This is a genomic window from Pseudomonas medicaginis, assembly GCF_965119365.1.
In the GTDB taxonomy this organism is placed as follows: Bacteria; Pseudomonadota; Gammaproteobacteria; order Pseudomonadales; family Pseudomonadaceae; genus Aquipseudomonas.
This window is the reverse complement of sequence record NZ_OZ221631.1, coordinates 6,055,467-6,507,018: the sequence shown is the minus strand read 5'-3', so window position 1 is coordinate 6,507,018 and position 451,552 is coordinate 6,055,467. Positions and strand designations below refer to the sequence as shown.

Genomic DNA, 451,552 nt, shown 5'->3' with positions numbered 1-451,552 from the left:
GGCCGCCTCACCGGGACGCGCCGCAGGTGTCGGCGCAGGATCGCCTGGCGATGGTCGAGTGCGCGGTGGCCGGTGTGGCACCGTTGGTGGTGGACGCCCGCGAATTGCAGCGGGACAAACCGTCCTACACCATTGATACCCTGGAGCTGATACGCGCCGAACTGGCCGCTGATGCCCAGGTTTTCCTGCTTCTGGGCTGGGACGCATTTTGCGGCCTGCCCACTTGGCATCGCTGGGAAGAGTTGCTCCAGCATTGCCACATCCTGGTGTTGCAACGCCCGGATGCCGACAGCGAGCCGCCGGATGCCTTGCGCAACCTGCTGGCGGCCCGCTCGGTGAGCGACCCGCTGGCCCTGAAAGGGCCGAGCGGACAGATTGCATTCGTCTGGCAGACGCCGCTCGCGGTATCCGCCACCCAGATCCGTCAACTGCTGGCCAGCGGTAAGTCGGTACGTTTCCTGGTGCCCGACGCGGTCCTGGCCTACATCGATGCGCACGGGCTTTACCGTGCGTCGAACTGAAAAAGGTGTGCTTCAAGGCACGTGAATGCGTGTAGCGAAGCGCCCGAACATACGAGCAAAACGAGTTTTATATGACTGACAAAGACGTAAACAAAGTAAAGCGCAAAGGCACGTTCAAGAGCGCCCCGCTGCCCGTAGAGGCCCACACCGGTGTGGCGTTGGTCGGCGAAGAGCTGGTCAAGGTGGCCGTGGCGGCCCTGGAAGACGTCAAGGCCCAGGACATCCAGGTCATCGACGTCCGTGATAAGCAGAGCATCACGGACTACATGATCATCGCCACCGGTACCTCCAACCGCCAGATCGGCGCGATGCTGGACAAGGTCCGCGAAGCGGTCAAGGCCCAGGGCGTCAAGCCGCTGGGCGAAGAAGGCAAGGGCGACAGCGACTGGGTGCTGTTGGACATGGACGATGTCATCGTGCACATGATGACCGCCTCGGCGCGCCAGTTCTACGACCTGGAGCGCCTGTGGGCCGGTGCCGAGCAGAGCCGTTCGGCCAGTGCCGCGCACCACAGCCCGGAAAACCCCCATGAGCACTTCACCAAGCTCAACAAAGACCAGCAATAAGGGACCGCTGTGCGACTGCGCCTGATCGCCGTCGGTTCTCGCATGCCCAAGTGGGTGGAAGAAGGCTGGCATGAATATGCCAAGCGTCTTCCGTCCGAGCTGGCCCTGGAACTGGTGGAAATTCCGCTCAACACCCGTGGCAAGAACGCCGACGTGGCGCGCTTCATCCGCCAGGAAGGCGAAGCCATGCTGGCCAAGGTCGGGCCGAACGAGCGCATCGTCACCCTCGAAGTCCACGGCAAGCCCTGGAGCACCGAGCAGTTGGCGGTGGAGCTCGACCGCTGGCGGCTGGACGCGCGCACGGTCAACTTCATGGTCGGTGGCCCCGAAGGGCTGGCGCCGGAAGTCTGTGCCCGGGCCGATCAGCGCTGGTCGTTGTCGCCGTTGACGTTGCCGCACCCGCTGGTGCGGATCCTGATCGGCGAACAGCTGTATCGTGCCTGGACAGTCCTGTCCGGGCACCCTTACCACAAGTAATCCTGCCCTCATGCCCCAGCCGATCCGCATCAAGGACCACGAAAAAGACGCCCGCCTGGTGCGGGGTCGCGTCGTGTTCGGCGCTATTGCGGTGGTGACGCTGATCGGCGTGCTGATTGCGCGGTTGTATTTCCTCCAGGTGATCCAGTACGAGTATCACTCGACCTTGTCGGAGAGTAACCGGGTACACGTACAGCCGATTCCGCCAACCCGCGGGCTGATCTTCGACCGCAATGGCGTGGTGGTGGCGGATAACCGGCCCAGCTTCAGCCTGAGCATGACCCGCGAGCGCTCCGGCGACTGGCAGAAAGTCCTCGACGTGATCGTCGACGTGCTGCAGTTGACGCCCGAGGACCGGGCGATCTTCGAGAAGCGCATGCGCCAGGGCCGGCGTCCCTTCGAGCCGGTACCGATCATGTTCGAGCTGACCGAAGAGCAGATCGCCCTGATCGCGGTCAACCAGTTCCGCCTGCCGGGCGTCGAGGTGGTGGCGCAACTGGTGCGGCATTACCCCCAGGGGCCGCACTTTGCCCACTCGGTCGGCTACATGGGGCGGATCAACGAGAAAGAGCTCAAGACCCTCGACCCGGTCAACTACAGCGGCACCCACCATATCGGCAAGACCGGCATCGAGCGCTTCTACGAAGCCGAGTTGCACGGCCAGGTGGGTTACGAGGAAGTCGAGACCAATGCCCGCGGCCGCGTATTGCGGGTGCTCAAGCGCACCGACCCGATCCCCGGCAAGGACATCGTCCTGAGCCTGGACATCAAGTTGCAGGAAGCCGCCGAGGCCGCGCTGGGCGGCCGGCGTGGCGCGGTGGTGGCACTGGACCCGAATACGGGTGAAGTGCTGGCGATGGTCAGCCAGCCAAGCTTCGATCCGAACCTGTTCGTCACCGGTATCAGCTTCAAGGCTTACGCCGAGCTGAGGGATTCCATCGACCGGCCGTTGTTCAACCGCGTGTTGCGCGGTCTCTATCCGCCGGGGTCGACCATCAAGCCGGCCGTGGCGATTGCCGGGTTGGATGCCGGGGTGGTCACCGCGTCGAGCCGGGTCTACGACCCTGGGTATTACCAGTTGCCGAACTACGACCACAAGTACCGCAACTGGAACCGCACCGGTGACGGCTACGTGGACCTGGAAACGGCGATCATGCGTTCCAACGACACCTACTTCTACGACCTGGCCCACAAGCTCGGGATCGATCGGTTGTCGTCCTACATGAACAAGTTCGGCCTCGGTCAGAAAGTCTCCCTGGACATGTTCGAAGAATCGCCCGGGCTGATGCCTTCCCGGGAATGGAAGCGGGCGACCCGGCGCCAGGCCTGGTTCCCTGGCGAAACCCTGATTCTGGGGATCGGCCAGGGCTACATGCAGGCCACGCCGCTGCAACTGGCCCAGGCCACCGCGCTGGTGGCGAGCAAGGGCAAGTGGTATCGCCCGCACCTGGCCAAGACCATCGAAGGCCAGAAACCGGTGGACCCGGACCCGATGCCGGACATCATCCTGCGCAACCCGTCGGACTGGCAGAAGGTCAACATCGGCATGCAGCAGGTCATGCACGGCGCCCGGGGCACCGCCCGCAAGGCGGCCATCGGCGCGCAGTACCGCATTGCCGGCAAGAGTGGTACGGCCCAGGTCGTCGCCATCAAGCAGGGCGAGAAGTACGACCGCTCGAAGGTCCAGGAGCGCCATCGCGACCACGCCTTGTTCGTAGGCTTCGCGCCGGCCGAGAACCCCAGGATTGTCGTGGCGGTGATGGTGGAGAACGGCGAGTCCGGCTCCGGCGTCGCCGCGCCAGTGGTGCGCCAGATCATGGACGCCTGGCTGCTGGATGAACACGGCCAGCTCAAGCCTGAATACGCAAGCCCCATCACCGCGGAGGCTACGGCCCGTGAAGAATAATTTCGACCGGATCCTCTCCAGCGAAGACGTGATGCGCCGCCGTGCCACCTTGTTGCAGCGCATGCATATCGACGGCCCGTTGCTGATCCTGCTGCTGACCCTGGCCGCCGGTAGCCTCTTCGTGCTGTATTCGGCCAGTGGCAAGAGCTGGGACTTGCTGGCCAAGCAGGCCAGCTCGTTCGGCATCGGCCTGGTGTCGATGATCGTCATCGCCCAGCTCGAGCCGCGGTTCATGGCGCGCTGGGTGCCGGTGGCTTATATCGTCGGCGTCGGTTTGCTGGTGGTGGTGGACATCATGGGCCACAACGCCATGGGCGCCACCCGCTGGATCAACATTCCCGGGGTGATCCGCTTCCAGCCTTCGGAATTCCTCAAGATCATCATGCCGGCGACCATCGCCTGGTACTTGTCCAAGCGCTCCTTGCCGCCACAGCTCAAGCATGTGTGTATCAGCCTGTTGCTGATCGGCATTCCGTTCATCTTGATCGTCCGCCAACCGGACCTTGGCACCTCGCTGCTGATCCTGGCCGGCGGTGCGTTCGTGCTGTTCATGGGCGGGTTGCGCTGGCGCTGGATCCTCAGCGTGATCGCCGCCGCCGTGCCGGTGTCGGTGGCCATGTGGTATTTCGTGATGCACGACTACCAGAAGCAGCGCGTCCTGACATTCCTCGACCCGGAGAGCGATCCGCTGGGCACCGGCTGGAACATCATCCAGTCCAAGGCCGCCATCGGCTCTGGCGGGGTGTTCGGCAAGGGCTGGCTGATGGGCACCCAGTCGCACCTGGACTTTTTGCCGGAAAGCCACACCGACTTCATCATCGCCGTGATGGGCGAGGAGTTCGGCCTGGTGGGCATCTGCGTGCTGCTGTTGATCTATTTATTGCTGATCGGCCGGGGGCTGGTGATCACCGCCCAGGCCCAGACGTTGTTCGGCAAGTTGCTCGCGGGCAGCCTGACCATGACGTTTTTTGTTTATGTTTTCGTCAACATCGGTATGGTCAGTGGCCTGTTGCCGGTTGTAGGGGTGCCGTTGCCTTTCATTAGCTACGGAGGAACTTCGCTGGTGACACTACTGTCAGCGTTTGGGGTTTTGATGTCGATTCATACGCATCGCAAGTGGATCGCGCAGGTTTGAATAAGGTGAGGAATTCAATGCAAGCAATGCGTGGCTGGTCGACGCGATACGCGCCGTGGATCGGCCTGGTCGGCTTCCTGGGCAGTGCCTCCCATGCTGTGGCCGGTGAATACGAAGGTTCGCCGCAGGTGGCCGAATTCGTCGGTGAGATGACCCGCGACTACGGTTTCGCCGGCGAGCAATTGATGGGGGTGTTTCGCGAGGCCGAGCGCAAGCAGTCGATCCTCGACGCGATCTCCCGGCCCGCCGAGCGGGTCAAGCAGTGGAGCGAGTACCGGCCGATGTTCATCTCCGAGGCGCGTATCGCCCGGGGCGTGGACTTCTGGCGCCAGCATGAGGCGGCCCTGGCCCGTGCCGAGCAGGAATACGGTGTGCCGGCCCAGTTCATTGTGTCGATCATTGGCGTCGAGACCTTCTTTGGCCGCAACACCGGGAATTTCCGGGTAATCGACGCGCTGTCGACCCTGGGCTTCGATTACCCGCCGCGTGCCGAGTTCTTCCGCAAGGAGCTGCGCGAGTTCCTGCTGCTGGCCCGGGAAGAGCAGGTCGATCCGCTGACCCTCAAGGGTTCCTACGCCGGGGCCATGGGCCTGCCGCAATTCATGCCCAGCAGTTTCCGCGCCTATGCGGTGGACTTCGACGGCGACGGCCACATCAATATCTGGACCAACCCCACCGATGCCATCGGCAGTGTCGCCAGCTATTTCAAGCGCCACGGCTGGGAAGCCGGGCAGCCGGTGGTCAGCCGCGCCGACGTGCGTGGCGAGCAAGTGGACGAGGGCCTGACCGAGGGCATCGAGCCGACGAAAACCGTCGGGGAGTTGCGGGCGTTGGGCTGGTCGAGTCATGATGCGTTGCGTGACGACATGCCGGTCACCGCGATGCGCCTGGAAGGCGAACAAGGCCCCGAGTACTGGATGGGCCTGAAGAATTTCTACGCGATTACGCGTTATAACCGCAGCGTGATGTACGCCATGGCCGTATATCAACTGTCTGAAGAGCTGGTCAAAGCACGGGGCGTCAAATAATGCGGGCATTGCCTACCAACCCACCCCTGAAAACCAAGCCTTTCAAGCTGGTGGCGTTGGCCGCGCTGTCGCTGCTGGTCGTCAGTTGTTCGACCAGCCGCGCGCCGGTCCAGAAAAACACCAGCGCCGTGCGCGCGACGCCGGGCCTGGACATCAACCGCGCCCACAAGGATGGCGCGCCGTGGTGGGACGTGGATGTCTCGCGCATTCCCGACGCCACGCCGACCCTGCACACCGGCCCCTACAAGGCCAACCCGTACACGGTGCTGGGCAAGACCTATTTCCCGATGGCCGATTCCAAGCGCTACGTGGCCTCGGGCACGGCGTCCTGGTACGGCACCAAGTTCCACGGCCAGAACACCGCCAACGGCGAAGTGTACGACCTGTACGGCATGAGCGCGGCCCACAAGACCCTGCCGCTGCCCAGCTATGTGCGGGTGACCAACCTGGACAACAACAAGAGCGTGATCCTGCGGGTCAATGACCGTGGGCCGTTCTATTCCGACCGTATCATCGACCTGTCGTATGCAGCGGCGAAAAAACTCGGTTACGCTGAAACCGGCACTGCCCGGGTCAAGGTCGAAGGCATTGATCCCCAGGAATGGTGGGCCCAACGCGGCCGTCCGGCGCCTTTGATGCTCAACGAGCCGAAAGTGGCGCAAAATGCCGCGCCAACCGTGACGGCGTCCACCGGCACGGTCGAGCAGTGGACACCACCGCCGCAGCAACACGCCGCGGCCGTAGTGCCGGTACAGATCGATGCAAAAAAAAACGCTTCTGCAACAGCGTCTGGCCAGTTTCTGCAAGTGGGCGCGTTCGCCAACCCGGACGCTGCCGAGTTGCTGAGGGCGAAGCTCAGCTCGATGGTGAGCGCTCCGGTGTTCATCAGCTCGATCGTGCGCAACCAGCAGACACTGCATCGGGTGCGCCTGGGGCCGATCGGTTCTCCGGGTGAGGTCCAGCAGGTGCAGAACAGTGTGCGCCTGGCCAATCTCGGTTCGCCGAGCCTGGTCACCGCCGAGTAATTGAATGAGGCCCGCTCGCGGTTGGAGCGGGTCAGGTTGTTGGCTCCATGAATAATAAAAGCCCGGCAAGGGTGTGAGTGAGCAACTTAAATACGCGGCAGCCCGTTAGAAGGTTGCCTGTTTTAGTTTTGCCTTCGGGCAAGTCCCATTAGCGATTTCGAGAGACGGATGAACATCACCACCTTTGCCAAACGCCTTTGCCTGCTAGTCCCGCTGCTTCTCTCACCGGCCGCGTTCGCGGTCGAGATGATGCCGGCGCCTCCTCAATTGGCCGCCAAATCCTTTGTGCTCATGGATGCCAGCAGCGGCGAGGTGCTGGTAGAGAACAACGGTGACCAGCGCCTGCCACCGGCCAGCCTGACCAAGCTGATGACCGCCTACATCGCCACGCTGGAGATCCGTCGCGGCCAGATCGGTGAAAACGATCCGGTGACCGTCAGCGAAAACGCCTGGCGCACCGGCGGTTCGCGCATGTTCATCAAGGTCGGTTCGCAAGTGACCGTCAGCGACCTGCTGCACGGCATCATCATCCAGTCCGGCAACGACGCCAGCGTCGCCCTGGCCGAGCACATCGCCGGCAGCGAAGATGCGTTCGCCGACATGATGAACAAAACCGTGGCCGACCTGGGCATGACCAACAGCCACTTCATGAACCCCACCGGCCTGCCGAACCCTGAGCACTATTCGTCGGCTCACGACATGGCGATCCTGGCCCGGGCGATCATCCACGAAGACCCGGCGCACTACGCCATCTACTCCCAGAAGGAGTTCTTCTGGAACGGCATCAAGCAGCCCAACCGCAACCTGCTGCTGTGGCGCGACAAGACCGTCGATGGCTTGAAGACCGGTCACACCGAAGAGGCTGGCTATTGCATGGTGTCTTCGGCCGTGCGTGACGGCATGCGCCTGATCGCCGTCGTCTTCGGCACCAACAGCGAAGTGGCCCGTGCCGCCGAGACCCAGAAGCTGTTGACCTACGGCTTCCGTTTCTTCGAAACCCAGACCTTCTACCAGAAGGGCACCGAGCTGGCCCAGGCCCAGGTCTGGAAAGGCTCGAACAACCAGGTCAAGGCCGGCCTGGCCCAAGACCTGACCATGACCTTGCCCAAAGGCCAGCTCAAGAAGCTCGCTGCCAGCATGACCATGAACCCGCAACTGACCGCGCCCATCGCCAAGGGCGACGTGATCGGTAAAGTCGAAGTCAAGCTGGACGACAAAGTGGTGCACAGCGCTGACCTGATCGCTCTGGACGCGGTTGAGGAAGGTGGTATCTTCCGCCGCATCTGGGATAGCATCCGTCTATTCTTCTACGGCTTGTTCAACTGATTGAAGTGTTGACCTGCATGGCCCCGTTCCCATCCGGAGCGGGGCCATGTGCGTTACCACGGCTTACGAGGCCGTTACGCCATGACAGACTCCGAAGTAAAGGCGCCAAAGATCGAATTTCCCTGCGCGGATTACCCCATCAAGGTCATCGGCGACACCGGTGTGGGTTTCAAGGACAAGATCATCGCGATCCTTGAAAAACATGCCACCGTTGATCACAAGACCCTGGCCGAACGCCAGAGTACCAACGGCAAGTACACGACGATCCAGTTGCACATCATTGCCACTGGTCAGGAGCAGCTCTACGACATCAACAGCGAGCTGCGAGCGACCGGTTTCGTGCACATGGTGTTGTGATGCCGGGCACGCTGGGCTTTCGCGAGCTGGGCACGATGGCTTACGAGCCCGTCTGGCATGCCATGCAACGCTTCACGAACGAACGTGGCACCACCGCCGACGATGAAGTCTGGCTGGTGGAACACCCGCCGGTGTTCACCCAGGGCCAGGCCGGCAAGGCCGAGCACCTGTTGCTGCCGGGGGATATCCCGGTGGTGAAGGTCGACCGGGGCGGGCAGGTGACCTACCATGGCCCTGGCCAGTTGGTCGCCTACCTGTTGCTGGATGTGCGCAAGCTGGGGTTTGGCGTACGCGAGCTGGTCACCCGCATGGAAACGTGCCTGATCGAGCTGCTGGCCAGCTATGGGGTAACAGCGGCGGCCAAGCCCGACGCGCCGGGTGTGTACGTCGATGGGGCGAAAATCGCGTCCCTGGGTTTGCGGATCCGCCACGGCTGTTCGTTTCACGGCCTGGCGTTGAACGTGGACATGGACCTTGCGCCATTCCGACGGATTAATCCCTGTGGCTACGCAGGACTGGCGATGACCCAGTTGAGCGAGCACGCAGGATCGATTGAATTTGCCGAGGTAAGTGCCCGGCTGCGCGCGCAGCTCGTCAAACACCTCGACTATGCTGAGCAGACGACCCTCACGGGCGGAATCGACTGATATGACTACTGATGCAGTGCAAACCATGATCCCGACGCTGGACGTCACCGAGCGTCCGGCCCCGCGTGCCAAGGTAGAGGCCGGCGTCAAGCTGCGCGGCGCCGAGAAGGTTGCACGCATCCCGGTCAAGATCATCCCCACCACCGAACTGCCGAAGAAACCCGACTGGATCCGCGTGCGCATCCCGGTTTCCCCGGAAGTCGATCGTATCAAGGCCCTGCTGCGCAAGCACAAGCTGCACAGCGTCTGCGAAGAAGCGTCCTGCCCGAACCTGGGCGAGTGCTTCTCTGGCGGCACCGCCACGTTCATGATCATGGGCGACATCTGCACCCGTCGCTGCCCATTCTGCGACGTCGGCCACGGCCGTCCAAAGCCCTTGGACACCAACGAGCCGGAAAGCCTGGCCATCGCCATCGCCGACCTGAAGCTCAAGTACGTGGTCATCACCTCGGTGGACCGCGACGACCTGCGTGACGGCGGTGCCCAGCACTTCGCCGACTGCATCCGCGAGATCCGCAAGCTGTCGCCGAACGTGCAGTTGGAGACCCTGGTGCCCGATTACCGGGGCCGCATGGACATCGCCCTGGAAATCACCGCCGCCGAGCCGCCGGATGTGTTCAACCACAACCTGGAAACCGTGCCGCGCCTGTACAAGGCCGCGCGTCCGGGGTCGGATTACCAGTGGTCGTTGACCTTGCTGCAGCGCTTCAAGCAGATGATGCCGCACATTCCGACCAAGTCCGGCTTGATGCTGGGCCTGGGTGAGACTGATGAGGAAGTCATCGAGGTCATGAAGCGCATGCGTGAGCATGACATCGACATGCTGACCTTGGGGCAGTACTTGCAGCCTTCGCGTAGTCACCTGCCGGTGCAGCGTTTTGTGCATCCGGATACCTTTGCCTGGTTTGCTGAGGAAGGGTACAAGATGGGCTTCAAGAACGTGGCTTCGGGGCCGTTGGTGCGGTCTTCGTATCATGCGGATGAGCAGGCCAAGTTGGTCAAGGCTGAGCTGCTCGGATCCTGATTTTTTAGCGTTGGTTTTTGGGGTGGTGTGCATATCCGTTTTTGCGTAACGGCGGCTTATGGTTCCGCCCTTACGGCGGGTCACTTTTGAAGAGCGCAAAAGTAACCAAAACGCTTTTGCCCCACCACTCGGCACCTCGCTTAGGCTCGGTGTGCCCTCACTCCGGCATTGCTCCGTGGGCCGCCGCGAAGGGCCATCCATGGCCCAGCGCGGCTACCTCGGCATCCATGCCGAGGTGCCCACTGCGCAATACCTGCGTTCGGCCATCGTGGTTAACGGGGCGCCCCAGATCAAAAGCTGCGCGAGGCGGCCTTATAGCCGGCCTGGCTTAGAGTGAACGCGTTTCTCCTGTGGGAGCGGGCTTGCTCGCGAAAGCGGTGTGTCAGTTTGCGGTGATGTTGGATGTGCCGACGCCTTCGCGAGCAAGCTCGCTCCCACAGGGTTTGTGTGTCGTATGCAGATGCTGTGAACACCACCCCCTTTTGTGGGAGCGAACTTGCTCGCGAAAGCGGCGTATCAGTTTTTGATGATGTTGGATGTGCCGACGCCTTCGCGAGCAAGCTCGCTCCCACAGGGTTTGTGTGTCGTATGCAGATGCTGTACACCACCCCCTTTTGTGGGAGCGAGCTTGCTCGCGATAGCGGTGTTTCAGTTACATAGATGCTGGATATGTCGCGCTTTGCTTTGCTTTGGATCTTGATCTTGGCGCCCCGTTAACCACGATGGCCGAACGCAGGTATTGCGCAGTGGGCATCCCGGCATGGATGCCGGGATAGCCGCGCTGGGCCATGGATGGCCCTTCGCGGCGGCCCACGGAGCAATGCCTGCGTTCGGGCATGCCGAGCCTAGGCGAGGCACCGAGTGGTGGGGCAAAGCGTTTTTGGTTACTTTTGGCGCTCTTCCAAAAGTGACCCGCTGTAAGAGCGGAACCGCCAGCCGCCGTTATAAAAAAAACGGATATACACGCATAACACGCCGAAAAAACCGGGAAATCCATGGAATCCACCCAAGTCCTGAATCCACATCAACCCGTCCCGGCACTCCCATCCGAAGGCTTGATCGCCGTAATCGCCCCCGCCGGTCCCGCCCCCCTGGACACGGAAAAAGCCATCCAATGGATGCGCGCCCGGGGTCATGAGCTCCGGATCTTCCCTGGCGTCTATGAAAAGAACGGCTACCTGGCCGGCAGCGACGAAGTACGGCTCAACGACCTGCACGCCGCCTTCGCCGACCCAGAGGTCAAAGCCATCATCTGCCTGCGCGGCGGCTACGGCACGCCACGCCTGCTGGACCGCATCGACTTCGACCTCCTGCGACGCCACCCCAAACCATTCGTAGGCTACAGCGACATCACTGCCCTGCACCTGGCCATCAGTCGCTACGCAGGCTTCGTGACCTTCCACGGCCCGTTGCTCAACGCCGATCTGCTGGGCGACAAAGAACCCCCAACCGTCACCTCATTTTTCAGCCTGCTGCGTGGCCAGTTGAAGGCCGGCAGCGTGCTAAGCCATCCCGCAGCGTATCCATTGACCACTGTTGAACCGGGCATCGCCCACGGACGTCTGCTGGGGGGTAACCTGTCGATGATTGCCGCGACCATGGGCACGCCTTACCAGATCGACGCCGACGGGGTGATCCTGTTCATCGAAGACGTCAACGAGCCGCTGTATCGTATCGACCGACTGCTGACCCAATTGCGCCTGGCGGGCACGCTGGCGAAGTTGCGTGGGGTCTTGGTCGGGGATATAGCCGGGGTGGATCTTGAGGCGTTGAACCGCTTGCTCAAGCAGACCTTCGAGCCGTTGCGTATCCCGGTGCTGTCCGGTTGGCGCAGCGGGCATTGCGATCCGAACCTGACCTTGCCCATGGGGGCGTTGGTGAGATTGGATGCGGGGGAGAAGAGGTTGGTGCTGGAACAGGATGTGGTGGTCAGTCGTTAGTCGTGTAGCGTCTGTCACTCAGTCATCGCGAGCAAGCTCGCTCCCACAGGTTGATCGTGAATACCTGTGGGAGCGAGCTTGCTCGCGATAGCGGTAGCCGCCATACGGCCATTCAGCGGTTACGCAACGCCTCCAGCAACTGGTGCGTCGGATACCCATCCGCCGGCCAGCCGAACGACTGTTGGGCGCTGCGGATGGCCTTGCGGGTGTTGGCGCCGATGATGCCGTCCGGATTGCCGGCGTCGTAGTTGTGCTTGCTGAGCAGTGTCTGCAACTCGATCCGTTCGCTGCGGCTCAGTGGGAGGTCGTCCTTGGGCCATTGGCCGTCGATCAACCCGGCGCCGACGAAGCGCTCGGACAGCAGGCTGACTGCCAATGCATAGGATGAAGAGTTGTTGTACTTGAGGATGGCGCGGAAGTTGTCGAGCACCAGGAACGCCGGGCCACGATAGCCGGCCGGCAGCAGCAGGGACGCCGACAAGTGTTCGGAACCGGCCGGAACCTGACCGTCGTTGGGCAGGCTGACGCCCAATTGCAGCCATTCGGAGACAGGCTTGCGGGTCGTGCCATCGGCGAGAGGGTAATTGAACCCCGATTTGAGCCGCACTTCGAACCCCCACGGCTGGCCGCGCTGCCAGCCGGAGCTTTGCAGGTAGTGCGCGGTCGAGGCCAGGGCGTCGCTGGCGCTGCCCCAGATGTCGCGGCGACCGTCGCCGTCGAAATCCACCGCATGGGTGTTGTACGTGGTGGGAATGAACTGGGTCTGGCCCATGGCGCCGGCCCAGGAGCCAAGCATTTTTTCCGGTGTGATATCGCCCTGTTGCAGGATTTGCAGCGCGGCGATCAATTGCGCATGGGCAAAGCCCGGGCGCCGTCCTTCGTAGGCCAGGGTCGCCAGGGAGTTGATCACCGACTTGCTGCCCTGGAACTGGCCGAAGTTGCTCTCCATGCCCCACACGGCCACCAGCGCTTCGCGATCGACGCCATAGCGCTGCTCGATGCTTTGCAGGACCTGGGCATTCTGTTGGATCAGGCTCTTGCCTTTGTTGACCCGCAGCGGCGACAGCGCGCCGTCGAGGTATTCCCACACGGGGCGGGTGAATTCCGGCTGGCTGCGGTCGGCCTTGATCACGCTCATGTCCGGGCTGACACCGACAAACGCACGGTCGAACAAATCGGCACGGATCCCGGCGGCCAGCGCTTCCTTGCGGAACCCGGCCTGCCATTCGGCGAAGGTCTGGGTGGGCGCAATGGCCAGGTCATCACCGGTGGGCACCACAGGCGGCACGATGGCCGGAGCGGTCATGGCGGGAGCGGTCTGGAGCGGTTGGGCGTCGGCGGCAGTAGGTTTTTCGGCGCAGGCGACAAGCAGGACAACGCTTGCGGCAACAATCATTTGGCGCAGTGGCCAACGATGGGAAAGACAGGAGGGCATGCACGGGTCCAGAAATACAAATCAGGTGCTGACCTTAACATGCGAAAGGGGCGTAGGGCTTGTCCGAGTGTTTCAAGCGGCCAGAAAGCAAGAAGCCTCCCAGTTGTCAGACTGGAAGGCTTCGCGGCGGTAGCTGCCCTTGCCCTTGGCGGGTCGTTCCTGGCGGCTGCGGAACAGGGGTTGGGCGACGATGGATTTGGCCTTGTTGGGGCCATGCTTGGATGGCTTTTTGCTCATGCTGGCGTCTCTCGTGGGGTGGGTTTTGCGATGCAGATCATGGGGCAGAGTTGGGGGGCTGTCCAGTCCCGGCGGCGTGCTTCAATTGTCAGCAAATCGGACAAAGTTGTGGCGAGGGGATTTATCCCCGCTGGGCTGCGCAGCAGACCTGAAACCTGTCACTGCGGTGCGTCAGGCCGTTCGGATGGGGACGCTTCGCGTCCCGGCGGGGATAAATCCCCTCGCCACAAAAAAACTCTGGCAGAGCGGTGGGTTATTCAGCCGGCAGCGCCAGTCGCTGGCCGGCCATCAACAGCGACAGCCGGCTCAGGCTCATCCACGGCGAGCCGGCGGCCTGGCCCTTGATCTGCGCGTCGATGCGCTGGGCTTCGAGCAGCAATTGTGCCCAGCGTGGCGCGGAATAGCGTTGCAGGGCCTTGCTCATCAGGGGCTTGCGCTTGTCCCAGACGGGCGGGCGGGCCTGGCTGAAGGCTTTGTCCAGCGGCACGCCCTGGCTGTATTGCAGGGACAGGTTGGCCAGCAGGCGCAATTCCCGGGCCAGGGCCCAGAGGATCACCGGCGGTTCGACGCCTTCGCCCCGCAGCCCTTCGAGCATGCGCAGGGCGTGGGCGGCTTCGCCGTTGAGGATGGCATCGGTCAGCCCGAAGACATCGAAGCGGGCACTGTCGGCCACGGCGGCCTGCACCGTTTCCACGGTGATCTGCCCACCCTCGGCCATCAGCTTGAGCTTTTCGATTTCCTGGGCGGCGGCCAGCAGGTTGCCTTCGACCCGCGCGGCAATCAGCTCCACCGCGTCCTGGCTGGCCGAGAGGCCGGCCTGGGACAGGCGTTGGCGGATCCAACTGGGCAACTGGCTGACATCCACCGGCCAGATCTGCACGAATTGGGTCTGTTGGCCTTCCACCAGGGCCTTGCCCCATTTGGTCTTCTGCGCGCTGCCGTCGAGTTTCGGCAAGCTGATCAGCAGTACCGTGTCCTCGGCCGGGCGTGAACAATATTCGATCAGCGCCGCGGCGCCCTTGTCACCGGGTTTGCCGGAGGGCAGGCGCAGTTCCAGCAGGCGTTTTTCGGCGAACAACGACATGCTCGCCCCGGCCTGCAGCAGCGTACCCCAGTCGAAACTGGCGTCGGCGGCGAAAACCTGGCGTTCGTCGAAGCCTTGCTGGCGTGCCGCGGCGCGGATGGCGTCGGCGGCTTCCTGGCACAGCAGCGGGTCATCGCCACTGATGATGTAGACCGGCGCGAGGGCGCCTTGCAGGTGTTTGCCGAGTTGGGCGGGAGCGAGCTTCATAAGAAAGGGCGAGCGGGGCGCCGGAGCGCCCCGCAAGGCTTATTCAGCCGGGATCTGCATCGGCGACTGTTGCGGGGTTTCCGCTTCAGCCTTGCGCGCCGCTTCCAGGGCTTCGGCTTCGGCCTTGGCCTTGGCGTCGGCGGTCTGTTGCAACTCGTCCAGTTGGGCCGGGCTCAGTTGTTGCAGGCGCAGCATCATGCGTTGCACGAGGTCACGACGCATTTCGTCGCGCACTTCGCTGGACTCCTGGTCGGAACCGGTGATGTTGTTGCCATCGTGCAGGTAGACCTTCTGCACTTGCAGCTTGTCGTCCACCAGCACCAGGTCGTTCTGGCCGCGGATCTCGTAGCTCAATACGTTGTTCAGTTCGTACTCGGCCGAACGACCTGCACCGGCATAGCTCAGGCTGCGCTGGCTTTGCTGTTCACGGGTCAATACCAGCTTGTACGGCGCCCCGCCGTAGATTTTCACGCCGCTGTTTTCCAGGGTCTCGCGCAGCATCTTGACGGTGTCGCCATAGGCGTCCCGTGCGCTGAGGTCCAGTTCCTTGATCGCCAGCTCGGTGGTGCCGGTGCCGCGCAGTTGGAAGCCGCAGGCGCTTAACAGGACCGCCAGGCCCACTACCAGCAGATTACGTTTGATCATCTTGTTGCTCCCCTTGAACCCTATGGGGGTCGACCAGGCGACCCCGCAGGTTGTATTCGGCGCCAGGCTCAAGCCTCGCGCCCGATCCAATTAGCTTGCGACGATGTTGACCAGCTTGCCGGGCACGACGATCACTTTGCGGATGGTCAGGCCATCGACAAAGCGCAACACGTTTTCGTTCGCCCGTGCGGCCGCTTCGACTTCTTCGCGCGTGGCGGCGGCCGGCATTTCGATCTGGCCGCGCAGCTTGCCGTTGACCTGGATGACCAGGGTCAGGCTGTCCTGCACCAGCGCGGTTTCGTCCACCAGCGGCCAGCGTGCGTCGATCACCGGGTCGGCGTGACCCAGTTGATTCCACAGCTCGTGGCTGATGTGCGGTGTGATCGGTGCCAGCAGCAGCGTCACGGCTTCCAGGCCTTCGTGAACCAGTGCGCGATCCTGCTCGGTGCCTTGCGCGGCTTTCTCCAGCACGTTCATCAGCGTCATCACCTGGGCGATGGCGGTGTTGAACTTGTGGTTCTGGCCGACGTCATGGCTGGCCTGCTTGATGGCCAGGTGAATCGAGCGCCGAACGGCCTTCTGCTCGTCGTTCAGGCTGGCGACGTCCAGTTTGCCCGGCAGGCCTTGGGTGACGTGGGCCTGCGCCAGGCGCCAGACGCGCTTGAGGAAACGGTGCGAACCCTCGACGCCCGAGTCGGACCATTCCGCGCTCATGTCAGGTGGCGAGGCGAACATCATGAACAGGCGGCAGGTGTCCGCGCCGAACTGGTCGATCATCGACTGTGGGTCGACGCCGTTGTTCTTCGACTTGGCCATCTTCTCGGTGCCGCCGATTTCCACCGGCAGGCCGTCGGCGATCAGCTTGGCGCTGATGACCTTGGCCTTGCTGTCGCGTTCGAGTTCGACGTCGCTGGGGTTGAACCAGGTGTAGGCACCGTTGGCCTCGCGACGATAGTAAGTCTCGGCGATCACCATGCCTTGGGTCAGCAGGTTCTTGAACGGCTCGTTGGAGCTCACCAGGCCTTCGTCACGCATCAGCTTGTGGAAGAAGCGCGCGTAGAGCAGGTGGAGGATGGCGTGTTCGATGCCGCCAATGTACTGGTCCACCGGCAGCCAGTGGTCAGCCGCGGATTTTTCCACCAGGCCGCCTTCATAGTGCGGCGAGGCGTAGCGCGCGTAGTACCAGGACGACTCGACGAAGGTGTCCATGGTGTCGGTTTCACGTTTGGCCGGTGCGCCGCATTTCGGGCAGCTGCACTCGTAGAACTCGGGCATGCGTGCCAGGGGCGAACCGGCGCCGTCGGGTACGACGTCTTCGGGCAGGACCACCGGCAACTGATCTTCCGGCACCGGTACGTCACCGCAGGTGTCGCAATGCACGATCGGGATCGGGCAGCCCCAGTAGCGCTGGCGGCTGATGCCCCAGTCCCGCAGGCGGAACTGGGTGCGCGAGGCCCCCAGGTTCTTCTTGATCAGGGCAACTTCGATGGCATCGAACGCACCGACGAAATCCAGGCCATTGAATTCGCCGGAGTTGATCAGTTCGCCGTGTTCGCCATAGGCGTCCTGCCAAGGTTCCGGGGTCTGGTCGCCGGCGCTGGTGCGCACCACGGCTTTGACCGGCAGGTTGTACTTGTGGGCGAATTCGAAATCACGCTCGTCGTGGGCCGGTACGGCCATGACCGCGCCGTCGCCGTAGTGCATCAGCACGTAGTTGGCGACCCACACCGGCAGTTTTTCACCGGTGAGCGGGTGCTCGACGAACAACGACGTCGGCAGGCCTTTCTTCTCCTGGGTGGCGACGTCGGCTTCGGCGACGCTGCCGCCCTTGCATTCGGCGATGAACGCCTGCAGCTCAGGGTTGTTCTGTGCCGCCAGGGTGGCCAGCGGGTGTTCGGCGGCCACGGCCACGTAGGTGGCACCCATCAGGGTGTCCGGGCGGGTGGTGAAGACTTTCAGGGTGCCGGCTTCGCCAATGGAGGCGACGTCGTAGGGGAACTGCACTTCCATGCCCCGGGACTTGCCGATCCAGTTGCGCTGCATGGTCTTGACCTGCTCGGGCCAGCCGGTCAACTCGTCGAGACTCTCCAGGAGCTCATCCGCGTAGGCGGTGATCTTGAAGTAGTACATCGGGATTTCGCGCTTTTCGATCAGCGCGCCGGATCGCCAGCCGCGACCGTCGATCACCTGTTCGTTGGCCAGTACGGTCTGGTCCACCGGGTCCCAGTTCACGGTGCCGTTCTTGCGGTAGATCACGCCTTTTTCGAACAGGCGGGTGAACAGCCACTGTTCCCAGCGGTAGTAGTCGGGCTTGCAGGTGGTCACTTCGCGAGACCAGTCCACCGCCAGGCCCAGGCTGCGCAGCTGGGTCTTCATGTAGGCGATGTTTTCGTAGGTCCACTTGGCGGGGGCCACGTTGTTCTTCATCGCGGCGTTTTCCGCCGGCATGCCGAAGGCGTCCCAACCCATGGGTTGCAGGACGTTCTTGCCTTGCATGCGCTGGTAGCGGGAGATCACGTCGCCAATGGTGTAGTTGCGCACGTGCCCCATGTGCAGCTTGCCGCTGGGGTAAGGGAACATCGACAGGCAGTAGTAAGTCTCCTTGCCTGGCTGTTCACTGACTTCAAAGGACTTTTGCTCGTCCCAGAACGACTGGGCGGCGGCTTCGATTTCACGGGGCTGGTAGTGTTCGTGCATGGCTACTTTTGTACTGAATGGGGTGGCCCAATCCTCTTCGTGGCCATGCTGGACGCAGACGACGCCGGATGCGGCGTTTTCGATGCCCAGGCAAGCTGGAAGTGGAGTTACAGGAAGCGCCGTAGCATACATGACCGCGCTCTACCGAGGGAAACCTTGATTGCGTGCCGGCCATCGACGACCGCTGGCGAGGACCCGTGTCCAGGGCCGTTGGTCGCGGCGCCCTGCCGGTTTGCCCAGCGAAGCTAAGCTTCTCAATGGGGAGTGAGTCTTATCTTCAATGAGGTGAGGGATGGTTGAATCACAACGTAAAGTCGCTACACCTGAGTTGTATGAAAAACTGATCGATCGTCTCGGGGTGGCCCTGGACGCTGCAAGAACCGCCGGTCGCTTGCGTGATGAACGTCCGGCAGAGCTGGAACTGCGAGGCTTGAGCCCCGCGGAGTTCGAACTGGTCAAGGCGTATCTCGAACAGGTCGGACATCAACCCCCCACCAGTGGGGCCCAGGTACTCAAGCGTCTCGATGCGCCCCGTTCGGCCAAGGTTGTATGGCTCAAGGACCGGACGCCTGACAAGGATGCTGTAAAGGTCCGGTCAATGCAGTTCAAGTAGTGCCGGATTCACGCGTGTCGCTTTTTTGATTCAAGGTTTCTTCGAATCTGTTGTCGCTTTGCGTCAACCCACCTAGGCTTCGGGCATCTATGGAGATGCCCGATGCCGTTTCGTTATTTCATCAAACAACTGTTATTGCCACCCGGCATTCTTTTGCTGTTGTTGGCGCTTGCCTGGTGGTGGCGCCATTCGCGGCCGCGCCTGGCCCGACTGTGTTTCGCCGTGGGCCTGGGCGGCTTCTGGCTGATGAGCCTGCCGGTGGTGGTGCAATGGAGCGCCAAGGCATTGGAGCGTGAGCCGCCGCTGCTGCGCAGTGAATGGGCGACCCTGGCCCAGCGTGCCGACGCCATCGTCGTGCTCGGTTCCGGCCGTGAGCGCGGCGACCTGGCGTGGGGCGCCGACCAGCCCACCGGTGTGGGCCTGGAGCGCCAGCGTTATGCGGCGCGACTGGCCAAGGCGTCGGGCTTGCCCGTGCTGACCACCGGCGGCTTGCACTACGGCACCCCACCCAGCGAGGCGAAGTTGATGGCCGATTCGATGCTGGATGATTTCGGGGTCACGGTACGCTGGCAGGAAGGTCGCAGCCGCACCACCTGGGAAAACGCCCGGATGAGCGCCGAGATCCTGTTGCCGGAAGGCATCAAGCGGGTCGTGGTGGTCACGCAGGCCTGGCACATGCCGCGGTCGGTCTGGAGTTTCGAGCGCGCGGGGTTTGAAGTGGTGCCGGCGCCGGTGGGTTTCCTGGGGCAGGACAATGCCCGACCGTTGGGCGGCTGGATGCCGGAGTTCAAGTCGATCTGGCAATCCGGGCAGTTGATGAATGAGGCGGTGGGGTTGGTGGGGTATTGGTTGTTCTATCGCTGAACGGCTTTGCGGTGAATTGTTTATCTGTGGCGAGGGGATTTATCCCCGCTGGGGCGCGAAGCGCCCCCCATTCAAACTGTCTGGCACACCACAGTGTCAGTTCTTTCTTGGGGCTGCCGCAGCCCAGCGGGGATAAATCCCCTCGCCACAGGGGCGGGAAAAGGCTTTAAACCGTCTTGGCCATCCGGCTCGCCACCAGTGCCCAGCCCAACAGCAGCGCGCACAAAATGATCAGCGGCCACGATCGCCATTGCAGGTACGGCGTCAGGTCGTGCATCGGCACCACTTCGCCGTAGAGAATGCCGCGCTCGAATTGCGGGATTTGGGCGGTGATCTGGCCGAAGGGGTTGATCAGGCCGGTCACGCCGTTGTTGGTGGCGCGGATCATCCAGCGACCGGCTTCCAGGGCGCGCATCTGGGCCATTTGCAGGTGTTGCAGCGGGCCAATCGAAGTGCCGAACCAGGTGTCGTTACTGATGGTCAGCAGCAGGTCGCTGCGCGCCGAGAGGCTGGCGGCGAATTCCGGGTAGACCACTTCATAGCAGATGAACGGCGCGATCTGGTAACCCTTGGCCTGCAACAGCGGCTGGTCGGCCGGGCCCCGGGCGAAGTCCGACATGGGCAGGTCGAAGAAGGCGATCAGGCCGCGCAGGATGTCCTGGAGCGGTACGTATTCGCCAAACGGCACGAGTTTTTGCTTCAGGTACGTACCGTCACCTTCGCCGGTCACGGTGATGCCGTTGTAGTAACGCTTTTCGTGATGCACCTGTTGCCGAATCGGCACCCCGGTAATCAACGCCGACTGCCGTTCGGCGGCGAAGTTGCCCATCATGTCCAGGTAGCCTTGGGCGGACTCCTTGAGCACCGGCACCGCGGTTTCCGGCCAGACCAGCAGGTCGACGCGCTTGGAAGCGAAACTCATGTCGCGGTACAGCGCCAACTGTGCGTTGAGCTGCTCGGGGTCCCACTTCATGCTTTGTTCGATGTTGCCCTGGATGGCCGCGACGCTCAGCGGCTCGCCCGAAGGGCTGGTCCAGGCATGGCCCTTGAGGGCCAGGCCCGCCACCCATGGGCCGATCAGCAGCATCACGCCCGCGGCGATAAAGCCCTTGCGTCCGGTGCGGATCAACCGGGGCGCGTTGTACAGCAGCGCGGCGGTCAGGGCCAGGGTGAAGGAAATCAACCACATCCCGCCCAGTGGCGCGAGGCCGGCCAGGGGGCCGTCGAGCTGGCTGTAGCCGGAATAGAGCCACGGGAACCCGGTGAGGAACCAGCCGCGGAAAGCTTCCTGGCCCAGCCACAGCGCGGCGAACGCCAGGGCATCGGCCAGCGGTGCCTCGTTGCGGCGCAACCAGCGTGCCCACAGCCAGGCGGGTAGGGCGAAGAACCAGGCGATGGCGGCGATGAACAGCAACATCAACAACCCGGCGAGCAGCACCGAGGCGCCGCCGAAGTTGTGGATACTGACGTAGATCCAACTGGTGCCGGCACCAAACAGGCCAAAACCGAAACACCAGCCACGGCCCAAGGCTTGGCGCGGCGAAAGCTCGCGCAACCCGGCATAGAACAAGCCGACCGCCAGCAATGCCAGCGGCCAGAGGTCGAACGGCGCCAGGGCCAGGGTGGTGATCGCACCGGCTGCCACGGCCAGCAGGTTACCGGGCCAGCCGGGGCGGGTTATCCAGCGCATGTGTGTCCTTAGCGGGTCTTGAGAGGATTATCGGCCAATGGGTGACAGGCGCAGCAGATGGATCCGGCGGCTGTCGGCATTGAGGATGCGGAAGCGCCAGGAGCCGATTTCCGTGGTTTCGTTGCGCTTGGGCAGGTGCCCGAAAGCGCTCATCACCAGGCCGCCGACGGTGTCGAACTCATCGTCGGAGAACTGGCTGTCGAAGAATTCGTTGAAGTTCTCGATCGGCGTCAGGGCCTTGATCAGGAAGTCGCCGCTGGGCAGCGGCTTGATGTAGCTGTCTTCCTCGACGTCGTGCTCGTCCTCGATGTCGCCGACGATCTGCTCAAGCACGTCTTCGATGGTGACCAGGCCGGCCACGCCGCCGTATTCGTCGATGACGATGGCCATGTGGTTATGGTTGGCGCGGAATTCACGCAGCAGCACGTTCAGGCGCTTGGACTCAGGCACGAAGGTGGCCGGGCGCAGCAGGTCCTTGATGTTGAAGCTGTCGCCGTTCTCCTGGAGGATCAGCGGCAGCAGGTCCTTGGCCAACAGCACGCCCATGACGTCGTCATGGCTCTCGCCGACGACCGGATAGCGCGAGTGAGCGGAGTCGACCACGGCGGGCAAAAATTCGCGAGGGGTCTGGGTCGCCTTGATGCTGACCATCTGCGAGCGCGGCACCATGATGTCCCGGACTTGCAGGTCAGCGACCTGGATGGCGCCTTCGACGATGGCCAGCGCTTCGCTGTCCAGCAGTTTGTTCTGGTGTGCATCGCGCAGCAGCTCCAGCAGCTCCTGGCGGTTTTTCGGCTCATGGGCAAAAGCCTGGGTGAGCTTGCCCAGCCATGACTTCTGCCCGTTGCTCGATCGATCTTCGCTCATAGCGATTACTCTGAATCCTTTGTCGTTACAGGTTGATGTATCAGTGTTCGTCGCCGGCGTACGGGTCGGGATGACCCAGCTCTGCAAGCAACGTTCGTTCCAGCGCTTCCATTTCTTCGGCTTCGTCATCTTCTATATGGTCGTAACCCAGTAGATGCAAGCAGCCGTGAATCACCAGATGGGCCCAGTGGGCCTCGGGGGTCTTGTCTTGTTCCGCGGCTTCACGCTCCACCACCGGGACGCAGATCACCAGATCGCCCAGCAGTGGGATGTCGAGCAGGTCGTCGGGTACGTCGGCGGGGAACGACAGCACGTTGGTGGCGTAGTCTTTCTGCCGCCAGGTGTGGTTCAGTTCACGGCCTTCGGGTTCGTCCACCAGGCGGATCGTCAGTTCCGAGTCGGCGCTGCGCTGGCGCAGGGCCAGTTCGCACCATTGGCGGAACTGGGCTTCGCTGGGGGCGGCGTGTTCGCAGGCCACTTGCAGGTCGAGTTCAAGCATTGTGGCGATTGCCTTTGCTTTCGGCCGAGTCTTCGTCGGCGCGATTCTCGAAACGCTCGTAGGCTTCGACGATGCGCTGCACCAACGGATGGCGCACGACGTCCTTGGGCATGAAGTGCGTGAAGCTGATGCCTGGCACGTCCTTGAGCACCTGGATCACATGGTTCAACCCGGACTTGGTGCCGCGTGGCAGGTCGACCTGGGTGATGTCCCCGGTGATGACGGCCGTGGAGCCGAAGCCGATGCGGGTCAGGAACATTTTCATCTGCTCGACCGTGGTGTTCTGGCTTTCGTCGAGGATGATGAAGCTGTTGTTCAGGGTCCGACCGCGCATGTAGGCCAGCGGCGCGACTTCGATGACCTGGCGCTCGATCAGCTTGGCGACGTATTCGAAGCCGAGCATTTCATACAGCGCGTCATAGAGCGGACGCAGGTACGGGTCGATCTTCTGGGCCAGGTCGCCGGGCAGGAAACCGAGTTTCTCACCGGCTTCGACCGCCGGTCGCACCAGCAGGATGCGACGCACCTGTTCACGTTCCAGCGCATCGACGGCGCAGGCCACGGCCAGGTAGGTCTTGCCGGTACCGGCCGGGCCGATGCCGAAGTTGATGTCGTTGCCCAGGATTTCCTTCACGTAGCGCTGCTGATTCAAGCCGCGGGGGCGAATCATGCCCTTCTTCGTGCGCAGGGCCACGGCAGGTTCCGAAGGGGCAGGGTTGTCGAGTTCTTCGACAGCCGATTCCTGCAGGAACAGGTGGACCGTATCCGGCGACAGCTCGCTCCCCTTGGTTTCCCGGTAGAGACGGCGCAGCAGGTTTTCCGCGGAGGTGGTGTGCTTGGGTTCGCCGATCAGCTCGAACTGGTTTCCGCGGTTGCGGATCTCGATGGCCAGGCGCTGTTCGATCAAGCGCAGGTGCTCGTCGAATTGCCCGCACAGATTGGCGAAGCGGCGAGCCTCAAAGGGCTCGAGAATGAAACGATGAGGTTCGATGGGTGCGTTCAAGGTCGTTTTTAGCCGCCCAGGGGCAATTAAGGTGAAATCAAGGATAACGCCAGTAGGCTGGGTGCGAAAGCTCTTAAACAGGCGAATCCGATCACAAGGCTTGGCACGATTCACTGTGGGAGCGAGCTTGCTCGCGATGGGGGCCTCACATTCAACATGAGAATTGACTGCCATGCCGCTATCGCGAGCAAGCTCGCTCCCACAGGAAGTACGGGGTTACTGGATCAGCGAACCCCGCAGGGAGTGCGGTTGTGCGGCGTCGATGTGCACGTCGGCGAACTGGCCGATCAGGGCCGGGGTGTCGCAGCGGAAATTGACGATGCGGTTGTTTTCGGTGCGCCCTTGCAGCTCGCCCGGGTCCTTTTTTGAGTAATCGGTCACCAGGATCCGCTGGACCGAACCGACCATTTGTCGGCTGATCTCGAAACCTTGCTGGTTGAGGCGATGTTGCAAGGCGTTGAGCCGTTCTTTTTTCACTTCTTCCGGGGTTTCATCCGCCAGGTCCGCCGCCGGGGTTCCAGGGCGCTGGCTGTAGACGAAGGAATAGGAGAAGTCGAAGCCCACGTCTTCGATCAACTTCATGGTCTGTTGGAAGTCTTTCTCGGTTTCGCCGGGGAAGCCGACGATAAAGTCCGAACTGATGCAGATACCCGGCACTGCCGCGCGCAACTTGCGCAGCTTGGATTTGTACTCCAGCGCCGTGTGGTTGCGCTTCATGGCTGCGAGGATCCGGTCGGAGCCCGATTGCACTGGCAAGTGCAGGTGCTTGACCAACTCGGGAACCTCGGCGTGGGCCTGGATCAGGCTGTCGGAGAACTCCAGCGGATGGGACGTGGTGTAGCGGATGCGGTCGATGCCATCCACCGCAGCCACGACGCGGATCAGTTCGGCGAGGTCCGCCAGGCGCCCGTCATGGGTCAGGCCGCGATAGCCGTTGACGTTCTGCCCCAGCAGGGTCACTTCGCGTACGCCGTTTTCCGCCAGGTGGATGATCTCGGCGATCACGTCGTCGAACGGTCGGCTGACTTCTTCGCCGCGGGTATAGGGCACCACGCAGAACGTGCAGTACTTGCTGCAACCTTCCATCACCGACACGTAGGCACTTGGGCCGTCGATGCGCGGTTCGGGCAGGTGGTCGAATTTTTCGATTTCCGGGAACGAGACGTCCACTTGCGGCAGCTTGGTGCTGCGGGCGGCGTCGATCATCTCTGGCAGGCGGTGCAAGGTCTGCGGGCCGAACACCACGTCCACGTACGGCGCGCGGTCACGAATGGCCGCGCCTTCCTGGCTGGCCACGCAACCGCCCACGGCGATGACCATCTCCGGGTTGGCCAGCTTCAGTTCGCGCCAGCGGCCGAGCTGGGAGTACACCCGGTCCTGGGCGCGTTCGCGGATCGAGCAGGTGTTGAGCAGGATCACGTCCGCGTCTTCGGCGCGGGCGGTGACTTCCAGGGCCTGGTGTTCACCCAGCAGATCGACCATGCGCGAGCTGTCGTACTCGTTCATCTGGCAACCGTGGGTTTCGATGTAAAGCTTCTTGGCCATGGACGGGTCATCACGTGATTCAAAGAACCGCGCATTATAGGGAACAAGTCCCCCGGTTCCTACCGCTGCGCGAGCAGTGGCTATGCTATAGTTCGCGCCCTCATTTTTACCCGCCGATGTGTTTCGCCAGCCATGACCAAACGTGAAGCTCCAATCTACAAGGTGATTTTCCTCAACCAGGGCCAGGTGTTCGAAATGTACGCCAAGCAGATCTACCAGAGTGATCTGTGGGGCTTCCTGGAAGTGGAAGAGTTCGTCTTTGGCGAGCGCACGCAAGTGGTCGTCGACCCGAGCGAAGAAAAGCTCAAGGCGCAGTTCGAAGGCGTGGTGCGCAGCTTCGTGCCGATGCATTCGATCGTGCGCATCGACGAAGTCGAACGCCTGGGCACCCCGAAAATCAGCGAAGCCCGCGGTGCGGTCGGCAATGTGATGCCGTTTCCGATGCCGATGCCTGAGAAGTAACGGCCAGACAGTTGCACACAGTCCCTGTGGCGGGGGGATTTATCCCCGCTGGGGCGCGAAGCGGCCCTAAAACCTGACAGCTCGGTATTAGAGGTTGATTGAGTTGACTGCTTTTGGGGCTGCTGCGCAGCCCAGCGGGGATAAATTCCCTCGCCACAAGGGGCCATGGTGGATTCAGGGCAGCGGCGAAAAAGGCGTACGCCCATCGGCGTTCTGCAATTCCATCAGGTATTTGCGAAAGATCTGCCCCAGCACCTGGGTCGCCACTTCCAACTCGTCACGGGGCATTTGCTCGGCGACTTCGTCGGCGGTGTCCAGGGCTTCTTCGGCGCCGTTGACCGCGGCCATCTTCAGGACGATGTAGGCCTGGACGTTGTTGGCCGGCACGCCTTCGCCATGGAAGAACATGCCACCCAACTTGAATTGCGCCTGGGCATGGCCTTGCAGCGAGGCTTTTTCGAAGTAGTCGAGGGCCAGCTTGAGGTCGCGGGGTGCAGCCTTGCCTTCGTAGTAGAACTCGCCCAACTCGTATTGCGCTTGCGCATCACCTGCGTCCGCCGCTTTTTGACAGGCGTCGAGTGCCGGTGCGAGATCTTGTGGCTGGGTGTTGAGCGTGCAACGGCCCAGCGCCGGGATCAACAACGAGTTGCCGCCTGCCTGTGCATTCGCCAGCAGGGGCTGAAGGAGCAACAGGCAGCCCAAGGCAAGGGTGCGGCCGGTGCGGTTCATGGGAATCGACTTACCTCTGAGGGGCGCGCGGACCCTCCGGGGGATCCAATAAGCGCGCATTATGAAATAAGCGGGGCCATCCTTACAAAGTCTTTACTCGTTTTTCTGCTGCGAGGGAATGCTAATAGCAGCTTCGGGCATAAATACGTAGGAAAAGGGCGGGAGGTTGTCAGCAATCACTGACGCCAGCTTCAGCCAGCGTCAGTTATCCACAGGCTTACTTCAGCGCCGCGAATGCCCGCTCGGCTGCGTCGAGGGTGATCTTCAGCTCGGTCTCGCCATGGGCGATGGAGGTGAAGCCGGCTTCGAATGCACTTGGGGCCAGGTACACGCCGCCGTCGAGCATCAGATGGAAGAAGCGCTTGAACCGGTCGGCATCGCTGGCCATGACGTCTTCGAAGGTGACGATGTCATCGGCGCCACTGAAATACAGGCCAAACATGCCGCCGGCCTGGGTGGTCACGAAAGGAATGCCCGCCGCATCGGCGCGGATCTGCAGACCGTCGAGCAGGCGCGTGGTGTAGTCGGTCAGCTCGGCGTGGAAGCCCGGGCGGCTGATCAGGCGCAGGGTAGTCAGGCCGGCGGCCATGGCCAACGGGTTGCCCGACAGCGTGCCAGCCTGGTAGACCGGCCCCAGCGGCGCGATGCATTCCATGATCGTGCGTTTGCCGCCGAAGCAGCCCACCGGCATGCCGCCGCCGATGATCTTGCCAAAGGTGCTCAGGTCCGGCGTGACGCCGTAATGGGCCTGGGCGCCGCCGAGGGCCACGCGGAAACCGGTCATCACTTCATCGAAAATCAACACCACGCCATGCTGGTCGCACAGGCTGCGCAGGCCTTCGAGGAAACCCGGCGCCGGCGGCACGCAGTTCATGTTGCCGGCCACCGGCTCGACGATGATGCAGGCCACTTCCTGGCCGACTTCGCCGAGCATCTTCTCGACGGCTTCGAGGTCGTTGAATGGCAGGGTCAGGGTGTGCCTGGCGAATGCCGCCGGTACGCCGGCCGAACTCGGTACGCCCTGGGTCAGTGCGCCGGAGCCGGCCTTGACCAGCAGGCTGTCGGAGTGGCCGTGGTAGCAACCTTCGAACTTGATGATGCTGTCGCGACCGGTGTAGCCCCGCGCCAGGCGGATCGCGCTCATGGTTGCCTCGGTGCCGGAGCTGACCATGCGCACCATTTCCATCGACGGCACGATCGAGCAGACCAGGTCGGCCATCTCGGTTTCCATCGCGGTCGGGGCGCCGTAGGACAGGCCGTGGACCAATTGCTTGCGCACCGCATCCAGCACATCCGGATGGCTGTGGCCGAGGATCATCGGGCCCCAGGAACCGACGTAATCGACATAGCGCTTGTCGTCTTCGTCGGTCACGTACGCGCCTTCGGCGTGCTTGAAGAACAGCGGGGTGCCGCCGACGCTCTTGAACGCACGGACGGGCGAGTTCACGCCGCCGGGGATATGTTTCTGGGCGTTGGCAAACAGGGTTTCGGAACGGGACATGGTTGGGCTCTCGAAAACGAAAAAGGGACTATTTGATCTGCAGCAGCTCGTTGAAGGCGCGGGCGCGGCGCGTCACTTCAGTGGTGCTGTCGGCGCCGAACAGGCCGTGGACCACCGCCAGCAGGTCGACCCCGTGGGCCACCAGCGGGGCGGCGTTCTCCAGGGTGATGCCGCCGATGGCGCACACCGGGATATGCAGTTTGAGGTGCGCCTGTTCCAGCAGTTCAAGGCTTGCGCTGGGGGCGCCGGGCTTGGTGTTGGAGTTGAAGAAACGCCCGAATGCGACATAAGTGGCGCCTTCGCTGGCGGCCTGTTCGGCCAGCGCCAGGCTGGCGTGGCAGGTGGCGCCGACGATCGCCTTGTGCCCGAGCAGCGCCCGCACCGGTGCCAGCGGGCCATCGGTCTGGCCCAGGTGTACACCGACGCCCAGGCGCGCGGCCAGTTCGGCGTCGTCGTTGATGATCAACTGGGTCTTGTAGCGTTCGCACAGGTTACGCAGGGCTTCGGCTTCCCGCAGGCGCCGGGCCTCGTCGCTGCTTTTGTCGCGGTATTGCAGCAGGGTCACGCCACCTTCCAGCGCTGCTTCTACATAGGCAAGGAACTTGCCGGCCAGCAATTGGCTGTCGGTGATGGCGTAAAGGCCACGTAATTTCATTCCACAGGCCTCCAGTGCTACGAGCAGAAATCCAGCGGCAGGCGACGCGGTACGAACTGGCCTTTGCCCAGTTGTTCGGCATCGCGCAAGGTGCGCCAGGTGTAGTCCAGCGCCGTCTTGACGGCGCTGGCGAGCTGTTCGCCCTGGGCCAGCCGACCGGCCAGGGCGCTGGCCAGGGTGCAGCCGGAACCGTGGTAGCTGCCAGGCAAGCGCTGGCAAGTAAAGGTTTCGCGGCGGCCGTCGCGGCTGTACAGGCGATTATGGACTTCATGTTCGTCGCCGTGACCACCGGTGATCAACAGGTGTTTGACGAAGGGCAGCAGTTTTTCCGCGCACTCGTCGGCGCTGCCTTCGGGCAGTTCAGCGAGGATGCGGGCTTCCGGCAGATTGGGGGTAGCGATGATGGCCAGGGGCAGCAGGCGTTCGCGCATGGCGTAGCCGACCTCATCCTTGCCCAGGCGCCCACCCCCGCCGGCGCGCAGCACCGGGTCGCAGACCATCGGCAGGTGCGGGTGCGCCTGGAGCAGCTCGACCACCGTGTCGACCATTTCCAGGGAGCCGAGCATCCCCAGCTTGACCGCCGCCACCTGGGCATCGTTGAGCACGGCATTGGCTTGTGCCAACACCCACTCGCGATCGAGCACGCGGAAATCACTGACGTTGACGGTGTCTTGCACGGTCAACGCGGTAACGGCCGGGGCGGCATGACAGCCCTGGGCGAGCAGGGCTTCGATATCTGCCTGCAAACCAGCGCCACCACTGGGATCGTGGCCGGAGAGACAGAGGACAACGGGGCGAGAGCTGTAGATATTCATGGTGCGCGAGCTTACCACCAAACCCTTTCGATCGGCGCACGCCTGTAACAAGGGAAACCGCTACAGACAGGATTTATTGGTGGCGAGGGGATTTGGCGAAACGTCGCACAATCGAGCCTGGCTCCAGAGTCGTATTGCAATCTGACCAAAGCAACAGCTCTATCTCAATGCTTTTCCCTAAGACGCCCGTTCTAGAGCCTTTTGTAGGAAAGATTTCAATGGTGCAAATTGGCCATCAACGGCTATGCTAGAGATGGATCCAACACGTAACGGATCATGTCGGCTTTACGTCTACTCAGGGAATGGGGGGCTTCCTGACTCAACCGGACAGGCCACGCTGGGGCTTCAATGCGCTATTTGCTGATGTTATTGCTGTGCTTGCCCCCTCTGGCGAGCGCCCTGGAATTCGATGAATTCACCCAAAGCCTGCCCTTGGGCCATGCCTTGCAAGTGTTCGAAGACGCGGGCGGCACGGCTACTGTCGATGAGGTCCTGGCCCGGTCTGCGGCGGGTGCTTTCAAACCCCACGACAAAGCCACGCTGAACGCCGGTTACTCGCGTTCGGCTTTCTGGCTGAAAATCGACCTGCACTACCGTCCTGCCAATCCGGACGCCCAGCGCACCTGGCTGCTGGAGCTGGCGTACCCACCCCTGGACCACCTCGACTTGTACGTGGCCGACGCGGCGGGCACCTATCGCCTGGTTCGCCAGACCGGCGATGCGTTGCCGTTCGCCAGTCGTGAGGTGCGCCAGAACAATTACCTGTTCAGCCTGGCTTTCAAGCCCGAGCAACAGCAGACCGTCTACCTGCGCCTGCAAAGCCAGGGGTCGATCCAGGCACCGTTGACGCTATGGTCGAGTACCGCGTACCTCGAGCAACAGCCGGCGCGCCTGTATGTGCTGGGCATCATCTATGGCGTGCTGCTGGGGATGCTGGTGTACAACCTGTTCATCTACCTGAGCGTGCGCGATACCAGCTACCTCTATTACATCTTCTATATCGCTTCGTTCGGCCTGTACCAGTTGTCGGTCAACGGCGCTGCCGTGGAGTACTTCTGGCCGGACAATCCGTGGTGGGCCAACGCGGCGACGCCGTTCTTCATCGGTTGCGCCGGCCTGTTTGGCAGCCAGTTCGCCCGCAGCTTCCTGCAAACCGCCCTGCATGGCCGCTGGATGGACCGCATGCTGCTGGCCTTGATCGCCTACAGCGCCGTGGTCATCGGCCTGTCGCTGATGACCAGTTATGCCTTGGCGCTGCGCCTGGCAACGGCGCTGGCGCTGGTGTTCACGGTGACGATTTTTGCCGCCGGGCTGTTCGCCTGGTGGCGTGGCCTGCGGGTGGCACGTTATTTCATCATTGCCTGGTCGGCGTTTCTGCTGGGGGGCATCATCAATACCTTGATGGTGTTGGGTTACCTGCCCAACGTCTTCCTGACCATGTATGCCAGCCAGATCGGTTCGGCCATCGAAGTGGCGCTGTTGTCCCTGGCCCTGGCCGACCGCATCAATGCCATGCGCGAACAGCAGGCCCAGACCCTGTTGGACGCCGGGCAGAAACTCGAAGTGCTCAACCAGCAACTGGCCCATGGCAACAAGCTCAAGGATGAATTCCTCGCCACCTTGACCCACGAATTGCGCACGCCGATGAATGGCGTGATCGGCTCCCTGGAGCTGATGGAAACCGTCGAGATGGACGAGGAGTTGACCCAGTATCAACAGACCGCCGCCGGTTCGGCGCGGGACATGATGCGCATGGTCAACGGCATCCTCACCCTCACCGAGTTGCAGGCCGGCAAGCTCAAGGTCTATCCGGCACCGTTCAGCCTGCGTGCAGTGGTCGATGCGCTGCAGGTGCAGTTCGGCGCCAATGCCGCGGCCAAGGGCCTGGATTTCAAGGTCGACGTCTCCCCGGGCCTGGCGGACCGGTTGCTCGGCGACAGCGGCAAACTGGCCCAATGCCTGGAATGCCTGCTGGACAACGCCATCAAGTTCACTCGGGTGGGCGGCCTGGCTCTGCGCGTCAGCGGTCGGCCGACGGCGCTTGATCAACTGGCGCTGTCCTTTGCCGTCATCGACACCGGGATCGGTTTTACCGACCTGGGGGAAGCGACCTTGTACCAGCGCTTCTTCCAGCTCGACGGTTCGATGACTCGCGAGTACGGCGGCCTTGGCGTGGGCCTGGCCATCTGCCGGCAACTGGTGGAGCTGCTGGGCGGGCGACTGACCCACACATCCGAGCCCGGTCGCGGCAGCCGTTTTCAGTTGGACGTGACGTTTGACGTGGCCTTGCCACCGGCGGTCCCGACGCCGTTTTCCTTCGGCAGCCGCCGGGCCTCGCGCGAGCCCCAGGATTGCACGGTGCTGCTGGCGGATGACAACAACATCGATCAGTTGGTCATGCGCGGCATGTTGCTCAAGTTGGGGTACCGGGTGCGCACCGCCGACAGTGGCCGCGCCGCGCTGGAGCTGCTGCACGGCGAACGCTTTGATGCGGTGCTGCTCGATTGCCAGTCTTCGCCGCTGGACGGTGTGTCGGTGTGCTGCCAGATCCGCTCGTTGTCTGGCTGCGAAGAGCTGCCGGTGCTGGTGGTCAGCCAGAACCCGGTGCAGCCGTGTTGTCCGTCGGGCGCGCTGATCGACTACCTGAGCAAACCCGTGAAATTCGAGGCATTGCAGGCGACGCTTCAGCGGCGGGTGCTGTGCCCGAGGCAGGGTGAAAGCGCCGATATTTAGGCGCATATGACACTTTGTTCGGCCTGGAGGCGGTGCTTAACTGGATTCCTGCCGATCGAGGAGCCCTGCCATGAACCTGCACCAGTTCGCTGAAACCCACGATGTCACCAATCAGCCGCCGTCCCTGGATGGCGTCAACCTGTACCGCATCGACCTGCCGCTGCAACAGTGGTCGCAGCGCTTTGGGGCTGGCTGGGCAGAGGCGCGGATCGATGCGTATGGGGCGTTGGCCGGCGGGCCGTTGATGGAAGCGGGGTTCCAGGCCAATCAGAACAAACCGGTTTTTTCCAGTCATGACCGTTATGGTCATCGCGTCGACCTGGTGGAGTTCCATCCCGCTTATCACCAGTTGATGCGCACCGCCGTCGAGCATGGCCTGCCCAGTTTGCCCTGGGCCCATCCACAGCCCGGCGCCCATGTCGCCCGTGCCTCGATGACCTACCTGCACAGCCAGGCTGAAGCCGGCACCGGCTGCCCGCTGACCATGACCTTCGCCAGTGTGCCGGCGCTGCGCTTGCAACCGGACCTGGCCGAGCGCTGGGTGCCGAAGGTGCTCGCCACCGAGTACGACCCGCGCAACGTCGGCATGGCCCACAAGGCCGGGGTCACCATCGGCATGGCCATGACCGAAAAGCAGGGCGGCACCGATGTGCGCGCCAACACCACCAAGGCCTATCCGGTGGGCGCCAGCGGCCCGGGCCAGGCCTATGAACTGGTGGGCCACAAATGGTTCTGTTCGGCGCCGATGTGCGACGCTTTCCTCACCCTGGCCCAGACCGACAAGGGCCTGACCTGTTTCCTGCTGCCGCGCCATCGCCCCGACGACACGCGCAACCAGTTCTACATCCAGCGCTTGAAGAACAAACTGGGCAATTGTTCCAACGCCTCCAGCGAAGTCGAGTTCCGTGGCGCATTGGCCTGGATGGTCGGTGAAGAAGGGCGGGGCGTGCCGACGATCATCGAGATGGTCGCCATGACCCGCTTCGATTGCATGGTCGGCTCCAGTGCCCTGATGCGCCAGGCGTTGACCCAGGCCAGTCATCACTGTGCGCACCGCAAGGTGGGCGGCAAACTGTTGAGCGAGCAGCCACTGATGCAGAACGTCCTGGCTGACCTGGCGCTGGAAAGCGAGTCTGCCCTGGCCTTGAGCCTGCGCATGGGCCGGGCGCTGGACCATTTGAGCGACGAGCACGAGGCCAAGTTCGCCCGGCTGGTGACGGCGGTGGGCAAGTACTGGATCTGCAAGCGCGCCCCCGCGATGATCAACGAAGCCGCCGAATGCATGGGCGGCGCCGGCTACGTCGAAGACAGCATCCTGCCGCGCCTGTACCGCGAAGCGCCGGTCAACTCGACGTGGGAAGGCTCCGGCAACGTGCAATGCCTTGACGTGTTGCGCGCCTTGTCCAAGGAACCCGGTGTGCTGGAGGTATTGTTCCATGAGTTGGGCGACGGCCACGGCGACAAGCGCCTGGCCGGGCACATCCACCAATTGCAGGCAGCGTTCAAGGACACCGACGACATCCAGTACCGCGCCCGGCAATTGACCGAAGACATCGCGGTGGGCCTGCAGGCCAAGCTGTTGCTGGAGGCGGGGAACAGTGACGTCAGCGATGCCTTCATCGCCAGTCGCCTCGGCGCGGCTGGCCGGGCGTATGGTGCTTTGCCTCGGGGCTTGAATGTGGAGGCCATCGTTACCCGCTCGACCCCGCATGGCCTTTAGAAACCCCACCTACCCCTGTGGGAGCGAGCTTGCTCGCGATGGCGGCGGTACATCCAACCTCTATGGTGACTGACACACCGCTATCGCGAGCAAGCTCGCTCCCACAGGGATTGTCGGTGAATGATCGAGCGCGCCAATACGCCACTGTTCCCGTCGGGCGGCGATGCAGGCAAGATGAAGGCCTGCAAGTCAGAACACAGGAAGCTGATCGTGACCGAAGCGTTTATTGTCGTTCAAACCGCCGAACAAGCCGTGGATCGTCTGGCGGCCCTGCACGAGCGTGCGACCACCGCGTTGAACCAGGCGCTGATGCGTTACCTCAAGGATCGCGTCGAGCCGGATGCCGAGCAGCGTGCATTGTTTCGCTATCCCGCCCTGCGTCTGACCTACCACTGCCACGGCGAAGTCCCGCAAACCACGCGTGCCTATGCCAAGGTCCAGTTGCCCGGCACCTACAGTGTCACCGTCACCCATCCCGCCGCGTTCCGTAAATACCTGTTGGAACAGCTGGTCCCACTGATGCACGACTTTACCGTCACCGTGGAAGTGGGCGTCAGCGAACAGAACATCCCGTACCCGTACGTGGTGGAGCAGGGCGACGAACTGGCCGGCTCCGGCGTGACTGCCGCGGTGCTGGCGCGGGTTTTCCCCAGCACCGACCTGTCGGCCGCCACCGATGGCATCGCCGACGGCCTCTATGACTGGGAAAACACCGACCCGCTGCCCCTGGCGCTGTTCGACGCCGCGCGGGTGGACTTTTCCCTGCGCCGGCTGGTGCATTACACCGGCAGCGATTGGCGCCATGTGCAGCCGTGGATCCTGCTGACCAACTATCACCGTTATGTCGACCAGTTCATCGTCCATGGCCTGGAGCAACTGCGCAGCGACCCGCGTTTTGTACGCATGGTCCTGCCGGGCAACGTGATCATCGACAAGGACATGGAGCACAGCGAAGCGTCGGCCATCGCCGCCGGCGTGGTCTGGCACCGCTACCAGATGCCGGCCTATCACCTGCAGGCCAGCGATGGCCATGGCGTGACCCTGGTGAACATTGGCGTCGGCCCGTCCAACGCCAAGAACATCACCGACCACTTGGCCGTGCTGCGTCCGCATTGCTGGCTGATGATCGGCCACTGCGGCGGGCTGCGGCAGTCCCAGACCATCGGTGACTACGTGCTGGCCCACGCCTACATGCGTCGTGACGGGATCCTCGACCGGGTCGTACCGCCGAACATTCCGATCCCGGCCCTGGCCGAAGTGCAGATGGCGCTTCAGCAGGCGGCGGCGAACATCACTGGCGAGAAGGGCGACGAGCTGAAAAAGCGCCTGCGCACCGGCACCGTGCTGACTTACGACGACCGCAACTGGGAACTGCGCTGGGCCCAGGAACGCCCGCTGATCAACCTGTCCCGCGCCGTGGCGGTGGACATGGAAAGCGGCACCATCGCCGCCCAGGGCTATCGCCTGCGGGTGCCCTATGGCACGTTGCTGTGTGTCTCGGACAAACCGTTGCACAGCGAGATCAAGCTGCCGGGCTCGGCCAACGCGTTCTATGAACGAGCGGTCAACCAGCACCTGAAAATCGGCATCGCGGCGTTGGACCTGTTGCGCACCGAGCTCAACTCGCTGCACTCACGCAAGCTGCGCAGCTTCGACGAGCCGCCATTCCGCTGATCGGACGGTGGTTATTTAACGGTCGGGCCACTAGCATGGTCGGCCCTGACCGTTAGATGTTGTATTCGCCATGTCCCGTCCTCCACGTCCTGCTTCCCGCCGTCCTGGCGCGAAGCCTTTAGCCGCCGCACCGCGCCGTGTGGCCAAGGCTCCGCCGGCCGAGCCGAAGCTGATCCTGTTCAACAAACCCTTCGATGTGCTGACGCAATTCAGCGACGGTGAAGGGCGGGCGACGCTCAAGGATTTCATCGATGTACCGGGCATCTACCCGGCCGGACGGCTGGACCGCGATAGCGAAGGCTTGCTGTTGCTGACCAATGATGGGCAGTTGCAGGCGCGTACTGCCGACCCCAAGCACAAGCTGGCCAAGACCTATTGGGTGCAGGTGGAGGGCGAGCCGAGTGCCGAACAGTTGCAGCGATTGCGCGATGGGGTGGAGTTGAACGACGGCATGACCCTGCCGGCCGAGGCGCGCTTATTGGATGAGCCGCAACTGTGGCCGCGCAACCCGCCGGTACGTTTTCGTAAAAGCGTGCCCACGAGTTGGCTGGAACTGGTGATCCGCGAAGGGCGCAACCGCCAGGTACGGCGCATGACCGCCGCGGTGGGTTTGCCGACCTTGCGTCTGGTGCGGGTCAGGATCGGCGACTGGACGATCGAAGGGCTCGATCAGGGCCAGTGGAAAGAAGTGCCGGCGCGCTTATAGCGTCCCGGATTCGATCAGGCCGATCACCACGCTCTTGATGACGAATGCGGCCACGCCCAGGCCCAGCACGAAGAACAGGATGAACGAGCCGAAACGGCCGGCCTTGGACTTCTTCGCCAGGTCCCAGACGATGAAACCCATGAAAATGATCAGGATGCTGACCAGGCCGGTCATCATCCACTCTTCGAAAACAGCAGGATCCATCGGGGCACTCCGGCGTAAGCGGGGTTGAAAAGGCGCGGCGAGTATAAGGCATGAGGCGCGGGCGCGGGGTTGGCCTGCGGCGGTGTGTCGCAGCTATTCATCGGCTGGGCTGATGCTATCGCGAGCAAGCTCGCTCCCACATTGGATGTATGGCGAGCGCACTATCTGTGAGCGCCCGGCCCCCTGTGGGAGCCGAGCTTGCTCGCGATGGCGTTCTTAGCTACGCAGGTGAGTCAACGGCAACTCGGTACTGTTGAGCACCTGGTTCAGCACAAAGCTGGAACGCACGCTGGTAACGCCATCAATACGAGTCAGGTGCCCCAACAGCAGTTTCTGATAATGGTCCATGTCCGGCACCACGACCTTGAGCTGGTAGTCCGCGTCCATGCCGGTGACCAGGCTGCACTCCAGCACTTGCGGCAGGTTGCGGATGGCGGCTTCGAAGTTCTCGAAGCGTTCGGGTGTGTGACGGTCCATGCCGATCAGCACATAAGCCGTCAGGCTCAGGCCCAGCAGCTTGCGGTCGAGCAAGGCGACCTGGCGGGTGATGTAGCCGTCATCTTCCAACTGCTTGACCCTTCGCGAGCAGGGGGAGGGCGACAGGCCGATGCGTTCGGCCAGTTCCTGGTTGGAGATGCGCGCATCGCGCTGCAATTCCGCCAGAATGCTCAGGTCGTAACGGTCGAGTTTGCTCATCGGTCGGGCCTTTATCTTGATAATTGCGGCAGATTATCTATCCGAGGTTAAAAATTGCGCAAGTGATGTTTATTTCCGCAATCTTCGCAATCATCTGTCGATGCCTCGCCCTTATCCTTATCACCAAGATCACTGCTCGGACAAACAGTCCAGTGCAGCCCGCCCAATCAGGCCGGCTGCGGTCGCAGTACCCACCGGTACTGGCAGGCCCCCGAGCTGCATACCGTCCAGAAGACGGCGTGAGGTGAGCCGACGTCATAAGCGTCGAGCACGGACGAAATTCTCAAGGGGAGGCCGACGGGCCTCCCTTTTTTAATGCCTGCGAAATAAACCCCGCGACTGATAACCTGTCGCAGAACCGGCCTGGGCATTTCCAGTCTTATCATCAGGCCCTGAACCGTTGTGAGGAATTTCATGAAGTCGCGCATCTGGCGTTTGGCAGGTGTTGGTCTGTTGTGGGCAAGTGTCAGTGCGCAGGGAATGGCCGACGATCAGCAAAACCGTGGTGGCCCGGATGGCAATCGCGGCCAGGGTTACTCGGGCCAGCCGCGGCCGCAGAGCAACGAAATCATTCGGGGCGACAACAGCCGTCAGTTCGAGGTCAAGCCGCAGAACCCAGGCGGACAACACTACGATCGTCCACCGCAGGACCCCAACGCCCACGGTCGTCCGCCGCAGCCGCAACCCGGTAACAACCTGCCGATCCAGGGCCGGCCCGACAGCGTGACCCAGACTCGCGAACCGCAACCGGGCTACTACCGCGACATTCCTCGTCGCAATGATGGCTATCCGAACGCAGGTCCGCGACCTGATCATGACGGCCGTCCCGATCAGCATTGGCCCGGTCGCCCGGGTGGGCATGGCAACGGTTGGGGGCCAGGGCCGCAATACCGTCCAGGTTATGTGATCGACCGTTTCCCGGATCGCAACTACCGTGTGCCCTATCGCGGCCAGGACTATTTCTACTCCGGTGGCTATTGGTATCGCCCGCAAGGGCCGCGTTATGTCGTGGTCGCGCCGCCGCGTGGCATCCGTACCCGTTACCTGCCCGATTACGCCAGGGAAGTGTGGATCGGCAGCTCGCTGTTCTTTCTCGCTGCCGGCGCCTATTACATCTATGAAGCCAATACCCAGGATTACGTCGTGGTCGATGCGCCGGTTGCCAATCCGCAGCCCCAACCCCAAGGCAACAGCTTTGATGTGGTGGCCTACCCGGCCAACGGCCAGTCTCCCGAGCAGGTCAATCAGGATGGCTACGACTGCTATCGCTGGGCTGTGCAGCAGAGTGGTTTCGACCCGCGCAGCTACACCTACCCTCCGGCACCGGAAGTGGTGCAGACCTATCGCCAGGCCCAAGGCAGTTGCCTGGGCAGTCGTGGGTATCAGGTGACGTACTGAGTATTCATCACTGAATCAGAGTCGGACATCTGCTTCTGTGGCGAGGGAATTTATCCCCGCTGGACTGCGCAGCAGTCCCAAAAAGCAGCCGACTCGATCTGTCTGGCAGACCGAGTGGTGAGGTTTCAGGACTGCTTCGCAGCCCAACGGGGATAAATCCCCTCGCCACGTTCTGTGTTCGGCATCAGGCGTTGGCGCGCTGCACCACTTCCGACGGATCGGCATGCACCAGCACTTCCGCCTTCGGGTAGGCATGGTGAATGGCATCGGCGGCCTGGTCGCTGATGCCGTGGGCCACTGACAGGGTCAGTTCCCCCGGCAGCTCCAGGTGCAGTTGCACGAACCAGTGGTTGCCGGAGATCCGCGTACGCAGGTCGTGGGCACCGAGCACGCCGGGCACGGCGCAGGCCAGTTCCAGCATGTGCTGGCTGACGTCGGGCGGCAGTTCCTGATCCATCAGTACGGCGAAGCTTTCCCGGGCGATCTGGATGGCGCTCCACAGGATGTACGCCGCGATCCCCAGGCCGAACCAGGCGTCGAATTGATACCAACCGAACCCGGCCAGCACCAGTGCGACCAGGATGCTGCCGTTGAGCAACAAGTCGGAGCGATAGTGCAGCGAGTCGGCACGCACGGCGTTGGAGCCGGTGGCGCGGATGACCCGATGCTGCAATGCCAGCAGCGCCAGGGTCAGCCCGAGGGAAAACACGATCACGCCGACACTCAACCAGGGCGCGTCCACCGGCATCGGGTTTTTCAGGCGTTCGAAGGCCTGCAAGGCAATCAATACCGCACTGCCGCCGATAAACAGCGCCTGGGCCATGCCGGCCAGGGATTCGGCCTTGCCGTGACCGTAACGATGATCCTCATCGGCGGGGCGCAGGGCGTAATGCACCGCCAGCAGATTGAGCAGTGAGGTGACGCCGTCCAGTGCCGAGTCGGTCAGGCCGGCAAGCATGCTCACCGAGCCGCTCAGCCACCAGGCCAGGGCCTTGGCGACGACCAGGATAAGCGCCACGGCCACTGACGCCCGGGTGGCCAGGCGCAGCAGACGGGCGTGTTCGGTGCTGCTGGTCATGGCGCGGTCGTTCCTTCAGTAGCGCTTGTCATGCGGCGGGCTTGAGGCCGAGGGCGGCCAGTTGTTGCGCGCTGCCCTTGTGCTTGATCAGCCGAGGATCGTCCAGCGGGAAGCTGCGGCCCAGTTCGCGTTCCAGGATCGCCTGCAATTTCTGGTTATTGACGGTGCCGTCGGCGTTGATGGCCGGCTTGAGTTTATCGGGCTCGATCTGGACGCTGCGGCCCGGCTCGAAATAGATGGCGCCGGTGGCGAAGTCCACGGCGAACGCGATCAGGCCGGGGATGATGTAGAACAGCAGGCCGACGGCATCGAGGGCGGCGATGGCCGGGTCGATCTTGCCGTCGATCTGGCCACGACGGTCCGGGTAGAAGATCGAGCCACAGGCGCTGATCTGGGTCAGCAGGGTGGCGACCAGGACGCCACCGATCACGCGAAAGGGAATACGCATAGCAATCTCCTGAACAGGTAGAGGCGTTGCTGGTTGGAGTCCAGACCACGCTAAACAGTTCGCCGTTATACTCGGCCCTCTGTTTTGGAGCCAGCATGATTTCTTTGCCGATTGATGAAGTTTTACCCGCCCTGCGCCAAGCCTTGGCCTTGCGTCACGAAGCCGTGCTCGAAGCGCCGCCCGGTGCCGGTAAAACCACCCGTGTGCCCCTGGCCTTGCTGAACGAGTCCTGGCTGGCCGGGCAGACCATCCTGATGCTCGAACCCCGACGCCTGGCGGCACGGGCGGCGGCCGAGCGCCTGGCCAGCGAGCTGGGGGAAAAGGTCGGTGAAACGGTTGGCTATCGGATTCGCCTCGACAGCAAGGTCGGGCCCAAGACCCGTATTGAAGTGGTCACCGAGGGCATCCTCACTCGCCGCTTGCAGGACGACCCTGCGCTGGAAGGCGTGGGGCTGCTGATTTTCGATGAGTTCCACGAACGCAGTCTCGACGCCGACCTGGCCTTGGCCTTGAGCCTCAACGGTCGGGAGCTGTTTCGCGAAGATCAGCCGCTGAAGATCCTGCTGATGTCCGCCACCCTGGAAGGCGAGCGCCTGGCCGGGTTGCTGGGCGACGCGCCGATCCTGCGCAGCGAAGGCCGCATGTTCCCGGTGACGGTGCGTTGGGGCCGGCCGTTCAAGCCGGGCGAGTTCATCGAGCCACGGCTGGTGCAGACCGTGCTCGAAGCCCTGCACGATGAAACCGGCAGCGTCTTGGTGTTTTTGCCCGGGCAGGCGGAGATCCGCCGGGTTCATCAGCAACTGGCCGAGGCCTTGGGCGAGGGCGGTAACGTGTTGCTTTGCCCGTTGCACGGTGAATTGGAACTCGCGGCACAACGCGCCGCCATCGACCCGGCGCCCACCGGCCAGCGCAAGGTGGTGTTGGCCACCAACATCGCCGAAACCAGCCTGACCATCAACGGCGTGCGGGTGGTGATCGACGCCGGACTGGCCCGGGTGCCGCGCTTCGATCCGGGCAGCGGCATGACCCGGCTCGACACCCAGCGCATTTCCCGGGCCAGCGCCACCCAGCGTGCCGGTCGGGCCGGGCGTCTGGAGCCTGGTGTCTGCTATCGATTGTGGTCCGAAGACCAGCATGAACAATTGGCCGCTTACGGCAGCGCGGAGATTCTGTCGGCGGACCTGGCCGGGTTGGCCCTACAACTGGGGCGCTGGGGCGTGACGCCGCAGCAACTGGTCTGGCTCGACATCCCGCCCGCCGCGGCCTATGCCCAGGCTCAAGACCTGCTGCAACGCCTGGGTGCGCTGGAGGGCGAGCAACTGACCCGCCACGGCCAGGCCATGGCCGAACTGCCGGCCCACCCGCGTATCGCTCATCTGCTGTTGCGCGGCCAGGCCCTGGGACTGGCGGACATGGCCTGCAACGTCGCGGCGCTGTTGGGCGAGCGCGACATCCTGCGCGGTGCCGGTGCGGACCTGCACAGTCGCCTGGCTTTGCTGTCCGGCGAGGAGCGGGCGGCGCGGGGCGCCCAGGGCGGGGTGCAGCGGGCGCGGCAATTGGCCCGGCAATACCGCGGTTACCTGCGTGGCAAGGCCGAGGACGCCGTGGCCGATCCCGATCACCCGCGCTGGCTCGGCGCGTTGCTGGCGTTGGCCTACCCGGACCGCGTCGCCCAGCAGCGTCGACCCGGCGGCGCGGAGTATCGCCTGGCCAACGGCCGTGCGGCGCTGTTTGCCGAGGCTGACAGCCTGATGAAACAAGCGTGGCTGGTGATCGCCGACCTGGGCAGCCGCCAGGGCCAGCGGGAAGAGCGTATCTACCTGGCAACGGATTTCGACCCGACCCTGTTCGATTCGGTATTGGCCGAGCAAGTGCGCACGGTGGACCAACTCGATTGGGACGAGCGCGAAGGCGTGCTGCGTGCCGAGCGCCAGCGCAAGGTGGGTGAGCTGGTGCTCAGCCGCGAACCGCTGACCGGCCTGGATGAGTCAGCCCGTAGCCAGGCGTTGGTGAACCTGGTGCGGCGCAAGGGTCTGGAAGTGTTGCCCTGGACCCCGGAGCTGCGGCAATGGCAGGCGCGGGTGGGGCTATTGCGCCGCCTGGACCTAGACACCAAGGGCACGAGCGAATGGCCAGATGTCAGCGACGCAGCCTTGCTGGATAGCCTCGAACACTGGTTGATGCCGTACCTGGGCCGCGTTTCGCGCCTCAGCCATTTCGCCAACCTGGACCTGTCGAGCCTGGTTCACAACCTGTTGCCCTGGCCCCTGCCGCAACGCTTGGATGAGCAGGCCCCGCACCACTTGAGCGTGCCCTCGGGTTCGTCGATCCGCCTGGACTACAGCGAGCATCCGCCGATCCTGGCGGTGCGCCTGCAGGAACTCTTCGGCCTGGCCGACACCCCACGCATTGCCGGCGGCCGTCAGGTCGTCAAGCTGCACCTGCTGTCGCCGGCGCGCCGACCGGTGCAGGTCACCCAGGACCTGGCGAACTTCTGGCGCAGTACCTACGCCGAGGTGAAGAAGGACCTCAAGGGACGCTATCCCAAGCACTACTGGCCGGACGACCCGCTGGTCGCGCAAGCGACGGCGCGGGTCAAGCCGCGCAAGTGAAAATCCCAGGCTTGGCCACGGTTGCAGATGGTAAATTCACCGACGGATAAGCTGCTTGCGCGCAGCCTCACTCAGCTCCAGATTTGGAAACATCATGGCAAAGAAACCCGCAACGCGCTCCACTGACGCATCGATGACGGCGGCCAACAAAGGGGCCAACCTGACATTGATCGATGTGGCAAGGATTGCCGGGGTCTCGCCGATGACCGTTTCCAGGGCCTTGCATCGACCGGAACTGGTGAGTGAGAACACGCGGGAGAAGGTCCGGGAGGCGGTACGCCAGTCGGGTTATGTGCCAAACATGCTGGCCGGTGGTCTGGCGAGCAACAAAAGCCGCCTGGTGGCGATCTTTCTGCCAACCATCGCTAACTCCATTTTTGCAGACACCGTGCAATCGCTGATGGACCGCCTGACCCAGGCGGGTTACCAGACCCTGCTGGGGCTTACAGGCTACAGTGCCGAACAGGAAGAAAAACTGCTGGAGGCGGTACTCGGCCGGCGCCCGGATGGCATCGTATTGACCGGTACGCTTCACACCGAATCCAGTCGCTTGCGACTCGCTCAGGCAGGTATTCCGGTGGTCGAGGCCTGGGACCTGAGTGACGAACCTCTGGACATGCTGGTCGGTTTCTCCCACGAAAAGGTCGGGGAGGCCACCGCGCGACACTTGGTGAAGAAGGGGTATAAGCGTTTTTCCGTGCTCACCATCAGCGACCCCCGGGGCCTGCGTCGTTGCGACAGTCTTATCGCCGAACTGAAGCGCCAGGGAATTGAACACGTGCCCATGGAGATCCTGGCGCCACCTGCCACGCTTGAAGTCGGCCGAGAGGGGCTTCGGCGACTGCTGGACCAATCGCAGCGTCCCGACATCGTGGTGTGCAGCTCGGACACCGTGGCTCAAGGCGTCTTGGCTGAAGCTGCCAGTCGAGGCTTGAATGTGCCCGGCGACCTTGCCGTCATGGGGTTCGGGGACCTGAGCAGTGCCGCGCACGTTTACCCGGCGTTGTCGACGGTCAGTGTCGACGGCAAGCGAATGGGCTTGCAAGTGGCCGAGGCGCTACTTGAACGATTCGAAAATCCTGCGACCCGCAAAGCGGTGCGGATTGACACCGGTTTCACCTTGATCGACCGCGCCAGCACCTGAGCGTGACAATCTGCTTGCAGAGGCTCTGTGGGTTGAATGATTGCGCAATCAGTATAGTATTCATTCAAAGGTCTTCGGTTTCATCAAGCGAGGGCCTTTTTTAGATTAATGAATGATTGCGCAATCATGCGCCCGCTGACAGGCGCTTTCGCACCTGATCTCTTTCCAGCACCTCATCTGTTCAAGGAGCACGTCCATGCCTGTATCCAAAGCACTTCCCAAGTCCTCCGATGACGACCGTATTGCCTGGGTTCGTGTGGCTTCGGTGATCTTGCCGCTGGCCAATCCAATCAGTGATGCCAAAGTGCTTACCGGGCGGCAGAAACCGATGACCGAGATCGCCATCCTTTTCGCCGAAATTGAAACCCTCGACGGGCATCGTGGCCTGGGCTTCAGTTACTCCAAGCGTGCCGGTGGACCGGGGCAGTTCGCCCATGCCAAGGAGATCGCACCGGCGCTGATCGGCGAAAACCCGAGTGACATTGCCAAGCTCTGGACCAAACTTTGCTGGGCCGGCGCTTCGGTGGGCCGCAGTGGCCTGTCGACACAGGCCTTGGGTGCGTTCGACGTGGCGTTGTGGGACCTGAAAGCCAAGCGCGCCAACTTGTCGCTGGCTCGTTTGCTCGGTGCCCAGCGCGATTCGGTGCGTTGCTACAACACCTCGGGAGGCTTCCTCCACACCCCGCTGGATCAACTGCTGAAAAACACCGACTTGTCCCGCGAAAAGGGCATTGGCGGTATCAAGTTGAAAGTCGGGCAACCGGATTGCGCCATCGACATTGAACGGGTCAGTACGGTGCGCAAGCACTTGGGCGACGACTTTGCGCTGATGGTCGATGCCAACCAGCAATGGGATCGGCCGACGGCCCAGCGCATGTGCCGTCAGTTCGAAGCGTACAACTTGGTCTGGATCGAGGAACCGCTGGACTGTTATGACGCCGAAGGCCACGCCGCATTGGCACGGCAATTCGATACACCGATCGCCACGGGTGAAATGCTCACCAGCGTTGCCGAGCATGCCGAGTTCATCAAGCTGCGCGGCGCCGACTTCTTGATGCCGGACGCGCCACGGGTGGGCGGTATCACCCCTTACCTGAAGGTCGCGTCAATGGCCGAGCAAGCAGGCCTGATGCTGGCTCCGCATTTCGCCATGGAACTGCACGTTCACCTGGCGGCGGCCTATCCGACCGAACCCTGGGTCGAGCACTTCGAATGGCTTGAGCCACTGTTCAACGAACGCCTGGAGACCCGTGAGGGTCGGATGCTCGTACCCACCCGTCCCGGCTTGGGGCTGACACTCAGCGACCAAGTCACACCGTGGACGGTCCAGGAAGCCGAGGTGGGCGCTCGTCCCTGAGAGCCTGCCGGGACAGCGACCCTGCGCGCGGATAGTCATGTCGGGGATCCGCCGCTAAGGCTTAGCCGGCAGCAGGAACCGTGCAATCACCGGCAAGTGATCGGAGATGCGCAAGGTATCGTCCTGGCGTACCTGGGCTTCAACCCGTTTTATCCTGGGGCTGTAGAACAGGTAGTCGACGGTGCGGTCGGGGCCGTTGAGGCCGGGGTCGTTCGGGTAGTGGGTCAGCCAGTGCGCGCGGTCGATGCCGCTGGCTTCGTTGTTGGTGGGGATCATCGGGTATTTGTCCCACAGCAGGTGCAACGGGCTGTCGGCGGAGTAGGGCGTGCGTTGTTCGGACGGCAGGCGTCGGTACTGGCCCAGGGGCAACAGGTTGAAGTCGCCGCCGATCAGCCAGGGCGCGCCTGCGGATTCGAACTTATCCAATGCCTTGGTCACGGCGGTGATTTGTCTGGGCAGGGTTTCGTCCGGCTCGGTGGCCCGTTCCAGGTGGGTGTTGAGCACCGCCAACTGGCTGCCGTCGCTCAGTGGCAGGTAGCTCACCAGCAAGGCGTTTTTCGGCTGGAACTGACGGTTGATGAAGTTGGCGTCGGCCACCGGCAGTTGCACCCGTTCGGCATGGTCGATGCGGTAGCGACTCAGGGTCGCCAGTTGCCGGCCGACGCTGCCGAAGATGTGCGGGTCGGGAATGAAGTCGGCTTTCCAGTCGAAGGCGCTGGTGCCACACGGATAGAGGTCGGCCAGGCGTTCCTGCAACAGTTTGAGCTGGTCCTGGTAGTCGGTGGCCTTGGCGCCCTTGTCCAGTTCCTGAAGCAACACGATGTCCGGTTGCTCGTCGCGGATGACCCGTGCCACTTCATCGAGGCTGAAGGCCATGTCTTCCAGGGTCGGGCTTTCATCGTCGCCCTGGGCCAGGTCGTGCCAGAACACGTAGCGCTTGCCAGCGAGGAATTGGACGTTCCAGGTCATCACCTTCAAGGCCTGGCCGGGCACCAGCGGTGCCGCGTTGGCGGTGCAACTGACCGGCATGGGTTCCCGGGGCTGCGGCCGCCAGGTCAGGCTGTAGATCGACAGGACGGCCAGGCTGAGGATCAACAGCAGGCCCAGCAGGATGTTGCGCAGTAGACGGGTCATGGCTCGGCTTATGGGCGAAACGTGCTCCCGAGCATAACCGAGAGTGGTTCTCAAGCCCAGGGCTGTCGCCGTGTGCGATCAGCGACCCTCGGGCCTGGCTTCGATCAGCATGAACAGGCGAAACAGCACCACGGTGGTGAACAGTTGCAGGAAGCTGTGGACGCTGTCGATCAGCAAGCTGACTGCGGGGTTCTGCGGTGATGGATACACCGAGACGCTGACGCCCTTGAGCAGCCACAGCGGCCCCATCACTGCAAGAATGCACAGCAGGACCCGCCAGAAGTTGCCGCGGGACATGTTCAAGCTTTCCTTCATTGCCGCCAGGGGTGTCAGGCCCCTGAGGACCAACAGGTATTCGCCGAAGGCCAGGGTCACCATCAGCCACAGGCCCGGCAGGAAGTACAACGACAGCCCCACCAGGATCAACAGCGTGTTGAGGGCCGTCAGCAACGCAAAGCGTGGCCACAGGGTCAGGGCCATTGCGAGCAGGTCCCGCGCGAGGGGGGCTTCACCGCGGCTGCGGGCGTCGAGAAACAGGATCAGCGCGGCGGTATACAAGGGGTACACCAGCAGCCCGACGATCACGCTGTAGCCGGGGAAACCGTCGGGGCCGAGGGCACTGTCCACGCCTTGCTGCAGCAACGCCTCGAGTATGACCAGCGGCAGGCACAGCTGGGCGATCCGGCCCAGATGGCGCTTGAAGAAATACAAAGAGTCGCGCAGCACGTCAAACGGATTCATGAGTCGGTATCGCAGTTCAAAAGCGGTCCGACACTTTAACCGATCAGGCGCCCGCACAAGCAAACGTAAACATCAGGTAAAGACCATTGAAAGCTTTTCGGCGAGCCCCATTACTGATGGGCACCGGTCTTCGGGATCGGAATGGTTTCTACCCGGCAATCGAATGAGGTCGCCATGAACAGCGAAGAACAAACCCTGATCGATGGACTGTTTTCACGGCTGCAACAGGCCGAAAAGGACTCAGCCCCGCGCGATGCCCAGGCCGAGGCGCGGATCAAGGAACACCTGGCGAGCCAGCCAGCGGCGGGCTATTTCATGGCCCAGGCGATCCTGGTGCAGGAGGCCGCGATCAAGCGCCTCGATGAGCAGAACCGGCAACTCACCCAGCAGGTCGAGCAATTGCAGGCCGAGCTGCAACAGGCTCGCAAGCAGGCGCCGGCCGCCAGCGGTGGCGGTGGTTTCCTCTCGAGTATTTTCGGTGGCAGCTCGCGGGATTCACGCCCGGCGAACGCGCCGGCTTCCGGCAGTGGTGGTTGGCGCGAACCGGCCCAGGCGTCCTTCAATGCGCCGGCCCAACAGGGCTTCGGCGCACCGCCCGGCAATTATGGTGCGCCGCAGCAACAGGCCCCGGCTGTGGGCAGCTTCCTCGGTGGCGCGCTGAAAACCGCGGCGGGTGTGGCCGGTGGCGTGATGCTGGCCCAAGGCATCAGCAGCCTGTTCCACAGCAACCAGCAACCCCAGGAAATCGTCGAGGTCATCAAGGAAGAACCGACGCAACCGGTCAACGACACCGCCAACAGCGGCGACAACGGCTGGGGCGATGACTCGCGCGTGGCCGATAACGACGCCTACGGCAACGATCCGGGCGGTTTCAGCGACGCAGACTACAGTGACGATTCATCCTTCTTCGGCGACGACGACTCTTTCGTCTGACCTGCCATTCGTCCGGGGCGCCCTGGCGCCTCGGGCCGATTATTCGCGGAACAATCCTTCTGGCTGGCATACTGGGCGACTTTTCGGCCCTGGTGGTCTGCGTACGTGTGCATCCAAGAGGAAACGCGGTGAAAAAAATTGCAGTGTTCGCCGATGTCCAGAACCTCTACTACACCGTGCGCCAGGCTTACGGTTGCCATTTCAACTACGCCGCGCTGTGGGCCGATGTGAGCAAGCAGGGGCAGATCGTCGAGGCCTACGCCTATGCGATCGACCGCGGTGACAGCAAGCAGCAGCAATTCCAGCAGATCCTGCGCAACCTGGGTTTCATCGTGAAGCTCAAGCCCTACATCCAGCGCAGCGACGGCTCGGCCAAGGGCGACTGGGACGTGGGCATCACGCTGGACATCATGGACGCCGCCGACCACGTCGATGAAGTGGTGTTGGCCTCTGGCGATGGCGATTTCGACATGTTGCTCGAGCGCATCATCCAGAAACACGGTGTGCAGGCCGTGGCGTATGGCGTGCCGGGATTGACCGCCAACTCGCTGATCCGCGCCGCCAGTCGCTATGTGCCCATCGAAGGCGCGTTGTTGCTCAAGAATTGATTTTCACGGAGTTCAAAAGGTTTGGAACGCATCGCAGTCATCGACTTTGAAACCACCGGGATCACCCCGAGCAGCAGTTGCCGGGCCACCGAGATCGCCGTGGTGATCCTTGAGCGTGGCCAGATCGTCGACCGCTACCAGAGCCTGATGAATGCCGGCGTGCGGGTGCCGGCCTTCATCGAACAACTGACCGGCATCAGCAATGCGATGCTGCGCAGCGCACCGTCGGCGGAAAAGGTCATGAACGAGGTCAATGAGTTTGTCGGCATCACGCCGCTGCTGGCCCACAACGCCGCGTTCGACCAGAAGTTCTGGGATTTCGAGCTGGGACGCATCAAGCGCACCCGCTTGCAGAATTTTGCCTGTTCACTGTTGCTGGCCCGACGCCTGATGCCGGCGGCACCGAACCACAAGCTCGGCACGCTGAACACGTTCGCCGGCTTGCCCCACACCGGCCAGGCTCACCGGGCCATGGCCGACGCCGAAATGGCCGCCAACCTCACCGCGCACCTGGCTTCGGAACTGCGGCAAAAGCATGGGCTACGGGAGTTGTCCCATGATTTGCTGTGCAGCTTGCAGAAAGTGCCGGCGGCGAAGATTAACGAGCATCTCAAGCGCCATCGCGGGTTCTAAGCACCCCCCAACCAACTGTGGGAGCGAGCTTGCTCGCGATAGCGTCGGATCAGTCAGGACTTATGGTGACTGACACTCCGCTATCGCGAGCAAGCTCGCTCCCACAGGTTGTTCAGTGTTCGATCCTTATTTCCCATTGCCTTCCAACTGCCCCAACGGCACACGCTTTTCAATGGCGCTGGACAGCACGATCGAGGTCTTGCTGAAACCGAACTTGGCGATGCGGTTGATCAGATCCTCCAACTCGGGCATCGAGCCCACCGCCGCTTGCATGATCACGCACGGGTCGCCTGTCACCCGGTGGCACTCGGTCAGTTGTGGGATCTTGTACAGTTCGTCGTAGGTCTTCTGGTTGCCGTGCTGGTTCATCCGCAATTCGATGACGCACTGCACCGGCAGGCCGATCTTCGCCATGTCGACTTTGGCTTGATAACCGGTGATGACGCCGCTGGCTTCCAGTTTGCTGACCCGCTCGGCCACGGCCGGGGCAGACAGGTTCACTTTGCGGGCCAGTTCGGCGTAGGACGCACGACCGTTTTCCAACAAGGCGCTGAGCAGCATGCGGTCGTATTTATCCACGGTTTGGCTTCCTGTTGGCGTGACTTTCGAAAACGCGATTTATAGCGTTGAACGCCGTGTTTTGAAAAGTGTATGGCTCGGATAAACAGGTTTTGTAGCTTAATTTCCGTCTGTCGCCTTTCTAGAATGATGCTTCTCATCGTCCTGATTTCGAGCTGAACATGCCTGGCCCACGCCGTTTCCCCTTGCCATTGATCGCTGCCTTCTTTGCCTTGTACGTCATTTGGGGGTCGACTTACCTGGTGATTCGCATCGGCGTGGAGCATTGGCCGCCGCTGTTGTTGGCCGGGATTCGTTTTGTGCTGGCCGGTTCGCTGATGTATGGCTTCCTGCGCTGGCGCGGGGCACCGGCGCCGACTTGGGCGCAGTGGAAGGCCGGGGCCATCATTGGCGTGCTGTTGCTCAGTTTCGGTAACGGCGCGGTCAGTGTCGCCGAGCACACGGGCGTGGCGTCCGGGGTGGCGGCATTGGCCGTGGCGACGGTGCCTTTGTTTACCCTGCTCTGCGGATATTTCTGGGGGGCGCGTAATACTCGCCTGGAATGGGCGGGGATTGTGCTGGGGTTGATCGGCATCGCCATGCTCAACCTCGGTTCCAACCTGCAATCCAGCCCGTTGGGGGCGACGTTGCTGGTGTTCGCGGCGGCCTCCTGGGCCTTCGGCTCGGTGTTGAGCAAACACCTGCCGTTGCCGGCCGGGGCGATGGCCAGTGCCGTGGAAATGCTGGTGGGCGGTGTGGTGCTGTTGATCGGCAGTGTGGCCAGCGGCGAGCACCTGGACAGCATGCCGCCGCTGGAAGGTTGGCTTGCCTTGGCTTACCTGACCTGCTTCGGCTCGATCGTTGCCTTCAATGCCTACATGTACCTGCTCAAGCATGTGCGCCCGGCGGCCGCCACCAGTTATGCCTACGTCAACCCAGCCGTGGCAGTGTTGCTGGGGATCGTGTTCGCTGGTGAAACCATTGGCGCTGAAGAAAGCGTGGCGATGTTGGTGATCATCAGTGCCGTGGTGTTGATCGGCTTGCCGCAGTGGCGCAAACCCAAGCCTGCGCCGGCCGTCTCCTGATTTAGGGTAAACTGCCGCGCATTGCACACCTTGCGCTGATTTTTCCTACGGTACTTCCATGACTTTCGCCACCCTTGGCCTGATCGAACCCTTGCTGCGCGCCCTCGAGACGCTTGGCTACCAGACCCCGACCCCGGTTCAGGCCCAAGCCATGCCGGCAGTGCTCGCCGGTCGCGACCTGATGGCTGCGGCCCAGACCGGCACCGGCAAGACCGCCGGCTTCGCGGTGCCGCTGTTGCAGTTGCTGACCACCGAAGGGCCGAAGGTCGCGGCCAACTCGGTGCGGGCGCTGATCCTGGTGCCGACCCGCGAGCTGGCGGAGCAGGTCCATGAAAGCGTGCGTCAGTACGCGCAACACCTGCCGCTGAGCACCTACGCGGTGTACGGCGGTGTCAGCATCAACCCGCAGATGATGAAGCTGCGCAAGGGCGTCGACCTGCTGGTCGCCACGCCGGGTCGTTTGCTCGATCTGTTCCGTCAGAATGCGCTGAAGTTCAACCAGCTGCAGACACTGGTGCTGGACGAAGCCGACCGCATGCTCGACCTGGGCTTCTCCGAGGAACTGGCGAATATCTACAAGGCCCTGCCGAAAAAACGCCAGACCCTGCTGTTCTCGGCGACTTTTTCCGATGCGATCCGCTTGCTGGCCGGGCAGATGCTCAATGATCCGCTGAGCATTGAAGTGAGCCCGCGCAACGTGGCTGCCAACACCGTCAAGCAATGGGTGGTGACGGTGGACAAGAAACGCAAGCCGGAATTGTTCGTGCACCTGATGCGCAAGCACAAGTGGAAACAGGTGCTGGTATTCGCCAAGACCCGCAATGGCGTCGATGCGCTGGTGGAGAAGCTCCAAGGCCTGGGCGTCAACGCCGACGGCATCCACGGTGACAAGCCCCAGGCCACCCGCCAACGTGCGCTGGACCGCTTCAAGACCAGCGACGTGCAGATCCTGGTGGCCACCGACGTCGCCGCCCGTGGCTTGGACATCGAGGATTTGCCCTTGGTGGTGAACTTCGATCTGCCGATCGTCGCCGAGGACTACATCCACCGCATCGGCCGTACCGGCCGGGCGGGTGCCACCGGACAGGCGATTTCCCTGGTCTGCGCCGACGAAGTGAATCTGCTGTCGGCCATCGAGATGCTGACGCGCCAGACGCTGAATCGCCAGATGGAACAGGACTTCGAACCCGAGCATCGAGTGCCGGACACCGATGCCAGCGGCCAGGTGATCAAGAAGCCGAAAAAGCCGAAGAAACCGAAAACCTCCGGGGGGGGCGGCAAGCGCAACCTGGGCAAGTGGGTGGACAGTGGCGACGCTGCGCCGGTGGAACCTTCGGTCAAGCCTGTGCGAAAAGTGCCGGTGTTCAATACCGGGCCGCGTAAGCGTAAGCCTTGATGACCTGCCAGGTCTGATAAATCGCTATCGCGAGCAAGCTCGCTCCCACAATTGACCGGGTTCTGTCAGAAGGATTGCGATAAATGTGGGAGCGAGCTTGCTCGCGATAGGCGCGCCTCGGTCTTCAACCCTTGCGCTGTAGCCACTCCACCATTCCCAACCCCGCTGTCCGGCCACTGGCAAAGCACGCCGTGAGCAGGTAGCCACCGGTCGGCGCTTCCCAGTCGAGCATTTCCCCGGCGCAGAAAACCCCGGGCATTTGCTTGAGCATCAGGCGTTCATCCAGGGCTTCGAACGTCACGCCACCGGCGCTGCTGATGGCTTCATCCAGAGGGCGGGTTTTCACCAGGGTGACCGGCAGGGCCTTGATCGCCTGGGCCAGCCGCGTCGGGTCAGTGAAACACTCGGCCGGGGTGAGCTCGCGTAACAGCGCCGCTTTGACGCCGTCGATGCCCAACTGGCTGTGCAGGTGCTTGGCCATCGAGCGTGAGCCGCGCGGTTTGTTCAGGGCCTGGAGGATTTTATCCACAGGCCGGCCCGGCAACAGGTCCAGATGGAGGGTCGCGCTGCCGTGCCGGTTGATGGCTTCGCGAATGGCGGCCGACAGGGCATAGACCAGGCTGCCTTCGAGGCCGGTGGCGGTGATTACGCATTCGCCAAGGCGCGGCACATCGTCGTTCAGGCCCATGGCGATGTTCTTGAGTGGGGCGCCGGCGAACTTGCTGATCATCAGTTCGCTCCAGGCCTCGACTTCGAACCCGCAGTTACTCGGTTGCAACGGCGCCAGGGCCACGCCGCGCTGTTCCAGCGCGAGCATCCAGGCGCCGTCAGAGCCCAGGCGCGACCAACTGCCACCGCCCAGGGCCAGCAAGGTGGCCTTGGGCCGCAAGGTTTTTTCGCCTTCCGGCGAGTCGATGCGCAAGCTGCCATCGGGGTTCCAGCCGAGCCAGCGGTGGCGGGTGTGGATCGCCACTCCGGCTTCGCGCAGGCGCTTGAGCCAGGCGCGTAACAGCGGGGCGGCTTTCATGTCGGTAGGAAATACCCGTCCGGAGCTGCCGACAAAGGTGTCGATGCCCAGCCCGTGGATCCATGTGCATAACTCATCCGCCCCGAATGCCCGCAACATGGGCGCGAGATGGGGTGCGCGTTCGGCATAGCGGGACAGAAAGGCCGGGAAGGCTTCGGAGTGGGTGATGTTCATGCCTCCCACGCCGGCCAGCAGAAATTTCCTGCCCACCGATGGCATGCCGTCGTACAGATCGACCTGCAGGCCGGCCTGGCTCAACACCTCGGCCGCCATCAGGCCGGCAGGGCCGCCGCCGATGATGGTGATGTTTGGGACGAAAGGCTTGGCGGTCGAGGTCATGATTTGAACTGTGGGGGCTGGAGTAGGCGGGGCATTCTACCAGCACAACTCTTTGTGGGAGCGAGCTTGCTCGCGATAGCGGAGGGTCAGCTACATGAGTGTCACTGACCTACCGCTATCGCGAGCAAGCTCGCTCCCACAGGGGGTGGGTGGTGTTGCCCAGGAAGTGATCAAAAAACAGCCAAGCCTCCGTACGCTACAGCCAGCATAGCCTGTAGGCCGTTTCGCTCAGGTTATCCACAGGCCGCTCCACAGGCATTGTGGGTAAAGCCCAGGTTTCAGTGACAGCCTGATGACGTCCAGACCCGTTGTGCGCTGTGATGCAGGATTCCGTGGCGGCGGGCCAGGGCCTGGCGATCCTTGCTGTAGCCTCCGCCGATCACGCCGACCACCGGGATGTCGCGTCCCAGGCAATGGCGCATGACGCTCTCGTCCCGGGCGGCGAGGCCTTCGTCCGTCAGCTTCAGGTAACCGAGGGCGTCGTCCTTGTGTACGTCGACGCCCGCGTCATACAGCACCAGGTCCGGCTGGTAGAGCGGCAGCAGGTAGTTGAGCGCATCGTCCACCACGTTCAGGTATGCGGCGTCGCCCAGACCCATCGGCAGTGGGATGTCCCAGTCGCTTTGCGCCTTGCGTGCGGGAAAATTCTTTTCGCAGTGCAAGGAAACTGTCACGGCGTCCGGGGTGTCATGGAGTATTCGAGCGGTGCCGTCGCCCTGATGCACATCGCAATCGAAAATCAGCACCCGCGAGACCCGACCGCTGGCCAGGAAATAGCGGCTGATCACCGCCAGGTCGTTGAAAATGCAGAACCCGGCCGGGTGGTCGTAGTGGGCGTGATGGGTGCCGCCGGCCAAGTGACAGGCCAGGCCGTGTTCGAGGGCCTGTTCGGCGGCCAGGAGCGAACCTCCCACGGCGCGGACCGTTCGGCGGGCCAGGGCCTCGCTCCAGGGCAGGCCAAGTCGCCGTTGGTCTTCGCGGGACAACTCGCCGCCCATGTAGCGTTCGATATACGCACGGTCGTGGGCCAGGGCGAGAATGTCCGGCGGACACAGCGATGGGCGCAGCAGGTCCGCATCACAGGTCAGGCCGCTGTCCACCAGGTGATCGCGCAGCAGGCGAAACTTGTCCATGGGGAAACGGTGTTCCGCCGGGAATTCGGGGCTGTAGTCTTCGTGATAGATCAACGGCAGCGGCATGGTGTTTTCAGCAGTGATTGAATGACGGATCCTACCAGCGATGTAGACTCAGGGCATGGAAAGGGAGTGAAAATGGAGCCGATACTGGAACTGGAAAGCGCACGGCTGCTGCTACGGCAGTGGCGCGATGATGACTTGCCGGAATTTGCCGCCATGTGCGCAGACCCGCAGGTGATGCGTTACTTTCCCGAGCGCCTGAGCCGTCTGGAAAGCGCCGCCCTGATCGGCCGAGTACGTGGGCATTTTGCCGAGCACGGTTTTGGTTTGTGGGCGCTGGAACGCAAGGACACCGGGGCCTTCATTGGCTTTACCGGGCTCGGTGTGGTCGGGTTCGACGCGCCGTTCACACCGGCCATCGAAATCGGCTGGCGTCTGGCCCGGGAGCACTGGGGGCTGGGGTATGCCAGCGAAGCGGCGTGGACGGCACTGCGGTGTGCTTTCGACTCATTATTGCTGGGCGAAGTGGTGGCGTTCACCGCGGTCGATAACCTGCCATCGCAAAAAGTCATGCAGGCCATCGGCATGCACCACGACCCGGCTGACGATTTCGACCACCCAAAACTCGCAGTCGATCATCCATTGCGTCACCATGTGCTCTATCGCATCAATCGTGAGCAGTGGTTGCAGACCCTGCACGGTTAGCCGACACGGACGTTTACAATGCCCGCCCGAATGGCCTGGGCCAACAATCGATCCACCGCCGCAGCGTAGACTGCGCGGTATTGCGCTGTGTGAGGAAAGTCTGAATGAGCCACGTGTTGGAAGATCTGGTCGACCTGCTGACCCTGGAACCGATCGAAGAGAACCTGTTTCGCGGTCGCAGCCAGGACTTGGGGTTTCGCCAGTTGTTCGGCGGCCAGGTACTGGGCCAGTCGCTGTCGGCGGCCAGCCAGACCGTGGAAGAGGCGCGCCATGTGCATTCGATGCACGGTTATTTCCTGCGTCCAGGCGATGCCGCGTTGCCAGTGGTCTACCAGGTGGACCGGGTGCGTGACGGTGGCAGTTTCAGCACCCGTCGGGTGACGGCGATCCAGAAGGGCCACCCGATCTTTACCTGCAGTGCGTCTTTCCAGTACGACGAACAGGGCTTTGAGCACCAGAGCACCATGCCGCAAGTCGTCGGGCCGGAGAACCTGCCGTCCGAGCTGGAACTGACCCAGCAGCGTGCGCACCTGCTGCCCGAGCACATGCGCGAAAAACTGCTGTGCCCCAAGCCGATCGAAGTACGCCCTGTCACCGAAAAAGACCCTTACAACCCGCAGCCGGCCGACCCGGTCAAATACGTGTGGTTCCGTGCCGATGGCGCCTTGGCGGATTCGCCGGCCTTGCACAAATACCTGCTGGCCTACGCGTCGGACTTCGGCCTGTTGACCACTTCGCTGCTGCCCCACGGCAAATCGGTGTGGCACAAAGACATGCAGGTCGCCAGCCTCGATCACGCCTTGTGGTTCCATGCCGACCTGCGCGCCGATGACTGGTTGCTCTACGCCATGGACAGCCCGTGGGCCGGCAATTCCCGTGGTTTTTCCCGGGGCAGCGTGTTCAACCGCGCCGGGCAACTGGTGGCCTCGGTCACCCAGGAAGGCCTGATTCGCCATCGCAAGGACTGGGCATGAGCCTGTCCGAGGTTCGTCACTGGGTGTTCGACATGGATGGCACGCTGACCATCGCTGTCCATGACTTTGCGGCGATCCGCGTGGCCCTGGCGATTCCGCCTGAAGATGACATCCTCACGCATCTGGCAGGGTTGCCCGCCGAAGAAGCGGCGGCCAAGCATGCCTGGTTGCTGGAACACGAACGGGACCTGGCGCTGGGCTCCAAGCCTGCACCGGGCGCGGTCGATTTGGTGCGAGAGCTGGCCGGGCGCGGCTATCGCCTGGGCATCCTGACCCGCAACGCCCGCGAGCTGGCCCACGTGACCCTGGAGGCCATTGGCCTGGCGGACTGTTTCGCCGTGGAGGATGTGCTGGGGCGCGACGAGGCACCACCCAAGCCGCATCCCGGGGGCCTGTTGAAGCTGGCGCAGGCCTGGGACGTGGCGCCCGAGACAATGGTGATGGTTGGTGATTACCGCTTCGACCTGGACTGCGGGCGTGCGGCAGGGGCGCGGACGGTGTTGGTGAACCTGCCGGATAACCCGTGGCCGGAGCTGACGGACTGGCATGCGCGCGATTGTGGGGAGTTGCGGCGGATGCTTTCGGCTTGAGATGGATATTGGCTGGCTAGCCGCTATCGCGAGCAAGCTCGCTCCCACAGTGGATATGCGGCAATGCAGAAAACTTTGTGGGAGCGAGCTTGCTCGCGATGAAGCCCGTCCAGCCGATACAAAACTCACTGCCCAAACAACACCTTCAGCCCCTCAGGCGAAGTCAACATCCCATCCCCGTTATGCCCCACCCCGGGCACTTCGATCAGCCGCTGGTTCAATCCCTCGGGATGACGTCGGGTCAGGTAGTCAAAAAAGAAATGCCCGCGCAGTAACCGATACGGTCCCTGGGTCTGTGCTTCGCAGCCTTTATCCAGCGCCGGATGTTCCGGGTCGGTGTCTTGTTGCCCGAGCAAATAGACGATGTCGCGTTTGACGTAGTTATCTTCCAGTTGCGCGGGCGTTTGCCCCGCCGCGTAGGCTGGCAAGTTCTGCAGGCCGTACTTCCAATGATTGAAGCCAGGGCAACTGGCAGGGTCGAAAGCCATGGGCCGTTGCGCATCGAAGTAGGCATAGGACGACGGGTTGGCGACGACGAAGCGCGGGCTGATCCTGAAGGGGCCGTGGGCGAGCAGGGCATAGCGCTGCACGACCTGGGCGCCGCCGGAATGGCCGGCGATGACGATGTCCTTCACTTCGGGAAACTGCTGCCGGTCACTGACCCGCGCGACGATGTCGTCGAGGACCTGGAAGGAACTGATCGGATTGGGCCCTGTGGACAAGCCACCGGCCATCCAGTCGTTGCCCCGCCAGCGCAGCAGATCATTGGGCAATGTGTGGCGAGCCACGTCCTGCTCGTTGAGGAATTGCGGGGCGATGATCAGGGTCGTGCCCTGCTGCCCGGCTTGCCCTGCAGCCTTTTCGGCGCTGTGCAGGTAGGTGTCGGCATTGCGCAGCCGACCATGGAGGATGATCAGCACGCGTTGGATGGACGCCGGGGGCGGGCTGACGGCGACGACCATGGCACCACCCTTGAGTTGCAGGCGTCCTTGGGCGACCACCTTGACGCCGTGCTCCTCGGCCTGGGCAACGGCGCAGCACAGCACCAGCCCGATCAACGTCCCCCACTTCATCTACAGGCTTTTCGCCGCGAACGTGTCGCACTGGCTGACCTGGCCCTGGGCGAAGCCGGTCTTGAACCAGCGCACTCGTTGCGCCGAAGTGCCATGGGTGAAGGAGTCCGGCACCACGCGACCCTGGCCTTGTTGCTGCAGGCGGTCATCGCCGATGGCGTTGGCGGCGGTCAAGGCCTCTTCGATGTCCCCCGGCTCCAGCCAGTTCAGGCGTTTTTGCGCATGGTTGGCCCAGACGCCGGCCAGGCAATCGGCCTGCAACTCCTGGCGTACCAACAGGCCGCCGTCGCCTTCCATCTGCCGGCCTTGCTGGCGGGCTTCCTGGATTTTCGCCGACACGCCCAGCAGCGTCTGCACGTGATGCCCGACCTCGTGGGCAATGACGTAGGCCTGGGCGAAATCGCCGGCGGCGGCGAAGCGTTGGGACATTTCCTTGAAGAAACTCATGTCCAGGTAGACCTGCCGGTCCGCCGGGCAATAGAAGGGGCCGGTCGCCGAGGAGGCCAGGCCGCAAGCCGAGTTGACCCGACCGCTGAACAGCACCAGTTTGGGTTGCTGGTACTGGCGTCCGGCCTGCTGGAAAACCTGGCCCCAGGTGTCTTCGGTATCGCCCAGGATCGAGCGCACGAACTCGGCCTGTTCATCGTTGGCCGGTGGCGCCTGGCGGGTCTGTGATGAGGTGGGCGCGGATTGGTCCATCTGCCCGGCCAGTTGACCGAGAATCTGCATCGGGTCCTGGCCGGTGATCCAGCCGATGCCGACGATCAGGAGAATGGCCGTCAGGCTCAAACCCTTGCCGCCGCCGAAACGCATTCCGCCACCGCCCCCACCGTCACCACGGGCGTCCACCACGTTGTCACTGCGGCGACCTTTTTTCCATAACATGTGGGAATCCTCTGAATGACCCTGCGAGAAATGACTGCTGTGGCGGTGAGTCTAGCTTTTAGGCGTCCAAGGTGCGCGCCGCGCTTGAGCTGTCAGGCAACGGACATGGGTTTTGGTTCATCGGTGAGCCGATCCTGCCGGGCTCCGGAATTTTCATTACACTGCGGATTCAGAACTTATCGGCATGCTCGCTGGCCCAACAACTGCATCGTGCGTCACGGCCCTTACATCAAGCAACGCAGGTTTCCCTCATGACCGTCAGCACACCGCTCTCCGGCGTCAATCAGGCTTTCAAGGGCATCGTGCTTATTCTGATCGCAACGTTCCTGTTCTCCAGTCATGACGCATTGTCCAAATACCTTTCCGGCTTTTATCCGATCGTTATGGTGGTCTGGGCACGTTACGTGGTGCACACGTTGTTGATGGCGGGTATTTTCCTGCCGCGCTCGGGGCTGCGGGTGCTGCGTACCAAGCGTCCGATGTGGCAGTTGGCCCGGGCGTTGTGCCTGCTGGGCACCAGTCTGTTTTTCACCACCGCGCTGATGTTCATACCCTTGGCCGAAGCGACGGCGGTCAACTTCCTCGCGCCCGTGCTGGTGACTGCGCTGTCGGTGCCGTTGCTGGGCGAACGCGTGACGCGCGGTCAATGGATTGCGGTGATCTTCGGTTTTATCGGGGTGTTGATCATCGTCCATCCCGGCGGCGATCTGTTCACCCCGGCGGTGTTGTTGCCGTTCTGTTCGGCGTTGTTTTTCTGTTTCTACCAACTGCTCACGCGCAAACTCAGCGAGATCGACAGCCCGACCACCAGCAACTTTTTCGCTGGCCTGTGCAACACGTTGGTGATGAGTGCGCTGGTGCCGTTCTTCTGGCAAGTGCCGAGCCTGGCGCACGGGGCGATGATGTTGGCGCTGGGGGCCTGCGGGATGACGGCGCACCTGATGCTGACCCAGGCCTTCCGTTTTGCCGCCCCGGCGCTGCTCGCGCCGTTCGGGTATTGCCAGATCGTGTTTGCCGGCCTGCTGGGTTGGTTGCTGTTCAACCATACGCCGACGCTGACCACCGTGGTGGGCATCGCCCTGATCTGCTTGAGTGGGCTGGCGGCGGCGTGGCAACAGCGGCGCAAGTAACCGGATCTGTTTGGACCGGGGAAGTGATGGCTCTGCGGCGAGGGATTTAGCGAAACGTCGCACCGCCCCTCGCCACAAAGCTGGGTTCCTGCCTCAATGACTAATCAGCTTTCCAGGGTTGGCACCTTGCGCGGCGCCATGAAGTACAGCCAGATCAGGGCAATGAAGTACATCGCCGGAATCAGGGTGAACAGTACGGTGTAGTTGTTATGGGTGATCGTGAGGACGTGGCCCACCAACTGGGTCATGAACATCCCGCCGATGGCCGCGCACATGCCGCCGAAGCCGAACACCGTGCTCATCATGTGCTTGGGCGTGTAGTCCATCACCAGGCTCCAGATGTTGGCGGTCCAGGCCTGGTGCGCACCGATGGCCAGGGAAATGGCGAACACCGCCATCCACAGGTTGCTTGCGCCCGCGGCCATGATCACGCCGATGATGCAGCAGGCGAACAGCAGCATGGACACCAGTCGCGCCTTGATCGGATTGAGCCCGCGCCCGATCAGGAACGACGACAGGATGCCGCCGCCCACGCTGCCGAAGTCGGCGGTGAGGTAGATGATGATCAGCGGGATGCCCATCTGGGTCACGTTAATGCCCAGGTTGTATTGCTGGTTCAGGAACGGCGGCAGCCAATAGAGGTAGAACCAGAACACCGGCGCGGTGATCGAGTAGGCGAGGGCGAACGCCCAGGTGCCGCGCATGCGCAGGATGCGTGAGAACGGTACGCGGACCTGGTCCGGTTCGTCCTGGGCCTGGATGTAGTCCAGTTCAGATTGCTTAACGCTGGGGTGGTCTTCGGGGTTGAAGTATTTCAGGCCCCAGAACAGCAGCCAGATCCCGCCCAGGGCGGCCATGCACAGGAACGCGGCCTGCCAGCCCCAGACATGCAGGACCAGCGGCAGCAGCATCGGGGTGAACATCGCGCCGACGTTGGTCCCGGCGTTGAAAATACCAGTGGCCACGGCCCGTTCGCCTGCCGGGAACCACAGCCGGGTGGTTTTCACACAGGCCGGGTAGTTGGCGGCTTCGGTGAGACCGAGGATGAAGCGGCAGACCATGAAGCCCACCGCCGACGTGGCCAGGCCATGGGCGCCGGTCGCCAGGCTCCAGAGCAGCACGGCGCAGAAAAACACGCGCTTGACGCCGATCCGGTCGATCAGTCGCCCCTGCAACACGAAGCCGACGGCATACCCGACCTGGAACCAGAAGTTGATGTTGGCGTAATCCATCGCCGTCCAGCTCATTTCCTTGGCCAGGATCGGCTGCATGACGCCGAGGGCGGCACGGTCGATGTAGTTCAGGGTGGTGGCGAAAAACACCAGGGCGAGCATGCCCCAACGGGTCTTGCCCACGGCCAGGGCACTGCGGATCTTGTCAGCGACGCTGTCGGTGGAGGCACCCAGGCCAGGGGCCAGGCGGGAACTTTGGGAAGGAAACATAGCGGGTACCCGTTTTTTGAAATTCTTATGGTCGGTCTGGGGCTGTCCATTGCCGTCGGCATCAAGGCCTGCGTCAATGTGGGGCCGATGGTGCGCAGTGAGCAAAAAATCGTCAATTCGGCAATCGGCATTTTGTTCGATAATCGCCCAAAAAACTAACCGGATGGTACATATTAAATTGCTGAAAGAAACCGGCAGCTCAATAATCGGCTGACTCTTTCAAAAGCGGCGCACCTTTTGTAGCCGATGCCTGTCCCGGGAGCCGAAGTCATGCAGCGTTCCATTGCCACCGTATCCTTGAGCGGTACCTTGCCGGAAAAACTCGAAGCCATTGCCGCCGCCGGTTTTGACGGGGTGGAAATTTTCGAGAACGACCTTCTCTATTACGATGGCAGCCCTCGGGAAATCAGGCAGATGTGCGCCGACCTGGGCATTGCCATCACGCTATTCCAACCGTTTCGTGACTTTGAAGGCTGCCGCCGCGATCGCCTGTCGCGCAATCTGGAGCGGGCCGAGCGCAAGTTCGACTTGATGCAGGAACTGGGCACCGACCTGGTGCTGGTGTGCAGCAATGCCTCGGCCGACAGCGTCGGCGATGAACGGATTCTCATCGATGACCTGCGCCTGCTGGCCGAACGGGCCGGTGCGCGTGGCTTGCGCATCGGTTACGAAGCGCTGGCCTGGGGACGCCACGTCAATACGTATCAACAGGTCTGGGACATCGTGCGCCAGGCCGACCACCCGAGCCTGGGCGTGCTGCTCGACAGCTTCCATACCTTGTCCCTCAAGGGCGATCCGAGCGCGATCGCCGAGATCCCCGGCGACAAGATTTTCTTCGTGCAAATGGCCGACGCCCCGATCCTGGCCATGGACGTCCTGGAATGGAGCCGGCATTTCCGTTGTTTTCCGGGGCAGGGCGAATTTGACTTGCCGGGGTTCCTGGCGCCGATCATCAAGAGTGGTTATACCGGGCCGCTGTCCCTGGAAATCTTCAACGACGGTTTCCGCGCCGCGCCGCCACGGGCCAATGCCGCCGACGGCCTGCGCTCGCTGCTGTACCTGGAAGAAAAGACCCGCCAGCGCCTGGCCGAAGAAGCGAGCGCCGCTGGCAACGCCGATATCCTGTTTGCCACGCCACCGGCCTGCGAATACGACGGCATCGAATTCCTGGAGTTCGCCGTGGACGATAACCTCGGCGCCAAGCTCTCCCATTGGCTGGAGCGGCTGGGGTTCGTCAAGGCCGGCCAGCACCGTTCGAAGAATGTCAGCCTGCTGCGCCAGGGCGATATCAACCTGATCCTCAACAGCGAACCGTACTCCTTCGCCCACAGTTTTTTCGAAGCTCACGGCCCGTCGTTGTGTGCCACCGCCGTACGGGTGAAAAACAGTGCCAGCGCCCTGGAGCGGGCCGTTGCCTACAAGGGCCAGCCCTATCGCGGGTTGGTGGGGCCCAATGAGCTGGAGCTGGCGGCGGTGCGCGCACCGGATGGCAGCCTGATTTACCTGGTGGACCAGGAGGCCGACGTCTACGGCACCGATTTCAACCTGCAAACGGTGGCGGTCATCGGCGCGGGGCTCAAGCGCATCGATCACATGGCGATGGCGCTGCCGGCCGACAGCCTCGACAGTTGGGTGCTGTTCTACAAGAGCCTGCTGGATTTCGAGGCCGACGACGAAGTGGTCTTGCCCGACCCCTATGGCCTGGTAAAAAGCCGTGCGCTACGCAGCCGTTGCAGCTCGATCCGACTGCCGTTGAACATTTCCGAGAACCGCAACACCGCGATCTCACACGCGTTGTCGAGTTATCGGGGCTCCGGCGTGCATCACATCGCCTTCGATTGCGACGACATCTTTGCCCAAGTCAGCCGGGCCAAGGAGGCTGGCGTGCCATTGCTGGACATCCCGCTCAATTACTACGACGACCTGGCGGCGCGTTTCGATTTCGACGACGAGTTCCTCAGCGAACTGGCCTATTTCAACGTGTTGTACGACCGCGACGCCCAGGGGGGTGAGCTGTTTCACGTCTACACCGAGCCGTTCGAAGGGCGGTTTTTCTTCGAGATCATCCAGCGCAAGAACGGTTACGGCGGTTATGGCGCCGCCAATGTCGCGGTGCGCCTGGCGGCCATGGCCAAGTCCCGCAGCGGTGGCTTGCGGCACGCCAAGTTGTAGGGAAATCGTAAAACGTAGTGGTAATGGGCCGTGCCGTGGCTTCCTTCAGTGCACGGTGCGGCCCATAATCGCCAGCCTGTGCAGTGACGGCCGTGAGCCCCGCAATGACTATGAATCCAGAGCTTTCCGCAGCGCTCGACGAACCTGTCGCCACGCCGCGCAAGAGTCGCAAGAACAACCCGGAAAAGACCCGGGAAAACATTCTTCAGGAAGCCATCGTCGAGTTCGTCCAGCAAGGCCTGGCCGGCGCCCGGGTCGACGCCATCGCCGAGCGCATCCACACCTCCAAGCGCATGATCTATTACTACTTCGGCAGCAAGGAGCAGTTGTACGTCGAGGTGCTGGAAAAGCTCTACGGTGACATCCGCACCACCGAGAGCCGCCTGCATCTGGCTGAACTGGCCCCGGTGGACGCGATCCGGCGCCTGGTGGAGTTCACTTTCGACCACCACGACCGCAATGTGGATTTCGTGCGCATCGTCTGCATCGAGAACATCCACAACGCCGAGTACGTGAAGCAGTCTGGCGCGATCAAGGCGATGACCAACACCATCCTCGATTCCCTGGGCGTGATCCTGCGGCGCGGCGCCGAAGAGGGCGTGTTCCGTGCCGGGCTCGAGCCGCTGGATGTGCATTTGCTGATCAATTCGTTCTGTTTCTACCGGGTGTCCAATCGCCAGACGTTTGGCGAGATCTTTCAGATCGACCTGTCGGACGAAGCGATCAAGCAGCGGCATCGCGAGATGGTCTGTGAATCGGTATTGAGATACTTACAGGCCTGACACCCTCGTCTGTGGGAGCGGGCTTGTGTGGGAGCGAGCTTGCTCGCGATAGCGGTCGATCAGCCAGTATCGATTGCGAGTGACACACCGTCATCGCGAGCAAGCTCGCTCCCACAAATCATTCCCACAAAGGATTTATCACCAGGCTTTAGTGATTCATGCTTTGGAAATGCGCCAGCATCCGCTGCGCATCCGGCGCCACGCCGCTGAACAGTTCGAAGGCCTTCACCGCCTGGAACACTGCCATGTTGCCGCCATCCAGGGTGCGGCAGCCGATGGCCCGGGCGTTGCGCAGTAGCTCGGTTTCCAGTGGGAAGTAGACGATTTCCGCGACCCACAAGGCGCCCCGCAACAGCTCGACTGGCACCGGCATGCCCGGTAGCTTCGCCATGCCCATGGGGGTGGTGTTCACCAGGCCGTCGGCCTCGGCCATGGCGGTGGGCAGGTCATGCCCGGCGCGGGCGCGGCCAGCGCCGAAATGTTGATTCAAGTTGTTCGCCAGCGCCTCGGCACGGCTGACCTCGACGTCAAAAATGCTCAGGGTTTCCACGCCCTCCAGCAACAGCGCATGGGCCACCGCCGCGCCTGCGCCACCGGCGCCCATCTGGACCACGCGCTTGCGCGCCACATCCCCGAGGCCACGGCGAAAACCTTCGGCGAACCCCAGGCAGTCGGTGTTGTGGCCGATGCGTTTGCCCTCCTTGAGCACCACGGTATTGACCGCGCCAATACCGCGGGCCTCGGGTGACAGTTCGTCCAGCAGCGGGATGATCGCCTGCTTGCAGGGGAAGGTGACGTTCAGGCCGGTGAAGTCCATGCGTTCGGCGGCCACCAGCAGGTCGGCCAGGGCGCCGCTGTCGAGGTTCAGCGCGTCGAGGTCGATCAGCCGATAGAGGTAACGCATGCCTTGGGCATCGCCTTCCTGTTCATGCAGCGCGGGCGTGCGAGACGCCTGGATGCCCGCGCCGATGAGGCCGGCCAGCACAGTGATATTCGACATGGGCATCAACCCTTCAACCGCTGACTGAAATGTTCGAGGGCCAGGCGATAACCGTGGCTGCCAAATCCGCACATCACGCCAATGGCGATGGATGAGACGAAGGAGTGGTGGCGAAATGTTTCGCGGGCGTGGACGTTGGACAGGTGGACTTCGATCACCGGTACTTCGCTCGCGACCAGGGCGTCGCGGATCGCCACGGAGGTGTGGGTCCAGGCCGCCGGGTTGATGACGATACCGGCGCATCGGCCTCGGGCACCGTGAATCCAGTCCAGCAGTTCGCTTTCCTGATTGGTCTGGCGAAACTCCACCGCCAGGCCGAATTCTTCAGCGGCACGGCCGCACAGCGCCGAGAGGTCGGCCAGGGTTTCATGGCCGTAGGTTGCCGGCTCGCGGGTGCCGAGCAGGTTCAGGTTCGGGCCGTTGAGCACCAGAACGATCGGAGGCATCGCAATTTCTCCACATTTTTATTGTTGGTGTCGGCAGGGTTTCAGCCGGTGGAGATAAATTGTACTAGATGGTTAATTTGGTCAAATAAAGCCGATGTCATTGGCCATTAAGTGTTCGATGATCGAACAACGGGGCTTGCCGAGGTTAAAAGGGCATTGTGGCGAGGGGATTTATCCCCGCTCGAGTGCGCGGCGCTCGCAAGCGTTTGCAGGACTGAAGAGCTTGGGGCTGCTTCGCAGCCCAGCGGGGATAAATCCCCTCGCCACAGGGCAGTCCTTCAACTCGAAAGGAAGGGTTAGCGCCGAGTCAGCAACACCCCGGATTCCATGTGGTGGGTCCAGGGAAACTGATCGAACAATGCACAACGGGTGATGCGGTGGGTGTCGTGCAGTTGCGCGATGTTGGCCGCGAGGGTTTCGGGATTGCAGGAGATGTACAGGATATTGTCGAAGCGCCGGGTCAGCTCGCAGGTGTCCGGGTCCATGCCGGCGCGAGGCGGGTCGACGAAGACACTGCCGAATTCGTAGCTTTTGAGGTCGATGCCATGCAAACGACGGAAAGGCCGGACTTCGTTCAAGGCTTCGGTCAGCTCTTCGGCGGACAGGCGCACCAGGGTGACGTTATCCACCGCGTTTTCGCTGAGGTTGCTCAGCGCAGCGTTCACTGAGGTCTTGCTGATTTCGGTGGCCAGCACTTTGCGCACCCGGGTGGCCAGGGGCAGGGTGAAGTTGCCGTTGCCGCAGTACAACTCCAGCAGGTCGTCGTTGCGCTCGCCCAGCGCTTCAAAAGCCCAGTTGAGCATCTTCTGGTTCACCGTGCCATTGGGTTGGGTGAAGGCGCCTTCGGGCTGGCGATAGCTGAAGGTACGAGCGCCCACTTCGAGTTTCTCCACCACGTAGTCATGGCCGATCACTTCGCGCTTGCCCTTGGAGCGGCCAATGATGCTCACGCCCAGGTCAGCCGCCAGTTTCGAGGCGGCGGCGTGCCAGTGCTCGTCCAGCGGGCGGTGATAACACAGGGTGATCATCGCGTCGCCCGCCAGGGTGGTCAGGAACTCCACCTGGAACAGCTTGTGGCTCAGGGGCGCGCTGGCTTGCCAGGCGGCCTTGAGTTGCGGCATCAACTGGTTGATGCGCAGGCTGGCGATGGGAAACGCCTCAATGAGGATCGGTGTGCGCTTGTCGTCCTGGGAGAACATTGCGTAGTGCCGTTCGCCGGCCTCGCGCCAGAGACGGAACTCGGCGCGCAGGCGGAAGTTCTTCAGCGGCGAATCGAACACCGCAGGTTCTGGTGCATCGAACGGCGCCAACAGGTCGCGCAAGCGGGTGACCTTGTCCTGGAGCTGAGCGGCGTAGGCTTGGGAATCAAAAGTCATGCGTTGAACCAACCCAACTTGATCACGAACAGGATCGACAGAATGACCAGCGCCGGGTTCAGTTCACGGCCACGACCAGACACCAGTTTGATGGCGGTCCAGGCGATGAAACCGAAAGCGATGCCGTTGGCGATGGAATAGGTGAACGGCATTGCCAGGGCGGTCACCACCACTGGCGCGGCGACGGTGATGTCATCCCAGTCGATCTCCGCCAGGCCCGAGGTCATCAGCACGGCGACGAACAACAGGGCTGGGGCGGTAGCGAAGGCCGGGACGCTGGCGGCCAGTGGCGAGAAGAACAGCGCCAGCAGGAACAGGATCGCCACCACGATGGCGGTCAGGCCGGTGCGGCCGCCGGCACTGACGCCCGCCGCCGATTCGATGTAGCTGGTGGTGGTGGAGGTGCCCAGCAGCGAACCGGCCATGGCGGCGGTGCTGTCGGCGATCAGTGCGCGGCCCATCTTCGGCATGTGCCCATCCTTGCCCATCAGCCCGGCGCGCTTGGCGACGCCGATCAGGGTGCCGGAGTTGTCGAACAGGTCGACGAACAGGAAGGCGAAGATCACGCTCACCAGACCGATGTCCAGGGCCCCCTTGATGTCCAGCTGCAGGAAGGTCGGGGCCAGGGAGGGCGGCATCGACATCACGCCACCGAACGGGGTGAAGCCCATGAGAATCGAGACGAGGGTGACCGCGAGGATGCCGATCAGCACCGCCCCGCGCACTTTCAGCGCTTCGAGGGCGACGATCAGGACAAACCCCAGGGTCGCGAAGATCGGCGCCGGTTGCTTCAAGTCGCCGAGGCCGACCATGGTCGCCGGGTTTTTCACCACGATGCCGGCATTGTTCAGGGCGATCAGCGCCAGGAACAGGCCGATGCCGGCGGCAATGGCCGAGCGCAGCGGCAGCGGGATGCTGTTGATGATCCACTCGCGGATCCGAAAGATCGACAGCAGGAAGAACAGCACGGCGGAGATGAACACCGCGCCCAGCGCTACCTGCCAGGTGTGGCCCATGTGCAGGACCACGGTGTAGGTGAAGAAGGCGTTCAGGCCCATGCCCGGGGCCAGGGCGATCGGGTAGTTGGCGATCAGGCCCATGACCGTGGAGCCAATGGCCGCAGCCAGGCAGGTGGCGACGAACACCGCACCTTTGTCCATGCCCGTTTCGCCGAGGATGCTCGGGTTGACGAACAGGATGTAGGCCATGGCCAGGAAGGTCGTGACGCCTGCCAGGATCTCGGTCCGCACGTTGGTGTTGTGTGCCTTGAGTTGAAACAGCCTTTCCAGCATGTCTGCTCCCCGTGGCGCGCCCGGCGCCGTGAATGTATCGACCTCAACAGCAAAGCACAGGTCGCCAGCGGCGCCCGGGAATTTTCTGCGGGTCGGAAAAAGCCGCGCATCATACCAGCAGCGTGGCGTTGTGGCTGCGATCGTCGTCGATGTTTTGCCAACGCGCCAAGTGGGCCATACTGCGCGCGGTTCCGGGAGGTCTCTATGGTTCATACGAATAAACAGCTGATGGCGGCCCTGGGCTGCGCGCTGGGCCTGTGGTTGCCCGGGCAGGTTGCCAATGCTGCCTCGGCGCCGCCCTTGAGTGAGGTCAAGGTGCTCAAGGTCGAATCACCGGCCTGTGGCTTCGAGGACATTGTCCCGGGGCAGGCGCAGACGCGTTGCGATCACGGCCCGAGGATCAAGGTCTACGTGCTGGAGGTCGGCTATGGCCGTCAACCCCATGTCACCCTGGACGGCTTTGAAGTCGACGGCACCCGCTCGCCCGTGTGTGCGTACAGCAATGGCAATCTCAATGACTGCTCCGTGCGGACCAAAGTCGTCGGCTACCTGTACATCTTCGACCTGAAGGGCAAGCAAGAGGGCACCTTCAGCTTCAGCAACCAGTCGATCAACGCGCCGGGCAACCGGATCTCGACCCAGCTGTATATAAAATGACCTTCCCGGATAACCTGCCCGACGCGGCCTGGCAAACCTGACTAGTCTTCAGGAACCACCCAGCGGAGAGCGCCCATGATGCCTGGAACCAAGATCCCCCGAGCCCTGATCGCCGTCGCCGAGGGTGTCGATGACTTGCAGACGGTCACCCTGATCGATGTGCTGCGTCGCGCGCAGATCGAAACCGTGGTGGCGAGCATCGAAGGGCGGCGGATGCTCACGTGCGCCCGCGGCACGCGCCTGACGGCCGATGGCATGCTGGTGGACATGCTCGTGCAGGATTTCGACCTGGTCGTCCTGCCGGGCGGCATCATCGGCGCTCAGCACCTGGCGGCCCATCAGCCGCTGCAACAACTGATCAAGGGCCAGGCCGCCACCGGACGTTTCTTCGCCGCCATCGCCGAAGCCCCGGCCCTGGCGCTACAGGCCTTTGGCGTCCTGCGCCAGCGGCGCATGACTTGCCTGCCGGCGGTGAGCCAGCAACTGTCCGGTTGCAGCTTTGTCGATCAACCCGTGGTGGTGGATGGCAACTGCATCACGGCCCAGGGTTCGGCCGCTGCCCTGGCGTTTGCCTTGACGTTGGTGGAACAACTCAGTGGCAAGGGCGTGAGGAGTGTGGTGGCGGCGGAGTTACTGGCCTGACAGACATCAGGCGTGTTGTGGGAAAGGTTCAATCACAGGTTGCACGCGCCGCTCGGCTTGCCACAAATCGTAGTCGCTCTGGACGCCCAGCCAGACCCTGGCCTTGCCGATCCCGGCACGCTCCAGGCGCACAGCCAGGTCGGGGCTGATGGGCGCATGGCCATGCAAGACCCGGGAAAGGTGAGGCCGGGCGAAACCCAGGTGTCGCGCCAGTTCGGTGACGGTGATGCCCAGTTCGGGCAGCACGTCCAACCGCAAGGTTTCGCCGGGGTGTGGCGGATTGTGCATGGGCATGTTCCAGCCTCCTGATCTGGAAGGATCTAATCATGGAATAGAGTGTAAGGCGATACATTACACTCGGTGCGGTACATATATACCGCACAGGCCTGTTGAATCCATGCTTCTTTCATCGCCGCAGCATCGCAATTGCCTTGAACGCTTCGCCTCACCCTGAAGTCGTACCCCTTATGACGGCGGTTTCCTAAAACGCCGCGAGTACGACCAACCGTGAGGTGTTCCATGAGCGCGACCCTGTCCGAAGCGACGCCGACGTCCTTCGTCCGTCATCCGATCCGTCTGACACTCAATGGCCAGGTGCATGAACTGCAGGTGTTGCCCTGGACCACCTTGCTCGACCTGCTGCGTGAGCAACTGGACCTGGTGGGCAGCAAGAAAGGCTGCGACCACGGCCAGTGTGGCGCCTGTACGGTGCTGCGCGATGGCAAGCGGATCAATGCCTGCCTGACCCTGGCGGTAATGTGCGATGGCGCCGAATTGACCACCATCGAAGGCCTGGCCGGTGATGACGGATTGCATCCCATGCAGCAGGCGTTTATCACCCATGACGCGTTCCAGTGCGGCTACTGCACGCCGGGGCAGATCTGTTCAGCGGTGGGGCTGGCCAACGAGGGCAGGGCGCAGACCCGCGCGCAAATCAGTGAACTGATGAGCGGCAACCTGTGCCGCTGCGGCGCCTACACCAACATTCGCGATGCCATCGAAGACGCTCTGCCACTTTGCCAGCAGGGAGGTGATCAATGAATCCCTTCCAATACAGCAAGCCCGACACCGTGCAGGCCGCCGTCGATCTGTCGAGCCCGGTTTCCCGCTTCATCGCCGGCGGCACCAACCTGCTGGACCTGATGAAGGAAAACCTCACTCGCCCGGAACATCTGATCGACATCACCGGGTTACCCCTGGCTGACCTCAGTGAGACCCCTTCCGGCGGGGTGATGATCGGAGCCTTGGTGAGCAACGCCGACCTGGCCTGGCACCCCTGGATCGAGCGCCGTTATCCACTGCTGGCCCAGGCCATCCTGGCGGGCGCCTCGCCCCAACTGCGCAACATGGCCAGCACCGGCGGCAATCTTCTGCAACGCACCCGCTGCTATTACTTCTATGACGCGGGCGTACCGTGCAACAAGCGCCGGCCCGGCAGCGGTTGCCCGGCCCGGAACGGTTTGAATCGGATCCACGCGATTTTCGGTGCCAGCGATCAATGCGTCGCCACCCATCCCTCCGACATGTGCGTGGCCTTGGCCGCCCTGGAAGCGGTGGTCCATGTGCTGGGTCGAGGCGGGGCGCGGACCATCGAGTTCGCCGACTTTCATCGCCTGCCCGGCGATGCGCCGGAGCGCGATAACCAGTTGGCCGACGATGAGCTGATCACTGCCATCGAATTGCCTGCCGCCGGTTTTGCCGACCATAGCCAATACCTGAAGATCCGTGATCGCGCCTCCTACGCCTTTGCGCTGGTTTCGGTGGCCGCGGCGCTGGAGCTGGACGGGCCGGTGATTCGCCAGGCGCGCCTGGCCCTGGGGGGCGTGGCGCACAAGCCCTGGCGCGACCGGGCGGTGGAGAACTGGCTGACCGGGCAGACCGTCAGCCGCGAAACCTTCACCGCCGCCGCCGACGCCTTGCTGCAAAACGCCGAGCCGCTGGAGCACAACGGCTTCAAGGTCAGACTGGCGCGCCGGGCCATTGTCCGCGCCTTGAGTGATGCCGCGCTGGGTAACGCACCGCAGGGAGGACACGCCTGATGAACGCTCCGAGCAAATCCATAGGGCAGCCACTCGACCGGGTCGATGGCCTGCTCAAGGTAACGGGACAAGCCCGTTACGCCGCTGAATACCCCGAGGACGGCTTGCTGCACGGCAGCGTCGTGTCCGGCACGGTGGCCCGTGGCCGTGTGCGGCGCATCGATGCTTCCCGGGCCCTGGCGCTGCCCGGCGTAGTTGCGGTCATCGACCACACCAACCGGCCGAGAATCGCCAGCTATGACGAGCCCTACCAGGATGCCGATGCGGCGGACGGCTCGCCGTTCCGGCCGTTGTACAACGACCAGGTGCTCTACAGCGGCCAACCACTGGCCCTGGTGGTGGCGCAAAACCTTGAACTGGCCCGGTATGCCGGTTCGCTCGTTGAAATCGAATACGAAGCCGAGGGTCATCAGACCGATCTGATCACCCTGCAAAACGACGCCCATCCGGCACCGGCTGAACTGCCCAAGCCCCGTGGGAATTTTCAGGGCGAGTACGCCAGCTCCGCGCTCAGCGTGGACGTGTCCTACAGCACGCCCATTGAACACCACAACCCCATGGAGCCACATGCTTCCACCGTGCTGTATCAGCCTGATGGCAGCCTGCACATCCATGACAAGACCCAAGGCACGCAGAACTGCCAGGCCTATGTGCAAAAGGTCTTCGGGCTTGAGAAGGAGCAGGTACGAGTGTTTGCCGCGTTTGTTGGCGGCGCCTTTGGTTCCGGGCTGCGCCCGCAGTATCAATTGCCACTGGCCGTGATGGCGGCTTTGGCCCTCAAGCGCTCGGTGCGGGTCAGTCTGACGCGCCAGCAGATGTTCACCTTTGGTTATCGGCCACGAACCCTCCAGCGCGTGCAGCTGGGAGCGGCGGCCAATGGTCGCTTGCTGGCCGTGGCGCACACCGCCGTCGGCCAGACCTCGCGCTTCGAGGACTTCACCGAGCACGTGGTGGAGTGGAGCGGCATGCTCTATCACTGCGACAACGTGGCGTTGACCTACAAGTTGGTGCCACTGGACGTCTACACCCCCCTGGACATGCGCGCCCCTGGTGCCGCCCTCGGGCTGGTTGGCCTGGAATGCGCCATGGATGAACTGGCCTGTGCCTTGGCGATCGATCCGATCCAACTGCGCTTGATCAACTACGCCGAACGCAACGAGAACGAAGGCAAGCCGTACTCCAGCAAGGAACTGCGTGAGTGCTATGCCCAAGGCGCCCGTCGTTTCGGCTGGGACAAGCGCAACCCGGAACCGCGCAGCATGCGTGAAGGCCGGCAACTGGTGGGTTGGGGCATGGCCGGCGGCGTGTGGGAGGCGATGCAGCAGAAGGCCACTGCCCAGGCTTCGCTGGATACCAATGGCAAGCTGACCGTCAGCAGCGCCACCACGGACATCGGCACCGGGACCTATACGGTCATGACCCAGATCGCCGCCGAGGCGTCAGGCGTTTCCCTTGAAAACGTCACGTTTGTCCTGGGAGACTCGTCGCTGCCCACCGCGCCCCTGCAGGGCGGTTCGTTCACCGTCTCGTCGGTGGGCACCGCCGTGCAGCAGGCCTGCGAAGCACTGAAGGACAAACTCCTGGCCGTGGCTCGCCAGGCCTGTCCCGCCTTCAGTGGCGCGACCCTCGAGCAAGTGACGTTCGTCGACGGCCAACTGCGGCTGGGCGAGGCGAGTATCGCCCTGGCGGAGCTGGCGCAGAAGAGCGGGGAGACACCGTTGCAGGCCCAAGTCACCGCCGAGCCGGATGCAAAACGCCAGGCCTACGCCACGGCCACCCACTCGGCGGTGTTCGTCGAGGTGCTGGTGGACGAAGACCTGGGGACGGTGAAGGTCAATCGTGTAGTCAGCGCCATTGCCGCCGGCCGGGTCATCAACCCGAAAACCGCCCGCAGCCAGATTCTCGGCGGCGTGGTGTGGGGTGTCGGCATGGCCCTGCATGAAGAGACCCTGACCGATCACGCCCTGGGTCGCCACATGAACCACAACCTGGCCGAGTATCACCTGCCGGTCAGCGCCGACATCGGCGACATCGAGGTGATTTTCGTCGAGGAGCATGACGAGATCGTCAATGCGCTCGGGTCCAAGGGTGTGGGTGAAATCGGTGTCGTCGGGGTGGCTGCGGCGGTAGCCAATGCGATTTACCATGCCACCGGCAAGCGGGTGCGGGACTTTCCCATCACCCTCGATAAGTTGCTCTAGGCTTTTGCTTCATCCACCGGTTCGTGCATCCGGTCACGGTTGGCCAGGGTCGGGAACAGTTTGATCCAGGTTCCGGTGACCAGCAGCGTGCCGACACCGCCCATGACCACCGCCGGCACGGTGCCGAACCAGTGGGCGGTGAGGCCGGACTCGAACTCGCCCAACTGGTTCGAGGCGCCGATGAACAGCCCGTTCACCGCGCTGACCCGGCCGCGCATTTCATCCGGTGTTTCCAGTTGTACGAAGGAGGCGCGGATCACCATGCTGATCATGTCCGCCGCGCCCAGCACCACCAGCACCGCCAGGGAAAACCAGAACGAGGTGGAAAGCCCGAATGCAATGGTGGCGACGCCAAATACGCCTACCGCCGTGAACATCACCCGGCCGACTTTGCGCTCCACGGCAAACCGCGCCAGCCACAGCGACATCAGCAAGGCCCCGACCGCCGGTGCCGAGCGCAACAGGCCCAGGCCCCAGGGGCCGGTGAGCAGGATGTCCTTGGCAAACACCGGCAGCAACGCCGTCGCGCCGCCGAGCAACACCGCGAACAGGTCCAGGGAGATCGCCCCGAGAATGTCCGGGCGGCTGCGAATGAAGCGAATCCCGGCCAGCAACGAATCCAACGTCGCCTTGCCTTTGTTCAGCGGCATCTGCCGGGCGGGCAGGTTGAGCATCAGGCAGCAGGCAATCAGGTAAAGCACCACGGTGGGCCCATAGACCCAGACACTGCCGAAGGCGTAGAGCAAGCCGCCAAGGGCCGGGGCGACGATGGTGGCCGACTGCTGGGCCGATTGCGCGGCGGCCACGGCGCGGGGAAACAGGCCTGCCGGCACGATGCTCGGCAGCAACGCCTGGGTGGTCGGCATCTCGAAGGAGCGGGCGGCGCCCAGGAGGAAGGCGAGGATGAAGATCAATTCCCGCGTGACATGGTCGGTGGCGCTACCGACCGCCAGCGCCAGGGCAATCAGGGCTTGCAGTGACTGGCAAAGCGCCGCGACCTTGCGCCGGTCATAGCGGTCGGCCACGTGTCCGGTGTGGAGCATGAACAGCACGCGCGGGGCAAACTCCACCAACCCCACCAGACCCAAGTCGAGGACGTTGCCGGTCAGTTGATAGAGGTTCCAGCCGATGGCCACGGTGAGCATCTGGAAGCCGCTGGCGGTGAATATCCGGGCCAGCCAGAAGGCGATGAAGGGACGATGGTGACGGAGCAGCAGCGGCGCTTGGCTGGGCATCTATGACGGGTCCGGTGGTGAATGCCACGAGATTATCACCGAGCTGTAACCGGAAGTTGCGATGACTGGAAAAATAGTTAGCCAAGCATCGATCTCGCGATGACTTGATCTTGTGGCGAGGGGATTTATCCCCGCTGGGTCGCGAAGCGGCCCCAAAGTGCTTGGTGGCCGGGGGATTTTGGCGAGTGCTGCGCACTCGAACGGGGATAAATCCCCTCGCCATAAAGGACCTCTGCGGGGCGCGAGGCTCCCTGCATGGGTACTGAGACAACCTGTCACGCGACAAACGACCACGCCGTTCATCGACGAGAATGCGGCTACTCTTTGATCATTGCTTGATCCAGATCAATACCTTTCGGGGTGTTGGGCTGGAGGCCATCCGGCCAGAGTCCTGCGTTGTGACGGTTATAAAAAGAACGATTTGAAGAGCATCGCACTCCATATCCCTGGGGTGGGTGCAAGCCCCGCCCGCAGCCGGTTTTACCTGACAGAGGAAGACTTATGTTCGGTTTGGAGGCGCTCGATCTCGCCCGAATCCAGTTCGCGTTCACGATCTCGTTCCACATCCTGTTCCCGGCCATCACCATCGGCCTGGCGAGTTACCTGGCGGTGCTCGAGGGCCTGTGGCTCAAGACCCGCGATGACACCTACCGCGACCTGTACCACTTCTGGTCGAAGATCTTTGCCGTCAACTTCGGCATGGGCGTGGTGTCCGGGTTGGTCATGGCTTATCAGTTCGGGACCAACTGGAGCCGCTTTTCGGACTTCGCCGGTGCGGTGACCGGACCGCTGCTGACCTACGAGGTGCTCACGGCGTTCTTCCTCGAAGCCGGTTTCCTGGGCGTGATGCTGTTTGGCTGGAACCGCGTCGGCCGCGGCCTGCATTTCTTTTCCACCGTCATGGTGGCGATCGGCACCCTGATCTCGACCTTCTGGATCCTGTCTTCCAATAGCTGGATGCAAACCCCCCAGGGTTACGAAATCATCGACGGCCGAGTGATCCCGGTGGACTGGCTGGCGGTCGTGTTCAACCCCTCGTTTCCTTATCGATTGCTGCACATGTCCACCGCGGCGTTTGTCGCCACGGCGTTCTTCGTTGGTTCGTCTGCGGCCTGGCACCTGCTGCGCGGTCGCGATAACCCGGCCATCCGCCGGATGTTGTCGATGGCGATGTGGATGGCCTTGCTGGTGGCGCCGATACAAGCGGTCATCGGCGACTTCCATGGCCTGAACACCCTCAAGCACCAACCTGCGAAAATCGCCGCCATCGAGGGCCATTGGGAAAACGTCGGCAATGAACCAACTCCGCTGATCCTGTTCGGCTGGCCGGACATGCAAGCGGAAAAAACCAAATATGCCGTGGAAATTCCTTACCTGGGCAGCCTGATCCTGACCCACAGCCTGGACAAGCAGGTGCCGGCCCTCAAGGAGTTTCCGCCTGAGGACCGCCCGAACTCGACCATCGTGTTCTGGTCGTTCCGGGTCATGGTCGGCCTCGGGTTGTTGATGATCTTCACTGGGCTGTGCAGCCTGTGGCTGCGCCGCAACGATCGGATCTATCAATCCCGACCGTTCCTCTACATGGTGCTGTGGATGGGGCCGTCCGGGCTGGTCGCGATCCTGGCCGGCTGGTTTACCACGGAAATCGGCCGTCAGCCGTGGGTGGTCTATGGCTTGATGCGCACGGCCGATGCGTCGTCCGGCCACAGCTTCGCTCAGATGAGCATCACCCTGGTGCTGTTCGTCGTGGTGTATTTCGCGCTGTTCGGTGCAGGCCTGAGCTACATGATGCGTCTGGTGCGCAAGGGGCCGGAGGCCCACGAAGCCGAGCCGAGCGACGGTGGCCCGGGCCAGAAACGTACGCCGGCCCGACCATTGTCGGCCGCCGATGACGGTGACGATGTGGACCACAACGACCGCTCGAACAAGGGGAATTGAGTCATGGGTATTGATCTTCCGCTGATCTGGGCCGTGGTCATCATCTTCGGCATCATGATGTACGTGATCATGGACGGCTTCGACCTGGGGATTGGCATCCTCTTCCCCTTCGTCAAGGGCGAGCGCGACCGCGACGTGATGATGAACACCGTGGCACCGGTCTGGGACGGTAACGAAACCTGGCTGGTGCTGGGCGGTGCCGGGCTGTTCGGGGCATTTCCGCTGGCCTACTCGGTGGTGCTGTCGGCGCTGTACCTGCCGCTGATCCTGATGCTCATCGGCCTGATCTTCCGCGGCGTGGCCTTCGAATTCCGCTTCAAGGCCAAGGCGCACAAGCGGCACCTCTGGGACAAGGCATTCATTGGCGGTTCGCTGACGGCCACCTTCTTCCAGGGCGTGGCGCTGGGAGCGTTCATCGACGGCTTCGAGGTGGTCAATCGCCAGTTCGCCGGCGGCTCCCTGGACTGGTTCACGCCGTTCACGGTGTTCTGTGGCCTGGCGTTGATCGCGGCCTATGCGCTGCTTGGTTGCACCTGGTTGATCATGAAGACCGAGGGCAAGTTGCAAGAGCAGATGCATGACCTGGCCCGGCCACTGGCGTTCGTGGTGCTGGCGGTGATCGGCATCGTCAGCATCTGGACGCCGCTGGCCCACGCGGACATCGCGGCCCGCTGGTTCACCCTGCCGAACCTGTTCTGGTTCCTGCCGGTGCCAATCCTGGTGCTGGTGACGATGTACGGATTGTTCCGCGCGGTGGCCCGCAATGCCAACTACACGCCTTTCATCCTGACCCTGGTGCTGATCTTCCTCGGCTACAGCGGCTTGGGCATCAGCCTGTGGCCGAACATCGTGCCGCCGTCCATCTCGATCTGGGACGCCTCGTCACCGCCCCAGAGCCAAGGCTTCATGCTGGTGGGCACGCTGTTCATCATTCCGCTGATCCTGGTGTACACCTTCTGGAGCTACTACGTGTTCCGCGGCAAGGTGACCCATGACGACGGCTACCATTGAGGGCGTCGAACATGGCCAAACCTGACTTGAAAGACATCGAGGCCGCCGAGCGCAAGCCACTCTGGCAACGGCTCGGCTGGCTGGCGCTGATCTGGGCCGGCAGTGTGCTGGCGTTGTTCATCGTCGCCAGCCTGATGCGGATGTTCATGAATGCCGCAGGGCTGACCACCCACTGATTCCCTGTGGGAGCAAGCCTTGCACCCACAGGGAACGATTTATTTGCGGGCCTTGAGAATGACGAATTTTGGCGTCGCGGCCACTTGCTCGACGCCTCTGAACAACCGCGCCAGTTTGCTGTGGTAGCCCAGGTGCCGGTTGCCGACGATGTACAGCGCGCCGCCCACCACCAACGCTTCGCGGGCCTGCTGGAACATCCGCCAGGCCAGGAAGTCGCCCACCACTTGCTGTTGGTGGAAGGGCGGGTTGCACAACACCACATCCAGTGACTGCGACGCTTGTCCGGCCAGGCCATCACCGGCCTGCAGGGTCACTTCGCGTTCGCCCAAGGCCGCACGCCAATTCTCGGCGGCCGATTGCACGGCCATATACGACTCGTCCACCAGAGTGTAATGGGCCTCGGGGTTTTGCAGGGCACTGGCGATGGCCAGCACGCCGTTGCCGCAGCCCAGGTCCGCGACCCGGGCCGTCCCGAGGTTTTTCGGCAGATGGGGCAGGAACGCGCGGGTGCCGATGTCCAGGCCTTCACGACAGAACACGTTGGCATGGTTGAGCAGTTCGATCTTTGGCTCGTCCAGCCAGTAGCGCGTGGGGTAGGGCGATGGGACCGCTGCCTTGACGGCAGGGGTGGCGATCAATAGCCGGGCTTTCTTCACCGCCAGGGAGGCCTGCACCGGGCCGATGTAACGCTCCAGCAAATCGCCGGCGGCCCGGGGCAGGTGCTTGACCATGGCCCCGGCAATCACCTGGGCGCCCGGTGCCAGTTGGCCTTGCAGGCGAATCAGTTGTTCCTCCAGCAGCGCCAGGGTTTTCGGTACTTTGATCAGGACGCGATCGAACGGGCCGGTCAGCGGCTCGCTGGCGGGCAGCGTTGGCACGGCGTCGAAGGCGCGGCCGTTGCGCACCAGGTTTTTTTCCAGCGCCTGAAATGCCAGGAAGGAATCGCCGCTGCTGGTGACCTGGGTGTTGCCGGCCAGGCTGGCGGCCAGGCCACCGAAGCCGTCATTGAGCACCAGGACCCGAGTCTGCGCGGCCGGCTGTTGTTCGGCCAGATACGCAAGCAGGTATTCATCGGCCGCGTCGAAGGCTTGCAGCGGTTCGTTCTGCTGTTCGGGTTGGCGGATCAGGTCGAGTTGGGCGAAAGGGCTGTCAAGCAGGGGCATGGCTGGGGACTCTGGAGATCAACGAATGTCCCGCTGCCTGGAGGTAGGTGTGTGTGCGGGACCGCCTGAATGAACGGCGTCGCTTGCAAGAGGCGGCATCATTCAAGAGGGACCGTAAATGGTACGTTTTTTTGTTGCACTTTACTCGCGGGTTTTTTCAGCTCGGCAGCGCCGGACCACGGCTCAGATCACATGGATCTGGGCGGCCTTGGCCACCGCTGAAATCTTATTGCTGACATTCAGTTTTCGCATGCAACTGCACACGTGGAAATTCACTGTTCGTTCGGAAAGGCAGAGAATCCTGGCCACTTCCGATGCCGTCTTGCCTTCTGCTGACCACCTCAGCACTTCGATTTCTCTCGGTGACAAGTGATAGTTCTGCTTGACTGTGACGGTGTCAGACAGTTTTTTTCTGGCGAGCGCATGCAGCCTTTGACTGACGAAGATGGCATAGCCGAGATTTCCATAGTGCTCCTCGATATCAATGGGGCAATGGGTTCGTGCGAGGCTGAACAGGCTGCACTGCACCCCTTGTTCATCATGTACGGCCTGCGTCCAGCCGTAATTGAGTCCCTGCCGATTAAGTTCCTGCCATAACTTGGGGGCCTGAGCGAAAACAGTCTCATCCCACAAGATTGGGAGCGCGGATTGATTGCAATGTGCTACTAATGGATCGTTTGACGCATAACCATTTTGTTCATAAAGCCGGTCCCATCCATAAGGGTAGTTATTTAAGTTCACCTTGCTGGTGTGTTTATCGGGAGCGCCGAGATAGGCGGCAAATGCACAATATTCAAATCCTTGATTGTTAAAGAAATTCAGTGCCATGCGATAGGCCGTCTGTAGATCTTTTTCACAGGATAATTTCCTCAGCAACAAGTCCTTCCACTTGTCCATCGCTCTCTCCTGGGTTTGATTCGTCCATGGGGATCCAATCCATGATGCGAAATTTTAGTGTAGGACTAATCCTAATATGTAGTGAATTTTTTTTGTTTGTTTAAATTTTTAAACAATGAGGTGTTAATTTTTCAGAATGATTTCTTTTGCGGTGTTATTGGTTTGTACAAGTTCGGTAAAAGATTTAATGGCGGCGTTGATGGCTGCAGATAAAGGGCTGCTACTCGTCCGTCGGTGGTGAAACCGTTGACTTTGCGGGACACTGTACATCTTGTTTCTCAGGAGTGGCTCATGACCGATAGCGCAGAGAAGTTCACCCGCCAAACCCTACTCGATGTCCAGCCGTTGACGCCTCATTTGTTTACTTTGCGCACGACTCGGGATCGCGGCTTTCGCTTCCGGGCGGGGCAGTTTGCTCGGCTGGGCGTCGCCAAGGCGGACGGCACCACCGTCTGGCGGGCGTATTCCATGGTGTCGTCGCCGTTCGACGAGTATCTCGAATTCTTTTCCATCGTGGTTCCCGATGGCGAATTCACCAGCGAACTCAGCCGCTTGCAGCCGGGTGACGAACTGTTGGTGGATCGCCAGGCTTTTGGCTACCTGACCCTGGACCGCTTCGTCGATGGTCGGGATTTGTGGTTGCTGTCCACGGGAACGGGCGTGGCGCCGTTTCTTTCGATCCTCCAGGATTTTGAGGTCTGGGAAAAATTCGAGCGGATCATCCTCGTGTACAGCGTGCGCGAGGCGCGGGAACTGGCCTATCAGGCGCTGATCGCAGAGCTGCCCCAGCGCGACTACCTGGCCGCGTACGCTCACAAGTTTCGTTTCATTGCGACCGTCACCCGTGAACCGCACCCGGGGGCGCTCAATGGACGCATTACCACGTTGATCGACAATGGCGAGTTGGAGCGCGCGGCCGGCGTGGCGCTGACGCCGGAGCATTCGCGGGTGATGCTGTGCGGCAACCCGCAAATGATCGACGACACACGCAAGCGGCTCAAGGCCATGGGCCTGCAGCTGAGCCTGACCCGTCGTCCGGGCCAGGTGGCAGTGGAAAACTACTGGTAGGCTCAGGGCCGCTCGTTCTGAGCCTTGAGCAGGTCGCGAATCTCACTCAGCAGCAGCTCTTCCTTGGTCGGAACCGGAGGCGCGCTGGGGGCTACGGCCTCTTCACGCTTGAGGCGGTTGATGGCCTTGACACCCATGAAAATGGCGAACGCCACGATGATGAAGTCAATGGTGCTCTGGATGAATTTACCGTAGGCCAGTACCACGGCAGGGGCATCACCTTGGGCGGCCTTGAGGGTGATGGCCAGGTCACTGAAATCCACGCCACCGATCAACAGACCAATCGGCGGCATGATCACGTCGCCAACGAAGGACGAAACGATTTTGCCAAAAGCGGCACCGATGATGATCCCGACGGCCATGTCGACGACATTGCCTTTGACCGCGAAGGCCTTGAACTCGCTTAGCACGCCCATGAGTGATTCCTTGTGATAGATGAAAGATGAGTGGCAGTGTAAGTCAGTCTGATGAGTCCTGCTCGAAACGCTTGCTTACAAAGCTCCAGTTATCGACCGGGACTCGGATGAAAAGTTTTCAAAGTGCCATCAATCGCGCGTGATACGCGGTTTCAGTTCGGCGCCCTACAACGTTTTTTCTATCGGTACGGTACGGCATTTCTATTTAGGTTTTCCTTTTCCCGGCACTAGCCTCTGCATGGCGCACATGGATGCGCTCTATAACATCAGAGGAACATGCTATGAACACTTCCCTTGGCCACGGGGCTTATTCCCATCGCCGCGCTTTTTTTGTGCTGACCGCAAGCCTTCTGTCCTTGTCTGTCAATGCGGCCACCCTGACCCGGGACAACGGTGCGGCGGTCGGCGATAACCAGAACTCGCAAACGGCGGGTCCGAATGGTCCGACCCTGCTGCAAGACGTGCAGTTGATCCAGAAGCTCCAGCGCTTCGATCGTGAACGCATCCCCGAGCGCGTGGTGCATGCCCGCGGTACTGGCGCCCACGGCACGTTCACGGTGTCCGACGACCTCAGCGACCTGACCAAGGCCAAGGTTTTCGCCGCCGGCCAAGTCACTCCAGTGTTCGTGCGTTTCTCGGCCGTGGTGCACGGCAATCATTCGCCGGAAACCCTGCGCGACCCCCGTGGATTCGCCACGAAGTTCTACACCGCCGACGGTAACTGGGACTTGGTGGGCAACAACTTTCCGACTTTCTTCATCCGTGACGCCATCAAGTTTCCAGACATGGTCCATGCTTTCAAGCCTGACCCGCGGACTAACCTGGACGATGATTCACGCCGTTTCGACTTCTTCTCCCATGTTCCAGAATCGACCCGCACCCTGACCGAGTTGTATTCCAACTCAGGCACACCGGCCAGTTACCGTGAAATGGACGGTAACGGCGTACATGCCTACAAACTGGTTAATGCCAAGGGTGAAGTTCATTACGTGAAGTTTCATTGGAAAAGTTTGCAGGGCTTGAAAAATCTCGATCCGAAAGAAGTTGTGAAAGTTCAGGGTCAAGATTACAGCCATATGACCAATGATTTGGTTAGTCATATTAATAAGGGCGACTTTCCGAAATGGGACTTGTACGTCCAGGTGCTCAATCCACAGGACCTTGCCAAATTCGACTTCGATCCATTGGACGCCACCAAGATCTGGCCGGGTGTGCCCGAGCGCAAGGTCGGGCAAATGGTCTTGAACCGCAACCCGGCGAATGTCTTCCAGGAAACCGAGCAGGTGGCCATGGCGCCGGCCAATCTGGTGCCAGGCATCGAGCCCTCCGAGGACCGATTGCTCCAGGGGCGGGTGTTCTCCTACGCCGATACGCAAATGTACCGGATAGGCGCCAATGCCCTGCAATTGCCGATCAACGCCCCCAAGGTGGCGGTGAACAACGGCAACCAGGACGGTGCAATGAACCCCGGTAGCACCAGCACCGGCGTGAATTACCAACCGAGCCGCCTGATGCCTCGTGAAGAACCGCAAGCAGCCCGCTACAGCCAGGCCGCGCTGAGTGGCAGCACTCAGCAGGCGAAGATCCAGCGCGAGCAGAACTTCAAGCAGGCCGGTGATCTGTATCGTTCGTTCAGCAAGAAAGAGCGTGATGACCTGATCGAAAGCTTCGGTGGCTCTTTGGCGACCACCGATGACGAGAGCAAGCACATCATCCTGTCGTTCCTCTATAAGGCCGATCCTGAATACGGCACTGGCGTGGCTCGTGTCGCCAAAGGTGACTTGGCCCGGGTCAAGGCCCTGGCGGAAAAACTGACTGACTGATCCACAGCCAGGCAGGTGCATGACCTGTGGGAGCAAAGCTTGCTCGCGAAACAGGCGCTGGGGTCTGAAACCAGACCGAGTTGTCTGCATCGCGGGCAAGCCTTGCTCCCACGACCGTGCCCCCGCAGTCATCTGCCAGAGGAGACGTCATGATGCGCAGATTTCTTTTATCGATGCTTGCGACCTGGTCAATGAGCGTACTGGCCGATCAGCCAATACCCACCGAACCGGCCGCCGTACAAGAACAGCTGCAAAACTATTATTTCGACGCCGCTCGCCGGGGCGATGTGCCGATGCTCGATACGTTTATCGAGGCCGGTTATTCGCTGGATACCCGGGATGAGAAGGGCTACACCGCGCTGATTCTGGCGGCGTATCACGGCCACGGCCCGGCGGTGGAGCGGCTGCTGGCCGCGGGTGCCGATGCCTGTGCCCAGGACAAACGCGGCAACACGGCGCTGATGGGCGCCATTTTCAAGGGCGAAGTGCAGATTGCCCGTCGTTTGCTGTCCACCGATTGCAGCCCGGACCAACGCAACGGTGCCGGGCAGACCGCCGCGATGTATGCCGGCCTGTTCAAGCGTGGCGAGTTGCTCGATGCCTTGAAAGCCAAGGGCGCCGACCTGCAGGCCCGGGATCCGTTGGGCAATAGCGCGGCAGACCTGGCGAAGGGTGAAATCAGAATGCCGGCCCCGCGCTGACGTCCCCTGGGCTATCATCGCGGTTTTTCTCCGGAGTTCAGATGGCCAAGGCAAAGCGCATGTACGGCTGCACCGAGTGCGGCTCGACCTTTCCCAAATGGGCCGGCCAGTGCAGCGAATGCGGGGCCTGGAACACCCTGACCGAGACCATGGTGGAAAGCGGCGGGGCGGCGGCCCCCACCGGGCGCACGGGCTGGGCCGGCCAGCAGGCGCAGATCAAGACCCTGGCCGAAGTCAGCGTTGAAGAAATCCCGCGATTCTCCACCGCGTCCGGCGAGCTGGACCGCGTGCTGGGCGGTGGCCTGGTGGACGGCTCGGTGGTGCTGATCGGCGGGGATCCGGGCATCGGCAAATCCACCATCCTGTTGCAAACCTTGTGCAACCTTGCCACCCGAATGCCGGCGCTGTACGTCACTGGCGAAGAGTCCCAGCAACAGGTCGCCATGCGTGCGCGGCGCCTGGGCTTGCCCCAGGACCAGTTAAGGGTCATGACCGAAACGTGCATCGAAACCATCATCGCCACGGCGCGCCTGGAAAAGCCCAAGGTGATGGTCATCGACTCGATCCAGACCATTTTCACCGAACAGCTGCAATCGGCCCCGGGCGGTGTGTCCCAGGTGCGTGAAAGCGCGGCGTTGCTGGTGCGCTACGCCAAGCAGAGCGGCACGGCGATTTTCCTGGTGGGCCACGTCACCAAGGAAGGTGCGTTGGCGGGACCGCGTGTGTTGGAGCACATGGTCGATACCGTGTTGTATTTCGAAGGCGAGTCCGATGGCCGCCTGCGTTTGCTGCGTGCAGTGAAGAACCGCTTTGGTGCCGTCAACGAACTGGGCGTGTTCGGCATGACCGACAGGGGCCTGAAAGAAGTCTCAAACCCTTCGGCGATCTTTCTGACGCGTGCCCAGGAAGAAGTCCCCGGCAGCGTGGTCATGGCGACGTGGGAAGGGACCCGCCCGATGTTGGTCGAGGTGCAGGCGCTGGTGGACGACAGCCACTTGGCGAACCCACGGCGGGTCACCCTGGGCCTGGATCAGAATCGGCTGGCCATGCTGCTGGCAGTGTTACATCGACATGGCGGGATTCCAACCCACGACCAGGACGTGTTCCTCAACGTCGTGGGCGGGGTCAAGGTGCTGGAGACCGCGTCCGACCTGGCGTTGATGGCGGCGGTCATGTCCAGCCTGCGTAACCGGCCGCTGCCCCACGACCTGTTGGTGTTCGGCGAAGTCGGGCTGTCGGGGGAAGTGCGACCGGTGCCCAGCGGGCAGGAGCGGCTCAAGGAAGCGGCCAAGCACGGCTTCAAGCGCGCCATCGTGCCCAAGGGCAACGCGCCGAAGGAAGCCCCTGCGGGGCTGCAGATCATTGCCGTGACGCGCTTGGAGCAGGCGTTGGATGCGTTGTTCGAATAACCCTGGAGTTCCTGTGGTGAGGGGATTTATCCCCGCTGGGCAGCGAAGCAGCCCTGACACCTGACAACTCGGTTCGTCAGGTTAATCGAGTCGCTTCTTTTAGGGCTGCGGTGCAGCCCGGCGGGGATAAATCCCCTCGCCACAAGGGGCCGTCATCGGATTCAAACCTGGATCAGCGCCGCCAACTCCCGTTCCAGCTCGTCATGGTCGGCCAGGTTCAACTCCACCAGGCGACGCAGGTGGGCGATGGAGTCCAGGTCGATGTGCTCGCAGACGAAGCCCAGGTGGCCGTGGTCGTCGTGGGCCAATCGAACCTCCATCCGCACCTCCACCTCATTGCTCAGGTGGACATCGGCCACGAAGGGTTCCTCCGGGTTGCCGAGCCAGGGCTCGGGCTTTTTGATCAGCAGGCCCTTGAGGGACAGGTCCAGCAATTCAACTGGCCAGATGAAGGGACCCTGGCTCAGTTCCGTCCTGGCATGAAACTCGATTCGTACGAAGCGGCGGCGTTCGCTCATGACCCGTCCTCTCTGAAGATTCATTGACTATAGACCCAACCTGCGGGTCTTCGTCACCGTTCGGTCGGCAACAGAAGAACGTCGGGTATGGCCTTTGCCTGGGTTAGCGCTAAACTCCAGTGGCTTTCTTTCTTGTCCACCCTGGCTGGAATATAAAAATGAACAACAACAATAGCCTGCTGCGCCATCTACCCTGGCTACTGCTTGCCGTCGTCGGCGCGTGCGCCCTGGGGGTCGTGGCCTTGCGCCGAGGCGAAGCGATCAACGCCTTGTGGATCGTCGTCGCCGCCGTGGCCATCTACCTGGTCGCCTACCGCTACTACAGCCTCTTCATCGCCAACAACGTGATGCAACTCGATGCGCGCCGGGCCACTCCCGCCGTGCTCAACAACGATGGCCTGGACTATGTTCCGACCAACAAACACATTCTCTTCGGCCACCATTTCGCGGCCATTGCCGGGGCGGGGCCGTTGGTCGGGCCGGTGCTGGCGGCGCAGATGGGCTACCTGCCCGGCACGCTCTGGCTGATCGCCGGCGTGGTGCTGGCCGGTGCCGTGCAGGACTTCATGGTCCTGTTCCTGTCCACCCGTCGCAACGGTCGCTCCCTGGGCGACATGGTGCGCGAGGAAATGGGCCGCATCCCCGGCACCATCGCGCTGTTCGGCTGCTTCCTGATCATGATCATCATCCTCGCGGTGCTGGCGCTGATCGTGGTCAAGGCCCTGGCCGAGAGCCCGTGGGGGATCTTCACGGTGATGGCGACCATCCCGATCGCGATGTTCATGGGCATCTACATGCGCTACATCCGCCCGGGCCGCATCGGAGAAATCTCGATCATCGGCGTGCTGTTGCTGCTGGGCTCGATCTGGCTGGGTGGGCAGATCGCCGCCGACCCGGTCTGGGCCAAGGCCTTCACCTTCACCGGCATCCAGATCACCTGGATGCTGATCGGCTATGGCTTCGTCGCGGCGGTGCTGCCGGTGTGGCTGATCCTGGCACCGCGGGACTACCTGTCGACCTTCCTCAAGATCGGCACCATCGTCGCCCTGGCGATCGGCATCCTGGTCACCATGCCCGAGCTGAAAATGCCGGCACTGACCCAGTTCACCGACGGCACCGGGCCGGTGTGGAAGGGCGGGCTGTTCCCGTTCCTGTTCATCACCATCGCCTGCGGCGCGGTCTCGGGCTTCCATGCGCTGATTTCCTCGGGCACCACGCCCAAGCTGCTGGATAACGAAACCAACGCCCGCTACATCGGTTACGGCGGCATGCTGATGGAGTCCTTCGTGGCGATCATGGCCATGGTCGCGGCTTCGGTCATCGAGCCAGGCGTGTACTTCGCCATGAACAGCCCGGCGGCGATCGTCGGCGGTGACGTGGTGGCCGTGGCCCAGACCGTCAGCAGTTGGGGTTTTGCCATCACGCCCGAGGCGCTGCAAGCGGTGGCCAAGGACATCGGCGAGACCACCGTGCTGGCCCGTGCCGGCGGTGCGCCGACCCTGGCGGTCGGTATCGCGCAGATCCTGCACTCGGTATTGCCGGGTGAGAACACCATGGCGTTCTGGTACCACTTCGCGATCCTGTTCGAAGCGCTGTTCATCCTCACCGCCGTGGACGCCGGCACCCGTGCCGGGCGGTTCATGCTCCAGGACCTGCTCGGCTCGTTCGTGCCGGCCCTCAAGCGCACCGAATCTTGGGCCGCCAACCTGATCGCCACCGCCGGCTGCGTCGCGCTGTGGGGTTATTTGCTGTACCAGGGCGTGATCGATCCGCTGGGCGGCATCAACACCTTGTGGCCGCTGTTCGGCATCTCCAACCAGATGCTGGCCGGTATCGCCCTGATGCTCGCCACCGTGGTGCTGATCAAGATGAAGCGCCAGCGCTACGTCTGGGTGACCATGCTGCCGGCGGCCTGGCTGTTGATCTGCACCACCTCGGCAGGCCTGATCAAGCTGTTCGACGCCAACCCGGCGATCGGCTTCCTGGCCCTGGCGCGCAAATACAACGATGCCCTGGCCGCCGGCCAGATCCTGGCCCCGGCCAAGAGCATCGAGCAGATGCAGCACGTGGTGTACAACGCCTACACCAACGCGACGCTGACGGTGTTGTTCCTGTTCGTGGTCTTCAGCATCCTGTTCTACGCGCTCAAGGTCGGCATCGCCGCCTGGGGTACAAAAGAGCGCACGGATAAAGAAGCACCGTTCCAGGCCCTGCCGGACGCTTGATAGAGGATTGCAACGATGTTCAATGACTTGAGTCGCCTGGGTAAATACCTCGGTCAGGCCGCCCGCCTGATGGTCGGCATGCCCGACTACGACAACTACGTCGAGCACATGCAAACCAAACACCCGGACAAACCGCTGATGGACTACGAGGCGTTCTTTCGCGAACGCCAGGAGGCCCGTTACGGTGGCAAGGGTGGGCCCAAGTGCTGTTGAGCCGGCAGCCCTGAGGCAACCTCTGTGGGAGCAGGCTTGCTCGCGAAGAGGGTGGGTCAGTCGATAAAAATGTTGACTGACCCACCGCATTCGCGGGCAAGCCCGCTCCCACAGTTGTTCTGGGGTGGGCTCAAGGTGTGTGTGCGCCCTGGATCCTTTGTGGGAACGAGCTTGCTCGCGATGGCGTCGGGTCAGTAGCATCGATGTCAGCTGACACACCGCCTTCGCGAGCAGGCTCGCTCCCACAAAACCGCTTTCCTCTCAGGCATCAAGGAGATTCAGTTTGTCCTCTCCCATTCCAGTCACCATCCTCAGCGGCTTCCTCGGCGCCGGCAAGACCACGTTGTTGCGCCATCTGCTCAAGGCCGAGCACGGCCTGAAAATCGCCGTGATCGAGAACGAGTTCAGCGATGCCGGTATCGACACCCAACTGCTGGGCGACGAGCCGGTGCAGGTCATGACCCTGGCCAACGGCTGCGTGTGCTGCACCATCCACACCGACCTGACCAAGGCCCTGTACCTGTTGCTCGAGCGGCTGGACAGCGGCGAGATCGCCTTCGATCGCTTGGTGATCGAATGCACCGGCCTGGCCGATCCGGCCCCTGTGGCGCAGACTTTTTTCATCGACGAGGACCTGCGCGAGCGCTACATCCTCGACGGGATCCTGACCCTGGTGGATGCCGCTCATGCCGACATCCACCTGACCCAGGCCATCGCCCAGGCACAGGTCGGGTTTGCCGATCGCCTGCTCCTGAGCAAGACCGATCTGGTGGAGGCCGCTCAGGTCCAGGCCCTTGGCGAACGCCTGACGCGCATCAACCGGCGGGCGCCGATCCGGGTGGTCGAGCACGGCAAGATCGACTTGGCCGAGTTGCTCGACATCCGTGGCTTCAATCTCAATGCGGACCTGGGGGCGGGGTTCAGCCTGCGCCCGGTTGGCAAGGCAACCACGGGCGATCGGATCAGCAGCCTTGTGCTGCGCACCGACAAGCCGCTGGATATCGACAAGCTCAGCGAGTTCATGAACCAGTTACTGGAAGAACACGGCAAGCAATTGCTGCGCTACAAGGGCGTGCTGAACATCGCGGGCGAACCCCGTCGGTTGGTGTTCCAGGGCGTGCTCAAGTTGTACGGTTTCGATTGGGACACCGAGTGGGCGCCAGGCGAAGCTCGGGAAAGCGTGATCGTGTTCATCGCCGATGAACTGCCCGAAGAGAAGATCCGCGCCGGCTTCGAAGCCGCGCTACTTTGACGAGGCTTTACCTGCGTTGGTCGAAAATGTCCGCCTGAAGCGCTTTTCGTGGCGAGGGAGCAAGCTCCCTCGCCACAGGGGATTGTGTCTGCCTACATTAAAAATGATCTACGGTTATTTATCTCAAAGGGTGCTTAGAATGAATGTCGCTTTTGACTGTTGTTCTGTTTCGGCAAGGTAGAGATAAGGTGAGCCTCGTAGCCGTAATCCCCCCACCTGTTTTTTATGGGCGGTCATGAGTGAAACAAGGGTATGGCCGGATTTGATATTCCCCGGCGTGATGACGTTCTGTTGAAAGTCGATAAGGGTGAAGAGCGTCGGGTTTTTAGTATTGGGGTCGTTGGCGCCGAGTACTTCAAACCAGCTTTTACTGAGCAGTTTGTTGTAGTGCTCGCCGGTGTTTTTAATGGTCAGGAGATAGCCACCCGCCGTATGCCGGAAATGCAACTGCAAGGGCTCGCCGCGCGTCCTCGGATCTTCGGCGCGCATGCCAAGCAGGTGTGAGTGATCCTGGGTCTGTGGTTTGCCGGTATAAAATCCACCGCTGAATGAACTGACGGTTGCCAGCGCGGGTTTGCCATGTAGCCTGCCCAGTAGATTGACGTGAGCGCTATACATATCAAGTGTTGCATGAAAGGAATGTTCACTGTCCATGTGAATATTGACTCCTGTCGTTGTTGAGTAAGTTTGGATGGAACGAGTCCGATAGTATTGAATTATTAATCGTCGGGGGGCTTGTCTGTATTGCAGAAGGTTAAATGCTGGCTGTACTTAGTTGTCTGGTCGTATGTTTTGCAGCACCAAAGAAAAGGCCCGCATCTTTCGATGCGGGCCTTTTCATTGACAGACTAGTGTTGCATCAAGCGCCGTATACCGGCAGCTTCTTGCAGATAGCCTTGACCTTCTCACGCACGGCGTCGATGACCGCTTCGTTGTTCAGGTCCGCCAGGATGTCGCAGATCCAGCCGGCCAGTTCCTTGCACTCGGCTTCCTTGAAACCGCGAGTGGTCACGGCCGGGGTGCCGAAACGCAGGCCCGAGGTGACGAACGGAGAGCGTGGGTCGTTGGGGACCGAGTTCTTGTTGACGGTGATGAACGCCTTGCCCAGCGCTGCGTCAGCGTCTTTGCCGGAGATCTCCTGCTTGATCAGGGACAGCAGGAACAGGTGGTTCTCGGTGCCGCCGGACACCACGTCGAAGCCACGCTCGATGAACACGCCGGCCATGGCCTTGGCATTCTTCACCACTTGTTGCTGGTAAGCCTTGAACTCAGGTTGCAGGGCTTCCTTGAAGCAGATCGCCTTGGCTGCGATCACGTGCTCCAGCGGGCCACCTTGTGCGCCTGGGAAGACGGCGGAGTTCAGCTTCTTCTCGATGTCGGCATTGGCGCGCGCCAGGATCAGGCCGCCACGTGGACCGCGCAGGGTCTTGTGGGTGGTGGTGGTGACCACGTCGGCGAACGGCACCGGGTTCGGGTAGACGCCTGCGGCGACCAGGCCGGCCACGTGGGCCATGTCGACGAACAGGTAGGCACCGACCTTGTCGGCGATCTCGCGGAAACGCGGGAAGTCGAGGACCTGGGAGTAGGCGGAGAAACCGGCCACGATCATTTTCGGCTTGTGCTCGAGGGCCAGGCGCTCGACTTCGTCGTAGTCGATCAGGCCGTTGCCGTCGATGCCGTACTGGATGGCGTTGTACAGCTTGCCGGAGGAGGAAACGCTGGCGCCGTGGGTCAGGTGACCGCCGTGGGCCAGGCTCATGCCCAGGATGGTGTCACCGGCCGACAGCAGCGCCAGGTATACGGCGGCGTTGGCTTGGGAGCCTGCGTGTGGCTGGACGTTGGCGTAATCGGCGCCGAACAGTTCCTTGGCGCGGTCGATGGCCAGTTGCTCGACCACGTCGACGTACTCGCAACCACCGTAGTAGCGCTTGCCCGGATAGCCTTCGGCGTACTTGTTGGTCAATACAGAGCCTTGAGCTTCCATCACCGCGGGGCTGGTGTAGTTTTCCGAAGCGATCAGCTCGATGTGCTCTTCCTGGCGCTGAGCTTCTTGCTCCATGGCGGCAAAGAGATCGGCGTCGTACTTGGCAATAGTCAAATCACGGCTGAACATGGCGGTCCTCAAGGATCGGGGCAGAAAAGGGGGGCATTCTACCTCAACCGGTTTTGGAAGGCATATGAAAGGGCGTCATGTCGCGGACGAATGGGATTCACGCACCATTCTGCGTTGCCCTGGCGGGCCTCATCGCGAGCAAGCTCGCTCCCACATTGGACCTGCGTACACATAACCTGTGGGAGCGGGCTTGCTCGCGATGAGGCCAGTCCAGCCACCACAAGATTTCAGTCGAGCATGAACAGCGCATCATTGCTGAATTGCGCTTCGAAGCGATTGGCTGGCATCGGCCGGCCGAACAGGTAGCCCTGGACTTCGTCGCAGCCGTGTTCGCGCAGGAAGTCCAGTTGCTCGTGGGTCTCGACGCCCTCGGCGATCACCGCCAGGTTGAGGCTGTGGGCCATGGCGATGATCGCCCGGGCGATCTGCGCATCCTGCTCGCCGGAGGGCAGGCCGTCGACGAAGGTGCGGTCGATCTTCAGCACGTCGATGGGGAATTGCTTGAGGTAATTGAGTGATGAATAACCGGTGCCGAAGTCATCGACGGCGATGCTCAGGCCCAGGTTTTTCAGCCCGGCCAGGATCTGCATCGCCTCGCTGACCTCGCGCATCAGGATGCTTTCCGTCAGTTCCAGCTCCAGGCAGGCCGGCGGCAGGCCGGTGCTGCGCAGGATATTGGCGATGCGCGTGCCCAACTGGCCATCGGAGAACTGCCGGGCCGAAATGTTGACCGAGACCTTCGGCACCCGGACCTTGGCCTGGTGCCAGGTCCTGAGCTGCCGACAGGCCTCGGTGATGACCCAGTCGCCGACGTCCACCACCAGGCCGAGCTCTTCGAGTACCGGGATGAAATCCCCTGGCGGCACCAATCCGCGTCGCGGATGGCGCCAGCGCAGCAGGGCTTCGGCCCCCGTCAAACGTTTGCCATCGCCGCTGAACTGCGGCTGGTAATACAGCACGAACTCGTTCTGTTCCAGGGCGTGGCGCAGGTCGCTTTCCAGCTCCAGGCGCTCCAGGGCGCTGGCGTTCATGTCGGCCTGGTAGAACTGGAAGTTGTTCTTGCCACGCTCCTTGGCGTGATACATGGCCGTGTCGGCGTTCTTCATCAACTGGCTCAGTTCGTTGCCGTCCTGGGGGCTGAGGGCGATACCGATACTGGCGGTGACGAAGAACTCCCGGCCTTCGAGCACGAAGGGCCGGACCAGGCTGGCGAGGATCTGCTCGGCTACGTTGATTGCCCGGTTCAGCGCCATTTCGCGGCTGGCGCGCGGTTGCAGCAGCAGGGTGAATTCATCGCCACCCATGCGTGCCACAGTGTCGTCGTCGGCGACGCAGCCGAGCAGGCGCGTGGCCATTTCCTTGAGCATCCGGTCGCCGGCGGCATGCCCCAGGGAGTCGTTGATCGGCTTGAAGCGGTCCAGGTCGAGGAACATCAGCACGACCCAGGTCTTCTGCCTATCGGCCGATTGCAGCGCGGTGTGCAGGCGATCCTGGAACAGCGTGCGGTTGGGCAGGTGGGTCAGGGCGTCGTAATAGGCCAGGCGATGAATGCGCTGCTCGCTGGCCTTGCGCTCGCTGATGTCGCTGAAAAAGCATACATAGCTGGCCAGGTCGCCTTCGTCATCCAGCACGGCCGTAATGCCGACCCACGCCGGGTAGTGTTCGCCATTGCGGCGCTTGAGCCAGACTTCGCCTTCCCAAGTGCTGTGCTGTTGCAACTGCTTGAGCACGTAGCGCAGGTGCGCCTCCTGCTGCTCGTCCACGGTCAGCATGTTGGGCAACTGGTCCAGCACTTGCGACACGGCATAACCGCTGACGCGACTGAAGGCTTCGTTGGCCTGGACAATGTAGCCGGCCGGGTCGGTGATCAGGATTGCCGAAGTCGAATGCTCGAATACCGTGGCGGCCATGCGCAGGTCTTTTTCCGCGCGCCGCTGTTGGCTGATGTCGCGGCCGACGCCGAGCACGCCTTCGAACGCGCCATGTTCATCCCACACCAGCACCAGCCGCAGCTCGATGGGGATCTTGCGCCCGTCGGCCCGCAGGCAGTCGAACAGGAACAACTGGGTCTGCATCTGGTTGCGCAGTTCGGCCAGTTGTGCGGGCTTGTCGAGGGCTTTGCTGACGCGGTCCATCAGGCTGTAGATGCCGGTCAGTTGTTGCGGATTGGCGATGATCGATTGCCAGCCGTTTTGGAAAATCCACTCGGAGGTGTAGCCCAGCACCGCTTGCACCGACGGGCTGACATAGTTGAGCGACAGCTTGCTGTCGGTGGAGAAAATCACGTCGCTGATGCTTTCGGCGAGCATCCGGTAGCGTTGCTCGCTGTCGCGCAGCGATTCGCTGGCCTCGATCTGTTCGGTAATGTCCTTGGCCACGCCGATGATCCGGGTCACCTGGTCATGCCGGTCCCGGGCCAGGGCCTGTTCGCGGATGTCGAAGCAGCGCCATTTGCCATTGCGGTGGCGAAAGCGCAGTTGGCATTGCAGCAGTTGTGTATAGCCACCCCGCCGTTGTTCCTGGCGCAGGTTGTGGTAGTGGTCGGCGTCGTCGCTGTGCAGCAGGATTTCCCAGAAGTACTCGCCCATCTGGTGCAGCTCGGTGCGGTCGTACCCCAGGGTCTGGCCCAAGTGGTGGTTGCTGAAGATCATCCGCTGGCTGATGACATCCTGCACGTAGAGATGGTCCGGCACGGTGCGCACCACGTCGGACCAGAAACCCTCGCGTTCGAGCAGCGAAAGCTCAATCAGTTTGCGGCTGGTGATGTCGCTGATGCTCAGGATGACCGCGGTATAGTCGTGCCGTTTTTCCGGCAGGCGCAGCACCAGCCACAGGTGCTGGTCGCGGCCATGGGCGTCCTGGAGCTTGATCTCCAGCTCCAATTGCTTGTGTTGGTCGAGCAGCGCTTCGAGCAGCTTGGAGCCGACGGGGTTGTTGTCTGGCGTACCCTTGCCGACCAGCAATTGCCAAGCCTCGCCACAGGAGTCGACGTTGAGCAGTCTCAACGCCATCTGGTTGACTTCGGTGACGTGAACTTCCTGGCGCAACTGCTCGAGTTGGTGAGGGGTTTGCAGCCAGGCGCGCAGTTGATCGCCATTGTGCAGGCCGGTCCGTTCAAAAAAAGCCTTGAGCCCCGACAGGTCAAGCACGCACAGGGCCACGCCGGTGCCTTCGAAAATATCCTGATAGCGCCGCCGCCCTTCGTGCAACTGCCGCTGGCGTCGGCGCATGCTCAGGAGCGCGATCACCGGCAACAACGAAAACGCCAGGCCCAGCAGGCATTTGCCGATGAAGGCCGGCAGCAATTGCTCGATCACCTGGCGGCGGTCGAACAGCCCTCGCAGTTGCCAGTCGCTGCTGCTCAGGGGGACGGTCAGTACCGTGTTCTTCAAGTCATCCGGGGACAGATGGGTAGGGCTGATCGAAGGCAGGCTCTCGTCGCGGCTGACGATCTGCTGGTTGAGACGGTTCTCCACCAGCCACAGCGGGCGCAGCCCTACGTCGGCCTGCTTGGTCAACGTGGCGAAAAAGTTCGGGGTCAGGCGCAGGGCCCAATAGCCACGGCTGCTGCCGCTGGCCTGGTGCAGCAATAGATGCACTACGGAGCCGTCTTCGGCATTGCTGAAATAATGGGCCTGGGCCCGGCTGCGCCGCACCAGTTCACTCAAGTAGTCGGCGTCATGGCTGTCGGCGTCGCTGTCACTGAGCAATCGGCCGGAAGGGCTCAGCAATGCCAGGCTGCGCAGTTCGGGGAGCGATTGCTGGAGTTTGCGCACCAGGGCCTGCTGTTCGTCGGTACTTTGTGGTTGTTCGACGATCGGTAGCAGGTTGAGGGCGATTTGCGCGTTCAGGGCCATGTTCAGGCTGACCTGCGCGGCGAGATCGGCGGTGTAATCGATGGTGTATTGGCGCTGTTGCTGCTGGGTTTCGCGCAGTTGGTCGAGCAGTTGCCAGAACAGCAAACCGAGCAACAGCAGCACCAGCGTGGCCAGTGCGCCCTTCAATGTCCCGCGCAGGGGCGAGCCGGGCACGACAGCGGGTGCGCGAGGGGACAGGGGCGGAGTGACGTTGGACAAGCTGTAATCCTGCGGTTTGCTGGACTGGCGCGACGTGCACTATAAGCCGGACGCCCGAAGGGCGGCTAGCATGCCTTGACTTGTGGCAAAGTGCCAGTCCCTGACGGCTGGACCTTGACCGGCGGTTGAGGTAGCTTTGCCGGTCAAACAAGAGCGGTCCAGCTCCAGATTCCCAGGCTCTATCCGCCCGCAGGCATTGATGACCGTCAAGTGCCGGCGCCGCGCATGGCCTGGCTCGTTCTTTTCACCTGTCACTGACGCTAGGTTCACCATGGCTCAATACGTCTTCACCATGCATCGGCTGAGCAAAGTTGTTCCGCCGAAGCGGGAAATCCTGAAAAATATTTCGCTGTCCTTCTTTCCCGGCGCCAAGATCGGCGTACTGGGCCTCAACGGTTCGGGTAAATCCACGCTGCTGAAAATCATGGCCGGCGTCGATAACGAATTCGACGGCGAAGCCCGTCCGATGCCGGACCTGAACATCGGCTACCTGCCCCAGGAGCCTCAACTGGACCCGAGCAAGACCGTCCGTGAAGTGGTCGAGGAAGCGGTCAGCGTGATCAAGGACGCCCAGGCGCGCCTTGACGAGGTCTATGCCGCCTATGCCGACCCGGACGCCGACTTCGACAAGCTGGCCGCCGAACAGGCCAAGCTCGAAGCGATCCTGCAGGCCAGCGACGGTCACAACCTGGACCGTCAGTTGGAAGTCGCCGCCGATGCGCTGCGCCTGCCGGCCTGGGAAGCGAAGGTCGAGCACCTGTCCGGCGGTGAGAAGCGCCGCGTGGCCTTGTGCCGCCTGCTGCTGTCGGCCCCGGACATGCTGCTGCTCGACGAACCGACCAACCACCTGGACGCCGATTCCGTCGCCTGGCTCGAGCACTTCCTGCACGACTTCCCCGGCACCGTGGTAGCGATCACGCACGACCGTTACTTCCTGGACAACGTCGCTGGCTGGATCCTGGAACTCGACCGCGGCGCGGGCATTCCGTACGAAGGCAACTATTCGGGTTGGCTGGAAGCCAAGTCCGATCGTCTGGCCCAGGAATCCAAGCAGCAGTCGGCCCATGAAAAAGCCATGAAGGAAGAGCTGGAGTGGGTGCGCAAAGGCGCCAAGGCCCGCCAGTCCAAATCCAAGGCTCGCCTGCAACGCTTCGAGGAAATGCAATCCCAGGAATTCCAGAAGCGCAGCGAAACCAACGAGATCTACATCCCGGCCGGTCCGCGCCTGGGTGACAAGGTCATCGAGTTCAAGAACGTCACCAAGGGTTATGGCGACCGCGTGCTGATCGACAACCTGTCGTTCTCCATGCCCAAAGGCGCCATCGTCGGTGTGATTGGTGGTAACGGTGCGGGTAAATCCACGCTGTTCCGCATGCTGATGGGCAAGGAAACCCCGGATTCGGGCAGCATCGAAATTGGCGAGACCGTGCAACTGGCTTGCGTCGACCAGAGTCGCGAAGACCTGGATGGCAGCAAGACCGTGTTCCAGCAGATCTCCGACGGTTCCGACCAGATCCGCATCGGCAGCTATGAAATCCCGTCGCGCACTTACGTGGGCCGTTTCAACTTCAAGGGTGGCGACCAGCAGAAGTTCGTCAAGGACCTGTCCGGTGGTGAGCGCGGTCGCTTGCACCTGGCGTTGACCCTGAAGGAGGGCGGCAACGTCCTGCTGCTCGACGAACCGTCCAACGACCTCGACGTCGAAACCCTGCGTTCCCTGGAAGAAGCCTTGCTGGACTTCCCGGGCGCCGCCATTGTGATCTCCCACGATCGGTGGTTCCTCGACCGCGTGGCGACCCACATCCTGGCGTACGAAGACGACTCCCAAGCGGTGTTCTTCGAAGGCAACTACACCGAGTACGAGGCCGATCGCAAGAAACGCCTCGGCGAAGCCGCTGCCCAGCCGCATCGCGTACGGCACAAGAAGCTCGCCTAATTCGGTGGGTTGCATGAAAAAACGGAGCCTTCGAAGGCTCCGTTTTTTTATGGAAGCAAATCCATTGTGGGAGCGAGCTTGCTCGCGATAGCGGTGTGACAGTCAGTGCAAATGTTGACTGCCACTCCGCTATCGCGAGCAAGCTCGCTCCCACAGTTTGTAAGGCTTAATTGATAGGGCTACCCAGCACCGCGAAATCGAGCGAGAGAACATTGGGGAGGGTCGGGTCCATCTCGTACAACAAGGCATAACCTGCGCCCGTGATTCCGGTCAGCAGACTGACGTCAGGCACCCGGTCGCTATCCAGATAAGGCCCTTCGAAAAACTGCCGGGCGACTTCGTCAAGTGCCTCTCTGACTCTGCCCATGCCTTCAGAATTATCTGAATGCCGATACAGGTCATACAGACAGATCAGATTGCCGAAATCACCATGACAAAGGTTATAGCCCTCGCCAAACCCATGCGCCCACAGATTGTTCTCGCATCGTCGTATATCGTCGTGCACTGTCTGCCGGGTCGCTTCGTCCAGGGCATCTCCCATCGATTCCATGAGCTGTCGCCTGGCGATGAGGATACCTCCATCACCGTGGCACCACTTGGACGTATGGTCCACCGGCCCGAGGTTCCGCAGGTCCAGCCAGAAACCATCCCGACTCAAGCGGTTCTCACCCTCCAGCACCTGGATGGCCAGGGGCACCAGAGTCGAATCGCCGGTCACGTCATAGGCTTTGCACAATGCATGGATGACGCCCGAGAGGCCATGGGACAGGCCCGTCAAAATAACGGAGCGATCGCTGCGTCGTAGCAGTTGCCCGTCTTCAATCAGGATTTGATCCTTGATGTAGTCGACCATGCGTCGGATGGTCGGCAGCACATCCTCTTGCGCAGACAACGCATGGATATTGGCCAGCAGCGTCACAGTTCCACAACAACCGCCCAGGAAGTCGAACTCATAGTTTTCAGGAGGCACTTCGATCAATTGGGCCAACAGGCCGGCAATTCTTTCATCATGGCTGGCCTCGCCAGTGACCTGGCGACGATTGATGAGCAAATAGATGAAAGCCCCGAGCCCGTGATAGGCACTGACCGTCAAATCGGTTTTGAAAAAGCCGAAGCGTTGTTCCAGTGAGTACAGGACTTGATCCATGCGCGACAGAAAGACTGGTTGACCACTCACTTTAAACAGACTCAGGTAAAACAACCCAATCCCGGCGATACCGGAGTAAAGCCCATGATCCATGGGGGACGGGTACTTTCTGCGTGTCGTGGGATGCGTATGAAAATACAACCAGCTTGCGTCCGTTGTTGTTCCCGTTACCGCGAGCTCCTGAAGGCGGGAACTGATGCTCGATATGGCGTCGAGTCGGTCCGCCTGGAGCGTCTTTTTAAGGTCTCCAGGCACCCGCGTGACACGGGATGGCGGATGTCCAATTGGCTCTGGAAACAAACAGATTTCGAGCAATGTGCGTTGTAAGGCCCAGTCCTTTCGGGACAGGTTGGCTATCTTTTGTAGACAGCTTTTTATTGGTGGCTCCACGGCTGCCATCTCTATTGTTTCACCTTGTGCGCTCGTAAAATGGCTGGCGCTCAGAGGCATGGTGAAACACGGAATGCTGGACCTCTGCAGGTCGGCTATTTCATAGCGGGGAATGCCCATCTTCCGATAGGGTTTTTTCAGGTCTTTCCACAGGGTGGCGAGCAGAAGCTCTCTGTCGAGCATGTTTTGTGTAAAGCGTGGATGACGGATCAGCCCGATAAAATCGGCATAGCGCTGAGAGTTTTTGAGCAAGACGCGGGTGGTCAGTTCACCTGCGGATTGTTCCAGCATCCGCATGATCTTGTATCGATGAACCATCAATTCCTTATAGGCACATTCAAAGCCTTGGAATAGTTCGGTTTTATAGGCTTCCAGTCCCTTGCGCTTACCCTGCAAAAGCGGCAGGTGTTTTTGTATCAGCTGATGCTCGAATGGGGTTCTACGCAAATGATAAAAGCCATCCTCGAGAACCAGCGAATGGCGGGTGGCAATAAATAGCTCTTGCCGACTCAGCCCGCTCTGGTCGTTATTGGGGTGCTGTGAAAAGGGTAAAAAGCCGCTGGAGCATACTGACTGCTGGACCGATTTAAAACTGTTGGACAATGCACAGCCAGCGGGCAGGTCGCTCAGCAGGTCGCTGGTGGAAGCGGTGAATAAACACTCAAGGTCAATCATGACCGGACTGTTGCCGCACGCAATAATATTCTCGTAGTGAAAGTCGATGCCGTTCAATGCATGAATGACAGCTATCTGCGCGCCCATTTTCTTATAGAACAGTTCAACGTCCGCTGCGTTGTCGCAGGGCTCGTTGTCGATTTTTTCCACCCAGCTACGCCGCTCGCGACTGAGAATCCTGGGGGCGCGGATGGAAAAAAAATCCGCTTTTGTCCATTCATGCAGTTGGCCCAGAAGGCGGTTGAAAAAAAGCGCCTCTCTGCTTGCCCTCGGTTTGTAGACCAATGAAATTGCGCAGATTTTAACCTGACAGACCGTTTCACCACGGCCGTGGGGGTCTCCCAGGCCGAGCTCAATAGCGTCGATTTGTCGAGACGGAACAGAGAATTCAGCTTCCAGCGACTCGAAATCGACAGCGAAGTCGAGAATGACCGCATAAAGATAGTTAAGGGTGTCTTCCAGCAGATCAAACAACAACGTCGCCAGCACCGGGTAGGCTTCGAAGAGCTCCAGCAGCGGCAGTGTGCGCAGCTGTTCATTGAACGTGCTCAAGTCAATGTCATCGCCGTGGGCGATTTTCGTGTTCAGATAATGGACCAGGCTTTGTTCTGACGTGCGGCCAACCCGGGCCAGGACATAGGGTTCCAGGCTTGTAAAAAAAACGGGTTCGTTAATGTATGTTGACGCATGGGAATAGCGCCCATCCGCTTGGAAAATCTCGATGAAATAAAGAAAAAAACGATAGCCAAACCAATAAAAATTGTCTTTGTCGCTCAAACTTGTGTTCGTTTCCATCTGAATGCTGTCAAGTCGAGCAAGCTTTTTCTTCAGCGTGTTCAGGACGTTTTCACCGTCGAGAGGCAGGGGCTCGTTGTTGATGGGTGAATTGATATGGGAAACCAGTTGTTCCCTGTCCACTCCAAAGTGATCCAGCAAGGCCTGATCATCAGTATGTAGACGACTCAGGTTACTCTCAAAAAGGGCAACGCAACCTTTGGAAGAAAATCCGTACTTCCCTCGCTGATCCAACTTTAAAGCATTGACAAGCATGCCGTAGCTCCTGACATGGATAGAGCAGGCGGTGCCTGCTCTATGTTAACGTTTGTTGCAAGTTTCGATGGTCAGTCAGGCGCTATTAACACCCGATTGTCGAACAGCCAATATTAGTGCAAGTTCCGAAGGTGTTGCATTCCATCGTCGTTGCCAGAATCTCGCCGGTGTTGGCGGGCGCTTGATAGGCGTTGAATTCGAAGTCGAAGTCACCGGACATGTTCAGGATTTTTTCGCTCATGATATTTCCTCATCAGTTATTGAACATCACGTACAGCGACCTGCGGTCAATCGGACGCCAGTCACCGCATCCGAACTATAGGATGTCAAATGAAGTTATTTACGAGTGGATTAGGGATGTCAAAGTCGTCCTGTGTAGGTCGACGTTGAAAGTGGGATTAGCACAAAATAGCGGTGCACTCTGCGGTGCCACACTCGACAATGGTCAGCGCTGCTGACCCAATGCCGCGACTGACGAGCTGGTAGGACTTGAAGTCACCATCGAAGTCACCGGACATTGCCAGTATGTGTTCGCTCATCATGTTTCTCCTCTATTATCGCGCACCTGTTTTGGTGCGGGAAAAACAGTAGCACGCTGCCGATTCAACACCAACTTGTCGTTATGACCTTATGTTGCGGTTACATATTGCTACAGGCATGTAGTTGCTGTCGCGACGCTCTAGCGCCAGAGGCTTTATTGCTCTTGTTCGAGCCTGCTGGAAAGGTTTTAAGTGTTTTTCTCATGGTACTAACAAGTGTTGCTCGCTCAGTTCGTTAATCAAGCGCTATGGCAATCACTTCAATGGCGAGATTGCCCATTGGTCGCTCCCAGGTCACCTCATCCCCAACCTTCGCCCCCAGCAACGCTCGCCCCAGCGGCGAGCCCCAGTTGATCAGTCCACTGGCCGCATCGGCCTGGTCCTCACCCACCAGTTGTACTCGCTGCTCGTGATCATGCTCATCGACGAAGGTTACCCAATGCCCGATTCGCACCTGATCCGTTGATGTCGGCACGACGACCTGGGCGCTTTGCAAGCGTTGGTTGAAATAGCGCAGGTCTCGTTCAATGTCGGCGATGCGCTGTTTGTCTGCCTGGTCGCCTTTGGCCGCGTGCTGGCCATGCTGCGCCTGCAACTGGGCGACGCGGGCCTGCAGTTGGGCAAACCCGGACGGTGTCACGTAATTGGGTTGCGCACTGACCTGGCGTTCGACCGGCTGGTCGGCCTGGGCAGCGGCGTTATCTTCGTTGACGAAAGCGCGACTCATGGAATTCTCCTCTATTGGAGTTTGGTCCATGGTCGCAGGCTTTTGGTTTCGATGAATGTCTGTGCGCGACTTACGGCGAGCGATAGGCCCGGGCGGCATCCCGGTCCTTCTCTTGCTGCCAGGCACGTTCGTGGTCATCCCAATGACGATCGCGGTAGGCATTGCGCTCCTCGCTTTCGCGCATCGCCTGGCATTGCCGGAAACCATCGCTCCAGCCTTCGGCGTAGCGTGGATCCTTCAGATAGCGCGGCACATCTTTGCGGAACTGACCGGTAATCACGCCTGCGGCTTGCCGGCCACTGCTGCAACCGTCGTCGTAGCCGTCGGCGAACGCTGGTGGATAACCCCGGGCGATCAGGTCCTGATGGGTGGTTTCACAGCCGCTGACCAGCAACAACACACTCAATACCGCTACCGCACGCCACATGCCTGTCTCCCCTGCCGCATTGGCGGCCCTACCAAGAGAGTTTAGAAGCGCAGTTGTAGGAGGGAGGTGAAAGAATGATCAAAAAAAATGCGGTTGCAGGTAAATGAGGCAGCCTTCATAGGGCGGCTTTTTCAACGGCATCGGCAATCAGCGGCGCCACTTCACGGAGTCCTTCGAGCGTCAGCTTTTTTTGTTTGTACATGTTGTACCAACTCTGGCGCCAGCGAATGACGCGCTCACCATCACGCAATTTGAGTCGTTTGAGTGTGTACTCGGCTTTTTCGCGATAAGCCGCAGGAATCGCCGCCGTGGTACGCATCTGAAGCGACGGCAGAATGATTTCGAACCAGCCTGGGCCCACGTCATAGGGATCGAGCACCGTGTCATCAGCCGTTTTCTTGCTGGAATTCAGCGTGCCGGAGGCGAAGCGGTAATTGCTCCATTCGTAGGTCAGGCCCGGGTAGTTCTTGTAGCTGAGGTAGTGGTCGACCGTTCCGCCGGTAGGGTCAAGCATGGCCGCATAGGCGCACAGGTTGGTGTAATGATCGGCCAACGCTTGCGAGCATTTGTTCCAGAACGGTGAGGGACGAGGAGCGCCCGGATTATCCTTGAGCCATTGTTTTCCTGGTGTCCTGACATTTTTATCGAAATCGGCGGGTTCCTTGGGCCGGGTCACCGGGATCATTGATTGTCCTCGCCGAGCTTTAGGAGGCCGGTCTCGATCAGCCAGCGTGGCCAGAATTCATCATGGGCCGGAAGCAGCTTTTGCAGCGCCCTATGGATCGAAGCGCGGGTCTTGAGCCCTTCAGGCAGTTGCTTCTCGCCACGCATGAACGCTTCGGCGGTCTCGATGGCTTTTTCTGCCTCCAGCGAGCGTGCCTGTTCCAGTCCGAACGTGTCAGAGACCAACCAACTGCTGGCGTCACCCTGGGCCGCCCAGTGTCCTTGTGTCAGCGTGACCTTCTGGTCCTGGATCGACAATTGAATCTGATCGTCCTGTTCTTCATCGAATATCGGCTCAAGGGAGGCGGCGACCAGGGGCGAGTGCGTGGCAATCAGAAGTTGGGGAGGCGCAGCGCCGTGGTTCCCGCGCAAGGTCTTGATAGCTCGCAACAGGCTGGGCATCAGCGTGCGTTGCCATCTGGGATGTAAATGAGTCTCGGGTTCGTCGAACAGGATGATAAACCGGCGCTCGGGTTTTTTGCCGAGCAGCTCGGCCGCCACCTGGTGTTCATACCAGGCCCATACGAGAAAATAAGCCAGCCCCAATACCCGTCTTACGCCGGCAGAGGCCAGGGTGACTGGAATGTTCTGATTGCCAATGGTGAGTGTCGGTCTTTCTCGACCCTCGCCCAGGTAGACTCGTCTGGGGGCTCCGACACATAACGGTTCAGTGGCGGGTGAAAGGTCGCGCAACGCGTTTTTCAAGGCGTCGAACTGGGGTTTGTGGCCGTTTTGCCAGTTGACCCAGTCACGCTCCAGGCCTTCACAGACCCTTTGCCCATTGACGTCGAGACCATCCCATACGGCGTCGGCGGAAAAGTGATACGCGGCGGGTCGATCCTTATCGGAGCGCCAGTAATTGCGGGCCGGATCCCATACGGAGAAACCACCATCGATGCGTACGTAAACCACGATGCCGGGCATGATGGGACGGCTTTGTTTCAGAGGCCAGGAGCTGTCTTCCCGTTTGTAGGACGACACGACAGGCTGAGCAACGCCGGATTTACCCTTTACAACATATTCAATGGAGGACTTGCCGGGGTTTACAGGCAGGGCTGGCGTATTGGCCCAGGTACGCGTCAGCGCCCACCAGGCCAGATCCAGCAAAAAGCTTTTCCCCAGTCCATTGTCACCTGTAATCAGATTGATTCGTGGTGCCCAGTTAACTTCGAGCTCAGGAGCAGGCCCCACGTTTTTCATGTGCAGATAATCAAGCATCGCAGCATTCAATTCCGATTAAAGGTTAATCCGGGCCAATCTACTTGATTTTGGCTGACTTCGAAACGAGCCACGAAACTCGCCTCCATTCGACCTGGGATTGGGCCTCGGTCCTCTCTCTCGCTCAGATATCAATAGTGATACCACTTCACCTCAAGCATCACTTCGTTCTCCGGCGAGGCCAATTGGCTGAATTCCCGCTGGGCACTCAGGCGCAGACCAAGGTTGCGGGACAATTCCCATTGTTGATTCAAGCTCAGGCTGCGACGCACCTCGCCGTTGACGAAATAATCGCCCTTGGCTTCCAGGCTCAGGTTGCCCAACGGGTTTTTCCACAGCACACCGCTGTTGAAACCGGCAGCCGGGGCGATGAATTGGGCGAAGTCGTTGTTGTGTTCGACCCGCACCGTGCCCAGGGCAAAGCCCAGCACCTCGTCCCCCAGCGCCCAGGTACCGCCAGCACCGCCGTTGACGTGGCTGACCAGGGTTTCATCGTCGTGTTTGCCCGGCACCCGCTCCAGGCCGCCGGTGACCTGCCAGGAAAGCGGCTGCAGCAGCTCGTTGCGCGGCGTCAGGGAGCGAATCGTCGCCAGATCCAGTTGCTGCACCTGCCAGTCATTGCCTTCGTACTGGCGCAGTTTCAGTTGCAGGATTTCGATCTGTGCCCCCAGCGGGAAACTCTCGGCGTTGTCGTTGAGGTCGTGATAGGCCATGCGCAAGCCATATTCGCCGAACGTCCGGTCGCCCCGTGTGCCGAGGCCGGCCTGCCAGGTGCGCGATTCATGGCCATCCTCGGGCAGACCCGGTTGTGGGATGTCGAGTTCCGGCGCGGGGTTCTGGTTGATCGCCCGCAACAGCTCGAAGCTGCGCTGGGCTCGTTGCGGGTCGCGCTCCTGGCCGTTGGCGCGATAGCGCTCCAGGCGATACGCCGCGTCGATGATCAGTGCCTGGCGTGCGCGCGGCAGCGCCTTGAATGCCGGTGTTTGCAATTGCTGCTGGTCAGCGCTGACGTTCAATACCCATTGCTGTTCATCGTCGCTGAGCGGCTCGGCGCGACTGAGCAGTTCCCGTTCCCGGGACGGTCGATACTGGATGCTTTCCACCAGGCCGGCTTCTTTCACCGCCTTGACGGTGTCGGTGGGAATGGCTGTCAGCGGAAATTGCTCGGTCAGGCGCAGGCTGGGGCGGGCCACCTGCAGCAATTCGAGCAGGCGATAGGAGCAGTTTTCATCGAAGAAGAAATAATCGAACTGGATCTGCTTGAGTTCCCACACATGTTCGACCATGCGCTCGGTTTCCGCCTGGCTCAGGTTGAGTCGGTATTCCCACAGGTCGCGGTTCTCCAGGCTACGGTACTCGGAGAGTTTTTCCTGGTACGGCACCAGGGCGAACAGGCCGGGATAGCCACCCATCAGGCCCTTCCAGGCATAGAGGATGCTGTTGTCCGAGCCTTCGATGTAGGCGCCGAAATTGATCGCGTAGCTGAGCAGGGCGGTCTTGTCGCTTTGCACGTCGGCCTGGTCGATGCGTAACAGGGTGTGGCCGAACATCGAGGACGGGCTGTTGAGGTACGCGGCGGGGAAAATCATCACCGCGCTATGGGGCGACACGTCCTTGAACCACTGCGTGAAGTCGCTGCAATCGACCGTCGGCAGGTTTGTCAGGTTGAGCTGCGCCTTCAGCCAGCGGGTTCGCGCCGGGTACACGCATTGGGCATGTTGCTGGCCGGCGTTGGCCGGGTCGTACAGGGCGTCTAGCGTGGCGGCCAGTTCACGGTCGGGATGTTCATTGCCGTCGGGGGCGAGGAAGAATTTCTTGTCACTGATATAGCTGCGCCAGCCGCCCAGCTTGGCGGTTTCGTAGTGGCCCAGGGAGATCCAGAAGCGGTCATTGGCCAGTTGCTGCAAACGTTGAGGGTCGATATGAGGCGCGGCGGACAGCGGGGCGCACACACAGAGCGCCAGCCAGGCAAGGCGTTTGAGCATAGTCGGCTACTTGGAAAGTCGAAAAAACAAAGACCGATGGGGCCCCGAAAAGAAAACCCGCTCCCCGGGAGGAGCGAGTGCGGTCGAGCTTAAGCTTGAGTGGCGTACTTGGCCAGGCGAGGATCGCTTTTCAGCACGGCCAGGGTGTTGGTATGCACATCTTCCGCCGTCACGTCAGCCTTGCTGAAGATCTGCTGGAAGTGCTCGTGGGTAACGGCGGAGAAGTGTGCGCGGTCTTCCGGCGCTACGCCCAGTACGACGGCATAGGTGGTCAGCGCTTCGCCCTGGCCCTTGGCCATGTCTTCGGACAGCTCGTTCATCATGCCATTCATGGCCAGCCAGGACTTGCCACCGTAGGTCAGTGCCGCGTTGGTCGAGCACCCGTTGGTGCCGGAGGTCATGCCGAAGGTGGCGTTGCCGGAAGTGCCGTTGGTGGTGGATGCCAGGAAGTGTGCCGGAGTGCCACGCTGACCTTCGAACAGCATGTTGCCCCAGCCGCAATCCGGGCCGCCCGGCGCCTGAGCCATGGCGTTGATGGATACAGCGGTGAAGAGAGTACCGAGAAGAATCCGTTTCATAGCTATGTTCTCTTTATGTGCATACCAATGGACAGGGTCTGGCCCCTACAGCAGCCAGTGGGCCGGTTATTGTTCCAGCCGCGCAGTTTGGAGTTTAGGCACGATCCGAGGGTTCCGTGACATTTTGCAAAAACATTACCGGGGATCACCTGTCGACGGGGCCCTGACCGAGGTTTTCCCGTTGTCTATGCTTTGGTCAGAGGCGCTCCTTGCCAGTCAGGTACAGGCAGCGCCAGAATGCCGCTATCTGCCCCGCCTGATGTAAGGAAGCCCGATGCCTGATCCTGTTGCTGCCAGCTTGCGTCTAGCGCCCGAAGCGCTGACCCGTCCGTTTTCCGCTGAACAGTTCAGCTTCTCTACCACCAATGATCTGGAGCCCTTCCGCGGTGTGCTCGGCCAGGAACGTGCGGTCGAAGCCTTGCAGTTCGGCGTGGCCATGCCGCGCCCCGGTTACAACGTATTCGTCATGGGCGAGCCCGGCACCGGCCGGTTCTCGTTCGTCAAGCGCTACCTGAAAGCCGAGGGCAAGCGCATGCAGACCCCGGCGGACTGGGTCTACGTCAACAATTTCGATGAGCCTCGCGAACCCCGTGCGCTGGAGCTGCCGTCGGGCACCGCCGGTGCGTTCATCGGCGACATCAACGGCCTGATCGACAACCTGCTGGCGACCTTCCCGGCGGTGTTCGAGCACCCCTCCTACCAGCAGAAAAAAAGCGCCATCGACCGCGCCTTCAACCAGCGCTATGACCGGGCCCTGGATGTGATCGAGCGCCTGGCGCTGGAGAAGGATGTCGCGCTGTACCGTGACAGCAGCAACATCGCCTTCACGCCGATGAGCGAAGGCAAGGCCCTGGACGAGGCGGAGTTCGCCCAGTTGCCGGAAGCCGAGCGCGAGCGTTTCCACGAGGACATCTCCGGCCTGGAGGAGCGCTTGAACGAAGAGCTCGCCAGCCTGCCGCAATGGAAGCGCGAGTCCAGCAACCAGTTGCGCCAGCTCAACGAAGAAACCATTACCCTGGCCCTGCAACCCTTGCTGGCGCCACTGTCGGAAAAGTACGCGGAGAACGCGGCGGTCTGTGGTTACCTGCAAGCCATGCAGGTCTATCTGCTCAAGACCGTGGTCGAGCAACTGGTGGACGACAGCAAGACCGACGCCATCGCCCGTAAACTGCTGGAGGAACAGTACGCCCCGAGCCTGGTGGTCGGGCATCCGTCCAGTGGTGGCGCGCCAGTGGTGTTCGAGCCACACCCGACCTACGACAACCTGTTCGGCCGGATTGAATACAGCACCGACCAGGGGGCGCTATACACCACCTACCGACAGCTGCGTCCGGGCGCCCTGCACCGGGCCAATGGCGGGTTCCTGATCCTTGAAGCGGAAAAAATGCTCGGCGAGCCGTTCGTATGGGATGCGCTCAAGCGCGCCTTGCAATCGCGCAAGCTGAAGATGGAATCGCCCCTGGGTGAAATGGGACGCCTGGCCACGGTGACCCTGACGCCGCAAAACATCCCGTTGCAGGTCAAGGTCGTGATCATCGGTGCCCGTCAGCTCTATTACGCTTTGCAGGACCTGGATTCGGACTTCCAGGAAATGTTTCGCGTGTTGGTGGATTTCGATGAAGACATCCCGATGGGCGACGAAAGCCTGGAGCAGTTCGCCCAGTTGCTCAAGACTCGTACTTCGGAAGAGGGCATGGCGCCGCTGACCGCCGACGCGGTGGCGCGCGTGGCGACCTACAGCGCTCGCCTGGCCGAACACCAGGGGCGGTTGTCGGCGCGTATCGGTGACCTGTTCCAACTGGTCAGCGAGGCGGATTTCATTCGCCAACTGGCCGGTGACGAGATGACCGATGCCGGCCACATCGAACGTGCCCTCAAGGCCAAGGCCACCCGCACCGGGCGTGTCTCGGCGCGAATCCTCGACGACATGCTGGCCGGGATCATCCTGATCGACACTGCTGGCGCGGCCGTGGGCAAATGCAACGGCTTGACGGTGCTTGAGGTCGGCGACTCGGCGTTTGGCGTACCGGCGCGGATTTCCGCCACCGTGTATCCGGGCGGCAGCGGCATCGTCGACATCGAACGGGAGGTCAACCTCGGCCAGCCGATCCACTCCAAGGGCGTGATGATCCTCACCGGCTACTTGGGGAGCCGTTATGCCCAGGAGTTCCCGCTGGCGATCTCGGCCAGCATCGCCCTGGAACAATCCTACGGTTATGTGGACGGCGACAGCGCGTCCCTGGGCGAGGCGTGTACGCTGATCTCGGCCTTGTCAAAGACCCCATTGAAACAGTGCTTCGCTATCACCGGCTCGATCAACCAGTTCGGTGAAGTGCAGGCGGTCGGTGGGGTCAACGAGAAGATCGAAGGCTTCTTCCGCCTTTGCGAAGCCCGTGGGTTGACGGGTGAGCAGGGGGCGATCATTCCCCACGCCAACGTCGCGACGCTGATGCTCGACGAGAAAGTGCTGGCCGCCGTGCGCGCCGGGCAGTTCCACGTCTATGCGGTGCGTCAGGCCGACGAAGCCCTGAGCCTGCTGGTGGGCGAGCCTGCCGGCGAGCCAGATGAAAACGGCGAGTTCCCGGAGGGCAGCGTCAACGCCAGGGTGGTGGAGCGGCTGCGGGTGATCGCGGAGATGATCAGCGAAGACGACATCAAGGAAGCGGAAAAGGAACTGGCCCAGCAGGCATTGGCGGAGGCCAAGCCGGCCTGATGTTTTCTTGATCGCCGTATAAACCCTGTGGGAGCGGGCTTGCTCGCGAAAGCAGTGTGTCAGCTGACGACTATGCCAACTGACAAACCGCTTTCGCGAGCAAGCCCGCTCCCACAATAGGTTTTGCAGTGATTTCCTGTTAGAAATGCCACCACTTTGGCGTCAATATTCACACTGTGACCGCTCGGCGTATTCTGGTCTTGAAAGCCCGTGCGGCCGGAACTTTTCTTCTATCCTCAGCTCAAGGATAACGAGAGTCATCATTGGATCGAAACAGCCTCCTCCCGAGGCTGAATACCGGATCTACCGAGGGGCGCCGCCATGTCGCGCAACCTTTGCCTCACTCGTCAATGCCTGGGCCTTGTCACCCGTATCGAATGCGCCATCCGCCCCCTGGCGGGAGATACCGGTATGTGGACCTTGCTCTTCGCCGCCGGAATGGCTGGCGAACAACCCTCCGCCATCAAGGCCCAAGGGCCATTTCCCGGCCCGACTGCTGCCGAATCCATCCTCGATACCATTGTGCAAAGCCTGACCTTGCACGGCTATGAGTTGGCTGACGACCCGCAAATCTGGTCCTTGCACATGCAGGCCCAGCTGCGTGAAATCAATGGGGGCCGTTGTCGCAACGTCGGCGGTTTCGAGTTTCGTCCGCTGCATTGAAGGCCAGCACCGCACGGGCGTCAGCAGTAAAGTTTTGACACAAGGGTAGGGGCCAGGCATGGCCCCGGCATTTGTGGGGCCGGTCGTGGCTGATATACTCGCCGCGATTTTTCAGCCCTGGTGTGAGACTCAATGGAACGCTTTATCGAAAATGCAATGTACGCCTCCCGTTGGCTGCTGGCGCCGATCTACTTCGGGCTGTCCCTGGGCTTGCTGGCCTTGGCGCTGAAATTCTTCCAGGAAGTCTTTCACATCATTCCCAATGTGTTCGCCATGGCCGAGTCCGAGCTGATCCTGGTCCTGCTGTCGCTGATCGACATGGCGCTGGTGGGCGGCCTGCTGGTGATGGTGATGATTTCCGGCTACGAGAACTTCGTGTCGCAACTGGACATCGACTCCGACAAGGAAAAACTCAACTGGCTGGGCACCATGGACTCTTCATCGCTGAAGATGAAAGTCGCCGCTTCGATCGTGGCCATTTCCTCCATCCACCTGCTGCGCATCTTCATGGACGCCAAGAACGTCGATCCCGAGCACCTGATGTGGTACGTGATCATCCACATGACCTTCGTGGTCTCGGCTTTTGCCATGGGCTACCTGGACAAACTGACCAAGCACTGAGGTCCATTCATCGCGCTGGCGCAACGCCCGCCTGGCGAACTGCAGGCGGGCGTTGTCGTTTCTGGCGGGTTGCTTTGACGTGAGGGCTCGTCACCCGCCGTGGCATCTGTGCTAGTCTGCTCGCCCTTTTGGTTCCGGGCGCTCCGGGAGGCGCTGTGTCACGCACGGCAATTCCCGAGCCGTCCGCACAGCGGAGCAGCATCATGTCCGAAGTTAACCTGTCCACCGACGAAACCCGCGTCAGCTACGGTATTGGCCGTCAGTTGGGCGACCAACTGCGCGACAACCCGCCACCGGGTGTCAGCCTGGACGCGATCCTGGCCGGCCTGACCGACGCGTTCGCCGGCAAGCCTAGCCGCGTGGGCCAGGACGAGATGTCCGCCAGCTTCAAGGTCATTCGTGAAATCATGCAAGCCGAAGCAGCCGCCAAGGCTGAAGCCGCTGCGGGCGAAGGCCGTGCGTTCCTGGCGGAAAACGCCAAGCGTGAAGGCATCACTACCCTGGCTTCCGGCCTGCAATTCGAAGTGCTGACCCAGGGTGAAGGCGCCAAGCCGACCCGTGAAGACCAGGTGCGTACCCACTACCACGGCACCCTGATCGACGGCACGGTGTTCGATAGCTCCTACGATCGTGGCCAGCCAGCGGAATTCCCGGTAGGCGGCGTGATCCCGGGCTGGACCGAAGCACTGCAACTGATGAATGCCGGCAGCAAATGGCGCCTGTACGTGCCGAGCGAACTGGCTTACGGCGCTCAAGGCGTTGGCAGCATTCCGCCGCACAGCGTGCTGGTGTTCGACGTCGAGCTGCTGGACGTCCTGTAAGACTCTGTCCGGTTTTACAGCCGGACAAAAAACTGTGGGAGCGAGCTTGCTCGCGAAAGCGGATAGTCAGTCGATATTTTCGTTACTGACATGCCGCCATCGCGAGCAAGCTCGCTCCCACAGGGTCAAGTGCCTCATCCGTGGAACCTGCCACTGAAATCACCCGTAGGGCGCAACGCCCGGGCGTAGCAGAACAGGAACAGATTGCGCACCAGCTCCTTGAGCACCAACGGCTCACTGGAATTGAGGCTGTTGAGGTCCAGGTCTCCTTGGTCCTGCAGCTCGTTCAAGGCTTCTTCTTCAAGCACCGCACAGACTTCCCCGGTTTCCCGATGCAGGATCCTGAGGTAGGGGTGTGGGCGGTCCAGCCAGGCATCGATCAAATAAGTCATGGTTCTCATCTCCTTGATGGGTTCGATGAGAATAATTCTTATTCGCTAAATAGCAAGTCTCTATTGGCCTTCCGATGGTTTTTCTGACGATGGGTTGTGGTAGCTCAAGATGGCTGGCACTTGGCTGGCGCCCGGCAATTGGGGCTGAGGCGGGGAGGGCGAGGCTCCATCCCACGCGCGGGCATGGGATGGGATACAACAGGTTCAGACTTTTCTGACGAACTCGGATTTGAGTTTCATCGGGCCGATGCCGTCGATCTTGCAGTCGATGTCGTGGTCGCCATCGCACAGGCGGATGTTCTTGACCTTGGTGCCGACCTTGACCACCAGCGATGTGCCCTTGACCTTGAGGTCCTTGATCACGGTGATGGTGTCGCCATCCTGCAGGACGTTGCCGACCGAATCTTTCTTCACGGTGTCATCGGACACCGCTTCAACTTCACCGCTGGCGGACCATTCGTGGGCACACTCCGGGCAGACCAGTTGGGTACCGTCTTCGTAGGTGTATTCGGAATTGCATTTCGGGCAGGGAGGCAACGTGCTCACTAAGGTTCCTTGGGTGTCAGGAGGGCAAAAGGGCGCACATTATATAGGGTTTTGTGGCAAGCGGGGTGGTGGGGCTGTGTTCGGGGATCTGTGGCGAGGGGATTTATCCCCGTTGGGCTGCGCGGCAGCCCCAGGCAAGAGAGCACTCAACCCAACCTGCCTGGAACACCGGGAATGACTTTTAGGGCTGCTTCGCAGCCCAGCGGGGATAAATCCCCTCGCCACAAAAAAGCCCCAGGGATGTTAGTGAGTACGCGCCACCGCAAATTCGCTCAGTTCAACCAGCGCATCGCGGTATTCGCTGGCCGGCAGGGCCTCCAGGCACTGGATGGCCCGGGCGACGTAGTCCCGGGCCAGTTTTGCGGTGTAATCCAGCGAGCCGGAGGCTTCAACCGCCTGGCGGATGCTTTCCAGATCCTCGATCCCGCCTTTCTGGATCGCCTGGCGTACCAGCGCCGCCTGTTCCGGCGTGCCCTCGCGCATGGTGTAGATCAGCGGCAGGGTTGGCTTGCCTTCGGCCAGGTCGTCACCGACGTTCTTGCCCAGGGTCTCGGCGTCGCCCTTGTAATCGAGCAGGTCGTCCACCAACTGGAAGGCCACGCCCAGGTGGTCGCCGAAAGTGCGCAGGGCTTCGCTCTGTTCGGCACTGGCGCCGGCCAGGGCGGCGGCGCTGTGGGTCGAGGCTTCGAAGAGCATCGCGGTCTTGCCGCGGATGACTTCCATGTAGGTTTCTTCCGTGGTGCTGGCATCGCGTACCTTGGACAGCTGCAGCACTTCGCCTTCGGCGATGATGCGCGTGGCCTGGGACAGGATCTTCATCACCGGCATCGAGCCCAGTTCGACCATCATTTCGAAGGAGCGCGAATACAGGAAGTCGCCCACCAGTACACTCGGTGCATTGCCCCACATGGCGTTGGCGGTCGAGCGGCCACGGCGCATGCCGGACATGTCGACCACGTCGTCATGGAGCAGGGTCGCGGTGTGCAGGAATTCGATGGTGGCGGCCAGCAGGCGCATGTCGTCGCCTTCGCGACCCAGGGCCTTGCCGCACAACAGCACTAATAAAGGACGCAGGCGTTTACCGCCCGCCGAAGTGATGTAGTCGCCGATTTTCGATACCAGCGGCACTCGGGAAGTCAGCTGCTTCTTGATGATGCCGTCGACGGCGCTAAAATCGTCCGCCACCGCGCGGTAGAAAGCTTGGGGTTGCATCAGCGACAGGTGCTCCAGAAGGGTTGCGCGGCATGCTAGGACCCCCACCCAGGCCTGTCAAGGCGCACGCCTTGAATGGTGCGGACGGCTCTTGCAAGGCTCGAGCGCCTTGCGTACAATCGCGCACCCTGAACTTCCTGGGCAGCACCTGCCTTACGCAATTGCATCCGGGCCTTCCAGCCCATGCAGCCATGCCAGCCAATACCTCTTCTTATAAAGCGCTGGGTGAGCAGGATTATCGGAGAAATACCATGTCGTACGCAGTAATTGTTACTGGTGGCAAGCAATACAAGGTCGCCCCAGGTGAATACCTGAAGATCGAAAAACTGGAAATCGCTACTGGCGAATCCGTGACTTTTGATCGCGTTCTGTTGGTCGCCAATGGCGATGACGTGAATATCGGCGCTCCAGTCGTTGCTGGCGCTACCGTTGTGGCTGAAGTGATCTCCCAAGGTCGTCACGATAAAGTCCGCATCATCAAGTTCCGTCGCCGTAAGCACCACATGAAGCGTATGGGCCACCGCCAGTGGTACACCGAGATCAAAATCACCGGTATTCAGGCTTAATTTCAGCCTAATTCCTCACTAGGAGAATTGAACTCATGGCACACAAAAAAGCTGGTGGTAGTACCCGTAACGGTCGCGACTCAGAAGCCAAACGCCTTGGCGTGAAGATGTATGGCGGCCAGGCTATCAAAGCAGGCAACATCATCGTGCGTCAGCGCGGCACCCAATTCCACGCTGGCTACGGCGTAGGCATGGGTAAGGATCACACCCTCTTCGCTAAAGTCGAAGGCGTGATCAAGTTCGAAGTAAAAGGCGCCTTCGGTCGTCGTTACGTAAGCGTTATCGCAGCTTAATTGCGAGACCGCTGGAAAAGCCCTGTCTTGCGACGGGGCTTTTTCGTTTGTGGGGTGAGTCTCTTGCAAAACTGTTTGTATGGGCTGTCGGCGCTGCGGTTGGGGCGTGTCATCAGGTCGCTGCGCTCATTTTTGCAAGAGTCTTATGTCTTGTTTTTTTGGCTCGTCCGTATGGCGAGAGGCGTGTGTCATGAAGTTTGTTGATGAAGTATCGATTCGAGTGAAGGCCGGCGACGGCGGCAATGGTTGCATGAGTTTCCGTCGGGAAAAATTCATTGAAAACGGTGGCCCGAACGGTGGTGACGGGGGTGATGGCGGCTCGATCTACATGCTCGCCGACGAAAACCTCAATACCCTGGTGGACTACCGTTACACCCGGCACTTCGATGCCGAGCGTGGCTCCAACGGCGGCAGCACCGACTGCACCGGCAAGAAGGGCGAAGACCTGATCCTGCGCGTGCCAGTCGGCACCACGGTGATCGATTCGGCCACCCAGGAAGTGATTGGCGACCTGACCAAGGCTGGCCAGCGTCTGCTGGTTGCCCACGGTGGCTGGCACGGCCTGGGCAACACACGTTTCAAGTCCAGCACCAACCGTGCGCCGCGCCAGACCACGCCAGGCAAGCCCGGCGAGCAGCGTGACCTGAAGCTGGAAATGAAGGTGCTGGCCGACGTGGGCCTGCTGGGCCTGCCGAATGCCGGTAAGAGTACCTTCATTCGCTCGGTCTCCGCGGCCAAGCCGAAAGTGGCCGATTACCCGTTCACGACCCTGGTGCCGAACCTGGGCGTGGTCAGCGTCGACCGCTGGAAAAGCTTCGTGATCGCCGACATCCCGGGGTTGATCGAAGGGGCTTCCGAAGGTGCTGGCCTGGGGATTCGTTTCCTCAAGCACTTGTCCCGTACCCGTCTGTTGCTGCACCTCGTCGACATGGCGCCGCTGGACGAAACCGATGCCGCCGAGGCCGCTGAAGTCATCGTCAACGAGCTGACCAAGTTCAGCCCGGCCCTGGCCGAGCGTGACCGTTGGCTGGTGTTGAACAAGTGTGACCAGATCCTCGAGGAAGAGCATGAGGAGCGGGTCAAGGAAATCGTCGACCGCTTGGAATGGGAAGGTCCGGTCTATGTGATCTCGGCCATCGCCAAAGAGGGCACCGAGCGCCTGTGCCACGACATCATGCGTTACCTGGAAGATCGCGCTGATCGCCTGGCTAACGATCCGGCCTACAAGGAAGAGCTGGCCGAGCTCGACCAGCGCATCGAAGACGAGGCGCGTGCCCAGTTGCAGGCCCTGGATGACCAGCGTGCCCTGCGTCGTAGCGGCGTGAAGTCGGTCCATGACATCGGTGATGACGATTGGGACGAAGAGGACGTGGATGACGAAGATGGTCCGGAGATCATCTACGTTCGCGACTGATGCTGCTCAGTTGAAGTCAAGGCTTGTGGGAGCGAGCTTGCTCGCGATAGCGGCGTGACAGCCGGTATCAATATTGCTGGCCCCATGCAATCGCGAGCAAGCTCGCTCCCACAGGTTCAAGTGTTTCGGCGCGGTGTTATCATCGCAGCCAGCCGGTTTCCAAGGCGCCGCTCATTCGAGCGGCGTTTTGGTATCTGTAAAACGCAAATACGAATAATCCCATGGGCGGCGCTGGGTCGCGCCGTTCGCTGGCAAAGGTTGAAGATGATGCGGAGCAAGGTGACGGGTGCGCGGCGCTGGGTCGTGAAGATTGGCAGCGCACTGCTGACGGCGGATGGCAAGGGGCTGGATCGCCAGGCGATGGCGGTGTGGGTCGAGCAGATGGTGGCCTTGCATGAGGCTGGCGTCGAGCTGGTATTGGTCTCTTCCGGAGCCGTGGCGGCCGGTATGAGCCGCCTGGGCTGGACGTCGCGACCCAGCGCGATGCATGAGCTGCAGGCCGCCGCCGCCATCGGCCAGATGGGCCTGGTGCAGGCTTGGGAGTCAAGCTTTGCCGAGCACGATCGCCATACGGCGCAGATCCTGCTGACCCACGACGACCTGTCCGACCGCAAGCGCTACCTCAATGCCCGCAGTACCTTGCGAGCGCTGGTGGAGTTGAAGGTCATCCCGGTGATCAACGAGAACGACACCGTGGTCACCGACGAAATCCGTTTCGGCGATAACGACACCCTGGCCGCGCTGGTGGCGAACCTGGTGGAGGCCGATCTGCTGGTGATTCTCACGGATCGCGACGGCATGTTCGATGCCGACCCGCGCAACAATCCCGATGCCAAGCTGATCTACGAAGCCCGTGCCGACGACCCGGCGCTGGATGCGGTGGCGGGCAGCACCGGCGGTGCGCTGGGACGTGGCGGCATGCAGACCAAATTGCGTGCGGCGCGTCTGGCGGCACGTTCCGGGGCTCATACCATCATTGTCGGCGGTCGGTTGGAGCGAGTGCTGGATCGTCTGAAGTCGGGCGAACGCATTGGCACCTTGCTCTCCCCGGAGCGCGGCATGCTGGCGGCGCGCAAGCAGTGGCTGGCCGGGCACCTGCAGACCCGTGGCACCCTGGTGCTGGATGCAGGGGCCGTGTCGGCATTGTCCCAGGGCAATAAAAGCCTGTTGCCGGTGGGTGTGAAGTTGGTCCAGGGCAGTTTTCGTCGGGGCGAGATGGTGGTGTGCGTGGCGCCGGACGGTCGTGAGATCGCCCGTGGCCTGGCCAACTACAGCGCGCTGGAAGCGCAGAAAATCATCGGCCAATCGTCCGATGCGATTATCGGTCTGTTGGGCTACATGGCGGAGCCCGAGCTGGTCCACCGTGACAACCTGATCCTCGTCTAAGGAAAAATCATGGGTTTTGCAAAAGGATTGATCGGCTTGCTGCTGGCGGTACCGCTGCTGGCTTCGGCCGAGGAAATCGGCCAGGTGTCCACCGTGTTCAAGTTCGTCGGGCCGAATGACCGGATTGTGGTCGAGGCGTTCGATGATCCCAAGGTGGATGGCGTGACGTGTTACCTGTCGCGGGCCAAGACCGGCGGTGTAAAAGGCGGCCTGGGTCTGGCCGAGGATCGCGCCGAGGCGTCCATCGCCTGTCGCCAGGTCGGGCCCATCAGCTTCAAGGGTGAGCTCAAGGATGGCGAGGAGGTGTTCCGCGAGCGTACTTCGCTGGTGTTCAAGACCATGCAGGTGGTGCGTTTTCTCGACAAGAAGCGCAACACGTTGGTGTACCTGGTCTACAGCGATCGCGTGATCGAGGGCAGCCCGCAGAATGCGGTGACGGCGATTCCGATCCTGCCGTGGGCTCGTACTCAATAATCCACACATAGCCCTGTGGGAGCGAGCTTGCTCGCGATGGCGGTACGTCAGTAACAACGATTTGTCTGATGCTCCGCCATCGCGAGCAAGCTCGCTCCCACAATGTTTTGAATGAAGAGTTGCAGGCAATAAAAAACCGACCCAGAGGTCGGTTTTTTAATGAGCGCGTCGCTTAGGCAGCAGCGGCAACGTTCAGGGCCTTTACGTGGCCATTCAGGCGGCTCTTATGGCGAGCAGCCTTGTTCTTGTGGATGATGCCTTTATCGGCCATGCGGTCGATAACTGGCACAGCCAGAACGTAAGCAGCTTGAGCTTTTTCAGCGTCTTTTGCGTCGATGGCCTTAACTACGTTCTTGATGTAGGTACGGACCATGGAACGCAGGCTGGCGTTGTGGCTGCGACGCTTCTCAGCCTGTTTTGCACGTTTTTTGGCGGAAGGTGTGTTGGCCACCGTCGAGCTCCTCGAAAGACTTTTTGGGAAATAGCAAACAAAATAGGCCGCGAATCATGCCGATGAGTTGAAGTCTTGTCAAGGGCGGGTGACGCGTTCCGCTGAATGGCAGGTGCTGCGCACCGAAGGATTTCTTTCCGGCGTGCGACCTGTAAACTCGCGGGCTTTGGCTCTGCACTGTTTAGCGGCGCGGAGTATCGCACAAGTGGGCGCGTTGTTCGCCTGCTGTTTATCGACAGGCAAAAACTCTTTTCATGAATCTGCTCAAATCGTTGGCCGCCGTCAGCTCTATCACGATGCTTTCCCGCGTCCTGGGGTTCGTTCGCGATACGTTGATCGCGCGGATATTCGGCGCCGGGATGGCCACCGACGCCTTCTTCATCGCCTTCAAGTTGCCCAACCTGTTGCGGCGGATCTTCGCCGAAGGGGCGTTCTCCCAGGCTTTCGTGCCGATCCTGGCGGAATATAAAAGCCAGAAAGGCGACGAGGCGACCCGTACATTCATTGCCTACGTCACCGGCCTGCTGACCTTGGTGCTGGCGCTGGTCACGGCCGCCGGCATGCTCGCCGCGCCCTGGGTGATCTGGGCCACCGCGCCGGGTTTCACTGATACGCCAGAAAAATTCCAGCTCACCTCGGACCTGCTGCGGGTGACCTTCCCTTATATATTGCTGATTTCCCTGTCGTCCCTGGCCGGGGCGATCCTCAATACCTGGAACCGCTTTTCCGTACCGGCCTTTGTGCCGACCCTGCTCAACGTCAGCATGATCGTGTTCGCGGTGTTCCTGACGCCGTATTTCGATCCGCCGGTGATGGCCCTCGGCTGGGCGGTGCTGGTGGGGGGCCTGGCGCAATTGCTCTATCAACTGCCGCACCTGAAAAAGATCGGCATGTTGGTCCTGCCGCGGCTGAACCTGCGCGACAGTGGCGTGTGGCGGGTGATGAAGCAGATGTTGCCGGCGATCCTCGGGGTGTCGGTGAGCCAGATTTCCCTGATCATCAACACCATCTTTGCCTCGTTCCTGGTGGCCGGCTCGGTGTCGTGGATGTATTACGCCGATCGCTTGATGGAGCTGCCGTCCGGCGTGCTGGGTGTGGCCCTGGGTACGATCCTGCTGCCAACCCTGGCCAAGACCTACGCCAGTCAGGATCGCCACGAATACTCGCGGATTCTCGATTGGGGCCTGCGCCTGTGCTTTGTGCTGGTGCTGCCGTGTGCCCTGGCGCTGGGGATTCTCGCTGAGCCGCTGACGGTTTCGCTGTTCCAATACGGTCAATTCAATGCTTTCGACGCCTTGATGACCCAGCGTGCGCTGATTGCTTACTCAGTGGGCTTGCTCGGGATCATCGTGATCAAGGTGCTGGCGCCGGGGTTCTATGCCCAGCAGAACATTCGCACGCCAGTGAAAATCGCCATTTTCACCCTGGTGATGACCCAATTGTTCAACCTGTTGCTCATCGGCCCGTTGGCCCACGCCGGCCTGGCCCTGGCGATCAGCGCCGGCGCCTGCCTCAACGCCGGGCTGCTGTTTTACCAGTTGCGCAAGCAAAAGATGTATCAGCCGCAGCCGGGCTGGGCCAAATTCGGCCTCAAGCTGTTGGTGGCCGTGGCGGTGATGTCGGCGGTCTTGCTGGGGGCGATGCATTTCATGCCGGCTTGGGGCGAAGGGCAGATGCTCGAGCGTTTCCTGCGGCTGGGAGCGCTGGTGGTTGCCGGCGTGGTGGCATATTTCGGCATGTTGCTGCTGATGGGGTTCCGTCTGCGGGACTTCAACCGCAAGGCCTTGGGCTGAGGGCGGGTCCTCGATAACCCCGGGTCGGGCAGTGGTTTTGTCGGTTCGAGCACTTTGGGTGCGGTGTTGCCTGTCGTCGGCCGCCGGGTGTGGTTATAATCGGCCACTTTATGAGCAAGAAGCGCGTTATGCAGCTGGTTCGAGGCCTCCACAACCTGCGCCCCCAGCATCGGGGCTGTGTCGCCACTATTGGCAATTTTGACGGTGTCCACCGTGGCCACCAGGCTATCCTGGCGCGGCTGCGCGAGCGTGCGCTGGAGTTGGGCGTGCCTAGCTGCGTGGTGATCTTCGAGCCGCAGCCGCGGGAGTTTTTCGCCCCGGACACCGCCCCGGCCCGTCTGGCCCGGCTGCGGGACAAGCTGCAACTGCTGGCCGCCGAAGGTGTCGACCGGGTCCTGTGCCTGGCCTTCAACCAGCGCCTGAGCAAGCTCAGCGCTGCCGAGTTCGTCGATACCATCCTGGTGGACGGCCTCGATGTGAAGCATCTGGAAGTTGGCGATGACTTCCGTTTCGGTTGTGATCGTTCTGGGGATTTCGATTACCTGCAACAGGCCGGTATCGCCCAGGGTTTCACCGTCGAAGCGGCGCAGACCGTCGAGATGGATGGCTTGCGCGTCAGCAGCACCCAGGTCCGCAATGCCCTGGCGGCGGCCGACTTCGATTTGGCCGAGCGTTTGCTCGGCCGGCCGTACCGGATTGCCGGGCGGATCCTGCATGGGCAGAAACTGGCGCGCCAATTGGGCACGCCGACGGCCAACGTGCAGCTCAAGCGTCGTCGTGTGCCGCTGACCGGGGTGTTCCTGGTGAGTGTCGAGATCGACGGCAAGACCTGGCCAGGCGTTGCCAACATCGGTGTGCGACCCACGGTCCAGGGCGATGGCAAGGCCCACCTTGAAGTACATGTTCTGGATTTTGCCGGCGATCTGTATGACCGGCGTTTGACGGTGGTTTTCCACCATAAGCTGCGTGAAGAGCAGCGTTTTGCCTCTCTGGAGGCGCTCAAGACGGCGATCCATGCAGATATCGCCGCCGCCCGTGCCCTTGTCGCAACCAGCGCCAATCGCTAATGAAGAGCCTTAAATGACCGACTATAAAGCCACGCTAAACCTTCCGGACACCGCCTTCCCAATGAAGGCCGGCCTGCCTCAGCGCGAACCACAGATTCTGCAGCGTTGGGACAGCATTGGCCTGTACGGAAAGTTGCGCGAAATTGGCAAGGATCGTCCGAAGTTCGTCCTGCACGACGGCCCTCCGTACGCCAACGGCACCATCCACATCGGTCACGCGCTGAACAAGATTCTCAAGGACATGATCATTCGCTCCAAGACCCTGTCGGGTTTTGATGCGCCGTATGTCCCGGGTTGGGACTGCCATGGCCTGCCGATCGAGCACAAGGTCGAAGTGACCCACGGCAAGAACTTGGGCGCGGACAAGACCCGCGAACTGTGCCGTGCCTACGCCACCGAGCAGATCGAAGGGCAGAAGTCCGAATTCATCCGTCTCGGCGTGCTGGGCGACTTCGCCAACCCGTACAAGACCATGGACTTCAAGAACGAAGCCGGCGAAATCCGTGCCCTGGCGAAAATCGTCGAGGGTGGCTTCGTGTTCAAGGGCCTCAAGCCGGTGAACTGGTGCTTCGATTGCGGTTCGGCCCTGGCCGAGGCGGAAGTCGAGTACGAGAACAAGAAGTCCTCGACCATCGATGTCGCGTTCCCGATCGCCGATGAAGACAAGCTCGCCGCGGCTTTCGGCCTGGGCAAGCTGGCCAAGCCGGCGTCGATCGTGATCTGGACCACCACCCCGTGGACCATCCCGGCCAACCAGGCACTGAACGTCCACCCGGAATTCAACTACGCCCTGGTCGATGTCGGCGACAAGCTGCTGGTGCTGGCCGAAGAACTGGTTGAATCCTGCCTGGCCCGCTACAACCTCGAAGGTTCGGTGGTCGCCACCGCGCCGGGTTCGGCGCTGGAGCTGATCAATTTCCGTCATCCGTTCTATGATCGCCTGTCGCCGGTGTACCTGGCCGACTACGTGGAGCTGGGCGCAGGCACTGGCGTGGTTCACTCCGCGCCGGCCTATGGCGTCGACGACTTCGTGACCTGCAAGAAGTACGGCATGGTCAACGACGACATCCTCAACCCGGTGCAGAGCAATGGCGTGTACGTGCCATCGCTGGAGTTCTTCGGCGGCCAGTTCATCTGGAAAGCCAACCCGGCCATCGTCGACAAGCTGACCGAAGTCGGCGCGCTGCTGCACACCACCGTCATCGAACACAGCTACATGCACTGCTGGCGGCACAAGACCCCGTTGATCTACCGCGCCACCGCGCAGTGGTTCATCGGCATGGACAAGCAGCCAACCCGCGGCGACACCCTGCGCCAGCGTTCGCTCAAGGCCATCGAAGAAACCCAGTTCGTGCCGGCCTGGGGCCAGGCGCGCCTGCATTCGATGATCGCCAACCGTCCGGACTGGTGCATTTCCCGCCAGCGCAACTGGGGCGTGCCGATCCCGTTCTTCCTGAACAAGGAAAGCGGCGAGTTGCACCCGCGCACCGTTGAACTGATGGAAGAAGTTGCCAAGCGCGTCGAAGCCGAAGGCATCGAGGCCTGGTTCAAGATGGATGCCGCCGAGCTGCTGGGTGACGAAGCACCGCTGTACGACAAGATCAGCGACACCCTGGACGTCTGGTTCGACTCCGGCACCACCCATTGGCACGTGCTGCGCGGTTCGCACCCGATGGGCCACGAGACCGGCCCGCGCGCCGACCTGTACCTGGAAGGCTCGGACCAGCACCGCGGGTGGTTCCACTCGTCGCTGCTGACCGGTTGCGCCATCGACAATCACGCGCCGTACCGCGAGTTGCTGACCCACGGCTTCACGGTCGACGAGTCCGGTCGCAAGATGTCCAAGTCCCTGGGCAACGTGATTGCGCCGCAGAAGGTCAACGACACCTTGGGCGCCGACATCATGCGCCTGTGGGTTGCGTCCACCGACTATTCCGGCGAGATGGCCGTTTCCGAGCAGATCCTGCAGCGCAGCGCGGACGCCTACCGGCGGATCCGTAACACCGCGCGCTTCCTGCTTTCCAACCTGACTGGTTTCAACCCGGCCACCGACCTGCTGCCGGCCGAAGAAATGCTCGCGCTGGACCGTTGGGCCGTGGACCGTACCCTGTTGCTGCAACGCGAATTGCAGGAGCACTACGGCGAGTACCGCTTCTGGAACGTCTACTCCAAGATCCACAACTTCTGCGTGCAGGAGCTCGGTGGTTTCTACCTCGACATCATCAAGGACCGCCAGTACACCACTAGCGCCAACAGCAAGGCCCGTCGTTCGTGCCAGACCGCGCTGTTCCACATCAGCGAGGCCCTGGTGCGCTGGATCGCACCGATCCTGGCGTTCACCGCCGACGAGCTGTGGCAGTACCTGCCGGGCGAGCGCAACGAGTCGGTGATGCTCAACACCTGGTACGAAGGCCTGACCGAACTGCCGCAAGGCTTCGAACTGGACCGTGGGTATTGGGACCGCGTGATGGCGGTCAAGGCCGCGGTCAACAAGGAAATGGAGATCCAGCGGGCGGCCAAGGCCGTCGGCGGCAACCTCCAGGCCGAAGTGACCCTCTATGCCGAAGAAGCCCTGGGTGCCGACCTGGCCAAGCTGGGCAACGAACTGCGCTTCGTGCTGATCACCTCTACCGCCAGCGTTGCGCCGTTCGTGCAGGCGCCGGCCGATGCGGTGACCACTGAGGTCAGTGGCTTGAAGCTGAAGATCGTCAAGTCGAACCACACCAAGTGCGCCCGTTGCTGGCATTGCCGCGAAGACGTCGGCGTGAACCCGGAGCACCCGGAAATCTGTGGCCGTTGCGTGGACAACATCAGTGGCAACGGTGAGGTTCGTCACTATGCCTAATGTGGCGAACCGTTTCGGACGGCTGGGCTGGCTGTGGTTGAGCGTGCTGGTTCTGGTCATCGACCAGGCCAGCAAGTACTACTTCGAGCACTCGCTGACCCTGTACCAGCAGATCGTGATCATTCCTGATTACTTCAGCTGGACCTTGGCCTACAACACCGGGGCGGCGTTCAGTTTCCTGGCCGACAGTTCCGGCTGGCAGCGCTGGCTGTTCGCCCTGATTGCCATCGTGGTCAGCGCGGTGCTGGTGGTCTGGCTCAAGCGCCTGGGCCGCGACGAAACCTGGCTGGCCGTTGCGCTGGCCTTGGTGCTCGGTGGTGCCCTGGGCAACCTCTATGACCGCATCGCCCTGGGCCACGTCATCGATTTCATCCTGGTGCATTGGCAGAACCGCTGGTATTTCCCGGCGTTCAACTTTGCCGACAGCGCCATCACCGTGGGCGCGATCATGCTCGCCCTGGACATGTTCAAGAGCAAGAAAACCGGAGAAGCCGTCCATGACTGAGCAGCGTATCGCTCAAAACACCGAAGTGACGCTTCACTTCGCCCTGCATCTGGAAAATGGCGATACCGTCGACAGCACCTTCGACAAGGCTCCGGCCGTGTTCAAGGTGGGTGATGGCAACCTGCTGCCAGGTTTCGAGGCGGCGATCTTCGGTTTCAAGGCCGGCGACAAGCGCACCGTGGTCGTACCACCGGAAAACGCCTTTGGTCAGCCCAACCCGCAAAATGTGCAGACCATGCCACGCTCCCAGTTCCAGGACATGGAGCTGTCCGAGGGCCTGCTGGTGATCTTCAACGATGCGGCCAATACCGAGCTGCCAGGTGTGGTGAAGGCGTTCGACGAGGCCCAGGTGACCGTGGACTTCAACCATCCGCTGGCGGGCAAGACCTTGAACTTCGAAGTGGAAATCCTTGAGGTCAAGGCGGTTTAAGAGTTAACCGGCAGTTCCTGCTGCCACCCGATTCACTGTGGGAGCGAGCTTGCTCGCGATGACGGAGTCACTTTCAATACAGGGGTGACTGACCCACCGCTATCGCGAGCAAGCTCGCTCCCACAGGGATCTCCTTGTTTTCGAGCCTTATCGCTCGATTAACAGGCAAGCATTCAATTTCTTGCGCGCAAGACACGAGGCACAGCATGCAAATCAAACTCGCCAACCCCCGTGGCTTCTGCGCCGGTGTGGACCGGGCGATCGAAATCGTCAACCGCGCCCTGGAAGTCTTCGGGCCGCCGATCTACGTGCGCCACGAAGTGGTCCACAACAAGTTCGTCGTCGAAGACCTGCGTAGCCGTGGGGCGATTTTCGTCGAGGAACTGGACCAGGTGCCGGACGATGTCATCGTGATCTTCAGTGCCCACGGCGTTTCCCAGGCGGTGCGCAGCGAAGCCGCCGGCCGTGGCCTGAAGGTCTTCGACGCGACGTGTCCATTGGTGACCAAGGTGCACATCGAAGTGGCCCGCTACAGCCGTGACGGTCGCGAATGCATCCTGATCGGCCACGAAGGCCATCCGGAAGTCGAAGGCACCATGGGTCAATACGATGCCAGCAACGGTGGTGCGATCTACCTGGTCGAGGACGAGGAGGACGTTGCGGCCTTGCAAGTGCGCAACCCCGAGAGCCTGGCTTTCGTGACCCAGACGACCCTGTCCATGGACGATACCAGTCGAGTGATCGACGCCCTGCGCGCGCGCTTCCCGGCCATCGGCGGCCCGCGCAAGGATGACATCTGCTACGCCACCCAGAATCGTCAGGATGCGGTCAAGCAACTGGCCAACGAATGCGATGTGGTGCTGGTGGTCGGCAGCCCGAACAGCTCCAACTCCAACCGCTTGCGCGAGCTGGCCGAGCGCATGTCCACACCGGCCTACCTGATCGACGGCGCCGAGGACATGCAACGCAGCTGGTTCGATGGGGTCGAGCGCATTGGCATCACCGCTGGTGCCTCCGCGCCGGAAGTCCTGGTGCGCGGTGTGATCCAGCAGTTGCAGGCTTGGGGCGCAACGGGTGCCGATGAACTGGCCGGTCGCGAGGAGAACATCACGTTCTCGATGCCGAAAGAGTTGCGCGTCCGCTCCTTGCTTTAAGTCCTTTCTCGCACAGTGCCTGCTCGGCCTCGACGCTTTCAAGGCGGACGCGGCCGGAAGGCGCCAGTATCACTTGATGATGGCTGACCGGGCCACGTTTGGCGCAGACATGCAGCGTGCCTGCCTGGAAGGCGCCGCCGGAGCGCAGGGCTTCCCCCTGGCTACCGAATCTCACCCTGCGTGTCACCGGCTGGTTGCCGATCACCCGGGCACTTGCGCTGCGCTCCATCAGCACGGTCTTCTCCTTGTCATCCAGGGATATGCGCCAGCCCCGGCCCCAATCGTCGTCCATTGCGCTGAGTACGACCGTCCGGTTGCGTGCGATGGCCTCGCTGCGTGCGCTGCGCAACCCGCTGATCAGTAACTGCGCGGTGTCCTTGCGTTCGATGGATTCGATCAGCTCTTTATAGCCCGTGCCGGCCCACGGCAGAACAATTGCGGCAATTGCCAGTCCCATGAGCAGTTCGATCAGGCTGAAGCCCTGTTGGTACATGACGTCTCCTCCCTGGAGTGTGGGGCCACAGGCACTGCCCTGAATGGACGGTATCAGGCAGGCGGCACTGGTTTGTTCTAGCGTGTAGAAGCAGGTATAGCCGACGGCAACGGAGGGCATCGATGGATCTTCGTACAAAAGGTTTCACGCTGATCGAGGTGCTGGTGGCCCTAGGCGTACTGCTGATCCTGATCACCATGGCGGTGCCTTCATTCACTGGCTCGTTGCAGAGCACCCAGGCCGACACCGAGATCGATGACTTGCGCCGGGCGCTGAACTTTGCCCGGCTGGAGGCGATCGACCGTGGTGTCACCACCCGCATCCGCCCCACGGCCCAGGGCAGTGTCTGGAGCGGCGAACTGACGGTGTATGACAGTACGGGCTCGCCGTCCAATGTATTGCGGGTTGTTCCGGCGATGAGCAGCGGCGCGACTCTGACGCTAACCTCAGAGGTGAGCAACATTGATTTCAACAACCTCGGTGGGTTATCGGCGCCGGCCACGCCGGTGAGTTTCAATTATGTACGAGGGGCGCAGAGCAGGACGCTGAGTGTTTGCCTCAATGGACGAATCGTATTGGGTGGAAGTTGCGGATGAAGGGTTGCAATAAAAGGGCACAGCGGGGAATGACGCTGATCGAGGTGCTGGTGGCGGTGCTGATTCTCGGCGTCGGTTTGTTGGGGGCAGCGATGATCCAGCTCAATGCGCTCAAGTACACCGACAGTTCGCGCATGACCAGCCAGGCCAGTTTCATTGCCTACGACCTGCTGGACCGCATTCGCGCCAACGCCGGCGCCGACTACACCGTCACACCGCCCAACTCGCCGAACCTCAACGTCGCCCGCGACCAGGACCTCTACGATTTCAAGACCAACATCATTGCCTTCGGCGGCGCCACGGCCACTGGCACCATTGCGCTGAACCAGCGGGTCTACACCATCACCATTTCCTGGGACGACGCCCGGGCCGCCAACACCACCGACGCAGCCGAGGCGCGGCGCAGCTTTGTGCTGACCAGTCGAGTGGCCGTCGATCCACCGGGGACGCCGCCATGAACCGGCGTTGCCGCGGATTCGGCCTGATCGAATTGATGATCGCACTGGTGCTCAGCCTGATCGTCGTACTGGGTGTCGTGCAGATTTTCCTCGCTGCCAAGAACACCTACATCAGCCAAAGTGCGGCCGCGGTGATGCAGGAGGACGCCCGGTTCGTCCTGAGCAAAATGGTGCAGGAGATTCGCATGGTGGGCATGTTCGGTTGCCTGGGGACCATTACCGATGCCTCCACGGCCAATGATTTCAATGCCAGCCAGATCACCCCGATCCGCTGGGACAACGCCAACCGGCGGCTGACCCTGGTCACCGCCGACATCGGTAACGGCGGTAGCGTTCCGACCTGGACCGTGCTCTCCGATTGTCGCACCTCGGCGACGGCCTATACCAACGCGCGGTTACCGGCGGCGGGGCAGTTGGCCTTCCCTATCCGTCGACTGGTCTACAGCTTCAACAACAATCAATTGCTGCTGGGGAGCGGCGCCGGCAATCCGGCCTTGTCGGTGCTGGTGGACAATGTGCGGGCGTTCGACGTGACGTTCGGCGTGGCTGGCAGTGCGACGGACATCGCGGCATCGGGCTACACCAGTAACCCGGCTGACCCGGCCTTGATCCGCAGCGTGCGCCTGACATTGACGCTCTTTGACCCCAGGAACGCAGTGCGCGAGCAGACCTTCAATGTGGTTGCCGCCTTGCGCAACCGGTTGCTATGAGGGGGGCTCGATGAGTTCGATGGATCCCGGGCATCGCCAGCGAGGCATGGCCTTGCTGGTCAGCCTGGTCTTCCTGTTGCTGCTGACGCTGATCGGCCTGTCGTCGATGCAGAGCGCCACCCTCCAGGAAAAAATGACCAGCAGTGTCATGCAGCGCAACCTGTCGTTCCAGATGGCCGAGGCGGCGCTGAGGGTGGGCGAAAGTGCGGTGCAGGTCGAGACGTATTCATTGCCGGTATGCACCACCACGACCCAGTGCGCGCCGCCGGCCGAGTCGGCGACGTTGACGGGGGCAGGGCGCAATTCGTCGTCGGGGGTGCTCTGGGTTGCCGCCGCCGGTGGTTTTTATGGCGTGCAGAACATCGGCACGACGCTCACGGCGGTCAACGTGCCGGTCAACACCTCGGCGACGCTGTACCGGATCACGGCGGTGGCGGTGGTGGGCAATAACCAGCGCAGCGTGGTGGAGAGCATCTATGCCAAATACTAAGGCGCTTCGCAGCGGGTGGCAGGTGTTGTGGGGGGCGCTGCTCAGTCTTTACCTGGCAGCGCCGGCCTATGCGTTCACGCCTTCGGATTCGCCCTTGCTGAGTGCGGCGGCCGTCACGCCGAACGTGATGCTGCTGATCGATGATTCGGGGAGCATGAACAACATTATCTGGGCGGCGGGGTTTGATCCGACGGCGACGCAAGCACCGGTCTATATATGCGCTGACGACAGAAGCTGCAGCAGCAGTAACAGGACGCTGCTTGCGGCAAACGATGGGAATGTCTTGCTGGCGAGTCTGTTCCGTGGAGGCTGCTCGAATGGGTGGTATGGCTTCTACCGAGTAGGCTTTGGTCAGGTTTGCCTGCGGCTACCCGATCCTGTCGGTGGTGAGAATACCCGCTACACAACTAGATACTTATCTTATCTAATGACCTTGGCCAACGGTTCGAGCCGGGACTTCACCACGGGTACGATTCCCAACGACTATCGAATCAACGTGGCACGGGACGTTTCCAACGACCTGGTCGCCAGCAACCGCGCCCTGCGTATCGGCCTTGCCACCTTCAACCCACCGAACAGCAGCAACCCCGGCCCCGGGGGATATATCGCTCGCGCCATCAGCGACCTGTCACCGGTCAGTGGCAGCGTGACCCAGACCCAGGCCAACAGCAACTACAGCGCGCTGATCAACGCCATCAACGGCCTGGGGGCGGTCGCCAATACACCCTTGGCCGAGAGTTATTACGAGGTCACTCGCTATTTCAGGGGCATGGCGCCTTACTACAATGGAACGCCCGCCACCTACACCAGCCCGATCCAGTACCGTTGCCAGAAGAACTTCGGCGTGGTGATCACCGACGGTTTGCCCACCTATGACCGAACGTTTCCCAGCAACGATCCCCTGGGCCTGTCCCGGCTGCCAAACTGGGATGGCATCAGCGGCAACGATGGTGACAATCCCAGCGGCGACGCCGAGGGCGATACGCTTTACCTGGATGACATCGCCAAGTTCGCCTTCGACATCGACATGCGCTCCACCGGCACCGACGCCACCGGCAAGAGCTGGAACGCCACGGATTTCCCCCGGCAATACCTCAATACCTACACCGTGGGTTTTGCCGTCACCAATCAGATGCTGTCCGATGCTGCCCGCTACGGGGCGGGCAAGTATTATCCGGCGAGCGACAGCGAAGGCCTGAACTCGGCCTTGGCCTCCGCTTTGAGCGACATCACCTCCAAGGCCGGCTCCGGGGGCGGCGGCACCACCAACGCCGCCACCTTGTCCAGCACCTCCAGCTACTACCAGACCACGTATGATCCCAAGGACTGGCGCGGCACCATCCGGGCGTTCGGTTTCACTACGGCCGGCACGGTCAACACGGCAGCGCAGCAATGGACCACCGATACCGCCATCGTGCCTGGCGCCACGGCACCGATCTATCAGTCCTGGAACACCGCGACCAATGTGCCGGTGAGCCTGGCCTACGGCAACTTTTCGCCGGCCCAGCAAACCAGCCTCAGCCAGAACCTGCCCACGGGAATCACCGGCAACGACCTGGTGGAGTGGAGCAAGGGCGTCAATAAGACCGGCTTGAAGGTGCGCAGTGTATTGCTGGGGGACATCATCAATTCGCCGCTGGTGCTGGCATCGCCCAACGACCAGACCGCTGCGGACCTGCTTAATGACACGAGCTACAGCACGTACCTGGCGACCAAGGCGGCGAACATGAATACCAGCCTGGTGGTGAACGCCAACGATGGTTTCTTCAGCGTCATCAACAGTGCAAACGGTACGCGGCGTTATGCCTATATGCCGTCGAGCGTGCTGCCTTCGTTGCAGGACATTGCCGACACCAACTACGTCAATGGCGTGAGCCACAAGTTCTTGGTGGATGGGCAGGTCGGCGTATTCGATACGCAATCGGGGAGTGTCTGGAAGACAGTGGCTCTGGGCGGCACTGGTGCTGGGGGCAAGACGTTCTATGCGGTTCAGCTGTTCGATGCGACGGCGGGCAACGTGTTGCGGGCATTGTGGGAAATCAGTGCGCCAACCGTTGCCAACACCACCCACGTCTTCAATGACCTGGGCTACGCTTACGCACGCCCTGAGGTCGCGCGCCTGGCGGACGGTCGCTGGGCGGCGTTCATCGCCAACGGTTATGGCAGCAACAGTGGGGTGGCTGCGTTGTACGTCGTGGACATCCGCGACGGTTCGCTGATCCGCAAAATAGTCATCAACAGCAGCGAAACCGACAACGGTCTGTCATCGGTCAAGCTGCGGGTCAATTCTCAGAACGTGGTGCAAGCCGCCTACGGTGGCGACTTGAAGGGACGGATGTGGAAGTTCGACCTCAGTGGTACCTCACCCACCGCCTGGGGCCTGGCATTCGCCGGCCAGCCATTGTTCACCGCCCCCGGGGGCGCGACCCAACCGATCACGGTGCAACCTCTGCTGGCAGACAATCCCCAGGGTGGGACCCAGGTGTTTTTCGGCACCGGCAAGTTCAACGAAACGGCGGATAAACTCAACAAGGACCTGCAAGGGTTCTACTCGATATGGGACGCCACCGGTGGTGCCGGGCAAATCACCGTGTCGAACCTGCAGGCCCAGTCGATCACGGGGGTGTTCTCAGGCAGCACGGGGCAGTTCGTGACTACCAGCCAGACCGACGTGGCTTATCCGACGAAAAAGGGTTGGTACCTGCCGTTGGTGTACAACAATGCGCTGACCGGGGAGCGGGTGATCAACCCGGCCAATCTGGTGAGCGGGCGCGTGGTCTTTACCACGGCCGCCGTGGACACTACCGACCCTTGTGCCAGCTTCGGCACCGGCAAACTGATCGAATTGGATGCGTTCAACGGTAAGATGCTCAACTATACGGTGCTTGATACCAACGGTGATGGCACGCTCAACAGCTCCGACACGATTTCCAGCGGGGTTATGTTCACGGGGGGAATCCCGACCTTGAGCGCCGTCGTCAGCGCCAGCGGGGCCACCAACATGATCGTCAACGACTCCAGCGGCAACATCACCGAGCTGCTGGAAAAATCCGTCGGCGGCAGCCGCCGTATCATGTGGCGGCAAATACAATGAGGACAAGGCATGCGCAGATCCAACCGGGGTTTCACCTTGATCGAAATCATGATCGTGATCGCGATCATCGGTATCGTGATCACCGTCGGCTATCCGAGCCTGACCGAATACATGAAGAAGGGCCGCCGCGCTGAAATTGCCGGGCTCTTATCCGAGCAGGCGCAAATTCTCGAGCGCCACTACTCGAAGAGCAACGTCTACACCAATGCAACCGGGCTGAGCAGCGGCAACGATTTCTACACCATTACCCAGACGCTGGCGGACCAGAGCTTCATCCTGACCGCTGTGCGCAAGAGTGGCTCATCAATGGCCACGGACAAATGCGGTGACTTCAAGATCACCAATACCGGGGTAAGAAGCATCGAGAACGCCGCCGCCGGGCTGACCACCAAGGATTGTTGGGGCCGCTGAGTTTCTTTTATCCGGGCACGCTTTTGCGTCCTTTGTTTTAGTGAGTCGAATCAGAACATGACCAGGCAACAGCAAGTGGTGATTGTCGGCGGCGGAGTGATCGGCCTGCTGACGGCGTTCAATCTGGCGTCCGAAGGGCAACGTGTCGTGCTGCTGGACCGTTCCAACGTCGGCCAGGAGTCGTCCTGGGCTGGCGGCGGTATCGTTTCGCCGTTGTACCCCTGGCGCTACAGCCCGGCGGTCACGGCGCTGGCCCATTGGTCGCAGGATTTCTATCCACAGTTGGGCCAGCGTTTGTTCGCGGCCACCGGAATCGATCCGCAAGTACACGTGACCGGGTTGTACTGGCTGGACCTGGACGACCAGGACGAAGCGCTGGCCTGGGCCGAGCGGGAAGGGCGGCCGCTGCGGGCTGTGGATATCTCGGCGGTTCACGATGCAGTACCAGTACTGGGCACGGGGTTTTCCCGGGCGATCTACATGGCGGATGTGGCGAACGTGCGCAATCCGCGGTTGGTGAAGTCCCTCAAGGCGGCGTTGCAGGCGTTGCCCAATGTCACGCTTCATGAGCATTGCGAGGTCAGCGGGTTCATTCGCGAGGGCGAACGTGTCGTCGGGGTGGACAGTTCCGCGGGGCTGATCCATGGCGACCAAGTGGTGCTGGCCGCTGGTGCCTGGAGTGGCGAGTTGCTCGGTACGCTGGGGCTGAAATTGCCGGTGGAGCCGGTCAAGGGGCAAATGATCCTGTACAAATGCGCTTCGGATTTTCTGTCGAGCATGGTCCTGGCCAAGGGCCGTTACGCGATACCCCGTCGCGACGGGCACATCCTGGTGGGCAGCACGCTGGAGCGTGAAGGCTTCGACAAGACCCCGACTGACGTGGCGCTGGAGAGCCTGAAGGTCTCGGCGCAGCAGTTGATTCCGGCGCTGGCCGATGCCGAGGTGGTCGGGCATTGGGCAGGGTTACGACCTGGGTCGCCGGAGGGTATTCCCTATATCGGCGAGGTGCCGGGGGTTGTGGGGCTGTGGTTGAACTGTGGGCATTATCGCAACGGGCTGGTGTTGGCGCCGGCGTCGTGTCAGTTGTTTACGGATCTGATGTTGGGGCGTGAGCCGGTGATCGATCCTGCGCCATATGCGCCGGCAGGGCGCTTGTAAGGTTCGGTTTTTCCTGTGGAGCGGGCTTGCTCGCGACGGCTGTGTGGTGATTGAGTAAATATCCATTGCTGCGGTAACGGCTACTTAGGGTTCCGCTCTTACAGCGGGTCACTTTTGGAAGAGCCGGGAGCCGGACCAGCCAAAAGTAACCAAAAACGCTTTGCCCCACCACTCGGTGCCTCGCCTAGGCTCGGCATGCCCTCACTCCGGCATTGCTCCGTGGGCCCACGGATCAATGCCTGCGTTCGGCCAGCGTGGTTAACGGGGCGCCCCAGATCAAAAGCGAGGCGGCCTGACAGCCGGCCTGGTTCTCCCGCTCGTACACCTGTCAGATCTGTGGGAGTAAAGCTTGCTCGCGAGGCGGCCTGACAGCCGGCCTGGTTCTCCCGCTCGTACACCTGTCAGATCTGTGGGAGTAAAGCTTGCTCGCGAGGCGGCCTGACAACCGACTTGGCTCTTCCGGTCCCACTGCGATCCCATTGTGGGAGCGAGCCTGCTCGCGAAGACGGCGGTACATCCAAGGCTGATGCAAGCTGATCCACTGCCATCGCGAGCAAGCTCGCTCCCACAGGGATTTGCAGTGGCCGCAAAATCTGTAGATCGTCACCGACCCAGTGTGGGAGCGAGCTTGCTCGTGAAGGTGATGGCACAGGCGATGAATATGTTGAATGCTCCGGCCTCTTCGCGAGCAAGCCCGCTCCCACAGGAGAAACGCGATCACCCTAAATCAGGTCGGCTGTTAGGCCGCCTCGCGGTGGACGTTGATCTCGGCGCCCCATTAACCACGCTGGCCGAACGCAGGCATTGTGGAGTGGGCATCCCGGCATGGATGCCGGGATAGCCGCGCTGGGCCATGGATGGCCCTTCGTGGCGGCCCACGGAGCAATGCCGGAGTGAGGGCATGCCGAGCCCTAGCGAGGCACCGAGTGGTGGGGCAAAAGCGTTTTGCTTACTTTTGACTGGGCCGGCTTCCGGGCTTCTCAAAAGTGAGCCGCTGTAAGAGCGGAACCCTAAGCAGCCGTTACCACAGAAACGGATATATACACCACCCTCACAGCCAACCAGGCTTTGTGGGAACGGTCGGACAAAAATCTGATTCAAAAAGAGTTTTCCGACGAGTTCTGGCGGTTGTCGGGTGGGAAGAACTCTGGCTAACCTTTTCCCAATCGCGTGCTGGATAAACAGGTGCCGGTGGAGGGCTAGACGGACCAACAGAGCTATCAGATGGAACATTATTTTGTGGCGAGGGGATTTATCCCCGTTGGGCTGCGAAGCGGCCCTGAAAACCGTCGCCTCGGTATGTCAGACTGATTGAGGTCGGTATCCTGGGGGGCTGCTTCGCAGCCCAACGGGGATAAATCCCCTCGCCACAGGTAAATCCCAGCACCACACAGTTCGGTGTAGGCCTTGCCGTTGGCTGAGCTGCGCCGCACGCCCGCTCAATCCAACCCGAGTTTCTTCAACCGATACCGCATCGACCGAAACGACAACTTCAACCGCTGGGCCGCCGCCGTGCGGTTCCAGCGGGTTTGCTCCAAAGCCTGGAGGATAAGTTTGCGTTCGACGTCTTCCAGATAGTCTTCCAGGTTGTCGACCTGCATCAGGTCGGGGTCGCCAGCGTCGGAGGGGTTATTGCCTTCGGCCAGTCGCAGATCGTCAGCTTCGATCTGTTGGTGTTCGCAAAGGGTGTAGGCCCGTTCGAGCATGTTCTCCAATTCCCGCACATTGCCCGGGAAGCGATAGTGACGAAGGGCCTCCAGGGCCTGGGGGTGGAGCGTGACTGCCGGGCTTGCGGTGTTGGCGGCCAGCCGCTGAAGCATGTGATTGGCCAGCGGCTCGATGTCTTCGCGGCGTTCACGCAAGGGCGGGACGCGCAGTTCGATGACGTTCAGGCGGTAGTACAAGTCCTGGCGAAAGCGCCCGGCGGCGACTTCGGCGTCCAGGTCCTTGTGGGTGGCGCAGAGGATGCGTACATCCACCACCTCTTCCTGCTGGCCGCCCACGGCGCGCACGGCCTTTTCCTGGATGGCCCGCAACAGTTTGACCTGCATCGCCAAGGGCAGGTCGGCCACTTCATCGAGAAACAAGGTCCCGCCATGGGCGGCCTGGAACAGTCCGGGCTTGTCTTCGATGGCGCCGCTGAAGCTGCCTTTTCGGTGGCCAAAGAACTCACTTTCCATCAACTCCGTGGGGATCGCCCCACAGTTGACCGGCACAAAGCCTTGGTTGGCCCGGGGGCCTTGTTCGTGGATCAGTCGGGCAACCAGTTCCTTGCCACAACCCGACTCCCCACTGATGTACACCGGGGCCTGGCTGCGGGCGAGTTTTTCGATCTGTTTGCGCACGTTGCGCATCGGTGGCGAATCGCCCAGCAGGCAGCGTTCGAGGGGGCAGGTCGGTGTGGCGACCGGTAGCAGGCGCAGGGCACTGGAGACCAGTTCCCGCAGCCGCCCCAGGTCGACCGGCTTGGTCAGGAAGTCGAAGGCGCCGGCCTTGAGGGCGTCGATGGCGGTTTCCAGGCTGCCGTAGGCGGTGATCATCGCCACGGGCAGTTGCGGATAGCGTTGCTGGATGTGTTGCACCAGTTCCAAGCCGGTGCCATCGGGCAGGCGCATGTCGGTCAGGCACAGGTCGAAGGCGTCCCCCGCCAACAGGGCTTGAGCCTCGGCCAGGTTCTTGGCGCTGCGGGTGTCGAGTTTCATCCGGCCCAGGGTGATGTCCAGGAGTTCGCGGATGTCCGGTTCGTCATCGACGATCAGGATTCGTTGCCGTGAGCGATTGTTCAAATCTGTTTCCGTCCGTGAGCAAAAGTGATGCGAAAGCAGCCGCCGCCTTGGCGTGGTTTGAAGTCTAGGCGGGCCTGGTTGCTTTCGCACAGCTCACGGGACAGATAGAGCCCAAGGCCGGTGCCCTGGCTGCTGGTGGTAAAGAAGGGTTCGAACAGATGCGCCTGCTGCTCGGGCGTGACACCGGGGCCGTTATCGATGATGTCCAGTGTCGAGAGCTGGCTGGAGGGGTCGATGAACAGTTCCAGCCAGGCCTCGGCCTGTTCATGGGCCATTGCGCTGTGGCGCCAGGCGTTGCGCAGCAGGTTGTCGAGCACCTGGGTGAGCTGGTCGGGGTCCATGAGGGTGGTGTGGTCCCCCGGGTCGATGCTCAGGTGCAAGCGCTGGTGCTCGGCCATGCTTTCACGGGCCTGTCGGACGAATTGGTCGAGCCAGATCCGCAGGTCGAGGCGCTGGGGGGTGGTTTGCTGGCGGCGAGACAGCTGCAAAACGTTTTCAATGACGCGATTCATTCGTTGGGAGTGATCTTGAATAATCTGCGTCAGACGCCGATCCGCGTCGTTCAGTTCCTCGGATTCGCGCAGCAATTGCGCCGCATGGCTGATGGCGCCCAAGGGATTGCGGATTTCATGGGCGATGCCGGCGGTCAGGCGCCCGAGGGAGGCGAGCTTGAGCTGTTGGGCGTGCTGGGCAACCTGGGCCAGGTCTTCGAGGAATACCAGGACCTGATGCTGGTCGTTGTGGCCCAGGGCGATGAAGCTTGGTTGCAGTGTCAGGCCCGTGCCGCTGCTGGTCAGGCTTTGCGCGCGCAGGCTGGGGTTGTTCAGCCAGAGTTGCAGGCGTTCGACCAAGGCCGTGGAGCAATCGTCGATCCGTTGGCCGACCAGGTCGTGCATGCCCAGCAGGTTCAACGCGCTTTCGTTGGCCAGCTGTACCCGGCGTTGACGGTCGAGCACCAGGATGCCGGTGCGCATGCGTTGCAGGATCAGGGCGTTGAGCACCTCCAGGCTGATCACTTCGCTGGCGCGCTGCTCTGCCAGGGTTTCGCTGGCTTCCAGGCGTCGGGTCAGGCCTTGCACCAGCAGCGCGGCGGCAAAGCACAATGCCCCGAGGGTGCCGGCCTGCAAATAACTGCTGGGACGGTTCGAGTCGCTCAGGCCCAGAAAAAAACTCGAGCCGACGATACCGAGGGTGGCGACGGCCGCAACCAACAGGCCGATTCGGCCTCGCAACAGCGTATTGCCAATGGCCACCGAGACGATGAGCAGGTTGCCGATGGCGCTGGGGACACCGCCCGCAGCGTAAAACAGCCACGAGAGCAACAGCACATCAGTCAGGGCCAGGCCGAACAAGCGGGCAGGGCTGCGGGTGTTTTCAAGGAACACCACCAGCAGGATATTCAAGACCAGGTACAACCAGCTGCCACTGCGCAGCAGGTCGTCGTTGGCGAACTCCAGCAGGCGATTGTCCATGTTGCTGGAGATCAGCAGCACCAGGGTGATGCCGATACTCAGGCGGTACAGGTGATAGAGGCGCAGCAGGCGCTGCGTCTGTTTCTCGCGCGGGCTTGAGGCCTCAGCGTTCACGAGTACCCGGGCCTTGCTCGAGATGAGCCTGGCTGCAATACCATTGTTGTTCGAGGGTCAGCGCCCGGTCACGGGGCAGGTGTACGCCGCAATGGGCGCAACGAACCATGGGCGGTGCGTCCTGCTCGCGGGGAGCGTTCGGCGCGGATGAGGTGCTCTTGAACTTGCGCCAGAACCATACCGCGGCGGCAATCAGGGCGATCCAGAACAGTAAACGAAGCATGATGGGCGGCTTTTTGGCTAGAGATCAGGCAGTTTAGCCAAGGACAGGAACGGCGCACAGCGCAATAAAACGCCGGCACAAAAAAGGGAGACCGTGGGTCTCCCTTTTTTTGCAGGACCTTGGCTCAGTCGAACAGGCCGAAGGTCATGTAGCTGAACCAGGAGCGGTCGCTGGAATCGCTCTCGGGCTCTTCTTCTTCGATCACGTCGCCATTCTCGTCCTTGGGCTTGAGTTCGTTCGGGATGGCTTCCTTGGCATCCTGGAACTGGCGCTGTACGTCCTGGTTGGCGCGGGTTTCGCCCGGCGGCAGGGGTGGACGGGACTCGATCAGGCCCAGGGTCGCCTTGCTCAGCCACGAACGGTTGTCGGCTTCGTCGACCCGTGGGGTGAACTGGCCATCGACCAGCGATGGATGATCCGGGTAGTTCAGCTTGAGGGTTTCCAGGCTGGTGGCCGCCAGGTCGTCCAGGTGCAGGCGCTGGTAGGCTTCGGTCATCACGGCCAGGCCATCACCCACCGAAGGGGTTTCCTGGAAGTTCTCCACCACGTAGCGGCCACGGTTGGCGGCGGCCACGTAGGCCTGACGGGTCAGGTAGTAGTCGGCCACGTGGATTTCGTAGGAGGCCAGCAGGTTGCGCAGGTAGATCATGCGCTGCTTGGCGTCCGGCGAGTAGCGGCTGTTGGGGAAGCGGCTGGTCAGTTGGGCGAACTCGTTGTAGGAGTCGCGCGCGGCGCCCGGGTCACGCTTTGTCATGTCCAGCGGCAGGAAGCGCGCCAGCAGGCCGACGTCCTGGTCGAAGGAAGTCAGGCCCTTGAGGTAGTAGGCGTAATCGACGTTCGGATGCTGTGGGTGCAGGCGAATGAAACGTTCGGCGGCGGATTTGGCGGCTTCCGGCTCGGCGTTCTTGTAGTTGGCGTAGATCAGCTCCAATTGGGCCTGATCGGCGTAGCGACCGAACGGATACCGCGACTCCAGCGCCTTCAGCTTGGCGGTGGCGCTGGTATAGCTGTTGTTATCCAGGTCGTTCTGCGCCTGTTGGTACAGTTCGACTTCGCTCAGGTTTTCGTCTACGACTTCCTTCGACGAGCAAGCAGCAGTCAATGCGAGGATGGCGATCAGCAGCAGGTGTTTCACTTGCATGGCGGCTTGCGTCCCTATGACGGCCGCTGTCTTGGGCGGGGCCGTCCTGTTATGATGAGCGCCCCGTTGAAAAGCCTCGGGGCAAAAGACGCCGTATTTAACCACAAGCGCGCAGCCGAAACCAAAGGCTGTGCCGACGCCCAGTCCGAGCATGTCCGATAAAATAGAACTTCGCGCAGAGGTGCCGTCCGAATTGGGCGGCCAACGCCTCGATCAAGTCGCCGCACAACTCTTTGCCGAGCACTCTCGCTCGCGCCTTTCCGCCTGGATCAAGGACGGCCGCCTGACTGTGGATGGGGCGGTGATCCGTCCGCGCGACATCGTCCACGGCGGTGCGATCCTCGAGCTGACTGCCGAGCAGGAGGCCCAGGGAGAATGGGTCGCCCAGGACATCGCCCTGGACATCGTCTATGAAGACGATGACATCCTGGTGATCAACAAGCCTGCGGGCCTGGTGGTGCACCCGGCGGCCGGTCATGCCGACGGTACGCTGCTCAACGCCTTGCTGCACCACGTGCCGGACATTATCAATGTACCCCGTGCCGGTATCGTCCATCGCCTGGACAAGGACACCACCGGCCTGATGGTGGTGGCCAAGACCATCCAGGCGCAGACACAGCTGGTCACCCAGCTGCAAAGCCGCAGCGTCAGTCGCATCTATGAATGCATCGTGATCGGGGTCGTCACTGCCGGTGGCAAGATCAACGCCCCCATCGGTCGCCACGGCCAGCAGCGCCAACGCATGGCGGTGATGGAGGGCGGCAAGCAGGCGGTCAGCCATTATCGCGTGCTGGAGCGTTTCCGTTCCCACACCCATGTGCGGGTCAAGCTGGAAACCGGCCGTACCCACCAGATTCGCGTGCACATGGCCCACATCAACTTCCCGTTGGTGGGCGACCCGGCCTACGGCGGTCGTTTCCGCATTCCGCCGGCCGCCAGCCAGACCATGGTCGAATCGCTGAAGAATTTCCCGCGCCAGGCGCTGCATGCACGTTTCCTGGAGCTGGATCATCCGACGACCGGCAAGCGCATGAGCTGGGAGTCGCCGTTACCGGATGACTTCGTCTGGCTGCTGACCCTGCTCAAGCAGGACCGCGAGGCGTTCATCGGATGAGTGGCTGGCTGACGCCCGACTGGCCCGCGCCGGCCCGGGTCAAGGCCTGCGTCACCACCCGTGCGGGTGGCGTCAGCCTGGCGCCATTCGACAGCCTCAACCTGGGCGACCATGTGGGCGACGACCCTGCGGCCGTCGCCGAAAACCGTCGTCGCCTCACCGATCAATTCGCCATCACCCCGGCCTGGCTACAGCAGGTCCACGGCATTGCCGTGGTCGAGGCTGATCCGGCCCAGGTGGCGACCGCCGATGCCAGTTGGACCGACACGCCCGGTATCGCCTGCACCGCGATGACGGCGGACTGCCTGCCCGTATTGTTCTGCAACCGTGCTGGCACCCGCGTCGCGGCGGCCCATGCCGGCTGGCGCGGGCTGGCGAACGGCGTGCTGGAAGCCACCCTCGACAGCCTTGCCGTTCCTTCGGATGAAATCCTCGCTTGGCTCGGCCCTGCCATTGGTCCGCAAGCATTTGAAGTCGGGCCGGAGGTGCGTGAAGCGTTCATTGCGCAACACCCCCTGGCAAACCAAGCCTTCGCTGCGAGCCCCAAAGCCGGCAAGTTCCTGGCCGATATCTACGCGTTGGCACGGCTGCGCCTGGCCGCACGGGGTGTCACGGCCGTCTACGGTGGCGGTCTCTGCACCGTGACCGACCCTCGTTTCTTTTCCTACCGCCGCCACTCGCGCACCGGTCGCTTCGCCTCGCTGATCTGGATCGAGCGCTAGACTTCTCTGATCTGTATCAAGGGTGCCCGGCTTGAATCTTCCAGAATCGACCACATCTATAACGGTATCTGGCAGGTTTCTTCATTCAGGATGTTTCCAAGGTCCGGCCTGCTCATTAGGAAGGTGACCCATGCGTATCGATCGTTTAACCAGCAAATTACAGTTGGCCCTGTCCGATGCCCAGTCCTTGGCCGTCGGCCTGGACCATCCCGGCATCGAACCGGCGCATTTGATGCAGGCCATGCTCGAACAGCAGGGCGGCTCCATCAAGCCGTTGTTGATGCAGGTCGGCTTTGACGTCAACAGTCTGCGCAAAGAACTGGCCAAAGAACTCGACCAGTTGCCCAAGATCCAGAATCCGACGGGCGACGTGAACATGTCCCAGGACTTGGCGCGGCTGCTCAATCAGGCTGACCGCCTGGCCCAGCAGAAGGGCGACCAATTCATTTCCAGCGAACTGGTGCTGCTCGCCGCCATGGACGAGAACAGCAAGCTCGGCAAGTTGCTGCTTGGCCAAGGGGTGAGCAAGAAAGCCCTGGAAAACGCCATCAACAACCTGCGGGGGGGCGAAGCGGTCAACGACGCCAACCACGAGGAGTCGCGCCAGGCGCTGGACAAGTACACCGTCGACCTGACCAAACGCGCCGAGGAAGGCAAGCTCGACCCGGTGATCGGTCGCGACGATGAAATCCGCCGCACGATCCAGGTGCTGCAACGCCGCACCAAGAACAACCCGGTGCTGATCGGCGAGCCAGGCGTGGGTAAAACCGCCATCGCCGAGGGCCTGGCCCAGCGCATCATCAACGGCGAAGTGCCGGACGGCCTCAAGGGCAAGCGCCTGTTGTCCCTGGACATGGGGGCCCTGATCGCCGGAGCCAAGTATCGTGGCGAGTTCGAAGAACGGCTCAAGGCATTGCTCAATGAACTGTCCAAGCAGGAAGGGCAGATCATCCTGTTCATCGACGAACTGCACACCATGGTCGGTGCGGGCAAGGGCGAGGGTTCGATGGATGCCGGCAACATGCTCAAGCCTGCGTTGGCCCGTGGCGAGTTGCACTGCGTCGGCGCGACCACGCTCAACGAGTACCGCCAATATATAGAGAAGGATGCGGCCCTTGAGCGGCGCTTCCAGAAAGTGCTGGTGGAGGAGCCGAGCGAGGAAGACACCATCGCCATCCTGCGGGGCCTTAAAGAGCGCTACGAAGTCCACCACAAGGTGGCGATCACCGACGGCGCGATCATCGCGGCGGCCAAGCTCAGTCACCGCTACATCACCGACCGTCAATTGCCGGACAAGGCCATCGACCTGATCGATGAGGCGGCCAGCCGCATCCGCATGGAAATCGATTCCAAGCCCGAAGTGCTGGATCGGTTGGAGCGGCGCCTGATTCAACTCAAGGTCGAATCCCAGGCCCTGAAGAAAGAAAGCGACGACGCGGCGAAGAAACGGCTGGAAAGGTTGCAAGAAGAAATCGTTCGTCACGAGCGTGAGTATTCCGACCTCGAGGAGATCTGGAACTCGGAGAAGGCTGAGGTCCAGGGTTCTGCGCAGATCCAGCAAAAGATCGAACAGTCCCGGCAGGAACTGGAAGCGGCTCGCCGCAAAGGCGACCTCAACCGCATGGCCGAGCTGCAGTACGGGGTGATCCCGGACCTGGAGCGCAGCCTGCAAATGGTCGACCAGCACGGCAAGAGTGAGAACCAATTGCTGCGCAGCAAGGTGACGGAGGAAGAAATCGCCGAAGTGGTTTCCAAGTGGACCGGCATTCCGGTCTCGAAAATGCTCGAAGGCGAGCGCGACAAGTTGCTGAAGATGGAAGGCCTGCTGCATCAGCGCGTGATTGGCCAGGAAGAGGCGGTGGTTGCGGTCTCCAACGCCGTGCGCCGCTCCCGTGCCGGGTTGTCGGACCCCAATCGTCCGAGCGGCTCGTTCATGTTCCTCGGCCCGACCGGTGTCGGTAAAACCGAGCTGTGCAAGGCGCTGGCCGAGTTCCTCTTCGACACGGAAGAGGCCATGGTGCGCATCGACATGTCCGAGTTCATGGAGAAACATTCCGTGGCGCGGCTGATCGGTGCTCCACCGGGTTATGTCGGCTATGAAGAGGGCGGTTACCTGACCGAGGCAGTGCGTCGCAAGCCGTACTCGGTGATCCTGCTCGATGAGGTCGAGAAGGCGCACCCGGATGTGTTCAACATCCTGCTGCAAGTGTTGGAGGATGGCCGGCTGACCGACAGCCACGGGCGTACGGTGGACTTCCGCAACACGGTGATCGTGATGACCTCCAACCTGGGCTCGACGCAGATCCAGGAACTGGTGGGCGACCGCGAGGCGCAGCGTGCGGCGGTGATGGACGCGATCTCTATCCACTTCCGGCCGGAGTTCATCAACCGGGTCGACGAAGTGGTGATCTTCGAGCCATTGGCCCGTGATCAGATTGCCGGCATCACCGAGATCCAGTTGGGTCGCCTGCGCAGTCGCCTCACCGAGCGCGAGTTGAAACTGCAATTGAGCGATGAGGCGTTGGACAAGCTGATTGCGGTGGGCTACGACCCGGTCTATGGCGCACGGCCGCTGAAACGGGCGATCCAGCGCTGGATCGAAAACCCGCTGGCGCAGTTGATCCTGTCCGGTCGCTTCATGCCGGGCGAAACCGTGACCGGTACGGTGGAGCACGACGAAATCGTCTTCAACTGATAGCCGAGACTGTCGGCGATTGAAATGACCTCGCCTTGCGAGGTCATTTTTTTCATCAGGCCGTTGAACTCAAAGGAAAAGGCTTGTAAAGTGCGCCCCGCAGTACGTCACCCCAAGGGCGACTTCCCACTGGGAAGGAATCCAAAATAAGTTGCAAATCATTGTCTTGAAAGCAATTTAAGGGGTTGACAGAGGTTTTGAAAATTGTAGAATAGCGCGCCTCAGACACACGAACGCAGCGATGCGCAAGGGTAGAAGAGGTTGAAGCTAGCTTCAACGTTGTAACTTGAAATATCAGTTCCGTGATAGCTCAGTCGGTAGAGCAAATGACTGTTAATCATTGGGTCCCAGGTTCGAGTCCTGGTCACGGAGCCATTTCAATCGGGGTATAGCGCAGTCCGGTAGCGCGCCTGCTTTGGGAGCAGGATGTCAGGAGTTCGAATCCCCTTACCCCGACCATATTTGGGTCGTTAGCTCAGTTGGTAGAGCAGTTGGCTTTTAACCAATTGGTCGTAGGTTCGAATCCCACACGACCCACCATTTTTGAAACCAGCTCGCTGGAATCGAATCTTAAGATCAGAGGCCAAAAGCGCTGATCGAGGAAGGCGACTTGCGAAGGTCGCCTTTTTTTTACCGGGGTATAGCGCAGTCCGGTAGCGCGCCTGCTTTGGGAGCAGGATGTCAGGAGTTCGAATCCCCTTACCCCGACCATATTGAAAATCCTCGTATCGAAAGATACGGGGATTTTTTTTGCCTGCCAAAAAGTGAACTGACTTAAGTCATCGTACAACCTGCCGATAACCTACCGACAGGGGCATGGCCCCATCTCAGGCCAACAATAAAAAAGGCACCGTTATGTTTCTTCGTCAGTTGAATATCGCCCCTCGTGCCGCATTGGGTTTTGCCTTGATCGCGGTGTTGGTGGCGTTGCTCGGGGTGTTTGCGCTGGGGCAGATGTCGAGCATTCGTGACAGTGAAGTCGCCGTGGAAACCCAATGGCTGCCCAGCATTCGCGGGGGCGATGAGATCCGCGAGTGGATGTTGCGAATCCGCACCATTTCCCTGCGCATGGCCTTGGACCAGGATCCGAAGAACATCCCGGTGTACCGCGGACAAATGGACACGCGCGACAAAGAACTGGGCGAAAAAATCGCCGCCTACGAAAAACTCGTCGTGACGCCTGAAGGTAAGGCCCTCTACGACCAGTTCAAGCAGACCTTTGCCGCTTACCGTACCGGTATCGCGCAGTCTTTCACCTTGGCAGAGCAGGGCCGTCGGGACGAACTGGTCAAGCTGCTGCTGGTGGACATGAAGACTGTGGTGGACGGTTCCGGCAAGCAGCTCAACGACCTGGCGGAGTTGTTCTCCAGGCAGGTGTCCATCGAGAGCCAGAAGTCCCAGGAGCACTACGCCAATTCCCGCATGATCGTCAGCCTGTTCATTGTGCTGGCCGCCCTGGCCACGGTGGCCTTGGCCATGCTGCTCACGCGCAGCATCGTCAAGCCCTTGGGCGAGGCGCTGAATGCGGCGCAGAGCGTCGCACAGGGTGACCTGACCCGACCGATCCAGACCCATGGCAACGACGAAGTGAGCCGCTTGCTCAAGGCCTTGGCGGCCATGCAACAGAATCTGCGCGAGACGCTGCTGGGCATCAGCGGCTCAGCCGCGCAACTGGCCACCGCGGCCGATGAACTGAACGCGGTCACGGTCGACAGTACCCACAACCTGCAGCAACAGAACAACGAAATTGAACAGGCCGCCACGGCGGTCACCGAAATGACCACCGCTGTGGAGGAGGTCGCGCGCAATGCGGTTTCCACCTCCGATGCCACGCGCCAGTCCAGTGAGTCGGCGTCTCTTGGGCAGCAGCGGGTCAGCGACACGGTCGAAGCCATCGGCGTCCTTGCCAGCGATGTACAGGTGACAGGTGGCCTGGTGCAATCCTTGGCCAACCAGTCGCAGGACATCGGCAAGGTACTGGACGTGATCCGCGCCATCGCCGAGCAGACCAACCTGCTGGCCCTCAACGCGGCCATTGAGGCGGCCCGGGCGGGAGAGAGCGGGCGTGGGTTTGCGGTGGTGGCGGACGAAGTCCGGGCGCTGGCTTATCGCACGCAGCAATCGACCCAGGAAATCGAGCAAATGGTCCAGGGCATGCGCAGCGGTGCGACCCAGGCACTCGATTCCATGCAGGCCAGTTCCAGTCGCGCCGCCAGCACCCTGGCCATGGCGGAGCGGGCCGGAGAGGCGCTGCACACCATTACGGCGTCGGTGCATCAGATCCACGAGCGTAACCTGGTGATCGCCAGCGCCGCCGAAGAGCAGGCGCAAGTGGCCCGCGAGGTCGATCGCAACCTGGTGAACATTCGTGATTTGTCGGTGCGTTCGGCTTCCGGCGCGGACCAGACCAGCGCGTCCAGCCATGAGTTGTCGCAACTGGCGAATTCGTTGCGCACGATGGTGCAGCGGTTTCAGGTTTGATCGGTGGATAGCTCGGACAAAGATCCTGCCCGAGCTTAAGTATTGATTGGGCCGCCCTCATCGCGAGCAAGCTCGCTCCCACAGTTGATCGCGGTCACCCTGTGGGAGCGAGCTTGCTCGCGATCGCGGTGGATCATTCAGCATCAGTATTGCTGATCCCGCGCAATCCTCAGTGCAACTTGAGCCGAGGCTCGGTACCACGTCCGATCTTGCTGCCCAGCATCAGCATGGCCGTGCGGAACATGCCGTACAGCGCCATCTGGTGCATGCGGTACAGCGACACGTAGAACATCCGCGCCAGCCAGCCTTCAAGCATCACGCTGCCGGTCAGGTTGCCCATCAGGTTGCCCACCGCCGAGAAGCGTGACAACGAAATCAGCGAGCCGTAGTCGGTGTACTTGTATTCGGGCAAGGCCTTGCCTTCGATCCGCAGCTTCAGGGATTTGGCCAGCAGCGAGGCCTGCTGGTGCGCGGCCTGGGCGCGGGGCGGAACGTTGCGATCGCTGCCGGGTTGCGGGCACGCGGCGCAGTCGCCGAAGGCGAAGATGTTCTCGTCGCGGGTGGTCTGTAGCGTCGGCAGCACGTGCAACTGGTTGATCCGGTTGGTTTCCAGTCCGTCGATATCCTTGAGGAAGTCCGGTGCGCGAATCCCGGCGGCCCAGACTTTCAAGCTCGCGTCGATCACTTTGCCATCCGCCGTCATCAGGCTGTCGGCGGTCACCTGGCTCACGGCGGCGTTGGTCATGACGTTGACCCCGAGCTTCTCCAGGGTTTTGTGCACCGGTCCGCCGATACGCTCCGGCAGTGCTGGCAAGACTCGTGGCCCGGCCTCGATCAGGGTGATGTGCATGTTCTCCGGTTTGATCCGGTCCAGGCCGTAGGCGTGCAGTTCGTGGGCGGCATTATGCAGCTCGGCCGCCAGCTCGACTCCGGTTGCACCGGCGCCGACGATGGCGACGCTGATGCGTTCGACGGTATCGGTCTGCCCGGCGTGGGCACGCAGATAGTGGTGGAGCAATTGCTGATGGAAGCGCTCGGCCTGCTTGCGGGTGTCGAGGAACAGGCAATGCTGCGCCGCGCCTTCGGTGCCGAAGTCATTGGTGGTGCTGCCGACAGCGATCACCAGGGTGTCGTAGCCCAATTCCCGGGCCGGCAGCAACTCGACGCCTTCCTCGTCATAGGTGGCGGCCAACTGGATTCTCTTGCGCTCGCGGTCCAGGCCGCTCATGCGCCCCAGCTGGAACTCGAAGTGGTTCCATTTTGCCTGGGCGACATAGTTGAGTTCGTCTTCGGAGGAGTTGAGGGAGCCGGCGGCCACTTCATGCAGCAGGGGTTTCCAGATGTGGGTCAGGTTCGCGTCGACCAGCATCACACTGGCCGTGCCACGCTTGCCCAGGGTCTTACCCAGGCGGGTAGCCAACTCCAGGCCGCCGGCGCCGCCGCCAACGATGACAATACGATGAGTCATGGGGATATCTCGCAAGGCTAAAGGAATTCGGTGCCGTTACCCGCGCGAGCGCCAAGCGGCTCATAGCGTCAGGTAACTGATCAGTCGGCTCAACAGGCCCAGGCCAATGGTGATGGCCAGCACCACCACCAGGAGCATCCACGGCCGGAAAGGCCGGCGCTCTACTCGGTGCTGGGACAGTTGCAGGTACTCTTCGACATGCTTCTGGTCTTCTGGGTTCAGGCGGCTGGTCATAAAGGCCTCGTCAGGTAGACGTTGCGGAATGTGAAGGCGTTACAGCGTCCGGCTAGCCGGCATTGAAAACAGCGTAGCCGCTCGCCGGAACCGGTTCGACGGTCAGGCTGTCGTCGAGGCGAATGATTCCACTTTTTAACACCCGGACGGTGATTCCGCCATGGCCGCGTACGGCCTGGAACGTACCTTCGCCGAGGTTTCGCTCCAATCGGGCGCAGGGCTGGCACCAGCCGGTGGTTTCAAAGATCGCCTGGCCGATGCGAAAGCGCCGGCCCTTGAGGCTGAACAGGTTGATGCCACTGACCACAATATTGCGCCGCAACTCCTGTGGCAGCACGGGCCGGTCTTCGGGACGGGCCATAAGCGAGCCGATCACGGCCAGGTGCTCCCATTGGATCAGCGTCACTTGCCGCGCGTTGCGGATACCGGGGCGGGCGTGATCGCCGGTCAGTCCGGCTTCCAGGCGGGCCTCCACGGCGTCCAGTTCGATCATCGGCGCGTGGCCCTGGGGGCGCACGCCAATCCAGCGTACGCGGCCTTGCTGCGGCACGGCGGCGATCAGTTCCTGCAACGGGCTCACAGGCTGATCCCGACATCGAACACGATGCTGCGCCCCAGGTTGCTCCGCAGGAAGTCGGGGGCATCGGGGTGGGCGAACAGCACCCGGGCAAACGTCGGCCCCACCAGTGACAGCGAGCGCCAGCCCTGGCGCAGGTATTCGGTCGGTGGTGGAAAGTGACTGTTGAGGTCCAGCACCTCGCGCTTGAGGCTGGCGAAGGCGATGATGTCCAGGTCGCCCAGGTCCATGCCGCGCTCGGTGTAGTTGTGGGCTTTCTTGCGCAGGGTCGGGGCCAGGCGCATCAGGAATTCATTGGCCGGGATTCGTCGAGGCTTGGCTTCGCGACGCACCAGTTGGCTCAGGGAAAACGCGCTGCGGCGGCGTTGCAGTTCATCGCGCCATTCGTCATTGAGGCGGCGGCCCTCGTCGAGCACGAAAAACACTTCGAAATTGGCATCGCGAAACAACACGTCCGGCGGCTCACCGGCAGGGGCGAACTCGTCGGCGCGGTAAGGCACGTTCAGCCCTTGCAGCAGACGCTGGCAGACCCAACGCTCACGCTCCCATTTGCGGGCATTGGAGAGAAAGGCATTGGCTTGCTCGGCCGCGATGGTCAGCAGGCGTAAATAATCGGAGTCATCCATGACCCCAAGCTTAGCGTTCAATTGTGGTCAAAAAAATAAACTGTGTTGCGAAACCCCGGGTTTTTACAGTCGCAGGCTGTCATGGCGAACATAATCGTGCGATGGCATGCGGATAAGGCCCTATTCCTTCAGGCACTCATCCAGGAACCTCACCACAGTCCCCATGCAAGCCATGCGCTCCTCGATATGGGGCATATGGCTGGAGTTTTCGAACAATGCCCAGCGAATGTCCGGAACATGGTCCAGGTAGGGTTTGACCACCGTTGGCGTGGCTTCATCGTATCGGCCTGAGATCAGCAGGGTGGGTACGTTGATCTGCGACAGGCGATCAACAATGGACCAGTCTTTCATGCTGCCTATCACATGGAATTCGGTGGGCCCGTTCATGGCGTGATAAACAGTGGGGTCAGCATCAATCTGGTCGAAAGTACGGGCCACTTCGTCTGGCCAGGGGGTGACTCGGCAGACATGACGGTCATAAAAAACGCGAGCTGCCTCAAGATACTCGGCGGACTTCAGCGTTCCAGCTCGCTCATGCTCAAGGAGTGTTTGCTGCACGTTGTCCGGGAGAAGCTGGCGCAAGCGGTTGGCTTCAAGGACCCAGGTGTGCATGTCCGCCGGGGAGTTGGCGACAATCAACGCGCGCAATCCCGCAGGCTGAAGTACGGCATGTTCACTGGCCAACATACCGCCCCAGGATTGTCCCAGGAGTGCGTAATTGTCTCGGATGCCAAGATGATCCAGCAGATTCTGCAGTTCATCGAGAAAGAGCGCCACGTTCCAGAACGAGGGCGCTTTTTCCGGCAGGTGGGTTGAGTGGCCATTACCCAGTTGGTCGTAATGAATCACCGGATACCCACTGCTGGCCACATCCTTGAAGGCATCGACATAATCGTGTGTGCAGCCTGGACCGCCATGCAAGACTACCAGCGGCGTACAACCGCGGGTGAACTCGCCTGTGATGCGATACCAGGTCCGGTAGGGACCAAAAGATGCAAAGCCTTCGCGTATTGGGAGAAATTCCATTTCGTGCCGCTCTCTGAAAACCGTGCGGCACACAATACCGAGGACCCGTCCTGGGAATAACTAGAGAAAAAGATAGGTTTTTGCCCTGTTTCAGCTATCGAGCAATCGATAATGCACCGCTCTAACCACGGCTTGCACCCGATTCTTGGCGCCAAGCTTGTGCATTGCAGACGTCAGATGGAGGGTGATGGTCGCCAGGGAGCGATTCAGTTGCCTGGCGATATCGGCAGTCGTCAAACCCTCGGCGGCCCACCTCAAGCATTCACGCTCGCGTTTGGTCAGGCGCACCGGGCATACGTGGGCTTCCTTGCTGAGCAGGGGAAAAGCGGCCTCTTGCAGGGCGTGGGAAATCAGGCTGAAGTCTCCCAGGGTCTGGCGGACGTGCTCTAGAGTGCTCCCGCTGATATCTGAACGCAGGCCTGTCAATGTCGCGAAGCCACCCCTGGGCAAGTGTATTGGCACCGTCACTCCACAGGTCATTCGAGAGTCTTGCAGATAACTCACCACTGGCGCATGGCTCTGGCCGATGAACGACTGCAGCACCGTATCGGCCTCCGCTCGATAGGACCAGACAAAGGGAGAAACGGCATTGACCGCCAGATGCTGGACGGGATCGATCTGGTAATAACCCTCCTTGCACCAGAGCGAATACCAATCATGGGGGGTGTTGCGCAACTTGAGTACAGAAGGGGTGATCAGTGCCCCCTCATGATCGAGCGGCACCGGGCTGTAGTCATACACCAGGGCTTCGAAGCCCAGTGCCTGGACCATCAGCAAGGCGTTATCCATCTGTTCGTCCAGATTCCTGCCGGACAAAAGACGGGTATTGAAGTCAGACAGCTTGACCTGCATCCATTCAGCTCCCTTATTAATTTCAATCCTGAAATCGTGCAAGTAGAATGCCACGCCTGAGCGAGGGACTGCCAGATCAAACCTATAAGAATTGCTAGCTTATGGGCGCGTAGCTTCCTCGGTAAGGTTTAGCCAAATGGCGGTACCTGAGCAGGAGAGCAAAGATGTGGCGTGAGATCGAGCCAGACCAGCGATACGACGTGGAAGTCGATGGCCACAATCTGGTGGCGTATGGCTTTGGTGAGGGCGATGAGGTGCTGTTTTGCCTCAATGGGGGGCCGGGTCTGCCCTGCGATTATCTGCGCGATAGCCATGGCTGGCTCAAGGAAAAGGGCTTGCGGGTCATCGCTTTCGATCAGTTGGGCACCGGTGCTTCGAGCCGGCCTACTGACGAATCCCTATGGGATATCACGCGTTATGTCGCGGAAGTTGAAACAGTCCGCAAAGCCCTCGATCTGGGCAAGGTGCACCTGCTTGGGCATTCCTGGGGTGGCTGGCTGGCGATCGAGTATGCCATTCATCATCCCCAATCGCTGAAAACGCTGATCCTGGAAAATACCGCCGGCGATATTGTGCACCTGTCCCAGGAGCTGGAGCGTCTGCGGGGGGCTCTCGGCAGTGAGACGGTCGCCATGATGCGTCGCCATGAAGCCATGGGTACCTTGGATCACCCGCAATACCAAGCCGCCATCACCCTGCTCAACTACCGGCATGTCTGCCGCCTGGATGAGTGGCCGGCACCAGTGGCACGCTCCTTGGATAACTGGAACATGGGGCCTTACGTCACCATGCAGGGCCCCAACGAGTTTCTCTACACCGGCAATCTGAAGAATTGGAACCGCCTTGAACAGATGCGCGGCTTCGAAATGCCGGTGCTGATCACCACCGGGCAGCACGATGAACTGACGCCAGCCTGCGCAATGCGCATGAAAATGGTGCTCAAGGATGTCGAGCTGCATGTTTTTCCCAACAGCAGCCATATGCCTTTCTACGAAGAGCCTCAAGCCTATTTCCCAGTGTTGCTGGATTTTCTGCAGCGTCATCGGAGCTAGCCCATGAACCTGGCGCGCTACCGTTTTATCCTGTCGCGTCCGCTGCAGTTATTGCCGGTGCTGTTTGGCATCAGCGTGATCACTTTTGTGCTCGTGCGTTCAATCCCTGGTGATCCGGCTCGGGCACTGTTGGGCTCGCGCAGCACACCGGATGCACTGATCAGGATTCGTGCCCAGTACGGTCTCGATCAGCCGTTGTGGATGCAGTACTTCTACTTTCTCAAAAATCTGTTCAAGGGCGATCTCGGCCAGTCGCTGCTCTATAAGGTCGATGCCTTGAAGCTGATCAGTACCCGTATTGAGCCGACACTGTTTTTAGTGCTCGGCAGCGTACTGTTGGCGCTGCTGATCGCCGTGCCGTTGGCAACCGTGGCTGCACGCAATAAGGGGAGCTGGAGCGACCACCTTATCCGTCTGTTCACCACCGTCGGTCTCGGCATGCCGGCGTTTTGGCTGGGGATCATGCTGATCCTGCTGTTGAGTGTGCAGTTGGGACTGTTCCCAGTCTCTGGGTATGGGCGCACAGGGTTGGACAAGCTGCATCACATGGTCTTGCCGTGCCTGACCATTGCCTTGGCATTATCCGCCGTTTTGGTGCGCAACCTGCGAGCCAGCATGCTCATGGAGCTGCAAGCCGATCACGCTACCGCCGCGCGGGCCCGGGGCTTGTCCGAGCGTGCGATATTTCGTCGTCATGTGCTGCCCAATTCGCTGGTGCCGGCAGTCAACCTGCTGGCGGTGAACATTGGCTGGCTGATCAGCGGCACCGTGGTCATCGAAAGTCTGTTCGCCATCCCGGGTCTCGGCCAATTGCTGGTACGTGGCATCTTCACTCGCGATTACATGGTGGTACAAGGCGTGGCCATGGTGCTGGCCTGTGCCACCGTTATGGTCAATTTCCTCGCCGATATGCTGACTGTGGCGATTGATCCTCGGGTGAACATGCGATGAGCTATCAGGCCGGGATTGCGGCTTGGCGTTTTCGCCTGCGTTTTGGCATGCGCAACGCCCGCCTGGCGACCGTGCTGGGTCTGGTCATTCTGTTTGGCTGGCTGTTGCTTGCGCTCTTTGCACCGTGGGTAGCGCCTTTTGATCCGATCGCCCAGGACACCGACATTCGCCTGTTGGGGCCGAGTCTGACGCATCCGTTCGGTACGGATAACTTCGGCCGAGATATTCTTTCCCGAGTGATCTGGGGAGCTCGCATCGACTTGCAGATTTCGGTAATAGGCGTGATTTTCCCGTTCTTGATCGGCACCTGCATCGGGGCTTTTTCCGGCTACATCGGCGGGCGTTTCGACACAATTTGCATGCGCCTGATCGACATCATCCTGGCCTTCCCTTTCCTGGTGCTTATGTTGGCAATCATGGCCCTTCTCGGCCCAGGCCTGAGCAGCTTCTATGTCGCTATGGCGCTGGTGGGCTGGGTGTCTTATGCACGGTTGATTCGTTCGCAGATCCTGGTGCTCAAGGACAGCGATTTCATCCTGGCGGCCAAAAGCCTGGGTTTCGGCCACGGGCGCATTCTGTTTCGGCATCTGTTGCCCAATGCCATGTTCGGTTCGATCGTATTTTCCATGTCCGACGCGGTGCTGGTATTGCTCAACGGGGCAGCGGTCAGCTACCTCGGCCTGGGGGTCCAGCCCCCCACCGCCGAGTGGGGCACGATGGTCGCCGAAGGCCAGAGTTTCATCACCAGTGCCTGGTGGATCTGCACCTTCCCGGGGTTGGCGATCGTCAGCCTGGCAATGGGCTTCAGCCTGCTGGCCGATGGTGTCGCCGAGCATCTCGGAGAGCGCTCATGAACACACCAGTGCTACGTGTTGAGGAACTCAGCGTGATCGCGCGCAACGGTGAGCGTGACGTCACACTGGTAGATCGTTTGTCATTTGACCTGGCCGAAGGCGAAATCCTCGGCCTGGTCGGTGAAAGCGGTTCAGGCAAGACGATGGCCTGCCGGGCCTTGATGCGTTTATTACCCTCTTCGAACCTGTTGGTTCAGGGCAAGGCCGTGCAACTGGCCGGTGAGGATTTGCTGCAACTGGATGAGGCCGGCATGCGTGGCATACGTGGTCGACGGCTGGGGATGATTTTTCAGAACCCCGCCAGTCATCTTGACCCGTTAATGCGTATCGGCGAACAGATAGGCGAGGGCATACGCCTGCACCAGGGGGCATCCAGACGTGAAGCTCGGGCCATGGCCATTGATGTATTGCGTCAGGTGGGCATCCCCGACCCGCTGCGGCGGGTCGACAGTTACCCTCATGAGTTTTCCGGTGGCATGCGTCAACGAGCCATGATCGCCGTGGCATTAGGCTGTAACCCCCAGGTGTTGATCGCCGATGAGCCAACCACTGCCCTGGATGTCACCGTACAGGCACAAATCCTGCGCCTGTTATTGGATTTGCGCGACCAGCGTGGACTGTCGATCATCATGATCACCCATGACCTGGGGGTGGTGGCCCAGACCTGTGATGCCATCGCGGTGATGTATGCCGGCCGGCTCTGCGAGCACGGCAGGAAGCATGATCTGCTGGCTCGCCCCCGCCACCCCTATACGGCCGCTCTGATCGACTGTCAGCCGGCTGCCAGCACCGGCCATGCCATGCTCAGAACCATCGCCGGCCAACCCCCGCTGCTGGATGCGCTGCCCACCGGCTGCCGCTTCAATCCACGCTGCCCCCGGCAAGCTAGCCGGTGCACGAAGTTGTTGCCGCAGATGCAAGTCATGGCGAAGGAGCAGCGAGTGGCCTGTCATTACCCGTTGCCTGCGGGAGACCCATCATGACGCTGTTGCAAGTGAAGGATTTGCAGGTGCGCTTCGCCGCACCGGGCAGCGGTCTGTTCGGCATCAACAGGCAATGGGTGCAAGCGGTCAACGGTGTATCGTTGAGTTTGGCCGCTGGGCAAGTGCTTGGGTTGGTGGGCGAATCGGGCAGTGGCAAAAGCACCCTCGGTCGGGCCATCTTGCGCCTCAATGACATGACCGCCGGACAAATCCTGTTCGATGGCGTGGATATGGCCCAAGGCGGGAGGCTTGACATCGAGCGCCTGCGCCACGAGACCGCGATGATCTTCCAGGATCCTTATGCCGCCCTCAATCCGCGGCTGAGCATTGGTGAGACCCTTGCTGAAGTGCTGCGCGTGCGGGGCACGGTCGCGGCGCCGCTGATTCGCCAACGGGTCGATGAATTGCTGACACTGGTCGGCCTGAGGCCGGAGCTGGCCAGGCGCAAGCCGGGTTCGTTGAGCGGTGGTCAATGCCAGCGTGTGGGTATCGCCCGGGCGCTGGCCATCGAGCCGCGATTGATCATCGCCGATGAATGCGTGGCCGCGCTGGACGTCTCCATCCAGGGGCAGATCATCAACCTGTTGCTGGAACTGCGCCAGCGCATGAATCTGGCGATTCTGTTCATTGCCCATGATCTTGCGATCGTTCGGCGATTGTGTGATCGGGTGGCGGTGATGTACCTCGGTCATATCGTTGAGGAGGGCCCCACCGAGGCCGTGTTTGGATCCCCCCGCCATCCTTATACCGCCGCGCTGATCCAGTCCATTCCACAAATCGATCCGACTCGCCCCTTGCTGGGCGACCCCCTGCCGGGCGAGCCACCCAGTCCTCTGAATATTCCGTCCGGTTGTGCCTTTCACCCACGTTGCCGGTATGCACAACCGATCTGCGCCGTGACACCGCCCCCCCTCCATGACCTCAATGGACATCGTTACCGCTGTGTGCTCGGGGAGCCATTGCTTTAACAACACATCAATCAAAAGGAAGTTTGACCATGAGATCGAAGCATCTGAAGCTGTTGACCGCCGCTACGCTGACCGTTTGCACCCTTGCAGCCGGTGTCTCCCAAGCCGCAGGTGTATTGACCATTGGTTGTCGTGAGGAAAGTACGACGTTCGACCCGATCAAAAGCGCGCAGAACCGTGATAACTGGGTGTTCTCCAATGTCTATGATGTGTTGGTGCGTGTCGACAACACAGGCACCCAACTGGTACCAGGGTTGGCCGAGAGCTGGAAAGTGTCCGACGATGGCCTGACTTATACCTTCAAACTACGTTCGGCCAAGTTCTCCGACGGCTCGCCGATTACCGCCAGCGATGCGGTGTTCAGCCTGTTGCGCATTCGCGACAACAAAGCATCGCTGTGGAGCGACTCTTACAAGATTATCGACAAGGCTCAAGCGTCTGACCCGCAGACACTGGTGGTGACACTCAAAACGCCGTCAGCGCCATTCCTCTCGCAACTGGCATTGCCCAACGTCTCCATCCTGTCGCAAAAAGCCATGGAAAAAATGGGTGAGGAGGCTTATGCCCAGGAGCCCGTCGCGTCTGGCGCCTTTATCGTCAAGGAGTGGTTGCGGGGCGATCGCGTGGTGCTGGAGAAGAACCCGAATTTCTGGCAAGCCGACAAGGTGAGTCTGGATGGCGTGGAGTGGATTTCCATACCCGACGACAATACGCGGATGCTGAAGGTGCAGGCGGGTGAACTGGATTCAGCCATCTTCGTTCCCTTCTCCCGCGTCGAAGCCCTGCAAAAGGATCCCAACCTGGTCGTACACCTGGATCCGTCCACCCGGGAGGATCATTTGCTGATCAACCATGAGCATGGGCTGCTGGGCAAACCTGAAGTGCGTCAGGCCCTGGATATTGCGATCAACAAGAAATCCCTGGTTGATACCGTGACCTTCGGCCATGGCCAGGTGGCTTACTCCTATATCCCTAAAGGCGCGCTGTATCACAACGCCGATAACCTGCAGCGTCCGTATGACCCGGAAAAAGCGAAAAAAATGCTCGCGGATGCAGGCGCTTCAGGCTTGAAGCTCAACTATGTCGTCAATGCCGGCAACGAGGCCGACGAGCAGATCGCCGTACTGGTTCAACAACAGCTCGCAGCAGTGGGCGTGACTGCTACCTTGCAGAAAGTCGACCCGACCCAGAGCTGGCAAATGCTGATCGACGGCGAGTACGATCTGTCAGTGATGTACTGGACCAACGACATCCTCGACCCTGACCAGAAGACCACCTTCGTGCTGGGCCACGACACCAACATGAACTACATGACCCGCTACAAGAACGACAAGGTCAAGGATTTGGTCGCTGCCGCACGGGTCGAAGTCGACCCGACCAAGCGCAAGCAGATGTATACCGACCTTCAGGCGATAGCCAAGCAGGACGTCAACTGGATCGATCTCTATTACAGCCCGTACATCAATATTTCGCGCAAGAACATCGAGCATTTCCAGCAAAATCCCCTGGGGCGTTTTTCCCTTGAGGAAACGGTGAAGAACTAACCTTGGCGGCACCGCCACTGGCAGTTTGAATCCCGAGGTGATCATGGTGTCTGTGCTGCAAGGACGCACGAAAGGAGGAACGCCATGATCGGTGCCGAGCTGCTCTCACCGCAGACCCTGGCGGGCGGCTGGCTGATCTACGTACCGGCGTTGGCCTGGGCCGTGGCGCGGGCGCCGTGGGTCGAGCTGTTTGCCGACAGCCGTCGCCAACACCTGTTGTTCGGCACAGTGCTGGCGTTATTCATGCTCTGGCTGGTGCGACGGGATTTCGATACGGGGGTCTCGTATCATTTCATCGGCATGACCGCCGTGACCCTGTTGCTGGACTGGCCGTTGGCGATCCTGGGAGGCCTGTGCGCGCAGCTTGCGCTGGTGCTGTTGGGCCGCCAGGACATGGCGGCGGTCGGGGTCAACGGTGCGTTGCTGGTCCTGCTGCCGGTGCTGGTCACCGAGGGTTGCGCAATCCTGGTGGAGCGTGCCCAGCCACGCAATCTGTTCGTGTATATCTTCTGTTCGGGGTTTCTCGCCGCCGCACTTTCGGCGTTGGCGTGCCTGCTGCTGGGGCTTGGCCTGCTGTGGTACGACGGGATATTCGCCATGCCTTACTGGCTGGAGGATTTCATCGGCTACCTCTGGTTGATCATCTTCCCCGAGGCGTTCATCAACGGCATGGTGATCAGTGCGTTGGTGGTGTTCAGTCCCGAATGGCTGGAGACCTTCAACCGCACGCGCTATCTGTCGGCGCCCTGGAACGATGATGACAAGCCTTGATTCACGTCAAGGCTGCCTCATCTCACGCCCTTCATGCTCTGGAAAACTTCCAGGAGCACAACCATGAGTGTCTATGAGTGGGCGAGACAAGAGATCAGGCGTAGCCACGACGCCGCAATGGAGATCGGCTTTGACCCGGGCTTGAGTCTGCGTGCCTTGCTCAGTGCAATCGTGCAGCAGAGCAAGGCAGTGCGCAGTGCCGAAGACCTGGCCGACGAGCTGAGTTTCCTGGCGGAAAACCTCGATGACGAACAGGACTACGGTTTCATGCGGCCTTGATGGCGAATGCTGCACACCCAAGAAAACGATGACTCTGTGGTGAGGGGATATCCCCTCGCCACAAGGATTCAGGCCTGTCCTGAGTGAGCGACACTGCCTTAATGCCGGGGCTCGAAATCTTCGCTGAACAGCTCATCCTCGGCGTCGGGGCTGACCGGGATCTTGTGTTCTTCCGACGCCCAGGCACCCAGGTCGATCAGTTTGCAGCGATCGGAACAGAACGGCCGGAATGTGCTCTCCGGGCTCCATTCCACGGGGGCGCCACAGGTTGGGCAATCAACGGTTGGGGTTTGGCTCATGATTGGCCTCCACGCAAAGTAAGGTAAAAGTGATGCAGGCGCTCGACCTCGCTGTGCAGCCAGGCGAGGTCGCGATCATTGACCACCACGTCGTCGGCATGGCTCAGGCGATCCTGGCGGCTGGACTGGGCCTTGAGGATCGCCTGGACCTGCTGTTCGCTGGTCTGGTCGCGTTGCAACGTACGTTCGATCTGCAGCTGTTCCGGCGCATCGATCACCAGGATCCGCTGGGTCATGGCGTACTGCCCTGACTCGATCAGCAGTGGCGATACCAGGATCGCGTAGGGCGATTGTGCCTGGGCCAGATGATGGGCGATTTCCTCGGCGATCAGCGGATGCAGCAGCGCCTCGAGCCAACGGCGTTCATCGGCATTTTCGAAGATCAGCTTGCGCAGCGCCGCCCGGTCCAGGGCGCCGTCGGCCTGCAATACGCCCGGGCCGAAGTGCTCGGCGATTGTCGCCAGCGCCGGACGCCCGGGTTCGACCACCCAGCGTGCCGCATGGTCGGCGTCGATGACGTGCACGCCCAGGTCGATGAAGTGCTGGGCCGCCGCGCTCTTGCCGCTGCCGATGCCACCGGTCAGGCCGAGAATCCAGGGTTTTTCCAGAGGGGTATTCATTAGAAACCGACAGACTGCCAATAGAAGTCGGTTATTTGACCACCCCAGAGCAACGCAATCCAGCCGGCAATGGCCAGATAAGGTCCGAAGGGGATCTGTGTCGATCCGGGGGCGTCACGCAGACGCAGCACAATGACCCCGATAATGGCGCCCACCAGCGACGACAACAGCAGCGTCAACGGCAGGATCTGCCAGCCACCCCAGGCGCCCAGCATCGCCAGCAGCTTGAAATCCCCGTAGCCCATGCCTTCCTTGCCTGTGATCAGCTTGAACACCCAGAACACCGACCACAGCGCCAGGTACCCGGCCACCGCGCCCCACATCGCCCGGTCCAGGGAGACGAACAGCCCGAAGCTGTTGACGATCAGGCCCAGCCACAACAACGGCAGCACCAGGGTATCGGGCAGCAATTGATGCTCGGCGTCGATCAGGCTCATGGCCAGCAGGCCCCAGGTCAGCACCATCACCGTCGCGGCCTGCCAGCCAAAGCCGAAATGCCAGGCGACGAACGCCGACAACGCGCCGCAGGCCACTTCGGTCAGGGGATAACGCTTGCCGATAGGCGCGGCGCAGTTCGAACAGCGGCCGCGCAGCATCACGTAGCTGAGCACGGGGATGTTTTCCCAGGCGCGGATGCGATGGTCGCAGTGCGGGCACTGGGAATGGGGCAGCATGAGGTTGTAGACCGGGCCCGGGGTTTCGGCCGGCAGGCCCAGCAGGTCGTGGGCTTGCAGGCGCCATTCGCGGTTGAGCATCTTCGGCAGGCGCCACACCAGCACGTTGAGGAAGCTGCCGACGATCAGGCCGAGCAATGCCGCAACGAGCACGAAAGCCAGGGGGTACAGCACGAGAAATTCGCTCAGGGGCATGTCAGATCGCAGAGCCGAGTTGAAAGATGGGCAGGTACATGGCGACCACCAGGCCACCCACGACGACCCCCAGGATCACCATGATGAAGGGTTCCATCAGGCTGGTGAGGTTGTCCACCAGATTGTCCACTTCGGCTTCATAAAAACTCGCCACTTTGTCGAGCATGTCATCCAGCGCGCCGGATTCCTCGCCGATGGCGGTCATCTGGATGGCCAGGTTCGGAAAGATCCCTGACGCGCGCATGGAGAAATTCAGTTGCATGCCGGTGGAGACATCCTGGCGGATGCGCTGCACGGCGCGCTTGAACACCACGTTGCCGGTGGCGCCCGATACCGAATCGAGGGCTTCGACCAGCGGCACGCCAGCGGCGAATGTGGTCGAGAGCGTGCGAGCAAAGCGCGCCACCGCGGACTTGTACATCAAGGTGCCGATCAAGGGGAGCTTGAGCAGCCACTTGTCTCGCCAGTCACGAAACGCCTGGGAACGCTTGAGGGCATATTTCACCCCGAAAAACGCCCCGGCCAAGCCGCCCAGCAGCATCCACCACCATTGCTGCATGAATTCCGACAGACCGATGACCATCACCGTGAAGGCCGGTAGCTGTGCGCCGAGCCCTGAAAAGACCGATTCGAATTGCGGCACCACCTTGACCAGCAGGATGCCAGTGACGACCGCTGCGACGAGTATCACCGCCGTCGGATAGGTCATGGCTTTCTTGATCTTGGCCTTGAGGGCTTCGCTCTTTTCCTTGTAGGTCGCCACCCGATCCAACAGTGTATCCAGGGCACCGGCCTGTTCACCGGCATCCACCAGGTTGCAGTACAAATCGTCGAAGTACTGCGGGCATTTGCGCAGCGAGGCGGCGAAGCTGTTGCCCGCGGCGACCTCCTGTTTCACCTCGTCCACCAGCTTGCGCATGTTGGCGTTGTCGAAGCCTTCTCCGATGATGTCGAACGCCTGCAACAGCGGCACGCCAGCCTTGAGCATCGTTGCCATCTGACGGGTGAAGAGGGCAATGTCCAGCGGCTTGATGCGCTTGCCCTTGCTGAATATCGAGGTGGATTTCTTGCGCACTTTCTGCGGGTTGATGCCTTGTTTGCGCAGTTGTGCCTTGACCAGGGCCGGGCTCTGGCCGGTCAGTTCGCCAGTCATTTTCGCGCCTTTGCGGTCTTTGCCTTCCCACGTATAGACGTCGGTTTTCACTGCCTTGACCGCCATGCTCAATCCTTGGTGACCCGGTTGATTTCTTCGAGGCTGGTAACGCCCTGCATCACTTTGAGCAGCCCCGATGTGCGCAGGTCATTGAAGCCGTCCTTGCGCATTTGCAGATCGATTTCCAGCGAGTTGCCCTCGGCCATGATCAACCGTTGCAGCTCGGGCGTGTTCCTGACCACTTCGTAAACCCCCACGCGCCCTTTGTACCCGTGGTTGCACTGTTGGCAACCGACCGGCTCATAGATCGTGAATGTGCCGATGCGTTCCCGGGGGAAACCTTCCTTGAGCAAGGTTTCCTCGGGAATCTCGATGCTCTTCTTGCAGTGGTTGCACAGCTTGCGCGCCAGCCGCTGGGCGATGATCAGGTGCACGGCAGTGGCGATGTTGAACCCCGGAATGCCCATGTTCTGCAAGCGGACCAGGGTTTCGGCGGCGCTGTTGGTGTGCAAGGTGGAGAGCACCAGGTGCCCGGTCTGGGCGGCTTTGATGGCGATTTCGGCGGTTTCCAGGTCGCGGATCTCACCGACCATGATCACGTCCGGGTCCTGGCGCAGGAACGAGCGCAGGGCCTGGGCAAAGTCGAGCCCCTGGCGCGGGTTCACGTTGACTTGGTTGATGCCTTCCATGTTGATCTCCACCGGGTCTTCGGCGGTGGAAATGTTGATGTCCACGGTGTTGAGGATATTCAGCCCGGTGTACAGCGACACGGTCTTGCCCGAGCCGGTCGGGCCGGTCACCAGGATCAGCCCTTGCGGTTGCTTGAGGGCGGCCATGTACAGGTCTTTCTGTTCCGGTTCGTAGCCCAGGGCATCGATGCCCATTTGCGCGCTGGACGGATCGAGGATCCGGATCACCACCTTTTCGCCCCAGAGCGTGGGCAGGGTGTTGACCCGGAAGTCGATGGACTTGGTTTTCGACAGACGCATTTTCAGCCGGCCATCCTGTGGCTTGCGTCGCTCGGAAATATCCAGGCTGGCCATGACCTTGAGGCGGGCGGCGATGCGGGTCGCCAATTGGATCGGTGGCTTGGCCACTTCCTGCAGCATGCCGTCGGTGCGCACTCGTACGCGATAGCTCTTTTCGTAGGGTTCGAAGTGCAGGTCGGAAGAGCCGCCCTTGATCGCGTCCAGCAACATCTTGTTGACGAAGCGCACCACGGGCGCGTCGTCGGTGTCCTGGCCGGCGATGGAATCCTGCCTGGTGTCGTCGATCGATTCGATGTCCAGGCCGTCGAGGTCGACATCGCCCATGCCTTCCAGGCCCGTGCTACTGGATTCGAAGAACTTTTCGATGGCGTCGCTGAGCTTGTCGTCCTCCACCAGGATGGCTTCGGTGGTCAGGCCGGTGCTGAACTGGATGTCGTTGATGGCCTGGTGGTTGGTAGGGTCGGAAATGCCAACGAACAGCTTGTTGCCGCGCCGCCACAGTGGCAGGGCGTGGTGCTGGCGCACCAGTTTTTCGCTGACCAGCCCCGTGGGCTGGGCTTCCTTGTCCAAGCTGTTGAGGTCCAGCAGGGCCACGCCGAAATGCTCCGAGGCGATCTCCGCGACCTGGCGGCTTTGGACCAGTTTGTTCTGCACCAGGTAGCTGACCAGGGGGATGCGACTGCGTTGGGCCTGTTGATACGCCTGTTGCGCACTTTGCTCGGTGAGCAGTTCGGCCATCACCAATTGCTTGGTCAGACCGCTGAGGGCGATGTCGTTCATGGGGATACCGGACGCGGACAGTTCATGACTTATAGCCTAGTCAAGCATCGACGCCAAACCAGCGGGGCTGGGTGACAAAAAACGTCAGATAGTGCGGTTGTTGAGGTAGGACGTCGCTGTTGTGCGGGGTCAAACCCCTTGATTGAGGGGGCCTTGGGGTTGGCATGTGCCCTGCAACGGCTATTTCAGGTCATGAGATTTCCACTCATGCATGGGAGATGTGTATGAATAAGCAAAAGGGCTTTACGCTGATCGAGTTGCTGATCGTCGTGGCGATCATCGGCATTCTGGCGACCTTTGCGTTGCCGCAATATTCCAGGTACCAAGCGCGGGCCAAGGCCACGGCCGGGTTGGCTGAAATCACGGCATTCAAGGTACCGTACGAGGACAATATGAACCGAGGGGTCGATCCTACGATCGCCAACATGGGCATAACCTCACCTACCAGTAACTGCACAATCACCATTACAGGCACAGCGGCGGCCGGAGCGGGCACGATTGCTTGTGCCCTCCTGAATTCGCCGGCTCTTGTCCAGGGCAGGACGATTACACTCTCTCGTTCGGCGGCAGGTGTCTGGTCCTGTACTTCTACAGCGGCCCAGGAGTTCTTGCCGACGGGCTGTACCGGAGCTGCGAATCCATAATCCCTCCCGATGGAACTGGCCCCGCTTAAATACCGGGGCTTTTTATTGGGAATTGGAAATGTCCAGAAATTCAGCAGCTTAGCGGGTGGGCGAACCCCGCAACTTGCATGTCGAAAATCGGCCGGTCATGCATTTTGCATGAATGTGGAATTTGCCGCCTCGCTTAACTTATTGATTTTTAATGACTTTGTAAATGTTTCAAAACTGGCACAGCCTTCGCACTACTCCTGATAACCCTGCCGGGATGCACATCCGGCAGTTTCTGAGAAAAACAGGAGTTACTCGTATGAAGAAGTTCGCTATCACTGCCGCTGCTGCTACCGCACTGACCCTGACCATGGCTAGCGCTTTCGCCGAGACCACTCAAGCAACTCAGGCACCCATGATGCTGGCTGCTGGTGAAGTGACAGAAGCCAAAGAGGACGTTTCCGATACCTGGATCACCACCAAGGTCAAGGCTGATCTGGTCACTGAAAAAGGCATCCCAGGCACTGATATCAAAGTCGAAACCAATAAAGGTGTTGTATCGCTGTCGTCTACTGTCGCCGTGACCGACGCTCAGAAAGACATGGCTGTGGCGATCGCCAAGAAAATCAAAGGCGTCAAGGCCGTATCGGCTGACGGCCTGAAAGCCGAATAAGGCCAAGACTTCTCGCCTGGACTGGGAGAAGGCACGGCAGGCGGGCCTGGATATACGCTTGCCGTTGCTTTGGAGTTCATGCGAAAGGCCACAGGGACGTGGCCATTACAGGCCCCCTGCATTCGTGTCGGGGGCCTGTTCTATTGCGGGGGGAAAGTGCGGGTGAGATGTGTGGGGCAGTCTGGGAAACCGAGTTGCCCTTATCGCGAGCAAGCTCGCTCCCACAGTGGACCGGGTTCTTCCAGAAGAAATACGATCAAATGTGGGAGCGAGCTTGCTCGCGATGGCGGTAGTACATTCACCGGCCCCGCTTGCTGGTGATCTGCACCAGCCGATTCCCCTCGAAGCGCAGGTACTGGTACATGCCGCTGTTGGGGCCGTAGGTCCATTCTTCCACCGGGTATTCCTCCCGACGGTTGACGCTGCGCTTGTAGCCCAGGTCATCCCGCGCCGCGGGCTGTCCGCACTTTTGCAGCACTTCGCTCGAGCGGTCGCCCACGCTGATCAACTGGCTGCCGCAGCGCAGTGTGTCAGCCGCCCAAGCCTGGCCGGCGATGAGCAATAGACCCAGGCCGAGCGCGTAACAGGGTTTCATCTTATTCAGCATCCAGATGCATGGGGGTAATCACCCGGCCATCGCTTTCGGCCTGACCGAGGCTGGCGTCGATGAAATACACGCGATCGTCGGCCAACTGGCCTTTGTCCACCAGGAAGTCCTTGATGCTGCTGGCCCGTTCCTGGCCCAGTTGACGCAATAGCACGTCGCTACCGCTCCAGAACTTGATCACGCCTTCGCGCAGTTTCTCGATGCGCGCCTTTTTATCCAGTTGCGTCCATTCGGCAGGCGGCTGGGTCTTGAGGCGTGTGCGGTAGATGCCTTCGAGCAGCGGTGCCTTTTCATCCTCGGGGACCTCTATCAGCGAGGCCTGGGCCGGCACCTTGTCGCCCCGACGCTGGAGCATCTTGTAGTAGTTGTACTGGTATTCGCGCTCCAGGCGCTGGGCGGCGAGCAATGGACCGTCGCTGCTCTCGGCGGCGGTGCCTTCGATCTCCAGGCGCAGCTCCGGCCGTTTGCCCAAGGCTTCGGAAAGTTTGAGCAGCGTGCTTTCGTTGTCCTTGCTCAAGTCGCTGGAGCCCGGCGCAAATGCCACGCTGCCCAGGTCTTCCGAGCCGCCACCGGCCACCAGCCCGCCGATGAGCTTGAACGGTGCCTGGGCCGCGCGGACCACCAGGTTGCGCAGGGTTTGCCAGACGATCGGCATGACGCTGAATTGCGGGTCGTTGAGGTTGCCGCTGACCGGCAGCTCGATGGAGATCTTGCCTTCGGAGTCCTTCAGCAGCGCGATGGCCAGCTTCAGCGGCAGGCTCACGGCGTCCGGGCTGTCGACTTTTTCCCCTAGCTGCAATTGCTCGACCACCACCTTGTTCTCCGCCTGGAGCTGGCCCTTGGTGATCCGGTAGTGCAGGTCGAGATTGAGCCGCCCCTTGCGGATGCGATAACCGGCGAACTTGCCAGAGTAGGGCGTCAGGGTCGTCAGCTCGACCCGTTTGAAACTGGTGGCGATGTCGAGGCTGGCCATCGGGTCGAAGGGGTTGACCGCGCCCTTGATGGTGACTGGCGCATAACGGTCGACCTTGCCCTTGACGTCCACGCTGGCCGGTTTGGCCTCGCGGCTGTCGATGGTGCCGATCTGGCCATTGAGTTGTTGGATGGCCGTGGCGAAGTTGGGCGTCAGGCTGAAGTCGGCGAAGTTCGCCGAACCGTCGTTGATGGCGATGCCGCCGATGTGGATGCCCAGCGGTTTTTCCTGGGACGCCGGTTTTGTTGGGGTGTTCTTGGTGCTGCTGTCGGCCGGTTGCGGGATCAGCAGGTCATCGACGTTGGTGGTGCGGTCGTCGTTGATCATGAACCGCGCATAGGGCTGGAACAGGCTGACCTTGTCGATGGACAGGCTGTCGCCGTGCTGATAATTCAGGCCGTCGAGGACCAGCTTCTGCCACTTGAGGAAATCACGGGTCTTGAGGGTGTCGAGGGTGTGCAACTGCTCGACCTGAGCCCGGCCGGTGACGGCGAAGGCCAGCGGTTCGGTGCTCTTGAGGTCGACCGCCAGGTCACTGCCGAGCATCCCGGAACGCAGTTCCAGGCGAATGAACGGGTTGATGTAGGACTGGGCGACGCGCAGGTCGATGTCCTGGGTCTTGACCTTGAGCCTGGCGCTGATCGGGTTCAGGTTGACCTCGCCATCGGCCAGGATCTTGCCTTGTTTGCCTAGTCCGGTGTCCAGCTTGAGGGTGAAGGGCGAGCCGTTGAGGGTGTCGTAGTTCTGCAGGTCGAGGTTCAGCGGGCCGACCTCCAGAGCCACGGCGGGCTTCGCCTGGCGGTCCGCCAGGTGCACTTGGTAGTCACGCAGTTGCACGTCCTTCAGCAGCACTTGCCACGGTTTGCTGGGCGGTGCCGGTTCCGGTTTTGGCGAGTCGGCCGCCGCCGGGGCGGATGCCGGTTCCACCTTGACCTGCGGTTTGGCCGGCTGGCTGGCGAAGAGCTTCTGCCAGTCCAATTGCCCGTCCGCCTCGCGAGCGGCCCAGGTTTCCAGCTTCTGGCTGCGGATCTTGCCCACTACCACTTGCTGCTTGGCCAGGTCCACCGTGGTTTCACTGACATCCAGGCGTTCGAGTTTTACCAGGGGGCGGCCATCGGGTGCCTTGATGGCGAAGGGCGCAACGCTGGCGGCGACATTGTCGAGTCGCAACTCGGTGCCCTTGGCCAGGTTGAGCGTGTAGTCGGTGCTGACGTTCAGCACGCCGTTTTCCAGTACCAGCGGAACGGCGTCGCGGACGTAGGGCCAGAAGGATTTCATCTGGCCGTCGGTGATCTTGAGATTGCCTTCGGACGCGATCGGCGTGAGGCTGAAGTTACCCGTCCAGTCGACACGCCCGCCGCCAGGGCCGACGGCCACCAGGGTCATGTCGGCGCTGTCGTCGGGCAGGGTGCTGAGGTTCTTCAGCTCGAAATCGAGGGTATCGTAGAGAAACTCGATCGGCTCGCTGGGGCGCAAGTCCTGGAAGTGCACGTAGCCGCTGGCCAGCTTGATCCGGTCGACACGCAGTGGGAATGGCTTGGCCTCGGGGTCGGCCGGGGTCGGCTCGCTGGCCGGCAGCTTGAACAGGCCCAGCAGGTTCAATTGGCCGTCCTTGGCGAACACCACCTCGGTCTTGGGCTTGTCCAGCTCGATGTCGGCCAGGTGCAGGGCGCCGGACCACAGGCTGTCGAGTTGCAAATTGGCATACAGCCGTTCGAAGCCGACCTGCTCCTTGCCCGGTTCGCCGATAGCCAGGCCCCAGAGGGTGACCTCAAGGCTGAAGGGATTGAGTTCGATGCGCTGGATCTGCGCCGGTACTGTCGCAAGAGCGGCCAATTGCTGGTTGGCGATGCGCAAGGCAATGCCCGGCAAAATCAGAAAGCCCAACAGGCTGTAGAGGGCCAGTACGGTCAACAAGGCGCCGATAGCGCGAATCAATCCTTTGGGCATGTGCGGCTTCATCTTGGTGTGAATTCGGAATGCCTTGGAGTATGGCATGCGTTTACGGTTCCGAAGCCACTGTGATTTATGAGATTTGTCTGGTTTCCTCGGTGAGAATTGCGGCGCGGGCCTAGAGCTGGAGGATCAGTGTCTTGAGCGGCGGCTGCTGGTCTTGGGAAGGGAAATCGCTGCCAGGCGTCAGCACGCTCCATTCGCGCACCGGGCGACCGGCTTTTTCCGCACAGCGCAATACCTGTTCGCGCCAGTCGTCCATGGGCACTTTTGCCAGGTTGTTGCAGCAGATCAGCACGCCGTTGTCGGCGGTGGTGAGCAGCGCCGGTTTCAGTAGGCTTTGGTAGTCGCGCAGCAGGTCGACGGTGCCGAAGGCGCTTTTGGCCCACGCCGGTGGGTCGAGCAGCACCAGGTCGTACTGGCGTTGCTCCAGGCGCACATAGCTGGGCAGTTTTTGCCCACGACGCTGGCTGATGGGCAGGCCGGCCAGTTGGCGGATCGCTGGGAAGTAATCCGACTGCACGAATTCCATCGGTGGCAAATCGGGGTTGAGCAGGCCGTTTTCGCGACCCACCGCCAGGTTGCCTTCGGCGAAGTCCAGGTTGCACACCTCCCGCGCGCCACCGGCCGCGGCGCTCAGGCCGACGCCGCAGGTGTAGGCGAACAGGTTCAACACGCTTTTGCCGTGGCTGTGTGCCTTGACCCAGCCACGGGCGTTGCGCAGGTCGAGAAACAGCAGTGGATCCTGCCCGGCGTGGCGGCCGCGAACGCGATAATTCAAGCCCCACTCATGCCCCACCAGATCTTGCAGGGCGGCCTCGTCGGCCTGATAGACCGTGTCCTGGCGATCGACGCGCGAATTGCCCCGGGCGCGGTCGTTGTAGACCAGCAGGGTCTCGAGCCCCAGCCGTTCGTTGACGATGCCGTGCAGTTGCAGCAGGTCGTCGCGCTCCAGCGATTGATGGAAGCTCTGTACCAGCAATTGCGGGCCGTAGCGGTCAATGGTGAGGCCGGGCGCGCCTTCCTGGCTGCCATGGAACAGGCGGTAGCAGTCGGTGCCTTGCTGGTGCAACTGGCCGAGCAGCGCCTGACGCTGGTCGAGGGCGGCGCGCAGCGCCTGATTCAAGGAAGACATGCCGGGCGCGCCTTAGAGAAATGAGGCGCGGGAGTTTAACAGTTATGGCAGGCCTGGTCCCTGCAGGTACCCTGTGGCGAGGGGATTTATCCCCGTCCGGCTGCGCAGCAGTCGTAAGGCCGAGTGGCGCGGTTTACCTGCTGCACCGCGATGCCTGGCTTTGGGGCTGCTGCGCAGCCCAGCGGGGATAAATCCCCTCGCCACAAGGGGTTGCACTGGCTGCTAGCGATTCAGGCGCTTGTCGATCAATCCCTCCACCACGCTTGGATCGGCCAGGGTCGAGGTGTCGCCGAGGCTGTCGAGTTCGTTGCAGGCGATCTTGCGCAGGATGCGCCGCATGATCTTGCCCGAGCGGGTCTTGGGCAGCGCCGGCGCCCACTGGATCAGCTCCGGTTTGGCGAAGCTGCCGATTTCCTTGCTGACGTGGGCCAGCAGTTCCTTCTTCAGCTCGTCATTGGCCTCCACACCGTTCATCGGCGTGACAAAGGCATAGATGCCCTGGCCCTTGAGGTCGTGGGGATAGCCGACGACGGCCGCTTCGGCAATGTTGTCGTGCAGCACCAGGGCGCTTTCCACCTCGGCGGTGCCGATGCGATGGCCGGAGACGTTGATCACATCGTCGATGCGTCCGGTGATCCAGTAATCGCCGTCTTCGTCGCGGCGCACGCCGTCGCCGGTGAAGTAATAACCGGGGTAGGGCTTGAAGTAGGTGTCGACCATGCGTTGGTGATCGCCGTAGACACTGCGGATCTGCCCCGGCCAACTGGATTTGATCGCCAGCACGCCGCTGCCGGCGCCGCTGATTTCCTTGCCCACTTCATCCAGCAATACCGGTTGCACGCCGAACATCGGCCGGGTGGCGCAGCCTGGCTTGAGCCGTGGGGCACTCACCAACGGGCTGAGCATGATGCCGCCAGTCTCGGTCTGCCACCAGGTATCGACAATGGGGCAGCGCTGTTCGCCTACCGTGTTGAAATACCATTCCCACGCTTCCGGGTTGATCGGCTCACCAACGCTGCCAAGCAATCGCAGGCTTTTGCGGGACGTTTCCTGCAGCGGTCCGGCCCCTTCGCGCATCAGTGCGCGCAGGGCGGTTGGGGCGGTGTAGAAGATGTTGACCTGATGTTTGTCGATCACCTGCCAGAAGCGCGAACTGCTGGGGTGGCTCGGTACGCCCTCGAAGATCAGCGTGGTGGCGCCATTGGCCAGCGGGCCGTAGACGATGTAGCTATGGCCGGTGACCCAGCCGACGTCGGCGGTGCACCAGAACACCTCGTTGTCGCGGTAGTCCAGCACGTACTTGAACGTCATCGCCGCTTGCAGCAGATAGCCGCCCGTGGTGTGCAGCACGCCCTTGGGTTTGCCAGTGCTACCGGAGGTGTAGAGGATGAACAACGGATCCTCGGCGTCCATCGGTTCGGGTGGGCAGTCGTCGCTCATCTCGTGCATGGCCTGGTGGTACCACAGGTCGCGGCCTTCAACCCAGTTCACCTCGCCCTGGGTGCGCTCGACCACCACCACGGTGCTGACGTTCGGGCAGCTTTCCAGGGCCTTGTCGACGTTACGCTTGAGCGGTACGAAGCGCCCGCCACGCACGCCTTCGTCGGCCGTGATCACGGTGCGGCAATCGGCGTCGAGGATCCGGTCGCGCAGGGAGTCCGGCGAGAACCCGCCGAATACCACCGAATGCACTGCGCCGATGCGGGTGCAGGCGAGCATGGCGTAGGCGGCCTCGGGAATCATCGGCATGTAGATACAGACGCGGTCGCCTTTTTTTACGCCACGGCTTTTCAGCACGTTGGCCAGGCGGCACACATGATTGTGCAGTTTCCTGTAGGTGATTTGCGCCGATTCGCCGGGGTCGTCGCCCTCCCAGATGATCGCGACCTGGTCGCCACGGGTGTCCAGGTGACGGTCGATGCAATTGGCGCTGACGTTCAGCTTGCCGCCGGCGAACCAGGTCGCGTCGCCGTTCTTGAGGTCATAGCGCTGGACGGTTTGCCAAGGTGTCATCCAGTCGAGAAAGCGCGTGGCCTGCTCGGCCCAGAAGGCGCTGGGGTGCTCGATGGATTCTTTATAGAGCCGCTTGTACTCGTCCTGACTCAGTTGCGCAGCCCGGCGGACGGCATCGGCGTGGGGGTACTGGCTGATATCGAACATGACGGTTCCTTATTCTTGTTTTGCGACAAGCATAAAGATGCGCCCAGTGACAGGAGGGTTCAAGTCACGTGCGAAACAACTGTGGGAGCGAGCTTGCTCGCGATAGCGGTGTGTCAGCCCTATTGATAGCAACTGACACATCGCCTTCGCGAGCAAGCTCGCTCCCACAGGGGCATGCAAACCTCGGGGATCAGCCGCGGTGACGCCCGCGGAAGTAGTTGATCAAGCCCTGGGTCGAGGCATCTTCGGCCGGGTTTTCTTCGCTGCCCACCAGACGGTTGTAGACGCCCTTGCCCAGTTCCTTGCCCAGTTCCACGCCCCATTGGTCGAAGGCGTTGATGCCCCAGACGACGCTCTGCACGAACACCTTGTGCTCATACAACGCCACCAGTGCGCCGAGACGGCGTGGGCTGATGCGTTCGACCACCAGGGTGTTGCTCGGACGGTTGCCCGGGATCACCTTGTGGGAGGCCAGTTTCTGTACCTCTTCTTCGCTGGCGCCCTTGTCCCGCAGCTCGGCTTCGGCCTCGGCGCGGGTCTTGCCCAGCATCAGCGCCTGGCTCTGGGACAGGCAGTTGGCGTACAGCCACTGGTGATGGTCGGAAACCGGGTTGAAGCTGACGATCGGCACGATGAAGTCGGCCGGGATCAACTGGGTGCCCTGGTGCAGCAACTGGTGGTAGGCGTGCTGACCGTTGCAGCCGACGCCGCCCCAGATCACCGGGCCGGTGTCGGTCGATACCGGGGTGCCGTCCTGGCGCACACTCTTGCCGTTGGATTCCATGTCCAATTGCTGCAAATGCTTGGTGATGTTACGCAGGTAGTGGTCGTACGGCAGGATCGCATGGCTCTGCGCGCCCCAGAAGTTGCCGTACCACACGCCCAACAGCGCCAGCAGCACCGGCATGTTCTGATCGAACGGGGCGCTCTGGAAATGCTGGTCCATGGAATAGGCGCCGGAGAGCAATTCCTTGAAGTTCGACATGCCGATGGCCAGGGCGATCGGCAGGCCGATGGCCGACCACAGGGAGTAACGACCGCCAACCCAGTCCCACATCGGGAAGATGTTTTCTTCACGGATACCGAAGGCCACGGCAGCGGCGTTGTTGCTCGATACGGCGATGAAGTGGCGATACAGCTCCGCTTCGGAACCGCCCTGGGCCAGGTACCAGGCGCGGGCGGCCTGGGCGTTCTTCAGGGTTTCGAGGGTGTTGAAGGATTTCGACGAGACGATGAACAGCGTGGTCTCGGCGCGCAGCTTCATGGTCAGTTCATGGAACTCGCTGCCGTCGATGTTCGCCAGGTAGTGGCAGCGCACGCCTTTTTGCGCGTAGGACAACAGCGCTTCGGACACCAATTCCGGGCCGAGGAAAGAACCACCGATGCCGATGTTCACTACATCGGTGATCGGCTTTTCGGTGTAGCCGCGCCACAGGCCGTCGTGAATGCGGCCGACCAGGTCAGTGATCTGGTTCAGCACCTTGTGCACGTCCGGCATCACGTTGACGCCATTGACCAGCAATTTGTCGCCTACCGGCCGACGCAGGGCCGTGTGCAGGGCAGGGCGTTTTTCCGAGGCGTTGACGATTTCGCCTTCGAACAACGACTTGATCGCGCCCTTGAGGTCGACTTCGTTGGCCAGGCCCACCAGCAGGTCGCGGGTCTGGGTGTTGATCAGGTTTTTCGAGTAGTCGAGGAACAGGCCGCAGCTCGACAGGGTGAATTGAGTGAAACGCTGCGGGTCGGCATTGAACGCTTCGCGCATGCTGAAATCCTGCATGGCTTTGCGGTGGTCATTCAGCGCTTGCCAGGCTGGCAGAGCGGTCACGTCATGAGGGGTTCGGTAATACGCCATCGCTGCGGGTTTCCTTTTTACTTGAACGACCTTTTGTACACTAAAAATTCCGACGCGGCTCAAGGGGGGCGTCCGGACACTGCATCGACACGATCGCCGGACGCAGGGCGACTACAGTAAACCTCGCGTTGCGATCTGTCTCGGCTTTGTCAGACTGCAAGTCGGTACTTTTTTATACATCGGGGGCGGGAAAGGTCCGACAGACGGAACGCAGATGACTCTCTGTGGGAGCGAGCTTGCTCGCGATGGCGTCAGGTCAGCCGATATCGATGTCGACTGATGCATCGCTATCGCGAGCAAGCTCGCTTGTATGGTAGGACTTGAAGGGAGGAGGAGGGACAAGGCTCGATTCTGACTGTTAGCCGCAGTACAGACCGTGGGAGATTTCGCCCCTCCTCCTTTCACCCAAGCGCCGATAAAGAATGCATCTGGCCTAAACCGACGATAGGAACAAGCCTGCGCCTCTGGGTGAACCCTTCAAGTGTTCAAACCTTAGCCCGGAGAATTTTCAATGGCAATGCCGGTTTCTGTCACAAAGCCGATTGTGGGCGTGGATGTCGCCAAGAACGAACTGGTGATCTATCACGCCGAACTTGACGTACTGGAGGCGACTCCCAACAACAAAGCGGCCATCAAAAAGTGGTTGAAAGCATTGCCGGGCCCCGTCGCTGTAGCCATTGAGTCGACCAATATCTATCACCTGGAATTCGCTGATCTGGCCTATGAGGCCGGCTGCGAGATCTACATGGTGGGCGGTTATGAACTGCATCACTACCGCGAAGGCGTAAAAATCCGCGCCAAAACTGACGCGCTGGATGCCAAGCTGCTGGCCCGTTACCTGAAAAACGAAGGGCATGAGCTTAACCCCTGGACCCCGCCATCTCCGCTGTATCGCCAGCTCCTGAGCCTTTTCCGCCGTCGCGCAGCCCTGGTTCAGGCTCGAGTGGCCCTGGTACAAAGCTGGGCTAACGAGCCGCTGCTGAAGACCGCTTTCGCCGAACAAATTGCAGCCATGCAGAGGCTTGAGACATTGATCGAGAAGACGATCAAGGATCATCTGAGGGATGCCGGTTTGCTGGGTCAGTTGAACCGTTGCTTGAAGGTTGAGGGCATTGGATTTCTGACCGGAGCCCGCTTGCTTACGGCATTTCAACGAGGGGATTTCAGAAACTCAGACGCCTTCATTGCCTTTTTGGGAATGGACTTGCGAGTGTCGAAATCAGGACAAAAAGATGGGCGCCGTAGCTTGAGTAAACGAGGCGACCCGGAAGTCCGTCGGCTGTTACACAATGCCGCCATGTCGGCTAGCCGCACGTCCGCCTGGAGAGGCTTCTATGAAAAGCAAAGAGCTCGCGGTTTCACTACCACTCAGGCGTTGGTAATGCTGGCTCGCAAGCTTGCTCGGATCGTATTCGCTCTGCTGAAAGGGCAAAGCGAATACCAACCTAACGCGGCTTGAGGGCTTTCCCTCAACCATAGAATCTCCCACAGGGTTTTTGTGATGTTCAGGCGGGGGTGTCGAGGTCCAGATGCAGGTTGTCGATCAGGCGTGTGGTACCGAGGAAGGCGGCCACCAGGATCACCAGGTCGCGGTCCTCGCTCGACGCCGGGCGCAGGGTCTTGGCGTGACGGATTTCCAGGTAATCGGGACGCAGGCCGGCAGCTTCCAGTTGCTTGAGCTGTTCGCCGATCAGCGCCGGGAAATCCCGCTGGCCCTGCTTGATTGACTCGGCGATCTGGCTCAGGACGCGATAGACCACGGGCGCGACGGCACGTTGATCCGGACTGAGGAAGCCATTGCGTGACGACAACGCCAAGCCATCGTCGGCACGGACGGTCGGCTCGCCGATGATCTGGATCGGCATGTTCAGGTCATGAACCAGGGCGCGGATCACTGCCAGTTGCTGGAAGTCTTTCTGGCCAAACACCGCCAGGTCAGGCTGGACCATGTTGAACAGTTTGCTGACCACCGTCGCCACACCTTCGAAATGCCCCGGACGGCTGGCGCCGCACAAGCCTTCGGACAATTGCGGGACGCTGACCCGGGTCTGTCCGGCCATGCCATCGGGGTACATTTCTTCGACGCTGGGGGCGAACAGCAGGTGACAGCCGGCCTGGAGCAGTTTCTCCTGGTCGGCCGCGAGGGTGCGGGGGTATTTGTCCAGGTCTTCGCCAGCGCCGAATTGCAGTGGATTGACGAAAATACTCGCCACCACGAAGTCGGCCCGTTGCGCGGCCTTGGTGACCAGCGCCACATGACCGCTGTGCAGGTTGCCCATGGTCGGCACGAAGGCAATGCGTTTGCCTTCGCCGCGGGCACGGGCCACGGCAGCCCGCAGTTCGCGTACGGTTTTGACGGTGTTCATGCAGAAAACCCGTGTTCGGCGCCAGGGAAGGTCGCGGCCTTGACTTCCGCGACGTAGGCACTCAAGGCACCGTGGATAGAGGTTTGTCCGGCCATGAAGTTCTTGACGAACTTGGGCGCGCGACCGGTGATGGACAGCCCGAGCATGTCGTGCAGCACCAGCACCTGACCATCGGTGGCGTTGCCAGCGCCGATCCCGATCACCGGGATTTTCACCGCCTGGGTGATTTCTTCAGCCAGCTCGCTGGGCACGCATTCGAGCAACAACATCGCCGCGCCCGCCTGCTCCAGCGCAATCGCATCGGCGCGCATCTGCCGCGCCTGGTTTTCATTGCGGCCCTGGACCTTATAGCCACCGAGGATATTCACCGCTTGTGGGGTCAAGCCCAGGTGCGCGCACACCGGGATGCCCCGCTCGGCCAGGAGCCGAATCGAGTCGGCCAGCCACAGTGCGCCTTCGACCTTGACCATGTGGGCGCCGGCCTGCATCAGCATGGCGCTGTTGGTCATGGTCTGTTCGAGGGTGGCGTAGGCCATGAATGGCAGGTCGGCGAGGATCAGCGCATCGGTGTTACCGCGCTTGACGGCGGCCACATGGTAAGCCATCTCAGCGGTGGTCACCGGCAGCGTGCTGTCGTGACCTTGCAGCACCATGCCGAGGGAATCGCCCACCAGTAGCACTTCGACACCGGCCTCGTTGCAGGCGTGGGCGAAGGTTGCGTCATAGCAGGTCAGCATGGTGATTTTTTCACCTTTTTGCTTGAGACCTTGCAGCGTGGTCAGGGTAATAGCTGGCATGAAAAAGTCCTCATTAGGCGCTCGTGAATGAGTGCGAGTAACGCGCATGATTCGTTATCTATACAGGCGCACCTTCTATGCGTGGTGCTTGTAAGGCCTGGATTGCGCCCTTTAGTGCCGCGTTGGCGGCAGCGGGACGCCTATAGTCGTGAGGAGCACTCGGGAAGTCAATTGGATGTGTTACCGCCGGGTGTTACCGGGGTTACTGATGCGTTTCAGCGTAGAGGCGTGTCTCGGATCTGACTGCCGGGTCCCGAAACCTGTGGGAGCGAGCTTGCTCGCGATGGCGATGTGTCAGTCACCCCGGATGCTGGATGTGCCGACGCTATCGCGAGCAAGCTCGCTCCCACAGGGGATGGTCTTCGTCAGTGGGACGGCAGGCGTTCCAGGCCGGCAAACGGGCACGCGGCAAGCAGGTCCTTGAGCAAGCGTCCATCGGCCAGGCGCAGGTCGGCGGGCGCCAACTCGGCCAGTGGGTACAGCACAAAGGCTCGGGCCTGCATGTGGTAGTGGGGGACCTTGAGCCGAGGCTCGTCGATCAGGCGATCGCCGAACAGCAGGATGTCCAGGTCCAGGGTGCGTGGGCCCCAGCGTTCGAGGCGTTCGCGACCCTGTCCGGTTTCGATGGCTTGAAGCCCATCGAGCAGTTCCAGCGGTGCCAGGCGGCTGTCCAGCGCCGCCACCGCGTTGGTGTAGCGCGGCTGGCCGGGTAGCAGGGAGTCGCTTTGATAAAACGCCGAGACGCCCACCAGTTGAGTATCGGGCAATTGCGCCAGCGCCTGGATGGCACTGCGCAATTGTTCGGCGGGTTCGGCCAGGTTGCTGCCCATGCCGATGTAGATGCGTTCCATCGATTACTCGTCCGATGCGCTCGGTACACCGGCACGCTTGCGCTTGGCACCGCTGCTGCGACGGCGCTTGCGTGGGCCGCTGGTGCCGTCATCCTTGCCGCTGAGCTCGCGAATCATGTCGCGGCGCTCGCTGTCGTTGGCGTCCTGGTAATCGGTCCACCATTCGCCCAGGCCATCGGTCTGCTCGCCCGCGCTTTCACGCAGCAGCAGGAAGTCGTAGCCAGCGCGGAAACGCGGGTTGTCCAGCAGCAGGTCGGCACGTTTGCCGCTGCGCCGTGGCAGGCGCTCCTGCATGTCCCAGATCTCGCGGATCGGCATCGTGAAGCGTTTTGGAATGGCGATGCGCTGGCACTGTTCGGCGATCAGTTCGTGGGCGGCTTCCTGCATCGCCGGGATCGGCGGCATGCCACGGCCTTGCAGGCGCAGCACCCGGGTCGGCAGGGCAGGCCAGAGCAAGGCGGCGAACAGGAACGCCGGTGTCACCGGCTTGTTCTGCTTGATGCGCAGGTCGGTGTTGATCAGTGCTTCGCTGATCAAGGTGTGGGTGTAGGTCGGGTTGTGCTCCAGGGCCTCGGCACTGGCGGGGAACAACGGATCGAACAGCTGCAGGTCCACCAGCATTTCGAAGGTGTCTGCGGCGTTGCCCGACAGGAACAGCTTGAGCACTTCCTCGAACAGGCGCGCCGAGGGGATTTCCCGCAACATCGGCGCCAGTTCGCGAATCGGCGCGGCGCTGTGTTTTTCGATGCCGAAATCCAGCTTGGCGGCGAAACGCACGGCCCGCAGCATCCGCACCGGGTCTTCCTGGTAACGCTGCTTGGGATCGCCGATCAGGCGGATCAGGCGATTGCGGATGTCGTGCACGCCATTGGCGTAATCGAGGATGCGTTCGCTGACCGGGTCGTAATACAGGGCGTTGATGGTGAAGTCGCGGCGTTGCGCGTCTTCTTCCAGCGTGCCGTAGACGTTATCGCGCAGGATGCGCCCGCTCTCGTTGCGGGAAGACTGATTGCTGTCTTCCTCTTCATCGTTTTGCGGGTGATTGGCGCGGAAGGTCGCCACTTCGATGATTTCGCGGCCGAAGTGGATATGGACCAGCTTGAAGCGCCGGCCAATGATTCGTGCGTTGCGAAACTCGGCCCGTATCTGTTCCGGCGTGGCGCTGGTAGCGACGTCGAAATCCTTGGGGGTGATGTTGAGCAGCATGTCGCGCACGCAGCCACCGACCAGATAAGCCTGGTAACCGGCGTTCTGCAAACGTTCGACGATGTTCACCGCATAACGGCTGAACTGGGCCTTTTGCAGGGAATGCTGGCCGCTGTTGAGCACTTCAGGCGTGCTGCGAATGTGTTGCGTACGACGCAAGGGAGAACGGAATGACTGGAACAGCTTCTTCAGCATGGGATGCACTGTTTGAAGGAATGTTCGGCCAAACACGAAGAATGACCGCTTGATGGGCGGGGATTCTAGCATTTAGTCGAGGGATGGTGTAGGACGGAGCAGTTTAGAGCGGCAAGCTCTGGCGACAAGCCTTGTAGGCTGCGGGGAGGCGGAACGACAGAAACCACAAGGGGAGCCGAAGCTCCCCCAGAATTAGTTGCGTGCTCTGTTTTTATTATTGGTTTCGGGCTTCTTGTTTTTGTTGAGTGCCCGCGCCACGAGGTTTTCCCTTCGTGACCCTCCCAATCGGGAGCCAAGAGCAAACGGATTGCTTTGGTCGCTGTGTTGCAGTGATCAATCGATCCAACCAGTTCAGGCAGCTGTCTTGAGACAGTTTTTATTGTTCTCGGCCTGGTTGTGGGGCAAGCCCCAAATACAACGCCTCTCCAAAAGAATCAGTTAGCTGCGCCTCTCGCCGTCTTGTTTTTATTGTGCGTGAGTCGATTCGTCTTATTTTTATTGTCTTTTGCATTGCTTGTTATTGTTCTTGTACCAAAGCTATAGCAGGGTGCGTGCCAACTTTTGCGAGGTCCATAGAAACCGCGGGCTCCAGGGGTATCGCCATTTTTTCGAGGCGAAAAAAAGCCGGGGTTTCGTTACCGTAAACCCCGGCTTCTGTTACGTGAAAAGGACTGGGGTAACAGTTTTTTCACATTCAGTGATGTTACCCCCACACCTCAGCTTTCGCTGGTCGCTCCGGTCTTGCGCCGTGGAATCCCCAGGCGTTGGCGACGCTCCCACAGGCACTTGCGACTGACGCCCAGCTTGCGTGCCAGTTCGGTCTCGGTCATGTGGTCCTGGTGCTCCAGGACGAAATGCTGGAAGTAGTCCTCCAGGGACAGGTCCTCGGTGGGTTCATGGCTGGTGTTGTTGGCCGCGCCGCCCTGTTGCGGGGCCAGGCCGATGAACTCTTCATCGTCCAGGTCGCTCAGCTCGATGTCGATGCCCAGCAGGTCGGCAGAGATTTCCGGGCTCTCGCACAGGATCACCGCCCGCTCGACTGCGTTTTCCAGCTCTCGAACATTACCTGGCCAGGCGTAATGACGAATGGCCTGTTCGGCGTCCGGGGCGAACTTGAGGTCGGTGCGGTTGACGCGCGCGCTCTGGCGGGCCAAAAACGCCTGGGCGATTTCGTTGACGTCCGCGCCACGCTCGCGCAGGGCAGGGAGCTTCAAGGCGATCACGTGCAGGCGGTAGTACAAGTCTTCGCGAAACTGGCCGATTTTCGCCAGGCTCTTGAGGTCACGGTGGGTGGCCGCGATCAGGCGGACATCGACCTTCTGCGATTGCACCGAGCCGACTCGGCGGATTTCGCCTTCCTGAAGTACTCGCAGCAACCGCGCCTGGGCTTCCAGTGGCAGCTCGCCGATTTCATCGAGGAACAACGTGCCGCCGTCCGCCGCTTCCACCAGTCCGGCACGCCCGGCGCTAGCGCCGGTGAACGCGCCCTTCTCGTGACCGAACAGTTCGGACTCGATCAGGCTCTCCGGAATCGCCGCGCAGTTCACCGAGATCATCGGCGCCTTGGCCCGGCGCGACAGGTTGTGCAGGGCACGGGCCACCAACTCCTTGCCGGTGCCGGACTCGCCCTGGATCAGGACATTGGAGTCGGTCGGCGCCACCTTGCGGATCTTGCCGTACAGGTCCTGCATGGGCGGACAGGAGCCGATGATGCCAATTTCGCCATTGTTGTTGCTGGTGCCGGCGGCTTTCGCCGAGGCACTGGCCTTGCCAACGGGTTCTGCCGGGTTGCTGCTCGCCGCCTGTCGGTCGCGCAGGATGCGCGCCACGGCCTGGAGCATTTCGTCGTGGTCGAACGGCTTGGCGATATAGTCCACCGCGCCCATTTTCATGGAGTCGACCGCCGAGCGCAGGCTGGCGTAACTGGTCATGATCAACACGGGCGTGCCCTGGCCGAGCTTGATCAGCTCGGTGCCCGGGGCGCCAGGCAGGCGCAGGTCGCTGACGATCAGGTCAAACGTGGGGATGCTGAAACGTTCTTGTGCTTCCTGCACTGAACCGGCTTCGCTGACCTGGTACTGGTTGCGTTCCAGCAGGCGGCGCAAGGCGGAGCGGATAATTGTTTCGTCTTCGACGATCAAAATGTGCGGCATTGATTCGATTCTCTCGACGGTCTCAGTTCACAGCGGACGTCGCTTCGACATGACGCGGCAAGGTCACCCGGATACGGGTGCCGCGTTGGCTCTGAACATCGGCCGGGCTGTCGATGGTGATTTGTCCATAATGCTCTTCAACGATGGAATAGACCAGTGCGAGGCCCAGACCGGTGCCTTCGCCAGGATCCTTGGTGGTGAAGAAGGGTTCGAACAATCGATCCATGATGTTCTGTGGGATACCGCTGCCTTCGTCTTCGACGATCAGGTCGACCGTGTGTTCGAAGGCTTCACTCTTGACCCGCACCGCGCTGCCGGCCGGTGAGGCGTCCCGCGCGTTGGACAGCAGGTTGATCAACACCTGGGCGAGCCGCTGGGGGTCGCCATCGACCCAATGCTCCGGGTCGCACAGGTTGAAGAATTGCACTTCGAAATTGCGTCGGTTGAGGGCCAGCAGACCAATCGCATCCTGGGCCACTTCGGCCAGACAGACGGGCTCGTCATTGTGCTGGTGACCGCCGGCATGGGCGAAGCTCATCAGCGACTGGACGATGCGCGATACGCGCTTGGTCTGTTCGAGGATCTGGCCGCTGATTTCCGTGAGTTCGCCGTCGTCCTCGCGTTCTTCGCGCAGGTTCTGCGCCAGGCAGGCAATGCCGGTGATCGGGTTGCCGATTTCGTGGGCCACCCCGGCGGCCAACCGGCCGATGCTTGCCAGTCGTTCGGAGTGGACCAGCTTGTCTTCGAGCATCTGGGTGTCGGTCAGGTCTTCCACCAGTAGCACCAGGCCACTGTTGCCGGGTGCCAACGGCTCGTCGATCGCCGCCTTGTGCAGGTTCAGCCAACGGGTCTGGCCGTCGAGGGCCAGGTGCTGTTTGTGCAGGTGCTCGTCCGGCAGGTCGATGAAGCCTTGCAGCAAGCCTTTCCAGGGTTCGCCCAGGGTGCTCAGGCGTGAACCGACCACGCGCTGGGCTGCGATCCCGGTGAGTTCTTCCATGGCCCTGTTCCACATCAGGATTTCCTGGTCCTTGGCCAGGGAACACACGCCCATCGGCAGTTCCTGCAGGGTCTGGCGGTGGTAACGGCGCAAGGCGTCCAGTTCGGCGGCAAGGCCGGTGAGGCGCGAGTGGTAATCCTCGAGGCGGCTTTCGATGAAGTGGATGTCTTCGGTGACGTAGTTCTCGCCGCCGGCCTTGTAGGGCAGGAACGTCTCGACCATGTCCTGGGCCACGCTGGGGCCCATCAGGCCAGACAGGTTGGCTTCGATCCGGTCCCGCAGGCGACGCAGAGCATACGGGCGACGTTCATCGAAAGGCAGGTAGAGGTCGCGCAGGGCCTGTTCGACTTCCTTTTGCGCAGCCTTGGCGCCCAGGGGCTTGGCCAGTTGCGTGGCGAATTCCTGGGGCGAGGCAGCGTGCAGCTCGCGGCGCTGCGGGCGACGCACGTTGTCCACCGCACAGGCTTCGGCGGCGCTGGCTTCTTCGCTGCTGGCATTGGTGAACAGCGAGATCAGGGTGAACATCAGCACGTTCGCCGCCAGGGACGCGATGGCCGCCATGTGCCAACTGGTGTCGTCGAGCACGTAGATCATGTTCAGCAGCGGAATATAAAAACCCTGCAAGTTACCCATCAGCGGTAACAGCATCGCCACCAACCACACAAGAATCCCCGCCAATAGGCCGGCGATGAAGCCGCGACGATTGGCGGTGGGCCAATACAGCACCGACAGCACGCCGGGCAGGAACTGCAAGGTGGCGACGAAGGCGACGATGCCCAGGTTGGCCAGGTCCTGTCCGTCACCCAGCATCAGGTAGAAACCGTAGCCGGCCATGATGATCGCGACGATCAGCGCGCGTCGGGTCCATTTCAGCCAGCGGTAGATATTGCCTTCGGCCGGTGGCTGGTAGAGCGGCAGCACCAAGTGGTTGAGGGCCATGCCCGACAAGGCCAGTGTGGTGACGATGATCAGGCCGCTGGCCGCCGACAGGCCGCCGACGTAGGCCAGCAATGCCAGGGCCTGGCTGTTGGCCGCGATGCCGATGCCAAGGGTGAAGTATTCCGGATTGGTGCTGGCGCCCAGCTTCAAGCCGGCCCAGAGGATCAGCGGCACCGCCAGGCTCATCAGCAACAGGAAGAGCGGCAGGCCCCAACTGGCGCTCACCAGCGAGCGCGGGTTGAGGTTTTCGGTAAAGGTCATGTGGTACATGTGCGGCATCACGATCGCCGAGGCGAAGAACACCAGCAACAGCGTGCGCCACGGGCCTTCCTGCAAAGGTGTGTGCAGGGCGGCGAGGGCGGTCTGGTTCTGCAACAGCCAAAGCTCGAGCTGCTGCGGGCCATCGAACACGCCGTACAAGGCATAGAGGCCGACGCCGCCGATGGCGATCAGCTTGATCACCGACTCGAAGGCGATCGCGAACACCAGGCCTTCGTGTTTTTCCCGCGTGGCGATGTGCCGGGAGCCGAAGAAAATCGTGAACAGGATGATCAGCGCGCAGAAGCTCAACGCCACCCGGTGTTGCACCGGCTCGCGGGTCAGGATGCTGATGGAGTCGGCCACGGCCTGGATTTGCAGGGCCAGCAGCGGCAACACCCCGACCAGCATGAAAATCGTGGTCAGTGCGCCGGCCCAGGTGCTGCGAAAGCGAAAGGCGAACAGGTCGGCCAGTGACGACAATTGATAAGTGCGAGTGATTTTAAGGATCGGGTAGAGCAACACCGGCGCCAGCAGGAACGCCCCTGACACCCCCAGGTAGCTGGACAGGAAACCGTAGCCGTACTGGTAGGCCAGCCCGACCGTGCCGTAGAACGCCCACGCGCTGGCATAGACGCCCAGCGACAGGGTGTAGGTCAGCGGGTGGCGGATGATCGCCCGGGGAATCATGCCCCGTTCGCTGATCCAGGCTACGCCGAACAGCACGGCCAGGTAGGCGGCGCTGATCAGGATCATCTGGGTCAGGCTAAAGCTCATCGGCATCTTTTTGGCTCTGCAGGATGAAGGTCACGACAATCAGGATCAGCCAGAGCAGATAGGGCCGATACCAGGCGCCCGTGGCATCGATCCACCAATCCATGATGGCCGGGGAGAACAGATAAATCCCCACTACCAGGAGCAGGACCAAGCGATAGATATACATCCCGGCCTCTCTAATTTATGCGCGTGCCCGAAAACGTGCGGCGATGGTAACGGATGGGCGCCAAGCTGCAAGGGCCGTCAACGTATTTGCGCTTCGGGCAGGCTCAGTGTGCGCGGGATCTTGCCCGCGTCCCAGTGGCGAATGCCCCAGGCCAGCAGTTCCCGCGGGCTGGCGTCGACACATTCGAGGCCCGGTTGCTGACCCAGTGCGCGCAACGCCCGCAGCAGCAATGGCGTGGCCTGGTCGGCCGCCAGTGGTGGCGAACGATAGGATTTGCCCAGCTTGTGCCCGTCGGGCTGGGTGATCAGCGGCACGTGCAGGTAACGCGGTTGTGCCAACCCGAGCAGTTCTTGCAGGTAGAGCTGGCGCGGCGTGGAATCCAGCAGGTCGGCGCCGCGCACGATATCGGTCACCCCTTTCCAGGCGTCATCCAGGACCACGGCTAGTTGGTAGGCGTAGAGCCCGTCGCGGCGGCGGATCACGAAGTCGCCGACCTCGCGGCCCAGGTGTTGGCGGAATTCGCCCTGGACCCGGTCAGTGAAGTGGTATTCAAGTTCGGGAACACGCAGGCGGATGGCGGCGTCCTCGGTGCCGTGCCCGGCATTGCGGCACAGGCCCGGATAAATGCCTTGGTAGGCCTCCAGTTGCTTGCGCGAACAGGTGCAGGCATAGGCCAGGCCCTGGCTGAACAGCCGGTTGATGACCTGGTCGTAGGCATCATGGCGCTCGCTCTGGCGAACCATTTCGCCGTCCCATTCGAAACCATAACTTTCCAGCGCCTTGAGAATCGCCGCTTGCGCGCCCGGCTCTTCCCGGGGCGGGTCGAGGTCTTCCATGCGCAGCAACCAGCGCCCGCCCACGGCGCGCGCATCCAGGTACGACGCCAGTGCGGCGACCAGTGAGCCGAAGTGCAAGTGGCCGCTGGGGGTGGGGGCGAAGCGTCCGATGTAGGCAGTCATAGGGCGAAAGTTACTGGGTCCGGGCGGTAGGCACACAAATCTGATGCCGAAGCATATTCTCTGTGGGTGGGGCACCAAGGCTTGGGAAATATTGGAAACAAAAACGGAGCGTATGAACGCTCCGTTTCGGTGACAGTTCCGGCGATTACTTGCCGACCTGTTTTTCCTTGATTTCCGCCAGGGTCTTGCAATCGATGCACAGATCCGCGGTCGGTCGGGCTTCCAGGCGGCGAATGCCGATCTCGATGCCGCAGGACTCGCACCAACCGTATTCTTCGTCTTCGATCAGTTGCAGGGTCTTGTCGATTTTCTTGATGAGCTTGCGCTCACGGTCACGGGCGCGCAGTTCGAGGCTGAACTCTTCTTCCTGACTGGCACGGTCGGCCGGGTCGGGGAAGTTGGCCGCTTCGTCTTTCATGTGATCCACGGTGCGGTCGACTTCCTGCATCAAGTCCTGTTTCCACTTGTTCAGGATCTTGGTGAAGTGCGCGCGCATGGGGGCGCCCATGTACTCTTCGCCAGCTTGCGGGACGTAAGGCTCAAACCCGCTGAGCGACTGATTTTGATTTTGCTTTGCTTGGGTGGGCATGAATGGACCGCCTCTACTCTTGTAATCCACTACGCAGGATTGCTCCATCACCGACACCTGCCGGCCCTGCGGCTGCAAGCGGGCGAACTTACCAGATCAAATCGGGCCGCGCTACTCCCGGTTGTCGAGCCTGCGGCGGCCGGGGCCTGTAGAACCTGGCCGGGTTCGCTTCGGTGGGGATGTAAACCTGCTCAATGCTTGATTCTAGTCAAGCCTGGGCCAATCGCGGGAGTCATTTCCTGCAATCCGAGGGCTCAGACCGCTTTGGGTTCGTGCTCGTTCCCGCAGTGGTTCCCGAGTTGGGTAGAATCGGTTCTTTTTCCCCTGAAGGAAGGCCAATGGCTCAGCCCTACAGTGCGCGCAGCCGCGCCATCGAACCTTTCCATGTGATGGCGTTGCTGGCCCGTGCCAATGAACTGCAAGCCGCCGGGCATGACGTGATCCACCTGGAGATCGGCGAGCCGGATTTCATCACCGCCGAGCCGATCATCCAGGCCGGCCAGGCAGCGCTGGCGGCGGGCAAGACCCGTTACACCGCGGCCCGGGGCATCCCTGAGCTGCGCGAGGCCATCTCGGGGTTTTACGAGCAGCGCTATGGGGTCGATATCGATCCTCGACGCATCATGATCACGCCGGGCGGTTCTGGCGCGTTGCTGCTGGCCAGCGCCTTGCTGGTGGACCCGGGCAAGCATTGGCTGTTGGCCGACCCCGGCTATCCGTGCAATCGTCATTTCCTGCGTCTGGTGGAAGGCGCGGCACAATTGGTGCCCGTCGGGCCGGATGTGCGCTACCAATTGACGCCCGACCTGGTGAATCGCTATTGGGACCAGGACAGCGTCGGTGCGTTGGTGGCCTCGCCGGCCAACCCGACCGGGACGATTCTCTCCCGGGACGAGCTGGCGGGGTTGTCCAAGGCCATCAAGGGCTACAACGGCCATCTGGTGGTGGACGAGATCTATCATGGCCTGACCTATGGCACTGACGCGGCCAGCGTGCTGGAAGTCGACGACGAGGCCTTTGTCCTCAACAGTTTTTCCAAGTATTTCGGCATGACCGGCTGGCGGCTTGGCTGGCTGGTGGCCCCTTCGGCGGCCATCGGCGAGCTGGAAAAGCTTGCGCAGAACCTCTACATCAGTGCGCCGAGCATGGCCCAGTACGCTGCACTGGCCTGTTTCGAGCCCGCCACCATCGAAATCTTCGAGCAGCGTCGGGCCGAGTTCGCGCTGCGCCGCGACTTTCTGCTGCCGGCCTTGCGGGAGTTGGGCTTCGGTATCGCGGTGGAGCCGCAAGGGGCGTTTTACCTCTATGCCGATATCAGCGCGTTCGGCGGCGATGCCTTCGCGTTCTGTCAGCACTTCCTGGAAACCGAACACGTGGCCTTCACGCCGGGTCTGGATTTCGGCCGCCATCAAGCCGGTCACCATGTGCGTTTCGCCTACACACAAAGCCTGCCCCGGCTACAGGAAGCGGTGGCGCGAATCGAACGCGGACTACGGAGCTGGCAAGGCTGATGCGTTTTTCTCCTGCACTGGAAGAGGGGCGCCTGATTCGACGTTACAAGCGTTTTCTCGCTGATATCGAGACCGTTCACGGCGAACTCCTCACTATCCACTGTCCCAACACCGGGTCGATGCTCAATTGCATGGCCGAAGGCGCGCGCGTCTGGTTCAGCCTATCCAGCGACCCCAAGCGCAAGTTGCCCGGTACTTGGGAAATCGGTGAAACCCCTCAGGGACGGCTCGCCTGCATCAATACCGCGCGGGCCAACGCCCTGGTTGAAGAGGCCTTGCGCGCTGGCGTCATCCGCGAACTGAACGGGTTTACCGGGCTCAAGCGTGAAGTGGCTTATGGCGTTGAAAACAGCCGTATCGATTTTCGCCTGGACTACGACCACGGCTCGGCCTGGGTCGAAGTCAAAAGTGTCACGCTGGGGTTCGATGGCACGAATGTGGCGGCGTTTCCCGATGCGGTGACCCTGCGCGGGGCCAAGCACCTGAGGGAACTCGCCTGCCTGGCCCGGGAAGGTGTGCGGGCGGTGCAGTTGTATTGTGTGAACCTGAGTGGCATCGAAGCGGTGCGCCCGGCACAGGAAATCGACCCGGTGTACGCCGCTGCCCTGCGTGATGCGGTGGCGGCGGGTGTGGAGGTGCTGGCCTACGGGGTCACGCTGACGCCCGAGCAGATGTGGGTGGATCGCGCGTTGCCGGTGTTGCTAGAGCTCGACCCAGATGCCTTGCTCGTCTTCCCGGCTGTCTAGGGCCGCGAGGAACTGACCGGCGCAGGGGCCCGCCACGCATTCGCCGCTTTCTATCAGGAACAGCGCGCCGTGGGTCGCGCACTGGATCAGGCTGGCACTGGGGTCGAGGAACTGGTCGGGTTGCCATTCCAGCGGCACGCCCCGGTGCGGGCAGCGGTTGAGATAGGCATAGACCTGGCCGGAGCGCCGCACGGCCAGTACTTTGCGCCCATCGAGGTCGAAACCGCGACTGCCGTTGTCCGGCAGTTCGGCGGCGGTACAAAGAAACCTCATGTGTGTCTCTATATGTCTGTCGGAGTGAGCCTCTGTGGGAGCGAGCTTGCTCGCGATGACGGCGGCACATTCAACCTCTCAGTGACTGACAGGCCGCTATCTCGAGCAAGCTCGCTCCCACAGGTTTCGTGTGGCAAAAGATCCATCCTTGACGATCAAATGAAAACAATTATCAAATGGCGCCTCCTTCGCAGGTGGCAGAGGATACGTGGCCCGGCCCTGTCCTGCGAAAAATTTCTTTGAGGAAGCTGCCTCCATGAACCTGGACATCCGCGTTGTTGTGCTCTTTGTCGCACTGCTGGTCAACCAGGGGGCCAGCGCGGCCCAATTGCCGCAACGCTGGGTCAGTGCCGGCGGCGCCGTGTCGGAGTGGGTCAGTGCGCTGGGGGGTGAATCGAAACTGGTGGGCGTGGACACCACCAGCCAGCATCCTGAATCCTTGCGGGCCTTACCCAGTGTTGGCTATCAGCGACAGCTGTCGGCAGAGGGCGTGCTGAGCCTGCGTCCGCAGATCCTGGTGGGCACTGAGGAAATGGGGCCACCGCCCGTGTTGGCGCAAATTCGCAGCGCCGGTGTGCAGGTCGAACTGTTCTCGGCCACGCCAGACCTGCCAACCTTGCAGGGCAATTTGCAACACCTGGGGCAGTTGCTGGGGGCGCAGGCCATGGCGGCACGGCTGTTCGAGCATTATCAGGAACAACTCACCCAGCAACAGGCCCGGGTGACCGAGGCCCAGCGCAAACAAAAGGCGCCCGGCGTCTTGCTGTTGGTGGGCAGTTCCGGCGGCAAGCCACTGGTGGCGGGCAAGGGCACGGCCGCCGACTGGTTGTTGCAGCGGGCCGGCGGTCACAATCTGGCGACCCACAGCGGCTACAAGTCTTTTTCCGTGGAAACCCTGGCCAGCCTGAATCCTGAAGTGCTGATCTTTGCTGACCGTGCCTTGAGCGGTGAAGCAGCCCGTGCGGCGCTGTTCAGGGAAAACCCGATTCTTTCCTCGACCCGGGCCGCCAGGGACGGGCGCGTCATGGAACTTGATCCGACGCTGTTGGTAGGCGGATTGGGCCCGCGGTTGCCACAAAGCCTGGTGACACTGACGGCGGGCTTCTATCCGGCTGCGTCGGCCACGTCGCCATGACCTCGTTGGTCAAGCCACGCACCTTGTTCATCGGTCTGGGCCTGCTGTGTCTGCTGGCGACCTGGCTATCCCTGGCCCTGGGGCCGGTGAGTTTGCCGCTGCTGGACACCCTGCGCGCCGCTTTGCGCCTGATGGGTTTGCCGGTGGCCGCCGATGGCCTGGAACAGGCCGAGCTGATTCTCGGCCAGATCCGTTTGCCACGCACCCTGCTCGGCTTGGCGGTGGGCGGGGTGTTGGCGTTGTCCGGTGTGGCGATGCAGGGGCTGTTCCGTAATCCGCTGGCCGACCCGGGGCTGGTGGGTGTGTCCAGTGGTGCGGCACTGGGTGCCGCGTTCGCCATTGTCGCTGGCTCGGCCCTGGGCGGATTGCCCGAAGCCTTCGGCCCTTACGTATTGTCGTTGTGTGCGTTCCTTGGCGGGCTCGGCGTGACAGCACTGGTCTATCGTCTCGGCCGCCGCAACGGCCAGACCCATGTCGCGACCATGCTCCTGGCGGGCATTGCCCTGACTGCGCTGTCCGGTTCTGCCGTCGGCCTCTTCACTTACCTGGCGGATGACGCGACCCTGCGCACCCTGACGTTCTGGAACCTGGGCAGTCTCAATGGCGCCAGTTACGCGAGGTTGTGGCCGTTGCTGCTGGTCAGCGTCGGTGTGGCGCTCTGGTTGCCACGCCGGGCCCGGCAACTCAATGCGCTGTTGCTGGGCGAGTCCGAAGCTGCCCACTTGGGCGTTAATGTCGAAGCCCTCAAGCGTGAGTTGGTCTTATGTACGGCCTTGGGGGTTGGCGCAGCGGTGGCGGCGGCGGGCATGATCGGTTTCGTCGGGCTGGTGGTGCCGCACCTGGTGCGCCTGGTGGCCGGTCCCGACCAACGTGTGTTGCTGCCCGCGTCGGTGCTGGCGGGGGCGAGCCTGTTGCTGCTCGCTGACTTGGTGGCACGCTTGGCGCTGGCCCCCGCGGAATTGCCGATCGGCATCGTCACGGCCTTCATCGGCGCGCCGTTCTTCCTCTATCTATTGGTACGAGGGCGCGCCTGATGTTGCGAGCACAGAACCTGCACATTCAGCGTGGCCGGAACACCGTGTTGGCGGACATCGATCTAATGCTCAATCCGGGCGAAGTACTGGGTGTGCTCGGGCCCAACGGTGCGGGCAAAAGTACCTTGCTGGCGGGCCTGTGTGGCGAATTACGCCCGAGCCAGGGGCAGGTCTGGCTCGATGAGCGGCCACTGGCCCAATGGCAGGGGACCGAGCGCGCCCGTCGCCTGGCGGTCTTGCCGCAGTCCTCGACTCTGGATTTTGCCTTTCGCGTCGAGGAAGTCGTCGGCATGGGGCGCTTGCCGCACCAGAGTGGCCGGTTGTGCGACGAGCAAATCGTCGCCGCGGCGCTGCAAGCGGCAGACGCCGCGCACCTGCACGGGCGCAGTTACCTGGCCTTGTCCGGCGGCGAACGCCAGCGGGTGCACCTGGCGCGGGTGTTGGCGCAGTTGTGGCCGGGGGAAGCGGGGCAGACCCTGTTGCTGGACGAGCCGACCTCGATGCTCGATCCGTTGCATCAGCACACCATCCTCCAGGCGGTGCGTGAGTTCGCTAGTCGTGGCGCTGCCGTGCTGGTGATCCTGCATGACCTGAACCTGGCGGCGCGCTACTGTGATCGCTTGTTGCTGCTTGCGTCCGGCCGACCGGTGGCCCTGGACACGCCCCGGCACGTCCTGCGCCCGGAACCGCTCAAGGCGGTGTTTGGCCTGGATGTGCTGGTGCAAGACCATCCGGAGCGCGGGCATCCATTGATCATTGCCCGCTGAGGGCGTCCTGGAGGATATGAACGTGCGCCTGCTCCTGATTCTGGCATTGAGTGTGCTGACGGCGTGTCAGAGCCACGTACCGCCTCCGCTCGGCGGGCGAATCCGTGACTTGCACAATGGCCAGGCCATGACGCCCCAGGCGTTGGTCGAGCGCTTGGCAAGCGCCCCCCGTGTGGTGGTAGGGGAGCAGCACGACAATCGCGATCACCACGCACTCCAGGTTTGGCTGCTCCAGGCCCTGGCGGGGCAGCGGGCCCAGGGCAGTCTGTTGCTGGAAATGCTTACCCCCGCCCAGCAGCCGCGCGTTGATTCGGTCCGCCAGCTACCCGCCTTGCCGAAGGACCTGCCCAGCGCACTGGACTGGTCCCCCGGCTGGGATTGGAGCCTGTATGGACCCGTCGTCGAGTTTGCCCTGGCGCAGCGCTATCCGTTGCTGGCCGCCAACCTGGACGCCGGCGAGATCCAGCGTTTCTATCGAAAAGCGCCCAGTTTGATGGGCACTCGTTCCAATGCCGCTACGGTAAAAGAGGCGTTGTTGGGACAGATTCGTGAATCCCACTGTGGTTTGCTGCCAGAGTCGCAATTGCCGCCGATGTTGGCCGTGCAGCAACAGCGTGACCGGCGCATGGCCGAACGTTTGCTGCAGGCGCCGACGCCGACATTGTTGTTCGCCGGCGCCTGGCATGGGCGCAAAGATGTCGGCGTGCCGCTGCATGCGTTGGATCTTGGCGCCAGTGAAGCACCGATCGTCCTGATGCTGGCCGAGGAGGGCAGTGACGTGAACTCGTCCATGGCGGACTACGTGTGGTACACCCCGGCCATGCCGCCCCAGGATTATTGCGCGCAGATGCGTGAACACATCGGTCAGTGATATTGCAGGCAAAAAAAGACCCGGCAAGAGCCGGGTCAAATAACCGTGATTAGCCTGATGAGGAGATATCTGAGAGTCCGAACCAAGGGCTGTTCAAATATCGACCAGTCTCGCGACCGGATGTGGTAATCATAGCGATTCTCATTACCATGTCAAACGTTGTTTTGCGATTTATCGAAATAATCTTTCGGCCAAGGTTCGCATTGGAAACGAAAGAGACCTCAGGCCTTGTGACGCGTCGAAATGGCATCCAGCTGCTTATTCAGGGCTTCCTTGCGTTCAGCGGGGATGTCATTCCAATGCACATCCATCAACGCGCCCTCGATGGCGTACAGCAACACCTTGGACGCCCGGAAGCCGCGCGTGCGCACAGCGCGATAGGCGTCCACCGCCCCGAGCCGGCGTAGATCGGAAGCGCTGTGGATACCCACGGCGTGCAGCCACTGGGCCGATGTCTTGCCCAGATTCTTCAGGTGTTGCAGTTCATCATTCATCGAGCCTCCTTGCGACGGCCGACTGGTGCGGTGGGCAAGCTTCTGAGCAGTGTAGCGGTCAGTAGGAAAAGCGTGGTTCTTTGGTGGGATTCGACGCAAAAGCTTCTAATGCATTACGCACGATGAGGTGGGAAAGGGCTGCATTCTCCAGCGCAAGCGGGGGCGCTGGAGATTTGTAGGGTTGGGTCGCGGCAGGTCACCTGTTGGCCGACCCGACTCAAACACTGTCAGCGGGTGCGGTAGCGCAGCCGGGTGCCGAAGTTCATCGACATGAGGATTTCGTCCGCAGACAGTTCGGGCGGGAAGTAGGCCCCGGATATCTGTGCATGGGCCAGGCTCGCCCCTTCCAATGACGACTTGCGAAAATCGATGCCGCGCAGATCTGCGGAGCGGAAGTAGGCGTCGCTGAAATCAACGTCGTCTGCGTTCAGTTCCCGCAGATCCAGGCCGCGAAAATCGCCGCCGCGCATGTCGACCGGACCTTGTGGGCGTTCGCTGTTGAACCCGGCGATATCGTCTTTGCGCAGCAAGGCATAAAGCGGGGTAGTGAGAAGCTTGGGGAGGCTCATTTCATATCACCTGTTGGTTTTATGACGCCAGTATAGTGCCACTATTTGGCGACCGTGAAGCCGAGCATCGCTTCACGGCCGAAATAGTGGCCTAGAGGCCTGGCAGGCGCTGACGGATCTGGGCGACCACGACGTCGAGCGTGCCGCTTTCGTTGGTTTGGACCCGTTTGCTGCAGAGAATTTCCGCCGGGGTCAGGGCTTCACGGCTGGATTGTTGTGCGGCAATGACCGCCAGATTCGCATCGGAAGGGTCTTGCTGATCGGCCTGGCGCTGTGCCAACCGGCTTTCGATGACGGCTTGCGGCGCCTCGCAGTCGAGGATCAGGAACGGAGTGCCGGTGGCCTCGGCGACTTTTGCCGCGGCGTCGCGCTGATCGTGCTTGAGATAGGTGGCATCGATCACCACCGCAAATCCGGCGCGCAGGATCGTCGCGGCGACTTCATGCAGGCGGGCGTAGGTGGCGTTGCTCGCGTCGCTGCTATAAATGCCGGACTGGGGGGTGTTGGGGACCTGTTGCTGGCCGAACAAGCGCTTGCGCTCGACATCCGAACGCAGGCGAATGGCGCCCAGTGCTTCTACCAGGCGCATCGCCACATGGCTTTTGCCAACGGCCGAAACGCCGTGGGTGATAGCCAGGAAGGGCGAAGGAATGGTGCTGTAGCTTTCGGCCAGGTTGGCGTAGTTGCGGTATTGGCGCAGGGTGGTGGCGCGCTGCACTGGATCGGCTTCGGCCGGCATGCTGAACAGCGCGACTTTTGCCCGGACGAGGGCACGGTAGGCTTTATAGAAGTTCAGCAGTTCCAGGCCCTGGTAATCGCCGGTCAGTTCCAGATACTGGCTGACGAAACGCCGCGCCAGGGACTTGAGGCCGCGATCTTCCAGGTCCATCGCCAGGAATCCGGTGTCGGCGTAGACGTCGGTGAAACGGAACGGTTCGTTGAATTCGATGCAATCGAAAATCACCACTTTGCCGTCGATCACGGTCGCGTTGCCCAAGTGGATATCACCGTGGCATTCGCGGATGAAGCCTTCGGCCTTGCGCTGGGTGAGCAGTGGCTTGAGGCGTTCGAAACTGCTTTCGGCCCAGGCTTGCAGCGCTTCGAGTTGCAGCAGGTCGGCCTTGTCGTTGAGGAATGGGCGGATCTGCTCGAAGTTCTGCAGCACCGGCGCCATCACGCTTTGCGGCGTGCCGGCGGCGTTCTCGGCGGGCACCTTGGGCGTGGCGAGGTGGAACTGGGCGATCTGGGCCGCCATCTCGTCGATGTGCGCGGTGGTCAGTTCGCCGTTGGCTTGCAGCGTGCTGAGCAATTGGCTCTGGGGGAACTGACGCATCTTCAGGGCGTATTCGATGGCCGGACCGTCGCCACCCAGCTGCGGCGCTTCGGCGCTGCCGGTGATTGGCAGGACGTCCAGGTACAGGTCCTGGGTCAGGCGCTGGTTGAGGCGCAACTCCTCACCACAGAAGTGCTTGCGCGCCTCGAGGCTGGTGAAATCGAGGAAGCCGAAGTTGACCGGCTTTTTGAGTTTGTAGGCATATGGCCCGGTGAGCAATACCCAGGAAATGTGAGTTTCGATGACCTGGAACTCTTCGACGGGATGCGGGTAGAGGGCCGGGTTTTGCAGGGCAGCGATCAGGGATTGGCTCACGGGCGGTCCTTCATAGACTGGAAAATTCAAGGCCGTCATTATGGCCGCAAGCCGCGCTAACGCAAACCGCTTGGCGGGCTCATGTTGAACCCCGACAAAGTGCGTATAATCCGCCGCCATGACTCGTACCCGATCCTCCCGTACCCCCAAGAAACCACCCGCCAGCCGCCTGCGGCCCTGGCTGGGCTGGGCCCTTAAACTCAGCCTGGTGGGCCTCGTCGTGCTCGCCGGTTTCGCGGTCTATCTCGATGCCGTGGTCCAGGAGAAATTCTCCGGCAAGCGCTGGACCATCCCGGCCAAGGTCTATGCCCGGCCGCTGGAACTGTTCGTCGGACAAAAGCTGAGCAAGGCTGATTTCCTGACCGAGCTCGATGCCTTGGGCTATCGCCGTGAAAGCGTAGCCAATGGTCCGGGGGCGGCCTCGGTCAACGGCAATACCATCGACCTCAACACCCGTGGTTTTCAGTTCTATGAAGGCATGGAGCAGGCGCAACCGGTGCGGGTGCGTTTTTCCGGCGACTACGTGGCTGCGCTGACCGGCGCCAACAACGCGAGCCTGTCGGTGGTGCGTCTTGAACCGTTGCTGATTGGTGGCCTGTACCCCAAGAACCTCGAAGACCGGATCCTGATCAAGATCGATCAGGTGCCACCGTTCCTGCTTGATACGCTGATCGCCGTCGAAGACCGCGATTTCTACCATCACTTCGGCGTCTCGCCCAAGTCGATTGCCCGGGCCATCTGGGTCAACGCATCCTCGGGGCATATGCGCCAGGGCGGCAGTACCCTGACCCAACAGTTGGTCAAGAACTTCTACCTGACCAACGAGCGCAGCCTGACGCGCAAACTGACCGAAGCCATGATGGCGCTGTTGCTGGAACTGCACTACGACAAGCAGGAGATCCTGGAGGCGTACCTCAACGAGGTGTTCGTCGGCCAGGACGGTCAACGGGCGGTCCACGGTTTTGGCCTTGCCAGCCAGTTCTTCTTCAGCCAGCCGCTGTCCGAGCTCAAGCTGCACCAGGTCGCGTTGCTGGTGGGCATGGTCAAGGGGCCGTCTTCCTACAACCCACGTCGTAATCCCGAACGTGCCCTCGAGCGGCGCAACCTGGTGCTCGACTTGCTGCAACAACAAGGTGTGGCGACGGCCGAGCAAGTCGAAGCAGCGAAAAAGATGCCGTTGGGCGTGACCAAGCGTGGCAGCCTGGCGGACAGTTCGTTCCCCGGCTTCATGGACCTGGTCAAGCGTCAGCTGCGGGAAGACTACCGCGACGAAGACTTGACCGAAGAAGGTCTGCGCATCTTCACCAGTTTCGACCCGATCCTGCAGATGAAGGCCGAGGCCTCGGTCGAGGACACCTTCAAGCGGCTGGGCGGGCGCAAGGGCGCCGACGAAGTCGAAGCGGCCATGGTGGTGACCAATCCTGAAACCGGTGAAGTCCAGGCCATGATCGGCAGTCGCCAGGCCAGTTTCGCCGGCTTCAACCGGGCCCTGGATGCGGTGCGCCCGATTGGCTCGCTGATCAAGCCGGCGGTGTACCTCACCGCTTTGGAAAAACCGAGCCAGTACACGCTGACCAGTTGGCTGTCGGACGAGACGTTCTCGGTCAAGGGCGCGGATGGCCAGGTCTGGAAACCGCAGAACTACGATCGTCGTTCCCACGGCACGGTGTTCCTCTACCAGGGGCTGGCGCATTCCTACAACCTTTCGACGGCTCGCCTCGGGCTGGAAGTCGGCGTGCCGAACGTACTCAAGACCCTTGCGCGCCTGGGGGTAAGCCGCGAATTCCCGGCCTTCCCGTCGATGCTGCTGGGGGCCGGTGGCCTTACGCCGATAGAAGTGGCGGCCATGTACCAGACGCTGGCCAATGGCGGCTTCAATACGCCGATGCGCGGGATTCGCAGCGTGTTGACCGCCGATGGCGAGCCGCTCAAGCGTTATCCGTTCCAGATCCAGCAGCGTTTCGATCCGGCCTCCATTTACCTGATCCAGAGCGCGATGCAGCGGGTCATGCGTGAAGGCACCGGCAGTTCGGTTTATAACGTGTTGCCCCGGACCCTGACGCTGGCGGGCAAGACCGGTACCAGTAACGACTCGCGCGACAGCTGGTTCGCCGGTTTCAGCCAAGACCTGCTGGCAGTGGTCTGGCTCGGGCGTGACGACAACGGCAAGACCCCGTTCACCGGTGCCACCGGCGCGCTGCAGGTCTGGACCAGTTTCATGCGCAAGGCCGACCCGCTGCCGCTCGACATGCCGCAACCGGACAACATCGTCCAGGCCTGGGTCGATTCGCGCACTGGCCAAGGTTCCGATGCCAACTGCCCCGGTGCCGTACAGATGCCGTATATTCGCGGCAGCGAACCGCCACCCGGTGCCGCCTGTGGCGGTACGAATCCTGCCGAATCGGTGATGGATTGGGTCAAGGACTGGATGAATTAAGCAAAGAGGGTTTCAAGTGAACAAGTGGTTGATTCCAGCGGTAACGGCCGTGGCTTTGCTCAGTGGTTGCTCTACCGTACAACGCGGTTCGATTCCGGTCGTTGACTCCGGCACGGCTGTGTCCAACGGCGAGCGGATCTCGGCCAACGGTGGTTTCCGTCAAACGACGGTGAAGCGGCCCGCGCAGGGCCAGGTCCAGGCAATCCCCCAGGGCGACACCGGTGTCGTCGTGATGGTGCCCGGTGGTGGCGCGACGACTTCGGCACCGATCAGCAGTACGCCGATCACGCCGGGCCCGATCACGCCAGGACCTATCGAAACCTCGCCGATCGATCAGGGCAGCTACAGCCTGCCTTCGACGCCGAGCAGCATCCCGTCGGCCAGTTCCGGTGGTTTGTCCGCCGATGAACAACTGGACGGCCCGGTGCTGGCCCTGCTGACCACGGCGCAACAGCAACAGGCCGGCGGTGACCTCAACGGTGCGTCGTCCAGCCTGGAGCGTGCCCAGCGTGTGGCGCCGCGCGAACCGCAGGTGCTTTATCGCCTGGCCCAGGTGCGCATGGCCCAGGGTGATGCGCCGCAAGCGGAACAACTGGCCCGCCGTGGCCTGACGTTCGCCAGTGGTCGCCCGGCACTTCAGGCCAGCCTGTGGGAATTGATCGCCCAGGCCCGTGAGAAACAAGGCGATTCGGCTGGCGCGGCGCTGGCCCGTCAGAAGGCCAAGGTTTCGCTCTGATGGATACGCGTTTTCCCCAAATCGCCGACCAGTTGCTGCTGATCGAGCGGGAGCTGCGGGTCCAGGGCTGGTGGAGCGAGGTTTCGCCTTCGGCGCAGGCGCTGGCCAGCGTCGAGCCGTTCGCGGTCGACACGCTGGACTTCGAGCAATGGCTGCAATGGATTTTCCTGCCCAGAATGAAAGCCATCCTGGAAAACGATCTGCCGCTGCCCAACGCCTCGGGCATCCTTGCCATGGCCGAGATGGTCTATGCCCAGCGGCCAGGGCAAGGCGCCGAGTTGCAGCGGCTGCTGGCGCAATTCGATCAGTTGATCAGCGACGTCGGCTGACTGTCACTACTGGCAGTGCTCCTCTATCTGCTGGCGGGTCTCATCGATCCGCTGGCGTCGTTCTTCCTCCGTAAGGCGGCGCATTTCCCCCTCCACGTCTTCGCGCACCCTGGGATTGTTCTGTAATTGGGCCAGGTTGGTCCGGGCTTGTTCGCAGAACGCCTTGAGCTGGGCTTCCTGCTCGGCTACCTGTTTCCTGACCTGTTCGTCGATGGCCTTCTGGTCGCCAATGACCCCGCCGGACGGCGGCGCTGTGGGTTTGGGGGCGGGAGGGGCGGACTTGATCACGGTCGTGGCCTCCGCGCCGTCAGGTGGTTGGGCGCCAAAATGGGTAACGCCCTGGGCGTCCACCCACTTATAGACCTGGCCGGCCATGCTTATCGGGCTCAGGCCAACCAGCAGGCTGGCCGTCAAGAAGATCATTCGCATGCTGTTTCCTTGTCTTGGGTTGCGCAATTGAAGCTAACACAGTTGCCGTTTAAGGGTTTTTTCTTGCGTTCTCATGCGCTTACTTCGAATAAAGCACATAGACGACTTGACTTGAAGGAGGCGAAACAGAAGAATCCAAAGTCCGCTGTAGAGGGGCTGCCAGAAGCAGGCCCACTCGGCAGATCATGAGGCGCACATCCGCGCCGACCTGTTACACCCGCAACGCGTTACCTCGCGCTGGGTGGGAAAGGCCCGCAACACTTGGGACGATCCCAATACTTGCTCAGTCAGTGCTGACGTAGTCGGCGACCACCGTCGCTCATGCTCTGCCGAGAAGTAAACCTATTAAGACCCGTCCCCTTTGTGGGGGTCGGTATTCTGGCGTTTTAGAGGTGAACAACGTGGAGCTTTTATCTGGCGGTGAGATGCTCGTCCGCTTTTTGCGTGACGAAGGCGTCAAATATATCTATGGGTACCCCGGTGGTGCTCTTCTTCATGTCTACGATGCCCTGTTCAAAGAACCGGAAGTGACCCACATCCTGGTTCGTCACGAGCAGGCGGCCACCCATATGGCTGATGGTTATGCCCGTGCGACCGGCAAGGCCGGCGTGGTCCTGGTGACTTCCGGTCCTGGCGCCACGAACGCCATTACCGGTATCGCCACCGCGTACATGGACTCCATCCCGATGGTGATCATCTCCGGCCAGGTGCCCAGCACCATGGTGGGCACCGATGCGTTCCAGGAAACCGACATGATCGGTATCTCCCGGCCGATCGTGAAACACAGCTTCATGATCAAGCACGCGTCGGAAATCCCGGAAGTCATGAAGAAGGCTTTCTACCTGGCCGAATCCGGTCGTCCGGGCCCGGTCGTGATCGATGTCCCGAAAGACATGACCAACCCGGCCGAAAAGTTCGAATACATCTTCCCGAAAAAAGCCAAGCTGCGTTCCTACAGCCCGGCGGTCCGTGGACACTCCGGGCAGATCCGCAAGGCGGCGGAAATGCTGCTGGCGGCCAAGCGCCCTGTGCTGTACTCCGGCGGTGGCGTGATCCTCGGCGGTGGCTCGGCGCCGCTGACCGAGCTGGCGAAAATGCTCAACCTGCCGGTCACCAATACGCTGATGGGCCTGGGTGCGTTCCCGGGTTCAGACCGTCAGTTCATCGGCATGCTCGGCATGCACGGCAGCTACACCGCCAACCTGGCGATGCACCACGCCGATGTGATCCTGGCGGTGGGCGCGCGTTTCGACGACCGTGTCATCAACGGTCCGGCGAAGTTCTGCCCGAACGCCAAGATCATCCACATCGACATCGACCCGGCGTCCATCTCCAAGACCATCAAGGCAGACGTGCCAATTGTCGGTCCGGTAGAGAGCGTGCTGACCGAAATGGTCGCTATTCTCAAGGAAATCGGCGAGGTTCCGAACAAGGAGTCCGTGGTCAGTTGGTGGAAGCAGGTCGATGAATGGCGTGGCGACCGCGGCCTGTTCCCTTATGACAAGGGCGACGGCAGCATGATCAAGCCGCAGACCGTGATCGAAACCCTGTGCGAAGTGACCAAGGGCGATGCCTTTGTGACCTCCGATGTGGGCCAGCACCAGATGTTTGCCGCGCAGTACTACAAGTTCGACAAACCCAACCGCTGGATCAACTCCGGTGGCCTGGGCACCATGGGCTTCGGTTTCCCGGCGGCCATGGGCATCAAGTTGAGCTTTCCGGAAGCCGATGTCGCTTGCGTCACGGGTGAAGGCAGCATCCAGATGAACATCCAGGAACTGTCCACCTGCCTGCAATACGGTTTGCCGGTGAAGATCGTGATCCTGAACAACGGTGTGTTGGGGATGGTTCGCCAGTGGCAGGACATGAGCTACGGCAGCCGTCACTCACACTCCTACATGGAATCGCTGCCTGATTTCGTCAAGCTGGCGGAGGCCTACGGTCACGTTGGCGTGCGCATCACCGAATCGAAGGATTTGAAGTCGAAGATGGAGGAAGCGTTCGCCATGAAGGATCGCCTGGTGGTGATCGATATCGCGGTCGACACCAGCGAGCACGTCTACCCGATGCAGATCAAAGACGGCTCCATGCGCGATATGTGGCTGAGCAAGACGGAGCGTACCTAATCATGCGACACATTATTTCCTTGCTTCTGGAAAACGAACCGGGTGCGCTGTCTCGTGTTGTAGGCCTGTTCTCGCAGCGCAACTACAACATCGAAAGCCTGACCGTGGCGCCAACCGAAGACCCGACCCTGTCGCGTCTGACGCTGACCACCGTGGGGCACGATGAAATCATCGAGCAGATCACCAAGAACCTGAACAAGCTGATCGAGGTGGTCAAGCTGGTGGACCTGTCGGAAAGCGCTCACATCGAGCGTGAACTGATGCTGGTCAAGGTCAAGGCCACCGGCGCCCAGCGCGCCGAGATCAAGCGTACTACCGATATTTATCGTGGGCAGATCGTCGATGTCAGCGCCAGCGTCTATACCGTTCAGTTGACCGGTACCAGCGACAAGCTCGACAGCTTCATCCAATCGATCGGCACTGCCTCGATTCTGGAAACCGTACGCAGTGGCGTCACCGGGATTGCCCGTGGCGACAAAGTACTGAGCATCTAAACCAAATTAGCGAATGGCCTGAACGGCCGGATATAGGGGAAATTCATGAAAGTTTTCTACGATAAAGACTGCGACCTGTCGATCATCCAAGGCAAGAAAGTCGCCATCATCGGCTACGGTTCCCAAGGTCACGCGCAAGCTTGCAACCTGAAGGATTCCGGCGTTGACGTGACCGTCGGCCTGCGTAAAGGCTCGTCCACCGTTGCCAAGGCAGAAGCCCATGGTCTGAAAGTGGCTGACGTGGCTTCCGCCGTTGCCGCTGCCGACCTGGTCATGATCCTGACTCCGGACGAATTCCAGGGCGCGCTGTACCGTGACGAAATCGAACCGAACATCAAGAAAGGCGCAACCCTGGCCTTCTCCCACGGCTTCTCGATCCATTACAACCAGGTCGTGCCACGTGCTGACCTCGACGTGATCATGATCGCACCGAAGGCTCCGGGTCACACCGTGCGTTCCGAATTCGTGAAAGGCGGCGGTATCCCTGACCTGATCGCGATCTACCAGGACGCTTCGGGTAACGCCAAGAATGTTGCCCTGTCCTACGCGGCAGGTGTGGGTGGCGGTCGTACCGGCATCATCGAAACCACCTTCAAGGACGAGACCGAAACCGACCTGTTCGGCGAACAAGCCGTTCTGTGCGGCGGTACCGTCGAACTGGTGAAAGCCGGTTTCGAAACCCTGGTCGAAGCGGGTTACGCGCCAGAAATGGCTTACTTCGAGTGCCTGCACGAGCTGAAGTTGATCGTTGACCTCATGTACGAAGGCGGTATCGCCAACATGAACTACTCGATCTCCAACAACGCCGAATACGGCGAGTACGTGACCGGTCCGGAAGTCATCAACGCCGAGTCCCGCCAGGCCATGCGCAACGCCCTGAAACGTATTCAGGACGGCGAATACGCCAAGATGTTCATCAGCGAAGGGGCTACCGGCTATCCTTCGATGACCGCCAAGCGTCGTAACAACGCTGCGCACGGTATCGAAATCATCGGTGAGCAACTGCGCTCGATGATGCCGTGGATCAGCGCCAACAAGATCGTCGACAAAGCCAAGAACTAAGTCGCGAGCTTGATCGAAAAACGCGGCCTCGGCCGCGTTTTTTCGTTTGGGCGGTGGCTTCTGGTATAAAGCTGCATCGTTTGCGACCGAACCGTCGTCCCAGACTTCTGTCGAATTTTTTCACACCGTTGCAAGGTATTGCCCATGAGCGAACGTCCCGACGAGCCAAACCAGGCTCCTGACGCCGAAAGCCTGTTGCCCATCGATGAGCACGTCGAAGAAGGCCATGACGCTGAAGGCCGTAAGGTCCGGCATCGTGGCATCTATCTGCTGCCGAATCTGTTCACCACCGCGAACCTGTTCGCCGGTTTCTATTCCATCATCAACTCCATAAGTGCCCAGGCCGCCTTGAGCGCTGGCGATAGTGCGGGAGCGAGCCGTTACTTCGCATTCGCCGCCATTGCGATCTTCGTCGCCATGGTGCTCGATGGCCTGGACGGGCGTGTTGCCCGCATGACCAATACCCAGAGCGCGTTCGGCGCCGAGTACGACTCGCTGTCCGACATGGTCGCGTTTGGCGTGGCTCCCGCGTTGCTGGCGTTCGGCTGGGCGCTGGGGGATATGGGCAAGGTCGGCTGGATGGTTGCCTTCATCTATGTGGCGGGTGCGGCGTTGCGCCTGGCTCGTTTCAACACCCAGGTAGGCAAGGCTGACAAGCGTTACTTCATCGGCCTGGCCAGTCCGGCTGCGGCGGGTGTCGTGGCAGGGGTTGTCTGGGCATTCAGCGACTACGGCATCCAGGGTTCAAAAATGTCGTTCCTGGTAGCGCTGCTGGTTGCCGCGGCCGGGATGCTGATGGTCAGCAACATCAAGTACAACAGCTTCAAGGAGCTGGATCTGAAGGGCCGTGTGCCATTTGTTGCGATTCTGGCGGTGGTGCTGGTATTCGCGGTGGTGTTCAGTGATCCGCCGCGCATCCTGCTGTTGGTATTCCTTGCCTACGCGGCTTCCGGTCCGGTGCAGTACTTGCTGCGTCTTCGTCGACGCTAAACGTTGCCTTAATGTAATTTCCCCCATACTCCGCAGTCTATTGGTGCATCTGCCCTCCAATACTGCGGAGTTATCATGCTGATCAAGATCCCCAAGTCGTCCGACTGCCGTGAATCGGACGTCACGCCCGAATCCCTCTATCTATCCCGTCGTCAAATGCTCGGTGCAACCATGGCGGGCCTCGCCGTGAGCAGCCTGCCTCGATGGGCCAGTGCTGCCGATGCAGCGCGTTATGCCGATGTCGAGCCGGGCAAGGCGCCATCCTGGTTTGCCGAGAAACTGCCCTCCGTTCAATGGGAGGCGGTTACGGTCAAGAATGAGCCCATTACACCGTTCAAGGATGCGACCCATTACAACAACTTCTATGAGTTCGGTACCGACAAGGGTGATCCGGCGGCCAATGCCGGATCCTTGAAGACCGAGCCTTGGAGTGTGGTGGTGGACGGGGAGGTGGGCAAGCCGGGGCGCTATGGTTTGGAAGACTTCATGAAGCCTTATCAACTGGAGGAGCGGATTTATCGACTGCGTTGTGTTGAGGCTTGGTCGATGGTCATTCCATGGATCGGCTTTCCCATCTCCGCATTGCTCAAGCAAGTCGAGCCGACCTCCAAGGCCAAGTTCATCCGCTTTGAAACCCTGCAGGATCCCAAGGTCATGCCGGGGCAGCGTTCCGGTTTCGCCTTGATCGACTGGCCATATGTTGAGGGCTTGCGATTGGATGAAGCGATGAATCCGTTGGCCATCCTTGCGGTTGGGATGTACGGGCGGGAGTTGCCGAACCAGAACGGCGCGCCGCTGCGGTTGGTGGTCCCCTGGAAGTACGGGTTCAAAAGTGTGAAGTCCATCGTGCGCATCAGTCTGGTGAGCGAGCAACCGAAGACAACGTGGCAAAGCATTGCGTCTGACGAGTACGGCTTTTATGCCAACGTCAATCCTGCGGTCGATCATCCTCGCTGGACCCAGGCGCGTGAGCGTCGTTTGCCAAGTGGGCTGTTCAGTCCCAATGTGCGCGATACGCTGATGTTCAACGGCTATCAGGATGAAGTCGCTTCTTTATATGCAGGGATGGACCTGAGGAAGGACTACTGATGCGTTTTCCAGTCTGGCGAGTCAGCGTCTTCATCGCCGCGGCAGTCTGGCCGTTGCTCTGGCTTTACGAGGCTTTGATGAATTCGTTGGGTCCTGACCCGGGCAAAGTGCTGGTGGATCGGCTCGGGTTGGGAACGCTGATCTTGTTGTTGATCACCTTGAGCATGACGCCGTTGCAGAAGTTGACGGGGTGGGCGGGGTGGATTGCGGTCAGGCGCCAGTTGGGATTGTGGTGCTTTGCTTATGCCGTGCTGCATTTGGGTGGGTATACAGCGTTCATATTGGGGTTCGACTGGTCGCAGTTGGGCGTCGAGTTGAGCAAGCGGCCTTACATTATCGTGGGGGCGCTTGGGTTTCTCGGTTTGCTGGCGCTAGCAATCACCTCCAATCGCTACAGTCAGCGGCGACTGGGTGTGCGCTGGAAGAAACTGCATCGCCTGGTGTACCTGATCCTGGGGCTTGGGTTGCTGCATATGCTGTGGATCGTGCGGGCGGATCTTAAGGAGTGGTCGATATACGCCTTTATAGGCGGCGTACTGTTGGCACTGAGGGTTCCGTCGGTTATGCGGCGGATCCCGCGTTTGCTGGGCAGGAAAGTCCTTCTGCAACAAAAGCGAAATTAAGTGTTGACGGCAGATTCTGGACGTCTATAATTCGCCCCACTTCCGGCGCAGTCGAAACGGAAAACTCCTTGAGATTCAATGAGTTAAGTAGGTTTCGAAGGCGCAGGGCTTCAGTTCATCGAAGTCTGGAAGGAGCGGATAGAGCGGTGTGGTTTGGCTCTATCGGCGGTTCGATCTTCTCGGTCGAAAGCGGTGAAAAAGAGGTGTTGACAGCAGCGAGTAACGCTGTAGAATTCGCCTCCCGCTAACGAGAGATCGGAAGCGCAAGTGGTTGAAGTTGTTGAGGTTTACGAAGTGAAACTTTGAAAACTTCTTAAAATAACCGCTTGACAGATACACGGGGCGCTGTAGAGTGCGCGCCTCGGTTGAGACGAAAGAATCAACCAACCGCTCTTTAACAACTGAATCAAGCAATTCGTGTGGGTGCTTGTGGAGTCAGACTGCTAGTCAACAGATTATCAGCATCACAAGTTACTCCGCGAGAAATCAAAGATGTAACCAACGATTGCTGAGCCAAGTTTAGGGTTTTCTCAAAACCCAAAGATGTTTGAACTGAAGAGTTTGATCATGGCTCAGATTGAACGCTGGCGGCAGGCCTAACACATGCAAGTCGAGCGGTAGAGAGGTGCTTGCACCTCTTGAGAGCGGCGGACGGGTGAGTAATGCCTAGGAATCTGCCTGGTAGTGGGGGATAACGCTCGGAAACGGACGCTAATACCGCATACGTCCTACGGGAGAAAGCAGGGGACCTTCGGGCCTTGCGCTATCAGATGAGCCTAGGTCGGATTAGCTAGTTGGTGGGGTAATGGCTCACCAAGGCGACGATCCGTAACTGGTCTGAGAGGATGATCAGTCACACTGGAACTGAGACACGGTCCAGACTCCTACGGGAGGCAGCAGTGGGGAATATTGGACAATGGGCGAAAGCCTGATCCAGCCATGCCGCGTGTGTGAAGAAGGTCTTCGGATTGTAAAGCACTTTAAGTTGGGAGGAAGGGTTGTAGATTAATACTCTGCAATTTTGACGTTACCGACAGAATAAGCACCGGCTAACTCTGTGCCAGCAGCCGCGGTAATACAGAGGGTGCAAGCGTTAATCGGAATTACTGGGCGTAAAGCGCGCGTAGGTGGTTCGTTAAGTTGGATGTGAAAGCCCCGGGCTCAACCTGGGAACTGCATTCAAAACTGTCGAGCTAGAGTATGGTAGAGGGTGGTGGAATTTCCTGTGTAGCGGTGAAATGCGTAGATATAGGAAGGAACACCAGTGGCGAAGGCGACCACCTGGACTGATACTGACACTGAGGTGCGAAAGCGTGGGGAGCAAACAGGATTAGATACCCTGGTAGTCCACGCCGTAAACGATGTCAACTAGCCGTTGGGAGCCTTGAGCTCTTAGTGGCGCAGCTAACGCATTAAGTTGACCGCCTGGGGAGTACGGCCGCAAGGTTAAAACTCAAATGAATTGACGGGGGCCCGCACAAGCGGTGGAGCATGTGGTTTAATTCGAAGCAACGCGAAGAACCTTACCAGGCCTTGACATCCAATGAACTTTCCAGAGATGGATTGGTGCCTTCGGGAGCATTGAGACAGGTGCTGCATGGCTGTCGTCAGCTCGTGTCGTGAGATGTTGGGTTAAGTCCCGTAACGAGCGCAACCCTTGTCCTTAGTTACCAGCACGTTATGGTGGGCACTCTAAGGAGACTGCCGGTGACAAACCGGAGGAAGGTGGGGATGACGTCAAGTCATCATGGCCCTTACGGCCTGGGCTACACACGTGCTACAATGGTCGGTACAGAGGGTTGCCAAGCCGCGAGGTGGAGCTAATCCCACAAAACCGATCGTAGTCCGGATCGCAGTCTGCAACTCGACTGCGTGAAGTCGGAATCGCTAGTAATCGCGAATCAGAATGTCGCGGTGAATACGTTCCCGGGCCTTGTACACACCGCCCGTCACACCATGGGAGTGGGTTGCACCAGAAGTAGCTAGTCTAACCTTCGGGAGGACGGTTACCACGGTGTGATTCATGACTGGGGTGAAGTCGTAACAAGGTAGCCGTAGGGGAACCTGCGGCTGGATCACCTCCTTAATCGACGACCGCAGCTGCTCCATGAGCTCCCACACGAATTGCTTGATTCATTGAAGAAGACGAAAGAAGCAGCCAAAAGGGTTGTGGCTTGGTTGGTTAGAGCGCACCCCATGCTCTGTGGTAAAGAGCAGGGTGAGGTCGGCCTTAGTAGCTCGAAATTGGGTCTGTAGCTCAGTTGGTTAGAGCGCACCCCTGATAAGGGTGAGGTCGGCAGTTCGAATCTGCCCAGACCCACCAATTTTGTGTGGGAAACGCCTGTAGAAATACGGGGCCATAGCTCAGCTGGGAGAGCGCCTGCCTTGCACGCAGGAGGTCAGCGGTTCGATCCCGCTTGGCTCCACCACTACTGCTTCGATTGTATAAAGCTTAGAAATGAGCATTCCATCGGTTCGATGGTGAATGTTGATTTCTAGTCTTTGACTAGTTCGTTCTTTAAAAATTTGGGTATGTGATAGAAAGATAGACTGAACGTTACTTTCACTGGTAACGGATCAGGCTAAGGTAAAATTTGTGAGTTGCTCGTTGAGCAAGATCGAATTTTCGGCGAATGTCGTCTTCACAGTATAACCAGATTGCTTGGGGTTATATGGTCAAGTGAAGAAGCGCATACGGTGGATGCCTTGGCAGTCAGAGGCGATGAAAGACGTGGTAGCCTGCGAAAAGCTTCGGGGAGTCGGCAAACAGACTGTGATCCGGAGATGTCTGAATGGGGGAACCCAGCCATCATAAGATGGTTATCTTGTACTGAATACATAGGTGCAAGAAGCGAACCAGGGGAACTGAAACATCTAAGTACCCTGAGGAAAAGAAATCAACCGAGATTCCCTTAGTAGTGGCGAGCGAACGGGGACTAGCCCTTAAGCTTCTTTGATTTTAGCGGAACGCTCTGGAAAGTGCGGCCATAGTGGGTGATAGCCCTGTACGCGAAAGGATCTTAGAAGTGAAATCGAGTAGGACGGAGCACGAGAAACTTTGTCTGAATATGGGGGGACCATCCTCCAAGGCTAAATACTACTGACTGACCGATAGTGAACTAGTACCGTGAGGGAAAGGCGAAAAGAACCCCGGAGAGGGGAGTGAAATAGATCCTGAAACCGTATGCGTACAAGCAGTGGGAGCCCACTTTGTTGGGTGACTGCGTACCTTTTGTATAATGGGTCAGCGACTTATTTTCAGTGGCGAGCTTAACCGAATAGGGGAGGCGTAGCGAAAGCGAGTCTTAATAGGGCGTCTAGTCGCTGGGAATAGACCCGAAACCGGGCGATCTATCCATGGGCAGGTTGAAGGTTAGGTAACACTGACTGGAGGACCGAACCGACTACCGTTGAAAAGTTAGCGGATGACCTGTGGATCGGAGTGAAAGGCTAATCAAGCTCGGAGATAGCTGGTTCTCCTCGAAAGCTATTTAGGTAGCGCCTCATGTATCACTGTAGGGGGTAGAGCACTGTTTCGGCTAGGGGGTCATCCCGACTTACCAAACCGATGCAAACTCCGAATACCTACAAGTGCCGAGCATGGGAGACACACGGCGGGTGCTAACGTCCGTCGTGAAAAGGGAAACAACCCAGACCGTCAGCTAAGGTCCCAAAGTTATGGTTAAGTGGGAAACGATGTGGGAAGGCTTAGACAGCTAGGAGGTTGGCTTAGAAGCAGCCACCCTTTAAAGAAAGCGTAATAGCTCACTAGTCGAGTCGGCCTGCGCGGAAGATGTAACGGGGCTCAAACCATACACCGAAGCTACGGGTATCACGTAAGTGATGCGGTAGAGGAGCGTTCTGTAAGCCTGTGAAGGTGAGTTGAGAAGCTTGCTGGAGGTATCAGAAGTGCGAATGCTGACATGAGTAACGACAATGGGTGTGAAAAACACCCACGCCGAAAGACCAAGGTTTCCTGCGCAACGTTAATCGACGCAGGGTTAGTCGGTCCCTAAGGCGAGGCTGAAAAGCGTAGTCGATGGAAAACAGGTTAATATTCCTGTACTTCTGGTTATTGCGATGGAGGGACGGAGAAGGCTAGGCCAGCTTGGCGTTGGTTGTCCAAGTTTAAGGTGGTAGGCTGAAATCTTAGGTAAATCCGGGGTTTCAAGGCCGAGAGCTGATGACGAGTTACCCTTTGGGTGACGAAGTGGTTGATGCCATGCTTCCAAGAAAAGCTTCTAAGCTTCAGGTAACCAGGAACCGTACCCCAAACCGACACAGGTGGTTGGGTAGAGAATACCAAGGCGCTTGAGAGAACTCGGGTGAAGGAACTAGGCAAAATGGCACCGTAACTTCGGGAGAAGGTGCGCCGGTGAGGGTGAAGCACTTGCTGCGTAAGCCCACGCCGGTCGAAGATACCAGGCCGCTGCGACTGTTTATTAAAAACACAGCACTCTGCAAACACGAAAGTGGACGTATAGGGTGTGACGCCTGCCCGGTGCCGGAAGGTTAATTGATGGGGTTAGCTAACGCGAAGCTCTTGATCGAAGCCCCGGTAAACGGCGGCCGTAACTATAACGGTCCTAAGGTAGCGAAATTCCTTGTCGGGTAAGTTCCGACCTGCACGAATGGCGTAACGATGGCGGCGCTGTCTCCACCCGAGACTCAGTGAAATTGAAATCGCTGTGAAGATGCAGTGTATCCGCGGCTAGACGGAAAGACCCCGTGAACCTTTACTATAGCTTTGCACTGGACTTTGAATTTGCTTGTGTAGGATAGGTGGGAGGCTTTGAAGCGTGGACGCCAGTCTGCGTGGAGCCATCCTTGAAATACCACCCTGGCAACTTTGAGGTTCTAACTCAGGTCCGTTATCCGGATCGAGGACAGTGTATGGTGGGTAGTTTGACTGGGGCGGTCTCCTCCTAAAGAGTAACGGAGGAGTACGAAGGTGCGCTCAGACCGGTCGGAAATCGGTCGTAGAGTATAAAGGCAAAAGCGCGCTTGACTGCGAGACAGACACGTCGAGCAGGTACGAAAGTAGGTCTTAGTGATCCGGTGGTTCTGTATGGAAGGGCCATCGCTCAACGGATAAAAGGTACTCCGGGGATAACAGGCTGATACCGCCCAAGAGTTCATATCGACGGCGGTGTTTGGCACCTCGATGTCGGCTCATCACATCCTGGGGCTGAAGCCGGTCCCAAGGGTATGGCTGTTCGCCATTTAAAGTGGTACGCGAGCTGGGTTTAGAACGTCGTGAGACAGTTCGGTCCCTATCTGCCGTGGACGTTTGAGATTTGAGAGGGGCTGCTCCTAGTACGAGAGGACCGGAGTGGACGAACCTCTGGTGTTCCGGTTGTCACGCCAGTGGCATTGCCGGGTAGCTATGTTCGGAAAAGATAACCGCTGAAAGCATCTAAGCGGGAAACTTGCCTCAAGATGAGATCTCACTGGGACCTTGAGTCCCCTGAAGGGCCGTCGAAGACTACGACGTTGATAGGCAGGGTGTGTAAGCGCTGTGAGGCGTTGAGCTAACCTGTACTAATTGCCCGTGAGGCTTGACCATATAACACCCAAGCAATTTGTGAACTCGAAAGAGACCAGATTGCGGTGTGTGAAGACGAAACGAACCGAAAGTTCGAGAACGTCAGCGACAACACACAAACTATCGCATACCCATTCGCTGGAACGTGACCGCAAGGTACGCGCTGGCTACCGAATTTCTTGACGACCATAGAGCATTGGAACCACCTGATCCCATCCCGAACTCAGCAGTGAAACGATGCATCGCCGATGGTAGTGTGGGGTTTCCCCATGTGAGAGTAGGTCATCGTCAAGATTAAATTCCGAAACCCCTATCTGCTGACGCAGGTAGGGGTTTTGTTTTGTCCGTCACAAAAGTCTGCGAAAGCTCATGATAAATTTGCACAGTTATTTTCGAGCTGGAGCACTAGAATAGCCCCAACTTAGCTGAGCCAGAGCTGTTTATGCCCGATCCATCAGACACTGATAGGTTGTCAGACTTACCCCTGAGCGATCTGGTGGCGTGTCATGAATGCGACCTGTTGATGCGCAAGCCCCAACTGGCCCATGACGAAAAGGCCGAGTGCCCCCGCTGCGGTTATGAACTTTACGCTCACCGGCACAACGTAGTCGAACGCAGTCTTGCCTTGGTGATCGCTGCCCTGCTGCTGTATGTCCCGGCCAACTTCTTACCCATCATGCAACTCAATCTGCTCGGACAGTCCTCCCAGGACACCGTTTGGAGTGGTGTGGTAGGTCTGTTCAATACTGGTATGCAAGGCGTCTCGGCCGTGGTGTTTCTGTGCAGCATGGGCATCCCGTTGCTCAAGTTGCTTTGCCAGTTGGCTGTGCTGCTGACCATTCGCTTGGACGTTGGCCGTAGTTACGGTTTGCTGCTGTACCGCATTTATCACCATCTACGCGATTGGGGGATGCTTGAGGTTTACCTCATGGGCGTGCTGGTGGCCATCGTCAAGTTGGCAGACATGGCGGCCATTACCGTCGGCCTTGGCTTGGTGTGCTTCATCAGTTTGTTGCTGGTCCAGGTCTGGCTGGAAGTGGTGATGTCACCGCATCAGATCTGGCAGGCGTTATCAGGAGAGGATGCCCATGCGGGCGATTGATGCCGGGATTCTGGTTTGCACGGAATGCCATGAGTTGAATCGGCAGGACGCTGAAGCCGACAAACAAACCTGCACTCGTTGCGGCGCGCTGGTCCACCCACGTCGCCCGAACAGCTTGATGCGAACCTGGGCATTGTTGATGACGGCCGCGATTCTTTATATCCCGGCCAATATGCTACCGATCATGACCATCAACTCGCTGGGCCAAGGGGCCCCGAGCACTATCATGGCTGGCGTCATCGAATTGGTTCAGCACGGCATGATTCCTATCGCCGCCGTCGTGTTCATCGCCAGTATCCTTGTGCCTACCTTCAAGCTGGTGGGCATCGCCCTGTTATTGTTTTCGGTGCAGCGGCACCAGCCCATGTCGGCGCGGCAACGCATTCTGATGTACCGCTTCATCGAGTTCATTGGTCGTTGGTCGATGCTGGATATATTCGTAATCGCCATTCTGGTGGCGGTGGTGAATTTTGGGCGACTTGCCAGTGTCGAAGCCGGTCTCGGCGCGATTGCTTTCGCCAGCGTAGTGATTTTAACAATGATTGCCGCAGTAACCTTCGATCCCCGGCTGATTTGGGATAACACGGAGTCGGATAACGACCATGACTGATTTGCCTACCGCTAAAACCCGACCGGCTTCGAACTGGTCGGCCATCTGGGTTCTGCCGCTGATTGCATTGATCATCGGCGGCTGGCTCGGCTGGCGGGCCTATAACGAGACCGGAATCGAGATCAGTGTGCGCTTTGAGAGTGGCGAAGGCATCCAGGTCAACAAAACCGAAGTCGTCTACAAGGGGATGCCGGTCGGCAAGGTGACGGCCCTTACGCTCGATGATGAAGGCAGCTCCAAGGGCGTGGTCGCGACTGTAGAGATGAACAAGGACGTCGAGCAATACCTCAAGACCGGAACGCGTTTCTGGCTGGTCAAGCCGAGCGTGAGCCTGGCGGGAATTACAGGCCTGGAAACCCTGGTTTCGGGTAACTACGTGGCGATCAGCCCGGGTGAGGGCGAGTCGACGCGCAAGTTCAAGGCCTTGGCCGAGGAGCCGCCGCTGTCGGATTCCAAGCCGGGTTTGCACCTGACCATCAAGGCCGACCGGTTGGGGTCGCTGGACCGTGGCAGTCCGGTGTTCTACAAGCAGATCCAGGTGGGTCAGGTGAAAAGCTACCTGCTTTCGGAAGACCAGCGCACTGTCGAGATCAAAGTTTTCATCGAGCCGACCTACGCCAGCCTGGTGCGTAAACACACGCGTTTCTGGAATGCCAGTGGTATCAGCATCGATGCCAACCTCTCGGGCGTCAAAGTGCGCAGCGAGTCCCTGGCCAGCATCGTGGCGGGAGGCATCGCGTTTGCCACGCCGGAAAACCGTAGGGACAGCCCACCTACGGATCCAAGCCTGCCGTTTCGTCTGTACGAAGATTTCGATGCTGCCGCTGCGGGGATTCGCGTCAAGGTCAAGCTCAGCGATTTCGAAGGATTGCAGGCTGGCCGTACGCCGGTGATGTACAAGGGCATCCAGGTCGGCAGCCTGAAGACTTTGAAAGTCGACCCGGACTTGTCCAGTGCCAGCGCGGAGTTGACCCTCGATCCGTTGGCCGAAGATTATCTGGTGGCCGGCGCTCAGTTTTGGGTCGTCAAGCCATCGATTTCCCTGGCGGGCATCACTGGCCTGGAGGCGCTGGTCAAGGGCAACTACATTGCCGTGCGTCCAGGCGACAAGGGCGGAGCGCCACAACGCGAGTTCGAAGCCAGGTCGAAGGCGCCGCCGTTGGACCTGCGTTCACCGGGATTGCATCTGGTCTTGTTGACGGAGAACCTCGGATCGCTGGAGGTCGGTAGCCCGATTCTCTACAAGCAGGTCAAGGTCGGATCGGTGCAGAGCTACCAGTTTTCTCGCAAGAAAAAGCAACTGATCATCGGCGTGCACATCGAGAAGGAATACGAAGGACTGGTCAACGGTTCGACGCGATTCTGGAACGCCAGCGGCGTTACCCTCACGGGTGGCTTGACCGGTGGGATACAGGTCAAGAGCGAGTCCCTGCAAAGCTTGATGGCCGGCGGGATCGCCTTCGAAACGCCGGAACCTAACGTGCCGTTGAAAAGGCGTATCCCACGGTTTCGTCTGCATGAGGATCGCGAAGCCGCACAGCAGAAGGGCACGCTCGTGACGATCAAGGTCGACCGCGCCGATGGCTTGCGCAGTGGTACGCCGATCCGTTTCAAAGGATTGGATGTAGGCAAGATCGAAGATGTCGATCTCAGCGCCGACATGCAGTCGGTGTTGCTCACTGCGCGTATCACCGAAGTGCCGGAACGCATCGCCCGGGTCGGGTCCCAGTTCTGGGTGGTCAAGCCTGAGTTGGGGTTGATGAAGACTTCCAACCTGGAGACGCTGGTCACGGGCCAATACATTGAAGTGCAGCCTTCGGTGAAAAACCTCGGGCCACAGAAAAGCTTCGTGGCCTTGGCCAATCCACCGGAAAGCGCGGTGCCCGAGGCCGGTCTGAGCCTGGTGTTGAGTGCGGCCCGCCGTGGTTCGTTGAAGATCGGCGTGCCAGTCACCTATCGTGAGATCACGGTGGGCAAGGTCACCGGTTATGAACTGGGCCAGACGGCGGACCGGGTGCTGATCCATATCCTGATCGAGCCCAAATACGCGCCGCTGGTGCGCAGCGGCACACGCTTCTGGAACTCCAGTGGCTTCGGTTTGGACTTTGGTCTGTTCAAGGGCGCGACGGTGCGAACCGAGTCGCTAGAAACGCTGATCCAGGGCGGCATTGCGTTTGCAACGCCGGATGGCGAGCGAATGGGCAATCCGGCCCGACCGGAGCAGACCTTCCCACTGTTCGACAAGTTTGAAGAGGAATGGCTGACCTGGGCGCCGAAGATCAAGATCGATAAGTAGGGCACGAGTTGCAGCCTGCTCGCGAAGCGTCCACCGGGCGACCTGAGCAAAAACATCGAGCAATAAAAAGGCCGCGATCCATGGGATCGCGGCCTTTTTCACATCCGGATATTCACATCACACCGGATCCAGCTCCGGCTCATCGGCCTGGACATTCACCGTGGCCTTCACCGCATCGTGACGACGGATGTATTTCCAGTCCGCTTCGTCGATGTAGATGCCGTTCGGACCACTGCCGCCTTCCAGGTCGATGGCGACACTGGCGCAGACCTGCGGCTTCACACTGGCCAGGATCGGCACGAAGCCCAGTTGCAGGCTGGTTTCCAGCAGGGCGGCCTGGTTTTTCTCGTCGATGTCCGCCGCTTCGTCCAGGTAGTACGGCAGGCGCACGCGACCGGCCTGTTCACGGTCCATCAAGTGCAGCAACAAGTACATGTTGGTCAGCGCCTTGATGGTCATGGTGGTGCCGTTGGACGCCGCGCCGTCGATGTCGGTGTGGATCACGGGCTGACCATTGACCTTGGTGATCTCGAACGCCAGTTCGAACAGGTCCTTGAGACCGAGCTGGTTGTGGTTCGCCGCCACCAGCCGTGCCAGGTATTCCTTGGCTTCTTCGTTCTTGTTGTCCTGCTCGGCGCTCTGGCTGAGGTCGAACACCGACAGCGTCTCGCCTTCCTCGTACTGGCCGGCGCTGTGGATGATCTGGTCGATATGCTTGAGCGCTTCCTTGTTCGGCGCCAGGACGATACGGAAACTCTGCAGGTTGGACACCTGGCGCTTGTTGATCTCGCGGTTGAACAGGGCCAGTTGGTGCTCGAGGCTGTCGTAGTCGCTGCGGATGTTGCGCAGGGTCCGGGCGATGTCGGTCACGGCGGCACGGCGTGCCTTGCCCAGGGTCAGGGCCTCGTCGGTGCGATGGGCGTAGGCGTTGATCAGCAGTTGCAGGCGCCGCTCCATGTCATCTTCGCTGTCGAACTTGGCCACGCCCTTGAGGCGCACCTGGGCATACAGTGCTTCGATCTGACCGTCGACCCGCAGCAGCCCCTGCCAGCTGTCCTGGTAGTCATTGAGCAACGGCAGCAGGTTGTCCATGGAGTCGTCGACCGGGTCCATGAACGGCGTGCCGAACGGCAAGTCCGCCGGCAGCAATTGACGACGGCGCAGGGCGTCGTCGAGGGTGCGTTGCTTGGCTTCCATGTCGGCGATCTGCCGGCCCACCAGTTGCAACTTGGCGGACAGTTGCTGGACGCGCTCGGTGAAGGCATCGCTGGAGCGCTTGAGTTCGTCCTGGGCGGCTTCCATCTGCGCCAGTTGCTCCAGCTTCTCGCCTTCCTCGGCACTCAGGGTCTGGGTGCGACGGAAGTCCTCCAAGGCTTTCTGCGCATCGAGGACCTGCTGGTACAGCGTTTCGGTCTGGGTCTTGCTCGCGGCGCGGTCGGCGGCCACGGCTTGCTGGGTCTTGAGCTGCTTGAGTTCTTTTTCCAGGCGCTCTTTCTGGTCCCGCAGCGCGGCGCGATCGGCCAGGGCTTGCAGGGCGGGGGGCTCGATGTGGGACAGGTCGATGGACAGGCCCGGCACTTCGAAGCGCTCGCCCTTGAAGCCATCGAGGATCAGCTCCATGGATTTGACCCACTCGCTATTCTCGTCCAGCGCGATGCCGTGCTCGCCCAGTGGCAGGCTGAACAGGGCGCTGTTGAACAGGCGCATCAGGCGCTCGACATCCTGCTGGGAGAATTCCTCACGCAGGCGGGCGTAGCTGTTGTTGTCGGCGTGATCGAGTTGCTGCTTGACCGACTTCAGGCGCTTTTCCAGGTCCCGCAGGCGCTCTTCCAAGTCCTCGGCGCTGAACTGTCGGGACTGGGCCAGGGCGCCGGCGAGTTCGTCGTGGGCGTCCTTGGCGGCGAGCAGTTGCTGCTCCAGGACCTTGACGTCATCCACCAGGGCAAACCGATGCTTGAGCACCGACAGCTCGCCGAGCCAGCGCTGGATGCCGCTGATTTCCCGTTCCAGGCGCATCAGCTCCTGAGTGCCGCCGCGCTGGTCGTTCTGCAGGGAATCCTGTTCGTTGCGGTAGTGTTCGGCCTGGATGGTCAGCTCTTCCTTGCGCGCACTGGCGTAGTCCGACCAGGTGCCCAACAGCGAGTCTAGCAATGGCGAGAGGCGATGCAATTTGCCGCGCAGGATATCGCGCTGCTTCACGCCATTGGCCAGGGCTTCCACCAGCGGGCCGGCGGCCACCAGGGAGTTGTAGTCCTGCTCCATGCGGCGTACGTCGCGGAAGGCTTCTTCGCACGCGGCGATGTAGTCCACGCTGCCGGACCTCAAGCTGTGCTCGAACGCATCGAGGAACAACTGCTTGAGCTTGGCCGCGGTGATTTCACGCATGTGCAGCAGGTTGATGAACAGTGCGCGGAAGGTCTTGAGGCTTTGCTCGCTGGTGGAGCGCAGCGGGATCAGCGTCAGGTCCAGGGGGATCGAGGTGTGGCCCCCCACCAGCAGGCGTCGCAGTTCATCGGGCTTGAGTTCGTAGGCTTTCAGGCCTTCGCGCTCCAGGTTGGTGAACAGCTCTTTCTGGCGCAGGCAGGTGTCATCTTTCTGGTAGTGAGCCAGGTCCAGCTTGCCGGCGTAGGCAAAGAACTGGTGACCGAAGCCGCCGCCGGGGCCGCGACCGACCACGCCGATGACGTGCGGGCCATGGGGCAGGGCGACTTCCACCAGAATGTAGCTGGTGTCGGAGGCAAAGTAGAAGCGCCGGGATTGTTCCAGGCTGTACTTGCCGAAGCTCATGTCCGACATGCGCGCCAGGATCGGGAACTGCAAGGCGTTGATCGAGGCGGATTTACCGAGGTTGTTCGCGCCGTACACCGACAGCGGTTCTTCCAGCGGGAACAGGCCGAGGCTGTAGCCGGCGGTGTTCAAAAGGGCAAAGCGGCGGATGCCGTAGCGTTCCTTGCTCATGCGTCGGTCTCCTGTTCTTCGGCAATGGCGCGGGCCAGGGCGTCTTCTTCGCTTTCACCCTCGAATTCGCTGAGGTCCAGCGGATCGTCGGTTTGCAGCAGTTTTTCGTCGCTGTCTTCGTCGATCAATACCGGTGCCGGCAACGGCAGCACACTGTGCACGCTGGCGGCCAGGTCGCGGTCCTGCTGGACGGACAGGCAGACGTCGAGGAAACGGTGCATCGGTGGCAGGAAGCGGTACACACCGTTCTCTTCGCTGGCGAAGCCCAGTTGAGTCATGCGGCGCATGATTTTTTCTTCCAGCTCTTCCTGGGTCTGTACTTCGGCCTGGATGAACAGGTCACGGTATTTTTCCAGCAGTGAAGGCAGCTCATCGCGGCCCAGGCTGCCGCCGTCGAGCACGGCGATCGGGTCGCGACCCTGGTCGGCCAGGTGCTCCACCAGGATGAACGTGAACAGGGCCAGGCGCTGGGCGGTCTTGTTCACCGCCGCGGCGGCCAGGTCCGGCACGAAGTAATAGAAGCCACGGGTGTCGCACACCAGCTCGAAGCCCAGGGCCTTGAACAGCGTGCGGTACTGGTCCTGGAAGTTCGACAGTTGTGCGTACAGCTCCGGGTCGCGGCGGCTGACGTGATAGCCCTTGAACAGCTCGCGAAAGATCGGCGCCAGCTGGGACAGTTCGGATAGATCAAGATGCATGGGGGATGCTCGCAGAATCCTCGGCGGCGGTGTCGCCGACCGAGAGCAGGGCGAAGGAGCGCAGGCTGACCTGATGCTCGTGAGTGTGGTATTCGCGGCGTTCCAGGCGCTCGCGCTTGAAGCGTTTTTCCCGCGACAGGCGCGAGAACCAGTACAGCAATTCGTCGGTGGCGCCGTCCGGCTCCTGTTCCAGCAGCCAGGTCATCAGGTCTGGCATCGGCAGGGCGTCTTCGCAACGCTCGACCATCTCGCGCACGGTGCGTGGTGCACGCGGTGCCTCGCCACCCTTGTGGGTCTTGTGGGACTTGGGGAAGCGCGCCGGTTTCGGCTCGAAACGGGCCAAGGCGTACACATAGGCTTCGACCTGGCTGGCGCTGCCCAGGAAGGTGCTTTGCGGCCGGGTGAACAGTGGCATGGCGGCCTGCGGAACGGCGTCGATGCCTTTACGGCGAATGGCGGCCAGGGCCAGTGCGGCGCCACGGGTCACGGCGTTGTGGCGGCGGGCTTCTTCGCGCAATGGCAGGAGCAGTTCGCGGGCATGACGCAGGGTCAACTGGGCGCTGGTCTGCATCTCCAGGATGCGCGCGTGGGTGCGCAGCAGCATGTCGTCGTCCACCAGGTGACCGAGACGCTGCTGTTCGGTGAGCATGCGCAACAGCACGTTCTCGACCTTGCGCACGCCTTGCTCGAAGGCCCCGTCAGCGTTCACCAACTGGATCATCGGTTCGACGTATTCGTCCCAGGTCGCCAGCACTTCGGCGTAACGCTGGCGCAGCGGGATCTGCCGGTCGCTGGTCTTGGCCCGTTCGGCCACGGCCACCAGGGCCTGTTCGTCGTTGGCGAGTTTCTTCAGCACGTCGCGCACGCGCATGTCCAGCAGGCGCAGCTGGCGGGCCAGGTCGTTGCCGTCGCGCACGTCGAAGGCGTCCTGGATGTAGCCGGCCAGGCGCTCGAGGTGGCGCAGGTAGGCTTCGATCTCCAGGCACAGGCCCAGGCGGTGTTCGCGGCGCAGATAGGCGAGGAAGTCATGGATCTGGGCGTTGAGTTCGAAGCGGTTCGGGCTTTTCGCCACCGGTACGAGGATGTCCAGGCGGATCCACACGTCCAGCAGGCTGGTGATGTCCTGGGGCGTACTGTCCAGTTGTTGGGCGGCCAGCTGTGAACGCAGTTCGTTGAGGCTCAAGGTGCCCTGGTCGAAGTGCTCGCACAAAGGTTCCAGCAATGCCCAGTGTTCAGCGAGGGCGCGCAAGACGCGCTTGGGTTCGATCATCGCAATGGCCGTCGGGTTGGCAATTAAAAGCGGCGATTGTACTGCATCGGGCCGGTTGCGATTCACCCCTTGGACGGACTGTCGTTCTCTATCGGTCAACTATTGGCTCAACAGGGAAGCGATCCGCCTCGAAGGGCGGTAGAATCCCTCCCACTTTCAGTTATCCACAAGTGGCCGACCCTTGCTTATCGAGTCCCGCCGCCGCGCCTATCTGACCGCCATGCAGGTGGTCAACTGGCTGCCGCGTACCGAATTGCCGTTCGCCGCCCCGTCGCGGCCCGAGCTGCTGGAAACGCCCGAGCCCGAGTACATCGCGCCGGTCGTGAGCGCGCCTGTGGCCAAGACGGTCGCCGAGCCGGTGGCGCCCGTGGTCGAGCGGCCAAAAATCGAAGTGCCGCGTCCAAGCCTGGCCTCGACCCGTACCAACGCCAAACCAGTGGAGGAGGTTGTCGAGGCGCCGCCCAAGGCCCCCTACGTCGCGCCGCCGCGTTTCGCTCTGCAACTGCTGCGGGCCGGGCGTTGCCTGCTGTTGGTGGAGTTGCCCACGGGCGAACCGTTCCAAAGCCGCGACCCGGCCTACTTGCTGCTCAAGGACATGCTGCGCGCTGCCGGTCTGCCGGACAGCCCGCAGATCATCGGCGAGCCGGTGCGCTGGCCGTTGTTGTCGCGGGGCACCCTGGACCAGGGGCCCGACGCGGCGCGGGATTTCGTCCAGGGCTTCGTTTCGGCACGGCTCGAAGACGAACCGTGCGTGTGCCTGTGGCTGATCGGCCTGCCGGCGGTGAAGTTTGCCGGCGAGGCGGATGCCGAAGCGTTCAATCGTGAACTGCAGGTCGAAGGCCTGGGCTCGGCCTGGGCGTTGCCCGGGTTGGAACTGTTAATGGAAACGCCACAGCGCAAGGCTGATGTCTGGCAAGCCATGCGCCGGCTGATGGCGCGCTGGAAAGAATCGAATGAGTGACGCTGTATCGTTCCGCCCGATGACCGAGGCGGACCTCGACGCTGTACTGAAAATCGAATACGCCGCCTACAGCCACCCATGGACCCGGGGGATATTTCTCGACGGGCTGGGCAAATACCAGATCTGGCTGATGTTCGAAGGCCAGCAGCAAGTGGGTCATGGCGTGGTGCAGATCATCCTGGACGAGGCGCACCTGCTCAACATCACCGTCAAGCCGGAAAACCAGGGGCGCGGCCTGGGCTTGCGCCTGCTGGAACACTTGATGTCGATTGCCTATAAAGCCGAGGCCCGGGAATGCTTCCTGGAAGTGCGTGACAGCAATCGCACGGCGTTCCGGCTGTATGAGCGCTATGGCTTCAACGAAGTGGGCCGGCGCCGGGACTACTACCCGGCGGTGGGTGGGCGCGAAGATGCGGTGGTCATGGCGTGTACCTTGGTGGACTGAAGCACCGCGCCCCATGTGGGAGCGGGCTTGCTCGCGAAGACGGCGGTACATCCAACATCGATGCAAACTGAACCACCGCTATCGCGAGCAAGCTCGCTCCCACAGGGGCTTGGCGGTGTGCATTAAATCCGAGGCCAAACTCAAAAAACTGTGGGAGCGAGCTTGCTCGCGATGGCGATTGTCGGGTCAACGCTTGCCATCCAGCGGATCGATATCGGCCATTTCCGCTTCGTCCAGCCCGTCGCCCCCGCCAATATCATTTTCATCCACCACGCTCAGGTCCCAGTCCGCCTGTTCGTCGTCCCCGATCTCGTGGGCGTCCCGGGCGCCGTCTTCGCGAATGAGGGTTTCCGGGCTCATGTCGTCGTCGGTCGATTCGTGATCATCCGTCGAAGCCCCGGTCATTCCGGCTTCTCGGACGCGTTCGCGAGGCATCAGGCGCTCGCGTTCGTTTTCCGGCAGTTCGTCACCGATCTTCGCGCTGGGCTCTTCTTCGTCGAACGCCAGTTCATGCATCGAGCCCATGCGATCTTCATTGTCGTCGATGGGTTCCGGCTGCGCGGCATCGAAGGGGCGTCGTGAATCATTCATGGTAATTCCTCATACTGTGGGCCTTACTGGTGTCGACCGGAAGCGCAGCCAGGAATTCCAATGCATCGTCGACGTGACCTCGACCGGCGGTCGTTTGTCACAGTTGCGCACTCTCTCTCGAGGCTAGACAGCATGAACGAATTACAAGATCTGATTGATAACAACGCGCGCTGGGCCGATGCGATCAAGCAGGAGGATCCTGACTTCTTCGCCAAGCTGGCTCGTCAGCAAACCCCGGAGTATCTGTGGATCGGCTGTTCCGATGCGCGTGTGCCGGCCAACGAGATCGTCGGCATGCTGCCGGGTGATCTGTTCGTGCACCGCAACGTGGCCAACGTGGTGCTGCACACCGACCTCAACTGCCTGTCGGTGATCCAGTACGCGGTGGATGTGCTCAAGGTCAAACACATCCTGGTCACCGGCCATTACGGCTGTGGCGGTGTGCGTGCCTCGATGCAGGACCGCCAACTGGGCCTGATCGATGGCTGGCTGCGCTCGATTCGCGACCTGTACTACGAACATCGCGAGGCGTTGGGCCAGTTGCCGACCGAAGAAGAACGTGTCGACCGCCTGTGTGAGCTCAACGTGATCCAGCAAGTGGCCAACGTCGGTCATACCAGCATTGTGCAAAACGCCTGGCACCGTGGGCAGAAACTGTCGATTCATGGCTGCATCTACGGCATCAAGGACGGACGCTGGAAGAGCCTGGACACCACGATCAGTGGTTTCGAGCAATTGCCGCCGCAGTATCGGCTGCGTCCGGTCGGCGCGCCCTGACGCCAGTGCCGTAGACATGCCATTCCCTGCTGGTTGGGCGGTTCGCCCAACGAGCAGGTTTCATCTACTGTCGGCTCTGACAGGGGCCAACGGCGCTTTCCCGTGTCGACGCACGCTTACGCGGGAAGGCGCCTCTAGGTTTACACCGCCTCGGCGGGCAACGGCATGGGCACCTTCAGTTGCGGAAGTTGCGACTTGATCGCCGGCGTTTCGCATTTTTTCGCCGCATCAGCCGGTGTCAGGTTGCGAATGGAGGTGTAGAACAACTCGCAGGTCTTTTCCTTTTGCGTGACTTGCCAGGTCTGCGTGCACTGGTTCAGCAGGGTGCTTGGGTCGGTGCCTGGCTTGCTGCCCATGCCGGCCTGCCAGCATGAAGCACTCAGGTCCTGGCCCATGACTTTCAAGCCAGCGGCATCAGCCTTGGCTTCGTCACCGTCGTAGCTATCCTTGTCGGCGGCATACCAGATGTAGCTCGGATGGTTGGAGCCCAGGACCGGAACCTTGAGCCCGCTGCCGGTTGTGATGGTCGCCAGGCCGAGTACGTTCACGGTCGGGCCGTACTGGGTCTTGATCCAGTCCCGAACGGGCGCTCCGAAGGCCACCATCGGCAATGCGGTGTTGCTGGCGGTTTGGGTGACCTGCGTGACCATGGTGGTCTGGTAATCGTTGAAGTAGCTGTAGAGCCCCGCCAGCGTGCTGCCGGCGTTGGACGGTGCCGCGATGGGCGCAATATCAATGATGGTCTGGTAGGCCGGGGTCTGTTCAGCCGCAATGCCGTTGGCGGTCAGCAAGGTGGCCCAGCGATCGGTGGTCGCCGACTCCAGGTAATCCTGCGCCTGAGTCAGGGAGTAATCCGGCGGGAAGTGCAGCAGCTCGACACTCTTGCGGTTTTCCAAGGCCATGCCCAGCGGCAGGAACAGGTACCAGTTGTAGGCCCATTTCTTATCGGTGTTGAGTTTCGAGGCGCCGTTGTAGGCCAGGTCCCCGGCATCGAGCAAGGCTTTCAGCGGTTGGCCGTAACTCTTCGGCACCCCATCGATGCTGGCATAAACCTTATCGTTGTCGATTTTGACCTGGACCTTGGCGGTGCCGTAGCCGTCGCGCTGCACGCTTTGAGTCAGGTAATGCTCGACGGTCTGCTCCAGGGTCCAGTCGCGAAAACAAATGACGTTGCAGTTGTTGGGGTAGGCGAAGAGGCGCGTGACGCGCTCGGTGCTGCCCAGTTGCACGTCGATGTTGGTGACGTCGGCGGCGTGGACGGTGGCGCTCAGGGTTAGGGCGGCAAGAGGAAGTACGGCGAGTTTGAACATGCTCAGATCCTTTTCAGCGTGAGGGACCCTCAAAAACAGGGCGTAGCCATACTGAAACAGACTGGGCCGAAGAAGAAGTGGGCCGATGGAAATATCGGCCCTTTTTTATGGCTTTATGGCATCACTGGTGGCAAATAACTCAATGTCGTCCCCAGGGCCCACAGCAGCGCCAGCACCAACGGCGTATGCACCAGCAACTGCACGAAGGAAAAACCGATCAAGTCCCTGGCTTTCAGCCCCAGCACCCCCAGCAATGGCAGCATGTAGAACGGGTTGATGAGGTTCGGCAGCGCTTCGGCGGCGTTGTAGATCTGCACGGCCCAGCCCAGGTGGTAGTTCAGGTCGTTGGCCACCTGCATGACGTAGGGCGCTTCGATGATCCACTTGCCGCCGCCGGAAGGAATGAAAAAGCCCAGGACCGCCGAATAGACGCCCATCAGCAAGGCGTAAGTGTCATGGGAGGCGATTTGAACGAAAAAGGTCGAGATATGGTGGGCCAGGGTCTGGGCATCGCTACCCTTGACCGTTGTCAGCAGCGCGGCGATCGAGCCGTACAACGGAAACTGGATCAACACGCCCGTGGTGGTCGGCACCGCCCGGGCTACAGCGTCAAGAAAGCTGCGCGGCCGCCAGTGCAACAAGGCGCCCAGCATGATGAACAGAAAGTTGTAGGTATTGAGACCGGAAATGGCGCTGATCGCAGGCTTGGTCGAAAATTCATGGAACAGCCAGCCGACTGCCAGCAGCACTAGGGCGATGGTCAGCAGCGGACTGTGTTCCAGCCATTCGCCGGGACGGGTACGGGGCTGCAGTGCAGGCATGCTGAAACTCGGGTCGACACCACAAGCGGCGGCGTCACGGGCGCTGCCAGGGCCGGGGGCGGTGGCGTACGCGACAAGTAACGAGATCACGATCAGCGCCAGCAGCATCACGCCAGACTGCCAGAGGAAAATCGTCTGGGTGAAAGGAATGACGCCAGTAATCGACAGGATCGAAGGGGGCAGGCTGGCCGGGTTGGCCTGCAATTGCGCCGCCGACGAAGACAGCCCCAATGCCCACACTGCGCCCAGGCCCAAGTAAGCTGCGGCACCGGCTGCGCGGTAGTCCATCTTCAGGTCGGTGCGCCGGGCAAGGGCGCGCACCAGCAAACCGCCAAATACCAACGACAGTCCCCAGTTGAGCAACGACGCGACCATGGAAATCAGCGCCACCCATGCCACTGCGGAGCGACCGTTGGTCGGAATGCGCGCCAAGCGATCAATCAGTTTGACGGCGGGCGGTGAGCTGGCGACCACGTAACCGCCGATCACGACGAAGGCCATTTGCATGGTGAACGGGATCAGGCTCCAGAAGCCGTCGCCGAATGCCATGGCCGCCGCCGTGGGCGTGGCGCCGATGAATTGCGTCGCCACGGCGACCACCAGCACTGCCAGCGCGGCGAAGACCCAGGAGTCGGGGAACCAGCGCTCGGCGAAACCGGAACAGCGCAAGGCGAAGCGGGCGGAACGGCTGTCTTCGATGTCAGTGGTCACAGGCAATTACCTCGTTTTTATGGTTATGGGTATTGATGGTGGCAAGGCTTCATAGGTCAGGCGCAACCCTGGAACAATCCAGTGACCATGGGAGACGCATCGGGTTCGAGGGCACCCTGGAAATTTCAATGGGGCTCACGGTGCTCTTTAGAAAAAAATTGCCGGGCCGATGGCAAGGGAACAGCGTGTTCAATCCTTCTGCTGTCTTGGAGCTGCCCATGTTCAACAACCGCCTGAAGCAGGAGCTACTGGCTCTTCGCCAAGAACTGTCCAGCCTTGTGCAAGTCAAGGAAAGCCTGGATCGAGAAATGCTTGGCCTCACCCTGGATGCCGATGGACGGATTCAATCGGTCAATCAGAACTTCCTCGACGAGATGCGCTACAAGAGCCAGGACCTGGTCGGCCGGCCTGTGGATGAGCTGGTTCCTGCCTATTTGAAATCCAATGAATTCCAGGCTCGTTTCAAGTCGGCGCTGACCCGTGGCGAACATTTCTCCGGTGCCGTGCGCTTGCTTCGGGGCAATGGCCAGGAAGCCTGGCTGCGTTCGATCCTCCAGCCCGTGCGGAATGCCGACGGGCGGATCCGTTTTTTTTCGATGTATTCCAACGATCTGACCCGCACCATCGAGGCTTCCCGTGAACATGAAAACCTCATCGGCGCGTTGGTGCGTTCAACGGCGGTGATCGAGTTCGATCTGGGCGGTCACGTACTGACGGCCAATGATCGCTTCCTCGGCGCCATGGGTTACAGCCTCGCGCAGATAAAGGGCAAGCACCACCGTATGTTTTGTGAGCCTGAGGAATACAACAGCGCGGCCTACGAGCAGTTTTGGAAACGCCTGAACAGCGGTGAATTCGTGGCCGGCCGCTTCAAGCGTATCGACAGCAGTGGTCGTGAGGTCTGGCTGGAAGCCTCCTACAACCCGGTGCTCGATGCCAACGAGCGACTGTATAAAGTAGTCAAGTTCGCCACCAACATCACCGACCAGGTCAACCAGGAAAAAGCCGTCGCCGAGGCAGCCAACATCGCCTACAGCACTTCATTGCAGACCGACAACAGCGCCCAGCGCGGCACGACTGTGGTGACTCAGGCGGTGGATGTGATGCGCGACCTGGCCCGGCACATGCAAACCGCTGGCGAAGGCATCGAGGCGCTGAACGAGCAATCCCTGGTGATTGGTACCATCGTCAAGACCATCAGCGGCATCGCCGAACAGACCAACCTGCTGGCGCTCAACGCCGCGATCGAGGCGGCCCGGGCCGGCGAGCAAGGCCGGGGTTTTGCGGTGGTGGCCGATGAGGTGCGCCAGCTGGCATCGCGTACCAGCCAGGCGACCGACGAAATCGTCGGCGTAGTCCGTCAGAACCAGGACATGGCCCGCAACGCCGTGGCGCTGATGACCGACGGCCAGCACCAGGCCGAGCATGGCCTGGCTCTGGCCGCGGAGGCGGGGACGGTGATCGTCGAGATCCAGGACGGGGCGAAGAAGGTCGTCGATGCCGTGAGCCAGTTCGCCAATCAGTTGTCCACTTGATGTGGGATTATTGTTTTTTACATATTAATTATTGTTTTGCGATAATTAAATGGCTATGTTCTGGGCTCCCATATTCTATTGGAGCCTCACATGCATTCGAATCGCCTTGCTCTGTATAGCCAGCGGATGGCAGTCATCACCCTTGTTTTCATGGTCGCGATGATGGTCGTCAACGCTGTGGCCTGGCTGTATCCTGACACGGCCGCCCGATATGGCCTGGGGTTCGCCCTGACCGAGCGGCAGTTGTCGAGCTTGCCTGAAGAGGCGCTGCGGTTGACGGGGTGGCAGTGCCTGGGTGGGATACTGTTGACAAGCATTCCCTTGCTGGCCCTGGCGGTCGGGCTTACCCACTTGCGCAGGCTCTTCAAGCACTACGCCCAAGGGCAATACTTTTCCACCTCAGCAGCGGTTTACCTGGGGAATGTGGGGCGTGCGGTGGCGTTGTGGGTGCTGCTGGACTTCATCTGCGAGCCGTTTCTCAGCCTGCTGGTGACGATCAATGCGCCGGTTGGCCAGCGATTGCTTAGCTTCAGTATTACCGCGCCGTCTTTCGTTGCTTTATTTCTTGCCGCCTGTATTGCGATCATTGCCCGGATACTGTCCCAGGCCAGTGAAGTCGATTCAGAAAACAGAACATTTGTTTGAGGCCCTCATGCCCATCGTTATTCAACTCGATGTGATGCTGGCCATGCGCAAGGTCAAATCCAAGGACCTTGCTGCTGCAATCGGCATTACCGAAGCCAACCTTTCCTTGTTGAAACAAGGAAAGGTCAAGGGCATACGCCTGGCGACCCTCGAAGCCATTTGCAGCTATCTGCAATGTCAGCCGGCGGACCTGCTGGTCTATCAACCGCAGGGCGAGCTCGATCAATCGCCCAGTGCTTGACCCTCGCGCCTTGGGTCCGCACCGCCGGCCAACGAGGTTTTCCCTTGCGCATCACGCACCCGGACAATGGCCTGGCTGCCGCTGTTCATGTCGATCTCGCTCACAGCATGGCCTTTGTCTTTCAGTGCTTGGACCAGCGTCGGGCTGAACTGCCCCTTTTCCAGTTCGGTGGGGCCATTGCGGCTACCGAAGTTGGGAAGATTGATGGCGGTTTGCGGATCCAGGTTCCAATCCAGCAGGCCGATCACTGACTTGGCGACGTATTCGATGATCTGCGAGCCCCCGGGCGAACCGACGGTGGCTAACAATTCGCCGCTCTGGCGATCAAAAATCAAGGTCGGAGCCATGGACGAGCGGGGGCGCTTGCCGGGTTCGACGCGGTTGGCGACTTTTTGCCCATTCTCTTCGGGAATGAACGAGAAGTCGGTCATCTGGTTGTTGAGCATGAAACCCTGGACCATCAGGTGCGAGCCGAACGCCGACTCCACCGTGGTGGTCATGGACACTGCACCGCCCTGGTCATCCACCGCCACCACTTGCGAGGTGGAAATGCGCAGCGGCGAACGGTCCGGCGCGTAGGCTACCTGGACACCCGGCGGTGTCCCGGGCTTGGCAACGCCCATGCTGCGTGGGCCGATCAGGTTGGCGCGGCTGGCCAGGTAACTCGGATCGACCAGGCCATTGACCGGTACGGGAACGAAATCCGAATCGGCGAGGTATTGGGCGCGGTCGGCGTAGGCCAGGCGTTCAGCTTCGGCGATCAGGTGCACCGCTTCGGGTGCGGGCTCTATGCCAGCGGGCCTGTCGGTCTTGAGGGGTTTCAACGGCGCAAGGGCATTGTGGCTGTCGCGCTGTTCGAGGGCCTGCAATGTCCCGAGGATCTGCGCCAAGGCGACTCCACCAGAAGAAGGGGGCGCCATGCCGCACACTTGCCAGCGCTTGTAGTCGGAGCACAACGGCGCACGCTCTCGGGCGGCGTAGCCCTGGAGGTCATTGAGCGAAAGGCTGCCGGGATTGGCGTGGCCACGCACCTTGGCGACCATCTCCTCGGCCACGGGCCCTTTGTACAACGCGTCCGGGCCTTCGTTGGCGATGCGCTTGAGCACGCCGGCCAAGGCCGGATTCTTCAGTGTCGCACCAACGGCTTTCGGGCTGCCATCGGCGTTCAGGAAGTAGGCTGCCATGTCCGGCGAGCCCGGCAGGGACGGATCGGTCGCGATCAACGAATGCAACCTGGGCGAGATCGCAAAACCTTGCTTTGCCAGCGCGATGGCCGGCTCGAACAGCGTCGCCCATTTCAGGCGTCCGTGTTTGCGGTGGGCCAGTTCCAGGGCGCGTAACACCCCTGGCGTACCCACGGAGCGGCCGCCGATCTGAGCGGCGGTGAATGGCATGGGTTTGCCATCGGCTTGCAGGAAAAGTCTTTCGGTGGCGCCAGCCGGTGCTGTTTCGCGACCGTCGTAGGTGCGCACGGCCTTGCCATCCCACAGCACAATGAATGCACCGCCGCCAATGCCCGAAGATTGCGGCTCCACCAGGGTCAGCACCGCTTGCATCGCAATCGCCGCGTCGATGGCCGAGCCACCGCGTCGCAACATCTCCCGCCCCGCCTCAGCGGCCAGTGGGTTGGCCGCGGCCGCCATGTGCTTGTCGGCGTGACGGGTCTGCAGATCGGTGCGGTAGCCGGATGTGGTTTCCGGCGGGGCGGGCAATGCCGGCGTGGCGGTGGAGGAGGGCGGGGCCTTACAGGCGCTGAGTGCCAGGGCGACCGCCAACAACGAAGCGGCTGACAGGCGATGAAGGTTCGGTTTCAGATCTGTAGGCACGTGTCGCTCCATCCGTGGGCTGGGATATAGAGGCCGACTGTAGCGAGGCGAGGCGCGGGGCGCAAATCAGCACGAGCCTGAGCAACGTCTCAGGGCTGCCCCTGATCGCGGGGGCGCAAACAAGTCCTGGGAGGGCAGGTGCTTTTCTCGAGGCATAAAAAAACGGCCTATCTTTCGATAGGCCGTTTTTAGTACTTGGTGGCTACACAGGGACTTGAACCCCGGACCCCAGCATTATGAATGCTATGCTCTAACCAACTGAGCTATGTAGCCAAGTGGCGCGCATTATTCGCCGGTAACGAAGATGTGTCAAGCGTAAATCTAAAATATTTCTCTGCGCTTTCAACCGCTTAACAATCCTCGCTGCAAATTCCTGTCAGCCGAGCTGAAATCTCCCTGTGTTGGCACTCAGGGCTTGGCTTCCCTGACTCAAGGTGTCGGCCGCCACGTTCACGGCCCGTGCGCCTTCGAGCAAGCGCATGGCCGCCTGGTCGACCTGCTGGATATTGCCGCTGACCTCGTCGGCGGTGCTGGCTTGTTCATCCACGGCGGTGGCGATTTGCGCCAGGGTGTCGGTGACGCTTTGCACGGCGCTGGCAATTTCTCCCAGCCGTTCGCCCAGGCCGGTGACGGCTTGAGCGTCGGTCTGGGCTTGGCCGCAGGCGGCCTCCATCAGGCTGACGGCTTCGTTGACCGTGGCACGCAGGCTGTCGACAGTGCCGGCAATCTGCTGTGTGGAGGACTGGGTGCGTTGCGACAGGCTGCGTACTTCATCGGCTACTACTGCGAAGCCACGGCCCTGTTCCCCGGCGCGAGCCGCTTCGATGGCGGCATTGAGGGCCAGGAGATTGGTCTGCTCGGCCACGCCACGAATGGTATCGACCACCAGTTGGATCTGTTGCCCCTGTTCGCTGACCCGCCCCAGTGCGGCGGCGGTTTCGTTGAGTCGCTGGTTGAGTTGCTGGATGCTCGCCGTGGTGCGTTGGCTGTCGCGACTGCTGTCGGCGGCGATGCGGCGGGTCTGCTGGGCGCTATCGGAAGCTTGTTCACAGCTCTTCGCCACGCCCTGGGAGGTGGCGGCCAGTTGCGTCGCGGCGGCGGCGATCTGGCTGATCTGCATCTGCTGGGTCTCGACTTCCCCCAGGGCGCCGCTGGAATGTGTATTGAGGGTGCGCACGGCATTGCTCAGTTGCAATGTCTCGTGGTCCACCCCCAGCAGGCTGTTGCGCAACTGCACCACAGCGACGTTCAGGGCTGTGCTGATGGCCGCCAGTTCATCACGCCCTTGCACCGGCACCTGCAGGCTGAGATTGCCGTCGCGCAGGGCCTCGGCCAGCAGGGTGATGCCGCTGGCGCTGCGCCGGATCGACGCTTGCAGGCACATGAAAAGATACAGCGCCGCCAGCAGCAGGCAGCCCAGCACCGTCGCTACCAGGGTGAACTGGCGAATCGCCGAGCCGTGGTAGTGGTCCAGTCGTGTATCCAGCGCCATCAATGACTGTTGCCGTAGAGTTGCCAGGTCGGTGAGGAGGGCATCGATGTGTTTTTCGAAGTCTTCCGGCTTCAGGTTGATGGCGCCGCCGAACACGCCGTCATCCAACACTTTCAGGCCAGCGTCCAAGTGCTTGAGGCTGCCTTGGAATTGTCCGGCCCAGGTTTGCAATTCGCTGGGCAGACGGCTTTCCAGCAACGCTCCAGTCTTGACCAGTTGATCCCGGGCGTCACCGATACGGCTGCGCAGGTCCCGCAGCTGCAGGCGACTCTGCAGCGTGAACTGGCCTGACACCACGGAAGCCTGGCCGACGCTGGCCAGGCGGCCGACCCGTTCGATCAGGTCTGGCGTCTGTTGGGTGGAAATCTGGGTCAGCAGATAAGTTTCCAACCAGGAGGCGAGGGTCAGGCGATTGTCCATGACCATCTGCTCGCGCAACGCCTGCAGGGCGCTGAGGGCCGTGGTGAAGCGGTCGTAGCCATCCGGCCACCAACCCACGCCGCCCAGGCTTTTCGAGTCCAGACCGTTGAGGCTGGTTTGCAGGGTCTGATAGCGGGCGAGGGTGTCGGCTTCGGCCCCTTCGGTTTGCAGGGTATTGGCCAGGTCACTGGCGGCCTGGTTGAGGGCCGGCTGCACGGCATCGTACGCCGCCATGGCGGCCAGCGTCGCGGGTGTCGGCTGCCGATTGGTCTCGGTGGCACGCCAGCGGGCGGCGCGGTTGCGCTGAGCGGTGAGCAGGTTGTCGAGGTTATCCAGGGCCAGCAATTGGCGCACCCCCTCGCGTTCCCCGGAAATCAGGCTGAGTTTGTCGCGATAGTCCTGGCCGATGAGCCACAGGCTGCCCATGAGCGGCAGGATAAAAAGAAGGAACAACAATTGGAATTTGCGGGCGAAGCCGAAATGCCCCAACAACCTGATTCCCGGTGATAGAAAAGCCTGCATGCCCATACTCCCCTGAACACCCTTGCACTGTTTTTGTGCGTTTCTACACAAGTGCGGAAACGGGTGCCCTTTTAAAAGGCCTTGAAAGTTTGTCCAAATCGGCTTGATGGCCAGCTCTGTAGCGAAACTTCCCATTCTCGGTCCCCTTTGTAAGGGGCCGCGTTATAGCCCATTAAGAAGGCAAGATTCAGACCATGGCGTTGGGCTATTACCTTGGATTCCGACAAATTTTCAAGGTCGATAGCAAGCTAAGGGGATAGCCTTCTTGCACCGAAAAATGGCACATTGATGCACCTGCCCGTGTGCACTCCCTGTCGTATGGAAACTCCCATGGCTATCAGCAATACCCAGGCCGACATCCCATCGCTTGCCGCCCCGGCGCAAAGCAGCCCGTTGGTCATGCGCATCATCGGGGCCGTGGCGCTGGCGCACCTGATCAACGACTTGATCCAGGCGGTGTTGCCTTCGATTTATCCGATGCTCAAGGACAGCTATGGTCTGACTTTCACCCAGGTCGGCCTGATCACCCTGACGTTCCAGTTGACTGCGTCTTTGCTACAGCCATGGGTCGGTTATCACACGGATCGACACCCCAAGCCCTGGCTGCTGCCGGCCGGGACGGTGTGCACGCTGATCGGCATTGTGATGATGTCCATGGTTGGCAGTTTTGCCTTGATCCTGTTGGCGGCAGCCTTGATCGGCATCGGTTCGTCGACGTTCCACCCGGAAGCATCGCGGGTGGCCCGACTGGCCTCGGGTGGCCGCTACGGGTTGGCGCAATCGACGTTCCAGGTGGGCGGTAATGCCGGCTCTGCCTTCGGCCCACTGCTGGCGGCGGCGATCATCATTCCCTACGGGCAAGGCAATGTGGCCTGGTTCGGGCTGTTCGCCCTGTTTGCGCTGTTCGTGCTGTACCGCATCAGCCGCTGGTACGCCAACCATTTGAACCTGTTCAAACTCAAGCAAGGCCAGGCGGCTACCCATGGCCTGTCCAAGGGCCGGGTCTTGAGCGCACTGGTGGTGCTGGGGCTGCTGGTGTTTTCCAAGTATTTCTACATGGCCAGTTTTACCAGCTACTTCACGTTCTATCTGATCGAGAAGTTCGACCTGTCGGTGGCCTCTTCGCAGTTGCACCTGTTCCTGTTTCTCGGCGCAGTGGCTGCGGGGACCTTTTTTGGTGGACCGATTGGCGACAGGATCGGACGCAAGGCGGTGATCTGGTTCTCGATCCTCGGCGTCGCACCGTTCACTCTGATCCTGCCTCACGTTGACCTGCTGTGGACCAGCATCCTCAGCGTGGTCATTGGCTTCATCCTCGCCTCGGCGTTCTCGGCCATCGTCGTATACGCCCAGGAACTGGTGCCGGGCAATGTCGGGATGATCGCCGGGGTCTTCTTCGGGCTGATGTTCGGCTTCGGTGGGATTGGCGCCGCGTTGCTGGGGCATCTGGCGGACATCCGTGGTATCGAGTATGTGTACTGGCTGTGCTCGTTCCTGCCGTTGCTCGGAGTGTTGGCGATTTTCTTGCCGAGCACCCGAAAGGCTTGAGAGAGCGGCTCAAGCATCCAGGTGAGCCGAGCGCTCGCTATCGCGAGCTTGCTCGCGAAGGTGTCGGCTCCTCCAGCATCATTCAGACTGACCCAACACCGTAGCGCCGCACCCAAATCCAGCATTACGCCATGGCTTGGCTTTTTGTTATGCTCGCCGCCTTCTTTCATGGATGAATACCGGGATAAGCCATGGCTAACGACACCCCGTCACGCATCGGGACGATACTGCTGGGCCTGCTTTTTGCCCTGATCGGCATTGGCTTGTTGGGCATTGCCATCAACCTCACCCTCGACCGCCGCGATTTCCTCGCTCGGGCACAGACCGCCGATGGCATTGTCAGCCACTTGAATGCCGGTGGTTCGCATCCCGAGATCGCCTTCACCACCCTCAGTGGCGAAAAGATTTCCTATCCCCAAGGCGGCTTTATCTTCGGCTACCAGAAAAACCAGCCCGTGCGGGTGCATTACCTGTCCGAGCAGCCGGCTGGCAGTGCGATCGTCGATGCCCCGGCCGCACTGTGGGGCACCTCCGGGGTGCTGGGGTTCATCGGTCTGGTGTTCACCCTTGTCGGCCTGCTGAAAGCCTTCCGTCAACGCGGTCGCGCTGCGGTTCATCCACATAAAGGACTTTGAACGTATGAGCTACAACATCCCACTCCCGGTCAATGAAAGTCGTTGGCAGTACCAGACCGCCAGCGGTGGCGGCCTGACCGTGGTCATGGTGGCGGGCAGCGGCGGCTCGATTACCCTGCGCTCACCCCAGGGCGAAGACGTCAGTTATCGCTATGGCGGTGTTGGCGTGGGTGTCGGGTTTGGCGCAAGGCTGCCGCGCTTTGGCAAGATCAATATCCAGATCAAGGGCAAGGGTGTAGCGGCGGCCGGTGCGGCGGAGGCGTTTCCCAGCACCGGCAAGGTGTTTGTCAGCGATGCCTTGGTCAATGGCGATCTGACCAGCGACGACATCACCGGCCCTTGCATGTATACCGAAGTGGGTGTGGGGCTGGGGATCGGCGGTTCGGCCACGGCCCTGCTGTTCGGGCTCGATCCCAAGTTGCTGGCGTTGTCGGTGGCCCTGAGCTCAAACCCGGCGACCTCGATCATCGCTTCGAGCACGGTCAACCGGCAACTGGCGCGCTCGGCCAAGGGCGCGGTGGTCATGGCCGGCGTGAACGCCGGTTTGCAGGCCGGTGGTGGTGCGGCGATCTACATGGGGTATCTGTTCTAGGAATGTGTTGCGGGGCCTTTCAACGCCAGGGGAGTCAACCTCTCGCGATAGTGGTGTCAGGCCCACCTCACACATGAAAAAGCCGCGAATCAACGCGGCTTTTTTACGGCAATGAAATCTAGACGTTGAAGCGGAAGTGCATCACGTCGCCATCCTTGACGATGTATTCCTTGCCTTCCAGACGCCATTTACCGGCTTCCTTGGCGCCCGCTTCGCCTTTGTACTGGATGAAATCCGAGTAGGCGATGACTTCGGCACGGATGAAGCCTTTTTCGAAGTCGGTGTGGATCACGCCGGCGGCCTGCGGTGCGGTGGCGCCGACGCGGACGGTCCAGGCGCGGACTTCCTCGACACCGGCGGTGAAGTAGGTCTGCAGGTGGAGCATCTCGTAGCCGGCGCGGATCACGCGGTTCAGGCCAGGTTCTTCCAGGCCCAGGGCCTCGAGGAACATGTCTTTCTCTTCACCGTCGTCCAGCTCGGCGATTTCCGCTTCGATCTTGTTGCAGACTGGAACGACCACGGCGCCTTCTTCTTCGGCAATGGCCTTGACCACGTCCAGGTGCGGGTTGTTTTCGAAACCGTCTTCAGCGACGTTGGCGATGTACATGACCGGTTTGGTGGTCAGCAGGTGGAAGCCCTTGATCACCAGCTTCTCGTCGGTGCTCATGTTCTTCATCAGGCTGCGCGCAGGCTTGCCTTCGGTGAAGTGGGCGATCAACTGCTCCAGCAGGCCCTTCTGGACGACGGCGTCCTTGTCGCCACCCTTGGCGTTGCGAGCCACTTTCTGCAGTTGTTTTTCGCAGCTGTCGAGGTCGGCGAAAATCAGTTCCAAGTCGATGATTTCGATGTCGCGTTTCGGGTCGACGCTGTTGGAGACGTGAATCACGTTCTCATCTTCGAAGCAGCGCACTACGTGGGCGATGGCATCGGTTTCACGGATGTTGGCCAAAAACTTGTTACCCAAGCCTTCGCCTTTCGACGCACCTGCCACCAGGCCTGCGATGTCAACGAATTCCATGGTGGTCGGCAGGATGCGCTTGGGGTTGACGATAGCCGCCAAGGCTTCCAGGCGCGGATCGGGCATCGGCACGATGCCGCTGTTCGGCTCGATGGTGCAGAAGGGGAAGTTCTCGGCCGCGATACCGGATTTGGTCAGGGCGTTGAACAGGGTGGACTTGCCGACGTTAGGCAGGCCGACGATGCCGCAATTGAATCCCATGGTGTTTCCCCTCGGATAAGTGTCAGGCCTTCTGGCTGTGCAGGTTTTTCATCGCACGGTTCCATTCACCGGCGAGGATATCCGGCAGCACGCCGAGGGCAAAGTCGATGCTGGCATCGAGTTTTTCCTGTTCGGCGCGAGGCGCACGACCCAGGACAAAGTTAGAAACCATACTGGCGACGCCCGGGTGGCCGATGCCAAGCCGCAGGCGGTGAAAGGTATTCTGATTACCCAGTTGCGCGATGATGTCGCGCAACCCGTTGTGACCGCCATGGCCGCCGCCTTGCTTGAGCTTGGCAACGCCCGGGGGTAGGTCGAGTTCGTCGTGGGCCACCAGGATTTCTTCAGGCTTGATGCGAAAGAAACCGGCCAATGCCGCCACGGCCTGGCCGCTGCGGTTCATGTAGGTGGTGGGAATCAACAGGCGAACATCCTGACCCTGATGCGAGAAGCGCCCGGTCAGGCCGAAATACTTGCGATCGGCCGCCAGGCTGACGCCTTGTGCGTGCGCGATGCGCTCAACAAAAAGGGCCCCTGCGTTATGCCGGGTCTGTTCGTATTCAGCGCCTGGATTTCCCAGGCCAACGATCAGTTTAATGGCAGTCACGATAGGGGCCCTTCCTGGAGTGTGGATAACAATGTCGCAATCAGGCGGTGTTGCGACAGTGGACGAAAATGGCGGATTTACCGTTAAGTAAACTTCGCGTTCTCGCCCGCTGTCTCGCTACGTTCCAGTCCGCGATGTTTCCGGTCACTCCGGCGACAGAGTGAAATTACTCTGCAGCGCCTTCTTCAGTGGCTTCTGGAGCAACACGTGGAGCGTGGACGTTGGCAACAGCCTTGTCATCGCCGTGTGCCAGAGCAACAAACTCAACGCCTTTAGGTGCCTTGAGGTCGGACAGGTGAATGATCGTGCCGACTTCGGCGTTAGCCAGGTCGACTTCGATGAATTCAGGCAGGTCTTTCGGCAGGCAGGAAACTTCCAGCTCGGAAGTCACGTGCGAGATCTCGCCGCCTTTCTTGACCGGAGCAGCTTCGTTGATGAAGTGCACTGGAACAACAGCAGTCAGCTTCTGACCGGCAACAACGCGGACGAAGTCAGCGTGCATCACGTGGCCTTTGGCCGGGTGACGCTGCAGGGCCTTGATCACGACGTTTTGCTTGGTGCCGCCAACGTTCAGCTCGATGATGTGGCTGTAGGCCGCTTCGTTTTCGAGCAGTTTGGCAACTTCCTTGGCCAGCATGCTGATGGACTCAGGGGCTTTGTCGCCACCGTAGACTACAGCTGGAACCAGGCTTGCGAGACGACGCAGGCGGCGGCTCGCACCTTTCCCCAGGTCGGAACGCACTTCAGCATTCAGAGTAAATTCGTTCATGTTGTATCTCCAAAATAGCCATGACCGAGTGACGTTTGCGACCAGCGTCAGGCACGGTATGGGCAAAAAAGCCCCGCCCCGACAGGTGATGTCGGGGCGGGGCGCTTTTCGTCAACGAGATGTCCAGGAAAGGGCAGGGCCCTTAGCGGAACATCGCGCTGATCGATTCTTCATTGCTGATGCGGCGAACCGCTTCGGCAACCACCGGCGCGATATCCAATTGACGGATACGTGCACAGGCTTGTGCGGCAGCGGACAGCGGGATGGTGTTGGTCACCACCAGCTCGTCCAGCACGGAATTTTCAATGTTCTCGATCGCTCGACCCGACAGCACAGGGTGTGTGCAGTAGGCGAAGACCTTGGCTGCGCCATGCTCTTTCAGGGCCTTGGCCGCATGGCACAGGGTGCCGGCGGTATCGACCATGTCATCGACCAGGATACAGGTGCGCCCTTCGACGTCGCCGATGATATGCATCACTTCGGAGTGATTGGCTTTCTCGCGGCGTTTGTCGATGATACCCAGATCCACGCCCAGGGATTTGGCAACGGCCCGTGCACGCACGACGCCGCCAATGTCCGGGGACACGATCATCAGGTTTTCGAAGCGCTGATCTTCAATATCATCCACCAGGACGGGGGAGCCGTAGATGTTATCCACGGGAATATCGAAGAAACCCTGAATCTGGTCAGCATGCAGATCAACCGTGAGGACACGGTCGATGCCGACTACGGTGAGCATATCAGCCACGACTTTCGCGCTGATCGCCACACGTGCGGAACGCGGACGGCGATCCTGACGGGCATAACCAAAGTAAGGAATAACAGCAGTGATACGAGTAGCCGAGGAACGACGGAAGGCATCAGCCATCACGACGAGTTCCATCAGGTTATCGTTGGTCGGAGCGCAAGTCGGCTGAATAATGAAGACGTCTTTACCGCGAACGTTTTCATTGATCTCGGCAGTGATTTCGCCGTCGGAAAACTTACCGACAGAAATGTCACCGAGAGGGATATGCAGCTGACGTACGACACGCCGAGCCAGATCGGGGTTGGCGTTCCCCGTAAAGACCATCATCTTGGACACGCGCAGTACCTGAAGGCTGAGGGTATACCTGGATGAGTATAGGAAAATGGCAGGGGCGGCTGGATTCGAACCAACGCATGGCAGGATCAAAACCTGCTGCCTTACCGCTTGGCGACGCCCCTGTATCTGTTGCTGCGAGTGCCCAGCACTCGATTCCTTTTAGAGCAGACTTTGCAGCTTGCGATGCAACATCGAAACGTTGCTTCCTTTTGCTACAAACCCTGTAAGGGTCTCTGTCAGAAGGGCCGAGACTTTATCAGCTTCAGCTTTGCTTGGGAAGCCCCCAAACACACAACTTCCAGTTCCGGTGAGTTTTGCTTCGGTAAATTTACCTAACAAATTCAAAGCGTTACGAACATCTGGATAACGCCTTGCTACCACCGGTAAGCAGTCATTTCGACTGTTTCCCTTGGGAACGGGGCGCACTTTAATGGGAGGAGAGTTACGTGTCAACAGTGGATCTGAAAAAATTTCTGCTGTACTTACAGAGACTTGCGGCACCAGCACCAAGTACCAGGGTTCTTCGGGTTCCACCGGGGTGAGTTTTTCCCCGACGCCCTCGGCAAAAGCGGCGTGGCCACGCACGAAAACCGGCACGTCGGCACCCAGCGTCAGGCCCAGGGCCGCCAGGCGATCGGCGTCCCAGCCAAGCTGCCACAAATGGTTGAGGCCCAATAAAGTCGTCGCGGCATTCGAACTGCCGCCACCGATGCCACCGCCCATGGGCAGGATTTTTTCGATCCAGATATCGATGCCCAGCGTACAGCCGGATTGTACCTGGAGCGTTTTCGCCGCTCGGACGATCAGGTTGTTGTCGTGGGGCACACCGTCGAACTCGGTGTGCAGGCGAATCACGCCGTCGTCGCGCACGGCAAAGGTGATCTCGTCGCCATAGTCGAGGAATTGAAATATCGTCTGCAACTCGTGGTAGCCGTCCGGGCGACGACCGAGGATGTGCAGCATCAGGTTGAGCTTGGCCGGGGAGGGCAGGGTCAGGCGTGCAGCGGTCATGTCATTGCCCCAGCTTGCGCGGCTGCCATTGCTTGATCACTAGCGTGACGTCGAGGTTGCTGCCGTGCAGCTTGATGCGTTCGGGCAGCCAGTAGCCGCTTTGCTGGGCATAGCTGAGGTATTCGATTTGCCAGTCATCCTGTTCCAGGTTGGACAGGCGGCTGTCGGCGTCGAGGGTCAGGCGGCTTTTACTGTCCGGTGCCGGCAGCCCGCGAACCCACCAGGTCAGGTGGGAAACCGGCAGTTTCCAGCCCAGTTGTTCTTCCAGTAGCGCTTCGGGGCTGGGTGCCTCGTAGCGTCCCTGGTTGGCGACTTCAAGCGAAACCTGGCCCGGCCGGCCGGTCAGGCGGGCCGCCCCGCGCCCCAGCGGGCCCGACAGGCGAATGTCGTAGTAGTCCTGGCGTTGCAGCCAGAACAGTGTGCCACTGCCCGAGTCTTTCGGGGCGCGGATGCCGATCTTGCCGTCGATCTGCCAGCCGTCGAGGCCGCTCAGTTGTTGCTTGTGCTCGCGCCACTGGGCCTGGGTACCCTGGCCCTGGACGGATTCACGGGCGCCGAAGCCCGCGCAACCGGCGAGCAGGGCAATGAAGCTGAAAACGATGAGATGGCGCAAAAACATAATCTTAAAGAGTCTCGGATCCGGTCAGGCGTTTGATGGTGCTGCGCAAGATGGGGCTGTCAGGCTGATCCTTGAGGAATCGGCTCCAGATCTGCCGGGCTTCACGTTGTTTGCCGTTGGCCCACAGGACTTCGCCCAGGTGAGCGGCGACTTCCTGGTCGGGAAAGCGCTCCAGGGCCTGGCGCAACAGGCGTTCGGCTTCGTCGAGATTGCCCAGGCGGTAATTGACCCAGCCAAGGCTGTCGAGCACGGCCGGGTCTTCCGGATTGATCTGGTGGGCCTGTTCGATCAGCAGCTTGGCTTCGTCATAACGGGTGGTGCGATCCGACAACGTATAGCCCAGGGCGTTGAGGGCCATGGCGTTGTCCGGGTCACGCTGGATGATCAGGCGCAGGTCTTTTTCCATCTGGGCCAGGTCATTGCGTTTTTCCGCCAGCATGGCGCGGGTATACAACAGGTTCAGATCGTCCGGGTATTGCTTCAAGGCTTGTTGCAGCACGCTCCAGGCCTTGTCGCCCTGATTGTTGGCCGACAGGGTTTCGGCTTCGATCAGGTACAGCTGGATGCCGTAGTCAGGTTGGGAGTCGCGTTGTACCGCGAGACGGCTCTGGGCGTCGGCGGTCTTGCCGTTGCTGATCAGGATATCGGCCTGGCGCAATTGCGCCGGCAGGTAGTCATTGCCCGGGCCGACCTGGGCGTACTCGATCAATGCGCTCTCGGGGTCGTTGCGTTCTTCGGCAATGCGGCCCAGGTTCAGGTGGGCCGAATCGACATGGCTTTCCCGGGCGATCAGGTCCTCCAGGTAACCCTTGGCCTCTTCCCAGGCCTTGGCTTCCAGGCAGACCAGCGCCAGGGAGTAGCGCAACTCGTCGTCTTCCGGGTATTGCTGGACCAGGCTGGAGAACTCCACCTTCGCGTCGTCCATGCGGTTGTTTTCCACCAGCATGCGGGCGTAGGTGAGGCGCAGGCGTTTGTCGTCCGGGTACTTCTTGATGCTTTTTTCCAGCAGTGGCAGCGCTTCGTCGCCACGGTTCAAGCCTTGCAGCAGGCGTGCGCGCAGCAGGATCGGCGCCACCTCGCCGGCTTCCGGCGGGTTGTCTTCCAGCAGGCTGAGAGCGCCTTGGGTGTCACCGTCCTGTTGCAACAGCAAGGCCTTGCCGAAAATCAGCTGGCCGTTGTTCGGGTGGCGCTGCAACAGGCGATCGAAGCTTTTCATCAGGCCGTTGCGGGTTTCCTGGTCGGTATCGGCGGCGGACAGCGCCAGGAAGTCGAAATGGGTGTCGCCCTTGCCGAGCAGGACTTTCTCCATATACACCATGGAGTCGTCGTAGCGCCCGGCCCGGGCCAGTTGCACGGCGGCGGCGCGCTGCGCCTCGAGGTCATCGGGCGCATTCCTGGCCCAGATCAACGCGGTATCCAGCGCGGGCTGGTCGGCGCCCAGGTATTCGGCTATGCGAAATGCGCGCTCGGAGATGCCCGGGTCCTGGGTGTTGATGGCCTGGGTCACGTAGTTGTCCAGCGCAATGTCGAAGCGATTGCGCTGGCCGGCCAGTTCGGCGCTCAACAGGCTGAAGATGGTTTCCTCGCTGAACGAGCCGTAGACCTTGGGTTTTTCAGGGGCCTGCACACTGTCCTCGACGGGCGGCGTACCGTCCGTCGAAACGGGGGCCATGGACTGGCAGCCGCTGAGCAAGGCAAGGGCGAGGAGCAACGCGGAAGATCTATTCATATAGGAAGAGGACGACTAACCTGCGGTCGGATCATCATGACACAAGCCTTGGGTCAAACATAACCGCCCCGTCGATTTACCGCCCCAGGGCAGGGCGATAGAGATCGAGTGGTTGTTCTGAATCTGGCGAAGTAGGACAATTGCCGGCTTCACGTCACCATCAGCGACCTTGAATGGCCTTCCTTGCACTTGGTATTAACCACAAGACTGCTTCAGTAGACGTCCGCGAGCGCGTGGCCTTTACGCCTGAGCAGCTGGTTGAGGCCCTGCAGCAGCTCTGCCGACTCACCGACAGCCGCGAAGCTGCGATCCTCTCCACCTGCAATCGCAGCGAGCTGTATATAGAACAGGATCACGTTTCAGCCGATTCAGTGCTGCGCTGGCTGGCTGAATACCATGATTTGAGCCTTGAAGAGCTGCGCGCCAGCGCCTATGTGCATGAAGACGATGCGGCCGTTCGTCACATGATGCGCGTCGCCTCGGGGCTCGACTCGCTGGTGCTGGGCGAGCCGCAGATTCTCGGCCAGATGAAATCAGCCTATGCCGTGGCCCGCGAGGCCGGCACTGTCGGCCCGTTGCTGGGGCGCTTGTTCCAGGCCACATTCAATGCCGCCAAGCAGGTGCGCACCGACACCGCCATCGGCGAGAACCCGGTGTCCGTGGCATTCGCCGCGGTCAGCCTGGCGAAACAGATTTTCAGTGACTTGCAACGCAGCCAGGCGCTGCTCATTGGCGCCGGCGAGACCATCACCCTGGTCGCCCGCCATCTCCATGACCTGGGTGTGAAACGCATTGTCGTCGCCAACCGGACCCTGGAGCGGGCCAGCACTTTGGCCGAACAGTTCGGTGCCCATGCGGTGCTGCTGTCAGACATTCCCGCCGAGCTGGTGCACAGTGACATCGTCATCAGTTCCACCGCCAGCCAGTTGCCGATCCTCGGCAAGGGTGCCGTGGAAAGTGCCCTGAAGCTGCGCAAGCACAAGCCGATCTTCATGGTGGACATCGCCGTTCCCCGGGACATCGAGCCGGAAGTCGGCGAACTGGACGACGTTTACCTCTATAGCGTCGACGACCTGCACGAGGTGGTCGCCGAGAACCTCAAGAGCCGGCAGGGCGCGGCCCAGGCGGCGGAAGAGATGATCGGTGTCGGCGCCGAGGACTTCATGGTACGCCTGCGCGAGCTGGCGGCGGTGGACGTGCTCAAGGCGTATCGTCAACAGAGCGAACGCCTGCGCGACGAGGAGCTGCAAAAGGCCCAGCGCCTGCTGGCCAATGGCGGCAGCGCCGAAGAGGTGCTGGTGCAACTGGCCCGCGGCCTGACCAACAAGCTGCTCCACGCCCCCAGTGTCCAGCTCAAGAAGCTGACCGCCGAAGGCCGCCTCGATGCGCTGGCCATGGCCCAGGAACTCTTTGCCCTCGGTGAGGGCTCACCGGATAGCTTTTCGGATAAAAAATCGCAATGAAAGCGTCACTGCTCAACAAGCTGGACATCCTCCAGGACCGTTTCGAAGAACTGACCGCCTTGCTGGGCGATGGCGAAGTCATTGCCGACCAGAACAAATTCCGCACCTATTCCAAGGAGTACGCGGAAGTCGAGCCGATTGTCGCCACCTATAAACAGCTGCTTAAAGTGCAGGGCGACCTTGAAGGCGCCCAGGCGCTGCTCAAGGACAGCGACCCGGACATGCGCGAAATGGCCGTGGAGGAAGTCCGTGAAGCCAAGGAGCAACTGGTTGAATTGGAAAGCAACCTGCAACGCATGCTGCTGCCCAAGGATCCGAACGACGGACGCAACGTGTTCCTTGAGATCCGTGCCGGCACTGGTGGCGACGAGGCGGCGATTTTTTCCGGCGACCTGTTCCGCATGTATTCGCGTTATGCCGAGCGTCGCGGTTGGCGGGTGGAGATCCTGTCGGAGAACGAAGGCGAACACGGCGGCTATAAAGAAGTCATCGCCCGGGTCGAAGGCGATAATGTCTACGGCAAGCTGAAATTCGAGTCCGGCGCCCACCGCGTACAACGCGTGCCGGCCACCGAATCCCAGGGGCGTATCCACACCTCGGCCTGCACCGTGGCGGTATTGCCCGAGCCGGACGAGCAGGAAGCCATCGAGATCAACCCGGCGGACCTGCGGGTCGACACTTACCGCTCCTCCGGCGCGGGCGGCCAGCACGTCAACAAGACCGACTCGGCGATTCGCATCACGCACTTGCCTTCCGGCATCGTGGTCGAGTGCCAGGAAGAACGCTCCCAGCACAAGAACCGTGCGCGGGCCATGGCCTGGTTGTCGGCCAAACTCAACGACCAGCAGACCAGCGCCGCCGCCAATGCCATCGCCAGTGAACGCAAACTGCTGGTGGGCTCGGGCGATCGATCCGAGCGGATCCGTACCTACAACTTCGCCCAGGGCCGGGTCACCGACCATCGGGTCAACCTGACCCTGTATTCCCTGGACGAGATCCTGGCCGGTGGTGTCGACGCGGTGATCGAGCCGTTGCTGGCCGAATACCAGGCCGATCAGTTGGCGGCGATTGGCGAGTGAACACAGGTGAATAAATGACCATCATCGCCAGTCTGTTACGCGCTGCCGAACTGCCGGATTCGCCCTCGCCACGGTTGGATGCCGAGTTGTTGCTGGCCGCGGCCCTGGGCAAGTCCCGCAGCTTCCTGCACACCTGGCCCGAGCGGATCGTACCCAGTGAGGCAGCGTTGCTGTTCTGCGAATACCTGCGGCGGCGTCGCTCCGGCGAGCCGGTGGCGTACATCCTCGGGCAACAGGGCTTCTGGAAGCTCGACCTGGAAGTCGCGCCTCATACCTTGATCCCGCGTCCCGACACCGAGCTGCTGGTGGAAACCGCGCTGGCTTTGTTGCCGGCCACACCGGCCCGGGTCCTGGACCTGGGCACCGGCAGCGGTGCGATTGCCCTGGCATTGGCCAGCGAGCGTCCGGCCTGGAAAGTCACCGCGGTCGACCGGGTGCTGGAGGCCGTAGCCCTGGCCGAACGCAATCGCCAGCGCTTGGATCTGCACAACGTCACGGTGCTCAGCAGCCACTGGTTCAGTGCGCTGGAAGGCACCCGTTTCGAGTTGATCATCAGCAACCCGCCGTACATTGCAGCCAGCGATCCGCACCTGGCCGAGGGTGACGTGCGTTTCGAGCCGTCCAGCGCCCTGGTTGCCGGGCCGGACGGGCTCGATGATTTGCGCCAGATCGTTGCCCAAGCCCCGGCTCACCTTGAGCCGGGTGGCTGGGTGATGCTCGAGCACGGCTACGACCAGGCCGAAGCGGTGCGCGATTTGCTGCGCACCCAAGGCTTTGTCGAAGTCCACAGCCGCAAGGACCTGGGTGGTCATGAACGCATCAGCCTGGGGTGCCTGCCGTGCTGAACGATCAGGAGTTGTTGCGCTATAGCCGGCAGATTCTGTTGCAGCACGTCGACATTGACGGCCAATTGCGGCTCAAGCAAAGCCGCGTGTTGATCATCGGCCTTGGCGGGCTCGGTGCCCCGGTGGCGTTGTACCTGGCCGCCGCTGGCGTGGGTGAGATGCACCTGGCGGATTTCGACAGCGTCGACCTGACCAACCTGCAACGCCAGATCATTCACGACACCGACAGCGTCGGCCTGAGCAAGGTCGACTCGGCGATGCGGCGCCTGGGGGCGATCAACCCCGAAGTTCGGCTGATGCCTCACCGGATGGCCATGGACGAGGACAGCCTGGCCGCCGCGGTCGCGGCGGTGGATGTGGTGCTCGACTGTTCGGACAATTTCTCGACCCGCGAAGCGGTGAACGCGGCCTGTGTCGCGACGGGCAAACCGCTGGTCAGTGGCGCGGCGATTCGCCTGGAAGGGCAGTTGTCGGTATTCGATCCACGCCGGCCTGAAAGCCCTTGCTATCACTGCCTCTACGGCCACGGCAGCGACGCCGAGCTGACCTGTAGCGAGGCCGGCGTGATCGGTCCGTTGGTGGGGTTGGTGGGTAGCCTGCAAGCCCTTGAAGCCTTGAAGTTGTTGGCCGGTTTCGGTGAGCCGCTGGTGGGGCGCCTGCTGTTGATCGACGCCTTGGGTACACGGTTCCGCGAGCTGCGGGTCAAGCGTGATCCCGGTTGCAGCGTCTGTGGTGGTCAGCATGAGTGAGGCGCCGGTCGGTGTGCTCGACTCGGGTGTCGGCGGGTTGTCGGTGCTGGGGGAGATCCGTCGGCTGCTGCCCAATGAGTCGCTGTTGTACGTGGCCGACTGTGGGCATATTCCTTACGGCGAAAAGACCCCGGAGTACATTCGGCAACGCTGCGCTGTCATTGCCGATTTTCTCCTGGGGCAGGGCGCCAAGGCGTTGGTCGTTGCCTGTAATACGGCAACGGTCGCTGCCGTTGCCGACCTGCGCCGTGATTTCCCCCATTGGCCCATCGTTGGCATGGAGCCGGCAGTCAAGCCGGCGGCCGCCGCGACCCGCAGCGGTATCGTCGGCGTATTGGCCACCACCGGCACTTTGCAGAGCGCCAAGTTCGCCGCTTTGCTCGACCGCTTCGCCACCGACGTGCGAGTCATCACGCAACCGTGTCCGGGGCTGGTGGAGTTGATCGAAACGGGTGATTTGCAAAGCCCGGCCCTGTATCAACGGTTGCAAGGGTACGTCGAGCCTTTGCTGGCGGCCGGCTGCGATACGCTGATCCTGGGGTGCACGCATTATCCGTTTCTCAAGCCATTGCTCGCGCGGATGATTCCCGGGCACATCAGCCTCATCGACACAGGGGCCGCGGTGGCCCGGCAACTTCAACGCCTGTTGACTGAACGAGGATTATTGGCTGAAGGACCGGCCAGTGAAACGCACTTCTGGACGAGCGCAGACCCGATACATTTGAGAAAAATCCTACCTACGCTATGGCATTCGTCTGGCGTTGTGCGAAGCTTAGATCTGTAAAAAAAACGTGAAAATTATGTAAATCGAGCTGAACTTCTGTTTTAGCGCGGATTTCTATAGCGTTGTGTGTTTGTAACAAAATCAACTAAGTCTGTTCGGAAAAGGATGTTTCTAATGAAGCGCTTATTCTGCTTTGCCGCGATTGCGGCTGCATTGTTGGGGCACACTTATACTGCGCAGGCAGCGGGTGTGGAGTTTGGGGTGGGCCAGACCAGCGACTCGACCATGACCTATCGACTGGGCATGCAGTTCGACTGGGACAAAAGTTGGCTGCAAAGTGACGTCGGCCGCCTGACCGGCTATTGGAGCGGCGCCTATACCTATTGGGATGGGGATGAGGCATCGAGCAACCACAGCCTGTCGTTCTCGCCGGTTTTTGTCTATGAATTCGCCGGTCAGAACGTGAAGCCTTACATCGAGGCCGGTGTGGGCGTCGCGCTGTTCGCCAACACCGAAGTGGAAACCAACAAGCTCGGCACGGCGTTCCAGTTCGAAGACCGTATCGGTTTCGGCCTGCGCTTCAATGGCGGACATGAAGTGGGCATTCGCGCCACGCACTACTCCAACGCCGGTATCAAGTCGACCAACGACGGTGTGGAAAGCTACGCGCTGCACTACACGATGCCGCTGTAACACTTAAATACTGTGGGAGCGAGCTTGCTCGCGATAGCGATAGACCAGTCACCCTGGAGTTGTCTGACCTACCGCTATCGCGAGCAAGCTCGCTCCCACAGGTTGTTTCGCCTACCGATACGCCGTCGCAATGCCCTGGCGTTCTTCCAGGCATTCCGGCGCGCCCATCTCGAACTCGCGGCAAATCAGCGGGCGTTTTTCGTAGATGGTGCACATCATGCTGTCGCGGTCCAGGGCTGCGCACCAGCCATCGTCGAGACGCAGCATCACTTCCCCGCCCCAATCGTCCGTATCGATAAAACGTTCCGGCACGCCGGTGTCGGTGATCAGCATCACTTCCAATTGGCAGCAGCACGCCGCGCAGGTCGAGCACGTGACCGCCGGTGTCGGGATTTCCTGGAGGGGGATGGTTTTCATGGCGCGCAGTGTAAGGTAATCGGCGGCTCAGGGGCGTCCCTTGATCGGACAGCCGTTTATTGCCTGGCCTGCATCGATGTCGGACGGCAGGGTTTCGGTGGATGAAGGCAAGGGCCAAAGGGCGGTCATGGACGCGATGGAGAGTACGACTTCCCGGGGGCGTTCGACCAATTGATCCAGCACATGTCGCGCCGCTTCTTCTGACGACCAGTGGGTCGGGGCGGGGAAACAATCATCGGGCCCCAGCGCTGGGCCATCGAAGCCAGGGTGGACCAATGTCACGTCGATGCCGGCGAGCGCCAATCCTGTCCGAGCCGATTCGAACAGATGACGCATCCCGTTGCCCCCGGCTTCGATTTGCGAAGGCGGCAGGTAAGTCGCCGGGCTGGCAAGCCCCACCAGATGAGGAGCGGTCCCGGCGCGCAACAAGGGCGTGGCCACTTCAATGCAGAAGCTGGCGGCCAGCAGGTTGCTGCGCACGATATGCTCGATCAAGGCCTGGTCGGCAGGTTGTCCGTCAACGTACTCAGCCGTTCCGGCATTGAGGATGACCTGATCCAGGGCGCCCCATTGTCGAGTGATGTGTTCGACGATCTCGCACACGGCCTGGCTGTCGGTCAAATTGCCGGGCAGTGTCAGCACTTGTCCTGGGTAACGTGTCGAAAGGCGCTCGCATGAGCGGGCCGAGCGCGAACTGACGGCCAGGTATGCACCTGTCTCGAGTATCGCTTCAGCCAACGAAGCGCCGATGCCATTGCCAGCCCCGGTGAGCCAATAGCGCCGTGGCAGTTTTACACCCATTCCATACTCCTTTCGATTGCGCATCGCACCGAGACACAGCCTTCAGTCGAGAGTCCATACGATTAGTAAGACTATATGTCATCGGGTAGATATTGCATCCCGTGGCCCGGCAATTTCATGTTCGCTGATCGCCCACCCTTGTTGCAGCGGCGTCCTGTCGTCCCGGCAGGTTTCTGAACGCTGCCAGTGCACGCGCCCTGGATTCGCGCAAATCGACGATCGGTGCCGGATAATCCACTGCGCCGAACAAGCCGCCTTGGGTATTTGGGCTATGGACCTGATGTCTGTCCAGATCGTTCAGTTCGGGTAACCAGTACTTGATAAACAGGCCCTCGCGGTCAAATTTCTCTGACTGGCTCAAAGGGTTGAAGATGCGAAACCAAGGCGCCGAGTCGGTACCGGTTGAGGCGCTCCACTGCCAGCCGCCATTATTGGCGGCCAGGTCGCCGTCGATCAGGTGCTGCATGAAAAAGCGCTCGCCTTCGCGCCAATCGATCAGCAGGTTCTTGGTCAGGAACATGGCGACCACCATCCGCAAGCGGTTGTGCATCCAACCGGTTTCCAGCAATTGACGCATGGCCGCATCAATGATCGGCAGGCCGGTGCGTGCCTGTTTCCAGGCCTCCAGTTCTGCGGGGACCTTACGCCAGGCCAGTGCCTCGGTTTCCGGGCGGAACGCGCGGTGGCGCGACACACGTGGATAGCCCACCAAGATGTGTTTATAGAACTCACGCCAGAGCAATTCATTGATCCAGGTCACAACCCCGGCACTTCCACTCTCGAATTCACCCCGATTGGCTTGCAGCGCGGCATGCAGGCACTGCCGTGGCGACACCACCCCGGCCACCAGGTAGGCCGAGAGCTGGCTGGTGCCGGGCCGGGCAGGGAAGTCCCGTTCGCGCTGGTAGTCGTCGAGGTGCTGCTCGACAAAACTGTCCAGGCGCCGTCGGGCTTCGCTTTCGCTGGCGGGCCAGAGGGCGCGCAATGCTTCACTGGGCGGGGCGAACCCCTCGACTTGCGTCGGCACCGGATCGCGGGCGATGCCGGTGGGGGCCTGCGGCAACGGTGGGGCGACCAGGCCGGGCAATGAAAAGTGCAGACGGTTGTAGCAGACCTTGCGGAACTGACTGAACACTTGGAAGTAATTGCCGGTCTTGGTCAGCACGCTGCCGGGCTTGAACAGCAGTTGGTCGAGGTGACTGTGGAACTCAATGCCCTGGTCATTCAATGCGCGGGCGACCTCGGCGTCGCGTTGCGTTTCATTCACGCCGTACTCTTCGTTGACATGCACGGCATCGGCGTTCAGTTCGCGACACAGCTTGAGCAGCACGCGCGGGGCCTGGTGCCAATACGCGGCATCGCGGATCAATAGTGGGATGTTCAATGCATCCAGGGCCGTGCTCAACGCGCCGAGGTTGCGCAACCAGAAGTCGATCTTGCACGGTGCGTCATCATGGAGACGCCATTGCCCGGGGCTGGTCAGGTACACCGCTACGCATGGACCTTGGGCTGCGGCGGCCGCCAGGGCGGTGTTGTCGCGCAGTCGCAAATCGCTGCGCAGCCAGATCAGTTGCATGCTGTTTTTTCCATCTTAAAAGAGTTCTCGGCGGCTCAGTTCGCGGTGAGCCGACAGCGGGTCTTCGGCCCAGGACACCTGCGTCATCGAGGCGCCTGTGGATAACTGGGCGTGGTGGAGCAACGCGGTCGGGCCGGCAATGATGACCGGGCAATCGATTCCGCTCAGTAGCCTGGGCAGTTGGGGCAGGTTGATGGCGTGACTGGAATACAGCAGCACGCCACGGGCCTTGAGGCGTTCCACCGCCAGGGCCAGTTCCCCCGCCGGTAGCGGGCTGTCGAACACTTCCACCGGACAGTCGGCGCTGCTGGCCAGCCAGGCGGTGAGCCACAGGTGCGGCTCTTGGGGCAAGTCCGAATGACTGACCAGCAACAGTGGCGCACCGCGCAGTTGGCGATTGTTGTGGTAGATCCGGCTGCCGAACTTGCTGCGCAGCCACGAATACAGGAAAACCCGTTCCAGCTGTGCGCCGAACTGGCCTTGCCAGCGCAGGTGCAGCTCTGCCAGCAACGGCAACAGTAATTGCTCGCACACGGTCCAGGGTGGATACAGCGCCATCGCCTGGTTGACCAAATCATCGATCTGGCGCTCGGCCAGTTGCGTCACCGCCAGCACAAAGGCGTGGCGCTGACGCTGCCAGTCGTTCTCCGGTGGCTGTGCAGGTTCTGTCGGCGGTGGTGTGTCCAGCAACGGCTTGATCTTGCTGACCGCAACGCCACGATCGATCCAGGTGAGGATGCTCCGGATCCGTTGCACATGCTCGGCATTGAACAGTCGGTGGCCCTTGGGTGTACGGTGCGGCACGATCAGGCCGTACCGACGCTCCCAGGCCCGCAGCGTGATGGCGTTGACACCGGTTTGCCGGGCGACCTCGCGTATGGGCAACCAGCCTTGGGCCAAGGCTTTGGCAAAATCGGCTCCCAGGTCTTCGCGGGCGCTGGCGTCAGGGTCGTTTTTCATTAGATAGCGTTTCGCAAGCTGAGGTTCTCCGGGTGCGGTTGCAGGTAGACCTGCTGCGCCAGATAAGGATCGGGGTGCTGGCGCAGGTGATGCTTGAGCAACGTCAGCGGCACCACCAAGGGCACGATGCCGAGGCGATATTGCCCGATGAGTTGCTGCACCTCCTGCTTGTCCTCGGCGTCGATGGTGCGCTTGAGGTAGCCGCTCAGGTGTTGCAGGACATTGGTGTGGGTGCGGCGGGTGGCGCATTTCTTCAAGGCGGCCATCAATGCACTGAAATAGCGTGGGCCCAGCTCATTGGGATCGGCCTTGCCCATGTTGCCCAGCAGTTTGCCCAAGGTTTTGTACTGCACTGGGTTGTGAGCCATGAGCAGGTATTTGTAGCGCGAGTGGAACTCGATCAAGTCGCGACGGGTCAGGCCCTGGCGGCGCAAGGTTTGCCAGGCGGCATAGGCAAACACCCGGGTCAGGAAGTTCTCCCGCAGCACCGGGTCGTTGAGGCGACCGTCCTCCTCCACCGGCAGGTCGGGATGTCGTTCGCAAAAGGCCTGGGCATAGATGCCGCGCCCGCCGCCGTCCTGGGGAACCCCGTTGTGGTCATAGACCTTGACCCGCTCCAGTCCGCAGGACGGCGATTTCTGCATGAAGATGTAGCCGCAGATGTCACCCAATTCGTCCGCCATCTGCTGACCGTAGTCGGCCAATGGCCGGGTTACGTTGAGTTCGCGATTCACCGTGCCCAGTGCTTGGGGGTGTTCGGGGTTGCCCACCAGGCGGATGGGCTCCCGGGGAATGCCCAGGCCGATGGCGACTTCGGGGCACACCGGCACGAAATCGAAGTAGTCGACCAAGGTGCGGCTGCACAACGGCGATTGTTTGTGCCCGCCGTTGAAGCGAACTTCGGCGCCCATCAAGCAGGCGCTGATGGCGATTCTGGGTTTGGCGGTGGCTGCACTGGGCATGGGCGACCTCTGAGTAAAGTTATACAGAATTATTTTTCTGTACAATATTTTCATCATAGGTCCGAACGCGCACAAGTCAACCGGATTTACAGAGGCGCTGGGCGACGTCAGTGGGGTGTCGCAGGCAGGCTGCTGTCTCGTTCGACAGCAGCGAAGAGCGATGGGGCGTGCGATCTACTGCAGGCTGGCATGCAGGCGGCGTGCAGCTTCCTGGCCGCTGAGCCAGGCGCCTTCGACCCGACCGGACAGGCACCAGTCGCCGCATACATACAGGCCCAGGTCGGCATCGGCCAGGGCGCCCCATTCGTGGCTACCGGCGGGGCGGGCATACAGCCAGCGATGGGCCACGCTGAAACTCGGTGCGGGCATCGCACTGTGCAGCAGTTCGGCGAAGGCGCCGTGCAGGTGTTCGATCACCGCTTCCTTGGACAGGTCGATGTGCTGCCGGCTCCAGTCGCTGGTGGCGTGCAGCACCCAGGTGTCGAGCTTGCTGTCGCGTCCTGGTTTGCTGCGGTTGCGCGCCAGCCAGTCCAGCGCACTGTCCTGCACGAAGCAACCTTCCATGGGCGTATCCAGCGGAGCTTCGAAGGCCAGCGCCACGGCCCAGGTCGGGTCCATCTTCACGCCGGCGGCCACGGCGGCCAGTTTCGGTACGGCGGCCAGCAATGCGGTGGCCTGGGGGGCGGGCGTGGCGATCACCACCTGGCCGAAGGGGCCGTGGGTGAAACCTTCCGCGTCCTGCAGGTGCCAATGTTCCTGACCGCGGTACACCTCGGTGATCCGGCAGGAAAACTGAACTTGCAACGTGTCGAGCAAGGCGCGGGTGATCGCGCTCATTCGCGGCGTGCCGACCCAGCGGGTCTGCTCATCCGGCGAGGGGCTCAGTTGTCCATTCTGGAAGTTGTAGAGCTGCGGGTTCCATTCCGCGGCCCAGCCTTTGGCTTGCCAGCGCTGGACCTCCGTGACGAAGCGGCGGTCGCGGGCGGTGAAGTATTGCGCGCCCATGTCCAGCGCGCCGGCGTCGCTACGCTTGCTCGACATGCGTCCGCCACTGCCGTGGCTTTTATCGAAGAGTTGAACGATATGCCCGGCCTCCGTCAGGGCCTGGGCGGCTGAAAGTCCGGCGATGCCGGTGCCGATGATTGCGATAGGTACAGTCATGAGGGCCTCGTTTACCTTTCTGTACAGACTACGCCGTCGTTTAAACCTGTACAATTCGGGTTTTTGGTATAAGTTTTACCGTTCGCGTTTGGGCAGGTTGTCCTATTGTTAAACACAGACCCTGTCCGATACGAAAAATCCCTGCTTATAAAAATAGACTAATGGGCCGGGTAAAACGCGATGCGAGGAACATCTCATGCACATATTGCTGACCGGCGGTACTGGTTTGATCGGACGTCAGCTCTGCCGCCTCTGGTTGCAGCAGGGACATCGCTTGACGGTATGGAGTCGCCGACCCGAAGAGGTGGCGAAAATCTGCGGGGCATCGGTGCGGGGCGTGGCCAAGCTCGACGAAATCGACGAGCCGGTGGACGCGGTGGTCAACCTCGCGGGAGCGCCGATTGCCGACCGTCCCTGGAGCCACAAACGCAAGATGTTGTTGTGGAGCAGTCGCATCACGTTGACGGAAGTTCTGCTGGCGTGGCTGGAGCGTTGCGAGCAGAAACCGCAGGTGTTGATTTCCGGATCCGCGGTGGGCTGGTACGGCGACGGTGGCGAGCGTGAGTTGACCGAGGCGTCGGGGCCGGTGAGTGAAGATTTCGCCAGCCAGTTGTGCATCGCCTGGGAAGAAACCGCGCAACGGGCCGAGGCGTTGGGGCTGCGTGTGGTGCTGGTGCGTACCGGCCTGGTGCTGTCTGCCGAGGGCGGCTTTTTGTCGCGGTTGCTGCTGCCGTTCAAACTGGCGCTGGGCGGGCGTATCGGCAATGGTCGGCAGTGGATGCCGTGGATTCACATCGACGATCAAATCGCCCTGATTGATTTTCTTCTGCACCGCATCGACGCCAGCGGTCCTTATAATGCGTGCGCGCCGAACCCGGTGCGCAACCGCGATTTTGCCAAGGCCCTGGGGCACGTATTGCATCGGCCGGCCGTGGTGCCGATGCCGGAGCTTGCGCTGAAGGTCACGCTGGGGGAATTGTCCTTGTTGTTGCTTGGCGGCCAGCGCGCCACGCCCGCCCGATTGCAGGCGGCGGGTTTCACATTCCGGTTCACTGATTTGCCTGCGGCCTTGGAAGACTTGTCCAGCCGCCTTTGAAATAGGACGTTGCATGACCGATCACGCGTTGCTTCTGGTGAATCTGGGTTCGCCTGCCTCCACTTCGGTGGCCGATGTGCGCCGCTATCTCAATCAATTCCTGATGGATCCGTATGTCATTGACTTGCCATGGCCGGTGCGGCGCTTGTTGGTATCGCTGATCCTGATCAAGCGTCCGGAGCAGTCGGCCCATGCCTATGCCTCGATCTGGTGGGAGGAGGGATCGCCGTTGGTGGTGCTCAGTCGCCGGCTGCAACAGGCCATGACCGCGCAGTGGAGTCAGGGCCCGGTGGAACTGGCGATGCGTTATGGTGAGCCATCCATTGAGTCGGCGCTGGTGCGGCTGGCGAGCCAGGGTCACAAGAAGATCACGTTGGCGCCGTTGTACCCGCAGTTCGCCGACAGCACCGTGACCACGGTGATCGAGGAGGCCAAGCGAGTCGTGCGGGAGCAGAAACTCAATGTGCAGTTTTCGATCCTCCAGCCGTTCTACGATCAGCCCGAATACCTCGACGCCCTGGTGGCCAGCGCCAAGCCGTACCTGATGCAGGAGCACGATCATCTGTTGTTGAGCTTCCATGGCTTGCCGGAACGGCACCTGACCAAGCTCGACCCGACGGGGTTTCATTGCTTCAAGGATGCCGACTGCTGCAAGAATGCGCCGCCGGAGGTCATGGCGACCTGTTACCGCGCGCAATGCATCCGCACGGCCAGCCTGTTCGCCCAACGCATGGGGCTGGCGGATGGCAAATGGTCGGTGTCGTTCCAGTCGCGGTTGGGACGGGCCAAGTGGATCGAACCCTACACCGAGGCGCGCCTGGAGGAACTGGCTAAGAGCGGCGTGAAGAAAGTGCTGGTGATGTGCCCGGCGTTCGTGGCCGACTGCATCGAGACCCTGGAAGAAATCGGCGATCGCGGCCGCGAGCAGTTCCGTGAGGCGGGGGGGGAGGAGTTGGTGCTGGTGCCTTGCCTCAATGATGAGGCGCAGTGGGCGCAGGCGTTGAGTACCCTCTGCGAACGGGCTCCGATAGCTTTGTGAGGTTCAAGGGCCTCATCGCGAGCAAGCTCGCTCCCACAGTGGATCTCGAGTGATCACAAAATTTGTGTTCACGACAGACCCCCTTGTGGGAGCGAGCTTGCTCGCGATGGCTTTCTGACTGGCAACAAAGCACTTCAGAGCAGCGGCTCGTCTGCCTTCTTCTGCTTCCAGCCGTCATTGCCCGGCAGCAGCAGGTTCAGCGCGATCGCCACCACCGCGCACAGCGCGATGCCTTTGAGGCCGAAGTCGTCCGGGCCGGTGCCGGTGCCTACCAGTACGCCACCGATGCCGAACACCAGCGTCACCGAAACGATCACCAGGTTGCGCGCTTCGCCCAGGTCGATCTTGTGGCGGATCAGCGTGTTCATGCCCACTGCCGCAATCGAACCGAACAACAGGCACAGGATCCCGCCCATCACGGGCACCGGGATGCTTTGCAGCAGCGCGCCGAACTTGCCGATGAACGCCAGGCTGATGGCAAAGATCGCCGCCCAGGTCATGATCTTCGGGTTGTAGTTCTTGGTCAGCATCACCGCGCCGGTCACTTCGGCGTAGGTAGTGTTGGGCGGGCCACCGAACAGGCCGGCGGCGGTGGTGGCAATGCCGTCACCGAGCAGTGTGCGGTGCAGACCGGGTTTTTTCAGGTAGTCGCGACCGGTCACGCTGCCCACGGCAATCACGCCGCCGATGTGCTCGATGGCCGGCGCCAGCGCCACCGGTACGATGAACAGGATCGCCTGCCAATTGAACTCCGGTGCGGTGAAGTTCGGCAGGGCGAACCACGGCGCGGCGGCGATTTTCGCGGTGTCCACGACGCCGAAGAAAAACGCCATGGCGAAGCCCACCAGCACGCCGGAGATGATCGGCACCAGGCGGAAAATGCCTTTGCCGAACACCGCTACGATCAGCGTGGTCAGCAGGGCTGGCATCGAAATCATCATCGCGGTCTGATAATGAATCAGCTCGGTGCCATCGCCGGCCTTGCCCATTGCCATGTTGGCGGCAATCGGCGCCATGGCCAGGCCGATGGAAATGATCACCGGGCCAATCACCACTGGCGGCAGCAGCCGGTCGATGAACCCGGTGCCCTTGATCTTCACCGCCAGGCCCAGAAAGGTGTAGACGAAACCCGCCGCCATCACGCCGCCCATGGTCGCCGCCAGGCCGAACTGGCCCTTGGCGAGGATGATGGGGGTGATGAAGGCAAAGCTCGAGGCCAGGAACACCGGCACCTGGCGCCCGGTGACGACCTGGAACAGGATCGTTCCCAGGCCGGCGGTGAACAGCGCCACGTTGGGGTCCAGCCCGGTGATCAGCGGCATCAATACCAGCGCGCCGAAGGCGACGAACAGCATCTGCGCGCCGGACAGGACCTGGCGCCAGAGCGGATCGTTGAACTCATCCTGCATGCTCAAGCGTCCTTCTGCTTGGTGCCGAAGATCTTGTCGCCGGCATCGCCCAGGCCCGGGATGATGTAACCATGCTCGTTGAGTTTCTGGTCGATGGACGCGGTGTAGATGGTCACATCCGGGTGGGCGTCCTGCACGGCCTTGATGCCTTCGGGGGCGGCGACCAGCACCATGGCGCGGATGTCCCGGCAACCGGCCTTTTTCAACAGGTCGATGGTGGCGACCATGGAGCTGCCGGTGGCGAGCATCGGGTCGATGATCATCGCCAGGCGCTCGTCGATTTCCGGGACCAGTTTTTCCAGGTAGGTGTGCGCTTGCAGGGTCTGCTCGTTGCGAGCCACGCCCACGGCGCTGACCTTGGCCCCCGGGATCAGGCTCAGTACGCCCTCGAGCATGCCAATGCCGGCGCGCAGGATCGGCACCACGGTGATTTTCTTGCCGGCGATTTTCTCGACCTGGACCGTACCGGCCCAACCGTCGATTTCATAGGACTCCAGCGGCAGGTCCTTGGTGGCTTCGTAGGTGAGCAGGGCACCGACTTCCTGGGCCAGTTCACGGAAGTTCTTCGTGCTGATATCGGCGCGGCGCATCAGGCCGAGTTTGTGTCTGATCAGCGGATGGCGGATCTCGAGGATGGGCATGGGGAAGGCTCCGGCGGCGGGCAAAAAAACCGGCCTAGATTAATCTATCCGAGGGTGTTGTCCTATAGACAATACAGAACGTTAGTCCACAAACGCTTGATCTGGCCGGGCGGGATGCGTACCTTTGCCCGTTTTTCCGACTTGCCACCCTTGGAGAGCGCCATGTCCGCTGATCTCGAGCATATCCGTCAAATCATGCGAGAGGCTGACTGCCTGTACACCGAAGCCGAAGTCGAAGCGGCCATCGCCCGTGTCGGTGCGCAAATCAACGAGCAACTGGCGGATGCCAATCCGGTGGTGTTCTGCGTCATGAATGGCGGGCTGATTTTCTCCGGCAAGCTGCTGACCTATCTGAACTTCCCCCTGGAAGCGTCCTACCTGCACGCGACGCGCTATCGCAACGAAACCAGCGGTGGCGACCTGTTCTGGAAAGCCAAGCCGGAAGTCTCGTTCATCGACCGCGACGTGCTGATCATCGACGACATCCTCGACGAGGGGCACACCCTGGGCGCGATCATCGACTTCTGCAAACACGCCGGCGCCCGCGCCGTGCACACCGCCGTGCTGATCGACAAGGACCATGACCGCAAGGCGCGGCCGGACTTGAAAGCCGATTTCGTCGGCCTGCCATGCATCGACCGCTACATCTTCGGCTACGGCATGGACTACAAAGGTTACTGGCGCAACGCCAACGGCATCTTCGCCGTCAAGGGGATGTAATCGATGACTCGGCCAAGCTTTCTGGAGCAAGCGCTGTTCGATGAGTTGGCCGAGAAAGCCGCGGCCAACCCTCGCGGGCGGCAGCACCATAATTTCCATGAGATGGATGAGCCGTGCCATCGCATGGCAGTGGGTTTGCAGCCTTGCACCTACATCCCGCCGCACCGCCACCTGAGCGCCGACAAGGCGGAAACCCTGCTGGTGCTCAAGGGGCGGTTGGGGTTGTTGATCTTCGACGAGGCCGGTGCGGTGGTGGACAAGCGTATCCTGCAGGCCGGTGGCGATTGCCTCGGCGTCGATCTGCCGGCCGGCGTGTATCACGGTTTGGTGGTGCTGGAGGCCGACAGCCTGATGTTCGAATGCAAGGCCGGTCCTTACCGGCCCGTGGGCGAAGGCGAACTGGCCCACTGGGCGCCCCGCGAAGGCGAGGCGGGCGTGGCTGAGTACCAGGCGTGGATGCGGGCTCAGTTCGACTGAGTCTCGTTATACCCAAAGCAGGATGGATCCTGTGGCGAGGGGATTTATCCCCGCTGGGCTGCGAAGCGGCCCCATTGCCATGGACTCGGTATGCCTGACACTCCACGCAGGTTGATTCAGGCCGCTTCGCGCCCCAGCGGGGATAGATCCCCTCGCACAGGTCAGGCGCAGTGGGCTTGCAGCCAGCGCTCACTCTTGACCCGCGCCTGTTCCAGGGTTTGCACATACGCCAATTGACGTTGTTCGCGATGAATGCCGGCGCGGCGCAGCTTCAGGCGCACCCTGGGCGCAGTCGCGACCAGGATCAGGCCAATGCCCTGCTTTCGATAGTCCCTCAGGATATTTTCCAGCGCGGCCAGGGCGGTCATGTCCAGCATCGGCACGGCACTCATGTCCACGACCACCACCCGAACGCCCGGGTCGAAACGACGCAGCACATCCAGGGCCTTTTCCGCTGCGCCGAAGAACAGCGGCCCGCGAATCCCGTAGCAGCGAACGTGCTCGGGCATGTCCAGCAGGGCCTGGTGGAAGTGGCGCGGCAACTCGGCGCTGTCGGTCAGTTCGCTCATGCGCTTGATGAACAGCCCGGCGGCCAGCAGCAGGCCGACCGCGACGGCCAGGACCATGTCGAACAAGACGGTCAGGCTCAGGCAGGTCAGCAACACCAGTACGTCGCTGCGCGGAGCGATGCGCAGGGTGTGCAGCACATGCCCGGCTTCGCTCATGTTCCAGGCAACCATCACCAGCAGCGCGGCCAGTGCGGCCATGGGCAGGTAACTGAACAGCGGCGCCAGCAGCACAATCGCCACCAGCACCACGAGACTGTGAATGATCGCGGCCAGTGGTGAAGAAGCGCCGCTGCGTACGTTGGTGGCGCTGCGGGCAATGGCGGCGGTGGCGGTGATGCCACCGAACAGTGGCGCCACCAGGTTGCCCAGGCCCTGGCCCATCAATTCGGCATTGGGGTCGTGCTTGCTGCCGGTCATGCCGTCCGCCACCACCGCGCACAACAGAGACTCGATGGCACCGAGCATGGCGATGGCAAAGGCGGGCGCCAGCAGTTGGCGGATCAGGTCATAGGACAGGACCAACGGATGTCCCTGGCTGTCCAGCAAGTTCCAGGGCCAGTCGAAGCTGGGTAGAAAGGGTGGGATGCCCGGGTGAGCGATGCCATCGACGACGTAGCTGAAACGCTCGCCCAGTGTCGCGATCGGCCATCCGCCGTGTTCCATCGCCAGCCCCAATGCCGTGCCCACCAGCAGGGCCACCAGGTGCCCGGGCACCCGAGGTACCCAGCGCGGCCAGGCAATCAACACCGCCAGGCACACGGCGCCGATGACCCCATCGCCGAGACGGGCGCCGGGCAGCGCCACGATCAATTCGCCCAGTTGTTCGATGTAGTGTTTGGCTTGGCCGGCGGTGGTCAGCCCCAGGAGGTCTTTGAGCTGCAAAGTGGCGATGACCACGCCGATGCCTGCCGTGAAACCGAGGATGACCGGATAGGGAATGTACTGGATCAGGCGACCGGCGCGCATCAGGCCCAGGGCGATCAGGATCAGGCCGGCGAGCATGGTGCACAGTAGCAGGCCGCCCAGGCCGTATTGTTGGGTGATGGGCAGCAGGATCACCACAAATGCTGCCGTCGGCCCGCTGACGTTAAAACGCGAGCCGCCGGTGAGGGCGATCAAGGGCGCGGCCACCAACACCGTGTACAACCCATGTTGCGGCGGCACGCCAACGGCAATCGCCAGGGCCATGGCCAGTGGGATGGCGATGATGCCGACGGTCAGCCCGGCCACCAGGTCGCCACGCAGGCGTTCCAGGGTGTAGCCGGCACGCCAGGTCTGGCGCCAGGCGGCAAACAACGGTGGGACGGAGAAGGCCATGGAAACTCCACGAAGTGAACGGGGGTAAATATCGAATTCCCGGCAAACACTCAACTTGTGGCGAGGGGATTTTCTCCCCCGTTGGGCTGCGAAGCGGCCCCCATCGGGTTGGGGGCTGTCTGATTCACCGAGTATCCGGTTTAGGTCTGCTTCGCAGCCCAGCGGGGATAAATCCCCTCGCCACAAGAGGCATCATGTGATGCGAGGGCTGATGGCTCTTTGAGTATGCCGTGCTCGTTGCGCGGATGTATTGATCTGGATCGTTATTTTTACCGCCCAGGCTCATGCTAGAGTGCCCGGCCAAGACCCTGGAGCTTGTCATGCGTGTATCGATCCGCCGTTGCGCCACTTCGCTGTTGATCGCCAGTCTGCCTTTGACGACCGTGGCCGCGCCGATGCACAGTCAGTTCCTGCCGCCGGATGACCTGGCGGTGCGCCAGGAACAGCCTGAACAACAGCAGTTGCTGCAAGTGACCGAATATTCGGTGGTGCTGGGTAACCAGCGCCAGTCCAACCAGCAACCGATCCCGGTCACTTCACCCCTGCTGGTGCGCCTCAAGGGCAAGCCGCTGAACAAGGGCGCCACCCTCAACCAAGTGATCCTCAATTTCGACGGTGAAAGCAAAAGCTTGAAGAAACCGGCCTTCGACGAGGCGAGCAAGACCCTGACGCTGTCTTATCCACAGGCCCAGTACCGGGTGGTCATCGATCTGCTACGCAACAACACGGTCTATGTGCAGTTCCTCACCTACGCCAACGGCCATATCTGGGCCGACCTGCACACCGGCACCGAACGCCCGCGTTGAGCCTCAAGGCCTGCCGGGGGTAAACTGCCCGCCCCGTGAATTGTGCGAGTTGGAGCCGGCAATGCGTAAAGACAAGAAACAAGTGATTGGCGACGAGATTGGCGATGAGCAGATCAAGCTGTTCCTCAATTTCGAACCGGTCGATGCCACTTCACCGTCGCTGCACAAACTGATCAAGGCCTACCGTGGCCTGCGGGTCGACGATTTCGAGCGTTTCCTGACGTTTTTCGTCGAGGCCGGCCATGACCTCAACGGCAAGGATGAGCACGGCAAGGATTTCGTTGCGTTGATCCAGGACCAGCGTAATGCCGAGGAATACATCGAGTTGATCAACAAGGCGCGCGGCTGAGCATTGAAACCCATCAACGCTCTTCGGAGCGTTGAACGCTCCGCTTGATCGCAACCCATTTGTGCTTTTGAAAGTGGCTCCGAAAGGTTATGTCACTATTCGGGCTGTTTTGTTTTATTTGAATTTCCATTACTTTTTCGTCGAAGCCACTGGGCTTCGATGTCATTGTTTAAATGGAGCTGTATTCATCATGGAAGATCAAAAGAAGTGTATTGCCGGGGTGTTGTTGTCTCTGGCGACGTGCCTGGCAAGTTCAGCCTCCTGTGCGCGGGATGAAATTGTCAATGTCGAGATCTTTAACGCAACAGCCGCTGTCATTGTTCCCGGTAGCGATTTTACCTGGACGCGGATTCCGGCCAATGCGGGTCACAGTTTTTCGATAGACCCGGGTGAGAGCCAGGAATTAACGTATTACCTGCCCCAATCGCGCGCCGAGCGAGAGAGCTTTAGCTACACGCAAGGCAGCCGCACCTGCCGTTTCAGCTTTGGGCATGTTCCAAGGGCACCGGTCAGTGATGAACGTGCAATGCCTTATCATCGCTGGGTCAAAGCGGAACCGGTGGGATCCTGCGTCGCTGAATTGTTTTATATTGAAGATGATGACGCGTATGTTCGTCACGGCGGAACGCGTATCAAGTTCAGCATGAATTAAGACCGCAGAAAATAAAAGCCTTCCGTTTGCACGGAAGGCTTTTTATATGGACTGCAAGGTGTCAGGCGTAACTTTCAGCCTTGCTGTCTTCAACCAACTCCAACGCAATGTTGTTCTGCGCATTGATCTTGCGATACAGCGCCGCGTCGGTTTCCAGCACTTTCTCCCGGGCCGGGAAGATCTCTGCGAGCTTGGCAGCCCACTCGCCCTTGGCCTTGTCCGGGAAGCAGCGCTCGATCAGTTCCAACATGATCGACACGGTCACCGAAGCACCCGGCGAGGCGCCGAGCAGGGCGGCGAGGCTGCCGTCCTTGGCCGCCACCAGTTCGGTACCGAACTGCAGGACGCCACCTTTCTTCGGGTCTTTCTTGATGATCTGCACCCGCTGGCCGGCCACTTCCAGGCGCCAGTCTTCGGCTTTCGCCTCGGGGTAGAAGCGACGCAGCGATTCCAGGCGCTGCTCCATGGACTGCATCACTTCGCTGATCAGGTACTTGGTCAGGTCCATGTTGTCCCGGGCCACGGCCAGCATCGGGCCGATGTTGCCGGCACGTACCGACAGCGGCAGGTCCATGATCGAGCCGTGCTTGAGGAACTTGGTGGTGAAACCGGCGTACGGCCCGAACAGCAGGGACTTCTTGCCATCGACCACGCGGGTGTCCAGGTGCGGCACCGACATCGGCGGCGAACCCACCGCTGCCTGGCTGTAGACCTTGGCCTGATGGTGCTTGACCACTTCCGGGTTGTCGCAACGCAGCCACTGGCCGCTGACCGGGAAGCCGCCGAACCCCTTACTTTCCTCGATGCCCGAGGCTTGCAGCAGCGGCAACGCCGCGCCGCCGGCACCCAGGAACACGAACTTGGCATCGACTTCGCGGGTGTTGCCGGAGTTGACGTCCTTGATGCTCACGGTCCAGCCGCTGCCGTTGCGCTTGAGGCCGGTGACGCGCTTGCAGTATTTGACCTGGGTGTCCGGGGCGCTGGTCAGGTGCTTGAGCAACTGGTTGGTCAGGGCGCCAAAGTTGACGTCGGTACCGTTCATGACACGGGTGGCAGCGATGACTTCATCGTCCGGCCGACCAGGCATCATCAATGGCATCCACTCGGCCATCTGGCCTTTGTCTTCGGTGTATTCCATGTCGGCGAAGGCGTGATGCTGGCGCATCAACTCGAAGCGCGTCTTCAGGAATGCCACGCCTTTCTCGCCCTGCACGAAGCTCAGGTGCGGCACCGGGGCAATGAAGGACTTGGAGGAGCCGAACGTGCCTTTTTGGGTCAGGTACGTCCAGAACTGCTTCGACACCTCGAACTGAGTGTTGATGTGCACGGCTTTCTTGATGTCGACAGTACCGTCGGCCGCCTGGGGCGTGTAGTTGAGCTCACACAGCCCGGCGTGACCGGTACCGGCGTTGTTCCACGGGTTGGAACTCTCCGCGGCACCGGAATCCATCAGCTCGACGACTTCCAGCGAAATCGCGGGATCGAGCTCCTTGAGCAGCACGGCCAGGGTGGCACTCATGATGCCGGCCCCTACCAGAACTACATCGACTGCTTCGTTATGCGCCATTTAACGCGTCTCCAAAAATCTGCAGCACCAAATTGTCGGCATAGCGGCCAGGAGTGGCGGGGCAGGTCTGTTGCGCCCCAGTTATCCATGGCCAGGATCGCCATGTCCGAATCTTCGCAATTTTTCGCACCTACTGTGGATGCATGCAGCCTGGCCTCAAGAGTCACATGAACTCATTTAAGCGCCGGGCGGGCAATTCGACTTATGGCCGAGGCATCCGTTCGTGCAACCAAATCCGTAGCGGACAGGCTTCAGGCGCCGGTTCTTGAGCGATATCCGGTCCTGTGTCGTTGGGCTGTTTCAGACGCTAATGGTGCTTGTTCAGACGCAAAACTATTCATTTGCTCGCCACACTCTCGTGAAGTTGTGAAAACCCGTTTTTTCACGCTCTTTTGAAGACGTGAACCTCAAAAAAGGGCTGTCCCAGCCTGGCACTGCGCCCGGTTCGGTTGCCCCCATGTAGTACATGACAGGCAAAACGGGCAGACAGCTCAGTGACCGAGCGTAATGACAGCTCTGCAGATTCGCGAAAAGTGGTGATTTGCCTGGAGGAGCAGCAAGCACGCCAGCTTCACTCGATCTGTGTGGGCGGCTCTCTGTGGGCGTTGCGGGGTGCCAATACCAGCGCATCAGCGGTGTTGCGAGGCCCGATCAGGAGACGTCCTTATAATCGGGGGGAGATTGTATCGAAGAAACGCAGGGAAATGGTCGTGTTTAATGACTTTTATTAGCCGTCCGGTCAGATGGTCAACAGTTGACGGTTGCGCGCGCGGGCAGGAAGCGGTTGCACGCGGGCGCTGGCGGGCAATGGCTGGTGCAACCAGTTGAGACGGATCTCGTCGATTTCCACCCAGCCTTCGCCCATGGGTTGCAGGCTGCACTGCTTGAACGCCTGGCAACGGCCGTTGCGATCGAGCAAGGCGAAGCTGCGGTGATGAGGGCGAGGGGTGAACAGGGAAATAAGGAAGCGCATGATCGAATACCGGGTCAGGGAGCTTGGGATAAGCCTGACAGCGGGCTATGACATGCTGGTGTAAGGACCGTGACATTGGGGTGACAGGAACCGGCAACCACGGGCCCGTGTCAGACATTTCAGTATTCATCGTGCGACGCTAGTTCACGGCGATGGCGCACCGCTATACTGCCGGCCTGTTTGTGCCCGATTCTGGAGAGAAGAGCATGTTGCAACGCCTGTTGTTCGGTTTGATCGCTGTGACCAGTCTGACCCTCGTCGGCTGCGCCCACAGCCCGCAACAACTTAACCCGGAGCCCAAGCTCAATGCCCAGCTGGCGCCTGTGGGCCGTGGCCAGCCGGTGGTGGTGCGAGTGGTGGACGGTCGTCCGTCGCCGACGCTCGGCACCCGTGGCGGGCTGTATCCGGAAACCAGCGTGATCACGGTGCAGGGCGCGCAGATCCTGCCCAAGCTGCAGGCCCAGGCTGAAGCTGCCGTGCGTTTGCTGGGCTTCACGCCGACCGCCAATGCCTTGAATGCACCGCAGTTGACCGTGACCCTGGCCGAGCTCAAGTACCAGTCGCCCAAGGAAGGCATGTACGTGACCGAAGCCACCATCGGCGCGACTTTCCGCTCCGATGTGCAGAACGCCAACCGCCGCTACAGTGGTCGTTACGGCGCTTCCCTGGACCAGCGCTTCGGTATGGCGCCCAACCAGGACACCAACACCAAGTTGGTCAGCGATGTGTTGAGCGATGCGCTGACCCGGCTGTTCAAGGACCCGACCATTGGCCAGGTGCTGGCTGAGTAATTAACAAGCCTCATATCCCTGTGGGAGCGAGCTTGCTCGCGATAGCGGAATGTCAGCCACTTTGAGGGTGGCTGATCCACCGCCATCGCGAGCAAGCTCGCTCCCACAGTTTTTTATGGACGAGATTCTCAGGCTGCCTGGGAATAGAACTCCAGCACACTGATCCCGGTGAGCAGGTCGGTCTCCGGCAGGTCGGCATGCTGGTGGCCGCCGAGGGCGCAGTACACCAGCCAATGGCGGTCCTGAACATTGAAGGACAGGCTGTCGACGAGGTTCTGTTGTTCGTCGCTCGGGCTGATGAGGTAGAGACGATCCTGGTTTTCGGCGTGCAGCATGACGGGGTCCGTGCGGGTTTGAAGGGCGACAGGGTGGCCTAATCAGATGACGAAACCGTGACGGGGTAAATTAATCGGTCGCCCAGCCTCGCCCCCACAGGTCGGAAAAAACCGCCCGGTGAGGCAGGCTTTCGGTAGAATTCTCGCCCTGTTCGTAGGTCCCGGGCGCGTCCTGTCCGTTTTTCCGCTTGAGGTTCGTGATGTCGCTGCATCTGTTTTCGTTGTTCGCCGCCCACCCCGCCAAACTGATCAACCTGCTCGCGTTACTGTTTGCCTGCCCTGGCGGCTGGGTGCTGCATGCGACGCGCCGACGTGAACAACGGGCGCGGGCCTGCCTTGAAGCGCGCAATCGCGAAGGCAACGAACGATTCGAAGCGCTGCTGGACCTGGCCACTCAGCGGATGAACCGGTTTTTCTACCGGTTTGGCTTTGGTTGCCTGGCGCTGGCGTTGCTGGTGTCGTGGATCAGTACGCAGTTTTAATGAAGTCGCCGTTTTGATCGGGGACATGGTGACCTGTGGCGAGGGGATTTATCCCCGTTGGGCTGCGCAGCAGCCCTGATCGGGTTGATGTGATCGACCTGACTCACCGAGCTGTCAGGGTTTGGGTCTGCTGCGCAGCCCAGCGGGGATAAATCCCCTCGCCACCGTGAAGCCCTTCGCCTGCAAACTCGCCTTAAAGCGCCAACCCCGCCTTGACCCGATACTGGTTGCGCACCGGTGTCGCATATTGCAGCACCAGGAACGGCCGATGTTCCGGCGGGCAAGCGTCCAGTCGGCGCTGCCATTCTTCCTGGGCCTTGGCCAGTTCATCGGCTTCAAACACCTCGGCCGCCGTGGGAACCTGCAACTGCGGGTCGGCGTCGGCCCATTGGGCGTAAGCCAGGTAGTGCACTGGGAACAACCGGTAGCCGCCGAGAATCTGCCGGTCCATTTCAAGGGCCAATTGCTTGGTGTCCTCGAAATATTCGGTGATGGGCGCTGCGAAGTTCACATGGACCCGGCCCTTGTAGCCGGTAATGCCCTTGGCGATGCTCACGTCGTCCTCGCCCGGTGCCTTGGTGTAGGTGCCGGTGGTGGCGCGGATGTACAACTCGCGGGCCTTGGCCTGATCGCACGGGTCGTATTCGTAGCTGATCGACACTGGCGTGAGGTTCAGCGACTGGATTACCTCGCCGAACGGCTCGTCCTTGCGGCTCATGTGGAACATTTTGAGGATCGCCGATTCGGTCCGGTCGTCACCGTCCTTGGCCCGTCCTTCGGCCTGGGCGATCCAGATCGAGGCGCAGTCGTTGCGGATCGAATGGTTGATGTACGCTGACAGCAACTGGTACGCCGCCATTTTTTCCCGCCGTCCGGTGATGGAGCGGTGCACGATAAAGCTCTTGTTCAGGCGCATCAGGTCGCTGACAAAGGGCTTTTGCAGCAGGTTGTCGCCAATGGCGATGCGCGGCGTCGGCAGGCCGGCGTGGTACACGGCGTAGTTGACGAAGGCCGGGTCCATCACGATATCGCGATGGTTGGCGATGAACAGGTACGCGCTGCCGGACTTGAATTGCTCCACCCCGGTGTAGGTCACGCCATCGGTGGCGCGCTCGATGGTGTGGTCGACGTAGAACTCCACCTTGTCCTGCAAAGTGGCGACGGAACTCACACCGGCGAACTCACGGCGCAATCTTTGCGCTATAAGGGGTTTGAGCATCCAGCCGAAGGCGCCGGCCAGGCGTGGGAAGCGGAAGTGGGTGAGGATATCTAGAAACGCCTTGTCGCCGAGCAGCCGTGCCAGCACCGCTGGGACTTCGCTGTCGTCGTAAGGTCGGATGGCATCGAATTCGCCCATCATGCTCTCTTGTTGGAAACGGCTAGGGTAAGTAAAGGTTCGATCGAAAAAACGACAGGGCACGGTCAGGAAGATAAGCCAGACGAAAATAGCCCTGCAAATAGACCGGCGATTATACGCACAAGTCACCTGGGAGACCGCGATGCTGGAACAGGCTCGTTATGATTGTCCCTATTGTGGGGAGGAAGTAGAGACATCCGTGGACTTGTCCGGCGGCGACCAGTCCTATATCGAGGACTGTCAGGTGTGTTGTCGACCGGTCACCTTTGTGCTGCAGGTCCACGGCGAGGAGTGGCACCTCGAGGTCTTCAGCGAAAACGAATGATGGGGCGCCCATGCAACGAATCTACGAGCTGGACAACCTGATGGAAGGCGAGTTGCTGCAAGGCATGCTCGCCAGTGAAGGCATCACGGCGCATCTGGTGGGGCGTGATCTGGTGGGCGGTGCGGGGGAGTTGCCCATGCAGGGCCTGTTGGGGCTGACGGTGGAAGACGAACAGGCGCAATACGCCCGGGAGTTGATCGCGGCGTACAATGCCGCGCTGCCGCTGCCCGGCGATGAACCGGACAGCTACCCCGGCACGCTGGTCTGTTAGGCTGGCGGCCGTTCGTTCGATCAAGAGTCGTGTTGCCCCATGTGTGGACGTTATGCCCTGTTTCGCTGGAACCCCACCTTTGCGGCCCTGCCCGGTTTTCCCGCCGATCAGAAGGCCCAATGGAATATTTCGCCCAACGATTCGGTGCTGATCCTGCGGGCCGGCGCCGAGGGCCAGCGCGAACTGGCCCGGGCGCGCTGGGGCCTGACGCCGCCGTGGCTGACCGACCTGTCCCGCACCCCGGCCCACGCCCGGGCCGAAACCGTGGCCGAGCAACCGATGTTTCGCGAGGCCTTGCGCCTGCGCCGCTGCCTGCTCCCAGCCAATGGTTTCTACGAGTGGCGCGGCGGCACGCGCAAGCGTCCGTACTGGCTGACGCCGGGGGAGGGCTCGTCATTGTTTTTTGCCGCGATCTGGGAAGCGTATCCGGTGCAGGAACAGGTGTGGCTGAGCACGGCCGTCATCACCCAGCCGGCGGCGGGCCAGCGCCGGCCGCTGATCCTGGACGAAGAAGGCCAGCGTCTGTGGCTCGATCCCGAGACACCGCTGCATGCCTTGCAGGGGCTGCTGGCAAGCGAGCCGGCGCCACTGCGCGAGCGGGTATTGGCCAATATGGTCAACGATCCGAAGCTCAATGGGCCTGAGTGCTTGACCCCGGCTTGAGCGTTGCGGTGATTGTGCCGGCCTCATCGCGAGCAAGCTCGCTCCCACATTGGATTACAGGTGTATTCAAATTTCTCGTACACCCACCATCCCCTGTGGGAGCGGGCTTGCTCGCGAAAGGGGCATGACATCCAACATTCATGCAAGCTGACCCACCGCTTTCGCGAGCAAGCCCGCTCCCACAATAGGTTGCGGGCGTTCACAAAAAATGTGTTCACCGTCTATCCCCTGTGGGGTTACTCGTGATGCGGTTCGCCCAGGAAGGTCAGCGAAGTGAACACGCCACGGGTCGCTACGTCCTTGTTGTCCTTGAGGGCAATTTCCATCTGCGCCGCGATCACATTCAAGCCCTCGTTGCGCACCAGTACCTTGGCTCGGCCTTCGGCATCGGTTTCAGTCGACACGGTGCTCGGCGTGCTGCGGTAGTCGCCCACCAGTTTCACACCGGCCGCCGGTTTGCCATCCAGCAGTACCCGGACCGGCAATGACTGGCCCGGGCCCACGGTCAACGGGTCGACTTCCGGCAGGATCACGAACTTGATCGGCGCAAGCGCTGGCAGTTTCGCCCCCGGCTCATAGATCGCCAGGCTGTATTTGAACGTCTGGGTCGACTCGATCGCCCCGGGCACTTTGCTGCGGCCTTCGTTGATCCACTTCTTGTCGGCCGTCTGGGACCACATGCCATTGTCCAGCGCCACGGCCAGCACCGCTGGCGGCTTGAGCGGTTGCAGGCGGGCGTGGTCCGGCAGGCGTTCTACGGTGACCGGGATCATCTTGCCGCCCAGGTCATAGGCCCAGGCACCGCTGATTTTCTGCGCCTTGAAGGCATTGTCTTCGGCGCCGTGGCCGTAGATCACTTCGATGTTGCCGCGACGTTGTTCGGTCCACAGGCCATGGGCCGAAACTTGTGTCGCCAGGAGCAAGCCGAGAAGGGCGAGTGTCTTGGGGTGTTTCATGGAGATTTTCCTTTTACAGAGCGAGGGTGAGGCTGACGGTGAAGTTGCGCGGCGCGCCGGGGGTGACCCAGTAGTTGCTGTAGGCGCGCTCGTAGTATTTTTCGTCGAAGACGTTGTTCAGGTTCAGACCCACGGTGACGTCGTCGCTGGCCTTGTAATGGGCCAGCAGGTCCACGGTGTGGTAGGCCGGCAGTTCGAAAGCCTTGCCGGCTTCCCCCGAGCGATCGCCAACGTAAGTGAACGCCGCGCCGACGTCCGAACCGCGCAGGTGCCCGTTCTGGAATTCGTAGACCCCCAGCAGGCTGCCGCTGTGTTTGGCGACGCCAAGGATCCGGCTGCCTGTGGGAATGGTTTCGTCACCCTGGGTCACTTCGGCATCGATGTAGGCGTAGGCGCCGATCACCCGTACGGCGTCGGTCACCTGCCCGGTCAGCTGCAGGTCGATGCCCTGGCTGCGGGCCTTGCCGATGGCGCGGCTGAAGTCGGTCCCGGCGACCGGGCTCAGGACGTTTTCCTTCTCGATATGGAACGCCGCCAGGGTGGTGCTCAGGCGCTCGTCGAACCACTCGCTCTTGATCCCCACTTCATAGCCGACGCCTTCCTCGGGATCGAAGGTGTTGCCGCCGGCATCCACCCCGTTGTTGGGTTTGAACGAGGTGGATGCGTTGGCGAACAGCCCGACGTCGGGGGTCAGTTGATACAGTAGGCCGGCTCGCTGCGTCAGGGCGTCGTGGCGCTGGCGGCTGGTTTTACTGCGGGTGTGATCGTCGATGCTTTGCTCGAAATGGTCGTAGCGCACGCCGATCATGCCCCGCAGCTTGTCGGTGAAGACGATCTGGTCCTGAAGGTTCAGCGCGCGGCTTTGCACATGTTCGAAGAAGTCTGTGCCGGAGGGCGTGCCAGTGGGTTTTGGCTGGCCGTAGACCGGCTGATAGATGTCGATAGGGTAAGCGCCGGCGATGTTGGCCACGCGCTCGTTCTTGCGGTAGTCCTCGTATTCGCTGCCGATGAGCAGTTCGTGCTGCCAGGGGCCGAGGTCGAACAGGCCGCGCAATTCCAGTTGGGTGATGCTGTCGTGCCAATTGTTGTCGCGCTCGCGATAGCGACGATTCACCGTGTGGCCATCGGGGTTGAGCGGACGCGCTTCGGAGGCGAACCCCCAAAGTTCACCTTGTTTGTAGTGGCTGGCCAGGCGCAATTGCCAGGTGTCATTGAGCTGATGTTCGAGGGCGGCCTGGAGCATGTTGTTGTGATTGTCGATGTCGCCGTCGTTGGGTTCGCCCAGGAAAGTCGAGCGGGAAACGCCGCTCCAGCGATTGTTCGGGGCGACGATGCCCCGGTCGAACGTCGAGCTGTGGCGCACGATTTCGCTTTCCACCAGCAACCGGGTGTCGGGGTTCAACTGCCAACTGATGGAAGGTGCGACGAAGACGCGCTTGCTGTCGACGTGATCGCGAAAGCTGTGGTTGTCCTCGACCGCCAGGTTGACCCGCGACAGCACTTGGCCTTCGGCGTCCAGTGGTGTGTTGACGTCCAGTGCGGTGCGGTAGCGATCCCAACTGCCGGCGCTGGTCTGCAGCGTCGTGAAGGCTTCCGGTTGCGGTTTCTTGGTGACAATGTTCACCGTACCGCCGGGGTCGCCCCGGCCATACAGGCTGGCGGCCGGGCCCTTGAGCACTTCGATGCGTTCGATGTTCGCGGCGTCCGGCGTGCTCGGATAACCGCGGTTGGCGCTGAAACCGTCCTTGTAGAACTCTGAAGTGGTGAAACCGCGCACGCTGTATTCGTAGAGCGTCAGGCCGCCGAAGTTGTTCTGCTTCGATACACCGCCGGCGTATTCCAATGCCCGTTCGACGCTGGTGCTGCCCAGGTCCTTGAGCACGCTGGCGGGAATCACGCTGATCGATTGCGGGATGTCGCGCAGGGCCGTGTCGGTTTTGGTTGCACTGGCGGAGCGGGTCGCGCGATAACCCGTGACAGGCCCGGTGGCGGATTCGTAGTCGGACGTCACGGTGATGGCGTCCAGCTCCAGGGGCTGGATTTCTTCGGCGTAGGCCGGATCGCCCAGCAGGCCCAGGGCGAGACTGGCGAGGGAGATCCGTTTCAGGGATGACATGTTATGTTGTTCCAATTTTTAGTATTGAAACAATATAACACTACTAATGAGAATTTATGCTATCTAAGTTTTCAAGTGGAATCTGGATAGGTTTGCCAGGTGGATCACACTGGCGGTGCAGGTAGGAATCTGTGTGGCGAGGGGATTTATTCCCGTTCGGCTGCGCAGCAGCCGTAGACCAGTGGGTGCGGTTCGTCAGGTGGACCGCGGTGGCTGATTTTGGGGTTGCTGCGCAACCCAGCGGGGATAAATCCCCTCGCCACAAGTTTTTTCAGGCCCCAGGATGTGCCCCGCGGCTACTGCTCTTCCTTGAGCACTACCGGCGCCGGCGGTGGACGCAGGCCGATTTCAGCGGTGAGCTTGAGTTCCTTGCCATTGCGCATGACCTGGATCGTCACCTTGTCGGTGGGCTTGATCCGCGCCACCTGGTTCATCGAGCGGCGGCCATCGCCGGCCGGTTCGCCATCGATGCTCAGGATCACATCGCCCAGTTGCAGGCCGGCCTTCTGCGCCGGGCCGTCGCGGAAAATCCCCGCCACCACGATGCCGGGCCGCCCAGACAAGCCAAAGGACTCGGCCAACTCCTGGGTCAGCGGCTGGACTTCAATCCCCAGCCAGCCACGGATCACCTGGCCGTGTTCGATGATGGACTTCATCACCTCCATCGCCAGCTTCACCGGAATGGCGAAACCGATGCCCTGGCTGCCACCGGACTTGGAGAAGATCGCCGTATTGATCCCGGTGAGGTTGCCGTTGGCATCCACCAGCGCGCCGCCGGAGTTGCCGGGGTTGATCGCGGCGTCGGTCTGGATGAAGTCCTCGTAATTGTTCAGGCCCAACTGATTGCGCCCGGTGGCGCTGATGATGCCCATGGTCACGGTCTGGCCTACACCGAACGGGTTGCCGATGGCCAGGGTCACGTCGCCGATGCGGATACTGTCGGAGCGGCCGATGGTGATGGCCGGCAGGTTCTTGAGGTCGATCTTCAGCACCGCGAGGTCGGTTTCCGGGTCGCTGCCGATTACCCGGGCCAGGGTTTCACGGCCATCCTTGAGGGCTACCACGATCTGGTCGGCACCGCTGGTGACGTGGTTGTTGGTTAGGATGTAGCCTTCCGGACTCATGATCACGCCCGACCCCAGGCTCGACTCCATGCGCTTCTGCTTGGGCGAGTTGTCGCCAAAGAAGCGTCGGAACTGCGGGTCTTCGAACAGCGGATGGCTGGGTTTGTTGATGACCTTGGTGGTGTACAGGTTCACCACGGCCGGCGCGGCGGTGGTCACGGCGTCGGCATAGGACACCGGCCCCTGTTGCACCATCTTGGTCTGCGGCGCCTGCTGCAGGTTGACGTCGAGGCTGGGCAGGCCCACCCACTCCGGGTAGCGCTGGATAATCAGTAGAGCGACAAGCACGCCGGCCAATAGCGGCCAGCCGGAAAAACGCAGCGCCTTGAGCATTAAGCACGTCCTACAAAGGTTGCAGGCGGTATGAGACCGCCCATAATGTCGCGCATTATACGAGGCCGCGCGCGCCTCTGAACGGGATATTTAGGAGTCTTTTCATGGCCGTAGCCCTGAACACCCTGGTTGAAGAAGCGGACCGTTACCTGGCAAGCAGCCGGATCGCCGATTATTGCCCCAACGGCCTGCAGGTCGAAGGCGCGCCCCAGGTGATGCGCATCGTCAGTGGCGTCACCGCCAGCCAGGCCTTGCTCGATGCTGCCGTCGAGGCTCAGGCCGACCTGTTGCTGGTGCATCACGGTTATTTCTGGAAGGGCGAGAACCCGTGTATCACCGGCATGAAACAGCGTCGCCTCAAGACGTTGCTCAAGCATGACATCAGCCTGTTGGCTTATCACTTGCCCTTGGACCTGCACCCCGAGGTGGGCAATAACGTGCAACTGGCCCGCCAGTTGGACATCACCGTCGAGGGACCGCTCGATCCGGATAACCCCAAGGTTGTCGGCCTGGTCGGCTCCCTCTCAGAGCCGATGACGGCGCGGGATTTCGCGCGCAAGGTCCAGGAAGCCCTGGGCCGCGAGCCCTTGCTGATCGAAGGCGAGCAGATGATCCGCCGGGTCGGCTGGTGCACCGGCGGCGGCCAGGGGTACATCGATCAGGCGGTGCTGGCCGGTGTCGACCTGTACCTCAGCGGCGAGGCGTCGGAGCAGACGTTCCACAGCGCGCGGGAAAACGGCATCAGCTTCATCGCCGCCGGGCATCATGCGACTGAACGTTATGGCGTCCAGGCGCTGGGTGACTACCTGGCGCGACGGTTTGCCCTGGAACACATCTTCATCGATTGCCCGAATCCGATTTGACGGTTCATAACCCCTGTGGGAGCGAGCTTGCTCGCGATAGCGGCGGATCAGTCAACCTCAATGCTGACTGATACACTGCTATCGCGAGCAAGCTCGCTCCCACAAAAAAACTGTTGCAACGCCCGAACCACCAGGCATATCCATATGCTGTTTCGATCTAGTTGGCGCCCTGATTAGAAGAGGTCGCTGTGCTAGGATTCCCCGCTCGAACACGGCCCGCTGGCCGTTCATAAGAAAGTTTTCGTGAGTAGCCATGGTCGACAAACTGACGCATCTGAAACAGCTGGAGGCGGAAAGCATCCACATCATCCGCGAGGTGGCCGCCGAGTTCGATAACCCGGTGATGCTGTACTCCATCGGTAAAGACTCCGCCGTGATGCTGCACCTGGCACGCAAGGCGTTCTTCCCCGGCAAGCTGCCGTTTCCGGTGATGCACGTCGACACCCGCTGGAAATTCCAGGAGATGTACAAGTTCCGCGACCGCATGGTCGAGGAGCTGGGCCTGGACCTGATCACTCACGTGAACCCGGATGGCGTGGCGCAAGGCATCAACCCGTTCACCCACGGCAGTGCCAAGCACACCGACATCATGAAGACCGAAGGCCTCAAGCAGGCCTTGGACAAATATGGTTTCGACGCCGCGTTCGGCGGTGCCCGTCGCGATGAAGAGAAATCCCGCGCCAAGGAGCGCGTGTACTCGTTCCGTGACAGCAAGCACCGCTGGGACCCGAAGAACCAGCGTCCGGAGCTGTGGAACGTCTACAACGGCAAGGTCAACAAGGGCGAGTCGATCCGCGTATTCCCGCTGTCGAACTGGACCGAGCTGGACATCTGGCAGTACATCTACCTCGAAGGCATCCCGATCGTGCCGCTGTACTTCGCCGCCGAGCGTGAAGTGATCGAGAAGAATGGCACGCTGATCATGATCGACGACGAGCGCATCCTCGAGCACCTGTCCGACGAAGACAAGGCCCGCATCGTCAAGAAGAAAGTGCGTTTCCGTACCCTTGGCTGCTACCCGTTGACGGGCGCGGTGGAGTCCGAGGCCGAGAGCCTGACGGACATCATCCAGGAAATGCTCCTGACGCGAACTTCCGAGCGCCAGGGCCGGGTCATCGACCACGATGGCGCAGGCTCGATGGAAGATAAAAAACGTCAAGGTTATTTCTAAGGGGCTGTCATGTCGCATCAATCTGATTTGATCAGCGAGGACATCCTCGCCTACCTGGGCCAGCACGAGCGTAAAGAGCTGCTGCGCTTCTTGACCTGCGGCAACGTCGACGATGGCAAGAGCACCCTGATCGGGCGCCTGCTGCACGACTCCAAGATGATCTACGAGGATCACCTGGAAGCCATCACCCGCGATTCGAAGAAAGTGGGCACCACCGGTGACGATATCGACCTGGCGTTGCTGGTCGACGGCCTGCAGGCCGAGCGTGAGCAAGGCATCACCATCGATGTCGCCTACCGCTATTTCTCCACCGCCAAGCGCAAGTTCATCATCGCCGATACCCCCGGCCATGAGCAGTACACCCGCAACATGGCCACCGGTGCCTCCACCTGTGACCTGGCGATCATCCTGGTGGACGCCCGCTACGGCGTGCAGACCCAGACCCGTCGCCACAGCTTCATCGCCTCGTTGCTGGGCATCAAGCACATCGTCGTGGCCATCAACAAGATGGACCTCAAGGACTTCGACCAGGGCGTGTTCGAGTCGATCAAGGCCGACTACCTGAAGTTCGCCGAAGGCTTGAAGATGAAGCCCACCAGCATGCACTTCGTGCCGATGTCCGCCCTCAAGGGCGACAACGTGGTGAACAAGTCCGAGCGTTCGCCGTGGTACACCGGCCAGTCGCTGATGGAAATCCTCGAGACCGTGGAAGTGGCGGGCGACCGTAACTTCACCGACCTGCGGTTCCCGGTACAGTACGTCAACCGTCCGAACCTGAACTTCCGCGGTTTCGCCGGCACCCTCGCCAGCGGCATCGTGCACAAGGGCGACGAAGTGGTGGTGCTGCCGTCGGGCAAGAGCAGCCGCGTGAAGTCCATCGTCACCTTCGAAGGCGAGCTGGAGCACGCCGGTCCAGGCCAGGCGGTGACGCTGACCATGGAAGACGAAATCGACATCTCCCGGGGCGACCTGCTGGTGCATGCCGACAACGTGCCGCCGGTCACCGACAGCTTCGAAGCGATGCTGGTGTGGATGGCCGAAGAGCCAATGCTGCCGGGCAAGAAATACGACATCAAGCGCGCCACCAGCTACGTGCCGGGCTCGATTGCCAGCATCGTCAACAAGGTGGATGTGAACACCCTTGAAGAAGGCCCGGCCAGCGCGTTGCAACTTAACGAAATCGGCCAGGTGAAGATCGCCCTGGATGCGCCGATCGCCCTGGACGGTTACGAGAGCAACCGCACCACCGGCGCGTTCATCGTCATCGATCGCCTGACCAACGGCACCGTCGGTGCCGGCATGATCGTCGCCCAGCCGCTGGCCCACGGCAGCAGCACGCACCATGGCAAGCTGGCCCATGTGTCGGTGGAAGAGCGCGCCCAGCGTTTCGGCCAGCAACCGGCCACGGTCTTGTTCAGTGGCCTGTCGGGCGCTGGCAAAAGCACGCTGGCTTATGCGGTGGAGCGCAAGTTGTTCGACTCGGGCCGTGCGGTCTTTGTCCTCGATGGCCAGAACCTGCGTCACGACCTGAACAAAGGCTTGCCTCAGGATCGCGCCGGGCGGACCGAGAACTGGCGCCGTGCGGCCCATGTCGCCCGTCAGTTCAACGAAGCTGGCCTGCTGACCCTCGCCGCGTTCGTTGCGCCGAGCGCCGAAGGGCGTGAGCAGGCCAAGGACCTCATCGGTCGTGAGCGTCTGCTGACGGTCTACGTCCAGGCTTCGCCAACGGTGTGTGCCCAACGTGATCCGCAAGGGCTGTACGCGGCGGCTGGCGACAACATCCCGGGCGAATCCTTCCCGTATGACGTGCCCCTGGACGCCGACCTGGTGATCGACACCCAGGCGCTGACCCTGGAAGAGAGCGTCAAGCAGGTGCTGGATCTGCTGCGCAAGCGTGGGGCGATCTAAGGCAGGTCGCTGTAACTAAAAGCCCGCAGATGAGTGATCATCTGCGGGCTTTTTTTGTTGTCTGGAGGGACGCTATCGCGAGCAAGCTCGCTCCCACAGGGGATTGTCAGTGAATACAGAGTCGGCGTTCACACCGATCCCTGTGGGAGCGAGCTTGCTCGCGATGAGGCCAGTGCAGCCACCTCAAGACTTGGCGGGATGTTCCCGGTGCATTTGTTCGAGCAACGCATCCTTGTCCTGCCACAACTGGTTGATCCAGCCCTGGAACTCCAGGCGATACACGCCGTCCTGATCGTAGTTCTTGCCAATGAACTGTGGCGGGATCTGCAATTCCTGGAAATGCACCACCACCTCCCCAACGTTGCCGCAGAGCAAATCCCAATACCCCGGGCGGCCGCCCGGATAATGAATGGTCACGTTGATGATCGATTCCAGCTGCTCACCCATGGCATCGAGTACAAACGCGATGCCGCCGGCCTTGGGCTTGAGCAGGTAGCGAAACGGTGACTGCTGCTGGGCATGCTTGCCTTCGGTAAAGCGCGTGCCTTCGACGAAATTGAAAATGCCCACGGGGTTGTTGCGAAACTTCGCACAGGTCTTGCGGGTGGTTTCCAGGTCCTTGCCTTTCTTTTCCGGGTGCTTTTCCAGGTAAGCCTTGGAATAGCGTTTCATGAACGGGAAGCCCAGGGCCCACCAGGCCAGGCCAATCACCGGCACCCAGATCAGCTCCTGCTTGAGAAAGAACTTCAGCGGCCGGATGCGTCGGTTCAGCACGTACTGCAGGACCATGATGTCGACCCAGCTCTGGTGATTGCTGGTAATCAGGTACGAGTGCTGGTAGTCCAGGCCCTTCAGGCCGCTGAGGTGCCAGCGGGTACGGCGCAGCAAATTCATCCAGGCCTTGTTGTTGCTGATCCAGGCTTCATGGATGTGGCTCATCAACCAGTCGGTGAAACGCTGGGCGGTGGGGAAGGGCAGCAACAGCTTGAAAATCGCCACGATGAACAGCGGTGTGCAGCAGGCGAGGGTGTTCAGCGCCAACAGCAGCGAGGCAATGACGCCGCGCAAGGGGGCAGGCAGGAAGTCCAGCATTTAAATGTCCAAAGGTCGGTTGGCGGCTTGGATCGCGGTCAGGGCGATGGTGTACACGATGTCATCGACCTGGGCGCCGCGGGGCAAGTCATTCACCGGTTTGCGCAAGCCTTGCAGCATCGGCCCGAGGCTGACGCAATCGGCGCTGCGTTGCACGGCCTTGTGGGTGGTGTTGCCGGTGTTGAGATCCGGGAAGATGAAGACCGTGGCTCGGCCCGCCACCTGGCTGTTGGGGGCCAATTGCCGGGCGACGGTTTCGTTGGCGGCGGCGTCGTATTGCAGCGGGCCATCGATCAATAGGCCGTGCTGGGCTTCGTGGGCGAGCAGGGTGGCTTCGCGGACTTTCTCCACTTCTTCGCCACTGGCCGACTCGCCGCTGGAGTAGCTGAGCATCGCCACACGCGGCGTGATGCCGAACGCCGCGGCCGAGTCGGCGCTTTGCAGGGCAATCTCGGCCAGTTCCGTCGCGCTGGGGTGCGGGTTCATCACACAGTCGCCGTAGACCAGCACTTCCTCGGGGAACAGCATGAAAAACACCGAGGACACCAGGGAGCAGCCCGGGGCGGTCTTGATCAGTTGCAACGCCGGGCGGATGGTGTTGGCGGTGGAGTGGATGACGCCGGACACCAGCCCGTCCACTTCATCCAGGGCCAGCATCATGGTGCCGATGACCACGGTGTCTTCCAGTTGCTGCTCGGCCATCGGCGCGTTCAGGCTTTTGCTCTTGCGCAGCCGCACCATTGGCTCGACGTAACGCTCGCGAATCGAATCCGGGTCGAGAATTTCCAGCCCCGGTGGCAGCTCGATGCCTTGGGCGCGGGCCACCGCTTCGACGTCGGCCGGTTTTGCCAGCAGCACGCAGCGGGCGATGCCCCGGGCCTGGCAAATGGCGGCGGCCTGGACGGTCAACGGTTCGCTGCCCTCGGGCAGCACGATGCGTTTGTTGGCGGCCTGGGCGCGCTGGATCAACTGATAGCGGAACACCGCCGGCGACAGGCGCATTTCCCGCGGTGTGCCGCAGCGCTGGTGCAGCCATTGGGCGTCCAGGTGGCTGGCGACAAAATCGGTGATGATCTCCGCACGTTCGCGGTCATCGATGGGGATTTCCTTGTTCAAGCCGTTGAGCTGGTTGGCGGTGTCGTAGGAGCCGGTGCTCACCGACAACACCGGCAACCCGGCCTGCAAGGCGCCGCGGCACAGGTCCATGATGCGTGGGTCAGGCAAGGTGTCGCTGGTCAGCAGCAGGCCGGCCAGCGGCACGCCGTTGATCGCCGCCAGGCTCACGGCCAGGATGATGTCGTCGCGATCGCCGGGGGTCACCACCAGCACGCCGGGCTTGAGCAGTTCCACGGTGTTGCGCATGGTGCGGGCGCAAATGATGATGTTGCTCATGCGCCGGGTTTCGTAGTCGCCGGCATTGAGTACCTGGGCACCCATCAGGTCGGCTACGTCGCGGGTGCGCGGGGCATTGAGTTCGGGGCGGAACGGGATGCAACCGAGCAGGCGGAAATCGCCGCTGCGCAACAGGGGCGAGTGCTCCTTGAGCCGTGCGGAAAACGCTTCCATGCTTTCCTCGGTGCGGACCTTGTTCAGGATCACTCCGAGGACTTTCGGGTCTTTCGGCCCGCCGAACAGCTGTGCCTGCAGCTCAACCCGGCCGGACAGCTCGGTCAGCACTTCATTCTCCGGCGCCGACACCAGGATGACCTCGGCGTCCAGGCTCTTGGCCAGGTGCAGGTTGACCCGGGCGGCGTAGCTGGCGTTGCGGGTCGGGACCATGCCTTCGACCACCAGCACGTCCTTGCCAATGGCCGCCTGCTGGTAAAGGGTGATGATTTCTTCCAGCAGCTCATCGAGCTGGCCGTCGCCGAGCATGCGCTCCACGTGGGCCAGGCCCAGGGGTTGCGGGGGCTTGAGGCCATGGGTGCGGGCCACCAGCTCGGTGGAGCGCTCCGGCCCGGTGTCGCCGGGATGCGGCTGGGCAATGGGTTTGAAAAAGCCGACTTTCAGTCCGGCCCGTTCAAGGGTGCGCACCAGCCCGAGGCTGATGGAGGTCAGACCCACACCAAAATCGGTGGGCGCGATAAAAAAAGTTTGCATGCGGATTCTCTAAAGGAGCATGGCTAGGATGTCCTGTATTTACGATGCAGGACACCAGGGCGCGGCCTATGTTGGCCGTCTACCGTCAAATTCAGTCGCCAAGGTTATCGCTAACCGGGCCTTGAGCGCACCAGCCGCAATCAAAGGGCTGGCCTATTTTTTCAATACGTTGCGCAGGGTCCAGTACCCAGGCCCGGGACTGCCAGGGTGGCTGGTGGCGCAGGTGTTGGGTATGGCCACAGGAAAGCTCGGCCACCCAGTGCCCGTCCTCATCCTGGTGGAAACCGCTGACCGTCGGTCTGGCCGCGCAAGTCCGTTTGTCCGGGTTCCGTTCGCTTTCGGGCAAATCCTTGTTTAGACTTGTCCGTTCTTCATTCTTATGCAAAAGGTCTCGCCCCATGCTGATCGCCGCCAATAAGGCTGTCTCCATCGACTATACCCTGACCAACGACGCTGGTGAGGTCATCGACAGCTCTGCCGGCGGCGCTCCGCTGGTCTACCTGCATGGCGCAGGCAACATCATCCCGGGCTTGGAAAAAGCCCTGGAAGGCAAAGCGGTCGGTGACGACCTGAACGTGAGCGTCGAGCCGGAAGACGCTTACGGTGAATACTCCGCCGAACTGGTCAGCACCCTGAGCCGCAGCATGTTCGAAGGCGTGGATGAGCTGGAAGTGGGCATGCAGTTCCACGCCTCGGCGCCCGATGGCCAGATGCAGATCGTCACCATTCGCGACCTGGAAGGCGACGACGTCACCGTTGATGGCAACCACCCGTTGGCCGGCCAGCGCCTGAACTTCAAGGTCAAGATCGTCGATATCCGTGACGCCAGCCAGGAAGAAGTCGCCCATGGTCACGTCCATGGTGAAGGCGGCCATCACCACTGATTTGTGCGCTAAGCTCAAGTTGACTGGAGAGGCGCCTTATGGCGCCTTTTTAGTCGCTTGCTGTTAGCATCGCCCATGGCTGTTTCAAAAGATCCGCAAACCCTGGAGTTCGTCATGAGTGCTTTCCACGACCTTAAACTCAAAGCCCTGGATGGGCAGGAGCTTGCTCTGGCGCCGTTCAAGGGGCAAGTCGTGCTGGTGGTCAACGTCGCCTCCAAATGTGGCCTGACGCCTCAATACACAGCGCTGGAAAACCTCTATCAGCAATACAAGGACAAGGGGTTCAGTGTGCTGGGCCTGCCCTGCAATCAGTTCGCCGGGCAAGAGCCGGGGACCGAGCAGGAGATCCAGGCGTTCTGCAGCCTCAACTATGGCGTGACGTTCCCGCTGTCCAGCAAGCTGGACGTGAACGGTCATGATCGTCACCAGTTGTACCGCCTGCTGGCGGGCGAGGGGGCCGAGTTTCCAGGGGACATTACCTGGAACTTCGAAAAATTCCTGCTCGGCAAGGACGGTCGGGTGCTGGCGCGTTTCTCACCGCGTACGACGCCGGATGACCCTTCCGTGATCCAGGCGATCGAAAAAGCACTGGGCTGAAAGCCAGGCACGGCACCCTGTGGCGAGGAGATTTATCCCCGCTGGGCTGCGAAGCAGCCCCAAGAGCAAGCGACTCGTTTAGGCTGACACACCGAGATATCAGATTTTAGGGCTGCTGTGCAGCCCAGCGGGGATAAATCCCCTCGCCACAGGTTTGTACCCGGCTGTGAATCGGTTCAAATCACCCATCGTGATCCTCTCGGCTTCCTTCTGATCCTTAATCATTCCAATCAATAGTGCTACCCAGCACCTCCCATGCTCCATATTATCGTCGTCATATCCAATTTGTGACGTCGTCCCGTGGAGTGCCCCATGCCCGTAAAAGCCCTGTTCAAACCCTTCCATCTCGGCGCGTTCGAGTTGCCTACCCGGGTGGTGATGGCGCCGATGACCCGTTCCTTTTCGCCAGGCGGCGTGCCGAACGCCAAGGTGGTCGAGTACTACCGTCGCCGTGCGGCGGCCGGGGTCGGGCTGATCATCACCGAAGGCACGACGGTTGGGCACCAGGCCTCCAACGGCTACCCGAACGTGCCGCATTTCTACGGCGAGGCCGCGCTGGCCGGTTGGAAGCAGGTGGTCGATGCAGTGCATGCCGAAGGCGGCAAGATCGTTCCGCAATTGTGGCATGTGGGCAATGTGCGCCGCCTCGGCACCGAGCCGGATGCCAGCGTGCCGGGCTATGGTCCGAGCGAAAAGCTCAAGGACGGCCAGGTGGTGGTCCACGGCATGACCCAGGCGGATATAAACGACGTCATCGCCGCGTTCGCCCAAGCGGCGAAAGACGCCCAGAGCATTGGCATGGACGGGGTGGAAATCCACGGTGCCCACGGCTACCTGGTTGACCAGTTCTTCTGGGAAGGCAGCAACCAGCGCACTGACGGTTATGGCGGCAGCCTGGCCAATCGCTCGCGCTTCGCGATCGAATTGATTCGGGCCGTGCGTGCGGCAGTGGGTGAGGGGTTCCCGATCATCTTCCGCTTTTCCCAATGGAAGCAGCAGGATTACACCGCGCGCCTGGTGCAGACCCCTGAAGCCCTGGGCGAATTCCTCAAGCCATTGTCCGAGGCGGGCGTGGATATTTTCCACTGCTCGACACGGCGCTTCTGGGAGCCAGAGTTCGAAGGCTCCGAGCTGAACCTGGCTGGCTGGACCCGCAAGCTCACCGGCAAGCCCACCATTACCGTGGGCAGCGTCGGCCTGGATGGCGAGTTCCTGCAGTTCATGGTCAACACCGACAAAGTCGCGCAGCCGGCCAGCCTGGAGAAACTGCTGGAACGCCTGAACAACGAGGAGTTCGACCTGGTGGCAGTGGGGCGTGCGCTGCTGGTGGATCCGGACTGGGCGCAAAAAGTGCGCGAAGGCCGGGAGCAGGAAATCTTGCCGTTCAGTCGTGAGGCGTTGATGACCCTGGTTTAAGCGGCGGCTGATCCGACGTCATCGCGAGCAAGCTCGCTCCCACAATGGATCTGGGTTGAACACAAGATATGTGTTCCCTGGGGACCGAATGTGGGAGCGAGCTTGCTCGCGATGGCGGCCTCAGCTTCTCTGAAGATTCAGCGCACCGTCGGTGCAGCAGGCATCACCTGCTCACCCACACAAACCCCTCGCAACTGCGCCTCGAACTGCTCGATCACCGACGCCCAACCCTGGCGGCTGGCGTGCTGGCGCGCATTGAGCCGCACGCAACGCAAGGTCTCGCGCTCCTCCAACAGCCAACGGGCGGCATCGCAGAACGCCTCTTCATCCCCCGGCATCGCCAATACACCGTTATAGCCGTGACGAATATGTTGCGCAGCCGCAGCCTGATCGTAGGCCACCACGCCCAGCCCGGACGCCAGCGCCTCCAACACGACGTTGCCGAAGGTTTCGGTCAGGCTGGGAAAGACAAACACATCCCCGGACGCATAATGGCTGGCCAGCGCCTCGCCGCGTTGCGAGCCGCAAAAGATCGCCTCGGGCAGTTCCTGCTCCAGCTCGGAGCGCTGTGGGCCGTCGCCGACCACCACCAACTTCATCCGTCGCCCCGCAAAAGCACCGCACAGCGTGTCGAAGCAGCGCTTGAGCAGCCCGAGGTTTTTTTCCGGTGCCAGGCGTCCGACATGGAGCACGGCGATGTCGTCATCGCGCAAGCCCCACGTTTCGCGCAGGTTCGACGAGCGTTTGGCCGGGTGGAACAGTTGGCTGTCCACGCCCCGGGACAACAACGCCACGCGTTCGAAATGACGTCGCTCCAGTTCCAGGCGCTGGCTGAGACTGGGAACCAGGGTCAAGCTGGAGCGGTTGTGAAACCAGCGCAGGTAGTGGGTGAGCCCACGACTCAATAGCCCGAGACCATACTGTTGGGTGTATTGCTGGAAATTGGTGTGGAAACCACTGACCACCGAGATGCCCAGGCGCCGTGCCGCCCGCAGCGCCGACAAACCCAGCGGCCCTTCCGTGGCGATGTACAGCACGTCCGGGCGATGACGCTTCCAGCGCCTGAGCAACTTGTGCATCGACGCCTGGCCCCATTGCAGGCCGGGATAGCCCGGTAGCGGCCAGCCCCGGCACAGCAGCAACCGGTCGTCACTGGCCTGGCGTTGGTCGTCGGCCTGACGAGGTCGTATCAGCTCGACCTGATGTCCACGGGCGCGCAAGCCGTCGTACAGGCGGCCCAGGGTATTGGCCACGCCGTTGATTTCCGGCGGGAAGGTTTCGGTGATCAGGGTAATGTGCAGGGGTGTGGTCATGACCCCAGTGTCGACCAGGGCCATTTCGTCATTGTGACGCCAGGATGATGGATTTGTGACGGCTCAGCCCTGGCGGGCCAACGCGGTCTCGGCGCCTTGCTCGCGGACCCAGAACAACGTGGCTCCGGCCACCGCCGCCGGCATCATCAGGATGTTGACCACCGGGATCAGCAGCACCAGGTAAACGCTGCCGCCAAAGCCCAGGCTCTGCCAGCGTTTTTCCCGCAGCCAGGCGAGCATTTCGTTCCAGCCCAGCTTGTGGTTGTCCGCCGGGTAGTCGATGTACTGGATCGCCATCATCCATACGCCAAACAGCAGCCACAGCGGCGCCGCCACCAGATTGACCACAGGGATGAACGACAGCGCGAACAGCCCCAGGGCGCGGGGCAGGAAATAACCGAGCTTGCGCGCTTCCCGGCCCAGGGTCCGCGGGATCATGGCGATCAACTCGGCCCAACTGAAGGCCGGGAAGTCGTCGGTGCCACGGATGACCACTTCGACTTTTTCCGCGAGAAAACCGTTGAACGGTGCGGCGATGACGTTGGCGAGCAGGGTGAAGGTGAAAAACACCATCAGCACGACAAGCACCACGAACAGGGGCCAGAGGACATAGCTGAGGAAACTGAGCCAGTCGGGCAGTGACGGCATCAGCGTATCGACCCACAGGCTGAACTGATGGCCGGCCAGGTAGATCAATCCGACGAACAGCACGAGGTTGATCGCCAGGGGCAAGAGTACGAACAGACGCAGGCCCGGGCTCAGGATCAGCTTGAGGCCTTCTCGCAAATATTGCGGGCCGGACAGGACGGGGGCGGGCATAGGTGGCTCCGAGCGAAGATGAACGCGCCGACCTTACCGGCTTTTGCCCTGCCTGGGAAAGCGGCGACATGGCGTGTAACAACGTTTCTTGAGGGCCGGGGCGCCTATTGAAAGCCGTGCCGCAGATAGAGCTCACCTATGAGCTGGATTGTTAAACCGTATTTCCTTAATCTTCGCTCCCTCGATACGCTGCACCCATTCTTTTTCAGGACTGTCGAACCCAAGCCTTCCCCAAGTGCGTCAACGGTCCTTTTTTATTCACGCCGCTCACCCGGCGTTCCGGCCCGCAAGGTCCGGTCAACAGGAGCAGGTCATGTCTGAAGTGCGTCATTCGCGAGTGATTATCCTTGGTTCCGGCCCTGCCGGTTACAGCGCTGCGGTCTACGCGGCCCGTGCCAACCTCAAGCCGTTGCTGATCACCGGCATGCAGGCCGGCGGTCAATTGACCACCACCACCGAAGTCGACAACTGGCCGGGCGACGTCCACGGCCTGACTGGCCCGGCCTTGATGGAACGCATGAAGGAACACGCCGAGCGTTTCGAGACCGAAATCGTTTTCGACCACATCAACGCCGTGGATTTCGCCGCCAAGCCGTACACCCTCACCGGTGACAGCGCGACCTACACCTGCGATGCCCTGATCATCGCCACTGGCGCCAGTGCCCGTTACCTGGGCCTGCCGTCGGAAGAGGCCTTCATGGGCAAAGGTGTCTCGGCCTGCGCCACCTGCGACGGCTTCTTCTACCGCAACAAGCCAGTGGCTGTGGTCGGTGGTGGCAACACCGCGGTCGAGGAAGCGCTGTACCTGGCCAACATCGCCAGCACGGTTACCCTGATCCACCGTCGCGAAACCTTCCGTGCCGAGAAGATCCTGATCGACAAGCTCAACGCCCGCGTCGCCGAAGGCAAGATCATCCTCAAGCTCAATGCGACCCTGGACGAAGTGCTGGGCGACAACATGGGCGTGACCGGTGCCCGCCTGAAGAACAACGACGGCAGCTTCGACGAGATCAAGGTTGACGGCGTCTTCATCGCCATCGGCCACACCCCGAACACCTCGCTGTTCGAAGGCCAGCTGGAACTCAAGGACGGCTACCTGGTGGTCAAGGGCGGCCGCGACGGCAACGCCACGGCCACCAGCGTCGAAGGTATCTTCGCGGCCGGCGACGTGGCCGACCACGTCTACCGCCAGGCGATCACCTCGGCCGGTGCCGGTTGCATGGCGGCCCTGGACACCGAGCGTTACCTGGATGGCCTGCAGAACGCTTCGTTCTGATTCATCGGGTACAAAAAAACCGGCTTCGGCCGGTTTTTTCATGCCTGGATATCTGCTGGTGCCCCCCTGTTTTTTGTGTGGTCAGAAACAGTGCATTTCAGGCCAGCCGCGCCAGGCACGCTTCCAGAATATCCAATCCCTCTTCCAGCACCGCCGCCTCACTCGTCAACGGCGCCAGCAGCCGAATGATGTGTCGCGATTTACCACTGGGCATCAGCAGCAGGCCCGATTCCCGTGCCAGGGCCAGCAGTTGCGTCAATTGTGCCGAGGCCGGGGTGCCGTCGGCGTGGCTCAGTTCGATGCCGCGCATGGCGCCGACGCCGGTCAGGCGGCCCAGGTAAGGGCTCAACCTGCGGGTTTGCCAGGATTCGTAGCGGCTGACGATCGCCTCTTCCTGTTGCGCGCCCCAGGCGTGCAGGTTGGCATCCGTCATCTCGTCCAGGGTTGCCAGTGCGGCGGCGCAGGCGATGGGGTTGCCCGAGTAGGTGCCGCCGAGCCCGCCCTTGGGCAGGTTGTCCAGCAGCGCCTTGCGTCCCACCACGGCCCCCAGAGGCACGCCGCCGGCAATGCTTTTACCCAGCAGGATCAGGTCTGGCTCGATGCCCAATCGGGAGAAGGCAAAGCGCTGGCCGGTGCGACCGAAGCCGGACTGGATTTCATCGACGATCAGCACAATGCCCTTGTCGTCGCAGAACTGCCGCAAGGCCTGGGCGAAGGGCACGTCCATCGCCAGGAAGCCGGCCTCGCCCTGCACCGGTTCGACAATGAAACAGGCCACGTCATTTACGTCGATCTCGACGCTGAACAGCCGTTCCATGGCCTTCAACGCCTCTTCGCACGTGACGCCATTGTCCGGGCTGGGGTACGGCAAGTGATACACCGGCCCGGGCAGGACGCCGACTTTCTGTTTGTAGGGCGCGACCTTGCCGTTGAGGTTGAGTGTCGCCAGGGTACGGCCATGGAAGGCGCCGTCGAACGCGATCACGGCGGTACGGCCCGTGACGCCCCGCACGATCTTCAAGGCATTCTCCGCCGCCTCGGCACCGCTGTTGGTGAGCATACCGCTGACCGGGTAGTCCACTGGGATAAACCCTGTCAGGCGCTCCATCAATTCAATGTAGGGCGCATGAGGAGCGGCGTTGAAGGCGTAGTGAGTCAACCGGGTGGCCTGTTCGCGGATCGCCTCGACGATGCGCGGATGGCAATGGCCGAGGTTCAGTACGCCGATGCCCCCGACGAAATCGATGTAGCGCCTGCCGTCGGTGGCCCAGACCTCGGCATTCTTGCCGTGACTGAGGCTGACGGGGTGCACGATGGAGATCGATTGGCTGATGCTTTCGCTGCTCATGGAGGACGGCCCGGACGAAGGAGAAATTTCCGTTATCTAAGCCGCGAGCAGAGGGGCCCGGCAAACGAAATAAAGTTGCCGGGTCAATCTTAAAAGTCGCGATGTGGTGAGGTGTTCTTCATAAGGATGAATGGAGCCCTGCCACAAAAGCGGGCCTCACCGCACGGGAAGAATCGATCAGCGCCGTTGCAGCGGCGGTGCCTCGAACGTTACACCGGCCAGCCCATGGACCATCAGCGCACGGATGTTGCCATGGTCACTGCCTTCGGGCGTGGCCAGCACCGAGCGGTAATGTTCGCCAAACGCCAGCAGCGCTTCTTCGTCGCTCAAGCCTTCGAGCAGTGCCAGGCCGAGGGTCTTGCACGAACCTTCGTTCTGCCCGGCGGCATTTTGCACACCGCCGTTGTTGAAGGCCTGGGGCTGGTAGTCGTAGCCGGCGGCGATAAAGGCCAGGGTGTCGGCGAAGGCATGTTCACCGCTCTTGAGGCGGGTGCGCAGGGTAGCAAGATCAAGCATCGGGTTTTCCTTTGGCGAACGCCGCCTGTTGTTCGGCGCTGGCTTCTTTCTGGTATTGGGCTTTCCACTCGGCGTACGGCATGCCGTAGACCACTTCGCGGGCGTCGTCGAGGCTGACGTCCACCTGGCGTTCATCGGCGGCGGCCTTGTACCACTTGGACAGGCAGTTGCGGCAGAAGCCAGCGAGGTTCATCAGGTCGATGTTCTGCACATCCTTGCGGCTGTCCAGGTGGGCAACCAGCCGACGGAAAGCGGCGGCTTCGAGTTCGAGGCGTTGTTGGTCGTTCATGGTGTTCTCTGACGGGCAGCGACAAGCGAGGTGCTTCAAGCTGCAGGAATGGAGTGCGCTGGCGACAAGCTTACCGCTTCAAGCCCGCTGCTGAAAACGTGCAGCTCAGCGGCTTGCCGCAAGGGTGATCGACACCGACTCGGCAAATCGCAAGGCGTGGGGCTTGTCGACTTCGACTTCGGCGTACAGCACCGACTCGTTGGCCATGACCAGGTCGAGCAATTCCTGGGTCAGGCGTTCGAGCAGGGCGAAGCGGTTGCCTTCCACATGGGCGATGATCGCCTTGGTGATGGTGCGGTAGTTCAGCGCGTGGTCGATGTCGTTGTCGCGCACCGCCTCCTGGGCGGCATAGAGGATGGTCAGGTTGATCAACACATCCTGCTTGTTGAGGATCTCGTCCTCGTTGATGCCGATGAAGGTGCGCAGGCGCAGGTCCTTGACCTTGATGCGTGCCATGGCGGGCTGAAGTTGTGGCATTTACTTGCTCCGTCGAATCAATTGCAGGAACTCCTGGCGCGTGGTGCTGGAATCACGAAAGGCGCCGAGCATCACCGAGGTGTTCATCGTCGAGTTCTGTTTTTCGACACCGCGCATCATCATGCACATGTGCTGGGCCTCGATCACCACCGCCACGCCAGCGGCCTGGGTGACCTGCTGCACCGCGTCGGCGATTTGCCGGGTCAGGTTCTCCTGGATTTGCAGGCGGCGGGCGAACATGTCCACCAACCGGGCGATCTTCGACAGCCCCAGGACCTTGCCCGTAGGAATATAAGCCACATGGGCCTTGCCGATGAAGGGCAACAGGTGATGTTCGCAAAGCGAATAGAGTTCGATGTCGGCGACGATCACCATTTCATCGCTGTCAGAGGCGAACAGCGCGCCGTTGACGATCTGCTCGACGCTTTGTTCATACCCATGGCAAAGGTACTGCATGGCCTTGGCGGCGCGTTCCGGGGTATCGAGCAAACCCTCGCGCTCAGGGTTCTCTCCCAGGCCGATGAGGATCTCGCGGTAGTTCTGGGGCAGGGATAGCGTCATGGTGCATCCTCGAAACAAGGCTATTTGACGTGCCGCCCGCCGTTGACGGTCAGGGTCGTGCCGGTGACATAAGGGTTGTCCAGCAGGTAACGCAGGCTCTGGTAGATCACTTCGCTGCCGGGTTCTATACCCAGTGCGGACTTGGCCAGGGCCTTGGCGCGGTAAGCCGCGTCGTCTTCGGGGTTGAACAGTAGCAGGGCCGGGGCAATGCCGTTGACCTTGATCGCCGGGGCGAACTTGGCCGCGAACGACAGGGTCAAGCTTTCCAGGCCGGCCTTGGTGGCGCAATAGGCGATATGCCGGGCACTGCCCTTGCGGGTCACGTCATCGCTGATGTGCACGATATCCGCTGGCGTCGAACGCAGCAGCAGTTCGGCGCCATGCAGGTTGATCAGGTAAGGCGCAAGCATGTGCACGCCGAACATGGCGCTGAAGGCCGTCGCTTCGTTGCCAGGCTCTTCGGTCATCCAGGCCGAGGCGTTGTGCACGATGGCCCGCAACTGGTCGGTGTGCTGCTTGAGCTGTTCGATGAAAGCCAGGATCCCCGTTTCGCTGGAGAAGTCGGCGAACAGCACCACCGCTCCCAGGTCCCGCAACGTCTGCACGCCCGGGCGTTCGGTGCGATAGGTCGCGATTACCGGGTGCCCGTCCTCCAGCAAGCGCCGGGCGCAATGCAGGCCGACGCGCTGGGCTGCACCCGTGATCAGGATCGGAGCGGTGGCGTTGGACATAGGACGGCTCGGTTCACGGCAAGAGCCAAACTATAACAGTGACGCGGGGCGCCTCCTATGTACAAAGGTAAATCCAGGGTTCCTGTGGGAGCGAGCTTGCTCGCGATAGCGGACGGATAGGCAATATCTGGTGTGGATGCACCGGCCTCATCGCGAGCAAGCTCGCTCCCACAGATTTTTTGTCGCCCATGAGGCCGGGGCTCCCACGGGGATCAATGTTGAAGCTGGCGACATCAATGATTCTGCGTAGCCGGCAACGTCCGCTGCGGCGCGCCGTTGAGCCAGTTCGCCAGCAGGTGGGTCGACATCGGGATAAACAAGTAGACCATCAGCGGCGTCAGGATGAGTGTGCTGATGAGCACGCGGTTCAACAGGCCCAGTTCGCCCAGCAGCGGGCCCAACAGGAAGTTGAACAACAGCGACACGGGAAAGAACGCGAGCCAGATGGCCACGGCCTGTTTCCAACGGGGCGGACGCTGACCGACCGTGCCGAACCAACCGTCGATGCCACGCACCCGGTGTTCGGAGGGATGGGCAAACAGATCGCTGCCCCGTCCCAGCCAGGCGGTGCGTGAGGCGGAATGTTCCCAGGCGTGCAGCGTGTGCTCGTCGGCAAACCGGAAGATGATCTGGAACTCATCGTCCTGGGGCGGTGGTGCGAGTACGCCGGAGCCCAGGTAACCGGGAAAATCGGTGGCCAGTTGTTCGCCTTCGCGCAGCCAGGCAATCAGATCCTGATAGCGTCCATTGGCGACGCGACGGGCCACCATCAGGGTGACGGGGGAGGTAGACATCATGTATCTCCTTAAGACAGGCACGGCACTCCGGGTAGGAGATTCGCAGGGGACGCCCCGGGATGGTGGGGCGCGTCTGGTCGCCAAAAAACAGGCAAGGATTATTCCCGATTGTGCGTGAAACAACAAAACCGCGCCCCGGAACACGTTTTCCTTGTCATGACGTGTCTTGAAGGAGGAGACTGGGATCCAATTTGCCAGCCGGAATTGTCTGCCAAAATGAGCGTAATCACAGAGGATAGCTTTGTTTTCCAGGCGTCAGGTGCTTTGAAGCGCGAAGAGCTGTTCCCCATTCGCGAAGTCGCACGCATGACCGGCGTGAATCCCGTGACCCTGCGCGCATGGGAGCGGCGCTACGGTCTGATCCAGCCCACCCGCACCGAAAGCGGGCATCGCCTGTACTCATTGAGCGATATCGAAAAGGTTCGCAGCATCCTGGCGTGGATAGAGCGCGGGGTGGCCGTGAGTAAAGTGGGCAGGATCCTGGCGAAGACCGAGGCGGTACAACCGGTCTCCTCGCTGATTTCATCGGACCTGGTCAAGGCCGATCACGCCCGGTGGCAGCAACAGGTGGCGGACGCGGTCGGCAACTTTGACGATGTGGAGCTGGATCGCGTCTATGGGCAGATTTTTTCCACCTACACCGTACCGGTCGTATTCCAGGACATCCTGATGCCGCTTTGGCGGCAAATGCTGCATCGCCAGCCGGCGTTCGGACAAATCAGTGAATGGGTGTTTTTCGATGGGTTCCTGCGTTCGCGCATCATCCAGCGGCTTTTGCTCAAGCGAGAAAGTGGAGCGCCACGGATTCTGGTCTGCGCTCTTGCCGGCCAGTGTCGCGAGCTGGAGTTGCTGGTCACGGCGCTGTTCCTGTCCAAGGCGGACGTGGGCGTCAGGGCACTGTCGATCGGGCTGCCGTTCGACGAACTGCCCCTGGTGTGCGAGAAGATCCAGCCGTTGGCGTTGGTGCTGTTGTCCAATCATGCACCGGGCCCGGATTTGCCCAAGCGCCTGGGCAAATTGGCGATGAGCCTGGATTGTCCGTTGATGCTGGCCGGCGATGCATCCGACCTGGCGCAGGACAGCCTGGCTGGCTCGTCAATCGGCTGCCTGGGCAATGAAGGAACGGTGATGCACCAGCGCCTGCGTCAATTTCTGGCAGGCAACCTGGATACCTGAACGGGTGCCCTAGAGATGCATGGTGGGGTGGGTCAGGCGATGTTGCTGCAGGATGTACTGGCGCAGGCGTTCGGTCTCGTCCTGGTCACTCTGGCTCAGGTGATAAGCCAGCAACCCTCGATCGGTTTCCCGTTCGAGGGTGCCACGCAACGAAATCCGCTCGTAGCCTGATGGGCTGAACCACAAGGCAAATTGCTTCGGTGGCTTGGTGCGGCTGCGGTTTTCCAGCAATACGCCTTTGCAGGACACCTCGTGGACCCAGAGCGGTCCGGGCAGGCCCTTGATATTTTCCAGCGCCACCGGCTCGTCGAGTGTCAGGCGCCACGGACGGATCTTCGGTCCGTCCTCGTAGATACTCGGGACACCCAGGCGCAGGTGCATCGCATGGAATTCGTCTTCCACCAGATGCAAGGGAAAGGTCATTTGCTGGTTTTCGAAATTGGCTTGCAACGTGACCTGTTCATTCGCCGCCAGGCGCGTCAACAAGTCACGGATCTGCGACCCGCCGTTGACCAGCAAGCTCGACGTGACATCCCGCTCGTTCAACTGCGGGTTGTGCTGCATGGTCCGGATGAAGTCCAGTTCATCCTGCGTCAGAAGGGCATCGCGCTGCATGGTCGGCTCGAAATGATAATTTACATTTTCACTGGTGATTGTAGTGACTGACCGTTAATTCGTGGTTTTGTTTGCACCGTTCGTCGCTTCGAGCCGCGCAATCGTCTCCCGGGCTTCGGCCAGCTCCTTTTCCAGCTGGACGACGCGTTGTTGAGCCTTGACTTGGGTCGTGACGTCTTTTTGCACGCCCACGAAATAGGTATGCCCGTCCGCCTGGTTTTTTACCGTGGACAATGACAGCTCATTCCAGAACGGCGTGCCGTCCTTGCGGTAGTTTCGCAGCACCTCACGACAGGCACCGCCCTCTAGCAAGGCCTTGCGAATCTGCTCCAGGGAAGGTTGCTCCCGGTCACCCGACTGCAGGAAGCGGCAATCCTGGTAGAGGATTTCGTCGCGGTGATAGCCGGTCAAGCGTTCGAAGGCCGGGTTCACGTAGATCAGGATATTGTCTTCGCCTTCTTTTTCAGCGATGACAATCCCATCGTTCGAGGCGTTGATGACCAGTTGCATCAGTTGAGCGTTGATCATTGGAAGAGCCCTTCTGGAACATCCTTGTTGAAGCGGTATTTTAGAAGAAATCGACAGGCTGTCCACTGGCCATTATGGCCGTTGAGAGCCATTCGCAGGCTGGCGGGTGCAACTGTTACTATCCCGGCTCTTTTTTCAGGTTCAGGATCAGATTGATGAAAGTCGCCATTCTTTCCGGCTCAGTGTATGGCACTGCCGAAGAAGTCGCCCGGCACGCCGCCAAACTGCTTCGCGACGCGGGCTTCGACGCTTGGCACAACCCTCGTGCGACCTTGGCGGACGTGCAGGCGTTTGCGCCGCACGCCCTGCTGGCGGTGACGTCGACGACCGGCATGGGCGAGTTGCCGGACAGCTTGATGCCATTGTATTCGACCATCCGCGACCAATTGCCGGGGTTCTTTCGTGGCTTGCCCGGCGCGGTGATCGGTCTGGGCGACGCCAGCTACGGGGACACCTTCTGCGCCGGCGGCGAGCAGATGTGCGAGCTGTTCGCCGAGCTGGGCGTGCGCGAGGTGCTGCCGATGCTGCGCCTGGATGCCAGCGAAAGCGTCACGCCGGAAACCGACGCCGAGCCGTGGCTGGCGCAATGGATCGAGGCGTTGCGCCCTTGAGGCGCAGGCGTGACTCGTTTGGCCAGTAAGCTGGCTGCCAATGCAACTACCGCCTCTGGAAGACCTGACTAGACTCATTTTCTTGCACAAGACGTTTCGATGACGAGATTTCTACAACAAGAAACCAGAGGTCAGAGCCGTGAGCGTAGCGCCCGTCCAAACGACACTCAGTATCAAGGACCAGGTCAGTGCGGCCGAATGGCAAACCCGGGTGGACCTTGCCGCCTGTTATCGGCTTGTCGCGTTGCATGGCTGGGATGACCTGATCTTCACCCATATCTCCGCGAAGGTCCCCGGTACCGAGGACTTCCTGATCAACCCGTTCGGGCTGATGTTCCATGAAGTCACCGCCTCGAGCCTGGTCAAGGTCGACCAGGCCGGCAACAAGTTGATGGACAGCCCCTACGACATCAATCCGGCCGGCTACACCATCCACAGTGCGGTGCATGAGGTGCGCCATGACGTGGCCTGCGTGTTACACACCCACACGGCTGCCGGTGTCGCGGTATCGGCACAAAAGCAAGGCGTGTCGCCGATCAGCCAGCAAGCACTGTTCGTGTTGTCGAGCCTGGCTTATCACGCTTACGAAGGGGTGGCCTTGAATCACGAAGAAAAGGCGCGCCTGCAGGCCGACCTGGGCGAAAGCAATTTCCTGATGCTGCACAACCATGGCTTGCTGACATGCGGTGGCACCATCGCCGATACCTTCTTGATGATGTTCACCTTTCAACGGGCCTGTGACATCCAGGTCCTGGCCCAGAACGGCGGGGCCGAATTGATTGCCATCGAGCCGCAGATTCTGGCCGGCGCCCGGGCGATGATCGCCGGGGTGACCAAAAGCACCCAAGGCATGGGCGGCGCGTTGGCCTGGCCGGCGTTGCTGCGCAAGCTCGACCAACAAGACGCCGGGTATAGAAACTGATGGCCCTGGCTCAGATCCCCCTGCGTATCTGGCGCCAGCGCAGCCAGACCTTCATGTTTCGTGGTCATGTCATTCGCTACTGGGTGGCGGGCCAGGGTGAGCCGCTGCTGCTGATCCACGGTTTCCCTACCGCCAGTTGGGATTGGCATTACCTATGGCAACCCTTGGCGCAACGCTATCGGGTGATCGCGTGCGACATGCTCGGTTTCGGCGACTCCGCCAAACCGAGGGATCACGTCTATAGCCTGCTGGAGCAGGCCGATCTGCAGCAGGCCTTGCTGGCTCACCTGAATGTGAAAGGCGCGGTGCATGTGCTGGCCCACGATTACGGTGACAGCGTGGCCCAGGAACTGCTTGCGCGACATTACGAAGCGCGGATTGACCTCGCCAGTTGCGTCTTTCTCAATGGCGGGCTGTTCCCCGAAACCCACCGTCCGGTATGGGCCCAGAAACTTTTGCTCAGTCCCCTGGGCTGGCTGCTGGGGCGGTTGTTCTGTCGGGAAAGCCTGGCCAGCAGCTTTCGGAAGATTTTCGGTCCCAGGACCGGCCCTACCGAAAGTGAGCTGGATGACTTCTGGAGCCTGGTGAAAGCCCATCACGGTCCGCGGATCATGCATAAGCTCATCGCCTATATTCCCGAACGCCGTGTGCAGCGTGAGCGCTGGGTACAGGCGATGCAGCGCGGCGACGTGCCGTTACGGGTGATCGACGGCGCTGTCGATCCGATTTCAGGTGAACACATGGTGGCGCGCTACGAGGCCCTGATCCCCAACCCGGACACGGTGCTGCTGCCCGACGTCGGTCATTACCCGCACACCGAGGCACCGGTGCAGGTGCTCAATCACTACCTGGCGTTTCGCGAAGCCATCACCGCGCCGCGCAGGCAGATGGCCTGTTCCTGACACCTGGCACTGCCGGAGCAGACCTGTGTGGGAGTGAGCCTGCTCGCGAAAGCGGTGCTTCGGCCAGCGGGAAAAACGACTACGCCGCCGTGGCTGGGGCCTGCATCATCCCCCCGCCTTATCGAGCACCATTCACTGGCAACCGTGTTCATTGTGACCGGCCGACGGGTGCCGGACACTCATGCCCATCGTCCTATCCGCCTGCTGGAGTTCTGCCATGAGTGAGTCTGTGCGCTTCGAAGATAAAGTCGTGATCGTCACGGGAGCTGGCGGTGGCCTGGGACGTGCCCATGCGCTGCTGTTCGCCAGGCAAGGCGCGAAAGTGCTGGTCAACGACCTTGGCGGCTCGGCTCAAGGGGAAGGGGCCAATGCCTCGGCGGCGGACCGGGTGGTCGCTGAAATCCGTGAGGCCGGCGGCATCGCCGAGGCCAACCACGACTCGGTGACCGATGGCGACAAGCTGGTTCAACATGCGCTCGACGCGTTCGGTCGTGTCGATGTGGTGGTCAACAACGCCGGGATCCTGCGAGACAAGACGTTCCACAAAATGGACGACGCCGATTGGGACCTGGTCTACCGCGTCCACGTCGAGGGTGCCTACAAGGTGACCCGTGCCGCATGGCCGCACCTGCGTGAGCAGAACTACGGTCGGGTGATCTTCACCGCCTCCACTTCCGGCATCTACGGTAATTTCGGCCAATCCAACTACGGCATGGCCAAGCTCGGCCTCTACGGCCTGACCCGGACCCTGGCCATCGAAGGTCGCAAGAACAACATCCTGGTCAACGCCATCGCTCCCACTGGCGGCACCCGCATGACCGAAGGCCTGATCCCGCCGCAGGTGTTCGAACAACTCAAGCCCGAACTCGTCAGCCCGTTGGTGGTGTACCTGGCCAGTGAAGCCTGCCAGGAAACCTCAGGCCTGTTCGAAGTGGGCGGCGGTTGGATGGGCAAGGTGCGCTGGGAGCGCAGCCTGGGTGCGGGTTTCGACCCGCGCAAAGGCTTTTCTCCCGAGGACGTCGCCGCCCATTGGCAGCAGATCTGCGATTTCGACGATGCGGTGCATCCCAATGACAACCTGGAAGCATTGAAGGAGATGATGGCGAATCTGCAGCGCTACGCTGTTTAACGTGCAGCCTCGACGCCTTTCAACCGTGTGATTTCTACACCGGCGAAATGATTCCGTGGCGAGCGCCCTCGCCACGATGAATCCAATAAACCTGGGTGGACAGTGCTGCACATAAGCGGGCTCCTCTCAGGTACAGGTCGATCCCCCACACCCAGGCAAAGCGTTCGGCCGACCATTCCTGGCGGTCAGACATTTGGCCGTCGCCCCGCTCGATAATCCGAAGTACACCGTCAGACCTTGAGCACTGCGTCATTAAAAAGGTGGGCGGTCGATCAATCGTGCGCGTGGATATGCATGAAATAACCGCACAGAAAAAAGGCCGCTGCAAAAAGCAGCGGCCTAAGCGTGACGTTGCAAAGGAGCTACAAACCAACGTCGGTGAACACGGGATGATGGATCTATGCGCCAATCCATCCGAAGACGGTGCGCCAGGCAGGAGGGATGCCGTGGCGACTTGCGCCGGCAGGCCCGTTGCCCTGCAAGCCCGGCCAGCATAGGGATCGCGCTCGGAGGGAAACAGCCCGGATCCGGACATGCACCGTTGCAGGGCGCGTAACAGTACCGGTCAGGGCGTGAGTATGCGCGGCGCTGATGACCCATCATCCAGTCCGTCCATGCTCGGCGCAAAGGCCCGTCGGGCAGGGGCTGTAATCCTTTTGAGGTACAGCGCGAATACCTCCTTGGTGCGCTTATCGCCCATGGCGCGCGGCAGTAGGGTGAAGCCTCTGTCACTCACCGGGGAAGACGCATGACAACAATAACAATGCGCGCCATCTTCAAGCCGCAGGCGCTGGCCGTCGCGGTGGCCTTGGGTTGCTGTGCCCAGGCGCAGGCCGTTTCATTCAACATTGGCGAGATCGAAGGCCAGTTCGATTCGTCGCTGTCCGTGGGCGCGAGCTGGGGCATGCGCGATGCCGACAAGGATTTTGTCGGCACGGTCAACGGCGGTCGGGGCCAGTCCTCCACCGGTGATGACGGACGGCTGAATTTCAAGAAAGGCGAGACCTTTTCCAAGATCTTCAAGGGCCTGCACGACCTCGAACTCAAGTACGGCGATACCGGTGTGTTCGTGCGCGGCAAGTACTGGTACGACTTCGAACTCAAGGATGAAGACCGCGAGTTCAAGGACATCAGCGACAGCAATCGCAAGGAAGGCGCCAAGTCCTCGGGGGCGCAGATTCTCGATGCCTTCGTCTATCACAACTATTCCATCGCCGACCTGCCAGGCACCGTGCGTGCCGGCAAGCAGGTGGTCAGTTGGGGGGAAAGCACCTTCATCGGCAACTCCATCAACAGCATCAACCCGGTGGACGTGTCCGCGTTCCGTCGCCCCGGTGCGGAGATCAAGGAAGGCCTGATCCCGGTGAACATGTTGTTCGCCTCCCAGGGCCTGACCGACAAGCTCACCATCGAAGGGTTCTACCAGTTGGAGTGGGACCAGACCGTGGTGGATAACTGCGGTACGTTCTTCGGCAACGACGTGGTGGCCGATGGTTGCACCAGTGGCTACACCGTGGGCAGCCCGGCGATTGCGCCATTCGTGCCCTTGACCCAGGCATTCGGCGAGGAGATCCAGGTCTCCAGCGAAGGGGTGATCATTCCCCGTGGCGCTGACCGCGACGCCCGCGACTCCGGCCAGTGGGGTACGGCATTGCGCTGGCTCGGCGATGACACCGAGTACGGCCTGTACTTCATGAATTACCACAGCCGCACGCCTGCCGTCGGCACCACCACGGCGGGGCTTTCGACCCTGGCGGCGTTGCCGGGCATGGTCGCGATCGCCAACGGCCTGGCCCCTGGCAGCGGTGCGGGCCTGGCCCAGAGCGTGATGCTGGGTCGCGGTGGGTACTACCTTGAATACCCGGAAGACATCCGCCTGTACGGCGCGAGTTTCTCCACGACGTTGCCCACCGGCACCGCTTGGACCGGGGAAATCAGCTACCGCCCCAACGCACCGGTGCAGGTCAATACCAACGACCTGACCCTGGCGCTGCTCAACCCGATTGCCGGTGGCGCTGCTTCACCTATCGCGACCTCGGCCGGGGCGGATAACACCGGCTACCGGCGCAAGGAAATCACCCAGGTCCAGAGCACCCTGACGCATTTTGTCGATCAGGTGCTGGGCGCCGAACGCCTGACGCTGGTGGGCGAGGCGGCGGTGGTGCACGTCGGCGGGCTGGAGTCCAAGGACAAGCTGCGTTACGGCCGCGATTCGGTCTATGGCCAGTACGGGTTCAATGGCGACACCGATGGCTTCGTCACCTCGACTTCCTGGGGCTATCGCGCCAGGGCGATTCTCGACTACGCCAACGTGATCGGTGGTGTGAACTTCAAGCCCAACGTTTCCTGGTCTCATGATGTGGCCGGTTACGGTCCCAACGGCTTGTTCAACGAAGGCGCCAAGGCTATCAGCGTCGGCGTCGATGCCGACTACCGCAACACCTACACCGCCAGCCTGAGCTACACCGACTTTTTTGGCGGCGATTACAACGTTCTCGAAGACCGCGATTTCCTCGCGCTGAGCTTCGGCGTGAACTTCTGATCTGGCTGACAAGGAAAACCCAATGCGCAAGATGATCCTGCAATGCGGTGCCCTGGCCTTGAGCCTGCTGGCCGCGAACGTGATGGCGGCGGTTTCGCCGGAGGAAGCGAACAAACTGGGCACCAGCCTCACGCCGTTGGGCGCCGAAAAAGCCGGCAATGCCGATGGCTCGATCCCGGCCTGGACTGGTGGTATCCCGAAAAATGCCGGCGCCGTGGACAGCAAGGGCTTTCTGGCCGACCCGTTCGCCAATGAAAAACCGCTGTTCACCATCACTGCCGCGACCGTGGACCAGTACAAGGACAAGCTGTCCGAAGGCCAGGTCGCGATGTTCAAGCGCTACCCGCAAACCTACAAGATTCCGGTCTATCCGACCCACCGCAGCGTCGCCCTGCCGCCGGAAATCTACGAGTCGGCCAAGCGCAGCGCCCTCAACGTGACGTCCATCAACGACGGTAACGGCCTGGCCAATTTCACCGGCAATCGCTACTACGCCTTCCCGATTCCCAAGAACGGCGTGGAAGTGCTGTGGAACCACGTCACCCGCTATCACGGCGGCAACCTGCGCCGGGTGATCACCCAGGCGACGCCGCAGACCAATGGCAGCTTCACGCCGATCCGCTTCGAAGAAGAAATTGCCGTGCCGTTCCTGATCAAGGATGCCGACCCGGAAAAGGCCAGCAACGTGCTGACCTATTTCAAGCAATCGGTGACCGCCCCGGCGCGCCTGGCCGGTAACGTGCTGCTGGTGCATGAGACCCTCGACCAGGTGAAGGAGCCGCGCCTGGCCTGGATCTACAACGCCGGCCAGCGCCGTGTGCGTCGCGCCCCGCAAGTGGCCTACGACGGCCCGGGTACCGCCGCCGACGGGTTGCGCACGTCCGACAACTTCGACTTGTTCTCCGGCGCGCCGGACCGCTATGACTGGAAGCTGATCGGCAAGAAGGAGATGTACATCCCGTACAACAGCTACAAGCTCGACTCGCCAAGCCTCAAATACGACGATGTGATCAAGGCCGGCCATATCAACCAGGACCTGACCCGCTACGAGCTGCACCGGGTCTGGGAAGTGGTGGGTACGGTCAAGCCGAGCGAGCGGCACATCTATGCCAAGCGCCACATGTACTTCGACGAAGACAGCTGGCAGGCGGCGCTGGTGGATCACTACGACGGCCGCGGTCAACTGTGGCGGGTGGCCGAAGGTCATGCCCAGTTCTACTACGACCATCAGAACCCGGGCTACACCCTCGAAGCGCTCTACGACATCATCGCCGGCCGCTACATCGCGCTGGGGATGAAGAACGAAGAGAAACACAGCTACGAGTACGGCTTCGAAGCCCGAGCGGCCGACTACACGCCGGCGGCGTTGCGTTCGACCGGGGTTCGGTAAGGTCTGAGTGTTGGAAAGATGACTGTGGTGAAGGGATTTCTCTGTGGGAGCAAGGCTGGCCCGCGGTGAGGCTATCGCGGGCCAGCCTTGCTCCCACAGTAAATCCACTTCTCACAAGGTTGTGCCTGATTTGATAAGCGTGAGCGACCGGCAGTACCCCTGCCGGTCGTTTTTTTATGGGGGCCAATCAGCGCGCTGAATACTTCTCCAAAGGTCGGCGACACAGGACTAGGGTGGTGAAATAACAATAAACAGGATCTTCCCCCATGACCGCCATGAGCCCGTGTCCGGACCGTCCAGGATTGCTGCCTCGCCTGTCCTCGACGCATGTGCCGCGGCGGTCCCTGAGCGAGCCGCTGCTGACGTCCGAAGCGCGGGTAAAGCTGCTCTGCGCGCCGGCGGGCAGCGGCAAGAGTGCGTTGTTCGCCGAGTGCTTCCTGCAGGCCCCCGGCAACTGTCAGTTGCACTGGTTGCCACTGGCGGGCGCGGCGTTGAGCGCGGTGCAAATGTGCGAGCGCCTGGCGCAGACCCTCGGGCTGCCGGTGCTGGAGGAAGCGGGGCTGTTGGCCCACCTGGCGCGTTTGCAAACGCCCACCTGGGTATTCCTGGACGACTATTGCCGGGTGCCGAATCCCGAGTTGGACCAGTTGCTCGACCGTGTGTTGAACACCAGCAGTCCGGCGTTGCACCTGTGGCTCAATGGCCGCCGTCGCCCTCACTGCAACTGGCCGCGGCTGTTGCTCGATGACGAGCTGCACGAGTTTGACCCGCAGGCGTTGTTCTTCAGCCCTGACGATATCCAGCCACTGCTTCGTCATCTGTCCGGTCCCCAGGCTGCACGCACGGCCCGCGAGGTGATTCAGCGAAACGGTGGTTGGTGCGCCGGGGTGCACATCAGCTTGCTTGAGCGCTGTGAATGGGCGCGCAGTCATGCATCCCCAGGACGGCCGGGAACCTTGCTCGACTACCTGGAGTACGAACTGTTCAGCACGTTGAGCCCAGACCTGGCACAGGCCTGGCGTGTGCTGGCGCATCTGCCGCGTTTCAATGCCCGGCTGTGCGAGCACCTGTTCGGCGACACGGTGGGTGCGCAATGCCTGCCGTTGTTGCTGGACCTGGGGTGTTTCATCGAGCCGTGGGAGCAGACGTGCGATTGGTTGCAGATTTTTCCGGCCCTGGCCCGGTTGGTGCGTGAAGAGCCTTGGCCCCAGGGCCGCTCCTGGCATCGACGGGCCTGCCAGTGGTTTGCTGCCGAGCAGGACTGGCAAATGGCGTTCGAGCAAGCCATGTTGGCCGAGGAGTTCGAGACCGCCGTCAGTTTCTTGCAGCATTTGAGCTTCGAGCACGTCTTGCAGCGCCGCAACGTGGTGCTGTTGCTGAGCTTGCACGACCAACAAGGCGACACGCTGACCCTGGGTACGCCGCAATCGGTGGGGTTGGTCACCGCTGCGCTGTTGTTCGCCGGTCGCTTCGACCAGGCGTCGACCTGCATCGCGCAACTGTCCAGGTTCCTGCCGCAGCCTTCGGCCTGTCTGCAGCGACAAGTGCTGGCCAGGTGGCAGGTCTTGCGGGGCTGGTTGCTGCACCTCTCGGGCGATGGCGAACCGGCGCGCGAACATTTTCTCCAGGCCCAGGCCAGCCTGGACCCCGAGTCCTGGGCCCAACGGGTGCTGTGCCTGGGTGGACTGACGCAGCAGGCACTGCTGGCCGGCGAATTGTCCTCGGCGCAATGGATCAACCGCCAAGCGTTATGCCTGGCGCGTGCGCAAGGCTCGCTGGTCTTCGAGGGCTTGCTGGAACTGGACCATGCCCAAATCTTGGAGCAACGCGGCGCGCCGCATCGGGCCGATCATTTGCTGGCCGCGGTCCAGGCGCTGCTGGACAGACCGGGTCAGGATTTTTCTCCGTTGTTGGGACGTATTGCCCTGCGGCGCGGACGCCTGGCGCTGCGCATGGGGTTTGAGGAACGGGCCGCCGAGTACTTTCAAGCCGGCCTGGAAACGGGTCTGCTCAGCCAGGATAAACAGGTGCTCTATGGCTTTCTCGGCAAGGCCTGCCTGGCGGCCAACCAAGGCGACTATGGCGAGGCGTTCATGCAGTTGCGCGATGCCGAGCGGATCATGCAGCAGCGGCACATCCCCGACACCGTCTACCGGGGCGTGTTGTTGCAGACCAGTTGCCAGTTCTGGTTGCAACAGGGGCGGGCGGAACTGGCCCATGAAGCCTTGACCCGCGTCCTGCGGCACTTTCGCGGACCGCAGGCCAAGCACGCGCCTCCCGCGACCCTGGAGTTGATTGCTCGACTGGAATACCTGCTGGTGCTGGCCGAGGTCTACTTGCAGCGGGCACAGGCGCCACAGGCGCGCCTGCAGGCCATGATCGCCCAGGCGCAGCACGCTGAAATGCACAGTTTGGAGACCGAACTGCACCTGGTGCTGACGGAGGTCGTCTGGTTGTCCGGCGATCGTGCCCAGGCCCGGACACTGCTGTCAGAGGGGCTCAAGCGAGTCGCGTGCTGGCGGGCCCAGCAAGCGTTGTGCGAACTGCGCTTGCGCCAGCCCGAGTTGTTGCGCTGGGGGCAATCGGCAGAAGAGGCCGAGTCGCCCGTCACCGCCGAGGAGACGTTGCTCAGTCATCGCGAGCTGGAGGTCCTGGAGCTGATCGCCCAAGGTCATTCAAACCAACAGATTGCCGAACAGTTGTTCATCTCGTTGCACACGGTGAAAACCCATGCGCGTCGCATCCACAGCAAGTTGGGTGTGCAGCGACGTACACAGGCAGTGGCAAAAGCCAAAGTCATGGGCGTGATGAATTAGCGGCATGGTTCGATACCTCATGCACGCTTGCTTGCACGGGCCTTTTTTACCGTCATGCCCGATAGCTTCCCGCACCTCAATGATCTAGTGATCAGGATGTACTGGCTGGGCTGAGCCCGGACCCGCTTCATACCCCATCCGCCAACTCACGGCCCGGGTCGCCGCCAACAGTCGCTGCGCCGCCGGGCCGTTTTCGTCGGCGTGGAACAGCGAGGTCGGGCCGACGATGGTCATCACGGCCTTGACCTCGCCGACCGCATTGAAGACCGGGGCGGACAAGGCGTCCACACCCGGCATCAGCAAGCCATGCACATGGTGCAGGCCACGGCTGCGAATCTGCTCGCACAGGCTGGCATAGGCGCGATCATCGGCCAGGGCGTGGTGCTCGGTGCCTTGTACTTCCTGCTCGCGCAGGCCGATCGTCTCGCGCTCCGGCAGATAAGCACTGAATACCAGTCCCGTGGACGAACTGAGCAGCGGCAATACCGAGCCCAGTTGCGTCACCACGGTCACGGACCGCACGGCGGGCTCGATGCGCACCACGGTCGCGCCATGGTTGCCCCACACCGCCAGGAAGCAGGTTTCGTTCAAGTCGTCGCGCAACTCGGCCAAGGGCAGGGCGGCCACTTGCAGCACGTCCATGCCGTTCAGCGCAGCCAGGCCCACACGCAGGGCTTCGCGGCCCAGGCCGTAATGGTTGGTGGCGGTGTTCTGCTCAGCAAATCCGCTGGCGATCAAGGCCTGCAAGTAGCGGTGGACCTTGCTCGCCGGCATCTGCACGTGCTCGGCCAGGCGCGACAGGGACGTGGAGGGGGAGAGTTCGGCCAGGGCCTTGAGAATGTCGGTGCCGACTTCGGCCGAACGGACTTTCTGTTTACCGTTGCTGAGCGGGGTTTGCATGGGGCGCGGGGTCCAGAGGCGAATGGCCGTCTTTATAGCTTGACGGTCGCCGTCGAGCAAATTACGTTATGCGTAATTGAATTACGATAAAAATAACCCGGTGCGCCTCAACCTCTTCACTGAACGACAGGCCGTATCCCCAGGAGGCTCCATGAACCTCGATTCCACCGCGTCGGACCTGGCTTACCAATCAGGCTTGGGCAACGAATTTGCCAGCGAAGCCTTGCCCGGCGCCTTGCCCGTCGGCCAGAACTCCCCGCAGAAAGCCCCGTATGGTCTCTATGCCGAATTGTTCTCTGGCACGGCGTTCACCATGGTCCGCAGCGAAGCACGGCGTACCTGGATGTATCGCATCCGGCCGTCGGCCAATCACCCGCCCTTCACCAGGCTCGAACGGCAATTGGCCGGCGGTCCGTTGGGTGAAGTCACACCCAACCGCCTGCGCTGGAGCCCGCTGGACATACCCGCCGAGCCCACTGACTTCATCGATGGGCTGGTGCGCATGGCGGCCAATGCCGGCGCGGATAAGCCGGCCGGCGTCAGCCTCTATCACTACCGGGCCAACCGCTCCATGGAGCGGGTGTTTTTCAACGCCGACGGTGAGTGGCTGATCGTGCCGCAACTGGGACGGCTACGGATCGCCACCGAACTGGGCGTGCTGGAGCTGGCACCGCTGGAAATCGCCGTGTTGCCCCGGGGCTTGAAGTTTCGTGTTGAATTGCTCGACCCGCAGGCCCGTGGTTACCTCGCCGAAAACCATGGCGCGCCGCTGCGCCTGCCGGATCTCGGGCCTATCGGCAGCAACGGCCTGGCGAACCCGCGGGACTTCCTGACGCCAGTTGCCCATTACGAAAACCTGGCGCAACCGACCCCGCTGGTGCAGAAATTCCTCGGTGAGTTGTGGGCGTGCGAGCTGGATCATTCGCCCCTCGACGTGGTGGCCTGGCACGGCAACAACGTGCCGTATAAATATGACCTGCGCCGCTTCAACACCCTTGGCACGGTCAGCTTCGATCACCCGGACCCGTCGATTTTCACCGTGCTGACCTCACCCACCAGTGTCCACGGCCTGGCCAACCTCGATTTCGTGATCTTCCCGCCACGCTGGATGGTGGCGGAAAACACCTTCCGTCCGCCGTGGTTCCACCGCAACCTGATGAACGAATTCATGGGCCTGATCCAGGGCGCCTACGATGCCAAGGCCGAAGGTTTCCTGCCGGGCGGTGCATCCTTGCACAGTTGCATGAGCGCCCATGGCCCGGACGGTGAAACCTGTACCAGGGCGATCAACGCTGATCTTCAGCCGGTGAAAATCGACAACACCATGGCGTTCATGTTCGAGACCAGCCAGGTGCTGCGCCCGAGCCGTTTCGCCCTGGACTGCCCGCAACTGCAAACCGACTACGATGCTTGTTGGGCCTCGCTGCCTGTCACGTTCGACCCGACCCGGAGATAACCCATGACTCAACGTTCCCCTGCCCGTAGCTGGGTCGCCAGTGCCAACGGCCACGCCGATTTCCCGTTGCAGAACCTGCCATTGGGAGTCTTCAGCGTCGATGGCGGTGCCCTTCGCGCCGGCGTGGCGATTGGCGAGCGGATTTTCGATCTGCAGGCGGCACTGGATGCGGGCTTGTTTGATGGCGCGGCGCAACACGCCGTCGAAGCCATGGCTGGCGGCCAGTTGAATGACTTTTTCGACCTGGGACGCAGCGCCCGGGTCGCCCTGCGTGAACGACTGCTGGAACTGTTGCGCGAAGACAGTCCGTTGCGCGGCCAGGTTGAAGCCCAGGAGGCGGAATTGCTCCTCCTCGCCGCCGACTGCCAGATGCACCTGCCGGCCAGGATCAACGACTACACCGACTTCTACGTCGGCATCGAACACGCCCAGAATGTCGGCAAGCTGTTTCGCCCCGACAATCCCTTGCTGCCCAACTACAAATACGTCCCCATCGGTTACCACGGTCGTGCCTCGACCATTCGCCCGTCCGGCACCGACGTGCGCCGGCCCAAGGGCCAGACGTTGCCGGCCGGCCAGACCGAGCCGACCTTCGGCCCGTGTGCGCGGCTGGACTATGAACTGGAGCTGGGCATCTGGATCGGCAAGGGCAATGCCCTGGGCGAACCGATCCCCATCGGCGATGCCGCCGAGCACATTGGCGGGTTCTGCCTGCTCAACGACTGGTCGGCCCGGGATATCCAGGCGTGGGAATACCAGCCCCTGGGGCCTTTTCTGTCGAAGAGTTTCCTGACCAGCGTTTCGCCATGGGTGGTCACGGCTGAAGCCCTGGAACCGTTCCGCCGCCCGCAACCGGCGCGCCCGGACGGCGATCCGCAACCGCTGCCGTATCTGCTGGACACGCGTGACCAGGCTGGCGGGGCCTTCGACATCGAGCTGGAAGTGCTGTTGCTGACCGAGGCCATGGTCGAGCAGAACCTGCCGCCCCAGCGCCTGACGTTGAGCAACACCCAATACATGTACTGGACCGTGGCGCAAATGGTCGCGCACCACAGCGTCAACGGTTGCCAGTTGCAGGCCGGCGACCTGTTTGGCTCGGGCACCTTGTCGGGGCCTGAAAACCATCAGTTCGGCAGCCTGCTGGAAATCACCGAAGGCGGGAAAAAACCGATCGAACTGGCGTCTGGCGAAGTGCGCCGATTCCTCGAGGACGGTGACGAAATCATCTTGCGGGCCCGTTGCCACCGCGAGGGGTTCGCCTCCCTCGGTTTCGGCGAGTGCCGGGGCAAGATCCTGCCGGCGCGTTGAGGGGCAGGTCATGGAACTCTATACCTACTATCGCTCTACCTCGTCCTATCGGGTGCGCATTGCGTTGGCGCTCAAAGGGCTGGATTACCAGGCGCTGCCCGTCAACCTGATCGCACCGCCTGGGGGCGAGCATCGCCAGCCCGCCTACCTGGCGATCAACCCCCAGGGCCGGGTACCGGCGCTGCGTACCGATGAGGGCGCGCTGCTGGTGCAATCGCCGGCCATCATCGAATACCTGGAGGAACGTTATCCACAGGTGCCGCTGCTCAGCGCCGACCTGGCGGTGCGCGCCCACGAGCGAGGTGTCGCCGCGCTGATCGGCTGCGATATTCACCCCTTGCACAACGTCAGCGTGCTCAACAAGCTGCGGCAGTGGGGCCACGATGAAGCGCAGGTGACGGAGTGGATCGGGCAGTGGATCAGCCAGGGATTGGCGGCGGTGGAGCAGTTGATTGGCGATGAGGGTTATTGCTTCGGTACCGCGCCTGGGTTGGCGGATGTGTTCTTGATCCCGCAGTTGTACGCTGCCGAGCGGTTCAATGTGTCTTTGCAAGCGTACCCACGAATTCGTCGGGTCGCGGCGTTGGCGACTGGGCATCCAGCGTTCCAGCAGGCGCATCCGGCGAAGCAGCCGGATACCCCGGCTTGAATCGATATTGATGTAGGCCGTTCCATCGCCATCGCGAGCAAGCTCGCTCCCACATTTGATTCGGATCAACTGTGGGAGCGAGCTTGCTCGCGATGGCGATTCAATAAGCAACCTGAATCTGCATGCCAGCAACCGCTCAATGCACAACCGAGTTCGGCGGCAAATGCCCCAGCCGCTCCGTCAGCCGGATTCGCTGGATCGGATCCTCACTGAGCATCAGCGCGTGCTCCAGGTCGAAGCGTTCGGCGTTGGGGCAATCGAGTCGCTGATACAGGCTGGCGCGGGCCAGGTAATCGGCGGCGCTGGCGTTGCCCAGTTCCAACACCCGTTCGGCGTCGATCAGGGCGGCGATGTAGTCGTCGTTCGCCAGATGCAGTTGGCGCAGGTTGCGCGACAGGCGCTGCAGCATCTGTATCGGCTCGGCGTTGACCAGGTGCTCCGCCTTGAGCGGCATGTTCGCGCCGTACTGGCGCTGGAGCAGTTCCCGGCAGTCATTGGGGTACATCCGGCGCCCCCCGCAGGGGTCGAGCAGGTGATCGGCGCCGGGCACCTTCAATAGGAAATGCCCGGGGAAATTGACACCGACCATCGGAATTTCCAGGCCCCGGGCCAGCTCCAGGGCAATCAGCCCGAGGGCCAGGGGTTGCCCGCGCTTGCGCGCCAGGACTTGGTCCAGCAACGCCGCGCGTGGTCGCAGGGGGGTAAAGTCGTCCTGGGCGAAGCCCAAGTCATTGAGCTGTCGCAACAGAGGCTGGCCCAGTTCGCTGACAGGCAGCAGGGGCAGGTCATGGCTGACCCGCTGTTGCAGTGCCTTGAAATCCTTCAGCAAGGCCGGGACGTCGACGTCCCGATCATGTTCGGCAGCGATCCACAACGCCGCTTCGAACAGCGCCGGTGGTGAGCGGTGCAGACAGTCAAAAAAGGCTTGGCGCGGTTTCATCGAACTCTCCGGGCTATGCTCCCGTTTTAGCCCTGCCATGGATTTTCGTCCAGTCTCGGACGGACGCAGTCACAGGTTATTCCGAAAAAGACGGAGCACCCAGGCGACTTATTCCGGCGTGTTCCAGCAATTTTCGACTGCACGCCTATACTGGCGAAACAAACAAAAGTGATTCGGGAGCCTTACGATGTTTGCTCTCATGCAAAGCTCCCGCCTTGAATCGCTGCACTTGAGCGTAGACCCGACGACCGGGTTGAAGGCGGTGATTGCCATTCATTGCAGCCGTCCCGGGCCCGCCCTGGGGGGCTGTCGTTACCTTGCCTACCCCGACGACGAAAGTGCCGTGGCTGACGCCGTGCGCCTGGCCCAAGGCATGAGCTACAAGGCGGCGCTGGCCGGCTTGCCCGTGGGCGGCGGGGTGGCGGTGATCATGCGTCCGGCCCATGTCGAGAGTCGGGCGGCGCTGTTCGAAGCCTTTGGTCGTTGCATCGAGCAATTGGACGGGCGCTACATCACGGCCATCGACAGTGGCACGTCGGTGGCCGACATGGATTGCATCGCTCAGCAGACCCGCCATGTCACCAGCACCACGGCCTCGGGAGACCCCGCACCCCATGCGGCCATGGGGGTCTTTGCCGGCATCCGGGCCACCGCCATGGCCCGCCTTGGCAGCGATAACCTCGAAAGCCTGCGGGTGGCGATCCAGGGCTTGGGCAATGTCGGTTATGCCCTGGCCGAACAGTTGCACGCGGCGGGTGCCGAGCTGCTGGTCAGCGACATCGACCCAGGCAAGGTGCAATTGGCGATGGAGCAGCTAGGTGCCCATCCGATCGCCAATGACGCGTTGCTCAGCACACCCTGCGACATCCTTGCTCCTTGCGGGCTGGGTGGGGTGCTCAACAGCCAAAGCGTGGCACAACTGCGCTGCTCGGCCGTTGCCGGCTCGGCCCATAACCAGTTGAGTAATCTGCAGGTGGCCGACCAGTTGGAAAGACGTGGAATCCTCTATGCGCCGGACTATGTGATCAACTCGGGTGGCTTGATCTACGTCGCCCTGAAGCATCGCGGCGAAGAGCTGTCGACGATCACCGCGCACCTGTCGAAGATCGGAGCCCGGCTCACGGAGGTCTTCGCCCACGCCCAGGCGGAAAAGCGCTCACCGGCCCGGGTGGCCGATGAGCTGGCGGAGCGTTTGTTGTACCGCTGAAAATACAATTGTGGGAGCGAGCTTGCTCGCGATTGGGGCCGTACATTCGATGTCTTCATCGACTGTTACACCGCTATCGCGAGCAAGCTCGCTCCCACAGTTGTGCTCGCCTCTAATTACCTCAGCAGATACACCGGAAAGCATTCGCACAAATGCATCACCCGGCGCCGGGTATTGTCCAGGCGTGCTGCGTTGTCCGGCTGTTCCAGCAGGTCCGCGATGAGGTTCGCCACTTCGGCACATTCCGCTTCGCCAAAGCCACGGGTGGTCAGCGCCGGCGTGCCGATGCGAATGCCGCTGGTGATCGCCGGTTTCTGCGGATCATTGGGGATCGCGTTTTTGTTCAGGGTGATGTGGGCACTTTCCAGCAGCGCTTCGGCGTCTTTGCCGGTGATATTCATCGCGCGCAGATCGAGCAGGAACATGTGGCAGTCGGTACCGCCGGACACCACCCGCAAACCGCGTCGGGTCAGGACGTCGGCCATGACCCGGGCATTGTCGATCACCCGTTGCTGGTAATGCTTGAACCCCTCGCCCAGGGCTTCGTTGAAGGCCACGGCCTTGGCGGCAATGACGTGCATCAGCGGGCCGCCCTGGTACACCGGGAAAATCGTCTTGTCGAGCAGGGCCGCGTATTGCGCCTTGGCCAGGATCAGGCCGCCGCGCGGGCCGCGCAGGGTCTTGTGGGTCGTGGAGGTGATGAAGTCGGCGATGCCCACCGGCGAGGGGGACACGCCGGCTGCGATCAATCCGGCGTAGTGCGCCATGTCCACCATCAGGTAGGCGCCGATTTCATCGCAGATCTTGCGAAAACGCTGGAAGTCGATGGTCCGCGAATAGGCCGAGGCCCCGGCGATGATCATCTTCGGCCGGTGTTCCCGGGCCAGGGCTTCCATTTCTTCGTAGTCGAGGGTTTCGGTTTCCGTGTCCAGGCCATAGGAAAACGCCCGGTAGATTTTGCCGGAAAAGTTCACCGAAGCGCCGTGGGTCAGGTGACCGCCGTGGGCCAGGGACATGCCAAGGATCGTGTCGCCGGGTTCAAGCACCGCCAGGAAAACCGCCTGGTTGGCCTGGGAGCCGGAGTGTGGCTGCACGTTGACGTATTCGCAGTTGAACAGTTTGCGTGCGCGTTCGATGGCCAGGTTTTCGATTTCATCGACGACCTTGCAGCCGCCGTAATAACGCTTGCCCGGATAGCCTTCGGCGTACTTGTTGGTGAGCACCGACCCCTGGGCCTGGAGCACTTCTTCGCTGACGTAGTTTTCCGAAGCGATCAGTTCCAGGTGGGTTTCCTGGCGATTGCGTTCACGGTCTATCAGGCGGGCAATGGCGGGGTCCAAATTTTGCAGGTTCATGGTGTGATTCCTTGGATAAGCGCTTCGGCCAGCGGCGCAGTCATGTGATGCGGTAGCACCGGTGGCTGGTTTTTGGACGAATCGACAGAAAAATGAAGCTGTCTTTCAAACCGCTGCCGGCGATCAGGATCACTGCCCGTGGCGTGATAGGCCAGTTGCTGTTCCTGTTCGAGCAGGCAGACGCTGCCATGGGCCGCCAGTTCATAAGCGACGCAGACAGCGGCGATGCCGCCACCGATCACAATGAAGTCGTAACGGGCGATCATGGTCGGCTGCCCTCGGCGATAGCGGCGGCTTTGCTTTCCCGGGTGTAGGTCAGCACGAAGTGCGCCACGAGACCAAAGATCAGCCCCCAGAACGCGGCGGCCAGACCGAGGAAACTCATGCCCGAGGCGGTCACCAGGAAAGTGATGAGCGCGGCTTCCCGCTGTTTCTCATCCGCCATGGCGCCGGTCAGCCCGGCACTGATGGCACCGAACAAGGCGAGGCCGGCGAGGGAGGCGATCAACTCTTTCGGCAGGGCGGAAAACACCGAGGCCAGGGTCGCGCCGAAAGTGCCCATCAGGATGTAGAACACCCCGCAGGCAATCCCGGCGATGTAGCGTTTGTCGCGGTCCTCGTGGGCTTCGCGGCCGGTGCAGATCGCGGCGGTGATGGCCGCCAGGTTAAGGCCATGAGACCCGAACGGGGCCATCAGGGTCGAGCCGATCGCGGTGACCGAAATGATCGAGCGCGCCGGCGTGTTGTAGCCCGAGGTGCGCAACACGGCCATGCCGGGCACGTACTGGCCGGTCAAGGTCACCAGCGCCAGGGGCAAGCCGATGTTGATGATTGCATGCCAGCTCCATTCAGGCGTGATGAAAACTGGTTGGGCCACGGCGATGGTGATTGAGGTGCTGTTGAGTTCACCAAACGAGGCGGCCACCGCGCAACCGACGATGAGCACCGAAAGAATCGCGTAGCGTGGCGACAAGCGCTTGAAAATCAGGTACGCCGCGATCATCGCCAATACCAGCGCCGGCTGCAGTTTGATCGACGTGAACAGCTCGGCGCCGAAGCGGAACAGGATGCCGGCGAGCATGGCGGCGGCAATGGCCTTGGGCAGGCGGCTCATCAATTTGTCGAACGCACCGGACAGGCCGACCAGCGCGATGATCACCGACGCCACCACATAGGCACCGATGGCCTGGGGCAGCGTCACGGTGGGCAACATCGACACCAGCAACGCCGCCCCCGGTGTCGACCACGCGGTGATGACCGGAACACGCAGGCGCCAGCTCAGGAGCAGACCGGTAATCCCGCTGCCAATGGAAATGGCCCAGATCCATGACGACACCACGTCGTTGGGCAGGTGCGCTTCCTTGGCTGCCTGGAACACGATGATGAGCGGGCCTGCGTAGGAAATGATCACGGCGATGAAGCCCGCGATGATCGCTGACAGGGATAGATCCTTTCTGAATGTGTCCATGACATCTCGACTTGGCGCGGCAGGAGCGCGCGGTGGGTGACTGAGTCGATTGCTTCGATTCGAGATCAGTGTATTTGAATGAATTGAGTTGATTCAATAGGGGGCGGGATTGTCACGAGATATTTTTCTGTTGCGATGATTTGAGTTCAGAGGGTTTTTTAGTCAGTTAATTGATTTTTATGAATATTATTATCAGTAAAAATTTATTCGCATCGCTGCTTCAGGCGATTCAATAATCGAATCAATGGACTCAATTTGACGAATGTGTCGAATTATTAGTTGCCTAACCTCCATGTGATATGCTCGGATATTCATCATTTCTACGAGGGGCAGTGATCATTCATGTGGGTTCCCCAGCTAAGCGATTTCAGCCAGCCGATGTATCTGTCGATTGCCGATGCGTTGGCGCGCGATATCAACAACGGCGTACTGAACGAAGGCGATCGCCTGCCGACCTTGCGGGAGCTGGCCACCACCTTGAATGTCACGCCGGGCACCATCAGCCGGGCCTATAGCGAAGCCCATCGACGGCGGCTGGTGCAGGGGGAGGTGGGGCGTGGCACTTATGTGCTCAACCAGAAGCAACTGGAACTGCCGGCCAGCAACAGCGCTGCCGCGCCGTTGAACCTGGGGCAATCCGAACTGCTCGACCTTTCGATCATCAAGCCCTACAGCGAGACCCTGGAGTACTGGTTGCGTGGCGCGCTGGTGGGCATGGCCAAGAGCACTGATTTCGCCCGCGCGCTGGACTACGCACCGGACGGCGGTCATCCGGCGCATCGCGAGGCGGGTGCGCAATGGTTGCGTCATTCATTGCCCGACGCGCAATGGCAGCAAGTGGTGATTACTGCCGGGGCCCAGCATGGCTTGATGGTCGCGATGAGCGCCCTGACCAACGCCGGTGACCTGGTGCTCTGCGAAGCGCTGTGTTACCCCGGCATCATTTCCCTGGCCCATGGCCTTGAACGCCGCTTGCGTGGCGTGCCGATGGATGATGAAGGCATCATTCCCGAAGCCTTGCGCGAGCTGTGCCTGCGAGAGAAGCCGGCGATGCTGGTGTGCGTGGCGACCTGCCAGAACCCGACCGCGGCAATCATGTCGCAGAAACGTCGGGCCCAGATTGCCGCGCTGGCCGAGGAGTTCGACTTCATCATCCTGGACGATGACATCTATGGCTTCCTGGCCACCGATCCGTCGATCAAGCCGTTGTCGGCCTTTGCGCCGGATCGCTCGGTGTACCTGACCAGCCTGTCGAAATCGGTCATGCCGGCGCTTCGTGTCGGTTACCTCTACAGTCCGCCGAAACTGCTGTCGCGCCTGGCTTCGATGGTGCGCAGCAGTGTCTGGATGCCGTCGCCGCTGACCGCGCAACTGGCCAGCAATGTGATCACCGAAGGCCTGGACAGGAAACTGATCCGCATCCAGCGCAACGAGGCGGCGGGGCGGCAAGCGATTGCCCGGGAAATTTTTGCCAACTTCGAACTCAAGACCCAGCCGTATTCCTATCACGTCTGGTTGACGCTGCCCGAGCCATGGACCAGCGACGAATTCACCATGCTCGCCCGGGCCAACGGCGTACTCGTGCTCAGCGGCACCCAGTTCCAGGCCGAGCGTTCAGGCACCGCCCGATGTGTGCGGCTGGTGTTGATGTCCCCCACCAGCCAAGACGAGCTGCGCTTCGCCTTGACCAAGCTGGCGAGTCTGATCGATTCAGACCCACGCCGTTATTACTGAAAAAGATCGCAGCCTTCGACAGTGCCTACACCGTGCAGGCACTGCCGAAGGCTGCGATCTTTCAGGTCATTCTTCCGACGGGTTGAGCAGTTCGGACAAGGCGTCCGGCTGGCTCTTGAACGCCTTGGCGAACACGTCCCGATTCTTCGCCATGTAGATCCCGGCTTCTTCGACTTGCTGCTCGCTCAGCGATGGAACGGCTTTTTGCAACACTTCGGCCAGCAATTCGGCGAGCTCCAGCATTTTGTCATGACGGTCAGCTTCGGCTTTATCCATGAACAAGCGCTCCAGATCTCGGCTGCTGCGGTATACCACTTCGACGGCCATTCACCACCTCACATGCCTTCACATTGGTTTGTCTTTGCGACTACTGTGTTTATATACAGGCAAAAGAATAAGCGAATCCTGTTGCTTTGGATAGTGGCTTTTTAATGTAGACCGATTTCAACCTATGAGGGCGAGGCTTGTGGGGGCGACGCTTGTGTGGGAGCAAAGCTTGCTCGCGATCAAGGCGCATGAAGCTCCTGAAAGTGCCGCATGCCAGCCTATCGCCATCTCACCCTCAGCCGCTGGCCTTTTTTCTGCATGCAGAACAACCGTCACGTCCAACCCGCATCATCCGGTCGAACCGACCTAAGGAAACTACATCGTGAAAATCAACTGGGCCGAGAACCTGCGCCAGAATGTCCATCAATTGGCCGAGTCCCTGGGAAACCTGTTCGTCGAGACCTTTCATTACCTGGCCCTGTTCGCCATTGGCGCGGTGACCGCGTGGGCGGCGGTGATGGAGTTCTTGCAGATGATCGAGGCGGGGCACATCAAGATCGACGACATCCTGCTGTTGTTCATCTACCTGGAATTGGGGGCGATGGTCGGGATCTACTTCAAGACCAACCACATGCCGGTGCGGTTTCTGATCTACGTGGCGATCACCGCGCTGACACGGCTGCTGATTTCCAACGTTTCCCACCACAGCCCGCCCGATCTGGGGATCATCTACCTGTGCGGTGGCATCCTGCTGCTGGCGTTTTCGATCCTGGTGGTGCGCTACGCGTCGTCGCAGTTCCCCTCGGTGAAGATCGAGCACCCGCACCGCAAAGTCGGCGCGGGTTCCAGCGAGCATGCCGACGTGGAGAAAGGGGAAATCTAGATCCCGGCGGCCGAGGGCGCGGGCCCCTGTACCTGCGGTGGTGGCAGCTTGACGTTGCCACCGCCGGTCATGGCTTCGAGGATGGCCACGGCGCTATGGCCCTGCTCGATGGCGATGCCGAACTGAATGCTTTGCACCAGGCGCTTGAGCCGCTCCGGGTCGTTGCGCTGCTGGGCGCTGATCATGCGTTTGGCGACAATGCGTCCGCTCTTGGACAGGGTCAGCATGATGCTGCCGTCCAGGCCCTGGATACTCAGGTTGATTTGATACTGCGGCGCAAAGGCGTCGGTAATGATCTGAAAAGGGTTGTCCATGATGCGTCACCGCCTGATTGAACGTGCAGTTGTTGACCGGCCGTGATCGGGATTAGTTCGCAACACCGGACCATCGGCCATTCCATGATCGTGTTTCATCTCGAGACTCCCGGAGCCAGGCAGGCTTCAAATCGATAGATCGCAGCCTGTGGCAATCCCACAGGGAGATAGCAAGGGGCATGCCGGAAAAACTGTCGGACAATGATCCCGGCGCCCACGCGCCGAACGCTCTGGAAGGCGTCTGCCCGTTTCGGGGCAATACCGTGCGGATGTTCGTTGACGGTGCAGGAAGGAGGGCGATTTGCAGCGGGAAGGCGGGGCGGGGCAACTCCCGACATTAACAGTGCTTTTGCCCGTTGTCCGGCTTTATTTGCATATGAATATTTATCTTTTTCCAGGGGTTGAATTGTTCTTCCGCCAGCCCGACTCTGTACTCAAGGGGCCGTTGCACCAATGTCGACGGCCCCCGGCGAGCTAGCTGAAATAAGGGATGAACTATGCAAATCCAAGTCAACAGCGATAACCATATTCAAAGCAGCATCCGACTGGAGGAGTGGGTACGTACAACCATCGAAAGCACGCTCGAACGTTATGAAGAAGACCTGACACGGGTCGAGGTTCATTTGCGGGACGAGAACGGCGACAAGCCCGGTCCCCATGACCTGCGTTGCCAGCTTGAAGCACGGCCAAAGGGCCACCAGCCGGTTTCCGTGACGCACAAGGCCGATACGCTGGAATTGGCGATCGAGGGGGCGGCCACCAAGCTCGAGAACGCCTTGGAGCACCTGTTCGGCAAACTGCGCGGCAAGCGCGCTGCCACTGCGACACCGACCGAGTCCGTCGCCTTGGCCGACGCGCTGTTGGAAGAAGAATTCCTGGAGAACGAACGGGCCTCGCTTCACGGCTGAAACCTCGTTCATTTCACTTCCTACTGAAAAAACGGGCCTGCAATCGCAGGCCCGTTTTGTTTTATTGGTTTGGTTTTCGCGTCTGCATGGATCACATTCTCCTGTGGGAGCGAGCCTGCTCGCGATGGCGATAGTCGGGCTAACGCAAAAACGCCTGCCGATACTCTCCGGGCGTCGCTCCCAAGGCCTGGCGAAAACGGTGGGTAAAGTGGCTGGCGCTGGCAAATCCGCAGGCCAGCGCCACTTCGCCCAGTGGTTGTGAGGTGGTGCGCAGCCAGTGTCGCGCGCAAGCCAGGCGCCGGGCCAGTACATATTGATGGGGCGGCAGTCCGAAGCTTTCACGGAACATCCGGGCAAAGTGGTATTCGGACAACGCACACAACGCCGCCAATTGGCCGAGGCTGATGGCATCGGCCAGGTGGCTGTCGACGTAATCCACCAGCAAGCGTCGCTGGTGAGCAGCCAGGCCGCCCTTGAGGCGAAGCCCCTGGCGCTGGCCGACCTGGCTGAGCAGCAGGTGGCTGAGCAGGTCGTGGGCCAGGCTGGTGGTCAGCAGGCGTTCCGCCGGTTCGTTCCAGTTCAGCGCGATCAACTGGCGAAAGCGTTGCGCCTGCTGCGGGTCGTCGAGGAATGTCTCCTCGTGCAGTTGCACTTGCCGGGGCTCGCAGTCCAGTAGCGTGATGCACCCAAGGGCAAACTGCTCGGCGCTGAAATACAGGTGGGCGAGGCGAATGTCGCCGTTGATGACCCAGGCCGATTCATGCCCGGCCGGGAGGATGCAGAGTTTGTCCGGGGCCCCCGTGGTGTCGGGCCGTTCGCGACGAAACGTGCCGGTGCCGCCGGCGATGTAGCAGGACAACGTATGGTGGGTCGGCGCCTCGTAGTCCCGGGCGTCGTGATGATTGCTCCACAAGGCGGCCGCCATGCCGTCCCCGAGCTCGGCGCTGTGCTCCAGGCGAGCATTGGGCGAGCTGTTGAGGGCTTGGAAGACTTGCAGGGTCTGCAGTGTAGGCATGATCGGTTCTCTCCAACGCCTTGCATCCTACTCCGTCGCCCCGTTCCTGCCAGCCCGCCAGCCGACAAAACCGCAAGTTTATGCAAGTGCCGCAGGCCCGGCGGCGTGACACTGAAGGTCATTGTCAGGAGCCGTCACCATGAACCTCTCGTTGTACCTGCTTACCGTGCTCATCTGGGGCACGACCTGGATCGCCCTGAAGCTGCAATTGGGCGTCGTCGCCATCCCCGTGTCGATTGTCTATCGCTTCGGCCTCGCGGCACTGATCCTGTTTGCCATGCTCTTGCTCAGCCGACGCCTGCAGGTCATGAACCGGCGCGGCCATTTGATTTGCGTTGCCCAGGGCCTGTGCCTGTTCTGCATCAACTTCATGTGCTTCCTGACCGCCAGCCAATGGATTCCCAGTGGGTTGGTCGCCGTGGTGTTTTCCACCGCCACCCTTTGGAACGCCCTGAATGCCCGGGTTTTCTTCGGCCAGCGGATTGCCCGCAACGTGCTGTTGGGGGGCGCCCTGGGGCTTTCGGGGCTGGCGCTGCTGTTCTGGCCGGAACTGGCCGGCCACAGTGCAAGCCCGCAAACCTTGCTTGGCTTGGCGCTGGCACTGTTGGGAACCTTGTGTTTTTCGGCGGGCAACATGCTCTCGAGCCTGCAACAGAAAGCCGGCCTCAAGCCGCTGACCACCAATGCCTGGGGCATGGCCTATGGCGCGGCCATGTTGGCGGTGTGGTGTGCGGTCAAAGGCATCCCGTTCGACATGGAATGGAACACGCGCTACATCGGTTCGTTGTTGTACCTGGTGATTCCAGGTTCGGTGATCGGCTTTACCGCCTACCTGACGCTGGTGGGGCGCATGGGGCCGGAGCGGGCGGCGTATTGCACCGTGCTGTTCCCAGTGGTGGCGCTGAATGTTTCGGCGTTTGCCGAGGGTTACCAGTGGACCGCACCGGCATTGGTGGGGTTGGTGCTGGTGATGCTGGGGAACGTACTGGTGTTTCGCAAGCCGCGGCCGGTGGCTGCGAAGCTCGCGCTAGGGGCTCGTTGAGACACAACGCTTGGCGATAGCCCTGTGGCGAGGGAGCAAGCTTCCTTGCCACAGTGTGTTCTTCGCGGTGGCCGCGTAAGCACTCGATCCGCTAGAGGGTCATTTCCAGACCTGCGGGTTGACCAGGTTCTTCGGCCGCTCGCCCAGCAAGGCACTGCGCAAGTTTTCCACGGCAAGATTGGCCATGGCCTCACGGGTCTCGTGGGTGGCGGAGCCGATATGCGGCAGGGTCACCGCGTTTTTCAGTTGGAACAGCGGCGATTCGGCCAGCGGCTCCTTCTCGTAGACATCCAGCCCGGCGCCGCGGATGCGATTGTTCTGCAAGGCTTCGATCAATGCCGGTTCATCCACCACCGGGCCACGGGAGATGTTGACCAGGATGGCACTGGGTTTCATCAGGCCCAGTTCGCGCTGGCCGATCAGGTGGCGGGTTTTCTCGCCCAACGGCACCACGAGGCAAACGAAGTCGGCTTCGGCCAGTAACTGGTCCAATTCGCGAAATTGTGCGCCCAACTGGTTTTCCAGTTCGGTCTTGCGGCTGTTGCCGCTGTAGAGAATCGGCATGTTGAACCCCAGCCGGCCACGCCGGGCAATGGCTGCGCCGATGTTGCCCATGCCGACGATACCCAGGGTCTTGCCATGCACGTCGCTGCCAAACAGTTGCGGGCCGACCGTCGCCTGCCATTGCCCGGCCTTGGTCCAGGCGTCCAGTTCGGCCACGCGTCGGGCGCTGCTCATCAGCAGGGCGAAGGCCAGGTCGGCGGTGCTTTCGGTGAGTACGTCGGGGGTGTTGGTGAGCATGATCCCGCGTTCATTGAAGTAGGCCAGGTCATAGTTGTCGTAGCCCACCGACACGCTGGAGACCACTTGCAGGTTCGCGGCGCCTTGCAGTTGCTCACGCCCAAGCTTGCGACCGACACCGATCAGCCCATGGACATGGGGCAAGGCTTCGTTGAACTGCGCGTTGATATCGCCCTTGGACGGGCTTGGCACGATCACGTCGAAGTCCTGTTGCAGGCGCTCGACCATCTGGGGCGTGATACGGCTGAAGGCAAGTACGGTTTTTTTCATCGTGCAAGGCTCGTCGGGGAGAAGATACTAAGCACGCTAACATTCCTGGCGAGGGTTAGGCGAGGGGGAGTTTGATTGAGATATCGCAAACGCCACCTGTGGGAGCGGGCTTGCTCGCGAAGGCGTCGGGTCAGCTTGCATTGATTCTGAATGCCAGACCGCTTTCGCGAGCAAGCCCGCACACATTTGATTTGTGGTGGGCTCAGATTTTGTAACCACTAAAAATTCTTATGCCGCCCGCAGCGAAATAAAGGCGTAATTGACCGGCGCTTCAGTGACCACCCGCGCGCCGCTGGCCGATACCTGGCTGGCCACGTCATCGCCAGACAGATGGAACTGCCATTCACTGGCGTGCTGTTGCGCAGGTTGCAGGCGTGCCTGATCGAGGGCGGCCACGAATGCGCTCATCTCCGGCAGATACGCGGTGAACCCGTCGCCCTTGAGCGCGGTGGTGCGGATACCCAGGGCGGCGCAGATGCGGTCCTTGATGGCGATCTCTTCACGATCGGCCTGGCGTGAACGCTCGATCAACCGGACCAGTTCCTGATCGACCAGTTCACCGCCGAGTATCAGTTGTGGCCCGGTTTCCCACGACTCTGGAGGGCATTCCTTGACGGCGATATTGAGGGGGATGTGCGGGTTGATTTCCATCGGATAGATGCGGCACACCAAGGGGCGACGCTCATAGATCCGGCACAGGTTTTCTTCGTCAAGATTCCGACAACGGCCGACGTTATAGGCGGCAAAGGTGATCGCCACAAGGGCCTCGGTGCTGCCGCTGTGGACCACCGCCGAGCGGCGCTCGGCATGCTCGCGTTGTCCTGCCGGCAGGCCGAGGCCGTTGGGCAGGAAGGCTTCCACCAGGACAATCACCTGGCCGCCGTCGTCCGCCCACATCCGGGCCTCGTCGAGGGTCAGGGGGACGTGGTGATCGGTGCAGCATTTGCCGCACCCTACACAGGAAAACGTTGTGTTCATTGAGCGCCCGGTCGCAGAAGGCTGGGGACGGCGACAGAAAAACGCCGTGATGGACCGTGCGAAGCAAGTTATGCGCCATTCACCGGTCGGTAGCGGCAGGGTGGATCGAGTCCCACTCGGTCACGTAGGCGGTTTTGGTTTTTTTGCGGTAGAGGCACAACTCGGTGCCAATCGCCCCTTTCATGTGTTTCTGCGGATATTGGCCTTGCAGCAATAGCGCGGTGTAGCCGACTCGGTCGTCGAATTGAGCGGCGCTACCCACCGGCGCAGCGCTCTTCAAACCGCTGGCCTTGATGCAACTGGCCAGCACGGCTTTATCGTGGGAGGCCCAGGCGTCTGGGCTGGAGGCATGAGCCTGGGAGGCCAGTACAGGGAGACCAAGGAGAATCAATAGACGGATTTTCATCAGGAAGCCTTGTTCCGGGAAGCCAGGACAAGAGTATGCCTGAGGTTATCGGACGGTGATCGCTCCCGCGCTGGAATGCAGAAGCGAGCAACCGAGATGACTCAATGACCTTGCTCGGCAACGGCCTTGGCCGCGGTGATCAGGCACTTGGTCAGTTCCGGCGACGAGAACTTGGTGAGTACCCCGTTTGCGCCGGCCAGCCGCGCTTTCTCACTGTTCATGGCGCTGTCGAGCGAAGTGTGCAGCAACACGTAGAGGTGAGCGAAGTCCGGCGTCTCGCGCAGGGTCCGGGTCAGGGCGTAGCCGTCCATTTCCGACATTTCGATATCGGAAACGATCAGGTTGATCTCCTGGGCAGTACCCTGCAGCTCCAGCAAACATTCGATGGCTTCCTTGGCGCTGCGGGCGGTGTGGCATTGCAGGCCCAGGTTGCGCAGGGTGTGCACCGATTGCTGCAAGGCGACCTGGCTGTCATCGACCACCAGGATCCGGGCGTTGCCCAGGACCTCGGCGTCTTCCATGCTCAGTTCGGTCGGCGCGGTTTCGATCTGCGCGGGTGCGATGCCGTGGATGACCTTTTCGATGTCCAGCACTTGCACCAGCGTGCCGTCCACGGAGGTCACGCCGGTGATAAACGCTCGCACGCCGCCGGAGCCGTAGGGCGGCGGTTTGATGTCGGTGGTCAGGCAATGCACGATCTTGCTCACTGCCTGCACATGCAGGCCCTGTTTGGAGCGGCTCACATCGGTGACGATCAGGCAGCCGCCGTCCGGATCTTCCAGCGGCCGTTCGCCAATGGCGCGGCTCAGATCGATCACCGACAACGATGTCCCGCGCAGGGTGGCGATGCCTTTGACGTGCGGATGGGACTCCGGCAGTTTGGTCAGCGGTGGGCAGGGAATGATTTCACTGACCTTGAGCAGGTTGATCGCCATCAGCTTGCCGCTGCGCAAGGTAAACAGCAGAAGCGAAAGTGAATCTGCGCGGGCTTTGTTGGAAGACATAAAAACCTTCTGTGGAAAAAGGTGGGGCGAGCGTGAAGGTCGCCAAAACAGCTTTTGATATTGGGTTATCGACTTGTCGGGGGCAGGCTTTAGGGAGAAAGCTGTCGACAGTCAATTTCAAGCCAGCCTGCGGACACTCATCTTGTGGCGAGGAGATTTATCTGTGGCGAGGGGATTTATCCCCGATGGGTTGCGTAGCAACCTCTAAGAAAGTTTGAACAGGTTCAGTCTGACACTCCGAGACGAGGGGTTTTAGGGCTGCTTCGCAGCCCAGCGGGGATAAATCCCCTCGCCACAGGGGGGCTCAATGGCTGCTCAAGGGCACTACTTGAGCCCCAACCTGCGGGCCATCCGCCCCAGGTTCGCCCGGTCCAGGCCCAGTTCACGGGCGGCGCTGGCCCAATTGTGCTGGTGGCGTTCCAGGCAGGCGGCGATCAAGTTGCGTTGGAATTCGTCCACCGCTTCTCGCATGTCTCCCGTCACGCCCACCGGGGCCGGTGCCGGGGCGGTGGACGATGGGGCAGGGTTATCCACAGGGGCTTGGGGCAAATCCAGATCCTGGGCGCCGAGGCTGAGGATTTTCGGTCGCACCGGGCACCGGCCCAAAGCCTTCAGGGCACTGCGGCCGATCAGGTGTTCCAGCTCGCGCACATTGCCCGGCCAGTCGTAGGCCAGCAGTGCGGCCTGGGCATCGCTGGCCAGGCGCAGGCTGCCCAGGCCCATGCGCGAGCGATTCTGTTCCAGGAAGAAACCGCTCAGCAGCAGCACGTCCCGTCCGCGCTCTCGCAGCGCCGGCACCTGCAGCGGATACACACTCAAGCGATGATAGAAGTCGGCCCGATAACGACTGTTGCGCACTTCTTCGGCGAGGTCGCGGTTGGTGGCCGCGATCAAGCGCACATCGACCCGGTGCTCCTTGTCCGAACCCAGGCGCTGCAGTTGGCCGCTTTGCAACACCCGCAGCAGTTTGGCCTGGACAGTCAGGGACAGCTCACCCACCTCGTCGAGGAACAGGGTGCCGCCGTCGGCCAGTTCGAACTTGCCGCGCCGGTCGTTCGTGGCCCCGGTGAAGGCGCCTCGTACATGGCCGAAGAGTTCACTTTCCACCAGCGTATCCGGCAGGGCGGCGCAGTTGAGGCTGATGAGTGGTTGCCCGGCGCGTTTCGACGCGGCATGAATGGCCTGGGCGACCAGTTCCTTGCCCACACCGGTTTCGCCGGTGATCAACACCGTCAGGTCACTGCCGCCCACCAGCGTGATCTCCTCCACCAGGCGCTTGTGGGCCTTGCTCTGGCCAACCATGTCGCGTTGTTGCTGGCCGCTGGCCTGGCGATAGACCTCGGCGCGGCGGTGTTCATCCTCGGCCTTCAAGGCCAGGCGCTCGATGCGCTCGGCGGCGCTGACCGTGGCGGCGGCGAGGCTGGCGAAGGCTTGCAGGGCACTCAGGTCGATGGGTTCGAAACGCTCCGGATCCAGCGAATCCAGGGTCAGCAGGCCCCAGGGACGCTCGTCGACGAACAGCGGGCAGCCCATGCAGTCGTGGACCTCCAGGTGTTCGGCCAGCCCCTCGACCAGCCCGTCGTACGGATCGGGCAGGCCGCTGTCGGCGGCGAAGCGGGTGGGGTGCGGGTTGGCCAGCAGCGCTTCGAAGCGTGGGTGTTCGCTGACACGGAATCGCCGACCAAGTGTATCGGTGCTCAAACCGTCCACGGCCAGCGGCACCAGGCAGTCGCCGTCCAGGCGTAGCAGCGCGGCTGCGTCACAGGGCAACAGTTCGCGCAGGGCGCCCAGCAAGCGGCGATAGCGCTCGCCTTCAGGCAGTTCGCGGGACAGATCCGCCACCAGGGGCAGCAAGGCGGTGAGTAGAGAGGTTGCAGTCATAAAGACTCCATGTAGTCATCAGGACTATAAAGGGCTCTGTGTCTTTATGACTACAACTGTTTTAAATTATTGAAAAATAAGGAAATAAATAATGGCACGGAAACTGATAGGTGAGCTGCAGCTGTTTTTTCAAGTCCTTGCATGGAGTTACCTTATGCTCAGCCAAGAAGAACGCGCCATCATTCGTTCCACCGTGCCCTTGTTGGAAAGCGGTGGTGAAGCGCTCATTACTCACTTCTATCGCATGATGCTGTCCGAATACCCGCAGGTGCGACCACTGTTCAATCAGGCGCACCAGGCCAGTGGCGACCAACCGCGTGCGTTGGCCAACGGCGTGTTGATGTATGCGCGGTACATTGACCAGCTTGACCAGTTGGGCGATCTGGTGGCGAAGATCGTCAACAAGCACGTTGCCCTGCAGATCCTGCCGGAGCATTACCCGATCGTCGGTGCGTGCCTGCTGCGGGCAATCGCCGAAGTGCTGGGCGCAGAGATCGCCACACCTGAAGTGATCGCGGCCTGGGGCGCAGCCTACAACCAACTGGCCGATATCCTGATCGGCGCCGAAGCCGGCATGTACGACAAGAAAGCCGAGGCGCCGGGCGGCTGGCGGGGCGAGCGTGAGTTCATCTTGGCGGCCAAGGTCGAGGAAAGCTCGGAGATCACCTCGTTCTACTTCGAACCGGTGGACAAAGGCCCGATCCTGGTGGCCGAGCCGGGCCAGTACATCGGCATGAAGCTCATGCTCGATGGCGAGGAAGTACGCCGCAACTATTCACTGTCAGCCCTGGCGGACAATGGTCAATACCGTATCAGCGTCAAGCGCGAGCCGGGCGGGCGGGTGTCCAACCACCTGCATCATCATTTCGCTGTCGGCAGTCGTATCCAGCTGTTCCCGCCGTCCGGGGATTTCTACCTGACTGCCAGCGACAAGCCACTGGTGCTGATCAGTGGCGGCGTCGGCATCACCCCGACCCTGGCCATGTTGCAGGCGGCGCTGCAAACCGAGCGGCCGGTGCATTTCATTCACTGCGCGCGCAACGGGCGCGTCCATGCCTTCCGTGACTGGATCGACGATTTGGCCAAGCGACACCCGCAACTCAAGCGTTTCTACTGCTACGACGAAGACGACGGCTTGAGCCCAGCGGCGGACAAGGTGGGGCTGTTGAGCCAGGAGCAACTGGCGCAATGGCTGCCGGAGCAGCGTGACCTGGACGCCTATTTCCTTGGGCCGAAGGGCTTCATGGGCGCCGTCAAACGCCACCTCAAGGCTTTGGGTGTACCGGACCGGCAGAGTCGCTACGAATTCTTCGGCCCTGCGGCGGCGCTGGAATAAGGTCGCGCCAAACCGGTAGACCGGGTTGCCTTCATCGCGAGCAGGCTCTCTCCCACAAGGGGTGGCGGTGGACACGATTCTCGTGAACACCCCAAAAAACTGTGGGAGCGAGCTTGCTCGCGATGGCGTCAGTACATTCAACATCAATGCAAGCTGACCCACCGCTATCGCGAGCAAGCTCGCTCCCACCCTGAATCTGTGCGGGTGACAAAAATTCGCGTCCGCCACAATCCCTTGTGGGAGCCAAGCCTGCTCGCGATGGCGGCGACAGGTCCATCCTTGTCCAATTGCCAGAATTAATCCGCACTTAACTTTCTTGCGGTCTATTGCCCTTTAATGTCGACGCCCGCAGCTCGTTCATTGTCGTGGTCTGCGTGTAGACTTCGGGCATCCGATCGCGCGCCGGGTGTCGCGAGGCTGCGCGTCGATCCATGTAGATAAAGGGAAACGCAATGAGTGAGGAAATGATGCGGTTAGGCCGTGAGCGGCGCTATCTGGTGCTGTTGGGGCTGATCTGCCTGGCGCTGATCGGCGGCGCGCTGTACATGCAGGTGGCCCTCGGTGAGGCACCGTGTCCGTTGTGTATCCTGCAACGCTATGCGCTGTTGCTGATCGCGATCTTCGCCTTCATCGGTGCCGCCATGCGTACCCGTCGCAGCCTGACGATCTTCGAAGGCCTGGTGGTGCTCTGCGCCCTGGCCGGGGCCGGTGTGGCCGGGCATCATGTGTACACCCAGTTCTTTCCTGCGGTCAGTTGCGGCATCGATGTGTTGCAACCAATTGTCGATGACCTGCCGCTGGCGAAGATCTTCCCACTGGGTTTCCAGGTCGATGGTTTTTGCTCCACCCCCTATCCACCGATCCTGGGCCTGTCCCTGGCGCAGTGGGCACTGGTGGCTTTCGTATTGACGGTGGTGCTGGTGCCATTACTGGTGTCGCGTAACCGCAAACCGCTTCGCTGAAACGCCTCAATTGACGCCCCGGTTTCTCTCCTGGAGAGCCGGGGCGTCTTGCGTTTCATGCTCGAGGCTTAGCGTCCTTGATCCGAGGCAAGAATGACCTGCGGCAACGTGCGACACGTTGTCACATAGTTCGCCGCGCTCAGACTTTCCGAGGCCGATCAAACACTCATTCCTGTCATAAAGAATCCTCGGATTTCGCAACCAGGGTCTCGCCGGTAGCAGGCATTTTTAACAGCGAGGCGTCAGGCGCCAGAGGCCCCGAAAACTGGGCGCTTGCCGGGCAAAAAAGCCCTTTATGAAGCCCTTGAGCTGTCTAAATCGGGCGTAGTAGACCTACGTTTTTTGGGGTTCTTGTTGAGAATGAATTTCGATAAGATGCTGGCCCGTTGCAATATCGGTAAGAGATTGTTGCCGAATCGGATAAAAATTATTTCGGGATGAGACATGGTCTACAGCGCGTCACCTCACTACAATCGCCCGCACCGATTTTCCGACCCGGCTCAGGCTTGAGCACGAGAGTGGTCGAAGGGCGCCAGCGCCCCATGCGACCCCAGGTGTCGGTGCCTCCAACTACCCGCACCAAATGGAATTGGGCTTGAACTAGGCCTTTTGACCAACGAATAAGAACTCACTGCTGGCCCAGGATGTATCGAACAGCCGCTGACGTTCGACGGGCAGCCCTTATTCAATCCAAGAAAATGCCAACCCTTGGCAGGGTGAAGTGTTGGCGATCAAAACCCAACTGCATTGCGCAAGCTGCTTTAGAGGTCGTGAGATGAGTAAAAACAGGTACCCCCGATTACTAGGCTTGTTGCCGCTGCTCGGCACGTTGCTGCTGGGAGGCTGCAACATGACCTTGCTCGATCCCAAGGGCCAGGTCGGCCTGGATGAACGAAACCTGATCATCACCGCTACGCTGCTGATGTTGCTGGTCGTTGTGCCGGTCATCGTCATGACCTTCCTGTTCGCCTGGAAGTACCGCGCAACCAACACCAAGGCCACCTACACGCCGAAATGGTCGCATTCGACCAAGATCGAAGTGGCGGTGTGGACCATTCCGGTGCTGATCATCATTGCCCTGGGTTACATCACCTACAAGTCGACCCACGCCCTGGACCCGTATCGTCCGCTGGATTCCGACGTCAAGCCGATCACCATTGAAGTGGTCTCCATGGACTGGAAGTGGCTGTTCATCTACCCAGAACAAGGCATCGCCACGGTCAACAAGATCGTGTTCCCGGCCCACACACCGATCAATTTCAAGGTCACTTCCGACACCGTGATGAACTCGTTCTTCATCCCGGGCCTGGGCGGCCAGATCTACGCGATGGCGGGCATGCAGACCAAGCTGCACCTGATCGCCAACCAGAACGCCGAACTCGACGGTATCTCCGCCAACTACAGCGGCGCGGGCTTTACCGGCATGAAGTTCAAAGCAATCGCCACGACCCAGGAAGATTTCGACGCCTGGGTCAACGATGTGAAGAAGGCACCTAAACAGCTTGAAAAAGCTGAATACGACGCCCTTTCCAAGCCGAGCCAGAACAACCCAGTCGAACTCTACTCGTCGGTTACGCCGAACCTGTTCCAGACCATCATCGACAAGTATGAAGGGATGAATCCGGGCAAGCCGATGCACCACGAGAAGAACGAGAAGGAAGTGGCCCACAACATGGAAGGGATGGACATGAGTTCGCATTCAGCTGCCGGGGCAGAGGAGTAAACGATGTTTGGTAAATTAAGTTGGGAAGCGATCCCGTTCCACGAGCCGATTGTCATGGTGACCCTCGCCATCATCGCACTCGGCGGTCTGGCGCTGTTCGCGGGGATCACTTACTTCAAGAAGTGGACCTACCTGTGGACTGAATGGCTGACCTCGGTCGACCACAAGAAAATCGGCGTGATGTACATCATCGTCGCCATGGTCATGCTGCTGCGTGGTTTTGCCGACGCCATCATGATGCGCACCCAGCTGGCCATGGCCACCGAGGGTTCGCCTGGCTACCTGCCGCCTGAACACTATGACCAGATCTTCACCGCCCACGGTGTGATCATGATCATCTTCATGGCGATGCCATTCTTCACCGGCCTGATGAACCTTGCAGTGCCACTGCAGATCGGCGCCCGTGACGTTGCCTTCCCGTTCCTGAACTCCCTGAGCTTCTGGCTGCTGGTATCCGGCGTGGTGCTGATCAACCTGTCCCTGGGCGTTGGCGAATTCGCCAAGACCGGTTGGGTGGCCTATCCGCCGCTGTCGGGCCTGCAATACAGCCCGGGCGTGGGGATGGATTACTACATCTGGGCGCTACAGCTATCCGGGTTGGGTACGACGCTGACGGGGGTCAACTTCCTGGCCACCGTGGTCAAAATGCGTACCCCGGGCATGAAGCTGATGGACATGCCGATCTTCACCTGGACCTGCACCTGGGCCAACGTCCTGATCGTCGCTTCCTTCCCGATCCTGACCGCTACCCTGGCCTTGCTGACGCTTGACCGCTACATGGATTTCCACATTTTCACCAATGAACTTGGTGGCAATCCGATGATGTACGTGAACCTGTTCTGGGCCTGGGGTCACCCTGAGGTGTACATCCTGATCCTGCCGGCGTTCGGGATTTTCTCCGAAGTCATCTCGACCTTCTCCGGCAAGAAACTGTTCGGCCACCACTCGATGATCTACGCCAGCGGCGCGATCTCGGTACTGGGTTTCATGGTCTGGCTGCACCACTTCTTCACCATGGGCTCGGGTGCCAGCGTCAACGCTTTCTTCGGCCTGGCGACGATGCTGATTTCGATCCCGACGGGGGTGAAGCTGTTCAACTGGCTGTTCACCATCTATCAGGGTCGTCTGCGTTTCACCAGCCACGTGATGTGGACCCTGGGCTTCATGGTGACCTTCGCCATCGGCGGCATGACCGGCGTATTGCTGGCCATTCCGGGCGCTGACTTCGTGCTGCACAACAGCCTGTTCGTGATCGCGCACTTCCACAACGTGATCATCGGTGGCGCCGTGTTCGGCTACATCGCCGGCTTCGCCTTCTACTTCCCGAAAGCGTTCGGCTTCAAGCTGCACGAAGGCTGGGGCAAGGCAGCGTTCTGGTTCTGGATCACCGGCTTCTTTGTCGCGTTCATGCCGCTCTATGTACTGGGCTTCATGGGCATGACCCGTCGCCTGAACACCACCACCAACCCTGAGTGGGTGCCGTACCTGTACGTCGCCATGTTCGGTGCGGTGATGATCGCTGTGGGTATCGCCTGCCAACTGATCCAGTTGTATGTCAGCGTGCGCGATCGCAACAAGCCAGAGAACATGTGCGAACACGGCGACCCGTGGAATGCCCATACCCTGGAATGGTCGACCTCGTCGCCACCCCCGTTCTACAACTTCGCCGTGCTGCCAAAAGCAGACGTCATCGACCCGTTCACCGAAGCCAAGGAAAACGGTACCGCGTACCCGGTCCCGGCCAAGTACGAGCCGATCCACATGCCCAACAACACGGCTACCGGTGTGGTCATGGGCGCGCTGCTGACCGTGTTCGGTTTCGCGATGATCTGGCACATCTGGTGGTTGGCCATCGCTAGCCTGGTCGGCACCGTGGCGTATTTCGTGATCCATGCCGCCCGTGACGATCAGGGCTACATGGTGCCGGTGGATGTCATCGAGCGCATCGAAGCCGAGCAGCACAAACGTCTGGTCGCGGCCGGGAAAGTCCCTGCCACCGCCACCCGTGTTGAAACCTCGTTGGAACAGGCTTAAACCATGTCGAACTTAGTGACCACTGTTGGACACGCCCATGGTCATGACCATGGGCACGATGACCATCACCACGACTCGGGCGAGATGACCGTATTCGGTTTCTGGCTCTACCTGATGACCGACTGCATTCTGTTTGCGTCGATCTTCGCAGCGTACGCGGTGCTGGTTAACAACGTCGCCGGTGGCCCATCGGGCCACGACATCTTCGAACTGCCGTACGTACTGGGCGAAACCGCGCTGTTGCTGTTCAGCTCGATCACCTACGGCTTCGCCATGCTGGCGTTGTTCAAGGGCAAGAAAACCCAGGTACTGGGCTGGCTGGCCATGACCTTCCTGTTCGGTGCCGGCTTCATCGGCATGGAGATCAACGAGTTCCACATGTTGATCTCCGAGGGCTACGGCCCTAGCCGCAGCGGTTTCCTGTCCGGGTTCTTCACCCTGGTCGGCACCCACGGTCTGCACGTGACCAGCGGCCTGATCTGGATGGCGATCATGATGTACCAGGTCCAGAAAAACGGCCTGACCGCCACCAACAAGACGCGCCTGAGCTGCCTGAGCCTGTTCTGGCACTTCCTGGACGTGGTGTGGATCTGCGTATTCACCGTTGTTTATCTGATGGGGACCCTGTAAATGGCTAACGCACATTCCCATGATGGCCATGACGCCGGCCACGGCAGCGTCAAGTCCTACGCCATCGGTTTCATCCTGTCGGTGATCCTGACCGTCATCCCGTTCGGCCTGGTGATGTACCCATCGCTGCCCAAGAGCCTGACCCTGTGGATCATCCTGATCTTCGCCGTGGTCCAGGTACTGGTGCACCTGGTGTACTTCCTGCACCTGGACCGCTCCGCCGCCCAACGTAACAACGTGGTCGCGTTTGTCTTTGCCGCGATCGTGATTGTCCTGCTGGTCGGCCTGTCGTTGTGGATCATGTTCAGCATCCACACCAACATGATGGCGCACTGAGGAAAGTCCGGATGTCCCTGAAGCACTTTATCCAAATCACCAAGCCGGGGATCATTTTCGGTAACGTGCTTTCTGTGGCAGGCGGGTTTTTCCTGGCCTCGAAAGGGCATGTCGATCTGGCCATCTTCCTGGCGGCGATGATCGGCACTTCCCTGGTGGTGGCGTCCGGTTGCGTGTTCAACAACTGCATCGACCGCGACATCGACATCAAGATGGAACGCACCAAGAATCGGGCGCTGGTCCAAGGCCTGATTCCGGTGCAACTGGCCCTGGCATTCGCCACGGTGCTGGGCGTGGCCGGCGTGGCGCTGTTGTATTGGGTGGCCAATCCGTTGGCGGCGTTGTTCGCGGTGATTGGCTTTGTCATCTACGTCGGCCTCTACAGCCTGTACCTCAAGCGCAAGTCGGTCCACGGCACGCTGGTGGGCAGCCTGTCGGGGGCGATGCCGCCGGTGATCGGCTATGTGGCGGTCAGCAACAGCTTCGACATGGCAGCACTGACACTGCTGGTGATGTTCAGCCTGTGGCAGATGCCGCATTCCTACGCCATCGCGATCTTCCGCTTCAACGACTACCTGGCGGCTTCGATTCCGGTGCTGCCGGTCAAGCGCGGTATCCGCGTGGCCAAGAAGCACATCCTGCTCTACATCCTGGCCTTCCTCGTGGCGACGTTGATGCTGACCTTCAGCGGCTACGCCGGCATGAGCTACCTCGCCGTCGCCGCCGCCATGGGCATGTACTGGCTGTACATGGCCTGGACCGGCTACAAGGCGGTGGATGACACGGTCTGGGCACGCAAGCTGTTCGTGTTCTCGATCTTCACCATCACCGCCCTGAGCGTCATGATGTCCCTGGACTTCAAGGTGCCAAGTGAGCTGCTGCTGACCTACGCGCCTTAAGCTTCAGACGCCACAAAAAAAGCCCCGCCTTCGAGAGAAGGGCGGGGCTTTTTCATGGGCGTTGCCTGGGCTGTCGATGTTCCTGTGGGAGCGAGCTTGCTCGCGATAGCGGTGGCTCAGCCTGCATGAGTGCTGAATGTGACGGCCTCATCGCGAGCAAGCTCGCTCCCACAGGGGCCTCGGGTGAGGCTTATTGCTGGGCGATGCTGTAGCCGTCGAACGCTTTTTGCTGTTGCAAGGCCGTGACGATGCTTTTGCGGGTGACCGGTTGTTCGGTGCCATCGTTGTCCAGGAAGGTTTCGCTTTCCAGCTCGGCTTCGTCGCCTTCGCCTACGAAGTTGAAGCCCAGGAACTCGAAGGCCTCGCGGTCGACGTTCGGCTTGGAGCGTGGTGTACGCAAGGGCAGGGTGACGCTGATGCCGTCCTTGCTGATGACAAACACTTCGGCTTCCTTCTTGGCTCGCGAGGCCTTGCCCTTGCTGCCGCTCGGGTTGCTGATGGCCTGGTGGGTCTGGTTCAGCACTTTCAGGGCCAGGCCGTAGACCAGCTCCTGGAACGACGGGTCGTCCTTGTAGCTGGAGAGGATACGGCTGATCGGGAAGCGGCTGCTCAGGTCTTCCAGGGCTGCGAAATCGGCGGCTTCGGCATCCTTGAGTTGTTTGAGCTGGCCCATCAGTTCATAGGCCTTGTCGTCGTCGAAGGCATCGTGAGCCTGGCGGATTGCATTGCGCAGTTCGCGGATCTGGTCGCTTTCGCGGTTCGACTGGAACGCATCGAGGACCATTTCGCTGATGGTCTTGGCCTGGGGCAGATGCTGTGAAAGATTGATGGAGTTTTCGTATTCCGCTTTGGACGACAGGGTGGCTACGGATTCAGCGGTGTTGGAATCGGACATTGAAATTTCACTACTTCTGTTAGCGGGATGAGGCGAGAAAGGCGTTGAGCTTTTTTCCGGTCGCCTAATCTATTGGACCCGAGCGGCGTTGTCACGGTCGAGCCGGCCGCAACTGACCCATTTGTTGCCGGGGGTGGGTTTCAGTCGGGCATCAGGTCCATCAATCGCAACGCATCGACGGTCGCGGCGCCACTGGCGGTGTTATCGAAGATGCACCAGGTCGGCGTGTCGGGGTCGGCTTTCAACGTTCGGGCCAGGCGTTCCAGCCAGGCGTCCTCATAAGCCGAGTAGTAAGTCCGTGGCGAGCCGTGTAATCGGTAGTAGCGAATGCCGGGCCAGCCTGCGGGTTGGTCGCCGCCGGGCAGCGGCGATGGATCGGCGGCGACACGGCCAATGCATTCGTCTTGCAGGATCGCCGTTGCCTGGGGTGCAAGCCAGCTCGGGTGTCGTGGCTCAAGTACCGCATGACCTGGGTAACGGTCCCGCAAGGCCTTGAAGAATACTCCGGCCGTGGCAGCCTCGAAGGCCAGGGACGGTGGCAACTGAATCAACAGGCAGCCCAGCTTTTCTCCCAGTTGCGAGCACTGCCCGAGGAATTCATCCACCAGCCCTTCGCAGTCGATCAGCCGTCGTTCGTGAGTGATCTGCTTGGGCACCTTGACCGAGAAGCGAAAGTCCCCGGCAACGCTGCCGGCCCACTTTGCATAGGTAGCGGGGCGGTGCGGGCGGTAGAACGAGCTGTTGATTTCCACGGCGGGGAAGCGGCTGCCGTAGCGCTGCAAATGCGTTCCCTCTACAGCGAAGGCTGGCCAATGCTCGCGCGGCAGCGACCAGCCGGCGCAGCCCAGGTAAAGGCGTGAGGGGGGAAGTCGAGTCGGCAAGGGCGAAGGCCTGATGGCAAGGGATACAGCCTATGACCGCTGCCAACGCCCCATGTCTGCATTCTTTTTTGGTCTCTGGCCCAGCGTACCGTTCATTCACAAATCACATTCTTGCCCGCCTGCTTGGAACGATACAGCGCCTGGTCCGCCCGGTGCAGCAATGCCAAGTGTTGTTCGTCCTCGGACCGCAGCACCACGCCAAAACTCATGGTGATCTGGAATTCGCCCACCGGCAGCAGGTCGGACAGGCCACGACGAATGCTTTCCGCCAGCAGGCGGGCGTCGGCCAGGGTGGTGTTGGGCAAGAGCATGATGAATTCGTCACCGCCCCAGCGCACCAGCAGATCGCCGTCTCGCTGACAACGCTTGACGCTCTGCACCACTTGTACCAGCGCTGCGTCGCCAAAGGCGTGGCCGTAGCGATCGTTGATGTCCTTGAAATCATCCACGTCCATGGCGATCAGCGACAACGGCTCGCGGAAACGCTGTGCGCGCTCACAGGCCAGCGGCAGTGCCTGGTCCAGGCGATAACGGTTGGCGACCCGCGTCAGGGCATCGGTTTCGGCAAGCCGGCGATTCTCGTCGAGCTGGATCTGCAACTGATGGTTGACCCGCGACAGCTCGCGGGTGCGTTCTTCGATGATGGCTTCCAGGGATTTGTTACGCTGTTCCAGTTGTTCGAACAGACGCTTTTTGTCGTCGATACTGCGATGGGCGCCGATCATGCGCGCCACCGTGCCGTCCGGGTTACGGGCGATCACGTAGCCGCGATCTTCGATCCAGATGTAGGCCCCGTCACGCGTACGGCAACGGTATTCGGCCTGGTAGCCGTGGGAGCGTTGTTCCAGGTAATCGTCGAACGACGCCATGACCCGCGGATAGTCCTCCGGATGGATCACGCTTTCCCAAGTCAGTACGGTGTTGTCCAGTGAATGGGGCAGGTAGCCCAGCATCGTGTACCAGCCGGGGTTACGGTAGACGAAGCCGGTGTTGGCATTCCAGTCCCAGATGCCATCGCTGACCAATTCCAGGATGGTGTGCAGTACGCCTTCGTCCAGATCGGACAGGTCGAACCGCAGCATGTCGATGTTCGAGGCATCTCCCATCGTCGTTTCCTCAATCAGCCTTGATATCAAAATGCTCGTCCAAGGAGGAAGAGTAGCTGATGGGAGTGTGGGGAACTAGCGGCGGGTGTTCAGACGGGGTTTGCTTTTGTGGCGAGGGGATTTATCCCCGCTGGGTCGCATAGCGGCCCCCCAAAAGTCATCAAACCCGACATCACCTGCGATGTGAACCGACAGTCTTGGGGTTGCTGCGCAACCCAGCGGGGATAAATCCCCTCGCCACAGCATCATTGGGTTGGAGGGGGCTTACCCCATTTCTCCAGCGCAAACTCGACAAAACAGCGCAGTTTCGGCAAACGGTAGCGATCCTGCGCGTACATCAGGCTCATCGGCCGATGGGGCAGTTGGTAGCCCTGCAGCAGCGCCACCAGGTGTCCATCCTTCAAGTCCTGGGCCACCAGGGCGTCGGGCAGCATCACCACGCCCATGCCGGCCAGGGCGGCGCGATGCAGGCCCGAGGAACTGTTGATCAGCATCGGTCCGTTTACCGGAACCTTGATTTCGCCGTCCGGGCCGTTGATTGGCCAGTGCTCCTGGGCAAAGCGCCACTCGTCCGCTGCCGAATAGGCAAACGACAGGCAATCGTGTCGTTGCAGATCCGCAGGTTGTTCCGGCGTGCCGCGCCGGGCCAGGTAAGCGGGGGAGGCGCAGATGGTCAGGGTGTAGTCCAGCAACGGACGGGCAATCAGTTTCGGGTCGGGGTGGCCGAGGCGGATGGCGACGTCGAATCCATGGTCGAGCAGGTCCAGGCGCTGGTTGGTCAAGACCACGTCGAGCTTGACCTGGGCGAAGCGCTGGCTGAATTCGGCCAGGGCCGGCGAAAGGCGTTCGGTACCAAAAGTCAGCGGTGCGGTGATGCGCAGGGTGCCCGCGGGCTCGCCCTGGGTCTGTTCGGCCAGGCGTTCCGAGTCGGCCACCAGCCCCAGCACTTCCAGGCAGCGCTGATAGTAGGCCGAGCCGAATTCCGTCAGGCGCTGGCGCCGTGTCGTACGGTTGATCAGGCGCACGCCGAGGCGCTGCTCCAGTGCACGAAGATGATTGCCCACCATGGTGGTGGATATTTCGCACGCCTGGGCCGCCGCCGTCAGGCTTCCGGTTTCCACCACCTTCACGTAAACGGTCATTGCCTGGAACAGGTCCATTATCAAGCTCAACTTTTAAATGATTGAAGTAAAGCCGCGTTTATCCAGCCTTGGTGGCTAACCATACTGGAAAAAACCACCCGATGGAGCTTGATGCCATGACCGCCGCTTGCCTGATGAGCACTTACCAACCCCTGGCGCTGAATTTCACCCATGGCCTGGGGACGCGCCTGTGGGACCAGGACGGCCGCGAATACCTCGATGCGGTGGCGGGTGTGGCGGTCACCAATGTCGGCCACTCCCACCCCCGGCTGGTCGCTGCCATCAGCGAGCAGGCCGGCCTGTTGTTGCACACCTCGAACCTGTACAGCATCGATTGGCAGCAACGCCTGGCACAAAAGCTCACCCGGCTGTCCGGGCTGGAGCGGGCGTTCTTCAACAACTCAGGCGCCGAGGCCAACGAAACCGCGCTGAAACTGGCGCGCCTCTACGGCTGGCACAAGGGCATCGAGCAGCCGCTGGTGGTGGTCATGGACAATGCGTTTCACGGACGCACCCTGGGCACGATGTCTGCCAGCGACGGTCCGTCCGTGCGGCTGGGCTACAACCGGTTGCCGGGGGATTTCATCAAGGTGCCGTTTGGTGACCTCGCGGCCCTGGAACAGATCCAGCAGGCGCATGCCGAGCGCATCGTCGCGGTGCTGGTGGAGCCGATCCAGGGTGAAAGCGGTGTGCAACTCGCCCCACCGGGTTACCTCAAGGCCTTGCGGCAGTTGTGCAGCCGGCGCGCCTGGCTGTTGATGCTCGATGAGATCCAGACCGGCATCGGCCGTACTGGCCAATGGTTCGCGTTCCAGCATGAGGGCATCGTGCCGGACGTCATGACCCTGGCCAAAGGCCTGGGCAACGGCGTGCCTATCGGTGCCTGCCTGGCTCGGGGCAAGGCCGCCGAGTTGTTTACCCCTGGCAGCCATGGCAGCACATTCGGCGGCAATCCTTTGGCCTGTCGGGTCGGCTGCACGGTGCTGGACATCATCGAGGAGCAAGCGCTGGTGGATAATGCCAGGCAGCAGGGCGAACAATTGCTGGGTCGGTTGCGGACCGAGTTGGCGGACAACCCGAATGTGTTGGCGATTCGCGGCCAGGGCTTGATGATCGGCATCGAACTCAAGCAACCGGTCCGCGACCTGACCCTTCGCGCCGCCCGGGACCACGGCCTGCTGATCAATGTCACCCGGGGCCAGACCATCCGCCTGCTGCCGCCGCTGACGATCGACGGGCGGGAAGTGGAAATGATTGTCAGGGGCGTGAGCCGCTGTCTGGCGCAGGGCTGAGGGCAGCTTGTCGGGGTGATGGTTTTTTTGTCGGGCAGCCGGACGAAGCGCAACGCAGCGTGACGGAATTTTTAACGATTGCCGCGTTCCAACGCCTGCCAGAGTCGATTGCCTACACTTTGGCATTCAGACTGAAAAACCAGGAGCATTCCATGTTCACCTCGCGTCGCTTGATCGTTGTCGCAACTGCTGTGGCCTTGTTGTCTGGCTGTGCGTCGCCTAACCCCTATGACAATCAGGGCCAGGCCTCTACCGAATCGTCGGGCATGAGCAAAACCGCCAAGTACGGCGGCCTCGGCGCACTGGCGGGGGCGTTGGCCGGTGCAGCCATCGGTCACGATAACCGCGGCAAGGGCGCGTTGATCGGCGCGGCGGTGGTGGGGGCTTCCGCGGCCGGCTACGGCTACTACGCCGACCAGCAGGAAAAGAAACTGCGCGCCAGCATGGCCAATACCGGCGTCGAAGTGCAGCGCCAGGGCGACCAGATCAAACTGATCATGCCGGGCAACATCACCTTCGCCACCGACTCGGCGAACATTGCGTCCAGCTTCTACCAGCCACTGAACAACCTGGCCAACTCCCTCAAGGAGTTCAACCAGAACCAGATCGAAATCGTCGGCTACACCGACAGCACCGGCAGCCGCCAGCACAACATGGATCTGTCCCAGCGCCGAGCCCAGAGCGTGGCGACCTACCTGACCTCCCAGGGCGTGAGCGGTGCCAACCTGTCGGCCCGTGGCGCCGGCCCGGACAATCCGGTGGCGAGCAACGCCGACGTCAATGGTCGCGCGCAAAATCGCCGGGTCGAGGTCAACCTCAAGGCCATTCCCGGCCAGCAGTACCAGGCACCGCAACAGCAGGGCCAGACTTACCAGCAATACCCATAACGGCTGGGCGGCAAATGAAACGGGGGGCTCTGGAAACAGGGCCCTTTTTTGTGGCTGTCAGATCAACCCTGTAGGTTCAGTTCGCCTCTTTCACCGCACTCAAGAACGCACACGTGCGCTCCTGCTGCGGGTTCTCGAAGATCTGCGCCGGGGTGCCTTGTTCGTGGATCTGCCCTTTGTAGAAGAAGCACACCCGGTCGGCGAATTCCCGGGCGAAGCCCATCTGGTGGGTCACCATCAGCATCGTCAGGTTGTGTTCGGCCCCCAGTTTGCGGATCACGTTCAGCACCTCGCCGCACAGCTCCGGATCGAGCGCCGAGGTCACTTCGTCGAACAGCATCACCTTGGGCCGCATCGCCAGCGCCCGGGCAATCGCTACCCGTTGTTGCTGGCCGCCGGACAACTGCGATGGGTAATGGTCCAGCTTGTTGCCCAGCCCCACCAGCTCCAGCAGGTCGGCGGCGCGTTCCCGGGCTTCTTTCGGGTTCATGCCCAACACCTGCACCGGCGCCTCGATCACGTTTTGCAGCGCGGTCATGTGGGGAAACAGGTTGAAACTCTGGAACACCATGCCGATCTTGCCGCGCACCCGGCGGATGTGTCGGTCGTTGGCCGGCACCAGCACGCCGTTGCGGTTGGGCATGTGGGTCAATGAGTCGTCCTCGACGCGGATCTGGCCCTGGTCGATGCCTTCCAGGGTCATCAGCACCCGCAGCAATGTGGATTTTCCTGAACCGCTGGGGCCTATGATCGCGACCTTTTCCCCGGGGGCGACATCCAGGTTCAGATGGTCGAGCACGGTGAAGCTGCCATAGCTTTTGGTCACGTCCTGGAAACTCACGATCGGCCGGGACGTTGTTGGATCTTGCATGGCCGGGGCCTCCTGCTGCGACGCCAGTGTGCTGCGCCGGGACAAATCGGTGGGCGTGGACAGAGGTAAAGTCATTAGCGTAGCTCCATGCGCGTTTCGAGGCGCCGTACCAGATAGGCCAAGGCGAGGCTCAAGGCGAGAAAGAACAGGCCGACCATGGTGATCGGTTCCAGGTAGCGGAAGTGTTCGGAACCGATGTTCTTGGCCTGTTGCATGATTTCCACCACGGTGATCGCCGACAGCACCGGAGTGTCCTTGAGCATGGCCACCAGGTAGTTGCCCAGGGGCGGCACGATCGGTCGCAGCGCTTGGGGCAGGATGATGTTGCGGTAGGCGTTGTAGGGCGCGATGTTCAATGCCGTCACCGCTTCCCACTGCGCCCGCGGCACCGCGTCGAGACCGCTGCGATAGACCTCGGCGATGTAGCAGGCGTAGTGCAGGCCGATGCCGAGGATGCCGACTTGCATGGCCGTCAGGCTCAAGCCGTAGTTGGGCAGCACGTAGTAGAGGAAATACACCTGGATCAGCAACGGCGTGCTGCGGATGAACTCGATCACCGCCGTGGCCGGCCACGACAGCCAGAATTTGCGACTGCGCCGGCCAATCGCCAGGAACAACCCCAGGACGATAGCGATCAGGAAACCGATCAGGGTAATGCCCACGGTATTGAGGGAGGCGCGCAGCAGGTCCGGCAGGATTTGTGCGGCGTAGGACCAATCGAACAGCGTCATGACAGACCTCCACGCATCCGGCCCCGGCTCAGTCGTCGTTCGACGTGGCGCATGCCGAAGTTGATGGCCTGGGCGAGGATGAAATACATCACCAGGGCCAGGCTGAAGATCTCCAGGGTCTGGAAGGTCGCCTGATCCAACTGCCGCGCCCGGAAACTCAAGTCCGACAAGGTGATCAGCGACACCAGCGAGGTGTTCTTCAGCAGCTCGATCAACAGGTTGGTGCCCGGTGGAATCGCCGCCAGTAATGCCTGCGGCAGGATGATCCGCTTGAAGCGAGTAAAACCGCTGAAATTCAACGCCGTGCAGGCTTCGTATTGGCCCTTGGCGACCGAACTGATGGCGCCGCGCATCACTTCCGCACCGTAAGCGCCGATGTGCAGACCCAGGCCGACGATGGCCACGGCGTAAGGGCTCAGCTCAACGTTGAAGGGTGGCAGCGGCAGCACGAAGAACAGCCAGAACAGTTGCACCAGCAGCGAGGTGCCACGGAACACTTCGATGTAGGTGATGGAAAACCAGCGCAACGCTCGCCACGGCGAGAGTCGCCCGAGTGCTGCCAGCACCGCCGCGACAATCGCCAGCAGCGAGCCAAGGAAGGTCACCTGGAGCGTGACCCAGGCCCCTTGTATCAATAACGGAAGTAATTCGCCCATGGTTCAACCCAATGTCCGGTGAAGCAGGGAACAGGCATCACGCACCGCGCGTCATGCCCGTTTCGGCACGCCAGTGGTTGGCGACTACTGAGCGCAGAGCTCGGCCGCGGTCTTGCTGGTCACGTTGGATTTGTCGAACCCGAATGGCGCAACCGTCTTGAGATGCTCTTCGGAGCCCAACCACTTTTTCAGCTCGGCATTGACCGCATCGCGCAAGTCTTTGTCTTCGGGGCGGAAGGCCAGGGCGCCGTAGCCGATGTGGGCGGGGTCGTCCTTGAACTCCGTCATTGCCTCCACCTTGTCGCCACCCTTGCTGGCCAAGCCTTTCATGGTCAGTTGCGTGCCGACGGCAGCGTCCGCGCGTCCGGCACGCACGGCTTGCAGTTGGGCGGTGGTGTCGGGGACCTGGAGGATCTGTTCGTCCTTGACCCCGGAATCGCGGGCGTAGGCCAGGTTCACCGTACCGGCCATGATGGCCAGCCTCACATCCGGTTGCTTGGCGATGTCCTCATAGCTGTGGAGTTTTTTCGGGTTGCCCTTGGCCACGAGCAGGGCGTCGGGCAACTGGTACTGCGGATCGGTGAACAACACCTGCTTGCAGCGCGCCGGGGTGATGTACATGCCGGCGGCAATCACATCGAAGCGACCGGCGCGCAGGCCTGGGATCAGCGAGCCCCATTCGGTGAGCACGCCATTGACCTGCTTGATACCCATCCTGGCGAAGATGATCTTGGCGATTTCTGGCGATTCACCGGTCACGGTGCCGTCGGTTTCGGTGAAGGCGAACGGGGTTTCGTTGGCGTAGCCGATCCGGATGCTGCTGTTGCTTTTGACGGTGTCCAGGGTGGCCGCTTGAACACCGCCGGCCAGGCCCAATACGGCACAGGTCAACAAGAGCCGACGCAAGGGCGCACAGGTGCTGGGAAGAAAATTGCTCATCAATAAAATCTCCTGTTTCTTGTGGATCCGTCGTTTGACGGCTCTGTGGTAGGAGGCAGTGTTACAAGAGCAAAGCGTACAGCGGCGGATCCGGGCGTGGCCTTGAATCGGGAACGGCGCCGGTACAGGTCGTTCCGGCTTTTTGTCAGGGCGATGAGCCCGCCTGGGTGACGACCTTGGACCGAGCATACAAAAGCCCCGGCATCGATTGTATTGCACTAGGACAATTGCTTTGCCGCGATGGCCGCGCAATGCTGTGCGCACCCCCTACACACGCCGGTTGCAGCTGTCATGGATAAGTGGAAGTCAGCCTTGGACCTCGCCCGCAGCGGTGAATCCAAGTACAAGATTCTGGTGCAGGCCATTGCCGACGATATCGAACAGGGCAGCCTGGCCAATGACCAGCGCCTGCCGCCGCAACGGCAGGTGGCGGACGCCATGGGCATCAGCGTGCAGACCGTCACCAATGCCTATAAGGAGCTGGAGCGCCAGGGGCTGGTGCGCTGTGAGGTGGGGCGGGGCAGTTTCGTCTCGCGGCGCATGAGCGACCGGGTGGCGACGTACATTCTCGACAGCCCCGAGCGGGCGCTGGTGGATTTTTCCATCACCCGCATCCTGCACACCCGTGAGCATGACCAGGCCTGGCGGGATACCTGCGCGGCGCTGAGCACCGAAGAAGACCAGCCGTGGATTCACGCCTTTCGTCCCATCGCCGGTTTTGAATCCCATCGCGAAGCGGCGGCGCAGTGGATCGGCCGGCAAGGGTTGAAAGTCGACCGTAACGATGTGCTGATCACCAACGGCGCGGCCCACGGGATTTTCCTGGCCCTTGCTTCGCTGGCGGGGCCCGACGATGTGGTGCTCTGCGAAGGCCTGACCGACCACGGCGTGATCGGCAATTCCCAGGTGCTGGGCTTCACCCTCAAGGGCCTGGAGATGGACCGCTATGGCATCGACCCGGAACATTTCGAAGACATGTGCAGCAACGAGCGCATCACGGCGCTGGTGTGTACGCCGAACCTGAACAATCCCACCACCAGCCTGATGCCCGATGCCCGGCGCCGGGAAATCGCCGAGATCGCCCGGCGCTTCGGCGTGCACATTATCGAAGACGATGTGTACGGCCCGCTGCTGGACGAACGCCGGGCGCCGCCCATCAGTCACTACCTGCCGGAGCTGTCGTTCTACTGCACGAGCATGACCAAGTCGGTACTCACGGGGCTGCGCACCGGCTACCTGGTAGTGCCCAAGCGCCTGGCCTTGCGCACCGAGAGCATCCTGCGGGTCAACAGTTGGATGGCCACGCCCATGGTCTCGGAGATCGCCACCCGCTGGATTCGCGATGGTCGCGCCGAGTCGCTGCTGCGGTTGCAACGTCAACTGCTGGCCGGGCGCCAGGCCATGATCACCGAGTACATGGGCGAGCATCTGCTGGGCCAGCATCCCCACGCCTTGAATGCCTGGATCGGCATCCCGCCCCATTGGGAAGTGGACAGCCTGGTGCGGGCGTTGCGGCACAAGCACATCGCCGTGACTTCCCCCGACCCGTTCACCGTGCGCGGCACCCCCAGGCCCCGCGCGGTGCGGGTCTGCGTCGGGGCTGAGTGCAACGATAAGGAAATGCGCCATGCACTGGCGGGGATGCGGGACATCTTCAACCAGTACCCGCAGATCCATGATTTCTGAAATGCCGAATTTGTGAACACCACATCCCCCCTGTGGGAGCGAGCTTGCTCGCGATAGCGGTGTGTCAGCCACCAAAGATGTTGAATGTGAGTGCCCAATCGCGAGCAAGCTCGCTCCCACAGGGGATTGGCTACCGTTCAAGCAAAGTCATTAAATTGCCCTAGTACATTCATCACCACAATCCAGCCCTCTTAGACTGCGCGCAACACATCAGCTCGGGACGCGGTCATGGCAGTGTTGCAGCTTCAGGATATCTACCGTGCTCGCCAGCGCATCGAGTCGCTGGTGCGGCGTACACCCATGGAGCATTCCCCGAGTTTGTCGCGGTTGATGGGCGTGGCGGTGTACCTCAAGCTTGAGGCCCTGCAAATCACCGGCAGCTTCAAGCTGCGCGGGGCGAGCAATGCAGTGGCGCAGCTCAGCGCCGAGCAAAAGGCCCAAGGCGTGGTCACGGCTTCGACCGGCAATCATGGTCGGGCACTGGCCCATGCTGCTTCGCAACAAGGCGTCAAGGCGATTGTCTGCCTGTCGAACCTGGTGCCGGCCAACAAGGTGCAGGCGATTCGCGACCTGGGCGCCGAGGTGTGCATCGTCGGCCAGTCCCAGGACGATGCCCAGCGCGAGGCCGAGCGCATCGCCCGGGAGCAGGGCGCGACCTTTTTGCCGCCCTTCGATCATCCGGCGATCATCGCCGGGCAGGGCACCCTCGGCCTGGAGATCCTCGAGCAGCAACCGGAGGTGGCCCAGGTCCTGGTGCCGTTGTCCGGTGGCGGCTTGTTCGCCGGTGTTGCCCTGGCCCTCAAAAGTGCGAACCCAGCGATTCAAGTCCACGGCATCAGCATGGCCCGTGGTGCCGCGATGCACGCCAGCCTCGCCGCCGGGCAGGCCGTGGACGTCGAAGAACTGTCGACGCTGGCCGACTCCCTCGGTGGTGGCATCGGCCTGGACAACCGCTACACCTTCGCCATGACCCGGCAACTGCGCGATGACGTGCACCTGCTCTCGGAAGCCTCCATCGCCAATGCCATCCGCCACGCTTATCACCACGAACGCCTGGTGCTCGAAGGCGCTGCGGTGGTGGGCATCGCGGCGCTGCTCGACGGCCTGGTCGAACCGCGTGGCCCCATCGTCCTGGTGATCAGCGGGCGCAACGTCGACACCGAACAACATGCCCGCGTGATCGCTGGCGCCAACGCTTGATAACCCCGTAACGGAGCCTGTCATGAGTGAAGTCACCCTATTGAGCGAAGCCGACCTGCGCAGCTGCGTGGCCCTCGACCTGGCCAGCGTCGACGCCATCGAGCAGGCTTTCGTGCTGCTGGCCACCGCCGCCGTGGCGATGCCGCCGATCCTGCGACTGGACATTCCCGAGCATAACGGTGAAGTGGATGTGAAGACCGCTTACCTGCCGGGCCTGGAGCGCTTCGCCATCAAGGTCAGCCCGGGCTTTTTCGATAACCCCAAGCTCGGCCTGCCTAGCCTCAACGGCATGATGATGCTGCTCTCGGCGCGCACCGGCCTGCTGGAAGCCCTGCTGCTGGACAACGGTTACCTCACCGCCGTGCGCACCGCCGCGGCCGGGGCGGTGGCGGCGCGTTGCCTGTCTCGCGAGGAGAGCCGCAGCGTCGCGCTGATCGGTGCTGGCGAGCAGGCGGCGTTGCAACTTCAGGCACTGCGCCTGGTGCGACCCATCGACGAGGTGCGGGTCTGGGCGCGCGATGCGCAAAAGGCCAAGGCGTTCAGTCAGGAGCTGGCGCGCGACACCGGACTGGTCGTCACGCCATGCGCCTCCATTGACGATGCCCTGGAAGGCGTGGACATCGCCATCACCTGTACACCCAGTCGCGAGCCGTTGATCCAAGCCCGCCATTTGCATCCTGGCCTGCACATCACGGCGATGGGCTCGGATGCGGAACACAAGAATGAAATTTCCCCGCAAGCCCTGGCTGCCGTCGACTGCTATGTCGCCGATCGCCTGGGCCAGACCCGCGTGCTCGGCGAGCTGCACCACGCCCTGGCGGCCGGCACCGTTCGGGATGACCTCGCGTTGACGGAGTTGGGGCGGGTGCTGGCGGGGCAACGGCTGGGGCGTCGCGATGCGGCGCAAGTGACGCTTTGCGACCTGACCGGCACCGGCGCCCAGGACACCGCCATCGCCAACCTGGCGTTCGAGCGGGCACGGGCGGCGGGCAAGGGCTTTGCGTTCGGCCGCTAGATCAGTTTTCTCATGAGTCATCGAACAGAGGGCAGGTGGATGTCAGAGATCGTCGTCAATCTTCCGTTTCCGCGGGAGGAATACAGCCAACGCCTGGCGAAGGTGCGCGCGGCCATGCAGGCCCAGGGCCTGGAGCTGCTGGTGGTCACCGATCCGTCGAACATGGCCTGGCTCACCGGCTATGACGGTTGGTCGTTCTATGTGCACCAGTGCGTGCTGTTGGCGCTGGAGGGCGAGCCCGTGTGGTTCGGTCGCGGCCAGGATGCCAACGGTGCAAAACGCACGGTGTTCATGCAGGCCGATAACATCGTCGGCTACCCGGACATCTACGTGCAGTCCCGCGAGCGCCACCCCATGGACTACCTGTCCCGCGAGGTGATCATCGCCCGTGGCTGGGGCGCGCTGACCATCGGCGTGGAGATGGACAACTATTACTTCAGCGCCGCTGCGTACCTGTCGCTGCAAAAGCATTTGCCCCAGGCAAAACTGGTGGATGCGGCGGGCCTGGTGAACTGGCAACGGGCCGTCAAGTCGCCCCAGGAAATCGCCTACATGCGCATTGCTGCGCGCATCGTCGAGAGCATGCACGGGCGGATCCTGGAACGCATCGAACCGGGCATGCGCAAGAACGAATTGGTGGCCGAGATCTACAGCAGCGGCATCCTAGGCGCCGACGGTCATGGTGGCGACTACCCGGCTATCGTGCCGCTGTTGCCTACCGGGGCGGACGCCAGTGCGCCGCACCTGACCTGGGACGATTCACCCTTCGAGAAGGGTGCCGGCACCTTCTTTGAAATCGCCGGTTGCTACAAGCGTTACCACTGCCCGCTGTCACGGACCATTTACCTGGGCAAGCCGCCGCAACATTTCCTCGACGGTGAAAAAGCCGTGGTCGAAGGCATCGCCGCTGGCCTGGACGCGGCCAAGCCGGGCAACACCACCGGTGACATCGCCGTGGCGTTTTTCAAGGTGCTGGAGAAATTCGGCATCCACAAGGACAGCCGTTGCGGCTACCCCATCGGGATCAGTTATCCGCCGGATTGGGGCGAGCGCACCATGAGCCTGCGTCCCGGCGACAACAGCGTGTTGCAGCCGGGCATGACCTTCCACTTCATGCCGGGGCTGTGGATGGACGATTGGGGCCTGGAAATCACCGAAAGCATCCTGATCACCGAGACCGGCGTCGAGACGCTGTGCAACGTGCCTCGTCAACTGTTCGTGAAGGACTGACCCATGCCCGAATTGCCCGACAACCCCATCAGCGCCACGGTGGACTTCAGCCGCGAGGGCGTGCAGCACGGCTTTCTCAAGCTGCCGTATTCGCGGGACGATTCGGCCTGGGGCGCGGTGATGATCCCCATCACGGTCATCCAGCGCGGCAGTGGCCCGACGGCACTGCTCAGCGGTGGCAACCATGGCGATGAATACGAAGGCCCGGTGGCGTTGAGCAAACTGGCCCAGCAGTTGACCGCTGAAGACGTCAGCGGCCGGGTGATCATCGTGCCGTTCATGAACACCCCGGCGTTCCATGCCGGACGCCGGACATCGCCCATCGACCAAGGCAATCTGAACCGCAGTTTTCCCGGCAGGCCGGACGGCACCGTTACGGAGAAAATCGCCGACTATTTCAATCGCACCTTGTTGCCTTTGGCGGACATTGTCCTCGACATTCATTCCGGCGGCCGGACCCTGGATTTCCTGCCGTTCGCCGCCTGCCACGTCTTGCCGGACAAACAGCAACAGGCGCGCTGCGAGGCCGGGATGCTGGCGTTCAACGCGCCGTATGGCATGCGCATGCTGGAGCTGGACGCCGGGGCGATGTACGACACGGCGGCCGAGTCCCAGGGCAAGGTGTTCGTCACCACCGAACTGGGCGGCGGCGGTTCGTCGACCGCCCGCAGCGTGGCGATTGCCGAGCGAGGGGTGCGCAACCTGCTGATCCATGCCGGCATTCTGCGCGGTACGATCCAACTGCAACCGTCGTTGATACTCGACATGCCCGATGCCAGTTGTTTCATTGCCAGCGAACACAATGGCTTGCTGGAAATGTGCCGTGATCTCGGTGAAAACGTCACCCAGGGCGAGGTGGTGGTGCGTATCCATGACACCACCCGCAGCGGCGTTGCCCCGGTTGAATACCGCGCCGCCCGCAGCGGCCTCCTGGCGGCCCGGCACTTTCCCGGGTTGGTGCAGTGTGGCGATACCTTGGCGGTGATTGCGGATGTGTTGACCTGAGTCAGGTTGAACACGGCACCTGTGGCGAGGGGATTTATCCCCGTAGGGTTGCGAAACGGCCCTAAAGCCTGGCGCTTCGGTATATCTGACAAATTGAATCAGTCGTTTGGGGGCTGCTTCGCAACCCAGCGGGGATAAATCCCCTCGCCACAATTGCTGTACGTCCGGAAGTTTTATGTCACCACTCGGAGCCCGGCCCATGCACAAGCTCGACCGTTACGACCTCAAGATCCTGCAGATCCTCGCCGAGGACGGGCGGATCACCAAGTCGAGCCTGGCCGAGGCCATCAACCTGTCGGTGACGCCGGCCTGGGAACGGGTGCGCAAGCTGGAAGCGGCGGGGCTGATCATCGGCTATCGGGCGCAGATCGATTGGGGCGCGGTGTTCAAGCGCCAGCAGGTGCTGGTGGAGATCACCCTGGCCCGGCACACCGCCCAGGACATGCGTCGTTTCGAGCAACGCATGATCGCCGCGCCCGAGGTGGCGTTCTGTTACGCCACCGGCGGCGGGGTCGATTACCTGGCGATGATCCAGGCACCAGACGTCGATGCCTACCAGCGTTTCGTCGATCAACTGCTGCTCGAAGACCTGGGTATCGAGCGCTATTTCACTTACATCGTCACCAAGACCATCAAGACCGTCGGCGCCTTGCCAGCGGAGTTGGGGCCAGCTTCCTGAGCACCGCAGAAAACACTTTCCTGTGGGGCTTTTCCAGAAAAAAACCAAGGTCTCACCCCACGCAAACGCCCGAAAACCCGAGCGTCGCTGCCCTAGCATGGATTCACGCACACGCTCTGGAGTGAACGTCATGCCTTACCAACATCCGCTGCTGTTCAAAGCGCTCTGCTACATCGACGGCCATTGGGTCCACAGCGACAGCGGCCACAGTGTGGCTGTCCACAACCCGGCCACCCGCACCGTCATCGGCCATGTGCCGATGCTCGATCAACCACAGATCGTCGCGGCGGTGGACGCGGCGCATCGCGCATTCCCGGTGTGGCGCGAGCAGAGCCTGGAAACTCGCGGCGCGATCCTGCGGCGCTGGGCGGCGTTGATCATTGACCACAGCGAAGACCTGGCGCGCATTCTCAGCCTGGAGCAGGGCAAGCCGCTGGCCGAGTCCCGTGGCGAAATTGCCTATGCCGCCAGTTTCATCCCATGGTTCGCCGAGGAGGCCCGGCGCCTGTACGGCCAGAACATCCCCAGCCATATCCCCAATGCACACCTGGGCACCCTCAAGGAGCCGGTGGGCGTCTGCGCGCTGCTCACACCGTGGAATTTTCCTTCGGCGATGATCACCCGCAAGGCCGCCGCGGCCCTGGCCGCCGGATGCACGGTGGTGATCAAGCCCGCCCACGAAACACCGTATTCAGCGTTGGCCCTGGCGCAACTGGCCGAGGAAGCCGGTTTTCCCGCCGGGGTCTTCAACGTGGTCTTGGGTGAGCCGCAAATGGCCATGGAAACCCTGGTCAAGGACCGTCGCGTACGCTCGGTGAGTTTCACCGGCTCGACCCGGGTCGGCAAACTCGTACTGCAAGCAGCGGCCCATGACGTTAAGAAAGTCGCCCTGGAGCTGGGGGGCAACGCGCCCTTCATTGTCTGCGCCGATGCCGACCTGGCCTTGGCGGTGAAGGTCGCCGTGGAGGCGAAATTCCAGACCTCGGGCCAGGATTGCTGCGCGGCCAACCGAATCATGGTGCAGCGCCCGGTGTACCAGGCATTTCTCAGTCGCTTCGCCGCCGCGGTGCGCGCCTTGCGTGTCGGGCCGGCCATGGTCGATCAACAGGAGCAGGACGTGGAGGTCGGGCCGCTGATGCACCAGGCGGCGCTCGATGGCACCGCCGACCGTGTTGCCGATGCGTTGGCCCTAGGCGCCCAGCGCCTGGTGGGCGGCGAGGCCCATGCCTTGGGCGGGTTGTTCTACCAACCGACCGTGCTGGCCGATGTCACGCCGCAGATGCGGATCTACCGTGAAGAAAACTTCGCGCCCATTGCCGGAGTGATGCCGTTCGACACCCTGGACGAAGCCATCGCAATGGCCAACGACACCGAGTACGGGTTGGCGGCCTATATTTGCTCCAACCGCCTGGATGTCATTTATCCGCTGATCCGCCGCCTCGACCACGCCATGGTGGCGGTCAACGGCGTCAAGTTCACCGGCCACCCGATCCCCTTCGGTGGCATGAAAGCCTCGGGCCTCGGTCGCGAGGGTGGCAGCGAGGGCTTCGAGCCCTTTGTCGAAACCAAATATTTTTGCCTGCACCATCAAGGCCAGTTCCCAGGAGAGCCCGCATGAGCCAAGAACTCAACACGCTGTTCGAACAAGACCGTGCGCATTTCATGCACCCCTCGACCCATGCCCACGACCACGCCAGCGGCGCGCTCAAGGGCCGGATCATCAAGAGTGCGTCAGGCGTTCGCATTCGCGACCATGAAGGCCGAGCGTTCATCGACGCCTTCGCCGGCCTCTATTGCGTGAACATCGGCTACGGGCGCACCGAGGTGGCCGACGCCATCTACAAGCAGGCCAAGGAGCTGGCCTACTACCACACCTATGTCGGTCATTCGAGCGAAGCGATCATCGAGCTGTCCAGCCGCATCATGGACTGGGCGCCGGAAGGGATGAAGAAGGTCTATTACGGGCTGTCCGGCTCCGATGCCAACGAGACCCAGGTCAAGTTGGTGCGCTACTACAACAACGTACTGGGCCGGCCGCTGAAGAAAAAAATCATCTCCCGGGACCGTGGTTACCATGGCTCGGGCATCATGACCGGCAGCCTGACGGGACTGGCGACCTTCCACCAGCATTTCGATCTGCCGGTGGAAGGGGTCAAGCACACCGTGTGTCCTCACTGGTACCGCAAGGCTCCGACGGGCATGGACGAGGCAGCGTTCGTGCGTTACTGCGCCGACGAGCTGGAAAAAATGATCCTCGCCGAAGGTCCGGACACCGTGGCGGCGTTCATTGGCGAGCCGTTGATGGGCACCGGGGGCATCATCGTTCCCCCCGCCGGTTATTGGGATGCGATCCAGGCCGTGCTGAAGAAATACGACGTGCTGCTGATTGCCGATGAAGTGGTCTGCGCGTTCGGCCGCCTGGGCTCGAAGATGGGCAGCCAGCGCTACGGCATGAAGCCGGACCTGATCACCACCGCCAAAGGCCTGACCAGTGCCTATGCACCGTTGTCGGCGGTGATCATTGGGGAAAAGGTCTGGAGCGTGATTGAAAAGGCCTCCCAGGCCGAAGGTGCCATGGGCCATGGCTGGACCTATTCCGGGCACCCGATCTGCGCGGCGGCGGCGTTGGCCAACCTCGACATCCTCGAGCGGGAAGACCTCACGGCCAATGCCGAAGACGTGGGCGGCTACCTCAATCGTCGCCTGCGCGAAACCCTCGAAGGTCATCCGCTGGTGGGCGAGGTACGCGGCGACGGCATGCTGGCGGCGGTGGAGTTCATGGCCGACCGTGAACAGCGTACGGCGTTCGATCCGGCACTCAAGGTCGGCCCGAAGGTCTCGGCCGCCTGCCTGGAGCGGGGCATGATCGCCCGCGCCATGCCCCACGGCGACATCCTGGGCTTCGCTCCGCCCCTGATCCTGACCCGCGAAGATGCGGACCTGATCGTCGACATCACCAAAGGTGCAATCGATCAGGTGGCGGGTGAGGTGTTGGCTTAAGTCCACTTTAAATGCGGGAGCGAGCTTGCTCGCGATGACGGTGTGTCTGAGACGGTGATGTTGCCTCATCGCGAGCAAGCTCGCTCCCACAGGGGGGATTTTCTTGAGTCAATAAAAAAAGCCCGCCCGATCAGGTGATCGGGCGGGCTTTTGGGTGTCGCTTGGAAATTACTTCTTCAAACCGTAATGCTCATCGAGCATGCCGGGCGAATTCGGGGCCTTGGGGGCGTAGTCCCGCGGCGGTTCCTGGATCCCTTTTGGCGGGGTCAGGCGTTCCCGTGGCGTCTGTGCCGCATCGGCTTGCAGGGCGGCCAGCAGGCGCTGGCGAGTCTGCTCGTCCAGGGCCAGGCGATTGGCACCCTCGGACAAATGATCCTGGACATCCTGGTAGCTCTGGGTGAGTTTTTTCACCAGAGAAGCGGTGCTGTTGAAGTGGGTGACCACCTCATTCTGGTAACTGTCGAAACGTTCCTGAATGTCGTCCAGCTGACGTTGCGTGCTGTTAGGCACCGCGTTGGGCAGCAGTCGGGCAAGCAGGAATCCAATGGCGACACCGGCAACCAGGGCAAGAGTCGGCAACAGCCAAACTAAGAGCGAGTGTTCCACGAGTCCTTCCTCTATAAACGGCTTTGCTTTACGTTAACGGCTCGGACCTGCGCTGTATACCGCGAAGAACATCGCAATCATGCCAGGCACAGACTTTTAGCTAGACGAGTCGACCCCATTCGGGGTCACGGAGTTCTTTCCCTTGCTTATGCGCGAAACCCCTGTAGTCATCGATGGCCCCGTGGGCCAACTGGAAGCCTTGTACCTGGACAACGAGGCCCCCCGTGGCCTGGCGTTGATCTGCCACCCGAACCCGGTGCAGGGCGGGACCATGCTCAACAAGGTGGTCTCGACCCTGCAACGCACTGCCCGTGATGCTGGCCTGGTTACGTTGCGTTTCAATTATCGTGGCGTGGGCGCCAGTGCCGGCACTCATGACATGGGCACCGGCGAAGTGGACGACGCCCAGGCGGTTGCCCAATGGCTGCGTGAAAAATACCCTCGATTGCCCCTGACCCTGTTCGGTTTTTCATTTGGTGGATTTGTCGCCGCCAGCCTGGGCGGACGCCTGGAAGCCCAGGGGCAACCGGTCAAGCACCTGTTCATGGTGGCCCCGGCGGTGATGCGCCTGGACGAGCAGTCGCCCTTGCCGACCGGTGGTGAGTTGACCGTGATCCAGCCGGAAACCGACGAAGTGGTCGATCCGCAGCGGGTTTACGAATGGTCCGACACGCTTCAGCGCCCCCATGAGCTGCTGAAAGTGGCAGAATGCGGACACTTTTTCCATGGCAAGCTGACCGATCTCAAGGATCTGATCCTGCCGCGCCTCTCGAATTGACAGCAGTCTGACAAGCGATAACCCATGACGACGCGTACCCGTATCCTGACCGGCATCACCACCACCGGCACCCCGCACCTGGGCAACTATGCCGGCGCCATCCGTCCGGCCATTCTCGCCAGCCGCGACAGCAACGCCGATTCGTTCTATTTCCTGGCCGACTACCACGCTCTGATCAAGTGCGATGACCCGCTGCGTATCCAGCGTTCGCGCCTGGAGATCGCCGCCACCTGGCTGGCTGGCGGCCTGGATGTGGACCGTGTGACGTTCTATCGCCAGTCCGACATTCCCGAGATCCCGGAACTGACCTGGCTGCTGACCTGTGTCGCCGCCAAGGGCCTGCTCAACCGTGCCCACGCCTACAAGGCGTCGGTGGACAAGAATGTCGAGGCCGGCGAAGACCCGGACGCTGGCATCACCATGGGGCTGTACAGCTACCCGGTGTTGATGGCCGCCGACATCCTGATGTTCAACGCCCACAAGGTGCCGGTCGGTCGCGACCAGATCCAGCACGTGGAAATGGCCCGCGACATCGGCCAGCGTTTCAACCACCTGTTCGGCCAGGGCAAGGAGTTCTTCACCATGCCCGAGGCGCTGATCGAAGAAAGCGTGGCCACGCTGCCGGGCCTCGATGGCCGCAAGATGTCCAAGAGCTACGACAACACCATCCCGTTGTTCAGCAGCGCCAAGGACATGAAGGACGCGATCTCGCGGATCGTCACCGACTCCCGCGCCCCGGGCGAAGCCAAGGATCCGGACAATTCCCACTTGTTCACCCTGTTCCAGGCCTTCGCCACCGTCGAACAATCCGCCCAGTTCCGCAGCGAACTGCTGGAGGGCCTGGGTTGGGGCGAAGCCAAGAACCGCCTGTTCCAGTTGCTCGACAGCGAGCTGGGTGAAGCGCGCGAGCGTTATCACCAGTTCATCGAGCGTCCGTCGGACCTTGAAGACATCCTGCAACTGGGTGCGAAAAAAGCCCGGGCCGTGGCAACGCCGTTCCTCAACGAACTGCGCGAGGCCGTTGGCCTGCGGTCCTTCGTCAGCCAGGTCCAGGTGGCAACCCAGACCAAAAAGAAAGCGACCAAGGCGGCACGTTTCGTCAGCTTCCGCGAGGATGACGGCAGTTTCCGCTTCCGCCTGCTTTCTGCCGATGGCGAGCAACTGTTGCTTTCGAACAATTTTGCCGACGGCAAGACCGCAGGGCAGGTGACCAAGCAATTGCAGTCCGGCCAGCCCTTGGACGTACGCAGCGACGAGCTGGGTTTCAGTGTCTGGCTCGAAGGCGAGTGTGTGGCGAACAGCCCGGTCTTCGCCGACAGCGCCGCTCGGGATACGGCCATCGATGCGTTGCGCGTTGCCCTGACGCCTGCCCAGGACTGATTCCGGCACGTCATCCGACCATCGGCCCGAATAAGGGCCGATTGCCATTCCTCTGGGCCATCGCTACAGTGACGGCCCGTTTTTGTTGCCTTGCTAACGAATATGACGCCCCTAGAACGATATCAAGCTGATCTGAAACGCCCGGAGTTCTTCCACGACGCAGCCCAGGAAACGGCGGTGCGGCATTTGCAGCGCCTGTACGATGACCTGATCGCTGCGTCGAACAACAAGCCGGGCTTGCTGGGCAAGCTGTTCGGCAAAAAAGAACAGGCGCCGGTCAAGGGCCTGTACTTCTGGGGCGGCGTTGGCCGTGGCAAGACTTACCTGGTGGACACCTTCTTCGAAGCGCTGCCCTTCAAGGAAAAGACTCGGACGCACTTCCACCGCTTCATGAAGCGTGTGCACGAGGAAATGAAGACCCTGGGTGGCGAGAAGAACCCGCTGACCATCATCGCCAAGCGTTTTGCCGACGAGACCCGGGTGATCTGCTTCGATGAGTTCTTCGTGTCCGACATTACCGACGCCATGATCCTGGGCACCTTGATGGAAGAGCTGTTCAAGAATGGCGTGACCCTGGTCGCCACTTCGAACATCGTGCCGGACGGCCTTTACAAGGACGGGCTGCAGCGGGCGCGTTTCCTGCCAGCCATCGCGCTGATCAAGGAACACACGGAAATCGTCAACGTCGACAGCGGCGTCGACTACCGCCTGCGCCATCTCGAGCAAGCCGAGCTGTTCCATTTCCCCCTGGACGCTGCCGCCGAAGAGAGCCTGCGCAAGAGCTTCCGCGCCCTGACGCCGGAATGCACCCAGGCCGTGGAAAATGATATATTGGTCATCGAAAATCGCGAAATCCGCGCCGTGCGTACGTGCGATGACGTGGCCTGGTTCGACTTCCGCGAACTGTGCGACGGTCCGCGCAGCCAGAACGACTACATCGAACTGGGCAAGATCTTCCACGCCGTGCTGCTGAGCAATGTCGAGCAGATGAGCGTTACCACCGACGACATCGCCCGTCGCTTCATCAACATGGTCGACGAGTTCTACGACCGTAACGTGAAGCTGATCATCTCGGCTGAAGTCGAACTCAAGGACCTCTACACCGGCGGTCGCTTGACCTTCGAATTCCAGCGGACCTTGAGTCGTTTGCTGGAGATGCAGTCCCACGAGTTCCTGTCGCGGGCGCACAAGCCTTAGACCGGTTCGAAAAAATAAAAGGGGCCTGCAGTTGCAGGCCCTTTTTTGTTTATCCGCCGAAACCCTTACACCTCTCCAGCAACATTCCCCAGATAAAGCGCCAGATCCTCCTGTCGATTGCAGCCCACCAACAGCCATAGAAGAATCCTGGCTTTACGCGGGCAAATGAACCCAGCCATCAAAGCTCCCCGGCGAATGAGGTCCATCTCGCTTCCCTTGAATCCGTAGGTCGACCGGGCCGTAGAACCGCTGCCACAGCGTGTGGCAATAACGACGGGAATTCTCTTTGCAATGGCTTCGATAGTGTCAGTCCAGGACTCGCAGACATGTCCGGCACCGAAAGCAGCGATCACCAGGCCGTCGTAGCCAAGCTTGAGAATGTTTTCCAGCAACAGGCTGTCGGCGGACAACGACGCCTCGAGCAGGGCGATGGTATGAGAGGTCTGCTGCGGCAGGGGAAGGATGTTACGGCGTGTTGGCGGGCGAAGATAATGAGTCGAACCTTCTAGCAGATGACCCGTGGGGCCAATGACCGGTGAAGAGAAAGCGTGCAGTGCCAGCGAATCAGTCTTGCGCACGGCGTGTGCTGAGTGAATCTGCCCGTTCATGACCACCTGAACGCCACGCCGCCGGCTGTCCTGCGCCAGAGCCACACGGCAGGCGTCCAGCAGGTTTGCCGGCCCGTCGGCGCCAACCTGCGTGGCCGAGCGCATGGCACCGGTGAGCACCAGCGGTTCGTCGTGGGCCCATAGATGATCGAGCAGCGTGGCGGTTTCTTCGAGAGTGTCCGTTCCCTGGGTAATGACCACGCCTGCGGCGCCGTACTGGATCTGCAAGTTGGCCCAGGAAAGGACGCTGAGCAAGGACTCGAAATTCAATGACGCGCTGGGCAGCAGCCCCAATGTTTCGACGGTGACCTGTGCCATCGACTTCAGCTCCGGCACCGAGGCCAGCAGGGTTTCACCGCTGATGCTCGGGATCACCCCTTCACCAGCGATTTTGACCTGCATGCTCACGGTGCCGCCCAGGGAAGCGACGGCCAGTTTGGGTAGGTCCATGGTTACCTCGTTCGCGAGTAGTGGGCGTGGGCTGTACCCGGTTGGACGTGGGTACAACCTTCAAGCCAAGCGTTTAATCGATCAGGAAATGTCCAATGAGCGAAATGATGAGCAGGGTACTGATTGCCATGGACAGAACATTGGCGACAAAAGGATGGATATCGTCCGGCAGCCGGCTAGCGATGGCGCAGGCCAAGGGCGGCGCTATCAAAGCACCGAGCAACGCGCTGACAGCGATGACCTGCCAACCACCACCGTAGGTCAGGATCGCAGCCGGTACGACAGATACCAGCGGGATATAGGTGGGGTACCAGCCTCGTTGTATCCATTGTTTGCGCCAGATCAACACCCCGAAGGCGGAGGCCAATGCTTGCGCCGCGATCAATTGAAGCAGCAAACCTGAACCATACGCCGGACTCATTGGGTTCAAGGCGTAAGCCAGCAAGGCGCCCAGGATCAGGCCGAGACTTGCCCACTCGTTGCCCTGGAAGGGGGCTTCCGAAAAGTCCGCCAGCACCCGCCGCAGACTCCAGACCACTCCGTAATCATGGGTCATGACGGGAGGCGGTAGAGGCGCAGGGTGTTTTTCAGCTGTCTCGGATTTCACCAGGCCTGGCAAGTGTCGACAGAGGAGGAAGGCAATAACGCTGGCCACGGCCATGCCTGAGACATTGCCGATCACCGCAGGTAATCCCAGCGGATTACAGACGTAGTTGACAATCAGCAGGCACGACGGGGTAACGAGCAAGGCTCCCATGATCGCGCCGTTGATCGTGACCTTCCATCCGGCGCCAAACATCAGCACCATTGCCGCAGGCAGAGAAACAAAGGCCGCAAAGGTGGGTTGCCATTGGTCGGCCGACACCGTCCAGCCCCACATCAGGTTACTCAGCAAGAGCCCGAGCAACGAACTGGTGACCACCCAAGGCCATAAGCCGCTGCCATAGCAAATGGTGAAGCCTTGCCAGGCTTTCCCCCTTTGGCTGGCCCGATACGCCAGGTAGCCGCCGGCCAACAGCCCTATGGAGGCAAATTCATGTTTGTAGAAGGCCACCTCACTCATGTCCCCCAGCACCCAGCGTAGCCAGGCTCCTGGATGAGGAAGGCTCGACACCATGTGGCTATAGTCGGGCCAAAGGGCGGTCCAGGATGGGTGGTGGGTGTCTGAGAGCCCGTAAATGAGCACTCCCGTGCCAAGCAGTAGCAAAACGATTGTAATGTCCAGGGCAAACACGGCGGTCGGCCGGTGCTGCGGGAATTTTTCGTTTGTGGTTTCCATGGGTTCTGCTCCCCTATCAACGTGGCAGACAAGGGTGCTGGGTGTAGCCAAGCATCGGACCGTAGAGATCGGTGCGGCGATCGCGATGCAGATCATTCAGGCTGTTCCATATGGGCGCGCTGCGAGCACTGGTCAGGTCGATGTCGGCATACAACACTTCCTCTTCATCCGCACATGCCACCTTGCCAATCGGCCAGCCGTTGGTGCCCGCGATCAACGAACAGCCCAGATAACGAGCGCCACGCTCTTCTCCGATTCTGCTTGCTGCGGCGATGAAGACGTTGTTGACGTGGGCGGCGGTGATCGTCAGGTAGGAGGCCATACATTTGCCGGCCTCATCGAACAGTGGTGGAGGCGTCCAGACCCAGTTGTTCAGACTGCAGATGATGTCCGCGCCTTGCTGGCTGAGGATTCGTGGCACTTCGGGGAACCAGATATCCCAGCAAATCAGCATGCCGATGCGGCCTATGGGGGTGTCGAAGACCGGAAAACCCAGGTTCCCTGGGGTGAACCACAGTTTTTCGAGGTTCCATAAGTGGGCCTTGCGATAGCGGCCAATGAAGCCGTCCGGCCCCAACAGCACGCCCGTGTTGTAAAGCTGCACACCGTCGCGTTCCGTCAAGCCTGCCACCAGGTAGATCCTGTGCTGGCGGGCAAAGTCCATCCATAACCGCACACTTGGCCCATCGGGAACGGGCTCGGCATGTTCGAACGCATCCTGGCGGCTCTTGAAAAAATAACCCGTACTGGACAGCTCGGGCATAACGATGAGGTTCGCCCCGCCGTTCACCGCCTCAAGCGCCAATTGAAGGCCTCGACGTAGATTGTCTTCGCGGTTCTCCAGGCCGACTTGCGGATCGAATTGCACCACTGCTACACGAACAGGACTCGTTGGCTCGCTCATTCCGTAAACCTCTTGTTTATTGTTTTTAGCGCTGTTTAAGGCGCATTCATAAGAGGTCAAACGGAGGCAGGCTGTAAGTCAGCTGTTTCTGCTTAGGCTGTAGGGCATCTCCTAAGCTTGTTCGGGTGGGCTGTGCTTCCAGTTGAAGTGGACGCGTATTTTCTGGTTGGGCAGCTTTTCTAGCTGGATCACGGGCGTGTGATCCGTTGTTTTTTTCAGGCAGTGCTCGTGAAAAGTTCGCGGCATCATCGGTTTAATGAGCGGCAGACATTCGCTCAATGCAACTGCCGTCACTATGCCAATGGAGTACGCGACTCTTCAGTGCGACATCCCCTACCCGCGGAAGTCCCCGAGGTGATCTGGCGAGCAAGCTCGCCCCCTCCCATCGAGGAGGCTTCACCCGCCGATTCACGCCGCCTGCTGAAACTGCTGCCGATACTGGTTCGGCGACAGGTCGGTATGTTGCCGGAACAGCCGGGCGAAAAAGCTCGCGTCGTCGTAGCCAACTTCATAGCTGATGGTCTTGATGCTCTTGCGGCTGCCAGAGAGCAGGCCCTTGGCGGTTTCGATGCGCAGCCGTTGCAGGTAATGCAGCGGTTTATCGCCGGTGGCGGTCTGGAAGCGGCGCATGAAATTGCGGATGCTCATGCCATGCTCCCGGGCAACATCCTCGAAGCGGAATTTGTCGGCGAAGTGCTCTTCGAGCCATTGCTGGATTTGCAGGATGATCACGTCCTGGTGCAGCTTCTGCCCGCCGAAGCCGATCCGCCCTGGCGAATAGTTGCGTTGCACTTCGTACAGGATGTCCCGCGCCACGGCCTGGGCCACATTGGCGCCGCAGAAGCGTTCGATGAGGTAAATGTAGAGGTCACAGGCCGAGGTCGTGCCGCCGGCGCAGAACAGGTTGTCGGCGTCGGTCAGGTGTTTGTCCTGGTTCAGGTGCACCTGGGGGAAGCGTTCCTTGAAGGCATTGAAGAAGCGCCAGTAGGTGGTGGCTTCCTTGCCGTCGAGCAGCCCGGCCTCGGCCAGCCAGAACACCCCGGTGGCTTCGCCACAGAGCACTGCGCCACGGGCGTGTTGTTCGCGCAGCCAGGGCAGGACCTGGGGGTAGCGTTGGCAGAGGGTGGCGAAATCATCCCAGAAGGCCGGCAGGATGATGACATCGGTGTTTTCCAGGCCACCGTCCACCGGCATGATCACATCGCTGAAGCTGTTCACCGGTTTGCCATCGGGGCTGACCAGTCGGGTTTCAAACGCCGGCGTCAGGCCGTGGCCCAGTTGCTTGCCATAGCGCAGGCTGGCCAGGTGGAAAAAATCCTTGGCTTGCATGAGGGTGGAGGCGAAGACCCGGTCGATGGCCAGGATGCTGACGCGCCGCAAGGGCGTGGAGACGTGCATAGACATAATTTATCTTTATTTTTATAGGGGAAAGTGGTCATCAGACGGCTGGATCGTCTTATTTTTTGTCGGATGTGTCCAGTGTCCTGTCGTACATCGCAGGCTTAGGCTCTGTCGGATAACCACGTCCAACAATAACCAAAGGTGCGCCATGATCCCAAGAACATTGTTCAGTCCCGAGCACGAATTGTTTCGCGACAGCGTACGAACCTTCCTCGAAAAAGAAGCCGTGCCGTACCACAGTCAGTGGGAAAAACAGGGACATGTCGATCGCCAGCTCTGGAACAAGGCAGGGGAGGCGGGCATGTTGTGCTCGCATCTCCCGGAAGCCTACGGGGGGCTGGACGCAGACTTTCTCTACAGCACGGTGGTGATCGAGGAGATCGGCCGCCTGGGGCTGACGGGGATCGGGTTCTCGCTGCATTCCGACATTGTCGCGCCGTACATCCTGCATTACGGCAGTGAAGCGCTAAAACACAAGTACCTGCCGAAACTGATATCCGGCGAAATGGTCACCGCCATTGCCATGACCGAACCGGGCGCCGGTTCCGACCTGCAGGGGGTCAAGACCACGGCGGTGCTCGACGGTGATGAGTACGTCATCAACGGTTCCAAGACGTTCATCACCAATGGTTTCCTGGCGGACCTGGTGATCGTGGTCGCCAAGACCGATCCCAAGGCCGGCGCCAAGGGCACCAGCCTGTTTCTGGTGGAGGCGGGCACGCCGGGCTTCGAAAAGGGCAAGCGCCTGGAGAAGGTCGGAATGAAGGCCCAGGACACGTCGGAATTGTTCTTCCAGGATGTTCGCGTACCGAAGGAAAACCTGCTCGGACAGGCCGGAATGGGCTTTGCCTATTTGATGCAAGAGCTGCCCCAGGAGCGCCTGACCGTTGCCATTGGCGGCCTGGCTTCGGCCGAAGCGGCGCTTCAATGGACCCTGGACTATACCCGTGAGCGCAAGGCGTTCGGCAAAACCATCGCTGACTTCCAGAACACCCGTTTCAAGCTCGCGGAAATGGCCACCGAAATCCAGATTGGCCGGGTCTTCGTCGACCGCTGCCTGGAATTGCACCTGCAAGGCAAGCTGGACGTGCCGACGGCGGCGATGGCCAAGTACTGGGGCACTGACCTGCAATGCAAGGTGCTCGACGAGTGCGTGCAATTGCATGGCGGCTACGGCTTCATGTGGGAATACCCGATTGCCCGGGCGTGGGCAGATGCGCGGGTGCAGCGGATCTATGCCGGGACCAATGAGATCATGAAGGAGATCATTGCGCGGTCGCTTTGATGCAGTGGTGGGCTTGGGTCCGCTATCGCGAGCAAGCTCGCTCCCACAGGGGAGTCGAGTTTGATCGCTATTTTGTGATCAGCATCGAACCCATGTGGGAGCGAGCTTGCTCGCGATGAGGCCTATGGATCAAGGCGCCGGGTTCGGCTGATCCTTGTGAATCGCCTCGATCCCCGCCAACACGTCGTCCGACAGCTTCAGGTCGAAGCTGGCGATGTTGCTGTCCAGTTGCTCCAGCGTGGTGGCGCCGATGATGTTGCTGGTCACGAACGGCTGTTGGGTGACGAACGCCAGGGCCATCTGCGCCGGGTCCAGGCCATGTTCGCGGGCCAGGGCCACATAACGGCTGCAGGCCGCTTCCGATTGCGGGTTGAAGTAACGCATGAAGCGGCTGTACAGCGTCAGGCGGCCCTTGGCGGGACGTGCGCCGTTTTCGTATTTGCCCGACAGGAGGCCGAACGCCAGTGGCGAATAAGCCAGCAAGCCGCATTGCTCGCGAATGGCGATTTCCGACAGGCCGATCTCGAAGCTGCGGTTGAGCAGGTTGTACGGGTTCTGGATCGAAACTGCCCGCGGCCAGCCACGGGCCTCGGCCAGGGCGAGGAACTTCATGGTGCCCCACGGCGTTTCGTTGGACAGGCCGATATGGCGGATCTTGCCGGCGCGGACCTGTTCGTCCAGGGCTTCGAGGGTTTCCTCCAGGGGGGTGAAGGTTTCGTCGGCCTTGTGCTGGTAGCCCAGTTGGCCAAAGAAATTGGTGCTGCGTTCCGGCCAGTGCAGTTGGTAAAGGTCGATCCAGTCGGTCTGCAGGCGCTTGAGGCTGGCGTCCACGGCTTCGACGATGTGGCGGCGGTTGTGCTTGAGGTGCTGGTCGCGGATGTAGTCGATGGTGTTGCCGGGGCCGGCGATCTTGCTCGCCAGGATCCAGTCTGCACGGTCGCCGCGGCTCTTGAAGTAATTACCGATGTAGCGCTCGGTGGTGGCGTAGGTCTCGGCCTTGGGGGGCACCGGGTACATCTCGGCGGTGTCGATGAAGTTGATGCCGGCACCCTTGGCGCGTTCGATCTGGGCGAAGGCCTCGGCCTCGCTGTTCTGCTCACCCCAGGTCATGGTTCCGAGGCACAGGGCACTCACGTTCAGATCGGTACGGCCTAGCGGGCGATAGTCCATCGGGAACTCCTTGGGCAAAACAATCATAAAAGCAGGTTGAAATATTTTTCGCAATCTGCATAATTGCGCACCTCTTTCTGCAGTGGAAGTGATGCGCCGCCGCCGAAGAATCTTGCCGTTGAACGGACGCGCCGACCCGAGCCCCCGAAAGCGTCTGTATCCGGCTGCCTTTGACTTGTCAAAGTACGCACTATTCAGTAAGATCCGCCGTCTAATTTACAGGGCGGCCCCTGAGGCTATAAAGAATGAAAACTTTTACTGCTAAACCGGAAACAGTAAAGCGCGACTGGTTTGTCGTCGACGCTGCTGGTCAGACCCTGGGTCGTCTGGCCACCGAAATCGCGAGCCGTCTGCGTGGCAAGCACAAGCCTGAGTACACCCCTCACGTTGACACCGGTGACTACATCGTCGTGATCAACGCTGAGCAAGTACGTGTTACTGGCGCTAAAACCACTGACAAAATGTACTACTCCCACTCCGGTTTTCCTGGCGGCATCAAGTCGATCAACTTTGAAAAGCTGATCGCCAAAGCCCCTGAGCGCGTGATCGAGACCGCGGTTAAAGGCATGCTGCCTAAGAACCCACTGGGTCGCGACATGTATCGTAAGCTGAAGGTTTATGCGGGCGCTGCTCACCCTCATACTGCTCAGCAGCCCCAAGAACTGAAGTTTTAACGGAATAGTTCATTATGTCGGCGACTCAAAATTACGGCACTGGCCGTCGCAAGACTGCAACCGCACGCGTTTTCCTGCGTCCGGGCACTGGTAACATCTCCATCAACAACCGCTCCCTGGATAACTTCTTCGGCCGCGAAACTGCCCGCATGGTAGTTCGTCAGCCGCTGGAACTGACCGAGACCGTCGAAAAATTCGACATCTACGTCACTGTTATCGGTGGTGGTGTAAGTGGTCAGGCTGGCGCAATCCGCCACGGCATCACTCGCGCCCTGATGGATTACGACGAGACTCTGCGCAGTGCTCTGCGCAAAGCCGGCTTCGTGACTCGCGATGCTCGTGAAGTAGAACGTAAGAAAGTCGGTCTGCGTAAAGCGCGTAAGCGTCCGCAGTACTCGAAGCGTTAATTTCGCTTCCGCTTTCAAAAGGCGCCCAGTTCCTCACGGAGCTGGGCGTTTTTTTTATGGGCAAAAGAATTGCTCTGTGACAACTTGCCACATTCGTAGAGCCCCTATACTACAAGGCTTGGCGGTTTGGCCGCATGGTAATTACCTTGTCAGAATTGGGGCTTTTCATTACCATTCGGCAAAATTTTTATAAGTTCAGATTTTTACTTAGTAGACGCCTGATTTAACAGGCCACAAAGCTGATGGGAGAGGACTGAATGAGCAATGACGGCGTGAATGCAGGCCGGCGTCGCTTCCTGGTAGCAGCCACATCCGTGGTGGGTGCTGCAGGAGCGGTGGGGGCTGCGGTCCCGTTCGTGGGGTCATGGTTTCCCAGCGCCAAGGCGAAAGCCGCAGGTGCACCGGTGAAAGTGAATGTCAGCAAGATCGAGCCAGGCCAGCAGATGATTGCTGAGTGGCGCGGCCAGCCGGTATTCATCGTCCGCCGTACAGAGGAAATCCTGGGGAATCTGAAAAAGATCGAGGGTCAGTTGTCCGACCCATCCTCCAAGAACTCGGTCCAACCGGAATACGTCAATCCTGAAACGCGTTCGATCAAGCCAGAAGTCCTGCTATTGATCGGTATTTGCACGCACCTGGGTTGCTCGCCAACGTTCCGTCCTGAAGTGGCCCCTGCCGATCTGGGCAAGGACTGGGTCGGGGGTTATTTCTGCCCTTGCCACGGCTCCCACTACGACCTGGCCGGTCGCGTCTACAAGTCGCAACCTGCACCTCTGAACCTGCCAGTTCCCCCGCATTCTTATGAGACCGATGACATCATTGTCGTTGGCGTCGATACGGAGAAAGCGTGATGAGCAAACTAATGGATTGGGTTGATGCGCGCTTTCCCGCGACCAAAATGTGGGAAGACCATCTCAGCAAGTACTACGCACCGAAGAACTTCAACTTCTTCTACTTCTTTGGCTCCCTGGCGCTGCTCGTTCTGGTCAACCAGATCGTCACCGGTGTCTGGCTGACCATGAGCTACACCCCGTCGGCGGAAGAAGCGTTTGCCTCCGTCGAATACATCATGCGCGACGTCGAGTACGGCTCGATCCTGCGTCTGCTGCACTCCACCGGCGCTTCGGCGTTCTTCATCGTGGTCTACCTGCACATGTTCCGTGGCTTGCTCTACGGTTCGTACCAGAAACCGCGTGAGCTGGTGTGGGTCTTCGGCATGCTGATCTACCTGGCGCTGATGGCAGAGGCCTTCATGGGCTACCTGCTGCCGTGGGGCCAGATGTCCTACTGGGGTGCACAGGTGATCATCTCGCTGTTCGGTGCGATCCCGGTCATCGGTGACGACTTGACCCAGTGGATCCGTGGTGACTACCTGATCTCGGGCATCACCCTGAACCGCTTCTTTGCCTTGCACGTAGTTGCCCTGCCCATCGTGATCCTCGGCCTGGTGGTGCTGCACATCCTGGCGCTGCACGAAGTCGGCTCGAACAACCCGGACGGCGTGGACATCAAGAAACACAAGGACGAGAACGGCGTACCGCTGGATGGCATTGCCTTCCACCCGTACTACACCGTGAAGGATATCGTCGGCGTTGTGGTCTTCCTGTTCATCTTCTGCTCCATCGTGTTCTTCTTCCCGGAAATGGGGGGATACTTCCTCGAGAAGCCGAACTTCGAGCAGGCGAACGCGTTCAAGACCCCTGAGCACATTGCCCCTGTCTGGTACTTCACGCCGTTCTACGCGATCCTGCGGGCGATTCCAGACAAGCTGCTGGGTGTTATCGCCATGGGCGCGGCCATCGCCGTACTGTTCGTCCTGCCGTGGCTGGACCGCAGCCCCGTCAAGTCGATGCGCTACAAAGGCTGGCTGAGCAAGATCTGGCTCGTGGTGTTCTGCATCTCGTTCGTGATCCTGGGTGTGCTGGGTGTACTGGCACCGACACCGGGGCGCACGCTGCTGTCGCAGGTTTGCACCTTCCTCTACTTCGCCTACTTCATTCTGATGCCGTTCTACACCAGGCTCGAGAAGACCAAACCGGTTCCGGAAAGGGTGACTGGCTGATGAAAAAGCTATTTGCTGTACTGATTTTTGCTGCTATGCCTGTACTGTCCTTCGCGGCTGAACACGGTGGTCCGGAGCTGGAAAAAGTCGACATCGACGTTTCCGACAAGGCCGCCATGCAGGACGGCGCGCGTACGTTCGCCAACTACTGCATGGGTTGCCACAGTGCCAAGTTCCAGCGCTACGAGCGCGTTGCCGATGACCTGGGTATCCCTCATGAGCTGATGCTCGAGAAACTGGTGTTCACCGGCGCCAAGCTGGGCGATCACATGACCATCGGCATGCAGCCTGCGGACGCCAAGACCTGGTTCGGCGCCGCGCCACCGGACCTGACCCTGGTCGCCCGTGTGCGTGGCACCGACTGGCTCTACGGTTACCTGCGTTCGTTCTACGAAGATCCTGCGCGTCCATGGGGCGTGAACAACAAGGTCTTCCCGAACGTCGGCATGCCTAACGTTCTGGTCGGCCTCCAGGGGCGCCAGGTGGTAGGCTGCAAACAGGTTCAGATCGTTGAAGACGGTAAAAAGCAATTCGATCCGCTGACTGGCTCCGCTTTGACCCATGAAGCCTGCGACCAGCTGACTGTATTGCCAAACACCGGCAGTCTGACCCCAGACCAGTTCGATGAGAAGGTCAAGAACCTGGTGACCTTCCTGGCCTACTCGGCCAACCCGGTGAAGCTGGAGCATCAGCGCATCGGTACCTATGTATTGCTGTACCTGGCGTTCTTCTTCGTATTCGCTTACCTGCTCAAGCGTGAATACTGGAAAGACGTGCATTGATAAAGCTGTAAGCCATTGCTGTTAATCGTGCGCGCCCAAGGGCGTCTCTATATGTAACGAGCCTGGCCTGCCAGGTGTTACGGGAGACGCCCTCTGGGCGCGCTCGTTTTTCCGTTTTTCGATAATTTCAACAAGCGAGGAGGATCGCCATGGGCGTGACCAATCGGTTGGCCTGTTACTCCGACCCCGCCGACCACTATTCCCACCGGGTACGCATCGTACTGGCAGAGAAGGGTGTCAGCGCCGAGATCATTTACGTCGAAGCGGGTCGTCAGCCGCCGAAGCTGATCGAGGTGAACCCTTACGGCAGCCTGCCCACGCTGGTCGATCGTGACCTGGCGTTGTGGGAGTCGACCGTGGTGATGGAATACCTGGATGAGCGTTATCCCCATCCGCCTTTACTGCCGGTTTATCCTGTCGCGCGTGCCAACAGCCGCTTGCTGATCCATCGCATCCAGCGTGACTGGTGTGGGTTGGTGGACCTGATCCTGGATTCCCGGACCAAGGAGTCGGCGCGGGTCGTGGCGCGCAAGGAATTGCGTGAAAGCCTGACGGGTGTATCGCCGTTGTTCGTCGACAAACCGTTTTTCCTCAGTGAGGAACAAAGTCTGGTGGATTGCTGCCTATTGCCCATACTCTGGCGTTTGCCGATTTTGGGTATCGAACTGCCGCGGCCTGCCAAGCCGCTGCTTGATTATATGGAACGCCAATTTGCGCGTGAGGCATTCCAGGCGAGTCTGTCTGGTGTCGAACGCGACATGCGCTAAGGCTTAGGGAGCCGCTATGAACTCCAGTCGACCTTATCTGGTCCGCGCGCTCTACGAGTGGATTGTGGACAATGATTGCACCCCGCACATGCTGGTCAATGCCGAGTTTCCGTCGGTGCAGGTGCCGCAGGGTTTTGCCAATGACGGGCAAATTGTCCTGAACGTGTCGCCAGCCGCCGTGCGTCACTTGCACATGGACAACGACGCCGTCAGTTTCGAAGGGCGCTTCGGTGGTGTGCCGCACACCCTGTTCGTACCTATTGCCGCGATTCTGGGGATTTATGCCCGGGAGAATGGCCAGGGCATGGTGTTTGAGCTCGAGACGCCGCTGGACGGCGAGGAGGCCTTCGAGGCTGACGAGGACCTGCCGCCGGATGATGAGCCGCCACGGCCTAGTGGGCGGCCTAGTCTTAAGGTGGTGAAGTAAGGATTGGTATACATATCCGTTTCTTTGGTAATGGCTGCTTATGGTTCCGCCCTTACGGCGGGTCACTTTTGGCAAACGCCCCAAAAGTAACCAAAAGGTCTGTGCCCCACCACTGGGCACCTCGCCAAGGCTCGGTGTTCCCTCACTCCGGCATTGCTCCGTGGGCCCGCCGCGAAGGGTCATCCATGACCCAGCGCGGCTATCCCGGCATCCATGCCGGGATGCCCACTACGCAATGCCTGCGTTCGGCCCTTGTGGTTAATGGGGCGCTCAAGATCAAAAGCCAAAGCCAAAGCCAAAGCCAAAGCGAGGCGGCCTAACGATCGGTCTGACTTTTCCGGCCGTACCTGAATCCTGTGGGAGCGAGCTTGCTCGCGAAGACGGTCTGACAGCCACCCAATCTCTCAGGGTGTATTTCCAGTAAATCGAATGCCATGGTCGAGCACAGCCCTGGATTGCAACACTTAACCCCCTGTGGCGAGGTAGCTTGCTCCCGCTGGTCGGCAAAGCCGTCCCAAAACCAATGACGCATTCTTTCAGGAAAACCACTTGAACCCGCCCCACGACGGCTACGCCGCCGAACGGGAGCAAGCTCCCTCGCCACAGGGGGAGGCTGTGCCTTCAGATAAATATCCAACCTGACCATTTTGCCCGCGCAGCCCCACGCATCCTTGCGCCTTTGCCTACAATTACGCCAGAATCCGCCCGCTTGTGCGCCTTGTCTCCGGGTTCTATTGTCTTTCCTGCCACTGCCCATCAGTGGTCGGGTTTAGTAGCCCGAGGTAATCGAAGTTGTACGAGCACTCTCAAACAGGGCCCTACCTGTTCTTGATGGTGGCTGTATGCAGGGCGCTCAGGCGCGCCGGCTTCTTCGGTTCCCCGGTCTACTAACCTGCGTACAGCCGCCACCCTTTTGTTTAGTAGCTTCGGGGTGGTCGGCACTACATCAGGAACCGAAGCATACGTACAAGATAACTCCGAACCCGCCCGGAGCGGACTCCACCGCGCAGTCCGCAAAATCCAAAGCCAAGCAGCAAGACGAAACCACCCAACGCGTGCTTGATCACTACTTGCTGCCGAAGTCGGATAAGTCCCAAGACGAACCAAAACCGGGCCAGGTATTCACCGTTGTGAAAGGCCTCGATAACGAATGCTTACTCGCCAATCTCAGCGAAACCCTGGCCTCGGCGGACGCCATGGCCAACGAACTCGCATTCGACCTGGAAGGCTCGCGGCGTCATTTGGCGCTTGGCATTCAGCAGTTGATTGAACTGAGTTTCATTGCTGGCGAACCAGGTGCTGGATAACGTCGACCCTCGATAGCTTTGCACTAAGCACCCAGCCCTCTGTGGGAGCTAGCTTGCTCGCGATGGCGTCAGCTCAGCAGCATTGATGTTGGCTGACACACTGCAATCGCGAGCAAGCTCGCTCCCACAGTTGGACTTAGGTGCAGCCGGGAGAGATAGGTCGGCTGTGAGGCCGCCTTCGCGAGCAAGCCCGCTCCCACAGTTGGATTGAGGTACAGCCGGAAAGTCAGGTCAGCCGTTAGGCCGCCTCGCTTCTGCTCTGGCTTTTGCTCTGGCTTTTGCTTTTGATCTTAGGCGCCCCATTAACCACAAGGGCCGAGCGCAGGCATTGCGTAGTGGGCATCCCGGCATGGATGCCGGGATAGCCGCGCTGGGCCATGGATGGCCCTTCGCGGCGGGCCCACGGAGCAATGCCGGAGTGAGGGAACACCGAGCCTAGGCGAGGTGCCCAGTGGTGGGGCAAATGTACGGGACAACCACATGGGTTACAAAAAAGTGCATTCACATAGGTGACACTTTGATTGAAACGTAGCCGTTCTTTGCGTCCCTGGCATTGACGTGACCTAGGATCACCGGACCGAAGATCACATTCCATACGCCGTCCTTGATCATCTCCATTCCAATGTTCTGATGCCTAAGCAGATTCCCTACGTATATCCGCAGACCGGCTCGATTAATGATTCCGCTACCATCTGCCAGGTAACACTCAATATGGCTCGCATACCCCATTTCCGGTAACTTCTCCGGGTAAGCCCGAGTTGAGGGTGTGTAGCAGGAGGCCGGAGTTTTCTGACCGAGCGCCTCGTGTCCCCGCTCGTAATTGTAGTGCTGCATAAATCGATTAAAATGTTTTTGCTGAGCCTCCCAAGCAATTGCCGGCGGTTGGGGAAAGGTACTTTTCAACGTCCGGTGCATGCGCTCATGACGTCCATTTTGATCTGGCCGACCAGGCTCAATTCGCTCAGGAATAATCCCAAGGCGTAGCCACCAGATCGACAATTGCGACAGCCCAGCACGCCCCGTACTGGCAAACGGCACGCCGTTATCGGTGCGGATGCGCTCAGGCATCCCATACTCACGAAAAACGCGCTCGAAAGTTTGCTGGGTCTCCTTGAGATTGGTATTGGCCATGCTCTCGCAGGCAAGCAGGAAGCGACTGGCATGATCCATGATCGTCAGCGGATAACACCAAACGCCCGCCCCAGTCAGAAATTGGCCCTTGTAATCTGCGCTGAAAAGCTGATTAGGCGTTTCTGCCTTACGCAAAGGCTTGGGATAGACAGCGACACGCTGGCGCGACGGCCGAGGCGTGATCAAATCAACGGCCTTGAGGATGTTGTAAATCGTCGTTTTCGACGGCGGATCTTGCCCCGGGAAACGTTTCATCAAATCGTTCTGGATCTTTTTAGGACCCGGAACCGTTTCGCCAGTAGAGCGAAGCTCAATAATGGCCTGCCTCACAACCAGCGGCACTACATAGGTTTGGTTGTGCCGTCGGCGGCTACGTTCGTCAAGCCCACTGGGTCCCTCCAGTTCATAGCGCTCGACCCATTTGTAGCCGGTCTTTCGGCTGATCTGATAGTCCTGGCACAGCCTGCTAAAGCTGTGCTTTTCGGATAGATACTCAGCGATGAACATCACTTTGAGGTCCATAGGTTTCAGCTCTCTCCAGGACATGGTCAGATCCTCGCGAAATCGACCATGCCAGTTAAAAACTGTTACCTATGTGCGTGAACTGATTTGTAACCCATGTGGGTGAGTCATACCGCAAAAGCGCTTTTGGTTACTTTTGGCGCTCTTCCAAAAGTGACCCGCCGTAAGGGCGGAACCATAAGCAGCCGTTACCGAAGAAACGGATATGCACACCAAAAAAACGGCGCCCTCCATATAAAGAAGCACCGTTTTTCCAGTCAAACCAAGCGCAGCATCAAGAACCGCCACTACCCTCAGTCAATATACTCAAACAACTTCACGATCTTCTGCACCCCAGACACCCCCTGCACCAGATTGGTCGCCTGGGCGGCTTCCTGCTTGGTCAGCAGCCCCAACAGATAGACGATGCCATTCTCGGTCACAACCTTGATGCGCGAGCCAGGAATGCTGGCGTCGGTAAGCATCTGGGTCTTGATCTTGGTAGTCAGCCAGGCGTCATTCTGGCGCGCCAGCAGCGAGGAGGGTTGCAGGACCTGCAGTTCGTTGTGCACGGTCTTGACCCGCTGCACGGCGCTGGCTTCCTGCTCGGCCTTGGCCTTCAGGTCGGCACGAGGGGTCTGGCCGGCCAGCAGTACGACACCGTTGAAGCTGGTGACGACGATGTGCGAGTTATTGTCCAGGTCCGGGTCGGCCTTGGCGATGTTCACGCCGACCTTGGTTTCAATCAGGGAGTCGTCGATCTTGCTGCCGAAGGTGCGGGTGCCGCGGTCGTCTTCAATCGGCTTTTCCCGGCTGGCGTTAACCACCGATGTGCAGCCGCTGATGCCGAGGCACAGGGTCAGGGCCAGAAGGCCTAGGCGATTAGGGGTCATTCTTCACTCCCGAACAGTTGGCTGTCGATCAAGTCGCAAAGACAGTGGATCGCCAGCAGGTGGACTTCCTGGATACGTGCGGTGACATTGGCCGGTACGCGGATCTCGACGTCTTCGGGCAATAGCAGTGATGCCATGCCGCCGCCGTCACGACCGGTCAATGCTACGACAATCATTTCGCGATCATGTGCGGCCTGGATCGCTTGAATAATATTGGCCGAGTTGCCGCTGGTGGAAATCGCCAGCAGCACATCGCCGGGTTGGCCCAGGGCGCGGATCTGTTTGGAGAAGACTTCGTTGTAGCTGTAGTCGTTGGCGATCGAGGTGATCGTCGAGCTGTCGGTGGTCAGGGCGATCGCCGGCAGGCTCGGCCGCTCGCGCTCGAAGCGGTTGAGCAGTTCCGAGGAGAAATGCTGAGCGTCGCCGGCCGAGCCGCCGTTGCCGCACGAAAGCATCTTGCCCTCGTTGAGCAAGGCGTTGACCATCACTTGGCTGGCTTGCTCGATGTGTGGTGCAAGTACGTCCATCGCCTGTTGCTTGGTGTCGATACTGGCCTGAAAAAGCTGGCGAATTCGCGATTGCATGTCCATCTGTGTGACCTTAAGTAGCGCGGCTTATCGGCACAAACGTGTGCGGCGCGCAAAGCAAAGAGCAAAAAAGTGAGGTGAAGGTATCCGGCTCGGCATGGGCGCTCAACTGTCGAAGGCGTTCTGCAGCCAGTTCAACTGGTCGGCGTTGCTGTCGATGGCAACCACGTCGAAGCGGCAAGGGTAATCGGCCCAGCGAGACTCGCGTTGCAGGAAATACTGCGCGGCGAACACCAGCTTGCGGCGCTTGCGCTCGTCAATGCTGTCGAGCGCGCCACCCCATTGGGTATTTTTTCTGTAGCGGACCTCGACGAATACTACTGTATCGCCGTCAAGCATGACCAGATCAAGCTCGCCACGTTTGCACAACCAGTTCTGCGCCACCAGCCGCAGGCCTTGTTGCTGGAGATGCGCGAGGGCCTGGCCCTCGGCATCCCGTCCGCTTTGCTGGCGTGATCGGTCAGGCATCAGCGCTGGGTGTCCGGCAGGCGCTGCACCTGGCCGTTGACGAACTCGGCCCATGGCAGTTGACGCTGCACGCGCTGGGTCGCAGACACCGCCAGGCTACCCGACAGGCCTTCGATGCGGCTGTCCGGCAAGGTCTTGAGCTGGCCCAGGCGCGGCGCGAGACGATAGGCATCGGCCCCCATCGCGTATAACCGACCCAGGCTGCCACCCGCTTGGGGCCATTGCGCGGTGACCTGCTTGCGCAGCGGGTCATTGGCGTCGAGCAGCCACGGGGTTTCGCAGAAGCGGATGCCGCTCATGTCGTTGTACTGGTTCTGGTCGCCGCTGGCGCTGAACACCGAAGACGTCGCGTAGACCGGCACGTCGCCGGCGTACTGGAAGTTCAGGGTCGGCTTGATCTGCTGGGCTTGCTGCGGCGTCGAGGCCAGGAAAATAAACTCGATGTCCTGGCGACGGGACGGCTGGGCGGCGACCGCGGTACCCACAGTGCTTTGCAGGCTCTTGGCGCGACCTTCGCTCTGGCGCAACTGGAACATGTCGGCGATCTGCTGGGCCAGTTGGACCGGCTGGTCGACGCGTTCGATCGCGACGATGGTGCCGCCGTTGGCCTGCCAGTCCTGGCTGAAGGCCTTCAGTACGCGATCACCCCATTCGCCCTTCGGTACCATGGCGGCGGCGCGGTGCAGGCCATCGGCGCGGGCGCGACGGGACACTTCACGAGCTTCATCCTCGGGGGCCAGGCCGAACTGGAACAGTTGCGGTGGCCCTTGTTCGCCTTCGCTGTAGTTCAGCGCCAAGGTGGTGATCGGCAATTGTGGGCGGGTGCTGATCTGCTTGACCAGGGGTTTTTCCAGCGGGCCGATGACCAGTTGCACGCCGTCGGCCTGGGCCTTGCGATAGAACTCGTCCATGGAGGTCAGGCTGGCGCTGTCATAGAACTGGATGCTGGGCGGCGTCTGCCCGGCCTGTTGGGCCTGGTAATGCGCGGCCATGAAGCCTTCGCGCAAGGCCCTGGCAACCGCGGCTAACTGGCCACTCTGTGGCAGCAGCAGGGCGACCTTGCTCAGTGGCTGGCTGGCCAGTTCCTTGAGCTTGACCAGGGGTGTCGGCAGTTGCAGGGCGGCGGGGTGCTTCGGGTTCTGCTCGCGCCAGTGGTCGATGGCTGCCTGCTGTTGTTCCAGAGTGCCGGCAGTCTTGACGGCCTGGGCCAGGCTCAGCCAGCCACCGAGGTCGTCGGTGGAGGCTGGCTGCAACTGGTCGGTGGGCAGCGAGGCGATCAGCGACCAGATGGCTTCGTGGTTTTTTGCTGCGGCGTCGTTCTCCAGCATGGGCGCGATGAAGATGCGCTCCTTGGCCGCGGCCAGGGTCTGGCCATCGGCTTCGAGGGCGCGGGCGTGGACGGTGCCGGTGCGGACCTGCTGCTCCACCGGCATTTCGCTCAGGTGTTGCAGGCTTGGATGGCTCAGGGCGGTCAGCGCGGCCTTGGGTTGGTTGCGGGTCATCGCCAGTTCAGCCGAGAGCGTGCTGGCGAAAATCTGCTGGCCGGGCTTGAGTTGTTCCATCGGCACTTGCTGCAGGATCTGTGCGGACTGGCCGGCATTGCCCTGGCGGTAAGCCAGGTCTGCGGCACTCAGGCGCAGCAGGGCGGCTTTTTCCGGGGTTTTGCTTTGGGTGGCCTGTTCGAGCAACTGCTCGATACTGGCGTCCGGGGTCCGTGGAAGTTCGCCAAGGCTGGACGAGGGCGAGCTGGCGCAGGCCGCCAGGAGGGCAGCGAGGCAGAGGGCGGAGAGCAGCCGCAGGCAAGCGATCATGTAAGTGTTCCTGATACGAGATCAAATTAGCGTCGAATTGTACCCAAGCACTGGCCGGGGCGCGATGTTACTGGCGTGAATCGATCAATTTAGATGGTTCAAATGTTGTGATGTAGCCAAAGGCGCTGTCGCTGATAGGCGTTGGCACCAAACCTGTGGCGAGGGGATTTATCCCCGCTGGGCTGCGCAGCAGCCCCAAAAGGCTGGAAAACCATTTAGCCTGACACGCCGAGGCGGCAGGTCTTGGGTCTGCTGCGCAGACCAGCGGGGATAAATCCCCTCGCCACAATGGCTGATGTGAACAGCCGAGACGGACTGCACACGCTACAATGGCGGTTTTTACCGATCATGAGGTATGTGTCTTGACTGCTCCAGGTGCTTTGAATTCCGCCGCCGGCTCGCTTTATGTGGTGGCGACGCCCATCGGCAACCTGGACGATATCAGTGCCCGGGCGCTGAAAATCCTGCAGGAGGTTGCACTGATCGCAGCTGAAGACACTCGCCACTCACAGCGTCTGCTGCAGCATTTCGGCATCTCCACGCCGTTGGCGGCCTGTCATGAACACAATGAACGGGACGAGGGCAGTCGTTTCATTACCCGGCTGTTGGCGGGCGATAACGTCGCGCTGATTTCCGATGCGGGTACGCCGTTGATTTCCGACCCTGGCTATCATCTGGTGCGCCAGGCTCGCGCGGCCGGTATCAGTGTGGTGCCGGTGCCGGGCGCTTGTGCATTGATCGCGGCGCTGTCGGCGGCGGGCCTGCCGTCGGACCGTTTCATCTTTGAAGGTTTCCTGCCGGCCAAGGCGGTGGGGCGACGGGCGCGCCTGGACGCTATAAAGGAAGAACCGCGCACGCTGATCTTTTATGAGGCGCCGCACCGCATTCTGGAATGCCTGCAAGACATGGAGCGGGTGTTCGGCGCCGAGCGCCCGGCGCTGCTGGCTCGCGAGCTGACCAAGACCTTCGAGACCCTCAAGGGGTTGCCGTTGGCAGAGCTGCGGGCGTTCGTCGAAAACGACAGCAACCAGCAGCGCGGTGAGTGCGTCGTGCTGGTGGCAGGCTGGACGCCGCCGCAAAGCGAGGATGCCGTCAGCAGCGAGGCGATGCGCGTCTTGAATCTGCTGCTCGAAGAAATGCCCCTCAAGCGCGCCGCGGCGCTTGCGGCGCAGATCACCGGCGAGCGCAAGAATGTGCTGTATCAAGTCGCACTGGAAAGGCAGAAAGACCAGTGAAACCGGGACACAGGGGTGGCCCCGGGCTTTTAGCGCTTGTTCTTCAAGCGCTCTACCGTTAACCTTCGCGGCGGAGAGTCGATCGGACAGTCGCTGCCCCCTATGAGAATTAGGGGGGGGAGGAAAGTCCGGGCTCCATAGGGCGAAGTGCCAGGTAATGCCTGGGAGGCGTGAGCCTACGGAAAGTGCCACAGAAAATAACCGCCTAAGCGTTTCGGCGCCGGTAAGGGTGAAAAGGTGCGGTAAGAGCGCACCGCACGGCTGGCAACAGTTCGTGGCTAGGTAAACCCCACTTGGAGCAAGACCAAATAGGGTCCCAAGGCGTGGCCCGCGCTGGGACCGGGTAGGTTGCTAAAGATGTCCAGTGATGGCCATCGTAGACGAATGACTGTTCAAGACAGAACCCGGCTTACAGATCGACTCTCCACCTTCTTCCCTTCCTGCCGGAATCACTGGCAGACGCAGTTCCTAATACCAAAAAAATCTTACTCTTAATAAATTACTTTAACTTGCGCGCGCAGCCCCCTGTGCTGCCTCGGGTTGAGGTGAATTTTCCTACGTCAGATTCTTGTTACCCCTCCTGAAACGCTCCTAAATCTCCGATCTATAAGGCTTTTCCTTCATTACGCGCCTTGACGGTGCAGTGGGGGCATTCCTATAGTGTGCGCAAGTGGCGGAAAGTGGCATGAAGTGGGTTTTTTTGAAGGTAAAACGCCAAAAAGTGGAGAAACGCTGACGTGTTTCGCGGAGCTAACGCTATCAGTCTCGATGCAAAAGGCCGGCTCGCCATGCCCAGCCGGTATCGTGACGAGCTCGTTTCGCGGAGTTCCGGTCAGTTAATCGTCACGATCGACGCCGTTGACCCTTGTTTGTGCGTTTACCCCCTGGATGAGTGGGAAATCATCGAAACCAAACTGCGCGCACTGCCTTCGTTACGAGAAGAAAACCGCCGCCTGCAACGCTTGCTGATTGGTAATGCCGTCGACCTCGAGCTTGATGGCAGTGGTCGCTTCCTGGTGCCGCCGCGCCTGCGCGAATACGCCAAGCTGGACAAGCGCGCGATGCTGGTGGGCCAACTGAACAAGTTCCAGCTGTGGGACGAAGATGCCTGGAATGCGGTTTCTGCCGCTGACCTCGCTGCTATTCAACAACCGGGCGCCATGCCTGATGAACTGCGTGATTTGATCCTGTGACTATTGATAGCGGCTTTAACCACATCACCGTACTGCTTGACGAAGCCGTCGAGGCGCTCGCCGTACGTCCTGATGGCTGCTATCTGGACGGCACGTTCGGGCGTGGCGGACACAGCCGGCTGATTCTCAGTCAGCTGGGGCCGGACGGCCGGTTACTCGGGTTCGACAAGGACCCTCAAGCGATTGCCACCGGGCAAGCGCTAGCGGCCGAAGACGGCCGCTTTGTCGTTGTGCAGCGCAGCTTTGCCGAGCTGGGCGCGGAAGTCGCCGAGCGTGGCCTGGCCGGCAAGGTCAGCGGCGTGCTGCTTGACCTGGGCGTGTCGTCGCCGCAGCTGGATGACCCGGAGCGCGGCTTCAGCTTCCTCAATGATGGCCCGCTGGACATGCGCATGGACCCGTCCCGTGGGATCAGCGCCGCCGAGTTCGTCAACACCGCCCCGGTGGAAGAAATCGCCCGTGTCTTCAAGGAGTACGGTGAAGAGCGTTTCTCCGGCCGCATGGCCCGCGCCGTGGTCGAGCGCCGCGACATCAAGCCTTTCGAACGCACCGGCGACCTGGCCGAGGTGCTGAAGGTTGCCAATCCGGCCTGGGAAAAGGGCAAGAACCCGGCGACCCGTGCTTTCCAGGGCTTGCGCATCCACGTCAATAACGAGTTGGGTGATCTGGAGGTCGGCCTCGAGGCGGCGCTTGAAGCGCTGGAAATCGGCGGCCGCCTGGTGGTGATCAGCTTCCATTCCCTGGAAGACCGTATCGTCAAGCTGTTCATGCGCAAGCTCACCAAGGGCGAAGCCGATAACCTGCCGCGCAACCTGCCGGTGCGTTTCGAGGCGTTCGTGCCGAAAATCAAGATCCATGGCAAGGCGCAGTTCGCCTCCGAAGCTGAACTCAAGGCCAACCCACGCGCCCGTAGCGCCGTCATGCGCGTCGCGGAGAAGTTGCGGTGAGCAAGCTCTTCGCCAAGCCCCTGCCCGGCGGCAGCTTTTTCATGCTGCTGCTGTTTATCGGCGTGCTCGTGTCGGCCATCGCCGTGTCCTATAGCGCGCACTGGAACCGGCAGTTGCTCAATACCCTCTACAACGAACTGAGCGTGCGCGACAAGGCGCAGGCCGAGTGGGGCCGGTTGATCCTGGAGCAAAGCACCTGGACCGCCCATAGCCGCATCGAAGTCTTGGCCACCGAGCAGTTGAAAATGCGCATTCCCGGCGCCGCCGAAGTACAGATGGTGGCGCCATGATGAAACTCGAAGGGGCGCTGTTCCCGTGGCGTTTTCGTCTGGTCCTGGGTTTGCTCGGGCTCATGGTGGCGGCGATTTCGTGGCGCATCATCGACCTGCAGGTCGTCGACCGTGACTTCCTCAAGGAGCAGGGCGACGCCCGCAGTGTGCGGCATATTCCGATTCCGGCTCATCGCGGCCTGATCACCGACCGTAATGGCGAGCCCTTGGCCGTGAGCACCCCGGTGACCACTTTGTGGGCCAACGCCAAGGAAATGCAGCAGGCCAAGGAAAAGTGGCCGGCACTGGCCGCCGCCCTGGGACAGGATCCCAAGGCCCTGGCCGAGCGGCTCGAAGCCCAGGCCAACAAGGAATTCATTTATCTGGTGCGCGGCTTGACGCCCGAGCAGGGCCAGAGCGTGCTCGACATGAAGGTCCCCGGTGTCTACGGCATCGAAGAGTTTCGGCGCTTCTACCCGGCCGGTGAAGTCACCGCCCACATGGTCGGGTTCACCGACATCGATGATCGAGGGCGGGAGGGTGTCGAGCTGGCCTATGACGAATGGCTCGCCGGGGTCGCCGGCAAGCGCCAGGTCATCAAGGACCGGCGCGGCAGGCTGATCAAGGATGTCCAAGTCACCAAAAACGCCAAGGCCGGCAAGCCCTTGGCGTTGTCCATTGACCTGCGCCTGCAATACCTGGCCAACCGCGAGCTGCGCAATGCCATCGTCGAGAACGGTGCCAAGGCCGGCAGCCTGGTGATCATGGACGTGAAGACCGGCGAGATCCTGGCAATGGTCAACCAGCCGACCTACAACCCGAACAACCGTCGCAACCTGCAACCGGCGATGATGCGCAACCGCGCGATGATCGACGTGTTCGAGCCGGGTTCGACCATGAAGGCCGTGTCCATGGCCGCCGCCCTGGAAACCGGGCGCTGGAAGCCGAGCGACACCGTCGAGGTGTACCCGGGCACCCTGCAGATCGGCAAGTACACCATTCGTGACGTGTCCAAGACCGAAGGCCCGGTGCTCGACCTGACCGGCATCCTGATCAACTCCAGTAACGTCGGCATGAGCAAGATTGCCTTCGATATCGGCGGCGAAACGATCTATCGCCTGGCCCAGAAAATCGGCCTCGGCCAGGACACCGGCCTGGGCTTCCCGGGCGAGCGTGTCGGCAACCTGCCGAACTACCGTGACTGGCGCAAGGCTGAAACCGCCACGCTGTCCTACGGCTACGGTGTTTCCGTGACCGCGATCCAGTTGGTCCACGCGTTCTCGGCGTTGGCGAACAACGGGCGCATGGCACCGCTGACCCTGATCAAGACCGACAAGGCGCCGCAGACCACCCAGGTGATCCCTGAAAACGTCGCCAAGACCATGCAAGGCATGCTGCAACAGGTGATCGAGGCGCCGCGCGGTGTCTATCGCGCCCAAGTGCCGGCCTATCACGTGGCAGGCAAGTCGGGTACGGCCCGTAAAACCTCCGTGGGCACCAAAGGCTACGCCGAGAACTCCTACCGTTCGCTGTTTGCCGGCTTCGGTCCGATGAGCGACCCGCGCTATGCCATCGTCGTGGTCATCGACGAACCGAGCAAGGCGGGTTACTTCGGCGGCCTGGTCTCGGCGCCGGTGTTCAGCAAAGTGATGTCCGGCACCCTGCGCCTGATGAACATCACCCCGGATAACCTGCCACCGACCCAGCAGGCCAATACCGCGCCGGTCGTTCCCCTGAAAGCCGAAGGAGGGCGTGGCTGATGTCCTTGAGCCTGAACAAGATTTTTGCCCACGCCGGTCACGATCTGCTGATTCGTGAGTTGGCCCTGGACAGCCGCAATGTACGTGCCGGGGACTTGTTCCTCGCGGTGCCGGGCGCCCGTGTCGACGGTCGCGAGCATATCGCCGACGCCCTGAAGCGTGGCGCCGCTGCCGTGGCTTATGAAGTGCAAGGCGCGACCGTGCTGCCGATCACTGACGTCCCATTGATTCCGGTCAAGGGCCTGGTGGCGCAGCTGTCGGACATCGCCGGGCGTTTTTATGGTGACCCGAGCCGCCACCTGAACCTGGTGGGCGTGACCGGTACCAACGGCAAGACCAGCGTGACCCAACTGGTGGCCCAGGCGTTGGACCTGCTCGGCCAGCATTGCGGCATTGTCGGCACGTTGGGCAACGGTTTTCATGGTGCGCTGGAAAGCGGCCTGCACACCACGCCGAACCCGATTGCCGTACAAGCGACCCTGGCGGACCTGAAGAAGGCCGGTGCCAAGGCCGTTGCGATGGAAGTCTCGTCCCATGGCCTGGACCAGGGCCGCGTGACTGCCCTGGCATTCGATGTGGCGGTGTTGACCAACCTGTCCCGGGATCACCTGGATTACCACGGCACCATGCAGGCCTACGGTGAAGCCAAGGCCAAGCTGTTTGCCTGGAATGACCTGAAGTGCCGGGTCATCAACCTCGATGACGAATTCGGTCGGCAACTGGCTGCCGACAAGCGCGAGTCGCGGTTGATCACCTACAGCCTGGAAGATGCCGGCGCCTACCTTTATATACGCCAGGCGCAATTCAATGACGAAGGCGTGCGTGCCACGCTGGTCACGCCTCAGGGCGAGCACCATTTGCGCAGCACCTTGCTCGGCCGCTTCAACCTGAGCAACGTATTGGCGGCCATCGGTGCCTTGCTTGGCCTGGACTACGCGCTGGACGAAATTCTCAAGGTCTTGCCGAAGCTCGAAGGGCCGGCCGGTCGCATGCAGCGTTTGGGCGGTGGGACTCAACCACTGGTTGTGGTCGATTACGCCCATACCCCCGACGCATTGGAAAAAGTTCTCACGGCCCTGCGTCCTCACGCCAAGGGCAAGTTGCTGTGCCTGTTCGGCTGCGGTGGCGATCGTGACCGCGGCAAACGCCCGTTGATGGCAGAAGTCGTGGAGCGCCTGGCAGACGGCGTGCTGGTCACCGACGACAACCCTCGTACCGAAGACCCGCAGCGGATTTTCGACGACATCCGCGCCGGTTTCACGGCTGTGGATAACGTCACCTTTGTCGCCGGTCGCGGCCAGGCCATTGCCCAATTGATCGCCAGCGCTTCGGCGGACGACGTCATCGTACTGGCCGGCAAGGGGCATGAGGATTATCAGGAAATCAACGGTGAACGCCATGCGTTTTCCGATCTGGTGGAAGCCGATCACGCCCTGACCGCGTGGGAGGTGGCCCATGCTTGAGGCCCTGAAGCTCAGCGAACTGACTAGCGCCCTGAATGCGCGCCTCATCGCCGCGGATGCCACCTTCGACGGTGTCAGCATCGACAGCCGGGCGATCGCGCCGGGGCAATTGTTCGTCGCCCTGGCCGGGCCGCGTTTCGATGGCCACGATTATCTGAATGAAGTCGCCGCCAAAGGTGCCGTTGCTGCATTGGTCGAGCGGGAAGTGAGCAACAGCACGCTGCCGCAGCTATTGGTCGCTGATACCCGTCAGGCCCTGGGCCAATTGGGGGCATTGAACCGGGCGGCGTTCGACAAACCGGTCGCGGCCATCACCGGCTCCAGCGGCAAGACCACGGTCAAGGAAATGCTGGCCAGCATCCTGCGCACCCGTGGTCCGGTGCTGGCGACCCGTGGCAACCTGAACAACGACCTCGGCGTGCCGCTGACCCTGCTGGAGCTGGCGCCGGAACACAGCGCAGCCGTCATCGAGCTGGGGGCTTCGCGGCTCGGCGAGATTGCCTACACCGTGGGCATGACCAAGCCTCATGTGGCGGTGCTCAACAACGCCGGGACTGCTCACGTCGGCGAGTTCGGCGGCCCGGAAAAAATCGTCGAGGCCAAGGGCGAGATCATCGAGGGGCTGGATGCCGATGGCGTCGCCGTGCTGAATCTCGACGACAAGGCCTTCGAAATCTGGAAGACCCGGGCGGGCGGGCGCAAGGTGCTGACCTTTGCCCTGAGCAACCTCGCCGCGAATTTCTACGCCAGCGACCTGGACCGCGATGCCCGTGGTTGCCCGGCCTTCAACCTGCACAGCCCCGACGGCGCGGAGCGGGTCCAGTTGAACCTGCTGGGCACCCATAACGTGGCCAACGCCCTGGCCGCGGCGGCTGCCGCCCATGCCCTGGGCGTTTCGCTGCCGGGCATCGTCGCCGGGCTGAACGCGGTGCAGCCGGTCAAGGGGCGCTCCGTCGCGCAACTGGCCAGCAACGGCATGCGCGTGATCGACGACACCTATAACGCCAACCCGTCGTCCATGTGCGCAGCCGTGGATATCCTCGCCGGTTTCTCCGGCCGTACCGTATTGGTGCTGGGGGATATCGGTGAGCTGGGCGAGTGGGCGCAACAGGGGCATCACGATGTCGGTGCCTATGCGCGCGGCAAGGTCGACGCGCTGTATGCGGTCGGTCCGATGATGGCCCATGCGGTCGCCGCATTTGGCGAGCACGCACGGCATTTCACCACTCAGGCCGAACTGATCCAGGCCCTGGGCGCCGAGCAGGATCCGAACACCACCTTATTGATCAAGGGCTCACGCAGCGCAGCGATGGAAAACATCGTCGCAGCGCTGTGCGGCGCCTCCACGGAGAAACATTAATGCTGCTGCTGCTAGCGGAGTACCTGCAACAGTTCCACAAAGGCTTCGCGGTCTTCCAGTACCTGACCCTGCGCGGGATCCTGGGTGTGCTGACCGCGTTGTCGTTGTCACTGTTCCTGGGCCCGTGGATGATCCGCACCCTGCAGAACCTGCAGATCGGCCAATCGGTCCGTAACGACGGTCCGCAATCGCACCTGTCCAAGTCCGGTACGCCGACCATGGGAGGCGCGCTGATTCTCTCGTCCATCGGCATCAGCACCTTGCTCTGGGCCGACCTGGCGAACCGTTACGTCTGGGTCGTGCTGCTGGTGACCTTGTTCTTCGGTGCCATCGGCTGGGTCGACGACTACCGCAAGGTCATCGAGAAGAACTCCCGTGGGCTGCCAAGCCGCTGGAAGTATTTCTGGCAGTCGGTGTTCGGTCTCGGCGCGGCGATCTTCCTTTATATGACCGCCGCCTCGCCGGTGGAAACCACCCTGATCCTGCCGATGCTCAAGGACTACAGCATTCCGTTGGGCGCAGGTTTCATCGTGCTGACCTACCTGGTGATCGTCGGTTCGAGCAACGCGGTCAACCTCACAGATGGTCTCGACGGCCTGGCGATCATGCCGACGGTCATGGTTGGCGGCGCCCTGGGGATCTTCTGCTACCTGTCGGGTAACGTGAAATTCGCCGAATACCTGTTGATCCCCTATGTGCCAGGGGCGGGCGAGCTGATCGTGTTCTGCGGTGCGCTGATCGGTGCCGGCCTGGGCTTCCTGTGGTTCAACACCTACCCGGCGCAGGTCTTCATGGGCGATGTCGGCGCGCTGGCGCTCGGCGCGGCCCTGGGCACCATCGCCGTTATCGTTCGCCAGGAAATCGTCCTGTTCATCATGGGCGGTGTGTTCGTGATGGAGACCCTGTCAGTGGTCATTCAGGTTGCTTCCTTTAAATTGACCGGCCGCCGCGTATTCCGCATGGCGCCGATCCACCACCACTTTGAACTCAAGGGCTGGCCTGAGCCACGTGTGATCGTCCGTTTCTGGATCATCACCGTGATTCTGGTGCTGATCGGCCTTGCCACCCTGAAGCTGAGGTAGAACGCGTGTCCCTGATCGCTTCCGACCATTTCCGCATCGTTGTCGGCCTCGGCAAGAGCGGCATGTCCCTGGTTCGCTTCCTGGCGAGCCGGGGCGTGTCGTTTGCCGTCGCCGATACGCGGGAAAATCCACCTGAGCTGGCCACGCTGCGCCGTGACTATCCGCAGGTGGACGTGCGTTGTGGCGAGCTGGACGTCGAATTCCTGTGCCGCGCCGATGAGCTCTACGTGAGCCCCGGCCTGGCCCTGGCGACTCCGGCCCTGCAGGCGGCAGCTGCCCGAGGCGTGAAATTGTCCGGCGACATCGAGCTGTTCGCGCGTAACGCCAAGGCGCCGATCGTTGCCATCAGCGGTTCCAATGCCAAGAGCACCGTCACCACTCTGGTGGGCGAGATGGCCGCGGCGGCCGGCAAGCGCGTTGCCGTGGGGGGCAACCTCGGCACCCCGGCGCTGGACCTGCTCAGTGACGACGTCGAGTTGTACGTGATGGAACTGTCGAGCTTCCAGCTGGAAACCACCGACCAGTTGGGTGCCGAAGTGGCCACCGTGCTCAACGTCAGCGAAGACCACATGGACCGTTACAGCGGCCTGCCGGCTTATCACCTGGCCAAGCACCGGATCTTCCGAGGGGCCCGGCAAGTGGTGTTCAACCGCCAGGACGCCCTGACCCGTCCGTTGCTGGGCGAGGGCATGCCGTGCTGGTCCTTCGGCCTGGGCGTTCCGGATTTCAAAGGCTTCGGGTTGCGCGAAGAGAATGGCGAGAAATACCTGGCCTTCGAATTCCAGAACCTGATGCCGGTGCGCGAACTGAAGATTCGTGGTGCCCACAACCAGGCCAATGCCCTGGCCGCGCTGGCCCTGGGGCATGCGGTCGGCCTGCCGTTCGACGCCATGCTCGCGGCCCTGCGCACGTTCGCCGGCCTTGAGCACCGCTGCCAGTGGGTGCGGGACCTGGACGGCGTGGCTTGGTACAACGATTCCAAGGCCACCAACGTCGGTGCCGCGCTGGCGGCCATCGAAGGCCTGGGAGCGGACATCGAGGGCAAGCTCGTGCTGATCGCCGGCGGCGATGGCAAGGGTGCCGATTTCAAGGATCTGCGCGACCCGGTGGCGGCCAACTGCCGTGCCGTGGTGCTGATGGGCCGCGACCGTGAATTGATCGCCCAGGCCCTCGGCGATGCCGTGCCGCTGGTTCGGGTCGGTTCGCTGGACGAGGCGGTGCAACAGTGCCGCGCCCTTGCGCAACCAGGCGATGCGGTGCTGTTGTCGCCGGCCTGCGCCAGTTTCGACATGTTCAAGAACTATGAAGAGCGTGGGCAGCTGTTCGCCCGGGCCGCGGAGGACTTGGCATGAGCCTGATGAACATCATCAAGCCGTACCCGTCGCCGTTGATCACCGGCCGCGGCATCGACCTGGACTTCCCAATGCTCGCCGGTTGCCTGGCATTGCTGGGCCTGGGCCTGGTGATGATCACTTCCGCGTCGTCGGAAGTGGCCGCCGTGCAGTCGGGCAATACCCTCTACCACATGATCCGCCACCTCATTTACCTGGTGATCGGCCTGGGGGCTTGCATCGTTACCATGATGGTGCCGATTGCCACCTGGCAACGCCTGGGCTGGTTGATGCTGCTCGGCGCCTTCGGCCTGTTGGTGATGGTGCTGGTGCCGGGTATTGGCCGCGAGGTCAACGGTTCCATGCGCTGGATCGGGTTCAGCTTCTTCAACGTCCAGCCTTCGGAGATCGCCAAGGTCTTCGTGGTGATCTACCTCGCCGGTTACCTGGTGCGTCGCCAGAAGGAAGTGCGCGAGAGCTGGATGGGGTTCTTCAAGCCGTTCATCGTGTTGCTGCCGATGGCGGGCCTGCTGTTGATGGAACCGGACTTCGGCGCCACGGTGGTGATGATGGGCGCAGCGGCGGCGATGCTGTTCCTGGGGGGCGTCGGGCTGTTCCGCTTCACCTTGATGGTCGTGCTCGCGGTTGCCGCGGTGACGATCCTGGTGCAGGCGCAACCATATCGGATGGCGCGTCTGATCACCTTCACCGATCCGTGGGCCGACCAGTTCGGTTCCGGCTATCAATTGACCCAGGCGCTGATCGCCTTCGGTCGCGGCGAATGGCTGGGCGTAGGCCTGGGCAACAGCGTGCAGAAGCAGTTCTACCTGCCGGAAGCCCACACCGACTTCGTGTTCTCGGTCCTGGCCGAAGAGCTGGGCGTGGTGGGTTCCTTGTGCACCGTTGCCTTGTTCGTATTCGTCTGCGTGCGCGGCATGTACATCGGCTTGTGGGCCGAGAAGGCCAAGCAGTTTTTTGCCGCCTACGTGGCGTATGGCTTGTCGTTCCTGTGGATAGGCCAGTTCCTGATCAACATCGGTGTGAACGTCGGCCTGTTGCCGACCAAGGGCCTCACGCTGCCGTTCCTCAGTTATGGCGGCAGTTCCCTGGTGATCTGCTGCGCCTGTCTCGGCTTGTTGCTGCGCATCGAATGGGAGAGTCGAACCCACCTGGGCAGCGAAGAGATGGAATTCCAGGAGAGCGACTTCGCCGAGGAGCCGACGCATGGGCGCTAACGTGCTGATCATGGCGGGCGGTACCGGCGGGCATGTGTTCCCGGCGCTGGCCTGTGCCCGGGAGTTCCAAGCGCGCGGCTACACCGTGCACTGGCTGGGCACGCCACGAGGTATCGAGAACGAACTGGTGCCTGGCGCCGGCCTCGAACTGCACCGGATCGATGCCAGCGGCCTGCGGGGCAAGGGCAAGTTGTCGTTGCTCAAGGCCCCACTGATGCTGCTCAAGTCGATCTGGCAGGCACGGGCGATCATTCGCCGGCTGCGCCCGGTGTGCGTGGTCGGGTTCGGTGGTTATGTGACCGGCCCCGGCGGCGTTGCGGCAAGACTGGCCGGCGTGCCGGTGATCGTTCACGAGCAGAACGCCGTGGCCGGTACCGCCAATCGGTTACTGGTGCCGTTGGCCGCCCGGGTCTGTGAAGCCTTTCCCGACACCTTTACCCTGTCGGACAGCCGCCGCACCACCGGTAATCCGGTGCGTACCGAGCTGTTCCTCGAAACACCGCGCCCGGCCCTGGCTGGACGCAAGGCGCGTTTGCTGGTCCTGGGCGGAAGCCTGGGGGCCGAACCGTTGAACAAATTGCTGCCCGAAGCCCTGTCGCAGGTCGCCCCCGAACTGCGTCCGGAAGTGTTTCACCAGGCCGGCAAGCTCCACGATGAAGTGACCGCCGAGCGCTACCGCGCAGTCGGCGTCGAGGCACAGGTGCAGCCCTTCATCAAAGACATGGCCCAAGCCTATGGCTGGGCCGACCTGGTGGTCTGCCGCGCAGGCGCGCTGACCATCAGTGAACTGGCTGCCGCCGGTCTGCCCTCGATGCTGGTGCCTTTGCCCCACGCCATCGACGATCACCAGACCCGTAACGCCGATTATTTGGCCCGTGAAGGCGCTGCCTTCCTGATGCCGCAAAGAACGACTGGCGCCGCGGATCTTGCCGCCCGCCTGACAGAGGTTTTGATGCAGCCGCAACGACTTGAAGACATGGCCCGCGCCGCCCGCCGCCTGGCCAAACCCGATGCCACGGCCCAAGTGGTCGATACCTGCCTGGAGGTGGCCCATGGTTGAGAATCGCAAAGCCATGCCGCAACCGGAAATGCGCCGTATCCGCCGCATCCACTTCGTCGGTATCGGCGGCGTGGGCATGTGCGGGATCGCCGAAGTGTTGCTGAACCTGGGTTATCAGGTCTCGGGTTCCGACCTGAAGGCTTCCCCGGTGACCGAGCGCCTGGAATCCTTCGGTGCACAGATCTTTATCGGCCACCGTGCCGAGAACGCCGCCAATGCCGATGTGCTGGTGGTGTCCAGCGCCGTGAACACTTCCAACCCGGAAGTCGCCACCGCCCTGGAGCGCCGCATTCCCGTGGTGCCACGGGCCGAGATGCTCGCCGAGCTGATGCGCTATCGCCACGGCATCGCCGTCGCCGGGACCCACGGCAAGACCACCACCACCAGCCTGATCGCCTCGGTGTTCGCGGCCGGTGGCCTGGACCCGACGTTCGTGATCGGCGGTCGCCTGAATGCCGCGGGCACCAACGCCCAGTTGGGTACCAGCCGCTACCTGATCGCCGAAGCCGACGAGAGCGATGCGAGTTTCCTGCACCTGCAACCGCTGGTGGCCGTGGTGACCAACATCGACGCAGACCACATGGCGACCTACGACGGCGACTTCAACAAACTGAAGAAAACCTTCGTCGAGTTCCTGCACAACCTGCCGTTCTACGGCCTGGCGGTGGTGTGCCTGGACGACCCGGTGGTGCGCGAGATTTTGCCGCTGATCAAGCGTCCGACCGTGACCTACGGTTTCGGCGAAGACGCCGACGTACGCGCCATCAACGTGCGCCAGCAAGGCATGCAGACATTCTTCACCGTGTTGCGCCCTGATCGCGAACCGTTGGACGTGTCGGTGAACATGCCCGGCAACCACAACGTACTCAACGCCTTGGCCACCATTTGCATCGCCACCGACGAGGGCGTCAGCGATGAAGCCATCGTCCAGGGCCTGTCCGGGTTCCAGGGCGTGGGCCGACGTTTCCAGGTCTACGGCGAACTGCCGGTGGACGGTGGCAACGTGATGCTGGTGGACGACTACGGCCACCATCCGACTGAAGTCGCGGCGGTGATCAAGGCCGTGCGCGGTGGCTGGCCGGAGCGGCGCCTGGTGATGGTCTACCAGCCGCACCGCTACAGCCGCACCCGCGACCTGTACGACGATTTCGTCCAGGTGCTGGCCGACGCCAACGTGCTGCTGTTGATGGAAGTCTACCCGGCCGGTGAAGAACCGATCCCGGGTGCCGACAGTCGCCAGCTGTGCCACAGCATTCGCCAGCGCGGCCAGTTGGACCCGATCTACATCGAGCGGGGCGTGGATCTCGCGCCGTTGGTCAAGCCGTTGCTGCGCGCCGGCGACATCCTGCTGTGCCAGGGAGCCGGCGACATCGGTGGCCTGGCCCCGAAACTGTTGAAAAGTCCGTTATTCGCCGGAGCCATCGTGGCCTCCAGCGAGGGGAAACTGAAATGACTGCTGCCTACGCCAACCTGGTCTCGACCCTCGATCCGAAAGCCTTCGGTCGCGTTGCCGTACTGTTCGGTGGCAAGAGCGCCGAGCGCGAGGTGTCCCTCAAGTCCGGCAACGCCGTATTGCAAGCTCTGCAAAGCGCCGGCGTCGACGCCTTCGGCATCGACGTGGGCGACGACTTTCTGCAGCGCCTGCTGAGCGAGAAGATCGACCGCGCGTTCATCATTCTTCACGGCCGTGGCGGTGAAGACGGCAGCATGCAGGGCCTGCTGGAATGCCTGGGGATTCCCTACACCGGCAGCGGCATCCTGGCGTCCGCCCTGGCGATGGACAAGCTGCGCACCAAGCAGGTCTGGCACAGCCTCGGCATTCCGACGCCGCGTCACGCCGTGCTGGCGTCCGAGGCCGATTGTATTTCGGCGGCCACGGAACTGGGCTTCCCTTTGATCGTCAAACCGGCCCATGAAGGTTCAAGTATCGGCATGGCGAAAGTGAATTCGCTGCCTGAGTTGACCGCGGCATGGAAAGACGCCAGTTCCTACGATTCGCAAGTGTTGGTCGAACAATGGATCACCGGTCCCGAGTTCACCATCGCCACCCTGCGTGACCAGGTGTTGCCCCCGATTGCGCTGGGCACGCCCCACACGTTCTACGACTACGACGCCAAGTACATCGCCAACGATACCCAGTACCGCGTTCCCTGCGGGCTGGATGCTGCCAAGGAAAAAGAACTGATGGACCTCACGGCCAAGGCGTGTGAGGCGCTGGGTATCGCCGGTTGGGGCCGGGCCGACGTGATGCAGGACGCCGATGGGCAGTTCTGGTTCCTGGAAGTCAACACCGCCCCCGGCATGACCGATCACAGCCTGGTCCCGATGGCGGCCCGCGCCGCCGGCCTTGATTTCCAGCAACTGGTGCTGTCGATCCTGGCGGCCAGTGTCGGCACTCAAGAGCCAAGAGGTTAAGCCATGCAAGGCGCATCGCTTCGTCATCAGCCATCCGCACCCGGTCGCAAGCCGGTGCCGCGGGGTGCCAGCCGAATGGTGGCCAAAGAGCCGATGTCGGCGCGCTTGCCGAAAGCCAATTTTGGTTTTCTCAAGAGCCTGTTCTGGCCCGTACTGCTGGTGGCGTTGGGGTTCGGTACCTATGAAGGCGCCCAGCGGTTGCTGCCTTATGCCGACCGGCCGATCGCCCGGATCAACGTCCAGGGTGACCTGAGCTACATCAGCCAGCAGGCGGTGCAGCAGCGGATCGCCCCGTTCGTCGCGTCGAGCTTCTTCACCATCGACCTGGCGGGCATGCGCACGGAGCTGGAACAGATGCCCTGGATCGCGCACGCCGAAGTCCGGCGGGTATGGCCCGACCAGGTGTCGATTCGCCTGGAAGAACAACTGCCGGTGGCCCGTTGGGGCGATGAGTCGCTGTTGAACAACCAGGGCCAGGCGTTTACGCCGCGGGAATTGGCCAACTATGAACATTTGCCACAGCTGTTCGGTCCACAGCGGGCCCAGCAGCAAGTGATGCAGCAATACCAGGTGTTGAGCCAGATGTTGCGGCCGTTGGGCTTCTCCATCGCACGCCTGGAATTGCGTGAGCGCGGCAGTTGGTTCCTGACTACTGGCGCGGGCAGCTCGGGGCCGGGCATCGAGCTGTTGCTCGGGCGCGGCAACCTGGTGGAAAAGATGCGCCGTTTCATCGCCATCTATGACAAGACGCTCAAAGAACAGATTACGAACATTGCGCGCATCGATCTGCGCTACGCCAACGGCCTGGCCGTTGGCTGGCGGGAACCTGTAGCGCCCACGACGGCCGAACCCGCCGTCGCGAAGAATTAAGAAGAGGCAGGACCCATGGCAAACGTGCAAAGCGGGAAAATGATCGTCGGTCTCGATATCGGCACTTCCAAGGTGGTGGCGCTGGTAGGCGAAGTCGCGGACGACGGCACGCTGGTCATCGTCGGGATCGGTACACACCCGTCCCGTGGCTTGAAGAAAGGCGTGGTGGTGAACATCGAGTCCACCGTGCAATCGATCCAGCGTGCCATCGAAGAGGCGCAGCTGATGGCCGGTTGCCGGATTCACTCGGCGTTCGTTGGCGTGGCGGGCAATCACATCCGCAGCCTGAATTCCCACGGCATCGTCGCGATTCGTGATCGCGAAGTCAGCTCTGCCGACCTCGAGCGCGTACTCGACGCGGCCCAGGCCGTGGCGATCCCGGCGGACCAACGTGTGCTGCACACCTTGCCGCAGGATTACGTGATCGATAACCAGGAAGGCGTGCGCGAGCCCCTGGGCATGTCCGGCGTGCGCCTGGAAGCCAAGGTCCACGTGGTGACCTGTGCGGTGAACGCCGCGCAGAACATCGAGAAATGCGTGCGCCGCTGCGGCCTGGAAATCGACGACATCATCCTCGAGCAACTGGCCTCGGCCTACTCGGTGCTGACCGACGACGAAAAAGAACTGGGCGTGTGCCTGGTGGACATCGGCGGCGGCACCACCGACATCGCGATCTTCACCGAGGGTGCGATCCGCCACACGGCCGTGATCCCGATTGCCGGCGACCAGGTGACCAACGACATCGCCATGGCGTTGCGCACCCCGACCCAGTACGCCGAGGAAATCAAGATCCGTTACGCCTGTGCCCTGGCGAAGCTGGCCGGTGCCGGTGAAACCATCAAGGTGCCGAGCGTCGGCGACCGTCCACCGCGCGAACTATCGCGCCAGGCCCTGGCCGAAGTGGTCGAGCCGCGCTACGACGAGCTGTTCACGCTGATCCAGGCCGAACTGCGTCGCAGTGGCTACGAAGACCTGATCCCGGCCGGCATCGTGCTGACCGGCGGTACGTCGAAGATGGAAGGTGCGGTGGAGCTGGCCGAAGAGATTTTCCACATGCCGGTGCGCCTGGGCGTGCCCCATGGCGTCAAGGGCCTGGATGACGTGGTCCGCAATCCGATCTATTCCACCGGCGTGGGCCTGTTGATGTACGGCCTGCAGAAACAGTCCGACGGGATCTCGTTTTCAGGAATAGGCAGCCGCGACAGCTACAGCAGCGAAGAGCCGAAGGCACCGCTGTTCGAGCGGCTCCAGGCTTGGGTCAAAGGCAACTTCTAACCGTTTCAAAGCTTCACGCGACAGGTTTCAGGCTTGGCGCTGGAAGACGCAGCAAACGCAGTAGGCGAAAAAACTAGAGAATGAAAGGAGAGGGAAAATGTTCGAACTCGTAGACAACATCCCCGCTAGCCCGGTTATCAAAGTAATCGGTGTCGGCGGTGGCGGCGGCAACGCTGTCAACCACATGGTCAAGAGCAACATCGAAGGCGTCGAATTCATTTGCGCCAACACCGATGCTCAAGCGCTGAAAAACATCGGCGCGCGGACCATCCTGCAACTGGGTACCGGCGTGACCAAGGGCCTGGGTGCCGGCGCGAATCCCGAGGTTGGCCGTCAGGCTGCCCTGGAAGACCGCGAGCGCATCGCTGAAGTCCTGGCCGGCACCAACATGGTGTTCATCACCACGGGCATGGGCGGTGGTACCGGTACCGGTGCTGCGCCGATCATTGCCGAAGTGGCCAAGGAAATGGGCATCCTCACCGTTGCGGTGGTGACCCGTCCGTTCCCGTTCGAAGGTCGCAAGCGCATGCAGATCGCCGATGAAGGCATCCGCGCGCTGAGCGAAAGCGTCGACTCGTTGATCACCATCCCCAACGAGAAGCTGCTGACCATCCTGGGTAAGGATGCCAGCCTGCTGTCGGCGTTCGCCAAGGCCGATGACGTACTGGCCGGTGCCGTTCGCGGTATCTCCGACATCATCAAGCGTCCAGGCATGATCAACGTCGACTTCGCCGACGTACGCACCGTGATGTCCGAAATGGGCATGGCGATGATGGGCACTGGCTGCGCCAGCGGTCCGAACCGTGCTCGCGAAGCCACCGAAGCGGCCATCCGCAACCCGTTGCTCGAAGACGTCAACCTGCAGGGCGCCCGTGGCATCCTGGTGAACATCACCGCCGGTCCGGACTTGTCCTTGGGCGAGTACTCCGACGTGGGTAGCATCATCGAGGCGTTCGCTTCCGACCACGCGATGGTCAAGGTCGGCACCGTAATCGATCCGGACATGCGTGACGAGTTGCACGTGACCGTGGTTGCCACGGGCCTGGGCGCGAAAATCGAGAAGCCGATGAAGGTGATCGACAACACCGTGCAGACCACCATGGCCTCCCAGCCACAGCAACAAGCCCCCGTTCGTCAGGAACAGCCTGCGGTGAACTACCGTGACCTGGACCGTCCGACCGTCATGCGCAACCAGGCCCAGGCCGGTGCTGCGACTGCCGCGAAGATGAATCCGCAAGACGATCTGGATTACCTGGACATCCCGGCTTTCCTGCGTCGTCAGGCCGATTGATGAAATGTATCAGGGGGATACGGGTGATTGGTGTTCAGCAAAGGTCTGGTCTGCTATTATCGCCAGCCTTTGTTGATACCAGTTCGCAATTTGCGCTGAAGCGGCCCATGCCATGATTAAACAACGCACCCTGAAGAATATTATCCGTGCCACAGGTGTCGGCTTGCACTCCGGCGAGAAGGTCTACCTGACCCTCAAGCCCGCGCCTGTCGATACCGGCATCGTGTTTTGTCGTGCCGACCTCGACCCTGTGGTGCAGATTCCTGCTCGCGCGGAAAACGTTGGTGAAACCACTATGTCGACCACACTGGTCAACGGTGACACCAAAGTGGACACGGTGGAGCATTTGCTCTCGGCCATGGCTGGCCTGGGCATCGATAACGCCTACGTCGAGCTCTCCGCGTCCGAAGTCCCGATCATGGATGGCAGTGCCGGACCCTTCGTATTCCTGATTCAATCGGCTGGCCTGGAAGAGCAGGACGCAGCCAAGAAGTTCATCCGCATCCTGCGGGAAGTGACAGTGGAAGACGGCGACAAGCGCGCCACTTTCGTTCCTTTCGAAGGTTTCAAGGTGAGCTTCGAGATCGATTTCGATCACCCGGTTTTCCGGGATCGCACCCAGAGTGCAAGCGTGGATTTTTCCAGCACTTCGTTCGTAAAAGAAGTCAGCCGCGCCCGTACCTTTGGCTTCATGAGTGACATCGAGTACCTGCGCAAGCACAACCTCGCACTCGGCGGCAGTGTCGAAAACGCGATCGTGGTCGATTCCGATGGTGTATTGAACGAAGACGGCCTTCGTTATGAAGACGAATTCGTCAAGCACAAGATCCTCGATGCAATCGGCGACCTCTACCTGCTGGGCAACAGCCTGATTGGTGAGTTCAAGGGCTTCAAGTCCGGCCACGCACTGAACAACCAGCTGCTGCGCAAGTTGATTGAGCAGAAAGACGCTTGGGAAGTCGTGACGTTCGAAGACGCCAGCACCGCACCAATCTCTTACATGCGCCCTGTCGCGGCCGTGTAAGCAAAAAACCTCTCTAGTTTTTAAAGGCTGCCTTCGGGTGGCCTTTTTTTATGCCGGTTTTTTATCAGTGGGACGATGCGGATAAACAGGTCCTTGTGGCGAGCGCTTTTGTGGCGAGGGGATTTATCCCCGCTGGGCTGCGAAGCGGCCCCTGGGGGCGGGTACCTGGGTGTATCAGGCAGATCGCACATCTAGCCTTTTGGGCCTGCTGCGCAGTCCAGCGGGGATAAATCCCCTCACCACAGGGGGGCGGGTTGTGGCGACAGCGGGAGCAAGCACCCTCGCCACGGTTGTGTGGTTGCGCACTATTCAACAGGGTAAAACATGGATTGAGGCGAGCGCTTTTGTGGCGACAGCGGGAGCAAGCACCCTCACCAAAGGGGGGGCGGTGGTGTGAGCCGTTTTTGTGGCGAGGGTTTTACATGGCGCACACTACGCGGTTGCGGCCGCTGGCCTTGGCTTGGTACAGCGCCTTGTCGGCGGCGACCAGGAGTTGTTCGAGGTCGCCGTACGGTCCTTTTGCCCAGGTGGCGATGCCGATGCTGACCGTCATCGGGGTGTCCCCTGGGACTGCGGGCGGCAGCTGTTCCACCGCCTGGCGAATACTCTGGGCCATGGAAAAGGCGCCAGCGGTGGTGGTTTCCGGCACCACGACCGCGAACTCTTCGCCGCCGTAGCGCGCGGCGAGGTCGGCAGGGCGGCGGACGTGTTCGTCGATGAGCTGGGCCAGTTTCCGCAAGGCTTCGTCACCGCCTTGGTGGCCGTGGCGATCGTTGTAGGCTTTGAAGTGGTCGGCATCGATCATCATGATCGACAGCGGTTGTCCCGAGCGCTGGGAGCGCAGCCATTCCTGGTGCAGCTTCACGTCCAGGGCCCGGCGGTTGGCCAGGCCGGTCAGTGAGTCGATCGACGCCAGCTGTGCCAGGTCTCGCTCGGCCCGATGGCGGCGGCGCAATTCGCGGCGTAGTAGCCAGGTGAGCCAGAGCAAGGCGATGCACAGCGCGCCGGTAGCGCCGCTGACCATCAACGCCGTGCGTTTCCACGAGGCGAACACTTCCTGGGTAGACAGCGCCACCACGACGATCAACGGCAAGTTGCCCACCTGGGAAAAGGTGTACAGGCGCGTGGTCTGGTCGACGCTGGACACGCTACTGAAACTCCCATTGCCTTCCTTCAGGATGCGCACGAAGTTCGGCCGGTTGCTGAAGTCCCTGCCGATCATGTCGTCGGCCAGGGGCGGTTCCTGGGCCAACAGAATCCCATCGCGGCTGATCAGGTTCACCGTCCCATGGCCGATGTTCAGGCTCTTGAACAACTGGCTGAAGTAGTTCAGGCGCATCGCGGCCTCGGCTACGCCCATGAACTCACCGCGATCATCGTTCAATCGATAGCTGAAGCTGATGCGCCAATCCCGGGTGGCACTTCTGGAGCGGAACGGGCGACTGATCATCATGCCCGGACTCGGATCCTGGACATGGGACTGGAAATACTCCCGGTCGGCGTAATTGCCTTTGCGCGGTTCGACCGATGCGGAGTCGGCGATTACATCGCCACGCCTGTCGAGCAGCAGGATGTCGCCTCGATAGGGAACGGTGGTGGCGCGGTCGAAGAGTGCCAGGTGGCGGATCGTCGGGGAAACGCCCTTCAGGTCGTCGCGTTTTGCCGTGGCGATCAAGCCTTGCAGCGACAGGTCGTAGAGTTCGACATTGCGCAGTACATCGGCATCGATCAGTTGCACGATATTGTTCGCTGCGCGGGTCGCTGCCTGCTGGGCAGTCGCGTGTTCACGAATCAACAAGAAGGTCACGATGCTCAGGATGGCAACGACCACCAGCGAACTGGCCAGTACGAGTACCCGTTCCGAACGTATCGCAGACGGGGTGTTGCCGGGTGTCGCACTGCGCGTGCTCATGGTTCTGATGTCTGCATTGTCGTGTGGCTGGGATCCGTCCCAAAGGATGGCAAACCGGCAATGAACCAGATGCTGGCCTTTTGCTGAATTGTGCTTGGATCAATGAGCGCGGGCAATGAGTGTTTGCGCAATAACTCGGTATGAGCGGTCGAAGGCTGCGACCGGTTGATTTTGATTCAGTTGGCTTTCGCCCAGCATTCAATCTGAAAAAAAATCGGTCCTTGTGCACGCCTCAGGCCGGCAAACGGATCCCGAACGTATTGGCGCCCTGGTCGCTGCGCACAAACACTTCGCCACCGTGCATCAGTGCGATGGCCTTGACGATGGCCAGCCCCAGCCCATGGTTGGCGCCGCTGTTGCTGCGCGAGGCATCGACGCGATAGAAGCGTTCGAACAGGCGCGGCAGGTGTTCGCCGGCAATCGGGTCGCCGGGGTTGGTGACGGCGAGGCTGATCTGGTCGCCAAGGGCTTCGATGTGCACGTCGATCACTTGCCCTGGGGCGGTGTGCTGTACGGCGTTGCTGAGCAGGTTGATCAGCGCCCGACGCAGGTGGGCGATCTCGATGTTGGCCTGGGCGTCGCCACTGACCCGGACCTGGACCTGGGCATCTTCCAGAATGAAGTCCAGGTAGTCGAGGGTCGTCGCCACTTCGCTGGCCAGGGATGTGCTGGTCAATTGGGTGGCCTTGCTGCCCTGGTCGGCGCTGGCCAGGAACAGCATGTCGTTGATGATCGAGCGCAGCCGCTCCAGCTCTTCGAGATTCGATTGCAGCACTTCGAAGTAATGTTCGGCCGAGCGCCCACGAGTCAGTGCCACCTGGGTCTGGCCGATCAGGTTGGTCAGGGGCGAGCGCAATTCATGGGCGACGTCGGCGTTGAACGATTCCAGCCGCGAGTAAGCCTGTTCGACCCGATCCAGGGTGGCGTTGAAGGAGCTGACGAACTGGCTCAGCTCCGGCGGCAGGGGCGACAGTTGCAATCGCCCGGACAGGCGGGGCGGGGCCAGGCGCCGGGCTTCATCGGACAGCCTGATCAGCGGCTTGAGGCCGATGCGTGCGACCCAGTAGCCGAGCAACGACGCCAGGCATACTCCGACAATTGCCAGGCTCACCAGCGCCATCAACAGGCGATGCTGGGTCTGATAGAACGTCTCGGTGTCGATGCCGATCATGAAGCGCAGTGGCGGGCGTTGGTCCTTGGCGGGGAACTGGCTCACCAGTACTTTCATCGGGTAGTGCCGATGGGGCAATTTCAGGTCGCGTTTACCCAGCGGGCCTTGGGCAAAGGTGCGGATCTGCGCATCGGGATCACCGTATTCAAAGCGCGAATCGTCGCTGACGATCCAGAAATGGATGCGTTTGTCTTCTTCGCCGAGCAAGCGCAGCTTGTTGTTGATCTTCACCCAGTGTTCAGGCGTGCCGTAGCGGCCAACGGTGGACTCCAGGACACTGTAGCGGGCATCGAGTTCGGCTTCGGGCAACAGGCCCAGGCCCTTGGCGACCTGTTGGTACAAGGCGCCCCCGATCAGCAGGAATACCAGCGCCGCCACCAGCGTGAACATGGCGCTCAAGCGCAGGGCGATGCTGTCAGGGACGTTCATCGCTGCGACTCTCCAGTACATAACCCATGCCGCGAATGGTGTGCAGCAACTTCTGTTCGAATGGCCCGTCGAGCTTGGCCCGCAAGCGTTTGATCGCCACTTCCACCACGTTGGCGTCGCTGTCGAAGTTGATGTCCCAGACCATTTCGGCAATGGCGGTCTTCGAAAGGATTTCGCCTTGGCGGCGGGCCAGGACGCTGAGCAGGGAGAACTCCTTGGCGGTCAGGTCCAGGCGCTGGCCGGCGCGGGTGGCCTTGCGGCTGATCAGGTCGATCCACAGGTCGGCGATGCTCACCTGCACCGGTTCATGACCGCCGCTGCGGCGGGTCAGGGCTTGCAGGCGGGCCACCAGTTCGAGGAAGGAGAAGGGTTTGCCCAGGTAGTCATCGGCACCATCGCGCAAGCCCCTGATGCGATCCTCGACCCGTTCCCGGGCGGTGAGCATGATCACCGGTGTCTGCTTGCGGGCGCGCAGGGCCCGCAGTACGCCGAAGCCATCCAGGCCCGGCAGCATCACGTCGAGCACGATCACCGCGTAGTCGGCTTCCAGGGCCAGGTGCAGCCCCTCGATGCCGTCCGGCGCCACGTCCACGGTGTAGCCCTGTTCGGTCAGGCCGCGGTGCAGGTAGTCCGCGGTTTTTTCTTCGTCTTCGATGATCAGAACGCGCATGGCCCCGCCTCAGTGGTCTGTGCTCGCCAGCGCCGCTGTCGGCGCCGACCCTGGCCGATGGGCGGGCCGATGGAACACTCGCTCGAGCCACAAGTATATGACCGGTGTGGTGAACAGCGTCAGCGCCTGGCTCACCAACAGGCCGCCGACCACCGCGATGCCCAGGGGCTGGCGCAGCTCCGCGCCGGGGCCATAACCGAGCATCAGCGGCAAGGCACCCAGCAGGGCGGCCAGGGTGGTCATCATGATCGGCCGGAAGCGCGTCAGGCACGCCTGGAAAATCGCCTCCTGGGGCGCCAACCCTCTGTTGCGCTGGGCGTCGAGGGCGAAGTCGATCATCAGGATCCCGTTCTTCTTGACGATCCCGATCAGCAGCACCAGCCCGATAAGCGCCATGATCGAAAAATCCTGGCCCAGCAGCCAGAGCATGATCAGCGCGCCGAGGCCGGCCGAGGGCAGGGTGGAGATGATCGTCAACGGGTGCACGAAACTCTCGTAGAGCACGCCGAGGATGATGTATACGGCCACCAGCGCGGCGAGGATCAGCCACGGCTGGCTCGCCAGCGAGCTTTGGAAGGCCTGGGCCGCGCCCTGGAAATTGCCGGTGATGGCGGCCGGCATGCCGATTTCGTTTTTCGCCTGGTCGAGCAGGCGCACCGCGTCCCCCAGGGCCACGCCAGGCGCCAGGTTGAATGACAGGTTGGCGGCCGGAAACATGCCGTCGTGGGCAATGGACAATGGGCCGTTGCTCGGCGCATCGAAGCGAGCCAGGGCCGAGAGCGGCACCATTTCCCCACTCAGGGGCGAGCGCAGGTAGAAATACGCCAGGCTTTCGGCCTTGCCCCGTTGCGCGGTGTCGAGCTCCAGGATCACGTTGTACTGGTTGGTCTCGGTCTGGAATTCATTGATTTGCCGCTGGCCGAAGGCGTCATACAGGGCCTGGTCGACATCGGTGGCGGTGAGGCCGAAGCGCGCCGCCGCGCTGCGGTCGATGTTGATGTGGGTGATGCTGCCGCCCAGTTGCAGGTCGTTGGAGATGTCACGGAACGCAGGATTGCCGCGCAGCTTGTCGGTGAGTTTCTGCGTCCAGGCGTTGAGGCTCGGACCGTCGTTGCTCTTGAGTACGTATTGGTACTGGGCACGACTGGGGCCGGAACTGAGGTTGATGTCCTGACCGGCCCTGAGGTACAGCACCACGCCGGGAATCTTCAGCAATTGCGGGCGGATCCGGTCGATGAAGCCGCTGGCCGACACGTCACGCTCGCCCCGAGGCTTGAGGGCGATCCAGAAGCGGCCATTGGCGATGGTCTGGTTGTTGCCCGAGACACCGACGGAATGGGAAAAGGTCTGCACCGCCGGGTCGGCGGCGACGATGTCGGCCAGGGCCTTGTGCTTGGCCACCATGTCCGGGAACGACACATCGGCGGCCGCTTCGCTGGTGCCCAGCACCAGGCCGGTGTCCTGCACTGGGAAGAAACCCTTGGGAATGAACACGTAGCCCACCACCGCCAGTGCCAGGGTCAGGCCGAACACGCCGATCATCAGCTTCTGATGGGCCAGGGCCCGACGCAGGCCGTGCTCGTACCAGCCCAGCAGACGCTCGCCGAATCCCATCTTGCTATGGGCATGATGTACCGGGGCACGCATGAACAGCGCGGCCAGGGTCGGCGCCAGGGTGAGCGACACCACCACTGAAATCAGAATGGTCGAGGTGGCGGTCAGGGCAAATTCCTTGAACAGGCGCCCGACCACACCGCCCATGAACAGCAGTGGAATGAACGCCGCTACCAGCGAGAAACTGATGGAGACCACGGTGAAGCCGATCTCACCAGCGCCCTTGATCGCCGCTTCGCGCATGCCGTCGCCGGCCTCCAGATGCCGGTGGATGTTCTCCACCACCACAATCGCATCGTCCACCACGAACCCTACCGAGATGACGATCGCCACCAGGGTCAGGTTGTTCAGGCTGAACCCCATCACGTACATCAGCGCGAAACTGGCGGTCAGCGACACCCCCAGCACCGCCGAGACGATCAGGGTCGCCGAGAGTTGGCGCAGGAACAGCGCCATCACCGCCACCACCAGCAGCACCGCGATCAGCAAGGTGATTTCCACTTCGTGCAACGAGGCGCGGATGGTCTGGGTGCGGTCGATCAGTACCTTGACCTGAACCGCGGCGGGCAACATGGCTTGCAGGGTGGGCAGGGCCGCCTGGATGCGGTCGACGGTTTCGACGATGTTCGCCCCCGGTTGCCGGAAGATCACCAGGTTGACCCCCGGCTCGTTGTCGGACCAGGCCTGGACGTAGGCGTTTTCCGAGCCGCTGACCACCTTGGCGATGTCCTTGAGTTGAACCGGAGCCCCGTCCCGGTAGGCCACGATCAGCTCTCCATACTCGGCAGGCTGGAACAACTGGTCGTTGGTGGACAGGGTGGATATGCTCGATTCGCCGTACAGGGCGCCCTTGGCCAGGTTGAGGCTGGCCTGTTGGAGCGCCAGGCGGATGTCGGCCAGGGTCAGGCCGATGGCCGCGAGTCGGTCGGCCGAGGCCTGGACCCGGATCGCCGGTCGTTGCTGGCCGGTGATGTAGATTTGCCCTACGCCGTCGATCTGGCTGATCTGACGGGAGAGCAGGGTTTCGACGTAGTCGCTCAACTCGGTGCCGGGCATCAGGCTGGAGCTGATGCTGAGGATCAGCACCGGGCTGTCGGCGGGGTTGACCTTGCGCCAGGTCGGCAGGTTCGGCATGTCATTGGGCAGCTTGCCGGCGGCGGTGTTGATCGCCGCCTGCACTTCCTGGGCAGCAGTGTCGATGCTTTTATCGAGGCTGAATTGCAGGATCAGGTTGGTCGAGCCCAGGGCGCTGCTGGAGGTCATCTGGGTGATGCCGGGAATGGCACTGAATTGCACTTCCAGCGGTGTCGCCACCGACGAGGCCATGGTTTCGGGGCTGGCCCCGGGCAACTGCGCATTGACCTGGATGGTCGGGAATTCCGCCTGCGGCAACGGCGCGACGGGCAGGCGAGGAAACGCAATCACCCCCAGCAGTACCAGGGCAAACGTCAGCAGTACCGTGGCGATGGGGTGGTCGATGCACCAGGCCGAAATCGAGCCGCGGCCCTTCATGGCTGCGGCTCCGCGGTCTTGGCCAGGGCGGGCGGGTCACTAAGCACCTGGACGTGGCTGCCCGGCTTGAGCCGCGACTGGCCATCGCTCACCAGTTGGTCGCCGGCGTTCACCCCCTTGATGATGTGCAGGTCGCTGTCCTGGTACACCATCACCACCGGCACGCTCTCGACCTTGTCACCCTTGATCCGGTACACGAAGTGTTGCTCCAGCCCGCGTTGGACCACGGTCGGCGGTACCACCAGGGCGTCCTTGTCGAGGGCGGTCTGGATCTTCAGCGTCACCAGTTGCCCGGGCCATAGCCGTTGCGCGGCGTTGTTGAATTCGGCCTTGGCCCGCAGGGTTCCGGTGTTGGCGTTGATCTGGTTGTCGATGAGGCTCAGGCGCCCCTCGCCGAGCAGCTCACCGCTGGCGCCATCGGCGCCGATGTAAGCCTTGACCAAGGCTTGCTCGGGGGCGGCGATCAACCGTTGCAAGGTGGGCAGCATTTGCTGGGGCAGGGAAAACTCCACCGCGATCGGGTCGATCTGGGTCACCGTGAACAGGCCTTCGGTGTCACCGGTGCGCAGGAAGTTGCCTTCGTCCACGTTGCGAATGCCGACGCGACCGCTCACCGGGGAGCGGATCTGGGTGTAGGACAGTTGCACCTGTGCCGCGTCGATGGCCGCCTGGTTGCCCTGGGCGGTGGCCTTGAGCTGGTTGACCAGCGCCTGCTGCTGGTCATAGGTCTGCTTGGATACGCCGTCGTCGACGCTCAGCAATTTGTAGCGCTTGAGATTGACCTGGGCCACCGCCAGTTGCGCCTGGCTCTCGCCGAGCTGGGCCCGGGCCTGGTCAAGGCTGGCGCGGATCGAGCGGTCGTCGATGGTCGCCAGCAGGTCCCCTTTCTTGACCCGTTGCCCTTCCTTGACCAGCAGCCGGGTGAAGATGCCGTCGATCTGCGGCCGGATGACCACGCTGTGCAGCGACAGGACCGTACCGATGCCACTGGCAAAGCGCGGCACATCCTTTTGCACCACGCTGACGACCCGTACCGGAACGGCGGCGGGAGCGCCGGGCTTGGTGGTCACGGGCCGGAGCACAAACCAGAGGACAAGGGCCGCCAGGGCAACCAACAGCACGACGAGCAGGACGGTTTTCTTCTGGGTGTGCATGGATATGAAGGGCCGGTTCGGGACACAGGAGTTTGAGCTTTCTTATATAGCGTTACGAGCCGGTCAGGAAGGTGACCGCTAACTGACAGGCTTGTCAGTTTTGTCCTGGCTTGCCGTCAGATGAATGGTTGTGCCAGATGAAACTGCCCTGCGCGCGGTGATATCGGGCAGGTATACTGCCGCCTTTCGCGGCTCGCCCTTCGGGCCCGACTTGCATGCATGACCCGGAGCCTTACATGACTTCCCCGACACCTTCGCCTGCGGACGATCTCCCCGGCGGCGAACAGGCCGATTTGCCCGACAGCGATGTTTCCTGCGCCGAGGACGCCAAAGCGGCGATCCCAGCCTTCAAATTCCCGTTCAAACCCGGTGAACTGGCTGCGGCCAAGGGCGCCGGCCAGCAGCCGTGGTACAAGAACGGCGCGAAGAATGGCCATACCAAGACCCCGGGCGCCGCGCCTCCCGGCACGCGTCGTTCGATGGGCAAGCGCTAATATCATCCTTCACGCACGGGGGCGACTTCAGTTCGCGACCCGTGCGCCTGCCAGGCTTCCACTCAATTCGTAAGCCGTCAGCTCAGCCTGGTGCGCGGCGAGGATTTCCGGCAACGAGCCGCGCAGGTACTCGACCCAGGTCTTGATCTTCGCATCCAGGTATTGGCGCGACGGATAGATGGCGTAGAGGTTCAGTTCCTGGGAGCGGTAGTTGGGCATGACCCGCACCAACGTGCCGTTGCGCAAGCCTTCGATGGCGGCGTACACCGGCAATACCCCCACGCCCATGCCGCTGGTGATCGCGGTTTTCATCGCATCGGCGGAGTTCACCAGGAACGGCGAGCTGTTGATGGTGACCATCTCTTGGCCTTCCGGGCCGTCGAACACCCATTTTTCCAGCGGGATGACCGGGCTGACCAGGCGCAGGCAGGCATGGTTTAGCAGGTCGCCGGGCTTTTGCGGGCAGCCGCTGGCTTTCACGTAGGCGGGCGACGCACAAACGATGCTGTAGGTGATCCCCAGGCGCTGGGAGACGAAGCCCGAATCCGGTAGTTCGCTGGCGAGCACGATGGAGACGTCGTAACCCTCGTCGAGGATGTCCGGCACCCGGTTGGCCAGGGTCAGGTCGAAGGTCACATCCGGATGCGTCTTGCGGTAGCGGGCGATGGCGTCGATCACGAAATGCTGGCCGATACCGGTCATGGTGTGGACCTTCAACTGCCCGGCGGGGCGTGCATGGGCATCGCTGGCCTCGGCTTCCGCCTCTTCCACGTAAGCCAGGATTTGCTCGCAGCGCAGCAAGTAGCGTTTACCCGCCTCTGTCAGGGCAATGCGGCGAGTGGTGCGGTTGAGCAGGCGGGTTTGCAGATGGGCTTCCAGGTTGGAAACTGCGCGCGAGATGTTGGCCGTCGTGGTGTCCAGTTGCGCGGCGGCAGCGGTGAAACTGCCAGCTTCGGCAACACAACTGAACGCGCGCATGTTTTGCAAGGTGTCCATGGAGGGCTCTCTTGGGAGGTGGCAAATTGTGACATGAAGTTACAGAGATGCGGGACCCGACTAATGGATTATCGCGTCAACGGTAACAAAGATTCGCAGAAAGGTCGGCTTATCGCCGTTTGATGGGCTGCCTAGAATTGCCACCAATCCTGGGTCACTGATTCCTGTGGGAGCGAGCTTGCTCGCGATGAGGCCATCACATTCAACACCTGAGGTGAATGTTCGAACGCCATCGCGAGCAAGCTCGCTCCCACAAGTTTTGCGTTAACAGGCAGCCATCCTCGTCGTCATGCTCCATCTCAGGAATTTTGCGCAAGTGCCGCGTTGCATCAGCAGAGAGCTGAAGACTCTCAGTGTTTGGGTTTTAACGTTAACCATCAGCGGTTGCATCGGCACAGGCGCAATTGCGCCGCAAAGCCAGGTACTACCGGCCAATCAACTGGCGACCGATGCCGCCATCCGCGAGGCCGCCCGCGATGCCCACTGGCCCACCCGCCAGTGGTGGCAAGCCTACGGTGACCGGCAACTGGATCGCTGGATCGACCTGGCCGTGCAGGGCAGCCCGAGCCTGGCCATGGCCGCGGCCCGGGTGCGCCAGGCCAAGGCCATGGCCGGCGTTGCCGAGGCCGCCGAGGCGCTGCAGATCAATGGCGAGTCGACCCTCAAGCGCCATGGCTGGCCCACCGATCAGTTCTACGGCCCGGGCGAGTTGGCCGACACCACCACCTGGGACAACAATGCTTCCCTGGGTTTGAGCTATGCCTTGGACCTGTGGGGCCGCGAGCGCAATACCAGCGAGCGGGCGGTCGATCTGGCCCACGTGAGCGTCGCCGAGGCGCGACAAGCGCAACTGGAACTGCAGAACAACATTGTGCGTGCCTACATCCAGTTTTCGTTGCACTACGCCCAGCGCGAGATCGTCGCCGCGACCCTCCGGCAACAACAGCAGATTCTCGACCTGGCGCAAAAGCGCCTGGACGGTGGCATCGGCACCCAATTCGAAGTCAGCCAGGCCCAGGCGCCCCTGCCCGAGACCCATCGCCAACTCGACGCCCTGGACGAAGCCATCGCCTTGAGCCGCAATCAATTGGCGGCCCTGGCGGGCAGGGGGCCCGGAGCGGGCGCACAGTTGCAACGTCCCACCCTGGCCCTCGGCGCGGCCTTGAAGCTGCCGTCGGCCTTGCCCGCCGAACTGCTCGGCCAGCGTCCGGATGTGGTTGCCGGGCGTTGGCAAGTGGCGGCCCAGGCCCGGGGCATCGATGTGGCCCGGGCCGGTTTTTATCCCAATGTCGATCTGGTGGGCAGCATCGGCTACATGGCGACCGGCGGCGGGGCGCTGGAGTTTCTGACAGGCAAGAAGCTCACCTACAGCGTCGGGCCGGCCATTTCGTTGCCGATCTTCGACGGCGGACGCCTGCGTTCGCAGTTGGGTGAAGCAGCGGCCGGTTATGACGTCGCCGTCGCGCATTACAACCAGACCCTGGTCAATGCGCTCAAGAGCATTTCCGATCAACTGATCCGTCGCCAGTCCATGGACAAGCAACAGGCCTTCGCCGCTGAATCGGTGGCTGCCGCCCAGCGCACCTACGACATTGCCATGGTTGCCTTCCAGCGCGGCCTGACCGATTACCTCAACGTGCTCAACGCCCAGAGCCTGTTGTTCAAGCAGCAACAGGTGCGACAGCGGGTGGAGGCGGCGCGCCTGACGGCCCATGCCGACCTAGTGACCGCGCTGGGTGGCGGGCTAGACGCCGGCAGTGATGTGCCCGCGCAATGAATCACTGCAACCGTACTGTGGCGAGGGAGCTTGCTGCTGCGTGGGTGAGAAGCACCCATATGAAGGGACCGTTGCGCAGCGCTCATATCAAGGGGCTGCTGCGCAGCCCAACGGGGATAAATCCCCTCGCCACTGGGGCAGTGTTTTCCTTGGTCGAGTGTTGCCTATGACGCCGCTATTTGCCCCCATGCGCTGGCTGTATCGCCTCGAATGGCGTCGGGGTTTCTTCGACTGGGCCCGCAGCGATGGGGTGACCTGGGTCTATATCTTCAAGGTCCTGTTCGCCGCGTTCCTGACCTTGTGGCTGGCGATGCGCCTGGAGTTGCCACAACCGCGCACGGCCATGATCACCGTGTTCATCGTCATGCAGCCCCAGAGCGGCCAGGTGTTCGCCAAGAGTTTCTACCGCTTGCTCGGCACCCTGGCCGGTTCGGCGGCGATGGTGGCGTTGATCGCCTTGTTTGCCCAGGACACCGAGCCGTTTCTCGCTTGTCTGGCGATCTGGGTCGGCCTCTGTTCGGCGGGGGCGGCGCGTTATCGCAACTTCCGCGCCTATGGTTTCGTGCTGGCCGGCTACACCGCGGCGATGATTGGCCTGCCGGCCCTGGCCCATCCGCAAGGCGCATTCATGGCGGCGGTCTGGCGGGTGCTGGAAATTTGCCTGGGGATTCTCTGCGCCACCCTGGTCAGCGCTGCGATCCTGCCGCAAACCGCCAGTGCCGCCATGCGCAATGCCTTGTACCAGCGCTTCGGAGTATTTGCGCTGTTCGTCACCGATGGCCTGCGTGGGCGTAGCCAGCGGGAGGCCTTCGAAGCGCGCAACGTGGGTTTCATTGCCGAAGCGGTGGGCCTGGAAAGCCTGCGCAGCGTGACCGTGTTCGAAGACCCGCACATGCGCCGACGCAACGGCCGGCTCAGTCGCTTGAACAGCGAATTCATGGGCATCACCACCCGCTTCAACGCCTTGCACCAATTGCTCGAGCGCTTGCGCAGCAGCGCGGCGGAACATGTGGTCAACGCCATCGAGCCGGGCTTGCAAACGTTGGCCGAACTGCTCGACGGTTTCAGTGGCCGCGCCCTGACCGATGCCGATGCGGGCCGTCTGGCGGCGGCGCTGGCCGAGTACAAGGCCGAGCTGCCGGCCCAGGTGCGAAGGCTGCGGGCGTTGTTCCAGGAAACGGCGCCCAGCGATGGGCAGCAGCTGGATTTCCACACGGCCTACGAGTTGCTTTATCGCTTCGTCGAAGACCTGCATGGCTACGCCCAGACCCATGCCTCCCTGGCCGATCATCGCCACGAACGTGAGCGCTGGGACGAGCCGTTCGTGCCGCAGACCAACTGGCTGGCCGCCACGGCATCGGGTGTTCGCGCCGCCTTCATCCTGTTGGTGCTGGGCAGTTACTGGGTCGCCACGGCCTGGCCGAGCGGCGCGACCATGACGATGATCGCTGCCGCCACCGTGGGCCTGTCGGCCGCGACGCCGAACCCCAAGCGCATGGCTTTCCAGATGGCCTGCGGCACGTTGTTCGGGGCGTTGATCGGCTTTGTCGAGATGTTCTTCCTCTTCCCGCTGATCGACGGTTTCCCTTTGCTCTGCGTGATGCTGGCGCCGGTGATCATGCTCGGTTCGTTCCTCAGCTCGCGGCCGAAATACGCCGGGGTCGGGCTGGGGCTGCTGATCTTTTTCAGCACCGGTTCGGTGCCGGACAACCTGACGGTCTACAACCCCTACGCCTTCATCAACGATTACATTGCGATGATCCTCGGCATGCTGGTGTGTGCCGCGGCCGGGGCAATCATTCTGCCGCCCAACAGTCGCTGGTTGTGGCGCCGGCTCGAACAGGATTTGCGCGAGCAAGTGGTGTTGGCCATCAGTGGCAAGCTCAAGGGCCTGGCATCGAGCTTCGAAAGTGGTACCCGCGACTTGCTGCATCAGGCCTACGGGCTGGCGGCGGGGCAGCCTCGGGTGCAACGGGACTTGTTGCGCTGGATGTTCGTGGTGCTGGAGGTCGGCCACGCGATTATCGAGTTGCGCAAGGAACAGGCGATCCTGCCCGTGCACCCGGCGTATGCCGAAAGCCAACCGTGGCGCCAGGCGATCCGGGTGATGGGGCGGGCGCTGGTGCGGCTGTTCCGCCAACCGAGCCCGTGCAATCTGGAGCGTGCCCTGGTGGCGGTGGACCACGCCATCGGCCGCGTGCAGGCCACCGACGAGCCCTTCGCCCCGCATTTCGACACCTCGGCCCTGCGTCGGGTGAAAAGCTACCTGCATTTCATCCGCACCTCCTTGCTCGACCCGCAATCGCCATTGGCCGGCTATGCCATGCCACATGCCACACCGCTTCCCCAGGAAACCGAACATGCCCCGTGAGATCGCCTTCCATGGCGTGTACATGCCCACCATGACCCTGATGTTTTTCATCGCCGCCGGCCTGGCCTGGACCTTGGACCGCTTTCTGTCGGGGTTGGACCTGTACCGCTTCTTCTGGCACCCGGCGTTGTTGCGCCTGAGTCTGTTTACCTGTCTGTTCGGCGCGTTGGCGCTGACGGTCTACCGTTGAGATCGATGCGATGAAAAAGTTTTTCAGCCTGCTGGCGACGCTATTGGTACTGGCCCTGGCGCTGTGGATCGGCCGTACGCTGTGGGTCCATTACATGAACACGCCCTGGACCCGCGATGGGCGGGTGCGGGCCGACATCATCAATGTGGCCGCCGATGTCAGCGGCGAGGTGGTCGAGGTGCCGGTGCGCGACAACCAATTGGTGAACAAAGGTGACCTGCTGATGCGCATCGACCCCGAGCACTACCGCATCGCTGTGAAGCAGGCGCGCTCGCTGGTGGCGTCACGCAAGGCCACTTGGGAGATGCGCAAGGTCAATGCCCATCGGCGTGCCGACCTGGACAGCCTGGTGATCTCCCGGGAAAACCGCGACGACGCCAGCAACATCGCCGACTCGGCCCTGGCCGACTACCAGCAGGCCCAGGCGCAATTGGAGGCCGCGCAGTTGAACCTGTCGCGCACCGACGTTCGGGCGGCGGTGGATGGCTACGTCACCAACCTCAACGTGCACCGGGGCGACTACGCGCGCATCGGCGAGGCGAAAATGGCCGTGGTGGACATGCATTCGTTCTGGGTCTACGGCTTTTTCGAAGAGACCAAGTTGCCCAAGGTGCGGGTCGGCGATTCGGCGCAGTTGCAACTGATGAGTGGCGAAGTGCTCAGGGGCCATGTGGAAAGCATCTCCCGTGGCATCTACGATCGGGACAACCCCGAAAGCCGCGAACTGATCGCCGACGTGAACCCGACCTTCAACTGGGTTCGCCTGGCCCAGCGTGTGCCGGTGCGCATTCATCTCGACGAAGTACCCGATGGGGTGCTGCTGGCGGCGGGGATGACTTGCACGGTGGTGGTAGAACCCCACGACAAGCGCTGAGGCATTGCATCATTTGTGGGTGATGGTGAGATTTGGTCCACACCACAGATCCCCAGTGGAAGCGAGCCTGCTCGCGATAGCGGTGGGTCAGATTGCACTGATATTGACTGTGCCGGCGTCTTCGCGAGCAAGCCCGCTCCCACAGTTTTTTCGGGGTGATGGTGAGATTTGGTCCACACCACAGATCCCCTGTGGGAGCGGGCTTGCTCGCGATAGCGGAGGGTCAGTAAAGGAAAACTGTGCTGATCTGACGCCCTCGCGAGCAAGCGCACACAGTGGATTTTCGGTGGGGCATGGCTTGTGTTCGCCCCGGATCCCTGTGGCGAGGGGATTTATCCCCGTTCGACTGCGCAGGCAGTCGCCATCTGCCTGATGCGGTGTCTGCCAGTACGCCGTGCTGCCAGGTTTGGGGCTGCTTCGCAGCTCAGCGGGGATAAATCCCTCGCCACAAAAGAGCTTATTGCTGACGTATTTAAAGTGTTCCACCCAGGCCGAACCGTTTCCTCAAACCCTTCTCCAGCAACCCCTTGGGCAACACGCCTGCCATCAAGGGCAACGCCCGGCTGCCGTTGCCCAGGCGCAGCAGGCGGGGAGGCTTGGGTTGTTGGACGGCCTTGAGCAGTCCGGCGGCGAATTCGTTGGCTGGGGTGGGGTTGTCCTGGGAGGCCTTGGCCCGGGCGCGGATGCCATCGCGCAGGGGCCACCAGGGTGATTGTTCGCTGATCAGCTGTTCGGCTTCATGGCCGGCATTCTTGGCGAAACTGGAGGCGATCGCGCCGGGCTGGACCTCCATCACGCGGATGCCGAACGGCGCCAGCTCCATGCGCAAGGCATCGCTCAGGGCATGCACCGCCGCTTTCGAGGCGCAATAAGCGCCGGCAAATGGCGTGACCAGCACCCCGGAAACGCTGCCGATATTCACCACCAGCCCCTTGGCCCGCCGCAATACCGGAAACAGTGCCCGGGTGACCCCGACGATGGCGAACACGTTGGTTTCGAACTGGCGCTGCATGGCCGGCACGCCGCCGTCCAGCAGCGGGCCCATGGCGCCGTAGCCGGCATTGTTGACCAACACATCCAGGCCACCGTGTTGCTGGTTGATCCGCTCACCCAACTGCTCCAGGGCCTGGCCGTCGTTGACGTCCAATTGCACCGCGGTGAACCCGGCAGTGGCGAGTGTCGCCACGTCTTCAGCCTTGCGCGCCGTGGCCCAGACCTGATAGCCCACGGCCTTGAAGGCGTCGGCGAGGGCGCGGCCAATGCCGCTGGAACATCCGGTAATCAACGCAACAGGCATGGCGTGTTCCTTGTGCAAAAAAGTGTGGGAGGGTAATCAGTTGGAAAAGCTGCCATGCAACCGCTCGGCGCGAAACTCCAGGGTCTGCGGGCGATAACCCGGACGCAGGGGCGGCAGGGGCAAGCAGTCTTGCCAGTCGGCGCCCGCCTGTAATTCGCCTGGGCCACGGTAGCGCGGTGCGTCGTAGGGATTGTCGGCCAGGTTGATGGTGTCGCCAGGCGCATAGGCCGCGACCCGCCAGCGCAACTCGATCAGCGGTACGTCGTTGTTGTTCTTCAAAGTCAGCGACAGTGGTCGGTCGGCGGGGCATTGTCCGGGGGCATAGCCGATGCGCAGTTCCAGGCGCTCCAGTTGCCGGGTCTCGCGGCTTTCCTGCCAGAGCACCCACACGGCGACCAGTCCCAGCCCGATGAAGGCCGCCAGGGAAACCGGCAAGGCCTTGGCCGGGTAACGCAACAGCAGGATGAGCCAGGTGATGACCAACAAGACGCCGATAAGCATGGTGAAAGCCTCCGTTACCGTAGGCACATCCTACCGAAGGGCGCGGGCAATGTTGAAGCAATGATGTCTACGCATCACCTTCTTGAAAAAAAGCCCCCACCCAACCCACTGCGGATAGGGGACGCAGTGGGCTGGATGGGGGCTTCTTGTACGGCTGATCGTTGCTGCTGGTTACTGCGCGATGGTCTTCACCGAGACGCCACGTTCGATCGGGGTGGAGCGACCGTAGATGTCTTCGAAACGCTCGATGTCGTCTTCGCCCAGGTAGCTGCCGGACTGCACTTCGATGATTTCCAGCGGGATCTTGCCCGGGTTGCGCAGGCGGTGGACCGACGCGATCGGGATGTAGGTCGACTGGTTTTCGCAGAGCAGGAACACGTTTTCGTCGCAGGTCACTTCAGCGGTGCCGCTGACCACGATCCAGTGTTCGGCACGGTGATGGTGCATCTGCAGCGACAGGCACGCGCCCGGCTTGACCGAGATGTGCTTGACCTGGAAGCGACCACCCATGTCCACCGAGTCATAGGAACCCCACGGACGATAGACTTCGCAGTGGTTCTGAGTCTCGGTACGGCCCTGTGCGTTGAGGGTGTTGACCATCTGTTTCACGCCTTGGACCTTGTCCTTGTGGGCGATCATCATGGCGTCCTTGGTTTCCACCACCACGATGTTTTCCAGGCCGATCACCGACACCAGCTTGCCGTTGCCGTGGATCATGCAGTTGCGGCTGTCCTGGACGACGACGTCGCCCTTGGTGACGTTGCCGTTGCTGTCTTTTTCGTTGACTTCCCACAACGAAGCCCAGCAGCCGACATCGCTCCAGCCGGCCGACAACGGTACCACGCAGGCACGCTGGGTCTTTTCCATCACGGCGTAGTCGATGGAGTTGTCCGGGCAGCAGGCGAAGGTGGCTTCGTCGAAGGTGATGGTGTCGGCCGTCTGCTCACTGCGCTCCAGGGTCAGCAGGCAGGTGTCGTAGATGTCCGGATCGTGCTTTTTCAGCTCTTCGAGGAAACGGCTGGCGCGGAACAGGAACATGCCGCTGTTCCAGAAGTAACCGCCGGCCTCGACGAACTCGGTGGCACGCTTGACGTCGGGTTTTTCGACGAAGTGCGAGACGCGGCTAACGCCCTCGGGCAGCAGCGCATCGTTGGTCGACTTGATGTAGCCGTAGCCGGTTTCCGGTTTGGTGGCCGGTACGCCGAACAGCACCATTTCGCCACGCTCAGCAGCCACGGTGGCCAGGGCCAGGGCGCGTTGCAGGGCTTTCTGGTCGTCGATCACGTGGTCGGCCGGCAGCACCAGCATCAACTCGTCGCGGCCTTCATTGACCAGCATCATCGCCGTCAGCGCCACGGCTGGCGCGGTGTTGCGCCCGAACGGTTCCATCAGGATGCGCTGGGCTTCGAGCTTACGGTTGTTCAACTGCTCGTTGACGATGAAACGGTGGTCTTTGTTGCAGACCACGATCGGCGTGTCCATGCCTTCGAACACCAGGCGCTCGAGGGTCTGCTGGAACAGGGTGTGTTCACCGGTCAGGGCCAGGAACTGTTTAGGGAATTGCTTGCGCGAAAGCGGCCAAAGACGTGAGCCACTACCACCTGACAAGATCACCGGAATCATGTTTGTTACTCCTTGAAGCGAAATGGTTGTTAGAGCTACTGCGTTCTGTCGTTTCACTCTCTTGTTTTTGTTCCGTACCCGACTGGCAGCTGTGTTCAGTGTGGGAGCGAGCTTGCTCGCGATGGCGGCGTATCAATCGACATTCATGTTGAAGTCAGATAGCTATCGCGAGCAAGCCCGCTCCCACAGGGGGACAGCGTCAATCGGGTGAATTGATCAGCGGGTCGACACGGGGCGTTTCACCCACACTGGCGACAGGCTGCTGCCTGAACCGGTGACGTACAGCACGGCCGCTTCACCGCGCTCCAGGGCCACGGGCTTGAGATCGCCGACTTTCTTGTCGCCTTCGAACAGGGCCAGGGAGACTTTCACCGGGTTGATTTCACGCTCGCCACGGCCCTTGGCGGCCACGTTCGGCACCACTTCGGTCTTGCCGTCGGCAGTCTTGAGGGTCAGTGCCTTGTCGCTGAGGTTCTGTACCCGGACCAGGGACTTCTGCTTGTTCTTGAACGGCGGTTCTTCGATCAGTTGAGGCTGGCCGCTGGCATTGTTGACCAGCGTGTAATAGTGATCGGAGGCCAGTTTCACCGGTACGCTCTGGCTGCCGACCTTGGCGCTGTAGTCGCCGCCGGGCATGAAGCTGAAGTCGCTGCTGGCCAGGGGGGCTACGTCGCTGATGTTGGTGCTGCCGACGGTGGCGCTGACTTCGGCGTTGCTGGCGTTGTACACCCGCACGAAGCTCGAGCCTTTTGGCGCGACCGGACCATACAGGGCCGAGTCACCGGCAAAGGCGGACAGTGAAAGGGCGCTCATGCTGGCGACGAGGGCAACGGCCTTGAAGGAGCGAGCAGCGAGACGGCGAGGAGTAGTGTTGAAAGTCATGGTGGACCTCTCTTTCAGTTTTGCGCCCGGTCGGGCGTCTCGGATGGGGTGTTGGCGGCTACGTTCTGTTGACGCGCACCGGCTTGCTTGAGCTCTGCGACCCACTGTGGGTCGGCGTCGCCGATTTCGTTGTTCACGGGCAGATAACGTTCAGGGAACTCCCAGATCAGCACCTGTGGCGGGCTGTTCTTGAAGGCATCGCTCTTGAGGTAGCTGAGCATCGGCAGAATCGGGCCGTGGCCGTCTTCGGCGTAGTTCACGACGTCGCTGTGCAGGGCTTGCTTGAGTGCACCGACGAAGTTCCAGTTGGGGTTGGCGCTGTAGCTGGTGCCGATCAGGGCCACGGGCACCTGGGCATCGGCAAACAGCGCGTCGCCTTCGGCCGGCTGGTCGTCGGCTTCGCGGGTGTTGCGCTTGACCAGCGGCTCCTGGGCCGGCATCAGGTTTTCGAACAGCGGGTCCAGGGGCAGGAACTGGCGCAGGTCGCCCTTGTGGGTGATTTTCTCCGCAGGTTCCGTGACAAAACGTTGTGGTTCGCCGTTGAGCGGTGCGCGTTCGGCAATGACCTTGGCCAGGTTCTCGGCCGCGACCTGGGCACCTTCCGGGGTCCAGTGGGTGTCGGTGCGCAGGAACACTTGCTGGCCACTTTGCTTGGCCTGTTGCAGCGGGCCGAGCAGGTCAGGCGCAAGGATCTTGTCGGCCGCGACGCGAGCATGGAAGTCCTGGTAGAGGTTGGCGTGAATGCTCGATGGCTTCACTTCGCCCAGGTGCTCGGGATACAGCCGCGCCTTGGCCGGCACGATCGCCATGACCAGGGTGATGCCTTGTTCCTTGAGCTTCTGGCGCACGCCTTCGATCAGCGCGTAGTTGCCTTGCAGGTTCAGTTCTTCATTGACGATCGGGTTGAACTCTTCGTCGCTGTACAGCCATTGGTCGCGGCCCAGGACCACGCCTTTGCGGCCTTCGTTGAACAGCTTGTAGTCCAGCGCGGCCCAGATGTTGGTGCCCAGGCGTTTGATCGGGAACTCGTCGTCGTAGTGGGTTTCCACGGCCTTGGTCCAGCGCCCGTTGAGCACGGTCGCATCGGGGTTGGTGCTGAAGCCGAAGAAGCTGCGCATCGACCACAGGCCCAGCGCTGTCAGGATCGACATGAACAGTGCGATGTAAAAGATGCGTAATGAGCGGGTCATGTTCAGATCCCTCAGAACTGGAAGTAAAGGAACGGCGAGAAGCTTTGCGCCGAGAGTTTGAGAATCGAGGCGATGAACAGCAGCAGCACCAGGGCGCGCATCACGTAGCGCGACCAGTCCACGGTCCAGTAGGCCGGTTGCACCTGGGCTTCGACGCCGACGGTGTAGCCCGGCTCGTGGATCGTCGCTGGGTTGTCACCCGGCACGGCCTTGATCATCCCCGGTTGCGCGGTGGCCGGACCGTTGGCTTCGGTGTTGACCTCAGGCTTGGCCTTGACCGGCGGACGGTTGGTGTAGAAGTCCCGCAGGCCGAAGAAGGCGAGGGTGAGGTAGGCCACCACCAGCGTGGCGATCTGCAGACCGGTGAGGTTGGCGCGGGTCAGTTCCGACAGCGACCAGTCGCCGAAGCTGAACATGGCGCTGTACATGCGACCGGCCACATGCAGGTTTTCGGCACGGAAGATCACCCAGCCCATCACCACCAGCAGGAAGGTCAGCGCCCAGCGGATCGGGTTGATGCTGCGCGGCGTGGTATTGATACCCACGGCTTTTTCGATGGCCAGCCACATGCCGTGCCAGGCACCCCAGATCACGTAGGTGATGTTCGCGCCGTGCCACAGGCCACCGAGCAGCATGGTCAGGAACAGGTTGCGATAGGTCATCAGCGTGCCTTTGCGGTTACCGCCCAGGGTGATGTAGAGGTAGTCACGCAGCCAGGTCGACAGGCTGATGTGCCAGCGGCGCCAGAACTCGGTGATCGACTGGCTGATGTAGGGCTGCTTGAAGTTTTCCATGAAGCGGAAACCCATCATCAGACCCAGGCCGATGGCCATGTCGCTGTAGCCGGAAAAGTCGAAGTACAGCTGCGCGGTGTAGGCCAGGGCACCAAGCCAGGCATCGCCCGTGGTCGGGTTCTGCAAGGCGAAGCAATGGTCGGCCACCACCGCCAGAGTGTCGGCGATGAACACTTTCTTGATGAAGCCCTGCATGAAGCGCGTGCAGCCTTCGGAGAACTTGTCCAGCGTGTGGGTGCGGTTGTTGAACTGGTCGGCCAGGTCGCGGAAACGCAACACGGGGCCGGCGATCAAGTGCGGGAAAATGGCCACGAACGCTGCGAAGTCGATCAGGTTGCGAGTCGCCGGCGTGTCACCGCGATAGACGTCGATGATGTAGCTGATGGACTCGAAGATGTAGAACGAGATCCCGATCGGCAACAGCACGTGGGTCAGGATGAACGGGTTGAGACCGAAGCTGGTGATGATGGCGTTGAGGCTGTCCACGCCGAAGTTGGCGTATTTGAAATAGCCCAGGATGGCCAAGTCCACGCCCACACCGAGCAACAGCCAGCGCTGGGCCGGTTTGGTGCGTACACCGGCGGCGCCAACTTTCAGGCCGATCCAGTAGTTCCACAGGGTCACGCCGGCGAACAGCGCGAGGAAGTCCACCCGCCACCAGGCATAAAACACGTAGCTGGCGATCAGCAGCAGCAGGTTGCGATAGCGTTGCCCGCTCAAGTAGTACAAGCCGAGAAAGATCGGCAGGAACAGGAACAGGAACACGTTGGATGAAAATACCATCCCGATCTCTCCATGTTGAATCAACAGTCAAGGGCCAGAGCCCCCCCAAACCCCCCCATGAAAACCGGGAGGTTGATTACATCCGAAACAGACCACATTCCCCTGTGGGAGCGAGCTTGCTCGCGATGAGGGCGCATCAGTCGACATCATTGGTGAATGTCAGATCGCTATCGCGAGCAAGCTCGCTCCCACAGGGTTTCGAGTGTGTCTACGAACCTTTGCCTTTCTCGTTGGCCGGGTCGTACACCCGGGTCAAGTCCCCGCCGAGGCGGAAGGTCTTGAACGGTTGCATTTCATGCTTGCGTTCCAGCACATCCTCGGAGCAGGTGTAGAGGCTGCAGAACGGTTCGAGCCAGGCGAATTTCGAGTCGACCTTCAGGTCTTTCATGTCCTGCTCTTCGCCGTTCTTCTCTTCGAAGATCTCCGGGTCTTTCACCCCGGCCAGTACCCGGTCACCCAGTCGCTTGAGGGCACCGTTGTTTTCCTGGCGCAGGTCCACACCGTTGACCTGGGCGAAGCTGGCGATCATCGCCAGTGGCGGCAGGGCGTAGTTGTGGTAGGACAAGGCCCGTTGCTTGCGCTTGAGTTCGTTGGGCAGGAAACCGTCGGCATCGATCTGGTTGACGCCGACCTTGTATTCCTTGACGGCCCAGTCGAACAGGTCGCGACGGTTGGTTGCCACGGACGTGGCCATCACCGACCAGGCGGCCCAGTAGGAATGGTTGTTGGTCTTGTCCAGCGGCAGGTTGTCCCAGTCGCTGACCACCTGGTCGGCCATCCGGCTGAACCAGCCTTCGATCAGTTGCGCCTGCTCCGGGTGATTGGCCAGTGGGCGGGACTCGGAGAACTTCAGGCGCACATAGGCCGAAGCCATGCTGCCCAGCGCCCATTTGCGCATGGACTTGCCGGTGTGGTTGAAGTCCTTGGACATCAGCGCATCGGCCTGGGCCCAGGCGGTCAGCCAGTTCAGTGTGCATTCCAGTTGCTCGGGCCGGCCGTCACGCATGAACTGCATGACTTGCTTGCTGACGCCACGCTCGATCCTGGTGATGTCGGCCGTGCTGTCGCGGAAGGCTTTTTCCGATTTCACGTTCAACGTCGCGCGGGCCTTGTCGGAGCCCTCGTACTTGCTGCGAAATTGCAGGGCACCGGTGTAGGGCGTCGGCGTGGCGTCGCAACCTTTGGCCGCGTCGCCGGCCTTGACCTTCTCGATCGGGGCGAAATAACCCTGGGGCGGGCGCAGCGGGGCCGCCGCCTGCGTGGCCCCGGCAAACATCGCCAGGGTCAGCAGGGAGGGCGCCAGCAGCGTTTTCAACGTTCGGGTGCGCGTGGTACTGGTCATGAGACGAGACCTCATTGTCCGATTTGAGCCGTCTGTTGCCCGGCTTGCGGAGATGCGTTGCGTTTGCAGACTTTCGCTTCGATTTGCAGCGGTTCTTTACCGGCTTCAGGGCCTTGGACTTCAACGGCTAGCAGGTTCTGAGAAGCCCAGTCCTCGTCGGTGCGCAATTGGAAGGCGAAACGTCCGTCGGTGTCGGAGGTATCCGGTTTTTCGATCTTGATATCCTCGTGGCGCCCATTCATGTACCAGAGGGTGGCTTGCAAGGTTTTCACCGAGGTGTCGGCGAAGCGGATGTCGACCTGGTGACTGCCATTACGCAGATCCATGTTCTTGCTGTTGACCATCAGTTCGTTCTTGCCCGGCTTGAGCGCGGTCTTGCTGCTCATCTGTGCCGGCTTGCCTTCGCAACCGTTGTTGTCCAGCAGCGCCATCATCTGGCGGTAGATGGTTTCCTGGTCCAGGCGATACAGCGGCGAGAATTCCCAGATGAGAATCTTCGGCGGATTCTTCTGGAAATCTTCGCTGCCCAGGTACTGGATCATCGCGCCTTCCAGGCCACCGCCAGGGAAGGCGACGTTGAGGATATCGGCGCCGATGGCTTCCTGCAGGAAACCGGCGAAGTTGTAGTTCTTGCCGCTGTGACTGGTGCCCACGAGGGTGATCTGCGGGTTGCCGGAATCGCCGAACAGGTCGCCGTCGCCGGCCTCGCCCTTGGGTTCGGTGGTGAACTGGTCCATGTACTGGATCGCATAGCTGGTGCCGCACAGCTGCCCGGCCATGTTGTGCAGGGTGCCGGTCTTGCCCATGCGGCCGGACTTCTTGGTCTCGAACTCACGCTTGGGAATGTCGGCGAAGGCGGGGATCTGCTTGACCTTCTCGGCGACGATCTTGGCCGTGCGCTGGGCGCCATATGGCGTCCAGTGCTGGTCGCCGCGGAAGTAGAAATCGTGGGCCGGCAGGGTATCCGGCAGGTTCTCGTTGGTCAGCGGCGACAGGTCCGGCACTACATAGCCCATCTGGGCGAAACGGCCGAGCATGGATTTGTAGTTGGTCAGGGCTTTCTCAAAGTCGAAAGCGGCCTTTTCCTGTGGGTTGAGTTTGTTGCGGTTCACCAGGCCCCGGGTCGGTTGGTAGACGAGCACCAGCTCGACGCCTTTTGCCTTGAACGCATCGTGCAACTGCTGCATGCGCTTGTAGCCGGCCGGGGTGGTGTTGAATTCGGTACGCAGGTCTTCCTGGGTCCGGAACAGCCAGTCGCCCTGGGCCTGCACCAGCGTGGTGAAGTTCTGCTGGTAGCGCGTGGTGTAGTTCTTCGCGTCGTGGGCCGCCGGGCACAGGTTGCAGCACGGTTCGGCGGTGAAGCTCGGGGCCTTGATGTCATCGGCGCGCGCGCCGCTTGCCGCGGCGAGAATGCCGGCCGTCAGGGCGGACAGGCCCAGGAGTTTGATCATCTGTGGGTTCATAAAGGTCATCCTCAGTCCCGCAATTCGGTCTGGCGTTCGACAGGGTCGATCAGCACGGCTTTCTGCTGGCGCACCAGCAGGTCGAGAATTTCATCCTGGCGCTCGCCGAGGATTCCCGAAAAGCTGATGCCACTGGATTTGGTCGGCGCGAGCATGGACACGCGGTACAGCTCAACACTCAATGGCGAATCGATGGACAACGGGCCACTGCCATTGGCTGCCAATTCCCCCCCTACCACGATCAGCGAGACCTGGGCGTCGAACGGGTCGAGCTTGATGTCCCGGTCGGTGTCGGACAGGTCCTTGATGTGGCCGTAGAGACCGGTCAGGCCATTGGCCATGGACACGTTTTCGTAGAGGCGGATGTTCACGCTGTTACGAATCCGGATGCCGTGGCGGCGGTTGCTGATCACTTTGTTGCCCCACAGCAGGTTGTCACCACTCTCGTACAGCGTGATGCCGTCGGTGTGGTTCTTGTAGATCTCGTTGTAGGCGATCAGGTTGTTGACGCTGTTACGGTCGATCACCAGGCCCGAGAGTTTGTTGTCGTAGCTGCGGTTGTTGAAAATGAAGCTGTCGTTGACCTCACGGGAAATAATGATCCCGTGCTTCTTCTTGGTCCCGTAGACGGTGTTGTCGGCAATGATCAGCCGATGGGAACGGTCGTGGGGGTCGATGCCGTAGACGATGTTGTCTTTGTAGGTATTGCCCTTGACCACGAAGTCGTTGGTTTCGTAGCAGTAGAAGCCGTACCACATGTCCGAGAACTCGGAACCGATGATCCAGCCAGTCGGTTCCGGGCGCTTGAGGACCTTGGCCATGTTCGGCGTGTACTGGGAAATACTCACCCCGTACGACTTACTGTTGGCGTAGCCAAAGCTCGCCATCTTGGTATTGACGATGTAGGTCTCGGTGCCGCCCCAGGCCAGCAGGAATGGACGGAATTCCTTGGCCGAACGGAACGTGGCGGGGCCGTTTTCCTTTTCGCGCCAGCCGGTGACCTTGGTGTCGCGGATGAACATCCGGCCATCGTTGATCAGGAACGAGCCGCCCTCCTGGGACAGGCGCAATTCCTGGGTCTGCTTGTCGATTTCCAGGATGCCTTTCTGGCCGACCACGATCGGAATCTTCGCCAGGTACACACCGGGTGAGGTTTCGATGACGTACTTGGGGACTTTCCTGGCCAGGTCCTTGAGGTTCATGTAGCCGTCGTCAAGGAAGACGGCCTGAGGGATGCCGTGCTGGCGCACCACCCACTCGGCCATCTTGTTGTCGCCGCCGATGAAGTCCTTCAAGGCGTTTTCCTGCATCATCCGGCGCACGCTGATCTTGCCGGGCTTGCTGCGCACGATCTTGGCCGCGACCGCTTCGGCCGTATAGCCTTTGAGGTCGGGCAGGGTCGGCGTGGCCAGCTCCAGCGGTGCGGTCGGCGCGCTGCTGACGGTGTAGGTCTTGGCTCGTTGCAGTTCCTTGACCACGTTGCCCGGCTTGACCACCGGTTCAACGTTGGCGAACGCCGGCGAGCCGGCCAGCAGCATCGCTGCGACCAACAGGCTGATCGAACCTTTCATCGCCTGGCTGTTCCTGAGGTAGCGGTTCATATCGGGCACTCCCATGGCCATTCGCATCAGAAGCGCCAGATCACGTCGACAAAGGCGCGATGCATGTACGAATCGACCTCTTTGCCGTAGGCGTCGCCTGGCTTGAACACGCCGCCACGAAAGCGCACCAGCGCCGACGGCTCATCGATGGACTGGCTCAGCGCGGCCGGCAACAGCCCTTGCTTGAAGTACTTGGTGACGACCAGGTCGACTTCCTGGCCCAGGTCCTTGTCGCCGTCACGCAGCGGCAGGGTCGAGGTGGACAGGATGGCGCCGGTCACGTCGTCGGTAGTGTTTTGCACGGCGTTGATGCCGTTGCTGCCCACCGGCTTGTTGCCGTCCACGCGCCAGAACTTGTGGTACACAAGGCTGGCGTCGTATTCGTCACGCAACTGCCAGGAACCGAACAGGCTGGCGCTCTGGGTGTTGGCCATTTCGCCACGGAACGCTTCGCCGAAGCGGTGGACCCGCGAGCGGGTGCCGGTGAAGTTCGAGCGGTTGCTTTGCAGGCCGTTCTGTTCGTAGTCCTCGCTGGCGCGGGCATAGGCCGCACCGACTTGCCATTGCGGGTCCAGACGAAGGCGGATACCCAGGTCAGTGGCCCAGCCGTCCACGTCATCGCTGCGCTTGGCTTGCGCAGGGCGGGTGCCGTCGGCGTTGAGCGGGTTGACGGTGTCGCGGTCACCGGTCATGCCGGTAAGGCTGGCCCAGTAATTGACGGTGTTGGTGTTGCGCCAGTTGTAGGCGTCACTGTTGGCTTCCAGGCCCAGCCAGGTCAGGTCACCGTTTTCGGTCTTGTCCAGGGTGTCGGTGGCTTCGCCCGGGGTCGGGTAATCGAGGCTGCCATTGTCATGGGAGTGGTGGGCACGGATACCGGCCCATTGGCCTGGCATCCACTGGTAGCCCACGTCGCCATAGACGTGCAGGCGGTCCTTGTCCTTGGGGGACAGTTCCTTGAGGTCGGTGCGGTACTCACTGAAGCGTTCGGCCACGCCGAGGTTGGCCCGCAACAAGGTGGTGTCGAAGGTCCAGTTCAGGGCTTCGATGTTGGTATCGCGCCATTGGCCGTCGTCATTGCGCAGGCGCTGGCGACCGAACTTCAACTGCTCGCCCGGGTAGGGGGTCAGGCCGCTGTAGCCGATCCAGAATTCGCGCATGGCCAGGTAGCTTTTCTTGGCTTCGCGGTCACCGCTGTCGGTTTGCTGGGTGGTGCCATCGGATTGCTGCAGGGTGTCGGTCTCGATGATGTCGCTGGACGTCACGGCCTGGGCCATGGCGTAGGCACTCCAGGCGCCGCTTTCGCCGTAGACCCAGGGACGCAGGTCCAGGCCGACACCGTTGACGTCGCCACCGCTCTGGGTGCCGAGGTCACGGTCGTCTTCGGATTGGCCGGTGATCTTCACTTCCAGGCCGAAGTTCTGGGTGTCGGTCAGGGCCGCCAGGGTCGGGCTGGACCACAACAGGGCAAACGACAGGCCAATACCAGCCTGTACAAAAGGATTGAGCTTCAAAAGCTTCATAGAGGTTCCTCGCCGTCATCTTCTTTCAGGGCTTGCAGTTCCAGCGTATCGGGGCTCATGGCACCGCGAATGGCCCGCTCTTGCTGTAGCAGGCGTTGCGCTTGTGCAAGTTGCTGCGGCGGTAATTGCGCTTCGAGGGTTTGGGCAAGCTCGTTGGCTTGCGGGGTGTTCTGTACCTTGGCCAACTGGCTGAACACATAAGCGTTGACCGGGTTGGGCTTGGTGCCCTTGCCTTGGGAGAACAGCTGGGCAATGGCGAAGTCGGCGCTGTTCTGGCCGTTGCGGGCTGCCTTGAGCAGGTGGTCCAGGGCTTTTTGCGAGTACACCTGGCCCAGGTAACCGCGGCGGTAGATCTGGCCGAGGTAGTAGTCGGCGGCCACTTCGCGGCCAACGGCTTTCTGGAAATGCGCCTCGGCGACCTTGGCATCGGCCGGGACCCATTTGCCTTCGTAGTACAGCTTGCCCAGCAACAGCTCGGCACGAGGCTGGTCGGCGGCGCGGCCGTTTTCCAGGTACTGCATCATCTTGTCGACGTCACCCAGTTCCGGGAAGTCGTAGAGCAATTGCGCCAGGCTGACCCAGGCAGCGGGGTAGCCAGGGGCGATGCCTTCGAGCAACGACTGCGCGGTCTTTTCGTCGGTCTTGCCCAGGCTGGCATCGGCCAGGACACGGGCAACGCTGTCCACGCGCTGGGCGGATACGACGCCACGGGCGTGGCCGTCCTGCATCTGCTTGAGCAACTCGGCTTGCTGTTCCGGCTGGCCGCGTTTCTGATAGACCGTGGCCAGTTCGACATAGCAGATGTCGGTGGTCGCCAGCGCGGCCTTGCAGACCCTCTCGACTTCGTCCAGGTGCTGGTCGTAGGTGCCCTGGGTGCGATAGAGCAGGATCTGCGCCAGGCCCGCTTCCGGGTAGCCGGCGCTGCGCCATTGGCTGATCTGTTGCTGGGCATTGACGTTCGGGAAGCTGTGGGGGTATTGCAGGTACAACATCGCCAGCGGGATCAGGGTGTTGCCTTCACCGTTGGCGAAGGCTTTCTTCAACAGGCCTTCGGCTTCGTGTTTTTCCGCTTCGGTGGAGCCGGGCTTGGCCACCAGCAGGCGACCCAGGCGAGCCTGGGCCCGTGGCGAGATATCGGCCGCGGCGCGGTAAGTCGCCTCGGCTTTTTTCATCTGCTCCGGATCACGGCTGTCTACCTGGATGTCGGCCAGGCCCACCTGGGCTTCGCTGTAGCCCAGGTCAGCCAGTTGCTGGTAGTTCTGCTGCGCCAGCGCCGTGTCGCCGCGCTTGAGCGCTTCATTGGCCAGGCGCTGGTCGGGCAGGCCGGCGCAGCCACTAAGACTGACTGCCAGCGTCAAAGCACACAATGCATAACCTGTGTGGGAGCGAGCTTGCTCGCGATGCAGGCCGCTCGGTGTACCAGACAGATCGCGTCGATCCCATCGCGAGCAAGCTCGCTCCCACAGGGAATGCAGCGCATTGTTGTTTTGTGGAGTGGTCACGGGCATATCCTCGACTTAAATACCGACGGCCATGGCTTTATCGATCAGCCAGTTCAGGTTCGGGCCACGGTCGCTGGTGACTTCTACCGGACGGCCGGCCAGCGCGCTGTCCAGGGGCTCGTCAGGTTGGATCAGCACACGGATATCGGAGGACAGGTCGGCACTTTTCAGGCTGGTGCTGCTGACGATCTTGCCGGTGCGGGTGGTGTCTTCACCGGCGACCTGGAAGTTGACCGGGGTGCCTGGGCGCACATCGCCGAACTGGCGATAGGAGAAACGCGCTTCGACGTTGGCTTCGGTGCCCCGAGGGACCAGTTGGAAAATCACGTCGCCCTTGCTGGCGTACTGGCCGTTGGCGACCAGTTGCTGGGCCACGATGCAGTCGCACGGGGAGGTCAGGGTGCCGGTCATCTGCTTGCCGAACAGCTCCTCGACCTTGGACGGCTGCAACTGGTTATCGTCCAGGTGACCCTTGAGCACGTCGAGCATGCTAGTGCTGAAGGTCGCCAGCGGGGCGCCCTTGGCGGCCACGCCGTCGGCCTTGACCAGGCTCTGCACGGTGCCGTCGCGCGGCATGGTGATGGCCATGCCCGGTACGTTCACCAGGCCCGCCTGGGCGTGGCTGACGAAGTACATGCCATACACCGACTTGAAGATGAAACCGAACGCCGCCAGGCCAACGACGAAGACCCCCAGGCTGAACGTCACGGCGCGCAGGCGACCGAACGCGCTCATGCCGCCGCTTTCGTCTTTCTGCTTGCGTGCCTTGGTGAAGTTGTCGCGTTGCAACGTCGCCAGCACATCGCCGACACCGACGATGTCACCGGCCAGGTGCGAGGTGATGATGTGACGCAGCGTGGCGATGTCCCGCGGCTCCAGGTTCTGGAACTGGCAACCGGTGCGGCCGGTCTGGCGGTCGAAGGAACGGATCTGCAATTCAACGTCCATGGCCAGGCCAAGGTTGTCGATGACGAACTGCAGGCGAGCCTTGTAGGTTTCGCCGACCTTGAGCGGCATCTGGCCGGCGTTGAAGCACAGGCCGCCAGCGGACAGGTCCAGGACCTTGACTTCCATTGGGGTCCGGTCGGGGCCGAAGAACCGCAGCTTGGCCGGGATTTTCACTCGGGCGTGCTGACGCTGGGCTTCGGATTCATGCACTACGTTGACATTCACGGCGGTGTTCATAGGGGGCGATTTCCTAGTTAATTCATTCAAGTCCGGTCAGACCATCGTCAGCAGCACGGCGACAAAAATGCTGCCGGCGGAGAAGGTCATGGTCCGAGACGACCAAGTGTTGAACCAACGTTGAAAGCTGGCGAGATCACGGGTCAGTGAGGTGGGCTGGCGGGTCCAGGATTGCTGGTCGAGGCGGAAGAACACGTAGATCTTCACCAGGGCACCGACGATCTGGTTGTAATAGAGGATCGCCGGGTAGGCAGGGCCGATCCGGTGGCCGGAGCACGACAGCAGCAGGGTCAGCAGCAACCGGGTGATGCCGATCCACAGCAGGTACACCAGGATGAACGCGGTGCCGTACTTGAAGCTGGCGATGATTGCCACGGTCAGGCCCAGCAGCGAGGTCCACATCGACACTCGCTGGTCGAACAGCACCACCGAGGTGAACAGGCCCAGGCGGCGCAGGCCCAGGCCCAGGGCCCGGGAGTTCTGCCGCAGGTTGTTGCCGTACCAGCGGAACATCAGCTTGCGGCTGGCCTTGATGAAGCTCTTTTCCGGCGGATGCTCGACGGTATTGATCGCTGCATCGGGCACGTAGAAGGTGTCGTAGCCCAGACGCATCAGGCTGAACCAGCTCGACTTGTCGTCACCGGTCAGGAACTTGAAGCGGCCCAGACGCCAGTGTTGCAGCGAGTCGCTTTCCACGTCGGCGATGAAGTCCGGGTTGGTGACCACGGTGGCGCGGAATACCGACATGCGCCCGGTCATGGTCAGCACGCGCTTGGACAGGGCCATGGAGCACATGTTGATGTGACGCTGGGCGAAACGCAGTTTGTGCCACTCGGCCATGACGTAGCCGCCGCGCACTTCGCAGAACTCGTTGGTGGTCAGGCCGCCGACATTGCCGAACAGCTGGAACCACGGCACGGTCTTGCGCACGACGCCTTCGGCGAGCACGGTGTCGCCATCGATCACGGCGACCACCGCGCGATCATCCGGCAGGTGGCGGGAGATGGCGCGGAAACCGTAGGCCAGGCCGTCACGCTTGCCGGTGCCCGGGATGCGCACGAAGTCCAGCTTGACCCGCTCAGGCGGGTTCATGCGGGCCCAGAGGCTCTTGACCAGCAGTTCGTCGGACATTTCCACGATGGAGCAGACCACGGTGGTGGGCAGCCCGCATTCGATGGCCTCGCGAATCACCGAACCGTACACCTGGGCAGTGGTCAGCGCGTCGATCCGGAAGCTGGTGACCATCAGGTACACGTGGGACGGATCCGCCGCCTTGCCCAACTTGCGGACCTTGCGGCGCAGGTGTGGGTAGACGATGTACAGGAAGATCATGCCGCGCACGAAATGCGTTGCTCCCATGGAGTAACGCCAGATGCCCACGGCGCCGATCAGGAAGATGAAATCCTTGGATTCGGAGTCGAACGTGGACGTGGGCAGCGCCATGGCGATGCCCATCAATAAACTCAAGTAAAACAGCCAACCGGCGGCCTGAAGCAGGCCGTGCTTTAGCCTGTGCATAATCTGCATCCGTCTCTATCTCGGGCGGGCCTTGTGGGCGGCCCGATGGGTTAAGGCAGGCGAAAGGCCGGCCGGGGCATGCCCCGGCCGGCAAACAGACTTACCAGCAGATGCCTTCGGTCCGGCCACTCGGGTTGGTGGCCTTGGACATGAAGCCGACCAGGTCGATGACCTGCTTGCCTTCCGGTACGTTTTCGGTCAGCGCGCGGAACTTCTCGTCGCGGTTGCCCAGGATGATGATGTCGGAGCTGTCGATGACCGAGTCGAAGTCGGCGTTGAGCAAGGACGAGACGTGAGGAATCTTCGACTCGATGTAATCCTTGTTCGCACCGTGGACGCGGGCGTATTCGACGTTGCTGTCGTAGATCTTCAGGTCGAAACCCTTGCCGATCAGCATTTCCGCCAGTTCCACCAACGGGCTTTCACGCAGGTCGTCGGTGCCGGCCTTGAAGCTCAGGCCCAGCAGGGCGACTTTGCGCTTGTCGTGGCTGGAGACGATGTCGAAGGCGTTCTGCACCTGGGATTCGTTGCTGCGCATCAGCGAGTTGAGCAGCGGCGCTTCCACGTCCAGGGAACTGGCGCGGTAGGTCAGGGCACGAACGTCCTTGGGCAGGCAGGAACCGCCGAAAGCGAAGCCTGGGCGCATGTAGTACTGGGACAGGTTCAGGGTCTTGTCCTGGCAGACCACGTCCATCACTTCACGACCATCGACGCCGACGGCCTTGGCGATGTTGCCGATCTCGTTGGCGAAGGTCACCTTGGTGGCGTGCCACACGTTGCAGGTGTACTTGATCATCTCGGCGACGGCGATGTCCTTGCGGATGATCGGTGCGTCGAGCTCTTCGTACAGCGACTGCAGAACGTCACCGGAGGCGGTGTCGAACTCACCGATCACGGTCATCGGCGGCTGGTCGTAGTCTTTGATCGCGGTGCTTTCGCGCAGGAACTCAGGGTTGACTGCGACACCGAAATCGACGCCAGCCTTCTTGCCGGAACAGTCTTCCAGGATCGGGATGACAACGTTTGCCACGGTGCCCGGCAATACGGTGCTGCGCACTACGATGGTGTGGCGGGTAGTCTTGTCACGCAGGACAAAACCGATCTCGCGGCACACGGCCTCGATGTAGTTCAGCTCCAGGTCGCCGTTCTTTTTGCTCGGTGTACCGACGCAAATCATCGACAAGTCTGTATCGCGGATGGCTTCGGCGAAGTTGGTAGTACCGCGCAGTCGACCTGTTTGAATGCCTTGCGCCAATAGCTCGCCGAGACCCGGTTCAACGATTGGCGATTTGCCCGCGTTGATCATGTCGATTTTGTCTTTGGCGACATCTACGCCAACTACGTCATGGCCCCGTGCAGACAGGCAACCGGCACATACTGCACCGACGTAACCCAAACCAAATATGCTAATGCGCATCGCATTTCCCTCTGTTTTTCACGCCATTAAATGGCCGGAGTTAATAGTGTTCAGCGGTCATAGTGCACTCGGAAGTGTGGAATGCAGGCGCCACAATGCCGTGTGCAGGCATACTAAGTTCCGAGTGTCTAAATAAATGCACTCAAGTTGTGCGCAATGTGGCCTAGTTGTTATGACCTGCCCTGTTATGCAGCCAGTCCTCGTTGTCGGGAACGCTCGTGCAAAGGTCCTTCACTTCCGACTCCTGGCAAAAAGCCCACAAAATCAGAAGCTTGTGTGCTCGGGTGAGCACGTTATAGGGGCGCAGCCTTGGCCTTTTTGGGGATAGTAATGGTGCGTTATCTCCCATCCTTTAAGGGTGGATCTAAATAGGCGACCGTTTCGCTAAGTTGTCGTGACAACTTGGTTAATCCGTTCGACGTCCTGTGTAAGTTATCTCCTACAGATCTGCGAAGAATCGTTACGGGTGGTATGAGCCGTGTGATTTCACATAGTTCCGATCCGCTCATCGCGATTTTCGAAATTTTTCGAAATATTATCGAAGATGGCACTGCTTTCAATATGATGGCACTTGCCGTTTTGACCTTTAGTAATGGGGAGTTAAGAAGGTGAGATATTTTTGTGCCACTATCGAAGAAAAAAATCGGTGCCACTACGCAAAAAACTGACGAGTGTCGAGTGAAAGAAAAGTTAGCGGGGGAGTGGGGCGATTTATTGGCGCCATGAAACTGGCGAAACAGGTGAGGAACTAAGATGACCGACAGGGGCTTGATTGAAGCCCCTGATCGGAGGGCAATATGAGGTGATGCCTTATTCGGGGGCGTGATCGCGCAGGAATACCAATTTGTCCCGGCTCGATTGTTCTGGGTTGAAGCGATAGCCCTGCACGTCGAATTGGCTAAGTGCCGCAGGGTCATTGATCCGTTCTTCAATCACGAAACGACTCATCAGGCCCCGGGCTTTCTTGGCGTAGAAGCTGATGATTTTATACTGGCCGTTTTTCAGGTCGCGGAATTCGGTATCGATGACGCGCGCTTTCAGTGCGCTGCGCTTGACCGCCGAGAAGTATTCGTTGGACGCCAGGTTCAGCAGCAGGTCGTCGCCCTGGTCGGCCAGGGCTTCGTTCAGCCATTCGCTGATGCGCGTGCCCCAGAAGGCATACAGGTCCTTGCCCCGGGCATTGGCCAGCTTTGTGCCCATCTCCAGGCGATAGGGTTGCATCAGGTCCAGTGGCCTTAGCAGGCCATAGAGGCCGGAGAGCATGCGCAAGTGTTGCTGGGCGTAGTCGAAATCGGCTTCGCCCAGGCTTTGCGCATCGAGGCCGGTGTAGACGTCGCCCTTGAAAGCCAGCAGTGCCTGCTTGGCGTTGGCCGGGGTGAACGCTGGTGTCCAGCTGCCGAACCGCGCGGCATTGAGGCCACCGATCTTGTCGGAAACGTGCATCAGCTCGCTGATCTGTGCCGGCGAGAAGTCGCGCAGTTGTTCAATCAGTTCCTGGGAATGATCCAGGTACTGCGGCTGGGTAAAGCGCGCGGTGGCCGGCGGTGTTTCGTAGTCGAGGGTCTTGGCGGGGGAAATCACCATCAGCATGAAATCGTCTCCTTGAGGGTGCGGCGATTCTAGGGGGTTGTCCGGGTGGACTCCAGCTATTGGGGTAATAGGTGATGGGTGGCGAGGTGCCGATTTTGTGGCGTGCTCATGTGGCGAGGGGATTTATCCCCGCTGGGCTGCGCAGCAGCCCCAAGGCTGACGGCTCGGTCATGAGGTTGATTGCAATCCTTTGATCGGGGGCTGCTTCGCAGCCCAACGGGGATAAATCCCCTCGCCACAAAAGCGCCTCTCTTCGCACCTCCCACAATGCGCTCACCAGGATCGGCTATGATGCCGCGCGGGTTTCGTTATGGAGACATCCCTTTTGCGTATCGCTCTTCTGTTATCGGCCTGGCTGTTGAGCCTGGGTGCCATTGCCGCGCCCGCGCCCAATGACGTCGCGACCCTGGACCGCAGCACCTGGCCGGAACAACTCACCAGCCCGACGCTGTTCGACGTGGCCTCGCGGGCCGAGATCCTGATGTTCGCCCGGGGGTTGCTGGACGTCGACGCCATGGACGAGATCGCGCTCAAGCAGTACCTGGGGTTGCGCACAGTCAATATGGCCGCGGTCGACGCACTTCGCGCCAGGCTGTGGCAACGATTGCTGGACAACTACAACGTTGCCCAGCGCAGTTGCGATCAGGATGCGTCCTTCTGTTACCTGGTCGAAGACATGGCAACCCTGCGCGAAGAGGCCCGCAGGTTCCACCTCGACGACGATTCCTACTACATCAAATGGGCCGCGCCGAGCCAGATCTTTCATAGCCAATACCGCGATGAACTGCTGCGTAAGGCCGCGCTTTTTCCGCAAACCAGCAGTGAGATCGCCCGTTTCGGCGATTACGAGCGCAATGGGGAGGCGATGAACGACCGCCTGTTCCTGCTGACCTTCGACAGCGCCGCCAACGTCGTGCCGGACAATACCCCGTGGCTGACTGACTATCTGCGCAAGGCGAACCTGAACGGTACCTTCTTCGTACTGGGCAAGGACATCCAGTCGCGGTTGGAAGAACGCTCGGCCAACGGCCTCCAGACCTTGTACGCGGGACAGTGCGTGGGGGTACAGGGCTGGGAGTTCCGTTCCCACAGCCATTGGCAGGACTGGCAAGACTCGATCCGACGCAGTGCCGAACTGGTCAAGGGCAAGTTGCCCGAGAATTACGTGCCGCTGTTCCGCCCGCCCCAAGGTCAGCGTCGTGGGGATGCCGAAGGGTTTTTCCGACAGCAGGGTCTGCAAGTGGCGCTGTGGGACATCGACCCCCAGGACAGCGGCAATCGGCTCAAGCCTGAGCAAAGCGCCCAGCGTGTGCTGACCCTGATGCTGTTGTGGCGTCACGGGGTGATCAATTTCAACGCCAAGCAGGACGGCGTGAAAACCGCGATACCCTGGCTCATGGCGCAGACGGCGCAGAGCGGGATCGGTTGGGCGGACTGTCAGGAGGCGTTTCGCTGAAACCGGAAAAGGCCCGGAAACATTGGGGAAGGAGGAAAAATCGGCGCGTATTCACGACAACCGGACTTCCGACTTTAACGGCGCAATGGCGGTACGCCAAGGGTTATTCGTCACTCTGAAAAATAAACTTCAAAAAAGCGTCAAAGTGCTTTTTCCTGTCATGGTTTTTGGGGTATCAAGAAGTCAGACCGCCGAAACCTGCAACACAGGTGGCGTCTTCCAAGACCCAGATTGTGTGCAGTTCACCTGAATCCTCGCGGGTGAATCCGGTGGCTACCTCGAGGCGCAGCACTGTCACGGTATTGCGTCGAATGGCCCCCACATAGGTGACCGAGTATGGATGACCACGGACGTAGCCCTTCCTCCAACCAGCCAATCCTCTATGTACTCGATACCAACGTATTGATCCACGATCCAAACGCGCTCCTGAACTTCGAAGAACACCACGTTGCCATCCCGATGACCGTGCTTGAGGAGCTGGACAAGCTCAAGAGCGGACACCACAGCGTGGCGGCCGAATGCCGGCAGGCGATCCGCCTGATCGACAAGACCCTGGGTGATGCCTCGCCGGAAGACGTAGAGCTTGGCGTGCCGATCCAGCGCGGCAAAAGTGGTCCCAAGGGCCTGCTCTCGATCCTGATGAGCAAGCGCACCGAACCCAACCTGGTGCTGCCCGAACACCTGAACGACAACATCATCATCAACCAATTGATCGACCTGCACGCGCGCAACAAGGACCAAGCCGTGGTGCTGGTGACCAAAGACATCAACATGCGCCTCAAGGCCCGCGCCTGCGGGATCGCGGCGGAGGACTACAGCACCGACCAACTGGTCGACGACGTTTCGCTGCTGCCCAATGGCTACCACACCATGACCGGCTCCTTCTGGGACCGCGTGAGCAAGGTCGAGACCCGCCAGGACCATGGCCGCACCTGGCACCAGGTGCAACTGATCGACAACCTGCCGGCGGTGCACATCAACGAATTCATCATCGACGAACAAGGCTTCGTCGGCTGGATCAAGGAAATCCAGGTCGACAAACTGCTGATCCTCGATTTGCACCAGGAACCTTTGCTGCACCAGGAAGCCTGGGGCCTCAAGCCCCGTGACATCTACCAGAGCCTGGCCCTGTTCGCCTTGCTCGATCCGGATATCCACCTGGTCAACCTGTCCGGCGCCGCCGGTTCCGGCAAGACCATCCTGGCCCTGGCTGCTGCCATCGAGCAGACCATGGTCAGCAAACGCTACCGGCGCATCATCGCCACCCGCAGCGTGCAGGGCCTGGACCAGGAGATCGGTTTCCTGCCGGGCACCGAGGCGGAGAAAATGGAGCCTTGGCTGGGGGCCATCACCGACAACCTCGAAGCCTTGCACATGGATGACGAGAGCACCCATGGCAGCGTCGACTACATCCTCAGCAAAGTGCCGTTGCAGTTCAAATCCCTCAACTATATTCGCGGGCGCAGTTTCCAGCAGAGCCTGATCCTGATCGACGAATGCCAGAACCTGACCCCGCACCAGATGAAAACCATCATCACCCGTGCCGGTGCCGGTTCCAAAGTGGTGTGCCTGGGTAACCTGGCGCAGATCGACACTCCTTACCTGTCCGCGACCAGCTCCGGGCTGACCTACCTGACCGAACGCTTCAAGGACTTCCCCAACGGGGTCCACATCACCCTGCAGGGCGTACCGCGCTCGATCCTGGCCGAATACGCCGAATCCCACCTGTAACCCAACCGGGCGGCGCTCAAGCCGCCCGGTTTTTTATGGCTGTACAAAAATCCCCTGTGGGAGCGAGCTTGCTCGCGATGACGGTGTATCAGATAAAAAATAAGTGTCTGATCCACCGCCATCGCGAGCAAGCTCGCTCCCACAAGAGGTTCGCAGTGCCTTCCGAATCCAAGACGCAAATGCCTGCGACAATCAGCCCTGCCGGAATCTGACCCACGGGTTTACAATCGACATTCCCGATCAGGAGTAACCCTGTGCTGACTCATCTCGATTCCCAAGGTCGCGCCAATATGGTCGACGTGACCGATAAGGCCGTGACATTCCGTGAGGCCACGGCCGAGGCCTTTGTGCGCATGCTGCCCGACACGCTGCAGATGATCGTCAGCGGCGGTCACCCCAAGGGCGATGTGTTCGCCGTCGCACGCATTGCCGGCATCCAGGCGGCCAAGAAAACCAGTGACTTGATTCCGCTCTGCCACCCGCTGCTGCTCACCAGCGTCAAGGTCGAGCTCAAGGCCGAAGGCGAGGACCGGGTGCGCATCGTCGCCCGCTGCAAGCTATCGGGCCAGACCGGCGTGGAGATGGAGGCCCTCACCGCCGCCAGCGTCGCCGCGCTGACCCTCTACGACATGTGCAAGGCCGTCGACCGGGGTATGACCATCGAAGGCGTGCGGGTGCTGGAAAAACTCGGCGGCAAGAGCGGCCACTTCCAGGCGGATGCGTCATGAAAATCAACGTGAAGTTCTTTGCCCGTTACCGTGAAGCGCTTGGTGTGGACTCGGTAAAGGTGGAAGGCGATTTCGCCACGGTCGACGATGTGCGCGCATTGCTCGCCCAACGTGACGGCGCCCAGGTGCTGAAAGAGCAGAACCTGATGTGCGCGCGTAACGAAGACCTGTGCCTGCTCGACGAACCCCTGGCGGACGGCGACGAAGTGGCGTTTTTCCCCACCGTGACCGGAGGCTGAGCCATGGCGATTCGTGTGCAGGTCGAACCGTTCGACGCAGGGGGCGAAGTCAACGCGATGCATGCGGCCAATGTCGGCGTGGGGGCGGTGGTGAGTTTTGTCGGCTACGTGCGTGACTTCAATGACGGCCTCGATGTGTCCGGGATGTTCCTGGAGCATTACCCGGGCATGACCGAAAAAGCCCTGGGCAAGATCGCCGCCGAGGCCGAGCAGCGCTGGCCGCTGCTCAAGCTGGAGGTGCTGCACCGTATCGGCGCCCTGGAACCGGGCGAGCCGATTGTCTTCGTCGCGGCCGCCAGTGCCCATCGCCAGGCGGCGTTCGACGCCTGCGCCTTTGTCATGGACTACCTCAAGACCCGCGCACCGTTCTGGAAAAAGGAAAACACCGTCGACGGCCCGCGCTGGGTTGAAGGGCGGGACAGTGATCATGCGGCGGCGGATCGCTGGAAGCAGTAAGCAATCTGTTGTTTTGTCGCAAGCCATAGGTCGCCATCGCGAGCAAGCTCGCTCCCACAGTGGATCTTCGTTGTACGCAGGTCCCTTGTGGGAGCGAGCTTGCTCGCGATGAGGCCGGCAGCCTCCCATCACTTTCCCCTGTTTCCCAATTGACGATGTGTACATTAAAGTCCAGTATGGATTTATAAGTACACATAAAGTCACTGCCCCACCTTTCTCTGCCAAACCAACAACAACCCGCGAGAGATCGATCATGAAGAAATTTCCCCTCATCACCGGCCTGGCTTTGAGCCTGCTGGCTTCCAGCAGCCTGTTCGCCGCAGAGAAAACCTTGCGCATCGGCATCGAGGCGGCTTATCCGCCGTTTGCTTCCAAGACCTCGGAAGGCAAGATCGAGGGGTTCGACTACGACATCGGCAATGCCCTTTGCGCGCAGATGCAGGTCAAGTGCGAGTGGATCGAGGGCGAGTTCGACGGGCTGATTCCGTCGCTCAAAGTGAAGAAGATCGACCTGGCGCTGTCGTCCATGACCATCACCGAAGAACGCAAGAAATCGGTGGATTTCACCCACAAGTATTACTTCACCTCATCGCGCCTGGTCATGAAGGAAGGGGCGGTGGTCGATGACCAGTACGCCAGCCTCAAGGGCAAGACCGTGGGCGTGCAGCGGGCTACCACCACTGACCGCTACGCCACTGAAGTCCTCGAGCCCAAGGGTGTGACCGTCAAGCGCTACAGCAACAACGAAGAAATCTACATGGACCTGGCGTCCGGTCGCCTGGATGCGATTTTCGCCGACACGATCCCCCTGGAAGACTTCCTGTCGATGCCCCGTGGCAAGGGCTATGCGTTTGTCGGGCCAGAGCTCAAGGACCCCAAATACGTTGGCGAAGGCGCGGGTATCGCGGTGCGCAAGGGCAATACACAACTGGTGGCGGACTTGAACAAGGCCATCGATGGGATTCGAGCCAGTGGCGAGTATCAGAAGATTCAGGGCAAGTATTTCAAGTCAGACATCTACGGCGACTGATTGACCGCCATCGCGAGCAAGCTCGCTCCCACAGGGGACCTGGGTACAAAGATCCAGTGTGGGAGCGAGCTTGCTCGCGAAGGCGGCAGGCCTGGCAAAGCAGATTTCAGCCCTTCAACTCCTTCAAATGCTTGTACACCGTCGCCCGTCCCATGTTCAGCACATTGGCCACATAGTTGGACGCGCTCTTGCCCTTGAACGCGCCTTCGGCATGCAGCGCCAGCACCAGCTCGCGTTTGTGGTCGCGGGTCAGCAGGTTCAGGCTCAATTGACGCTCGCGCATCCAGGCATGCAGGAAGGTGTTGATCCGCTCCTGCCAGTCATCGCGAAACAGTGAGTCCGGCTGGGGGATCAACTTGCTCGGCGAGAGGAACAGATCCAGCGCGGCCTTGGCGTTCTCGAACAGCGAAATATTCAGGTTGATGCACAGCACCGCCAGCGGATGTCCGTCGGCGTCACGCAGTACGCTGCTGAGGCTGCGAATCTTCTGTCCGTCCCAGTTCAGTTTTTCGTAGGGCCCGATGTTACGTTCGCTGACGTCCTCACTGAGCATGTCTTCCAGGGACGAGTCATCGCCAATCTCGCGCTTGGACAGGTTATTGGCGATGTAGTCGACTTTCTGGGTGCGCAGGTCGTGCAGCACCACTTCGGCGTGGGGATAGAACAGCGTGGCGATGGCGTCGGCGATGGTGCGGAAGTTTTCCAGCGCCGTATCGGGTGGCGAAGCGGTCATGACAGGGCTCCAGGCAGCGTCAGCGCCCCGTGGAACAGGGGCGCGGGGGAGTGTGCCGCAATCGTGGCGATGCGTCACCTCGGTGGGTTCATTCCAGGCGCTCGAGAGATAGCATGGCGCTGTTCAGGCCGAAACGAGACAGGGCCTCGGGCAGTGGTTCGCCACGCACCAGCGCCGCGCTGGCCTGGCCCATGGCCGGCGAGGTCTGGATGCCGTAACCGCCCTGGGCCGCGACCCAGAACAGCCCGGGCACTTGTGGGTCGAAACCGGACAGCAGATCACCGTCGGGCACGAAACTGCGCAACCCGGCCCAGGTGCGGGTCGGACGGCGGATGACCAGGGTGGTGGCTTCTTCGATCTGATAGATGCCCATGGCGATGTCCAGCTCTTCCGGCTGCACGTCGTGGGGTTCCACCGGATCGGCGTTGGCCGGCGAGCCAAGGAACATGCCGGCGTCGGGCTTCATATAGAAGGACTCGTCGAGGCTGACCAGCATCGGCCAGTCGTGGATATCCACACCTTCCGGCCCGGCGAAGATGAAGGCCGCGCGTCGCTTGGGTTGCAGCCCCAGTTTCCGGGCACCCGCCATTTCGGCGACTTGATCGGCCCAGGCGCCAGCGGCGTTGATCAGCACGGGGGCGGTAAAGGTCTGGTTGGCTGTCTTGACCTGCCAATGTCCCTGGTCGTCGCGGCTCAGGCCGAGGACTTCACTGTTGGTATGCACTTGACCGCCATGGCGGCGAATACCGCGCAAGTAGCCCTGGTGCAGCGCATCGGTATCGATGTCGCAGGCCGTGGGGTCATAGATCGCCCCGTGGACCTTGTCCCGTCGCAGGATCGGCAGCCGCACGCAGGCTTCATCGGCGCTGAGCAATTGCATCTGCGGCACCGTGGCCTTGGCGCTCAGGTACTGGTTGTTCAGTTCGGCCGGGTCGCCGGTGAAATCCACGGTCATCTCGCCCCGAGGCGTCAGCAAGGGATGTTCGCAAAATCCGCTCGGCGGGGCGTCGAAAAAGTCACGGCTGGCCTGAGTCAACGCCCGCACTTGCGGCGTGCCGTAGGCGGCGGTGTACAGCGCCGCCGAGCGTCCGGTGGAGTGGTAGGCCGGATGGGATTCGCGTTCGAGCACGATGACCCGGCCGTGGGGCGCCAGCCAGTAACCGGTGGACGCACCGGCAATGCCGCCGCCGATGATGATGAAATCTGCTTGTTTCATGAATTCTCCTGCGAAGAATGTGCCCGGGAACTCGAAGACCTCTGTGGGAGCGAGCTTGCTCGCGAAGGCGGCCTGACAGTCGATATTGAAGGTGACTGATCCACCGCCATCGCGAGCAAGCTCGCTCCCACAAGGGAATGGGGTGTCAGTTGTGAAGTCGATACAGGGCATTCGCCAACGCCACATCCTCCAGCCCCAGGCCGATGGAGCGGAAGAACACGTGGCGTTTGTAGTCGGGACGCGCCACGTGTTCGCTGAGCAATTCAGGCAAGTCGCCGACGATGCGCGATGCCTCCCAGCCGTGCTGTTCGCCGGCGATCAGCATTTCACCGGCCGAGCCCGGGGTGGTCTGACGATAGTCGCAGAACACGTCCATGTCGTTGAGGCGCTGGGGCGGTATTTCGTGGGCGCGTGGGGCGTTGGTGCTGATGGAAGTGATCAGCGCCGGTTTGCCCAAGGTCTGTGGGTCGAGCACGGCTTTGGCGGACGAAGTGCAGAGCATCACCACATCGGCGTCGTGCAGCGCGGCTTCGAGGGTGTCGGCAATTTGCAGGCGCGGGTCCAGGCCGGTGAGCGAGGCACGTTCTTGGGCCGACTTGGTCTTCAGGCCTGGCGAATAGAGGCTGATCGCTTGCCAGTCCCGCAGGCCCTTGACGTAGTGCACGTGCGCCCGGGCCACCGTGCCGCTGCCGATGACCGCCAGGCGCCGGGCGTTGTGCGGGGCGAGGGCATCGACGGCGACCGCGGTGGTAGCGGCGGTGCGGGCGGTAGTCAGTTCGGTGGCGTCGCACAGCAGCAGTGGGTGGCCGGTCTGCATCGACATCAGCAAGGTCCAGGCGGTCACCAATGGGCCTTGCTCCCCCACGATATAGGGCGAGGTCTTGACCCCATAAACCTGCTCTTGCGCCAGCACGCCCAGGTAGTTGATGAAGTCCCCGGCGCCTTGGGGAAACACGACCAGTTGCTGGGGCGGCTGCACCGCTTGCCCGGCCGCGAGATCAAGAAACAGCTGGCGCAGGATGTGCGGCACGTCGATTTGTCCGAGCAGTTCACGGGCTTGGACTTGGGTCATCACATAGGGCGTGCTGGACATGGAGGCTCCGGGGTGCTTTATAAACTAATTTGTCCATTATGGACTTTTAGTTTAATCGAGCAATATCCTGGGGCAAAAAAAAGCGCAGCCTGTCCTGGCTGCGCTTTCTTGCTCTGGGAGACGCTTAAGGGCGCTTGCGCTCGACCGGACGCAACAGGTGGGTCGGTGGCATCTCACAACTGATCTTGCGGCCCAGCAACGCTTCGATCGAGGGCAGTTGGTAGGAGTCATCTTCACCGGCGAAACTGATCGAAACCCCGGCGGCCCCGGCACGGCCGGTACGGCCGATACGGTGCACGTAGTCGTCCGGGACTTCCGGCAACGTGAAGTTGATCACATGGCTGATGCCGTCGATGTGGATACCACGACCGGCCACGTCGGTGGCAACCAGCACGCGGATTTTGCCCTCGCGGAAACCTTCGAGGGTCTTGATGCGTTTGTGTTGGGGCACGTCGCCCGACAGCTGGGCTGCGTTGACGCCATCGCGCACCAGGCGTTCTTCGATACGCCGCACTTCGTCCTTGCGGTTGGCGAACACCATCACCCGTTCCCAACCGTTGTCGTTGACCAGGTTGTAGAGCAGCTTGTACTTGTCGGCCCCGGCCACGGCGTAGATATGTTGCTCGACGTTTTCGCTGGCGACGTTCTCGGCTTCGATCTCGACGATGGCCGGGTCGGTGGTCCACTGTTTGGCCAGGTTCATCACGTCTTCGGTGAAGGTGGCGGAGAACAGCAAGGTCTGGCGTTCGTTTTTCGGTGGGGTCTGGCGAATGATCTGGCGCACTTGCGGGATGAAACCCATGTCGAGCATGCGGTCGGCTTCGTCCAGCACCATCACTTCGACCATGTCCAGGTGCACGTCGCCGCGCTGGTTGAAGTCCAGCAGGCGGCCCGGCGTGGCGACCAGGATGTCGCAGTGGCGGGCTTCGAGGTGCTTGAGCTGTTTGTCGAAATCCATGCCGCCCACGAACGTCATGACGTTCAGGCCGGTGTACTTGGTCAGGTCGGCGGCGTCCTTGGCGATCTGCACCACCAGCTCGCGGGTCGGCGCGATGATCAGCGCACGCGGTTCGCCCATGTAGCGTTCCTTGGGCGGCGGCGTCTGGAGCAATTGGGTGATGATGGAAATCAGGAACGCGGCGGTCTTGCCGGTGCCGGTCTGGGCGCGACCGATGGCGTCCTTGCCAGCGAGGGTATAGCCCAGCACTTGCGCCTGGATCGGCGTGCAATACGGGAACCCGAGGTCCTGGATGGCATGCATCAGTTCCGGGGCGAGCTTGAAGTCGTGGAAGCGCGTCTTGCCTTCCTGGGGGGCGACGACGAAGTCTTCGAGTTTCCAGGCGACGACCGGTGGTTTCGGTGCGCGTTCGCGGCGCGGCCTTGGGGCTTCGTTGCGGGGTTTCTCAGGCTCGGGTGCCGTAACAGGTTGGGCGACGGGTTCTTTGTTCGCCTGTGCAACAGGTGCAGCCCGGCGCGGTTGTTGCGCATCGGTACGGCTCGGGCCGTGGGTCGGCGCAGTGGGGCCAGGCGCGAGTTGCTCGGCCTCGCTTTTACCGAACATCTTCTTGAGTGCTTTGAGCACGGTCATCTCATCGATTGGTTAAGGAATGTACGCCGGCCAGTGTAATGCAAGAAACGGGCGCGGCGTAGTGTGATCGTCAAAGGACCGGCGTGGCGATTGGCCTCTTAGCGCAGCCGCTCGGCCAGCCAGGTGCCGATGTCGCGAATCTCCTCGGGTAACACTTCGTGGCCCATTGGGTATTCTTGCCATGTCACGGTGACACCATGCTGCTTTAGATACTCTTTTGCGGTCCGGCCCATGGGGTTGAGTACCACTTCGTCGTATTGGCCGTGCAGGGCCAGCACCGGAATGCGTTGCTGGCTGGCCGACAATTGCAGTTCATCGCTGAACGTCGGTGCATACGTGGACAGCGCGATCACACCGCCCAGCGGCCCCTGCCATTTCACGAATGCGGTGTGATAGACCACCGCGCCACCCTGGGAAAAACCTGCGAGGAAAATCCGCGAGGCGTCTATTCCGCTGGCTCGCTGGGTTTCGACCAGGTCGATGACCCGCTGCGCCGAGGCTTCGAGTTGCTGTTCGTCAATGGCCCGGGCCGGGCTCAAGGCGCGGATGTCGTACCAACTGGGCATGGCATAGCCACCGTTGATCGTTACTGGCTGGGTGGGAGCCTGGGGTAGAACGAAACGCGTGGTGAGCAGGCTTTGCTGCAACATTTCGGCGACCGGCAGGAAATCAAAACGATCGGCGCCCAAGCCATGGAGCCAGATAACGCACGCGTCGACGGTGCTGCTGGGCTCGAGAATCAGGGGGTCGGTCATGGTTGTGCTCCAAATCTGTGCGGGTGCGCCCAATCAGTGCGTGATTACAGTGCGCTTCCGGTGTCTCAGTTAATTAGATGTCGCAAAGTTGAAAGTTTTTGTCTTGACGTGTTTTACATGGCCTAAGCGCAGCGGTCTGGTACGGGCTTTGCTATGGGGTAGCTGAGTGATGATTCTTACGCTGCGCGGTAACACTATCAGTTAGACGCGCCGCATGGGATATCAGAAATCCGGTGATGAATGTTCGCCAGTAGCCGCTACGGGCTTCGCGAACGTGAAGGGCTACAGCCCGTTCGGCCGATTGGTGAGAGATGGGCATGACCACTGTTTACGGACATCCTCATTATTAGACTCATAGCGAAGGTCCAGACGTCGGTTGACCCTAAAAAAAGCCAACAAGGGTCGGCAATGCCCCAAAAGGGTGCGATAGGGCCCAAGCTCCGACACAACAAGAGCAAAACTGGAGGTTTGAATGAAGTTACTGAAATCCACCCTGGCAATCGTCACTGCGGCAGCAGTACTTGGTGTCAGCGGGTTCGCTCAGGCGGGTGCAACCCTGGATGCCGTGAAGAAGAAAGGTTTTGTGCAATGTGGCGTGAGTGATGGTCTGCCAGGTTTCTCGGTGCCTGATTCGACCGGCAAGATCGTCGGTATCGACGCTGACTTCTGCCGCGCCGTTGCCGCTGCGGTGTTCGGTGATGCGACCAAGGTCAAGTTCAGCCAGTTGAACGCCAAGGAGCGCTTCACCGCGCTGCAATCCGGCGAAATCGACATCCTGTCGCGCAACACCACCATGACCAGCTCTCGCGACGCCGGCATGGGCCTGAAATTCCCAGGCTTCATCACTTATTACGATGGCATCGGCTTCCTGGTTAACAACAAGCTGGGCGTCAAGAGTGCCAAGGAACTGGACGGTGCAACCATCTGCATCCAGGCCGGTACCACCACCGAGCTGAACGTTTCCGACTACTTCCGCGGCAACGGCCTGAAGTACACCCCGATCACTTTCGACACCTCCGATGAAAGCGCCAAGTCGCTGGAATCCGGCCGTTGCGACGTGCTGACATCCGACAAGTCCCAACTGTTTGCCCAGCGCAGCAAGCTGGCATCGCCGAAGGACTATGTGGTACTGCCGGAAACCATCTCCAAGGAGCCTCTGGGGCCGGTCGTGCGTAATGGCGATGACGAGTGGCTGGCGGTTGTGCGTTGGACTGGCTACGCCATGCTCAACAGTGAAGAAGCCGGCATCTCTTCGAAAAACGTCGAAGCTGAAGCCAAGTCCACCAAGAACCCTGACGTCGCGCGTATGCTCGGCGCTGACGGTGAATACGGCCAGGACCTGAAACTGCCGAAAGACTGGGTCGTGCAGATCGTCAAGCAAGTCGGCAACTACGGTGAAGTGTTCGAGCGTAACCTCGGCAAGGGGACTCCGCTGGAAATCGATCGCGGGATGAACGCTCTCTGGAACGCTGGCGGCATTCAATACGCACCACCAGTGCGCTGATGGTTCTATCACCCGGTGGGCCAACCACCGGGTGATGTTCTGTTCCATTCCTTGCGGGGCACTTCATGCAAAATTCAATCGGCGCACCTAAGCAGAGGCTCAGCCTCAGCGATCCACGAGTGCGTGCGTGGGTATTTCAGATCGTCACCATCGTGGCGGTTATTTCGCTGGGCTGGTTTCTGTTCGATAACACGCAGACCAACCTCGAGCACCGGGGCATCACTTCCGGTTTCGGCTTCCTGGAGCGCAGTGCCGGTTTTGGCATCGCTCAAACCCTGATCGACTACACCGAGGCGGACAGTTATGCCCGCGTCTTTGTCATCGGGTTGCTCAATACACTGCTGGTGACGTTCATCGGCGTGATCCTGGCAACGATCCTCGGTTTCATTGTCGGCGTGGCCCGACTGTCGAAAAACTGGATCATCGCTAAAGTGGCGACCGTGTATGTGGAGGTTTTCCGCAACATTCCGCCGCTGCTGCAGATACTGTTCTGGTATTTCGCGGTGTTCCTGACCATGCCGGGGCCGCGCAACAGTCATAACTTCGGCGACACCTTCTTTGTCAGCAGCCGCGGCCTCAATATGCCGGCGGCGCTGGTGGCGGAGGGGTTCTGGCCGTTCGTGGCCAGTATCGTGCTGGCGATCGTCGCCGTCGTGCTGATGACCCGTTGGGCCAACAAGCGTTTCGAAGCGACCGGCGAGCCGTTCCATAAGTTCTGGGTGGGCCTGGCGCTGTTCCTGGTGATTCCGGCGTTGTGCACGCTGATCTTCGGCGCTCCCGTGCACTGGGAAATGCCGGAGCTCAAGGGCTTCAACTTCGTCGGTGGCTGGGTACTGATTCCTGAACTGCTGGCCTTGACCCTCGCCTTGACCGTATACACCGCGGCGTTCATCGCCGAGATCGTGCGCTCGGGCATCAAGTCGGTCAGCCATGGCCAGACCGAGGCGGCTCACTCGCTGGGCCTGCGCAACGGTCCGACCTTGCGCAAGGTAATCATCCCGCAGGCCCTGCGCGTGATCATCCCGCCGTTGACCAGCCAATACCTGAACCTGGCGAAGAACTCTTCGCTGGCGGCCGGTATCGGTTACCCGGAAATGGTTTCGTTGTTTGCCGGTACGGTGCTGAACCAGACCGGGCAGGCCATCGAAGTCATTGCCATCACCATGAGCGTGTACCTGGCGATCAGTATCAGCATTTCCCTGCTGATGAACTGGTACAACAAGCGCATTGCGCTGATCGAGCGGTGAGGAAACGCGCATGACATCCCATACTTTCAAACCTGACATGCCCCCTCCGAGCAGCAGCATCGGTGTGGTGGCGTGGATGCGCGCGAACATGTTCTCCAGCTGGCTCAACACCTTGCTGACGTTGTTTGCGTTCTATCTGATCTACCTGGTGATTCCCCCGATCCTCAGCTGGGCGATCCTCGATGCCAACTGGGTCGGCACCACCCAGGCCGACTGTACCAAGGAAGGCGCCTGCTGGGTGTTCATCCAGCAGCGTTTCGGCCAGTTCATGTACGGCTATTACCCGACGGACCTGCGCTGGCGCGTAGACCTGACCGTTTGGCTGGCAGTGCTCGGTGTCGCGCCGCTGTTCATCTCGCGCTTCCCGCGCAAGGCGATCTACGGCCTGAGCTTCCTGGTGCTGTACCCGATCATTGCCTGGTGCCTGTTGCACGGCGGGGTGTTCGGCCTGGCCGCGGTGGCAACCAGCCAATGGGGCGGCCTGATGCTGACCCTGGTGATCGCCACTGTCGGTATCGCCGGCGCGTTGCCGCTGGGTATCGTCCTGGCCCTGGGCCGGCGCTCGAACATGCCGGCGATCCGTGTGGTCTGCGTGACCTTCATCGAGTTCTGGCGCGGTGTGCCATTGATCACGGTGCTGTTCATGTCGTCGGTGATGCTGCCGCTGTTCCTGCCCGAAGGCATGAACTTCGACAAGCTGCTGCGGGCACTGATCGGGGTGATCCTGTTCCAGTCGGCCTACGTGGCCGAAGTGGTGCGTGGCGGCCTGCAAGCCATTCCCAAGGGGCAGTACGAAGCAGCCGCGGCGATGGGCCTGGGTTACTGGCGCAGCATGGGCCTGGTGATTCTGCCGCAAGCCCTGAAGCTGGTGATCCCGGGTATCGTCAACACCTTCATTGCGTTGTTCAAGGACACGAGCCTGGTGATCATCATTGGCCTGTTCGACTTGCTCAACAGCGTGAAACAAGCTGCCGCCGACCCGAAATGGCTGGGCATGGCCACCGAAGGCTATGTGTTCGCCGCCCTGGTGTTCTGGATTTTCTGTTTTGGTATGTCCCGCTATTCCATGCATTTGGAACGCAAGCTGGACACTGGCCACAAGCGTTAGGAGCGTAGTTTATGAGTGAAGCGATCAAACAGCCTGTGAGCCCTGAAGGCATTATTCAGATGCAGGGTGTCAACAAGTGGTACGGCCAGTTCCATGTGTTGAAAGACATCAACCTGAACGTCACCCAGGGTGAGCGTATCGTGCTGTGCGGCCCGTCGGGCTCCGGCAAGTCCACCACCATCCGTTGCCTCAACCGTCTGGAAGAGCACCAGCAGGGTCGCATCGTGGTCGACGGCGTGGAACTGACCAACGACCTCAAGCAGATCGAAGCGATCCGCCGTGAAGTCGGCATGGTGTTCCAGCACTTCAACCTGTTTCCGCACCTGACCATCCTGCAGAACTGCACCCTGGCGCCGATGTGGGTACGCAAGATGCCCAAGCGCAAGGCCGAGGAAATCGCCATGCATTACCTGGAGCGCGTGCGCATTCCAGAGCAGGCGCACAAGTACCCGGGCCAGCTCTCCGGCGGCCAGCAACAGCGTGTGGCCATTGCCCGTGCCCTGTGCATGAAGCCGAAAATCATGTTGTTCGACGAGCCGACCTCGGCCCTCGACCCGGAAATGGTGAAAGAAGTGCTGGACACCATGATCGGTCTGGCCGAAGACGGCATGACCATGCTCTGCGTGACCCACGAAATGGGCTTCGCCCGTACCGTGGCCAACCGCGTGATCTTCATGGACAAGGGTGAAATCGTCGAACAGGCCGCGCCGAACGACTTCTTCGACAACCCGCAGAACGACCGCACCAAGCTGTTCCTGAGCCAGATTCTGCACTGATCCAGTCTTAGGCAGTGAAATAAACCCGGACTTGTCCGGGTTTATTTTTAATGGGCCGCTCAGCAAGCCGTGAGGGTCTCGTGTTCCTTGTGCACCGTCGTTTTGAATTGCCGCAAGTCTGCGTCTTCAGCGAAGGCATGGACATCGGCAAGCAAATGCGGATAACGATCAAGCAGGCGCATCAGCAAGATCAACGCCTTGGGTGGCACTACCTCGCCGCGCTCGTAGCGGGAAAACGCATTGTGTCCACCGCCCGATAGCAGCAGTACCGCTTCCTTTTGCGATAGATGCAGTTTGCGCCGGACACGTTTGATCTCTTCGCCGATCATTCGCCTGGCCGCGTTGACCAGCTCATCACCTGCGTGGTCGTAGCGATCCGAGCAGCTTGAATCGAGCTCGACTTCGCCGCACATCTGACATTCCCAGCCAGACAAGTCATCGACCCGGCGTTCCAGTCCCTTGACGCTCATGGTTTCGCCGCGACCTTCGAAATGCAACATACCTTCCGGGGCACCACAGCTGAAGCATTGCTGGTGTTTCATGAGTTTTTCTCCTTGAAGGAAATTACCGGTGGGCCTCCGCTGGGGCGGTACGTCACCTTCAGGTAAATCTGCAGACCGTGTGAATTGGCGTGGTAGACGTCATGCCAGACTCGATGATCGTCATAGGTGGTCATCGATTTGTAGAACTGTTTTCGCTCAAGCCCATGGATGACCTGCTGCATGTCCGAGACGTTTAAACCGAGCGTCCGAGCAGCGTTCTTCGCAGTGCTGGTGAAAGCTTTCCCTTTAAGCCGCCTGACATCTGCCTGTATCGCCGCCAAGGCGTAGTGGGGTGTGTTCTTTTCCATAGAACGGCGTGCCTTGTCCTTAAAATTACCCTCAAAGGGTAATTTTGACTAATCGAAAATCTCGTTTCTTTACCTCCCGTTGACCCTAGGCGGTTGCCGTCCCACATGAAGCTGACTAACATGTCAGAAAATTCATCCTATGATTGGATGAAAGGTGAGTTCCATGTCAGATATTTCTCCTTTGATTAAGCGGTCCTTAGTCGATCAAGCTCTGGATCAACTGCGCCAGCGCATCAGTGATGGCGTGTGGGTCGTGGGCCAGCGTTTGCCCACCGAGCCGGAGTTGGTGATCGAGCTGGGGATCAGCCGCAATACCGTGCGCGAAGCCATGCGCGTGCTGGCGTTTTCCGGGCTGATCGAGATCCGTCAGGGTGACGGCAGCTATGTACGGGCGACGGTGGACCCGCTCGATACGCTCAAGGTGCTGTCGCGCTGTTCGCTGGAGCAGGCCCGGGAAACCCGGCATATCCTCGAAGTCGAGGCCATCGGCCTGGCCGCGCTACGGCGCACCGAGGAAGACTTGCTGGCCTTGCGCAAGGCACTCCGGGTCAGTGGCGAGCATTACCACGGCGACCTGGAGCATTACATCGCCTGCGATCTGGTGTTCCACCGCCTGTTGGTGGACGCCGCGCACAATCCGGCGCTCAGCGAGCTTTATGGTTACTTTTCCAGCGTGATCGCTGCGCAGTTGCGCCAGAGCCTCAACATCATTCCCCGCCATCAGCATGTGTTCGACCTGCACGTCGAAATCCTCGAAGCCGTCGAACGCCAAGACCCGGAGCAGGCCAAGGCCCTTTGCCGGCAGTTGATCAATGCACCCTGAACCCGAGTTTTCCATGTCCCGCGATTTGCTTGATCCCACCCCCTCGACGACGTCCAAGCGCGTCGCCGAACTTGAAGAACTGTTGATCGACGCCGAAGCCGACGACGCCCAGGTCCAGCAGGGCCACCCACTGGTGCGCCGGCCCTGGCTGTTGCTGCTCGGGCTGATCCTGGTGGCGCTGAACCTGCGGCCGGCGTTGTCGAGCATGGCGCCGGTGCTCAGCGAAGTGTCAAGAAGCCTGGGCCTGTCGGCTGCCCAGGCCGGGTTGCTGACCACGCTGCCGGTGCTCTGCCTGGGGCTGTTCGCGCCGCTGGCGCCGGTGCTGGCGCGACGCTTCGGGGCCGAGCGCGTTGTACTGGGGATCTTGCTGACACTGGCGGGCGGGATTGTCCTGCGCAGTGCGTTCGGTCAGGTCGGGCTGTTTGCCGGCAGTATCCTGGCCGGGGCGAGCATCGGCGTGATCGGCGTGCTCTTGCCGGGCATCGTCAAGCGCGACTTCGCCAAGCAGGCTGGCGCCATGACCGGCGTCTACACCATGGCGCTGTGCCTGGGCGCGGCGATGGCGGCCGGGGCAACGGTGCCGTTGAGCGAGCACCTTGGAAACCGTTGGGCCTTGGGCCTGGGGTTCTGGGTGGTCCCGGCGCTGCTGGCCGCGCTGTTCTGGTTGCCGCAAGTGGGTGAGCGACACGGTGCCCATCAGGTGACGTACCGGGTCCGAGGCTTGCTGCGTGATCCCCTCGCCTGGCAGGTGACCTTGTACATGGGGTTGCAGTCGTCCCTGGCCTACATCGTCTTTGGCTGGCTGCCCTCGATCCTGATCGGACGCGGCCTGACCCCGACCCAGGCCGGGCTCGTGCTGTCCGGCTCGGTCATCGTGCAGTTGATCAGCTCCCTCGCCGCGCCCTGGCTGGCAACGCGTGGCAAGGATCAGCGCCTGGCCATCGTGGTGGTCATGGTCATGACCCTGGGCGGGCTGTTCGGTTGCCTCTACGCCCCCATCGATGGCTTGTGGGGCTGGGCGATATTGCTGGGGTTGGGGCAGGGCGCGACCTTCAGCCTGGCGCTGACGCTGATCGTGTTGCGCTCGCGTGACGCCCATGTGGCCGCGAACCTGTCCGGCATGGCCCAGGGCTTCGGCTATACGCTGGCGTCGTTGGGGCCCTTCGCGGTAGGCGTGGTCCACGACTTGACCGGCGGCTGGAATGCCTTGGGCTGGATCTTCGGCCTGGTCGGCCTGGGGGCGATCATCGCGGGTATCGGCGCAGGTCGGGCATTGTACGTGGGGGGCAGCAGTGAAAGAGTGACTGATCTTCTTTGATGTCATTTTCGTGGCGAATGACGATAGTCTTCCTTGCGCCGGCAGATTATCGTGCAGGCTGACTGAAACGTTTTTTCGGAGCCTGTCCATGAGCGATGCCCACAACGCCTTGATCACCCGTTTTTACCAGGCCTTCCAGCGCCTGGACGCCGAGGCCATGAGCGCCTGCTACACCGATGACGTGGTGTTCAGCGACCCGGCCTTTGGCGAGCTGCGCGGGCGCGATGCCGGTGACATGTGGCGCATGCTCACCACCCGGGCCAAGGATTTTTCCCTGACCTTCGATAACGTGCGCAGCGATGAGCGCACCGGCGGCGCCCATTGGGTGGCGACGTACCTGTTCAGCCAGACCGGCAACGTCGTGATCAATGACATTCAGGCGCGTTTCGTCTTTCGTGATGGCAAGATCTGCGAGCACCACGATCACTTCGACCTGTGGCGTTGGTCTCGCCAGGCGTTGGGCACCAAGGGGTTGCTGCTGGGCTGGACCCCCCTGGTGCGCAACGCCGTCAGGGCCCAGGCGCTCAAGGGGCTGCGGGCGTTCCAGGCCAGTCGCTGATAAGATCGCGGCTTGTTCCCGCACCTGTTGAACGCTTGTGACGATCGCCAACGACATTTCCGACCTGCCTGTCGAGGCGCCCGCCGAATCGGGCAAGCCCTGGTTCGTCTATCTGGTACGGGCCGCCAACGGTTCGCTGTACTGCGGCATCAGCGATGACCCGGTACGGCGCTTCGCCAAGCATCAGAGCGGCAAGGGCGCGCGCTTCTTCCTCTCCAGCCCGGCGGTGGCGCTGGTGTATACCGAAGCCTGTCGCGACAAGGGCGAGGCCCTGCGCCAGGAGCGACTGATCAAGAAACTCAGGAAGAGCGCCAAGGAGTGCCTGGTGGCGAGTGCGCTGTCGCTTCATCAGCCTGGCTGATAGGCCTCTATCAGGTGGGTAGGCTTATCCCGCTGCGGCGCGCTAAGCTGCAAGCCTTCATTCCTGCAGTGGCGAATCTCATGTCAGAGCTGATTCTTCATCATTACCCAACGTCTCCTTTTGCGGAAAAAGCCCGTCTGTTGCTGGGCTTCAAGGGCCTGTCCTGGCGTTCGGTGAGCATTCCGCCAATGATGCCCAAACCCGACCTGACGGCACTGACGGGCGGCTACCGCAAGACCCCGGTATTGCAGATCGGCGCGGATATCTATTGCGATACGTCCCTGATGGCCCGCCGGCTGGAGCAGGAAAAAGCCTCGCCGGCGTTGTTCCCCGAGGGCCGGGAGATGATCGCTGCATCGTTTGCGGCATGGGCCGATTCGGTGGTGTTCCAGCACGCGGTGAGCCTGGTGTTCCAGCCTGAATCGGTGGCGGTGCGTTTCGCCAAGCTGTCGCCTGAAGCGATCAAGGCGTTTATCAGCGACCGCGCCGGGCTGTTCAGTGGCGGTACGACTACACGCTTGCCTGTCGACCAGGCCAAGCACCAGTGGCCGACGATCATGGCGCGCCTGGAGCAGCAGTTGCAGCGCGAGGAGGGCGATTTCCTGTTGGGTGATCCGTCGATTGCCGACTTCGCCATGGCCCATCCGCTGTGGTTCCTCAAGGGTACGCCGGTGACCTCGCCGCTGGTGGATGCCTATCCGGCTGTTTCGGCCTGGCTGGCGCGGGTGCTGGGTTTCGGCCATGGTGCGTCGAGCCAGATAAGTGCCGAAGAAGCCTTGGAGTTTGCCCGCAACGCGACACCGCAAGCGCTGCCGGATGAGTCGTTCGAAGAGCCGAACGGGTTCACCTCAGGGCAGCAGGTAACTATCGCTGCGACGGACTATGGCGTTGACCCGGTGGCAGGGGAGTTGTTGTTTGCGGGTAGCGAAGAGTTGATTTTGCGTCGCGAAGA

General features: G+C 61.2%; 411 protein-coding genes, 8 tRNA genes, 3 rRNA genes, 1 other RNA gene and 3 pseudogenes (2 of these 426 only partly in view). 232 read left to right on the top strand and 194 right to left on the bottom strand.

The features are described 5' to 3' along the window. The 12 genes from nadD to ACMTA2_RS28695 form a co-directional block, all read left to right on the top strand. Positions 1–521: the 3' portion of a nicotinate-nucleotide adenylyltransferase gene (nadD, locus tag ACMTA2_RS28750; RefSeq protein WP_413795740.1), read on the top strand. The gene continues 124 nt to the left of window position 1, outside the view; 521 of the gene's 645 nt are visible here — the last part of the coding sequence; its start codon lies off the left edge, out of view; its stop codon occupies positions 519–521. Between the two features lie 71 nt (positions 522–592). Continuing rightward, positions 593–1,087, top strand: coding sequence for a ribosome silencing factor (rsfS, locus tag ACMTA2_RS28745; protein WP_053125667.1), 495 nt, complete (start codon positions 593–595; stop codon positions 1,085–1,087). A 9-nt stretch (positions 1,088–1,096) separates the two neighbouring features. Continuing rightward, entirely contained in the window at positions 1,097–1,564 is a 468-nt protein-coding gene (rlmH, locus tag ACMTA2_RS28740) for a 23S rRNA (pseudouridine(1915)-N(3))-methyltransferase RlmH (RefSeq protein WP_047229490.1), read from the top strand. A 10-nt stretch (positions 1,565–1,574) separates the two neighbouring features. Beyond that, positions 1,575–3,470, top strand: a complete 1,896-nt coding sequence (mrdA, locus tag ACMTA2_RS28735; RefSeq protein ID WP_413792782.1) for a penicillin-binding protein 2 — start codon at positions 1,575–1,577, stop codon at positions 3,468–3,470. A 31-nt stretch (positions 3,471–3,501) separates the two neighbouring features. Continuing rightward, positions 3,502–4,605, top strand: a complete 1,104-nt coding sequence (rodA, locus tag ACMTA2_RS28730; RefSeq protein ID WP_413795739.1) for a rod shape-determining protein RodA — start codon at positions 3,502–3,504, stop codon at positions 4,603–4,605. Between the two features lie 17 nt (positions 4,606–4,622). Then, positions 4,623–5,633 carry a lytic murein transglycosylase B gene (gene mltB / locus ACMTA2_RS28725; RefSeq protein ID WP_413792781.1) on the top strand — a complete coding sequence of 337 codons (1,011 nt, stop codon included), beginning with the start codon at positions 4,623–4,625 and terminating at the stop codon, positions 5,631–5,633. Beyond that, positions 5,633–6,658, top strand: coding sequence for a septal ring lytic transglycosylase RlpA family protein (locus ACMTA2_RS28720; RefSeq protein ID WP_413792780.1), 1,026 nt, complete (start codon positions 5,633–5,635; stop codon positions 6,656–6,658). The genes mltB and ACMTA2_RS28720 overlap by 1 nt, the downstream gene beginning before the upstream one ends. Positions 6,659–6,826: 168 nt before the next feature. After that, the gene (locus tag ACMTA2_RS28715) at positions 6,827–7,984 is read left to right on the top strand and encodes a D-alanyl-D-alanine carboxypeptidase family protein (protein WP_413792779.1); all 1,158 of its coding nucleotides are present in this window, start codon (positions 6,827–6,829) and stop codon (positions 7,982–7,984) included. Between the two features lie 81 nt (positions 7,985–8,065). Next, positions 8,066–8,341, top strand: coding sequence for a DUF493 domain-containing protein (locus ACMTA2_RS28710; protein ID WP_053125656.1), 276 nt, complete (start codon positions 8,066–8,068; stop codon positions 8,339–8,341). After that, positions 8,341–8,988 (top strand): lipoyl(octanoyl) transferase LipB, encoded by a 648-nt coding sequence (lipB, locus tag ACMTA2_RS28705; protein WP_003205887.1) that lies wholly within the window; start codon positions 8,341–8,343, stop codon positions 8,986–8,988. The genes ACMTA2_RS28710 and lipB overlap by 1 nt, the downstream gene beginning before the upstream one ends. A gap of 1 nt (position 8,989) precedes the next feature. Beyond that, positions 8,990–10,012 (top strand): lipoyl synthase, encoded by a 1,023-nt coding sequence (lipA, locus tag ACMTA2_RS28700; protein ID WP_014340371.1) that lies wholly within the window; start codon positions 8,990–8,992, stop codon positions 10,010–10,012. A gap of 995 nt (positions 10,013–11,007) precedes the next feature. Further along, a complete protein-coding gene (locus ACMTA2_RS28695) occupies positions 11,008–11,952 on the top strand; it encodes a S66 peptidase family protein (RefSeq protein ID WP_413792778.1) in 945 nt (314 codons plus the stop codon). A 112-nt stretch (positions 11,953–12,064) separates the two neighbouring features. Here the strand turns inward: ACMTA2_RS28695 and ACMTA2_RS28690 are convergent, their stop codons facing one another. The 5 genes from ACMTA2_RS28690 to leuS all read right to left on the bottom strand — a co-directional run bounded on the left by ACMTA2_RS28690 (position 12,065) and on the right by leuS (position 18,257). Continuing rightward, complete coding sequence (locus ACMTA2_RS28690) at positions 12,065–13,387, bottom strand: lytic murein transglycosylase (protein WP_413792777.1); 1,323 nt, start codon at positions 13,385–13,387, stop codon at positions 12,065–12,067. Between the two features lie 72 nt (positions 13,388–13,459). After that, the gene (gene arfA, locus ACMTA2_RS28685) at positions 13,460–13,624 is read right to left on the bottom strand and encodes an alternative ribosome rescue factor ArfA (RefSeq protein WP_003205882.1); all 165 of its coding nucleotides are present in this window, start codon (positions 13,622–13,624) and stop codon (positions 13,460–13,462) included. A 253-nt stretch (positions 13,625–13,877) separates the two neighbouring features. Further along, positions 13,878–14,915 (bottom strand): DNA polymerase III subunit delta, encoded by a 1,038-nt coding sequence (gene holA / locus ACMTA2_RS28680; RefSeq protein WP_413792776.1) that lies wholly within the window; start codon positions 14,913–14,915, stop codon positions 13,878–13,880. A gap of 39 nt (positions 14,916–14,954) precedes the next feature. Beyond that, positions 14,955–15,560: an LPS-assembly lipoprotein LptE gene (locus tag ACMTA2_RS28675; RefSeq protein WP_413792775.1), complete on the bottom strand. Its 606-nt coding sequence runs from the start codon at positions 15,558–15,560 to the stop codon at positions 14,955–14,957. 90 nt (positions 15,561–15,650) lie between these two features. Beyond that, positions 15,651–18,257: a leucine--tRNA ligase gene (leuS, locus tag ACMTA2_RS28670; protein ID WP_413792774.1), complete on the bottom strand. Its 2,607-nt coding sequence runs from the start codon at positions 18,255–18,257 to the stop codon at positions 15,651–15,653. A 292-nt stretch (positions 18,258–18,549) separates the two neighbouring features. Between leuS and ACMTA2_RS28665 the strand changes: the two genes are divergently transcribed. Further along, entirely contained in the window at positions 18,550–18,870 is a 321-nt protein-coding gene (locus tag ACMTA2_RS28665) for a hypothetical protein (RefSeq protein WP_413792773.1), read from the top strand. A 102-nt stretch (positions 18,871–18,972) separates the two neighbouring features. After that, positions 18,973–19,734, top strand: a complete 762-nt coding sequence (locus ACMTA2_RS28660; protein ID WP_413792772.1) for a YdcF family protein — start codon at positions 18,973–18,975, stop codon at positions 19,732–19,734. A 166-nt stretch (positions 19,735–19,900) separates the two neighbouring features. On the opposite strand, the gene lnt is transcribed toward ACMTA2_RS28660, so the two are convergent. The 5 genes from lnt to miaB all read right to left on the bottom strand — a co-directional run bounded on the left by lnt (position 19,901) and on the right by miaB (position 25,338). Continuing rightward, entirely contained in the window at positions 19,901–21,424 is a 1,524-nt protein-coding gene (gene lnt, locus ACMTA2_RS28655) for an apolipoprotein N-acyltransferase (RefSeq protein ID WP_413792771.1), read from the bottom strand. Between the two features lie 27 nt (positions 21,425–21,451). Next, on the bottom strand, positions 21,452–22,291 hold the full coding sequence (locus tag ACMTA2_RS28650; RefSeq protein WP_003205870.1) for a CorC family transporter: 840 nt from the start codon (positions 22,289–22,291) through the stop codon (positions 21,452–21,454). Between the two features lie 40 nt (positions 22,292–22,331). After that, positions 22,332–22,790 (bottom strand): rRNA maturation RNase YbeY, encoded by a 459-nt coding sequence (gene ybeY, locus ACMTA2_RS28645; RefSeq protein WP_122565058.1) that lies wholly within the window; start codon positions 22,788–22,790, stop codon positions 22,332–22,334. Further along, positions 22,783–23,793 (bottom strand): PhoH family protein, encoded by a 1,011-nt coding sequence (locus tag ACMTA2_RS28640; protein ID WP_413792770.1) that lies wholly within the window; start codon positions 23,791–23,793, stop codon positions 22,783–22,785. The genes ybeY and ACMTA2_RS28640 overlap by 8 nt, the downstream gene beginning before the upstream one ends. A 216-nt stretch (positions 23,794–24,009) precedes the next feature. Next, complete coding sequence (miaB, locus tag ACMTA2_RS28635; RefSeq protein WP_186730302.1) at positions 24,010–25,338, bottom strand: tRNA (N6-isopentenyl adenosine(37)-C2)-methylthiotransferase MiaB; 1,329 nt, start codon at positions 25,336–25,338, stop codon at positions 24,010–24,012. A 132-nt stretch (positions 25,339–25,470) separates the two neighbouring features. Between miaB and ACMTA2_RS28630 the strand changes: the two genes are divergently transcribed. After that, positions 25,471–25,800 (top strand): DUF1820 family protein, encoded by a 330-nt coding sequence (locus ACMTA2_RS28630; RefSeq protein ID WP_003185742.1) that lies wholly within the window; start codon positions 25,471–25,473, stop codon positions 25,798–25,800. 174 nt (positions 25,801–25,974) lie between these two features. Here the strand turns inward: ACMTA2_RS28630 and ACMTA2_RS28625 are convergent, their stop codons facing one another. From ACMTA2_RS28625 to ACMTA2_RS28610, 4 genes are all read right to left on the bottom strand, one after another. Continuing rightward, entirely contained in the window at positions 25,975–26,529 is a 555-nt protein-coding gene (locus tag ACMTA2_RS28625; RefSeq protein ID WP_413792769.1) for a tetratricopeptide repeat protein, read from the bottom strand. A gap of 217 nt (positions 26,530–26,746) precedes the next feature. Beyond that, a complete protein-coding gene (gene hemL / locus ACMTA2_RS28620) occupies positions 26,747–28,030 on the bottom strand; it encodes a glutamate-1-semialdehyde 2,1-aminomutase (RefSeq protein WP_413792768.1) in 1,284 nt (427 codons plus the stop codon). Between the two features lie 28 nt (positions 28,031–28,058). Further along, positions 28,059–28,685 (bottom strand): thiamine phosphate synthase, encoded by a 627-nt coding sequence (gene thiE, locus ACMTA2_RS28615; RefSeq protein WP_413792767.1) that lies wholly within the window; start codon positions 28,683–28,685, stop codon positions 28,059–28,061. 17 nt (positions 28,686–28,702) lie between these two features. Beyond that, entirely contained in the window at positions 28,703–29,500 is a 798-nt protein-coding gene (locus ACMTA2_RS28610; RefSeq protein ID WP_024616125.1) for a hydroxymethylpyrimidine/phosphomethylpyrimidine kinase, read from the bottom strand. 348 nt (positions 29,501–29,848) lie between these two features. Between ACMTA2_RS28610 and ACMTA2_RS28605 the strand changes: the two genes are divergently transcribed. The 4 genes from ACMTA2_RS28605 to ACMTA2_RS28590 all read left to right on the top strand — a co-directional run bounded on the left by ACMTA2_RS28605 (position 29,849) and on the right by ACMTA2_RS28590 (position 36,333). After that, entirely contained in the window at positions 29,849–32,233 is a 2,385-nt protein-coding gene (locus ACMTA2_RS28605) for a hybrid sensor histidine kinase/response regulator (RefSeq protein WP_413792766.1), read from the top strand. Between the two features lie 70 nt (positions 32,234–32,303). Then, a complete protein-coding gene (locus ACMTA2_RS28600; RefSeq protein WP_413792765.1) occupies positions 32,304–33,953 on the top strand; it encodes an acyl-CoA dehydrogenase family protein in 1,650 nt (549 codons plus the stop codon). A gap of 174 nt (positions 33,954–34,127) precedes the next feature. Then, positions 34,128–35,627: an AMP nucleosidase gene (amn, locus tag ACMTA2_RS28595; protein ID WP_413795738.1), complete on the top strand. Its 1,500-nt coding sequence runs from the start codon at positions 34,128–34,130 to the stop codon at positions 35,625–35,627. Between the two features lie 139 nt (positions 35,628–35,766). Beyond that, positions 35,767–36,333, top strand: coding sequence for a pseudouridine synthase (locus ACMTA2_RS28590; RefSeq protein ID WP_413795737.1), 567 nt, complete (start codon positions 35,767–35,769; stop codon positions 36,331–36,333). On the opposite strand, the gene ACMTA2_RS28585 is transcribed toward ACMTA2_RS28590, so the two are convergent. Beyond that, the gene (locus tag ACMTA2_RS28585; RefSeq protein WP_007937369.1) at positions 36,328–36,537 is read right to left on the bottom strand and encodes a DUF2788 domain-containing protein; all 210 of its coding nucleotides are present in this window, start codon (positions 36,535–36,537) and stop codon (positions 36,328–36,330) included. The genes ACMTA2_RS28590 and ACMTA2_RS28585 overlap by 6 nt on opposite strands. Positions 36,538–36,753: 216 nt before the next feature. Next, entirely contained in the window at positions 36,754–37,233 is a 480-nt protein-coding gene (locus ACMTA2_RS28580) for an Lrp/AsnC family transcriptional regulator (protein WP_003185723.1), read from the bottom strand. Between the two features lie 414 nt (positions 37,234–37,647). Here ACMTA2_RS28580 and ACMTA2_RS28575 point away from each other — a divergent pair, with 414 nt between their 5' ends. Further along, the gene (locus tag ACMTA2_RS28575) at positions 37,648–38,631 is read left to right on the top strand and encodes a DUF6515 family protein (RefSeq protein WP_413792764.1); all 984 of its coding nucleotides are present in this window, start codon (positions 37,648–37,650) and stop codon (positions 38,629–38,631) included. 184 nt (positions 38,632–38,815) lie between these two features. Here the strand turns inward: ACMTA2_RS28575 and ACMTA2_RS28570 are convergent, their stop codons facing one another. Continuing rightward, positions 38,816–39,709 carry a cation diffusion facilitator family transporter gene (locus ACMTA2_RS28570; protein ID WP_413792763.1) on the bottom strand — a complete coding sequence of 298 codons (894 nt, stop codon included), beginning with the start codon at positions 39,707–39,709 and terminating at the stop codon, positions 38,816–38,818. A 28-nt stretch (positions 39,710–39,737) separates the two neighbouring features. Continuing rightward, complete coding sequence (locus ACMTA2_RS28565) at positions 39,738–40,157, bottom strand: polyribonucleotide nucleotidyltransferase (RefSeq protein ID WP_413792762.1); 420 nt, start codon at positions 40,155–40,157, stop codon at positions 39,738–39,740. Between the two features lie 95 nt (positions 40,158–40,252). Here ACMTA2_RS28565 and hrpB point away from each other — a divergent pair, with 95 nt between their 5' ends. The 3 genes from hrpB (at position 40,253) to ACMTA2_RS28550 (ending at position 45,270) form a co-directional block, all read left to right on the top strand. Continuing rightward, positions 40,253–42,769, top strand: a complete 2,517-nt coding sequence (hrpB, locus tag ACMTA2_RS28560; protein ID WP_413792761.1) for an ATP-dependent helicase HrpB — start codon at positions 40,253–40,255, stop codon at positions 42,767–42,769. Between the two features lie 94 nt (positions 42,770–42,863). Then, on the top strand, positions 42,864–43,913 hold the full coding sequence (locus ACMTA2_RS28555; RefSeq protein ID WP_413792760.1) for a LacI family DNA-binding transcriptional regulator: 1,050 nt from the start codon (positions 42,864–42,866) through the stop codon (positions 43,911–43,913). Between the two features lie 196 nt (positions 43,914–44,109). Next, on the top strand, positions 44,110–45,270 hold the full coding sequence (locus ACMTA2_RS28550; protein WP_413792759.1) for an L-talarate/galactarate dehydratase: 1,161 nt from the start codon (positions 44,110–44,112) through the stop codon (positions 45,268–45,270). A 54-nt stretch (positions 45,271–45,324) separates the two neighbouring features. Here the strand turns inward: ACMTA2_RS28550 and ACMTA2_RS28545 are convergent, their stop codons facing one another. Next, positions 45,325–46,404 carry an endonuclease/exonuclease/phosphatase family protein gene (locus ACMTA2_RS28545; RefSeq protein WP_413792758.1) on the bottom strand — a complete coding sequence of 360 codons (1,080 nt, stop codon included), beginning with the start codon at positions 46,402–46,404 and terminating at the stop codon, positions 45,325–45,327. 78 nt (positions 46,405–46,482) lie between these two features. Further along, positions 46,483–47,145 (bottom strand): YciC family protein, encoded by a 663-nt coding sequence (locus ACMTA2_RS28540; protein ID WP_413792757.1) that lies wholly within the window; start codon positions 47,143–47,145, stop codon positions 46,483–46,485. Positions 47,146–47,319: 174 nt separating this feature from the next. On the opposite strand from ACMTA2_RS28540, the gene ACMTA2_RS28535 reads away from it, so the two are divergent. From ACMTA2_RS28535 to ACMTA2_RS28525, 3 genes are all read left to right on the top strand, one after another. After that, positions 47,320–48,078 (top strand): DUF2076 domain-containing protein, encoded by a 759-nt coding sequence (locus ACMTA2_RS28535; protein WP_413792756.1) that lies wholly within the window; start codon positions 47,320–47,322, stop codon positions 48,076–48,078. 128 nt (positions 48,079–48,206) lie between these two features. Next, a complete protein-coding gene (locus ACMTA2_RS28530) occupies positions 48,207–48,686 on the top strand; it encodes a LabA-like NYN domain-containing protein (RefSeq protein WP_013694260.1) in 480 nt (159 codons plus the stop codon). Positions 48,687–48,707: 21 nt separating this feature from the next. Further along, on the top strand, positions 48,708–49,319 hold the full coding sequence (locus tag ACMTA2_RS28525; protein ID WP_413792755.1) for a 3'-5' exonuclease: 612 nt from the start codon (positions 48,708–48,710) through the stop codon (positions 49,317–49,319). 126 nt (positions 49,320–49,445) lie between these two features. Here ACMTA2_RS28525 and ACMTA2_RS28520 read toward each other — a convergent pair whose 3' ends face one another. After that, positions 49,446–49,898, bottom strand: a complete 453-nt coding sequence (locus ACMTA2_RS28520; protein ID WP_413792754.1) for an Lrp/AsnC family transcriptional regulator — start codon at positions 49,896–49,898, stop codon at positions 49,446–49,448. Between the two features lie 161 nt (positions 49,899–50,059). On the opposite strand from ACMTA2_RS28520, the gene yedA reads away from it, so the two are divergent. Together yedA and rhlE1 are read left to right on the top strand one after the other, a co-directional pair. Then, positions 50,060–50,962 carry a drug/metabolite exporter YedA gene (gene yedA, locus ACMTA2_RS28515; RefSeq protein ID WP_413792753.1) on the top strand — a complete coding sequence of 301 codons (903 nt, stop codon included), beginning with the start codon at positions 50,060–50,062 and terminating at the stop codon, positions 50,960–50,962. Positions 50,963–51,020: 58 nt separating this feature from the next. Further along, on the top strand, positions 51,021–52,358 hold the full coding sequence (gene rhlE1, locus ACMTA2_RS28510) for an RNA helicase RhlE1 (protein ID WP_413792752.1): 1,338 nt from the start codon (positions 51,021–51,023) through the stop codon (positions 52,356–52,358). A 124-nt stretch (positions 52,359–52,482) separates the two neighbouring features. On the opposite strand, the gene ACMTA2_RS28505 is transcribed toward rhlE1, so the two are convergent. Both ACMTA2_RS28505 and ACMTA2_RS28500 read right to left on the bottom strand, forming a co-directional pair. Beyond that, positions 52,483–53,724, bottom strand: a complete 1,242-nt coding sequence (locus tag ACMTA2_RS28505) for a TIGR03862 family flavoprotein (RefSeq protein ID WP_413792751.1) — start codon at positions 53,722–53,724, stop codon at positions 52,483–52,485. Between the two features lie 278 nt (positions 53,725–54,002). Continuing rightward, entirely contained in the window at positions 54,003–54,923 is a 921-nt protein-coding gene (locus tag ACMTA2_RS28500) for a histone deacetylase family protein (protein WP_413792750.1), read from the bottom strand. A gap of 72 nt (positions 54,924–54,995) precedes the next feature. Between ACMTA2_RS28500 and ACMTA2_RS28495 the strand changes: the two genes are divergently transcribed. The 3 genes from ACMTA2_RS28495 (at position 54,996) to ACMTA2_RS28485 (ending at position 57,129) form a co-directional block, all read left to right on the top strand. Then, positions 54,996–55,565, top strand: coding sequence for a GNAT family N-acetyltransferase (locus tag ACMTA2_RS28495; RefSeq protein ID WP_413792749.1), 570 nt, complete (start codon positions 54,996–54,998; stop codon positions 55,563–55,565). Between the two features lie 104 nt (positions 55,566–55,669). Then, positions 55,670–56,539, top strand: a complete 870-nt coding sequence (gene tesB / locus ACMTA2_RS28490) for an acyl-CoA thioesterase II (protein ID WP_413792748.1) — start codon at positions 55,670–55,672, stop codon at positions 56,537–56,539. Further along, the gene (locus ACMTA2_RS28485) at positions 56,536–57,129 is read left to right on the top strand and encodes an HAD family hydrolase (RefSeq protein ID WP_413792747.1); all 594 of its coding nucleotides are present in this window, start codon (positions 56,536–56,538) and stop codon (positions 57,127–57,129) included. Before tesB ends, ACMTA2_RS28485 begins: the two co-directional genes overlap by 4 nt. Before the next feature lie 125 nt (positions 57,130–57,254). Here ACMTA2_RS28485 and ACMTA2_RS28480 read toward each other — a convergent pair whose 3' ends face one another. Together ACMTA2_RS28480 and ypfJ are read right to left on the bottom strand one after the other, a co-directional pair. Then, a complete protein-coding gene (locus tag ACMTA2_RS28480; protein WP_413792746.1) occupies positions 57,255–58,202 on the bottom strand; it encodes an alpha/beta fold hydrolase in 948 nt (315 codons plus the stop codon). After that, positions 58,203–59,087, bottom strand: a complete 885-nt coding sequence (gene ypfJ, locus ACMTA2_RS28475; RefSeq protein WP_413792745.1) for a KPN_02809 family neutral zinc metallopeptidase — start codon at positions 59,085–59,087, stop codon at positions 58,203–58,205. 251 nt (positions 59,088–59,338) lie between these two features. Here ypfJ and ACMTA2_RS28470 point away from each other — a divergent pair, with 251 nt between their 5' ends. Further along, positions 59,339–60,217 (top strand): DMT family transporter, encoded by an 879-nt coding sequence (locus ACMTA2_RS28470; RefSeq protein ID WP_413792744.1) that lies wholly within the window; start codon positions 59,339–59,341, stop codon positions 60,215–60,217. 104 nt (positions 60,218–60,321) lie between these two features. Here the strand turns inward: ACMTA2_RS28470 and ACMTA2_RS28465 are convergent, their stop codons facing one another. Next, complete coding sequence (locus tag ACMTA2_RS28465; protein WP_413792743.1) at positions 60,322–61,659, bottom strand: MFS transporter; 1,338 nt, start codon at positions 61,657–61,659, stop codon at positions 60,322–60,324. Between the two features lie 270 nt (positions 61,660–61,929). On the opposite strand from ACMTA2_RS28465, the gene quiC reads away from it, so the two are divergent. Together quiC and ACMTA2_RS28455 are read left to right on the top strand one after the other, a co-directional pair. Further along, complete coding sequence (gene quiC / locus ACMTA2_RS28460) at positions 61,930–63,831, top strand: 3-dehydroshikimate dehydratase QuiC (protein ID WP_413792742.1); 1,902 nt, start codon at positions 61,930–61,932, stop codon at positions 63,829–63,831. A 104-nt stretch (positions 63,832–63,935) separates the two neighbouring features. Then, positions 63,936–64,613, top strand: a complete 678-nt coding sequence (locus ACMTA2_RS28455) for a TetR/AcrR family transcriptional regulator (protein WP_413792741.1) — start codon at positions 63,936–63,938, stop codon at positions 64,611–64,613. 148 nt (positions 64,614–64,761) lie between these two features. Here the strand turns inward: ACMTA2_RS28455 and ACMTA2_RS28450 are convergent, their stop codons facing one another. The 4 genes from ACMTA2_RS28450 to ACMTA2_RS28435 all read right to left on the bottom strand — a co-directional run bounded on the left by ACMTA2_RS28450 (position 64,762) and on the right by ACMTA2_RS28435 (position 68,727). After that, positions 64,762–65,613, bottom strand: a complete 852-nt coding sequence (locus tag ACMTA2_RS28450; RefSeq protein WP_413792740.1) for a shikimate dehydrogenase — start codon at positions 65,611–65,613, stop codon at positions 64,762–64,764. A gap of 5 nt (positions 65,614–65,618) precedes the next feature. Next, the gene (gene aroQ / locus ACMTA2_RS28445) at positions 65,619–66,059 is read right to left on the bottom strand and encodes a type II 3-dehydroquinate dehydratase (RefSeq protein ID WP_413792739.1); all 441 of its coding nucleotides are present in this window, start codon (positions 66,057–66,059) and stop codon (positions 65,619–65,621) included. 296 nt (positions 66,060–66,355) lie between these two features. Continuing rightward, the gene (gene trmA, locus ACMTA2_RS28440; protein WP_413792738.1) at positions 66,356–67,435 is read right to left on the bottom strand and encodes a tRNA (uridine(54)-C5)-methyltransferase TrmA; all 1,080 of its coding nucleotides are present in this window, start codon (positions 67,433–67,435) and stop codon (positions 66,356–66,358) included. Next, positions 67,432–68,727, bottom strand: coding sequence for an NCS2 family permease (locus ACMTA2_RS28435; protein ID WP_413792737.1), 1,296 nt, complete (start codon positions 68,725–68,727; stop codon positions 67,432–67,434). Before ACMTA2_RS28435 ends, trmA begins: the two co-directional genes overlap by 4 nt. Positions 68,728–68,955: 228 nt before the next feature. On the opposite strand from ACMTA2_RS28435, the gene ACMTA2_RS28430 reads away from it, so the two are divergent. After that, positions 68,956–69,384, top strand: a complete 429-nt coding sequence (locus ACMTA2_RS28430; protein WP_413795736.1) for a DUF4879 domain-containing protein — start codon at positions 68,956–68,958, stop codon at positions 69,382–69,384. 75 nt (positions 69,385–69,459) lie between these two features. Next, positions 69,460–70,026, top strand: coding sequence for a DJ-1 family glyoxalase III (locus ACMTA2_RS28425; protein ID WP_413792736.1), 567 nt, complete (start codon positions 69,460–69,462; stop codon positions 70,024–70,026). Between the two features lie 6 nt (positions 70,027–70,032). Here ACMTA2_RS28425 and ACMTA2_RS28420 read toward each other — a convergent pair whose 3' ends face one another. Next, positions 70,033–70,320 carry a HigA family addiction module antitoxin gene (locus tag ACMTA2_RS28420; protein WP_413792735.1) on the bottom strand — a complete coding sequence of 96 codons (288 nt, stop codon included), beginning with the start codon at positions 70,318–70,320 and terminating at the stop codon, positions 70,033–70,035. 225 nt (positions 70,321–70,545) lie between these two features. Here ACMTA2_RS28420 and ACMTA2_RS28415 point away from each other — a divergent pair, with 225 nt between their 5' ends. The 3 genes from ACMTA2_RS28415 to ACMTA2_RS28405 are packed head-to-tail and all read left to right on the top strand — an operon-like array spanning position 70,546 to position 74,266. After that, positions 70,546–71,067 carry a (2Fe-2S)-binding protein gene (locus ACMTA2_RS28415; protein ID WP_413792734.1) on the top strand — a complete coding sequence of 174 codons (522 nt, stop codon included), beginning with the start codon at positions 70,546–70,548 and terminating at the stop codon, positions 71,065–71,067. Next, positions 71,064–72,065: an FAD binding domain-containing protein gene (locus tag ACMTA2_RS28410; RefSeq protein WP_413792733.1), complete on the top strand. Its 1,002-nt coding sequence runs from the start codon at positions 71,064–71,066 to the stop codon at positions 72,063–72,065. Before ACMTA2_RS28415 ends, ACMTA2_RS28410 begins: the two co-directional genes overlap by 4 nt. Further along, complete coding sequence (locus ACMTA2_RS28405; protein WP_413792732.1) at positions 72,065–74,266, top strand: xanthine dehydrogenase family protein molybdopterin-binding subunit; 2,202 nt, start codon at positions 72,065–72,067, stop codon at positions 74,264–74,266. Before ACMTA2_RS28410 ends, ACMTA2_RS28405 begins: the two co-directional genes overlap by 1 nt. Here the strand turns inward: ACMTA2_RS28405 and ACMTA2_RS28400 are convergent. Next, positions 74,263–75,501 carry an MFS transporter gene (locus ACMTA2_RS28400; protein ID WP_413792731.1) on the bottom strand — a complete coding sequence of 413 codons (1,239 nt, stop codon included), beginning with the start codon at positions 75,499–75,501 and terminating at the stop codon, positions 74,263–74,265. The genes ACMTA2_RS28405 and ACMTA2_RS28400 overlap by 4 nt on opposite strands. A gap of 501 nt (positions 75,502–76,002) precedes the next feature. On the opposite strand from ACMTA2_RS28400, the gene ACMTA2_RS28395 reads away from it, so the two are divergent. From ACMTA2_RS28395 to ACMTA2_RS28385, 3 genes are read left to right on the top strand one after another with little or no spacing between them, the layout of a single operon-like run. Beyond that, positions 76,003–77,439 (top strand): cytochrome ubiquinol oxidase subunit I, encoded by a 1,437-nt coding sequence (locus ACMTA2_RS28395; protein ID WP_413792730.1) that lies wholly within the window; start codon positions 76,003–76,005, stop codon positions 77,437–77,439. Positions 77,440–77,442: 3 nt separating this feature from the next. Then, entirely contained in the window at positions 77,443–78,450 is a 1,008-nt protein-coding gene (cydB, locus tag ACMTA2_RS28390; RefSeq protein ID WP_413792729.1) for a cytochrome d ubiquinol oxidase subunit II, read from the top strand. Between the two features lie 11 nt (positions 78,451–78,461). Then, a complete protein-coding gene (locus ACMTA2_RS28385; RefSeq protein WP_003205785.1) occupies positions 78,462–78,626 on the top strand; it encodes a DUF2474 domain-containing protein in 165 nt (54 codons plus the stop codon). Positions 78,627–78,665: 39 nt separating this feature from the next. On the opposite strand, the gene ACMTA2_RS28380 is transcribed toward ACMTA2_RS28385, so the two are convergent. Continuing rightward, positions 78,666–79,790 carry a methyltransferase gene (locus ACMTA2_RS28380; protein ID WP_413792728.1) on the bottom strand — a complete coding sequence of 375 codons (1,125 nt, stop codon included), beginning with the start codon at positions 79,788–79,790 and terminating at the stop codon, positions 78,666–78,668. Positions 79,791–79,973: 183 nt separating this feature from the next. Further along, positions 79,974–80,687 carry an autoinducer binding domain-containing protein gene (locus ACMTA2_RS28375; RefSeq protein ID WP_413792727.1) on the bottom strand — a complete coding sequence of 238 codons (714 nt, stop codon included), beginning with the start codon at positions 80,685–80,687 and terminating at the stop codon, positions 79,974–79,976. 291 nt (positions 80,688–80,978) lie between these two features. Between ACMTA2_RS28375 and ACMTA2_RS28370 the strand changes: the two genes are divergently transcribed. After that, positions 80,979–81,755: a ferredoxin--NADP reductase gene (locus ACMTA2_RS28370; protein WP_413792726.1), complete on the top strand. Its 777-nt coding sequence runs from the start codon at positions 80,979–80,981 to the stop codon at positions 81,753–81,755. 2 nt (positions 81,756–81,757) lie between these two features. Here ACMTA2_RS28370 and mscL read toward each other — a convergent pair whose 3' ends face one another. After that, complete coding sequence (gene mscL, locus ACMTA2_RS28365; RefSeq protein ID WP_413792725.1) at positions 81,758–82,171, bottom strand: large-conductance mechanosensitive channel protein MscL; 414 nt, start codon at positions 82,169–82,171, stop codon at positions 81,758–81,760. 281 nt (positions 82,172–82,452) lie between these two features. On the opposite strand from mscL, the gene katB reads away from it, so the two are divergent. The 3 genes from katB to radA all read left to right on the top strand — a co-directional run bounded on the left by katB (position 82,453) and on the right by radA (position 86,104). Beyond that, positions 82,453–83,994 (top strand): catalase KatB, encoded by a 1,542-nt coding sequence (gene katB / locus ACMTA2_RS28360; RefSeq protein WP_413792724.1) that lies wholly within the window; start codon positions 82,453–82,455, stop codon positions 83,992–83,994. A gap of 152 nt (positions 83,995–84,146) precedes the next feature. Then, the gene (locus tag ACMTA2_RS28355) at positions 84,147–84,695 is read left to right on the top strand and encodes an ankyrin repeat domain-containing protein (RefSeq protein ID WP_413795735.1); all 549 of its coding nucleotides are present in this window, start codon (positions 84,147–84,149) and stop codon (positions 84,693–84,695) included. Between the two features lie 41 nt (positions 84,696–84,736). Continuing rightward, positions 84,737–86,104: a DNA repair protein RadA gene (gene radA, locus ACMTA2_RS28350; protein WP_030140305.1), complete on the top strand. Its 1,368-nt coding sequence runs from the start codon at positions 84,737–84,739 to the stop codon at positions 86,102–86,104. Between the two features lie 161 nt (positions 86,105–86,265). On the opposite strand, the gene ACMTA2_RS28345 is transcribed toward radA, so the two are convergent. Further along, entirely contained in the window at positions 86,266–86,622 is a 357-nt protein-coding gene (locus tag ACMTA2_RS28345) for a PilZ domain-containing protein (protein WP_047736299.1), read from the bottom strand. A 158-nt stretch (positions 86,623–86,780) separates the two neighbouring features. Here ACMTA2_RS28345 and ACMTA2_RS28340 point away from each other — a divergent pair, with 158 nt between their 5' ends. The 3 genes from ACMTA2_RS28340 (at position 86,781) to yjiA (ending at position 90,312) form a co-directional block, all read left to right on the top strand. Further along, complete coding sequence (locus ACMTA2_RS28340; RefSeq protein WP_413792723.1) at positions 86,781–88,847, top strand: carbon starvation CstA family protein; 2,067 nt, start codon at positions 86,781–86,783, stop codon at positions 88,845–88,847. Between the two features lie 15 nt (positions 88,848–88,862). Further along, on the top strand, positions 88,863–89,060 hold the full coding sequence (locus ACMTA2_RS28335; protein ID WP_003201656.1) for a YbdD/YjiX family protein: 198 nt from the start codon (positions 88,863–88,865) through the stop codon (positions 89,058–89,060). 283 nt (positions 89,061–89,343) lie between these two features. After that, on the top strand, positions 89,344–90,312 hold the full coding sequence (yjiA, locus tag ACMTA2_RS28330; protein WP_413792722.1) for a GTPase: 969 nt from the start codon (positions 89,344–89,346) through the stop codon (positions 90,310–90,312). 123 nt (positions 90,313–90,435) lie between these two features. Here yjiA and ACMTA2_RS28325 read toward each other — a convergent pair whose 3' ends face one another. From ACMTA2_RS28325 to ACMTA2_RS28315, 3 genes are all read right to left on the bottom strand, one after another. Then, entirely contained in the window at positions 90,436–90,966 is a 531-nt protein-coding gene (locus ACMTA2_RS28325) for a hypothetical protein (protein WP_413792721.1), read from the bottom strand. Positions 90,967–91,171: 205 nt separating this feature from the next. Continuing rightward, positions 91,172–92,425: a serine hydroxymethyltransferase gene (gene glyA / locus ACMTA2_RS28320; protein ID WP_134925893.1), complete on the bottom strand. Its 1,254-nt coding sequence runs from the start codon at positions 92,423–92,425 to the stop codon at positions 91,172–91,174. Positions 92,426–92,652: 227 nt separating this feature from the next. Continuing rightward, positions 92,653–96,501 (bottom strand): sensor domain-containing protein, encoded by a 3,849-nt coding sequence (locus ACMTA2_RS28315; protein WP_413792720.1) that lies wholly within the window; start codon positions 96,499–96,501, stop codon positions 92,653–92,655. A 271-nt stretch (positions 96,502–96,772) separates the two neighbouring features. Here ACMTA2_RS28315 and ettA point away from each other — a divergent pair, with 271 nt between their 5' ends. Next, positions 96,773–98,437 (top strand): energy-dependent translational throttle protein EttA, encoded by a 1,665-nt coding sequence (gene ettA, locus ACMTA2_RS28310; RefSeq protein ID WP_413792719.1) that lies wholly within the window; start codon positions 96,773–96,775, stop codon positions 98,435–98,437. A gap of 166 nt (positions 98,438–98,603) precedes the next feature. On the opposite strand, the gene lanM is transcribed toward ettA, so the two are convergent. The 9 genes from lanM to ACMTA2_RS28265 all read right to left on the bottom strand — a co-directional run bounded on the left by lanM (position 98,604) and on the right by ACMTA2_RS28265 (position 107,896). Continuing rightward, complete coding sequence (gene lanM, locus ACMTA2_RS28305) at positions 98,604–101,699, bottom strand: type 2 lanthipeptide synthetase LanM (RefSeq protein ID WP_413792718.1); 3,096 nt, start codon at positions 101,697–101,699, stop codon at positions 98,604–98,606. Positions 101,700–101,784: 85 nt separating this feature from the next. After that, positions 101,785–101,940: a hypothetical protein gene (locus ACMTA2_RS28300; RefSeq protein WP_018601025.1), complete on the bottom strand. Its 156-nt coding sequence runs from the start codon at positions 101,938–101,940 to the stop codon at positions 101,785–101,787. Between the two features lie 157 nt (positions 101,941–102,097). Beyond that, the gene (locus ACMTA2_RS28295; RefSeq protein WP_413792717.1) at positions 102,098–102,238 is read right to left on the bottom strand and encodes a hypothetical protein; all 141 of its coding nucleotides are present in this window, start codon (positions 102,236–102,238) and stop codon (positions 102,098–102,100) included. Positions 102,239–102,473: 235 nt separating this feature from the next. Continuing rightward, positions 102,474–102,965 carry a GreA/GreB family elongation factor gene (locus tag ACMTA2_RS28290; protein ID WP_413792716.1) on the bottom strand — a complete coding sequence of 164 codons (492 nt, stop codon included), beginning with the start codon at positions 102,963–102,965 and terminating at the stop codon, positions 102,474–102,476. Between the two features lie 70 nt (positions 102,966–103,035). Then, positions 103,036–103,392, bottom strand: a complete 357-nt coding sequence (locus tag ACMTA2_RS28285) for a hypothetical protein (RefSeq protein ID WP_413792715.1) — start codon at positions 103,390–103,392, stop codon at positions 103,036–103,038. 115 nt (positions 103,393–103,507) lie between these two features. Beyond that, complete coding sequence (locus ACMTA2_RS28280; protein WP_413792714.1) at positions 103,508–104,077, bottom strand: hypothetical protein; 570 nt, start codon at positions 104,075–104,077, stop codon at positions 103,508–103,510. After that, on the bottom strand, positions 104,074–105,333 hold the full coding sequence (locus tag ACMTA2_RS28275) for an AAA family ATPase (protein ID WP_413792713.1): 1,260 nt from the start codon (positions 105,331–105,333) through the stop codon (positions 104,074–104,076). Before ACMTA2_RS28275 ends, ACMTA2_RS28280 begins: the two co-directional genes overlap by 4 nt. 131 nt (positions 105,334–105,464) lie before the next feature. Further along, positions 105,465–107,318 carry an Lnb N-terminal periplasmic domain-containing protein gene (locus tag ACMTA2_RS28270; protein WP_413792712.1) on the bottom strand — a complete coding sequence of 618 codons (1,854 nt, stop codon included), beginning with the start codon at positions 107,316–107,318 and terminating at the stop codon, positions 105,465–105,467. A gap of 89 nt (positions 107,319–107,407) precedes the next feature. Then, on the bottom strand, positions 107,408–107,896 hold the full coding sequence (locus ACMTA2_RS28265; protein ID WP_003185616.1) for a DUF3015 domain-containing protein: 489 nt from the start codon (positions 107,894–107,896) through the stop codon (positions 107,408–107,410). Between the two features lie 274 nt (positions 107,897–108,170). Between ACMTA2_RS28265 and ACMTA2_RS28260 the strand changes: the two genes are divergently transcribed. The 4 genes from ACMTA2_RS28260 (at position 108,171) to bamJ (ending at position 112,714) form a co-directional block, all read left to right on the top strand. After that, the gene (locus ACMTA2_RS28260) at positions 108,171–110,609 is read left to right on the top strand and encodes a Lon protease family protein (RefSeq protein ID WP_413792711.1); all 2,439 of its coding nucleotides are present in this window, start codon (positions 108,171–108,173) and stop codon (positions 110,607–110,609) included. A gap of 321 nt (positions 110,610–110,930) precedes the next feature. Then, positions 110,931–111,272: a PA4575 family protein gene (locus tag ACMTA2_RS28255; RefSeq protein ID WP_013694243.1), complete on the top strand. Its 342-nt coding sequence runs from the start codon at positions 110,931–110,933 to the stop codon at positions 111,270–111,272. A 132-nt stretch (positions 111,273–111,404) separates the two neighbouring features. Continuing rightward, positions 111,405–111,893: a TIGR00645 family protein gene (locus ACMTA2_RS28250; protein WP_047230159.1), complete on the top strand. Its 489-nt coding sequence runs from the start codon at positions 111,405–111,407 to the stop codon at positions 111,891–111,893. Positions 111,894–112,096: 203 nt separating this feature from the next. Further along, positions 112,097–112,714, top strand: a complete 618-nt coding sequence (gene bamJ, locus ACMTA2_RS28245) for a BamJ family beta-barrel-assembly machinery protein (protein WP_003205746.1) — start codon at positions 112,097–112,099, stop codon at positions 112,712–112,714. Positions 112,715–112,848: 134 nt separating this feature from the next. Here bamJ and ACMTA2_RS28240 read toward each other — a convergent pair whose 3' ends face one another. The 3 genes from ACMTA2_RS28240 to ACMTA2_RS28230 all read right to left on the bottom strand — a co-directional run bounded on the left by ACMTA2_RS28240 (position 112,849) and on the right by ACMTA2_RS28230 (position 114,864). Then, positions 112,849–113,106 (bottom strand): PA4570 family protein, encoded by a 258-nt coding sequence (locus tag ACMTA2_RS28240; RefSeq protein ID WP_003205743.1) that lies wholly within the window; start codon positions 113,104–113,106, stop codon positions 112,849–112,851. Positions 113,107–113,310: 204 nt separating this feature from the next. Next, complete coding sequence (locus ACMTA2_RS28235; RefSeq protein ID WP_413792710.1) at positions 113,311–113,652, bottom strand: zinc ribbon domain-containing protein YjdM; 342 nt, start codon at positions 113,650–113,652, stop codon at positions 113,311–113,313. 243 nt (positions 113,653–113,895) lie between these two features. Further along, complete coding sequence (locus ACMTA2_RS28230) at positions 113,896–114,864, bottom strand: polyprenyl synthetase family protein (RefSeq protein ID WP_413792709.1); 969 nt, start codon at positions 114,862–114,864, stop codon at positions 113,896–113,898. Positions 114,865–115,115: 251 nt separating this feature from the next. Between ACMTA2_RS28230 and rplU the strand changes: the two genes are divergently transcribed. From rplU to ACMTA2_RS28205, 5 genes are all read left to right on the top strand, one after another. After that, positions 115,116–115,430 (top strand): 50S ribosomal protein L21, encoded by a 315-nt coding sequence (gene rplU, locus ACMTA2_RS28225; protein ID WP_003176051.1) that lies wholly within the window; start codon positions 115,116–115,118, stop codon positions 115,428–115,430. Between the two features lie 35 nt (positions 115,431–115,465). After that, positions 115,466–115,723, top strand: coding sequence for a 50S ribosomal protein L27 (gene rpmA / locus ACMTA2_RS28220; protein ID WP_003205738.1), 258 nt, complete (start codon positions 115,466–115,468; stop codon positions 115,721–115,723). A 190-nt stretch (positions 115,724–115,913) separates the two neighbouring features. Beyond that, positions 115,914–117,137, top strand: a complete 1,224-nt coding sequence (cgtA, locus tag ACMTA2_RS28215; RefSeq protein ID WP_092204229.1) for an Obg family GTPase CgtA — start codon at positions 115,914–115,916, stop codon at positions 117,135–117,137. 267 nt (positions 117,138–117,404) lie between these two features. Further along, on the top strand, positions 117,405–118,523 hold the full coding sequence (gene proB / locus ACMTA2_RS28210) for a glutamate 5-kinase (RefSeq protein ID WP_413795734.1): 1,119 nt from the start codon (positions 117,405–117,407) through the stop codon (positions 118,521–118,523). A gap of 9 nt (positions 118,524–118,532) precedes the next feature. After that, positions 118,533–118,997, top strand: coding sequence for a CreA family protein (locus ACMTA2_RS28205; RefSeq protein ID WP_413792708.1), 465 nt, complete (start codon positions 118,533–118,535; stop codon positions 118,995–118,997). A 172-nt stretch (positions 118,998–119,169) separates the two neighbouring features. Here the strand turns inward: ACMTA2_RS28205 and rpsT are convergent, their stop codons facing one another. Beyond that, the gene (rpsT, locus tag ACMTA2_RS28200; RefSeq protein WP_003185593.1) at positions 119,170–119,448 is read right to left on the bottom strand and encodes a 30S ribosomal protein S20; all 279 of its coding nucleotides are present in this window, start codon (positions 119,446–119,448) and stop codon (positions 119,170–119,172) included. Between the two features lie 254 nt (positions 119,449–119,702). Between rpsT and murJ the strand changes: the two genes are divergently transcribed. From murJ to ispH, 6 genes are all read left to right on the top strand, one after another. After that, the gene (gene murJ, locus ACMTA2_RS28195) at positions 119,703–121,241 is read left to right on the top strand and encodes a murein biosynthesis integral membrane protein MurJ (RefSeq protein ID WP_413792707.1); all 1,539 of its coding nucleotides are present in this window, start codon (positions 119,703–119,705) and stop codon (positions 121,239–121,241) included. 128 nt (positions 121,242–121,369) lie between these two features. Then, a complete protein-coding gene (gene ribF / locus ACMTA2_RS28190; protein WP_413792706.1) occupies positions 121,370–122,308 on the top strand; it encodes a bifunctional riboflavin kinase/FAD synthetase in 939 nt (312 codons plus the stop codon). Between the two features lie 13 nt (positions 122,309–122,321). Further along, positions 122,322–125,153 carry an isoleucine--tRNA ligase gene (ileS, locus tag ACMTA2_RS28185; protein WP_413792705.1) on the top strand — a complete coding sequence of 944 codons (2,832 nt, stop codon included), beginning with the start codon at positions 122,322–122,324 and terminating at the stop codon, positions 125,151–125,153. Beyond that, positions 125,146–125,658 (top strand): signal peptidase II, encoded by a 513-nt coding sequence (gene lspA, locus ACMTA2_RS28180; RefSeq protein ID WP_413792704.1) that lies wholly within the window; start codon positions 125,146–125,148, stop codon positions 125,656–125,658. Before ileS ends, lspA begins: the two co-directional genes overlap by 8 nt. After that, a complete protein-coding gene (gene fkpB / locus ACMTA2_RS28175; protein ID WP_413792703.1) occupies positions 125,651–126,088 on the top strand; it encodes an FKBP-type peptidyl-prolyl cis-trans isomerase in 438 nt (145 codons plus the stop codon). The genes lspA and fkpB overlap by 8 nt, the downstream gene beginning before the upstream one ends. Positions 126,089–126,294: 206 nt before the next feature. Continuing rightward, positions 126,295–127,242, top strand: coding sequence for a 4-hydroxy-3-methylbut-2-enyl diphosphate reductase (gene ispH / locus ACMTA2_RS28170; protein WP_413792702.1), 948 nt, complete (start codon positions 126,295–126,297; stop codon positions 127,240–127,242). Here ispH and ACMTA2_RS28165 read toward each other — a convergent pair. After that, positions 127,196–127,735, bottom strand: coding sequence for a GspH/FimT family pseudopilin (locus tag ACMTA2_RS28165; RefSeq protein WP_413792701.1), 540 nt, complete (start codon positions 127,733–127,735; stop codon positions 127,196–127,198). The genes ispH and ACMTA2_RS28165 overlap by 47 nt on opposite strands. Before the next feature lie 122 nt (positions 127,736–127,857). Here ACMTA2_RS28165 and ACMTA2_RS28160 point away from each other — a divergent pair, with 122 nt between their 5' ends. From ACMTA2_RS28160 to thiO, 7 genes are read left to right on the top strand one after another with little or no spacing between them, the layout of a single operon-like run. Next, a complete protein-coding gene (locus ACMTA2_RS28160) occupies positions 127,858–128,331 on the top strand; it encodes a GspH/FimT family pseudopilin (protein ID WP_413792700.1) in 474 nt (157 codons plus the stop codon). Beyond that, on the top strand, positions 128,328–128,789 hold the full coding sequence (pilV, locus tag ACMTA2_RS28155) for a type IV pilus modification protein PilV (RefSeq protein WP_413792699.1): 462 nt from the start codon (positions 128,328–128,330) through the stop codon (positions 128,787–128,789). Before ACMTA2_RS28160 ends, pilV begins: the two co-directional genes overlap by 4 nt. Next, on the top strand, positions 128,786–129,499 hold the full coding sequence (locus tag ACMTA2_RS28150) for a PilW family protein (RefSeq protein WP_413792698.1): 714 nt from the start codon (positions 128,786–128,788) through the stop codon (positions 129,497–129,499). Before pilV ends, ACMTA2_RS28150 begins: the two co-directional genes overlap by 4 nt. Positions 129,500–129,518: 19 nt before the next feature. Beyond that, entirely contained in the window at positions 129,519–129,989 is a 471-nt protein-coding gene (locus ACMTA2_RS28145) for a pilus assembly PilX family protein (protein WP_413795733.1), read from the top strand. Next, on the top strand, positions 129,976–133,083 hold the full coding sequence (locus tag ACMTA2_RS28140) for a pilus assembly protein (protein ID WP_413792697.1): 3,108 nt from the start codon (positions 129,976–129,978) through the stop codon (positions 133,081–133,083). The genes ACMTA2_RS28145 and ACMTA2_RS28140 overlap by 14 nt, the downstream gene beginning before the upstream one ends. Before the next feature lie 9 nt (positions 133,084–133,092). Beyond that, positions 133,093–133,494 carry a type IV pilin protein gene (locus ACMTA2_RS28135; protein ID WP_413792696.1) on the top strand — a complete coding sequence of 134 codons (402 nt, stop codon included), beginning with the start codon at positions 133,093–133,095 and terminating at the stop codon, positions 133,492–133,494. Between the two features lie 57 nt (positions 133,495–133,551). Beyond that, the gene (gene thiO / locus ACMTA2_RS28130) at positions 133,552–134,652 is read left to right on the top strand and encodes a glycine oxidase ThiO (protein WP_413792695.1); all 1,101 of its coding nucleotides are present in this window, start codon (positions 133,552–133,554) and stop codon (positions 134,650–134,652) included. Between the two features lie 1,439 nt (positions 134,653–136,091). Here thiO and ACMTA2_RS28125 read toward each other — a convergent pair. The 4 genes from ACMTA2_RS28125 to ACMTA2_RS28110 all read right to left on the bottom strand — a co-directional run bounded on the left by ACMTA2_RS28125 (position 136,092) and on the right by ACMTA2_RS28110 (position 140,388). Further along, the gene (locus ACMTA2_RS28125; protein WP_413792694.1) at positions 136,092–137,438 is read right to left on the bottom strand and encodes a sigma-54-dependent transcriptional regulator; all 1,347 of its coding nucleotides are present in this window, start codon (positions 137,436–137,438) and stop codon (positions 136,092–136,094) included. Continuing rightward, positions 137,435–139,024 carry a two-component system sensor histidine kinase NtrB gene (locus ACMTA2_RS28120; protein ID WP_413792693.1) on the bottom strand — a complete coding sequence of 530 codons (1,590 nt, stop codon included), beginning with the start codon at positions 139,022–139,024 and terminating at the stop codon, positions 137,435–137,437. Before ACMTA2_RS28120 ends, ACMTA2_RS28125 begins: the two co-directional genes overlap by 4 nt. Further along, positions 139,014–139,247: a PP0621 family protein gene (locus ACMTA2_RS28115; protein WP_413792692.1), complete on the bottom strand. Its 234-nt coding sequence runs from the start codon at positions 139,245–139,247 to the stop codon at positions 139,014–139,016. Before ACMTA2_RS28115 ends, ACMTA2_RS28120 begins: the two co-directional genes overlap by 11 nt. A 124-nt stretch (positions 139,248–139,371) precedes the next feature. Beyond that, a complete protein-coding gene (locus ACMTA2_RS28110; RefSeq protein WP_186708980.1) occupies positions 139,372–140,388 on the bottom strand; it encodes an outer membrane protein assembly factor BamD in 1,017 nt (338 codons plus the stop codon). A gap of 151 nt (positions 140,389–140,539) precedes the next feature. Between ACMTA2_RS28110 and rluD the strand changes: the two genes are divergently transcribed. The 8 genes from rluD (at position 140,540) to ACMTA2_RS31580 (ending at position 147,400) form a co-directional block, all read left to right on the top strand. After that, positions 140,540–141,502 carry a 23S rRNA pseudouridine(1911/1915/1917) synthase RluD gene (rluD, locus tag ACMTA2_RS28105; RefSeq protein WP_003205696.1) on the top strand — a complete coding sequence of 321 codons (963 nt, stop codon included), beginning with the start codon at positions 140,540–140,542 and terminating at the stop codon, positions 141,500–141,502. Further along, positions 141,499–142,224 (top strand): peptidoglycan editing factor PgeF, encoded by a 726-nt coding sequence (gene pgeF, locus ACMTA2_RS28100; protein WP_413792691.1) that lies wholly within the window; start codon positions 141,499–141,501, stop codon positions 142,222–142,224. Before rluD ends, pgeF begins: the two co-directional genes overlap by 4 nt. 130 nt (positions 142,225–142,354) lie before the next feature. Beyond that, a complete protein-coding gene (clpB, locus tag ACMTA2_RS28095) occupies positions 142,355–144,919 on the top strand; it encodes an ATP-dependent chaperone ClpB (RefSeq protein ID WP_413792690.1) in 2,565 nt (854 codons plus the stop codon). A 299-nt stretch (positions 144,920–145,218) separates the two neighbouring features. Then, positions 145,219–145,294 (top strand) — tRNA-Asn (locus ACMTA2_RS28090). A gap of 7 nt (positions 145,295–145,301) precedes the next feature. After that, positions 145,302–145,378 (top strand) — tRNA-Pro (locus ACMTA2_RS28085). A 5-nt stretch (positions 145,379–145,383) separates the two neighbouring features. After that, positions 145,384–145,459 (top strand) — tRNA-Lys (locus tag ACMTA2_RS28080). 94 nt (positions 145,460–145,553) lie between these two features. Further along, positions 145,554–145,630 (top strand) — tRNA-Pro (locus tag ACMTA2_RS28075). A 144-nt stretch (positions 145,631–145,774) separates the two neighbouring features. Beyond that, on the top strand, positions 145,775–147,400 hold the full coding sequence (locus ACMTA2_RS31580; protein ID WP_490166886.1) for a methyl-accepting chemotaxis protein: 1,626 nt from the start codon (positions 145,775–145,777) through the stop codon (positions 147,398–147,400). Between the two features lie 169 nt (positions 147,401–147,569). Here the strand turns inward: ACMTA2_RS31580 and ACMTA2_RS28060 are convergent, their stop codons facing one another. The 6 genes from ACMTA2_RS28060 to ACMTA2_RS28035 form a co-directional block, all read right to left on the bottom strand. Then, positions 147,570–148,868: an NAD(P)/FAD-dependent oxidoreductase gene (locus ACMTA2_RS28060; RefSeq protein ID WP_413792689.1), complete on the bottom strand. Its 1,299-nt coding sequence runs from the start codon at positions 148,866–148,868 to the stop codon at positions 147,570–147,572. A gap of 60 nt (positions 148,869–148,928) precedes the next feature. Continuing rightward, positions 148,929–149,102 (bottom strand): DUF3094 family protein, encoded by a 174-nt coding sequence (locus tag ACMTA2_RS28055; protein WP_076386361.1) that lies wholly within the window; start codon positions 149,100–149,102, stop codon positions 148,929–148,931. Positions 149,103–149,154: 52 nt separating this feature from the next. Next, positions 149,155–149,682 carry an MOSC domain-containing protein gene (locus tag ACMTA2_RS28050; RefSeq protein WP_413792688.1) on the bottom strand — a complete coding sequence of 176 codons (528 nt, stop codon included), beginning with the start codon at positions 149,680–149,682 and terminating at the stop codon, positions 149,155–149,157. Then, positions 149,679–150,305, bottom strand: a complete 627-nt coding sequence (locus tag ACMTA2_RS28045) for a DUF1780 domain-containing protein (protein WP_003205682.1) — start codon at positions 150,303–150,305, stop codon at positions 149,679–149,681. Before ACMTA2_RS28045 ends, ACMTA2_RS28050 begins: the two co-directional genes overlap by 4 nt. Positions 150,306–150,425: 120 nt before the next feature. Further along, positions 150,426–151,331, bottom strand: coding sequence for a proline iminopeptidase-family hydrolase (locus ACMTA2_RS28040; protein ID WP_413792687.1), 906 nt, complete (start codon positions 151,329–151,331; stop codon positions 150,426–150,428). A 90-nt stretch (positions 151,332–151,421) separates the two neighbouring features. Beyond that, a complete protein-coding gene (locus ACMTA2_RS28035) occupies positions 151,422–152,183 on the bottom strand; it encodes a LuxR family transcriptional regulator (protein ID WP_413792686.1) in 762 nt (253 codons plus the stop codon). 164 nt (positions 152,184–152,347) lie between these two features. Here ACMTA2_RS28035 and ACMTA2_RS28030 point away from each other — a divergent pair, with 164 nt between their 5' ends. The 8 genes from ACMTA2_RS28030 (at position 152,348) to ACMTA2_RS27995 (ending at position 159,585) form a co-directional block, all read left to right on the top strand. Beyond that, positions 152,348–153,235, top strand: coding sequence for a proline iminopeptidase-family hydrolase (locus ACMTA2_RS28030; RefSeq protein ID WP_413792685.1), 888 nt, complete (start codon positions 152,348–152,350; stop codon positions 153,233–153,235). 3 nt (positions 153,236–153,238) lie between these two features. Then, positions 153,239–154,186: an ABC transporter permease gene (locus tag ACMTA2_RS28025; RefSeq protein ID WP_413792684.1), complete on the top strand. Its 948-nt coding sequence runs from the start codon at positions 153,239–153,241 to the stop codon at positions 154,184–154,186. Beyond that, positions 154,183–155,040, top strand: coding sequence for an ABC transporter permease (locus tag ACMTA2_RS28020; protein WP_413792683.1), 858 nt, complete (start codon positions 154,183–154,185; stop codon positions 155,038–155,040). The genes ACMTA2_RS28025 and ACMTA2_RS28020 overlap by 4 nt, the downstream gene beginning before the upstream one ends. Further along, the gene (locus tag ACMTA2_RS28015) at positions 155,037–156,023 is read left to right on the top strand and encodes an ABC transporter ATP-binding protein (RefSeq protein WP_413792682.1); all 987 of its coding nucleotides are present in this window, start codon (positions 155,037–155,039) and stop codon (positions 156,021–156,023) included. The genes ACMTA2_RS28020 and ACMTA2_RS28015 overlap by 4 nt, the downstream gene beginning before the upstream one ends. Further along, on the top strand, positions 156,020–156,991 hold the full coding sequence (locus ACMTA2_RS28010; protein ID WP_413792681.1) for an ABC transporter ATP-binding protein: 972 nt from the start codon (positions 156,020–156,022) through the stop codon (positions 156,989–156,991). The genes ACMTA2_RS28015 and ACMTA2_RS28010 overlap by 4 nt, the downstream gene beginning before the upstream one ends. A 29-nt stretch (positions 156,992–157,020) precedes the next feature. Beyond that, positions 157,021–158,535 (top strand): ABC transporter substrate-binding protein, encoded by a 1,515-nt coding sequence (locus ACMTA2_RS28005; RefSeq protein ID WP_413792680.1) that lies wholly within the window; start codon positions 157,021–157,023, stop codon positions 158,533–158,535. Between the two features lie 84 nt (positions 158,536–158,619). Next, a complete protein-coding gene (locus ACMTA2_RS28000; RefSeq protein WP_413792679.1) occupies positions 158,620–159,306 on the top strand; it encodes an energy-coupling factor ABC transporter permease in 687 nt (228 codons plus the stop codon). 63 nt (positions 159,307–159,369) lie between these two features. Next, complete coding sequence (locus tag ACMTA2_RS27995) at positions 159,370–159,585, top strand: hypothetical protein (protein WP_092333756.1); 216 nt, start codon at positions 159,370–159,372, stop codon at positions 159,583–159,585. A gap of 98 nt (positions 159,586–159,683) precedes the next feature. On the opposite strand, the gene yacG is transcribed toward ACMTA2_RS27995, so the two are convergent. The 5 genes from yacG to pilB are packed head-to-tail and all read right to left on the bottom strand — an operon-like array spanning position 159,684 to position 164,295. Beyond that, the gene (yacG, locus tag ACMTA2_RS27990) at positions 159,684–159,884 is read right to left on the bottom strand and encodes a DNA gyrase inhibitor YacG (protein ID WP_041476151.1); all 201 of its coding nucleotides are present in this window, start codon (positions 159,882–159,884) and stop codon (positions 159,684–159,686) included. Continuing rightward, positions 159,881–160,504: a dephospho-CoA kinase gene (gene coaE / locus ACMTA2_RS27985; RefSeq protein WP_413792678.1), complete on the bottom strand. Its 624-nt coding sequence runs from the start codon at positions 160,502–160,504 to the stop codon at positions 159,881–159,883. Before coaE ends, yacG begins: the two co-directional genes overlap by 4 nt. Then, the gene (locus ACMTA2_RS27980; RefSeq protein ID WP_413792677.1) at positions 160,504–161,373 is read right to left on the bottom strand and encodes a prepilin peptidase; all 870 of its coding nucleotides are present in this window, start codon (positions 161,371–161,373) and stop codon (positions 160,504–160,506) included. The genes coaE and ACMTA2_RS27980 overlap by 1 nt, the downstream gene beginning before the upstream one ends. A 1-nt stretch (position 161,374) precedes the next feature. Next, the gene (locus tag ACMTA2_RS27975; RefSeq protein ID WP_413792676.1) at positions 161,375–162,592 is read right to left on the bottom strand and encodes a type II secretion system F family protein; all 1,218 of its coding nucleotides are present in this window, start codon (positions 162,590–162,592) and stop codon (positions 161,375–161,377) included. A 2-nt stretch (positions 162,593–162,594) separates the two neighbouring features. Continuing rightward, positions 162,595–164,295, bottom strand: a complete 1,701-nt coding sequence (pilB, locus tag ACMTA2_RS27970) for a type IV-A pilus assembly ATPase PilB (RefSeq protein WP_413792675.1) — start codon at positions 164,293–164,295, stop codon at positions 162,595–162,597. A 224-nt stretch (positions 164,296–164,519) separates the two neighbouring features. Between pilB and ACMTA2_RS27965 the strand changes: the two genes are divergently transcribed. After that, complete coding sequence (locus tag ACMTA2_RS27965) at positions 164,520–164,939, top strand: pilin (protein ID WP_413792674.1); 420 nt, start codon at positions 164,520–164,522, stop codon at positions 164,937–164,939. A gap of 286 nt (positions 164,940–165,225) precedes the next feature. Then, a complete protein-coding gene (locus tag ACMTA2_RS27960) occupies positions 165,226–165,579 on the top strand; it encodes a BON domain-containing protein (protein ID WP_411385653.1) in 354 nt (117 codons plus the stop codon). A 298-nt stretch (positions 165,580–165,877) separates the two neighbouring features. Here the strand turns inward: ACMTA2_RS27960 and ACMTA2_RS27955 are convergent, their stop codons facing one another. The 5 genes from ACMTA2_RS27955 to pgi all read right to left on the bottom strand — a co-directional run bounded on the left by ACMTA2_RS27955 (position 165,878) and on the right by pgi (position 174,262). Further along, a complete protein-coding gene (locus ACMTA2_RS27955; protein WP_413792673.1) occupies positions 165,878–166,174 on the bottom strand; it encodes a DUF2845 domain-containing protein in 297 nt (98 codons plus the stop codon). A 1-nt stretch (position 166,175) separates the two neighbouring features. Continuing rightward, positions 166,176–169,109, bottom strand: coding sequence for a DUF748 domain-containing protein (locus tag ACMTA2_RS27950; RefSeq protein WP_413792672.1), 2,934 nt, complete (start codon positions 169,107–169,109; stop codon positions 166,176–166,178). Positions 169,110–169,230: 121 nt separating this feature from the next. Then, a complete protein-coding gene (locus ACMTA2_RS27945; RefSeq protein ID WP_413792671.1) occupies positions 169,231–170,247 on the bottom strand; it encodes a class I SAM-dependent rRNA methyltransferase in 1,017 nt (338 codons plus the stop codon). 222 nt (positions 170,248–170,469) lie between these two features. Continuing rightward, a complete protein-coding gene (gene acs, locus ACMTA2_RS27940; RefSeq protein ID WP_413792670.1) occupies positions 170,470–172,407 on the bottom strand; it encodes an acetate--CoA ligase in 1,938 nt (645 codons plus the stop codon). Positions 172,408–172,597: 190 nt separating this feature from the next. Further along, on the bottom strand, positions 172,598–174,262 hold the full coding sequence (pgi, locus tag ACMTA2_RS27935) for a glucose-6-phosphate isomerase (RefSeq protein ID WP_413792669.1): 1,665 nt from the start codon (positions 174,260–174,262) through the stop codon (positions 172,598–172,600). 511 nt (positions 174,263–174,773) lie between these two features. Between pgi and ACMTA2_RS27930 the strand changes: the two genes are divergently transcribed. Continuing rightward, complete coding sequence (locus ACMTA2_RS27930) at positions 174,774–175,721, top strand: IS110 family transposase (RefSeq protein ID WP_413792179.1); 948 nt, start codon at positions 174,774–174,776, stop codon at positions 175,719–175,721. 46 nt (positions 175,722–175,767) lie between these two features. Here ACMTA2_RS27930 and panC read toward each other — a convergent pair whose 3' ends face one another. The 9 genes from panC to dksA all read right to left on the bottom strand — a co-directional run bounded on the left by panC (position 175,768) and on the right by dksA (position 186,515). Further along, the gene (gene panC / locus ACMTA2_RS27925) at positions 175,768–176,628 is read right to left on the bottom strand and encodes a pantoate--beta-alanine ligase (protein WP_413792668.1); all 861 of its coding nucleotides are present in this window, start codon (positions 176,626–176,628) and stop codon (positions 175,768–175,770) included. Beyond that, on the bottom strand, positions 176,625–177,425 hold the full coding sequence (gene panB, locus ACMTA2_RS27920; RefSeq protein ID WP_413792667.1) for a 3-methyl-2-oxobutanoate hydroxymethyltransferase: 801 nt from the start codon (positions 177,423–177,425) through the stop codon (positions 176,625–176,627). The genes panC and panB overlap by 4 nt, the downstream gene beginning before the upstream one ends. Positions 177,426–177,790: 365 nt before the next feature. Next, the gene (folK, locus tag ACMTA2_RS27915) at positions 177,791–178,276 is read right to left on the bottom strand and encodes a 2-amino-4-hydroxy-6-hydroxymethyldihydropteridine diphosphokinase (RefSeq protein ID WP_413792666.1); all 486 of its coding nucleotides are present in this window, start codon (positions 178,274–178,276) and stop codon (positions 177,791–177,793) included. 3 nt (positions 178,277–178,279) lie between these two features. Further along, positions 178,280–179,677, bottom strand: coding sequence for a polynucleotide adenylyltransferase PcnB (locus ACMTA2_RS27910; RefSeq protein ID WP_413792665.1), 1,398 nt, complete (start codon positions 179,675–179,677; stop codon positions 178,280–178,282). A 716-nt stretch (positions 179,678–180,393) separates the two neighbouring features. Next, positions 180,394–181,830: a sigma-54-dependent transcriptional regulator gene (locus tag ACMTA2_RS27905; protein ID WP_413792664.1), complete on the bottom strand. Its 1,437-nt coding sequence runs from the start codon at positions 181,828–181,830 to the stop codon at positions 180,394–180,396. 22 nt (positions 181,831–181,852) lie between these two features. Further along, positions 181,853–184,807 carry a sensor histidine kinase gene (locus ACMTA2_RS27900; RefSeq protein WP_413792663.1) on the bottom strand — a complete coding sequence of 985 codons (2,955 nt, stop codon included), beginning with the start codon at positions 184,805–184,807 and terminating at the stop codon, positions 181,853–181,855. Further along, positions 184,791–184,967, bottom strand: coding sequence for a hypothetical protein (locus ACMTA2_RS27895; RefSeq protein ID WP_003176118.1), 177 nt, complete (start codon positions 184,965–184,967; stop codon positions 184,791–184,793). Before ACMTA2_RS27895 ends, ACMTA2_RS27900 begins: the two co-directional genes overlap by 17 nt. 77 nt (positions 184,968–185,044) lie before the next feature. Beyond that, the gene (gene gluQRS / locus ACMTA2_RS27890) at positions 185,045–185,926 is read right to left on the bottom strand and encodes a tRNA glutamyl-Q(34) synthetase GluQRS (protein WP_413792662.1); all 882 of its coding nucleotides are present in this window, start codon (positions 185,924–185,926) and stop codon (positions 185,045–185,047) included. Between the two features lie 145 nt (positions 185,927–186,071). Continuing rightward, a complete protein-coding gene (dksA, locus tag ACMTA2_RS27885; RefSeq protein ID WP_003205639.1) occupies positions 186,072–186,515 on the bottom strand; it encodes an RNA polymerase-binding protein DksA in 444 nt (147 codons plus the stop codon). A gap of 338 nt (positions 186,516–186,853) precedes the next feature. Between dksA and ACMTA2_RS27880 the strand changes: the two genes are divergently transcribed. Both ACMTA2_RS27880 and sfsA read left to right on the top strand, forming a co-directional pair. Next, on the top strand, positions 186,854–188,026 hold the full coding sequence (locus tag ACMTA2_RS27880; RefSeq protein WP_413792661.1) for a pyridoxal phosphate-dependent aminotransferase: 1,173 nt from the start codon (positions 186,854–186,856) through the stop codon (positions 188,024–188,026). Next, the gene (gene sfsA / locus ACMTA2_RS27875) at positions 188,026–188,772 is read left to right on the top strand and encodes a DNA/RNA nuclease SfsA (protein ID WP_413792660.1); all 747 of its coding nucleotides are present in this window, start codon (positions 188,026–188,028) and stop codon (positions 188,770–188,772) included. Before ACMTA2_RS27880 ends, sfsA begins: the two co-directional genes overlap by 1 nt. Here sfsA and ACMTA2_RS27870 read toward each other — a convergent pair. After that, the gene (locus tag ACMTA2_RS27870; protein WP_413792659.1) at positions 188,728–189,045 is read right to left on the bottom strand and encodes a Rieske (2Fe-2S) protein; all 318 of its coding nucleotides are present in this window, start codon (positions 189,043–189,045) and stop codon (positions 188,728–188,730) included. The two genes, sfsA and ACMTA2_RS27870, sit on opposite strands and share 45 nt — an antisense overlap. Positions 189,046–189,301: 256 nt before the next feature. On the opposite strand from ACMTA2_RS27870, the gene ACMTA2_RS27865 reads away from it, so the two are divergent. Genes ACMTA2_RS27865 through ACMTA2_RS27850 form a run of 4 tightly spaced genes read left to right on the top strand, consistent with a single transcriptional unit; the run spans position 189,302 to position 192,852 of the window. After that, positions 189,302–190,180, top strand: a complete 879-nt coding sequence (locus tag ACMTA2_RS27865) for a heme/hemin ABC transporter substrate-binding protein (protein ID WP_413792658.1) — start codon at positions 189,302–189,304, stop codon at positions 190,178–190,180. Positions 190,181–190,230: 50 nt separating this feature from the next. Beyond that, a complete protein-coding gene (locus ACMTA2_RS27860; protein WP_413795731.1) occupies positions 190,231–191,214 on the top strand; it encodes a FecCD family ABC transporter permease in 984 nt (327 codons plus the stop codon). Further along, positions 191,214–191,981, top strand: a complete 768-nt coding sequence (locus ACMTA2_RS27855; protein WP_413792657.1) for a heme ABC transporter ATP-binding protein — start codon at positions 191,214–191,216, stop codon at positions 191,979–191,981. The genes ACMTA2_RS27860 and ACMTA2_RS27855 overlap by 1 nt, the downstream gene beginning before the upstream one ends. A gap of 16 nt (positions 191,982–191,997) precedes the next feature. Beyond that, positions 191,998–192,852: a ChaN family lipoprotein gene (locus ACMTA2_RS27850; RefSeq protein ID WP_413792656.1), complete on the top strand. Its 855-nt coding sequence runs from the start codon at positions 191,998–192,000 to the stop codon at positions 192,850–192,852. Positions 192,853–193,073: 221 nt separating this feature from the next. Here ACMTA2_RS27850 and ACMTA2_RS27845 read toward each other — a convergent pair whose 3' ends face one another. The 3 genes from ACMTA2_RS27845 to ACMTA2_RS27835 form a co-directional block, all read right to left on the bottom strand. Then, on the bottom strand, positions 193,074–193,346 hold the full coding sequence (locus tag ACMTA2_RS27845; RefSeq protein WP_003205623.1) for a TfoX/Sxy family protein: 273 nt from the start codon (positions 193,344–193,346) through the stop codon (positions 193,074–193,076). Positions 193,347–193,573: 227 nt separating this feature from the next. Next, complete coding sequence (locus ACMTA2_RS27840) at positions 193,574–193,915, bottom strand: pentapeptide repeat-containing protein (RefSeq protein ID WP_072411725.1); 342 nt, start codon at positions 193,913–193,915, stop codon at positions 193,574–193,576. 91 nt (positions 193,916–194,006) lie between these two features. After that, the gene (locus ACMTA2_RS27835; RefSeq protein ID WP_413792655.1) at positions 194,007–195,563 is read right to left on the bottom strand and encodes a bifunctional aminoglycoside phosphotransferase/ATP-binding protein; all 1,557 of its coding nucleotides are present in this window, start codon (positions 195,561–195,563) and stop codon (positions 194,007–194,009) included. Between the two features lie 118 nt (positions 195,564–195,681). Between ACMTA2_RS27835 and mrcB the strand changes: the two genes are divergently transcribed. From mrcB to ACMTA2_RS27820, 3 genes are read left to right on the top strand one after another with little or no spacing between them, the layout of a single operon-like run. Continuing rightward, the gene (gene mrcB, locus ACMTA2_RS27830; protein WP_413792654.1) at positions 195,682–198,000 is read left to right on the top strand and encodes a penicillin-binding protein 1B; all 2,319 of its coding nucleotides are present in this window, start codon (positions 195,682–195,684) and stop codon (positions 197,998–198,000) included. Between the two features lie 16 nt (positions 198,001–198,016). Beyond that, on the top strand, positions 198,017–198,736 hold the full coding sequence (locus ACMTA2_RS27825; RefSeq protein ID WP_413792653.1) for a tetratricopeptide repeat protein: 720 nt from the start codon (positions 198,017–198,019) through the stop codon (positions 198,734–198,736). Continuing rightward, a complete protein-coding gene (locus ACMTA2_RS27820; protein WP_053125268.1) occupies positions 198,736–199,065 on the top strand; it encodes a YqcC family protein in 330 nt (109 codons plus the stop codon). Before ACMTA2_RS27825 ends, ACMTA2_RS27820 begins: the two co-directional genes overlap by 1 nt. A gap of 6 nt (positions 199,066–199,071) precedes the next feature. On the opposite strand, the gene ACMTA2_RS27815 is transcribed toward ACMTA2_RS27820, so the two are convergent. After that, complete coding sequence (locus ACMTA2_RS27815; RefSeq protein ID WP_413792652.1) at positions 199,072–199,494, bottom strand: DUF4124 domain-containing protein; 423 nt, start codon at positions 199,492–199,494, stop codon at positions 199,072–199,074. 401 nt (positions 199,495–199,895) lie between these two features. Here ACMTA2_RS27815 and ACMTA2_RS27810 point away from each other — a divergent pair, with 401 nt between their 5' ends. The 14 genes and pseudogenes from ACMTA2_RS27810 (at position 199,896) to ACMTA2_RS27745 (ending at position 215,431) form a co-directional block, all read left to right on the top strand. Further along, the gene (locus ACMTA2_RS27810; RefSeq protein WP_413792651.1) at positions 199,896–201,620 is read left to right on the top strand and encodes an acetolactate synthase 3 large subunit; all 1,725 of its coding nucleotides are present in this window, start codon (positions 199,896–199,898) and stop codon (positions 201,618–201,620) included. A gap of 2 nt (positions 201,621–201,622) precedes the next feature. Beyond that, positions 201,623–202,114 carry an acetolactate synthase small subunit gene (gene ilvN, locus ACMTA2_RS27805; protein WP_003205610.1) on the top strand — a complete coding sequence of 164 codons (492 nt, stop codon included), beginning with the start codon at positions 201,623–201,625 and terminating at the stop codon, positions 202,112–202,114. A 45-nt stretch (positions 202,115–202,159) separates the two neighbouring features. After that, positions 202,160–203,176 carry a ketol-acid reductoisomerase gene (gene ilvC, locus ACMTA2_RS27800; RefSeq protein ID WP_042728776.1) on the top strand — a complete coding sequence of 339 codons (1,017 nt, stop codon included), beginning with the start codon at positions 202,160–202,162 and terminating at the stop codon, positions 203,174–203,176. Between the two features lie 144 nt (positions 203,177–203,320). Continuing rightward, positions 203,321–204,166 (top strand): CDP-diacylglycerol--serine O-phosphatidyltransferase, encoded by an 846-nt coding sequence (gene pssA / locus ACMTA2_RS27795; RefSeq protein ID WP_413792650.1) that lies wholly within the window; start codon positions 203,321–203,323, stop codon positions 204,164–204,166. A gap of 75 nt (positions 204,167–204,241) precedes the next feature. Beyond that, the gene (gene msrP, locus ACMTA2_RS27790; protein ID WP_413792649.1) at positions 204,242–205,255 is read left to right on the top strand and encodes a protein-methionine-sulfoxide reductase catalytic subunit MsrP; all 1,014 of its coding nucleotides are present in this window, start codon (positions 204,242–204,244) and stop codon (positions 205,253–205,255) included. Next, positions 205,255–205,871 (top strand): annotated as a pseudogene (gene msrQ, locus ACMTA2_RS27785) (protein-methionine-sulfoxide reductase heme-binding subunit MsrQ); the annotation flags it as partial. The gene msrP and the pseudogene msrQ, both read left to right, overlap by 1 nt. Before the next feature lie 556 nt (positions 205,872–206,427). Next, positions 206,428–207,964 (top strand): 16S ribosomal RNA (locus ACMTA2_RS27780). Positions 207,965–208,124: 160 nt separating this feature from the next. Continuing rightward, positions 208,125–208,201, top strand: a tRNA-Ile gene (locus ACMTA2_RS27775). 30 nt (positions 208,202–208,231) lie between these two features. Next, positions 208,232–208,307: transfer RNA gene (locus tag ACMTA2_RS27770), tRNA-Ala, on the top strand. A 245-nt stretch (positions 208,308–208,552) separates the two neighbouring features. Further along, positions 208,553–211,444: ribosomal RNA gene (locus ACMTA2_RS27765) — 23S ribosomal RNA — on the top strand. Positions 211,445–211,601: 157 nt separating this feature from the next. Beyond that, positions 211,602–211,717 (top strand): 5S ribosomal RNA (gene rrf / locus ACMTA2_RS27760). Together the 16S, 23S and 5S rRNA genes with 2 tRNA genes alongside form the textbook arrangement of a ribosomal RNA operon. 148 nt (positions 211,718–211,865) lie before the next feature. Beyond that, a complete protein-coding gene (locus ACMTA2_RS27755; RefSeq protein ID WP_413792648.1) occupies positions 211,866–212,525 on the top strand; it encodes a paraquat-inducible protein A in 660 nt (219 codons plus the stop codon). After that, a complete protein-coding gene (locus tag ACMTA2_RS27750) occupies positions 212,512–213,135 on the top strand; it encodes a paraquat-inducible protein A (RefSeq protein WP_413792647.1) in 624 nt (207 codons plus the stop codon). Before ACMTA2_RS27755 ends, ACMTA2_RS27750 begins: the two co-directional genes overlap by 14 nt. Then, positions 213,128–215,431, top strand: a complete 2,304-nt coding sequence (locus ACMTA2_RS27745; RefSeq protein WP_413792646.1) for a PqiB family protein — start codon at positions 213,128–213,130, stop codon at positions 215,429–215,431. The genes ACMTA2_RS27750 and ACMTA2_RS27745 overlap by 8 nt, the downstream gene beginning before the upstream one ends. 117 nt (positions 215,432–215,548) lie before the next feature. Here ACMTA2_RS27745 and mksF read toward each other — a convergent pair whose 3' ends face one another. Genes mksF through mksB form a run of 3 tightly spaced genes read right to left on the bottom strand, consistent with a single transcriptional unit; the run spans position 215,549 to position 220,357 of the window. Beyond that, entirely contained in the window at positions 215,549–218,389 is a 2,841-nt protein-coding gene (mksF, locus tag ACMTA2_RS27740; RefSeq protein ID WP_413792645.1) for an Mks condensin complex protein MksF, read from the bottom strand. After that, positions 218,386–219,087 (bottom strand): Mks condensin complex protein MksE, encoded by a 702-nt coding sequence (gene mksE, locus ACMTA2_RS27735; protein WP_413792644.1) that lies wholly within the window; start codon positions 219,085–219,087, stop codon positions 218,386–218,388. Before mksE ends, mksF begins: the two co-directional genes overlap by 4 nt. Continuing rightward, entirely contained in the window at positions 219,077–220,357 is a 1,281-nt protein-coding gene (gene mksB, locus ACMTA2_RS27730) for an Mks condensin complex protein MksB (protein WP_413792643.1), read from the bottom strand. Before mksB ends, mksE begins: the two co-directional genes overlap by 11 nt. A 181-nt stretch (positions 220,358–220,538) precedes the next feature. Between mksB and ACMTA2_RS27725 the strand changes: the two genes are divergently transcribed. Both ACMTA2_RS27725 and rimI read left to right on the top strand, forming a co-directional pair. Further along, positions 220,539–221,318, top strand: a complete 780-nt coding sequence (locus ACMTA2_RS27725; RefSeq protein ID WP_413792642.1) for an energy transducer TonB — start codon at positions 220,539–220,541, stop codon at positions 221,316–221,318. Next, on the top strand, positions 221,311–221,763 hold the full coding sequence (gene rimI, locus ACMTA2_RS27720) for a ribosomal protein S18-alanine N-acetyltransferase (RefSeq protein ID WP_047229376.1): 453 nt from the start codon (positions 221,311–221,313) through the stop codon (positions 221,761–221,763). The genes ACMTA2_RS27725 and rimI overlap by 8 nt, the downstream gene beginning before the upstream one ends. 186 nt (positions 221,764–221,949) lie before the next feature. On the opposite strand, the gene ACMTA2_RS27715 is transcribed toward rimI, so the two are convergent. Then, a complete protein-coding gene (locus tag ACMTA2_RS27715) occupies positions 221,950–222,354 on the bottom strand; it encodes a serine kinase/phosphatase (protein ID WP_413792641.1) in 405 nt (134 codons plus the stop codon). Between the two features lie 132 nt (positions 222,355–222,486). Between ACMTA2_RS27715 and can the strand changes: the two genes are divergently transcribed. Then, positions 222,487–223,131, top strand: a complete 645-nt coding sequence (gene can / locus ACMTA2_RS27710; protein WP_003185433.1) for a carbonate dehydratase — start codon at positions 222,487–222,489, stop codon at positions 223,129–223,131. Between the two features lie 140 nt (positions 223,132–223,271). On the opposite strand, the gene ACMTA2_RS27705 is transcribed toward can, so the two are convergent. Continuing rightward, a complete protein-coding gene (locus ACMTA2_RS27705) occupies positions 223,272–224,441 on the bottom strand; it encodes a hypothetical protein (protein ID WP_413792640.1) in 1,170 nt (389 codons plus the stop codon). A 113-nt stretch (positions 224,442–224,554) separates the two neighbouring features. Continuing rightward, positions 224,555–225,973: a short-chain fatty acid transporter gene (locus tag ACMTA2_RS27700; protein WP_413792639.1), complete on the bottom strand. Its 1,419-nt coding sequence runs from the start codon at positions 225,971–225,973 to the stop codon at positions 224,555–224,557. Between the two features lie 35 nt (positions 225,974–226,008). Here ACMTA2_RS27700 and ACMTA2_RS27695 point away from each other — a divergent pair. The 4 genes and pseudogenes from ACMTA2_RS27695 to ACMTA2_RS27680 all read left to right on the top strand — a co-directional run. Next, positions 226,009–226,968: pseudogene (locus tag ACMTA2_RS27695) on the top strand (PAS domain-containing protein); the annotation flags it as partial. Positions 226,969–227,076: 108 nt separating this feature from the next. Next, positions 227,077–227,508: a methyl-accepting chemotaxis protein gene (locus ACMTA2_RS27690; RefSeq protein ID WP_370873836.1), complete on the top strand. Its 432-nt coding sequence runs from the start codon at positions 227,077–227,079 to the stop codon at positions 227,506–227,508. A 90-nt stretch (positions 227,509–227,598) separates the two neighbouring features. Then, the gene (locus ACMTA2_RS27685) at positions 227,599–228,153 is read left to right on the top strand and encodes a DUF2975 domain-containing protein (protein WP_413792638.1); all 555 of its coding nucleotides are present in this window, start codon (positions 227,599–227,601) and stop codon (positions 228,151–228,153) included. Positions 228,154–228,160: 7 nt separating this feature from the next. Next, positions 228,161–228,394, top strand: a complete 234-nt coding sequence (locus tag ACMTA2_RS27680; RefSeq protein WP_413792637.1) for a helix-turn-helix domain-containing protein — start codon at positions 228,161–228,163, stop codon at positions 228,392–228,394. Here the strand turns inward: ACMTA2_RS27680 and ggt are convergent. From ggt to ACMTA2_RS27665, 3 genes are all read right to left on the bottom strand, one after another. Next, positions 228,376–230,232 carry a gamma-glutamyltransferase gene (ggt, locus tag ACMTA2_RS27675; RefSeq protein ID WP_413792636.1) on the bottom strand — a complete coding sequence of 619 codons (1,857 nt, stop codon included), beginning with the start codon at positions 230,230–230,232 and terminating at the stop codon, positions 228,376–228,378. The genes ACMTA2_RS27680 and ggt overlap by 19 nt on opposite strands. 184 nt (positions 230,233–230,416) lie before the next feature. Then, positions 230,417–230,493 (bottom strand) — tRNA-Met (locus tag ACMTA2_RS27670). A 103-nt stretch (positions 230,494–230,596) separates the two neighbouring features. Next, the gene (locus ACMTA2_RS27665; RefSeq protein ID WP_413792635.1) at positions 230,597–232,654 is read right to left on the bottom strand and encodes a methyl-accepting chemotaxis protein; all 2,058 of its coding nucleotides are present in this window, start codon (positions 232,652–232,654) and stop codon (positions 230,597–230,599) included. 330 nt (positions 232,655–232,984) lie between these two features. Between ACMTA2_RS27665 and ACMTA2_RS27660 the strand changes: the two genes are divergently transcribed. From ACMTA2_RS27660 to ACMTA2_RS27650, 3 genes are all read left to right on the top strand, one after another. After that, positions 232,985–234,202 carry an MFS transporter gene (locus ACMTA2_RS27660; protein ID WP_413792634.1) on the top strand — a complete coding sequence of 406 codons (1,218 nt, stop codon included), beginning with the start codon at positions 232,985–232,987 and terminating at the stop codon, positions 234,200–234,202. A 191-nt stretch (positions 234,203–234,393) separates the two neighbouring features. Next, positions 234,394–234,837 carry a DUF3592 domain-containing protein gene (locus ACMTA2_RS27655; RefSeq protein WP_413792633.1) on the top strand — a complete coding sequence of 148 codons (444 nt, stop codon included), beginning with the start codon at positions 234,394–234,396 and terminating at the stop codon, positions 234,835–234,837. Between the two features lie 4 nt (positions 234,838–234,841). Then, positions 234,842–235,429 carry a hypothetical protein gene (locus ACMTA2_RS27650; RefSeq protein ID WP_413792632.1) on the top strand — a complete coding sequence of 196 codons (588 nt, stop codon included), beginning with the start codon at positions 234,842–234,844 and terminating at the stop codon, positions 235,427–235,429. 118 nt (positions 235,430–235,547) lie between these two features. Here ACMTA2_RS27650 and ychF read toward each other — a convergent pair whose 3' ends face one another. The 8 genes from ychF to ACMTA2_RS27610 form a co-directional block, all read right to left on the bottom strand. Continuing rightward, positions 235,548–236,648 (bottom strand): redox-regulated ATPase YchF, encoded by a 1,101-nt coding sequence (gene ychF / locus ACMTA2_RS27645; RefSeq protein WP_413792631.1) that lies wholly within the window; start codon positions 236,646–236,648, stop codon positions 235,548–235,550. 22 nt (positions 236,649–236,670) lie between these two features. Beyond that, positions 236,671–237,255: an aminoacyl-tRNA hydrolase gene (gene pth / locus ACMTA2_RS27640; protein ID WP_003185374.1), complete on the bottom strand. Its 585-nt coding sequence runs from the start codon at positions 237,253–237,255 to the stop codon at positions 236,671–236,673. A 166-nt stretch (positions 237,256–237,421) separates the two neighbouring features. Continuing rightward, positions 237,422–238,024 (bottom strand): 50S ribosomal protein L25/general stress protein Ctc, encoded by a 603-nt coding sequence (locus tag ACMTA2_RS27635; RefSeq protein WP_413792630.1) that lies wholly within the window; start codon positions 238,022–238,024, stop codon positions 237,422–237,424. Positions 238,025–238,166: 142 nt separating this feature from the next. Further along, positions 238,167–239,108 carry a ribose-phosphate pyrophosphokinase gene (locus tag ACMTA2_RS27630; RefSeq protein WP_003171603.1) on the bottom strand — a complete coding sequence of 314 codons (942 nt, stop codon included), beginning with the start codon at positions 239,106–239,108 and terminating at the stop codon, positions 238,167–238,169. 47 nt (positions 239,109–239,155) lie between these two features. Continuing rightward, positions 239,156–239,230 (bottom strand) — tRNA-Gln (locus ACMTA2_RS27625). A 37-nt stretch (positions 239,231–239,267) separates the two neighbouring features. Further along, positions 239,268–240,119 (bottom strand): 4-(cytidine 5'-diphospho)-2-C-methyl-D-erythritol kinase, encoded by an 852-nt coding sequence (gene ispE, locus ACMTA2_RS27620; RefSeq protein WP_413792629.1) that lies wholly within the window; start codon positions 240,117–240,119, stop codon positions 239,268–239,270. Position 240,120: 1 nt separating this feature from the next. Next, entirely contained in the window at positions 240,121–240,738 is a 618-nt protein-coding gene (lolB, locus tag ACMTA2_RS27615) for a lipoprotein insertase outer membrane protein LolB (protein WP_413792628.1), read from the bottom strand. A gap of 4 nt (positions 240,739–240,742) precedes the next feature. Beyond that, the gene (locus ACMTA2_RS27610) at positions 240,743–242,467 is read right to left on the bottom strand and encodes a tetratricopeptide repeat protein (protein ID WP_413792627.1); all 1,725 of its coding nucleotides are present in this window, start codon (positions 242,465–242,467) and stop codon (positions 240,743–240,745) included. A gap of 173 nt (positions 242,468–242,640) precedes the next feature. Here ACMTA2_RS27610 and hemA point away from each other — a divergent pair, with 173 nt between their 5' ends. The 6 genes from hemA (at position 242,641) to ACMTA2_RS27580 (ending at position 248,020) form a co-directional block, all read left to right on the top strand. Continuing rightward, complete coding sequence (hemA, locus tag ACMTA2_RS27605; protein WP_413792626.1) at positions 242,641–243,930, top strand: glutamyl-tRNA reductase; 1,290 nt, start codon at positions 242,641–242,643, stop codon at positions 243,928–243,930. Continuing rightward, complete coding sequence (prfA, locus tag ACMTA2_RS27600; protein WP_413792625.1) at positions 243,927–245,009, top strand: peptide chain release factor 1; 1,083 nt, start codon at positions 243,927–243,929, stop codon at positions 245,007–245,009. Before hemA ends, prfA begins: the two co-directional genes overlap by 4 nt. A 14-nt stretch (positions 245,010–245,023) precedes the next feature. Continuing rightward, entirely contained in the window at positions 245,024–245,854 is an 831-nt protein-coding gene (gene prmC / locus ACMTA2_RS27595; RefSeq protein WP_413792624.1) for a peptide chain release factor N(5)-glutamine methyltransferase, read from the top strand. Continuing rightward, on the top strand, positions 245,848–246,603 hold the full coding sequence (locus ACMTA2_RS27590) for a molybdopterin-synthase adenylyltransferase MoeB (protein WP_413792623.1): 756 nt from the start codon (positions 245,848–245,850) through the stop codon (positions 246,601–246,603). Before prmC ends, ACMTA2_RS27590 begins: the two co-directional genes overlap by 7 nt. Beyond that, on the top strand, positions 246,596–247,387 hold the full coding sequence (gene murI, locus ACMTA2_RS27585) for a glutamate racemase (RefSeq protein WP_413792622.1): 792 nt from the start codon (positions 246,596–246,598) through the stop codon (positions 247,385–247,387). Before ACMTA2_RS27590 ends, murI begins: the two co-directional genes overlap by 8 nt. A 114-nt stretch (positions 247,388–247,501) precedes the next feature. Continuing rightward, positions 247,502–248,020, top strand: coding sequence for an acyloxyacyl hydrolase (locus tag ACMTA2_RS27580; RefSeq protein WP_413792621.1), 519 nt, complete (start codon positions 247,502–247,504; stop codon positions 248,018–248,020). 111 nt (positions 248,021–248,131) lie between these two features. On the opposite strand, the gene ACMTA2_RS27575 is transcribed toward ACMTA2_RS27580, so the two are convergent. From ACMTA2_RS27575 to ACMTA2_RS27550, 6 genes are all read right to left on the bottom strand, one after another. Further along, entirely contained in the window at positions 248,132–248,437 is a 306-nt protein-coding gene (locus ACMTA2_RS27575; protein WP_413792620.1) for a YkgJ family cysteine cluster protein, read from the bottom strand. A gap of 27 nt (positions 248,438–248,464) precedes the next feature. Then, positions 248,465–249,238, bottom strand: a complete 774-nt coding sequence (locus tag ACMTA2_RS27570) for an SDR family oxidoreductase (protein ID WP_413792619.1) — start codon at positions 249,236–249,238, stop codon at positions 248,465–248,467. 115 nt (positions 249,239–249,353) lie between these two features. Then, positions 249,354–250,814: a deoxyribodipyrimidine photo-lyase gene (gene phrB / locus ACMTA2_RS27565; RefSeq protein ID WP_413792618.1), complete on the bottom strand. Its 1,461-nt coding sequence runs from the start codon at positions 250,812–250,814 to the stop codon at positions 249,354–249,356. Positions 250,815–250,829: 15 nt separating this feature from the next. After that, positions 250,830–251,774, bottom strand: coding sequence for a MerR family transcriptional regulator (locus ACMTA2_RS27560; RefSeq protein WP_413792617.1), 945 nt, complete (start codon positions 251,772–251,774; stop codon positions 250,830–250,832). Next, the gene (locus tag ACMTA2_RS27555; RefSeq protein WP_413792616.1) at positions 251,774–252,736 is read right to left on the bottom strand and encodes a YbgA family protein; all 963 of its coding nucleotides are present in this window, start codon (positions 252,734–252,736) and stop codon (positions 251,774–251,776) included. Before ACMTA2_RS27555 ends, ACMTA2_RS27560 begins: the two co-directional genes overlap by 1 nt. Positions 252,737–252,910: 174 nt before the next feature. After that, entirely contained in the window at positions 252,911–253,897 is a 987-nt protein-coding gene (locus ACMTA2_RS27550; RefSeq protein WP_413792615.1) for an NAD(P)/FAD-dependent oxidoreductase, read from the bottom strand. Positions 253,898–254,093: 196 nt separating this feature from the next. On the opposite strand from ACMTA2_RS27550, the gene ACMTA2_RS27545 reads away from it, so the two are divergent. Together ACMTA2_RS27545 and hemH are read left to right on the top strand one after the other, a co-directional pair. Next, positions 254,094–254,993, top strand: coding sequence for a TIGR01777 family oxidoreductase (locus ACMTA2_RS27545; RefSeq protein WP_413792614.1), 900 nt, complete (start codon positions 254,094–254,096; stop codon positions 254,991–254,993). Between the two features lie 13 nt (positions 254,994–255,006). After that, positions 255,007–256,032 carry a ferrochelatase gene (hemH, locus tag ACMTA2_RS27540; protein WP_413792613.1) on the top strand — a complete coding sequence of 342 codons (1,026 nt, stop codon included), beginning with the start codon at positions 255,007–255,009 and terminating at the stop codon, positions 256,030–256,032. A 134-nt stretch (positions 256,033–256,166) separates the two neighbouring features. Here hemH and ACMTA2_RS27535 read toward each other — a convergent pair whose 3' ends face one another. Together ACMTA2_RS27535 and upp are read right to left on the bottom strand one after the other, a co-directional pair. Beyond that, positions 256,167–257,441 (bottom strand): uracil-xanthine permease family protein, encoded by a 1,275-nt coding sequence (locus ACMTA2_RS27535; RefSeq protein ID WP_413792612.1) that lies wholly within the window; start codon positions 257,439–257,441, stop codon positions 256,167–256,169. A gap of 2 nt (positions 257,442–257,443) precedes the next feature. Beyond that, positions 257,444–258,082 (bottom strand): uracil phosphoribosyltransferase, encoded by a 639-nt coding sequence (gene upp, locus ACMTA2_RS27530; RefSeq protein ID WP_003185330.1) that lies wholly within the window; start codon positions 258,080–258,082, stop codon positions 257,444–257,446. 162 nt (positions 258,083–258,244) lie between these two features. Between upp and ACMTA2_RS27525 the strand changes: the two genes are divergently transcribed. Next, complete coding sequence (locus ACMTA2_RS27525) at positions 258,245–258,802, top strand: hypoxanthine-guanine phosphoribosyltransferase (protein ID WP_053125250.1); 558 nt, start codon at positions 258,245–258,247, stop codon at positions 258,800–258,802. A gap of 3 nt (positions 258,803–258,805) precedes the next feature. Then, complete coding sequence (locus ACMTA2_RS27520; protein WP_413792611.1) at positions 258,806–259,279, top strand: WbuC family cupin fold metalloprotein; 474 nt, start codon at positions 258,806–258,808, stop codon at positions 259,277–259,279. 161 nt (positions 259,280–259,440) lie between these two features. Here the strand turns inward: ACMTA2_RS27520 and dauA are convergent, their stop codons facing one another. Next, positions 259,441–261,165 (bottom strand): C4-dicarboxylic acid transporter DauA, encoded by a 1,725-nt coding sequence (gene dauA / locus ACMTA2_RS27515; protein ID WP_413792610.1) that lies wholly within the window; start codon positions 261,163–261,165, stop codon positions 259,441–259,443. A 320-nt stretch (positions 261,166–261,485) separates the two neighbouring features. Between dauA and ACMTA2_RS27510 the strand changes: the two genes are divergently transcribed. The 3 genes from ACMTA2_RS27510 (at position 261,486) to ACMTA2_RS27500 (ending at position 262,972) form a co-directional block, all read left to right on the top strand. Beyond that, positions 261,486–261,971 (top strand): hypothetical protein, encoded by a 486-nt coding sequence (locus ACMTA2_RS27510; protein ID WP_413792609.1) that lies wholly within the window; start codon positions 261,486–261,488, stop codon positions 261,969–261,971. Positions 261,972–262,032: 61 nt separating this feature from the next. Beyond that, positions 262,033–262,320, top strand: coding sequence for a PA4642 family protein (locus tag ACMTA2_RS27505; protein WP_413792608.1), 288 nt, complete (start codon positions 262,033–262,035; stop codon positions 262,318–262,320). Between the two features lie 190 nt (positions 262,321–262,510). Beyond that, complete coding sequence (locus tag ACMTA2_RS27500; RefSeq protein ID WP_413792607.1) at positions 262,511–262,972, top strand: hypothetical protein; 462 nt, start codon at positions 262,511–262,513, stop codon at positions 262,970–262,972. 61 nt (positions 262,973–263,033) lie between these two features. Here the strand turns inward: ACMTA2_RS27500 and mqo are convergent, their stop codons facing one another. Both mqo and ACMTA2_RS27490 read right to left on the bottom strand, forming a co-directional pair. Next, the gene (mqo, locus tag ACMTA2_RS27495) at positions 263,034–264,539 is read right to left on the bottom strand and encodes a malate dehydrogenase (quinone) (RefSeq protein ID WP_413792606.1); all 1,506 of its coding nucleotides are present in this window, start codon (positions 264,537–264,539) and stop codon (positions 263,034–263,036) included. Between the two features lie 739 nt (positions 264,540–265,278). Continuing rightward, positions 265,279–265,512 carry a hypothetical protein gene (locus ACMTA2_RS27490; RefSeq protein ID WP_413792605.1) on the bottom strand — a complete coding sequence of 78 codons (234 nt, stop codon included), beginning with the start codon at positions 265,510–265,512 and terminating at the stop codon, positions 265,279–265,281. A gap of 206 nt (positions 265,513–265,718) precedes the next feature. Between ACMTA2_RS27490 and ACMTA2_RS27485 the strand changes: the two genes are divergently transcribed. Continuing rightward, entirely contained in the window at positions 265,719–266,303 is a 585-nt protein-coding gene (locus ACMTA2_RS27485; protein ID WP_003205489.1) for a YajG family lipoprotein, read from the top strand. 128 nt (positions 266,304–266,431) lie between these two features. On the opposite strand, the gene ACMTA2_RS27480 is transcribed toward ACMTA2_RS27485, so the two are convergent. Next, positions 266,432–266,638 (bottom strand): hypothetical protein, encoded by a 207-nt coding sequence (locus ACMTA2_RS27480; RefSeq protein ID WP_003185312.1) that lies wholly within the window; start codon positions 266,636–266,638, stop codon positions 266,432–266,434. 200 nt (positions 266,639–266,838) lie between these two features. Between ACMTA2_RS27480 and ACMTA2_RS27475 the strand changes: the two genes are divergently transcribed. Beyond that, complete coding sequence (locus ACMTA2_RS27475; protein WP_058544126.1) at positions 266,839–267,120, top strand: hypothetical protein; 282 nt, start codon at positions 266,839–266,841, stop codon at positions 267,118–267,120. Positions 267,121–267,313: 193 nt separating this feature from the next. On the opposite strand, the gene ACMTA2_RS27470 is transcribed toward ACMTA2_RS27475, so the two are convergent. Then, the gene (locus tag ACMTA2_RS27470; protein ID WP_413792604.1) at positions 267,314–268,480 is read right to left on the bottom strand and encodes a 1-acyl-sn-glycerol-3-phosphate acyltransferase; all 1,167 of its coding nucleotides are present in this window, start codon (positions 268,478–268,480) and stop codon (positions 267,314–267,316) included. Positions 268,481–268,619: 139 nt separating this feature from the next. On the opposite strand from ACMTA2_RS27470, the gene ACMTA2_RS27465 reads away from it, so the two are divergent. From ACMTA2_RS27465 to ACMTA2_RS27455, 3 genes are read left to right on the top strand one after another with little or no spacing between them, the layout of a single operon-like run. Continuing rightward, entirely contained in the window at positions 268,620–268,802 is a 183-nt protein-coding gene (locus ACMTA2_RS27465) for a CPXCG motif-containing cysteine-rich protein (RefSeq protein WP_413792603.1), read from the top strand. A 10-nt stretch (positions 268,803–268,812) separates the two neighbouring features. Further along, on the top strand, positions 268,813–269,073 hold the full coding sequence (locus ACMTA2_RS27460) for a putative signal transducing protein (protein WP_413792602.1): 261 nt from the start codon (positions 268,813–268,815) through the stop codon (positions 269,071–269,073). Positions 269,074–269,112: 39 nt separating this feature from the next. Beyond that, positions 269,113–269,736 (top strand): SOS response-associated peptidase, encoded by a 624-nt coding sequence (locus ACMTA2_RS27455; RefSeq protein WP_046063546.1) that lies wholly within the window; start codon positions 269,113–269,115, stop codon positions 269,734–269,736. Between the two features lie 236 nt (positions 269,737–269,972). Here ACMTA2_RS27455 and ACMTA2_RS27450 read toward each other — a convergent pair whose 3' ends face one another. The 3 genes from ACMTA2_RS27450 to algW all read right to left on the bottom strand — a co-directional run bounded on the left by ACMTA2_RS27450 (position 269,973) and on the right by algW (position 274,265). Next, positions 269,973–270,692 carry a DUF4198 domain-containing protein gene (locus ACMTA2_RS27450; protein WP_413792601.1) on the bottom strand — a complete coding sequence of 240 codons (720 nt, stop codon included), beginning with the start codon at positions 270,690–270,692 and terminating at the stop codon, positions 269,973–269,975. A 13-nt stretch (positions 270,693–270,705) separates the two neighbouring features. Then, positions 270,706–272,808: a TonB-dependent siderophore receptor gene (locus ACMTA2_RS27445; protein WP_413792600.1), complete on the bottom strand. Its 2,103-nt coding sequence runs from the start codon at positions 272,806–272,808 to the stop codon at positions 270,706–270,708. A gap of 296 nt (positions 272,809–273,104) precedes the next feature. After that, complete coding sequence (gene algW, locus ACMTA2_RS27440) at positions 273,105–274,265, bottom strand: Do family serine endopeptidase AlgW (RefSeq protein WP_413792599.1); 1,161 nt, start codon at positions 274,263–274,265, stop codon at positions 273,105–273,107. A gap of 104 nt (positions 274,266–274,369) precedes the next feature. On the opposite strand from algW, the gene ACMTA2_RS27435 reads away from it, so the two are divergent. From ACMTA2_RS27435 to cysN, 3 genes are all read left to right on the top strand, one after another. Then, entirely contained in the window at positions 274,370–275,128 is a 759-nt protein-coding gene (locus ACMTA2_RS27435; protein ID WP_413792598.1) for a Nif3-like dinuclear metal center hexameric protein, read from the top strand. Positions 275,129–275,381: 253 nt separating this feature from the next. Beyond that, positions 275,382–276,299, top strand: a complete 918-nt coding sequence (gene cysD / locus ACMTA2_RS27430; RefSeq protein WP_003178041.1) for a sulfate adenylyltransferase subunit CysD — start codon at positions 275,382–275,384, stop codon at positions 276,297–276,299. A 9-nt stretch (positions 276,300–276,308) separates the two neighbouring features. Next, entirely contained in the window at positions 276,309–278,207 is a 1,899-nt protein-coding gene (gene cysN / locus ACMTA2_RS27425) for a sulfate adenylyltransferase subunit CysN (RefSeq protein WP_413792597.1), read from the top strand. A 183-nt stretch (positions 278,208–278,390) separates the two neighbouring features. Here cysN and yihG read toward each other — a convergent pair whose 3' ends face one another. The 3 genes from yihG to ACMTA2_RS27410 form a co-directional block, all read right to left on the bottom strand. Next, positions 278,391–279,299 carry a 1-acylglycerol-3-phosphate O-acyltransferase, YihG family gene (gene yihG, locus ACMTA2_RS27420; RefSeq protein ID WP_413792596.1) on the bottom strand — a complete coding sequence of 303 codons (909 nt, stop codon included), beginning with the start codon at positions 279,297–279,299 and terminating at the stop codon, positions 278,391–278,393. Next, positions 279,300–281,399, bottom strand: coding sequence for a phosphate acetyltransferase (gene pta, locus ACMTA2_RS27415; RefSeq protein WP_413792595.1), 2,100 nt, complete (start codon positions 281,397–281,399; stop codon positions 279,300–279,302). Between the two features lie 91 nt (positions 281,400–281,490). After that, complete coding sequence (locus ACMTA2_RS27410) at positions 281,491–281,829, bottom strand: DUF3565 domain-containing protein (protein WP_413792594.1); 339 nt, start codon at positions 281,827–281,829, stop codon at positions 281,491–281,493. Between ACMTA2_RS27410 and ACMTA2_RS27405 the strand changes: the two genes are divergently transcribed. The 3 genes from ACMTA2_RS27405 (at position 281,798) to ACMTA2_RS27395 (ending at position 284,296) form a co-directional block, all read left to right on the top strand. Continuing rightward, complete coding sequence (locus ACMTA2_RS27405) at positions 281,798–282,283, top strand: FKBP-type peptidyl-prolyl cis-trans isomerase (protein WP_413792593.1); 486 nt, start codon at positions 281,798–281,800, stop codon at positions 282,281–282,283. The genes ACMTA2_RS27410 and ACMTA2_RS27405 overlap by 32 nt on opposite strands. Positions 282,284–282,397: 114 nt before the next feature. Beyond that, complete coding sequence (locus ACMTA2_RS27400; RefSeq protein WP_413792592.1) at positions 282,398–282,880, top strand: glutathione peroxidase; 483 nt, start codon at positions 282,398–282,400, stop codon at positions 282,878–282,880. Between the two features lie 312 nt (positions 282,881–283,192). Next, the gene (locus tag ACMTA2_RS27395; RefSeq protein WP_413792591.1) at positions 283,193–284,296 is read left to right on the top strand and encodes an NADH:flavin oxidoreductase; all 1,104 of its coding nucleotides are present in this window, start codon (positions 283,193–283,195) and stop codon (positions 284,294–284,296) included. Positions 284,297–284,433: 137 nt separating this feature from the next. Here ACMTA2_RS27395 and ACMTA2_RS27390 read toward each other — a convergent pair whose 3' ends face one another. Both ACMTA2_RS27390 and cysZ read right to left on the bottom strand, forming a co-directional pair. Further along, positions 284,434–285,633 (bottom strand): glycosyltransferase family 4 protein, encoded by a 1,200-nt coding sequence (locus ACMTA2_RS27390; RefSeq protein ID WP_413792590.1) that lies wholly within the window; start codon positions 285,631–285,633, stop codon positions 284,434–284,436. A 39-nt stretch (positions 285,634–285,672) separates the two neighbouring features. Further along, positions 285,673–286,428 (bottom strand): sulfate transporter CysZ, encoded by a 756-nt coding sequence (gene cysZ, locus ACMTA2_RS27385; protein WP_413792589.1) that lies wholly within the window; start codon positions 286,426–286,428, stop codon positions 285,673–285,675. A 313-nt stretch (positions 286,429–286,741) separates the two neighbouring features. Here cysZ and trxB point away from each other — a divergent pair, with 313 nt between their 5' ends. Continuing rightward, positions 286,742–287,704: a thioredoxin-disulfide reductase gene (gene trxB, locus ACMTA2_RS27380; protein ID WP_003205459.1), complete on the top strand. Its 963-nt coding sequence runs from the start codon at positions 286,742–286,744 to the stop codon at positions 287,702–287,704. A 97-nt stretch (positions 287,705–287,801) separates the two neighbouring features. Here trxB and ACMTA2_RS27375 read toward each other — a convergent pair whose 3' ends face one another. The 7 genes from ACMTA2_RS27375 to ACMTA2_RS27345 all read right to left on the bottom strand — a co-directional run bounded on the left by ACMTA2_RS27375 (position 287,802) and on the right by ACMTA2_RS27345 (position 292,420). Further along, positions 287,802–289,052, bottom strand: a complete 1,251-nt coding sequence (locus ACMTA2_RS27375) for a 2-aminoadipate transaminase (RefSeq protein WP_413792588.1) — start codon at positions 289,050–289,052, stop codon at positions 287,802–287,804. Between the two features lie 177 nt (positions 289,053–289,229). Beyond that, positions 289,230–289,568, bottom strand: a complete 339-nt coding sequence (locus ACMTA2_RS27370) for a HopJ type III effector protein (RefSeq protein ID WP_413792587.1) — start codon at positions 289,566–289,568, stop codon at positions 289,230–289,232. Beyond that, positions 289,561–289,857, bottom strand: coding sequence for a DUF1244 domain-containing protein (locus tag ACMTA2_RS27365; RefSeq protein WP_305468423.1), 297 nt, complete (start codon positions 289,855–289,857; stop codon positions 289,561–289,563). Before ACMTA2_RS27365 ends, ACMTA2_RS27370 begins: the two co-directional genes overlap by 8 nt. A gap of 105 nt (positions 289,858–289,962) precedes the next feature. Further along, positions 289,963–290,334: a dihydroneopterin triphosphate 2'-epimerase gene (gene folX / locus ACMTA2_RS27360; RefSeq protein WP_003178065.1), complete on the bottom strand. Its 372-nt coding sequence runs from the start codon at positions 290,332–290,334 to the stop codon at positions 289,963–289,965. Next, entirely contained in the window at positions 290,335–290,895 is a 561-nt protein-coding gene (gene folE, locus ACMTA2_RS27355; protein ID WP_413792586.1) for a GTP cyclohydrolase I FolE, read from the bottom strand. It lies immediately after the preceding gene. Positions 290,896–290,915: 20 nt separating this feature from the next. Then, entirely contained in the window at positions 290,916–291,626 is a 711-nt protein-coding gene (gene folM / locus ACMTA2_RS27350) for a dihydromonapterin reductase (RefSeq protein WP_413792585.1), read from the bottom strand. A gap of 233 nt (positions 291,627–291,859) precedes the next feature. Next, positions 291,860–292,420, bottom strand: coding sequence for an antibiotic biosynthesis monooxygenase (locus ACMTA2_RS27345; protein ID WP_413792584.1), 561 nt, complete (start codon positions 292,418–292,420; stop codon positions 291,860–291,862). A 219-nt stretch (positions 292,421–292,639) separates the two neighbouring features. Here ACMTA2_RS27345 and ACMTA2_RS27340 point away from each other — a divergent pair, with 219 nt between their 5' ends. Continuing rightward, on the top strand, positions 292,640–293,599 hold the full coding sequence (locus tag ACMTA2_RS27340; RefSeq protein WP_413792583.1) for a MerR family transcriptional regulator: 960 nt from the start codon (positions 292,640–292,642) through the stop codon (positions 293,597–293,599). 9 nt (positions 293,600–293,608) lie between these two features. On the opposite strand, the gene ACMTA2_RS27335 is transcribed toward ACMTA2_RS27340, so the two are convergent. Continuing rightward, positions 293,609–294,214, bottom strand: coding sequence for a hypothetical protein (locus ACMTA2_RS27335; protein ID WP_413792582.1), 606 nt, complete (start codon positions 294,212–294,214; stop codon positions 293,609–293,611). A 54-nt stretch (positions 294,215–294,268) separates the two neighbouring features. Next, positions 294,269–294,742 carry a PAS domain-containing protein gene (locus ACMTA2_RS27330; protein ID WP_413792581.1) on the bottom strand — a complete coding sequence of 158 codons (474 nt, stop codon included), beginning with the start codon at positions 294,740–294,742 and terminating at the stop codon, positions 294,269–294,271. Between the two features lie 155 nt (positions 294,743–294,897). On the opposite strand from ACMTA2_RS27330, the gene ACMTA2_RS27325 reads away from it, so the two are divergent. From ACMTA2_RS27325 to ACMTA2_RS27295, 7 genes are all read left to right on the top strand, one after another. Continuing rightward, entirely contained in the window at positions 294,898–295,353 is a 456-nt protein-coding gene (locus ACMTA2_RS27325) for a flavodoxin (protein WP_413792580.1), read from the top strand. Positions 295,354–295,492: 139 nt separating this feature from the next. After that, positions 295,493–296,275, top strand: coding sequence for a class II aldolase/adducin family protein (locus tag ACMTA2_RS27320; RefSeq protein ID WP_413792579.1), 783 nt, complete (start codon positions 295,493–295,495; stop codon positions 296,273–296,275). After that, positions 296,275–297,177, top strand: coding sequence for an alpha/beta fold hydrolase (locus ACMTA2_RS27315; protein WP_413792578.1), 903 nt, complete (start codon positions 296,275–296,277; stop codon positions 297,175–297,177). Before ACMTA2_RS27320 ends, ACMTA2_RS27315 begins: the two co-directional genes overlap by 1 nt. A gap of 217 nt (positions 297,178–297,394) precedes the next feature. Continuing rightward, positions 297,395–298,306 carry an SDR family oxidoreductase gene (locus tag ACMTA2_RS27310; RefSeq protein ID WP_413792577.1) on the top strand — a complete coding sequence of 304 codons (912 nt, stop codon included), beginning with the start codon at positions 297,395–297,397 and terminating at the stop codon, positions 298,304–298,306. Positions 298,307–299,054: 748 nt separating this feature from the next. After that, positions 299,055–300,848 carry a DUF1302 domain-containing protein gene (locus ACMTA2_RS27305; protein ID WP_413792576.1) on the top strand — a complete coding sequence of 598 codons (1,794 nt, stop codon included), beginning with the start codon at positions 299,055–299,057 and terminating at the stop codon, positions 300,846–300,848. 22 nt (positions 300,849–300,870) lie between these two features. Beyond that, positions 300,871–302,238 carry a DUF1329 domain-containing protein gene (locus tag ACMTA2_RS27300; RefSeq protein ID WP_413792575.1) on the top strand — a complete coding sequence of 456 codons (1,368 nt, stop codon included), beginning with the start codon at positions 300,871–300,873 and terminating at the stop codon, positions 302,236–302,238. Between the two features lie 266 nt (positions 302,239–302,504). After that, complete coding sequence (locus ACMTA2_RS27295; protein ID WP_413792574.1) at positions 302,505–305,054, top strand: helix-turn-helix transcriptional regulator; 2,550 nt, start codon at positions 302,505–302,507, stop codon at positions 305,052–305,054. Positions 305,055–305,138: 84 nt separating this feature from the next. On the opposite strand, the gene ACMTA2_RS27290 is transcribed toward ACMTA2_RS27295, so the two are convergent. Further along, positions 305,139–305,954: an IclR family transcriptional regulator gene (locus tag ACMTA2_RS27290; protein ID WP_413792573.1), complete on the bottom strand. Its 816-nt coding sequence runs from the start codon at positions 305,952–305,954 to the stop codon at positions 305,139–305,141. 151 nt (positions 305,955–306,105) lie between these two features. Between ACMTA2_RS27290 and hmgA the strand changes: the two genes are divergently transcribed. The 3 genes from hmgA to maiA are packed head-to-tail and all read left to right on the top strand — an operon-like array spanning position 306,106 to position 309,367. Then, complete coding sequence (gene hmgA / locus ACMTA2_RS27285; RefSeq protein ID WP_413792572.1) at positions 306,106–307,410, top strand: homogentisate 1,2-dioxygenase; 1,305 nt, start codon at positions 306,106–306,108, stop codon at positions 307,408–307,410. 3 nt (positions 307,411–307,413) lie between these two features. Then, on the top strand, positions 307,414–308,718 hold the full coding sequence (gene fahA, locus ACMTA2_RS27280; RefSeq protein ID WP_413792571.1) for a fumarylacetoacetase: 1,305 nt from the start codon (positions 307,414–307,416) through the stop codon (positions 308,716–308,718). A 10-nt stretch (positions 308,719–308,728) separates the two neighbouring features. Beyond that, a complete protein-coding gene (maiA, locus tag ACMTA2_RS27275) occupies positions 308,729–309,367 on the top strand; it encodes a maleylacetoacetate isomerase (protein ID WP_413792570.1) in 639 nt (212 codons plus the stop codon). 136 nt (positions 309,368–309,503) lie between these two features. On the opposite strand, the gene ACMTA2_RS27270 is transcribed toward maiA, so the two are convergent. Then, positions 309,504–310,307 carry a SirB1 family protein gene (locus tag ACMTA2_RS27270; protein ID WP_413792569.1) on the bottom strand — a complete coding sequence of 268 codons (804 nt, stop codon included), beginning with the start codon at positions 310,305–310,307 and terminating at the stop codon, positions 309,504–309,506. 187 nt (positions 310,308–310,494) lie between these two features. Between ACMTA2_RS27270 and ACMTA2_RS27265 the strand changes: the two genes are divergently transcribed. Next, positions 310,495–311,514 carry a Glu/Leu/Phe/Val dehydrogenase family protein gene (locus ACMTA2_RS27265; protein ID WP_413792568.1) on the top strand — a complete coding sequence of 340 codons (1,020 nt, stop codon included), beginning with the start codon at positions 310,495–310,497 and terminating at the stop codon, positions 311,512–311,514. A 116-nt stretch (positions 311,515–311,630) separates the two neighbouring features. On the opposite strand, the gene glyA (ACMTA2_RS27260) is transcribed toward ACMTA2_RS27265, so the two are convergent. From glyA (ACMTA2_RS27260) to ACMTA2_RS27250, 3 genes are read right to left on the bottom strand one after another with little or no spacing between them, the layout of a single operon-like run. Beyond that, the gene (gene glyA / locus ACMTA2_RS27260) at positions 311,631–312,869 is read right to left on the bottom strand and encodes a serine hydroxymethyltransferase (RefSeq protein ID WP_413792567.1); all 1,239 of its coding nucleotides are present in this window, start codon (positions 312,867–312,869) and stop codon (positions 311,631–311,633) included. Further along, positions 312,866–313,135: an FAD-dependent oxidoreductase gene (locus ACMTA2_RS27255; RefSeq protein ID WP_413792566.1), complete on the bottom strand. Its 270-nt coding sequence runs from the start codon at positions 313,133–313,135 to the stop codon at positions 312,866–312,868. The genes glyA (ACMTA2_RS27260) and ACMTA2_RS27255 overlap by 4 nt, the downstream gene beginning before the upstream one ends. Next, on the bottom strand, positions 313,132–314,337 hold the full coding sequence (locus ACMTA2_RS27250; RefSeq protein ID WP_413792565.1) for a benzoate/H(+) symporter BenE family transporter: 1,206 nt from the start codon (positions 314,335–314,337) through the stop codon (positions 313,132–313,134). Before ACMTA2_RS27250 ends, ACMTA2_RS27255 begins: the two co-directional genes overlap by 4 nt. A gap of 342 nt (positions 314,338–314,679) precedes the next feature. On the opposite strand from ACMTA2_RS27250, the gene ACMTA2_RS27245 reads away from it, so the two are divergent. Beyond that, positions 314,680–316,071 (top strand): aminotransferase-like domain-containing protein, encoded by a 1,392-nt coding sequence (locus ACMTA2_RS27245; RefSeq protein WP_413792564.1) that lies wholly within the window; start codon positions 314,680–314,682, stop codon positions 316,069–316,071. Positions 316,072–316,137: 66 nt separating this feature from the next. On the opposite strand, the gene ACMTA2_RS27240 is transcribed toward ACMTA2_RS27245, so the two are convergent. Beyond that, positions 316,138–316,398: a YebG family protein gene (locus ACMTA2_RS27240; protein WP_186729555.1), complete on the bottom strand. Its 261-nt coding sequence runs from the start codon at positions 316,396–316,398 to the stop codon at positions 316,138–316,140. 322 nt (positions 316,399–316,720) lie between these two features. Here ACMTA2_RS27240 and ACMTA2_RS27235 point away from each other — a divergent pair, with 322 nt between their 5' ends. Then, positions 316,721–317,221, top strand: coding sequence for a phosphate-starvation-inducible protein PsiE (locus ACMTA2_RS27235; RefSeq protein WP_413792563.1), 501 nt, complete (start codon positions 316,721–316,723; stop codon positions 317,219–317,221). On the opposite strand, the gene ACMTA2_RS27230 is transcribed toward ACMTA2_RS27235, so the two are convergent. Then, entirely contained in the window at positions 317,218–317,535 is a 318-nt protein-coding gene (locus tag ACMTA2_RS27230; protein ID WP_413792562.1) for a DUF3509 domain-containing protein, read from the bottom strand. The two genes, ACMTA2_RS27235 and ACMTA2_RS27230, sit on opposite strands and share 4 nt — an antisense overlap. A gap of 497 nt (positions 317,536–318,032) precedes the next feature. On the opposite strand from ACMTA2_RS27230, the gene ACMTA2_RS27225 reads away from it, so the two are divergent. Beyond that, positions 318,033–318,443, top strand: coding sequence for an HPF/RaiA family ribosome-associated protein (locus ACMTA2_RS27225; protein WP_413792561.1), 411 nt, complete (start codon positions 318,033–318,035; stop codon positions 318,441–318,443). A 139-nt stretch (positions 318,444–318,582) separates the two neighbouring features. Here ACMTA2_RS27225 and ACMTA2_RS27220 read toward each other — a convergent pair whose 3' ends face one another. Further along, positions 318,583–319,458: an AraC family transcriptional regulator gene (locus ACMTA2_RS27220; protein ID WP_413792560.1), complete on the bottom strand. Its 876-nt coding sequence runs from the start codon at positions 319,456–319,458 to the stop codon at positions 318,583–318,585. Between the two features lie 139 nt (positions 319,459–319,597). On the opposite strand from ACMTA2_RS27220, the gene ACMTA2_RS27215 reads away from it, so the two are divergent. Next, a complete protein-coding gene (locus ACMTA2_RS27215) occupies positions 319,598–320,500 on the top strand; it encodes a DMT family transporter (protein ID WP_413792559.1) in 903 nt (300 codons plus the stop codon). Between the two features lie 99 nt (positions 320,501–320,599). Here ACMTA2_RS27215 and ACMTA2_RS27210 read toward each other — a convergent pair whose 3' ends face one another. The 5 genes from ACMTA2_RS27210 to norR all read right to left on the bottom strand — a co-directional run bounded on the left by ACMTA2_RS27210 (position 320,600) and on the right by norR (position 325,840). After that, positions 320,600–321,571 carry a 2-hydroxyacid dehydrogenase gene (locus ACMTA2_RS27210; protein ID WP_413792558.1) on the bottom strand — a complete coding sequence of 324 codons (972 nt, stop codon included), beginning with the start codon at positions 321,569–321,571 and terminating at the stop codon, positions 320,600–320,602. Positions 321,572–321,799: 228 nt separating this feature from the next. Continuing rightward, positions 321,800–322,549 (bottom strand): YkgJ family cysteine cluster protein, encoded by a 750-nt coding sequence (locus tag ACMTA2_RS27205; RefSeq protein WP_413792557.1) that lies wholly within the window; start codon positions 322,547–322,549, stop codon positions 321,800–321,802. Positions 322,550–322,628: 79 nt separating this feature from the next. Continuing rightward, positions 322,629–322,955: a hypothetical protein gene (locus ACMTA2_RS27200; protein WP_413792556.1), complete on the bottom strand. Its 327-nt coding sequence runs from the start codon at positions 322,953–322,955 to the stop codon at positions 322,629–322,631. Between the two features lie 101 nt (positions 322,956–323,056). Beyond that, positions 323,057–323,959: a chemotaxis protein CheV gene (locus tag ACMTA2_RS27195; protein ID WP_413792555.1), complete on the bottom strand. Its 903-nt coding sequence runs from the start codon at positions 323,957–323,959 to the stop codon at positions 323,057–323,059. Positions 323,960–324,283: 324 nt separating this feature from the next. Then, positions 324,284–325,840 carry a nitric oxide reductase transcriptional regulator NorR gene (norR, locus tag ACMTA2_RS27190; protein WP_413792554.1) on the bottom strand — a complete coding sequence of 519 codons (1,557 nt, stop codon included), beginning with the start codon at positions 325,838–325,840 and terminating at the stop codon, positions 324,284–324,286. A 154-nt stretch (positions 325,841–325,994) separates the two neighbouring features. Here norR and hmpA point away from each other — a divergent pair, with 154 nt between their 5' ends. The 7 genes from hmpA to cyoE all read left to right on the top strand — a co-directional run bounded on the left by hmpA (position 325,995) and on the right by cyoE (position 333,760). Further along, positions 325,995–327,176, top strand: a complete 1,182-nt coding sequence (hmpA, locus tag ACMTA2_RS27185; protein ID WP_413792553.1) for an NO-inducible flavohemoprotein — start codon at positions 325,995–325,997, stop codon at positions 327,174–327,176. A gap of 452 nt (positions 327,177–327,628) precedes the next feature. Next, positions 327,629–328,138 (top strand): disulfide bond formation protein B, encoded by a 510-nt coding sequence (locus ACMTA2_RS27180; protein ID WP_060740730.1) that lies wholly within the window; start codon positions 327,629–327,631, stop codon positions 328,136–328,138. A gap of 775 nt (positions 328,139–328,913) precedes the next feature. Then, positions 328,914–329,861: a ubiquinol oxidase subunit II gene (gene cyoA, locus ACMTA2_RS27175; RefSeq protein WP_413792552.1), complete on the top strand. Its 948-nt coding sequence runs from the start codon at positions 328,914–328,916 to the stop codon at positions 329,859–329,861. A gap of 3 nt (positions 329,862–329,864) precedes the next feature. After that, entirely contained in the window at positions 329,865–331,895 is a 2,031-nt protein-coding gene (gene cyoB, locus ACMTA2_RS27170; RefSeq protein ID WP_230149251.1) for a cytochrome o ubiquinol oxidase subunit I, read from the top strand. A gap of 3 nt (positions 331,896–331,898) precedes the next feature. Further along, positions 331,899–332,525, top strand: a complete 627-nt coding sequence (locus tag ACMTA2_RS27165) for a cytochrome o ubiquinol oxidase subunit III (protein ID WP_413792551.1) — start codon at positions 331,899–331,901, stop codon at positions 332,523–332,525. Beyond that, a complete protein-coding gene (gene cyoD / locus ACMTA2_RS27160) occupies positions 332,526–332,861 on the top strand; it encodes a cytochrome o ubiquinol oxidase subunit IV (protein WP_014340102.1) in 336 nt (111 codons plus the stop codon). Between the two features lie 11 nt (positions 332,862–332,872). After that, on the top strand, positions 332,873–333,760 hold the full coding sequence (gene cyoE, locus ACMTA2_RS27155) for a heme o synthase (protein ID WP_003178131.1): 888 nt from the start codon (positions 332,873–332,875) through the stop codon (positions 333,758–333,760). A gap of 190 nt (positions 333,761–333,950) precedes the next feature. Here the strand turns inward: cyoE and ACMTA2_RS27150 are convergent, their stop codons facing one another. From ACMTA2_RS27150 to ACMTA2_RS27135, 4 genes are all read right to left on the bottom strand, one after another. Further along, entirely contained in the window at positions 333,951–334,655 is a 705-nt protein-coding gene (locus ACMTA2_RS27150; RefSeq protein WP_413792550.1) for a hypothetical protein, read from the bottom strand. 140 nt (positions 334,656–334,795) lie between these two features. After that, positions 334,796–335,536: a DUF72 domain-containing protein gene (locus ACMTA2_RS27145; protein ID WP_413792549.1), complete on the bottom strand. Its 741-nt coding sequence runs from the start codon at positions 335,534–335,536 to the stop codon at positions 334,796–334,798. Between the two features lie 92 nt (positions 335,537–335,628). Further along, positions 335,629–336,642 (bottom strand): sensor domain-containing diguanylate cyclase, encoded by a 1,014-nt coding sequence (locus ACMTA2_RS27140; protein WP_413792548.1) that lies wholly within the window; start codon positions 336,640–336,642, stop codon positions 335,629–335,631. 245 nt (positions 336,643–336,887) lie between these two features. Then, positions 336,888–337,802 (bottom strand): LysR family transcriptional regulator, encoded by a 915-nt coding sequence (locus ACMTA2_RS27135; protein WP_413792547.1) that lies wholly within the window; start codon positions 337,800–337,802, stop codon positions 336,888–336,890. 98 nt (positions 337,803–337,900) lie between these two features. Between ACMTA2_RS27135 and ACMTA2_RS27130 the strand changes: the two genes are divergently transcribed. Both ACMTA2_RS27130 and ACMTA2_RS27125 read left to right on the top strand, forming a co-directional pair. Beyond that, positions 337,901–339,076: an aspartate aminotransferase family protein gene (locus ACMTA2_RS27130; protein WP_413792546.1), complete on the top strand. Its 1,176-nt coding sequence runs from the start codon at positions 337,901–337,903 to the stop codon at positions 339,074–339,076. Between the two features lie 152 nt (positions 339,077–339,228). Beyond that, positions 339,229–339,963: a YiaD family glycine zipper/OmpA-like lipoprotein gene (locus ACMTA2_RS27125; protein WP_018604257.1), complete on the top strand. Its 735-nt coding sequence runs from the start codon at positions 339,229–339,231 to the stop codon at positions 339,961–339,963. 76 nt (positions 339,964–340,039) lie between these two features. On the opposite strand, the gene ehuA is transcribed toward ACMTA2_RS27125, so the two are convergent. From ehuA to ehuB, 4 genes are all read right to left on the bottom strand, one after another. Then, positions 340,040–340,834: an ectoine/hydroxyectoine ABC transporter ATP-binding protein EhuA gene (gene ehuA, locus ACMTA2_RS27120; RefSeq protein ID WP_027911433.1), complete on the bottom strand. Its 795-nt coding sequence runs from the start codon at positions 340,832–340,834 to the stop codon at positions 340,040–340,042. Between the two features lie 74 nt (positions 340,835–340,908). Then, a complete protein-coding gene (gene ehuD, locus ACMTA2_RS27115; protein ID WP_413792545.1) occupies positions 340,909–341,565 on the bottom strand; it encodes an ectoine/hydroxyectoine ABC transporter permease subunit EhuD in 657 nt (218 codons plus the stop codon). Next, positions 341,562–342,221, bottom strand: a complete 660-nt coding sequence (gene ehuC / locus ACMTA2_RS27110) for an ectoine/hydroxyectoine ABC transporter permease subunit EhuC (protein WP_413792544.1) — start codon at positions 342,219–342,221, stop codon at positions 341,562–341,564. Before ehuC ends, ehuD begins: the two co-directional genes overlap by 4 nt. Before the next feature lie 84 nt (positions 342,222–342,305). After that, positions 342,306–343,160 carry an ectoine/hydroxyectoine ABC transporter substrate-binding protein EhuB gene (gene ehuB / locus ACMTA2_RS27105; RefSeq protein WP_413792543.1) on the bottom strand — a complete coding sequence of 285 codons (855 nt, stop codon included), beginning with the start codon at positions 343,158–343,160 and terminating at the stop codon, positions 342,306–342,308. 291 nt (positions 343,161–343,451) lie between these two features. On the opposite strand from ehuB, the gene ehuR reads away from it, so the two are divergent. From ehuR to ACMTA2_RS27065, 8 genes are all read left to right on the top strand, one after another. Beyond that, positions 343,452–344,846, top strand: a complete 1,395-nt coding sequence (gene ehuR, locus ACMTA2_RS27100; protein ID WP_413792542.1) for a MocR-like ectoine utilization transcription factor EhuR — start codon at positions 343,452–343,454, stop codon at positions 344,844–344,846. Positions 344,847–345,074: 228 nt separating this feature from the next. Beyond that, entirely contained in the window at positions 345,075–346,046 is a 972-nt protein-coding gene (gene eutB / locus ACMTA2_RS27095; RefSeq protein WP_413792541.1) for a hydroxyectoine utilization dehydratase EutB, read from the top strand. A 22-nt stretch (positions 346,047–346,068) separates the two neighbouring features. After that, complete coding sequence (locus tag ACMTA2_RS27090) at positions 346,069–347,061, top strand: cyclodeaminase (RefSeq protein WP_413792540.1); 993 nt, start codon at positions 346,069–346,071, stop codon at positions 347,059–347,061. Positions 347,062–347,100: 39 nt separating this feature from the next. Continuing rightward, positions 347,101–348,291, top strand: coding sequence for an ectoine hydrolase DoeA (gene doeA / locus ACMTA2_RS27085; RefSeq protein WP_413792539.1), 1,191 nt, complete (start codon positions 347,101–347,103; stop codon positions 348,289–348,291). 3 nt (positions 348,292–348,294) lie between these two features. Further along, entirely contained in the window at positions 348,295–349,296 is a 1,002-nt protein-coding gene (gene doeB, locus ACMTA2_RS27080) for a N(2)-acetyl-L-2,4-diaminobutanoate deacetylase DoeB (RefSeq protein ID WP_413792538.1), read from the top strand. A 199-nt stretch (positions 349,297–349,495) separates the two neighbouring features. Then, the gene (locus ACMTA2_RS27075; protein WP_413792537.1) at positions 349,496–349,975 is read left to right on the top strand and encodes an Lrp/AsnC family transcriptional regulator; all 480 of its coding nucleotides are present in this window, start codon (positions 349,496–349,498) and stop codon (positions 349,973–349,975) included. 130 nt (positions 349,976–350,105) lie between these two features. After that, entirely contained in the window at positions 350,106–351,593 is a 1,488-nt protein-coding gene (locus ACMTA2_RS27070; protein WP_413792536.1) for an NAD-dependent succinate-semialdehyde dehydrogenase, read from the top strand. After that, entirely contained in the window at positions 351,590–352,975 is a 1,386-nt protein-coding gene (locus ACMTA2_RS27065) for an aspartate aminotransferase family protein (RefSeq protein WP_413792535.1), read from the top strand. The genes ACMTA2_RS27070 and ACMTA2_RS27065 overlap by 4 nt, the downstream gene beginning before the upstream one ends. A 168-nt stretch (positions 352,976–353,143) precedes the next feature. Here ACMTA2_RS27065 and ACMTA2_RS27060 read toward each other — a convergent pair whose 3' ends face one another. Further along, complete coding sequence (locus tag ACMTA2_RS27060) at positions 353,144–353,581, bottom strand: Z-ring associated ZapG family protein (RefSeq protein WP_003205372.1); 438 nt, start codon at positions 353,579–353,581, stop codon at positions 353,144–353,146. Positions 353,582–353,729: 148 nt separating this feature from the next. On the opposite strand from ACMTA2_RS27060, the gene ACMTA2_RS27055 reads away from it, so the two are divergent. The 3 genes from ACMTA2_RS27055 to zapE all read left to right on the top strand — a co-directional run bounded on the left by ACMTA2_RS27055 (position 353,730) and on the right by zapE (position 356,936). After that, positions 353,730–354,359, top strand: a complete 630-nt coding sequence (locus ACMTA2_RS27055) for an alpha/beta hydrolase (protein ID WP_413795730.1) — start codon at positions 353,730–353,732, stop codon at positions 354,357–354,359. A 24-nt stretch (positions 354,360–354,383) separates the two neighbouring features. After that, on the top strand, positions 354,384–355,739 hold the full coding sequence (locus ACMTA2_RS27050) for a tryptophan--tRNA ligase (protein WP_413792534.1): 1,356 nt from the start codon (positions 354,384–354,386) through the stop codon (positions 355,737–355,739). Between the two features lie 102 nt (positions 355,740–355,841). Then, positions 355,842–356,936: a cell division protein ZapE gene (zapE, locus tag ACMTA2_RS27045; protein ID WP_413792533.1), complete on the top strand. Its 1,095-nt coding sequence runs from the start codon at positions 355,842–355,844 to the stop codon at positions 356,934–356,936. A gap of 65 nt (positions 356,937–357,001) precedes the next feature. Here the strand turns inward: zapE and ACMTA2_RS27040 are convergent, their stop codons facing one another. The 4 genes from ACMTA2_RS27040 to ACMTA2_RS27025 all read right to left on the bottom strand — a co-directional run bounded on the left by ACMTA2_RS27040 (position 357,002) and on the right by ACMTA2_RS27025 (position 361,482). After that, the gene (locus tag ACMTA2_RS27040) at positions 357,002–357,994 is read right to left on the bottom strand and encodes an asparaginase (RefSeq protein WP_413792532.1); all 993 of its coding nucleotides are present in this window, start codon (positions 357,992–357,994) and stop codon (positions 357,002–357,004) included. Between the two features lie 73 nt (positions 357,995–358,067). Then, entirely contained in the window at positions 358,068–359,273 is a 1,206-nt protein-coding gene (locus ACMTA2_RS27035) for a hypothetical protein (RefSeq protein WP_413792531.1), read from the bottom strand. A gap of 16 nt (positions 359,274–359,289) precedes the next feature. After that, on the bottom strand, positions 359,290–360,177 hold the full coding sequence (locus ACMTA2_RS27030; protein ID WP_413792530.1) for a nitrilase family protein: 888 nt from the start codon (positions 360,175–360,177) through the stop codon (positions 359,290–359,292). 408 nt (positions 360,178–360,585) lie between these two features. Further along, positions 360,586–361,482: a GlxA family transcriptional regulator gene (locus ACMTA2_RS27025; RefSeq protein ID WP_413795729.1), complete on the bottom strand. Its 897-nt coding sequence runs from the start codon at positions 361,480–361,482 to the stop codon at positions 360,586–360,588. Positions 361,483–361,726: 244 nt separating this feature from the next. Between ACMTA2_RS27025 and ACMTA2_RS27020 the strand changes: the two genes are divergently transcribed. Then, entirely contained in the window at positions 361,727–362,863 is a 1,137-nt protein-coding gene (locus ACMTA2_RS27020; RefSeq protein WP_413792529.1) for an acyl-CoA dehydrogenase family protein, read from the top strand. 129 nt (positions 362,864–362,992) lie between these two features. Here the strand turns inward: ACMTA2_RS27020 and ACMTA2_RS27015 are convergent, their stop codons facing one another. After that, complete coding sequence (locus ACMTA2_RS27015) at positions 362,993–364,033, bottom strand: NADP(H)-dependent aldo-keto reductase (protein WP_413792528.1); 1,041 nt, start codon at positions 364,031–364,033, stop codon at positions 362,993–362,995. Between the two features lie 245 nt (positions 364,034–364,278). On the opposite strand from ACMTA2_RS27015, the gene rplM reads away from it, so the two are divergent. The 8 genes and pseudogenes from rplM to ACMTA2_RS26975 all read left to right on the top strand — a co-directional run bounded on the left by rplM (position 364,279) and on the right by ACMTA2_RS26975 (position 370,475). Next, the gene (gene rplM, locus ACMTA2_RS27010; RefSeq protein ID WP_003205365.1) at positions 364,279–364,707 is read left to right on the top strand and encodes a 50S ribosomal protein L13; all 429 of its coding nucleotides are present in this window, start codon (positions 364,279–364,281) and stop codon (positions 364,705–364,707) included. A gap of 14 nt (positions 364,708–364,721) precedes the next feature. Beyond that, positions 364,722–365,114 carry a 30S ribosomal protein S9 gene (rpsI, locus tag ACMTA2_RS27005; RefSeq protein ID WP_003228056.1) on the top strand — a complete coding sequence of 131 codons (393 nt, stop codon included), beginning with the start codon at positions 364,722–364,724 and terminating at the stop codon, positions 365,112–365,114. Positions 365,115–365,371: 257 nt separating this feature from the next. After that, positions 365,372–365,965: a ubiquinol-cytochrome c reductase iron-sulfur subunit gene (gene petA / locus ACMTA2_RS27000; protein WP_039591565.1), complete on the top strand. Its 594-nt coding sequence runs from the start codon at positions 365,372–365,374 to the stop codon at positions 365,963–365,965. Beyond that, on the top strand, positions 365,965–367,176 hold the full coding sequence (locus tag ACMTA2_RS26995) for a cytochrome b (protein WP_030138561.1): 1,212 nt from the start codon (positions 365,965–365,967) through the stop codon (positions 367,174–367,176). Before petA ends, ACMTA2_RS26995 begins: the two co-directional genes overlap by 1 nt. After that, positions 367,176–367,958, top strand: a complete 783-nt coding sequence (locus ACMTA2_RS26990; RefSeq protein WP_413792527.1) for a cytochrome c1 — start codon at positions 367,176–367,178, stop codon at positions 367,956–367,958. Before ACMTA2_RS26995 ends, ACMTA2_RS26990 begins: the two co-directional genes overlap by 1 nt. A gap of 149 nt (positions 367,959–368,107) precedes the next feature. Beyond that, positions 368,108–368,725, top strand: a complete 618-nt coding sequence (locus tag ACMTA2_RS26985; RefSeq protein WP_413792526.1) for a glutathione S-transferase N-terminal domain-containing protein — start codon at positions 368,108–368,110, stop codon at positions 368,723–368,725. Between the two features lie 16 nt (positions 368,726–368,741). Then, positions 368,742–369,152, top strand: coding sequence for a ClpXP protease specificity-enhancing factor (locus ACMTA2_RS26980; protein WP_413792525.1), 411 nt, complete (start codon positions 368,742–368,744; stop codon positions 369,150–369,152). A 971-nt stretch (positions 369,153–370,123) separates the two neighbouring features. Then, positions 370,124–370,475 (top strand): annotated as a pseudogene (locus ACMTA2_RS26975) (DUF6124 family protein). Positions 370,476–370,960: 485 nt separating this feature from the next. Here ACMTA2_RS26975 and ACMTA2_RS26970 read toward each other — a convergent pair. The 5 genes from ACMTA2_RS26970 to ACMTA2_RS26950 form a co-directional block, all read right to left on the bottom strand. Continuing rightward, positions 370,961–372,136: an integrase core domain-containing protein gene (locus ACMTA2_RS26970; RefSeq protein ID WP_413790701.1), complete on the bottom strand. Its 1,176-nt coding sequence runs from the start codon at positions 372,134–372,136 to the stop codon at positions 370,961–370,963. Between the two features lie 269 nt (positions 372,137–372,405). Beyond that, positions 372,406–372,984 carry a BON domain-containing protein gene (locus ACMTA2_RS26965; RefSeq protein ID WP_030139689.1) on the bottom strand — a complete coding sequence of 193 codons (579 nt, stop codon included), beginning with the start codon at positions 372,982–372,984 and terminating at the stop codon, positions 372,406–372,408. Beyond that, the gene (locus ACMTA2_RS26960; RefSeq protein ID WP_007928463.1) at positions 372,981–373,574 is read right to left on the bottom strand and encodes a phosphoheptose isomerase; all 594 of its coding nucleotides are present in this window, start codon (positions 373,572–373,574) and stop codon (positions 372,981–372,983) included. The genes ACMTA2_RS26965 and ACMTA2_RS26960 overlap by 4 nt, the downstream gene beginning before the upstream one ends. Positions 373,575–373,676: 102 nt before the next feature. Continuing rightward, positions 373,677–374,039 (bottom strand): YraN family protein, encoded by a 363-nt coding sequence (locus ACMTA2_RS26955; RefSeq protein WP_413792524.1) that lies wholly within the window; start codon positions 374,037–374,039, stop codon positions 373,677–373,679. Continuing rightward, positions 374,039–375,850, bottom strand: coding sequence for a penicillin-binding protein activator (locus ACMTA2_RS26950; RefSeq protein WP_413792523.1), 1,812 nt, complete (start codon positions 375,848–375,850; stop codon positions 374,039–374,041). Before ACMTA2_RS26950 ends, ACMTA2_RS26955 begins: the two co-directional genes overlap by 1 nt. 329 nt (positions 375,851–376,179) lie before the next feature. Between ACMTA2_RS26950 and rsmI the strand changes: the two genes are divergently transcribed. The 18 genes from rsmI to lpxC all read left to right on the top strand — a co-directional run bounded on the left by rsmI (position 376,180) and on the right by lpxC (position 395,657). Continuing rightward, positions 376,180–377,085, top strand: a complete 906-nt coding sequence (rsmI, locus tag ACMTA2_RS26945; RefSeq protein WP_413792522.1) for a 16S rRNA (cytidine(1402)-2'-O)-methyltransferase — start codon at positions 376,180–376,182, stop codon at positions 377,083–377,085. Between the two features lie 74 nt (positions 377,086–377,159). Then, positions 377,160–377,513, top strand: an RNA gene (rnpB, locus tag ACMTA2_RS26940) — RNase P RNA component class A. A gap of 309 nt (positions 377,514–377,822) precedes the next feature. Further along, positions 377,823–378,278 carry a division/cell wall cluster transcriptional repressor MraZ gene (mraZ, locus tag ACMTA2_RS26935; RefSeq protein WP_003205355.1) on the top strand — a complete coding sequence of 152 codons (456 nt, stop codon included), beginning with the start codon at positions 377,823–377,825 and terminating at the stop codon, positions 378,276–378,278. Then, the gene (gene rsmH / locus ACMTA2_RS26930) at positions 378,275–379,222 is read left to right on the top strand and encodes a 16S rRNA (cytosine(1402)-N(4))-methyltransferase RsmH (RefSeq protein WP_072408876.1); all 948 of its coding nucleotides are present in this window, start codon (positions 378,275–378,277) and stop codon (positions 379,220–379,222) included. The genes mraZ and rsmH overlap by 4 nt, the downstream gene beginning before the upstream one ends. Then, positions 379,219–379,512 carry a cell division protein FtsL gene (gene ftsL / locus ACMTA2_RS26925; protein WP_003178214.1) on the top strand — a complete coding sequence of 98 codons (294 nt, stop codon included), beginning with the start codon at positions 379,219–379,221 and terminating at the stop codon, positions 379,510–379,512. The genes rsmH and ftsL overlap by 4 nt, the downstream gene beginning before the upstream one ends. Continuing rightward, the gene (locus ACMTA2_RS26920; RefSeq protein WP_413795728.1) at positions 379,512–381,251 is read left to right on the top strand and encodes a peptidoglycan D,D-transpeptidase FtsI family protein; all 1,740 of its coding nucleotides are present in this window, start codon (positions 379,512–379,514) and stop codon (positions 381,249–381,251) included. Before ftsL ends, ACMTA2_RS26920 begins: the two co-directional genes overlap by 1 nt. Continuing rightward, on the top strand, positions 381,251–382,714 hold the full coding sequence (locus ACMTA2_RS26915; RefSeq protein WP_413792521.1) for a UDP-N-acetylmuramoyl-L-alanyl-D-glutamate--2,6-diaminopimelate ligase: 1,464 nt from the start codon (positions 381,251–381,253) through the stop codon (positions 382,712–382,714). The genes ACMTA2_RS26920 and ACMTA2_RS26915 overlap by 1 nt, the downstream gene beginning before the upstream one ends. Next, positions 382,707–384,074, top strand: coding sequence for a UDP-N-acetylmuramoyl-tripeptide--D-alanyl-D-alanine ligase (locus ACMTA2_RS26910; RefSeq protein ID WP_413792520.1), 1,368 nt, complete (start codon positions 382,707–382,709; stop codon positions 384,072–384,074). Before ACMTA2_RS26915 ends, ACMTA2_RS26910 begins: the two co-directional genes overlap by 8 nt. Next, positions 384,074–385,156, top strand: a complete 1,083-nt coding sequence (gene mraY, locus ACMTA2_RS26905) for a phospho-N-acetylmuramoyl-pentapeptide-transferase (RefSeq protein ID WP_053124966.1) — start codon at positions 384,074–384,076, stop codon at positions 385,154–385,156. The genes ACMTA2_RS26910 and mraY overlap by 1 nt, the downstream gene beginning before the upstream one ends. 5 nt (positions 385,157–385,161) lie before the next feature. Beyond that, positions 385,162–386,508: a UDP-N-acetylmuramoyl-L-alanine--D-glutamate ligase gene (gene murD / locus ACMTA2_RS26900; RefSeq protein ID WP_413792519.1), complete on the top strand. Its 1,347-nt coding sequence runs from the start codon at positions 385,162–385,164 to the stop codon at positions 386,506–386,508. Then, complete coding sequence (gene ftsW, locus ACMTA2_RS26895; RefSeq protein WP_413792518.1) at positions 386,505–387,722, top strand: putative lipid II flippase FtsW; 1,218 nt, start codon at positions 386,505–386,507, stop codon at positions 387,720–387,722. Before murD ends, ftsW begins: the two co-directional genes overlap by 4 nt. Beyond that, positions 387,712–388,782, top strand: coding sequence for an undecaprenyldiphospho-muramoylpentapeptide beta-N-acetylglucosaminyltransferase (murG, locus tag ACMTA2_RS26890; RefSeq protein ID WP_413792517.1), 1,071 nt, complete (start codon positions 387,712–387,714; stop codon positions 388,780–388,782). The genes ftsW and murG overlap by 11 nt, the downstream gene beginning before the upstream one ends. Then, positions 388,775–390,235, top strand: a complete 1,461-nt coding sequence (gene murC, locus ACMTA2_RS26885) for a UDP-N-acetylmuramate--L-alanine ligase (RefSeq protein WP_413792516.1) — start codon at positions 388,775–388,777, stop codon at positions 390,233–390,235. The genes murG and murC overlap by 8 nt, the downstream gene beginning before the upstream one ends. Then, a complete protein-coding gene (locus ACMTA2_RS26880; protein ID WP_413792515.1) occupies positions 390,232–391,197 on the top strand; it encodes a D-alanine--D-alanine ligase in 966 nt (321 codons plus the stop codon). Before murC ends, ACMTA2_RS26880 begins: the two co-directional genes overlap by 4 nt. Before the next feature lie 3 nt (positions 391,198–391,200). Next, a complete protein-coding gene (locus tag ACMTA2_RS26875; RefSeq protein ID WP_042729561.1) occupies positions 391,201–392,067 on the top strand; it encodes a cell division protein FtsQ/DivIB in 867 nt (288 codons plus the stop codon). Between the two features lie 15 nt (positions 392,068–392,082). Beyond that, positions 392,083–393,342: a cell division protein FtsA gene (gene ftsA / locus ACMTA2_RS26870; protein WP_058542749.1), complete on the top strand. Its 1,260-nt coding sequence runs from the start codon at positions 392,083–392,085 to the stop codon at positions 393,340–393,342. Between the two features lie 97 nt (positions 393,343–393,439). Further along, complete coding sequence (ftsZ, locus tag ACMTA2_RS26865) at positions 393,440–394,633, top strand: cell division protein FtsZ (RefSeq protein WP_041020564.1); 1,194 nt, start codon at positions 393,440–393,442, stop codon at positions 394,631–394,633. 112 nt (positions 394,634–394,745) lie between these two features. Next, positions 394,746–395,657, top strand: a complete 912-nt coding sequence (lpxC, locus tag ACMTA2_RS26860) for a UDP-3-O-acyl-N-acetylglucosamine deacetylase (RefSeq protein ID WP_030139673.1) — start codon at positions 394,746–394,748, stop codon at positions 395,655–395,657. Positions 395,658–396,075: 418 nt separating this feature from the next. On the opposite strand, the gene ACMTA2_RS26855 is transcribed toward lpxC, so the two are convergent. The 5 genes from ACMTA2_RS26855 to ACMTA2_RS26835 form a co-directional block, all read right to left on the bottom strand. Beyond that, positions 396,076–397,569 carry a sensor domain-containing diguanylate cyclase gene (locus tag ACMTA2_RS26855; protein WP_413792514.1) on the bottom strand — a complete coding sequence of 498 codons (1,494 nt, stop codon included), beginning with the start codon at positions 397,567–397,569 and terminating at the stop codon, positions 396,076–396,078. A gap of 232 nt (positions 397,570–397,801) precedes the next feature. Then, positions 397,802–399,169, bottom strand: coding sequence for a heavy metal sensor histidine kinase (locus tag ACMTA2_RS26850; protein WP_413792513.1), 1,368 nt, complete (start codon positions 399,167–399,169; stop codon positions 397,802–397,804). Continuing rightward, positions 399,156–399,839, bottom strand: a complete 684-nt coding sequence (locus tag ACMTA2_RS26845) for a heavy metal response regulator transcription factor (protein WP_413792512.1) — start codon at positions 399,837–399,839, stop codon at positions 399,156–399,158. The genes ACMTA2_RS26850 and ACMTA2_RS26845 overlap by 14 nt, the downstream gene beginning before the upstream one ends. Before the next feature lie 9 nt (positions 399,840–399,848). Continuing rightward, positions 399,849–402,965, bottom strand: coding sequence for a multidrug efflux RND transporter permease subunit (locus ACMTA2_RS26840; RefSeq protein WP_413792511.1), 3,117 nt, complete (start codon positions 402,963–402,965; stop codon positions 399,849–399,851). Next, positions 402,962–404,119 (bottom strand): efflux RND transporter periplasmic adaptor subunit, encoded by a 1,158-nt coding sequence (locus ACMTA2_RS26835; protein WP_413792510.1) that lies wholly within the window; start codon positions 404,117–404,119, stop codon positions 402,962–402,964. Before ACMTA2_RS26835 ends, ACMTA2_RS26840 begins: the two co-directional genes overlap by 4 nt. 236 nt (positions 404,120–404,355) lie before the next feature. On the opposite strand from ACMTA2_RS26835, the gene ACMTA2_RS26830 reads away from it, so the two are divergent. Next, positions 404,356–404,613, top strand: coding sequence for a hypothetical protein (locus tag ACMTA2_RS26830; protein ID WP_413792509.1), 258 nt, complete (start codon positions 404,356–404,358; stop codon positions 404,611–404,613). 27 nt (positions 404,614–404,640) lie between these two features. Here the strand turns inward: ACMTA2_RS26830 and ACMTA2_RS26825 are convergent, their stop codons facing one another. Further along, entirely contained in the window at positions 404,641–405,609 is a 969-nt protein-coding gene (locus ACMTA2_RS26825; RefSeq protein WP_413792508.1) for a LysR family transcriptional regulator, read from the bottom strand. Between the two features lie 316 nt (positions 405,610–405,925). Here ACMTA2_RS26825 and ACMTA2_RS26820 point away from each other — a divergent pair, with 316 nt between their 5' ends. The 4 genes from ACMTA2_RS26820 (at position 405,926) to ACMTA2_RS26805 (ending at position 410,821) form a co-directional block, all read left to right on the top strand. Beyond that, positions 405,926–407,386, top strand: a complete 1,461-nt coding sequence (locus ACMTA2_RS26820; RefSeq protein ID WP_413792507.1) for an efflux transporter outer membrane subunit — start codon at positions 405,926–405,928, stop codon at positions 407,384–407,386. Between the two features lie 166 nt (positions 407,387–407,552). Then, a complete protein-coding gene (locus ACMTA2_RS26815) occupies positions 407,553–409,757 on the top strand; it encodes an FUSC family protein (RefSeq protein ID WP_413792506.1) in 2,205 nt (734 codons plus the stop codon). Beyond that, on the top strand, positions 409,747–409,947 hold the full coding sequence (locus ACMTA2_RS26810; RefSeq protein WP_413792505.1) for a DUF1656 domain-containing protein: 201 nt from the start codon (positions 409,747–409,749) through the stop codon (positions 409,945–409,947). The genes ACMTA2_RS26815 and ACMTA2_RS26810 overlap by 11 nt, the downstream gene beginning before the upstream one ends. Positions 409,948–409,957: 10 nt before the next feature. Next, positions 409,958–410,821 carry an efflux RND transporter periplasmic adaptor subunit gene (locus tag ACMTA2_RS26805; RefSeq protein ID WP_413792504.1) on the top strand — a complete coding sequence of 288 codons (864 nt, stop codon included), beginning with the start codon at positions 409,958–409,960 and terminating at the stop codon, positions 410,819–410,821. A 472-nt stretch (positions 410,822–411,293) separates the two neighbouring features. Here the strand turns inward: ACMTA2_RS26805 and ACMTA2_RS26800 are convergent, their stop codons facing one another. The 15 genes from ACMTA2_RS26800 to yaaA form a co-directional block, all read right to left on the bottom strand. Beyond that, entirely contained in the window at positions 411,294–412,118 is an 825-nt protein-coding gene (locus ACMTA2_RS26800; protein ID WP_413792503.1) for an SDR family oxidoreductase, read from the bottom strand. A 36-nt stretch (positions 412,119–412,154) separates the two neighbouring features. Next, the gene (locus ACMTA2_RS26795) at positions 412,155–412,619 is read right to left on the bottom strand and encodes a multidrug transporter (protein WP_413792502.1); all 465 of its coding nucleotides are present in this window, start codon (positions 412,617–412,619) and stop codon (positions 412,155–412,157) included. A gap of 171 nt (positions 412,620–412,790) precedes the next feature. Next, positions 412,791–414,242 carry a mannose-1-phosphate guanylyltransferase/mannose-6-phosphate isomerase gene (locus tag ACMTA2_RS26790; RefSeq protein ID WP_413792501.1) on the bottom strand — a complete coding sequence of 484 codons (1,452 nt, stop codon included), beginning with the start codon at positions 414,240–414,242 and terminating at the stop codon, positions 412,791–412,793. Positions 414,243–414,458: 216 nt separating this feature from the next. Beyond that, positions 414,459–415,124, bottom strand: a complete 666-nt coding sequence (locus tag ACMTA2_RS26785) for an alginate O-acetyltransferase AlgF (RefSeq protein ID WP_413792500.1) — start codon at positions 415,122–415,124, stop codon at positions 414,459–414,461. Between the two features lie 14 nt (positions 415,125–415,138). Further along, complete coding sequence (locus ACMTA2_RS26780; RefSeq protein ID WP_413792499.1) at positions 415,139–416,314, bottom strand: alginate O-acetyltransferase; 1,176 nt, start codon at positions 416,312–416,314, stop codon at positions 415,139–415,141. An 11-nt stretch (positions 416,315–416,325) separates the two neighbouring features. Next, complete coding sequence (locus ACMTA2_RS26775) at positions 416,326–417,891, bottom strand: MBOAT family O-acyltransferase (RefSeq protein WP_413792498.1); 1,566 nt, start codon at positions 417,889–417,891, stop codon at positions 416,326–416,328. Positions 417,892–418,099: 208 nt separating this feature from the next. After that, positions 418,100–419,233, bottom strand: coding sequence for a mannuronate-specific alginate lyase (locus tag ACMTA2_RS26770; RefSeq protein WP_413792497.1), 1,134 nt, complete (start codon positions 419,231–419,233; stop codon positions 418,100–418,102). A gap of 11 nt (positions 419,234–419,244) precedes the next feature. Next, positions 419,245–420,696 carry an alginate O-acetyltransferase gene (locus ACMTA2_RS26765; RefSeq protein ID WP_413792496.1) on the bottom strand — a complete coding sequence of 484 codons (1,452 nt, stop codon included), beginning with the start codon at positions 420,694–420,696 and terminating at the stop codon, positions 419,245–419,247. An 11-nt stretch (positions 420,697–420,707) separates the two neighbouring features. Next, positions 420,708–422,297: a mannuronan 5-epimerase AlgG gene (gene algG, locus ACMTA2_RS26760; RefSeq protein WP_413792495.1), complete on the bottom strand. Its 1,590-nt coding sequence runs from the start codon at positions 422,295–422,297 to the stop codon at positions 420,708–420,710. Between the two features lie 26 nt (positions 422,298–422,323). Further along, entirely contained in the window at positions 422,324–423,808 is a 1,485-nt protein-coding gene (locus ACMTA2_RS26755) for an alginate export family protein (protein WP_413795727.1), read from the bottom strand. A 5-nt stretch (positions 423,809–423,813) separates the two neighbouring features. Further along, positions 423,814–425,325, bottom strand: a complete 1,512-nt coding sequence (gene algK, locus ACMTA2_RS26750; protein WP_413792494.1) for an alginate biosynthesis TPR repeat lipoprotein AlgK — start codon at positions 425,323–425,325, stop codon at positions 423,814–423,816. Between the two features lie 9 nt (positions 425,326–425,334). After that, positions 425,335–426,504, bottom strand: a complete 1,170-nt coding sequence (locus tag ACMTA2_RS26745; protein WP_413792493.1) for a PilZ domain-containing protein — start codon at positions 426,502–426,504, stop codon at positions 425,335–425,337. Between the two features lie 36 nt (positions 426,505–426,540). Then, entirely contained in the window at positions 426,541–428,022 is a 1,482-nt protein-coding gene (gene alg8 / locus ACMTA2_RS26740) for a mannuronan synthase (protein WP_413792492.1), read from the bottom strand. Positions 428,023–428,122: 100 nt separating this feature from the next. Then, on the bottom strand, positions 428,123–429,439 hold the full coding sequence (locus tag ACMTA2_RS26735; RefSeq protein WP_413792491.1) for a nucleotide sugar dehydrogenase: 1,317 nt from the start codon (positions 429,437–429,439) through the stop codon (positions 428,123–428,125). 810 nt (positions 429,440–430,249) lie between these two features. Then, positions 430,250–431,029, bottom strand: a complete 780-nt coding sequence (yaaA, locus tag ACMTA2_RS26730) for a peroxide stress protein YaaA (protein WP_413792490.1) — start codon at positions 431,027–431,029, stop codon at positions 430,250–430,252. Between the two features lie 325 nt (positions 431,030–431,354). On the opposite strand from yaaA, the gene ACMTA2_RS26725 reads away from it, so the two are divergent. From ACMTA2_RS26725 to ACMTA2_RS26700, 6 genes are all read left to right on the top strand, one after another. Further along, entirely contained in the window at positions 431,355–432,485 is a 1,131-nt protein-coding gene (locus tag ACMTA2_RS26725; protein WP_413792489.1) for a polysaccharide deacetylase family protein, read from the top strand. A gap of 336 nt (positions 432,486–432,821) precedes the next feature. Next, complete coding sequence (locus ACMTA2_RS26720; RefSeq protein WP_072408927.1) at positions 432,822–434,216, top strand: PhoH family protein; 1,395 nt, start codon at positions 432,822–432,824, stop codon at positions 434,214–434,216. Between the two features lie 254 nt (positions 434,217–434,470). After that, positions 434,471–434,944 (top strand): cyclic pyranopterin monophosphate synthase MoaC, encoded by a 474-nt coding sequence (moaC, locus tag ACMTA2_RS26715; protein WP_413792488.1) that lies wholly within the window; start codon positions 434,471–434,473, stop codon positions 434,942–434,944. Further along, on the top strand, positions 434,941–435,183 hold the full coding sequence (locus ACMTA2_RS26710) for a MoaD/ThiS family protein (RefSeq protein ID WP_413792487.1): 243 nt from the start codon (positions 434,941–434,943) through the stop codon (positions 435,181–435,183). The genes moaC and ACMTA2_RS26710 overlap by 4 nt, the downstream gene beginning before the upstream one ends. 3 nt (positions 435,184–435,186) lie before the next feature. Further along, positions 435,187–435,639 (top strand): molybdopterin synthase catalytic subunit MoaE, encoded by a 453-nt coding sequence (gene moaE, locus ACMTA2_RS26705; RefSeq protein WP_413792486.1) that lies wholly within the window; start codon positions 435,187–435,189, stop codon positions 435,637–435,639. 253 nt (positions 435,640–435,892) lie between these two features. Continuing rightward, positions 435,893–436,669: an ABC transporter substrate-binding protein gene (locus ACMTA2_RS26700; RefSeq protein ID WP_413792485.1), complete on the top strand. Its 777-nt coding sequence runs from the start codon at positions 435,893–435,895 to the stop codon at positions 436,667–436,669. 106 nt (positions 436,670–436,775) lie between these two features. Here the strand turns inward: ACMTA2_RS26700 and ACMTA2_RS26695 are convergent, their stop codons facing one another. The 5 genes from ACMTA2_RS26695 to ACMTA2_RS26675 all read right to left on the bottom strand — a co-directional run bounded on the left by ACMTA2_RS26695 (position 436,776) and on the right by ACMTA2_RS26675 (position 442,054). Beyond that, positions 436,776–437,402, bottom strand: coding sequence for a helix-turn-helix transcriptional regulator (locus ACMTA2_RS26695; RefSeq protein ID WP_413792484.1), 627 nt, complete (start codon positions 437,400–437,402; stop codon positions 436,776–436,778). Positions 437,403–437,490: 88 nt separating this feature from the next. Further along, the gene (locus ACMTA2_RS26690) at positions 437,491–438,618 is read right to left on the bottom strand and encodes an NAD(P)/FAD-dependent oxidoreductase (protein WP_413792483.1); all 1,128 of its coding nucleotides are present in this window, start codon (positions 438,616–438,618) and stop codon (positions 437,491–437,493) included. A 145-nt stretch (positions 438,619–438,763) separates the two neighbouring features. After that, positions 438,764–439,711: an ornithine cyclodeaminase family protein gene (locus ACMTA2_RS26685; protein ID WP_413792482.1), complete on the bottom strand. Its 948-nt coding sequence runs from the start codon at positions 439,709–439,711 to the stop codon at positions 438,764–438,766. Positions 439,712–439,835: 124 nt separating this feature from the next. After that, complete coding sequence (rhlB, locus tag ACMTA2_RS26680; protein WP_413792481.1) at positions 439,836–441,299, bottom strand: ATP-dependent RNA helicase RhlB; 1,464 nt, start codon at positions 441,297–441,299, stop codon at positions 439,836–439,838. Between the two features lie 98 nt (positions 441,300–441,397). Continuing rightward, positions 441,398–442,054 (bottom strand): alpha/beta hydrolase, encoded by a 657-nt coding sequence (locus tag ACMTA2_RS26675; protein WP_053189802.1) that lies wholly within the window; start codon positions 442,052–442,054, stop codon positions 441,398–441,400. A gap of 472 nt (positions 442,055–442,526) precedes the next feature. On the opposite strand from ACMTA2_RS26675, the gene ACMTA2_RS26670 reads away from it, so the two are divergent. From ACMTA2_RS26670 to ACMTA2_RS26655, 4 genes are all read left to right on the top strand, one after another. Next, positions 442,527–443,558, top strand: a complete 1,032-nt coding sequence (locus ACMTA2_RS26670) for an amino acid ABC transporter substrate-binding protein (protein WP_413792480.1) — start codon at positions 442,527–442,529, stop codon at positions 443,556–443,558. Positions 443,559–443,623: 65 nt separating this feature from the next. Beyond that, positions 443,624–444,805, top strand: a complete 1,182-nt coding sequence (locus tag ACMTA2_RS26665; protein ID WP_413792479.1) for an amino acid ABC transporter permease — start codon at positions 443,624–443,626, stop codon at positions 444,803–444,805. Between the two features lie 10 nt (positions 444,806–444,815). After that, a complete protein-coding gene (locus ACMTA2_RS26660; RefSeq protein ID WP_413792478.1) occupies positions 444,816–445,913 on the top strand; it encodes an amino acid ABC transporter permease in 1,098 nt (365 codons plus the stop codon). 11 nt (positions 445,914–445,924) lie between these two features. Continuing rightward, positions 445,925–446,689, top strand: a complete 765-nt coding sequence (locus ACMTA2_RS26655) for an amino acid ABC transporter ATP-binding protein (RefSeq protein WP_413792477.1) — start codon at positions 445,925–445,927, stop codon at positions 446,687–446,689. Positions 446,690–446,748: 59 nt separating this feature from the next. On the opposite strand, the gene ACMTA2_RS26650 is transcribed toward ACMTA2_RS26655, so the two are convergent. Together ACMTA2_RS26650 and ACMTA2_RS26645 are read right to left on the bottom strand one after the other, a co-directional pair. Further along, positions 446,749–447,231 (bottom strand): type II toxin-antitoxin system MqsA family antitoxin, encoded by a 483-nt coding sequence (locus tag ACMTA2_RS26650; protein WP_003178333.1) that lies wholly within the window; start codon positions 447,229–447,231, stop codon positions 446,749–446,751. Then, positions 447,228–447,539 (bottom strand): type II toxin-antitoxin system MqsR family toxin, encoded by a 312-nt coding sequence (locus ACMTA2_RS26645; protein WP_413792476.1) that lies wholly within the window; start codon positions 447,537–447,539, stop codon positions 447,228–447,230. The genes ACMTA2_RS26650 and ACMTA2_RS26645 overlap by 4 nt, the downstream gene beginning before the upstream one ends. 163 nt (positions 447,540–447,702) lie before the next feature. On the opposite strand from ACMTA2_RS26645, the gene ACMTA2_RS26640 reads away from it, so the two are divergent. The 5 genes from ACMTA2_RS26640 to ACMTA2_RS26620 form a co-directional block, all read left to right on the top strand. Next, positions 447,703–448,362 (top strand): FadR/GntR family transcriptional regulator, encoded by a 660-nt coding sequence (locus tag ACMTA2_RS26640; RefSeq protein ID WP_413792475.1) that lies wholly within the window; start codon positions 447,703–447,705, stop codon positions 448,360–448,362. Positions 448,363–448,375: 13 nt separating this feature from the next. Beyond that, positions 448,376–449,680 (top strand): CynX/NimT family MFS transporter, encoded by a 1,305-nt coding sequence (locus ACMTA2_RS26635; RefSeq protein ID WP_413792474.1) that lies wholly within the window; start codon positions 448,376–448,378, stop codon positions 449,678–449,680. An 88-nt stretch (positions 449,681–449,768) separates the two neighbouring features. Then, positions 449,769–450,239: a nuclear transport factor 2 family protein gene (locus tag ACMTA2_RS26630; RefSeq protein ID WP_413792473.1), complete on the top strand. Its 471-nt coding sequence runs from the start codon at positions 449,769–449,771 to the stop codon at positions 450,237–450,239. A gap of 37 nt (positions 450,240–450,276) precedes the next feature. Beyond that, positions 450,277–450,600, top strand: coding sequence for a GIY-YIG nuclease family protein (locus ACMTA2_RS26625; RefSeq protein WP_413792472.1), 324 nt, complete (start codon positions 450,277–450,279; stop codon positions 450,598–450,600). 80 nt (positions 450,601–450,680) lie between these two features. Further along, positions 450,681–451,552, top strand: partial view of a glutathione S-transferase family protein gene (locus ACMTA2_RS26620; RefSeq protein WP_413792471.1) — the 5' portion only. Its footprint extends 64 nt past the window's final position; only the first 872 of its 936 coding nucleotides appear in the window; the start codon lies at positions 450,681–450,683; the stop codon falls past the right edge of the window.

What these genes read in the sequence shown, in the direction of transcription:
- rsfS (WP_053125667.1), top strand. Translation starts at nt 593, where the DNA reads ATGACTGACAAAGACGTAAACAAAGTAAAGCGCAAAGGCACGTTCAAG.
- mrdA (WP_413792782.1), top strand. Translation starts at nt 1,575, where the DNA reads ATGCCCCAGCCGATCCGCATCAAGGACCACGAAAAAGACGCCCGCCTG.
- rodA (WP_413795739.1), top strand. Translation starts at nt 3,502, where the DNA reads ATGCGCCGCCGTGCCACCTTGTTGCAGCGCATGCATATCGACGGCCCG.
- mltB (WP_413792781.1), top strand. Translation starts at nt 4,623, where the DNA reads ATGCAAGCAATGCGTGGCTGGTCGACGCGATACGCGCCGTGGATCGGC.
- ACMTA2_RS28720 (WP_413792780.1), top strand. Translation starts at nt 5,633, where the DNA reads ATGCGGGCATTGCCTACCAACCCACCCCTGAAAACCAAGCCTTTCAAG.
- ACMTA2_RS28715 (WP_413792779.1), top strand. Translation starts at nt 6,827, where the DNA reads ATGAACATCACCACCTTTGCCAAACGCCTTTGCCTGCTAGTCCCGCTG.
- ACMTA2_RS28710 (WP_053125656.1), top strand. Translation starts at nt 8,066, where the DNA reads ATGACAGACTCCGAAGTAAAGGCGCCAAAGATCGAATTTCCCTGCGCG.
- lipB (WP_003205887.1), top strand. Translation starts at nt 8,341, where the DNA reads ATGCCGGGCACGCTGGGCTTTCGCGAGCTGGGCACGATGGCTTACGAG.
- lipA (WP_014340371.1), top strand. Translation starts at nt 8,990, where the DNA reads ATGACTACTGATGCAGTGCAAACCATGATCCCGACGCTGGACGTCACC.
- ACMTA2_RS28695 (WP_413792778.1), top strand. Translation starts at nt 11,008, where the DNA reads ATGGAATCCACCCAAGTCCTGAATCCACATCAACCCGTCCCGGCACTC.
- ACMTA2_RS28690 (WP_413792777.1), bottom strand. Translation starts at nt 13,387, where the DNA reads ATGCCCTCCTGTCTTTCCCATCGTTGGCCACTGCGCCAAATGATTGTT.
- arfA (WP_003205882.1), bottom strand. Translation starts at nt 13,624, where the DNA reads ATGAGCAAAAAGCCATCCAAGCATGGCCCCAACAAGGCCAAATCCATC.
- holA (WP_413792776.1), bottom strand. Translation starts at nt 14,915, where the DNA reads ATGAAGCTCGCTCCCGCCCAACTCGGCAAACACCTGCAAGGCGCCCTC.
- ACMTA2_RS28675 (WP_413792775.1), bottom strand. Translation starts at nt 15,560, where the DNA reads ATGATCAAACGTAATCTGCTGGTAGTGGGCCTGGCGGTCCTGTTAAGC.
- leuS (WP_413792774.1), bottom strand. Translation starts at nt 18,257, where the DNA reads ATGCACGAACACTACCAGCCCCGTGAAATCGAAGCCGCCGCCCAGTCG.
- ACMTA2_RS28665 (WP_413792773.1), top strand. Translation starts at nt 18,550, where the DNA reads ATGGTTGAATCACAACGTAAAGTCGCTACACCTGAGTTGTATGAAAAA.
- ACMTA2_RS28660 (WP_413792772.1), top strand. Translation starts at nt 18,973, where the DNA reads ATGCCGTTTCGTTATTTCATCAAACAACTGTTATTGCCACCCGGCATT.
- lnt (WP_413792771.1), bottom strand. Translation starts at nt 21,424, where the DNA reads ATGCGCTGGATAACCCGCCCCGGCTGGCCCGGTAACCTGCTGGCCGTG.
- ACMTA2_RS28650 (WP_003205870.1), bottom strand. Translation starts at nt 22,291, where the DNA reads ATGAGCGAAGATCGATCGAGCAACGGGCAGAAGTCATGGCTGGGCAAG.
- ybeY (WP_122565058.1), bottom strand. Translation starts at nt 22,790, where the DNA reads ATGCTTGAACTCGACCTGCAAGTGGCCTGCGAACACGCCGCCCCCAGC.
- miaB (WP_186730302.1), bottom strand. Translation starts at nt 25,338, where the DNA reads ATGGCCAAGAAGCTTTACATCGAAACCCACGGTTGCCAGATGAACGAG.
- ACMTA2_RS28630 (WP_003185742.1), top strand. Translation starts at nt 25,471, where the DNA reads ATGACCAAACGTGAAGCTCCAATCTACAAGGTGATTTTCCTCAACCAG.
- ACMTA2_RS28625 (WP_413792769.1), bottom strand. Translation starts at nt 26,529, where the DNA reads ATGAACCGCACCGGCCGCACCCTTGCCTTGGGCTGCCTGTTGCTCCTT.
- hemL (WP_413792768.1), bottom strand. Translation starts at nt 28,030, where the DNA reads ATGTCCCGTTCCGAAACCCTGTTTGCCAACGCCCAGAAACATATCCCC.
- thiE (WP_413792767.1), bottom strand. Translation starts at nt 28,685, where the DNA reads ATGAAATTACGTGGCCTTTACGCCATCACCGACAGCCAATTGCTGGCC.
- ACMTA2_RS28610 (WP_024616125.1), bottom strand. Translation starts at nt 29,500, where the DNA reads ATGAATATCTACAGCTCTCGCCCCGTTGTCCTCTGTCTCTCCGGCCAC.
- ACMTA2_RS28605 (WP_413792766.1), top strand. Translation starts at nt 29,849, where the DNA reads ATGCGCTATTTGCTGATGTTATTGCTGTGCTTGCCCCCTCTGGCGAGC.
- ACMTA2_RS28600 (WP_413792765.1), top strand. Translation starts at nt 32,304, where the DNA reads ATGAACCTGCACCAGTTCGCTGAAACCCACGATGTCACCAATCAGCCG.
- amn (WP_413795738.1), top strand. Translation starts at nt 34,128, where the DNA reads ATGAAGGCCTGCAAGTCAGAACACAGGAAGCTGATCGTGACCGAAGCG.
- ACMTA2_RS28585 (WP_007937369.1), bottom strand. Translation starts at nt 36,537, where the DNA reads ATGGATCCTGCTGTTTTCGAAGAGTGGATGATGACCGGCCTGGTCAGC.
- ACMTA2_RS28580 (WP_003185723.1), bottom strand. Translation starts at nt 37,233, where the DNA reads ATGAGCAAACTCGACCGTTACGACCTGAGCATTCTGGCGGAATTGCAG.
- ACMTA2_RS28575 (WP_413792764.1), top strand. Translation starts at nt 37,648, where the DNA reads ATGAAGTCGCGCATCTGGCGTTTGGCAGGTGTTGGTCTGTTGTGGGCA.
- ACMTA2_RS28570 (WP_413792763.1), bottom strand. Translation starts at nt 39,709, where the DNA reads ATGACCAGCAGCACCGAACACGCCCGTCTGCTGCGCCTGGCCACCCGG.
- ACMTA2_RS28565 (WP_413792762.1), bottom strand. Translation starts at nt 40,157, where the DNA reads ATGCGTATTCCCTTTCGCGTGATCGGTGGCGTCCTGGTCGCCACCCTG.
- hrpB (WP_413792761.1), top strand. Translation starts at nt 40,253, where the DNA reads ATGATTTCTTTGCCGATTGATGAAGTTTTACCCGCCCTGCGCCAAGCC.
- ACMTA2_RS28555 (WP_413792760.1), top strand. Translation starts at nt 42,864, where the DNA reads ATGGCAAAGAAACCCGCAACGCGCTCCACTGACGCATCGATGACGGCG.
- ACMTA2_RS28550 (WP_413792759.1), top strand. Translation starts at nt 44,110, where the DNA reads ATGCCTGTATCCAAAGCACTTCCCAAGTCCTCCGATGACGACCGTATT.
- ACMTA2_RS28545 (WP_413792758.1), bottom strand. Translation starts at nt 46,404, where the DNA reads ATGACCCGTCTACTGCGCAACATCCTGCTGGGCCTGCTGTTGATCCTC.
- ACMTA2_RS28540 (WP_413792757.1), bottom strand. Translation starts at nt 47,145, where the DNA reads ATGAATCCGTTTGACGTGCTGCGCGACTCTTTGTATTTCTTCAAGCGC.
- ACMTA2_RS28535 (WP_413792756.1), top strand. Translation starts at nt 47,320, where the DNA reads ATGAACAGCGAAGAACAAACCCTGATCGATGGACTGTTTTCACGGCTG.
- yedA (WP_413792753.1), top strand. Translation starts at nt 50,060, where the DNA reads ATGCCTGGCCCACGCCGTTTCCCCTTGCCATTGATCGCTGCCTTCTTT.
- rhlE1 (WP_413792752.1), top strand. Translation starts at nt 51,021, where the DNA reads ATGACTTTCGCCACCCTTGGCCTGATCGAACCCTTGCTGCGCGCCCTC.
- ACMTA2_RS28505 (WP_413792751.1), bottom strand. Translation starts at nt 53,724, where the DNA reads ATGACCTCGACCGCCAAGCCTTTCGTCCCAAACATCACCATCATCGGC.
- ACMTA2_RS28500 (WP_413792750.1), bottom strand. Translation starts at nt 54,923, where the DNA reads ATGCCGCTGCCGTTGATCTATCACGAAGACTACAGCCCCGAATTCCCG.
- ACMTA2_RS28495 (WP_413792749.1), top strand. Translation starts at nt 54,996, where the DNA reads ATGGAGCCGATACTGGAACTGGAAAGCGCACGGCTGCTGCTACGGCAG.
- tesB (WP_413792748.1), top strand. Translation starts at nt 55,670, where the DNA reads ATGAGCCACGTGTTGGAAGATCTGGTCGACCTGCTGACCCTGGAACCG.
- ACMTA2_RS28485 (WP_413792747.1), top strand. Translation starts at nt 56,536, where the DNA reads ATGAGCCTGTCCGAGGTTCGTCACTGGGTGTTCGACATGGATGGCACG.
- ACMTA2_RS28480 (WP_413792746.1), bottom strand. Translation starts at nt 58,202, where the DNA reads ATGAAGTGGGGGACGTTGATCGGGCTGGTGCTGTGCTGCGCCGTTGCC.
- ypfJ (WP_413792745.1), bottom strand. Translation starts at nt 59,087, where the DNA reads ATGTTATGGAAAAAAGGTCGCCGCAGTGACAACGTGGTGGACGCCCGT.
- ACMTA2_RS28470 (WP_413792744.1), top strand. Translation starts at nt 59,339, where the DNA reads ATGACCGTCAGCACACCGCTCTCCGGCGTCAATCAGGCTTTCAAGGGC.
- ACMTA2_RS28465 (WP_413792743.1), bottom strand. Translation starts at nt 61,659, where the DNA reads ATGTTTCCTTCCCAAAGTTCCCGCCTGGCCCCTGGCCTGGGTGCCTCC.
- quiC (WP_413792742.1), top strand. Translation starts at nt 61,930, where the DNA reads ATGCAGCGTTCCATTGCCACCGTATCCTTGAGCGGTACCTTGCCGGAA.
- ACMTA2_RS28455 (WP_413792741.1), top strand. Translation starts at nt 63,936, where the DNA reads ATGACTATGAATCCAGAGCTTTCCGCAGCGCTCGACGAACCTGTCGCC.
- ACMTA2_RS28450 (WP_413792740.1), bottom strand. Translation starts at nt 65,613, where the DNA reads ATGTCGAATATCACTGTGCTGGCCGGCCTCATCGGCGCGGGCATCCAG.
- aroQ (WP_413792739.1), bottom strand. Translation starts at nt 66,059, where the DNA reads ATGCCTCCGATCGTTCTGGTGCTCAACGGCCCGAACCTGAACCTGCTC.
- trmA (WP_413792738.1), bottom strand. Translation starts at nt 67,435, where the DNA reads ATGACTTTTGATTCCCAAGCCTACGCCGCTCAGCTCCAGGACAAGGTC.
- ACMTA2_RS28435 (WP_413792737.1), bottom strand. Translation starts at nt 68,727, where the DNA reads ATGCTGGAAAGGCTGTTTCAACTCAAGGCACACAACACCAACGTGCGG.
- ACMTA2_RS28430 (WP_413795736.1), top strand. Translation starts at nt 68,956, where the DNA reads ATGGCGGCCCTGGGCTGCGCGCTGGGCCTGTGGTTGCCCGGGCAGGTT.
- ACMTA2_RS28425 (WP_413792736.1), top strand. Translation starts at nt 69,460, where the DNA reads ATGATGCCTGGAACCAAGATCCCCCGAGCCCTGATCGCCGTCGCCGAG.
- ACMTA2_RS28420 (WP_413792735.1), bottom strand. Translation starts at nt 70,320, where the DNA reads ATGCCCATGCACAATCCGCCACACCCCGGCGAAACCTTGCGGTTGGAC.
- ACMTA2_RS28415 (WP_413792734.1), top strand. Translation starts at nt 70,546, where the DNA reads ATGAGCGCGACCCTGTCCGAAGCGACGCCGACGTCCTTCGTCCGTCAT.
- ACMTA2_RS28410 (WP_413792733.1), top strand. Translation starts at nt 71,064, where the DNA reads ATGAATCCCTTCCAATACAGCAAGCCCGACACCGTGCAGGCCGCCGTC.
- ACMTA2_RS28405 (WP_413792732.1), top strand. Translation starts at nt 72,065, where the DNA reads ATGAACGCTCCGAGCAAATCCATAGGGCAGCCACTCGACCGGGTCGAT.
- ACMTA2_RS28400 (WP_413792731.1), bottom strand. Translation starts at nt 75,501, where the DNA reads ATGCCCAGCCAAGCGCCGCTGCTGCTCCGTCACCATCGTCCCTTCATC.
- ACMTA2_RS28395 (WP_413792730.1), top strand. Translation starts at nt 76,003, where the DNA reads ATGTTCGGTTTGGAGGCGCTCGATCTCGCCCGAATCCAGTTCGCGTTC.
- cydB (WP_413792729.1), top strand. Translation starts at nt 77,443, where the DNA reads ATGGGTATTGATCTTCCGCTGATCTGGGCCGTGGTCATCATCTTCGGC.
- ACMTA2_RS28385 (WP_003205785.1), top strand. Translation starts at nt 78,462, where the DNA reads ATGGCCAAACCTGACTTGAAAGACATCGAGGCCGCCGAGCGCAAGCCA.
- ACMTA2_RS28380 (WP_413792728.1), bottom strand. Translation starts at nt 79,790, where the DNA reads ATGCCCCTGCTTGACAGCCCTTTCGCCCAACTCGACCTGATCCGCCAA.
- ACMTA2_RS28375 (WP_413792727.1), bottom strand. Translation starts at nt 80,687, where the DNA reads ATGGACAAGTGGAAGGACTTGTTGCTGAGGAAATTATCCTGTGAAAAA.
- ACMTA2_RS28370 (WP_413792726.1), top strand. Translation starts at nt 80,979, where the DNA reads ATGACCGATAGCGCAGAGAAGTTCACCCGCCAAACCCTACTCGATGTC.
- mscL (WP_413792725.1), bottom strand. Translation starts at nt 82,171, where the DNA reads ATGGGCGTGCTAAGCGAGTTCAAGGCCTTCGCGGTCAAAGGCAATGTC.
- katB (WP_413792724.1), top strand. Translation starts at nt 82,453, where the DNA reads ATGAACACTTCCCTTGGCCACGGGGCTTATTCCCATCGCCGCGCTTTT.
- ACMTA2_RS28355 (WP_413795735.1), top strand. Translation starts at nt 84,147, where the DNA reads ATGCGCAGATTTCTTTTATCGATGCTTGCGACCTGGTCAATGAGCGTA.
- radA (WP_030140305.1), top strand. Translation starts at nt 84,737, where the DNA reads ATGGCCAAGGCAAAGCGCATGTACGGCTGCACCGAGTGCGGCTCGACC.
- ACMTA2_RS28345 (WP_047736299.1), bottom strand. Translation starts at nt 86,622, where the DNA reads ATGAGCGAACGCCGCCGCTTCGTACGAATCGAGTTTCATGCCAGGACG.
- ACMTA2_RS28340 (WP_413792723.1), top strand. Translation starts at nt 86,781, where the DNA reads ATGAACAACAACAATAGCCTGCTGCGCCATCTACCCTGGCTACTGCTT.
- ACMTA2_RS28335 (WP_003201656.1), top strand. Translation starts at nt 88,863, where the DNA reads ATGTTCAATGACTTGAGTCGCCTGGGTAAATACCTCGGTCAGGCCGCC.
- ACMTA2_RS28325 (WP_413792721.1), bottom strand. Translation starts at nt 90,966, where the DNA reads ATGGACAGTGAACATTCCTTTCATGCAACACTTGATATGTATAGCGCT.
- glyA (WP_134925893.1), bottom strand. Translation starts at nt 92,425, where the DNA reads ATGTTCAGCCGTGATTTGACTATTGCCAAGTACGACGCCGATCTCTTT.
- ettA (WP_413792719.1), top strand. Translation starts at nt 96,773, where the DNA reads ATGGCTCAATACGTCTTCACCATGCATCGGCTGAGCAAAGTTGTTCCG.
- lanM (WP_413792718.1), bottom strand. Translation starts at nt 101,699, where the DNA reads ATGCTTGTCAATGCTTTAAAGTTGGATCAGCGAGGGAAGTACGGATTT.
- ACMTA2_RS28300 (WP_018601025.1), bottom strand. Translation starts at nt 101,940, where the DNA reads ATGAGCGAAAAAATCCTGAACATGTCCGGTGACTTCGACTTCGAATTC.
- ACMTA2_RS28295 (WP_413792717.1), bottom strand. Translation starts at nt 102,238, where the DNA reads ATGAGCGAACACATACTGGCAATGTCCGGTGACTTCGATGGTGACTTC.
- ACMTA2_RS28290 (WP_413792716.1), bottom strand. Translation starts at nt 102,965, where the DNA reads ATGAGTCGCGCTTTCGTCAACGAAGATAACGCCGCTGCCCAGGCCGAC.
- ACMTA2_RS28285 (WP_413792715.1), bottom strand. Translation starts at nt 103,392, where the DNA reads ATGTGGCGTGCGGTAGCGGTATTGAGTGTGTTGTTGCTGGTCAGCGGC.
- ACMTA2_RS28280 (WP_413792714.1), bottom strand. Translation starts at nt 104,077, where the DNA reads ATGATCCCGGTGACCCGGCCCAAGGAACCCGCCGATTTCGATAAAAAT.
- ACMTA2_RS28275 (WP_413792713.1), bottom strand. Translation starts at nt 105,333, where the DNA reads ATGCTTGATTATCTGCACATGAAAAACGTGGGGCCTGCTCCTGAGCTC.
- ACMTA2_RS28270 (WP_413792712.1), bottom strand. Translation starts at nt 107,318, where the DNA reads ATGCTCAAACGCCTTGCCTGGCTGGCGCTCTGTGTGTGCGCCCCGCTG.
- ACMTA2_RS28265 (WP_003185616.1), bottom strand. Translation starts at nt 107,896, where the DNA reads ATGAAACGGATTCTTCTCGGTACTCTCTTCACCGCTGTATCCATCAAC.
- ACMTA2_RS28260 (WP_413792711.1), top strand. Translation starts at nt 108,171, where the DNA reads ATGCCTGATCCTGTTGCTGCCAGCTTGCGTCTAGCGCCCGAAGCGCTG.
- ACMTA2_RS28255 (WP_013694243.1), top strand. Translation starts at nt 110,931, where the DNA reads ATGTCGCGCAACCTTTGCCTCACTCGTCAATGCCTGGGCCTTGTCACC.
- ACMTA2_RS28250 (WP_047230159.1), top strand. Translation starts at nt 111,405, where the DNA reads ATGGAACGCTTTATCGAAAATGCAATGTACGCCTCCCGTTGGCTGCTG.
- bamJ (WP_003205746.1), top strand. Translation starts at nt 112,097, where the DNA reads ATGTCCGAAGTTAACCTGTCCACCGACGAAACCCGCGTCAGCTACGGT.
- ACMTA2_RS28240 (WP_003205743.1), bottom strand. Translation starts at nt 113,106, where the DNA reads ATGACTTATTTGATCGATGCCTGGCTGGACCGCCCACACCCCTACCTC.
- ACMTA2_RS28230 (WP_413792709.1), bottom strand. Translation starts at nt 114,864, where the DNA reads ATGCAACCCCAAGCTTTCTACCGCGCGGTGGCGGACGATTTTAGCGCC.
- rplU (WP_003176051.1), top strand. Translation starts at nt 115,116, where the DNA reads ATGTCGTACGCAGTAATTGTTACTGGTGGCAAGCAATACAAGGTCGCC.
- rpmA (WP_003205738.1), top strand. Translation starts at nt 115,466, where the DNA reads ATGGCACACAAAAAAGCTGGTGGTAGTACCCGTAACGGTCGCGACTCA.
- cgtA (WP_092204229.1), top strand. Translation starts at nt 115,914, where the DNA reads ATGAAGTTTGTTGATGAAGTATCGATTCGAGTGAAGGCCGGCGACGGC.
- proB (WP_413795734.1), top strand. Translation starts at nt 117,405, where the DNA reads ATGCGGAGCAAGGTGACGGGTGCGCGGCGCTGGGTCGTGAAGATTGGC.
- ACMTA2_RS28205 (WP_413792708.1), top strand. Translation starts at nt 118,533, where the DNA reads ATGGGTTTTGCAAAAGGATTGATCGGCTTGCTGCTGGCGGTACCGCTG.
- murJ (WP_413792707.1), top strand. Translation starts at nt 119,703, where the DNA reads ATGAATCTGCTCAAATCGTTGGCCGCCGTCAGCTCTATCACGATGCTT.
- ribF (WP_413792706.1), top strand. Translation starts at nt 121,370, where the DNA reads ATGCAGCTGGTTCGAGGCCTCCACAACCTGCGCCCCCAGCATCGGGGC.
- ileS (WP_413792705.1), top strand. Translation starts at nt 122,322, where the DNA reads ATGACCGACTATAAAGCCACGCTAAACCTTCCGGACACCGCCTTCCCA.
- lspA (WP_413792704.1), top strand. Translation starts at nt 125,146, where the DNA reads ATGCCTAATGTGGCGAACCGTTTCGGACGGCTGGGCTGGCTGTGGTTG.
- fkpB (WP_413792703.1), top strand. Translation starts at nt 125,651, where the DNA reads ATGACTGAGCAGCGTATCGCTCAAAACACCGAAGTGACGCTTCACTTC.
- ispH (WP_413792702.1), top strand. Translation starts at nt 126,295, where the DNA reads ATGCAAATCAAACTCGCCAACCCCCGTGGCTTCTGCGCCGGTGTGGAC.
- ACMTA2_RS28165 (WP_413792701.1), bottom strand. Translation starts at nt 127,735, where the DNA reads ATGTACCAACAGGGCTTCAGCCTGATCGAACTGCTCATGGGACTGGCA.
- ACMTA2_RS28160 (WP_413792700.1), top strand. Translation starts at nt 127,858, where the DNA reads ATGGATCTTCGTACAAAAGGTTTCACGCTGATCGAGGTGCTGGTGGCC.
- pilV (WP_413792699.1), top strand. Translation starts at nt 128,328, where the DNA reads ATGAAGGGTTGCAATAAAAGGGCACAGCGGGGAATGACGCTGATCGAG.
- ACMTA2_RS28150 (WP_413792698.1), top strand. Translation starts at nt 128,786, where the DNA reads ATGAACCGGCGTTGCCGCGGATTCGGCCTGATCGAATTGATGATCGCA.
- ACMTA2_RS28145 (WP_413795733.1), top strand. Translation starts at nt 129,519, where the DNA reads ATGGATCCCGGGCATCGCCAGCGAGGCATGGCCTTGCTGGTCAGCCTG.
- ACMTA2_RS28140 (WP_413792697.1), top strand. Translation starts at nt 129,976, where the DNA reads ATGCCAAATACTAAGGCGCTTCGCAGCGGGTGGCAGGTGTTGTGGGGG.
- ACMTA2_RS28135 (WP_413792696.1), top strand. Translation starts at nt 133,093, where the DNA reads ATGCGCAGATCCAACCGGGGTTTCACCTTGATCGAAATCATGATCGTG.
- thiO (WP_413792695.1), top strand. Translation starts at nt 133,552, where the DNA reads ATGACCAGGCAACAGCAAGTGGTGATTGTCGGCGGCGGAGTGATCGGC.
- ACMTA2_RS28115 (WP_413792692.1), bottom strand. Translation starts at nt 139,247, where the DNA reads ATGCTTCGTTTACTGTTCTGGATCGCCCTGATTGCCGCCGCGGTATGG.
- ACMTA2_RS28110 (WP_186708980.1), bottom strand. Translation starts at nt 140,388, where the DNA reads ATGCAAGTGAAACACCTGCTGCTGATCGCCATCCTCGCATTGACTGCT.
- rluD (WP_003205696.1), top strand. Translation starts at nt 140,540, where the DNA reads ATGTCCGATAAAATAGAACTTCGCGCAGAGGTGCCGTCCGAATTGGGC.
- pgeF (WP_413792691.1), top strand. Translation starts at nt 141,499, where the DNA reads ATGAGTGGCTGGCTGACGCCCGACTGGCCCGCGCCGGCCCGGGTCAAG.
- clpB (WP_413792690.1), top strand. Translation starts at nt 142,355, where the DNA reads ATGCGTATCGATCGTTTAACCAGCAAATTACAGTTGGCCCTGTCCGAT.
- ACMTA2_RS31580 (WP_490166886.1), top strand. Translation starts at nt 145,775, where the DNA reads ATGTTTCTTCGTCAGTTGAATATCGCCCCTCGTGCCGCATTGGGTTTT.
- ACMTA2_RS28060 (WP_413792689.1), bottom strand. Translation starts at nt 148,868, where the DNA reads ATGACTCATCGTATTGTCATCGTTGGCGGCGGCGCCGGCGGCCTGGAG.
- ACMTA2_RS28055 (WP_076386361.1), bottom strand. Translation starts at nt 149,102, where the DNA reads ATGACCAGCCGCCTGAACCCAGAAGACCAGAAGCATGTCGAAGAGTAC.
- ACMTA2_RS28045 (WP_003205682.1), bottom strand. Translation starts at nt 150,305, where the DNA reads ATGGATGACTCCGATTATTTACGCCTGCTGACCATCGCGGCCGAGCAA.
- ACMTA2_RS28040 (WP_413792687.1), bottom strand. Translation starts at nt 151,331, where the DNA reads ATGGAATTTCTCCCAATACGCGAAGGCTTTGCATCTTTTGGTCCCTAC.
- ACMTA2_RS28035 (WP_413792686.1), bottom strand. Translation starts at nt 152,183, where the DNA reads ATGCAGGTCAAGCTGTCTGACTTCAATACCCGTCTTTTGTCCGGCAGG.
- ACMTA2_RS28030 (WP_413792685.1), top strand. Translation starts at nt 152,348, where the DNA reads ATGTGGCGTGAGATCGAGCCAGACCAGCGATACGACGTGGAAGTCGAT.
- ACMTA2_RS28025 (WP_413792684.1), top strand. Translation starts at nt 153,239, where the DNA reads ATGAACCTGGCGCGCTACCGTTTTATCCTGTCGCGTCCGCTGCAGTTA.
- ACMTA2_RS28020 (WP_413792683.1), top strand. Translation starts at nt 154,183, where the DNA reads ATGAGCTATCAGGCCGGGATTGCGGCTTGGCGTTTTCGCCTGCGTTTT.
- ACMTA2_RS28015 (WP_413792682.1), top strand. Translation starts at nt 155,037, where the DNA reads ATGAACACACCAGTGCTACGTGTTGAGGAACTCAGCGTGATCGCGCGC.
- ACMTA2_RS28010 (WP_413792681.1), top strand. Translation starts at nt 156,020, where the DNA reads ATGACGCTGTTGCAAGTGAAGGATTTGCAGGTGCGCTTCGCCGCACCG.
- ACMTA2_RS28005 (WP_413792680.1), top strand. Translation starts at nt 157,021, where the DNA reads ATGAGATCGAAGCATCTGAAGCTGTTGACCGCCGCTACGCTGACCGTT.
- ACMTA2_RS28000 (WP_413792679.1), top strand. Translation starts at nt 158,620, where the DNA reads ATGATCGGTGCCGAGCTGCTCTCACCGCAGACCCTGGCGGGCGGCTGG.
- ACMTA2_RS27995 (WP_092333756.1), top strand. Translation starts at nt 159,370, where the DNA reads ATGAGTGTCTATGAGTGGGCGAGACAAGAGATCAGGCGTAGCCACGAC.
- yacG (WP_041476151.1), bottom strand. Translation starts at nt 159,884, where the DNA reads ATGAGCCAAACCCCAACCGTTGATTGCCCAACCTGTGGCGCCCCCGTG.
- coaE (WP_413792678.1), bottom strand. Translation starts at nt 160,504, where the DNA reads ATGAATACCCCTCTGGAAAAACCCTGGATTCTCGGCCTGACCGGTGGC.
- ACMTA2_RS27980 (WP_413792677.1), bottom strand. Translation starts at nt 161,373, where the DNA reads ATGCCCCTGAGCGAATTTCTCGTGCTGTACCCCCTGGCTTTCGTGCTC.
- ACMTA2_RS27975 (WP_413792676.1), bottom strand. Translation starts at nt 162,592, where the DNA reads ATGGCGGTCAAGGCAGTGAAAACCGACGTCTATACGTGGGAAGGCAAA.
- pilB (WP_413792675.1), bottom strand. Translation starts at nt 164,295, where the DNA reads ATGAACGACATCGCCCTCAGCGGTCTGACCAAGCAATTGGTGATGGCC.
- ACMTA2_RS27965 (WP_413792674.1), top strand. Translation starts at nt 164,520, where the DNA reads ATGAATAAGCAAAAGGGCTTTACGCTGATCGAGTTGCTGATCGTCGTG.
- ACMTA2_RS27960 (WP_411385653.1), top strand. Translation starts at nt 165,226, where the DNA reads ATGAAGAAGTTCGCTATCACTGCCGCTGCTGCTACCGCACTGACCCTG.
- ACMTA2_RS27955 (WP_413792673.1), bottom strand. Translation starts at nt 166,174, where the DNA reads ATGAAACCCTGTTACGCGCTCGGCCTGGGTCTATTGCTCATCGCCGGC.
- ACMTA2_RS27950 (WP_413792672.1), bottom strand. Translation starts at nt 169,109, where the DNA reads ATGCCCAAAGGATTGATTCGCGCTATCGGCGCCTTGTTGACCGTACTG.
- ACMTA2_RS27945 (WP_413792671.1), bottom strand. Translation starts at nt 170,247, where the DNA reads ATGTCTTCCTTGAATCAGGCGCTGCGCGCCGCCCTCGACCAGCGTCAG.
- acs (WP_413792670.1), bottom strand. Translation starts at nt 172,407, where the DNA reads ATGTTCGATATCAGCCAGTACCCCCACGCCGATGCCGTCCGCCGGGCT.
- pgi (WP_413792669.1), bottom strand. Translation starts at nt 174,262, where the DNA reads ATGGCGTATTACCGAACCCCTCATGACGTGACCGCTCTGCCAGCCTGG.
- ACMTA2_RS27930 (WP_413792179.1), top strand. Translation starts at nt 174,774, where the DNA reads ATGGCAATGCCGGTTTCTGTCACAAAGCCGATTGTGGGCGTGGATGTC.
- panC (WP_413792668.1), bottom strand. Translation starts at nt 176,628, where the DNA reads ATGAACACCGTCAAAACCGTACGCGAACTGCGGGCTGCCGTGGCCCGT.
- panB (WP_413792667.1), bottom strand. Translation starts at nt 177,425, where the DNA reads ATGCCAGCTATTACCCTGACCACGCTGCAAGGTCTCAAGCAAAAAGGT.
- folK (WP_413792666.1), bottom strand. Translation starts at nt 178,276, where the DNA reads ATGGAACGCATCTACATCGGCATGGGCAGCAACCTGGCCGAACCCGCC.
- ACMTA2_RS27910 (WP_413792665.1), bottom strand. Translation starts at nt 179,677, where the DNA reads ATGCTGAAGAAGCTGTTCCAGTCATTCCGTTCTCCCTTGCGTCGTACG.
- ACMTA2_RS27905 (WP_413792664.1), bottom strand. Translation starts at nt 181,830, where the DNA reads ATGCCGCACATTTTGATCGTCGAAGACGAAACAATTATCCGCTCCGCC.
- ACMTA2_RS27900 (WP_413792663.1), bottom strand. Translation starts at nt 184,807, where the DNA reads ATGCCGATGAGCTTTAGCCTGACCCAGATGATCCTGATCAGCGCCGCC.
- ACMTA2_RS27895 (WP_003176118.1), bottom strand. Translation starts at nt 184,967, where the DNA reads ATGTATATCTATCGCTTGGTCCTGCTCCTGGTAGTGGGGATTTATCTG.
- gluQRS (WP_413792662.1), bottom strand. Translation starts at nt 185,926, where the DNA reads ATGACTGCCTACATCGGACGCTTCGCCCCCACCCCCAGCGGCCACTTG.
- dksA (WP_003205639.1), bottom strand. Translation starts at nt 186,515, where the DNA reads ATGCCCACCCAAGCAAAGCAAAATCAAAATCAGTCGCTCAGCGGGTTT.
- ACMTA2_RS27880 (WP_413792661.1), top strand. Translation starts at nt 186,854, where the DNA reads ATGGCTCAGCCCTACAGTGCGCGCAGCCGCGCCATCGAACCTTTCCAT.
- sfsA (WP_413792660.1), top strand. Translation starts at nt 188,026, where the DNA reads ATGCGTTTTTCTCCTGCACTGGAAGAGGGGCGCCTGATTCGACGTTAC.
- ACMTA2_RS27870 (WP_413792659.1), bottom strand. Translation starts at nt 189,045, where the DNA reads ATGAGGTTTCTTTGTACCGCCGCCGAACTGCCGGACAACGGCAGTCGC.
- ACMTA2_RS27865 (WP_413792658.1), top strand. Translation starts at nt 189,302, where the DNA reads ATGAACCTGGACATCCGCGTTGTTGTGCTCTTTGTCGCACTGCTGGTC.
- ACMTA2_RS27855 (WP_413792657.1), top strand. Translation starts at nt 191,214, where the DNA reads ATGTTGCGAGCACAGAACCTGCACATTCAGCGTGGCCGGAACACCGTG.
- ACMTA2_RS27850 (WP_413792656.1), top strand. Translation starts at nt 191,998, where the DNA reads ATGAACGTGCGCCTGCTCCTGATTCTGGCATTGAGTGTGCTGACGGCG.
- ACMTA2_RS27845 (WP_003205623.1), bottom strand. Translation starts at nt 193,346, where the DNA reads ATGAATGATGAACTGCAACACCTGAAGAATCTGGGCAAGACATCGGCC.
- ACMTA2_RS27840 (WP_072411725.1), bottom strand. Translation starts at nt 193,915, where the DNA reads ATGAGCCTCCCCAAGCTTCTCACTACCCCGCTTTATGCCTTGCTGCGC.
- mrcB (WP_413792654.1), top strand. Translation starts at nt 195,682, where the DNA reads ATGACTCGTACCCGATCCTCCCGTACCCCCAAGAAACCACCCGCCAGC.
- ACMTA2_RS27820 (WP_053125268.1), top strand. Translation starts at nt 198,736, where the DNA reads ATGGATACGCGTTTTCCCCAAATCGCCGACCAGTTGCTGCTGATCGAG.
- ACMTA2_RS27815 (WP_413792652.1), bottom strand. Translation starts at nt 199,494, where the DNA reads ATGCGAATGATCTTCTTGACGGCCAGCCTGCTGGTTGGCCTGAGCCCG.
- ilvN (WP_003205610.1), top strand. Translation starts at nt 201,623, where the DNA reads ATGCGACACATTATTTCCTTGCTTCTGGAAAACGAACCGGGTGCGCTG.
- ilvC (WP_042728776.1), top strand. Translation starts at nt 202,160, where the DNA reads ATGAAAGTTTTCTACGATAAAGACTGCGACCTGTCGATCATCCAAGGC.
- pssA (WP_413792650.1), top strand. Translation starts at nt 203,321, where the DNA reads ATGAGCGAACGTCCCGACGAGCCAAACCAGGCTCCTGACGCCGAAAGC.
- msrP (WP_413792649.1), top strand. Translation starts at nt 204,242, where the DNA reads ATGCTGATCAAGATCCCCAAGTCGTCCGACTGCCGTGAATCGGACGTC.
- ACMTA2_RS27755 (WP_413792648.1), top strand. Translation starts at nt 211,866, where the DNA reads ATGCCCGATCCATCAGACACTGATAGGTTGTCAGACTTACCCCTGAGC.
- ACMTA2_RS27750 (WP_413792647.1), top strand. Translation starts at nt 212,512, where the DNA reads ATGCGGGCGATTGATGCCGGGATTCTGGTTTGCACGGAATGCCATGAG.
- ACMTA2_RS27745 (WP_413792646.1), top strand. Translation starts at nt 213,128, where the DNA reads ATGACTGATTTGCCTACCGCTAAAACCCGACCGGCTTCGAACTGGTCG.
- mksF (WP_413792645.1), bottom strand. Translation starts at nt 218,389, where the DNA reads ATGAGCAAGGAACGCTACGGCATCCGCCGCTTTGCCCTTTTGAACACC.
- mksE (WP_413792644.1), bottom strand. Translation starts at nt 219,087, where the DNA reads ATGCATCTTGATCTATCCGAACTGTCCCAGCTGGCGCCGATCTTTCGC.
- mksB (WP_413792643.1), bottom strand. Translation starts at nt 220,357, where the DNA reads ATGATCGAACCCAAGCGCGTCTTGCGCGCCCTCGCTGAACACTGGGCA.
- rimI (WP_047229376.1), top strand. Translation starts at nt 221,311, where the DNA reads ATGAGTGACGCTGTATCGTTCCGCCCGATGACCGAGGCGGACCTCGAC.
- ACMTA2_RS27715 (WP_413792641.1), bottom strand. Translation starts at nt 222,354, where the DNA reads ATGAATGATTCACGACGCCCCTTCGATGCCGCGCAGCCGGAACCCATC.
- can (WP_003185433.1), top strand. Translation starts at nt 222,487, where the DNA reads ATGAACGAATTACAAGATCTGATTGATAACAACGCGCGCTGGGCCGAT.
- ACMTA2_RS27705 (WP_413792640.1), bottom strand. Translation starts at nt 224,441, where the DNA reads ATGTTCAAACTCGCCGTACTTCCTCTTGCCGCCCTAACCCTGAGCGCC.
- ACMTA2_RS27690 (WP_370873836.1), top strand. Translation starts at nt 227,077, where the DNA reads ATGCGCGACCTGGCCCGGCACATGCAAACCGCTGGCGAAGGCATCGAG.
- ACMTA2_RS27685 (WP_413792638.1), top strand. Translation starts at nt 227,599, where the DNA reads ATGCATTCGAATCGCCTTGCTCTGTATAGCCAGCGGATGGCAGTCATC.
- ACMTA2_RS27680 (WP_413792637.1), top strand. Translation starts at nt 228,161, where the DNA reads ATGCCCATCGTTATTCAACTCGATGTGATGCTGGCCATGCGCAAGGTC.
- ggt (WP_413792636.1), bottom strand. Translation starts at nt 230,232, where the DNA reads ATGGAGCGACACGTGCCTACAGATCTGAAACCGAACCTTCATCGCCTG.
- ACMTA2_RS27665 (WP_413792635.1), bottom strand. Translation starts at nt 232,654, where the DNA reads ATGCAGGCTTTTCTATCACCGGGAATCAGGTTGTTGGGGCATTTCGGC.
- ACMTA2_RS27660 (WP_413792634.1), top strand. Translation starts at nt 232,985, where the DNA reads ATGGCTATCAGCAATACCCAGGCCGACATCCCATCGCTTGCCGCCCCG.
- ACMTA2_RS27655 (WP_413792633.1), top strand. Translation starts at nt 234,394, where the DNA reads ATGGCTAACGACACCCCGTCACGCATCGGGACGATACTGCTGGGCCTG.
- ACMTA2_RS27650 (WP_413792632.1), top strand. Translation starts at nt 234,842, where the DNA reads ATGAGCTACAACATCCCACTCCCGGTCAATGAAAGTCGTTGGCAGTAC.
- ychF (WP_413792631.1), bottom strand. Translation starts at nt 236,648, where the DNA reads ATGGGATTCAATTGCGGCATCGTCGGCCTGCCTAACGTCGGCAAGTCC.
- ACMTA2_RS27635 (WP_413792630.1), bottom strand. Translation starts at nt 238,024, where the DNA reads ATGAACGAATTTACTCTGAATGCTGAAGTGCGTTCCGACCTGGGGAAA.
- ispE (WP_413792629.1), bottom strand. Translation starts at nt 240,119, where the DNA reads ATGACCGCTGCACGCCTGACCCTGCCCTCCCCGGCCAAGCTCAACCTG.
- lolB (WP_413792628.1), bottom strand. Translation starts at nt 240,738, where the DNA reads ATGTTTTTGCGCCATCTCATCGTTTTCAGCTTCATTGCCCTGCTCGCC.
- ACMTA2_RS27610 (WP_413792627.1), bottom strand. Translation starts at nt 242,467, where the DNA reads ATGAATAGATCTTCCGCGTTGCTCCTCGCCCTTGCCTTGCTCAGCGGC.
- hemA (WP_413792626.1), top strand. Translation starts at nt 242,641, where the DNA reads ATGGCCTTCCTTGCACTTGGTATTAACCACAAGACTGCTTCAGTAGAC.
- prfA (WP_413792625.1), top strand. Translation starts at nt 243,927, where the DNA reads ATGAAAGCGTCACTGCTCAACAAGCTGGACATCCTCCAGGACCGTTTC.
- prmC (WP_413792624.1), top strand. Translation starts at nt 245,024, where the DNA reads ATGACCATCATCGCCAGTCTGTTACGCGCTGCCGAACTGCCGGATTCG.
- murI (WP_413792622.1), top strand. Translation starts at nt 246,596, where the DNA reads ATGAGTGAGGCGCCGGTCGGTGTGCTCGACTCGGGTGTCGGCGGGTTG.
- ACMTA2_RS27580 (WP_413792621.1), top strand. Translation starts at nt 247,502, where the DNA reads ATGAAGCGCTTATTCTGCTTTGCCGCGATTGCGGCTGCATTGTTGGGG.
- ACMTA2_RS27575 (WP_413792620.1), bottom strand. Translation starts at nt 248,437, where the DNA reads ATGAAAACCATCCCCCTCCAGGAAATCCCGACACCGGCGGTCACGTGC.
- ACMTA2_RS27570 (WP_413792619.1), bottom strand. Translation starts at nt 249,238, where the DNA reads ATGGGTGTAAAACTGCCACGGCGCTATTGGCTCACCGGGGCTGGCAAT.
- phrB (WP_413792618.1), bottom strand. Translation starts at nt 250,814, where the DNA reads ATGCAACTGATCTGGCTGCGCAGCGATTTGCGACTGCGCGACAACACC.
- ACMTA2_RS27560 (WP_413792617.1), bottom strand. Translation starts at nt 251,774, where the DNA reads ATGAAAAACGACCCTGACGCCAGCGCCCGCGAAGACCTGGGAGCCGAT.
- ACMTA2_RS27555 (WP_413792616.1), bottom strand. Translation starts at nt 252,736, where the DNA reads ATGCCCAGTGCAGCCACCGCCAAACCCAGAATCGCCATCAGCGCCTGC.
- ACMTA2_RS27550 (WP_413792615.1), bottom strand. Translation starts at nt 253,897, where the DNA reads ATGACTGTACCTATCGCAATCATCGGCACCGGCATCGCCGGACTTTCA.
- ACMTA2_RS27545 (WP_413792614.1), top strand. Translation starts at nt 254,094, where the DNA reads ATGCACATATTGCTGACCGGCGGTACTGGTTTGATCGGACGTCAGCTC.
- hemH (WP_413792613.1), top strand. Translation starts at nt 255,007, where the DNA reads ATGACCGATCACGCGTTGCTTCTGGTGAATCTGGGTTCGCCTGCCTCC.
- ACMTA2_RS27535 (WP_413792612.1), bottom strand. Translation starts at nt 257,441, where the DNA reads ATGCAGGATGAGTTCAACGATCCGCTCTGGCGCCAGGTCCTGTCCGGC.
- upp (WP_003185330.1), bottom strand. Translation starts at nt 258,082, where the DNA reads ATGCCCATCCTCGAGATCCGCCATCCGCTGATCAGACACAAACTCGGC.
- ACMTA2_RS27525 (WP_053125250.1), top strand. Translation starts at nt 258,245, where the DNA reads ATGTCCGCTGATCTCGAGCATATCCGTCAAATCATGCGAGAGGCTGAC.
- ACMTA2_RS27520 (WP_413792611.1), top strand. Translation starts at nt 258,806, where the DNA reads ATGACTCGGCCAAGCTTTCTGGAGCAAGCGCTGTTCGATGAGTTGGCC.
- dauA (WP_413792610.1), bottom strand. Translation starts at nt 261,165, where the DNA reads ATGGCCTTCTCCGTCCCACCGTTGTTTGCCGCCTGGCGCCAGACCTGG.
- ACMTA2_RS27510 (WP_413792609.1), top strand. Translation starts at nt 261,486, where the DNA reads ATGCGTGTATCGATCCGCCGTTGCGCCACTTCGCTGTTGATCGCCAGT.
- ACMTA2_RS27505 (WP_413792608.1), top strand. Translation starts at nt 262,033, where the DNA reads ATGCGTAAAGACAAGAAACAAGTGATTGGCGACGAGATTGGCGATGAG.
- ACMTA2_RS27500 (WP_413792607.1), top strand. Translation starts at nt 262,511, where the DNA reads ATGGAAGATCAAAAGAAGTGTATTGCCGGGGTGTTGTTGTCTCTGGCG.
- mqo (WP_413792606.1), bottom strand. Translation starts at nt 264,539, where the DNA reads ATGGCGCATAACGAAGCAGTCGATGTAGTTCTGGTAGGGGCCGGCATC.
- ACMTA2_RS27490 (WP_413792605.1), bottom strand. Translation starts at nt 265,512, where the DNA reads ATGCGCTTCCTTATTTCCCTGTTCACCCCTCGCCCTCATCACCGCAGC.
- ACMTA2_RS27485 (WP_003205489.1), top strand. Translation starts at nt 265,719, where the DNA reads ATGTTGCAACGCCTGTTGTTCGGTTTGATCGCTGTGACCAGTCTGACC.
- ACMTA2_RS27480 (WP_003185312.1), bottom strand. Translation starts at nt 266,638, where the DNA reads ATGCTGCACGCCGAAAACCAGGATCGTCTCTACCTCATCAGCCCGAGC.
- ACMTA2_RS27475 (WP_058544126.1), top strand. Translation starts at nt 266,839, where the DNA reads ATGTCGCTGCATCTGTTTTCGTTGTTCGCCGCCCACCCCGCCAAACTG.
- ACMTA2_RS27470 (WP_413792604.1), bottom strand. Translation starts at nt 268,480, where the DNA reads ATGATGGGCGAATTCGATGCCATCCGACCTTACGACGACAGCGAAGTC.
- ACMTA2_RS27465 (WP_413792603.1), top strand. Translation starts at nt 268,620, where the DNA reads ATGCTGGAACAGGCTCGTTATGATTGTCCCTATTGTGGGGAGGAAGTA.
- ACMTA2_RS27460 (WP_413792602.1), top strand. Translation starts at nt 268,813, where the DNA reads ATGCAACGAATCTACGAGCTGGACAACCTGATGGAAGGCGAGTTGCTG.
- ACMTA2_RS27455 (WP_046063546.1), top strand. Translation starts at nt 269,113, where the DNA reads ATGTGTGGACGTTATGCCCTGTTTCGCTGGAACCCCACCTTTGCGGCC.
- ACMTA2_RS27450 (WP_413792601.1), bottom strand. Translation starts at nt 270,692, where the DNA reads ATGAAACACCCCAAGACACTCGCCCTTCTCGGCTTGCTCCTGGCGACA.
- ACMTA2_RS27445 (WP_413792600.1), bottom strand. Translation starts at nt 272,808, where the DNA reads ATGTCATCCCTGAAACGGATCTCCCTCGCCAGTCTCGCCCTGGGCCTG.
- algW (WP_413792599.1), bottom strand. Translation starts at nt 274,265, where the DNA reads ATGCTCAAGGCGCTGCGTTTTTCCGGCTGGCCGCTATTGGCCGGCGTG.
- ACMTA2_RS27435 (WP_413792598.1), top strand. Translation starts at nt 274,370, where the DNA reads ATGGCCGTAGCCCTGAACACCCTGGTTGAAGAAGCGGACCGTTACCTG.
- cysD (WP_003178041.1), top strand. Translation starts at nt 275,382, where the DNA reads ATGGTCGACAAACTGACGCATCTGAAACAGCTGGAGGCGGAAAGCATC.
- cysN (WP_413792597.1), top strand. Translation starts at nt 276,309, where the DNA reads ATGTCGCATCAATCTGATTTGATCAGCGAGGACATCCTCGCCTACCTG.
- yihG (WP_413792596.1), bottom strand. Translation starts at nt 279,299, where the DNA reads ATGCTGGACTTCCTGCCTGCCCCCTTGCGCGGCGTCATTGCCTCGCTG.
- pta (WP_413792595.1), bottom strand. Translation starts at nt 281,399, where the DNA reads ATGCAAACTTTTTTTATCGCGCCCACCGATTTTGGTGTGGGTCTGACC.
- ACMTA2_RS27405 (WP_413792593.1), top strand. Translation starts at nt 281,798, where the DNA reads ATGCTGATCGCCGCCAATAAGGCTGTCTCCATCGACTATACCCTGACC.
- ACMTA2_RS27410 (WP_413792594.1), bottom strand. Translation starts at nt 281,829, where the DNA reads ATGGAGACAGCCTTATTGGCGGCGATCAGCATGGGGCGAGACCTTTTG.
- ACMTA2_RS27400 (WP_413792592.1), top strand. Translation starts at nt 282,398, where the DNA reads ATGAGTGCTTTCCACGACCTTAAACTCAAAGCCCTGGATGGGCAGGAG.
- ACMTA2_RS27395 (WP_413792591.1), top strand. Translation starts at nt 283,193, where the DNA reads ATGCCCGTAAAAGCCCTGTTCAAACCCTTCCATCTCGGCGCGTTCGAG.
- ACMTA2_RS27390 (WP_413792590.1), bottom strand. Translation starts at nt 285,633, where the DNA reads ATGGCCCTGGTCGACACTGGGGTCATGACCACACCCCTGCACATTACC.
- cysZ (WP_413792589.1), bottom strand. Translation starts at nt 286,428, where the DNA reads ATGCCCGCCCCCGTCCTGTCCGGCCCGCAATATTTGCGAGAAGGCCTC.
- trxB (WP_003205459.1), top strand. Translation starts at nt 286,742, where the DNA reads ATGTCTGAAGTGCGTCATTCGCGAGTGATTATCCTTGGTTCCGGCCCT.
- ACMTA2_RS27375 (WP_413792588.1), bottom strand. Translation starts at nt 289,052, where the DNA reads ATGAGCAGCGAAAGCATCAGCCAATCGATCTCCATCGTGCACCCCGTC.
- ACMTA2_RS27370 (WP_413792587.1), bottom strand. Translation starts at nt 289,568, where the DNA reads ATGCTTGATCTTGCTACCCTGCGCACCCGCCTCAAGAGCGGTGAACAT.
- ACMTA2_RS27365 (WP_305468423.1), bottom strand. Translation starts at nt 289,857, where the DNA reads ATGAACGACCAACAACGCCTCGAACTCGAAGCCGCCGCTTTCCGTCGG.
- folX (WP_003178065.1), bottom strand. Translation starts at nt 290,334, where the DNA reads ATGCCACAACTTCAGCCCGCCATGGCACGCATCAAGGTCAAGGACCTG.
- folE (WP_413792586.1), bottom strand. Translation starts at nt 290,895, where the DNA reads ATGACGCTATCCCTGCCCCAGAACTACCGCGAGATCCTCATCGGCCTG.
- folM (WP_413792585.1), bottom strand. Translation starts at nt 291,626, where the DNA reads ATGTCCAACGCCACCGCTCCGATCCTGATCACGGGTGCAGCCCAGCGC.
- ACMTA2_RS27345 (WP_413792584.1), bottom strand. Translation starts at nt 292,420, where the DNA reads ATGTCTACCTCCCCCGTCACCCTGATGGTGGCCCGTCGCGTCGCCAAT.
- ACMTA2_RS27340 (WP_413792583.1), top strand. Translation starts at nt 292,640, where the DNA reads ATGAGCGTAATCACAGAGGATAGCTTTGTTTTCCAGGCGTCAGGTGCT.
- ACMTA2_RS27335 (WP_413792582.1), bottom strand. Translation starts at nt 294,214, where the DNA reads ATGCAGCGCGATGCCCTTCTGACGCAGGATGAACTGGACTTCATCCGG.
- ACMTA2_RS27330 (WP_413792581.1), bottom strand. Translation starts at nt 294,742, where the DNA reads ATGATCAACGCTCAACTGATGCAACTGGTCATCAACGCCTCGAACGAT.
- ACMTA2_RS27325 (WP_413792580.1), top strand. Translation starts at nt 294,898, where the DNA reads ATGAAAGTCGCCATTCTTTCCGGCTCAGTGTATGGCACTGCCGAAGAA.
- ACMTA2_RS27315 (WP_413792578.1), top strand. Translation starts at nt 296,275, where the DNA reads ATGGCCCTGGCTCAGATCCCCCTGCGTATCTGGCGCCAGCGCAGCCAG.
- ACMTA2_RS27310 (WP_413792577.1), top strand. Translation starts at nt 297,395, where the DNA reads ATGAGTGAGTCTGTGCGCTTCGAAGATAAAGTCGTGATCGTCACGGGA.
- ACMTA2_RS27305 (WP_413792576.1), top strand. Translation starts at nt 299,055, where the DNA reads ATGACAACAATAACAATGCGCGCCATCTTCAAGCCGCAGGCGCTGGCC.
- ACMTA2_RS27300 (WP_413792575.1), top strand. Translation starts at nt 300,871, where the DNA reads ATGCGCAAGATGATCCTGCAATGCGGTGCCCTGGCCTTGAGCCTGCTG.
- ACMTA2_RS27295 (WP_413792574.1), top strand. Translation starts at nt 302,505, where the DNA reads ATGACCGCCATGAGCCCGTGTCCGGACCGTCCAGGATTGCTGCCTCGC.
- ACMTA2_RS27290 (WP_413792573.1), bottom strand. Translation starts at nt 305,954, where the DNA reads ATGCAAACCCCGCTCAGCAACGGTAAACAGAAAGTCCGTTCGGCCGAA.
- hmgA (WP_413792572.1), top strand. Translation starts at nt 306,106, where the DNA reads ATGAACCTCGATTCCACCGCGTCGGACCTGGCTTACCAATCAGGCTTG.
- fahA (WP_413792571.1), top strand. Translation starts at nt 307,414, where the DNA reads ATGACTCAACGTTCCCCTGCCCGTAGCTGGGTCGCCAGTGCCAACGGC.
- maiA (WP_413792570.1), top strand. Translation starts at nt 308,729, where the DNA reads ATGGAACTCTATACCTACTATCGCTCTACCTCGTCCTATCGGGTGCGC.
- ACMTA2_RS27270 (WP_413792569.1), bottom strand. Translation starts at nt 310,307, where the DNA reads ATGAAACCGCGCCAAGCCTTTTTTGACTGTCTGCACCGCTCACCACCG.
- ACMTA2_RS27265 (WP_413792568.1), top strand. Translation starts at nt 310,495, where the DNA reads ATGTTTGCTCTCATGCAAAGCTCCCGCCTTGAATCGCTGCACTTGAGC.
- glyA (WP_413792567.1), bottom strand. Translation starts at nt 312,869, where the DNA reads ATGAACCTGCAAAATTTGGACCCCGCCATTGCCCGCCTGATAGACCGT.
- ACMTA2_RS27255 (WP_413792566.1), bottom strand. Translation starts at nt 313,135, where the DNA reads ATGATCGCCCGTTACGACTTCATTGTGATCGGTGGCGGCATCGCCGCT.
- ACMTA2_RS27250 (WP_413792565.1), bottom strand. Translation starts at nt 314,337, where the DNA reads ATGGACACATTCAGAAAGGATCTATCCCTGTCAGCGATCATCGCGGGC.
- ACMTA2_RS27245 (WP_413792564.1), top strand. Translation starts at nt 314,680, where the DNA reads ATGTGGGTTCCCCAGCTAAGCGATTTCAGCCAGCCGATGTATCTGTCG.
- ACMTA2_RS27240 (WP_186729555.1), bottom strand. Translation starts at nt 316,398, where the DNA reads ATGGCCGTCGAAGTGGTATACCGCAGCAGCCGAGATCTGGAGCGCTTG.
- ACMTA2_RS27230 (WP_413792562.1), bottom strand. Translation starts at nt 317,535, where the DNA reads ATGGACAACCCTTTTCAGATCATTACCGACGCCTTTGCGCCGCAGTAT.
- ACMTA2_RS27225 (WP_413792561.1), top strand. Translation starts at nt 318,033, where the DNA reads ATGCAAATCCAAGTCAACAGCGATAACCATATTCAAAGCAGCATCCGA.
- ACMTA2_RS27220 (WP_413792560.1), bottom strand. Translation starts at nt 319,458, where the DNA reads ATGCCTACACTGCAGACCCTGCAAGTCTTCCAAGCCCTCAACAGCTCG.
- ACMTA2_RS27215 (WP_413792559.1), top strand. Translation starts at nt 319,598, where the DNA reads ATGAACCTCTCGTTGTACCTGCTTACCGTGCTCATCTGGGGCACGACC.
- ACMTA2_RS27210 (WP_413792558.1), bottom strand. Translation starts at nt 321,571, where the DNA reads ATGAAAAAAACCGTACTTGCCTTCAGCCGTATCACGCCCCAGATGGTC.
- ACMTA2_RS27205 (WP_413792557.1), bottom strand. Translation starts at nt 322,549, where the DNA reads ATGAACACAACGTTTTCCTGTGTAGGGTGCGGCAAATGCTGCACCGAT.
- ACMTA2_RS27200 (WP_413792556.1), bottom strand. Translation starts at nt 322,955, where the DNA reads ATGAAAATCCGTCTATTGATTCTCCTTGGTCTCCCTGTACTGGCCTCC.
- ACMTA2_RS27195 (WP_413792555.1), bottom strand. Translation starts at nt 323,959, where the DNA reads ATGTCTTCCAACAAAGCCCGCGCAGATTCACTTTCGCTTCTGCTGTTT.
- norR (WP_413792554.1), bottom strand. Translation starts at nt 325,840, where the DNA reads ATGACTGCAACCTCTCTACTCACCGCCTTGCTGCCCCTGGTGGCGGAT.
- hmpA (WP_413792553.1), top strand. Translation starts at nt 325,995, where the DNA reads ATGCTCAGCCAAGAAGAACGCGCCATCATTCGTTCCACCGTGCCCTTG.
- ACMTA2_RS27180 (WP_060740730.1), top strand. Translation starts at nt 327,629, where the DNA reads ATGAGTGAGGAAATGATGCGGTTAGGCCGTGAGCGGCGCTATCTGGTG.
- cyoA (WP_413792552.1), top strand. Translation starts at nt 328,914, where the DNA reads ATGAGTAAAAACAGGTACCCCCGATTACTAGGCTTGTTGCCGCTGCTC.
- cyoB (WP_230149251.1), top strand. Translation starts at nt 329,865, where the DNA reads ATGTTTGGTAAATTAAGTTGGGAAGCGATCCCGTTCCACGAGCCGATT.
- ACMTA2_RS27165 (WP_413792551.1), top strand. Translation starts at nt 331,899, where the DNA reads ATGTCGAACTTAGTGACCACTGTTGGACACGCCCATGGTCATGACCAT.
- cyoD (WP_014340102.1), top strand. Translation starts at nt 332,526, where the DNA reads ATGGCTAACGCACATTCCCATGATGGCCATGACGCCGGCCACGGCAGC.
- cyoE (WP_003178131.1), top strand. Translation starts at nt 332,873, where the DNA reads ATGTCCCTGAAGCACTTTATCCAAATCACCAAGCCGGGGATCATTTTC.
- ACMTA2_RS27150 (WP_413792550.1), bottom strand. Translation starts at nt 334,655, where the DNA reads ATGTCCGATTCCAACACCGCTGAATCCGTAGCCACCCTGTCGTCCAAA.
- ACMTA2_RS27140 (WP_413792548.1), bottom strand. Translation starts at nt 336,642, where the DNA reads ATGGGAGATGCCTCGAACATCGACATGCTGCGGTTCGACCTGTCCGAT.
- ACMTA2_RS27135 (WP_413792547.1), bottom strand. Translation starts at nt 337,802, where the DNA reads ATGGACCTGTTCCAGGCAATGACCGTTTACGTGAAGGTGGTGGAAACC.
- ACMTA2_RS27130 (WP_413792546.1), top strand. Translation starts at nt 337,901, where the DNA reads ATGACCGCCGCTTGCCTGATGAGCACTTACCAACCCCTGGCGCTGAAT.
- ACMTA2_RS27125 (WP_018604257.1), top strand. Translation starts at nt 339,229, where the DNA reads ATGTTCACCTCGCGTCGCTTGATCGTTGTCGCAACTGCTGTGGCCTTG.
- ehuA (WP_027911433.1), bottom strand. Translation starts at nt 340,834, where the DNA reads ATGCAAGATCCAACAACGTCCCGGCCGATCGTGAGTTTCCAGGACGTG.
- ehuD (WP_413792545.1), bottom strand. Translation starts at nt 341,565, where the DNA reads ATGACGCTGTTCGATTGGTCCTACGCCGCACAAATCCTGCCGGACCTG.
- ehuC (WP_413792544.1), bottom strand. Translation starts at nt 342,221, where the DNA reads ATGGGCGAATTACTTCCGTTATTGATACAAGGGGCCTGGGTCACGCTC.
- ehuB (WP_413792543.1), bottom strand. Translation starts at nt 343,160, where the DNA reads ATGAGCAATTTTCTTCCCAGCACCTGTGCGCCCTTGCGTCGGCTCTTG.
- ehuR (WP_413792542.1), top strand. Translation starts at nt 343,452, where the DNA reads ATGGATAAGTGGAAGTCAGCCTTGGACCTCGCCCGCAGCGGTGAATCC.
- eutB (WP_413792541.1), top strand. Translation starts at nt 345,075, where the DNA reads ATGGCAGTGTTGCAGCTTCAGGATATCTACCGTGCTCGCCAGCGCATC.
- ACMTA2_RS27090 (WP_413792540.1), top strand. Translation starts at nt 346,069, where the DNA reads ATGAGTGAAGTCACCCTATTGAGCGAAGCCGACCTGCGCAGCTGCGTG.
- doeA (WP_413792539.1), top strand. Translation starts at nt 347,101, where the DNA reads ATGTCAGAGATCGTCGTCAATCTTCCGTTTCCGCGGGAGGAATACAGC.
- doeB (WP_413792538.1), top strand. Translation starts at nt 348,295, where the DNA reads ATGCCCGAATTGCCCGACAACCCCATCAGCGCCACGGTGGACTTCAGC.
- ACMTA2_RS27075 (WP_413792537.1), top strand. Translation starts at nt 349,496, where the DNA reads ATGCACAAGCTCGACCGTTACGACCTCAAGATCCTGCAGATCCTCGCC.
- ACMTA2_RS27070 (WP_413792536.1), top strand. Translation starts at nt 350,106, where the DNA reads ATGCCTTACCAACATCCGCTGCTGTTCAAAGCGCTCTGCTACATCGAC.
- ACMTA2_RS27065 (WP_413792535.1), top strand. Translation starts at nt 351,590, where the DNA reads ATGAGCCAAGAACTCAACACGCTGTTCGAACAAGACCGTGCGCATTTC.
- ACMTA2_RS27055 (WP_413795730.1), top strand. Translation starts at nt 353,730, where the DNA reads ATGCGCGAAACCCCTGTAGTCATCGATGGCCCCGTGGGCCAACTGGAA.
- ACMTA2_RS27050 (WP_413792534.1), top strand. Translation starts at nt 354,384, where the DNA reads ATGACGACGCGTACCCGTATCCTGACCGGCATCACCACCACCGGCACC.
- zapE (WP_413792533.1), top strand. Translation starts at nt 355,842, where the DNA reads ATGACGCCCCTAGAACGATATCAAGCTGATCTGAAACGCCCGGAGTTC.
- ACMTA2_RS27040 (WP_413792532.1), bottom strand. Translation starts at nt 357,994, where the DNA reads ATGGACCTACCCAAACTGGCCGTCGCTTCCCTGGGCGGCACCGTGAGC.
- ACMTA2_RS27035 (WP_413792531.1), bottom strand. Translation starts at nt 359,273, where the DNA reads ATGGAAACCACAAACGAAAAATTCCCGCAGCACCGGCCGACCGCCGTG.
- ACMTA2_RS27030 (WP_413792530.1), bottom strand. Translation starts at nt 360,177, where the DNA reads ATGAGCGAGCCAACGAGTCCTGTTCGTGTAGCAGTGGTGCAATTCGAT.
- ACMTA2_RS27020 (WP_413792529.1), top strand. Translation starts at nt 361,727, where the DNA reads ATGATCCCAAGAACATTGTTCAGTCCCGAGCACGAATTGTTTCGCGAC.
- ACMTA2_RS27015 (WP_413792528.1), bottom strand. Translation starts at nt 364,033, where the DNA reads ATGGACTATCGCCCGCTAGGCCGTACCGATCTGAACGTGAGTGCCCTG.
- rplM (WP_003205365.1), top strand. Translation starts at nt 364,279, where the DNA reads ATGAAAACTTTTACTGCTAAACCGGAAACAGTAAAGCGCGACTGGTTT.
- rpsI (WP_003228056.1), top strand. Translation starts at nt 364,722, where the DNA reads ATGTCGGCGACTCAAAATTACGGCACTGGCCGTCGCAAGACTGCAACC.
- petA (WP_039591565.1), top strand. Translation starts at nt 365,372, where the DNA reads ATGAGCAATGACGGCGTGAATGCAGGCCGGCGTCGCTTCCTGGTAGCA.
- ACMTA2_RS26995 (WP_030138561.1), top strand. Translation starts at nt 365,965, where the DNA reads ATGAGCAAACTAATGGATTGGGTTGATGCGCGCTTTCCCGCGACCAAA.
- ACMTA2_RS26990 (WP_413792527.1), top strand. Translation starts at nt 367,176, where the DNA reads ATGAAAAAGCTATTTGCTGTACTGATTTTTGCTGCTATGCCTGTACTG.
- ACMTA2_RS26985 (WP_413792526.1), top strand. Translation starts at nt 368,108, where the DNA reads ATGGGCGTGACCAATCGGTTGGCCTGTTACTCCGACCCCGCCGACCAC.
- ACMTA2_RS26980 (WP_413792525.1), top strand. Translation starts at nt 368,742, where the DNA reads ATGAACTCCAGTCGACCTTATCTGGTCCGCGCGCTCTACGAGTGGATT.
- ACMTA2_RS26970 (WP_413790701.1), bottom strand. Translation starts at nt 372,136, where the DNA reads ATGTCCTGGAGAGAGCTGAAACCTATGGACCTCAAAGTGATGTTCATC.
- ACMTA2_RS26965 (WP_030139689.1), bottom strand. Translation starts at nt 372,984, where the DNA reads ATGACCCCTAATCGCCTAGGCCTTCTGGCCCTGACCCTGTGCCTCGGC.
- ACMTA2_RS26960 (WP_007928463.1), bottom strand. Translation starts at nt 373,574, where the DNA reads ATGGACATGCAATCGCGAATTCGCCAGCTTTTTCAGGCCAGTATCGAC.
- ACMTA2_RS26955 (WP_413792524.1), bottom strand. Translation starts at nt 374,039, where the DNA reads ATGCCTGACCGATCACGCCAGCAAAGCGGACGGGATGCCGAGGGCCAG.
- ACMTA2_RS26950 (WP_413792523.1), bottom strand. Translation starts at nt 375,850, where the DNA reads ATGATCGCTTGCCTGCGGCTGCTCTCCGCCCTCTGCCTCGCTGCCCTC.
- rsmI (WP_413792522.1), top strand. Translation starts at nt 376,180, where the DNA reads ATGGCGGTTTTTACCGATCATGAGGTATGTGTCTTGACTGCTCCAGGT.
- ACMTA2_RS26920 (WP_413795728.1), top strand. Translation starts at nt 379,512, where the DNA reads ATGAAACTCGAAGGGGCGCTGTTCCCGTGGCGTTTTCGTCTGGTCCTG.
- ACMTA2_RS26915 (WP_413792521.1), top strand. Translation starts at nt 381,251, where the DNA reads ATGTCCTTGAGCCTGAACAAGATTTTTGCCCACGCCGGTCACGATCTG.
- ACMTA2_RS26910 (WP_413792520.1), top strand. Translation starts at nt 382,707, where the DNA reads ATGCTTGAGGCCCTGAAGCTCAGCGAACTGACTAGCGCCCTGAATGCG.
- mraY (WP_053124966.1), top strand. Translation starts at nt 384,074, where the DNA reads ATGCTGCTGCTGCTAGCGGAGTACCTGCAACAGTTCCACAAAGGCTTC.
- ftsW (WP_413792518.1), top strand. Translation starts at nt 386,505, where the DNA reads ATGAGCCTGATGAACATCATCAAGCCGTACCCGTCGCCGTTGATCACC.
- murG (WP_413792517.1), top strand. Translation starts at nt 387,712, where the DNA reads ATGGGCGCTAACGTGCTGATCATGGCGGGCGGTACCGGCGGGCATGTG.
- murC (WP_413792516.1), top strand. Translation starts at nt 388,775, where the DNA reads ATGGTTGAGAATCGCAAAGCCATGCCGCAACCGGAAATGCGCCGTATC.
- ACMTA2_RS26880 (WP_413792515.1), top strand. Translation starts at nt 390,232, where the DNA reads ATGACTGCTGCCTACGCCAACCTGGTCTCGACCCTCGATCCGAAAGCC.
- ACMTA2_RS26875 (WP_042729561.1), top strand. Translation starts at nt 391,201, where the DNA reads ATGCAAGGCGCATCGCTTCGTCATCAGCCATCCGCACCCGGTCGCAAG.
- ftsA (WP_058542749.1), top strand. Translation starts at nt 392,083, where the DNA reads ATGGCAAACGTGCAAAGCGGGAAAATGATCGTCGGTCTCGATATCGGC.
- ftsZ (WP_041020564.1), top strand. Translation starts at nt 393,440, where the DNA reads ATGTTCGAACTCGTAGACAACATCCCCGCTAGCCCGGTTATCAAAGTA.
- lpxC (WP_030139673.1), top strand. Translation starts at nt 394,746, where the DNA reads ATGATTAAACAACGCACCCTGAAGAATATTATCCGTGCCACAGGTGTC.
- ACMTA2_RS26855 (WP_413792514.1), bottom strand. Translation starts at nt 397,569, where the DNA reads ATGAGCACGCGCAGTGCGACACCCGGCAACACCCCGTCTGCGATACGT.
- ACMTA2_RS26850 (WP_413792513.1), bottom strand. Translation starts at nt 399,169, where the DNA reads ATGAACGTCCCTGACAGCATCGCCCTGCGCTTGAGCGCCATGTTCACG.
- ACMTA2_RS26845 (WP_413792512.1), bottom strand. Translation starts at nt 399,839, where the DNA reads ATGCGCGTTCTGATCATCGAAGACGAAGAAAAAACCGCGGACTACCTG.
- ACMTA2_RS26840 (WP_413792511.1), bottom strand. Translation starts at nt 402,965, where the DNA reads ATGAAGGGCCGCGGCTCGATTTCGGCCTGGTGCATCGACCACCCCATC.
- ACMTA2_RS26835 (WP_413792510.1), bottom strand. Translation starts at nt 404,119, where the DNA reads ATGCACACCCAGAAGAAAACCGTCCTGCTCGTCGTGCTGTTGGTTGCC.
- ACMTA2_RS26830 (WP_413792509.1), top strand. Translation starts at nt 404,356, where the DNA reads ATGACTTCCCCGACACCTTCGCCTGCGGACGATCTCCCCGGCGGCGAA.
- ACMTA2_RS26825 (WP_413792508.1), bottom strand. Translation starts at nt 405,609, where the DNA reads ATGGACACCTTGCAAAACATGCGCGCGTTCAGTTGTGTTGCCGAAGCT.
- ACMTA2_RS26815 (WP_413792506.1), top strand. Translation starts at nt 407,553, where the DNA reads ATGACGCCGCTATTTGCCCCCATGCGCTGGCTGTATCGCCTCGAATGG.
- ACMTA2_RS26810 (WP_413792505.1), top strand. Translation starts at nt 409,747, where the DNA reads ATGCCCCGTGAGATCGCCTTCCATGGCGTGTACATGCCCACCATGACC.
- ACMTA2_RS26805 (WP_413792504.1), top strand. Translation starts at nt 409,958, where the DNA reads ATGAAAAAGTTTTTCAGCCTGCTGGCGACGCTATTGGTACTGGCCCTG.
- ACMTA2_RS26800 (WP_413792503.1), bottom strand. Translation starts at nt 412,118, where the DNA reads ATGCCTGTTGCGTTGATTACCGGATGTTCCAGCGGCATTGGCCGCGCC.
- ACMTA2_RS26795 (WP_413792502.1), bottom strand. Translation starts at nt 412,619, where the DNA reads ATGCTTATCGGCGTCTTGTTGGTCATCACCTGGCTCATCCTGCTGTTG.
- ACMTA2_RS26790 (WP_413792501.1), bottom strand. Translation starts at nt 414,242, where the DNA reads ATGATTCCGGTGATCTTGTCAGGTGGTAGTGGCTCACGTCTTTGGCCG.
- ACMTA2_RS26785 (WP_413792500.1), bottom strand. Translation starts at nt 415,124, where the DNA reads ATGACTTTCAACACTACTCCTCGCCGTCTCGCTGCTCGCTCCTTCAAG.
- ACMTA2_RS26780 (WP_413792499.1), bottom strand. Translation starts at nt 416,314, where the DNA reads ATGACCCGCTCATTACGCATCTTTTACATCGCACTGTTCATGTCGATC.
- ACMTA2_RS26775 (WP_413792498.1), bottom strand. Translation starts at nt 417,891, where the DNA reads ATGGTATTTTCATCCAACGTGTTCCTGTTCCTGTTCCTGCCGATCTTT.
- ACMTA2_RS26770 (WP_413792497.1), bottom strand. Translation starts at nt 419,233, where the DNA reads ATGACCAGTACCACGCGCACCCGAACGTTGAAAACGCTGCTGGCGCCC.
- ACMTA2_RS26765 (WP_413792496.1), bottom strand. Translation starts at nt 420,696, where the DNA reads ATGAACCCACAGATGATCAAACTCCTGGGCCTGTCCGCCCTGACGGCC.
- algG (WP_413792495.1), bottom strand. Translation starts at nt 422,297, where the DNA reads ATGAACCGCTACCTCAGGAACAGCCAGGCGATGAAAGGTTCGATCAGC.
- algK (WP_413792494.1), bottom strand. Translation starts at nt 425,325, where the DNA reads ATGCCCGTGACCACTCCACAAAACAACAATGCGCTGCATTCCCTGTGG.
- ACMTA2_RS26745 (WP_413792493.1), bottom strand. Translation starts at nt 426,504, where the DNA reads ATGAACACCGCCGTGAATGTCAACGTAGTGCATGAATCCGAAGCCCAG.
- alg8 (WP_413792492.1), bottom strand. Translation starts at nt 428,022, where the DNA reads ATGCACAGGCTAAAGCACGGCCTGCTTCAGGCCGCCGGTTGGCTGTTT.
- ACMTA2_RS26735 (WP_413792491.1), bottom strand. Translation starts at nt 429,439, where the DNA reads ATGCGCATTAGCATATTTGGTTTGGGTTACGTCGGTGCAGTATGTGCC.
- yaaA (WP_413792490.1), bottom strand. Translation starts at nt 431,029, where the DNA reads ATGCTGATGGTGATTTCCCCCGCCAAGACCCTCGACTACGAAACACCG.
- ACMTA2_RS26720 (WP_072408927.1), top strand. Translation starts at nt 432,822, where the DNA reads ATGGATGACCACGGACGTAGCCCTTCCTCCAACCAGCCAATCCTCTAT.
- ACMTA2_RS26710 (WP_413792487.1), top strand. Translation starts at nt 434,941, where the DNA reads ATGAAAATCAACGTGAAGTTCTTTGCCCGTTACCGTGAAGCGCTTGGT.
- moaE (WP_413792486.1), top strand. Translation starts at nt 435,187, where the DNA reads ATGGCGATTCGTGTGCAGGTCGAACCGTTCGACGCAGGGGGCGAAGTC.
- ACMTA2_RS26700 (WP_413792485.1), top strand. Translation starts at nt 435,893, where the DNA reads ATGAAGAAATTTCCCCTCATCACCGGCCTGGCTTTGAGCCTGCTGGCT.
- ACMTA2_RS26695 (WP_413792484.1), bottom strand. Translation starts at nt 437,402, where the DNA reads ATGACCGCTTCGCCACCCGATACGGCGCTGGAAAACTTCCGCACCATC.
- ACMTA2_RS26690 (WP_413792483.1), bottom strand. Translation starts at nt 438,618, where the DNA reads ATGAAACAAGCAGATTTCATCATCATCGGCGGCGGCATTGCCGGTGCG.
- ACMTA2_RS26685 (WP_413792482.1), bottom strand. Translation starts at nt 439,711, where the DNA reads ATGTCCAGCACGCCCTATGTGATGACCCAAGTCCAAGCCCGTGAACTG.
- rhlB (WP_413792481.1), bottom strand. Translation starts at nt 441,299, where the DNA reads ATGACCGTGCTCAAAGCACTCAAGAAGATGTTCGGTAAAAGCGAGGCC.
- ACMTA2_RS26675 (WP_053189802.1), bottom strand. Translation starts at nt 442,054, where the DNA reads ATGACCGACCCCCTGATTCTCGAGCCCAGCAGCACCGTCGACGCGTGC.
- ACMTA2_RS26670 (WP_413792480.1), top strand. Translation starts at nt 442,527, where the DNA reads ATGAAGTTACTGAAATCCACCCTGGCAATCGTCACTGCGGCAGCAGTA.
- ACMTA2_RS26665 (WP_413792479.1), top strand. Translation starts at nt 443,624, where the DNA reads ATGCAAAATTCAATCGGCGCACCTAAGCAGAGGCTCAGCCTCAGCGAT.
- ACMTA2_RS26660 (WP_413792478.1), top strand. Translation starts at nt 444,816, where the DNA reads ATGACATCCCATACTTTCAAACCTGACATGCCCCCTCCGAGCAGCAGC.
- ACMTA2_RS26655 (WP_413792477.1), top strand. Translation starts at nt 445,925, where the DNA reads ATGAGTGAAGCGATCAAACAGCCTGTGAGCCCTGAAGGCATTATTCAG.
- ACMTA2_RS26650 (WP_003178333.1), bottom strand. Translation starts at nt 447,231, where the DNA reads ATGAAACACCAGCAATGCTTCAGCTGTGGTGCCCCGGAAGGTATGTTG.
- ACMTA2_RS26645 (WP_413792476.1), bottom strand. Translation starts at nt 447,539, where the DNA reads ATGGAAAAGAACACACCCCACTACGCCTTGGCGGCGATACAGGCAGAT.
- ACMTA2_RS26640 (WP_413792475.1), top strand. Translation starts at nt 447,703, where the DNA reads ATGTCAGATATTTCTCCTTTGATTAAGCGGTCCTTAGTCGATCAAGCT.
- ACMTA2_RS26635 (WP_413792474.1), top strand. Translation starts at nt 448,376, where the DNA reads ATGTCCCGCGATTTGCTTGATCCCACCCCCTCGACGACGTCCAAGCGC.
- ACMTA2_RS26630 (WP_413792473.1), top strand. Translation starts at nt 449,769, where the DNA reads ATGAGCGATGCCCACAACGCCTTGATCACCCGTTTTTACCAGGCCTTC.